The 408,973-nt window shown below is 66.1% G+C and carries 383 protein-coding genes, 8 tRNA genes, 1 other RNA gene, 4 pseudogenes and 2 riboswitches (1 of these 398 only partly in view); of the genes and pseudogenes, 240 read left to right on the top strand and 156 right to left on the bottom strand.

Annotated elements, in window-relative coordinates:
• Positions 1-430, bottom strand: a 430-nt coding sequence (locus QRM95_RS02735) for a pyruvate dehydrogenase E1 component-related protein (protein ID WP_502934919.1), incomplete at its 3' end; no start/stop codon positions are given.
• Positions 431-856: 426 nt separating this feature from the next.
• Here QRM95_RS02735 and QRM95_RS02730 point away from each other — a divergent pair.
• From QRM95_RS02730 to QRM95_RS02700, 7 genes are all read left to right on the top strand, one after another.
• Positions 857-1,276 carry a DUF3052 domain-containing protein gene (locus tag QRM95_RS02730; protein ID WP_026265207.1) on the top strand — a complete coding sequence of 140 codons (420 nt, stop codon included), beginning with the start codon at positions 857-859 and terminating at the stop codon, positions 1,274-1,276.
• Positions 1,273-1,767: a peroxiredoxin gene (locus tag QRM95_RS02725; protein ID WP_285246325.1), complete on the top strand. Its 495-nt coding sequence runs from the start codon at positions 1,273-1,275 to the stop codon at positions 1,765-1,767. Before QRM95_RS02730 ends, QRM95_RS02725 begins: the two co-directional genes overlap by 4 nt.
• A 6-nt stretch (positions 1,768-1,773) precedes the next feature.
• A complete protein-coding gene (locus QRM95_RS02720) occupies positions 1,774-2,694 on the top strand; it encodes an NAD-dependent protein deacetylase (protein ID WP_285246324.1) in 921 nt (306 codons plus the stop codon).
• Positions 2,695-2,795: 101 nt separating this feature from the next.
• A tRNA-Val gene (locus tag QRM95_RS02715) sits at positions 2,796-2,868 on the top strand.
• A 100-nt stretch (positions 2,869-2,968) separates the two neighbouring features.
• Positions 2,969-3,259, top strand: a complete 291-nt coding sequence (locus tag QRM95_RS02710; protein ID WP_285246323.1) for a hypothetical protein — start codon at positions 2,969-2,971, stop codon at positions 3,257-3,259.
• Positions 3,260-3,508: 249 nt separating this feature from the next.
• Positions 3,509-4,306, top strand: coding sequence for an IclR family transcriptional regulator (locus tag QRM95_RS02705; protein WP_285246322.1), 798 nt, complete (start codon positions 3,509-3,511; stop codon positions 4,304-4,306).
• A 156-nt stretch (positions 4,307-4,462) separates the two neighbouring features.
• Entirely contained in the window at positions 4,463-5,809 is a 1,347-nt protein-coding gene (locus tag QRM95_RS02700) for an MFS transporter (protein WP_285246321.1), read from the top strand.
• 214 nt (positions 5,810-6,023) lie between these two features.
• Here the strand turns inward: QRM95_RS02700 and QRM95_RS02695 are convergent, their stop codons facing one another.
• Complete coding sequence (locus tag QRM95_RS02695) at positions 6,024-7,088, bottom strand: D-2-hydroxyacid dehydrogenase (protein ID WP_350223872.1); 1,065 nt, start codon at positions 7,086-7,088, stop codon at positions 6,024-6,026.
• A 59-nt stretch (positions 7,089-7,147) separates the two neighbouring features.
• Here QRM95_RS02695 and QRM95_RS02690 point away from each other — a divergent pair, with 59 nt between their 5' ends.
• Genes QRM95_RS02690 through QRM95_RS02680 form a run of 3 tightly spaced genes read left to right on the top strand, consistent with a single transcriptional unit; the run spans position 7,148 to position 9,929 of the window.
• Positions 7,148-8,074, top strand: a complete 927-nt coding sequence (locus QRM95_RS02690; protein WP_285246319.1) for an NAD(P)-dependent oxidoreductase — start codon at positions 7,148-7,150, stop codon at positions 8,072-8,074.
• Positions 8,071-8,841: an SDR family oxidoreductase gene (locus tag QRM95_RS02685; RefSeq protein WP_285246318.1), complete on the top strand. Its 771-nt coding sequence runs from the start codon at positions 8,071-8,073 to the stop codon at positions 8,839-8,841. Before QRM95_RS02690 ends, QRM95_RS02685 begins: the two co-directional genes overlap by 4 nt.
• The gene (locus tag QRM95_RS02680; RefSeq protein WP_285246317.1) at positions 8,841-9,929 is read left to right on the top strand and encodes an L-idonate 5-dehydrogenase; all 1,089 of its coding nucleotides are present in this window, start codon (positions 8,841-8,843) and stop codon (positions 9,927-9,929) included. Before QRM95_RS02685 ends, QRM95_RS02680 begins: the two co-directional genes overlap by 1 nt.
• Before the next feature lie 3 nt (positions 9,930-9,932).
• Here the strand turns inward: QRM95_RS02680 and QRM95_RS02675 are convergent, their stop codons facing one another.
• Positions 9,933-10,658, bottom strand: a complete 726-nt coding sequence (locus QRM95_RS02675; protein WP_285246316.1) for a FadR/GntR family transcriptional regulator — start codon at positions 10,656-10,658, stop codon at positions 9,933-9,935.
• A 233-nt stretch (positions 10,659-10,891) separates the two neighbouring features.
• Here QRM95_RS02675 and gnd point away from each other — a divergent pair, with 233 nt between their 5' ends.
• Both gnd and QRM95_RS02665 read left to right on the top strand, forming a co-directional pair.
• Positions 10,892-12,328: an NADP-dependent phosphogluconate dehydrogenase gene (gnd, locus tag QRM95_RS02670; protein ID WP_285246315.1), complete on the top strand. Its 1,437-nt coding sequence runs from the start codon at positions 10,892-10,894 to the stop codon at positions 12,326-12,328.
• Positions 12,329-12,453: 125 nt separating this feature from the next.
• Entirely contained in the window at positions 12,454-13,287 is an 834-nt protein-coding gene (locus tag QRM95_RS02665; protein WP_285246314.1) for an oxidoreductase, read from the top strand.
• Between the two features lie 121 nt (positions 13,288-13,408).
• Here QRM95_RS02665 and epsC read toward each other — a convergent pair whose 3' ends face one another.
• From epsC to msrA, 3 genes are all read right to left on the bottom strand, one after another.
• Positions 13,409-13,993 (bottom strand): serine O-acetyltransferase EpsC, encoded by a 585-nt coding sequence (gene epsC / locus QRM95_RS02660; RefSeq protein WP_018761618.1) that lies wholly within the window; start codon positions 13,991-13,993, stop codon positions 13,409-13,411.
• Between the two features lie 41 nt (positions 13,994-14,034).
• Positions 14,035-14,970, bottom strand: a complete 936-nt coding sequence (gene cysK / locus QRM95_RS02655) for a cysteine synthase A (protein WP_026264549.1) — start codon at positions 14,968-14,970, stop codon at positions 14,035-14,037.
• Positions 14,971-15,034: 64 nt separating this feature from the next.
• Positions 15,035-15,559, bottom strand: a complete 525-nt coding sequence (gene msrA / locus QRM95_RS02650) for a peptide-methionine (S)-S-oxide reductase MsrA (protein WP_018761616.1) — start codon at positions 15,557-15,559, stop codon at positions 15,035-15,037.
• Between the two features lie 98 nt (positions 15,560-15,657).
• Here msrA and QRM95_RS02645 point away from each other — a divergent pair, with 98 nt between their 5' ends.
• Together QRM95_RS02645 and QRM95_RS02640 are read left to right on the top strand one after the other, a co-directional pair.
• On the top strand, positions 15,658-16,581 hold the full coding sequence (locus tag QRM95_RS02645; protein ID WP_285246313.1) for a Nif3-like dinuclear metal center hexameric protein: 924 nt from the start codon (positions 15,658-15,660) through the stop codon (positions 16,579-16,581).
• A 98-nt stretch (positions 16,582-16,679) separates the two neighbouring features.
• Complete coding sequence (locus QRM95_RS02640; protein WP_285246312.1) at positions 16,680-17,417, top strand: zinc ribbon domain-containing protein; 738 nt, start codon at positions 16,680-16,682, stop codon at positions 17,415-17,417.
• A gap of 12 nt (positions 17,418-17,429) precedes the next feature.
• Here the strand turns inward: QRM95_RS02640 and QRM95_RS02635 are convergent, their stop codons facing one another.
• Positions 17,430-18,194, bottom strand: a complete 765-nt coding sequence (locus tag QRM95_RS02635) for a YaaA family protein (RefSeq protein WP_285246311.1) — start codon at positions 18,192-18,194, stop codon at positions 17,430-17,432.
• A gap of 56 nt (positions 18,195-18,250) precedes the next feature.
• Here QRM95_RS02635 and rnpB point away from each other — a divergent pair.
• From rnpB to QRM95_RS02610, 5 genes are all read left to right on the top strand, one after another.
• Positions 18,251-18,638, top strand: an RNA gene (gene rnpB, locus QRM95_RS02630) — RNase P RNA component class A.
• A 45-nt stretch (positions 18,639-18,683) separates the two neighbouring features.
• On the top strand, positions 18,684-19,223 hold the full coding sequence (locus QRM95_RS02625) for a TspO/MBR family protein (RefSeq protein ID WP_285246310.1): 540 nt from the start codon (positions 18,684-18,686) through the stop codon (positions 19,221-19,223).
• 251 nt (positions 19,224-19,474) lie between these two features.
• Positions 19,475-20,953, top strand: coding sequence for a glyceraldehyde-3-phosphate dehydrogenase (locus QRM95_RS02620; RefSeq protein WP_081624127.1), 1,479 nt, complete (start codon positions 19,475-19,477; stop codon positions 20,951-20,953).
• Positions 20,954-21,028: 75 nt separating this feature from the next.
• A complete protein-coding gene (locus tag QRM95_RS02615; RefSeq protein ID WP_018761610.1) occupies positions 21,029-21,238 on the top strand; it encodes a hypothetical protein in 210 nt (69 codons plus the stop codon).
• A gap of 116 nt (positions 21,239-21,354) precedes the next feature.
• Positions 21,355-22,152, top strand: coding sequence for an HNH endonuclease family protein (locus tag QRM95_RS02610; RefSeq protein WP_285246309.1), 798 nt, complete (start codon positions 21,355-21,357; stop codon positions 22,150-22,152).
• A gap of 19 nt (positions 22,153-22,171) precedes the next feature.
• Here QRM95_RS02610 and def read toward each other — a convergent pair whose 3' ends face one another.
• From def to orn, 3 genes are all read right to left on the bottom strand, one after another.
• Positions 22,172-22,744 carry a peptide deformylase gene (def, locus tag QRM95_RS02605; RefSeq protein WP_285246308.1) on the bottom strand — a complete coding sequence of 191 codons (573 nt, stop codon included), beginning with the start codon at positions 22,742-22,744 and terminating at the stop codon, positions 22,172-22,174.
• A 135-nt stretch (positions 22,745-22,879) separates the two neighbouring features.
• Positions 22,880-22,952 (bottom strand) — tRNA-His (locus QRM95_RS02600).
• A 129-nt stretch (positions 22,953-23,081) separates the two neighbouring features.
• Positions 23,082-23,711, bottom strand: coding sequence for an oligoribonuclease (orn, locus tag QRM95_RS02595; protein WP_285246307.1), 630 nt, complete (start codon positions 23,709-23,711; stop codon positions 23,082-23,084).
• Between the two features lie 152 nt (positions 23,712-23,863).
• Between orn and mptB the strand changes: the two genes are divergently transcribed.
• Positions 23,864-25,420 (top strand): polyprenol phosphomannose-dependent alpha 1,6 mannosyltransferase MptB, encoded by a 1,557-nt coding sequence (gene mptB, locus QRM95_RS02590; protein WP_285246306.1) that lies wholly within the window; start codon positions 23,864-23,866, stop codon positions 25,418-25,420.
• An 11-nt stretch (positions 25,421-25,431) separates the two neighbouring features.
• On the opposite strand, the gene QRM95_RS02585 is transcribed toward mptB, so the two are convergent.
• A complete protein-coding gene (locus QRM95_RS02585; RefSeq protein ID WP_285246305.1) occupies positions 25,432-26,133 on the bottom strand; it encodes a DNA alkylation repair protein in 702 nt (233 codons plus the stop codon).
• Between the two features lie 79 nt (positions 26,134-26,212).
• Between QRM95_RS02585 and QRM95_RS02580 the strand changes: the two genes are divergently transcribed.
• Positions 26,213-27,124 (top strand): aldose 1-epimerase family protein, encoded by a 912-nt coding sequence (locus QRM95_RS02580; RefSeq protein WP_285246304.1) that lies wholly within the window; start codon positions 26,213-26,215, stop codon positions 27,122-27,124.
• On the opposite strand, the gene QRM95_RS02575 is transcribed toward QRM95_RS02580, so the two are convergent.
• Entirely contained in the window at positions 27,121-27,897 is a 777-nt protein-coding gene (locus tag QRM95_RS02575; RefSeq protein ID WP_285246303.1) for an alpha/beta hydrolase, read from the bottom strand. The genes QRM95_RS02580 and QRM95_RS02575 overlap by 4 nt on opposite strands.
• Positions 27,894-28,976, bottom strand: coding sequence for a LacI family DNA-binding transcriptional regulator (locus QRM95_RS02570; protein WP_285246302.1), 1,083 nt, complete (start codon positions 28,974-28,976; stop codon positions 27,894-27,896). Before QRM95_RS02570 ends, QRM95_RS02575 begins: the two co-directional genes overlap by 4 nt.
• 172 nt (positions 28,977-29,148) lie before the next feature.
• Here QRM95_RS02570 and QRM95_RS02565 point away from each other — a divergent pair, with 172 nt between their 5' ends.
• The 3 genes from QRM95_RS02565 to QRM95_RS02555 are packed head-to-tail and all read left to right on the top strand — an operon-like array spanning position 29,149 to position 32,368.
• On the top strand, positions 29,149-30,318 hold the full coding sequence (locus tag QRM95_RS02565; RefSeq protein ID WP_285246301.1) for a Gfo/Idh/MocA family protein: 1,170 nt from the start codon (positions 29,149-29,151) through the stop codon (positions 30,316-30,318).
• Complete coding sequence (locus QRM95_RS02560; protein WP_285246300.1) at positions 30,318-31,532, top strand: dihydrodipicolinate synthase family protein; 1,215 nt, start codon at positions 30,318-30,320, stop codon at positions 31,530-31,532. The genes QRM95_RS02565 and QRM95_RS02560 overlap by 1 nt, the downstream gene beginning before the upstream one ends.
• On the top strand, positions 31,529-32,368 hold the full coding sequence (locus QRM95_RS02555; RefSeq protein WP_285246299.1) for a sugar phosphate isomerase/epimerase family protein: 840 nt from the start codon (positions 31,529-31,531) through the stop codon (positions 32,366-32,368). Before QRM95_RS02560 ends, QRM95_RS02555 begins: the two co-directional genes overlap by 4 nt.
• A gap of 117 nt (positions 32,369-32,485) precedes the next feature.
• Here the strand turns inward: QRM95_RS02555 and xylB are convergent, their stop codons facing one another.
• Together xylB and xylA are read right to left on the bottom strand one after the other, a co-directional pair.
• Complete coding sequence (gene xylB / locus QRM95_RS02550; RefSeq protein WP_285246298.1) at positions 32,486-33,904, bottom strand: xylulokinase; 1,419 nt, start codon at positions 33,902-33,904, stop codon at positions 32,486-32,488.
• Between the two features lie 3 nt (positions 33,905-33,907).
• Complete coding sequence (gene xylA / locus QRM95_RS02545; RefSeq protein ID WP_285246297.1) at positions 33,908-35,095, bottom strand: xylose isomerase; 1,188 nt, start codon at positions 35,093-35,095, stop codon at positions 33,908-33,910.
• Between the two features lie 142 nt (positions 35,096-35,237).
• On the opposite strand from xylA, the gene QRM95_RS02540 reads away from it, so the two are divergent.
• Entirely contained in the window at positions 35,238-36,464 is a 1,227-nt protein-coding gene (locus QRM95_RS02540; protein ID WP_285246296.1) for an ROK family protein, read from the top strand.
• Between the two features lie 50 nt (positions 36,465-36,514).
• Here the strand turns inward: QRM95_RS02540 and QRM95_RS02535 are convergent.
• A tRNA-Arg gene (locus QRM95_RS02535) sits at positions 36,515-36,587 on the bottom strand.
• Positions 36,588-36,793: 206 nt separating this feature from the next.
• Here QRM95_RS02535 and QRM95_RS02530 point away from each other — a divergent pair.
• The 3 genes from QRM95_RS02530 to ettA all read left to right on the top strand — a co-directional run bounded on the left by QRM95_RS02530 (position 36,794) and on the right by ettA (position 39,765).
• Positions 36,794-37,351 (top strand): single-stranded DNA-binding protein, encoded by a 558-nt coding sequence (locus QRM95_RS02530; protein WP_285246295.1) that lies wholly within the window; start codon positions 36,794-36,796, stop codon positions 37,349-37,351.
• A 113-nt stretch (positions 37,352-37,464) separates the two neighbouring features.
• Entirely contained in the window at positions 37,465-38,022 is a 558-nt protein-coding gene (locus QRM95_RS02525; RefSeq protein WP_285246294.1) for a DUF6993 domain-containing protein, read from the top strand.
• A gap of 60 nt (positions 38,023-38,082) precedes the next feature.
• Positions 38,083-39,765, top strand: a complete 1,683-nt coding sequence (gene ettA / locus QRM95_RS02520) for an energy-dependent translational throttle protein EttA (RefSeq protein WP_018761593.1) — start codon at positions 38,083-38,085, stop codon at positions 39,763-39,765.
• A gap of 85 nt (positions 39,766-39,850) precedes the next feature.
• On the opposite strand, the gene QRM95_RS02515 is transcribed toward ettA, so the two are convergent.
• On the bottom strand, positions 39,851-40,786 hold the full coding sequence (locus tag QRM95_RS02515) for an acyl-CoA thioesterase (RefSeq protein WP_018761592.1): 936 nt from the start codon (positions 40,784-40,786) through the stop codon (positions 39,851-39,853).
• Positions 40,787-40,850: 64 nt separating this feature from the next.
• Here QRM95_RS02515 and QRM95_RS02510 point away from each other — a divergent pair, with 64 nt between their 5' ends.
• A complete protein-coding gene (locus tag QRM95_RS02510) occupies positions 40,851-41,510 on the top strand; it encodes a DUF8185 domain-containing protein (protein ID WP_018761591.1) in 660 nt (219 codons plus the stop codon).
• 24 nt (positions 41,511-41,534) lie between these two features.
• Here QRM95_RS02510 and QRM95_RS02505 read toward each other — a convergent pair whose 3' ends face one another.
• The gene (locus QRM95_RS02505) at positions 41,535-42,014 is read right to left on the bottom strand and encodes a globin (protein ID WP_285246293.1); all 480 of its coding nucleotides are present in this window, start codon (positions 42,012-42,014) and stop codon (positions 41,535-41,537) included.
• A gap of 1 nt (position 42,015) precedes the next feature.
• The gene (locus QRM95_RS02500; protein ID WP_285246292.1) at positions 42,016-42,699 is read right to left on the bottom strand and encodes a mechanosensitive ion channel family protein; all 684 of its coding nucleotides are present in this window, start codon (positions 42,697-42,699) and stop codon (positions 42,016-42,018) included.
• A gap of 66 nt (positions 42,700-42,765) precedes the next feature.
• Here QRM95_RS02500 and QRM95_RS02495 point away from each other — a divergent pair, with 66 nt between their 5' ends.
• Entirely contained in the window at positions 42,766-43,761 is a 996-nt protein-coding gene (locus tag QRM95_RS02495) for an NAD-dependent epimerase/dehydratase family protein (RefSeq protein WP_285246291.1), read from the top strand.
• On the opposite strand, the gene QRM95_RS02490 is transcribed toward QRM95_RS02495, so the two are convergent.
• Together QRM95_RS02490 and pepN (QRM95_RS02485) are read right to left on the bottom strand one after the other, a co-directional pair.
• The gene (locus QRM95_RS02490; protein ID WP_285246290.1) at positions 43,758-44,231 is read right to left on the bottom strand and encodes an OsmC family protein; all 474 of its coding nucleotides are present in this window, start codon (positions 44,229-44,231) and stop codon (positions 43,758-43,760) included. The genes QRM95_RS02495 and QRM95_RS02490 overlap by 4 nt on opposite strands.
• Positions 44,228-46,801, bottom strand: coding sequence for an aminopeptidase N (gene pepN / locus QRM95_RS02485; RefSeq protein WP_285246289.1), 2,574 nt, complete (start codon positions 46,799-46,801; stop codon positions 44,228-44,230). The genes QRM95_RS02490 and pepN (QRM95_RS02485) overlap by 4 nt, the downstream gene beginning before the upstream one ends.
• Before the next feature lie 187 nt (positions 46,802-46,988).
• On the opposite strand from pepN (QRM95_RS02485), the gene QRM95_RS02480 reads away from it, so the two are divergent.
• The 3 genes from QRM95_RS02480 (at position 46,989) to QRM95_RS02470 (ending at position 49,564) form a co-directional block, all read left to right on the top strand.
• Positions 46,989-48,005, top strand: coding sequence for a hypothetical protein (locus QRM95_RS02480; protein WP_285246288.1), 1,017 nt, complete (start codon positions 46,989-46,991; stop codon positions 48,003-48,005).
• A gap of 87 nt (positions 48,006-48,092) precedes the next feature.
• Positions 48,093-48,587 carry a ribose-5-phosphate isomerase gene (locus QRM95_RS02475; RefSeq protein WP_018761584.1) on the top strand — a complete coding sequence of 165 codons (495 nt, stop codon included), beginning with the start codon at positions 48,093-48,095 and terminating at the stop codon, positions 48,585-48,587.
• On the top strand, positions 48,587-49,564 hold the full coding sequence (locus QRM95_RS02470) for an Fpg/Nei family DNA glycosylase (RefSeq protein ID WP_285246287.1): 978 nt from the start codon (positions 48,587-48,589) through the stop codon (positions 49,562-49,564). The genes QRM95_RS02475 and QRM95_RS02470 overlap by 1 nt, the downstream gene beginning before the upstream one ends.
• Before the next feature lie 45 nt (positions 49,565-49,609).
• Here the strand turns inward: QRM95_RS02470 and QRM95_RS02465 are convergent.
• Positions 49,610-49,683: transfer RNA gene (locus QRM95_RS02465), tRNA-Gly, on the bottom strand.
• A 131-nt stretch (positions 49,684-49,814) separates the two neighbouring features.
• Here QRM95_RS02465 and QRM95_RS02460 point away from each other — a divergent pair.
• From QRM95_RS02460 to QRM95_RS02435, 6 genes are all read left to right on the top strand, one after another.
• Positions 49,815-49,889: transfer RNA gene (locus QRM95_RS02460), tRNA-Pro, on the top strand.
• Positions 49,890-49,969: 80 nt separating this feature from the next.
• Positions 49,970-51,367: a trigger factor gene (tig, locus tag QRM95_RS02455; protein WP_285246286.1), complete on the top strand. Its 1,398-nt coding sequence runs from the start codon at positions 49,970-49,972 to the stop codon at positions 51,365-51,367.
• 234 nt (positions 51,368-51,601) lie between these two features.
• Positions 51,602-52,225: an ATP-dependent Clp protease proteolytic subunit gene (locus QRM95_RS02450; RefSeq protein ID WP_018761581.1), complete on the top strand. Its 624-nt coding sequence runs from the start codon at positions 51,602-51,604 to the stop codon at positions 52,223-52,225.
• A 37-nt stretch (positions 52,226-52,262) separates the two neighbouring features.
• Entirely contained in the window at positions 52,263-52,922 is a 660-nt protein-coding gene (locus QRM95_RS02445) for an ATP-dependent Clp protease proteolytic subunit (protein WP_018761580.1), read from the top strand.
• Between the two features lie 177 nt (positions 52,923-53,099).
• Positions 53,100-54,380: an ATP-dependent Clp protease ATP-binding subunit ClpX gene (gene clpX / locus QRM95_RS02440; RefSeq protein ID WP_285246285.1), complete on the top strand. Its 1,281-nt coding sequence runs from the start codon at positions 53,100-53,102 to the stop codon at positions 54,378-54,380.
• 14 nt (positions 54,381-54,394) lie between these two features.
• On the top strand, positions 54,395-55,009 hold the full coding sequence (locus tag QRM95_RS02435; protein WP_285246284.1) for a mycothiol-dependent nitroreductase Rv2466c family protein: 615 nt from the start codon (positions 54,395-54,397) through the stop codon (positions 55,007-55,009).
• Positions 55,010-55,357: 348 nt separating this feature from the next.
• On the opposite strand, the gene valS is transcribed toward QRM95_RS02435, so the two are convergent.
• Positions 55,358-57,979 (bottom strand): valine--tRNA ligase, encoded by a 2,622-nt coding sequence (gene valS / locus QRM95_RS02430; RefSeq protein WP_285246283.1) that lies wholly within the window; start codon positions 57,977-57,979, stop codon positions 55,358-55,360.
• 164 nt (positions 57,980-58,143) lie between these two features.
• Here valS and QRM95_RS02425 point away from each other — a divergent pair, with 164 nt between their 5' ends.
• Positions 58,144-58,902, top strand: coding sequence for an SDR family oxidoreductase (locus QRM95_RS02425; RefSeq protein ID WP_285246282.1), 759 nt, complete (start codon positions 58,144-58,146; stop codon positions 58,900-58,902).
• On the opposite strand, the pseudogene QRM95_RS02420 reads toward QRM95_RS02425, so the two are convergent.
• Together QRM95_RS02420 and QRM95_RS02415 are read right to left on the bottom strand one after the other, a co-directional pair.
• A pseudogene (locus QRM95_RS02420) lies at positions 58,899-59,537 on the bottom strand (endonuclease/exonuclease/phosphatase family protein); the annotation flags it as partial. The gene QRM95_RS02425 and the pseudogene QRM95_RS02420 sit on opposite strands and share 4 nt — an antisense overlap.
• A gap of 21 nt (positions 59,538-59,558) precedes the next feature.
• Positions 59,559-59,903 carry a hypothetical protein gene (locus QRM95_RS02415; RefSeq protein WP_285246280.1) on the bottom strand — a complete coding sequence of 115 codons (345 nt, stop codon included), beginning with the start codon at positions 59,901-59,903 and terminating at the stop codon, positions 59,559-59,561.
• 239 nt (positions 59,904-60,142) lie between these two features.
• On the opposite strand from QRM95_RS02415, the gene QRM95_RS02410 reads away from it, so the two are divergent.
• The 5 genes from QRM95_RS02410 (at position 60,143) to ndk (ending at position 68,130) form a co-directional block, all read left to right on the top strand.
• The gene (locus QRM95_RS02410; RefSeq protein WP_285246279.1) at positions 60,143-62,131 is read left to right on the top strand and encodes a polysaccharide lyase family protein; all 1,989 of its coding nucleotides are present in this window, start codon (positions 60,143-60,145) and stop codon (positions 62,129-62,131) included.
• Between the two features lie 384 nt (positions 62,132-62,515).
• Positions 62,516-65,842 (top strand): isoleucine--tRNA ligase, encoded by a 3,327-nt coding sequence (gene ileS / locus QRM95_RS02405; RefSeq protein WP_285246278.1) that lies wholly within the window; start codon positions 62,516-62,518, stop codon positions 65,840-65,842.
• A gap of 3 nt (positions 65,843-65,845) precedes the next feature.
• Positions 65,846-67,204 carry a bifunctional folylpolyglutamate synthase/dihydrofolate synthase gene (locus tag QRM95_RS02400; RefSeq protein ID WP_285246277.1) on the top strand — a complete coding sequence of 453 codons (1,359 nt, stop codon included), beginning with the start codon at positions 65,846-65,848 and terminating at the stop codon, positions 67,202-67,204.
• 3 nt (positions 67,205-67,207) lie between these two features.
• The gene (locus QRM95_RS02395; RefSeq protein WP_285246276.1) at positions 67,208-67,663 is read left to right on the top strand and encodes a DUF4233 domain-containing protein; all 456 of its coding nucleotides are present in this window, start codon (positions 67,208-67,210) and stop codon (positions 67,661-67,663) included.
• 47 nt (positions 67,664-67,710) lie between these two features.
• Positions 67,711-68,130, top strand: coding sequence for a nucleoside-diphosphate kinase (gene ndk, locus QRM95_RS02390; protein ID WP_285246275.1), 420 nt, complete (start codon positions 67,711-67,713; stop codon positions 68,128-68,130).
• A 63-nt stretch (positions 68,131-68,193) separates the two neighbouring features.
• Here ndk and QRM95_RS02385 read toward each other — a convergent pair whose 3' ends face one another.
• Positions 68,194-68,862 (bottom strand): vitamin K epoxide reductase family protein, encoded by a 669-nt coding sequence (locus QRM95_RS02385; protein WP_285246274.1) that lies wholly within the window; start codon positions 68,860-68,862, stop codon positions 68,194-68,196.
• A gap of 437 nt (positions 68,863-69,299) precedes the next feature.
• On the opposite strand from QRM95_RS02385, the gene QRM95_RS02380 reads away from it, so the two are divergent.
• The 15 genes from QRM95_RS02380 to mctP all read left to right on the top strand — a co-directional run bounded on the left by QRM95_RS02380 (position 69,300) and on the right by mctP (position 84,967).
• Entirely contained in the window at positions 69,300-72,686 is a 3,387-nt protein-coding gene (locus QRM95_RS02380; RefSeq protein ID WP_285246273.1) for an Rne/Rng family ribonuclease, read from the top strand.
• 150 nt (positions 72,687-72,836) lie between these two features.
• A riboswitch (TPP riboswitch) is annotated at positions 72,837-72,934 on the top strand.
• A gap of 9 nt (positions 72,935-72,943) precedes the next feature.
• Positions 72,944-74,464 (top strand): bifunctional hydroxymethylpyrimidine kinase/phosphomethylpyrimidine kinase, encoded by a 1,521-nt coding sequence (gene thiD / locus QRM95_RS02375; protein WP_285246340.1) that lies wholly within the window; start codon positions 72,944-72,946, stop codon positions 74,462-74,464.
• A 264-nt stretch (positions 74,465-74,728) separates the two neighbouring features.
• Complete coding sequence (rplU, locus tag QRM95_RS02370; RefSeq protein ID WP_018761567.1) at positions 74,729-75,037, top strand: 50S ribosomal protein L21; 309 nt, start codon at positions 74,729-74,731, stop codon at positions 75,035-75,037.
• 61 nt (positions 75,038-75,098) lie between these two features.
• Positions 75,099-75,362: a 50S ribosomal protein L27 gene (rpmA, locus tag QRM95_RS02365; protein ID WP_009372867.1), complete on the top strand. Its 264-nt coding sequence runs from the start codon at positions 75,099-75,101 to the stop codon at positions 75,360-75,362.
• 118 nt (positions 75,363-75,480) lie between these two features.
• A complete protein-coding gene (gene obgE / locus QRM95_RS02360) occupies positions 75,481-77,070 on the top strand; it encodes a GTPase ObgE (RefSeq protein ID WP_285246272.1) in 1,590 nt (529 codons plus the stop codon).
• Positions 77,060-78,211 (top strand): glutamate 5-kinase, encoded by a 1,152-nt coding sequence (gene proB, locus QRM95_RS02355; RefSeq protein ID WP_285246271.1) that lies wholly within the window; start codon positions 77,060-77,062, stop codon positions 78,209-78,211. The genes obgE and proB overlap by 11 nt, the downstream gene beginning before the upstream one ends.
• Before the next feature lie 26 nt (positions 78,212-78,237).
• Entirely contained in the window at positions 78,238-79,590 is a 1,353-nt protein-coding gene (locus tag QRM95_RS02350) for a glutamate-5-semialdehyde dehydrogenase (RefSeq protein ID WP_285246270.1), read from the top strand.
• A gap of 80 nt (positions 79,591-79,670) precedes the next feature.
• Positions 79,671-79,910 (top strand): hypothetical protein, encoded by a 240-nt coding sequence (locus QRM95_RS02345; protein WP_285246269.1) that lies wholly within the window; start codon positions 79,671-79,673, stop codon positions 79,908-79,910.
• A gap of 55 nt (positions 79,911-79,965) precedes the next feature.
• On the top strand, positions 79,966-80,580 hold the full coding sequence (gene nadD / locus QRM95_RS02340; RefSeq protein WP_285246268.1) for a nicotinate-nucleotide adenylyltransferase: 615 nt from the start codon (positions 79,966-79,968) through the stop codon (positions 80,578-80,580).
• Between the two features lie 7 nt (positions 80,581-80,587).
• Complete coding sequence (locus QRM95_RS02335) at positions 80,588-81,811, top strand: hypothetical protein (protein ID WP_285246267.1); 1,224 nt, start codon at positions 80,588-80,590, stop codon at positions 81,809-81,811.
• A gap of 40 nt (positions 81,812-81,851) precedes the next feature.
• Positions 81,852-82,253 carry a ribosome silencing factor gene (rsfS, locus tag QRM95_RS02330; RefSeq protein WP_285246266.1) on the top strand — a complete coding sequence of 134 codons (402 nt, stop codon included), beginning with the start codon at positions 81,852-81,854 and terminating at the stop codon, positions 82,251-82,253.
• Positions 82,254-82,370: 117 nt separating this feature from the next.
• Positions 82,371-82,443, top strand: a tRNA-Ala gene (locus QRM95_RS02325).
• Positions 82,444-82,639: 196 nt separating this feature from the next.
• Positions 82,640-82,712, top strand: a tRNA-Ala gene (locus tag QRM95_RS02320).
• Positions 82,713-82,916: 204 nt separating this feature from the next.
• Positions 82,917-83,294: a DUF3311 domain-containing protein gene (locus tag QRM95_RS02315; RefSeq protein ID WP_285246265.1), complete on the top strand. Its 378-nt coding sequence runs from the start codon at positions 82,917-82,919 to the stop codon at positions 83,292-83,294.
• Entirely contained in the window at positions 83,291-84,967 is a 1,677-nt protein-coding gene (gene mctP / locus QRM95_RS02310) for a monocarboxylate uptake permease MctP (RefSeq protein WP_285246264.1), read from the top strand. The genes QRM95_RS02315 and mctP overlap by 4 nt, the downstream gene beginning before the upstream one ends.
• Before the next feature lie 20 nt (positions 84,968-84,987).
• Here mctP and QRM95_RS02305 read toward each other — a convergent pair whose 3' ends face one another.
• Positions 84,988-86,310: a class I SAM-dependent methyltransferase gene (locus tag QRM95_RS02305; protein ID WP_285246263.1), complete on the bottom strand. Its 1,323-nt coding sequence runs from the start codon at positions 86,308-86,310 to the stop codon at positions 84,988-84,990.
• A gap of 46 nt (positions 86,311-86,356) precedes the next feature.
• On the opposite strand from QRM95_RS02305, the gene QRM95_RS02300 reads away from it, so the two are divergent.
• From QRM95_RS02300 to QRM95_RS02275, 6 genes are all read left to right on the top strand, one after another.
• Positions 86,357-87,439, top strand: coding sequence for an FAD-dependent oxidoreductase (locus tag QRM95_RS02300; RefSeq protein WP_285246262.1), 1,083 nt, complete (start codon positions 86,357-86,359; stop codon positions 87,437-87,439).
• Positions 87,440-87,489: 50 nt separating this feature from the next.
• A complete protein-coding gene (locus tag QRM95_RS02295) occupies positions 87,490-88,647 on the top strand; it encodes a class I SAM-dependent methyltransferase (RefSeq protein WP_285246261.1) in 1,158 nt (385 codons plus the stop codon).
• Positions 88,648-88,867: 220 nt separating this feature from the next.
• On the top strand, positions 88,868-90,067 hold the full coding sequence (locus QRM95_RS02290; RefSeq protein WP_285246260.1) for an ROK family transcriptional regulator: 1,200 nt from the start codon (positions 88,868-88,870) through the stop codon (positions 90,065-90,067).
• Between the two features lie 7 nt (positions 90,068-90,074).
• Positions 90,075-91,424 (top strand): extracellular solute-binding protein, encoded by a 1,350-nt coding sequence (locus QRM95_RS02285; RefSeq protein ID WP_285246259.1) that lies wholly within the window; start codon positions 90,075-90,077, stop codon positions 91,422-91,424.
• Positions 91,425-91,426: 2 nt separating this feature from the next.
• Positions 91,427-92,308, top strand: coding sequence for a carbohydrate ABC transporter permease (locus QRM95_RS02280; RefSeq protein ID WP_285246258.1), 882 nt, complete (start codon positions 91,427-91,429; stop codon positions 92,306-92,308).
• Positions 92,305-93,162 carry a carbohydrate ABC transporter permease gene (locus tag QRM95_RS02275; protein WP_461840836.1) on the top strand — a complete coding sequence of 286 codons (858 nt, stop codon included), beginning with the start codon at positions 92,305-92,307 and terminating at the stop codon, positions 93,160-93,162. The genes QRM95_RS02280 and QRM95_RS02275 overlap by 4 nt, the downstream gene beginning before the upstream one ends.
• On the opposite strand, the gene QRM95_RS02270 is transcribed toward QRM95_RS02275, so the two are convergent.
• Complete coding sequence (locus QRM95_RS02270) at positions 93,159-93,386, bottom strand: hypothetical protein (RefSeq protein WP_285246257.1); 228 nt, start codon at positions 93,384-93,386, stop codon at positions 93,159-93,161. The genes QRM95_RS02275 and QRM95_RS02270 overlap by 4 nt on opposite strands.
• A 110-nt stretch (positions 93,387-93,496) precedes the next feature.
• On the opposite strand from QRM95_RS02270, the gene QRM95_RS02265 reads away from it, so the two are divergent.
• The 7 genes and pseudogenes from QRM95_RS02265 to QRM95_RS02235 all read left to right on the top strand — a co-directional run.
• Positions 93,497-94,504, top strand: coding sequence for an AAA family ATPase (locus tag QRM95_RS02265; protein ID WP_285246256.1), 1,008 nt, complete (start codon positions 93,497-93,499; stop codon positions 94,502-94,504).
• A 6-nt stretch (positions 94,505-94,510) separates the two neighbouring features.
• A complete protein-coding gene (locus tag QRM95_RS02260; RefSeq protein ID WP_285246255.1) occupies positions 94,511-95,410 on the top strand; it encodes a DUF58 domain-containing protein in 900 nt (299 codons plus the stop codon).
• Positions 95,400-95,870, top strand: coding sequence for a hypothetical protein (locus QRM95_RS02255; RefSeq protein WP_285246254.1), 471 nt, complete (start codon positions 95,400-95,402; stop codon positions 95,868-95,870). The genes QRM95_RS02260 and QRM95_RS02255 overlap by 11 nt, the downstream gene beginning before the upstream one ends.
• Entirely contained in the window at positions 95,861-97,840 is a 1,980-nt protein-coding gene (locus QRM95_RS02250; RefSeq protein WP_285246253.1) for a vWA domain-containing protein, read from the top strand. The genes QRM95_RS02255 and QRM95_RS02250 overlap by 10 nt, the downstream gene beginning before the upstream one ends.
• The gene (locus tag QRM95_RS02245) at positions 97,837-98,550 is read left to right on the top strand and encodes a hypothetical protein (protein WP_285246252.1); all 714 of its coding nucleotides are present in this window, start codon (positions 97,837-97,839) and stop codon (positions 98,548-98,550) included. The genes QRM95_RS02250 and QRM95_RS02245 overlap by 4 nt, the downstream gene beginning before the upstream one ends.
• A gap of 332 nt (positions 98,551-98,882) precedes the next feature.
• Positions 98,883-99,836, top strand: coding sequence for a methylenetetrahydrofolate reductase (locus QRM95_RS02240; RefSeq protein ID WP_285246251.1), 954 nt, complete (start codon positions 98,883-98,885; stop codon positions 99,834-99,836).
• 71 nt (positions 99,837-99,907) lie between these two features.
• Positions 99,908-100,036, top strand: a pseudogene (locus tag QRM95_RS02235) (hypothetical protein); the annotation flags it as partial.
• A 28-nt stretch (positions 100,037-100,064) separates the two neighbouring features.
• On the opposite strand, the gene QRM95_RS02230 reads toward QRM95_RS02235, so the two are convergent.
• Together QRM95_RS02230 and QRM95_RS02225 are read right to left on the bottom strand one after the other, a co-directional pair.
• Positions 100,065-100,571 (bottom strand): DUF2004 domain-containing protein, encoded by a 507-nt coding sequence (locus tag QRM95_RS02230; protein ID WP_018761541.1) that lies wholly within the window; start codon positions 100,569-100,571, stop codon positions 100,065-100,067.
• 45 nt (positions 100,572-100,616) lie between these two features.
• Positions 100,617-101,534: a LysR family transcriptional regulator gene (locus QRM95_RS02225; RefSeq protein WP_285246250.1), complete on the bottom strand. Its 918-nt coding sequence runs from the start codon at positions 101,532-101,534 to the stop codon at positions 100,617-100,619.
• A gap of 96 nt (positions 101,535-101,630) precedes the next feature.
• On the opposite strand from QRM95_RS02225, the gene QRM95_RS02220 reads away from it, so the two are divergent.
• From QRM95_RS02220 to nrdF, 8 genes are all read left to right on the top strand, one after another.
• The gene (locus tag QRM95_RS02220) at positions 101,631-103,028 is read left to right on the top strand and encodes an NAD(P)/FAD-dependent oxidoreductase (protein WP_285246249.1); all 1,398 of its coding nucleotides are present in this window, start codon (positions 101,631-101,633) and stop codon (positions 103,026-103,028) included.
• Entirely contained in the window at positions 103,025-103,756 is a 732-nt protein-coding gene (locus tag QRM95_RS02215; protein ID WP_285246248.1) for a DUF1365 domain-containing protein, read from the top strand. The genes QRM95_RS02220 and QRM95_RS02215 overlap by 4 nt, the downstream gene beginning before the upstream one ends.
• On the top strand, positions 103,753-105,126 hold the full coding sequence (locus QRM95_RS02210; protein WP_285246247.1) for a class I SAM-dependent methyltransferase: 1,374 nt from the start codon (positions 103,753-103,755) through the stop codon (positions 105,124-105,126). Before QRM95_RS02215 ends, QRM95_RS02210 begins: the two co-directional genes overlap by 4 nt.
• Positions 105,126-106,364 carry an SAM-dependent methyltransferase gene (locus tag QRM95_RS02205; RefSeq protein WP_285246246.1) on the top strand — a complete coding sequence of 413 codons (1,239 nt, stop codon included), beginning with the start codon at positions 105,126-105,128 and terminating at the stop codon, positions 106,362-106,364. Before QRM95_RS02210 ends, QRM95_RS02205 begins: the two co-directional genes overlap by 1 nt.
• 377 nt (positions 106,365-106,741) lie before the next feature.
• Positions 106,742-106,987 carry a glutaredoxin-like protein NrdH gene (gene nrdH, locus QRM95_RS02200; RefSeq protein WP_013601222.1) on the top strand — a complete coding sequence of 82 codons (246 nt, stop codon included), beginning with the start codon at positions 106,742-106,744 and terminating at the stop codon, positions 106,985-106,987.
• Between the two features lie 84 nt (positions 106,988-107,071).
• Positions 107,072-107,542, top strand: a complete 471-nt coding sequence (nrdI, locus tag QRM95_RS02195) for a class Ib ribonucleoside-diphosphate reductase assembly flavoprotein NrdI (RefSeq protein WP_285246338.1) — start codon at positions 107,072-107,074, stop codon at positions 107,540-107,542.
• A 20-nt stretch (positions 107,543-107,562) separates the two neighbouring features.
• Positions 107,563-109,683, top strand: coding sequence for a class 1b ribonucleoside-diphosphate reductase subunit alpha (gene nrdE / locus QRM95_RS02190; RefSeq protein ID WP_285246337.1), 2,121 nt, complete (start codon positions 107,563-107,565; stop codon positions 109,681-109,683).
• Positions 109,684-109,792: 109 nt separating this feature from the next.
• Positions 109,793-110,767, top strand: coding sequence for a class 1b ribonucleoside-diphosphate reductase subunit beta (nrdF, locus tag QRM95_RS02185; RefSeq protein ID WP_018761532.1), 975 nt, complete (start codon positions 109,793-109,795; stop codon positions 110,765-110,767).
• A 968-nt stretch (positions 110,768-111,735) separates the two neighbouring features.
• Here the strand turns inward: nrdF and QRM95_RS02180 are convergent.
• From QRM95_RS02180 to QRM95_RS02165, 4 genes are all read right to left on the bottom strand, one after another.
• Positions 111,736-111,894 carry a hypothetical protein gene (locus tag QRM95_RS02180; protein ID WP_285246245.1) on the bottom strand — a complete coding sequence of 53 codons (159 nt, stop codon included), beginning with the start codon at positions 111,892-111,894 and terminating at the stop codon, positions 111,736-111,738.
• Positions 111,894-112,535: a hypothetical protein gene (locus QRM95_RS02175; RefSeq protein ID WP_285246244.1), complete on the bottom strand. Its 642-nt coding sequence runs from the start codon at positions 112,533-112,535 to the stop codon at positions 111,894-111,896. The genes QRM95_RS02180 and QRM95_RS02175 overlap by 1 nt, the downstream gene beginning before the upstream one ends.
• Before the next feature lie 175 nt (positions 112,536-112,710).
• Positions 112,711-112,875 carry a hypothetical protein gene (locus tag QRM95_RS02170; protein ID WP_285246243.1) on the bottom strand — a complete coding sequence of 55 codons (165 nt, stop codon included), beginning with the start codon at positions 112,873-112,875 and terminating at the stop codon, positions 112,711-112,713.
• Between the two features lie 203 nt (positions 112,876-113,078).
• The gene (locus QRM95_RS02165) at positions 113,079-113,780 is read right to left on the bottom strand and encodes an alpha/beta fold hydrolase (RefSeq protein ID WP_285246242.1); all 702 of its coding nucleotides are present in this window, start codon (positions 113,778-113,780) and stop codon (positions 113,079-113,081) included.
• A 140-nt stretch (positions 113,781-113,920) separates the two neighbouring features.
• On the opposite strand from QRM95_RS02165, the gene QRM95_RS02160 reads away from it, so the two are divergent.
• From QRM95_RS02160 to QRM95_RS02140, 5 genes are all read left to right on the top strand, one after another.
• On the top strand, positions 113,921-114,319 hold the full coding sequence (locus QRM95_RS02160) for a DUF4259 domain-containing protein (protein ID WP_285246241.1): 399 nt from the start codon (positions 113,921-113,923) through the stop codon (positions 114,317-114,319).
• Between the two features lie 108 nt (positions 114,320-114,427).
• On the top strand, positions 114,428-115,354 hold the full coding sequence (locus tag QRM95_RS02155) for an ABC transporter ATP-binding protein (protein WP_502934924.1): 927 nt from the start codon (positions 114,428-114,430) through the stop codon (positions 115,352-115,354).
• Positions 115,302-116,594 carry an ABC transporter permease gene (locus QRM95_RS02150; RefSeq protein WP_350223871.1) on the top strand — a complete coding sequence of 431 codons (1,293 nt, stop codon included), beginning with the start codon at positions 115,302-115,304 and terminating at the stop codon, positions 116,592-116,594. Before QRM95_RS02155 ends, QRM95_RS02150 begins: the two co-directional genes overlap by 53 nt.
• A gap of 28 nt (positions 116,595-116,622) precedes the next feature.
• Positions 116,623-117,045 (top strand): hypothetical protein, encoded by a 423-nt coding sequence (locus QRM95_RS02145; protein WP_285246239.1) that lies wholly within the window; start codon positions 116,623-116,625, stop codon positions 117,043-117,045.
• Between the two features lie 35 nt (positions 117,046-117,080).
• Positions 117,081-117,674, top strand: coding sequence for a hypothetical protein (locus tag QRM95_RS02140; protein WP_285246238.1), 594 nt, complete (start codon positions 117,081-117,083; stop codon positions 117,672-117,674).
• Between the two features lie 22 nt (positions 117,675-117,696).
• Here QRM95_RS02140 and QRM95_RS02135 read toward each other — a convergent pair whose 3' ends face one another.
• The 6 genes from QRM95_RS02135 to QRM95_RS02110 form a co-directional block, all read right to left on the bottom strand.
• Complete coding sequence (locus tag QRM95_RS02135; protein WP_285246335.1) at positions 117,697-118,251, bottom strand: hypothetical protein; 555 nt, start codon at positions 118,249-118,251, stop codon at positions 117,697-117,699.
• Positions 118,252-118,543: 292 nt separating this feature from the next.
• Positions 118,544-119,728 (bottom strand): hypothetical protein, encoded by a 1,185-nt coding sequence (locus QRM95_RS02130; protein ID WP_285246237.1) that lies wholly within the window; start codon positions 119,726-119,728, stop codon positions 118,544-118,546.
• Positions 119,722-121,011 (bottom strand): glucarate dehydratase family protein, encoded by a 1,290-nt coding sequence (locus QRM95_RS02125; protein WP_285246236.1) that lies wholly within the window; start codon positions 121,009-121,011, stop codon positions 119,722-119,724. The genes QRM95_RS02130 and QRM95_RS02125 overlap by 7 nt, the downstream gene beginning before the upstream one ends.
• A 45-nt stretch (positions 121,012-121,056) precedes the next feature.
• On the bottom strand, positions 121,057-121,968 hold the full coding sequence (locus tag QRM95_RS02120; protein ID WP_285246235.1) for a carbohydrate ABC transporter permease: 912 nt from the start codon (positions 121,966-121,968) through the stop codon (positions 121,057-121,059).
• Positions 121,965-122,915, bottom strand: coding sequence for a carbohydrate ABC transporter permease (locus tag QRM95_RS02115; RefSeq protein ID WP_285246234.1), 951 nt, complete (start codon positions 122,913-122,915; stop codon positions 121,965-121,967). Before QRM95_RS02115 ends, QRM95_RS02120 begins: the two co-directional genes overlap by 4 nt.
• Positions 122,912-124,237 (bottom strand): ABC transporter substrate-binding protein, encoded by a 1,326-nt coding sequence (locus QRM95_RS02110; protein WP_285246233.1) that lies wholly within the window; start codon positions 124,235-124,237, stop codon positions 122,912-122,914. Before QRM95_RS02110 ends, QRM95_RS02115 begins: the two co-directional genes overlap by 4 nt.
• Positions 124,238-124,337: 100 nt before the next feature.
• On the opposite strand from QRM95_RS02110, the gene QRM95_RS02105 reads away from it, so the two are divergent.
• Together QRM95_RS02105 and QRM95_RS02100 are read left to right on the top strand one after the other, a co-directional pair.
• A complete protein-coding gene (locus QRM95_RS02105) occupies positions 124,338-125,171 on the top strand; it encodes an NAD-dependent epimerase/dehydratase family protein (protein WP_285246232.1) in 834 nt (277 codons plus the stop codon).
• A 40-nt stretch (positions 125,172-125,211) separates the two neighbouring features.
• A complete protein-coding gene (locus QRM95_RS02100; RefSeq protein ID WP_285246231.1) occupies positions 125,212-126,024 on the top strand; it encodes an IclR family transcriptional regulator in 813 nt (270 codons plus the stop codon).
• Between the two features lie 54 nt (positions 126,025-126,078).
• Here QRM95_RS02100 and QRM95_RS02095 read toward each other — a convergent pair whose 3' ends face one another.
• The 4 genes from QRM95_RS02095 to QRM95_RS02080 are packed head-to-tail and all read right to left on the bottom strand — an operon-like array spanning position 126,079 to position 128,689.
• The gene (locus QRM95_RS02095; RefSeq protein ID WP_502934923.1) at positions 126,079-127,020 is read right to left on the bottom strand and encodes an alpha/beta fold hydrolase; all 942 of its coding nucleotides are present in this window, start codon (positions 127,018-127,020) and stop codon (positions 126,079-126,081) included.
• Between the two features lie 30 nt (positions 127,021-127,050).
• Entirely contained in the window at positions 127,051-127,917 is an 867-nt protein-coding gene (locus QRM95_RS02090) for an HNH endonuclease (protein WP_285246229.1), read from the bottom strand.
• 50 nt (positions 127,918-127,967) lie between these two features.
• The gene (locus QRM95_RS02085; RefSeq protein ID WP_285246228.1) at positions 127,968-128,162 is read right to left on the bottom strand and encodes a hypothetical protein; all 195 of its coding nucleotides are present in this window, start codon (positions 128,160-128,162) and stop codon (positions 127,968-127,970) included.
• Entirely contained in the window at positions 128,159-128,689 is a 531-nt protein-coding gene (locus QRM95_RS02080) for a hypothetical protein (protein ID WP_285246227.1), read from the bottom strand. Before QRM95_RS02080 ends, QRM95_RS02085 begins: the two co-directional genes overlap by 4 nt.
• Positions 128,690-128,830: 141 nt before the next feature.
• On the opposite strand from QRM95_RS02080, the gene QRM95_RS02075 reads away from it, so the two are divergent.
• A complete protein-coding gene (locus tag QRM95_RS02075; protein ID WP_285246226.1) occupies positions 128,831-130,288 on the top strand; it encodes a DUF5129 domain-containing protein in 1,458 nt (485 codons plus the stop codon).
• A gap of 203 nt (positions 130,289-130,491) precedes the next feature.
• Here the strand turns inward: QRM95_RS02075 and QRM95_RS02070 are convergent, their stop codons facing one another.
• Entirely contained in the window at positions 130,492-131,271 is a 780-nt protein-coding gene (locus tag QRM95_RS02070) for a DUF4386 family protein (protein WP_285246225.1), read from the bottom strand.
• A gap of 170 nt (positions 131,272-131,441) precedes the next feature.
• Here QRM95_RS02070 and QRM95_RS02065 point away from each other — a divergent pair, with 170 nt between their 5' ends.
• A complete protein-coding gene (locus QRM95_RS02065) occupies positions 131,442-131,801 on the top strand; it encodes a hypothetical protein (RefSeq protein WP_285246224.1) in 360 nt (119 codons plus the stop codon).
• Positions 131,802-131,821: 20 nt separating this feature from the next.
• Here QRM95_RS02065 and QRM95_RS02060 read toward each other — a convergent pair whose 3' ends face one another.
• Positions 131,822-132,292, bottom strand: coding sequence for a GyrI-like domain-containing protein (locus tag QRM95_RS02060; RefSeq protein WP_285246223.1), 471 nt, complete (start codon positions 132,290-132,292; stop codon positions 131,822-131,824).
• Positions 132,293-132,462: 170 nt separating this feature from the next.
• Here QRM95_RS02060 and QRM95_RS02055 point away from each other — a divergent pair, with 170 nt between their 5' ends.
• The 4 genes and pseudogenes from QRM95_RS02055 to ppsA all read left to right on the top strand — a co-directional run bounded on the left by QRM95_RS02055 (position 132,463) and on the right by ppsA (position 140,022).
• A complete protein-coding gene (locus QRM95_RS02055; RefSeq protein WP_285246222.1) occupies positions 132,463-134,448 on the top strand; it encodes a heavy metal translocating P-type ATPase in 1,986 nt (661 codons plus the stop codon).
• Positions 134,449-134,493: 45 nt separating this feature from the next.
• Positions 134,494-134,955, top strand: a complete 462-nt coding sequence (locus tag QRM95_RS02050) for a universal stress protein (protein WP_285246221.1) — start codon at positions 134,494-134,496, stop codon at positions 134,953-134,955.
• Positions 134,952-137,526, top strand: a pseudogene (locus tag QRM95_RS21130) (cation-translocating P-type ATPase). The gene QRM95_RS02050 and the pseudogene QRM95_RS21130 overlap by 4 nt, the downstream one beginning before the upstream one ends.
• Positions 137,527-137,604: 78 nt before the next feature.
• A complete protein-coding gene (ppsA, locus tag QRM95_RS02040; RefSeq protein WP_285246220.1) occupies positions 137,605-140,022 on the top strand; it encodes a phosphoenolpyruvate synthase in 2,418 nt (805 codons plus the stop codon).
• Between the two features lie 69 nt (positions 140,023-140,091).
• On the opposite strand, the gene QRM95_RS02035 is transcribed toward ppsA, so the two are convergent.
• The 4 genes from QRM95_RS02035 to QRM95_RS02020 all read right to left on the bottom strand — a co-directional run bounded on the left by QRM95_RS02035 (position 140,092) and on the right by QRM95_RS02020 (position 144,469).
• Positions 140,092-140,514: an Hsp20/alpha crystallin family protein gene (locus QRM95_RS02035; protein ID WP_285246219.1), complete on the bottom strand. Its 423-nt coding sequence runs from the start codon at positions 140,512-140,514 to the stop codon at positions 140,092-140,094.
• A 103-nt stretch (positions 140,515-140,617) separates the two neighbouring features.
• The gene (locus tag QRM95_RS02030) at positions 140,618-143,050 is read right to left on the bottom strand and encodes an HAD-IC family P-type ATPase (protein ID WP_285246218.1); all 2,433 of its coding nucleotides are present in this window, start codon (positions 143,048-143,050) and stop codon (positions 140,618-140,620) included.
• A 25-nt stretch (positions 143,051-143,075) separates the two neighbouring features.
• Positions 143,076-143,942, bottom strand: a complete 867-nt coding sequence (locus tag QRM95_RS02025; RefSeq protein WP_285246217.1) for a universal stress protein — start codon at positions 143,940-143,942, stop codon at positions 143,076-143,078.
• Positions 143,943-144,013: 71 nt separating this feature from the next.
• On the bottom strand, positions 144,014-144,469 hold the full coding sequence (locus QRM95_RS02020) for a pyridoxamine 5'-phosphate oxidase family protein (RefSeq protein ID WP_285246216.1): 456 nt from the start codon (positions 144,467-144,469) through the stop codon (positions 144,014-144,016).
• A gap of 254 nt (positions 144,470-144,723) precedes the next feature.
• On the opposite strand from QRM95_RS02020, the gene QRM95_RS02015 reads away from it, so the two are divergent.
• On the top strand, positions 144,724-146,364 hold the full coding sequence (locus QRM95_RS02015; RefSeq protein WP_285246334.1) for a GAF domain-containing sensor histidine kinase: 1,641 nt from the start codon (positions 144,724-144,726) through the stop codon (positions 146,362-146,364).
• A 45-nt stretch (positions 146,365-146,409) separates the two neighbouring features.
• Here QRM95_RS02015 and QRM95_RS02010 read toward each other — a convergent pair whose 3' ends face one another.
• Positions 146,410-147,084 carry a response regulator gene (locus tag QRM95_RS02010; RefSeq protein WP_285246215.1) on the bottom strand — a complete coding sequence of 225 codons (675 nt, stop codon included), beginning with the start codon at positions 147,082-147,084 and terminating at the stop codon, positions 146,410-146,412.
• 245 nt (positions 147,085-147,329) lie between these two features.
• Here QRM95_RS02010 and QRM95_RS02005 point away from each other — a divergent pair, with 245 nt between their 5' ends.
• On the top strand, positions 147,330-147,830 hold the full coding sequence (locus QRM95_RS02005; protein WP_285246214.1) for a universal stress protein: 501 nt from the start codon (positions 147,330-147,332) through the stop codon (positions 147,828-147,830).
• A gap of 109 nt (positions 147,831-147,939) precedes the next feature.
• Here the strand turns inward: QRM95_RS02005 and QRM95_RS02000 are convergent, their stop codons facing one another.
• From QRM95_RS02000 to QRM95_RS01970, 7 genes are all read right to left on the bottom strand, one after another.
• Positions 147,940-148,260: a DUF3040 domain-containing protein gene (locus QRM95_RS02000; protein WP_285246213.1), complete on the bottom strand. Its 321-nt coding sequence runs from the start codon at positions 148,258-148,260 to the stop codon at positions 147,940-147,942.
• Between the two features lie 40 nt (positions 148,261-148,300).
• Positions 148,301-148,558, bottom strand: a complete 258-nt coding sequence (locus tag QRM95_RS01995; protein WP_285246212.1) for an SHOCT domain-containing protein — start codon at positions 148,556-148,558, stop codon at positions 148,301-148,303.
• A gap of 112 nt (positions 148,559-148,670) precedes the next feature.
• Positions 148,671-149,675: a polysaccharide deacetylase family protein gene (locus QRM95_RS01990; protein WP_285246211.1), complete on the bottom strand. Its 1,005-nt coding sequence runs from the start codon at positions 149,673-149,675 to the stop codon at positions 148,671-148,673.
• 47 nt (positions 149,676-149,722) lie between these two features.
• Positions 149,723-150,190, bottom strand: a complete 468-nt coding sequence (locus QRM95_RS01985) for a universal stress protein (RefSeq protein ID WP_285246210.1) — start codon at positions 150,188-150,190, stop codon at positions 149,723-149,725.
• Positions 150,191-150,265: 75 nt separating this feature from the next.
• Entirely contained in the window at positions 150,266-151,864 is a 1,599-nt protein-coding gene (locus tag QRM95_RS01980) for a DUF4389 domain-containing protein (RefSeq protein ID WP_285246209.1), read from the bottom strand.
• A gap of 62 nt (positions 151,865-151,926) precedes the next feature.
• Positions 151,927-152,793 (bottom strand): universal stress protein, encoded by an 867-nt coding sequence (locus tag QRM95_RS01975; RefSeq protein WP_285246208.1) that lies wholly within the window; start codon positions 152,791-152,793, stop codon positions 151,927-151,929.
• Between the two features lie 110 nt (positions 152,794-152,903).
• Complete coding sequence (locus QRM95_RS01970; RefSeq protein ID WP_285246207.1) at positions 152,904-154,052, bottom strand: AI-2E family transporter; 1,149 nt, start codon at positions 154,050-154,052, stop codon at positions 152,904-152,906.
• Between the two features lie 184 nt (positions 154,053-154,236).
• Between QRM95_RS01970 and QRM95_RS01965 the strand changes: the two genes are divergently transcribed.
• Entirely contained in the window at positions 154,237-154,761 is a 525-nt protein-coding gene (locus QRM95_RS01965) for a mycothiol transferase (protein WP_285246206.1), read from the top strand.
• A gap of 50 nt (positions 154,762-154,811) precedes the next feature.
• Positions 154,812-156,278 (top strand): protein adenylyltransferase SelO, encoded by a 1,467-nt coding sequence (locus QRM95_RS01960; RefSeq protein WP_285246205.1) that lies wholly within the window; start codon positions 154,812-154,814, stop codon positions 156,276-156,278.
• 77 nt (positions 156,279-156,355) lie between these two features.
• Here QRM95_RS01960 and QRM95_RS01955 read toward each other — a convergent pair whose 3' ends face one another.
• On the bottom strand, positions 156,356-157,192 hold the full coding sequence (locus QRM95_RS01955) for a C40 family peptidase (RefSeq protein ID WP_285246204.1): 837 nt from the start codon (positions 157,190-157,192) through the stop codon (positions 156,356-156,358).
• A 3-nt stretch (positions 157,193-157,195) separates the two neighbouring features.
• Positions 157,196-157,365: riboswitch (cyclic di-AMP (ydaO/yuaA leader) on the bottom strand.
• 256 nt (positions 157,366-157,621) lie between these two features.
• Here QRM95_RS01955 and QRM95_RS01950 point away from each other — a divergent pair.
• Genes QRM95_RS01950 through QRM95_RS01935 form a run of 4 tightly spaced genes read left to right on the top strand, consistent with a single transcriptional unit; the run spans position 157,622 to position 160,311 of the window.
• Entirely contained in the window at positions 157,622-158,935 is a 1,314-nt protein-coding gene (locus QRM95_RS01950) for a coiled-coil domain-containing protein (RefSeq protein WP_285246203.1), read from the top strand.
• A 21-nt stretch (positions 158,936-158,956) separates the two neighbouring features.
• Positions 158,957-159,316, top strand: a complete 360-nt coding sequence (locus QRM95_RS01945) for a TraR/DksA family transcriptional regulator (protein ID WP_285246202.1) — start codon at positions 158,957-158,959, stop codon at positions 159,314-159,316.
• Positions 159,313-159,840 carry a DNA alkylation repair protein gene (locus QRM95_RS01940; RefSeq protein WP_285246201.1) on the top strand — a complete coding sequence of 176 codons (528 nt, stop codon included), beginning with the start codon at positions 159,313-159,315 and terminating at the stop codon, positions 159,838-159,840. Before QRM95_RS01945 ends, QRM95_RS01940 begins: the two co-directional genes overlap by 4 nt.
• A 24-nt stretch (positions 159,841-159,864) precedes the next feature.
• The gene (locus QRM95_RS01935) at positions 159,865-160,311 is read left to right on the top strand and encodes a DUF1810 domain-containing protein (protein ID WP_285246200.1); all 447 of its coding nucleotides are present in this window, start codon (positions 159,865-159,867) and stop codon (positions 160,309-160,311) included.
• A 34-nt stretch (positions 160,312-160,345) separates the two neighbouring features.
• On the opposite strand, the gene QRM95_RS01930 is transcribed toward QRM95_RS01935, so the two are convergent.
• Entirely contained in the window at positions 160,346-161,239 is an 894-nt protein-coding gene (locus QRM95_RS01930; protein WP_285246199.1) for a glucose 1-dehydrogenase, read from the bottom strand.
• 144 nt (positions 161,240-161,383) lie between these two features.
• The gene (locus tag QRM95_RS01925; RefSeq protein WP_285246198.1) at positions 161,384-161,887 is read right to left on the bottom strand and encodes a metallophosphoesterase family protein; all 504 of its coding nucleotides are present in this window, start codon (positions 161,885-161,887) and stop codon (positions 161,384-161,386) included.
• A 74-nt stretch (positions 161,888-161,961) separates the two neighbouring features.
• Between QRM95_RS01925 and QRM95_RS01920 the strand changes: the two genes are divergently transcribed.
• Positions 161,962-162,153 (top strand): DUF1918 domain-containing protein, encoded by a 192-nt coding sequence (locus tag QRM95_RS01920; protein WP_141946349.1) that lies wholly within the window; start codon positions 161,962-161,964, stop codon positions 162,151-162,153.
• 32 nt (positions 162,154-162,185) lie between these two features.
• Positions 162,186-162,701, top strand: a complete 516-nt coding sequence (locus tag QRM95_RS01915) for an NUDIX domain-containing protein (RefSeq protein ID WP_285246197.1) — start codon at positions 162,186-162,188, stop codon at positions 162,699-162,701.
• 21 nt (positions 162,702-162,722) lie between these two features.
• Here QRM95_RS01915 and QRM95_RS01910 read toward each other — a convergent pair whose 3' ends face one another.
• Positions 162,723-163,400 (bottom strand): endonuclease/exonuclease/phosphatase family protein, encoded by a 678-nt coding sequence (locus QRM95_RS01910; RefSeq protein WP_285246196.1) that lies wholly within the window; start codon positions 163,398-163,400, stop codon positions 162,723-162,725.
• A gap of 158 nt (positions 163,401-163,558) precedes the next feature.
• Between QRM95_RS01910 and QRM95_RS01905 the strand changes: the two genes are divergently transcribed.
• The 4 genes from QRM95_RS01905 (at position 163,559) to QRM95_RS01890 (ending at position 167,558) form a co-directional block, all read left to right on the top strand.
• A complete protein-coding gene (locus QRM95_RS01905; RefSeq protein WP_285246195.1) occupies positions 163,559-164,362 on the top strand; it encodes a thioesterase family protein in 804 nt (267 codons plus the stop codon).
• Positions 164,363-164,470: 108 nt separating this feature from the next.
• Positions 164,471-165,013 carry a PadR family transcriptional regulator gene (locus QRM95_RS01900; RefSeq protein WP_285246194.1) on the top strand — a complete coding sequence of 181 codons (543 nt, stop codon included), beginning with the start codon at positions 164,471-164,473 and terminating at the stop codon, positions 165,011-165,013.
• A gap of 5 nt (positions 165,014-165,018) precedes the next feature.
• Positions 165,019-166,731: an ABC1 kinase family protein gene (locus QRM95_RS01895; RefSeq protein WP_285246193.1), complete on the top strand. Its 1,713-nt coding sequence runs from the start codon at positions 165,019-165,021 to the stop codon at positions 166,729-166,731.
• A gap of 77 nt (positions 166,732-166,808) precedes the next feature.
• Positions 166,809-167,558, top strand: coding sequence for a lipoate--protein ligase family protein (locus tag QRM95_RS01890; RefSeq protein ID WP_285246192.1), 750 nt, complete (start codon positions 166,809-166,811; stop codon positions 167,556-167,558).
• Between the two features lie 43 nt (positions 167,559-167,601).
• Here the strand turns inward: QRM95_RS01890 and QRM95_RS01885 are convergent, their stop codons facing one another.
• Entirely contained in the window at positions 167,602-167,859 is a 258-nt protein-coding gene (locus QRM95_RS01885) for a mycoredoxin (RefSeq protein ID WP_018761469.1), read from the bottom strand.
• 131 nt (positions 167,860-167,990) lie between these two features.
• On the opposite strand from QRM95_RS01885, the gene QRM95_RS01880 reads away from it, so the two are divergent.
• Complete coding sequence (locus tag QRM95_RS01880) at positions 167,991-168,752, top strand: SOS response-associated peptidase (protein WP_285246191.1); 762 nt, start codon at positions 167,991-167,993, stop codon at positions 168,750-168,752.
• A 27-nt stretch (positions 168,753-168,779) separates the two neighbouring features.
• On the opposite strand, the gene QRM95_RS01875 is transcribed toward QRM95_RS01880, so the two are convergent.
• A complete protein-coding gene (locus QRM95_RS01875; protein WP_285246190.1) occupies positions 168,780-169,202 on the bottom strand; it encodes a VOC family protein in 423 nt (140 codons plus the stop codon).
• A gap of 19 nt (positions 169,203-169,221) precedes the next feature.
• Here QRM95_RS01875 and QRM95_RS01870 point away from each other — a divergent pair, with 19 nt between their 5' ends.
• Positions 169,222-169,542: a chorismate mutase gene (locus QRM95_RS01870; protein ID WP_285246189.1), complete on the top strand. Its 321-nt coding sequence runs from the start codon at positions 169,222-169,224 to the stop codon at positions 169,540-169,542.
• 8 nt (positions 169,543-169,550) lie between these two features.
• On the opposite strand, the gene QRM95_RS01865 is transcribed toward QRM95_RS01870, so the two are convergent.
• The gene (locus tag QRM95_RS01865; protein ID WP_285246188.1) at positions 169,551-169,940 is read right to left on the bottom strand and encodes a hypothetical protein; all 390 of its coding nucleotides are present in this window, start codon (positions 169,938-169,940) and stop codon (positions 169,551-169,553) included.
• A 132-nt stretch (positions 169,941-170,072) separates the two neighbouring features.
• On the opposite strand from QRM95_RS01865, the gene QRM95_RS01860 reads away from it, so the two are divergent.
• The 6 genes from QRM95_RS01860 (at position 170,073) to pdxS (ending at position 178,303) form a co-directional block, all read left to right on the top strand.
• Positions 170,073-170,396, top strand: coding sequence for a DUF6504 family protein (locus QRM95_RS01860; RefSeq protein ID WP_285246187.1), 324 nt, complete (start codon positions 170,073-170,075; stop codon positions 170,394-170,396).
• Positions 170,393-173,884 carry a DNA polymerase III subunit alpha gene (locus QRM95_RS01855; RefSeq protein ID WP_285246186.1) on the top strand — a complete coding sequence of 1,164 codons (3,492 nt, stop codon included), beginning with the start codon at positions 170,393-170,395 and terminating at the stop codon, positions 173,882-173,884. The genes QRM95_RS01860 and QRM95_RS01855 overlap by 4 nt, the downstream gene beginning before the upstream one ends.
• 126 nt (positions 173,885-174,010) lie before the next feature.
• A complete protein-coding gene (gene thrS, locus QRM95_RS01850) occupies positions 174,011-176,020 on the top strand; it encodes a threonine--tRNA ligase (RefSeq protein WP_018761463.1) in 2,010 nt (669 codons plus the stop codon).
• Between the two features lie 18 nt (positions 176,021-176,038).
• Positions 176,039-176,626, top strand: coding sequence for an HIT family protein (locus tag QRM95_RS01845; protein ID WP_285246185.1), 588 nt, complete (start codon positions 176,039-176,041; stop codon positions 176,624-176,626).
• Positions 176,616-177,239: a phosphatidylinositol phosphate synthase gene (gene pgsA / locus QRM95_RS01840; protein WP_285246184.1), complete on the top strand. Its 624-nt coding sequence runs from the start codon at positions 176,616-176,618 to the stop codon at positions 177,237-177,239. Before QRM95_RS01845 ends, pgsA begins: the two co-directional genes overlap by 11 nt.
• Before the next feature lie 137 nt (positions 177,240-177,376).
• Positions 177,377-178,303 (top strand): pyridoxal 5'-phosphate synthase lyase subunit PdxS, encoded by a 927-nt coding sequence (gene pdxS, locus QRM95_RS01835; RefSeq protein ID WP_026264497.1) that lies wholly within the window; start codon positions 177,377-177,379, stop codon positions 178,301-178,303.
• Positions 178,304-178,522: 219 nt separating this feature from the next.
• Here pdxS and QRM95_RS01830 read toward each other — a convergent pair whose 3' ends face one another.
• Positions 178,523-180,535: a M3 family metallopeptidase gene (locus tag QRM95_RS01830; protein ID WP_285246183.1), complete on the bottom strand. Its 2,013-nt coding sequence runs from the start codon at positions 180,533-180,535 to the stop codon at positions 178,523-178,525.
• A 163-nt stretch (positions 180,536-180,698) separates the two neighbouring features.
• Here QRM95_RS01830 and QRM95_RS01825 point away from each other — a divergent pair, with 163 nt between their 5' ends.
• Positions 180,699-182,060, top strand: coding sequence for a ferredoxin reductase family protein (locus QRM95_RS01825; protein WP_285246182.1), 1,362 nt, complete (start codon positions 180,699-180,701; stop codon positions 182,058-182,060).
• 28 nt (positions 182,061-182,088) lie between these two features.
• Here the strand turns inward: QRM95_RS01825 and QRM95_RS01820 are convergent, their stop codons facing one another.
• Together QRM95_RS01820 and QRM95_RS01815 are read right to left on the bottom strand one after the other, a co-directional pair.
• Positions 182,089-182,844, bottom strand: a complete 756-nt coding sequence (locus tag QRM95_RS01820) for a type 1 glutamine amidotransferase (protein ID WP_109044529.1) — start codon at positions 182,842-182,844, stop codon at positions 182,089-182,091.
• Entirely contained in the window at positions 182,841-184,133 is a 1,293-nt protein-coding gene (locus tag QRM95_RS01815; protein ID WP_285246181.1) for a Mur ligase family protein, read from the bottom strand. The genes QRM95_RS01820 and QRM95_RS01815 overlap by 4 nt, the downstream gene beginning before the upstream one ends.
• Before the next feature lie 90 nt (positions 184,134-184,223).
• On the opposite strand from QRM95_RS01815, the gene pdxT reads away from it, so the two are divergent.
• The 9 genes from pdxT (at position 184,224) to QRM95_RS01770 (ending at position 194,136) form a co-directional block, all read left to right on the top strand.
• A complete protein-coding gene (pdxT, locus tag QRM95_RS01810; protein WP_109044531.1) occupies positions 184,224-184,934 on the top strand; it encodes a pyridoxal 5'-phosphate synthase glutaminase subunit PdxT in 711 nt (236 codons plus the stop codon).
• A 3-nt stretch (positions 184,935-184,937) separates the two neighbouring features.
• Positions 184,938-185,693 (top strand): YebC/PmpR family DNA-binding transcriptional regulator, encoded by a 756-nt coding sequence (locus QRM95_RS01805; protein WP_018761454.1) that lies wholly within the window; start codon positions 184,938-184,940, stop codon positions 185,691-185,693.
• A 35-nt stretch (positions 185,694-185,728) separates the two neighbouring features.
• A complete protein-coding gene (gene ruvC / locus QRM95_RS01800; RefSeq protein WP_018761453.1) occupies positions 185,729-186,307 on the top strand; it encodes a crossover junction endodeoxyribonuclease RuvC in 579 nt (192 codons plus the stop codon).
• 89 nt (positions 186,308-186,396) lie between these two features.
• Positions 186,397-187,041, top strand: a complete 645-nt coding sequence (gene ruvA / locus QRM95_RS01795; protein WP_285246180.1) for a Holliday junction branch migration protein RuvA — start codon at positions 186,397-186,399, stop codon at positions 187,039-187,041.
• The gene (gene ruvB, locus QRM95_RS01790) at positions 187,034-188,119 is read left to right on the top strand and encodes a Holliday junction branch migration DNA helicase RuvB (protein WP_018761451.1); all 1,086 of its coding nucleotides are present in this window, start codon (positions 187,034-187,036) and stop codon (positions 188,117-188,119) included. Before ruvA ends, ruvB begins: the two co-directional genes overlap by 8 nt.
• 209 nt (positions 188,120-188,328) lie before the next feature.
• Entirely contained in the window at positions 188,329-188,724 is a 396-nt protein-coding gene (gene yajC, locus QRM95_RS01785; RefSeq protein ID WP_018761450.1) for a preprotein translocase subunit YajC, read from the top strand.
• 100 nt (positions 188,725-188,824) lie between these two features.
• Positions 188,825-190,582 (top strand): protein translocase subunit SecD, encoded by a 1,758-nt coding sequence (secD, locus tag QRM95_RS01780; protein ID WP_018761449.1) that lies wholly within the window; start codon positions 188,825-188,827, stop codon positions 190,580-190,582.
• Complete coding sequence (secF, locus tag QRM95_RS01775) at positions 190,582-191,598, top strand: protein translocase subunit SecF (protein WP_109044535.1); 1,017 nt, start codon at positions 190,582-190,584, stop codon at positions 191,596-191,598. Before secD ends, secF begins: the two co-directional genes overlap by 1 nt.
• 147 nt (positions 191,599-191,745) lie before the next feature.
• Positions 191,746-194,136, top strand: coding sequence for a RelA/SpoT family protein (locus tag QRM95_RS01770; RefSeq protein WP_285246179.1), 2,391 nt, complete (start codon positions 191,746-191,748; stop codon positions 194,134-194,136).
• Here the strand turns inward: QRM95_RS01770 and QRM95_RS01765 are convergent.
• The 3 genes from QRM95_RS01765 to QRM95_RS01755 form a co-directional block, all read right to left on the bottom strand.
• The gene (locus QRM95_RS01765) at positions 194,017-194,790 is read right to left on the bottom strand and encodes a type IV toxin-antitoxin system AbiEi family antitoxin (protein ID WP_285246178.1); all 774 of its coding nucleotides are present in this window, start codon (positions 194,788-194,790) and stop codon (positions 194,017-194,019) included. The genes QRM95_RS01770 and QRM95_RS01765 overlap by 120 nt on opposite strands.
• A 93-nt stretch (positions 194,791-194,883) precedes the next feature.
• Positions 194,884-196,401 (bottom strand): DUF349 domain-containing protein, encoded by a 1,518-nt coding sequence (locus tag QRM95_RS01760; protein WP_026264495.1) that lies wholly within the window; start codon positions 196,399-196,401, stop codon positions 194,884-194,886.
• A gap of 67 nt (positions 196,402-196,468) precedes the next feature.
• Positions 196,469-197,287 carry a peptidylprolyl isomerase gene (locus QRM95_RS01755; protein ID WP_285246177.1) on the bottom strand — a complete coding sequence of 273 codons (819 nt, stop codon included), beginning with the start codon at positions 197,285-197,287 and terminating at the stop codon, positions 196,469-196,471.
• A 226-nt stretch (positions 197,288-197,513) separates the two neighbouring features.
• On the opposite strand from QRM95_RS01755, the gene hisS reads away from it, so the two are divergent.
• Complete coding sequence (hisS, locus tag QRM95_RS01750) at positions 197,514-198,884, top strand: histidine--tRNA ligase (protein ID WP_285246176.1); 1,371 nt, start codon at positions 197,514-197,516, stop codon at positions 198,882-198,884.
• Here the strand turns inward: hisS and QRM95_RS01745 are convergent.
• Positions 198,881-200,146, bottom strand: a complete 1,266-nt coding sequence (locus QRM95_RS01745) for an APC family permease (RefSeq protein ID WP_018761443.1) — start codon at positions 200,144-200,146, stop codon at positions 198,881-198,883. The two genes, hisS and QRM95_RS01745, sit on opposite strands and share 4 nt — an antisense overlap.
• Before the next feature lie 97 nt (positions 200,147-200,243).
• Between QRM95_RS01745 and aspS the strand changes: the two genes are divergently transcribed.
• Both aspS and QRM95_RS01735 read left to right on the top strand, forming a co-directional pair.
• On the top strand, positions 200,244-202,025 hold the full coding sequence (aspS, locus tag QRM95_RS01740; RefSeq protein ID WP_285246175.1) for an aspartate--tRNA ligase: 1,782 nt from the start codon (positions 200,244-200,246) through the stop codon (positions 202,023-202,025).
• 83 nt (positions 202,026-202,108) lie between these two features.
• Positions 202,109-202,930, top strand: a complete 822-nt coding sequence (locus QRM95_RS01735) for a GNAT family N-acetyltransferase (protein WP_285246174.1) — start codon at positions 202,109-202,111, stop codon at positions 202,928-202,930.
• A gap of 18 nt (positions 202,931-202,948) precedes the next feature.
• On the opposite strand, the gene QRM95_RS01730 is transcribed toward QRM95_RS01735, so the two are convergent.
• Entirely contained in the window at positions 202,949-203,617 is a 669-nt protein-coding gene (locus QRM95_RS01730) for an acVLRF1 family peptidyl-tRNA hydrolase (protein WP_285246173.1), read from the bottom strand.
• 63 nt (positions 203,618-203,680) lie between these two features.
• On the opposite strand from QRM95_RS01730, the gene QRM95_RS01725 reads away from it, so the two are divergent.
• The 14 genes from QRM95_RS01725 to nusB all read left to right on the top strand — a co-directional run bounded on the left by QRM95_RS01725 (position 203,681) and on the right by nusB (position 217,278).
• A complete protein-coding gene (locus QRM95_RS01725; protein WP_285246172.1) occupies positions 203,681-205,141 on the top strand; it encodes a replication-associated recombination protein A in 1,461 nt (486 codons plus the stop codon).
• 171 nt (positions 205,142-205,312) lie between these two features.
• Positions 205,313-205,939: a 30S ribosomal protein S4 gene (rpsD, locus tag QRM95_RS01720; protein WP_009357431.1), complete on the top strand. Its 627-nt coding sequence runs from the start codon at positions 205,313-205,315 to the stop codon at positions 205,937-205,939.
• Between the two features lie 145 nt (positions 205,940-206,084).
• Entirely contained in the window at positions 206,085-206,459 is a 375-nt protein-coding gene (locus QRM95_RS01715; protein ID WP_018761438.1) for a DUF948 domain-containing protein, read from the top strand.
• Positions 206,460-206,476: 17 nt separating this feature from the next.
• On the top strand, positions 206,477-206,707 hold the full coding sequence (locus QRM95_RS01710) for a DUF6167 family protein (protein WP_243835433.1): 231 nt from the start codon (positions 206,477-206,479) through the stop codon (positions 206,705-206,707).
• Positions 206,708-206,829: 122 nt separating this feature from the next.
• Positions 206,830-209,508, top strand: a complete 2,679-nt coding sequence (gene alaS, locus QRM95_RS01705) for an alanine--tRNA ligase (protein ID WP_285246171.1) — start codon at positions 206,830-206,832, stop codon at positions 209,506-209,508.
• Between the two features lie 7 nt (positions 209,509-209,515).
• Positions 209,516-210,115: a Holliday junction resolvase RuvX gene (gene ruvX / locus QRM95_RS01700; protein WP_285246170.1), complete on the top strand. Its 600-nt coding sequence runs from the start codon at positions 209,516-209,518 to the stop codon at positions 210,113-210,115.
• Positions 210,112-211,875 (top strand): endolytic transglycosylase MltG, encoded by a 1,764-nt coding sequence (mltG, locus tag QRM95_RS01695; RefSeq protein ID WP_285246169.1) that lies wholly within the window; start codon positions 210,112-210,114, stop codon positions 211,873-211,875. Before ruvX ends, mltG begins: the two co-directional genes overlap by 4 nt.
• Positions 211,872-212,732, top strand: a complete 861-nt coding sequence (locus tag QRM95_RS01690; protein ID WP_285246333.1) for a shikimate dehydrogenase — start codon at positions 211,872-211,874, stop codon at positions 212,730-212,732. Before mltG ends, QRM95_RS01690 begins: the two co-directional genes overlap by 4 nt.
• Before the next feature lie 23 nt (positions 212,733-212,755).
• Positions 212,756-213,955, top strand: coding sequence for a chorismate synthase (gene aroC, locus QRM95_RS01685; protein WP_285246332.1), 1,200 nt, complete (start codon positions 212,756-212,758; stop codon positions 213,953-213,955).
• Positions 213,955-214,524 carry a shikimate kinase gene (locus QRM95_RS01680; RefSeq protein WP_285246168.1) on the top strand — a complete coding sequence of 190 codons (570 nt, stop codon included), beginning with the start codon at positions 213,955-213,957 and terminating at the stop codon, positions 214,522-214,524. The genes aroC and QRM95_RS01680 overlap by 1 nt, the downstream gene beginning before the upstream one ends.
• Complete coding sequence (aroB, locus tag QRM95_RS01675) at positions 214,521-215,612, top strand: 3-dehydroquinate synthase (RefSeq protein WP_285246167.1); 1,092 nt, start codon at positions 214,521-214,523, stop codon at positions 215,610-215,612. Before QRM95_RS01680 ends, aroB begins: the two co-directional genes overlap by 4 nt.
• A complete protein-coding gene (locus tag QRM95_RS01670) occupies positions 215,612-216,130 on the top strand; it encodes a tetratricopeptide repeat protein (RefSeq protein WP_285246166.1) in 519 nt (172 codons plus the stop codon). Before aroB ends, QRM95_RS01670 begins: the two co-directional genes overlap by 1 nt.
• A 174-nt stretch (positions 216,131-216,304) precedes the next feature.
• On the top strand, positions 216,305-216,868 hold the full coding sequence (gene efp / locus QRM95_RS01665) for an elongation factor P (RefSeq protein ID WP_018761428.1): 564 nt from the start codon (positions 216,305-216,307) through the stop codon (positions 216,866-216,868).
• Entirely contained in the window at positions 216,868-217,278 is a 411-nt protein-coding gene (nusB, locus tag QRM95_RS01660) for a transcription antitermination factor NusB (protein ID WP_018761427.1), read from the top strand. The genes efp and nusB overlap by 1 nt, the downstream gene beginning before the upstream one ends.
• Positions 217,279-217,354: 76 nt before the next feature.
• Here the strand turns inward: nusB and QRM95_RS01655 are convergent, their stop codons facing one another.
• Positions 217,355-218,629, bottom strand: coding sequence for a PrsW family intramembrane metalloprotease (locus tag QRM95_RS01655; RefSeq protein ID WP_285246165.1), 1,275 nt, complete (start codon positions 218,627-218,629; stop codon positions 217,355-217,357).
• Between the two features lie 177 nt (positions 218,630-218,806).
• Between QRM95_RS01655 and pyrR the strand changes: the two genes are divergently transcribed.
• The 13 genes from pyrR (at position 218,807) to QRM95_RS01590 (ending at position 233,776) form a co-directional block, all read left to right on the top strand.
• Positions 218,807-219,394: a bifunctional pyr operon transcriptional regulator/uracil phosphoribosyltransferase PyrR gene (gene pyrR / locus QRM95_RS01650; RefSeq protein ID WP_285246164.1), complete on the top strand. Its 588-nt coding sequence runs from the start codon at positions 218,807-218,809 to the stop codon at positions 219,392-219,394.
• Positions 219,391-220,416, top strand: a complete 1,026-nt coding sequence (locus QRM95_RS01645; protein ID WP_285246163.1) for an aspartate carbamoyltransferase catalytic subunit — start codon at positions 219,391-219,393, stop codon at positions 220,414-220,416. The genes pyrR and QRM95_RS01645 overlap by 4 nt, the downstream gene beginning before the upstream one ends.
• A complete protein-coding gene (locus QRM95_RS01640; protein ID WP_285246162.1) occupies positions 220,416-221,756 on the top strand; it encodes a dihydroorotase in 1,341 nt (446 codons plus the stop codon). Before QRM95_RS01645 ends, QRM95_RS01640 begins: the two co-directional genes overlap by 1 nt.
• On the top strand, positions 221,756-222,274 hold the full coding sequence (locus QRM95_RS01635) for a PH-like domain-containing protein (RefSeq protein WP_285246161.1): 519 nt from the start codon (positions 221,756-221,758) through the stop codon (positions 222,272-222,274). The genes QRM95_RS01640 and QRM95_RS01635 overlap by 1 nt, the downstream gene beginning before the upstream one ends.
• Positions 222,255-223,508 (top strand): glutamine-hydrolyzing carbamoyl-phosphate synthase small subunit, encoded by a 1,254-nt coding sequence (gene carA / locus QRM95_RS01630; protein WP_502934918.1) that lies wholly within the window; start codon positions 222,255-222,257, stop codon positions 223,506-223,508. Before QRM95_RS01635 ends, carA begins: the two co-directional genes overlap by 20 nt.
• Complete coding sequence (gene carB, locus QRM95_RS01625; RefSeq protein ID WP_285246159.1) at positions 223,508-226,825, top strand: carbamoyl-phosphate synthase large subunit; 3,318 nt, start codon at positions 223,508-223,510, stop codon at positions 226,823-226,825. The genes carA and carB overlap by 1 nt, the downstream gene beginning before the upstream one ends.
• On the top strand, positions 226,818-227,678 hold the full coding sequence (pyrF, locus tag QRM95_RS01620; protein ID WP_285246158.1) for an orotidine-5'-phosphate decarboxylase: 861 nt from the start codon (positions 226,818-226,820) through the stop codon (positions 227,676-227,678). Before carB ends, pyrF begins: the two co-directional genes overlap by 8 nt.
• A gap of 111 nt (positions 227,679-227,789) precedes the next feature.
• Positions 227,790-228,107: an integration host factor, actinobacterial type gene (gene mihF, locus QRM95_RS01615; protein WP_026264488.1), complete on the top strand. Its 318-nt coding sequence runs from the start codon at positions 227,790-227,792 to the stop codon at positions 228,105-228,107.
• A gap of 46 nt (positions 228,108-228,153) precedes the next feature.
• The gene (gene gmk / locus QRM95_RS01610; protein WP_285246157.1) at positions 228,154-228,747 is read left to right on the top strand and encodes a guanylate kinase; all 594 of its coding nucleotides are present in this window, start codon (positions 228,154-228,156) and stop codon (positions 228,745-228,747) included.
• Positions 228,748-228,763: 16 nt separating this feature from the next.
• Positions 228,764-229,024: a DNA-directed RNA polymerase subunit omega gene (gene rpoZ, locus QRM95_RS01605; RefSeq protein ID WP_026264487.1), complete on the top strand. Its 261-nt coding sequence runs from the start codon at positions 228,764-228,766 to the stop codon at positions 229,022-229,024.
• A gap of 38 nt (positions 229,025-229,062) precedes the next feature.
• On the top strand, positions 229,063-230,301 hold the full coding sequence (gene coaBC, locus QRM95_RS01600) for a bifunctional phosphopantothenoylcysteine decarboxylase/phosphopantothenate--cysteine ligase CoaBC (protein ID WP_285246156.1): 1,239 nt from the start codon (positions 229,063-229,065) through the stop codon (positions 230,299-230,301).
• A 76-nt stretch (positions 230,302-230,377) separates the two neighbouring features.
• The gene (metK, locus tag QRM95_RS01595) at positions 230,378-231,613 is read left to right on the top strand and encodes a methionine adenosyltransferase (RefSeq protein ID WP_018761414.1); all 1,236 of its coding nucleotides are present in this window, start codon (positions 230,378-230,380) and stop codon (positions 231,611-231,613) included.
• A 90-nt stretch (positions 231,614-231,703) separates the two neighbouring features.
• Positions 231,704-233,776, top strand: a complete 2,073-nt coding sequence (locus tag QRM95_RS01590) for a primosomal protein N' (RefSeq protein ID WP_285246155.1) — start codon at positions 231,704-231,706, stop codon at positions 233,774-233,776.
• A 57-nt stretch (positions 233,777-233,833) separates the two neighbouring features.
• Here QRM95_RS01590 and QRM95_RS01585 read toward each other — a convergent pair whose 3' ends face one another.
• The 4 genes from QRM95_RS01585 to QRM95_RS01570 are packed head-to-tail and all read right to left on the bottom strand — an operon-like array spanning position 233,834 to position 237,699.
• Entirely contained in the window at positions 233,834-234,910 is a 1,077-nt protein-coding gene (locus tag QRM95_RS01585; protein ID WP_285246154.1) for a glycosyltransferase family 4 protein, read from the bottom strand.
• Positions 234,907-235,836 carry an alpha/beta fold hydrolase gene (locus QRM95_RS01580; RefSeq protein WP_285246153.1) on the bottom strand — a complete coding sequence of 310 codons (930 nt, stop codon included), beginning with the start codon at positions 235,834-235,836 and terminating at the stop codon, positions 234,907-234,909. Before QRM95_RS01580 ends, QRM95_RS01585 begins: the two co-directional genes overlap by 4 nt.
• A gap of 8 nt (positions 235,837-235,844) precedes the next feature.
• Positions 235,845-236,714 (bottom strand): aldo/keto reductase, encoded by an 870-nt coding sequence (locus QRM95_RS01575; RefSeq protein WP_285246152.1) that lies wholly within the window; start codon positions 236,712-236,714, stop codon positions 235,845-235,847.
• 19 nt (positions 236,715-236,733) lie between these two features.
• Complete coding sequence (locus QRM95_RS01570) at positions 236,734-237,699, bottom strand: sugar-binding transcriptional regulator (RefSeq protein WP_285246151.1); 966 nt, start codon at positions 237,697-237,699, stop codon at positions 236,734-236,736.
• Between the two features lie 128 nt (positions 237,700-237,827).
• On the opposite strand from QRM95_RS01570, the gene QRM95_RS01565 reads away from it, so the two are divergent.
• From QRM95_RS01565 to glpK, 3 genes are all read left to right on the top strand, one after another.
• A complete protein-coding gene (locus QRM95_RS01565; RefSeq protein ID WP_285246150.1) occupies positions 237,828-239,654 on the top strand; it encodes a glycerol-3-phosphate dehydrogenase/oxidase in 1,827 nt (608 codons plus the stop codon).
• 89 nt (positions 239,655-239,743) lie between these two features.
• Entirely contained in the window at positions 239,744-240,493 is a 750-nt protein-coding gene (locus QRM95_RS01560) for an MIP/aquaporin family protein (RefSeq protein WP_285246149.1), read from the top strand.
• A 40-nt stretch (positions 240,494-240,533) separates the two neighbouring features.
• Complete coding sequence (glpK, locus tag QRM95_RS01555) at positions 240,534-242,048, top strand: glycerol kinase GlpK (protein ID WP_285246148.1); 1,515 nt, start codon at positions 240,534-240,536, stop codon at positions 242,046-242,048.
• Positions 242,049-242,142: 94 nt separating this feature from the next.
• Here glpK and QRM95_RS01550 read toward each other — a convergent pair whose 3' ends face one another.
• Positions 242,143-243,681: an FAD-dependent oxidoreductase gene (locus tag QRM95_RS01550; RefSeq protein WP_285246147.1), complete on the bottom strand. Its 1,539-nt coding sequence runs from the start codon at positions 243,679-243,681 to the stop codon at positions 242,143-242,145.
• A gap of 287 nt (positions 243,682-243,968) precedes the next feature.
• Here QRM95_RS01550 and leuS point away from each other — a divergent pair, with 287 nt between their 5' ends.
• The 6 genes from leuS (at position 243,969) to holA (ending at position 254,397) form a co-directional block, all read left to right on the top strand.
• Positions 243,969-246,491, top strand: a complete 2,523-nt coding sequence (leuS, locus tag QRM95_RS01545; RefSeq protein ID WP_285246146.1) for a leucine--tRNA ligase — start codon at positions 243,969-243,971, stop codon at positions 246,489-246,491.
• Between the two features lie 86 nt (positions 246,492-246,577).
• On the top strand, positions 246,578-247,564 hold the full coding sequence (locus QRM95_RS01540; RefSeq protein WP_285246145.1) for a DegV family protein: 987 nt from the start codon (positions 246,578-246,580) through the stop codon (positions 247,562-247,564).
• A gap of 48 nt (positions 247,565-247,612) precedes the next feature.
• The gene (locus QRM95_RS01535; RefSeq protein ID WP_285246144.1) at positions 247,613-248,515 is read left to right on the top strand and encodes a ComEA family DNA-binding protein; all 903 of its coding nucleotides are present in this window, start codon (positions 247,613-247,615) and stop codon (positions 248,513-248,515) included.
• Position 248,516: 1 nt separating this feature from the next.
• Positions 248,517-250,514, top strand: coding sequence for a ComEC/Rec2 family competence protein (locus QRM95_RS01530; RefSeq protein WP_285246143.1), 1,998 nt, complete (start codon positions 248,517-248,519; stop codon positions 250,512-250,514).
• 490 nt (positions 250,515-251,004) lie between these two features.
• The gene (locus tag QRM95_RS01525; protein WP_285246142.1) at positions 251,005-253,194 is read left to right on the top strand and encodes a hypothetical protein; all 2,190 of its coding nucleotides are present in this window, start codon (positions 251,005-251,007) and stop codon (positions 253,192-253,194) included.
• A gap of 186 nt (positions 253,195-253,380) precedes the next feature.
• Positions 253,381-254,397, top strand: coding sequence for a DNA polymerase III subunit delta (gene holA / locus QRM95_RS01520; protein ID WP_285246141.1), 1,017 nt, complete (start codon positions 253,381-253,383; stop codon positions 254,395-254,397).
• Between the two features lie 165 nt (positions 254,398-254,562).
• On the opposite strand, the gene rpsT is transcribed toward holA, so the two are convergent.
• Both rpsT and QRM95_RS01510 read right to left on the bottom strand, forming a co-directional pair.
• On the bottom strand, positions 254,563-254,823 hold the full coding sequence (rpsT, locus tag QRM95_RS01515) for a 30S ribosomal protein S20 (RefSeq protein ID WP_018761400.1): 261 nt from the start codon (positions 254,821-254,823) through the stop codon (positions 254,563-254,565).
• Between the two features lie 169 nt (positions 254,824-254,992).
• The gene (locus tag QRM95_RS01510) at positions 254,993-255,484 is read right to left on the bottom strand and encodes a type II toxin-antitoxin system PemK/MazF family toxin (RefSeq protein WP_285246140.1); all 492 of its coding nucleotides are present in this window, start codon (positions 255,482-255,484) and stop codon (positions 254,993-254,995) included.
• 178 nt (positions 255,485-255,662) lie between these two features.
• On the opposite strand from QRM95_RS01510, the gene lepA reads away from it, so the two are divergent.
• Both lepA and hemW read left to right on the top strand, forming a co-directional pair.
• Positions 255,663-257,519, top strand: a complete 1,857-nt coding sequence (gene lepA / locus QRM95_RS01505) for a translation elongation factor 4 (protein WP_109044560.1) — start codon at positions 255,663-255,665, stop codon at positions 257,517-257,519.
• 25 nt (positions 257,520-257,544) lie between these two features.
• Complete coding sequence (hemW, locus tag QRM95_RS01500; RefSeq protein WP_285246139.1) at positions 257,545-258,774, top strand: radical SAM family heme chaperone HemW; 1,230 nt, start codon at positions 257,545-257,547, stop codon at positions 258,772-258,774.
• A 164-nt stretch (positions 258,775-258,938) separates the two neighbouring features.
• Here the strand turns inward: hemW and QRM95_RS01495 are convergent, their stop codons facing one another.
• Complete coding sequence (locus tag QRM95_RS01495; protein ID WP_018761396.1) at positions 258,939-259,349, bottom strand: DUF4870 domain-containing protein; 411 nt, start codon at positions 259,347-259,349, stop codon at positions 258,939-258,941.
• Positions 259,350-259,468: 119 nt separating this feature from the next.
• A complete protein-coding gene (locus QRM95_RS01490; protein ID WP_285246138.1) occupies positions 259,469-260,320 on the bottom strand; it encodes a DUF3097 domain-containing protein in 852 nt (283 codons plus the stop codon).
• A gap of 173 nt (positions 260,321-260,493) precedes the next feature.
• Here QRM95_RS01490 and hrcA point away from each other — a divergent pair, with 173 nt between their 5' ends.
• The 3 genes from hrcA to QRM95_RS01475 all read left to right on the top strand — a co-directional run bounded on the left by hrcA (position 260,494) and on the right by QRM95_RS01475 (position 263,498).
• On the top strand, positions 260,494-261,507 hold the full coding sequence (hrcA, locus tag QRM95_RS01485; protein WP_285246137.1) for a heat-inducible transcriptional repressor HrcA: 1,014 nt from the start codon (positions 260,494-260,496) through the stop codon (positions 261,505-261,507).
• An 84-nt stretch (positions 261,508-261,591) separates the two neighbouring features.
• Complete coding sequence (dnaJ, locus tag QRM95_RS01480; protein ID WP_285246136.1) at positions 261,592-262,719, top strand: molecular chaperone DnaJ; 1,128 nt, start codon at positions 261,592-261,594, stop codon at positions 262,717-262,719.
• Positions 262,720-262,721: 2 nt separating this feature from the next.
• On the top strand, positions 262,722-263,498 hold the full coding sequence (locus QRM95_RS01475) for a 16S rRNA (uracil(1498)-N(3))-methyltransferase (protein WP_285246135.1): 777 nt from the start codon (positions 262,722-262,724) through the stop codon (positions 263,496-263,498).
• Here QRM95_RS01475 and QRM95_RS01470 read toward each other — a convergent pair.
• The gene (locus QRM95_RS01470; protein WP_461841727.1) at positions 263,485-264,369 is read right to left on the bottom strand and encodes a GerMN domain-containing protein; all 885 of its coding nucleotides are present in this window, start codon (positions 264,367-264,369) and stop codon (positions 263,485-263,487) included. The genes QRM95_RS01475 and QRM95_RS01470 overlap by 14 nt on opposite strands.
• 419 nt (positions 264,370-264,788) lie before the next feature.
• On the opposite strand from QRM95_RS01470, the gene QRM95_RS01465 reads away from it, so the two are divergent.
• From QRM95_RS01465 to QRM95_RS01445, 5 genes are all read left to right on the top strand, one after another.
• Positions 264,789-265,877: a PhoH family protein gene (locus QRM95_RS01465; RefSeq protein WP_285246133.1), complete on the top strand. Its 1,089-nt coding sequence runs from the start codon at positions 264,789-264,791 to the stop codon at positions 265,875-265,877.
• Entirely contained in the window at positions 265,874-266,347 is a 474-nt protein-coding gene (gene ybeY, locus QRM95_RS01460) for an rRNA maturation RNase YbeY (protein ID WP_018761389.1), read from the top strand. Before QRM95_RS01465 ends, ybeY begins: the two co-directional genes overlap by 4 nt.
• Positions 266,344-267,675 (top strand): hemolysin family protein, encoded by a 1,332-nt coding sequence (locus QRM95_RS01455; RefSeq protein ID WP_285246132.1) that lies wholly within the window; start codon positions 266,344-266,346, stop codon positions 267,673-267,675. Before ybeY ends, QRM95_RS01455 begins: the two co-directional genes overlap by 4 nt.
• Positions 267,659-268,618, top strand: coding sequence for a GTPase Era (gene era, locus QRM95_RS01450; protein ID WP_018761387.1), 960 nt, complete (start codon positions 267,659-267,661; stop codon positions 268,616-268,618). Before QRM95_RS01455 ends, era begins: the two co-directional genes overlap by 17 nt.
• Before the next feature lie 92 nt (positions 268,619-268,710).
• Positions 268,711-270,297, top strand: coding sequence for an LCP family protein (locus tag QRM95_RS01445; protein WP_285246131.1), 1,587 nt, complete (start codon positions 268,711-268,713; stop codon positions 270,295-270,297).
• A gap of 105 nt (positions 270,298-270,402) precedes the next feature.
• Here the strand turns inward: QRM95_RS01445 and QRM95_RS01440 are convergent, their stop codons facing one another.
• The gene (locus tag QRM95_RS01440) at positions 270,403-272,355 is read right to left on the bottom strand and encodes a M13 family metallopeptidase (RefSeq protein WP_285246130.1); all 1,953 of its coding nucleotides are present in this window, start codon (positions 272,353-272,355) and stop codon (positions 270,403-270,405) included.
• Positions 272,356-272,607: 252 nt separating this feature from the next.
• On the opposite strand from QRM95_RS01440, the gene leuA reads away from it, so the two are divergent.
• From leuA to QRM95_RS01425, 3 genes are all read left to right on the top strand, one after another.
• Positions 272,608-274,347 carry a 2-isopropylmalate synthase gene (gene leuA, locus QRM95_RS01435; RefSeq protein WP_285246129.1) on the top strand — a complete coding sequence of 580 codons (1,740 nt, stop codon included), beginning with the start codon at positions 272,608-272,610 and terminating at the stop codon, positions 274,345-274,347.
• A gap of 85 nt (positions 274,348-274,432) precedes the next feature.
• Entirely contained in the window at positions 274,433-275,185 is a 753-nt protein-coding gene (recO, locus tag QRM95_RS01430; RefSeq protein ID WP_285246128.1) for a DNA repair protein RecO, read from the top strand.
• Positions 275,186-275,187: 2 nt separating this feature from the next.
• Positions 275,188-276,036 carry an isoprenyl transferase gene (locus tag QRM95_RS01425; RefSeq protein WP_285246127.1) on the top strand — a complete coding sequence of 283 codons (849 nt, stop codon included), beginning with the start codon at positions 275,188-275,190 and terminating at the stop codon, positions 276,034-276,036.
• On the opposite strand, the gene QRM95_RS01420 is transcribed toward QRM95_RS01425, so the two are convergent.
• Complete coding sequence (locus QRM95_RS01420; protein WP_285246126.1) at positions 276,027-276,986, bottom strand: alpha/beta hydrolase; 960 nt, start codon at positions 276,984-276,986, stop codon at positions 276,027-276,029. The genes QRM95_RS01425 and QRM95_RS01420 overlap by 10 nt on opposite strands.
• 93 nt (positions 276,987-277,079) lie before the next feature.
• Between QRM95_RS01420 and QRM95_RS01415 the strand changes: the two genes are divergently transcribed.
• Positions 277,080-278,147: a quinone-dependent dihydroorotate dehydrogenase gene (locus QRM95_RS01415; RefSeq protein WP_285246125.1), complete on the top strand. Its 1,068-nt coding sequence runs from the start codon at positions 277,080-277,082 to the stop codon at positions 278,145-278,147.
• A 70-nt stretch (positions 278,148-278,217) separates the two neighbouring features.
• Here the strand turns inward: QRM95_RS01415 and QRM95_RS01410 are convergent, their stop codons facing one another.
• Complete coding sequence (locus tag QRM95_RS01410; protein ID WP_285246124.1) at positions 278,218-278,820, bottom strand: DUF3043 domain-containing protein; 603 nt, start codon at positions 278,818-278,820, stop codon at positions 278,218-278,220.
• A gap of 93 nt (positions 278,821-278,913) precedes the next feature.
• On the opposite strand from QRM95_RS01410, the gene QRM95_RS01405 reads away from it, so the two are divergent.
• The 5 genes from QRM95_RS01405 (at position 278,914) to QRM95_RS01385 (ending at position 284,096) form a co-directional block, all read left to right on the top strand.
• Positions 278,914-280,353, top strand: a complete 1,440-nt coding sequence (locus QRM95_RS01405) for a dipeptidase (RefSeq protein WP_285246123.1) — start codon at positions 278,914-278,916, stop codon at positions 280,351-280,353.
• Between the two features lie 158 nt (positions 280,354-280,511).
• Positions 280,512-280,901: a HesB/IscA family protein gene (locus QRM95_RS01400; RefSeq protein ID WP_133831571.1), complete on the top strand. Its 390-nt coding sequence runs from the start codon at positions 280,512-280,514 to the stop codon at positions 280,899-280,901.
• Positions 280,902-281,087: 186 nt separating this feature from the next.
• Positions 281,088-281,960 (top strand): aa3-type cytochrome oxidase subunit II, encoded by an 873-nt coding sequence (gene ctaC, locus QRM95_RS01395; protein ID WP_026264471.1) that lies wholly within the window; start codon positions 281,088-281,090, stop codon positions 281,958-281,960.
• A gap of 10 nt (positions 281,961-281,970) precedes the next feature.
• On the top strand, positions 281,971-283,698 hold the full coding sequence (ctaD, locus tag QRM95_RS01390; RefSeq protein WP_018761375.1) for an aa3-type cytochrome oxidase subunit I: 1,728 nt from the start codon (positions 281,971-281,973) through the stop codon (positions 283,696-283,698).
• On the top strand, positions 283,695-284,096 hold the full coding sequence (locus tag QRM95_RS01385) for a cytochrome c oxidase subunit 4 (RefSeq protein WP_018761374.1): 402 nt from the start codon (positions 283,695-283,697) through the stop codon (positions 284,094-284,096). The genes ctaD and QRM95_RS01385 overlap by 4 nt, the downstream gene beginning before the upstream one ends.
• Positions 284,097-284,159: 63 nt before the next feature.
• Here QRM95_RS01385 and QRM95_RS01380 read toward each other — a convergent pair whose 3' ends face one another.
• Positions 284,160-284,462 (bottom strand): HPr family phosphocarrier protein, encoded by a 303-nt coding sequence (locus QRM95_RS01380; RefSeq protein WP_285246122.1) that lies wholly within the window; start codon positions 284,460-284,462, stop codon positions 284,160-284,162.
• 160 nt (positions 284,463-284,622) lie between these two features.
• Between QRM95_RS01380 and QRM95_RS01375 the strand changes: the two genes are divergently transcribed.
• Positions 284,623-285,393 (top strand): GntR family transcriptional regulator, encoded by a 771-nt coding sequence (locus QRM95_RS01375; protein ID WP_285246121.1) that lies wholly within the window; start codon positions 284,623-284,625, stop codon positions 285,391-285,393.
• Positions 285,394-285,506: 113 nt separating this feature from the next.
• Here the strand turns inward: QRM95_RS01375 and qcrB are convergent, their stop codons facing one another.
• From qcrB to ctaE, 4 genes are all read right to left on the bottom strand, one after another.
• Positions 285,507-287,177: a cytochrome bc1 complex cytochrome b subunit gene (gene qcrB / locus QRM95_RS01370; protein WP_285246120.1), complete on the bottom strand. Its 1,671-nt coding sequence runs from the start codon at positions 287,175-287,177 to the stop codon at positions 285,507-285,509.
• The gene (gene qcrA / locus QRM95_RS01365; protein WP_285246119.1) at positions 287,155-288,225 is read right to left on the bottom strand and encodes a cytochrome bc1 complex Rieske iron-sulfur subunit; all 1,071 of its coding nucleotides are present in this window, start codon (positions 288,223-288,225) and stop codon (positions 287,155-287,157) included. Before qcrA ends, qcrB begins: the two co-directional genes overlap by 23 nt.
• Positions 288,226-288,324: 99 nt before the next feature.
• Entirely contained in the window at positions 288,325-289,113 is a 789-nt protein-coding gene (qcrC, locus tag QRM95_RS01360) for a cytochrome bc1 complex diheme cytochrome c subunit (RefSeq protein ID WP_285246118.1), read from the bottom strand.
• 86 nt (positions 289,114-289,199) lie between these two features.
• Positions 289,200-289,838, bottom strand: coding sequence for an aa3-type cytochrome oxidase subunit III (gene ctaE, locus QRM95_RS01355; protein ID WP_196803315.1), 639 nt, complete (start codon positions 289,836-289,838; stop codon positions 289,200-289,202).
• Between the two features lie 148 nt (positions 289,839-289,986).
• Between ctaE and trpD the strand changes: the two genes are divergently transcribed.
• Entirely contained in the window at positions 289,987-291,042 is a 1,056-nt protein-coding gene (gene trpD, locus QRM95_RS01350) for an anthranilate phosphoribosyltransferase (RefSeq protein ID WP_285246117.1), read from the top strand.
• Positions 291,043-291,048: 6 nt separating this feature from the next.
• On the opposite strand, the gene QRM95_RS01345 is transcribed toward trpD, so the two are convergent.
• A complete protein-coding gene (locus QRM95_RS01345; RefSeq protein ID WP_018761366.1) occupies positions 291,049-291,330 on the bottom strand; it encodes an Lrp/AsnC family transcriptional regulator in 282 nt (93 codons plus the stop codon).
• 129 nt (positions 291,331-291,459) lie between these two features.
• Complete coding sequence (locus QRM95_RS01340; protein ID WP_285246116.1) at positions 291,460-291,861, bottom strand: DUF3054 domain-containing protein; 402 nt, start codon at positions 291,859-291,861, stop codon at positions 291,460-291,462.
• Between the two features lie 531 nt (positions 291,862-292,392).
• Here QRM95_RS01340 and QRM95_RS01335 point away from each other — a divergent pair.
• Genes QRM95_RS01335 through QRM95_RS01325 form a run of 3 tightly spaced genes read left to right on the top strand, consistent with a single transcriptional unit; the run spans position 292,393 to position 295,452 of the window.
• Positions 292,393-293,592 (top strand): type III polyketide synthase, encoded by a 1,200-nt coding sequence (locus tag QRM95_RS01335; protein WP_285246115.1) that lies wholly within the window; start codon positions 292,393-292,395, stop codon positions 293,590-293,592.
• A gap of 59 nt (positions 293,593-293,651) precedes the next feature.
• A complete protein-coding gene (locus QRM95_RS01330) occupies positions 293,652-294,302 on the top strand; it encodes a class I SAM-dependent methyltransferase (RefSeq protein ID WP_285246114.1) in 651 nt (216 codons plus the stop codon).
• Complete coding sequence (locus tag QRM95_RS01325) at positions 294,295-295,452, top strand: FAD-dependent oxidoreductase (RefSeq protein WP_285246113.1); 1,158 nt, start codon at positions 294,295-294,297, stop codon at positions 295,450-295,452. The genes QRM95_RS01330 and QRM95_RS01325 overlap by 8 nt, the downstream gene beginning before the upstream one ends.
• A gap of 23 nt (positions 295,453-295,475) precedes the next feature.
• Here QRM95_RS01325 and QRM95_RS01320 read toward each other — a convergent pair whose 3' ends face one another.
• The gene (locus QRM95_RS01320) at positions 295,476-295,886 is read right to left on the bottom strand and encodes a nuclear transport factor 2 family protein (RefSeq protein ID WP_285246112.1); all 411 of its coding nucleotides are present in this window, start codon (positions 295,884-295,886) and stop codon (positions 295,476-295,478) included.
• Positions 295,887-295,939: 53 nt separating this feature from the next.
• Between QRM95_RS01320 and QRM95_RS01315 the strand changes: the two genes are divergently transcribed.
• The 5 genes from QRM95_RS01315 (at position 295,940) to QRM95_RS01295 (ending at position 299,721) form a co-directional block, all read left to right on the top strand.
• Entirely contained in the window at positions 295,940-296,620 is a 681-nt protein-coding gene (locus QRM95_RS01315) for a peptide deformylase (RefSeq protein WP_285246111.1), read from the top strand.
• Positions 296,621-296,685: 65 nt separating this feature from the next.
• Positions 296,686-297,567, top strand: a complete 882-nt coding sequence (locus tag QRM95_RS01310) for a putative RNA methyltransferase (RefSeq protein WP_285246110.1) — start codon at positions 296,686-296,688, stop codon at positions 297,565-297,567.
• Positions 297,568-297,695: 128 nt separating this feature from the next.
• Positions 297,696-298,169 (top strand): NfeD family protein, encoded by a 474-nt coding sequence (locus QRM95_RS01305; RefSeq protein ID WP_285246109.1) that lies wholly within the window; start codon positions 297,696-297,698, stop codon positions 298,167-298,169.
• Between the two features lie 22 nt (positions 298,170-298,191).
• Positions 298,192-299,136: an SPFH domain-containing protein gene (locus QRM95_RS01300; RefSeq protein WP_285246108.1), complete on the top strand. Its 945-nt coding sequence runs from the start codon at positions 298,192-298,194 to the stop codon at positions 299,134-299,136.
• 237 nt (positions 299,137-299,373) lie between these two features.
• On the top strand, positions 299,374-299,721 hold the full coding sequence (locus QRM95_RS01295; protein ID WP_018761356.1) for an RNA polymerase-binding protein RbpA: 348 nt from the start codon (positions 299,374-299,376) through the stop codon (positions 299,719-299,721).
• 72 nt (positions 299,722-299,793) lie between these two features.
• On the opposite strand, the gene QRM95_RS01290 is transcribed toward QRM95_RS01295, so the two are convergent.
• The 18 genes from QRM95_RS01290 to QRM95_RS01205 all read right to left on the bottom strand — a co-directional run bounded on the left by QRM95_RS01290 (position 299,794) and on the right by QRM95_RS01205 (position 320,235).
• Entirely contained in the window at positions 299,794-300,537 is a 744-nt protein-coding gene (locus QRM95_RS01290; protein WP_285246107.1) for a polyprenol monophosphomannose synthase, read from the bottom strand.
• Positions 300,538-300,632: 95 nt separating this feature from the next.
• Positions 300,633-302,282, bottom strand: coding sequence for an amidohydrolase (locus QRM95_RS01285; RefSeq protein ID WP_285246106.1), 1,650 nt, complete (start codon positions 302,280-302,282; stop codon positions 300,633-300,635).
• 57 nt (positions 302,283-302,339) lie between these two features.
• Positions 302,340-305,264, bottom strand: coding sequence for a DEAD/DEAH box helicase (locus tag QRM95_RS01280; RefSeq protein ID WP_285246105.1), 2,925 nt, complete (start codon positions 305,262-305,264; stop codon positions 302,340-302,342).
• Between the two features lie 20 nt (positions 305,265-305,284).
• Entirely contained in the window at positions 305,285-306,079 is a 795-nt protein-coding gene (gene tatC, locus QRM95_RS01275) for a twin-arginine translocase subunit TatC (RefSeq protein WP_285246104.1), read from the bottom strand.
• A gap of 48 nt (positions 306,080-306,127) precedes the next feature.
• Entirely contained in the window at positions 306,128-306,400 is a 273-nt protein-coding gene (gene tatA, locus QRM95_RS01270; protein WP_018761351.1) for a Sec-independent protein translocase subunit TatA, read from the bottom strand.
• A 32-nt stretch (positions 306,401-306,432) separates the two neighbouring features.
• Positions 306,433-306,780, bottom strand: a complete 348-nt coding sequence (locus tag QRM95_RS01265; protein WP_285246103.1) for a hypothetical protein — start codon at positions 306,778-306,780, stop codon at positions 306,433-306,435.
• A gap of 9 nt (positions 306,781-306,789) precedes the next feature.
• Positions 306,790-308,775 (bottom strand): helix-turn-helix transcriptional regulator, encoded by a 1,986-nt coding sequence (locus QRM95_RS01260; RefSeq protein ID WP_285246102.1) that lies wholly within the window; start codon positions 308,773-308,775, stop codon positions 306,790-306,792.
• Positions 308,776-308,878: 103 nt separating this feature from the next.
• A complete protein-coding gene (locus QRM95_RS01255; RefSeq protein ID WP_285243018.1) occupies positions 308,879-309,274 on the bottom strand; it encodes an FKBP-type peptidyl-prolyl cis-trans isomerase in 396 nt (131 codons plus the stop codon).
• 66 nt (positions 309,275-309,340) lie between these two features.
• Entirely contained in the window at positions 309,341-310,309 is a 969-nt protein-coding gene (locus tag QRM95_RS01250; RefSeq protein ID WP_285246101.1) for an FKBP-type peptidyl-prolyl cis-trans isomerase, read from the bottom strand.
• Positions 310,310-310,422: 113 nt separating this feature from the next.
• Positions 310,423-311,787 carry a Pup--protein ligase gene (pafA, locus tag QRM95_RS01245; RefSeq protein ID WP_285246100.1) on the bottom strand — a complete coding sequence of 455 codons (1,365 nt, stop codon included), beginning with the start codon at positions 311,785-311,787 and terminating at the stop codon, positions 310,423-310,425.
• Between the two features lie 9 nt (positions 311,788-311,796).
• Positions 311,797-312,507, bottom strand: coding sequence for a proteasome subunit alpha (gene prcA, locus QRM95_RS01240; RefSeq protein WP_285246099.1), 711 nt, complete (start codon positions 312,505-312,507; stop codon positions 311,797-311,799).
• A 1-nt stretch (position 312,508) separates the two neighbouring features.
• A complete protein-coding gene (prcB, locus tag QRM95_RS01235) occupies positions 312,509-313,330 on the bottom strand; it encodes a proteasome subunit beta (RefSeq protein WP_285246098.1) in 822 nt (273 codons plus the stop codon).
• An 80-nt stretch (positions 313,331-313,410) separates the two neighbouring features.
• Entirely contained in the window at positions 313,411-313,614 is a 204-nt protein-coding gene (locus QRM95_RS01230; protein ID WP_018761343.1) for a ubiquitin-like protein Pup, read from the bottom strand.
• An 84-nt stretch (positions 313,615-313,698) separates the two neighbouring features.
• The gene (dop, locus tag QRM95_RS01225; protein ID WP_285246097.1) at positions 313,699-315,372 is read right to left on the bottom strand and encodes a depupylase/deamidase Dop; all 1,674 of its coding nucleotides are present in this window, start codon (positions 315,370-315,372) and stop codon (positions 313,699-313,701) included.
• Complete coding sequence (gene arc / locus QRM95_RS01220; protein ID WP_285246096.1) at positions 315,369-317,120, bottom strand: proteasome ATPase; 1,752 nt, start codon at positions 317,118-317,120, stop codon at positions 315,369-315,371. Before arc ends, dop begins: the two co-directional genes overlap by 4 nt.
• Positions 317,121-317,202: 82 nt before the next feature.
• Entirely contained in the window at positions 317,203-318,267 is a 1,065-nt protein-coding gene (locus QRM95_RS01215) for a tRNA (adenine-N1)-methyltransferase (RefSeq protein WP_285246095.1), read from the bottom strand.
• Positions 318,268-318,368: 101 nt separating this feature from the next.
• A complete protein-coding gene (locus QRM95_RS01210; RefSeq protein WP_285246094.1) occupies positions 318,369-319,559 on the bottom strand; it encodes a site-2 protease family protein in 1,191 nt (396 codons plus the stop codon).
• The gene (locus QRM95_RS01205) at positions 319,552-320,235 is read right to left on the bottom strand and encodes an HAD family hydrolase (protein ID WP_502934922.1); all 684 of its coding nucleotides are present in this window, start codon (positions 320,233-320,235) and stop codon (positions 319,552-319,554) included. The genes QRM95_RS01210 and QRM95_RS01205 overlap by 8 nt, the downstream gene beginning before the upstream one ends.
• A 199-nt stretch (positions 320,236-320,434) precedes the next feature.
• Between QRM95_RS01205 and QRM95_RS01200 the strand changes: the two genes are divergently transcribed.
• Positions 320,435-321,340 (top strand): PAC2 family protein, encoded by a 906-nt coding sequence (locus tag QRM95_RS01200; RefSeq protein ID WP_285246092.1) that lies wholly within the window; start codon positions 320,435-320,437, stop codon positions 321,338-321,340.
• 79 nt (positions 321,341-321,419) lie between these two features.
• Here the strand turns inward: QRM95_RS01200 and mshC are convergent, their stop codons facing one another.
• Both mshC and QRM95_RS01190 read right to left on the bottom strand, forming a co-directional pair.
• Positions 321,420-322,697 (bottom strand): cysteine--1-D-myo-inosityl 2-amino-2-deoxy-alpha-D-glucopyranoside ligase, encoded by a 1,278-nt coding sequence (mshC, locus tag QRM95_RS01195; protein ID WP_285246091.1) that lies wholly within the window; start codon positions 322,695-322,697, stop codon positions 321,420-321,422.
• 15 nt (positions 322,698-322,712) lie between these two features.
• The gene (locus tag QRM95_RS01190) at positions 322,713-323,546 is read right to left on the bottom strand and encodes an undecaprenyl-diphosphate phosphatase (RefSeq protein ID WP_018761335.1); all 834 of its coding nucleotides are present in this window, start codon (positions 323,544-323,546) and stop codon (positions 322,713-322,715) included.
• Between the two features lie 51 nt (positions 323,547-323,597).
• Here QRM95_RS01190 and QRM95_RS01185 point away from each other — a divergent pair, with 51 nt between their 5' ends.
• Positions 323,598-324,527 (top strand): aldo/keto reductase, encoded by a 930-nt coding sequence (locus tag QRM95_RS01185; RefSeq protein ID WP_285246090.1) that lies wholly within the window; start codon positions 323,598-323,600, stop codon positions 324,525-324,527.
• A gap of 48 nt (positions 324,528-324,575) precedes the next feature.
• On the opposite strand, the gene QRM95_RS01180 is transcribed toward QRM95_RS01185, so the two are convergent.
• Entirely contained in the window at positions 324,576-324,839 is a 264-nt protein-coding gene (locus QRM95_RS01180; protein ID WP_018761333.1) for a hypothetical protein, read from the bottom strand.
• A 40-nt stretch (positions 324,840-324,879) separates the two neighbouring features.
• On the opposite strand from QRM95_RS01180, the gene QRM95_RS01175 reads away from it, so the two are divergent.
• A complete protein-coding gene (locus tag QRM95_RS01175) occupies positions 324,880-325,113 on the top strand; it encodes a DUF5703 family protein (RefSeq protein WP_285246089.1) in 234 nt (77 codons plus the stop codon).
• Positions 325,114-325,176: 63 nt separating this feature from the next.
• Here QRM95_RS01175 and QRM95_RS01170 read toward each other — a convergent pair whose 3' ends face one another.
• A complete protein-coding gene (locus QRM95_RS01170; RefSeq protein WP_285246088.1) occupies positions 325,177-326,337 on the bottom strand; it encodes an acyl-CoA dehydrogenase family protein in 1,161 nt (386 codons plus the stop codon).
• A gap of 9 nt (positions 326,338-326,346) precedes the next feature.
• Complete coding sequence (locus tag QRM95_RS01165) at positions 326,347-327,651, bottom strand: M20/M25/M40 family metallo-hydrolase (RefSeq protein ID WP_285246087.1); 1,305 nt, start codon at positions 327,649-327,651, stop codon at positions 326,347-326,349.
• A 169-nt stretch (positions 327,652-327,820) separates the two neighbouring features.
• Here QRM95_RS01165 and QRM95_RS01160 point away from each other — a divergent pair.
• Both QRM95_RS01160 and QRM95_RS01155 read left to right on the top strand, forming a co-directional pair.
• Positions 327,821-327,903: transfer RNA gene (locus QRM95_RS01160), tRNA-Leu, on the top strand.
• A 121-nt stretch (positions 327,904-328,024) separates the two neighbouring features.
• Positions 328,025-328,942, top strand: a complete 918-nt coding sequence (locus tag QRM95_RS01155; protein ID WP_285246086.1) for an NmrA family NAD(P)-binding protein — start codon at positions 328,025-328,027, stop codon at positions 328,940-328,942.
• Positions 328,943-329,073: 131 nt separating this feature from the next.
• Here the strand turns inward: QRM95_RS01155 and QRM95_RS01150 are convergent, their stop codons facing one another.
• A complete protein-coding gene (locus QRM95_RS01150) occupies positions 329,074-329,586 on the bottom strand; it encodes a DUF805 domain-containing protein (RefSeq protein ID WP_285246085.1) in 513 nt (170 codons plus the stop codon).
• Between the two features lie 369 nt (positions 329,587-329,955).
• On the opposite strand from QRM95_RS01150, the gene QRM95_RS01145 reads away from it, so the two are divergent.
• Both QRM95_RS01145 and QRM95_RS01140 read left to right on the top strand, forming a co-directional pair.
• A complete protein-coding gene (locus QRM95_RS01145) occupies positions 329,956-331,407 on the top strand; it encodes a phospholipase D family protein (RefSeq protein ID WP_285246084.1) in 1,452 nt (483 codons plus the stop codon).
• Positions 331,408-331,534: 127 nt separating this feature from the next.
• Complete coding sequence (locus tag QRM95_RS01140) at positions 331,535-332,554, top strand: NADPH:quinone reductase (RefSeq protein ID WP_285246083.1); 1,020 nt, start codon at positions 331,535-331,537, stop codon at positions 332,552-332,554.
• Positions 332,555-332,590: 36 nt separating this feature from the next.
• Here the strand turns inward: QRM95_RS01140 and QRM95_RS01135 are convergent, their stop codons facing one another.
• Positions 332,591-332,782, bottom strand: coding sequence for a three-helix bundle dimerization domain-containing protein (locus QRM95_RS01135; RefSeq protein ID WP_018761325.1), 192 nt, complete (start codon positions 332,780-332,782; stop codon positions 332,591-332,593).
• A gap of 154 nt (positions 332,783-332,936) precedes the next feature.
• Entirely contained in the window at positions 332,937-333,158 is a 222-nt protein-coding gene (locus QRM95_RS01130) for a hypothetical protein (protein ID WP_285246082.1), read from the bottom strand.
• A 162-nt stretch (positions 333,159-333,320) separates the two neighbouring features.
• Between QRM95_RS01130 and QRM95_RS01125 the strand changes: the two genes are divergently transcribed.
• The 5 genes from QRM95_RS01125 to QRM95_RS01105 all read left to right on the top strand — a co-directional run bounded on the left by QRM95_RS01125 (position 333,321) and on the right by QRM95_RS01105 (position 337,932).
• Positions 333,321-333,623, top strand: coding sequence for a DUF4193 domain-containing protein (locus QRM95_RS01125; RefSeq protein ID WP_018761323.1), 303 nt, complete (start codon positions 333,321-333,323; stop codon positions 333,621-333,623).
• 159 nt (positions 333,624-333,782) lie between these two features.
• A complete protein-coding gene (locus tag QRM95_RS01120) occupies positions 333,783-334,523 on the top strand; it encodes a M50 family metallopeptidase (protein ID WP_285246081.1) in 741 nt (246 codons plus the stop codon).
• A gap of 30 nt (positions 334,524-334,553) precedes the next feature.
• The gene (locus QRM95_RS01115) at positions 334,554-335,630 is read left to right on the top strand and encodes a glutathione S-transferase family protein (RefSeq protein ID WP_285246080.1); all 1,077 of its coding nucleotides are present in this window, start codon (positions 334,554-334,556) and stop codon (positions 335,628-335,630) included.
• A 47-nt stretch (positions 335,631-335,677) separates the two neighbouring features.
• A complete protein-coding gene (locus QRM95_RS01110; RefSeq protein ID WP_285246079.1) occupies positions 335,678-336,787 on the top strand; it encodes a serine hydrolase domain-containing protein in 1,110 nt (369 codons plus the stop codon).
• A gap of 92 nt (positions 336,788-336,879) precedes the next feature.
• On the top strand, positions 336,880-337,932 hold the full coding sequence (locus QRM95_RS01105) for an FUSC family protein (protein WP_285246078.1): 1,053 nt from the start codon (positions 336,880-336,882) through the stop codon (positions 337,930-337,932).
• Positions 337,933-337,952: 20 nt separating this feature from the next.
• On the opposite strand, the gene QRM95_RS01100 is transcribed toward QRM95_RS01105, so the two are convergent.
• From QRM95_RS01100 to QRM95_RS01090, 3 genes are read right to left on the bottom strand one after another with little or no spacing between them, the layout of a single operon-like run.
• Complete coding sequence (locus tag QRM95_RS01100) at positions 337,953-338,864, bottom strand: MaoC family dehydratase (protein ID WP_285246077.1); 912 nt, start codon at positions 338,862-338,864, stop codon at positions 337,953-337,955.
• Positions 338,861-340,201: a 3-oxoacyl-ACP reductase gene (locus QRM95_RS01095; protein ID WP_285246076.1), complete on the bottom strand. Its 1,341-nt coding sequence runs from the start codon at positions 340,199-340,201 to the stop codon at positions 338,861-338,863. The genes QRM95_RS01100 and QRM95_RS01095 overlap by 4 nt, the downstream gene beginning before the upstream one ends.
• Positions 340,202-340,210: 9 nt before the next feature.
• Positions 340,211-341,566, bottom strand: coding sequence for an acetyl-CoA C-acetyltransferase (locus tag QRM95_RS01090; protein WP_285246075.1), 1,356 nt, complete (start codon positions 341,564-341,566; stop codon positions 340,211-340,213).
• A gap of 61 nt (positions 341,567-341,627) precedes the next feature.
• Here QRM95_RS01090 and QRM95_RS01085 point away from each other — a divergent pair, with 61 nt between their 5' ends.
• Together QRM95_RS01085 and QRM95_RS01080 are read left to right on the top strand one after the other, a co-directional pair.
• Positions 341,628-342,356 (top strand): TetR/AcrR family transcriptional regulator, encoded by a 729-nt coding sequence (locus tag QRM95_RS01085; protein ID WP_285246074.1) that lies wholly within the window; start codon positions 341,628-341,630, stop codon positions 342,354-342,356.
• Position 342,357: 1 nt separating this feature from the next.
• Positions 342,358-344,472: an acyl-CoA dehydrogenase family protein gene (locus QRM95_RS01080; protein WP_285246073.1), complete on the top strand. Its 2,115-nt coding sequence runs from the start codon at positions 342,358-342,360 to the stop codon at positions 344,470-344,472.
• 93 nt (positions 344,473-344,565) lie between these two features.
• Here QRM95_RS01080 and glgA read toward each other — a convergent pair whose 3' ends face one another.
• Positions 344,566-345,771, bottom strand: coding sequence for a glycogen synthase (gene glgA, locus QRM95_RS01075; RefSeq protein WP_285246072.1), 1,206 nt, complete (start codon positions 345,769-345,771; stop codon positions 344,566-344,568).
• Between the two features lie 101 nt (positions 345,772-345,872).
• On the opposite strand from glgA, the gene glgC reads away from it, so the two are divergent.
• The 3 genes from glgC (at position 345,873) to QRM95_RS01060 (ending at position 349,313) form a co-directional block, all read left to right on the top strand.
• Positions 345,873-347,285, top strand: a complete 1,413-nt coding sequence (glgC, locus tag QRM95_RS01070; RefSeq protein ID WP_133831540.1) for a glucose-1-phosphate adenylyltransferase — start codon at positions 345,873-345,875, stop codon at positions 347,283-347,285.
• A gap of 87 nt (positions 347,286-347,372) precedes the next feature.
• A complete protein-coding gene (locus QRM95_RS01065) occupies positions 347,373-348,824 on the top strand; it encodes an SDR family NAD(P)-dependent oxidoreductase (protein WP_285246071.1) in 1,452 nt (483 codons plus the stop codon).
• A gap of 18 nt (positions 348,825-348,842) precedes the next feature.
• Complete coding sequence (locus QRM95_RS01060) at positions 348,843-349,313, top strand: pyridoxamine 5'-phosphate oxidase family protein (RefSeq protein WP_285246070.1); 471 nt, start codon at positions 348,843-348,845, stop codon at positions 349,311-349,313.
• 46 nt (positions 349,314-349,359) lie between these two features.
• Here QRM95_RS01060 and QRM95_RS01055 read toward each other — a convergent pair whose 3' ends face one another.
• From QRM95_RS01055 to QRM95_RS01045, 3 genes are read right to left on the bottom strand one after another with little or no spacing between them, the layout of a single operon-like run.
• The gene (locus QRM95_RS01055) at positions 349,360-350,211 is read right to left on the bottom strand and encodes a transglutaminase family protein (RefSeq protein ID WP_285246069.1); all 852 of its coding nucleotides are present in this window, start codon (positions 350,209-350,211) and stop codon (positions 349,360-349,362) included.
• The gene (locus QRM95_RS01050) at positions 350,208-351,134 is read right to left on the bottom strand and encodes an alpha-E domain-containing protein (protein ID WP_018761308.1); all 927 of its coding nucleotides are present in this window, start codon (positions 351,132-351,134) and stop codon (positions 350,208-350,210) included. The genes QRM95_RS01055 and QRM95_RS01050 overlap by 4 nt, the downstream gene beginning before the upstream one ends.
• Before the next feature lie 60 nt (positions 351,135-351,194).
• The gene (locus QRM95_RS01045; RefSeq protein WP_285246068.1) at positions 351,195-352,751 is read right to left on the bottom strand and encodes a circularly permuted type 2 ATP-grasp protein; all 1,557 of its coding nucleotides are present in this window, start codon (positions 352,749-352,751) and stop codon (positions 351,195-351,197) included.
• A 113-nt stretch (positions 352,752-352,864) separates the two neighbouring features.
• Between QRM95_RS01045 and QRM95_RS01040 the strand changes: the two genes are divergently transcribed.
• Positions 352,865-353,923 (top strand): YeiH family protein, encoded by a 1,059-nt coding sequence (locus QRM95_RS01040; RefSeq protein WP_502934917.1) that lies wholly within the window; start codon positions 352,865-352,867, stop codon positions 353,921-353,923.
• A gap of 33 nt (positions 353,924-353,956) precedes the next feature.
• The gene (pepN, locus tag QRM95_RS01035) at positions 353,957-356,593 is read left to right on the top strand and encodes an aminopeptidase N (protein ID WP_285246067.1); all 2,637 of its coding nucleotides are present in this window, start codon (positions 353,957-353,959) and stop codon (positions 356,591-356,593) included.
• Positions 356,594-356,604: 11 nt separating this feature from the next.
• On the opposite strand, the gene lplAB is transcribed toward pepN (QRM95_RS01035), so the two are convergent.
• From lplAB to QRM95_RS01020, 4 genes and pseudogenes are all read right to left on the bottom strand, one after another.
• On the bottom strand, positions 356,605-357,699 hold the full coding sequence (gene lplAB, locus QRM95_RS01030; protein WP_285246066.1) for a lipoate-protein ligase LplAB: 1,095 nt from the start codon (positions 357,697-357,699) through the stop codon (positions 356,605-356,607).
• Between the two features lie 97 nt (positions 357,700-357,796).
• Positions 357,797-358,054: a type B 50S ribosomal protein L31 gene (locus tag QRM95_RS01025; protein ID WP_285246065.1), complete on the bottom strand. Its 258-nt coding sequence runs from the start codon at positions 358,052-358,054 to the stop codon at positions 357,797-357,799.
• A 164-nt stretch (positions 358,055-358,218) separates the two neighbouring features.
• Positions 358,219-358,311, bottom strand: a pseudogene (locus tag QRM95_RS21125) (TrmH family RNA methyltransferase); the annotation flags it as partial.
• A complete protein-coding gene (locus tag QRM95_RS01020; protein WP_285246064.1) occupies positions 358,308-359,249 on the bottom strand; it encodes a LysR family transcriptional regulator in 942 nt (313 codons plus the stop codon). The pseudogene QRM95_RS21125 and the gene QRM95_RS01020, both read right to left, overlap by 4 nt.
• A 120-nt stretch (positions 359,250-359,369) precedes the next feature.
• On the opposite strand from QRM95_RS01020, the gene QRM95_RS01015 reads away from it, so the two are divergent.
• From QRM95_RS01015 to QRM95_RS01000, 4 genes are all read left to right on the top strand, one after another.
• Positions 359,370-360,362, top strand: a complete 993-nt coding sequence (locus tag QRM95_RS01015) for a DUF1852 domain-containing protein (protein WP_285246063.1) — start codon at positions 359,370-359,372, stop codon at positions 360,360-360,362.
• Between the two features lie 20 nt (positions 360,363-360,382).
• Entirely contained in the window at positions 360,383-361,429 is a 1,047-nt protein-coding gene (locus tag QRM95_RS01010) for a methionine synthase (RefSeq protein ID WP_285246062.1), read from the top strand.
• Between the two features lie 2 nt (positions 361,430-361,431).
• Positions 361,432-362,004: a flavin reductase family protein gene (locus tag QRM95_RS01005; protein ID WP_285246061.1), complete on the top strand. Its 573-nt coding sequence runs from the start codon at positions 361,432-361,434 to the stop codon at positions 362,002-362,004.
• A 212-nt stretch (positions 362,005-362,216) separates the two neighbouring features.
• Positions 362,217-362,933 (top strand): YoaK family protein, encoded by a 717-nt coding sequence (locus tag QRM95_RS01000; protein ID WP_285246060.1) that lies wholly within the window; start codon positions 362,217-362,219, stop codon positions 362,931-362,933.
• Positions 362,934-363,014: 81 nt separating this feature from the next.
• On the opposite strand, the gene QRM95_RS00995 is transcribed toward QRM95_RS01000, so the two are convergent.
• From QRM95_RS00995 to QRM95_RS00985, 3 genes are read right to left on the bottom strand one after another with little or no spacing between them, the layout of a single operon-like run.
• Positions 363,015-363,908, bottom strand: a complete 894-nt coding sequence (locus QRM95_RS00995; RefSeq protein WP_285246059.1) for a TrmH family RNA methyltransferase — start codon at positions 363,906-363,908, stop codon at positions 363,015-363,017.
• A 7-nt stretch (positions 363,909-363,915) separates the two neighbouring features.
• A complete protein-coding gene (locus tag QRM95_RS00990; protein ID WP_018761301.1) occupies positions 363,916-364,701 on the bottom strand; it encodes a sulfite exporter TauE/SafE family protein in 786 nt (261 codons plus the stop codon).
• A 20-nt stretch (positions 364,702-364,721) separates the two neighbouring features.
• The gene (locus QRM95_RS00985) at positions 364,722-365,507 is read right to left on the bottom strand and encodes an ABC transporter ATP-binding protein (RefSeq protein WP_018761300.1); all 786 of its coding nucleotides are present in this window, start codon (positions 365,505-365,507) and stop codon (positions 364,722-364,724) included.
• A gap of 124 nt (positions 365,508-365,631) precedes the next feature.
• On the opposite strand from QRM95_RS00985, the gene serB reads away from it, so the two are divergent.
• A complete protein-coding gene (gene serB, locus QRM95_RS00980) occupies positions 365,632-366,525 on the top strand; it encodes a phosphoserine phosphatase SerB (protein WP_285246058.1) in 894 nt (297 codons plus the stop codon).
• A 73-nt stretch (positions 366,526-366,598) separates the two neighbouring features.
• On the opposite strand, the gene QRM95_RS00975 is transcribed toward serB, so the two are convergent.
• The gene (locus tag QRM95_RS00975) at positions 366,599-367,351 is read right to left on the bottom strand and encodes an SDR family oxidoreductase (RefSeq protein WP_018761298.1); all 753 of its coding nucleotides are present in this window, start codon (positions 367,349-367,351) and stop codon (positions 366,599-366,601) included.
• Positions 367,352-367,491: 140 nt separating this feature from the next.
• On the bottom strand, positions 367,492-368,217 hold the full coding sequence (locus QRM95_RS00970) for a beta-ketoacyl-ACP reductase (RefSeq protein WP_109044611.1): 726 nt from the start codon (positions 368,215-368,217) through the stop codon (positions 367,492-367,494).
• 152 nt (positions 368,218-368,369) lie between these two features.
• Here QRM95_RS00970 and QRM95_RS00965 point away from each other — a divergent pair, with 152 nt between their 5' ends.
• From QRM95_RS00965 to QRM95_RS00950, 4 genes are read left to right on the top strand one after another with little or no spacing between them, the layout of a single operon-like run.
• Positions 368,370-368,798: a DUF3099 domain-containing protein gene (locus QRM95_RS00965; protein ID WP_285246057.1), complete on the top strand. Its 429-nt coding sequence runs from the start codon at positions 368,370-368,372 to the stop codon at positions 368,796-368,798.
• Positions 368,795-369,055: a hypothetical protein gene (locus QRM95_RS00960; protein ID WP_285246056.1), complete on the top strand. Its 261-nt coding sequence runs from the start codon at positions 368,795-368,797 to the stop codon at positions 369,053-369,055. The genes QRM95_RS00965 and QRM95_RS00960 overlap by 4 nt, the downstream gene beginning before the upstream one ends.
• A complete protein-coding gene (locus QRM95_RS00955; RefSeq protein ID WP_285246055.1) occupies positions 369,056-369,931 on the top strand; it encodes an SURF1 family cytochrome oxidase biogenesis protein in 876 nt (291 codons plus the stop codon).
• A gap of 2 nt (positions 369,932-369,933) precedes the next feature.
• The gene (locus tag QRM95_RS00950; protein WP_285246054.1) at positions 369,934-370,410 is read left to right on the top strand and encodes a YbaK/EbsC family protein; all 477 of its coding nucleotides are present in this window, start codon (positions 369,934-369,936) and stop codon (positions 370,408-370,410) included.
• On the opposite strand, the gene QRM95_RS00945 is transcribed toward QRM95_RS00950, so the two are convergent.
• Entirely contained in the window at positions 370,407-372,005 is a 1,599-nt protein-coding gene (locus QRM95_RS00945; RefSeq protein ID WP_285246053.1) for an ABC-F family ATP-binding cassette domain-containing protein, read from the bottom strand. The two genes, QRM95_RS00950 and QRM95_RS00945, sit on opposite strands and share 4 nt — an antisense overlap.
• Before the next feature lie 209 nt (positions 372,006-372,214).
• On the opposite strand from QRM95_RS00945, the gene QRM95_RS00940 reads away from it, so the two are divergent.
• On the top strand, positions 372,215-373,279 hold the full coding sequence (locus QRM95_RS00940; RefSeq protein WP_285246052.1) for a spore photoproduct lyase family protein: 1,065 nt from the start codon (positions 372,215-372,217) through the stop codon (positions 373,277-373,279).
• Between the two features lie 29 nt (positions 373,280-373,308).
• On the opposite strand, the gene QRM95_RS00935 is transcribed toward QRM95_RS00940, so the two are convergent.
• Positions 373,309-374,313: a DUF808 domain-containing protein gene (locus QRM95_RS00935; RefSeq protein ID WP_285246051.1), complete on the bottom strand. Its 1,005-nt coding sequence runs from the start codon at positions 374,311-374,313 to the stop codon at positions 373,309-373,311.
• Positions 374,314-374,410: 97 nt separating this feature from the next.
• The gene (locus tag QRM95_RS00930) at positions 374,411-374,848 is read right to left on the bottom strand and encodes a VOC family protein (RefSeq protein WP_285246050.1); all 438 of its coding nucleotides are present in this window, start codon (positions 374,846-374,848) and stop codon (positions 374,411-374,413) included.
• A gap of 140 nt (positions 374,849-374,988) precedes the next feature.
• Between QRM95_RS00930 and QRM95_RS00925 the strand changes: the two genes are divergently transcribed.
• The 7 genes from QRM95_RS00925 (at position 374,989) to QRM95_RS00895 (ending at position 380,590) form a co-directional block, all read left to right on the top strand.
• Positions 374,989-375,912, top strand: coding sequence for a phosphotransferase family protein (locus tag QRM95_RS00925; protein WP_285246049.1), 924 nt, complete (start codon positions 374,989-374,991; stop codon positions 375,910-375,912).
• Positions 375,913-375,994: 82 nt separating this feature from the next.
• Positions 375,995-376,462: a nuclear transport factor 2 family protein gene (locus QRM95_RS00920; RefSeq protein WP_285246048.1), complete on the top strand. Its 468-nt coding sequence runs from the start codon at positions 375,995-375,997 to the stop codon at positions 376,460-376,462.
• Entirely contained in the window at positions 376,462-377,028 is a 567-nt protein-coding gene (locus tag QRM95_RS00915) for a TetR/AcrR family transcriptional regulator (RefSeq protein ID WP_285246047.1), read from the top strand. Before QRM95_RS00920 ends, QRM95_RS00915 begins: the two co-directional genes overlap by 1 nt.
• A gap of 129 nt (positions 377,029-377,157) precedes the next feature.
• Positions 377,158-378,414, top strand: coding sequence for a phosphatidylserine decarboxylase family protein (locus QRM95_RS00910; RefSeq protein ID WP_285246046.1), 1,257 nt, complete (start codon positions 377,158-377,160; stop codon positions 378,412-378,414).
• Positions 378,415-378,576: 162 nt separating this feature from the next.
• Positions 378,577-379,221 (top strand): biotin transporter BioY, encoded by a 645-nt coding sequence (locus tag QRM95_RS00905; protein ID WP_285246045.1) that lies wholly within the window; start codon positions 378,577-378,579, stop codon positions 379,219-379,221.
• Positions 379,222-379,232: 11 nt separating this feature from the next.
• On the top strand, positions 379,233-379,970 hold the full coding sequence (locus QRM95_RS00900) for an energy-coupling factor ABC transporter ATP-binding protein (protein ID WP_285246044.1): 738 nt from the start codon (positions 379,233-379,235) through the stop codon (positions 379,968-379,970).
• The gene (locus tag QRM95_RS00895) at positions 379,967-380,590 is read left to right on the top strand and encodes an energy-coupling factor transporter transmembrane component T family protein (RefSeq protein WP_285246043.1); all 624 of its coding nucleotides are present in this window, start codon (positions 379,967-379,969) and stop codon (positions 380,588-380,590) included. Before QRM95_RS00900 ends, QRM95_RS00895 begins: the two co-directional genes overlap by 4 nt.
• Before the next feature lie 21 nt (positions 380,591-380,611).
• Here QRM95_RS00895 and QRM95_RS00890 read toward each other — a convergent pair whose 3' ends face one another.
• Both QRM95_RS00890 and QRM95_RS00885 read right to left on the bottom strand, forming a co-directional pair.
• Positions 380,612-381,796, bottom strand: a complete 1,185-nt coding sequence (locus QRM95_RS00890; protein WP_285246042.1) for a thiolase family protein — start codon at positions 381,794-381,796, stop codon at positions 380,612-380,614.
• A complete protein-coding gene (locus QRM95_RS00885; RefSeq protein WP_285246041.1) occupies positions 381,786-383,192 on the bottom strand; it encodes a class I adenylate-forming enzyme family protein in 1,407 nt (468 codons plus the stop codon). The genes QRM95_RS00890 and QRM95_RS00885 overlap by 11 nt, the downstream gene beginning before the upstream one ends.
• Before the next feature lie 58 nt (positions 383,193-383,250).
• Here QRM95_RS00885 and ypfJ point away from each other — a divergent pair, with 58 nt between their 5' ends.
• The gene (gene ypfJ / locus QRM95_RS00880; protein WP_285246040.1) at positions 383,251-384,132 is read left to right on the top strand and encodes a KPN_02809 family neutral zinc metallopeptidase; all 882 of its coding nucleotides are present in this window, start codon (positions 383,251-383,253) and stop codon (positions 384,130-384,132) included.
• Between the two features lie 162 nt (positions 384,133-384,294).
• Here the strand turns inward: ypfJ and QRM95_RS00875 are convergent, their stop codons facing one another.
• The 6 genes from QRM95_RS00875 to QRM95_RS00850 are packed head-to-tail and all read right to left on the bottom strand — an operon-like array spanning position 384,295 to position 389,352.
• Positions 384,295-384,627, bottom strand: coding sequence for a metal-sulfur cluster assembly factor (locus QRM95_RS00875; RefSeq protein WP_018761278.1), 333 nt, complete (start codon positions 384,625-384,627; stop codon positions 384,295-384,297).
• A gap of 12 nt (positions 384,628-384,639) precedes the next feature.
• A complete protein-coding gene (sufC, locus tag QRM95_RS00870; protein WP_285246039.1) occupies positions 384,640-385,434 on the bottom strand; it encodes a Fe-S cluster assembly ATPase SufC in 795 nt (264 codons plus the stop codon).
• A 43-nt stretch (positions 385,435-385,477) separates the two neighbouring features.
• The gene (locus QRM95_RS00865; protein WP_285246038.1) at positions 385,478-385,834 is read right to left on the bottom strand and encodes a non-heme iron oxygenase ferredoxin subunit; all 357 of its coding nucleotides are present in this window, start codon (positions 385,832-385,834) and stop codon (positions 385,478-385,480) included.
• Between the two features lie 19 nt (positions 385,835-385,853).
• Positions 385,854-387,095 carry a Fe-S cluster assembly protein SufD gene (gene sufD, locus QRM95_RS00860; RefSeq protein ID WP_109044624.1) on the bottom strand — a complete coding sequence of 414 codons (1,242 nt, stop codon included), beginning with the start codon at positions 387,093-387,095 and terminating at the stop codon, positions 385,854-385,856.
• Positions 387,095-388,558, bottom strand: a complete 1,464-nt coding sequence (sufB, locus tag QRM95_RS00855; protein WP_285246037.1) for a Fe-S cluster assembly protein SufB — start codon at positions 388,556-388,558, stop codon at positions 387,095-387,097. The genes sufD and sufB overlap by 1 nt, the downstream gene beginning before the upstream one ends.
• Positions 388,558-389,352, bottom strand: coding sequence for a helix-turn-helix transcriptional regulator (locus QRM95_RS00850; RefSeq protein ID WP_285246330.1), 795 nt, complete (start codon positions 389,350-389,352; stop codon positions 388,558-388,560). The genes sufB and QRM95_RS00850 overlap by 1 nt, the downstream gene beginning before the upstream one ends.
• A 180-nt stretch (positions 389,353-389,532) precedes the next feature.
• Between QRM95_RS00850 and QRM95_RS00845 the strand changes: the two genes are divergently transcribed.
• The 3 genes from QRM95_RS00845 to QRM95_RS00835 are packed head-to-tail and all read left to right on the top strand — an operon-like array spanning position 389,533 to position 392,217.
• Entirely contained in the window at positions 389,533-390,501 is a 969-nt protein-coding gene (locus QRM95_RS00845) for an ABC transporter ATP-binding protein (protein ID WP_285246036.1), read from the top strand.
• Positions 390,498-391,265, top strand: coding sequence for an ABC transporter permease (locus tag QRM95_RS00840; RefSeq protein ID WP_133831525.1), 768 nt, complete (start codon positions 390,498-390,500; stop codon positions 391,263-391,265). The genes QRM95_RS00845 and QRM95_RS00840 overlap by 4 nt, the downstream gene beginning before the upstream one ends.
• A 7-nt stretch (positions 391,266-391,272) precedes the next feature.
• Positions 391,273-392,217, top strand: coding sequence for a COX15/CtaA family protein (locus QRM95_RS00835; RefSeq protein WP_285246035.1), 945 nt, complete (start codon positions 391,273-391,275; stop codon positions 392,215-392,217).
• A gap of 91 nt (positions 392,218-392,308) precedes the next feature.
• Here the strand turns inward: QRM95_RS00835 and QRM95_RS00830 are convergent, their stop codons facing one another.
• Both QRM95_RS00830 and QRM95_RS00825 read right to left on the bottom strand, forming a co-directional pair.
• Complete coding sequence (locus QRM95_RS00830) at positions 392,309-394,576, bottom strand: SulP family inorganic anion transporter (RefSeq protein WP_285246034.1); 2,268 nt, start codon at positions 394,574-394,576, stop codon at positions 392,309-392,311.
• 223 nt (positions 394,577-394,799) lie between these two features.
• Positions 394,800-395,759: a heme o synthase gene (locus QRM95_RS00825; RefSeq protein WP_285246033.1), complete on the bottom strand. Its 960-nt coding sequence runs from the start codon at positions 395,757-395,759 to the stop codon at positions 394,800-394,802.
• 513 nt (positions 395,760-396,272) lie between these two features.
• Between QRM95_RS00825 and tkt the strand changes: the two genes are divergently transcribed.
• From tkt to pgl, 6 genes are read left to right on the top strand one after another with little or no spacing between them, the layout of a single operon-like run.
• Positions 396,273-398,390, top strand: a complete 2,118-nt coding sequence (tkt, locus tag QRM95_RS00820; RefSeq protein ID WP_285246329.1) for a transketolase — start codon at positions 396,273-396,275, stop codon at positions 398,388-398,390.
• 25 nt (positions 398,391-398,415) lie between these two features.
• On the top strand, positions 398,416-399,531 hold the full coding sequence (tal, locus tag QRM95_RS00815; RefSeq protein ID WP_285246032.1) for a transaldolase: 1,116 nt from the start codon (positions 398,416-398,418) through the stop codon (positions 399,529-399,531).
• A gap of 6 nt (positions 399,532-399,537) precedes the next feature.
• Positions 399,538-401,169 carry a phosphoglucose isomerase-related protein gene (locus QRM95_RS00810; protein ID WP_285246031.1) on the top strand — a complete coding sequence of 544 codons (1,632 nt, stop codon included), beginning with the start codon at positions 399,538-399,540 and terminating at the stop codon, positions 401,167-401,169.
• Positions 401,170-401,184: 15 nt separating this feature from the next.
• Positions 401,185-402,744, top strand: coding sequence for a glucose-6-phosphate dehydrogenase (gene zwf / locus QRM95_RS00805; protein WP_285246030.1), 1,560 nt, complete (start codon positions 401,185-401,187; stop codon positions 402,742-402,744).
• The gene (locus QRM95_RS00800) at positions 402,741-403,682 is read left to right on the top strand and encodes a glucose-6-phosphate dehydrogenase assembly protein OpcA (protein ID WP_018761263.1); all 942 of its coding nucleotides are present in this window, start codon (positions 402,741-402,743) and stop codon (positions 403,680-403,682) included. Before zwf ends, QRM95_RS00800 begins: the two co-directional genes overlap by 4 nt.
• Positions 403,672-404,490, top strand: coding sequence for a 6-phosphogluconolactonase (gene pgl, locus QRM95_RS00795; RefSeq protein ID WP_285246029.1), 819 nt, complete (start codon positions 403,672-403,674; stop codon positions 404,488-404,490). The genes QRM95_RS00800 and pgl overlap by 11 nt, the downstream gene beginning before the upstream one ends.
• On the opposite strand, the gene QRM95_RS00790 is transcribed toward pgl, so the two are convergent.
• From QRM95_RS00790 to QRM95_RS00765, 6 genes are all read right to left on the bottom strand, one after another.
• Complete coding sequence (locus QRM95_RS00790) at positions 404,443-404,838, bottom strand: RNA polymerase-binding protein RbpA (RefSeq protein ID WP_285246028.1); 396 nt, start codon at positions 404,836-404,838, stop codon at positions 404,443-404,445. The genes pgl and QRM95_RS00790 overlap by 48 nt on opposite strands.
• Positions 404,839-404,975: 137 nt before the next feature.
• Entirely contained in the window at positions 404,976-405,233 is a 258-nt protein-coding gene (secG, locus tag QRM95_RS00785) for a preprotein translocase subunit SecG (protein WP_018761260.1), read from the bottom strand.
• Between the two features lie 48 nt (positions 405,234-405,281).
• Entirely contained in the window at positions 405,282-406,097 is an 816-nt protein-coding gene (gene tpiA / locus QRM95_RS00780; RefSeq protein WP_285246027.1) for a triose-phosphate isomerase, read from the bottom strand.
• 102 nt (positions 406,098-406,199) lie between these two features.
• Positions 406,200-407,426, bottom strand: a complete 1,227-nt coding sequence (locus QRM95_RS00775) for a phosphoglycerate kinase (protein WP_285246026.1) — start codon at positions 407,424-407,426, stop codon at positions 406,200-406,202.
• Between the two features lie 10 nt (positions 407,427-407,436).
• Complete coding sequence (gene gap, locus QRM95_RS00770) at positions 407,437-408,447, bottom strand: type I glyceraldehyde-3-phosphate dehydrogenase (protein ID WP_018761257.1); 1,011 nt, start codon at positions 408,445-408,447, stop codon at positions 407,437-407,439.
• Positions 408,448-408,706: 259 nt separating this feature from the next.
• A protein-coding gene (locus QRM95_RS00765; RefSeq protein WP_285246025.1) for a superoxide dismutase crosses the window boundary here: on the bottom strand, positions 408,707-408,973 show its final stretch. 360 nt of this gene lie beyond the right edge of the window; the window shows 267 of its 627 coding nt (coding positions 361-627); its start codon lies off the right edge, out of view — the gene reads right to left on this strand; the stop codon is at positions 408,707-408,709.

The raw sequence follows: 408,973 nt of genomic DNA, 5'->3' as shown, positions 1-408,973 counted from the left end.
CGGGGTGGTCCTTGCCGCGGAAGAAGTGGTTGAACCCGACCTCGTACAGGGTCGCTGCCCCGGCGTAGGTGGAGATATGCCCGCCGACGCCGATCTCGGGCCGCTGCGCCCGGTGCACCATGACCGCGGCGTTCCACCGCATGTACGCCCGGTACCGGCGCTCGAATTCCTCGTTGCCCGGGAACTCCGCTTCCTGGTCCACCGGGATGGTGTTCACGTAATCGGTGGTGGTCACCATCGGCACCCCGACACTCTGCGCGCCCGCGCGCTGCAGCAGGCTCCGCATGATGTATTGGGCACGCTCAGTGCCCTGTTCCCTGATCAACGCATCCAGGGACTCAACCCACTCGGCAGTCTCTTCCGGATCACGATCAGGCAGCTGGTTAGTCAACCCGCTGAGGATATGGGAGGTATCTTCTCCTGCAGCCACGTCCAACCTCTCTTTGCGCGCATGAATCGGCGCACTCAGGCCAGGCAGGGTGACTGCCCGGCGTATATACGCCGTGTGCGACGTATCGGTTACAACAGCCCGGTCATGTGTGCCGGGCAGCTTCCTAGCGCTCCTATGCCTGTCCGGAGTCACAGGGGTGTCGTCCCGCGGGCATAGTTGTCACCAGCCACTCTAGCCCTGACGGCAACACGATGCGTAGCCGCGGTCCCGGTGCTGCTGTTGTATTTCGTTCGTCATACTGGTTGTGTGGCCAATACCCTTGCCGGGGCGCCGCCGTAGCTGGATGTGACGCAGAATATGCGCAATCCCGGGGGCGGCAGCTTGAAGCGCAGGCGCAAAGGGTGTTGGCTTGGGAGTAATGGAAATCACTATGCACAACGCATATATGACGTATTGGAGGAACACGTGAGCGAGGCCGACGCCGCCACTTCGGTAAATGTGGCGGAAAAATTGGGTTTCAAAAATGGGGATCTGATTCAGGAGTTCGGTTACGACGACGACGTCGATTTCGACTTGCGTGACGATATTGAAGACCTCACAGGCTCGGAGCTGCTGGATGAGGACGACCACGAGGTGGCGGACGCTGTCATCCTTTGGTGGCGCGACGGCGACGGTGACCTCGTCGACAGCCTGATGGATTCCCTCACCACCCTGAGCGAGAATGGGGTCGTCTGGGTCCTGACCCCCAAGTCGGGCAGGGACGGTTACGTCTCGCCGGCAGACATCCAGGAAGCAGCACCCACGGCCGGCCTGCATGTCACCACCTCTGCAGGTGTCTCAAAGGACTGGAGCGCGGCGCGCCTGGTCAGCAGGAAGAACAAATGACGGCAGCGGTCGAGGCCGCTTCCGCAGTTGTTCCCGCAGTGGGCACAACCGCGCCCGACTTTGAGCTGGCCAACCAGTATGGTGAGCCGGTGCGCCTCTCGTCGTTTCGCGGACAGAATGTGGCCCTGGTGTTCTATCCGTTTGCCTTCTCGGGGATCTGCACCGGAGAGCTCTGCGAGATACGTGACAACCTTGCCACGTTCGAGGATTCGAATGCCGTAGTCCTGGCGGTTTCCGTTGACAGCAAGTTCAGCCTTCGCGCCTACGCGGCGCAGGAAGGGTACGGCTTCGACCTGCTGGCCGATTTCTGGCCGCACGGGGCCGTGGCCGGCTCCTACGGCGTGTTCGACGCCGGCAGCGGCATGGCCAAACGGGCCACCTTCATCATCGATGCAGAGGGAACGGTCCGGTACAGCGTGGTGAATCCACGGGGCCAAGCCCGCGACTTCGGTGAGTACCGGGCGGCGTTGGCGGATTTGAAGCGGGCCTGAGGCGGCATGGCTGAGCAGCGGCGGGGGACGGGCCTGACAGGCTTTGCCAGCATGCCGCCGGTGGCCCCGGCCCCGCCCTCCGGTGAGGACCTTGAGGTGTTGGGCCGGATCCGGGACCTGCTCGCGGGGGTACGTTTCGCCCTGCTGACCGGGGCCGGGCTCAGCACGGATTCCGGGATCCCCGACTACCGCGGCCCGGACTCTCCGCCCCGTTCACCCATGACCTACCAGGAGTTTGTCCGCGACGCCGCCAACCGGCGCCGATACTGGGCCAGGAACCACATTGGCTGGTCCCACATGCGGCATGCGGATCCAAACCAGGGCCACTATTCCGCAGCCGAACTCGAACGGCGCGGCTTCCTCACCGGACTCATTACCCAGAATGTCGACCGGCTGCACCAGGACGCGGGCAGTTCAAACGTCGTCGACCTCCACGGCCGCTATGACCAAGTGATCTGCCTGGACTGCGGCCGGACCTATTCCAGGCGCCTCCTGGCCGGTGTTTTCGAGGAACTCAACCCCGGCTTCCTGGAGCGGGCGGCGGCATCCGGACTCGTGGAAATGGCGCCCGACGCTGACGCCACCGTTGAGGACGAGGCGCTCATCCACAGCTTCGTGGTGGCGCTCTGCCCTGCGTGCGGAGGGACCCTGAAGCCCGACTTTGTCTACTTCGGTGAAAACGTGCCCAAGGACCGGGTGGAGCGGTCCTACGCAATGGTGGACGAAGCAGCCGCCCTGGTCGTGGCCGGTTCTTCGCTGACGGTCATGAGCGGCCTGCGGTTCGTGCGGCACGCCGCCAAACAGTCCAAGCCGGTAGTCATCATCAACCGGGGCGCCACCCGCGGCGATGACAAAGCAACCATCAAACTCGAAGCCGGGGTCAGCCAGGCATTGGGCTATCTCGCAGCTGAACTTCCTCCGCTGTAGTGCGGGACGCCCCCGGGCGTGCCGATTCGCGTTCGCGGTCCAACGTCGGGTACAGTTTATGTTCGTTGGTTGCGGCGTTAACGCCCGAAACCGCGTGATTTGGGTCTTTAGCTCAGCTGGTAGAGCGCCACGTTTACACCGTGGATGTCATCGGTTCGATCCCGGTAGGACCCACTCATATGAAACCCCGTTGTCCCGCCTTCCGGCGGGCGGCGGGGTTTTTGTTTTTCGGCTTTCCAGTCCCATTGTCAGTGCCCCGCCATACCTTTCAGGGATGGAACACGTCATAGTGCACACAGACAGCGATGGAATGCCGACGGCGGTGCTGAGCCGCGGCAGGGAATGGGCGGTGGGTGCCGCGCCCGTGAGGTGGTACGAACGCGTCAATTGGTGGGAGACCAGCCGCCGCATGCCGAAGGGCAACAGCGGCGTGGACGTGGAAGTCCTGCAGTTGCAGGTGCGGCTGGGAAATAATATCCGGTCCGCGTTGACCACCATGTATCTCCAGCGTGACGGCCTGGGCGGCGGCTGGCGGCGCAGGGAGTCGGAAGCGGATGCGGCCTGACCTGCCCCGCTTGGTCCGCCCGCCAGTGGGCATTGGAAAACCCTCCACCGCGACTATTGGGGGATGCCGCGGTGGAGGGCCTGGGATGAATATACCGTGAACTCCCGGAAACAAAAAGTCCCGAGGCGCCCGTGTCATCGCGCGGGCGTCGGGCGGCACGGCAGGTCCGCCAAAGCCAGCCACTATGATGGGTTGTGTTCAGCTGAATGGACAGAGCTGATGAGTGCATGCGCCTACCGAAGGAGAATCATGGCCGATTCCCGCACCCCACGTTCCTCCGACGGGCCCGCAAGCGCCTCGCCTGCGCCGGCCGTTACCCGCGCTGCCGCCGTCCTGGAGGCACTGGCTGCGTCCGCAGGTGGGCGGCTGACCCTCAGTGACCTTGCCCGCGAGCTGGGAATCCCGAAATCCTCCACCTCCAACCTGCTTTTGGCGTTGGAGGACGCCCGCCTCATCAGCCGGCAGGGCTCCGAATTTATGCTTGGCCGCAAGCTGGTTGAGCTTGGCGCGGCCTACCTCAGCCGCATGGACGAGGTCCAGGAGTTCTACCGGTACTGCGAGCAGGCGCCCACCCTTTCCGGCGAGACGGTGCGGATTGCCATGCTGGACGGGACCAATGTCATCTACCTGGCGCGCTACGAGGGACACCCGGCTGTCCGGCTCACCTCCAACATCGGCGACAAAATGCCGGTCTCCCTCTGCGCCGTGGGCAAGGTCCTGATCGCCAGGCTTCACGACCATGACATCGACGCCTTGTTCGCCGATGATGCCGAGTTGCCCGTCCTCACCCCGAAGTCCCTGCGGACCGGTCGCGAGCTCAAGGATCAGCTGCGGTCCATTCGGGAGCAGGGCTATGCCTTCGAGGACGAGGAATCCACCACGGGCGTGGTCTGCCTGGGCGTGGCTGTCCCCACCCGCGGCTCCCACGGACCCAGCCTGGGGTTGTCGGTGACGGCGCTGAAGGCAACCTATACCCCCGAGCAGGGTGCGCAGATGGTCAAGGAACTTCAGGAACTGGCACGGTCCTTGGGCAATCCCATGAGCTAGGAAGGCGTCCCCAAGGGAAAGTAGACGTACCTTTGCCTCAACCGCTTGCCAGTTGTCCAACTTGCTGTACTCTGTTCAACATAGTGATCGGCATCTCGGGTGCCGTTGCTGACCCGCCAGGCCAACGGGGGCCTGGCGCGTGATGAGGGAGTTCTTGTGACAACTCGTACTAATGCACCGCAGGCCGCGGACGGCACCGTCGTCGACGCCGACCAGCTGCGAAGGGCAACTCTTGCAAGTTCCGTGGGGTCCGCACTGGAGTACTACGACTTCTATATCTACGGCCTGGCGTCCGCGTTGATTTTCGGCCCGCTTTTCTTCGCCCCGCTGGGTGAAAGCGGCGCCGTCATTGCCTCCTTTGCCACCTATGGTGTGGGATTTGCGGCCCGGCCCTTCGGCGGCATCGTCTTTGGCCACATTGGTGACAGGTTCGGGCGCAAGATGGTCCTGATCCTCACCATCGGCCTCATGGGAATGTCCAGCTTCGCCATTGGACTCCTGCCCACCTTCGATCAGGCCGGAATGCTCGGCGCGGTCCTCCTGGTGAGCCTCCGCATCATCCAGGGCCTTGGGGCTGGCGCCGAACAGGCGGGCGCCACCACGCTCATCTCCGAGGTTGCGCCGCGCCGCCGTCGTGGTTTCTTTGCCGCGCTGCCCTTCGTTGGCATCCAGTTGGGCACCCTCCTGGGCGCCGGAACATTCGCCTTGATGGCCATGGCCGACAAGTCCGTCCTGCAGGGCTGGCTGTGGCGTGTGCCGTTCCTTGCCAGCATTATCCTGATCGGCATTGCGGTCTTCATCCGCCTTCGCCTGAAGGAGACGCCGGTCTTCCAGGAACTCGAAAAGCACAAGGCTGTGGTGAAGAACCCGGTGTCGCAGATCTGGCGCCATTCCAAGAAGAACGTCCTGGTGGGGATCGGCCTGCGCATGGGTGAAAACGGAAACTCCTCCATTTACTCCGCCCTGCTGGTTTCGTTCATCAGCATGCCTGCCGGTGTCTTTCCGGGCGACAAGTTCATCGGACCCACCGGACTGCTGATCGCGGCCGGCTTTGCCGCCGTCATGGTGGTCGCATTCGGTGCCCTGTCCGACCGCTACGGCCGCGTCCCCGTCTACCGCTACGGTGCCCTGTTCCAGGCGGTCATCGCGCTCCCGGCTTTCTACCTGGTGACCCTCGGCAACGTCACGCTCGTCTGGGTCGTCATGGTGGTGGGCATCGCCCTGGGCGTCCAGGCCATGCTCGGGCCGCAATGTGCCCTTCTGCCCGAGCTGTTCGGTTCCCAGCACCGCTTTACCGGGGTTGCCCTGAGCCGTGAACTGTCGGCCGTCCTCGCCGGCGGCTTCGCCCCGATGATCGGTGTCGCGCTGCTGGCGGCCACCAACCACTCCTGGCTGGTTCCCGCCCTGTACTCCCTCGTCCTGGCTTTGATCTCGTTCATCACCACGTTCTTCACGCCGGAAACCGGCGGCCGGGACCTGGTCCTCGTCGAAGACGCCAGCTGACGCCGGCCTGACGCCCGGTCCGGATCATCCGGGCCGGGCGTTTGGCGTGTGCGGGAGACAAGCCGGCCGGCATCGCGGAGGTCGGGAGGTTCCGCGGGGCGCCGTTGTTGCTGCGGCCTGATGGGCAGCAGTCGGGCGCCACAAAAAGTAAGGCCGCTGCATCCCTTGGGCAGGGGATGCAGCGGCCTTGCCGGTGCCTTGGCCAAGTGAAGGGTCAGTAGAAGTGGACCGTGTCCACGAGGTGGGGGAGTTCGCCGCCGTCGAGGAAGGTTCGCAGGTTGCTGCAGAAACGGTCGGTGATCAGCCTGTTCTCTGCGGCGCTCAAAGCTGACGTATGCGGCGACACCAGAACTTTCGGGTGGCTCCAGAGCGGGCTTTCGAGGGGGAGCGGTTCCACTGCGAAGACATCGAGGCAGGCGTAGGAGACCTGGCCGTTATCCAGGGCCTGGAGCAGCGCTTCCTCATCCACAACGGTGCCGCGTCCGACGTTGACGAAGACGGTGCCGGGTTTCATGGCAGCAAAGACGTCCCGGTTGAACAGCTTCTCCGTATACGGGGTGCCCGGCAGGGTGTTCACCACGGCATCGGCGGTGGCAAGGAGGCGGGGAAGGCCGTCGTTTCCGGTCACCTGGTCGATGCCTTCCAGGGGCTCCGGGGTCCTCTTGGTTCCGCTGACGGCCATGCCGAGGGCGCGGGCAAGCCTGGCCGTCTCAAGGCCGATCTCACCGAGCCCCGCAATGACCAGCCGGGAACCGCTCACCAGCCGCGTTGGGGTGCGAAGTTCCGGCCAATTCCTGGCCCGCTGGTCCAGCGCCAGCTCGGCGGTGCGCTTGAACCCGTTCAGGATGCCCATGGCTGCAAACTCGGCCAGGGGAAGCGCGTGCACGCCTGCGGACGTTGTGACCTTGAACTTTTGCAGGACCTGCTGGTCCAGGCCGGATGCTTTAACCGCCCCGCCTGCGCCGGCTGCCATGGCGTGGACCCACTGCAGGTGTCCGTTGTCGGTGGCAATCCGGGCCAGGCCCGACGGGCTTTCGTTGGGGAATCCGTAGAGGACCTGTGCGCTGTTCAGCATCGACCAATAGCGTTCTTCCTGTTCCGGGGTCCGCCGGAAGTCCGGATCTCCGGCGTGGTCCGCCGGGAAGCGCTCCGGCGGCAGGAGGTCGGGCTCGTACAGGACGGTCACGGAGGGATCAACGGCCCTGATCCGGTCCACCAGCTGGGCTTCGAGCGGCACGGCAATGGCCACGGTAGTTATGGAAGTCATGGTGTTCATCATACTGAATCATGGCTAGGATATTGAACAAATCTTTTAGCACGATGACGTGAGGCTGGGTCATGGAGGACAAACGCGCAGGCTTTGCAGGCCTGGGATTGATGGGCGGACTGATGGCGGCAAACGCCCTCCGCAGCGGATGGCAGGTCACGGGCTGGAACCGGTCTCCAGAGGCAGCGGGCCGGTTGCGGGACCTCGGCGGAACAATTGTCCCCGCGGTGGAAAACCTGGGCGATCTTCCGGTCATCGTTTTCATGCTTCCGGACCTGCCACACATCGAGGAGGCCGCGGCCGGGCTCCTAGCCCGGTGGAAAGAAGAGCCGCCGGCGCCCCACACCGTCCTGCTGGTCATGAGCAGTGTCTCGCCCACCGGCGTGCAGGCTTTCGGGCGCCGCGTCACCGAGCTCACCGGCGGGCGCGCCCAGGTTGTCGACGCCCCGGTCCGCGGCGGCACCAAGGGCGCCGCGGACGGCACCCTCGCTATCATGGCCGGCGGCGAGGAGTCTGCGTTCCGCAGGGCAGAGCCGCTCCTGCACGCCATGGGCACCACCGTCCGCCGCCTTGGTCTGCTTGGCGCAGGGTCGCTCGCGAAGGCGTGCAACCAGCTGGTCGTGGGAACGACGACGGCGGCGCTCGCCGAAGCTGCCGAACTGGCAGAGCGTTCCGGGCTCGATCCGGCGGCGCTTTTCGACGTCCTGTCGGGCGGTTTGGCCGGCAGCAGAGTGCTGGATATCGTCGGACCGCGCCTGGTCAGCAAGGACTACGCCCCCACGGGCCCGGCAAAATTCATGCACAAAGATCTTTCCTTCGTCCTCGACGCAGCGCGCGCAGCGGGAACGGCCACCCCGATCGCCACTGCCGCCGCCGAACTCTATGCCGAACTGAAACGCCGGGGCCTTGGCGACCAGGACCTCGCAGTAGTGCGCCAAACCATCTCCAACCTCAGCCAAAAAGCCGCGGTTGCGGCGGAAGGAACAGTTGCTCCATGAGTTCACTTTTTGATTTGTCGGATCGGGTTGCGTTGGTGACGGGCTCCAGCCGGGGCATTGGTTCCTCGCTCGCCCGGGCGTTGGCCGACGCCGGTGCCACGGTGGTGCTGAATGGCGTTAACCCGGAGCGGCTTAAGGAAGCCGAAGCCGCGCTCGCCGCCGACTTTCCGGCCGGCCGCATCGCCAGCGTCGCGTTTGACGTTACCGACGGTGAGGCGGCAGCCCGCGGTATCGCGTGGATCGAAGAGCATGTGGGTCCGTTGGAGATTCTGGTGAATAATGCCGGGATCCAGCACCGGGTGCCGATGCTGGAGTTGGAGGTGGCGGATTGGGAGCGGGTGATTTCCACGGACCTGACCAGTGCGTTCCTGGTGGGGCGGGAAGCGGCCCGGCACATGATTCCGCGGGGCCGGGGGAAGATCATCAATATTTGTTCGGTGCAGACGGACCTGGCGCGCCCGACGATCGCCCCGTATGTTGCGGCCAAGGGTGGGCTGCGGAACTTGACCCGGGCGATGACGGCCGAGTGGGCCGCGTCCGGTCTGCAGGTGAACGGGATCGCGCCGGGGTATATCCATACGGAGATGACGCAGAACCTGGTGGATGACGAACAGTTCAATGCCTGGATCCTGGGCCGGACCCCGGCCCATCGCTGGGGCACGCCGGAGGATCTGGCCGGGCCGGTGGTCTGGCTGGCTTCGGACGGGTCGGATTTCGTGAACGGGCAGACTATTTTTATCGACGGTGGAATGACGGTGGTGGTCTGATGCCCGCGAACACACCTGTCCAGGCAGGGGCCCAGATGTTGCCCGGCTCCGGGCCGGCCGTGGTGGCGCACGCCGCGGGGGACCTCCGGGTCGATGAGGTTCCGCTGGCCCGGCCGGCGGATGACCAGGCCGTCGTTGAGGTCTTGTATGGCGGGATCTGCGGGTCGGACCTGCATTACTGGCTGCACGGTGCGGCGGGGGAGTCCATCCTGAAGGCGCCCTTGATGCTGGGCCATGAGATTTCCGGTGTGGTGGTCCGCGCCGCGGCCAACGGCCAGGGGCCGCAGCCCGGAACCGCCGTCGCCGTCCACCCCGCCACCCCGGGGCCGGGTGCGGCCCGGTACCCCGTGGACCGGCCCAACCTCTCACCCGGGTGCACGTACCTGGGCAGCGCCGCCCGCTACCCGCACACCGACGGCGCCTTCAGCCGGTACGTGAACCTGCCCGTCCGGATGCTGCGGGCCCTGCCCGAGGGCATCGACCTGCGCACGGCCGCCCTGGTCGAGCCCGCGTCCGTGGCCTGGCACGCGGTCTCCCGGGCCGGGGACGTGGCCGGGAAGACCGCGCTGGTGATCGGCTCCGGCCCCATCGGTGCCCTCGCCGTCGCGGTCCTCAAACGCGCTGGAGCCGCGCACATCACCGCTGTGGACCTCCATCCCAAACCGCTGGAGATCGCCCGGGCCGTCGGCGCGGACCAGGTCATCAACGCCGCAGACACCGAAGCGATCGCCGCCGTGGAGGCCGATGTCGTGATCGAATCCTCCGGCAACCACCACGGCCTGGCCTCCGCCATCCGCGGCGCGGTCCGCGGCGGGACCGTGGTCATGGTGGGGCTGCTGCCCACCGGCATGCAGCCGCTACCCATCTCGCTGGCCATCACCCGCGAACTGGACCTCAAAGGCTCCTTCCGCTTCAACGACGAAATCGACGAGGTCATCGCGGCGCTTGCCGACCGGTCACTGCACATCGACCCCGTCATCACCCACCAATACCCCGTGGAGGACGCCCTGCACGCCTTCGAAATGGCCAAAGACTCCACCAGCTCCGGCAAAGTCCTCCTCAGCTTCGACGGGAAAGGAAGCAGCTGACCGTTACTGCCGGACGGGGATGAACACCCGCGGTTGCTCCGTCCAGGTATCCGCCATCTGTGACATGGTCCGCCGCATGATCCGGTCTGATGCCTCGCGGGCAGCGGGAGCGTCCCCCTTGGCAATTGCCTCTGCCACATCTTCGTGCCATTGCAGGGCGGCCTGGTGGGGATGGTCCGGCATCAGGCCGTGTACCGTCCGGCCCGTCAATGTTTCGGCCACCTGCCCCATGAGGTTGGCGAACATCTCGTTGCCGGAGCCGGAGAGCAGCAGCGAGTGGAAGCGGATATCCAGTTCCAGGAAGCGGGCAACCTCGCCCTGGTTGCCGGCTTCCCGCATGGCGCGGGCAACGTCCACGAGTTCCAGGCGCAGCGGCGCCGGCGCGTTCTCTGCTGCCAGTTCGGCGGCTGCCGGTTCCACGGCGGCACGGAGTTCGGCGAGGGAGCGCAGCTGCGCTCCGCGTGCATCGCTGGCCAGCCGCCACCGGATCACCTGCGGGTCAAAGGGGTTCCAGCGGCTTGAAGGCAACACCCGGATCCCCACCCGCTTGGTGGTCTCCACCAGTCCCAGGGACTGCAGGACGCGCACGGCTTCACGGATCACCGAGCGGGAAACCTTCAGTTCATCCTCCAGCCGCTCGGCGAGCATGACGTGTCCCGCGGGGAGATCCCCTGAGATGATCCGGGTGCCCAGGTTCTCGATGGCACGGTGGTGGAGGCTGCTGGTCATGCTGCTAAGCCTAGTTGCTGGCGGGTGCGGGATTGCCGGCTGACCGGGACGGCCGGGACACGGAAGGGCGGCAGTCCTAGACTGGCAGCGACACAAACGGTTTCATGACGCGGACGTTACTTTCGCGTCACCGCCAGAATATATATGCTTTATTCCGACCCCCTGATATGCCCCGGCGTCCCAACCCGCACCGGAACCCTGGATCCGGGGCAAACAATGAATTGGAGTTATTGATGTCTGCACACATCGGTGTCACCGGCCTCGCAGTGATGGGCGCCAACCTTGCCCGCAACCTCGCCCGCAACGGGTTCACGGTTGCCCTGCACAACCGGTCGGTGGAAAAGACCGACGCACTGCTGGAGAAGCACGGCTCGGAGGGCGATTTCATCCGGACCGAATCCCTGCAGGAACTGGTCGATTCCCTGGAGAAGCCGCGCCGGGTGCTGATCATGGTCAAGGCCGGGAAGCCGGTGGATTCGGTGATCGAGCAGCTGGAGCCGCTGCTGGAACCGGGCGACATCATCATCGACGCCGGCAACTCACACTACGAGGACACCCGCCGCCGGGAAGCCTCGCTGGCCAAGAAGGACCTGCACTTCGTGGGCGTCGGTGTCTCCGGCGGCGAAGAGGGTGCCCTGAACGGTCCGTCCATCATGCCCGGCGGCTCCAAGGAGTCATACAAGGCCCTGGGCCCGCTGCTGGAAAAGATTTCGGCAAAGGTGGACGGTGAGCCCTGCTGCGCGTGGATTGGCACCGACGGCGCCGGCCACTTCGTCAAAATGGTCCACAACGGCATCGAGTACGCCGACATGCAGGTCATTGGTGAGGCCTTCGACCTCCTGCGCTCCGGGGCCGGCATCGAACCGGCCGAGCAGGCAAAGATCTTCTCCGAATGGAACCAGGGCGAACTCTCGTCCTTCCTGATCGAGATCTCCGCCGAGGTCCTGGGCCATGTCGACGCCAAGACCGGCAAGCCGTTCGTCGATGTGGTCGTCGACGCCGCGGGCCAGAAGGGCACCGGACGCTGGACCGTGATCTCGGCCCTGGAGCTCGGTTCCCCCGTGTCCGGCATTGCCGAATCGGTCTTCGCCCGTGCGCTCTCCTCCCAGGCCGCCCAGCGCAAGCTTGGCCAGGAGCTGCTGGCCGGCAACGAGGCAACGGTTGAGATCCCCGAGACGTTCGTTGAGGATGTCCGCCAGGCGCTCTACGCCTCCAAGCTGGTCTCCTATGCGCAGGGCCTGGACATGCTGACCTCCGCAGCCAAGGAATACGGCTGGGACCTCAAGCTGGACGAAATCGCTTCCCTGTGGCGCGCCGGCTGCATCATCCGCGCGGAGCTCCTCAAGGACATCACCAAGGCCTACGCAGCGGACGAGAAGCCCGCAAACTTGCTGTTCGCACCGGCGTTCACCAAGGCCATTGGCGACGCCCTCCCGGCGTGGCGGCGGGTAGTAGCCACCGCCGTGCAGCTTGGCATCCCGGTGCCGGTGTTCTCCTCCTCGCTGGCGTACTACGACGGCCTGCGCCGCAAGCGCGTTGCGGCTGCCCTGATCCAGGGCCAGCGCGACCTCTTCGGCGCCCACACCTACGGCCGTGTGGACACCGAAGGTACGTTCCACACCCTCTGGGGCGAAGACAAGTCCGAAATTTCGGCAGTCGACACGCACTAGCCCACAGCGCTTCCGGCGCGGCGGCCGGCGCTTCCCCGATACTCTGGGGGCGCCGGCCGCTGGCATTTCCGGCGCCCTTCCATCAGTATCCCGCCCTCCCCGGGCGGCGCCCCAAGGAGTCCGCCATGAACCAGCCCGTCGCTTTCGTCACCGGTGCGTCCACTGGAATCGGCTTCGAAGCTGCCCGGAAGCTCGCGGCCCGCGGATTCACCGTGTACGCCGGCGCCCGGCGGGTGGAGAAGATGGAACCGCTCAAGGCCGACGGCGTCCGGACCCTGGCGCTCGATGTGACGGATGAGGCGTCGATGGTCGCCGCCGTCGGGGAAGTCTTGTCGGCCCACGGCCGGATCGACGTGCTGGTCAACAACGCCGGCTACGGATCCTACGGCTCGCTTGAGGACGTCGAACTGGCGGAGGGCCGCCGGCAGTTCGATGTGAACCTTTTTGGACTGGCGCGGATGACGCAGCTCGTACTGCCGGGCATGCGGGCCGCCGGCCGGGGGCGGATCATCAACATCTCCTCGATCGGCGGAAAGATGTACGAGCCCCTGGGCGCCTGGTACCACGCCACCAAGTTCGCCGTGGAGGGCCTTAGCGATTCGCTGCGGGTGGAGCTCAAGCCACACGGCATCGATGTGTCCATCATCGAACCGGGCGGCACCCAGTCCGAGTGGGGCGCCATTTCCGCGGAGGGCCTGCTGGCGAATTCGGGGACCGGACCGTACGCCGCCCAGGCCAAGGTGGTGGCGGCCGCGCTGGCTTCAACCGACGGTTCGGCGTTGTCCTCGCACCCTGCCGTGATTGCGGACGCGATCGTCCATGCCGCCACGTCGCCGCGGCCAAGGACCCGCTACCCGGTGGGCAAGGGCGCCCGGGCCATCCTGCTGCTGCGCCGGCTGCTTCCGGACCGCGCCTTCGACACCGTGTTGTGGAGCATCTACAAGCGTTTCCCCGGCTAGCAGGGCAGAAGCCAGGCTATGGCCCGAACTTCGCGTCCCCCGGCACGGCGGGGCCACCCGATGCTTGGTCCCGCAGGAGGGGTCCCCCTGGACATCTCGCGGAGCCGGGCAACGCCGGACCCTAGATCCGGTACTCGATATCGTATTCGGCCGGATCCACTGCGGGTTTGGTTTCCCGCTGCGCATCGCGGTGCCGCCACTTGGCAGGAACGCCGGTAACGATCGACTCCGGCGGCGCGTCCTTGACCACGACGGCGTTGGCACCAACGGCGCTGTCCCGGCCAATGGTAATGGGCCCCAGGATTTTGGCTCCAGCACCGATCGTCACGCGGTCCCCGATGGTGGGGTGGCGTTTGATCCGTGCCAGCGAACGGCCGCCCAGCGTGACGCCGTGGTAGATCATGACGTCCTCGCCAATTTCCGCGGTCTCACCGATCACCACCCCCATGCCGTGGTCGATGAAGAACCTGCGGCCGATGGTGGCGCCCGGATGGATCTCGATGCCGGTGGCAAACCTGCCCAGCTGCGACAGGAGCCGCGCCGGAAAACGCAGGGCAGGGTTCTGCCACAACCGGTGCGTCAGCCGATGGATCCAGATGGCATGCAGGCCGGAATAGGCGAAAAAGTTCTCAAAAGAACCTCGAGCCGCCGGGTCGTGGGACCGGGCGGCCTCGAGGTCTTCCTTCAGTCTTGCGAAAAAGCCCACAAAGTTCTTTCTACAGGAAACGGGCGGGCAGCTGAGTCTGCTTAGCCCCGGATGTCGTCATACAGCACGGTGGAGATGTAACGCTCACCGAAGTCGCAGACCACGGCCACGATCAGCTTGCCCGCGTTTTCGGGGCGCTTGGCCAGTTCCAGCGCACCCCAGACGATGGCGCCGGAGGAGATGCCGCCGAGGATGCCTTCCTTGATGCCCAGCTCGCGGGCAACGCGGACCGAGTCCTCCAGCGAAGCGTCGATGACCTCATCGTAGACGGTGGTGTCCAGCAGTTCCGGAACAAAGTTCGCGCCGAGGCCCTGGATCTTGTGCGGGCCCGGAGCGCCGCCGTTCAGGATGGGGGAGTCCTTGGGTTCCACGGCCACGATCTGCACGCCGGGCTTGCGCTCCTTCAGCACCTGCCCTACGCCGGTGATCGTTCCGCCGGTGCCGACGCCCGCCACGAAGATGTCAACGGCACCGTCGGTGTCGGCCCATACCTCTTCTGCGGTGGTCTTCCGGTGGATCTCCGGGTTGGCTTCGTTGGCAAACTGCTGTGCCCAGATGGAGTTCTCCGTGTTGGCCACGATCTCCTGGGCCTTTTCCACGGCTCCGCGCATACCCTCGGAGCCCGGGGTCAGCACGATCTCGGCGCCGAAGGCGCGCAGCATGACGCGGCGTTCGGTGGACATGGTTTCCGGCATGGTCAGGATGACTTTGTAGCCGCGCGCGGCACCGACCATGGCGAGGGCGATGCCCGTGTTGCCGGAGGTGCCCTCGACGATGGTGCCGCCGGGCTTCAGTGCACCCGACTTTTCCGCGGCGTCGATGATGGCGACGCCGATACGGTCCTTGACGCTGTTGGCCGGGTTGTAGAACTCCAGCTTGACCGCAACGGTGGCGTCCAGTCCCTCGCTGAGCCGGTTCAACCGAACCAGCGGGGTCCCGCCGACCAGTTGCGTTACATCGTCATAGATCCGTGCCATGTACATACGCCTATCTCTAAGGGGTGAATACTGAGGTCAGCCTAACGAGGCCGCGTAACGCTGGCTAAGCGTTAAGCCATGCAGAGTAATATTTCCTCGCCTTGGCCAGTTTGGGGTTGATGATCACCTGGCAGTACCCCTGTTCGGGATGCTTGGCGTAATAGTCCTGGTGGAATTCCTCCGCCACGTGGAACCGGGGCAGGCGGCTGACTTCGGTGACGATGGGGTGCTTCCACAGCGCCTGGTTGCGTTCGATCGCTTCCTCGAACAGGATCTTCTCCTCCGTGGTCTCGTAGAACATGGAGGAACGGTACTGGGTGCCCACGTCGTACCCCTGGCGGTTCAAGGTGGTGGGGTCGTGCAGGGCAAAGAACATGTCCAGGATGACTTCGGCCGGAATGACCTCCTCGTCGAAGGTCACGGCCACAACCTCCGCGTGTCCCGTGGTTCCGCTGCACACCGAGTAGTAGTCGGGATGGGGATCGTGGCCGCCGGTATAACCGGACACCACCGAGGTGACGCCCCTGGTCTTCTGGTAGACAGCGTCGAGGCACCAGAAGCAGCCCCCGCCAAGAACAAAAGTTTTCATGACCTCTTCAATGGTTGACGGCCCCGGATGATTCCCGCCGGCCCTTCCCGGCACCGCAACATGCGGCGCCGGGAAGGCGATGGGGTAAAACTAAGACTATGGAACCTGTGGACACCGACGTTACCGGCCAGGCAGATCACGACGGCGAAGACTCCTCCGACGCGCTGGGCCACGACAGTGCCGCCGAGGCTCCCACCCTGGCCGAATTGTTGCTTGCCGTTGAGGAACTGTGGCCTGAATCGCTGGCGGAGAACTGGGACGAAGTGGGGCTCGTGGCAGGCCACCCGTCCGCTCCCGTCAGCAAGGTGATGTTCGCGGTGGACCCCACCCTGGAGGTCATCGAAGAAGCCATTGAGTGGGGTGCCGGCCTCCTCATTACCCACCATCCGCTGCTGCTGAAGGGTGTCACGTCGGTGGCGGCAACCACGGCGAAGGGACGGGCTGTCCACCGTCTGATCGAGTCGGGAACGGCACTGCTGACCGTGCACACCAACGGCGACTCCGCCGTCGGCGGCGTTTCCGATGTCCTGGCCGACGCGCTGGGACTGCAGGATGTCGCCCCGCTCACCGCGGCGGCCAACGGGCTGCCGGAGGAAGGCATTGGGCGGGTCGGCGACCTGGCGGACGCCATGAGCCTGGGCGATTTCGCTGCACGGGTGTTCGGCATCCTTCCCTCAGTGGCCGGGGGTGTGCGCGTTTCCGGGGACAAGGACGGCGTGGTGCGGCGGATTGCCGTGTGCGGCGGCGCCGGCGATTCCCTGTTCAACGAGGTCAGGGCCAGCAACGCGGACGTGTACGTCACCGCGGACCTTCGCCACCACCCCGCGTCCGAGGCCCGGGAAGCTGCCCTCAACGGCCGGCCCTACCTGGTGGACGTCTCGCACTTTGCCAGCGAATGGCTCTGGTTGCCGGCCGCCGCCGCAGCCCTGGGCAACGTCCTGGCGGACCAGGGGCACGACCTGGAGATCCGGGTCAGCACCACCAACAGTGACCCTTGGGACTTCATCCTCACTCCGGGCTGAGCCCGGCAGCGAGGCAACGGTTCAGCCCAGGCGATAGAGTCTAGGAAGCGCCCGCAGGGTGCCCGGCCCGGGCCGGAAGGGATCAAGCGGAGGTAACAGTGGCGAAGGCAGCACCGGCGGAACAGTTGAAGTTGCTCGAACTGCAAGGACTGGACGCCAGGCTGACCGGCCTCGCCAACCGCCGGCGGACGCTCGAAAATGATCCCCGGATCAAGGACCTCGAAGCGGCCCTGTCCGTGGCAAACGGAGAACTGGGCGCTGCCAAGGTGGCCATGCATGACGCCGAAGCCGCGCTCAAGCGGGCGGAAGCCGACGTCGAACAGGTCGCCTCGCGCATCGAACGGGACGAAGCCAGGCTTAACAGCGGAACAGGGCTGTCCAAGGACCTGGTGGCCTTGCAGAAGGACATTGAATCACTGAACAAGCGGCGCTCAGACCTCGAAGACGTGGAACTGGAAATCCTGGAGCGGCTGGACACGTTGCGGGAACGGCAGGCCGCCCAGCAGGCGATCGTCGATGACATCCAGGGCTCGTTCGGCACTATCCGGGCCGAGCTGGACGCTGCCCTCGCCGAGGTGGCCGCCGAAGCCGAAGGGCTCGTGGGCCGACGCACAGAATTCGCCGGAAGCCTGGATACCGGCATGCTGGCCGTCTACGAGAAGACCCTCGCCAAGCGGGGCGTAGGCGCCGCGCGGCTCTTCCACGGGACCTCGGAGGCTTCGGGGATGAAGCTCAGCCCAGGCGACCTCGCCGAGATCAAGGCGGCCGCGGCGGATGACATCGTGTTCTGCCCGGATTCCGGCGCCATCCTGGTCCGTTCGGACGAATGGTCCTGAACCGCCGGCGCCTCAGCCCGGCAGGATGATATTCAGGGCATGGGGCCTGCGTGCCGTACCCGGCACCAGCTCTGCGTCCCACTTTTCGCGTGCCACCTTCAACAGGTCCGACGCCGCTGCCGGAGCCTTCCCTCGGCGCGCCAGCAGGTGCCGGGCCAGTTCGCCCCGGGTGTGCTTGGCGAAATGGCTCACCACTTTCCGGACTCCGTCGGCTTCGGTAAACACGTTCACCGTGGCGGTCTGCTCCGGCGGCGCCGCCCATGCGGCCGCGTAGGTGCTCGACCGGCAGTCAACCACCAGGTGGCCCTCCGCGGCGCGGCCCAGCGTGTCATCCAACTGCGCCTTCCAGAACGGAGCCAGCCGCCCGACGTCGGGCAGTGCCGTCCCCATCGAAAGCCGGTAGGCGGGCAGGCTGTCGCCAAAGCGGATCGCCCCCCACAGCGCGGAAACCACCAGCACGGACGCGTCGGCCTTGCGCCGCTGCGCGGGCGTTAGGCTCCGGTATCCCAGGGCGTCGTACAGGACGCCAGAGTAGATGCTGTGTGCCGGGGCGGCAGGCTCGGCATGGAGGCGGGTGTTGCGTTCGACGTCGTCCCGCAGTGAGGCGCCCACGCCCAGCAGCGTGAGGGCGTCCGGATGCCCGCTGACCGCTTCCAGCGCCGCCAGGACCTTGGCGCGGCAGGGATTGAGCTCAGGGAAACTCAGCGAGGGCCAGTCGACGGCGGACCCGCGGCGCGCGGGTGTCTTGCCTTCGGAAGGGGGAAGCAGAATCAGCACCGTCCGATCCTACCGGCGACCAAAGCGGTCGGGGGCGCCGGTAGACTGGACCCGGATGGGACAGCCAGACGGCCGCGCGCCACGCAAGTGGCTCGAGGAACGTCCGGGCTCCGCAGGGCAGGGTGGTGGGTAACGCCCACTCGGGGTAACCCGCAGGCCAGTGCCACAGAAAACAGACCGCCTGCATCTCCGGCCTTGGCCGGAGAGGGCAGGTAAGGGTGAAACGGTGGTGTAAGAGACCACCAGCTTCCCGGGTGACCGGGAAGGCTAGGTAAACCCCACCCGGAGCAAGGCTAGACAGGACACGTTCGAGGGCTGCCCGCCCGAGTGTCCGGGTAAGCCGCTGGAGGGTGCCGGCAACGGTACTCGTAGATGGATGGCCGTCGCTCCCTTGCCGGCAACGGCAGGGGAGAACAGAACCCGGCGTACCGGCTGTCCCATCCGCAAAACCTGGTTTGACCTTGGGCGCTGTGTTGGGGATGCTGGACCGTGCCCGTTATTAGTGATCTCCGGCCGGCCGCCGGAACAGCCGGAACCGTACCCGGCCTGCGTTCCCAAATTGTCGCCTTTGCGGGGTTCCTTGGACTGTCTGCTGCGGCCTGGGTGCTTGCCTCGATCCCCATCATCCTCAATTCCACGGGCTGGTATGCCGGCTCACTCAAGGCGCCGTGGATGCCGCCGTCGCTGATGTTCCGGATCACCTGGATGGTCCTGTACGTCGGAGTGGCCGCCGCGGCGTGGCTGGTTTGGCGCAAAGGCGGATTGACCGGTCCGGCACTGGCGGGCTATGCCGTCCAGCTCGTGCTCAACGCAGCGTGGCCGGCGGCGTTCTTCGCGATGTACCCCATGGCCGGCGCCGCGGCGTTGTGGGCGGCATTCCTCGTCATCTGCACGCTGGCCGCGACCCTGGCGTTCCTGATCGTCCGGTTCGGCCCGGTGGACGCCACCGCAGGGATGCTGGTGTTGCCGTACTTCTCCTGGGTGGTCTTTTCCGCCACCCTCAACCTGTATGCCGCCGTCCACAACTGAGCCCACGGGGTGAGCCGTGTGAGTGATTTCACGCAGCGCAGGCGTGTTCGGGGAGCTGCGCCAAATTAGAATGGATCCCGGACGCAGGAGTTCTACCGCCGAAAGTTGCGTTCGCAGCCGGCGGTTTTTCTTTGCACGCGATCCAGGTGCCTGGGGGCCGACCCCTGCAGGTGCCGGTGCCCCTGGACATCATCAGGTGGCCTACATCTGTGTACGAGGACGTACACGGCTGACCCGAGGAAGGTATTTCTGTGAGCCAGACGTCTGATTCTTGTCTTGATACGTGGATGGGCCGGGAGGCCCTCGCCGAGGCCATGATCCCGGTGATCGGCAGGCTGTACCGCGAAAACAACGTGGTGACCAGCATCCACGGCCGGAGCCTGATCAATAAGTCCACCATGAACATCCTCAAGGCACATCGCTTCGCGCGCCGGATGAGTAAGGACGAACTGCTCCTGGAGGACACGGCGCCGCTGCTTAACACGCTGGCCGGGCTGGACCTGGGTGCCGCCGCGATCGACATCGCCCGCCTGAACCAGAAATTCAAGGAAGAGGGCAACGGGGCCACCCTTGAAGAGTTCCTCCGCGCCGAACTCGCCGAGATCGTTGGCAAGCGTGGCGGCGACGAACGCACCAGCACCGATGTGGTGCTCTACGGCTTCGGCCGCATCGGCCGGCTCCTGGCGCGCCTGCTGATCGAAAAGGCCGGTGGCGGCCACGGCCTGCGCCTGCGCGCCATCGTGGTCCGCCGCGGGTCCGACAACGACCTTTCCAAGCGGGCCAGCCTGCTCCGCCGGGACTCCGTCCACGGTTCCTTCGAGGGCACCATCCGGATCGATGAAGAGGCCAACACCATTACGGCCAACGGCGTCCGTATCCAGGTGATCTACTCGAACGATCCCGCCACCATCGACTACACCGCCTATGGGATCAAGGATGCCCTGGTGGTGGACAACACGGGCCGCTGGCGCGATGCCGAAGGACTGTCCCAGCACCTGCAGAGCAAGGGCGTTGCACGCGTCCTGTTGACGGCTCCGGGCAAGGGCGAACTGAAGAACATTGTCCACGGCATCAACCACCGGGACATCGACGATTCCGACCGGATCGTGTCCGCCGCCTCCTGCACCACCAACGCCATCACCCCGGTCCTGAAGGCCATCAATGACAAGTTCGGCGTGATTCACGGGCACGTGGAAACCGTGCACTCCTTCACCAACGACCAGAACCTGATCGACAACTTCCACAAGGGCGACCGCCGCGGACGCTCCGCCGCCCTGAACATGGTCATTACCGAAACCGGTGCCGCCAAGGCGGTGGCGAAGGCACTGCCCGAGCTCCTGGGCAAGCTGACCGGCAGCTCCATCCGCGTTCCCACCCCGGACGTCTCCCTGGCCATCCTGAACCTCAGCCTGGAGAACGGCACCACCAAGGATGAGGTGAACAACTACCTGCGCGAGATGTCGCTGCACTCGGACCTGCGCAAGCAGATCGACTACATCGACTCGCCCGAGGTGGTCTCCACCGACTTCGTCGGCTCCCGCCGCGCGGGCATCGTTGACGGCCTGGCCACGGTGTCCACGGACAAGAACCTGGTCCTCTACGTCTGGTACGACAACGAATTTGGCTACAGCTGCCAGGTGGTCCGGGTCATGGAGGAAATGGCCGGCGTGAACCCGCCGTCGTTCCCTGCCAAGGAAAGCGCGGCCGCCCTGGCCGCCATCGCCGTCTGACCACAAAGCGACACGTCCGGCCAATTCCCGGCTGGTTCACTGGAATCAGCCGGGAAACCGGACCAGACTGGTGGCATGGACAACGAATCGACGCTTCAGCACGAAACCACCCTCGAACACGCACTCGACGTGGCGAAGGCCAACCACAAGGAAGCCCTCAGGCTCCTGGAGGGTGCCCGCGCCGCCCACCAGGCCGGGGACGCCAGCGAGGAGCGCGTGCGCCAGCTCGAGGAACTCCTGGCCACCGCGGAGGAGGACCTCCGGAGGGTCACGCGCGAGCAGTAGATGCCGCGGGCGGATAAGGGATCACTCGTCCTCCACAGTGTGGATATCGGCCCCCGGCCATGCTCCCCGTCCTAGGCTTTTGGGGTGTTTCCCATTAGCGATCCGGCATCAGGGCCGTGACTGTCAGCTGGTCCGCCTACCGCCGTGCCCGCCGCCGGTCCCGGCAGGCCTGGGGGCTGCTTGCCGCCCTGGCCGTCTCCGTCATGGCCGCGCTGTCCTGGTTCTTCACCGCCGGACAGTTCGCGGCGGCCGGACCTGCGGCCGCCGGACCAACGGAAGCGCCGGTGTTCGATTCCGCCTGGATGAGGCCGGTGGCGGAGCCCCATCCGGTACCGGCAGGGGCCGCCCTTTCTGCCCTGGATGGCCTGGCCGTGAAGGGCAGGGCACCGAATACCGGCTACAGCAGGGAAGCCTTCGGCCAGGCGTGGCTGGATGTGGACCGGAACGGGTGCGATACCCGCAACGACATCCTGCGCCGCGACCTCGCCGGAGTCATCTTCGCCGACGGTTCCACGTGCAAAGTAACGGGCGGCTATTTCCAGGAGCCGTACACCGGACAGGCCATTGAATTCCGCCGCGGCGCCGACACCAGCAGCACGGTGCAGATCGACCATGTGGTGCCCTTGGGCGACGCCTGGCAAAAGGGCGCGCAGGGCCTGACCCCGAAGGAACGCCAGGGCCTTGCCAACGATCCGCTCAACCTGATCGCCGCCGACGGGCAGGCGAACCAGAAAAAGGGTGCCGGTGACGCTGCAACGTGGCTGCCAAAAAACACCGCGATCCGCTGCCACTATGTAGCCCGGCAGATCTCCGTCAAGGCCGCCTACGGCCTGTGGGTGACACCGGCGGAAAAGGACGCCATGAAGAAAGTGCTGGCAACCTGCCCTGCGCAGCAGACGATTACCGCCGGCTGAATGGCGGCCCGGGAACCGCCTAGTGGCCGAACGGGTCGGGATCGACGCCGGGCATCCATGTCAGCCCCGGAACGCCCCACCCGTTCTTCTTGGCCTGCTTCAGGGCCTTCCGGGCATAGCGGTCCATCAACCGGTTGACGTACAGCTTGCCATCCAGGTGGTCGAATTCATGCTGGATGACCCTGGCAAACCAGCCCGTCGCCTCGAACTTCACCCGCTCGCCGAAACCGTCGTAGCCTTCCACCCTGGCCCACTCGGCCCGCTTCAGCGGGTACTGCCCGCCGGGGAAGGACAAGCAGCCTTCTTCCTCCTCGTCCGGGTCCGGGGCGGCGCCGGAAACCTTGGAGAGGGTGAGGACGGGATTCACCAGCACACCGCTGGGTGGAGCGCCGTCGTCATTGGCGTACTTGTAGACGAAGATCCGCTTGCCCACGCCGACTTGCGGAGCTGCGAGTCCCACGCCGTTGGCGGCGTCGTTGGTCTCGAACATGTCGGCAATCAGGGTGCGCAGTTCGTCGTCGAAAACCTCGACTTCCGCTGCCCGGCGGTGCAGGACGGGCTCGCCCCAGATAGTAATCGGCAGAACGGTCATAGCATTAGTCCTTCGGCTTCGGGGCCGGCAGCGCCGGCGTCCCTGCACGTACCTTGGTGGGACACAACAAAGGAGGCCGCACCGGATATCCGGTGCGGCCTCCTTTGTTGACGGCTGCAAGTGCCGCCCCGTGAGGGTGAGCGACGGGGGTTGAACCCGCGACCTCCTGGACCACAACCAGGCGCTCTGCCAACTGAGCTACGCCCACCATGTGTTTCAAGGTCAGGCCGTGTTACCGGCCCCCGTGAAACGCAACTCAAATAGCTTACCTGCTCGGAAGGGGTGCTTTGTCCACTTTCGGCGATTTCCGCGAAATTTCCTCCAAACGTGGCGCAGATTACTCGCCGGCGGGGACGGTGGCATCGCCGCTGGTGATGCGCCGGGCGATCTTCTGGGCGGTGGCGCTGTCCGGGCCCGGGGCCGGCACGAACACCGCTTCGCGGTAGTAGCGGAGTTCATCGATGGAGTCCTTGATGTCGCCCAGCGCGCGGTGGCCGCCCTTTTTCGCCGGTGACTGGAAGTACGCCCGAGCGAACCAGCGGCGGGAGAGTTCCTTGATGGTGCTGACATCGATCACCCGGTAGTGCAGGTGCTCCACGACGGCGGGCATGTCGCGGGAGAGGAACACCCGGTCGGTGCCCACGGAGTTGCCGCCCAACGGAGCTTTCCGCGGATCGGGAACCCACGCGGAGATGTACTCCATGACAGCGGCCTCAGCCTCCGCCATGGTCTTGCCGTGGGGGAGTTCCGCCAGGAGCCCGGACTTGGTGTGCATGTCCCGGACGAAGTCGGACATCTGGGCGACGGCCGCGTCTTCGGGCTTGATCACGACGTCGACACCGTCCCCGAGGATATTCAGTTCCGAATCGGTGACCAGGGCTGCCACCTCGATGAGGGCGTCGTTCTTGATGTCCAGGCCGGTCATTTCGCAGTCGATCCAGACGATTCGTTCGTTAGATATAGGCACCCGACCAGCCTACCGTTACCGCTCCGGACGCCCCGCCGATGCTAGGATTTCGGGTACGCGGCGGGTCGCCCCGCCGCCTTCGAATATGTCCCGGCCGCCCACGCGGTCCGCCGGGCACCAGCGGAAACGCAAGAAGATTGGACATTCCTGAGATGACGGCGCCTGTGCCCGCAGCGGGGGAGATGGCGGCGGCTGGTACTGCCCCGGTGGGCGGTGCCGAGGTGGACAATCCCCGCTCTCCACTGCTTGCCGGCTTCCTCGGGTCGATGTTCATGATGTTCGGTTCAGCCGGCGTGGGTTGGCTCGCGCCTGTCTCCGAACTCCGCCGCATGTCCCTGTTCATTTGGATGCGCACCGAAGCGCCGGGCGTTGCCCTGTCCATCGTGCTGGTCGCGGCAGGGGGCATGCTGCTGGTGCGCGCCTGGCTGCGGCTCGGCCAAAAAGTCCGGGTGTGGGGCGACCAGGCCCGTCGCGCCACGTTGGCGGCGGTGGTGGCGTGGGGGCTGCCCATGATGTTCAGCGTCCCGTTGTTCAGTCGCGATGTCTATGCCTACATCGGCCAGGGACGGCTGATGGTGGAAGGGTTCAACCCGTACGAAAACGGGATCTCCGCCCTGTCCAACTACTTCCAGCTGGGAGCCGACAAACAGTGGACCGAAGCTCCGGTTCCCTATGGCCAGCTGTTCCTCTGGATCGAGCAGTTCGTCGTGTGGGTGACCAACGTCCAGCCGGAAGCCTGCATCATGCTGTTCCGGCTGGTTGCCTTGGCCGGCGTGGTGCTCTGCGTGATCTACGTACCCCGGCTCGCAGAGCTGCACGGCATCAACCCGCACCGGGCCCTGTGGCTCACCGCGGCCAACCCGCTCTTCCTGACCAACTTCATCGCCAGCGTGCACAACGACTCGCTCATGATCGGCCTGGCCCTTGCAGGGCTTTACTACTGCGCGACCCGCCGGGAGGTCCGCGGCGTAGTGCTGGTCACGCTGTCCATCGCCGTCAAGCCCATCACCATCGTCTTCCTTCCGTTCATCGGCCTCCTTTGGGCGGGCAGGAACGCAGGGTGGCTGCGGAAGGTCGCATTCTGGGCGCTCACGGCCGGCCTGAGCCTGGCGTTGCTGGCCCTGATGAGCCTGGTCAACGGCTTCGGCTTCGGCTGGATCAACGGACTCTCCGCCCCCGGCAGCATCTCCATCTGGTACGCCCCGGTGGGCCTGCTCGGCATGGTGGTGGGGTCCCTTGCCAACGCTTTCGGGCTGGACGGCTCAGTCCCGGCGGGCTGGGTGTTCGACGCCGGCAAGCTGCTTGCCGTGGCCATCCTTGCCTGGCAGATCCTCAAGGGCGACCATGACCGCCTGATGCGCCGCCTCACCCTCGGCCTGGCCGCCGTGGTCCTGCTGGCCCCCATCATCCAGTCCTGGTATGTGGTGTGGCTGATTCCGCTCTTCGCCGTGACGGGCATTCGTAACGACTGGCAGGTCAAGGCGCTGTACTTCGTGGTGTCGTTCTTCATGATCTACGCAATTTCGGACCAGCTGGACGTCTTTCCCTACCTGCAGACCCAGGACCTGGGCTTCGCCCTCCTGCTGGCCCGGATTGCGGCGGCCCTGACCGCCTTGCTCTTTGGGCTTTACCTGATCTTTTGGGATCCCGGCACCCGCCGGCTGTTCCGGAAGTCGCACGAGCCCGTCGTCGAACGTCCCGTCATTTAGCGGCGGGGACGTTATGGCCGGCCGGCGCCGATCCTGCGCAGGGCCTCCCTGCGGGACAACGGACTCAGCTCCCGCCCGTGCACGGCGACGAATTCCTGCACCCATTCCGGCACCGTTTTGGCGTATTCACGCAGCGCCCAGCCAATCGCTTTGCGGATAAAGAATTCCCTGTCCGACAGGTTGGGTTCAATGACATCGGCAAGCAGCACCGTATCGGTGGCTTCCTTCGCGCGCAGCTGCGAGGTGATGGAAGCGCGCCGAATCCAGAAGTCCTGGTCATGGCTCCACGTCCTCAGCACAGCGGACATCTCCGCCGGGTGCGCCAGCAGCAGGGCGCAGATCCTGCCGGACACGCCGTCCGCAAAATCCCACCATGCCCCGGTGCGGATGATTTCCTCGTACACCGGCAGCATGTCCAGGTCTTTGGCAACCAGCCGGCTGCCGGTCAGGTCGACGGCCGCATAGCGTTCTTCCCGGAACGCGGCCGTGCGCCACAGTTCCAGCGCCGTGGCACGCAGCCCGGCGCCTGATGCCGGAGGAAACTCTTCCATGGCCTTCACTGCGATCCGCCGGACATCCGGGACCCGGACACCCAGGGACGGGACGGAAGACTTCATGTACGCCTGCGCGCCGGCGGCACGCGCGGGGTCGGACAGCTCCCACAGTGCACTCCGGACGGCGGCGATAAGGTGCTGGTCGGGGGCTTCTTCCATGGGGCAACTCTAGCCAGCCGGGTTCCGGCGGGATGACATATGCTGTTTAGCGCTAACAGAGTTCATTGTGGAGGATGCCATGCCCGGAACCGAAGTCCGCCTTGCCCGCGGACCCTACACCGCCGTCGTGACCACCCGCGGTGGCGCCCTCCGGGAGCTGCGCTGCGGGGACCGGGACCTGGTGGTTGGTTTTGGGCCCGAGGGCGAGGTTCCGGACTACCGGGGCGTGATCTGTGCGCCGTGGCCCAACCGGCTCGCTGACGGAACCTATGATTACGCCGGCCAGTCTTATGCGGCCGCCATCAATGAGCCGGAGCGCGGGGCGGCCCTGCACGGGCTGGCCATCCACCAGGCCTGGGACATCCTGGAGGCCTCGGCGGACCGGGCGGTGCTCGGCTGCCTCGTTCCGGCCGGGCCGGACTACCCGGGCAGCCTGGAACTCACGGTGGCCTATTCCCTCTCCGATAACGGCCTCCGCGGTACGGTCACCGCCGTCAACACCGGTACCCGGGCCGCGCCGTATGGCGTGTGCCCCCACCCGTACCTTGTCGCCGGCACTGCTCCACTGGATGAATGGTCCCTGGAGCTTCCGGCAGATGCCTACCTCGAGGTCACCCCGGACCGGCTGCTCCCGGTGGCCGTGCGGCAGGTGGAGCAGGATGCCTTCGACTTCCGCCTCCCGCGCCGGCTGGGACCGGTCAGGATCGACCACGCCTTTACCGGTATCTCCCGCGATGCAGCCGGGCTGGCGCGCGTCCGCGTACTCGATCCCTCGGGAACGGGCGTGGAGCTGGAATGGGGGCCGGAGTGGCCTTGGGTCCAGGTGCACACGGGGGATAAGCCCGTTGGTCCGGACCGGCTGGGCCTGGCGGTTGAACCCATGACCTGCCCGCCGGACGCTTTTAATTCCGGTACAGACCTGGTCCGCCTCGAGCCGGGCGGGTCGCACTCGGCGGGCTGGACCATCCGGGCGGTGGACCGGCGGAACTAAGTGGGGCGGGCTGCTGCGGCCCGGGTTGTTGGCGCCGCGGACTCCGCCCAGCCGGCACGAACCAGCCAGGACGCACACAGGGCCGTCCACTGTCCGGAGCCGGGGTCCGCGGCTGCCAGTCCGAGCCCGTGCCGCCCCTCAGGGAAGACGTGCAGTTCGGTAGGAACGCCGGCGGCGATCAGCGCCTTGGCGTAGTTCAGGCTGTTGGCCACCGGGACAGCTTCGTCGTCCGCGGTGTGCCAGAGGAAAGCGGGCGGAGTCCGGGCTGTCACGTTCAGGTCCGCGGAGAGGCCGCCAAGGAGGACCGACGGCGGCGCCTCGCCCAGGAGGTTGTCCACCGACCCCTGATGCGTGTCCTGGATCAGGGACACCACCGGGTAGCAAAGGACCGAGAGGTCCGGTACGGCGGCATCGACGTCGAGGTCCCGGTTGCCGGTGGCTGCTGCGGTGGCCAGCGTGGCCGCCAGATGCCCGCCGGCCGAGAATCCCAGGACGCCCACACGCTCGTGGTCCACCGCAAGGCCGTGCGGTCCGCTCCGGATGTAGAGCATGGCCTCCTTGGCGTCCTCAAGGGGCGCCGGGTGGCGGGCCGGGGCCACCCGGTAACGCAGGACGAAAGCATGGATACCCAGCGATGCGAGCCATTCCGCGACCGGCTCCGCCTCGTGGTCCGCTTGGCGCGCGTAACCGCCGCCCGGCAGGACAAGGATGGCCGGGCGGGGGCCCGCGGCTTCAGCGCAGGCCGGAACCGCGGTGATCCCTCGCGGCATCATACGGCGGCGGCCTCGGTGCTGCGCCGCAGCGTGACCTCGCCGGTAACGGCTTCGTCAGGGGCCGCTTCCTGGTCCTGGCCGGCCGGCCGGGGGCGGGTGGCCCTGGTAGCCAGCCGTCCAATATCTTCGAGCGGCAGGCGGACGGTGGACAGGGCCGGCCGGAAGTCCCGCAGCGTTTCAATGTCGTCGAAACCAGCGATTGACGCGTCGCGGGGAATCCTCAGCCCCTCAGACCGGAGGGCTGCTGCGGCGCCGATCGCCATCACGTCGTTGACCGCGAAAATGCAAAGCTTCGGCGCGGCGGGGTTCCCGGCCGCGGCTGCCTTGATTCGTGCGGCCAGTTGCAGGCCGGCCTCGTAGCCGCCCGAACGGTTGAAAGCGCTCCTGAGCACCTCCGCCGGGCGGTGTCCGGCGCGTGCCAGGCCGTCCTGGAAACCCCGGACCCGGTCATCGGAGGTGTACAGGCTTTCGGGCCCGGCAATGATGACGAAGTCGCCATCCCAGCCGGCGGCAAGCTCCGTGGCCAGCCGGCCGGCAAGCTCCTGGTTGGGGATTTCGACGACGTGGTAGCCCTCCAGTGCGGTGGCGCCCACCACGGGATGCCCCACCACTGCCACCCTGCCGCCGTTGCGGCAATACCGGTCCAGCTCGGCGGCCAGCTGGGCGTTGCCCTCCTGGTCCTCGGCGCGGCAGGAGCGGGAACCGGCGATCACGATGGAGTCGGCACGGCGGGCGGCGAAGGCAGCCACTGCTTCCTTTTCTTCCGCGGGGCCGCCGCCTGTTGTGGCAAGGAGCACCATCTTGCGCTGTTCCCGGGCAGCATCCTGCACGCCGCGGGCAATGGCGGCGAAGTACGGGTCGGCGATGTCGTGGACAATCAGGCCGATCAGGCCCGAGCTGGATTTGGCAAGGCCCTGGGCTTGCGCGTTGGGGATGTACCCCAGTGAGTCCGCCGCCTGGCGGACGCGCTCGGCAATGTCCTTGCCGGGGGTCCGGGCCGAGCCGTTCAGCACGCGGGACGCCGTGGCAGGCGAGACGCCGGCCAGGCGGGCAACCTCGGTAAGGGTACTAGCAGCCACAGCATCTCCTGGTGGTCGGGGCGGCCTCAAAAGGCTACGGACATTATGACAGTTCAAACTACTTCCGGAAAGCGCTTGCCAAGCGGAACGGCGCGGTGCATCATGGAAACAGAGGGAATGCGCTTTCCCAATTCGTCTTGAGTACACCTTGCTCACTCACCGTGGAGGACACATGGGCTTCGAAACTAAAACGATCCGTATTGCCATGAACGGCATCACCGGCCGCATGGGCTACCGCCAGCACCTGCTGAGGTCCATCCTGCCCATTCGCGACGCCGGCGGCTTCACGCTGGAAGACGGCACCCGGGTCCAGGTGGAGCCCATCCTGGTGGGGCGCAACGAAGCCAAGATCCGCGAGCTGGCGGAGCAGCACAAGGTGTCCGAGTGGACCACGGACCTCGACGCTGTGATCAATGACCCCACGGTGGACGTCGTTTTCGACGCGTCCATGACCAGCCTGCGGGCCGCGACGCTGAAGAAGGCCATGCTGGCGGGCAAGCACATCTTCACGGAAAAGCCGACGGCAGAAACCCTCGAGGAGGCCATTGAACTGGCCCGCATCGGCAAGGAAGCAGGCGTCACGGCCGGCGTTGTGCACGACAAGCTGTACCTCCCCGGTCTGGTCAAGCTCCGCCGGCTGGTGGATGAAGGCTTCTTCGGCCGGATCCTGTCCATCCGCGGAGAGTTCGGCTACTGGGTCTTCGAAGGCGACATCCAGGCTGCCCAGCGCCCGTCCTGGAACTACCGCAAGGAAGACGGCGGCGGAATGACCACCGACATGTTCTGCCACTGGAACTACGTGCTCGAAGGCATCATCGGCAAGGTCAAGAGCGTCAATGCCAAGACCGCCACCCACATTCCGGCACGCTGGGACGAAGCCGGCAAGGAGTACAAGGCCACGGCCGACGACGCCTCCTACGGCATCTTCGAGCTCGAAACCCCCGGCGGCGAGGACGTCATCGGCCAAATCAACTCCTCCTGGGCTGTCCGGGTATACCGCGACGAACTGGTGGAATTCCAGGTGGACGGCACCCACGGCTCGGCCGTCGCCGGCCTGAACAAGTGCGTCGCCCAGCAGCGTGCCCACACTCCCAAGCCCGTCTGGAACCCGGACCTTCCGGTGACGGAGTCATTCCGCGACCAGTGGCAGGAAGTACCCGCCAATGCCGACCTGGACAACGGCTTCAAGCTGCAGTGGGAGGAATTCCTGCGCGACGTCGTCGCCGGCCGCGAACACCGCTTCGGCCTGCTCTCTGCCGCCCGGGGGGTCCAACTCGCCGAGCTGGGCCTGCAGTCCAACGACGAACGCCGCACCATCGACATCCCGGAGATCACGCTCTAATGACTTCCCTCATCCTTCCCTCCGAAGACGGCGGCACCCGGGAGTACCGGCTGCAGGGCGGCGCTACGTGGGCCCGCCCCACGGCACCCCTGACCGCACGCCGGGCGTACGCGGCAGCCCACGTCATCCCTGAGGTGCTCGCCGACAACACCCCGGGTTCCCCCGCTCGGCTGGATTGGGACGCCACGATGGCGTACCGCCATGAGCTGTGGTCCTACGGACTGGGCGTGGCCGATGCCATGGACACCGCCCAGCGGGGCATGGGCCTGGACTGGTCCGCCACCCAGCAGCTCATCAAGCGGACGGGGGTGGAAGCTGCCTCCGTGGTTTCGGCCGGCAATGCGGCCACCGCCGGCAAGTCCGTCCGCGACCTCGTCTCCTGCGGCGCCGGCACCGACCAGCTGGACATCGACGCCCTGACACCCGGCGAAGCCGGCATCAAAGCCGTCCTTGAGGCCTACCGCGGGCAGATCGCCGTCGTCACCGAGGCCGGACCCAAGGTCATCCTCATGGCCTCCCGCGCCCTGGCAAGGGTGGCACGCGGCCCCGAGGACTACCTGAAGGTGTACTCCACCCTCCTGCAGGAAGTGGACCAGCCGGTCATCCTGCACTGGCTGGGCACCATGTTCGATCCCGCCCTCGCCGGCTACTGGGGGTCGGACGACGTTGCCACGGCCACCGAAACGTTCCTCGGCCTCATCAGGGACAACGCCGCCAAGGTGGACGGTGTCAAGGTCTCGCTGCTGGATGCCGGCCACGAGGTGGCCCTGCGGGCGGCCCTGCCCGAGGGCGTCCGGCTCTACACCGGCGACGACTTCAACTACCCGGAACTCATCGACGGCGATGGCAGCCACCGCTCCGACGCCCTGCTGGGCATCTTCGCTGCAATCTACCCCGCCGCGTCGGTTGCCCTGCAGAACTACGACGCAGGCAACGCCGCCAAGGCCCGCGAAATCCTCGACTCCACCCGGGAACTGGGCAAGCACATCTTCAGCGCCCCCACGTTCTACTACAAGACGGGCATCGCGTTCATGTCCTGGCTCAACGGCAAGCAGCCCGGTTTCCAGATGGTGGGCGGCCTGCATTCGGGCCGCTCGGTCTGCCACCTGGCCAGGACCTTTGAGCTCGCGGACCAGGCCGGACTGCTGAAGGACCCCGCGCTGGCGGCCTTCCGGATGTCCGACTACCTGCGCATCAACGGGGTGGGCGTATGAGCGACTTCGCGCGCCTGTCCATCAACAGCGCCACCACCAAGAAGTGGACGCTCGCCCAGGTGGTGGAGGGGTGCGTCAACGCCGGCATTCCCTCGATCGGCCCGTGGCGGGACCGGGTGGAGGAAGCCGGCCTGGACAAAGCGGCCCGCCTGATCAAGGATGCCGGCCTGCGTGTATCGTCGCTGTGCCGCGGCGGGTTCCTCACCGCGGCGGACGCCGACGGCCAGGCGGCTTCGCTCGCGGACAACCGCGCGGCGATCCTTGAGGCCGTGGCCTTGGAGACCCGGGAACTGTTCCTGGTGGTCGGCGGCCTGGCGCCGGGGGAGAAGGACGTCGTGGCGGCGCGGCAGCGCGTTGCCGACCGGTTGGCGGACCTTGTTCCGTTCGCGGCGAAGCACGGCGTCCGCCTGGTGCTCGAACCGCTGCACCCGATGTATGCGGCCGACCGTGCCCTGATCTCCACGTTGGGGCAGGCGCTGGACCTCGCCGAGCAGTTCGATCCCTCAACGGTGGGAGTCGCCGTCGACACGTTCCATGTCTGGTGGGACCCGGAACTGAAGGCGCAGATCGCGCGCGCGGGCCGGGAACACCGCATCGCCTCCTACCAGGTCTGCGACTTCAACATGCCCATCGCCGCGGACCCGCTGCTGTCCCGCGGGTACATGGGCGACGGCGTGGTGGACTTCGCCACGATCGGCACTTGGGTGCGGGACGCCGGCTACACCGGGGACATCGAGGTGGAGATTTTCAACCAGGAGATTTGGGACACGGACGGCAATGCCGTCCTGGCCACGGTCAAGGAGCGGTACGCGGAGCTCGTCCTCCCGTTCGCCTGACCGGATACAGACCGCGGGCTCCTGCCGACGTTTTCCGCAGGCAGGAGCCTGCGCCCCATATGGAAGGACCCGGACCGCCGCAGGCGGACCGGGTCCTTCGTGGTTTCGCGGACCGCCCTAGGCGTACGCCAAGGCGAACCTGCGGTAGCGGGCCAGCACGCCGGCGTCGTCCGTTCCCCCGGGCAGCTCGACGGCGTCCGCGGACCAGGCGGGGAAATGCCCCGTGAGTGCGGCGGCGGCCTGGCGGGCCGCTCCGTCCGCAACATACTCGCCCGGGCGGGGAACCGTGACACGGGTTCCCAGCAGTCGCGCTGCGACGTCCTGCACGGCGTCGGACTGGGCGCCGCCGCCCACGAGGAGGATCCGCTGAGCGGCCACGCCTTGGTCCTGCAACGCCGCGAGACCGTCGGCCAGGGAACAGACCACGCCTTCGACGGCGGCGCGCGCCAGGTTGGCGGGGGTGTAGTTGGCCCGCGTGATGCCATGCAGGGTGCCGGTGGCGTCCGGGAGGTTGGGCGTCCGTTCCCCGTCGAAGTACGGGACCAGGGTCAGGCCTCCGGCGCCCGGTTCGGCGGAGAGTGCCAGCCTGTTGAACTCCGCCAGGTCGACGCCCAGCAGGGCGGCGGTGGCATCGAAAACGCGCGTGGCGTTCAACGTGCACACCAGCGGAAGGTAGTGCCCGGCTGCATCGGCGAACCCGGCCACCAGTCCCGATGCGTCTGCCGGCGCCGTGTCCGAGATGGCAAATACGGTTCCGGAGGTGCCCAGGGACATGACGACGTCGCCCAGTTCCGCGCCGGCGCCGAGCGCGGCGGCCGCGTTGTCCCCGGCACCGGCTCCCAGCAGGGAGCCTGCGGGGGTGCGGCCCGCCGGTTCCATTGGCCCGAGGACCTTGGGGAGGGTTGGGACGTGTCCCAGCGCGGACGCCAGGACGTCCGGCAGGTACCGGCCCTCCGCCGACGAATAGTACCCGGTGCCCGAGGCATCAGAACGATCTGTTGCCAGTGCGACCAGGCCCGCCGCGCCGCTGCCCGGCCCGTAACCGGCGAGCCGCCAGGTCAGCCAGTCGTGCGGGAGGCATACGGCCGCGACCTTGGCGGCATTGTCCGGCTCGTTCTCCGCAAGCCAGCGCAGCTTGGTCACTGTCAGTGAGGCCACGGGGACGGTGCCGGTGGCGCCGGCCCAATACTTGGCGCCGGCACCGGGGTCTCCGTTGCCGGCGCCGTTGATGAGCTCCACCGCTGCCCCGGCGCTGCGGGTGTCGTTCCACAGCAGTGCCGGACGGACCACCCCACCGGCTGCGTCGAGGCAGACCATGCCGTGCTGCTGGCCGCCGACGGAGATGGCCGCCACGTCATCCAGGCCGCCCGCTTCGGCGATGGCTTTCTGCAGCGCCGTCCACCAGTGGTCCGGATGGACCTCGGTTCCGTCGGGGTGGCCGGCGCGGCCCTGGCGGACCAGTTCTCCGGTGTCCGCGTCGCGGATGACAACTTTGCAGGACTGGGTTGAACTGTCGATCCCTGCGACGAGTGCCATGGCCTAGCGGGCGCCCAGGAGGTGCTCGATGGCGAGCTGGTTGAGGTGGACGAACGCGAAGGAGCGCTCGGCGGCCTTGTCGGCGTCGAAGTCCTCGAAGGAGGCGGTGTCGGCGAGCAGGTCCGCGGTGCTTTCGCCGGCGTTGAGCGTGGGTTCGCCGAGTTCGAAGACGCCGGAGGCCTTGAGCGCTTCCTGGACGTCGGGGTCGGCGCGGAAGGCGAGGGCACGCTCCTTGAGCAGCAGGTACATGGACATGTTGGCCTTCGCAGATTCCCAGACGCCGTCGTAGCCGTCGGTGCGGGAGGGCTTGTAATCGAAGTGGCGGGGGCCGTCGTACTTCGGTCCGCCTCCCGGGAAGCCGTTTTCGAGCAGGTCCACCGTGAAGAAGGCGCTGGTCAGGTCGCCGTGGCCGAAGACGAGGTCCTGGTCGTACTTGATGCCGCGCTGTCCGTTGAGGTCGATGTGGAAAAGCTTGCCGGCCCAGAGCGCCTGGGCGATGCCGTGGGTGAAGTTCAGCCCGGCCATCTGCTCGTGGCCGGTTTCCGGGTTCAGGCCCACGATGTCGCCGTGTTCCAGCTGGGCGATGAAGGCCAGGCCGTGTCCGACAGTTGGCAGGAAGATATCGCCGCGGGGTTCGTTGGGCTTGGGTTCCAGCGCAATCCGCAGGTTGTAGCCCTTGTCCTTGATGTAGCCCGCGGCCGTGTCCACGCCTTCCTTCATCCGGTCCAGCGCGGCGGCCAGGTCCTTGGATCCGTCGTATTCGCTGCCTTCGCGGCCGCCCCACATGACGAAGGTTTCGGCGCCCAGTTCCGCGGCGAGGTCGATGTTGCGCAGGACCTTGGAGAGGGCGAAGCGCCGGATGGAGCGGTCGTTCGAGGTAAAGCCGCCGTCCTTGAACACCGGGTGGCTGAACAAGTTGGTGGTGACCATCGGAACCTTCAAGCCGGTCTCTGCCAGGGCAGCGCGGAAGTTCTTGTGGATCAGCTCCCGTTCGGAGGCGGTGGCGTCAAAAGGGACAAGATCGTTGTCGTGGAACGTGATGCCGTAGGCGCCCAGTTCGCTGAGCCGGTGGACTGCTTCCACGGGATCCAGGGCGGCGCGGGTGGCCACGCCGAACGGGTCGGCGCCGGTCCAGCCGACGGTCCAAAGGCCAAAGGTGAACTTGTCAGCGGGGGTGGGGGAGTGAGTCATGATGCGTCCTTGCAATCGGGTGCTCCGCCGGATGCGAAGCTTTAGTTTATTGCCTGAACTATATGGGCGGACGTAGGGTGGGGTCAAGGGGTCCGGCGGGCAGATGACGGCCGGGCCCATGTGCTGACGGAGGAGCTTTGTGATGGTGATGCCGGCGCCCGGCGTGGCGGGATCCGGGGGGTCGGCCCCTGGAAGCGTGGGTGACGTCCGGCGCAGCAACCTGGCCCTGGTGCTGGGGCGAATCGCCGAGTTCCCGCCGGGGGCCCATCCCAGCCGTGCCCAGCTGGCAGCCGCCACCGGCCTGACCAAGGCATCCGTGTCCAGCCTGGTACTGGATCTCCTCGATGCCGGCATCATCCGCGAGATCGGCTTCAATCCGCAGGGGCGCGGCCGGCCGGGTGTCGGGCTGGAACTGAACCCCGGCCGGGCAGTCATGGGGATGGAGGTCAATGTGGACTACATCTCCGCTGCAGTGGTTGACCTGGCCGGAAAAGTGCTGCTCCGTGAGGTGCAGGAACGCGATAACCGCAACAGCGTGGACGGTCCCGTCATGGCAGCGCTCGCTGTTTTGGCGGCCCGGGTACGGAGTGCGGCCGGGGAACGCGGGGTTGAGGTCCTGGGCGGCGGGCTCGCCGTGCCCGGGCTGGTGGACCCTGCTGCCGCGCGGGTGCTCACGGCACCCAACCTGGGCTGGGCCGGCGTCGACCTTGACCTTGGCGCCCTCCTGCCGGAGGCGCCGTTGGGGGTTGCCCTCTTCAACGAAGCCAACGCTGCTGCCTTGGCCGAGCTGCGGCACCGCCCCGATGGGGCATCGGATTTCCTCTTTGTCTCCGGCGAGGTGGGCGTCGGTGGCGGCCTGGTCATCGGATCTGAACTCTTCACGGGCCCCGGCGGCCACGCCGGCGAAGTGGGGCACATCGTGGTGGACCCCGACGGTGCACGTTGCTCGTGCGGCGGGACGGGCTGCCTGGAAACCGTGGCCGGCCAGGACGCCATCTTCGAGGCGGCCGGGATCGGATCCGTGGAACATTCGCGTTCGGCCGCCATGGCCAAGCTTCTCCAGGCGCTGGATGCACGGCAGCCGGGGGCGCTGGCCGCCGTCGAGCGTGCGGGGCGCTGCCTTGGCATAGCGCTCGCGTCGACAGCCCGGGTGGTCAATATTGCCTCCGTCGTCCTCGGCGGCCACTTTGCCGTCCTGGAACCATGGCTCCGCAGTCCGCTGCTCCAGAGTCTGCAGAAGTACGCTCCAGGCAGGTACGCGTCCGGCCAGGTCTCGGTTTCGGCCGTGGGGGAGTCGGGAGCGCTGCTGGGTGCCGCCGGCAGCGTCATCCGGTCGCTCGTCGAAGCGCCGCACCAGCTGCTGTCCTAGTGAGGGTTAAAGCAAAAACGCCCCGGTCCGAAGACCGGGGCGTATCCGGGTGCCCCAGGAGGGAATCGAACCCCCGACCGGCGGATTAGAAGGCCGCTGCTCTATCCCCTGAGCTACTGAGGCATCGGGTTCCGGCCTGTACGCCGGCGCCTCGAAAAGTTTACCTTGCCGGAGCTGCCGGCGCTGTCATCCGTCACCCACTGTCCCTCCACAAGGGCGCCTGCACCCACGTTGTCCACATACACCAACCGGCCCCTCCTTCCGTCCGCCGTCGGGCGCAATGCTGGTGTTGCCTGCACAGGGCAGCACCATTGAGACAGGACGAAGAGATGAGCGAAACGATCACCATCCGGGGCTTCGTGGCCACCGAGATCACGAGTTCCACCACGCCGGGGGGAGTGGCCACGGCTTCTTTCCGCGTCGGTTCCACCAGCCGCCGTTTCGACCGGGAATCCAAAACCTGGCAGGACGGCCACACCAACTGGTTCACGGTCCAGGGCTACCGCCAGCTCGCGGGAACCCTTGGATGCAGCATCAGGAAAGGACAGCCCGTCATCGTGGTTGGCAAACTGAAGATCCGCACCTGGGAGAAGGACGGGCGCGTCTACCATTCCACCGTCATTGACGCCGACACCGTGGGGCACGACCTGTCCCTGGGCTCGGCCAACTTCATCCGGACATCTTCACGGCCGGCGCTCTCGCTCGTGGAGCAACCACCGTCCCCCGATTCCGGCCCCCACCCGGGCTTGGACCAGCTCCCGGATGAGCCTGAGGACAGGGACGACGAACACCCGGACGATGAGGGCCATCCGTCAGTGGTCATCGAGGACAGCGACGGTGCCATGGCCTCGCTTGACCTCGAAACGGGAGAACTCGCAGAAGTCTAGGAACCACCCATCAGGCTTCAGCGCGTCCCATCCGGTCCCGGACGGGCGGAGCGGCGGCACCCCCCGGCCGTCCACCGCCCGTCCGCTTACGGTGGCCATGGCAGAATGGCACCATGCGGCACACCCTTTCCCACCGGCAGAACAACCGGGCCGGTGCAGCGCTGGCGTGCGCCGTTCTGGCCACACTCTTGACGGGGTGCGTTGCCGGTCCAGCATCGAATGATCCCACCACGCAGCAGCCCGGCGACCCGGCGCCGTCAGCTGCCGCGTCGGGCACGCAGGAACAGTCCGCCAGGCCACAGGCCTCGGCGGCCACTGGTGAAAACAGCGGCGGGGCGCTCGCGGACACCTCCGGAGCTTCGTCGGCGGCCGCCAACGCCGCGGCCACCGAGACGGTGAAGCGGACGGTCACCGACGCCCTGACCAAGTTGGCCGCAGGTGCCCCCAAACCCGCCACGGGGCAGGTAAGCGACGCCCTGACAGGAGCCGGCATTGCGCCGGGCGCGCTCCAGGTCTCGCAAAGCCGCACGCCGACCGGGCTGGAAGCGGACGCCATCGAGGCGGCGGTGCTGCAAGGCAAGGACTGCGTGATCGGACAGGTCCGTGAAGGCGCCGTGACCGTCACCGTCCTGCCCGTCCTGGCCAGCGGGAAGTGCTTCGTCGGGTCCTGATCGATCCGAAAGATCCCCGCAAATGTGAGATCTGCCCGCCGACCCACTAGATTTGAGACCATGGCGGAATTTATCTACACAATGACCAAGGCCCGCAAGGCCGTTGGCGAAAAGCTCATCCTTGATGACGTAAGCATGTCCTTCTTCCCAGGGGCCAAGATTGGTGTTGTGGGCCCCAACGGTGCCGGTAAGTCCACCATTCTCAAAATCATGGCCGGGCTGGACACGCCCTCCAACGGTGAGGCCAGGCTCAGCCCCGGATACAGCGTGGGCATCCTGCTTCAGGAACCGCCGCTGAACGAGGAAAAGACCGTCCTGGGCAACGTCCAGGAGGGCGTTGGCGAAATCTACGGCAAGATCCAGCGCTTCAACGAGATCTCCGAGGAAATGGCCAACCCGGACGCCGACTACGACACCCTCCTCGAAGAGATGGGCAAACTGCAGGAAGCCATTGATGCCGCCGACGCCTGGGACCTCGACTCCCAGCTCGAGCAGGCCATGGACGCCCTCCGCTGCCCGCCGGCCGACGCCGACGTCACGAACCTTTCCGGTGGTGAGCGCCGCCGCGTGGCACTGTGCAAGCTCCTGCTGCAGAAGCCGGACCTGCTGCTCCTCGACGAGCCCACCAACCACCTGGACGCCGAAAGCGTGCTCTGGCTCGAACAGCACCTCTCGAGCTACCCGGGCGCTGTCCTCGCCGTCACCCACGACCGCTACTTCCTCGACCACGTCGCGGAATGGATCGCCGAGGTGGACCGCGGCCACCTCTACCCCTACGAGGGCAACTACTCCACCTACCTGGAGAAGAAGCGCGCCCGCCTTGAGATCCAAGGCAAGAAGGACGCCAAACAGGCCAAGCGCCTCGCGGAGGAACTGGACTGGGTCCGCTCCAACGCCAAGGGCCGCCAGACCAAGTCGAAGGCACGTCTGGCCCGGTACGAGGAGATGGCGGCGGAAGCCGACCGCACCCGCAAGCTTGACTTCGAAGAAATCCAGATCCCACCGGGACCCCGCCTCGGCGGCGTGGTGCTGGAGGCAAAGAACCTTCAGAAGGGCTTCGAGGACCGGACCCTCATCGACGGGCTGTCCTTCAGCCTGCCGCGGAACGGCATCGTGGGCGTCATCGGCCCCAACGGTGTTGGCAAGACCACGCTTTTCAAGACCATCGTTGGCCTGGAACCGCTCGACGGGGGCGACCTGAAGATCGGCGAGTCGGTCAAGATCTCCTACGCGGACCAGAGCCGTGGCGGCATCGACCCCAACAAGACCCTGTGGGAGGTCGTGTCCGACGGGCTGGACTTCATCCAGGTCGGCAACGTGGAGATGCCCTCCCGCGCCTACGTTGCAGCATTCGGCTTCAAGGGCCCGGACCAGCAGAAAAAGGCCGGCGTCCTGTCCGGTGGTGAGCGGAACCGCTTGAACCTTGCCCTGACCCTGAAGCAGGGCGGCAACCTGCTGCTCCTTGACGAGCCCACCAACGACCTCGACGTCGAAACCCTCAGCAGCCTGGAAAACGCCCTGCTTGAGTTCCCCGGCTGCGCCGTCGTCGTTTCCCACGACCGGTGGTTCCTCGACCGGGTGGCCACCCACATCCTTGCGTACGAAGGTGACGAGGAAAACCCCTCGAAGTGGTACTGGTTCGAGGGCAACTTCGAATCCTACGAGGAGAACAAGGTCGAACGCCTCGGACCCGACGCTGCCAAGCCGCACCGTGTGACCCACCGCCGCCTCACCCGCGACTAAACCGCGGGCCGACAAAGCGGCCTACCCACGCAGACATAAGGGCGGCACCCGAGAGGGTGCCGCCCTTATGTCGTCCAGGGATTCCCTATGACCCGGATTCGGGTGGTCCCGCCGTGTCGAGCGGGACCCGCACCATGCCCTCCTGGGCCACGGAGGCGACGTGCTGGCCTGCCCTGTTGAAGATCCTGCCGGTGGCCAGGCCGCGGGCGCCCTGGGCGCTGGGCGACTCCTGGACGTACAGCAGCCAGTCGTCCACCCGGGCGGGACGGTGCCACCACATGGCATGGTCCAGGCTGGCAACGTTCATGCCGGGGGTGATCCAGCTCAGCCCGTGCCTCCTGAGGATTGACTCGAGCAGGGTGTAGTCGCTCGCATAGGCCAGGGCCGCCCGGTGCAGGTTGGGGTCGTCCGGCACGGGACCGAGGGTCTTCATCCAAACGGCGTTGCGCGCCTCGCGCGGACCATTGGCCGAAACGTACAGGGCAGGGTCGACGTGCCGGATGTCGAAGGGCCGCTCATACGCCCAATGCCGCGCCACGGGATGGTCGAACTTCCCCAGCAGGTCCGCAGTGCTGGGAAGCGACTCCGGATCCGGGATCCCGGCGGGCATGGCGGCAGCGTGCTCAATGCCCTCGGCTTCGACCTGGAAGGAAGCAATCATGGACAGGATCGGCACACCGTCCTGGTAGGCATGGACACGCCTGGCCGAAAACGACCTTCCGTCCCGCAACCGCTCCACACCGAACGTGATGGGCTTGTTGGCGTCGCCAGGCCGCAGGAAGTAACCGTGCATGGAATGGACCAGCCGGTCCGGATCAACCGTCCTGGTGGAAGCAACAAGGGACTGCGCCAGCACCTGGCCGCCGAAGACCCTGTGATGCGGCTGCCGCTGGGAGGGGCCAAGGAAGATGTCCTCGTCCGTCCGGGCGCCTTCGAGATCACCAAGGTCCAGCAGTTCGATCAGCGATGAGGTGGGATCGCCGCTGGGGGGCGCCAGCAGTCCGGCTTCGGCTTCAGTCATGGTCCGACTCTAGACGGCGGCCGCGGAACCACTCAACCTGCCCGCAGCCGGTAGTGTTCTTGTTGTGTCTGATCTCCTCACTTCGTCCTTCCGTTTCGCCGATCCCAGGGATCTTGCGGACCTGAAGACGTTCGCCACCCGCGCCAAGGCAATTGACGACGGCGCCATCCGGCTCCAGGCCGCCGGCTCCGTCCTGGCGGCCTACGTGTGCGTCCTGCGGCCCCGGCTGCTTGGTGAATCAACCCCCACCATCCTGGGCCTGCGCACCATGGCGCTGGCGGAGCCGTCAGCGACAGACGTCACGGTGCCCCTGGCGGCCGTCCTGGACCGGCTTGCCCGCGCCGGCGCATCCGACGTCGACCTGCCGGTTCCGCCCACCACCGTCACCGAATCCTGGACCGGGGTAGGCGCCCCGCGTGGCGGATGGGAGCCGCTGGGCGCCATCAGCGACGCCCGCCTGCGGGAGGCCGCCGAGTCAGGCATCGGCGAAGTGGCGGGCATCGTGCCGGACAAACCCGGCGCCCTGATCGTCAACAACGCCCGGGCTGCCGTGTGGGGACGCGAACTGGACCACTCCGGCCTGCCGGCCGGCGCAGCTTTCGCAGCACTTGCACTGGGGTTCCTTGCCGACGGCGAACAGGCACTCTACCGTGCCGGCCGCTGGTTCAGGCTCAGTGGCCCGCGCGGGCACGTCCTGGCGCGCACCGGCAGCGGTCTCCTGTAAACCCGGGCTCCTGGCGGGCGGGCATCACGCGCCGGACGGACTGTTCACCATGGAGAGGGCCGCACGCTCCATGTACTCCCACAGTGTTCCCTCATAGAGCGGCGGCAGGTCCAGGGCGTCCACTGCCGCGCGCATGTGGAACAGCCACCGGTCCTTTGCTTCCGGCGTGACCTTGAAGGGCATGTGCCGCATCCGCAGGCGCGGATGCCCGCGCTCCTCACCGTAGGTTGTGGGTCCGCCCCAGTACTGCTCAAGGAACATCAGGAACCGGCGCTTTGCCGGAGCCAGGTCTTCCTCCGGGTACATCGGCCGAAGCAGCGGATCGGCGGCGACCCCGTCGTAGAAAACATCAATGAGCTTCACGAACGTCTCGTGGCCGCCCACGGCTTCGTAGAAACTGTCGGTGTACGCCGTCTGGCTGAAGGGGTCGTTCTGCATCAGCTGGGGCCGCTGTGGCTGGAGGGGGCCCGGGACCCCGGGGCGTGGTTCGATGGGAAGAGTCATGCTACTCGCCGGCTTTCTGGTCAGTCTTTGGGGTCTCCACGTGGGCAGAGGCCTGGTCGGTGGTACCGTCCTCGGACTCGTGCAGCGGAAGGTAACGGCCCTGCGAGCGGTTCCCCACGCGCAGGATTTCGCCATTGCGCAGGTACCAGATGGCGCCGTCGTCGGAGCGGACCCGCGTGATCCGGAGCCCCATGGACTCCACTACGCCCACCACCTCGCTGGTTTCGATGACATCGCCGATGCCGTACTGGTCCTCGATGGTGATGAAGATCCCGGCCAGGAAGTCGCGGATCAGCTGCTGGGCGCCAAAGCCGATGGCCACACCCAGGATGCCCACGCTGGTCAGCAGCGGAGCGATGTTGATGTCCAGGTTCTGCAGGACATACATGCCGGTGATGACTGCCACCAGGACCCCGACGATGCTGTTCAGCAGCGACCCGATGGTTTCCGCCCGCTGGACGCGCCGTTCGTGGTCCAGGGCCCTGAAGGCAGGCGCCGCCCACTTGAACGTTGGTTTCTTGAAGAAGTTGCTTCCGGACGCCACCCGCTTGGTGATGCGCGAGATGATGAAGGTGGCAACAAGCCAGACACCGACACCGACGCCGAGGCTGATCACAATGCCCGGAACGCTGACGCCGCCGGGCTGGCTGGATACCGGGGGAATGATGGACAACATACTGACCATGGGGGGAAATAGCTCCTTGGGGGTTTGCGCTGTTCTCTTTCAACCCTAGCGCCGTAGCGTGGAGCAATGCGCATCCTCATCCTGGGCGGTACGGCCTTCCTGTCCAGGCACATTGCCGTGCAGGCGTTGGCCGCGGGACACAAGGTCACCTGCCTGGCCCGGGGGACCGCGGGTGCGCCGCCGCGGGGCACGGCATGGGTGCAGGCGGACCGGTCCGCCGGCGCTGCGGCATATGCCCAGGTGGAAGGCGAGTGGGATGCCGTGATCGAGGTGGCGCGGGACCCCGGACCTGCCCGCGACGCACTCAAGGCGCTGGCCGCCCGGACGGGGCACTGGACCTTCGTTTCCAGCTGCTCGGCCTACGCGGACCATTCGGTTCCGGGCGCGGCAGAGGACGCACCCCTCCTGCCTCCGCTCGCTCCGGGGATCCCGTCCGCGCCGGAGAACTATGGAGAGTCCAAAGTGGCCATCGAGGCGGCCACCCTTGAGGCGACTGCCGGGAACGCCCATCTGTGCCGCGCCGGCCTGATCAGCGGCCCCGGCGACCCGTCCGACCGATACGGCTACTGGCCCGCGCGCTTCGCCCGTAACCAGGAGCCGGTTCTGGTCCCGGATATTGCCGCCCATCCCACCCAGGCCATCGACGTCCGGGACCTGGCCGCCTGGATCCTGGCCGCGGCAGGACAGGGCACCACCGGTGCTTTCAACGCCTGCGGGGATGAGGTGCCGTTCGGCGCCCTGATGGATGCCTGCCGGGAAACTGCAGGCCACCAAAGTACCCCGTCCCCTGCCGACGAAGCGTGGCTGGTGGCGCAGGGGATCAACTACTGTTCAGGTCCGGACTCCCTGCCGCTCTGGCTCCCGCCCGGGCATGAGGGTTTCATGGCCCGGAGCAACCAGGCCGCCAAGGCCGCAGGAATGGTGCTGCGGCCCTGGCGGGAAACCCTGGCGGACACCTTGGCCGACGAACGCGCCCGGGGGCTGGACCGGCCCCGCAAGGCCGGCCTGTCGCCCGAGGCGGAGCAGCGGCTGACCGGTATGCTCCACCAAGGCAGTGCCTAGCCTGCCACCGTGATGGGCTGGTGCCTCACCGGGAAGTTCACGCTCCGGGCAATGAAGCACACCTGGTTCGCCTCATGGTGCAGTCCGGCGGCCAGCTCAAGCTGGCCGGCGTCGGCCACGGTGACCCTGGGGTGCAGTGTCACCTGTTCGAACTGGCCGCTGCCGTCGCGGTTGAGCCGCATTACCCCGGAGGCCTCGTCCCGGTAGTCAGTGACCACCACGCCATGCTTCACGGCCACGTGCAGGTAGGACAGCATGTGGCACTGCGCCAGGGCCGCCAGGAGGAGCTGTTCGGGGTTGTACCGTTCCCGGTCCCCATGGAATGTCGGGTCCGCCGAGCCCTTCAATACCGGCAGGCCCGGGATGAGCACGTCATGGTCCCGGGAGTAGCTCCGGTACGACGACGTGCCGCCACCCCGGTTGCCGGTCCACTGGACCGTCAGCGTGTAGGTGTGTTCGCCGATGCTCACCCCGCGCTGCCATCCGGCAGGACGTCGACGGCGCGGGCGCGCAAGGCCCGGGCCACGCCGTCGCGGTTTTCCAGCATCATCCGCCGCAGCGCGGCGCTTTCCGCGGGCAGCGACGCCAGGAAGGCGTCGGTCTGGTCGATGGTTGCCTGCGTGGTCAGCAGCGCCGGGTAGAGGCCGACGACGATCTGCTGGGCGAGTGCGTGGGTCCGGGTCGCCACGATGGCCGGCACCGCCGCGAAATACTTCTCCGCGTAGGGCTCCAGCAGCGACCGGTCCCGGACGCGCATGAAGCCGGCCACGGCCGATCCCTGCAGGGCGTTGGACAGGTCACCCTTGACCACGATCGACTCCCAGGCGGCCGCTTTGGCCTCCGCCGTGGGAAGCGCGGCCTTTGCCAACGCCGCTGCGTTCTGGCCGCTGGACGTGTTGTCCCGCTCCAGTTCGGCGTCGATGCCGTCCTGGCCCATCCGGCCGCCGGCCACCAGGGATGCCACGAGCTCCCACCGGAGGTCCTGGTCAACGGCCAGCCCGTCCAGGACCGCTGAGCCGTCCAGCAGGGCCGCCACCCGGTCGAGCTGGGACGCGCTGCCGGCAAGGAGGGCAAAGGACTTCACGAACTGCAGCTGCGCGTCGGAGCCGCCGGGGACTTCCGATGCCAGCTCCCACAACCTGTCTGCGGCTGCCACCATGGTGGCTTCGCGGTGTTCTTCCGCCACGTAGAAATTCAGGGTGGTGGCCAGCTGGCGGAGCTGGACCAGGATGACGGACGAATCGGTCTCAGCGGCCACATTGGCCAGGATCAGCTCCACGTACTTCCGTGCCGGGGCCTGGCCGTCCCGGGCCGCATCCCATGCCGAGTTCCAGACGAGGGTGCGGGGCAGGCTGGCCTCGAAGTCCTTGAGGTGTGCAGTGGCGGTGGCCAGGGATTTCGGGTCCAGCCGCACCTTGGCGTAGGCGAGGTCATCGTCGTTGACGAGGATCAGGTCCGGCTGCGCCAGGCCGGCCACGCCCGCCACCTCCGTGCGTTCGCCGTCGACATCCAGCTCCTCGCGGTGCACCCGCTCCAGCTTTCCGGCGTCGTTGAGGTTGTAGAACCCTACGGCAAGGCGGTGCGGCCGGAGGGTGGGCCACTCCGGAACGGCGGACTGCACGATCGCCAGGGACTTCAGCGTCCCGTCCTGGTCCACCTCCAGCTCGGGGGTGAGGGTGTTCACGCCCGCCGTCTCGAGCCACTGCCGGCCCCAGCCGTCAAGGTCGCGTCCGCTGGCCTTCTCCAGCTCCACCAGCAGGTCGCGCAGCTCGGTGTTGCGCCAGGAGTGCTTGGCGAAGTACTCCCGGACGCCGGCCATGAACTGTTCGGGACCCACCCAGGCCACCAGCTGCCGGAGCACCGAGGCGCCCTTGGCGTAGGTGATGCCGTCGAAGTTGACCTCAACATCCTGCAGGTCGTTGATCTCGGCGAAGATGGGGTGGGTGGTGGGCAGCTGGTCCTGGCGGTAGGCCCATGACTTCTCCACGGACGCGAACGTGGTCCAGGCGCTGGTGAAGGACGTGGCCTCCACCGCGGCCAGGTGGGACATGTACTCCGCAAAGGACTCGTTGAGCCAGAGGTCGTTCCACCACCGCATGGTCACCAGGTCCCCGAACCACATGTGGGCCAGCTCGTGGAGCACCGTGATGGCGCGCCGCTCGATCTGTGCGCCGGTGACCTTGCTGCGGAAGACGTAGCCCTCCAGGATGGTCACCGCGCCGGCGTTCTCCATGGCGCCGGCATTGAATTCCGGCACGAACAGCTGATCGTACTTCTCGAACGGGTAGGGGCAGCCGAACTGTGCTTCGAAGAACCCGAAGCCCTGCCGGGTCAGTTCGAAGATGTTCTCCGCGTCCAGGTACTGCATGAGCGACTTCCGCGCGAACACGCCCAGCGGGATGACGCGCCCGTCCGAGCTGGCCACCTCGCTGCGGACGGACTGGTATGGTCCGGCGATCAGCGCGGTGACGTAGGACGACAGGCGCGGGGTCGGCGCAAATGCCCATACCGACCTGGCTCCGCCGTCCTCCGCGGGCGGGGCCTGCACCGGCTCCGGGGTGGGTGAATTGGACACCACATCCCAGTGCGAGGGTGCCGTGACCGTAAACGCGAAGGTTGCCTTCAAGTCTGGCTGTTCGAACACGGTGAACATGCGGCGCGAATCCGGAACCTCGAACTGCGTGTACAGGTAGACCTCGTTGTCCACCGGATCCACGAACCGGTGCAGGCCTTCGCCGGTGTTCATGTAGGGCATGTCGGCCACAACGGTCAGCTCGTTGTGCTCCTCCAGCCCGGGCAGTTGGATCCGCACGCCGTCGGACACGGTTGCGGGATCCAGGACGCGGTTGTTCAGCGTCACGCTGTGCACGGTCCGGGTCACGGCATCAATGAAGCTGGACGATCCCGGTACGGCCGTGAACTTCACGGTGGTGGTGCTGCCAAAGACCTCTCCGCCCCGGGTCAGGTCGAGGGTGACATCGTAGGACTCGGCGGTGATCAGTTCGGCGCGCTCACGGGCTTCGGCGCGCGTCAGGTTCATACCTGGCAAAGGAGGGCCTCCAGAGAAGTTTCGGTTTCCGGCCGGTGGTCGGTTCCGGCACTGTGCTGCATTCTTTCATCCTTGCAGTCCTTGGCAAGTTGCCCGGGTCACAGCTTGCCCGGGTCACAGCGCGCCGCAGCCCCGGCCGCGTGATTTCCGACCGGGTTGCGGGGGTAGCGTTGGATGCATGGGAAAGCTGCTGGATTCGGTGGATGCCAAGGCGCTGCGCTTTGCCCTCGGGTTCCCCGTTGCGCTCGCCGCCGCCTTCGCTTTCTGCGCCTGGCTGCTCCGGCCTGACCTTCCGGACCCGCTCGCGGTGCGCTGGACGGCCGACGGCGGTGCCGCCTTCGCCCCGTTCGGCGCCTATGTGGGTGCAGGGGCCGCGGCGATTGTGGTTGCCGGCTGGGTGGTCCTGCTGCAGGCGGTGCCCCTGGGCAGGCCCGTGCTGATGCGCAGGATCATGATGGGTACCGGTTTCTTCCTCAGCCTCTTCATCACCTCGGCCCTGGCGGCAGGCCTCATCGGCCAGGTGGGGCTCGCTGACGCCCGGCAGTCACGCGTGGACATGACCGTTCTGGCACTCGGGAGTGGCGCTGCCGTTTCCCTGGGCGTCACCATGGCCATGGTCTACAAGGCTGACCGGCAGTGGTCCCCGGACGACGACCGCGCCCTGCAGACCGCCATCGCCAGGGAAACGGACCCGGATCTGGCCCTGGACACCATCCGGTTGTGGGTGCACGCCCGGAGCTCGGTTTTCGTCATGATCGGCATCGCCACGCTGTTCCCGGCGGCGCTGCTCGCCGTCGTCGTGCCGTGGCTCGGGATCCTGCTGATCCTCCTGGCCGCTGTCAGCACGGCGTTCCTGTTCGCCCGCGTCAAAGCTGACCGCGGCGGCCTGAAGGTCCTGCTTGCCGGAGTGGTGCCAGTCATGGATGTCCCCGCCGGCGCCATTTCGGCCGCCAGCGCAGCGGAGGTGCGGGCCGCTGACTACGGCGGGTGGGGCTACCGGCACCATCGCGGCACCGCGGCGATGCTTGTCAGCAGCGGGCCCGCCGTCGTCGTGCGCAAGACGGACGGCCAGCGCCTGGCCGTGAGCGGCGGCACCCAGGCCTCTGCGGCACGGCTGGCCGATGTCCTCACCAGGGTTGCGGCCAGGGCACGGCGCGCGGGCGGGCCGCCGGCAGCCGGGCAGCCCGGGCCGTGACCCCGGGGCAGTCCTAGTATCCTTATCCGTGTTGTTCCGGCCCCACCCGGCCGGCCGCCAGCCCACCGAACCGAACGGATCTTGCTCGTGACAACTTCCCCTGCCTTCCCGCGGGTCCACATCGCCACCGACCACGCCGGCATGGAGCTCAGCGCCCACCTGGTGTCCCACCTGACGGGCAAGGGGTACGAGGTGGTGGACCACGGGCCCAAGGTCTACGACGCCCAGGACGACTACCCCTCCTTCTGCATCAACGCCGCTTTGGCCGTGGTCGCCGACCAGCAGGCAGGCGTGCACGCCCTGGGCATCGTGCTGGGCGGTTCCGGAAACGGTGAGCAGATTGCCGCGAACAAGGTCAAAGGCGTACGTGCCGCCCTGGCATGGAACCTTTCCACCGCCACCCTCGCCCGCGAGCACAACGACGCGAACGTCGTTGCGGTGGGCGGCCGCCAGCACTCGGTGGAAGAAGCCACCGAACTGATTGAGGCCTTCCTTGCCGAGCCGTTCAGCAACGATGAGCGCCATGTCCGCCGGATCGGCAAGATCGCAGCCTACGAGGCCACGGGCGAGGTCATCGAGTAGTGCCAGAGGGACATTCGGTCCGCAGGCTCGCCCGGCAGTTCGGAGACGTCTTCCTTGGCGAAACCCTGGCCGTTTCCAGCCCCCAGGGCAGGTTCGCCGGGGGAGCGGCCCTGCTTGACGGGCACGCCCTCGTCGCCGCCGAGGCACACGGCAAGCACCTGTTCCTGCACTTTGACAACGCGTTGGTGCTGCACGTCCACCTCGGCCTGTACGGCGCCTGGAGCTTCGGCGGCGCCTGGAGCTTCGGCGGCGACCGCACCTTCGCCGGCGCCTCCAGTATTGGTGCGCCCCGCCGGGTGGGGGAGCGGGAAGCCTTTTCCAGCGGGGATGACGACGGCGGCGAAGCGTACGAGGGTCCGCCGCCACCGGTGGGGGCCGTCAGGGTCCGGCTGGCCGGGAGCCATGGCTGGGCGGATCTGCGCGGGGCAACCACCTGCGAAACCATCACCGCCGCGGAGGCGGACGCCGTCCTGGCCCGGCTCGGACCGGATCCGCTGCGGAACCTGCGGGGCGACGCGGGCCGGTTCGCGGCGAACCTTCGGGCCCGGAAGACGCCGCTGGCCGCGCTGCTGATGGACCAGAAGATCATTGCCGGGGTAGGCAACGTCTACCGCGCCGAACTGCTGTTCCGGCGCCGGCTGGATCCGTGGCTTCCCGGCGGCGCCGTCGCGGACCTCGATGCCCGGAAGCTGTGGCGTGACGTCGTCGCCGTCATGGCCGACGGCGTCGCCGACGGGCGGATCATCACCACGCCGCCAAAGTACTGGAATCTCAACGGAACCACGGCGGCCAAGGCCGCTGCGGCCGGGAATCCCGTGCCGCCCAAGGGCGCGCACTTCCCCGCCCGCGAGGACGTCCACTTCGTCTACAAGCGGCAGGGCCTGCCCTGCAGGGTGTGCCGGACCACCGTGCTCGTCACCGACCTCGTGGGGCGAAACCTCTACTGGTGCCCCTCCTGTCAGCGGCCGGCCGAGTAGGAAAAACGAAGAAGGCCCCGCCATGGAGGGGCCTTCTTGTGTTTATGGAGGGGACGACGGGAATCGAACCCGCGTAATCAGTTTGGAAGACTGAGGCTTTACCATTAAGCTACGTCCCCGAAGGAAGATCCGCTTTTCGCGGCAACTCCGGGCTGGCTGTTGAAGCCGGATACAACTAAACCTAATCCATGGCCTACGTGTCAAATGTGCATTCGCGACGCGTATCACCGTAGACTTGCCTGTGCACTTACGGGGTGTAGCTCAGCTTGGCTAGAGCGCCTGCTTTGGGAGCAGGAAGTCGCAGGTTCAAATCCTGTCACCCCGACTCTGCGGCCCGGACCAGCAGGCCTGGACATCCAACGCGTTTTGCAGAAACCCATCCCACAACCCAGGAGTACTTAGACCGTGAAGAGCGCTGTCGAGAACCTCACCCCCACGCGGGTCAAGCTCAATGTTGAGGTCCCCTTTGAGGAACTGAAGCCCAGCATCGACTCGGCCTACAAGACCGTTGCCTCGCAGATCCAGGTTCCCGGGTTCCGCAAGGGCAAGGTTCCCGCCAAGCTCATCGACCAGCGCGTCGGCCGCGGCTACGTCCTGGAAACCGCCATCAACGATGGCCTCAACGGCTGGTACCAGGCTGCCGTGCAGGAATCCGGCATCCGCCCCCTGAGCCGTCCCGAGGTGGAGATCACCGAGGTGCCCGATCCCTCCGCAACCGACGGCGGCCTCAAGTTCGCCGCCGAAGTTGACGTCCGCCCCGAAATCGAACTCCCGGACTACGCCGGCATCGAGGTCCAGGTGGCCGCCGCGGAATCCTCCGAGGCCGACGTCGACAAGGCCCTCGACGAGCTGCGCGGCCGTTTTGGCACGCTCAAGTCCGTTGACCGTCCGGCCGCCGACGGCGACTTCCTGACCATCGACATCACCGCCACGATCGACGGCGAAGAGGTTGACTCCGCTGCCGGCCTGTCCTACCAGGTGGGTGCCGGCACCATGCTCGAGGGCATGGACGAGGCCGTCACCGGACTCAGCGCAGATGAGGACGCCATCTTCGACACCACCCTGGTGGGTGGCGACCACGCCGGCGAAGCCGCCCAGGTCAAGGTCGTCGTGAAGGCCGTCAAGGAACGCGAACTGCCGGAAGCGAACGATGACTTCGCCCAGCTCGCCTCCGAATTCGACACCCTTGGCGAGCTCCGCGAGGACCTCGCCAAGCAGGCTGCCGACTCCAAGATCGTCGAGCAGGGCGTCGAAGCCCGCGACAAGGTCCTCGACAAGCTCGTCGAGCTGGTTGAGGTTCCCGTTCCCGACTCGGTGGTCGAAGAGCAGCTTGAAGCCCACTTCCAGGAGGGCAACGGCCACGGAGACGGCGAACACGACACCGAAGAGCACCGCGAAGAGGTCCGCGCCAACACGGCCCGCGCCTTCCAGAACGAAATCATCCTCGACGCCATCGCGGAGAAGGAAGAAGTCAACGTCAGCCAGAGCGAGCTGATCGACTACATCGTCACCACCGCCAGCCAGTACGGCATGGACCCCAACCAGTTCGCCCAGATCATCGATCAGAGCGGCCAGGTCCCCATGATGGTCTCCGAGGTCCGCCGCCGCAAGGCACTGGCCGTCGTCCTTGGCCAGGCCACCGTGACCGACACCGAGGGCAACGCAGTCGACCTGAGCGACTTTGTCCGCCCCGGCGGCGAAGAAGTTCCCGCCGAGGAAGCCCCGGCTGAAGCTGACGCCACCGAAGCTGTGGAAACCGAAACTGCCGAGGCAGAGGAAACCACTGCCGAGGCCAAGGCATAGTCCTTCCCAGCAGCAGCGAACGGCCCCTGGATCCTTCCGATCCGGGGGCCGTTCGCGTTGGGCCGCAAACCGGAGCGGGCGCTGTCCGCCGATCGTGCGCCGTCAGCGAACAGCAGTCAGTGCGCGAACAAATCGTCCGGGAAACCGGTTAGTGTCCAAGTAGTGATTTTCAGTGATGTCACCGTCACCAGTGAGAGGTAAATAAACATGTCACAGCACTCAGAGGCCCCCCGGATGGCGACCGTCGATCCTGCAGCCCAGGACAACTACATTTACAACCGCCTCCTCAAGGAGCGGATCATCTGGCTGGGCTCGGAGGTGCGTGACGATAACGCCAACGCCATCTGCTCGCAGCTGCTGCTGTTGTCCGCGGAGAATCCTGAAAAGGACATCTACCTCTACATCAACTCGCCGGGCGGTTCCGTGACGGCAGGCATGGCCATCTACGACACCATGCAGTTCATTCCCAACGACGTCGTCACCGTGGCCACCGGCCTGGCCGCCTCCATGGGCCAGTTCCTGCTGTCCTCCGGCACCAAGGGCAAGCGCTACGCCACGCCGAACGCACGCGTGCTGATGCACCAGCCCTCCGGCGGCATCGGCGGCACCGCCTCGGACATCAAGATCCAGGCCGAGCTCATCCTGCACATGAAGAAGGTCATGGCGGAACTGACTGCCGAGCAGACGGGCCAGACCGTGGAGACCATCCTCAAGGACAACGACCGCGACAAGTGGTTCACCGCCACCGAAGCCCTTGAATACGGTTTCTTCGACAAGATCGCCGCGCACGCCGGGTCGGTTTCCGGCGGCGGCGGAACGTCCAACGGATCCTCCGGCGAATCAGCCTCGCAGAACTAACCGGCATCAAGAACCCCTTCGATCAGGAGTAAACACAATGAACTACAACTTTGGGTGGTCCGCCGGGAATCTTCCGTCCAGCCGCTACGTCCTCCCGCAGTTCGAGGAACGCACGCCCTACGGCTTCAAGCGCCAGGACCCCTACACGAAGCTCTTCGAGGACCGCATCATCTTCCTCGGCGTGCAGGTGGACGACGCATCTGCGGACGACATCATGGCCCAGCTTCTGGTCCTGGAGTCCACCGATCCGGACCGCGACATCACCTTGTACATCAACTCTCCCGGTGGATCGTTCACGGCCATGACGGCCATCTACGACACCATGCAGTACATCCGGCCCGAGATCCAGACGGTCTGCCTGGGTCAGGCCGCCAGTGCGGCCGCCGTCCTGCTGGCTGCTGGTACCCCCGGCAAGCGGCTGGCACTGCCCAACGCCCGCGTCCTGATCCACCAGCCGGCGCTCTCCGGCGGCCAGGGCGGCCAGGCCTCCGACCTGGAGATCCAGGCGGCAGAGGTCATGCGGATGCGCTCCTGGCTGGAGGACACCTTGGCCCACCACTCCGGACGCACATCGGAGCAGGTCAACAACGACATCGAGCGCGACAAGATCCTCACGGCCGCTGAAGCGCAGGCCTACGGCCTGATCGACCAGGTGCTTGATTCCCGCAAGATCAAACCGCAGGCGATCACGCGCTAGCAGCTCCAACAGCCGGTGCGGCCAAGTTCATTTGGCCGCACCGGCCTTTTCATTCCACCCTTGGCGTCCAATGTGACCTAGAGTGGAAGATGTCACAAACCGGTCCCCGCTGGCCGGAAGAGATTTTTCAGCAACGGCGCAGGGCTGCCTGGCAGCAGGATACTAAGGGGTTCACATATGGCTCGGATTGGCGAGAGCACTGATCTGCTGAAGTGCTCTTTCTGCGGAAAGAGCCAAAAGCAGGTCCGGAAGCTCATTGCCGGGCCCGGTGTCTACATCTGCGATGAATGCATCGAGTTGTGCAACGAAATCATTGAAGAGGAACTCGCTGAAGTCGCAGACCTGGGCAGCTTCGAACTTCCAAAACCGCGGGAGATCTTCGACTTCCTGCAGGAATACGTCATAGGCCAGGAGCCCGCCAAACGTTCCCTCGCCGTCGCGGTCTACAACCATTACAAGCGCATCCAGGCCGGGCACGCACCCAAGTCCGGAAGCCTCGGCGACGCCGGGCACCATGACGATGTAGAGATCGCCAAATCCAACATCCTCCTCATCGGTCCCACCGGTTGCGGCAAGACCTACCTCGCGCAAACCCTGGCCAGGCGCCTGAACGTCCCGTTCGCCGTGGCGGACGCCACCGCCCTGACGGAGGCCGGCTACGTCGGCGAAGACGTTGAAAACATCCTGCTTAAGCTCATCCAGGCCGCGGACTACGACGTCAAGAAGGCCGAGCAGGGCATCATCTACATCGATGAGATCGACAAGATCTCGCGGAAGAGCGAAAACCCTTCCATCACCCGGGACGTTTCCGGCGAGGGTGTCCAGCAGGCACTCCTGAAAATCCTGGAAGGCACGGTGGCGTCGGTGCCGCCGCAGGGCGGCCGGAAGCATCCGCACCAGGAATTCATCCAGATCGACACCACGAACGTCCTGTTCATCGTGGCCGGTGCCTTCGCCGGGCTGGAAGAGATCATCGGCTCCCGCTCCGGGCGCAAGGGCATCGGGTTCGGCGCCCCACTCAATGAGGCCAGCAAGAAGGTCGACTCCTACGGCGAAGTCATGCCCGAGGACCTGCTGAAGTTTGGCCTGATCCCCGAATTCATCGGCAGGCTTCCTGTGATCACCACCGTCTCCAACCTTGACCGCGACGCCCTGATCCAGATCCTGTCCACGCCAAAGAATGCCCTGGTGAAGCAGTACCAGAAGATGTTCCAGATTGATGGCGTGGAACTGGTGTTCGACGACACCGCCCTGGACGCCATCGCGGAGCAGGCCCTTGAGCGAGGCACCGGTGCCCGCGGCCTCCGCGCCATCCTGGAGGAAGTCCTGCTTCCGGTGATGTTCGACCTGCCAAGCCGCGAGGACGTTGCCAGCGTGGTCGTCACCGAAGACGTGGTGCTGCGGGGCGCCGAACCCACCCTAATTCCGCACGCGGCCAAGCGCCGCAAGTCTGCCTGACCGAGAGGATTTTCGTGACTGCACCCGCCAAGAACAAAGCCGACTTCTGGTTCGACCCACTCTGCCCGTTCGCGTGGATTACGTCCCGCTGGATTGGCGAGGTGGAGGCCGTCCGTGACATCGAGACCGAATGGCACGTCATGAGCCTGGCCGTCCTGAACGAGGGCCGCGATCTTGAGCCGGCCTATCGGGAATCCATGGACAACGCCTGGGGTATGGTCCGCGTGATCATCGCGGCTCGGGAAGGGCATGGCCCCCAGGTCATCAAGCCGCTCTACGACGCCATGGGAACCCTGATCCACGAGCGTGGGGAGAAGGACCGGTCGGAGGTCATTGCCAAGGCCCTCGCCGAATGCGGCCTCCCCGAGTCCCTCGCCGACGCGGCCGCCAGTGACGCTTTTGACGCTGAGCTGCGGGCCAGCCACGAGGAAGGTATCTCCCTGGTGGGCCAGGACGTTGGTACGCCGGTGGTGGCCTTCAACGGAACAGCCTTTTTCGGCCCCGTCCTCACCCGCATTCCGCGCGGCGAGGTTGCCGGGCAGCTGTGGGATGCCACCACCGCGATCGCCGGCTACCCCCACTTCTTCGAGCTGAAGCGCAGCCGCACTGAGAGCCCCGAGTTCAACTAGAACGCTGGTCGACTGCACTCCAAGGGCCCCGGGGGAACTACATGACAGTAGTTCCCCCGGGGCCCTTGCACGTGGCCCGTCGCGGGAGAACAATGGTTCTTACCCACTTCGAAAGAAGCGGGACGCAGGAACCAAAGATTCAGTGATATGCAATTTCGACGCAGCCATCGGCAAAGTCGAATGCAAGCTGCCAGTGACGGAGCAGTAAGACCTGGAAACTCAGCGGATCCTGCCAGACCATTGGAAGAACGTCACCAGATGGCCGAAAGTCGAAGCCCCACCAACGGCAAAACGCTGATGGGGCTTCCCCTTTGCCCTGGAACGGGCGCAGCCGGACGGGACCGGGAGTCAGGCCTTGGCGGGCTCGTCGCTCGCGGCGAGGGCAACATTGGTGACCGCAAGATCCCCGTCACCCACCACCAGGGTAATTTCTCGGGCGTTTGATGCCGCCTTCAAATCCGCCAGCCCGGCCCGCAGCTGTGCTTTGAGGGCCTCCGTTGCGGTGATCGTGGCGGATAGCACCTCGGTCCGCTGCTTGACCTTCGCCTCGGATTTGGCCTTGCGGACGCCGCTGAGGGCAATCCCCACCGTGGCCAGCATGGTGGTGTCACCGCCGGGAATCTCCAGCGCCGACGGCCATGCGGCGCGGTGGACCGATCCGCTGCGCCACCAGCTCCAGACTTCTTCCGTGGCGAACGGAAGGAAGGGGGCAAAGAGCCGCAGGAGGGCGTCCAGGGTGGTTGCCAGGGCGGCCAGCACCGATGCCTGCTCTGATTCGCCGGCGGCACCATAGGCGCGGTCCTTGATCAGTTCCACATAATCGTCCGTGAACTGCCAGAAGAACGATTCCGTGAGCTGCAGGGCCCGGGCATAGTCGTAGTTTTCAAACGCCTTGGTGGACTGGGCGACGACGTCGGCAAGTTGAGCCAGCAGGGCGCGGTCCAGGGGGTTGGTCAACACCGAAAGATCGTCCGAGAGGACGGAGTTTTCGGTGGCGCCCAGGTTCAGCACGAACTTGGAGGCGTTCAGCAGCTTGATGGCCAGACGCCGGCCGATCTTCATCTGCGCAATCTCGTAGGCGGTGTCGGCCCCGAGGCGCGCAGAGGCGGCCCAGTAACGGACCGCATCCGAGCCGTACTCATTCAGCACGTCCGTGGGGACAACGACGTTGCCCTTGGACTTGGACATCTTCTTGCGGTCCGGGTCCAGGATCCAGCCGGAGATGGCCGCATGCTTCCAGGGCGCACTCTCCTGGAGGGCGTCGGCGCGGACCGCGGAGGAAAACAGCCAGGTGCGAATGATGTCATGGCCCTGGGGGCGGAGGTCGAACGGGTACACCTTCGCGAAGAGGTCCTCGTCGCGGCTCCAGCCGCCCACGATCTGCGGGGTTAGGGATGACGTGGCCCAGGTGTCCAGGACGTCGGCATCTCCGGTAAAGCCGTTTGCCTGGTCGCGCTGCGTCTCGTCGAAGCCGGGTGCGGCGTCCGCTGCGGGATCCACGGGGAGCATGTCGTCCGAGGGGAGGATGGGGTGGCCGTAATCCGGGTTGCCCTGCCCGTCCAGCGGGTACCAGACCGGAATGGGCACGCCGAAGAACCGCTGCCGGGAGACCAGCCAGTCGCCGTTCAACCCGGCGATCCAGTTCTCGTAGCGGGACCGCATGAACGAGGGGTGGAAGTCGATCTCCTTGCCGCGGCCGATCAGGCGTTCGCGGCGGTCCTCGTCGCGGCCGCCGTTGCGGATGTACCACTGGCGTGAGGTCACAACCTCGAGCGGCTTGTCGCCCTTCTCGAAGAAGTTCACCGGGTGGGTGATCTTCTTCGGATCACCGTCCAGCAGGTCGGCTTCCTTGAGCAGTTCCACCACGGCCTCCTTCGCGGAGAACGCCGTCTTGCCGGCAATGGCCGCGTACGCCTCCTTGCCGGACTCGCTGGTGATCCACTCGGGGGTTTCGCCGATGATGCGGCCGTCACGGCCCATGATGGCGCGTGTGGGCAGTTGCAGTTCGCGCCACCAGGTGACGTCGGTCAGGTCGCCGAAGGTACAGACCATGGCGATGCCTGAACCCTTGTCCGCCTTTGCCAGCGGGTGGGCCTTGACCTCCAGTTCGACGCCGAACAGGGGAGACCGCACGGTCTTGCCGAACAGTGGCTGGTACCGCTCGTCGTCGGGATTCGCCACCAGGGCGGCGCACGCCGCCAGCAGTTCCGGGCGGGTGGTCTCGATGAAGATCTTGTCGCCGGATTCGGTGAAGAAGGGGTAGCGGTAGTAGGCGCCGGGAACCTCGCGGTCCTCCAGTTCGGCCTGGGCCACCGCCGTGCGGAACGTCACGTCCCACAGGGTCGGGGCCTCGGCCATGTAGGCGTCGCCGGCGGCCAGGTTGGCCAGGAAGGCGCGCTGTGACACGGCACGGGACGTGTCATCGATGGTGCGGTACGTCAGGTCCCAGTCGACGGACAAGCCCAGGGTCTGGAACAGGTTCTCGAAGACCTTCTCGTCCTCAACAGCCAGTTCCTCGCAGAGTTCGATGAAGTTCTGCCGGGACACGACGTCGAAATCGCGCTGGTTCTTGGCCGGCTGGGCCGGTGGCCGGTAGTCGGCGTTGTACGGAACGGCGGGGTCGCACCGCACGCCGTAGTAGTTCTGCACGCGTCGCTCGGTGGGCAGGCCGTTATCGTCCCAGCCCATGGGGTAGAAGACGTTCTTGCCCGTCATGCGCATGTAGCGCGCCTGGACGTCCGTCTGGGTGAAGGAGAACATGTGCCCCACATGGAGGGAACCCGACGCGGTGGGCGGGGGAGTGTCGATCGAGTAGACCTGCTCCCGGGTGGTGTCGGGGTTGAACTTGTAGGTTCCTTCGGACAGCCAGCGCTGGGTGAGCGTGGCTTCGAGGCCTTCGAGGGCCGGCTTGTCCGGAACGTTGATGGGGGCGGTGGTGGGCGTGTCTGTACCCTGCGTGTCTTCAGCCATTGGGCAATTCTTTCATGCCCGCTTCAATCCCACCCAACCAACCCCGGGCCCTCCGGACGGCAACGCTCTCCGGCATTGCTTCCGGGCGGACGGACCCGGCATCCCGGACGCTGCTTGGTTACGTTCCGGGACGTCCCGCCGCCCGGCCCCGTTAGGGTGGTGCCATGACTGAGGACTTGCAGAAAAGGGCAGCATTGGTGACCGGAGCGAGCAGCGGAATCGGGGAAGCGGCTGTCCGTGCCCTGCGCGCGGACGGCTGGACGGTCTTCGCCGTCGCGCGCCGGGCCGACCGTCTCGCCACCTTGGCGGGCGAGACAGGCGCCGTGGCGATCCCGGCCGATATCGCGGAGGACGACGACGTGTCCCGGCTTCTTGCCCGGGTCACCGACTCGGGCGGCATCGACACGCTTATCAACATCGCCGGCGGGGCCCGCGGCGCCGACAGGGTCGGAGATGCCAGCACGGCGGACTGGGAATGGATGTTCCGGGTCAACGTCCTGGGGACGATGAAGCTGACCCGCGCCTTCCTGCCAATGCTCCGCGCCACCGGCCGGGGCACTGTGCTCAACCTGACGTCGACGGCGGGACTGGATGCCTATGAGGGCGGCGGCGGCTACAACGCGGCCAAGTTCGGCCAGCACGCCATGACGAATGCCCTCCGCCTGGAGGAAGCGGAGCACAACCTGCGGGTTATCGAGGTGGCGCCGGGACTGGTGCAGACCGAGGAGTTCGCGCTTAATCGGCTGGGCGATGCGCAGGCGGCCGGCAAGGTCTACCAAGGGGTGGAAAAGCCGCTGACGGCCGCGGATGTCGCAGACGTGGTCCGATACGCCGTCTCTGCACCGCACCACGTCAACCTGGACCAAATCGTTGTGCGGCCGGTGGCGCAGGCCGCGACACACAAATTGATCAGGAAGGGCTAGGAGCCCCTGATGTGCAGGGTGGCCACCACCGCCGCATGGTCGGTTCCGGGAACCCGCTGGACTGAATAGTTCGAGCCCCTGATCTCCGGGCTGGTCACAAGATGGTCCAACGTGATGCCGGGCAGCCGGTAGTCGCGCATTGGCCAGGTTGGCGCGAGCCTCGCTCCCAGCGTGGCGGCCACATCCACGAGGCTTCGGGTTCGGCCGTTTCCGGACAGCAGCGACCGGAATTCGTGGTGGTCGTAGGTGGCGTTGAAGTCTCCGGCCAGCAGCAGCGGCCCGGAGCCTGTGTCCACCCTGCCCACGGACGAGAGGTCGCTGCGCCATTGCATGACGGCGTCGCCTACGGGGGCCAAGGTGTGAACGGCCACCACCCGCAGGGCCGTCCTGCTGTCATCGGCCAGTTCGAGGCTGGCCACGGGCATGGTGAATTGGGTGCCGGGCAGCACTCCGGACTCTTTGAGCTTGTAGGTGGAATAGATGGCGGCGCCGCCTGCGCCCTCCCTGGCATGGGCAACCCGGTGGGGGAGCACCTGGTCCAGGCCGGACTCCGTCAGCCTCCGTGCGAGCGCGGGCGTGTACTCCTCCACAGCCAACAGGTCCACGCGCCGGTCGCGGACCATCCCCACGATGCTGGATGCGTCAGCACCGCCGAGTTACGCGTTAATGGTCATGGCCACCAGCGTGACCGGTGCTGCGGCCTCGGCCGCATGCTCTTGGATGTCCAGCGGAAAAAGCCACAAAACCTGGGCCCCCAGCAGGACGGCTGCCACAGCCTGTTGCCAGCGGCGCTGCCCCGCGAAAGCCAAGGCAAGTGCTGCGGAGCCCGGGACTGCGAGCCACGGCGTGAAGGCCACCAGTTGCACCCCAAGCACCGGCCAGTCGGCTGGTACTGCACGGAGGGCTGTTCCCACCGCCACAGGCAGGACCGCCGGGAGAAACAGCCACCTGCACACTGCGACCGCCCGCGCGCCCGGGGAAGCAGCCTTCGATGCTGTCATGGGGCGAGTCTAGGCACCCCACGCGCCGAGGTCAGCCCCACGGCGGAATTCCCCTGCAAGATGATTTGGTAAACCTCTTGACCGGCATGTCACGTTCTCTGTAACGTTTCAAAGAAAGCGCTTTCCCGTTGGGGAGGACGGCGCTTGCCCGGTGCGCGCCCCAAAGATGGGTACTTCTGCATGCGCCGGGAACGCACAACACCGGATTGCGCAGGCAATGACGCCAAAAGGAGACCTCCATGTCCAACACGATCGCACGCCGTACCATCCTCAGCCTCTTGGGTACCGCCGCCGGGGCTGCCGCGGTTACCGGGCTGGCACCCGCCCGGGCCGCAGCTGCGGGTGCTCCCGACGTCACACTCGTTGACAACGGCACCTCCGTGACGCTGGACAACGGCATCGTCCGCTTCACCGTGACCAAGTCCACCGCGAAAATCACCGACCTCCGGCTGGTGGGCAGCAGCCAGGGCAACGGTGCGACCAACCTCTTGTCCGGTTCCCACGGAAGCGGCTACACAACGTTCAACTACTCAGGCGCCTCCGGGGCTGCAGGCCTTTCCGGGGCGGCCTTCCGGGTGGTCAGCCAAAGCGCGGACCGCATTGAGATCTCGATGCTGGCCAACGACCCCGCCCGGCTTACGTTCTACCTGGATATCCGGATGGCCCTCGAGCGCGGCGCCTCCGGCCTCCACTCGTACTGGATCGCCAAGTACCCGGACAACATGCCGGACGGGTTGGCGCTCGGGCAGCTGAGGTACGCTTTTGCCGCCGATGACCCTGCGTTCCGGTGGTTCGTGGTGGACGATGCGCGTGGGGTCCAGCAGCGTCCCACCATTGAGGACACGCGGAACTGGGTCACGTTGCAGGACACCACCTACGCGCTGCCGGACGGATCGATCTACTCCAAGTACCAGAACTCCTCGAACCTCGAAGGCGACAACCACGTCTTCATGATCTCGAACGGGAAGGTGGGGTTGTCCCTGGTCCAGCCCAGCAAGGAAGCGTTCGGCGGCCCCACGCGCCAGGAGTTGACCTGCCACGACTATTACAACGGCATGATCCTCCTGTGGCATCCACTGACCGGGCACTACGGCGAGCCCGATGTCCAGCCGGCCAAGGGGTGGGAAAAGGTCTATGGTCCCTTCTACCTTCACGTTTCCGAAGCCGCCGGCGGCGACGAGCGAAGCAACGTCGCGACGCTGTGGACCGATGCCAAGCAGGCGGCCGAACGCGAACAGGCGGCATGGCCCTACAACTGGGTCACCGACCCGGCCTACGCCGCAGCGGAACGCTCCACCGTCAGCGGCAAGCTCTCGGTCGCATCACTCGGTGCGGTGGACAACGGGTGGGCAGTGCTCTACCAGCCGAAGGGAGACCGCGCCTACCAAGGGGTGACCCTAGCCGGAGACGACTGGCAATACCTGAACCTTGACTACATCTACTCGGCCAGGATCGACAAGGCAGGCAGGTTCAGCCTGGCGGGCGTGCGGCCCGGAACCTACACCCTGGCTGCTTTCACCGACGGGGTGATGGGGGAGTACCGCCGGGCCGGCATCACAGTTGCCGCGGGAACAAGCACCGACACCGGAACCCACGTCTGGGTCCCCTCCAGCCACGGGACAACCCTGTGGCAAATCGGCACCCCCAACAGGTCGGCTGAAGAATTCCACGTCCATGGCGGCAAAGACGGCTTCCGGAAGACACTGACCTGGCTGGAATACCCGTACGAGTTCCCCGCCGGGGTGGACTTCACGGTGGGCGTGGATGATCCGGCGAAGGACTGGAACTACTTCCAGCCCGTCGTCCAAACCCCCGGTACGCCGACGCAGCTCCAATGGCGGGGCACCGCGCCGGACCAGTCGCTGACCACCTGGCGGATCCGGTTCGACGCCCACCGCTACCAGCGTGGACACGGGTACCTCGACATTGCGCTGGCGGGGCAGGTCTTCGCCACCCTGGGGATCGCGCTGAACGGAACGCAGATCGCGTCCATCGACCCCCTGCCCGGCGTCCCGGGCGACAACTCGTCCTACCGGCTGGTGCCGCGGGCCATGTACCGCCAGCTTTCCACGATCACCTTCCCGGCCAACCTGATCCAGGACGGCGAGAACATCCTGACGCTCACACCCACGAGGCCGGCCAAGGCGCCCACCAGCGACAACTGGATGCAGCCGATGGCGGGAATCATGTACGACTCCCTCCGCCTCCAGGTTGACCAAGGCAGCTGACCGGAGGCCGCCACACCCGGCGGCCCCGGCCGGGGGTGCAGGCAACGTGCCTGGACCCCCGGCCTTCGGAATGGCACTGGACGCGGCGGAAATAGTAGACTGGCCTGTGGCTATGACCCGGCAATCACCGGTGAGCTTCCGGAAGAACACGCTGTCGCCCGTCAACGGCGGCCGCGCCAGTAGAACCGGACGGGTAAGCCCGTCACAGCAGTCAACGAGAGGCCGGTGCGGCGCCCGTTCCGCAAGGGACACGCAGTGCCGGTAAGTGAGGTGGTACCGCGGTGAGCGTGCAGTCCCAGGACCGCACGGACGCCGTCCTCGCATCCTGAACGGAACAGCCGGCCCGCGCCGGAGGTTCACCGCGCCCAACCCAGGATGTCGAACATGACCTTTTACCCCAAGGCCTCAGCCTCCAGCACCCCAGCCAGCGGCAATGCCGGCGTTTCCGCCTCCGTGAAGTTCCCGGAGATCGAAGAGCGCATCCTGAAGTACTGGGACCAGGACGGAACGTTCCAGGCCAGCATCGACCAGCGCAGCGCGGACGCCCCCGGCGGCGAGCCGGGCAGCAACGAATTCGTGTTCTACGACGGCCCGCCGTTCGCCAACGGCCTGCCGCACTACGGCCACCTTCTCACCGGTTACGCCAAGGACCTCGTTGGCCGTTACCAGACCCAGCGCGGGCGCCGCGTCGAGCGCCGCTTCGGCTGGGACACGCACGGATTGCCCGCCGAGCTCGAAGCCATGAAGCAGCTGGGCATGACGGACAAGACCCAGATCGAAGCCATGGGCATCGACAAGTTCAACGACGCCTGCCGGGCATCCGTCATGAAGTACGCCGACGAATGGCGCAGCTACGTCACCCGCCAGGCACGCTGGGTGGACTTCGACAACGACTACAAGACCCTGAACGTCGAGTACATGGAGTCGGTGCTCTGGGCCTTCAAGCAACTGCACGACAAGGGCCTGACCTACAACGGCTACCGCGTCCTGCCGTACTGCTGGAAGGACGAGACCCCGCTGTCCAACCACGAGCTGCGCATGGACGACGACGTCTACAAGAACCGCCAGGACCAGACCGTCACCGTCACGTTCCCCATCCTGGCCGGCGAATCCGCGCTGTCCAAGCAGCTCGACGGCGTCCAGGCCCTCGCCTGGACCACCACGCCCTGGACGCTGCCCACCAACGCCGCGCTCGCCGTCGGCCCCGCCATCACCTACGCGGTGATCCCCGCCGGACCCAACGGCGTCAAGGCTGCCTCGGCCGACGCCCCGGTGACGGGCAGCTTCCTGCTGGCGGCCGACCTGCTGGGCAACTACGCCAAGGACCTCGGATACGACAGCTTCGAGGACGCCGAAGCGGCGGTCGTTTCCACCCACACCGGTGCCGAACTGGAAGGCCTGGAGTACCGGCGGCTCTGGGACGACTTCGCCGACAACGAAAAGTACGGCATGGAGAACGCGTGGCGCTTCCTGGTGGCCGACTACGTGACCACCACGGACGGTACGGGCATCGTGCACCAGGCTCCGGCCTACGGCGAAGATGACCAGAAGGTCTGCGAGGAAGCCGGCATCCCGGTGGTGCTCTCCGTTGACGAAGGCGCAAAGTTCCTGCCCCTGTTCAAGCACGGCGAACTCCACGACATTGCCGGACTGCAGGTCTTCGAGGCCAACAAGCCCATCACCCAGGTGCTCCGCGCCCAAGGCCGGCTGGTCCGCCAGGCGAGCTACGAGCACAGCTACCCGCACTGCTGGCGCTGCCGCAACCCGCTGATCTACCGGGCCGTGTCCTCCTGGTACGTCGAGGTCACCAAGTTCAAGGACCGGATGTCCGAACTGAACCAGGAGATCAACTGGATCCCCGGCAACGTCAAGGACGGCCAGTTCGGCAAGTGGCTGGACAACGCCCGTGACTGGTCGATCAGCCGCAACCGCTACTGGGGCAGCCCCATCCCGGTGTGGCAGTCCACGGATCCCGAATACCCGCGCACCGACGTCTACGGTTCGCTCGCCGAACTCGAAGCGGACTTCGGCCGCCTGCCCCTGAACAAGGACGGCCAGGTGGACCTCCACCGCCCGTTCATCGACGAGCTCACCCGGCCCAACCCGGACGACCCCCGCACCCCGGAAGAGGGCCAGTCGGTGATGCGCCGGGTCGAGGACGTCCTGGACGTCTGGTTCGACTCCGGCTCCATGCCATACGGCCAGGTCCACTATCCGTTCGAGAACGAAGCCTGGTTCAACACCCACAACCCGGCAGACTTCATCGTGGAGTACATCGGACAGACCCGCGGCTGGTTCTACATGCTGCACATCCTCTCCACGGCGCTGTTTGACCGCCCGGCGTTCCGGAACGTCATCAGCCACGGCATCGTGCTGGGCTCCGACGGGCAGAAGATGTCCAAGAGCCTGCGCAACTACCCGGACGTCTCCGAGGTCCTGGACCGCGATGGCTCCGACGCCATGCGCTGGTTCCTGATGTCCAGCCCCATCCTCCGCGGCGGCAACCTGATCGTCACCGAGCAGGGCATCCGCGACGGCGTCCGCCAGGTCATCCTGCCGCTCTGGAACGTCTACAGTTTCTTCACGCTGTACACCAACGCAGCGGACGGGGGCCGGGGTTACGACGCCACGCTGCGCTACGAGGGTTACGCCGACACCCTCGACCAGTACCTGCTGGCCAACACCGGCGACCTGGTCCGGAACATGACGGCGCAGCTGGACTCTTACGACATCTCAGGTGCCTGCGACTCGCTGCGCAGCTACCTGGACATGCTCACCAACTGGTACGTCCGCCGCAGCCGGCAACGGTTCTTTGACGAGGACAAGGACGCCTTCGACGCCCTGTACACGGCCCTCGAGACCGTCACCCGCGCCGCCGCGCCCGTGCTGCCGCTGGTGTCCGAAGAGATCTGGCGGGGCCTGACCGGCGGCCGGTCAGTGCACCTGGCCGACTGGCCGGACGCGGGCCTCTTCCCCGCAAACCCCTCCCTCGTCGAAGCCATGGACCGCGTCCAGCAAATCTGCTCCACCGGTTCCTCGCTCCGCAAGGCAGCCAACCTGCGCGTCCGGCTGCCCCTGCAGGAGCTCACCGTGGTGGCACCGGGTGCCGGTGCGCTGGACGGTTTTGCCGCCGTCGTCGCCGATGAACTCAACCTGCGCGCAGTCCGCCTGCTCGACGCCGAGAACGCGTCCCCGGAGGAATTCGGCATCCAGCAGAAGCTGGTAGTCAACGCCCGCGCCGCCGGCCCGCGGCTGGGCAAGAACGTCCAGGCCGCGATCAAGGGCGCCAAGTCCGGCGATTGGTCAGTGGACGACGACGGTGCGGTCACCGCGGGCGGGCTTCGGCTGGAGCCCCAGGAGTACACCCTGGAGACAGTCGTGGCGGATTCCGATGGCGGTGACGGCGGCTCCAAGGCCGTGGCCGTGCTGCCCGGTGGCGGCTTCGTGGTGCTGAACACCGAGGTGACCCCTGAACTCGAGGCCGAAGGCCTGGCCCGCGACATGGTCCGCGCCATCCAGCAGGCCCGCAAGGATGCCGGACTCAACGTCAGCGACCGGATCCGCACCACGGTAACCGCGGCGCAGAACGTCGTGGCCGCCCTGCTGGCGAACGCCGAACTGGTCAAGGGCGAAACCCTGACCGTAGACCTGGCTGCCGAACCGGCAGACGTGGACGAACCCGCCGTCGTGGTGGAAAAAGTGGAGGCCTAGGACATGACCGACGAATTTTCGGTGGAAAGCGTCTACGCGGAACTGCTGGGCCGGGCGCCGGAAAACAAGATGGAGCCGCGCCTGGCTCCGCTGTTCCGAGCCATGGACGTCCTCGGCGAACCCAACAAGGCGTTCCCGATCATCCACGTCACGGGAACCAACGGCAAGACCTCCACGTCGCGGATGATCGAGTCGGTACTCCGCGCCCATGGCCTCAGTACGGGACGGTACACCAGCCCGCACCTGTCCAAGGTCACCGAGCGGATCAGCATCGACGGACACCCCGTGCCTGATGAGACTTTTGTGCGGATCTGGGACGAAATCCGGCCCTACCTGCAGATTGTGGATTCGGAACTGGAAGCCGAGGGCCAGCCGCGGCTGACGTACTTCGAATGCCTCACCATCCTCGGCTTCGCCATCTTCGCTGACCAGCCGGTCAACGTGGCCGTGATCGAGGTGGGCCTGGGCGGCATCACCGATGCCACCAACGTCGGGGACGGCCAGGTGTCGGTGGTTACCCCGATCTCCCTGGACCACACCGACCTGCTCGGCGACACGACGGAGGACATCGCCCACGAAAAGGCAGGCATCATCAAGCCCGGCGGCTACCTCATCAGCGCCGCCCAGCCCATCGACGCGGCCCAGGTCCTGCTGGAGAAGGCCAAGGAAGTAGGCGTACCCTTCCGCTTCGAAGGAGTGGAGTTCGGCGTCGAGTCACGCACCGTGGCCGTGGGCGGCCAAATGGTCACCATCCAAGGCATCGCCGGGCGCTACCCGGACCTGCTGGTGCCCCTGCATGGATCCCACCAGGCCCAAAACGCCGCCGTGGCGGTCGCCGCACTGGAGGCGTTCTTTGGCGGCGAAAAGGAACTCGACTTCGAGGTCCTGCAGGAAGGATTCGCTGCAGTGACCTCGCCCGGCCGCCTGGAAGTGGTGCGCACGGCGCCCACTATCGTCGTGGACGCCGCGCACAACCCGGACGGCATCCGGGCCTCCGCCGCCGCCCTGCAGGAAGCATTCACGTTCACCAAGCTGGTTCCGGTAGTGGGCGTACTCAAGGAGAAGGACGCCGAAGAGATCCTGCGCGAACTCAAGGAATCCCTGGGCGGCCTGGCCGACGAGTACTGCTTCACCCAGTCCAACTCCCCGCGCGCAGTTCCGGCAGCCGACCTCGCCGAGCTCGCCATTGACCTTGGCTTCGGCGAAGACAAAGTACACATCGCCGAGAAGCTGGACGACGCACTGGAATGGGCCGTTGAGCGGGCCGAAGCAAACGACGACCTCTCCGGCGCCGTGCTGGTCACGGGCTCCATCACCCTGGTGGCTGAGGCACGGATCCTGCTCGGGAAGACTGAGGCGTAACCCATGGCCAGACTGACAAAGGCACAGCGCGAGTGGCGCCCCGGGATGCCGAAGAAGCGCCGCTCCACCAAAGTCATGTTTGCCTCCACGGTGCTGCTCCTGGAAGCGTTCGTCATGTTCTTCGCCACCCTCGCGGTGTTCGGCCTGCGACGGGAGGAGTTCCCGCCCGCGCTCATTTTGGGCGTGGGCCTTGCCCTGAGCGCCGTCATGGTGGCGGCCTGCGCGGTCCTCAATAAGCCCTGGGGGGTGGCGCTGGGGTGGATCCTGCAGGTCATCCTGATCCTGACCGGGATCTTTGAGCCGGCCATGTTCCTGGTGGGCGCCCTGTTCGCCATCGCCTGGTGGTACGGGATCCGCACGGGCATCCGGCTTGACCGGGAAGCTGCGCAGCGCGCCCGCGAGCAAGCTGAATGGGAAGCCTCCCACCCGGACCAGGCCGCCGGCCCGGCCCAGCCATAGTCCCCGTAGACTTGACCTGAAACCCCACCCGAACCATTGGAGCAGTTGTGACCACAGAGCGCACCCTCGTCCTGATCAAGCCCGACGGCGTCGCCCGTAACCTGGCCGGCGCCATCCTGGCCCGGATCGAAGCCAAAGGCTACAGCCTTGTTGAGCTGAAGAAGGTTGACGCCACCCGCGAACTGCTGGAGCAGCACTACGAAGAGCACGTGGGCAAGCCCTTTTACGAGCCGCTGGTGGAGTTCATGCTCAGCGGCCCGGTCGTCGCGGCCATCTTCGAAGGCCACCGCGTCATCGAGGGCTTCCGTTCACTGGCCGGGACCACCGATCCCACGACGGCGGCACCGGGCACCATCCGCGGCGACTTCGGCCGCGACTGGGGCCTGAAGGTCCAGCAGAACCTGGTCCACGGCTCGGACTCCACCGAATCCGCCGAGCGCGAGATCAAGATCTGGTTCCAGGGCTGACAGGCCCCGGAACAGCAAGAAGCCCTTGGTTCTTCGGAACCAAGGGCTTCCGTCATCTGCGGCCTAGAAACCGGAGGTACCCGCGAACACCTGGATGAACGCAAAAAAGATGGTGGCGATGACGGCAACATACAGCAGCACCGTGATGATCCAGCCGGAATCACCGAGGATGCGGGTTGCCCGGGCGGGCAGGGGGATGACTCCCGCGCTGATGTTCCTGATGGTGGTCCAGACGAACAACGGGATCATGGCCGACCACACGATCATGCAGAACGGGCAAAGGATGTGGATGGAGTAAAGGGCCTGGGACCACAGCCACACCACGAATGCGAAGCCCAGCGTGACGCCCGCCTGCAGGCCAACCCAGTACCAGCGGGCGAAGGTGGCGCCCGCGAGCAGGGCCATGCCCACGGTAATGATGATGGCGAAGGCCACGATTCCGATGAACATATTGGGGAACCCGAACAGTGAACTCTGCCAGGTCTGCATGACCTGGCCGCATGAGATCCAGGGATTCACGTCGCACACGGTGGTGTGGTTGGGGTCCTTGAGTACCTCGAGCTTCTCCAGGACGAGGGTGCCGGAGGCAAGCCATCCCACGATTCCGGTGATGACCAGAAGCCAGCCGAACGGCCGGTTCCGGGTCATCCGGGGGAGGTTTTCGGCAGCAGCGGTGCGCGGCTCGACGGCTCGATCGCTTTCGTGGGCGCTGACGGGGGAGATGCTGGGCATGGGTGTGGCGTCCTTTTCATCCGGTGCTCCTGTGCCTGATTGTAACGCCGGTGGCTGGGCCCGCCACCCAGAAAGGCAAGGGCGGCGCGGGCCTCCGCGGCGATCCGGTCCGGGTATGAGAGAATGAACGTGGCTGGAAGCCGATCCACATTCGGACTCCGGTCCGGTGGTTTGTTCCCAAGACCGCCAATGATGAGCAGGGCAGGCTTCGGAATTCTCCGGCACTCCCGCGACTCCATTGAGCGGCACCTGGTTGTGGCACGCAGAACAACGGGTTTTCAGAACATCCACCGGCTCCTGTGGGCTGCCGCACCCCAATGCCGGTGCGAACCCGGGAGCATCCATTTGACTTCTGTCAACGCCTGCGGGTTTTGACAATATGTGCCCCAATGGGTGCCGGATGTGGCGGTACGTCAGGGGCAGGAGTGTAGCCACATATGGATAATGATCGAGAACTGGCCGTTAATGACGAAGCAGTGGCAACAGAGGCCGCTGCTGCACCGAAGAGGGCTCCGCGGACCCGTCGCAAGGCGGCGCCCAAGGCTGCCGAAGCCGTAGCGGACGAGGCCAGCGCACCAGACCCTGCGGCCGACACGCCGGTGGAAGAACCCGCCGCGGAGAAAAAGGCACCCGCCCGCCGCACCCGCGCCCGGAAGAAAGCCGACGCCGCCGAACCCCTTCCCGCGTTCGCCGATGACACTGCGCCGACCACCGGAGCAGCCGTTGCCGCAGTTGAAGTATCCGCACCGGCGCCGGCCGATGAGGGCCCGGCTGCCGGCCCGGATACGGCGGCGGACGCCGAAACGAAGCCTGTACGCCGCCGTCGGGTAGCCACCCGCAAGGTCGCTTCCCCGGCTCCGGCCCCGGAAAGTGTAGCGGCGGCAGCTGCTGCCGCCGCTCCGGTGCAGGACGCCGTGGAAGAAACCGCAACGGAGGAAACCCCCGAGGCGTCTGTTGCTGCCCCGGAAGCCGCCGCCCCCGCCGTCGAGGAGGTCCCGCAGGCGCCGGTGCAGGCACAGGAGCCCGCCGCCGCTCCTGCAGCTCCCGAGGCCGGAAGCGACGCCGCGTCCACGGCGGCAGCAAGCCCCTTTGGTTCGCTGTTCCTGGAACCGGGTTCCCCCACGTCAGTCCTCTTCCAGGCGCCGGACCTGAGCACCGTGGTCCGCCCCGCAACGCCCGCGGCGGAAGAGACCGGCGAGGAAGAAACCGACGAGGCAGACGATTCCGCCAGCCGCCGCCGGCGCCGCAGCCGTGGCCGCCGCGGACGCAGCCGCATCGGCGACCGGACAGATGAAGACGTCGAAGGCGGCACCGGTGACGCCGATGCCGACGACGAAGCCGACGAGGACGCCAACGGGCCGGTGGAAGACGGTGTGACCTCCCGCCGTCGCCGTCGCCGCCGCCGCGGTGACCAGGACCTGGAGCTGACCGGTGGGGAAGGCGACGATCCGCCCAACACGGTGACGAGGGTCCGTGCGCCGCGCGCCGTCAGCGAAGCGCCGGTCAACAACCGGGTCACCAGCGTCAAGGGCTCCACCCGCCTTGAAGCCAAGAAGCAGCGCCGGCGCGAATCCCGCGACACTGGCCGCCGCCGCACCGTGATCACCGAAGCCGAGTTCCTGGCCCGCCGCGAATCCGTGGACCGCCAGATGATCGTCCGGCAGCGCGACGACAGAATCCAGATCGGCGTCCTCGAAGACGGCGTCCTGGCCGAACACTTCGTGTCCAAGACCCAGCAGGACTCGCTGATCGGCAACGTCTACCTGGGCAAGGTCCAGAACGTGCTGCCGTCCATGGAAGCTGCGTTCGTTGACATCGGGCGCGGCCGCAACGCCGTGCTGTACGCCGGCGAGGTCAACTGGGAAGCCGTCAACCTCGAAGGCAAGCAGCGCCGGATCGAAAACGCTCTGAAGTCCGGCGACACCGTCCTGGTCCAGGTGACCAAGGACCCCGTGGGCCACAAGGGTGCCCGCCTCACCAGCCAGATCTCCTTGCCCGGGCGCTACCTGGTGTACGTGCCCGGCGGCTCCATGACGGGCATCTCGCGCAAGCTGCCCGACGTCGAACGCAACCGCCTCAAGCGCATCCTCAAGGACCGCCTCCCCGAACACGCCGGCGTCATTGTCCGCACCGCGGCAGAGGGCGCATCCGAGGAAGAGCTCACCCACGACATCAACCGCCTCCGCGCGCAGTGGGAAGGCATCGAGAGCCAGTCCACCTCCACCAAGGTCCTCGCCCCCGAACTGCTGTACGGCGAACCTGACCTGACCATCAAGGTGGTCCGCGACGTCTTCAATGAGGACTTCTCCAAGCTGATCGTCTCCGGCGAGGAAGCGTGGGACACCATCGAGGCCTACGTCACCTACGTCGCCCCGGACCTGGTGGGACGCCTCGAGAAATGGACCAAGGACCAGGACATCTTCTCCGCCTGGCGGATCGATGAGCAGATCCACAAGGCGCTCGAGCGCAAGGTGTTCCTGCCCTCCGGCGGCTCGCTGGTGATCGACCGGACCGAAGCCATGACCGTGGTGGACGTCAACACCGGCAAGTTCACCGGCAGCGGCGGCAACCTTGAGGAAACAGTCACCAAGAACAACCTCGAAGCTGCCGAGGAAGTGGTACGCCAGCTGAGGCTGCGCGATATCGGCGGCATCATCGTGATCGACTTCATCGACATGGTGCTCGAATCCAACCGTGACCTGGTCTTGCGCCGCCTCGTCGAGTGCCTGGGCCGCGACCGGACCAAGCACCAGGTTGCCGAGGTCACCTCCCTGGGCCTGGTCCAGATGACCCGCAAGCGCATGGGCACGGGCCTGCTGGAAGTCTTCGGCGAGCAGTGCGAGGCGTGTGCCGGACGCGGCGTCGTGACCCACGACGATCCCGTGGAGCACCGCCGCGCCAACATCGTGGCCGCCGAACACCACGTCCAGCGCGCCGACAACCGTCCCGAAGTCCGCGGGGAGGCCCACCGCCCCGACGGGCAGCGGACCGATGCCGGGCAGCCCGGTGCACGCCCCGAGCGGAAGCGCCGCCGTGGACGCGGCGGCCAGCAGGCCGAGGCAGTACCGGCGCCCGCAGTGCACGTGCACACTGTGCAGCCGGATCCCAGTGACGCCGAGCGGCACGCCAAGGCTGAAGCCACCCGGCTTGCCCTGGCCAACATCGCTGCGGCGGCCCACGCGGCGCACCTCCACGACGACGAGCTGGCAGCTGCCCGGCACGCGCCGGCAGAGGAGGCTCCGGACCCGCAAGCACCGGTCCAGCCTGCACCGGCAGCTGACGGGGAAAAGCACGACGCCGATACACACGGGCGTCCCGCGGCGGTCCTGACGTTCGGCGGCGAGAAAGTCCCGCTTCCGTTCGTGGAGCACGCGGAGGAGCAGCAGCCCAAGCCCGCCCTGACGCTGGACCGGCTCGCGGAAGCATTCGCGCACCTCGGCCAGCCGGTTTCCGCCGTCGAGGACGCTCCGGAAAATCCTGCAGCGGCTGAGCCGGCAACGGAACAGGCCGCACAGGAGCCCCGGCCGCAGGGCGGCGAAGCCCCTGCACGGGCCGCGGAAGCACCGGCTGAAAAGGACTACTCCGACCACACGCTGGAGCAGACAAGGCAGCGCAGGCCGCGCCGCCACCGGGCCGCCAGCCGAGCCCAGGGCGCCGCGAACGAAACCGCCGTCCAGCACCATGAGAACGTCCAAACCGCCACTACCGGGCACTCGCACGCAGCCAAGGCCCCCGAGCCCGCGAACCAGCAGCCTGCTGATAGCGGCAAGCGTTCCGAGGAACCCATCATCCTCGGGGTGGGCGTCCCGGCTTCGGAGCTCTAAATTCCGGCAAGCCACGGCGTCGACAGGTGAAGTCCCCGTCTCGTGGACCATTCCCCCCGAAAGTACAGGGGGAACAGTCCACGGGGCGGGGACTTCCGGCATCCCGCCGCTGTCACCTTCACTATGCCAACGCGCCAACGGCTAGGCTGGGAAACCGACACGGGGTGCCGCGCAGAAGGCCGGCTGAGATCCACACCCGTTGAACCTGTCCGGCTAGTACCGGCGAAGGGATGTCTGTGTTGTCTTCGACCCTCTCCATGCCCCTGCCAAGTGCCTCCACTGACGCCACCGGCACCCCTGCCGGCCGCGACGTCCCACGGGTCCTCTCCATCGCGGGCTCGGATCCATCCGGTGGAGCAGGAATCCAGGCGGACCTGAAAAGCATTGCAGCGCACGGCGGATATGGCATGGCCGCCATTACGGCACTCACCGCGCAGAATACCCGCGGCGTTGTGGCCGTCCACGTCCCGCCTGCTGCGTTCCTGGCCCAGCAGCTCGATGCCGTCAGCGACGACATCACCATCGACGCCGTCAAAATCGGCATGCTCGGCGACGAAGCGGTGATCCGCACAGTCCAGCAGTGGCTCGAGAAGGTGCGTCCCGCCGTCGTGGTCCTGGACCCCGTGATGGTGGCCACCAGCGGCGACCGGCTGCTGAAGGAATCCGCCGAAGCCGCCCTCCGCGACCTGCTGCCCGTTGCCCACCTCATCACCCCCAACCTGCCCGAACTGGCCATGCTCGTGGGCGAAGAGCCCGCGGGGGATTGGGAAGCCGCGCTGGACCAGGGCAGGCGCCTGGCGGATGCCACCGGCGCCACCGTCCTGGTCAAGGGCGGACACCTGTCAGGCGAAGGCTGCCCGGACGCGCTGGTCAACACCGCCGGTGTGCTGGCCCGGGACGTCGTGGAAGTGCCCGGCGCCCGTGTCAACACCCGCAACAGCCACGGCACGGGTTGTTCGCTGTCCTCTGCCATGGCAACGGTCCAGGCCCGGCTGGGCGACTGGGAAGCGTCGCTGCGGACGGTCAAGCCATGGCTGGCCGGAGCGCTTGAGGAGTCCGGCCGGCTGGAGGTCGGCCAAGGAAACGGGCCCGTGCACCACTTCCACCACGTGCGGCCCCACCTGCCGGAAGGCGGCTTCGCTGCCGGGCTCTGGGCCGAAGCCCGGCAGGACCTGGCGGATATCTACGCCCTGGACTTCATCCACGGCCTGGTTTCCGGCGAACTGGCAGAGAAGGACTTTGCCTACTATCTGGCCCAGGACGCCCAGTACCTGAACGGGTACTCCCGGGTCCTGGCCCGGGCCAGTGCCCTGGCCCCGTCCGAGGCGGAGCAGCTGTTCTGGGCAGGCTCGGCCCGGCAGTGCCTGGAGGTCGAATCGGAACTGCACCGCTCATGGCTCAGCACCCGGCCTGGGCAGACGGGCCTGGGGCCTGTCACCAAGTCCTACGTTGACCACCTCACAGCAGTCTCGGCATCGGGGAGCTATGCGGTCCTTGCCGCCGCCGTCCTGCCCTGTTTCTGGCTCTACGCTGAGGTCGGCAGGACACTGCACGCCCAGTTCCTCGCGGCGGGCGAACCGGAAGGGCACGCCTACGCTGCGTGGCTCCGCACCTATGCCGACGAGGGCTTCGCCGAGGCCACCCGGCAGGCCATCGCCATTGTGGACGCGGCCGGACGGAAAGCCTCCGACCATGAACAGGCCGCCATGGTGACGGCGTTCAAGCAGTCCTGCCGGCTTGAAGTGGAATTCTTCGGCGCGCCGCGCATTCACTCCTGACGTCCAACGGCGGCGCCCCGGCTACAATGGATACGCACGGTTGCGGCGCTGCATGCCAGGCTGTGGTTACTATCACAGCCGGCCCTCCGGAACCAGCCTCATTTGCGGCTGGAGACGGATTTAGCGTATTCTGGATCTTCGGTGCTTACGCCAACACTTGGGTTATGACCCCACGGCGTTGAGGCACAGCGAGAAACCAGGCTTTTATTGAGTCGGTTCCGCACGCAAATTTTGTTATAAACGTCGAGAGAAGTGAGTTCCCAAGTGGTGTACGCGATTGTCCGCGCAGGCGGCCGCCAAGAGAAGGTTTCCGTTGGAGACTTCGTTACCCTGAACCGCGTCGCCGGTGGAGCCGGCAGCACCATTGAGCTGCCCGCACTGCTCCTGGTTGACGGTGACAAGGTCACCTCCGCAGCGAAGGACCTGGCCAAGGTAACTGTTACGGCTGAAATCCTCCAGGACCTGCGTGGTCCTAAGATTGTCATCCAGAAGTTCAAGAACAAGACCGGCTACAAGAAGCGCCAGGGTCACCGCCAGGAACTGACCAAGGTCAAGATCACCGGCATCAAGTAACCACCGGTTACTGTTCAGGCATTTCAACAGATTCCCCAGAATTTAGAGGCAGGCATTTCAGATGGCACATAAAAAGGGCGCGAGCTCCACTCGCAACGGTCGCGATTCCAACGCACAGTACCTCGGCGTCAAGCGCTTCGGCGGCCAGGTTGTTTCCGCAGGCGAGATCATCGTCCGCCAGCGTGGCACCCACTTCCACCCGGGCGCCGGCGTCGGCCGTGGCGGTGACGACACCCTGTTCGCACTGACCCCGGGCGCCGTTGAATTCGGCACCCGCCGCGGACGTCGCGTGGTCAACATCGTTGCTGCTGCAGCCGCAGAGTAACAACAAGTCTTGAAGCGGTGGAGCGGGCCTGAGGGCCCGCTCCACTGTTCTTTTAACCGCATTACAATCGTTGTGGCGTCCCCGGGCGCCGCGTAAACAGCATTCTGAGGAGATCCACGTGGCCAGCTTTGTAGACCGGGTAGTACTGCACGTATCCGGCGGAACCGGCGGCCATGGATGCGTTTCCGTCCACCGGGAGAAGTTCAAGCCCCTTGGCGGGCCCGACGGCGGCAACGGCGGCAACGGCGGCGACGTGATCCTTCGGGTGGACCACCAGACCACCACCCTCCTCGACTACCACCACGCGCCGCACCGGCACGCCAGCAACGGCGGGCCCGGTATGGGCGACTGGCGCGGCGGCAAGAACGGCGAAACCCTGGTGCTTCCCGTTCCGGACGGTACCGTGGTCAAGTCCAAAGACGGCACCGTCCTGGCCGACCTCGTGGGTGAAGGCACCGAATACGTGGCCGCCGCCGGCGGTATTGGCGGACTCGGCAACGCCGCCCTGTCCTCCCAGAAACGCCGCGCTCCCGGGTTTGCCCTGCTGGGAATCGAAGGCGACTCCCGCGATGTGGTCCTGGAACTGAAGTCCATTGCAGACATCGCCCTGGTGGGTTTCCCGTCCGCGGGCAAGTCCAGCCTGATCGCCGCGATGTCCGCCGCCCGGCCCAAGATCGCCGATTATCCCTTCACCACCCTGATCCCGAACCTGGGTGTGGTCCAGGCGGGCGATGTCCGCTTCACGATTGCCGATGTCCCCGGCCTGATTGAAGGCGCCAGCGAAGGCAAAGGCCTCGGGCACAACTTCCTGCGCCACGTTGAGCGCTGCGCCGCCCTGGTGCATGTGCTCGACTGCGGCACGCTCGAATCCGACCGCGATCCGCTCTCGGACCTCGCCATCATCGAAGGCGAACTCGAAAAGTACGCGGTGGATATGAGCTACGCAGGCTCCGACGGCCAGGTGGTCCCCCTTAACCACCGCCCCCGCCTCGTCGCACTGAACAAGGTGGACCTGCCGGACGGCAAGGACATGGCGGAATTCGTGCGCCCGGAACTGGAATCGCGCGGGTACCGCGTCTTTGAGGTTTCCGCCACCAGCCACGAGGGCCTGCGCCAGCTCGGCTTCGCCATGGCCGAAATCGTCCAGGCCGCCCGCGACGCCGTCGCGGCCGAACCTCCCAAGGTCCAGCCCGTCGTGCTCCGGCCGCGCGCCGTCAATGAAACCGGGTTCAAGATCCGCCGCGAGGAAAAGAACCTGGAGCCGCTGTTCCGTGTCCTCGGCGAGAAGCCCGAGCGCTGGGTCAAGCAGACCGACTTCACCAACGAGGAAGCCATCGGCTACCTTGCCGACCGGCTGGCCAAGCTGGGCGTGGAAACCGAGCTGTTCAAGCAGGGCGCCAAGCCGGGGGATACCGTGGTCATTGGCGAGGACGACGGCGTCGTCTTCGACTGGGAGCCCACCATGATGGCTGGCGCGGAACTCCTGGCTTCACCCCGTGGCACAGACGTCCGGTTCGCCGATATCGGCGACCGCCCCACCCGCAGCCAGAAGCGTGAGGAGCAGCAGGAACGCCGCGACGCCAAGGCTGCCGCCCGCGCCGAACTCGAGGCCGAGCGCAAGGCCGGTATTTGGACCGAGTCCGTCAGCGGACGCCGTGCTGCCCGCCCCGTCCAGGACAGTGGAATGGAAGCGGACGATGACCTCTAGGGTCGTGGACACGGCGCCCGTTGCGGGCTCCGTGGACAGAAGCCTGCTGGCGGATGCCCGCCGCATCGTGGTCAAGGTGGGGTCTTCCTCACTGACCAGCATCAAGGGCGGCATTTCCGAGGAGTCCCTCACCGCCCTGGCCGACGCCCTCGCCGCCAAGCGCAACGCGGGTGCCGAAATCATCCTGGTTTCCTCCGGCGCCATCGCCGCGGGGTTGGCCCCGCTGGGGCTGGAAAAACGTCCCCGGGACCTGGCCACCCAGCAGGCGGCGGCCAGCGTGGGCCAGGGCCTCCTGATGGCCCGGTACACCCAGGCGTTTGGTGCCCATGGCGTTACTGTCAGCCAGGTCCTGCTCACGGCCGAGGACCTGATGCGGCGCAGCCAGCACACCAACGCCCTCCGCGCCATGGACCGGCTGCTCAACCTCGGGGTGGTCCCCGTCGTGAATGAAAACGACACCGTGGCCACCCACGAGATCCGCTTCGGCGACAACGACCGGCTCGCCGCCCTGGTGGCACACCTGGTGCGCGCCGACGCGCTCGTGCTGCTGTCCGACGTCGACGCCCTCTACGACGGTCCGCCCGCCCACGGTGCCAAGCGCATCCCGCTGGTTACCGGAGCGCAGGACCTTGAGGGCGTTTCCATTGGGAAAACAGGCAAGGCCGGAGTGGGCACCGGCGGAATGATGACCAAGGTGGAAGCGGCCAGCATGGCGGCAGGCTCCGGAATCCACGCGCTGGTGACATCCACGCCCAACGCTGCCGCCGCCCTGAACGGCGAGGACGTCGGCACCTGGTTTTCCGTGAACGGCTCGCGCAAGCCCGTCCGCCTCCTCTGGCTGGCCCATGTCGCGTCCGTGCAGGGCCGCCTGGTCCTTGACGACGGCGCGGTGCGGGCAGTGCGCCACCACCACACGTCCTTGCTGCCGGCCGGCATCTCGGCCGTGCACGGCGACTTTGAAGCGGGCGACGCCGTTGAACTTGCCGGTGCCGACGGCACCGTAGTTGCCCGGGGACTGGTGAACTACTCATCCCAGGAGCTGCCGCACATGCTCGGGCGCTCCACCAGGGAGTTGGGCGAGGAACTCGGCAGCGGCTATGACCGCGAAGTTGTTCATGTAGATGACCTGGTGCTGGTCTAAGCAGCCGGCTCGCCTAAACTTGGACTATGACTGAAGCCCTGATCCACTCTGCCGTTGATACCGGAACCACTGCTGACCTCGCGCAGCCGGGCCCGGCGGCAGGGGGGCCGGCCGCCGCGGCAGACGTCGAAGCGGCAGTCCACGCCATCGCGGACCGCTCCCGTCACGCCGCCCGCAGCATGGCCACCGCCAACCGGGCATGGAAGGACCGCGGCCTCCGCGCCGTGGGAGCGGCCCTGCAGGAGAACGTGCGGGCAATCCTGGCGGCCAATGCCATGGACGTCCGGCGCGGCCGGGACAACGGCACCTCCAAAGCGCTCCTGGACCGGCTCACCCTCACCGAAAGCCGTGTTGACGGCCTGGTGGCGGCCCTTGAGAACCTGGCCAACCTCCCGGACCCCGTGGGCAACGTGGTCCGCGGCCAGACCCTTCCCAACGGTCTGCGCCTCCGCCAGGTCAACGTGCCCATGGGCGTCGTGGCAGCCATCTACGAGGCACGCCCCAACGTCACCGTGGACATCGCCGGGCTGGCGCTCAAGAGCGGCAACGCCGTCATCCTGCGCGGCGGCAGTGCAGCCGAAGCCACCAACCAGGTCCTGGTACGGGTCCTGCGCGAAGCCCTCGAATCCGTGGGCCTGCCGGCCGACGCCGTCCAGACCGTGGACCAGTTCGGCCGCGCCGGCGCCAACGTTCTGATGAAGGCCCGCGGCAAGGTGGATGTACTGATTCCCCGCGGCGGCCGCGACCTTATCCAGACAGTGGTGACCAATTCCGCAGTGCCGGTCATCGAGACGGGAGAGGGAAACGTCCACATCTTCCTGGACGAATCTGCGGACGAGACCATGGCGGTGGAAATCCTGCTCAACGCCAAGACACAGCGGCCCAGCGTCTGCAACACCGTCGAAACCCTGCTGGTCCACTCCGGCGCGACCGTGCTGCCCGCCGTCGCAACGGCCCTTCGAAACGCGGGGGTCCGATTGCATGTGGACCAGCGGATCGGTGCAGCCTTGCCCGCCGGGATCGACGCGGAGCCGGCCACGGACGAAGACTGGGCCACGGAATACATGGACCTGGACCTTGCGGTGGCCATGGTGGACAGCCTCGACGACGCCGTCCAGCACATCCGCACGTGGTCCACGGGCCATACCGAAGCGATTCTCACCAACAGCCTCGCAAACGCTGAACGGTTCATTGCGGAGGTGGACTCCGCAGCGGTCATCGTCAACGCCTCCACACGCTTTACCGACGGCGGCGAACTGGGTCTGGGCGCCGAGGTGGGGATCTCCACCCAGAAGCTGCACGCCCGCGGCCCGATGGGACTGACCGAGCTGACCACCACGAAGTGGATTGTCCAGGGCGAAGGCCAGGTCCGCGGTTAGCAACGCGGTAACATAGACCAGAACCTTAGAAAGCAGCGGAAGGTTCCGCTGCCTGAAAATCCTTGAACATAGGGGAGAAAATGCTGCTCCAGCAGATCGTCACGTCCATCGCCGCGGCAGGCGACGCAGCCCATGAGGAGCCGGCGCCGCTGCTGGCGGAGCCGTGGGTCTTCGGCGTGTCAATGTTCGCCATCCTGGTGGTCCTCATGTTCATTGCATGGTCCTACAACAACCTGGGCAACCGGCACACGGCCACCGAGGAGCACGCGGATCCGCACCGCCAGCACCCCAACAAGCACGATCGCGGGCAGGGCCACTAACATTTCGCACAACCTGCACCGCAATGGTGCCCGAGGAAGGCTGCGGCTTGGTGTCATGGGCGGGACATTCGATCCCATCCACCATGGGCACCTGGTGGCGGCCAGCGAGGTCGCGGCCGAATTCGACCTCGATGAGGTGGTCTTCGTGCCCACCGGGCAGCCATGGCAAAAGTCCCATAAACAGGTCAGCGAGCCTGAGCACCGTTACCTGATGACCGTGATCGCTACGGCCTCCAATCCGCGCTTCACCGTCAGCAGGGTTGACGTGGACCGGCCGGGTCCCACCTACACCATTGACACCCTGCGCGACCTCCGGGCCCAGCGGCCGGATGCCGACTTGTTCTTCATCACGGGTGCTGACGCCTTGGCGCAGATCCTGTCCTGGAAGGACATTGACGAGCTCTGGTCGCTGGCGCACTTCGTGGGAGTCACCCGCCCGGGACACGTCCTGGACGGGATGGGCCGCGAGGACGTCAGCCTCCTGGAAGTGCCAGCCATGGCCATTTCGTCCACGGATTGCCGTGCCCGCGTGGCAGCGAACCATCCGGTCTGGTATTTGGTCCCGGACGGGGTGGTGCAGTACATCGCCAAGTACGATCTCTATGCCGATCCGCCGGCAGGCGCGGATGAACCACTTTCCGAAGCACGCGAACCAGCCAGTACTGAATGAGTTCTCAATGAGTCAGGAACAGCCTCCCATCCGCAGCCGCCGGGAACTACGGAAGGCCAGGGACGCCCAACAGGGCACCCCGGCCACCACGGAGCAACGCCCGCCTGCCGCGAATCGGCCGGCCGAGGATGCGCCCGAACCTGCCGCGCGCCCACAAGCTGTTCCAGGCCAGTCAGCCCCGCAGCGCTCATCCCAGATCCGTGCCCGCGACCGTGCCGCCCTGCGCACCATCAAGGAGCTCGAAGAGAAGGAAGGGCAGTTGTCCGCCGGCGGTCCGCCCACCCGGCGCCAGTTGCGGTTGCAGCAGCTCAAAGAGCAGGCCCTGACGGCCGCGAATCCGGTGGTTCAACCAGCGACCGGCCCAACCTCCCCTCCGGGCGGCGGAACGCCTGCGCCCGAAACCCGGCCCGGCGGTGGAAAGAACGCTGCGGCAAAGGAGACCGTCAACCCCGCGGCCAAGACGGGAGCCGGCAATCCCGCGCCGGACGGCATGACCGTGGAGCAGGCCCTGGAAGCGCGTGCGCTCATCGCAGCGCAGGCGCGGAACCAGATCGCCAAAATGGAGCACATCGCCTCCCAGGACCCCGAAGCGGTGGATCCGGGGATCCTCGCCGAACAGATCGCGCTGGCCGAGAGGGCGGCGGTCATGAACCGGCGGGCGATGGCCCGGCAGAAACTCGCCGAACAGGCCGGGGGCCAGGCCCAGGCCGCGGGTCCCGCAACCCCACCAATGGCCGGCGGCACCCAGGACACATCCGGCCCGTCCACCGCCAGCAACCTTGCCATGGTCACGCCGCTTGAGTTCGTCCAGGTCCCGGGCGTTGAGCGCCCCGTGATGAAACCGCCGGCAACCTCGCATGTTCCGGTCACCACCCGGCCCGGTACGAAGGTCCAGGGTGCGGGCAAGCGCCGGCCCGCGGCCCGTACCAAAGCAGCGGCTGCCGAGTCCGGCACCGGCCGGTCCCAGGTGATTGCCAGGGCCGAAGCGGCCGCGAAGGCGGCCAGCCGGCCCAAACCGGCTGCGCGGCCGGAGGGCCAGTCCGAAGACCTCTTCGAGGACCTGCCCCGGGTACCCGCACGGTCCGCCTACGGCCTCGATCCGCTGGATGCCGCGACGGCGGGGCTCACCAGGGCACGGCGCAACCGGGTCCTCCAGTTCTGCATCCTCGCGTTCGGGATCCTGGCACTCGTTGCCGGCATCATCCTGATCGTCACCGGCATGTCCCGCTGATTCCGCAGCGGCAAAACACTTAACCCAAACAAGGAGTCCCGTGACTGCAACACAAACGTCCATCGCTATGGCCCGTACGGCCGCCAAGGCTGCCGCTGACAAGATAGCCCACGACATCGTGGCCCTTGACGTGAGCGAACGGCTGGCCCTGGCCGACGTCTTCCTCATCGCCTCTGCACCCAGCGAACGCCAGGTCAACGCGATCGTGGATGGCATCGAGGAAGAACTTGCCAAGCAGGACCTCCGCCCGGTGCGCCGTGAAGGCCGCTCCGGTGGCCGGTGGGTGCTCCTGGATTACTCGGACATCGTCATCCACGTCCAGCACGAGGAAGACCGCGTGTTCTACGCCCTCGAGCGGCTCTGGAAGGACTGCCCGGTGGTGGACCTGCAGCTCGGCGACGACGTCACCGCCCAGGCCGGCGCGGCGGCCGGCGGCGAGTAGGCGAGACGCCAGATCCGTGAATATTCCCGATTTGGAATTTTCGGAATTGCTGTTCTAAGATATTTGAGTTGCTTCGGGGGAGACCCCGAACAAAGCTTCTCGGAGCGGCAACATTCCGGGGCTGTGGCGCAGCTGGTAGCGCACCTGCATGGCATGCAGGGGGTCAGGGGTTCGAGTCCCCTCAGCTCCACCGGTACATCCGCCGGAACCATCACGGTTCCGGCGGATTTTTTGTTTTGGGTTGTTCACGGCCGCCAGTGGTGCAGCTTCGGCGGCGGTCCACAGCCTCCGGCGTGGCGGGAAACGCCCGATTGGCGTCCAGCGCAAAAGTGCATTACTCTGGTCAGGTTGCTCCGGGGAAAACGACCGGAAGGAACGCGTTGTACGGGGCTGTGGCGCAGCTGGTAGCGCACCTGCATGGCATGCAGGGGGTCAGGGGTTCGAGTCCCCTCAGCTCCACCGTGCAAAGTAGGGAAAAGGGAACCATCACCTGGTGATGGTTCCCTTTCTCGTTGCTGCCCGGAAGCGGGCCGGCCCTGGTGCAAAACCCTTCCCGCGCAGGTCAAACGGGGGTACAACTGATCATGGAGGGCACAGCGTCCCGCCGCGGGCCTTCATTCACCAGAGTCCAGCCCCGGGACGTCGCTGACGAGGAGGTCGCAGATGTCCCAGGCGAATGATTCCGGTTACGGTGCGAACGGCGAAGGGGTTCCCCGCGGAACGGCGCTGTCGCGTGATACAGCCATCCGGGGACCGTCCAGGCCGGCTCCGTATATTGGGGCCGGCCTCCTGCTGGCGGCAGCCATACTCCTCCCGCTGATACCACAGCTGTACTCCTTTGACGCACCCCGGCTGGGCGGCATGCCGTTTTTCTACTGGTACCAGCTGGCCTGGGTACCAATTTCTGCCGTGCTGACCGGCACAGCCTATTGGCTGGTCACCAGGGAAGACCGACGACGGCGGGCTAAGGCACGGGCCGGCGGCCCGCCGAGGGCGGGTGGCGCCTCCGCCCGGACCGGCCGGGGAGGGGACCGGCCGTGAACGGGCGCGAAATCAACTGGACTGCCTTGGTCATCGTGGTGCTGTTGTTCGTCGTGGTGGCCGTCATGGGGTTCCTCGCTGCCAAGTGGCGCCGCGGATCCGCGGTGGAGGGCCTGCACAGCCTCGACGAGTGGGGCCTGGGCGGCCGCGGGTTCGGAACCTGGATCACCTGGTTCCTGCTGGGCGGGGACCTTTACACCGCCTACACGTTTGTCGCGGTCCCGGCGGCGATGTGGGCCACGGGGGCGGTCAGCGGTTTCTTCGCCGTCCCGTACACAATCGTCCTCTACCCGATCATCTTCATCATCATGAGCCGGTTGTGGTCGGTCTCCCACCGCCACGGCTACGTCACCTCGGCCGACTTCGTGGGCGGCCGGTACGGGAGTCGCTGGCTTTCGCTGGCGGTGGCAGTCACCGGAATCGTCGCCACCATGCCGTATATCGCGCTGCAGCTGGTCGGGATCAAGGCGGTGCTCACGGTCCTGGGCCTGGGCAGCTCCGGCAACGTGCTGTTGACCGACCTGCCATTGATCCTGGCTTTCGTGGTCCTGGCCGCCTACACGTACACCTCGGGGCTGCGTGCACCGGCCATGATCGCCGTGGTCAAGGACCTGCTGATCTACCTCGCCGTCATCGTGGCCGTGATCTACCTGCCCATCAAGTTCGGCGGCTGGGACACGATCTTCAACTCCGCCCAGGCCAAACTGGGCACCGTCAGCCAGGCCACGGGCAAGCCGGCCGGCGTCTTCATCCCGGGCGCCGCCAACTACTCCGCCTACTGGTCCCTCGCCCTCGGATCAGCCATGGCACTGTTCATGTACCCGCACTCCGTGACCGCCGTGCTGGCGTCGAAGGCGCGGAACACCATCCGCCGCAACGCAGCGATCCTCCCGCTGTACTCGCTGATGCTCGGCTTCCTGGCCCTGCTGGGATTCGTTGCCATCCAAGCCGGGACCAAGCCCATCGACCTTGATGGATCGGTCAACCCGCAGCTGGTGGTCCCTCAGTTGTTCCTTGACCACTTCCCGGCCTGGTTCGCGGGCATTGCACTGGCCGCAATCGCCATCGGTGCCCTGGTGCCGGCAGCGATCATGTCGATCGCCGCCGCGAACATGTTCACCCGCAACATCTACCGCGACTTCATCCGGCCCGACGTGGACGCCAGGACCGAGGCGAAAGTATCCAAGATCGTCTCCCTGGTGGTGAAGGTGGGCGCACTGGTCTTCGTCATCGCCATGGACCAGTCCGCCGCCATCAACATGCAGCTGCTGGGCGGCATCTGGATCCTGCAGACGTTCCCGGCGGTAGTGGCCGGCCTGTACACGCGCTGGTTTGACCGGTGGGCCCTCCTGGCCGGCTGGGCAGTGGGCATCGTGTTCGGAACAGTATCCGCCTACAACGTGGTCAACCCTGTGACCAAGGCGCACTTCGGCGGCTCGGTGGCCGCCTTCCCGGGGACGGACTTCAGCGTGTACATTGCGGTATCCGCCTTCGCGCTCAACCTGGTGGTCGCCGTCGTCCTGACTGTGGTGTTGCGGGCGCTGAAGGTCCGGACGGGAGAGGACCTGACGCGGCCCACGGACTATGACGCCGACGAGACGGACCCGAAAGTGGTGCAGATCGAGCAGACCCAGCATTACACCCAGCCGGGCGGCCCGTCACCGGTCGCTTAACCGCCCATCCGGGCCGGGTGTCACAACCAATCGGCGCGGCGCAGTGGCGGCTCCGCCCCGCCCGGCCGGCGGGCCAGGACCTGGTTGACGCCGGTCAGCCCGTTTTCGAAGCCCAGGGCGCTGGCCGCCATGTACAGCCGCCATACCCTGGCGCGCCCGGCCCCGGCGAGGGCCACCGCTTCGTCCCAGTTCTCTTCCAGCCGCCGGACCCAGGCCCGGAGGGTCAGGGCGTAGTGGCGGCGGAGGGCCTCGACGTCGAGGACTTCGAACCGGGCTGTTTCCAGGGCGGCCACCATCTCGCCCAGGCTGATCATTTCCCCGTCGGGGAACACGTACCGGGGAATGAACGAGTCGGGATCGGGGCTGGTGGGACCGGCGTTCCAGGAAATGGCGTGGTTCAGCAGGCGGCCGCCGGGCCTGAGCAGCCCGAAGAGCGCAGCTGCGTAGGCAGGGGTCTGGGCCCGGCCCACATGCTCGGACATGCCAATGGAACTGATGGCGTCGAACGGTCCGTCGTGCACATCCCGGTAGTCCTGAACCCGGATCTCCACGGTGCCGGTGAGGCCGGCATCCGCAGCCCGCTTGCGGGCCAGGGCGGCCTGTTCCGTCGACAGCGTCACCCCCACCACGGTGACTCCGTACCCGGCGGCCGCGTGGAGGGCGAAGCTGCCCCAGCCGCAGCCCACGTCGAGGACCCGCATCCCGGGCTGGAGGCCCAGTTTGCGGCAGACAAGGTCCACTTTGGCCTCCTGCGCGGCGTCCAGGCCCACGTCCGGCGCCTGCGAATCCGGCGCGCCGCCCGCCGGCCATACGGCGCAGGAATACACCATGGAGGGTCCCAGCACCAGGGCATAGAAGTCGTTGCCGACGTCGTAGTGATGGGAGATGGCGGCAGAATCCCGGCCCCTGGAATGCATCCTGCCCTTCCGTGCAATGCGGGCCTCCTCCGGCGGCGGCACCGGGTTGGGACCTACCGCGCCCAGCCTGACCGCCGTCCGTGCCAACAGCAACAGTTCGCGGGCAGTGGGCGGACGGAAGGGGCCGGGCTCGGCAAACTTGCCTGCCGAGCTCAGTGCCCCGAAGGCGGCGAACACGTCTCCCGGGGCGTCGATCTCACCCGCGACATACGCCCGGCTCAGCCCCAGTTGCCCCGGTGACCAAAGCATCCGCCGGAGGGCCCGGCGTGACCTGAACTCCAGGACCGGGGCGTCCGCTGGCCCGGCCTCGGAGCCATCCCACGCCCTCAGGCGCAGAGGGATCCGATCCGTCCCCAGCACCACCCCCAACGCTGTTGCCAGCCGGTCAGCATGTCCCGTGGCCTTGGCGGCTCCTGCAGTGTCCATGGGCCCACCCTAAGGCTGCGCCGCCCTCCGCGACTATCATTGGGGAGTGATTCCTGAGCCAACCGATGTTGTGGTCATCGGGGCGGGCCAGGCCGGCCTGTCCGCCGCCTACCACCTGCAGCGCCGGGGATTCGATTTCGTGGTGCTCGACGCAGAAGAAGGTCCGGGCGGTGCCTGGCGGCATCGGTGGAAGAGCCTGCGCATGGCAACGGTCAACGGAATCAGCGACCTGCCGGGGATCCCCAAACCGGAAGTCGATCCCGCCGAGCCCAGCTCCGAATTCCTGACCCGCTACTTTGGCGGCTACGAGGCCGCCCTGGGCCTTGCAGTGCACCGGCCCGTCAAAGTGCGTGCTGTCCGGCGGGAAGACGGGGACCCGGCCGGCCGGCTGAGGGTGGAGACGTCCGACGGCGGCTGGAGCGCCAGGGCGCTCATCAATGCCACCGGCACCTGGACCCGCCCGTTCTGGCCCATCTACCCGGGCCGGTCCTCGTTCCGCGGCCGGCAGCTCCACGTGGCCGACTACGTCTCCGCCGCTGAATTCACGGGCAAGCACGTGATTGTGGTGAGCGGCGGCATCTCCGCCGTCGGCCTGCTGGACGAGATTTCCCGCGTCACGTCCACCAGCTGGTTCACCCGCCGGGAACCGGTTTGGCGGGATGCCCCGTTCGATGCCCGGGCCGGGCACGACGCCGTGGCCCTGGTGGAGGACCGTGTCCGCCGGGGCCTCCCGCCGCAAAGCGTCGTATCGGCGACCGGGCTCATCTGGACTCCGGCGCTCCGCGCAGCCCGGGAGCGCGGCGTCCTTGACCGGCAGCCCATGTTCACGGCCATCGAACCGGACGGAGTCCGCCGCGCCGATGGCAGCTTCCTGAAAGCGGACATCATCCTCTGGGCCACCGGCTTCAGGGCCGAACTGGAACACCTCGCCCCGCTCCATCTCCGCGGACCGGGCGGCGGGATCGCAATGGATGGAACCCAGGTGGCAGCCGAGCCGCGCGTCCACCTGGTGGGCTACGGGCCGTCGTCGTCCACCATCGGCGCCAACCGGGCCGGCCGCGCAGCAGTGGCAGCCATCGCGGCACTGCCCCGGATGGCTCCGGCGGCGGAAACGGTAACGTGGGGGTGACCCCGGGGAACCCGGGGACGGCACGGACGACAGAAGGCGGCAGGACACCGGTGGCAGCACATACCCTGGCGGAGATTTTCGATGTCCTGCGCCGGCGGCCCGATGTTGAAGCGCCCAACCTCCACGCCTGGGACGCCACGGACCGGCTGCTCCTGGACACCGCTGTGCAGCTTGGCCGGTCCGGCAGCACCATTGCCGTAATCGGCGACCGTTACGGCGCCTTGACCCTGGGCGCATCCGCCGTCCTCGCCCCGGCCTCCCTGCGCGTGCACCAGGACCTGGTGACGGGGGAGCGGGCGCTGCGGTTGAACGCCGCGCAATGCGACGCACAGTTGCCGGGATTCGCCGGTGAAAGCACGGAATTCGCCCAGCTGCCCCTCGGGCCTGAGCTCCTGGCAGGCGCGGACACAGTCCTGCTGCAACTGCCCAAGACCCTGGCGGAGCTGGAGGAGATTGCGGCTGCCGTCGCCCGCCACGCGGCCCCCGGGGTGCTGCTGCTGGCCGGTGGCCGGGTCAAACACATGTCCCTGGGCATGAACGCGGTCCTGGAACGCTTTTTCGCATCCGTCCAGCCGCAGCTCGCCCGGCAAAAGTCGCGGCTGGTCCTGGCCGCCGGAGCAAAACCGGCCGCACCGCCACGCTTCCCGGTGGTGGAGCACGTCGCTGAGCTGGACCTGGACGTTGCCGCCCACGGCGCTGTCTTCGCCGGCGCCAAACTGGACATCGGCACCCGATTCCTACTGACGTTCCTGCCCGCCATGAAACCGGCACGGCACGCCGTCGACCTCGGCTGCGGCACCGGCATCCTCGCCGCCATGTACGCGCGCCAGTTCCCTGGCGCCGCCGTCACGGCCACCGATCAGTCTGCGGCCGCCGTGCAGTCGGCCCTCGCCACCGCACGGGAAAACGGCCTGGCGGACCGGATCACCGTCCTGCAGGACGACGCGCTCAGTACCTTCCCCGACGGCGCTGCCGATGCCGTCCTGCTGAACCCGCCCTTCCACGTTGGTGCCGGCGTCCATGCCGGCGCCGGGATCAAGATGATCGAGGCGGCAGGACGGGTCCTGGCCCCCGGCGGTGAGTTGTGGACGGTCTTCAACCGGCACCTTGCCTACCTGCCGGCGCTGGAAAGGCACGTCGGGCCCACCGTGGTGGAAGGCATGAATCCCAAATTCACCGTCACGCGAAGCGTCCGCCGCTCCCGCTGATCCGGGCCAGTGGCCGCCACCCGTGGACCGGCACCCACCGCCAAACCGCCGCTGACGTGGACCGTTCCCGCGCCGCGCCGCCGCGCGGCCATGTGGGCGCGCGCCCGCCCGTAACGTACGATTCAAAGCATCACCGTATGCAGGTAGCCGAAGACGTTTAGGGGACACCGTGTCTGAGATCCGCCAATCTTCTCCGAGGCGCGGAACCAACTTGCCCAGGATGGGGGATTTCAACCTCACCGTCATCCTCGACGCGATCCGCAGGACCACCGGCGGGTTGAGCCGCGTGGAACTCGCGCAGATCGTGGGCCTGTCCCCGCAGACCATCTCCAATATTTCCCGGCGCCTGCTGGACCAAAACCTGATCGTGGAAGCCGGCAAAGAGGGCAGCGGACCGGGCAAGCCGCGCACCATCCTGCGGCTCAACCCCGCCGGCATGTACGCCCTGGGTGTCCACCTGGACCCCGCCGTGACCACGTTCGTCGTCTTGGACCTGGTGGGCGCGGTGGTCCGGCATTCACGCATCAAGACTCCGGGCGGGAACGATCCCTCCGCCGTCATCACCACCATCGCCGCGGAACTGGCGCAGCTCGTCACCGATTCCGGCGTGGACCGCAGCCGCATTGCAGGCGTGGGCGTGGCCGCTCCCGGCCCCATCGACCTGGACAACGGCACCGTGGTGGACCCGCCGCTGCTGCCGGGCTGGGACCGGGTGGAACTGCGTGAGGCGCTGGCCAGGGCCACCGGCTACTCGGTACTGGTGGACAAGGACGTCACCAGCGCGGCCGTGGCGGAAACCTGGGCGGGCGGCCCCAGCGGCGCGGGGAGCTTCGTCTTCATGTACATGGGAACCGGCATCGGCTGTGGCATCGTCCTCAACGACGAGGTTATTCGCGGAACCTCCGGCAATGCCGGCGAGATCGGCCACATCGTGGTGGATCCGGACGGTCCTCCCTGCGACTGCGGCCAGCGGGGCTGCGTCAAATCCTCCTGCATTCCGCAGGTGCTGGTGGCGGAGGCGGAGGCGGCCGGCATCCTGGAAGGGCCCCCCGCCAGCAGTGCCGCCGAAATCAAGCAGAGCTTCGCCGACCTCTGCGCACGCGCCTACAGCGGGGACGAACGGGCCTCCGCCATCCTGGACAAGTCAGCCGTCCTGGTGGCACGGGCAGTTTCAGTGGTCACCAACACCCTGGATGTTGAACGGGTTGTCTTCGGCGGCCCGTTCTGGACCTGCCTGTCGCAACGCTACCTGGAGCTGATCCCGTCCCTCCTGGACACCAACAGCGCCGCCCGCCTGATCCACCCCATCGAGGTTGTGGGCACCGGCGTAGGGGAGGACGTGGGCGCCATCGGCGCAGCATCGCTGGTCCTGGAACATACCCTCGCGCCCCGCGCCCAGCGGCTGCTGCTGGAAAGCTGACCGGACCATGCTTCGCCGGGTATCCGCCACGGTGTCCCTCCTGGCCGCCGCAGCACTGGCCCTTGCCGGCTGTACTTCCGCCGATCCTGCAGGCGGCAAGACGATTAAGGTGGCCTACCAAAAGACGGATTCCTTCACCGCACTGGACACCATGTTCCAGGACGCCAAGAAGGAGTTCGAAGCCGCGCACCAGGGCGTCACCGTTGAACTCCAACCCATCCAGGCCAACGACGACGACTACGGCACCAAACTGGCCCTCGCGCTCAGGTCGCCGGCCACCGCCCCCGACGTCTTCTACGAAGACACGTTCAAGGTCCGCTCGGACGTGGATGCCGGGTACCTTTTGAACCTGGACAGCCGGCTGACGGCATGGGAAGACTGGGACAAGTTCGACGCCGGCGCGAAAGAAGCCGGGAAAGCCGACGACGGCGGCACCTACGCGGTGCCGTTGGGCACCGACACGCGGGCCATCTGGTACAACAAGAGGGTTTTCGAAGCCGCGGGCATCGCGCTGCCCTGGCGCCCTGCCACCTGGCAGGACATCCTGGACACCGCCAGGAAGATCAAGGCCTCGAACCCCGCCGTGATCCCGTTCAACATGTATGCCGGCAAAGGCACCGGCGAGGGAACAGTGATGCAGGGGTTCTACGAACTGCTGTACGGCACCGGCGCCGGCCTGTACGACCAGGACGCGAAAAAATGGGTCGTCGGCTCAGCTGGCTTCAAGGATTCCCTCACCTTCCTCCAGGCGCTCTACCAGGAGAACCTCGCGGTGCCGCCCGCTGATGCGCTGGACCCGAACGTCTGGAAGAAGGTGTTTGGAGACTGGTTCCCGAAGGCACAGTTGGGCGCCACAGTGGAAGGCTCCTATACGCCGTCGTTCTGGCAAATAGGTGGAAGCTACGAATGGCCGGCGTACGCGCAGGACATGGGCGTGGCCCCATTCCCCACACAGAAGGGCGGGGCACCGGGCGCCGTGAGCATGTCCGGCGGCTGGACCTTGGCCGTGGGCGCGGAAACCAAGCAGCCTGACCTCGCCTTCACATTCCTGACCACGGCGCTGAACGCAAAGAACTCCCTGAAGTTCACGGTCGCCAGTTCACAAATCGCCGTCCGCACGGACGTCGCAGCCGATCCGGGCTACCAGTCCGCCAACCCCTTCGTCAAAGACGTGTCCAGCCTGGTGTCGGTGACCCGGTACCGCCCCGCCACCTCGGACTACCCCCGGATCTCCGCTGCCGTCCAGGAAGCCACCGAAGCCGTCATCACGGGCAAGAGGACCCCGGAGCAGGCGGCTGCCGACTACGACACGGCCGTGGCAGGCATCGTGGGCGGCGACAAGACCGTCCGGAAGTAGCGGTGGCACGCCACCACCAACGGCGGCAGTTCGCCCGCTACCTGCCGGTCCTGCCGGCCGTCCTGCTGCTTGTGGTCTTCCTGGCGGGCCCGGTGCTGTGGGCCTTCCAGGCCTCGCTGACCAATGCCGGACTGACCGGCAGGCATGCCAGGAACCCGGAATGGGTGGGTCTGGGGAACTACCAGCGGCTGCTGCAGGACCCGGTGTTTCCGCTCTCGCTGGCCCTGACGGTGGTGTTCGTGGGCGGGTCCGCCGTTCTGGGCCAGAACGTCCTGGGACTGGCGCTGGCGGTCCTTCTGCGCCGGGCCCGGCCCGCGGTCTCCGCGGCGGTGGGTACCGCCGTCGTTGCCGCCTGGGTCTTGCCCGAAATCGTGGCCGCTTTCGCCGCCTACGCTTTCTTCAGCCGCGACGGCACGCTTAACCAGTTACTCGGCGGGCTGGGACTGGCGGAAATCGACTGGCTCTACGCCCTGCCCATGCTGGCCGTGATTATGGCGAACGTGTGGCGGGGCACCGCCTTTTCCATGCTGGTGTACCGCGCGGCGCTGGGCGGCGTACCGGCCGAGCTCACCGAAGCGGCACACATGGACGGGGCCGGCGCCTGGCAGCGGCTGGTGTTCATTACCCTGCCGGTGATCCGGGGCAGCATCGCCACCAACCTGATGCTGGTCACGCTGCAGACCCTGGCCGTGTTCACCCTGATCTGGGTCATGACCGCGGGCGGTCCGGCCAACGGCAGCTCCACGTTGCCCGTCATGGCCTACCAGGAGGCCTTCAAATTCGGCGACATCGGCTACGGCACGGCGGTGGCTTCGGTGCTGATCCTGATCGGGGCAGTGTTCGGGGCCGCCTATCTTCGCCTCTTGCGGGAGCAGAAGCCGTGACGGCCGCACGGACTGCCGTCCGGCCACGGGCCCGCCGCCGTCCGCGGGGGAGCGCTGTGGCGGATGCCGTCCTGCTGGTGATCGGCGCGTGCTTCGTGCTGCCGCTGCTGTGGCTGGTCCTCGGTTCGCTGGACCCGGCCGCCGGGCATGGCACCAAAGTTCCGCTGCGGCCGGCCCTGGACAATTTTTCCGCAGTCCTCACCCCGGAGCTGCTGTTCCGGCCGCTGTGGAACAGCCTGGTGCTTTCTGCAGGGACCGGTGCCGTGACCCTCGCGGCGGCGGTCCTGGCGGCCTACCCGCTCTCGCGCTACCGGTCGCGCTTCAACCAGCCGTTCATGTACGGGATCCTGTTCGGCACCTGCCTGCCGGTGACGGCCATCATGGTTCCGGTGTACGGATTGTTCGTTCAGCTTCAGCTGTTGGATTCCTTGCCCGCCACAGTGCTGTTCCTGTCCGCGACCAGCCTGCCCATGGCCATCTGGATGACCAGGAATTTCATGGATGCTGTGCCTTTGGCCGTGGAGGAGGCCGCTTGGGTGGACGGGGCATCCCGGCTGGCTGCCTTGCGTTCAATCGTGCTGCCGCTCATGGGCCCGGGCCTGGGCGTGGTGTTTATCTTCGTGTTCATCCAGGCCTGGGGGAACTTCTTCGTACCGTTCGTGCTCCTGCTCTCTGAAAGCAACCAGCCGGCGGCGGTATCGATCTTCAGCTTTTTCGGCCAGTACGGGGCCGTGGCGTATGGCCAGCTGGCCGCGTTCTCCATCCTCTACTCCCTGCCGGTGCTGGCCCTCTACGGCATCGTGGCGCGCGGCGCCGGCAACTCGTTGGCGCTGTCGGGAGCTGTCAGGGGCTAGTCGATGTCCTCGAGCACGACGCCGAAGGGGAGGGTATCGTCCAGGTGGGCTTGGTGGCCGTGGTGGGTGTCCACCACGCGGACGCCGTGCAGTTTGTCCGCCGCGGACTGCATCAGGACGGGCCTGACCGTGTCCACGAACAACTGGTTCTTGCCGGCGAGGTACTCCTTGTAAGTGTCTGGAAGCTCGATCATGGCAAAAGGATAGACCTGCCCGGCCCGCATGGGGAGGGGTGCCCATTGCCGTTCCGGGCCCCGCGGTCTTGGATAGGATGGCGGGCGGGACACGGCCGGCCCGGCCCGCGACTCCATCACCGTCACCAGGGGGAATACCAGTGCTTTCGACCAGCGTGCCCGCAAGAATCGAACCGGCGGAGCTGGCCAGGGCGCAGCAGGTGGTCGCGAACATTTCCCGCAGTTTCGACGCCAAGGTGGTGGGGCAGTCCCGGCTGCGCGAATCGCTCCTGGTGGGCCTGCTGACCGGCGGCCACATCCTCCTCGAAAGCGTCCCGGGACTGGCGAAGACCACTGCGGCGCAAACGGTGGCCGAGGCTGTCAGTGCGGACTTCCGCCGGATCCAGTGCACCCCGGACCTGCTGCCCAGCGACATTGTGGGAACCCAGATCTACGATGCCGCCAAAGGAACTTTCGTCACCCAGCTGGGGCCGGTGCACGCCAACATCGTGCTGCTGGACGAAATCAACCGCTCCAGCGCCAAGACCCAGAGCGCCATGCTGGAGGCCATGCAGGAACGCCAGACGTCCATCGGCGGACAGGACTACCGGCTGCCCTCACCGTTCCTGGTCCTGGCAACCCAGAACCCGATCGAGCAGGAAGGCACCTACCAGCTCCCTGAAGCCCAAATGGACCGCTTCATGCTCAAGGATGTGCTGGACTACCCTTCGCCGGCGGAGGAAGCGGAGATTATCCGCAGGATCGATGCCGGCATCTTCACCGCGGACCAGAAGCCTGCTGCCGCCGCCTCCCTCGACGCCGTCACCGACATCCAGGCCCTCGCCAAGCGGATCTACATTGATCCTGCGCTGATCAACTACATCGTGGGGCTGGTGTACGTGACCCGGCATGCTTCGCAGTACATCGATGCCCGGCTTGCCGGATTCATCGAATTCGGCGCCAGCCCCCGCGCCAGCATCGCCTTCAGCCAGGCCTCCCGTGCGGTTGCCCTGTTGAACGGCCGCGACCACGTCATCCCCGAGGACGTCAGGTCGCTGGCCCACCGGGTCCTGCGGCACCGGCTGATCCTGAACTTCGATGCCGTGGCCGAGCAAGTGCCTGTCGAATCGGTGATCGACGCCATCGTCGCAGCCGTCCAGACCCCCTGACCCCGCATGCCAAGCCTGCTCCAGCGCGTGAAGTCGAAGATGGCCATCTTCGCGCACCGGAAAGCCCGGGGAATGCTCGACGGCGAATACGGTTCCGTCTTCCGTGGCCGCAGCCTCGACTTCGATGACCTGCGTGCCTACGTTCCCGGGGACGAGGTCCGCGACATCGACTGGAAGGCGTCGGCGCGCCACGGCTCACCCCTGATCCGGCGCTATGTGGCAGTCCGGAGGCAAACGGTCCTCCTCGTTACCGATACCGGGCGCAACATGGCCGCAGAGGCCTGGTCCGGGGAAACAAAAAAGGACATTGCCATCCGCGCGCTGGGAGTCCTGGGCTACCTGGCGCACCGCCACGGTGATGTGGTGGGCCTGGTCTGCGGCGACTCTTCCGCCACCCGGTCCCTGCCCGCAAAGGGCGGTGAGGAGCACCTTGAGCGACTGCTGAGGCACGTCGACACCCACACCAGGCTGGACGGCCCCCCGAGCCGGCTCCAGGACCAGTTGGAGCATGTGGCCCGAAACGTCAAGGGCCGCCACCTGCTGTTTGTCGTCGCGGATGAACTGCCCGCTGACGCCAGCACGGGCCAACTCCTCCGCAGGCTCCGCGCGCAGCACGAGATTCTCTGGCTGACGGTCCGGGACGCGGACCTGGCACCGTCCAGCCCGGAAACGATGGAATCTTCCCCAGGCGATTCCTTCAGCGTGGCCGATTCCGCGCTCCTGGCCTCCCAGCCTGCGGCGTCGGCCGCGGTGGCCGCCGCCTATGCCACCGCGGTCGCCCAGCGTGACGCGGAGCGCAAGGCCATGCTGCGCGCTGCCGGGATCGTCGAGGGGGCCGTGGCCGCCAGCGGCGACGTCATGACCGGCCTGTTTGCCCTGCTCGAAAGGCACCGGCGTGCAGGCTGACCCCGGATTCTACGGACCGCTGCCGTACAACCCCGCATGGACGTGGTGTGGAGCGGCAATCCTGGCCCTGGTGGCCGGCTGGTACGTCTACGTGTGGTTAAGCTCCCGTGCCGCCCCCGCATCCGGTCCCGCACCGGCGCGTCCCGCCCTGACAGACCTCCCGGCGCTCAAGGCCGCCTACCTGCAGCGTATCCAGGACGCCGAACGGGATGCCGCGGCGGGCACCCTCGACGCACGGGCCGCGCACCAGCAGATCAGCATGCTCCTGCGCGGCTTCGTCCGGGACGCCACCGGGGTGGACGCCACCCGAATGACGCAGCAGGACCTGGCGCAGCACCCGCTTCCGGCGGCCGCGGACGCCGTCGAAGCCCTCTACCCGGCCGAATTCGGGCCCGGTCCGCTGCCCTCCGTGGGCGCCTCCGCAGCACGGGCTTCGGCGGCGGTGCGCGCATGGAGCTGATGTTGTGGTGGGTGCTGCTGCCTGCTGCCGCTGCCGTGGCGTGGGTCGTATGGGCCGGGCTGCGGCGCAACGGACGGGAAGACGTTCGACGCCGCCCGGTGGCCCACGCGGACCGGCTCACCGCGCTGCCGGAATACCAGGCTGCCCTCCGGCGGCACCGGAGATGGCTGCTCGTGGCGGGGGCCGCCTGTGCCCTGCTGCTGGCCTCGACGGCGGTGGCCGCTGCCCGCCCCGTGGACGTGGCAACCACCAGGCCGGAGCAGCACAACCGGGACATTATGCTGTGCCTGGACGCGTCCGGCTCCATGAGCGACGCCGACGCCGCCGTGGTGGACGTCTTCGCCGGCCTGGCCAGGAAGTTCAACGGCGAGCGGATCGGCCTGACCATCTTCGACAGCAGCGCCATCCAGGTGTTCCCGCTGACGGACGATTACGCTTACGCCCAGGAGCAGCTCCAGTCCGCCAAGGACGCTTTCGACGGCAAACCCGGCAGCTCCGGATTCCTGGACGGCACCTGGAACGGCCATGGTTCCTCGCTGATCGGCGACGGCCTGGCGTCCTGCCTGAACAGCTTCCAGGGCGCCACCGGCCCGGGTGACGCCAAGGCACAGCGGTCCCGGTCGGTAGTGCTGGCCACGGACAACTTCCTTTCCGGCAAAGCCATCATGACCCTGGAGCAGGCGGCGCAACTGGCCAAGGACAGGTCGGTGCACGTCTACGCCCTGAATCCGGGGGACGTTGACTACGGCGCCGGGGCGGACCAGCCGGGAGCCCGGCTGCGGGCCGCGGCGGAGTCCACAGGCGGCTCGTACTATTCCCTTGACAGCCCTGATGCCGTGGCCGGGATCGTGGCCGGCGTCGAAAAGACTGAGACCGCTGCGATCCAGGGAGCGCCGCGGGCCGTGATGACGGAGGTCCCGGGAGTACTGCTGGCCACAGCAGTGCTGTCCGCACTGCTGCTCTGCGCTGCGCTATGGCAGGTGCAGCCACCGCTGAGGCGCGGCCGGCATGGCACGCCGCCTCGTCGCGGGCAGGGGCGCCGTGCGTGGTTCAGGCGTACCGCCGTCGTCCTGCTTGTCGGGGCAGCCGCCCTGCGTCCCGGCCTGCCCGGCGGAACCGTGCAGGCCGCCTCGACGGATCTCAACGTCTTCTTCGTGGTGGACACCACCACCAGCATGGTCGCCGAGGACTACGGCGGTGGAAGCCCGCGGCTGGAAGGCGTCCGCAAGGACATCAAAGCGATTGCGGAACAACTGCCGGGCGCGCGTTTTTCGGTCATCACCTTCGACACCACCGCACACGTCCGGATGCCGTTGAGCACCGATACCCTTGCCCTTGAGACCCTCACCGACATCCTGGAGCCCCAGGTCACCACTTACGCCAAGGGCAGCAGCATCAGCGCCGCCAGGCAGGTCCTCGCAGAGCGGCTGGCCGCCGCCCGGGACAGCCACCCAGGACGCCCGCGGCTGGTGTACTACCTGGGAGACGGCGAACAGACCAGCGGCAAGGAACCGGAGGCAATGGCGTTCGACGCCGGACTGGTGGCTGGGGGAGCGGTCCTCGGCTATGGCACGGCGGAGGGCGGCCGGATGAAGGAAAACACCGGCCTGGACGCCGGCGACGGCTCCGCCGGCGGCGCTGCGACAGGGCCGCACAGGGGATATGTCCAGGACAACGGTGCAGGGGACGCACGCTCCGTCATCGATGAGGGGCGGCTACGGACCATCTCGGCGCAATTGGGCTTACCGTACGTGCATCGGGACGCGGGTGGCGCCGTGGCGGAGATGATGCGTCAGGCCCGCCCGGGAAAGCCGGAACACTCGGACGGCGACGGTTCAGTCGCGGCCCTGACCGAGGTTTATTGGCTGTTGGCCGCCGGCGCCTTCCTGCTGGCCCTGCCAGAAGCGGCGGCTGTCCTTCGCCGGCTCCGCGGACTCCCACGGCCCGCACGGGCGGAGGCCACACCGTGAGGGCTCCAGCCCGCCGCCGGCGCCTGCTGCTCTGGTCGCTGCTGCCTGTGCTCCTGGCGCTGTGCGTGGCGGCAAAGCTCCTCAGCCTCGGCGTCCTTGCCGGCACAGCTGCCGCACGTTACGCGGCCGGGGACGCCGCCGGCGTGGACGCCGCCGCCGGCGGCCTCGACGTGGCCAACGTGGTGGAGCCGCACAAAGCGCCGTTCGCCGCCGGCGGCGCTGCGGTGCTGCGCGGAGACTACGGGGCCGCCCGTGCCGACTTCGAAACGGCGCTCCGCACCGTCCCGGCCGGTTCCGGGGATGAATGCCTGATCAGGGTCAACCTGGCCCTGGTGATTGAACGCCTTGGTGACGATCGGCTGGAGGCCGGGGACCCGGCGTCGGCCGCTGCCCTGTACCAGGCCGCACTGACCGCGGCGAAGGAGGCACCGGGTTGCTTGTCGCCGGACGCGGCAGCCGGAGCCGGCGGACGGCTGGGGGAAGCCGCCGAACGGCTGGAAGGAAAGCTCAACTCGGCCGCCCAGGCGCGAGGCCAAACAGCGGCACCATCGACGGAGCCTGCGCCCGACCCCTCGGCAGCGGCGCGGCAAAGCCAGCTGGACCAACTACAGGACAGCGCGCGGCAGGCCGAACGGGAACGGAACAGCGGCCGCGAACGGGAGCAGTACCTGGACGACACCAGTGGAACGGCGCCGGACCGGCCCTGGTAGGGCTGGTCCATCGGCGAAGCAAATTCTGCAGCAGCTGTGAAACACACCGTAAAACTGCGTCTTATTCGGTTGTCGACTTGAAGGCACCCTCCGAGCCCTCATAGAGTCATAGACAAGTTACCGCGGTAACGTGTCAGCGATCCTCCGTTCCGGAGGGTGTGGGTGCCCCCATGTGGGCCTGACATTTGCTCACGGACTACTTCATTCCAGGCGTAACAGTCGCGGCTGCGTCCTCCATGGAGTTCCTCCGTGTTCCCCAAACTCAATTCATTGGCGGTTTTCCTGCACATTCACCGGCAGGCAACCCCAATGGCCCAAAGCCAAGGACGCAAATGTCACCACCAAGCCGCATTGAAGCACACCCAAACCTCTCCGACACCGCCCCGGTGGCGCTCTCCTATGAGCTGTTCCCGCCGCGCTCCCCGGCCGCTGCCGAGACGCTCTGGACCACCATCCGTGAACTAGAAACCACGGCACCCGACTACGTCTCCGTGACGTACGGTGCCAGCGGATCCAACCGCGATACCGCCGTCGAACTCATCAACCGGCTCCTGCTCGAGACCACCCTCCGGCCGCTGGCCCACCTGACCTGCGTTGGGAACACGCCGCAGGAGCTGGCCGGAATCATCGGCGAACTGCTGGACATCGGAGTGCGGGGCATCCTCGCGCTGCGCGGCGACCTGCCCAAGGACGGCGTCCGGCCTTCCGACGGTGCGCTGCGGTACGCTCAGGACCTGATCGAGCTGATCAGGCGGGTGGAGCAGCGGCGTTCAACCCTGCTCTGCGCCGGAAAGATCGCCGTCGGCGTGGCCGCATATCCCTCCCGGCACCCGGAATCGCCCAGCGAGGAACACGACGTCGAGGTGCTGCTGGCCAAGCAGCGTTCCGGCGCCGACTTCGCCATCACCCAGGTGTTCTTCGAGACCGAGCAGTACGCGAACCTCCTCACCAGGGCACGCCGCGCCGGAGTCACCATCCCGATCATCCCCGGCGTCATGCCGCTCACCAGCCTGCGCCGGCTCACCCGGCTAGGTGAACTGGCCGGCGTCGAACCGGCACCCGCATTGATGGAACGCCTGGCCGCCGCCGACAGCGACCTCGAACGCCTGCACATCGGCGTCGACGTCACGGTGGACCTGGCCAATGCTGCCCTGGATGCCGGAGCCCCCGGTATCCACCTCTACACCTTCAACGAGCACCAAAGCGCACTGGAGGTGCTGGACAAACTGGCCCTGCCGCGCCACACCCGCCGGGACTCCGCCGCCCGGCCCCAGCTCGCCAGCTGAGCACTTTCCCGGCCGAACCCCCACACCACCCCCGTACGCTCCACACTTCCTGGGAGAACTCCACGCCTGAACTGACCGCGCCCAAAAACACCCCGTTCCCGTCCGCATCGCTGCTCCGCTACCCGCGCATCGGCCGCCGCCGCGAACTCAAGAAGGCCGTTGAAGCCTACTGGGCAGGCAAAATTGACGCCGCCGCCATGGCCGGCGTCGTATTTTAACCGGGCAGCCTCAGGACTCCCAGACGATCTCGTCGTCGACTACGCCGTCCTGGTCAGCGCAGGCCACCAGGACCTCATCGGTGAAGTGCTCGCCGAGGGTGAAGTCCAGGACAAAGTAGCGTTCGGGCTGGCCGGGGTAGATACCCACATGGCCGAGCTTCAGTGCCTTGAGGAAAACCTCATTGGTCAGCTGGCTGCGGTCCTGGACACCGAACACCTTGTGCAGATGTTCTTCCTTGAGGGCGTTGCAGTGGAAGTGCAGGTATTCCTGCGGGCTGGTGCCTTCCTGCTCAAGTTCCTCGGCAATCATCTCGCGGACCTCGTCCACCAGTTCGGGCAGGAAACGCAGCCGGTATTCGACCTTACGGAGCGCGGCTTCATCGAAGTGGTCGTGGGCATTGATGTTCAGGTCGAGTTCCAGCGGGTGGCCGCGCAGCTCATGCCGGGCGGCAAAGAGATGGTCCATACCGTGGTTCAGGTCGATCTCTCCAAAGTGCTGGCTCGCTACCTTGTTCATATTCTCAACATAGACCCGAAGGCCAGACCATTCCAGCGTTCGGGGCTAATTCACTGCGGTGCGCATGCCGGCGAGGGTTTCAGCCAGCAGGTCAACGAACAGCTGAACCCGTGCCGTTTTCCGGTCATTGAGCAGAAGCGCGAACACGTTGCGTGCCAGCCGGATCTCGGGGACGTCCAGCACCACCACGCCCGCGGGTTTGTTCCGAAGCGCGAGCTCCGGGACAAGGGCAGCGCCCAGCCCGGCGGCCGCCATTTCCAGGCTTGCGTGGAAGTCGTCGCTGTGCGCCACCACGCGCGGGTGCAGGTTGCAGCCGGCGAAGAGCCGCTCGATCACCATGGCATCACTGGTGCCGGGGTGGTGCATGATCCATGGCATTTCGGAGAGATGGTCCGCTGCCACCTTCGCGTCGGCGCGGAATCCCCAGCCGGCAGGCAGCACCACGCGGAAATCGTCGTCGCCAATCCATTGCCGGTTGATCGTGTTGGGCCAGGCGAAGCCGGTCTGGCCCACCTGGAACACCACCGCCAGGTCGAGGTCGCCTCCGGTCCGCAGCCCCTGGATGGTTTGGCCCGGTTCAGCCACGGACACCCGCAGGTCGATGCCCAGCTTCTTCCAGGCCGGGTTTTTCAGGATCCGCGGCAGGACATAGGTGGCGAGGCTGGGGAAGATCCCCAGCCGCAGTTCCTGGCTTCCCGTGTCTTGTGCCCTGGACGCGGCCGCCATCAGTGCTTCGATGTCCGTGAGCACTTTCGCGGCATGGCGGGTCATGACGACGGCGGCTTCCGTAGGAACCACGGCCCGCGCCGAGCGCTGGAAGAGCGTGACGCCGGTGTCGCGCTCCAGCGCGGACATCTGCTGCGAAACAGCGGAGGCAGTATAACCAAGTGTCGCGGCCGCCGCGGCGAATGAGCCCAGCCGCGTGACCTCCAATAAGGTCTTCAAGTGCACGGGGTTTACCACCAGCCCACAGTACTGCACCCATCCGCCGCCGCCACGGTACCGAATTGCCCTCTGTACACCCGGTCCGGCGGCAGATGTCCAACAGAGGAGCACGAATTGTCACCTAATCCAGCAGTAGATGCAGGCGGGCGGCGGCGCGTCGCCGTCATCGGCAGCGGCGTGGCCGGACTTACTGCCGCCTACGTGCTGAACCGGCAGGACAACGTCACCCTGTTCGAGGCAGATTCACGGCTGGGCGGCCATGCCCACACCCACGACATGCCGCAGCCGGACGGCAGCGCCATCGGCGTCGATACTGGTTTCATTGTTCACAATGAACGGACCTATCCCACGCTGCTTCGCCTGTTCGCCGAACTGGGCGTGGAAACCCAGGACTCGGAGATGAGCATGTCCATCCGCTGTGACGGCTGCGGACTCGAATATGCCGGCGCCCGGGACGGCGCCCGCGGCATCATCGCCAAACCATCAAGCCTGCTGCGCGGCCGCTACCTGCTGATGCTCCTGGAGGTCACCCGCTTCTACCGGAAGGCGCGCGAACTGCTCAGGACCGCGCCGCCGTCGGCCGTCAGCGGCGGGGTGGATGTTCCCGAACTGACGCTCGGCGCCTTCCTGGAGCGGGAAAAATTCAGCCCCTACTTCATCTCGCACTTCATGACCCCGGTGGTCAGCGCCGTGTGGTCCTGCGACCCCACCACCGCACTGTCCTACCCCGCGCGGTACCTCTTCACGTTCCTGGGCCACCACGGGATGCTGGGCATCAAAGGCTCACCGCAGTGGCGCACCGTCACTGGCGGCTCCGCCCGGTACGTCGAAAAGCTGGCCGCGACCCTTCCCGACGTCCGGCTGGAAACCCCGGTCACCGCCCTCCGGCGGACCCCTGACGGTGTGGAACTGGATACAGCCGGTGGGCTGGAAGCCTTCGACGCCGTCGTCATTGCCACCCACCCGGCACAGGCACTGGGGTTCCTGGCCGACGCCACGCCCGAGGAGAAGGAAGCGCTCGGCGGCATGCCGTACTCGGTCAACCACACTGTCTTCCACCGGGACCCCGCAGTATTGCCCGCGGCGGAGAACGCCAGGGCTTCATGGAACTACCGGCTCCCCGGCTGCGACGCCCGCCCGGACAAAGTCCTGGTCAGCTACGACCTGACCCGGCTGCAGCGGCTTGAACCCGCCGACGGCCGGCCGTACCTGGTCAGTCTTGGCGAGTCCGAGCTGATTGCCGACGTCGCCGTCCTGGACAGGATGGTCTACGAGCACCCGCAGTACACGCCCGAATCCCTGCAGGCCCAGCAGGCCATCAAGGCGCTCAGCAACGACAGGATCGCCTACGCCGGGGCATACCTTGGCTGGGGCTTCCACGAAGACGGCGCCCTCTCCGGGGTCCGCGCCGCGGAGAAGCTCGGCCGCACCTGGCCGGTGGCCCGGGCCGCTGACGGCGGAGACTCCTCCGGCGAGGGGGAGCGGGAACTGCTTGCGGCGGAACCGGCGTGACCATGGGTGCCGCCATCTACCGGACCGCCATCTCGCATGTGCGGCAGACCCCGCTGAAGAACGCCTTCACCTACCGCAGCTACAGCTGGTTCGTGGACGTGGATGACCTTCCCCGCCTGCCACCCCTGCTCCGGCCGCTGGCAGAATTCCGTGCGGGAGACCACTTGGGCGATCCCGGGGCCAGCTTCAGGGCCAACGTGGAGCGTTACCTGCGGACCCAGGGAATCGAGCCCGACGGCGGCCCCATCCACATGCTGACCAGTGCCAGGGTTTTTGGCTATGTCTTCAACCCGCTGACGCTTTTCTGGTGCTACGGCACCAACGGAGAGCTCCGGTGCGTGGTGGCCGAGGTCCACAACACCTATGGCGAACGGCACTGCTACCTGCTCCGGACGGACCCCTCGGGGCGCGCGTCAGTGCCGAAGGCTTTCTACGTTTCACCCTTTAACGACGTTGACGGCGAATACCGGATGAAGTTGCCCGCCCCCGGCGAGCGGCTTGCGGTGTCAATCGTCCTGGAACGCGATGGGCACCGACCCTTCGTGGCAACCATGGACGGCAGGCGTAAACCGGCCACCATCCGGAACATCCTCGCGGCAGCCGTTGCAGTGCCTGCCGCGCCGATGCTGGTATCCGCACTTATCCGGCTTCAGGGCGTTAAGCTCTGGGCAAGACGCCTGCCCGTCGTCGCCAGACCACATCACCCCCCACAGGAGGCAGTTCAATGACAATGACGGACGATAACGGCACCGCGTCGGCTGAGCGGCCGGCGGACCATAACGGTTCCGCCGCACCGTACACCGTGCCGCGGCCACCCGCGTCCATCGATGCGGGCATCTGGCCGGGAATTGCCGCCGTGCCTTCCGGTTTCAAGGCGACCGGTGCAGCGCGGATTGCGGACGGGATCTTCAAGGCAGCCGTGCGGCGCCTACCGCTCGAGGTGCGCTACCCCGATGGCCAAGTGCTGGGCTCGGCCCCGGCCGGCTCGGGTGCACGCGTCATGACCATCCACCGGCCGGAGCACTTTGCCCTGCGGCTGGGCGACGGGGGCTTGATCGGCCTGGGCGAGTCCTACATGGCCGGCGACTGGGATGCAGACAACCTGACAGCAGTGCTGGAGGTCTTCGCGGAGCGGGCCGGCACCCTGATACCGGTTCCGCTGCAGAAACTGCGGTCCATCTTCCTGCCGCGCCAGCCGCGGACCGAACGCAACTCCCTGAAGAACACCCGCTCCAATATCTCCCGCCACTACGACCTCTCCAACGAACTGTTCGCCACGTTCCTTGACGAGACCATGTCCTACTCCAGCGCGCTCTTCCCGGCGTCCGGAGGTGCCGTGAAGGACATGCCGTGGGAGGGCTTCGCCGCCGCCCAACAGGCGAAGATCGACCGGCTGCTGGACAAGGCCGACGTCGGACCCGGATCCAGGGTGCTTGAGATCGGCACCGGGTGGGGCGAACTGGCGCTGCGTGCAGCCGCGCGCGGCGCCACCGTCTACTCGGTTACGCTGTCCAGTGAGCAGCAGGCGCTGGCCCGGAAACGGGTGGCGGAGGCAGGCTACGCGGACCAGGTAACCATTGAGCTGAAGGACTACCGTGCCGTGGAGGGCGAATACGACGCCGTCGTGTCGGTCGAGATGATCGAGGCCGTTGGTTACGAATACTGGGCCACGTACTTCCAAACCATCGAGCGGGTCCTTGCCCCCGGCGGCAAGGTGGCCATCCAGGCCATCACCATCGCGCATGACCGGCTTCTTGCCACCCGGACCGGATACACCTGGGTGCACAAATACATCTTCCCGGGCGGCGTGATCCCGTCGGTGCGCGCCATCGAGGAAGTCACGGAGAAGCGGACCGGACTGCAGGTCCGTGAACGCCTTGCCTTCGGCGAACACTACGCAGAGACGCTGCGGCTTTGGGAGGAGCGCTTCATGGCGCGGAAGGAAGAGGTGGCTGAACTGGGCTTTGACGCCGTCTTCCAGCGGATGTGGCTCTTCTACCTTTGCTATTCAAGGGCCGGGTTTGCCTCGGGCTACCTGAACGTCCAGCAAATTGTGCTGGACCGGAGGAAGAACGCTGCCGTCAACGGAGGCCGCTGATGGCCACTGCACTTGCCGAAACGATCGCGGAGGTACTGCGGCCCGTGGTGGGCGGGGAGCTGCCCGTCCGCCTGAAGGCCTGGGATGGATCGGAAGCGGGGCCGGCGGAAGCTCCGGTAGTCCGGCTCAACAGCCCGGATGCCATCCGGCGGTTGCTGTGGAGCCCAGGTGAACTTGGCGCCGCACAGGCCTACGTCACGGGCGAACTGGACATTGACGGTGACCTCAATTCCGCGCTGCAGCAGCTGTGGGAAGTGGTCCGGCAACGCCGGTTGTCCGGCATCCGCCTTACGCCCGGAGTCATCGCCGGGATCGGCAGGATCGCCCGCTCGGCCGGGGCCCTGGGGACACCGCCGGCGCCACCGGCAACGCAGGCCAAGGTCCGGGGACGGCTGCACAGCCTGATCCGTGACCGGGCCGCGATCAGCCACCACTATGATCTCAGCAACGATTTCTACGGCCTGATCCTGGACCCGCAGATGGCCTACTCCAGCGGTTACTGGACGGAAGCTCCCGGCCCCGGCTACGGCGTCGAGGATGCCCAGCGCGACAAGTTGGACCTGGTGTGCCGCAAGATCGGGCTGGAACCGGGCATGCGCCTGCTGGACGTTGGCTGCGGGTGGGGTTCCCTCAGCCTGCATGCCGCGCGGCAGTACGGAGCCAAGGTGGTGGGTGTCACCCTCTCCGTGGAGCAGAAAGCATTCATCGACGCGCGGATCAAAGAGTACGGCCTGGCGGACCAGGTGGAGATCCGGGTACAGGACTACCGCGAGATCCCGGACGGGCCATTCGACGCCGTCGCCTCCCTGGAAATGGGCGAGCATGTGGGGCAGAGGAACTATCCCGTCTACGCCCAGGCCTTGTTCGACAACCTGGCGCCGGGCGGGAAAGTGCTGGTCCAGCAGATGTCCCGGCGCGGCCGCCACCCCGGCGGCGGTCCGTTCATCGAATCATTCATCGCGCCGGACATGCACATGCGCCCGGTGGGGGAGACATTGAACTTCCTCGAGGGCGCAGGGTTCGAGGTGGAGGGGGTCGAAGGCATGCGCAGGCACTACGTCCGCACCCTTGAAGCCTGGTACGCGACGTTTGAGCAAAACCTGGACCGGGCCGAGGAAATGATGGGCCCGGAAGTGGTCCGCGTCTGGCGGCTGTACCTGGTGGGGGCACTCCGCAGTTTTGCCGAAGGCCGGATGGGCGTTGAGCAGATCCTCTGCAGCAGGCCCGTTCCGCTGTAGCGGCTCCCGCCGCGGGCACCTGCACCAGGCGGCGGGTGCGATTGGTCACCCCAAGGGGTTCCGAAGGTCACTTCGGGACCCCTTTTCCGTGCCCGGAAGCCCTGTGGACAACGCCGCGACACGCCGTCGTTTTCGCGACACGCTGGCCGTTAATTGTGGCTAAGTAGTCCACAGGGTGTGGACGGGACTCGCAAAAATCCCGGGATCCCGGCCATTTTATTGGCCCCTGCCTGTGGATTAACGGTGCATTAAATGACATACTTGTAATACATCATCTTGGGGTCCAAAAGAGGCGCCTGCACTACATGTAGTATCTACATACGGCTTGGACGGGGACACCGCACCAGCAAGAGATTTCAACTAAGGGGACAGCGACAATGACCGTAACGGTTTACACGAAGCCTGCGTGTGTTCAGTGCAACGCCACCTACCGTGCGCTCGACAAAAAGGGCATCACCTACCAGAGCGTCGACATCTCCCAGGACGCCGAGGCGCTGGAGCGCTTGAAGGCACTGGGCTACATGCAGGCTCCCGTTGTGGTCACCGACCAGGATCACTGGTCAGGCTTCCGCCCGGACAAGATCGAGGAACTGGCGCTGTCCGCCGTTTCCTCCGTGGCCTAAGGTTTCCGCTTTTCCCGACAGCAACAAGCTGAGGTGACGTCCATGGTGGCACCCACAGCACAGCGTGACCATGCGGCTCAGCGCATGGAGGCGTCCGCATTGGCCGGTGCACAGGCTGATGCGGAGCCGGTCAGCACCGGCAGCCAGCTCATCTACTTTTCCTCTGCATCCGAGAACACCAGCCGCTTCGTCAGGAAGCTAGGCCGTGAGGTGGCCCGGATCCCGCTCTACGCGAAGGACTCACCCCTCCTCGCCACCCGGCCGTTCGTGCTGGTGGTGCCTACTTACGGTGGCACCGGGGGAGAGGGGTCCGTTCCCAAGCAGGTCATCCGGTTCCTCAACAACCCGCAGAACAGGCAACTGCTCCGCGGCGTGATTGGCGCCGGCAACACGAACTTCGGGGACAACTACTGCATGGCCGGTGACATCATCGCCGCCAAGTGCAAAGTACCCCACCTTTATCGATTCGAACTTATGGGAACGCCGGAAGACGTCACCCGGGTCAACCAAGGATTGGACACGTTTTGGACACGACTGTCGCAGACACAGAAGTAACCAGGGCCGGGAAGCCCGAGATGCCGGCTGCCTACAAGGGCCTGGGCTACCACGAGCTGAACGCCATGCTGAACCTCTACGGTCCCAGCGGCGAAATCCAGTTTGAGGCGGACCGCGAGGCCGCCCACCAGTACTTCCTGCAGCACGTGAACAACAACACCGTGTTCTTCCACGACCTCGAGGAGAAGCTCGACTACCTGGTGAAGAACCAGTACTACGAGCGCGAAACGCTGGACCAGTACACGATGAACTTCATCCGTGAACTGTTCAACCGTGCCTACAAGAAGAAGTTCCGCTTCGAAACCTTCCTCGGTGCCTTTAAGTTCTACACCTCGTACACGCTGAAGACCTTTGACGGCAAGCGTTTCCTGGAACGCTACGAGGACCGCGTGTGCATGGTTGCCCTGCACCTGGCCCGCGGCAACGAGCAGCTCGCCCTGCAGATGGTGGACGAGATCATCGAGGGCCGCTTCCAGCCGGCCACCCCCACTTTCCTGAACGCCGGAAAGAAGCAGCGCGGCGAGCTGGTCTCCTGCTTCCTGCTCCGCATCGAAGACAACATGGAGTCGATCGGCCGCAGCATCAACTCCGCGCTGCAGCTGTCCAAGCGCGGCGGCGGCGTGGCCTTCGCCCTGACCAACATCCGCGAGGTGGGCGCGCCCATCAAGCAGATCGAGAACCAGTCCTCCGGCGTCATCCCCGTGATGAAGCTCCTCGAAGACAGCTTCTCCTACGCCAACCAGCTCGGTGCCCGCCAGGGCGCCGGTGCCGTGTACCTGCACGCCCACCACCCGGACATCTACCGCTTCCTGGACACCAAGCGCGAGAACGCGGACGAGAAGATCCGCATCAAGACCCTGTCCCTGGGTGTCGTGATCCCGGACATTACGTTCGAGCTGGCCAAGAAGGACGAGGACATGTACCTGTTCTCGCCGTACGACGTCGAACGCGTCTACGGCATGCCGTTCTCCGACGTCTCGGTCACCGAAAAGTACTACGAGATGGTGGACGATTCCCGGATCAAGAAGACCAAGATCAAGGCGCGCGAGTTCTTCCAGACCCTCGCCGAGATCCAGTTCGAGTCCGGCTACCCGTACATCATGTTCGAAGACACCGTGAACCGGGCCAACCCGATCGACGGCAAGATCATCATGTCCAACCTGTGCTCGGAGATCCTCCAGGTCTCCCAGCCCACCACGTACAACGATGACCTGTCCTACGCCGACACCGGCAAGGACATCTCCTGCAACCTGGGCTCGCTGAACATCGCCAAGACCATGGACTCGCCGGACTTCGGCCTCACCATCGAGACCGCCATCCGCTCGCTGTCCGCCGTCTCCGACATGTCCAACATCACCTCGGTGCCGTCCATCGCCAAGGGCAACGACCAGAGCCACGCCATCGGCCTGGGCCAGATGAACCTGCACGGCTACTTGGCGCGGGAACGGGTCCACTACGGCTCCGAAGAGGGCCTGGACTTCACCAACATCTACTTCTACTCGGTGGTGTACCACGCGGTGCGCGCCTCCAACCTGCTGGCCATCGAAACCGGCCAGACGTTCGGCGGCTTCGAGAAGTCCAAGTACGCCTCGGGGGAGTTCTTCGATAAGTACACGGAGCAGGAATGGGTTCCGCAGACCGAGAAGGTCCGCGAGCTCTTCAAGAACGTGCACATCCCCACGCAGGCTGACTGGCGCGAGCTGAAGGCTTCCGTCATGGAGCACGGCATCTACAACCAGAACCTGCAGGCCGTGCCGCCCACCGGCTCGATCTCCTACATCAACAACTCCACCTCCTCGATCCACCCGGTGGCGTCCAAGATCGAGATCCGCAAGGAAGGCAAGCTGGGCCGCGTGTACTACCCGGCGCCGTACCTGACCAACGACAACCTGGAGTACTACCAGGATGCGTACGAGATCGGCTACGAGAAGGTCATCGACACCTACGCCGCGGCTACGCAGCACGTGGACCAGGGCTTGTCGCTGACGCTGTTCTTCAAGGACACCGCCACCACGCGCGACATCAACAAGGCCCAGATCTACGCCTGGAAGAAGGGCATCAAGACCATCTACTACATCCGTCTCCGCCAGCTCGCGCTGGAAGGGACCGAGGTGGAGGGCTGCGTCAGCTGCATGCTGTAGCCCCGGCGGTCGAGCCAGTCGAGACCAAAGGTTGAGTACGACGGCGGGTGCCCGCCCGCCGTCGTACGCTTTAACTTAGAGAAAACCCACCCAACGCATAGGGGATGACATGACCGAAAAGGTCAAGCTGCTGAGCCACGTCGAGGCCATCAACTGGAACCGCATCCAGGACGACAAGGACGTGGACGTCTGGAACCGCCTGGTGAACAACTTCTGGCTGCCGGAGAAGGTGCCGCTGTCCAACGACGTCCAGTCTTGGAACACGCTGACGCCGGCCGAGCAGCAGCTCACCATGCGCGTGTTCACCGGCCTGACCCTGCTGGACACCATCCAGGGCACCGTTGGTGCGGTCTCCCTGATCCCGGACGCGCTGACCCCGCACGAGGAGGCCGTGTACACGAACATCGCCTTTATGGAGTCGGTGCACGCAAAGAGCTACTCCTCCATCTTCTCCACGCTGGCCTCCACCAAGGAGATCGACGAGGCATTCCGCTGGTCCACCGAGAACGAGAACCTTCAGAAGAAGGCCCAGATCGTCATGGACTACTACCAGGGCGACGACCCCCTGAAGCGCAAGGTGGCTTCCACCCTGCTGGAGAGCTTCCTGTTCTACTCGGGCTTCTACCTCCCCATGTACTGGTCCTCACGCGCCAAGCTGACCAACACGGCCGACCTGATCCGCCTGATCATCCGCGACGAAGCCGTGCACGGTTACTACATCGGCTACAAGTTCCAAAAGGGCCTGGAGAAGGTTTCCGAGGAGAAGCGCCAGGAGATCAAGGACTACACCTTCGAGCTGCTCTTCGAGCTGTACGAGAACGAGGTCCAGTACACGCACGACCTGTACGACGGCGTGGGCCTGGCCGAGGACGTCAAGAAGTTCCTGCACTACAACGCCAACAAGGCCCTGATGAACCTGGGCTACGAGGCGATGTTCCCGGCCTCCGTCACCGACGTGAACCCGGCCATCCTGTCGGCCCTGTCCCCGAATGCGGACGAGAACCACGACTTCTTTTCCGGGTCAGGTTCAAGCTACGTGATCGGTAAGGCCGTCAATACCGAGGACGAGGACTGGGACTTCTAGGTCTCTGTTTTTCCAAAAGGCTGACCAGCTTCCTGGACAACCAGAATGACCCCGCACGCTGAGGCGTGCGGGATCATTTCGTTTTAAGGATCCTCAGGCGGTAAGCCCCTTGCTTCCAAGGATGAGGCGCGTCGCAGGATTGCCCGAATCACCTATTGGTCGCTGCCATTCATGCTCGTCTTCGCGGTGTGGAACCTAATCCCGAACATTCCCGATTCTTGGCGATTTGCAATGCTGCCGGTCGAGGCCGTGTTCGTCGTCGTTTACGGCACCGCCGTGATCCGGTTCTCCCTATGGCAGCGCGACGAGTATTGGCGGGAGCGGGGGAGGGATCCCAAGCACCCGGAACGATTCCCGAAAAGATGATTATCAGGGCAAGTTGAGAACCTCTCTTGGTCGGGGGCTGGCCCCTATGCTCATGGCAGGATGACGACTCGCTGTGCGAACTTGGGGGATCTGATGAAACCGAAACCTGGGATGCCGTGGCCGTTGATGTTATCTGGCGGGCTGCTCTTTCTCTCCGTCGCGGCCATGGTCCTGCTTGGCCAGATGGGGCGGCCCTACGTTGTGTATGCGGGGGGTGTGGCGGCGGGCGCCGCTGTGCTGTTGGGCACTTGCCTTTTTGCTGACGTCCGCGGATCGGCGCAATGGCTGGGGAAGGTTGCTCAGAACCACGCCTCGCTGTATGCAAAGGGTTCGGCTCGGGACGACGGTGTCTACCGGATAGTTGGCGCAGGGATTGCTTGGCTGGGGGTTGCCATCGGTGTGGTCCTCCTGCCGAGCAGGTCCGCGGGCTGGAGATGGCCGGCATATTCTTCTGCTGCGTTCTGGGATTGGGCGGCCTGGCGCTGGTGTTGCTCTACTAGCCTGTGATCGACCCAACGAGGACATTGTCGTGGATCTTGCGCAAGCCTGCCAACTCAAGGGCGCGCGTATCGAAGCCGGCTGTCACGGTCCCCGCGAGGCGCTTACGTGCCGCTTCCGCCGTCGGCCGTTTGACGGGCTTTCTGTCGCCGTTCATCGGCTTGGAGGATGCCGTCACGGACGGCGGCGCGGATGACGCCGTAGAGGACGTAGAAGAACACCGCTGCGAAGACGACGGTCAGGACCAAGCTGTCGAGTGCCATTACTCCCCGTCTCCTTCCGGCCAGTACTGCCGGGCGCCGGCCACGGCCTCGCGGAGTTGGGTTCCGTCGAGGTCGATGGAGGTTTCGGGCATGCCCATGTCGGTCCATTGGGTGACCAGGCGCATGGTGCCGGCCGGCGGCAAGGGCCACAGCCAGAGGGTTCCGCTGGCCGCCATCTCGTCGTCCCCGCCGCTGCCACCTTGGCCCTGGAAGAGTATGACCGGCGGCTCCGGCTGGGGAGCGTCGGGTGCAGGGTGGGGTCTGTTCAGCATCGCCCCGGTGGAGGCTTTGGAACCGTCGGCAAACTCCACTCCGCAGAGAAGGGCCGCGAGCGGCATGTTGGCCTTGGCCCACCGGGCGTGCGGCTGGCTGAAGAACGCCGCGTTCAGCTCAGCCCATTCCTCATCGTTCTCTGCATGCCGACGCAACTTCCACGACAGATCAATAAGGCAGCCCGTGGAATAGACCTTGACGGCTTCAACGGCCATGACGAACGTCGGCGACAGATGAAGGAAACGGCCAACCGCTACCACTGCGGGCAGCTCATGCCGCGGGGCGCCCGCCCATACGGGCGGCACGTAACGGATGGTACGGCCCCGGCGAGGCAGTTCGGGTGCGGGCAGGTCCTGGAAGAAGGTCAAAGCGGTTCCTTGGGGTGCTGGCGTTGACCGACCAGCGGAACGGCAGGTTGTGAGCCCGCCGCGGATCCCCCAATCCGTCCTTACCCCGCCCAGTCTACCGGCCGGTCCTGCAGGATCCACCGCGAGGACCTCGCGTCTTGACGGTCGGCGGCAGCGCTTGGGTACGAAGGGGCCACTACGTCCGTGCCGTAGCCACATCAGATTTTCGCGACTCCACGTCCTGGGCGCGTAACGCCTTCGCGCTTCGTACCTTCGCGAAGGCAACCAGCAAGGTCACAACCGTGCCTGTCCACGCCAGCCCGGCCAGGATCACCAGGCCGACCGCCATTAAGGGGTGCATGGTGACAGAGTAGAACTCCAAGGTCGGCGTCGCGGGACGCAACTCCGGACCATGAGAACACGAAAAGGGTGCGCCCCGTTCGCTGAGCGCACCCTTTCGATACTCCACAACCCGGATCCCCATCCGTTGAGTCCTATCATAAGCATGCTGATAGTTAGGTGGTCAAGGCATGGCGTCCTTTTAGCGTGCGCCGTTCCGAAGGCTCATGGCAGCTGCTCGAGAATGACGGCCGCCACAATATCCGGGCGATTGAACAGCATGAAATGGTCAGTGTCGATGTCCCGGACATCGTCCACGGCCTGACGTACCCATGCCCGCGCCTCCGCCCCGGTCAGATTGTCCCTGACGCCGAGGAGGACCGTCGTAGGGATCTCTGCCCAGGCAGCGGCCGGCACTGGATCGCTGCGGGTCCGGGGTGTGGCGAACCTGCGCCGGTGCGCCTTCAAGAACAGGCGCACCTCCTCCGGAAGCCGGAGGCCGGCCTCATCTTCCTTGAGCCACCAGTCGCCGTCCAGGGCGAACCGGCCGTGTGCGTCCCGGAGCAGGTGCTCCATCGTGTCCAGCCAGCCGACATCCCGCACTTCAGGATGGACCTGCAGCGGGGGCGAGGAAACATACACCAGGCGGCGCACATTTGGCATCCCGTGCGCGGCAATTCCCACGACGTCCGTGCCGTAGGACCATCCCACGACAACAGTGGGTTCCGGGCTTTCGGCAATGGCCTCACGGACCTCCTCAGCGTCATCCAGCAGCCCTGCTTCCGCCGAGCGGTGGGAGGGGAGGTCGGGAGTTGCCACCTGCAAGCCCGCCTGCCTGTGGAGTGCACGCTGGACCCATGTCCAGTCCTCCGGAACCCCCCACATGCCGTGTACAAGAACAACGCCTCGCGGCAGATAGCCGGCCATGGGGGGAACATACTTCCGCTGGGACCAGCGGTCAAGACGTGCACCGTGGCGTAAATCATCGCTGTGTGCCGTTAGTCTCTCTCCGTGGGATCGTCTGCCATATTGGTGCCAGCACACAAAAGAACCGAGAGGGGCGATGGATGGGCGCATGGGGGTACCTGCCGTTCGAAAACGACAACGCGCTGGACTGGTTGGAAGACCTCGAATCCGGCGGAGCGGACGTCGTCCGGTCGGCACTGGCCAAGGCCGGCGACCGGTATGTGGAGGCGCCCGAGGGCGCTGTAGCGATCGCCGCGGCGGAAGTGGCATCAGCCAGCCAAGGCAATCCGCTGGGGGAGCTGCCCGAGAACGTCGCTGAATGGGTCGCGGCCCATGGGGCAGAGATCACGGCCGATGATGTAGAGATGGCCCTGGAGGCAGTTCAGCGCGTGGCGGGGGAGCAGTCCGAACTCGCCGAATTGTGGGACGACGCCGACGAGCCGGAATGGCGCGAATCTCTCGACGATTTGGTGGAACGGCTCCGCGCAGCCCTGAGCTAGCAGCGGCTGGGGCCGGCTGGCCGTCGTGAAGAGAGGTCGTGAAGAGAAAGCGTGGGGGAGGAGCCCCGGTACGCCGGGATCGCCAACCGATACGCTGGGATTATGACAATGGGGGAAACGGCGCAGGAGCCGCTGGTACACATTCAAGACTTCCGGATGGACTTCGGGGACACCACGGTCATCCGGGACCTGTCCTTTGATGTCCACGCCGGAGAGACCTTCGGGTTCCTTGGCAGCAACGGTTCCGGGAAGACCACCACGCTGCGGGCGCTCCTGGGTATTTACCGGCCCACGGCAGGGACGTTGCACATCGGCGGGAAGGTCTTCGAGCCCAAGGACGGAGCCAGCCTCGGCTACCTGCCGGAGGAGCGCGGCCTGTATAAGAAGGAACACGTCCTGGACGTGATGGTCTACTTCGGCCGCCTCAAAGGATTGTCAAAGTCCACGGCCCGGTCCTGGTCCGAGGACTACCTGGAACGGGTCGGGCTGGCGGGCAAGGCCAAGACGCGGCTCGACAAACTCTCCAGCGGCCAGCAGCAGAAGGTCCAGCTCGGGGTAACCATCATGAACAACCCGGGGCTGCTGATCCTTGACGAGCCCACCAAGGGTTTCGATCCGGTCAACAGGCGGCTGTTGATGGACATCATCGAAGAGCACAAGCGGGCCGGGGCGACCGTCATCATGGTCACCCACCAGATGGAGGAAGTCGAACGGCTGTGCGACCGCGTCATCCTGCTCAAGGACGGCGTCTCCCGCGCCTACGGGACTGTGGAAGAGGTACAGGAAGAATTCGGCGGCACCGTCTACCGGGTCACCCACGACGGTTCGCTGCCTGCGTCGGCGCTGTTCGACGTCGTATCGGAGGAGAATGGCCGGGCTGAACTCTCGCCGCGGCCCGGGGCAACGGAGGAATCCGTCCTCCGCGCGCTCGTGGACGCCGGCGCCGGGGTCCGGTCCTTTACCCCGGCAAGGATTTCCCTGGATGAAATCTTCATCCAGGTTTACGGCGAACAGCATGAACTGGCGGAAGGCTGAGATGGCAATGGGACAGCACAACCTCGGCACCGTCATCTCCTTCGAGTTCTTCCGGACCATCAAGAAGCGCGGCTTCGTGATCGCAACCCTGGCGCTTCCAATCATCCTCGTGCTCATCTTCGCCCTCGTGTACGCGTCCAACGCCAGCACCAAGGACACCGCGGCCGCCCAGAAGAGCGCAAGGTTCGCGTTCACCTACACCGACGCGTCCGGGATCATCGTGCCCGCTGCTGCCAAACTCGCCGGCGGGACGGTAGCCGGCGACCCGGCGGCTGCCATCGCAGCTGTGAAAGACGGCACCTCGGAGGCCTACTTCGCCTACCCGGCCGACCCTGCGAAGGAATCCGTGAAGGTTTACGGGACTGACAAGGGCATGTTCGAGAACGACAAATACCAGGCAGTGGCCAAAGAGCTTCTGGCGGTCTCAGCCCAGAACCAAGTGGGCTCACCCGAGCTGACCGCTGCCCTGACCGGCGACGTCAAGTTTGATTCGCAAACGTTCAAGGACGGCGGTGTCGCGCCAGGCGTCGGCGGAATCATCCCGCCTTTGTTGTTCCTGGTCATCTTCTACATTTCGATGATCCTTCTGTCTAACCAGATGCTGAACTCCACCCTGGAGGAGAAAGAAAACCGGGTCACCGAGATGATCCTGACCACCCTGAACCCAACCACACTGATTACCGGCAAGATCATCTCGCTGTTCGCCGTTGGGTTGGTCCAGATCCTGGTATTCCTGGCGCCGGTGGGACTGGCTTACCTGTTCTTCCGGGACCGGCTGGCCTTGCCGGAGGTTGACCTGTCCTCCTTGGTCTTCGAACCTGGCCCCATGATCACCGGGGCACTGCTCACCCTGGGCGGATTCACGGTCTTCACCGGCGTCCTCGTAGCCATCGGGGCGATCATGCCAACCGCCAAGGAAGCCGGAACCGTTTTCGGCCCCCTTGTGGCGATGATGTTCATCCCCTTCTACACATTCAGCCTGATCATCTCCAACCCGGGCGCACTGATCGTCCAGATCTTCACCTACTTCCCGCTGACCGCCCCGGTTACCGCCTTGCTGCGCAACGGGTTCGGAACCCTCAACCCTGTTGAAGCGACCATCGTCGTCGTCGAACTCTTCGTCGTCGGGACCCTTATCCTTCGGCTGGCCGTCCACCTGTTCAGGTACGGATCCATTGAATACGGCCGCAAACTCTCCATCGCCGGAACCTTCCGCCGCAACGAACTGGCCGCCAAATGACCGAAATGCAGGCCGGGGTAAAGGTGCCATGACACCCGGTGACGCCGGAGACGTCCTGATCAGGAGCGGCGTGATCCTGACAGGCCGGGCGCTCTTCAAGGGCTGGGCCATCACCACGACATTGTGGCTCGTCGGCCTGTATATCGTGCTGGCCGCCACCTCGCAGGGGTTCCTGCTCGACCTTGCCCTGATGGTCCTGATGTACGGGTATGGCATCGCGTTGGCCACGGGAGTCCCGCTGGCATGGATCCTCGGCCGCCTGCTCCGGCCCATCCGCAACCAGTGGATCCATGTTGCCGCATTCTTTATCGTGCCGACACTGGGCTTCTGGGCGCTGGGATCCGTGCTCGGCTTCGGTTGGTCCATCGAAGCCCTTGGCCTGTGGGCAACCGTTGGTCTAGCCGCTGCCCTGGGCCGACTGGCCGTCTGGAGGGACGTGGCCGTCAGGTGAACGTGGCCCGGACCGCCGCCCGGAAAAGCGGGACAATGAGGAGCCGCTCGATCTGGGGCGTCGTCCTGCTCACCGGCGCCGCCCTGGCGGCAACGAGTTTCTGCATACTTGACGAGGCATATTGGGCCGCCCGGCGTGAGCACCAACTGTTGTTCGTTGGCACCCCTTTGGACTCCCTGGCCGCTGGGCTTCTCGTCGTCGCGGTTCCCGTCGGCACGGCAGGCCTGCTGCTTCTTCTGCCGATACTGATCGGCCGTATTCGCAGGAGACCGGTGCGACGGCTCGCCGGATGGGCGACCGCAGTGGGGACCGCAGCGGCTGCGCCCTGTCTTGGGGTGGTTTTCGCCTTCGCCGTCCTTGGGGCCACGGGGATACGGGATACGGTCAGACTGGAAGCCGCGGACGGACGGTCGGTGCTCGTTACCCAGGACGGGTTCGACGGAGACGTGGTGGACATCTACACGGAGTACGGCAGCTTCCGCTACAAGTGGGCCCGCAGCGCCCCCGAGCTGGCCGGGTGGCCGCGGGTAACGGACCAGGCGTGCCGGCTCGACGCGGGGGAGCCGGGGCTGCGGCTGGTGTGCGGGGACAAGACGATGGATATCGACGTTCAAGAACCGGCAAGGTGAAAACGAAGGCCTGGCGCTGCCTCTAAGACACGCCGGTCACCCGAACTCCGGCCACCGACCCCGTCCAGGGCGTGTCTGCTGGCGTTGGCAGGGACAGGTGCGCGGAAACATAGCCCTGTTGCAGTGTGACCACCTGTGAGGTGGATCCGGGGCAGTCCACCGTCAGTTCGACCGGCCAGAGGGTGACCGTCGGATTTTCCTGGCGGATGTAGATCTTGGCATTGGCGGCGCCGACGCAGCCGGCCGTGACGGTATATTCTCCGGCCGTGGCGACTTGTTCAGTGGTGCCAAAGCCCCTGGCGGGTCCGTCCAGGGGCCCTTCTTGAAATAGGAGGACCTCCCCCGGGACAGCCTTGAGGAGTCCGTCCAAATCCTGGTAGTTCCTCAGCTCGCGCTCGAGGACCTGGGGGTCGGTGGGGCTTGCGACGGATTCCGCCGTCGCGGCCGTGGCCGTGCCGTCAGCTTCGGTGACGGGGCTGTGCGCCGGATCCGGGTAGTCATAGGAACACCCGGCCATTCCGGCCGCCGGCACCAGAAGGCAGAGGGTCAAAGCCAGCCGGCGCCGGAAGCCTTTCATTCGCACGCTTCCATCGTGGGCGCGGACACCGGTGAACGCAACCAACACCGGCGGACGAGGCGGGGCTGGACCGGCGGCGTTTGGGGGGCGGCACCCATGGTCTCGTGGATGCTCTGGCCGCCGGTCCTGTCCCTGGTGCCAAGGTCCTGCCTTGCCGGCAGGACCTTGGCTTTAACGGTAGGGGTGGAACCCCAATGGCCGCCCACGTTCCCCACAAATTTGGCTCAAGATTCGGACCGGGGCGGTGGAGAACAGGGCGGCAGCGCGCCGGGGCCCGCCCTGGACCAGGCCGTCAGCGGAGGCTTTCGAGTACCTGCGAAATCGCCGAAAGCCGCCTGGTCGAGGCAAGTCCCAGATGATAGACGTGCAGCTCGTCGGCGCCAGCGGCATGAAGTGCGTCCCACTCGCCGGCCAACCCGCCGCCGTCGGGCGCCTTTGGCGGCAACGCCAGGACGTAGGCACCTGTGCGCACACCGTCGGCTGACATGGCTTTGACCGTCAGCGCCCCGTTGTCCGGGCTGCCCCAGCAAGGCACGACGGCGGTCAGGTCACCACGCTGCCTCCGCAGCCGGCTCCTGCGCAGGGCCTCCGCCGGCAGGAACGGTCCTGTGTTCCAGGGATCCGGCGAGGCGTGCAGGGAGATGCGGAGACTGGAGCCGGAGGCGTCAACGGCTGCCAGGCACTGATCAAGAAGCGCTGCTGCGGCGTCCCACCTGATCTCCAGCAGTGGGAGGAAGTCCTGCGCATCGGCCGCTGTGGCTGGGGTCAGCCCGGGATCCTCTGATTCCACAATGGCTGCCCGCACCCGGTCCTGCTCCACGGCAGCAGGCAGGCCGCGCGCCTCATAGGACGCCTTGCATGCCTCGCAGAAACACAGCGACAACAGAGCCTGCACCCATGGTGAGTACTCCGCCCCCTCTGTCTTTTCGTGCCGGTTCTGGTGGCTGAATCCCAGCGGACCCACCGCCTCCAGGATGAGGCCGTCGGGCTGCCCGTGCGCCAGGACCTGGGCCACGATGCCGGCTGCGTATCCGCGGACCTCCGGGTGTGAGGGGCACAACGCGTAGCTGTAGACGTCGCCGAAGGCGTTGCGCACGCACATGCCGGGGTTGTTGCCCCCGGCTGCGCTTGAGTGGGTCAGGACCGTCCATGCGTCCACCGGGATGTTGGCGGCCCGGAGTACCGAAGCGGCCTCACCGAACGCGTTCTCCGTCCCCGTCCATTCGCGCGCACTGCCGGGGACCAGGGGGTTGCCTGCGAACGCATCGGCGGCGGGAACATAGAGTGCCGCGGATTGGGCGTCCACCACGCGGCGGCCGGGGTGCCTTGGCGTACCGGCCCGCACCGAATGGTAGGCGGCGGCAAGTGCCACCCGATCCACGCCACTGGCCTTGATCCAGTGAACGGCGTCGGGATCACCCAGCACGTCCCAGGGATAGAGGTAGCCGGTGGCCCGCGGCCCCCGCGTCCCTACCACCGGGGGAGGTCCGCCGTGAACCCAGGTACGAAGCGCTGCATGTAGCCGGTGTCATCCCGGGCCGTCATCCGGGCGTCCAGGTACTGCTGGTGCAGTTCGGCCAGTTTGTCCCGGTCCAGTTCCACGCCCAATCCCGTGCCTGTTGGAACCCGGACGCTGCCGTCCTCGAAGCGCAGGGCGCCGGGCTTGACTACATCGTTGTGCCCGTTCCAGGGATAGTGGGTGTCACAGGCGTAGGTCAGGGCCGGGGTGGCCGCGGCCACGTGCACCATGGCGGCGAGGCTGATGCCCAGGTGGGAGTTGGAGTGCATGGACAATCCTATTCCGAACGTCTCGCAAATGGCTCCGAGCTCCCGGGTGTGGCGCAGGCCGCCCCAGTAGTGGTGGTCGCCGAGGATGACCTGGACCGAGTCCAGCTCGACGCTCCGCTTGATGTGCTCGAAAGCAACGACGCACATGTTGGTGGCCAGGGGCATGGTGGCCACGGCGGCCACCTGGCCCATTCCCTCCAGGCCCGGCGTCGGATCCTCCAGGTACTCCAGCAAACCCTCGGTTTCCCGGGCAACCCACCGGGACGTTTCCACGGTCCACGCGGTGTTGGGGTCGAGCCGCAGCGGCATGTCCGGGAATGCTTCGCGCAGGGCTCGGATGGCCTCGATTTCCTCCGCCGGCGGAAAGACTCCGCCCTTGAGCTTGATGGACTTGAACCCGTATTCGGAAATCATCTTTTGTGCCTGCCTGACGATGCCCGCAGGGTCCAGCGCCTCGCCCCACTCGTCGCCAATGGCAGGCTTGCCGTCCATGGCCGGATGTTCCTTCCACTTGTAGAAGAGGTAGGCGCTGAAGGGAACTTGATTGCGGACCGTGCCGCCCAGCAGTTCGCTGACAGTCCGGCCAGTGGCGTGTCCCTGGATGTCCAGCGCGGCAACCTCGAAAGCGGAAAAGACGGCCGCGCGTTCGAACGCGGACAGGGCGGGGTCGAGGGCCTGGTTGATCAGCTGTTCCATCCGGGTGGTCTCGAAGATATTCACGCCTTTGATGGCGTTGGCTCCTACCGCAAGGTTGTCCAACCGGCTGCGGCCGCCGGCGCATTCGCCCAGCCCCAGCAGGCCTTTGGCTGTCCGGACCTCAATGACCACCCGGTGGACCAGGGGTTCGTGCAGTCCGACGGCGTTCAGCAGCGGCGGGTCTGAGAACGCAATGGGGGTGATGGTGATGTCCGTGATGGTGAGGTCCGCCGCTGTGGGTGTGGACGCTGCGTGGAGGGTGGTGCTGGTTTTCATAAGGTTTCTTTCGTGGAATGGGCGGCGGGGAGCGAAGGGTATGCCCTACCCCTTGGTGGCGCCGGAAGTGATGCCGCGGATCATGGAGCGTTGCAGGAAGAGGTACACCAGGAGGCTGGGAATCATGGCCATCAGGGCGCCGGCCAGCAGCACACCGGGTCCCACCGTGGTGTCATTGCGGAGTACCGAGAGGGCGACGGTCAGGGTGTAGTCGCTGGGATCATTGGCGGCGATGAGGGGCAGCAGGTACTGGTCCCAGACCATCATGAAGCCGAAGATTCCGATGACGCCGAGGGCGGGTTTGCAGAGCGGCAGGATGATGGTGAACAGCATCCGGAATTCGCCCACTCCGTCCAGCCGGGCGGCTTCCTCGATCTCGCCCGGGATCTCCTTCATGAATTCGCTCATGATGAAGATGGAGAAACCCCAGATGCCTACCGGGAGGATGACCGCCAGGACGGAACCGCGCAGGCTGATCCCCAGCAGCGGCAAATCGCCAAGGACGAGGGACAGCGGGATGCCGATGATCTCTTCCGGGAGCATCATGGTCATCAGGACCAGGAGCAGCACCAGGGCCTGTCCCCGGAACTTCTTCCGGCTCAGGCTGTAGGCGGCGAACACCGAAACCGTCATCTGCAGCAGGAGTCCGCCACCGGCCACCACCAGGGAGTTCAGCAGGTAACCCCACAGCCCCTGCTGCGTGGCGGCCTCAAAATTCCGCAGCGTGAAGTTCTTGGGCAGCAGCGATATGTCCGTGGGGCTGGAATTCCGGTCAAAGGCACCGGAAATGATCGCGACGAAGGGCAGCGCAAAGATGCAGAAGACCAGCACGCAGAGCAGGACGCGGAGGACCATGTTCGGTCCCAGCCGGGGAGACCAGCCCAGGGCGGTATCGAAGCGTGCGCCGGCAGAAGGCTTGGCTGTGCGCGCCTTGGGGCGAGAAACGGTATGGGTCATCGTGCGGCCTTCCTTTTGCCAACAAGCTGGGTCCCTACGGTGAGCAGCAGGGTAACCACCAGCAGGAGGACGGCGGCCGCCGACGCGACCCCGATGTCATTGCGCTGGAATCCGAGCGAGTACATGCGCGTCATCCAGACTTCGGTGGACCCGGCGGGACCGCCGCCGGTGAGTACGTAGACCTCAGTGAAACTGCGAAGGCTCCGGATGGCGGCAAGGGTCAGGACAATCACCAGCGACGGGCGCAGTGCGGGCAAGGTGATGTACCGCAGACGCTGCCAGATGCTGGCTCCGTCCACCCCCGCCGATTCGTAGAGGGAGCGGTCCACGCCGGTGAGTCCGGCGAGGATGATCACCATGTTGTAGGGTGCGCCGCTCCAGATGCCGACGACGGCGATGGACCACAGTGCCGTGTCCGTACCGTTGAGGAACTGCAGCGGACCGAGTCCCAGCCAGCCCAGGATGTTGTTCAGCGGTCCGTCGGCGGTGGGGAAGTACAGGATCCGCCAGATCTCGCCTACGACGGCCAGGGCCGTAACAACGGGGAGGAAGATGGTGGTGCGCAGGATCCACAGCGACCGGGCCTGGCCTTCAAGGAGAAGAGCCAGGGCGAACCCGACCACCAGCGCGCCCAGCGTCTGGGTCACGCCGAGTACCACGGTGTGGCCCAGGGCTTCCATGAACCGGGCGTCCGTCAGGACGCTGATGTAGTTGTCCATGCCGACAAACACGTCCCCCAGGAACGGCTGGACCTTGAAGAAGCTCAGCCGGATGCCCTCGACCATGGGGATGAACTTGAAATAGAGGCCCAGCACGGCCGCCGGCACCAGGAAGAGCCAGATGGCCAGGAGTTGCTTGCCGTTGCTGCGCTTCCTGCGCACCGGCACCTGGCCCGTATCCGGAGCTCCGGTCAGCGACCTTGCCGGTTTGGTTGGGGCTGTGGTCATGACTTCGCGTTCTGGCTTGTCAGTTCGTTGTTGATGGCGGTGTCAAGGTCCTTGAGGCCGGACGACACGTTGTCCGCAGCGCAGTCGGAGGCGATCTTGTTCAGTGCTTCCGCGGCGGCCTGCTTGATCGGGACGAAGTTGATGGCGGACGGGAAGGCCTTCGAAGAGTTCTTCAACGCATCCTGGACCACGGCCCAGCGCGGATCGTTGTAGACGGCGGCGGCGTCGACGCCCGAATTCACCGGAACACGGACGATCGGCTGCTTGCCGGCCGTCATGCCCGCCTTCTGTCCCTCTGCGGAGACGAGGTAGTCGATCACCTGCTTGGTCTGGTCCTTCTTGCCGTTGGTGGCAGTGACGTAGATGTTCTCGCCTTCTGCCAGGACGGTGTTGTCCTTGCTGCCCTTGGGGGTCTCGATGACCTCGTACTTGTCCTTGCCGAGAGAGGCATCGAATGAGGAGAAGTTGTAGGGGCCGGTCAGGATGATGCCTGTTTTGCCGGTCTGGAAGAAGGGGGTCGCGGCGCTGGTGGCCGCGGTGAGGGCGCCCGGCTGGGTGTTGCCGGGGGTGCAGAACTGCTGTTTGATCCAGGTGACGCCCGCCTGGGCGTCGGATGCGGAGGCCGAGTACTTCCCGTTGCCGTTGTCCTTGAGGTAGGCCCCGCCGTCCTGCCAGAGGTAGGAGGAGGCCCACCAGCCGAAGTAGCCGCGCTCCGTGGAGCCGGGAACAGTCATGCCATAGGTGTCGGCCTGGCCGTTGCCGTCCGGGTCCTGCGTGGCGAAAGCGGTCGCGAGCTTGGCCAGGTCCTCCTGCGTCTTGGGAATGGGAAGGCCCAGTTTTTCACGCCAGTCTTTTCGGATCATAGTCACCATTGTCTGGCGGGAGAACGGAACGCCGTACGTGGAGCCGTCCAGGCCTTGCGTCTCCTTCCACAGGGAGTCGGGGATCGTGTCGTTCCCGGCGACGGAGGACTTGTCAATTTTCTGCAGGTAGCCCTGCGATGTGTAATTGCCCAGGGCAGCTGAGTCGTTGATGACGATGTCGGGCAGTTTTTTGGATGCCGCCCTGGTCTGGAGTTGCTGGTCCAGGTCCGGGACACCCTGGAAGTTGACCTGCACACCCGTCTTGGCGGTGAACTCCTTGAACAGTGCGGCGTAAGTGGTGGCGGCATCGGTTCCCGCTCGCGCCCACACCTCGATGGGTTGACCATCATCCTTTGCCGCCGGTGCCGAAGATCCGCTGCCGCAGCCGGTCAGCAAGGCGGCCGAAGCGATGGACAGCGCCAGCGCCGCCCGGGAGCGGGACTTGAATTTCGAATCCACTCTGATTCTCCTTTTTACATATATAAATGACTGTTACTATGTGAAACGTACTTCACGAGAGTATGATTGTGATCACAGGCTGTCAACCACTGGAGGAATCTTGGCCGCACCATCGAAGCCCATCACTGTTGCCGTCACGGGAGGGGCAGGAATGATGGCCACGCTGCTGCGGCCTTACCTGGCAGACGCCGGCTACGCCGTCCGGCTGCTGGACCTGGCAGAGGCCCCCGGACCCCGTTCAAACGAGTCGGTACATGTGGGATCGGTAACGGACCCCGAATTCATGAACGCCGCCCTCGCCGGCGTCACCGGGGTCGTGCATTGGGGCGGCCTGCACCGCGAGAAAACGTGGGAGGAAATTGTGTCCACCAACATCACCGGCACCCAGGTGACGCTTGAAGCGGCCCGTCGCAACGGCGTCGACCGCGTCCTCCTGGCCAGCTCCACGCACGCCGTGGGATTCCATCCCACGCACGCGGCGGCTGCGGACGCTGTCCTGGCGCCGCGCCCGGACACCTACTACGGCGTCAGCAAAGCCGCCGTGGAGGCGCTGGGCAGCCTGTACGCCGACAAGTTCGGCATGAAGGTGGTCAGCGCGCGGATCGGCACCGGCGGTGAGCGCCCGGAAAACCTGCGGACCCTTGGTTCCTGGCTCTCCCCGGCGGATTCCTTCCGCCTGGTAGAGGCTGCACTCAGCGCTGCGGGCGCGCCCGGCCACCATGTGGTGTGGGCGGTATCCGCCAACAGCCGGGGGTGGGCCAGCCTGGAAGCCGGCCGTGCCATCGGCTTTGAGCCGCAGGACAACGCGGAGGACTTCGCCGGCGACGTTGACACCACGACTCCCGATGAATGGGCTGCACTCCTTGGCGGCGCCTGGGCGGGCAGTGACCATAAGGTGGGAATAGACAACTACCCGCACCTGGCCGCCAAATGAGCCGCGGCGAGCCGGGACTGTGGCGACAGGGGGAGTACTGATGGCATCACTCGAGGTACAGGAGAGTCCGCGCGGGGAGGCGCCGGGCGGCGACGTGAAACTGGTGAAGTCCGCCGAGCGGACCATCGCGATCCTCGAACTGGTCGCTGCGGCCCCACAGCCGCTGACCACCGCCGAGATCTTCAAACTGACGGGCTATCCGCGCTCCAGCTTGCACTGGCTGCTGCTGACATTGCTTGAGCTCAACTGGATCGAGCAGACGCCGGAGGGCGCCTACCGGATCGGCACGCATGCACTCCTGTGCGGCACCGCCTACCTTGACCGTGATCCTGTGATGGAACACGTCTCCGGCATCCTGGAAAAAGTCCGCAACGCGACTACCTTCACCACCCACTACGCCCGCCTGGACCGTTCCGACGTCATTTACCTGGCCACCCGGCAGGCTGTGGACCGCCGCCGGCTTTCCTCCCGGGTGGGCCGCAAGCTGCCGGCCCAGGTGACCGCCTTGGGGAAGGCCATCCTGTCCGAATACACCGACGAGGAAGTTATGCAACGGCTTGGCCCGGGACCTTACGCCCCGCTGACCCCCAACACGGTGCCCGACTTTGGGGCGCTGCAGGCAGAGCTGGCCAAATTCCGGAAAACCGGGCACGCCGTGGAGTGGGAACAGAACACGGTTGGGCTGTGCTGTGTCAGTGTGGTGGTCCCGTACCGCATCCCCGGCACGGACGCCATGAGCTGCTCCATGCCGATCGAGCTTGCCACTGATGACGTCATCGAAAAGACCGTGGAGACCCTGCACTCAGCGGCCGGCGAACTGGCCCGCACTTTGCGCGCCGCAGGCATCCGCTAGGCCTTCCCTCAGGGCCTGGCTGCCACTCCACCGGCCCCTGGCGGCAGCAGGGCGCTACGCCTCCCCGGCCCCGGCGTACAGGGCCAGCAAATCCCGGCTGAACTCGTGGGGTGATGTTTCGCAGGGGCTGTGGCCACCCCGGTATACCCCGATCCGTGCCCTGATGGCCTGGGCAAACTGCCGGTGCAGGGTCAGCGGCCACAGGTCGTGGTCGCCGACCGCTACGAACTTGGGCACGGATGCCCGGGCCAACTCCTGCCGGACGTCCGGAACATGCTGCATGAGGGTGTAGATGTCCCGGATCGAGGCCCGACGGGTGAAACGGAACCGGTAGTTCACAAACCGCTGCCTGCCCCGCGGGACCCTCGCCACCCGGCCACTGCGGATGCCCCAGATCAGCAGGGCGGCCCCTGCCCGGCCGTTCACCCACGTGCTGAACCGGCCGATCCTGCCCACTCCCTTGAAGCCCTGTCCAGGCTCAGGCGGGCAGGCCAGCAGTGTCAGGGACCGGAAGAGCCCGGGCCGCTCCACAAAGGCGAGTTGGGCGATGATGGCCGCGAACGAGTACCCAACCACATGGACCGGCGTTGCCATCGTTTCCAGGACGGCCACAAAGTCATCCACGAACAGCCGGTAGTCGTAATGGTTGCGTGGCGGAGCCAGGTTCTCCGGGCCGGCCCCGGCTGACTGGTACTGGCCTGCAAGGTCGTAGGCCAGAACAAAGTAGCCTGCCGCGGCGAGGTCAGGCATCATCAGGGAAAAATCCTCTTTCGAGCCTGTGGCGCCGGGGACCAGCACGACGCAGGGGTCATCCGGATCGCCCAACGCGACGGCGGCAAGCTGGCCGCTTGGCACGTCGATGGTGAAGCCCACCGAGCCTGGCGGCGGGACCGCCCAGTCGACGTCGCCGAGCCCCGCATCCAGCAGTGCGGCCGCGTCCATCCGGGCACGACCCAAGACCCCGGGGTCTTCCCCGTCCCCGCTCCGGCCAGGCATTGCCATGGTCCCAACATAGTCCGGTAAACCCTACGCCGGGCCGCCTTCGAGGATCCGGCGCGCATCGGCCTGCGCTTGGAGTTGGGCCATGCTGACCACGTGACCCGCCACATGGCCGCCGGCGGTGGCCATGGTGCGCAGTTCGGCAACCGTGCGGGGCGGGTTCTCGCCGTGCGCGACCGTATGGCAGTTCCGGCACAACGGGACGAGATCGGCCACGGGGTCAAGCTGATAGCCGTTCCCCAGCATCTCTGCCGGAACCAGGTGGTGCACGGCAACCATGGCGGCACCGGCCACACCGTACGTGGCTTCAAAGGAAAAGCCGCAGGCCGCGCAGGACGTGCCGTGGAACGCCAAACACAACCTGCGCGCATCCGGGTCCCGCTCGTAACGGTTCACTTGGACGTGGCGGGCGGCAGACGGGTGAAAGGTTCCGCCGGGGAGTTCGCCGGGCTCCGTCGTCGCAGGACCCTCGCCACGCCACAGCCTGCGAAGGGCTGGCTCTGATCCCGGCGGTACTGCCACCAAGGACTGGACGGACGCACCGGCAGGGAAACCGCCCGGAAATGCGGACTCAATGATTTCGGGCCCGGTCTGTTCACCCACGGGCAGCAGCGAGTCAAAGGCCACCGTGATAAACCAGTCGGTTTCAGCGGCATCCCCGCTTGCCGGGACCTGGTACGGCTCGGACACCACCAGCCCGTGGCCGATCAGGCCATTGCCCTGCGTGCTGCCGCGCAGCAGCAACCAGGCTTCCGTTCCCGGGACTGCTTCCGGCCGGGAATCAAGTTTCCACCGGTCCACGAACCTGCCGAACTCCACGACCTGTTCGACGGCGGCACGGTAGTCCCGGCGGTGCAGTGCGTCGGCGTCCATGGCCAGTATTACAGCAGCCACCGTTCACCTCGTCTTGGCGCGCGAAGCCGGCCCCCACCGTGCAGCGGGATTTAGATCGGTTCCTTGGCCAGCGCCTTGGTCTTGGCGGGTGTTTCGCGCCCCAGCCGTTCATCGAGCGTGACCCGCAGCCGGGCCGCAGCGACCTGGACCCGGTGCTCGGCGGGGGTTGCCTTCTTCGTGGCCGAGGGGGCAGCGGTTTTCCGTACCTGGTGGACATAACGGTGCTCAGGTGACGTCGCGCTCATGGTCCAACCTCCTCCGCAGTTTCTTCATCCTTCGTTTCATTCTCGCCCAAGATGGCGTGGCCGTCCACGCCGGCCGCCTTCTCCCATGAGTCCGTGTCCGTCTCAGCGTCCTCCCCGTTTTCTTCCCCGGAGACACTCTTCCAGGCAATATCGAACAGCTCGAGCTCCTCGGTGCGCGCGAGCTCGCTCCGTGCCAGCACCTCAAGGGTGGCCAGCCCCAGTGCCTTTGTTCCTTCGTCCGGGTCCAAGGCCCTGTCCAGGGCCCACTGGGTCCGCCGCCACCACTCGGACCGGCTGTCCGCCGCCGTCTTTTGCTGCAAGGCATTGGCGTCCGCTTCGCGCTTTTGCTCCAGCGATGTCTTGTCCGCGGCGGTGCGCTGCTTCAGCGTCCGCCAGTTGATGTAGAAGGCCAGCAGTGCCGCGATGAGAACGGCCAGCGGCCCGAGCCCGGCGAGGATGACCCACCAGTCAGCAGGTCCTGAATGGACGACGACGTCCAGGACGCCGGGGGAAGGTGCAGGGGTCACCAGGCCAGCTTATGCGGCGGCCCGGCCGGCGGCCGGGAGGAAACTGCCTCGGCCCGCCGGGACGCGGCCCGGCGGGACCTTTGGCCCTTTGTCCGGCGTGGTCCTGGTTCCATCCTGATTCCACGCAGTGAGGAGAGGCATATGGGTACTCTGTCCAACCGGATTGGTGTGATCGTGCTTGCGCTGGGTGTCCTCCTCGTGGCGGTGCCGGCTGCGGGCGCCGCGAGTGCGCCCGTGGCCGTCGTTGTGGAGGACACCGCAGGGGTGCTGGACCGGAACACACTGGTCCCCGCCGTCGAAAGTATCCAGTTCTACGAACCCACCCGAGTCGCAATCTTCACCTACAACGGAACCGCGGCGGACAACCTCAACGAAACGGTCCTCGCGTTTGCCCGGTCCCGGCACCCGGAATGGATCAGTGCCGATGGGCAGAAATGGGCGGAGGGGTTGTTCATTTTCGCGCTTGATCCTGTGGGCCGCCATGTGGGCACCTACATGGGTGAGGACAGGAAAGTCTCCTTGGATCAGCGCGGCGACATCCAGGACGCATCGAAGGAACTCTTCCGCGACGCCCAGTGGACCGACGGCACCGTGGCCGGCATCCGCCGGGCAGCCGAGCTCATCAACCAGCCCTGGTACCGCTCTGCTGGGTTCCTGATCACGGTGTGGGTAACCGGCGGGCTGGCGGCGCTGGGCGCAGCCTCATGGCTTACCGTCCGCGGCGTGACACGGGCCAGGTGCCGCAGGCAGATCGAACGGGGGGACCGCAGCTACGCCAACGTCAGCATGGACCTGGAGGTCACGGAGCTGAACGCGGGCACCATCCCCGAATCGTCGCGCTATGGCAGCCAGGTCCTGGAGAAGCACCGCACTTTCCTGAGCCGGTACGCAGCCACCACGGAGTTGTCCAACCAGGTGCACGCGCTCCCGCGGCGAGCGCTGAGCCGGCGGAAGAGCCTCAACCTTGCCCGCGAATTCGCCGATAACGCAGCGCAGCTGGATGCCTTGGATGACGTCATCGCGGACAGCAATGCCCTGCTGAACCGGGCGGCCACCTGGCCCACCGCGTGGGACCGGCAGCTTGCACCGTTCCGCACGGACCTGGCCGGGCTGGAGCAACTCCTGGCAAAGCGTCACGGGCAGGGTGAGTCCGCCAGCGCTGCTGCCCTGCGGTCCTTCCGGGACGAAAGCCTGCGGGAGATCGAGCGCTGGACGGCGGACCTGGCGGACGGGGCAATCACGCCGGAGGAGGCGCTGGACCGGCTCTACGACGCCCGGTCCCGGCTATCGGAGCTGTTGGAGCAGCACGCCGAAACGGTCATTCAGAAGTTCGCCAGGAACGCGGACGAGGCACGTTTGATGCGGGAGAAAATGGACGCCGCCCAGGAAGGGCCCACCCGCCGCGGGCAGCGCAGGTACGAACCGAGCATCCTTGGCACGTGCTATCCCACGTACCAGTTTTTCTCCGTTGCCACCTTCAACTCCGGATTCACCAGCGGCATCGGCAGTGTCAACTCGGCCAGGGGTGGTGGCGGCACCACCGGGTACGGCAGCACCGGTGGGAGCTTTTCCGGGTCGGGCAGTTCGTCAAGCTTCTAGTTCCGGGGCGGTGTCCGGGAGGTCCTACGCGACGCCGAGCGAACCAAGCCGGCCGATCCCGCGCCGGATGGTGTACCGGGGTCAGGGATTCCTGCCTCGGCCGAGGCTGGGTTGGCCGTTGTCCGGTCCATCCGGCGCGGATGCACAACCCCAGCGTTGGTGTTCCGGCCCCGACCACCATTCCAGAGGTCCCGGCCCGGCGTTTAGGGCCCAAAGTCCCGGTTGGCCGGTTCCTGCCGCCGGGCAGCACGGACCGGCAGCCGGATCAGTGCGATCCCGGCGCCGATGAACCAGGCCCACAGCAAGACTCCATAACCCCAGTAAAAGCCCGGCACGGCGTGGCGGAGAATCTCGCTGGCCACGCCCAGGGCGCCCGTGGCAATACCGAGCCACGGCAGGTACCGCGGGAACACGGCCGTTCCCTTGAGCATGGCAAGTCCCATCAGGAAAATTCCGAAGGCGGACAGGACACCGGCGACGGCGGGCGTGTTGTTCTCGGCGATGATCGCCTCGGCGGCAATCGAATAGGCCCTGCGTTCGTCGTCCGATCCGGCGGCCACGAACCGGTCACTGAGGTAGACCAGGTTCAGGGAACCCCTGCTGGTGACAGGCACTGCCAGAAGCAGCGCCCACGGCAGGGCGCCGAATATCAGGGCCACGAGTGCCAGGCTCCTGTCGAAGACCGACAGGGCCACGAAGAGGGCAGCAAAGACAAGCACCGGCAGGATATTTGGCAGGATCCACAGAATTTGCTCGGCCACGTAGTTGGCCTTGTTGGCTGCGATGAACTCAAGGGTGGCGGCTCCGCCGTGGACCGGCGGAGGTGCCAGGAAATCGAGCACCAGGGCCACTATGAGCAGGACCACAAACAAGATCGACGACGCGCCTGCAAGGAGGTAGAAGCGGTGCCAACTATGGCCGCGGGCCTCCACTGCGCCGCGGGTTTCAGGACTATGCCACGCGCGTGGCTGCCGGACTGTCATGGCGGGTGCTTCTCCATGCCTGGACTCTGCCATTCGGGCATCGGCGAAGACAGTGCCATTTGGCCTGGCTGCCGGGCGGTTGCGTTGGTTCTCGCCCAACCAGGTACCAAGTGCCCTGTTCTGTGGCGCCGGTCCTTGCAAGACTGCAGGCGTGAGTGGACGGAAAACCGATGACGGGCGCGAATGAGGACGACGTGGACGAGAACCCCGCCAATACCGAACAGCTCCGGGTGCAGCTGGAGGACGCTGCATCCCGCAAGTGGTGGGCCCGTATCCTCTACACACTCGGCTCCCAGTACGGGAGCACGCAGTTCCGGTTCGTAGGCAAAGCCGACGACGGCCGCTGGCTCTACGTCAGCGAGACGTTTCCCGCGCCGCCGCTGAACCGGACTCCTCCCGAGGAACAGTGGGCCCCGGGCCTGCAGGCCAGCCTCCGCCAACTGCACCGGGACATATCCCGGGACGGGTGGCAATTATCTGCCCGCGGCAAACAGCCTTGGGACCTGACCTTCAGCCGTGCCAAAAGTTGATCGACGGCCTCTGCCATGCTTTAGGCAACAGGCCAAACCACCCTGGTCTGCCACGTTGCCGGATCAGGCTGCTTCTCCGGATCGCTCAAGTAGTACTCCCACATCATCCCGCCCGGTGTGGCGCCGTCTTCCGCCATGCGCTTCCGGATGGCCTCGTAGGTGGTGCCCAACGTGTCATACGGGCCGCTGTGGATGGCCTCAAAGGCATCGGCGCCGGGAAGCGTCCCGCTGGACACCTCGCCTGTACCGTGAAAATGTCCGGCGATGGGAAAGCCCGCTTCGACGTCGACCGATTCGCCGGGCACACCGTGGTACAGCGCGAACGGCGGACCTGCCGGGCTGGCGCCCTGCATCTGGACAGCCGCCGTCACGGCACCGAAGGCCCGGCCAAGAAAGCCTGTCAGCGCGTCCATCGGGACGCGTTCGCGGACCACTGCCACAGCCTGCTCGGTGACGTGGATCCTGCGCGGTTCATACCCATTTCCGTTCATGCCACCAGCATTGCCGCGGGGCCGGTGGCGTGACAGGGCCAAAGGTCACGCCGCCACAGGGAGCGACGAGCCAGGTGCCGGGTCCAAATGCCCTAGCCCGCGCAGTGGCGGCCCGGTACTTTCAGCTCTATGCGTGATCACCACCGGCTCACCGCTTTGAAGCGTCCTGAATGAGGAAGCAGGCCGCCCCGCCCACGGCATCGGACGGGCGCCTCGATGGGCGTGACGCCGAAATTCCGGCAAAGTCACCCGTGGAGAAGGCATGGCGTTTCACGAGGCGGTACCCCGTCGTCGCGCTGACATGCCTGGTGCTGGTGGCCACGCTGATGCTGCTTCAATCCGGCCTGGAACTGCAGGTCCGCATCCTCGCTTCCGCCTACGCCGCCGTGATCGTGGTGTTGCGTTCCGGCGGGATGGTCCGCGCCCTGCGGGAGGGGCGTTGGGGGATCGACCTCCTGGCATTGATGGCCATCGCCAGCACCGTGGCGGCGGGCGAATACGTGGCTGCTTTGGTAGTCATCCTCATGCTGACCGGCGGGGAGGCGCTCGAGAACTTCGCACAGGGACGTGCCGCCCGGGAACTGCGGTCCCTGCTGGACCGGGCACCCCGCTTCGCACACCGCGAGGGGGCCGGTGCCGTACTCGAAGACACCCCCATCGGCAGCGTCGTGCCGGGGGACGTGCTGGTGGTACGCCCCTCCGAGCTGGTGCCGGTGGACGGCACGCTGTTGTCTGAAACGGCCAGCCTCGACGAATCGTCGCTGACCGGCGAGAGCCTTCCCGTGGAGCACGCAAGGGGGAAGGTGCTGCTCAGCGGTTCGGTCAATGGTGTGGCAGCCATCCGCATGCGGGCATCGGCCACCGCGGCCGACTCCCAGTACAGCCGCATCATCGCCCTGGTCGAGGAGGCATCAAACAGCCGGGCCCCTGTGGTGCGGCTCGCTGACAGGTACGCCGTCCCCTTCACCCTCCTGGCCCTTGCCATGGCCGCCACGGCCTGGATCCTGTCGGGTGAAGCGCTGCGCTTTGCACAGGTCCTGGTGGTGGCCACGCCCTGCCCGCTCCTGATCGCGGCGCCCGTGGCCTTCCTGGCCGGCACCAGCCAGGCCGCGCACAAGGGCATCATCATCAAGAACACCCGGACGCTCGAGCAACTCGCGAAGGCTCAGACAGCGGTTTTCGACAAGACCGGGACACTCACCTCCGGGCGTCCCGTCCTTGACGAGGTCCGGGTGGCGCCAGGCAAGGGCGAGTCCCTGGGCAGCCAAAGGATCCTGCAGCTGGCTGCCTCGGCCGAACAATACTCCTCGCACGTCCTGGCAGGCTCGGTGATCGAGGCGGCACAGTTGGCCAACTCGGAGCTCCTGCCCGTACAGCACGCGGCCGAAACCGCCACCCACGGGGTGGAAGCTGTCTGCGGCGGCCGGCGCGTGGTGGTGGGCAAAGCAGCTCTGGTCAGCAATGTCTCCACCGGGTTCCGTGAAACACCGGTCCACAGCGGCCAGCTGGCCATCCACGTGGCCGTGGACGGCGAGTACGCCGGTGCGCTGGTCATGCAGGATCCGTTGCGACGCAACGCCGTGGATACCCTGGCACAGTTGAACTCCCTGGGAGTGCGCAACACCATGTTGCTGACCGGGGACGCCCAGGCTACCGCGGCGCACATTGCCGAGGAAGCGGGAATCGGCCGCGTGCAGGCCGAATGCCTGCCGGAGGACAAAGTCAACACCGTCGCTGCCATCCGGGAACGCCCGGTCATCATGGTGGGCGACGGCGTCAACGACGCGCCCGTCCTGGCGGCAGCCGAGGTAGGAATAGCCATGGGCGCAAAAGGCGCAACGGCGGCCAGCGAATCGGCGGACGTGGTGATCATGCTCGATGACCTGTCCAAGGTGGCCCAGGCCGTCGCCATCGGCAAACGGACGGTGGCCGTGGCCCTGGTGAGCATCTGGACCGGCATAGGGCTCAGCCTGGTCCTGATGGCCATCGCCATGACCGGGTACATTCCCGCCGTCGCCGGTGCCCTCCTGCAGGAGTTGGTGGACCTGGCCACCATCCTGAACGGCCTGCGCGCCCTCCACGGCGCCGACCCGACGCGGATGGCAGGCCCCAGGCACCGTTCGCCTGCCGCCGGTGTTGTCCGCCCGTCAGCATGACTTTCGGCCCTTCCCACGACATGCACCAGCGGTGAACGTGGTGGTATGAACGCAGAAACAGCGGCCAAGCCCGTCATCGTGGGCGTGGACGGTTCCGAATATTCCTCCGCCGCCCTGCGGTATGCCGGCAAGCTGGCCGCCCGCCTGGGGACCCGCCTTGAGGTCATCACATGCGTAGGGATGCCCGTCTACCTGGTCACCTCGCGCCTCGAGGGGGCAGACCGGCAGTTCACCGCAAGGCTTGAGGACGCCGCCGAACGCCTCGTGGAGGACGCCCTGGGCCGGGCCTTCCCTGGCGAGCGGCCGGAGAACGTCGACGTGAGCGTCAAATTCGGGCCACCGGCGAAGGTGCTGGTGGACGAGAGCCGGCGGGCGCAGATGCTGGTGGTGGGCAGGCATGGAGAGGGCGGCCTCCTCAAACAGTCCATGGGGTCCGTCACCAAGGCGTGCGCGGCGCACTCCGCCTGCCCGGTGCTCCTGGTGGGCCCGGAGGCGGACGCTGTGTGAGGACCGCGGAGGGGCTGACGTCTGAAAGGGCCGCGCAACTCCTGAAACAGGCCGGCCCCAACCAGCTGCCCACTGAAAAACCCGTCCCCCAATGGCGGAAACTCTGGGCCGAGATGACGCACTTCTTCGCTCTCATGCTCTGGTGCGCCGCCGGCCTGGCCTTCATCGCGGACATGCCCCAGTTGGCGGTGGCGATCGTCGTCGTCGTGATCGTCAACGGAGTGTTCGCCCACATCCAGCAGGAACGCGCCCAGCACGCCGCAGCAAAGCTGCGTGCCCTCCTGCCGGCCGATGTGATGGTCCGCCGTGACGGGAAAGTGCAGAGGGTCCACGCCAGCGCATTGGTGGTGGACGATGTGGTCCTGCTCGCTGCCGGAGACCGGCTCCCCGCCGACATGGTCCTTATGCTGGCCTCGGCGTGCGCGGTGGATGAATCGATGCTGACCGGCGAAAGCGAATCGGTCCCCAAAGCGGCGGGAGACCAGGTCTGGGGCGGCACCTTCCTGGTCAACGGCTACGGGGAAGCGACAGTAACGGCGACCGGCGCCAACACCAGGCTGGCCGGAATCGCCGACCTCACCAGCAAAGCGGTGTCGCCCCCCACGCCGCTGTCCCTGGAACTGCGCCGGATCGTCCGGGTCACCGCGGCGATGGCGCTGGGAATCGCGGCCGTCTTCTTCCTGGCATCACTGCTGGTGGGTTTCCAATGGCGCGATTCGTTCCTCTTCGCCATTGGCGTTGCCGTGGCGCTGGTACCGGAGGGCCTCCTGCCCACCGTGACCCTCTCCCTTGCCATGGGCGCACAGCGGATGGCCGCACGCAACGGACTGGTGCGCAACCTCGAAGCAGTCGAAACCCTCGGGTCCACGACATTCATCTGCACCGACAAAACCGGCACCCTGACCCAGAACCGGATGAACGCCGTCGAGGTCTTCACCGCGGACGGCTCCGTCCAGGTGACCGGCGACGGCTACGGCCCCGATGCGGACGTGCAGGGACGCGGAGTGGACAGGGCGGCCGCCGCCGCGCTCGCAGCACGGGCCGCATCGCAGGGCCGGGCGGTGCTGCACGGCGGGCAGTGGCGCGCCCAAGGCGATCCGATGGAAGCAGCCCTGGACGTCCTGGCCCGCAGGCTGACGGGAACCGGACCCGGGGCGCCCCCCGCGCGCCGGTTGCCGTTCGACCCGGTGCGGCGCCGGGAATCGGCCATTGTGGGAGCGGACCTGTTCTGCAAGGGCGCCCCCGAAACTGTGCTCCCGGTCTGCGGCTCCGTGCCGCCTTACGTCAAGGAACACGTGGAAGTGATGGCATCACGTGGCTTGCGCGTCATCGCCGTGGCGCGGCGGAAACTAGGGGGGAGCGCCGGCAACATGGCAGACCGGCACGCCGGCCGACCTTGAAACGGGACTGGAACTCCTCGGCCTGATTGGCCTCCAGGATCCGCCCCGCCCCGATGTGGGCGACGTGATCGGGACTGCGCGCCGCGCCGGCCTGAAGATCGCCATGATTACCGGTGACCACCCGGGGACCGCGGCAGCGATTGCCCGCCAAATCGGCCTGATCGGATCGCCCGAATGTGTCCTTGAAGGTTCGGACCTTCCCGCGGACGACCAGGTTCTGGGGGCCCTCCTGGACCGGGACGGGGTAGTAGTCAGCAGGGTGTCGCCCGAGCAGAAGCTCCGCGTCGCCAAGGCCCTGCAGGCCCGCGGGCATGTGGTTGCCATGACCGGCGACGGCGTCAACGACGGCCCTGCCCTCCGCGAAGCCGATATCGGCGTCGCCATGGGGCTCAGCGGGACCGACGTGGCGCGGGAGGCGTCGGACCTGGTGCTCCTTGACGACCACTTCGGCACCATCGTCGCAGCCGTCGAGCAGGGCCGTGCCACTTACGCCAATATCCACCGCTTCCTCACCTACCACCTGACTGACAACGTGGCGGAACTGACCCCCTTCGTCACTTGGGCACTTTCCGGCGGCCAGTTTCCGCTCGCTTTGGGGGTGCTCCAGATCCTTGCCCTGGACATTGGCACCGACCTGCTGCCCGCCTTGGCGCTCGGGGCGGAGGCGCCGGGCAAACGGGTCCTGTCCCGTCCGCCCGAACGCCGGCACCTCATGGATAAGCGGCTGATCATCAGGGTTTTCTGCATCCTCGGTCCGGTGGAGGCCATGACCGAAATGGCGGTGTTCGCTGCTGTCCTCGCCGCCGGCGGCTGGACCCGGGGGCAACCACCGGCTCCCGGCCTCCTGGCGGCCGCATCCGGTGCCGCTTTCATGGCGGTGGTCCTGGGGCAGCTCGCCAACGCCTTTGCGTGCCGGAGCGCCACCGTGCCGCCGTGGAAGCTGGGTTGGGGAACCAACAGGCTGCTGGTGTGGGCTGTGCTGGCTGAACTGGCCATCTTGGCAGCCTGCCTCTACCTGCCCTATCTTGCGGCTGTGCTGGGCCAGGCCCCGCCCACCCCCTTGGGCATTGCCCTGGCGCTCCTCGCCGCCCCAGCCGTCCTGGCAGGCGACTGGATCCACAAAGCCGTCCGGAACCGCCGGCGGACGGCCCAGGGGTCCTTCGTGGCGTAAGTACCTCTCCCGCCGATGGGGCCGGCGCCGGGACCTAAGACTCTGCCTGCCCTGCCCGGCGGAGGCCAGAATCGAGCCATGAGCGCCCCCGCAGAAGCCGTCCTGGCCAACGTCAATGTCACCTGGATCGAAGACACCGGGCTCGCGGACATACCTTCGGTAGGCGGGAAGAACGCATCCCTGGGTGAGTTGAGCCGGTCCCTTCAATCGTCGGGAGTGCGGGTTCCCGAAGCGTTCGCCACGACCGCCGCCGCCTACCGGACCTTCCTGGCGGCCAACGGCCTGGAACCCAGGATCCGGCAGCACATGGATGACCAGCGCGCAGGCCGGGCAACGCTGCGCCAGGCTGGTGCAGCCATCCGGGAACTGTTCCTGCAAGCGAGTTTTCCCGACGCCATCGCCGCAGACATCCAGGAACACTACCGTGACCTGTGCCGCCGGACGGGGCAGGCCCAGGTGCCGGTGGCCGTCCGCAGCAGCGCCACGGCAGAGGACCTGCCGGATGCCAGCTTCGCCGGCCAGCAGGAGACCTTCCTGAACGTGGCGGGCGAGCGCGGCGTCCTCGATGCCTGCAGGCGCTGCTACGCATCATTGTTCACCGACCGTGCCATCAGCTACCGGGAGATGAAGGGCTATGACCACCTGGACGTCGCCCTGTCCGTGGGTGTCCAGAGGATGGTCCGGTCCGACGTCGGCGCCTCCGGGGTGATGTTCTCGATCGATACCGAATCGGGCTTTCCCGACGTTGTGGTGATCAGCGCCGCCTGGGGGCTGGGGGAGACCGTGGTCCAGGGCACCATCAACCCGGACAAATACCAGGTGTTCAAGCCGCTGCTGGCCGACCCGCGGTTCAGCCCGGTCATCGAACGGGCCGTTGGCGCCAAGGAGCGCAAAATGGTGTACAGCCAGGGCGGCGACGCACGGACCCGGACCGTTGACACCAGTGAACGCGAGCGGCGCTCGCTGGTGCTTCGCGACCCGGAAATTGTCCTCCTTGCCCGGTGGGCTGCCGCCGTCGAACAGCATTACGGGCGGCCGATGGACATGGAGTGGGCAAAGGACGGCCTGACCGGTGACCTTTTCATGGTGCAGGCGCGGCCCGAAACGGTCCAGGCGCGCAGAAGCACCTCCACCTTCCGGACCTACCACCTCCTGCACCCCGGCCCGGTCCTGGCAACCGGGGCGGCGATCGGCGATGCCATCGCCAAGGGTGCGGCGTGCGTGATCCGCGATGCGAAGGACATCGAGTCTTTCGTTGACGGTTCCGTGCTGGTCACCCGGATGACCGACCCCGACTGGGTGCCGGTCATGAAGCGCGCCGCCGGCATCATCACCGACCACGGCGGGACCACAAGCCACGCCGCGATCGTCAGCCGTGAGCTTGGCGTGCCGGCCGTCGTCGGGACGCGCAACGCAACGGAGATAGTGTCCGACGGCGCCCCGGTCACCTTGTCCTGCGCGGAAGGGGAAGAAGGGCGCGTCTATGAAGGACTGCTCGAGTACTCGGTGGAGGATGTGGACATGGCGGGCCTTCCCGCCACCCGAACGGACGTGATGGTCAACATCGCCAGCCCGGCCGCGGCGTTCAAATGGTGGCGGCTGCCCGCAGCCGGGGTGGGACTGGCCCGGATGGAGTTCATCATCAACAGCCTGATCCGCGTCCACCCCATGGCCTTGGTCCATCCGGAAAAGGTGGCCGATCCCCAGGAAGCAGACCTCATCAGGCAGCTCACCAGCGGCTACGACGACCCGCAGGAGTACTTCGTGGACGTGCTGGCGACGGGAATCGCCAAGATCGCCGCTCCCTTCCATCCGAAACCGGTGATCGTCCGGCTCAGCGACTTCAAGAGCAACGAGTACAGCCACCTGGTGGGCGGCAGGTTCTTCGAACGTCCGGAGGAGAACCCCATGATTGGCTTCCGCGGCGCCTCCCGCTACTACAGCAACCACTACCGGGAAGGGTTCGCCCTGGAGTGCCGGGCCCTCAAACGGGTCAGGGAGCAGGCAGGATTTCGCAATGTCATCGTCATGGTCCCCTTCTGCCGCACCGTAGCGGAAGCCGACCAGGTCATCGAGGCGATGGCGGAGCACGGCCTGGTCCGTGGCGCTGACGGCCTGCAGCTCTACATGATGTGCGAGATCCCCTCCAATGTGGTCCTGGCCGAGGATTTCGCGAAGCGCTTTGACGGCTTCTCCATCGGGTCCAACGACCTCACCCAGCTGGTCCTGGGAGTGGACCGCGACTCTGAGGAGCTGGCCGGCCTGTTCGATGAACGCGACCCCGCCGTGACGGCACTCATTGCCGAGGCCATCCGCAAGGCCCACGCGGCCGGCATCAAGATCGGAATCTGCGGGCAGGGGCCCAGCAACCACCCGGACCTTGCCGAATTCCTGGTCGGCCAGGGCATCGACTCCGTCTCGCTGAACCCGGACACCTATGTCAAAACAGTTCCGGTCATCGCCGCAGCGGAAGCTGCGGCCGGCAAGGCGTCCTAAGCCCGCTGGACATGGAAAGTGCCTGGTCCCCGCGGGGGCCAGGCACCGGCGTCGTCCTCCTGGCGCTTCTCAGCCCCTGGTGATGGGGATCTTCGACGCGCTGGCTTCAACCGCCTGGTCAGGCATCGGCGCACGGACCTCAAGGACGCCGTCCTTGTAGGCTGCCGTGACGTCCGCCTGTTGGACGCCTCCGGGGAGCGGAATACGCCGGACGAAGGACCCGTACCGGAACTCGGAGCGGTAACTGCCCTTGTCCTTGTGTTCCTTCTTTTCCTCCCGCTGCGCCTTGATGGACAGCACGCCGTCGGCAACGGTGACGTCCACATCCTTTTCGGGGTCGATGCCGGGCAGCTCAGCCCGCACCACGAGCGCATTGCCGTCCACCATCTCCTCCACCCGGATGGCGGAACTTCCCATGTCACCTTCAAAAAGCCGTTCGATGGCGTCCAGGGGTGAGCGCCGGGAATCGAACCATTTCATCAGGTCAGTCATTGCTGCCTCCTGCTCAAGTGGAAGCCGGACCAGCGGATGGCCCGGCATTTCCACCATGCCCTGTTGGCAGGACAGCAGCCAGAGTCCAAGGTCCCAGCCCGGGTCACACCGCACGGGCGCGCCTGTGCCGCATAAACCGGCCCACCCCCTCGATGGCTGCGCAGCCTGCCAGGCCAACCCCGACCGCGAGCGCCAACAGGCCCGGGGGAGGCCAGTCGACCCGGAAAAAATGCCGGGTCAGGGGCACACTGAACAGGAGGGCCAGGCCACCGTACATACCGGCCAGGATCAGGATCTTGGTTCCGTTGAGCGGCCGCGACGCCATCACCAGGATCCACGCGGCCAACAGTCCCAGGGTAACGGTGGCTGCGGACTGCGTGTTCTCCCGGGTGTGGCCGCCGAACCCTGTGGCGAGTGAGTTGACGGCCAACACGCACACGGCGGCGCAGAACCCCGCCGGCACGGCAAAGGACAGGGAACGGCGGAGGAACCCGGGGGCGTAGCGCTCGCCGCCCGGCTGCAGTGCGAGGAAGAAGGCCGGCAGGCCGATGGTCAAGCCGTCGAGCGCGGACAACTGCCGTGGCAGGAACGGAAAGGCCAGCAGCAGGATGCCGCACACAACGGAGATGACCGTGGCGTAGACGGTCTTGCTGAGGAATACCAAGGAAACCCGCTCGATATTGCTGATGGCCCGGCGCCCCTCGTCCACCACTGCCGGCAGCCTTTCGAAGCGGCCGTCAAGGAGAACCAGCCGGGCCACCGCCTTGGTGGCCGTTGAGGCCGAGTCCATGGCGATGCCCAGGTCCGCCTCTTTCAGAGCCAGGACGTCGTTCACGCCGTCTCCGGTCATGGCCACCGTGTGCCCGCGCCGTTTCAGCGCTCTCACCAGGTCGCGTTTCTGGGACGGCGTGACGCTGCCAAAGAGGCTGTGCGCCTCCACGATGTCCTCCAGTTGCGCCGGATCCCCGGGAAGATGGCGTGCGTCGTACGCGGTCCCGTTGCCGAAGCCAACTCCCCGTGCCAGGGCCGCCACCGTCCGGGGGTCGTCACCGGAGATGATCTTCACGGTGACGCCTTGCCGTCGGAAGTAGTCCAGTGTCGCGGCCGCGTCGGCACGGATTCTTTCGCGGAAAGTTATCAGCAGCACCGGTTCCAGCGTCGATGGGAGTCCGGTAACTGCGGCGTCCGGCGGCAGGGTGTCCGGATGGTAGGCCAGGGCCAGCGTCCGAAGGCCAGTGGTGGCCAGGGCGGCGGCCTCCCTGCGTGCCGCCGCGCAACCAGGGGAGTCTCCGAGGACGGCATCCGGCGCGCCGAGGATCCAGGTGCCGGCGGCGCCGGACTCCGGCCCCACAGTGACAGAACTCCATTTCCGGGCGGAGGAGAAAGGGACGGCGGACAGTTCCGTCAGCGGCGGGGCTGCGGGAAACGCCGCACCAATGGCCGCAGCGGTGCTGCCGCCTTCCGACTGGGCCCCAAACCACTCCAGCACCGGCCGCCAGCGGGCCGCCGGGGAGTCCCCCTGAGCGTGGACGGCGTCGAACACCATGGAGCCCGAGGACAGTGTGCCCGTCTTGTCGAGGCACAGGACATCAACCCTCGCCAGCACTTCCACGGCCGCCAGTTCCTGGATCAGGACCTTTTGTCGGGCCAGCCGGAGGCCGCCAACGGCGAAGGCCACGCTGGTCATCAGCAGCAGCCCGAGGGGGATCATCGCCATGATCCCGGCCACGGCCCCCACCACGGCCGGAATCCACCGTCCTGAGCCGAAGGCACCCGTCCACCCGCCCCGGTCCTGCATCTGCGCGTTTACCAGCAGCAACGCAGTGGGCAGCAGCAACCATGTGATGACGACGAAGACCTTCCCCAAGCCCCTGCGGATCTCCGACGTGACCAGCGAGAACCGGCGTGCCTCCGCCGCGAGACGGTAGGCGAACGTGTCCGGCCCCACCCTGATTACGGTGGCCCGGCCACTGCCCGCCAGGATCAGCGACCCGGAGAGCAGCACAGCGCCGTCAACCTTGGGAACCGCCTCGGATTCGCCGGTCAACAAGGATTCGTCCACCTCCACTGAGGCTCCGCCCAGCAGTTTCAGGTCAGCCGTGACTTGGTCGCCGCCGGCGAGCACCACAATGTCGTCAGGCACCAGCCCCGCCGAGGGGATCCGTTCCCGTGCGCCGTTTCGTATCACCGTGTTCGTGGCCGCCTGCGTGATGGCCAACTCGTCGAGCGAACGTTTGGCCCGGTACTCCTGGACAATCCCGATCAAGGAGTTACTGATGGCCGACAACCCAAAAAGGGCGTCACGCCATTGGCCCAGGACGAACAGCAGGATGAAACAGCCACCCACAACGGCGTTGAAGAGAGTGAACACGTTGGCCCGGACGATCTCCAGGACTGTTCGGCTGGTGGCCGTGGGCACGCTGTTGATCCGGCCGGCAGCGGTCCGCTCCCGGACTTCACCGGTGGTCAGCCCTTCACGGGCACGGCGGGCCTCCACGTCGGGGGCGGAGGCCCCGGCTTTCCCGGCGGCCGGCATGGCATGCTCCACCAAGCGGGCGCGCTCAATCTGCGTGCTGCGGTAGGTGCATCCGCGTGATGATGGTGGGGCATGGCGGCTGTGCCAGCACCGCGTGTGCCGTGGAGCCCAGCAGCAGCCGCTCGAACCCGCCCTTGCCCCGGCTTCCCAGCACCAGCAGGCGCGCCCCGGAGGCGGCCCGCACCAGGGCTGCCGCGGGCTCGACGACGGTTTCCATCACCGTGTGCACGGTGAGGTCAGGGTAGTCCTGCCGCAGGCCGGCCTCCGTTTCGGCCAGGACAATCTGCTCCTCTTCGAGCACATGGGTGGCAAAACTGCTGGAGGGCAGCCCCGCCGCGATCCACCGGTTAGGGCCGGTGAACGCGTAGAGGACCGTCAGCTCCTCGCCCAGCGCATCGGCCTCGGCAGCGGCGTAGGCCACCGCCTGCGTTGACTCCTCGGATCCGTCCACCCCCACGACCACGCCGCGGCCGGCGTCCTGCCCCTCGCCGATGACCGCAACCGGACATTCCGCCGTGGCAGCAGCCTGGAGGGCACGGTCTGTCAGTGCGCCACGTGAGTGGCCGCTGCTGCCAAGGACCAGCATGGCGACCTCTTTCGAGTACGCGCCCAGTGCCGAGCCCACCCCTCCTTCGAGGAGCTGCAGCGAAAGGCTCAGCCCCGGGTAGGCGGCGCTGACCTTCTCACCCGCCTCCTCGAGCAGGCCCAGGCCTGATTCACGCAACACCTCAACATAGGGAAGCACTTCGGAGGCCATCCACCGGTCATCCACCACGTTGACGACGGCGAGCGGGGCCTTGAGCCTGTCGGCCCGGGCGGCGGCCCACATCAGGGCGGCGTTGGACGCGGGTGTGTTGGCAATGCCGACGGCGATTGGCTTGGCGGGTGCCATTGGGCCATCCTCTGGAGTGTTGTGGGGTGGATCGGGCGTGGTCGAAAGCGTGTTCCTGGCCGCAGCGAACTTCAGTCCGCTGCCGGCTCCCTGGGCGGCCACCAGTGCGTAGGTGCCGCAATCACGAACCTCCGGCCGCTGATGTCGTGCGGCGTCACCCGGACCAGGGTGTTCTTCTGGCCCGGTTGCCACGGTGAGAGTCCGGCATCCATGGCTTCCTGGGTCTCTTCCGCATCGGAAACCACGGTGGCGTGCCCCTTGAGGATGACGCTCCACGCGATGGTTCCGTATTGGTTCATGCCGTCCGCCTCAACAGCCACCGCCTTGCCGTCGAAGGAGGACAGTTTTGTTGCCCCACCCGTCCGCATCAGCAGGGTTCCGTTGGTGGTGACAAAGTTCATGGGAAAGTTCTCGACCGAGTCGCCGTCCGTGAACGCGATCCTGCAAACGGATGTGGAATGAAGGAGTTTCCAACAATCGTGGACACCGAGTTCCTTGATTTCCGAATCTGCCCCTGCTGTGTTCATGGCCGTAGCCTAGGTCCGCGATCATTCGGCCGGTAGGGGAAAAGGTCCCGCCGGTGCCGGGGGCTGGCGACGGTGAGCCGGACACGCGCCTCAACGGGAGGGAATGCCGCCGTTGACGCGGCCCCCTAGACTACTCCTAGAGGATGTCTTCGAGCACTTGATTCGCGCTACGGGCCTGCTGCCATGCGGGCTTTTGCCGCCGGAGGTGGGACGTGAGCACTGAGCAGCCGTGGCGTTCCCCCGTGCCGGACCAGATGGAAGACCTGCTCAGGGATTTCACAGCCAGGGGCGACGAACTGGTGGATACCCGCGAGCGGATCAACGGCCTCTTGGCGGCCGTCATTGCCGTCGCGGAGGACCTGAGCCTTGAAGCCGTCCTGGACCGGCTGGTGCGGTCTGCCTGCGCCTTGGTGGGTGCCGGGTACGGGGCGCTTGGCGTCATTGGCGAAGACCGCCGGCTCAGCCACTTCATTACGGTGGGAATTGACGACGCGGGCATCCGTTCCATCGGCGACCTGCCCACCGGGCACGGTGTCCTCGGGCTGCTGATCCGCGAACCCAAGCCGTTGCGCCTTCACGACCTCGGCCAGCACCCCATAGCGTCGGGTTTTCCACCCAACCATCCGCCGATGAGGACCTTCCTGGGTGTGCCGGTCCGCGTCCGGGACGAGGTATTTGGAAACCTGTACCTGACCGAAAAACAGGGCGGGGTTGATTTCACGCAGGAAGACGAAGACCTCGCAGTGGCCCTGGCGGCCGCCGCCGGGGTGGCGATCCAGAACGCCCGCCTCTTTGAAGACAGCAGCCGCCGGCAGAAATGGCTGGAAGCCGGCATGGAACTGAGCAGCCGGCTGATCATGGAGCCCCATGCAGGGGATGCGGAAAGCCTGGATATCGTGGCCGGGACCGCCCTCACGGTGTCCGGAGCCTCCGTGGCCGTCATCGGACTCCCGGCCGGCGACGGCGTGCTCCGGTGCCGGTCGTGCCTCGGCGTGGAGGGCGTCAAAGCAGGGCAGGAACTGATGGTCTCCAGTGCCGTCACCGGAGTCGTCTCAAGCGGCGAATCTTTCGTGGCTGCGGAGCCGCGGCAGGTCTTTGAGCACGCGATTGCCGAAAAACTGGGGCCCGTCCTGGTCTGCCAACTGGGGCACGGCAACAGCGACAACGGGGTGCTAGTGCTGGCCCGCACCCACGGAGCTGCCGCCTTTACCCAGGCGGACGCCGACTCCAGTTCCATCTTTGGGAGCAGGATCGGCTTGGCCCTGGACCTGGCACGCGTGAGCGCCCTGCGGGAGCAGGACCTGCTCCTGACGGATCGGGAACGGATTGCCCGCGATCTCCACGACCTTGTCATCCAGCGGTTGTTTGCTGCCGGCCTCAGCATCCAAAGCCTGCGACGCTTCACCATGGACCCCGTGGCCCATGAGCGAATCGCTGCGGTTACCAGGGAACTTGATGACACCATCCGCAAGCTGCGGGATACCATCTACTCGCTTCGGACGGCGGATGTGGAACGGGAGCCCCTCACCGGCCGGATCCTCCGGGTTGTCCGGGAAAGCTCGCGCAGCTACGGACTGATTCCCAAGGTGTCCCTCGACGGTCCAGTGGATTCGGTCAGGGAAGATGTGGCTGCCCAACTACTGCCCGTACTCTCCGAAGCGCTCAGTAACGCGCTACGGCATTCCGGTGCCGAGGAGATCCAGGTCAGCCTCACTGTCGCCGGCGATGACGTCCAGCTCTGTATCAACGACAACGGCCACGGTTTCAGCGAACCCGCCAAGGAAAGCGGTCTTGCCAACATGCGCTACCGCGCCGGGCTTCTTGGCGGCCGCTGCGACATCACCAGCATCCCCGGCCAAGGCACGTCCGTGGAATGGGTTGCCCGACTGTCCTGAGGGCGCGGTGGCCGGCAGCACTGCACCCCGGGTGCGCGTGGCCGCTCAGGCGCTTTCCGTGGTGTTCCGGGTGACGTAGACGGCGGCCTGCGTCCGCCGTTCAAAACCGAGCTTGGCCAGGATGGACGAGACGTAGTTCTTGACCGTCTTTTCCGCCAGGAACAGTTCATCGCCAATCTGCCTGTTGGTCAGGCCTTGGCCGATCAGGGCGAGCACTTTCTTCTCCTGGGTGCTCAGGCCGTCCAGGCGGGGATCCGTGGGTGCAGTGGAAAGGCCCGCGATGATCCGTTGCTCAACGCCCGGTTCAAACAAGGACTCGCCCGCCGCGGCCCTCCGGATTCCGGCCAGGAGGTCATCGCTCCTGATCTGCTTCAAGATGTACCCGGACGCGCCGGCCAGGACGGCGCCGCGCAGGGCCTGCTCGTCGTCGTAACTTGTGAGGATCAGGCAACGCAGGCGTGGGTCAAGGGACCTGACATCACGGCATACCTCGATTCCGGTGCCGTCCGGAAGGCGCCCGTCAAGGACGGCGATATCGGGGTGCAGGGCGGGGATGCGGCGCGTGGCCTCGGCCGCCGAGCCGCTTTCGCCAACCACCACGAAACCCTCGCCCTCAAGCAGGTCCTTCAGACCCTGCCGGACAAGTTCATGATCATCGAGGATGAACACGCGGACCGGCCCGGCGGACCCGCTGGCTTCACCGCCGGCAGTTTCATGCATGTGCACCCCACGCTCCCAAACGCTTGCAGGACCAAACCACACCTGTGCTGGCAGCTCCCCGGAGCGGCCACACCCCATTCTTACCCGCAACCGGCCCCGCCGGAAGGGACCAAAGTCCGGCGCGCCGGACCTGCCACCACCGGGTGCACCGTCCGGACGCTGTGGTGCATGCCGCCATGACTTTTGGCCCTAGTCCGGCGGCCGCCTCCGGTCCACGCTTGGTCCGAAGGGCAACGGGAGGGAATGTGGCAACAGCAGGGAACCAAGGGCCGTCCGCGGCACCTGAACGGCGCCCCAGGATCATCGTCGCCGTTGATGGTTCCGACGCGTCCATCGCGGCCTTGCGCGTGGCGGGGGCAGTGGCTGAGCCCATGGGCGCCCCGGTCGAGGCATGGGCGTGCTGGGATGTCCCGGCCGGTTACGGGATTTACCTGGCCGTCGGCATCGAGGGGTTCAAGTACGCCGCCGAGCAAGTGCTGGGCCAGGCGGTCCGGGATGCATTCGGACAGGCTCCGCCCTTTGTGCACTCCCGGGTGGTCCGCGGGAAGCCCGGCCCCGTTCTCCTGGACGCGAGCCGCACCGCGTCCCTCCTGATCGTGGGACGGCGGGGCCACGGCAGCTTTGTCCTTGGCTCGGTCAGCTCAACGCTTGTCAGCCACGCCCACTGCCCGGTCCTGGTGGTCCACGCCGCGGAAACCGGTGCCGCGGAAGAAGTTCCGCGGACCGACGCAACCGCACTGCCCTGAAGCGACCTGAAGCGCCGGCCCAATTTAACGTCGACCCGCTTGGCGCCATGCCTGGCCCACGCCGCCCGGGCCCCTCGGCGCGCGCCGCCGGGGCGCCGCCGTCGTCCCGCTATTCGCTGGTGGTGCCTTCCATCCGGGTGGCGTGCGGGGCAGCCTTCCGCGGCGACCAGTGCAGATCTTTGACGGCCCAGTACCCGGCACCGTTCATCACCGTGAAGCCGGCAATACCAATGACGGGGGCGTGCGCGACCAGGCCAAGCAGCAGGATGCAGACCCCGGCCGCGAGAAGCAGCAACGCGCGCCGGAAGCTGGTCCGGCGGGACAGGGCGAAGGCGTCGTGGTTGAGCAGGACGGCGAGCCTGGGGTCGTCGTGCTCCAGGCCGTGCCCGATCAGTTCGAGTTCCCTTTTCTCAAATTCGGAAAGAGGCATCATGGGCTCCCCGTGTCCGTATCCTGCCGGAGGCCTTGGCTCAGGTGCCAGGTTGGCCGCGCAGGACGGCCAGCCTGTTCTGGTACTCCGCAACGTCGATCTCCCCGCGGGCGAAACGCTCCGCCAGCAGGTCTTCAGCCATCCGCGGAGACGGAGGTTGTGGATTGTGCGGGGAGGGGGCCCGCAGGGAGCGGGCCAGCAGGACTATGCCGGTGATGATCGCTCCCCAGACCACCACCACGCTGATGCTCATGAGGGCATAGCCCCACAGGCCCATGCCGTCGTTCCAGCCGTACACTTCCCCCGACCTCCGATTTACGAAAGGCCGCCGCCAACCGGCTGCCTTCCCTTCCAGTATTCGATGGCGGGCTGGGCGCAGGCAGAGCCATTAGTCCCGTTCCGGCCGGAGGCTAGCGCGCCAGCAGGGCATCAAGGGTGACAAAACCGTATCCTGCGGCCCTGATGCGGTCGATGACCTGGGCAAGGGCGTCGGCGTCGAGCGTGGTGCCGTCGTCGGGGTTTGAACCGATGTGCATCAGGACGATCTCCCCGGGCTGCAGCCCGGCCTGGACACGGTCGGCCACCGACTGGACGCTGGCGCCGCCACTGGTTCCCTTCCACCCCAAGGTATCCACCGTCCATCGAACAGCCACGTATCCCAGGGCGTTGACGGCCTCGATGGTCCGGGCGTCACGTTCGCCGTAGGGGAACCGGAACAGGGGCCTGGGATCGGCGCCGGCCGCCAGGATGGCCTGCTCGGCACCTCGCACCTGGTTGACGATGGCGTCCCCTGCCAGTCCGGTGAACCCGGGATGCGTCATGGAATGGTTTGCCACCCGGTGCCCGGCCGCGGCAATCTGTGCCACTCCCTGCGGGTTGCTGGCAGCCCAGTTTCCGGTCAGGAAGAAGGTGCCGGCAACACCCTTGGCGGCGAGGGTGGACAGGATTTTTGGCAGCCCAGCGGCGTTGGCTCCGGCATCGAAGGTCAGTGCGATGGTGCGGCCTGCCCCGGGAATCACGGTGAGGTCCTGGCCGCGGAGGGGTTCGGGAAACGGTGCCGGCGGCGGGGGATTAGCCGGTTCGGCAGGTGCGGCCGGTTCGGCAGGTGCTTCAGGTATCTTGGAGGGCTCCGGCTCGGCCGCCGGCACCGTAACCGGGGGTTCCACCGGGGTTTCGCCCGCTTCAGGGGTGTCCGTTCCAGTAGGCGGTGCGCTGCCTGGGGCAGCATCCGGGCTGGCAGACGCTGACCGGGTGGGCTGGACGGTGGGCTGTGCTGCCAAAGACCCCGAAGGGGACGGTGCCGGCGGGCCGGCCGCCGGTGCCGGACGAAACAGGATAAAGGCGACGGCGAGGACCACCAAGGCGCCGACGATCGCCAGGGCGAGCGTCCGTCGTCGTACGTTATTCGCCGGCACTTGCCCTCACCCGCCCGGCACGCTGGTGGTTGTTGGCGCCGTCGCCGTCAGGAGGCTTTGGAATCGACGGCGCGGGCCTCAGGGGTGTGAACCACCAGGACCGGGCAGTGGGCATGGGCGACGACGGCGGAGCTCACCGAGCCCAGGAGCAGGCCGCCGAACCCGCCGTGCCCGCGGCGGCCCACCACGATCATGTCAGCCTCGCGGCTGGCGTCGATCAGCGCCTCCCGCGGATGGCTGCGGACCAGGGTGGCGGTGACGTTCGACGGCGTGTCGTTGCCGAAAGCCTGCGTCACGGCCTCGTCGAGGACTGCTTTGGCGCCCTCCTCGAAGCCTTCCACACCCATCATCACGTAGCCGGTGTACACCTGGGGGTAGTCCCAGCAGGCTATTGCCTGGACTTTGGCGCCCAACGGGACGGCCATCCGCTGGGCCTGGCGGAGGGCCTCAACTGACGCCTCCGATCCGTCGACGCCCACCACGATGCTGGTTATCGGTGCCCCGGCAACGCTCATGTCTGCTCCTTCATCGGACCCGGCTGGTCACGCCCATCATCGTCCGTCACTGCGGCCGGGAGGTAGGGGCGAAGGTCACTGCGCAGGCCCCACGGTTTGGGGCCCGCCCGCGGGCGGCGGCCCGGCCGCGGCGGGTGGAAGGCCTGCCGGGGGAGCGGCAGGGGCCGGCCCGGGCTCACCGGCGCCTTGGTCCAGCCGGAAGGGCGGGTACTCGTCACGCATCAGTGAGGTGTAGACCAGGACCCGGTAGATCCAGCGGTCCACGCCGAGGATGAAATCGAACAATGGACGCTGGTAGCGGCCGGTGAACAACAGGATGACGGCCGCAACCAGCACCAGCAGGCCCAGGAGGGACAGGCCCGATCCGCGTTCGTAGGTGCTGCCGATGACGTTGTCCCCTGCCTCCCACCTCCACACGCTGCCAGTGGTGCCCGCGAAGGCGGCCACGAGGAGGAGATGCGGGATGGCCAGGAGCCACCATTTCACCAGGACCAGGCCGCGGGAGAGCCGCTCAGGGTAGTCCACGTCGAAGTCGGCAGGATAGTTGGTGCGCCTCAGCGTGAACGGCGGGTAGAGATCGGTGCCGACGGCGGCGTAGGCGTAGAAGGCCACCCGCCAGTTCCAGCGCATCACGTCGACGTTGAAGTCGAACAGTGCCCGCGGGTAGCGGCCGGTGAACAGGATGGCGAATCCTGCCACGATCGTGGTGATGACGAAGGCGAACCAGAGGAAGAAGAGCAGGATGAAATGTGGGATGGCCAGGAACCACTTGACCAGCCACAACCAGCGGGAGAGGCCTGGATCCAGTTCGCCGACCAGCCTCGCCGGGTAGCCCGCGGGGGGAAGCGGCACCGGAGCGAAGGCCTGTGGTTCATGGAATGCCCCGTATTGCGCCGGTGTGCCGGGTTGTGCCGGTCCGGCGGCCTGGCCGGGCCCGGCCATGGCTATCGCCGGGCCTGCGGTTGCCGGTGCTCCCGCCGGCGTCCCGCCCCTTGGGGGTCCTGCATGCCGACCCAGCCCTGCCGCGCCGGCAATGATCAGTGGTATCCCGACCAGCAGGGCGATAATCCCGGCCACCAGCAAGGCCGTGGCCGCCGGACGAAAGAGGTCTGAGTGGAAGCCCGCCTGCAGTTGGACGTCCACGCCGGACGAGGCGTCAGCGTTCATCACCACGATTTCCCAGGCCCCCGGTGCCAGGTTCCAGGTGAGTTCCTGCTGGCCGGAGCCGGATACCGAGGCGCTCCAGATGCCTTGGTCCGCCGGCGGCGCGGCAGGACTGTTCCCGGGAACATCACGGTAATCGGCGCGGAACGCCCGCTGGGAGACGTTGAGCAGTTCGGAGTGGTGCACGCCTGCGAGGTATTTTTCGACGTCGGCCTGCGGTGCGATGCCGACGAAGACCGCCTTGCCCGGCGTCTCGGATTCCGCCCGCAGCCGCAGGGTGCCAATGTCAAAGGGAAGCCGGCCGGGCACCTCCTGCCCCATGGTGTCGCCGCGCGGGGAGGTCAGGGCGAAGGAGTTCACCGAGAACCGTGACGTACCGGACGTGAGGAATCCGTCTCCCTGGATCGACCCTACGGCGGAAGCCACGGCACCTCCCGCCAGTGCCGCAAGGCCCGGAAGCGCGAACAGGATCCCAAGGATCAGCATGATGATTGCGGCGGGTTTTTTCATGGCGCCGGACCTTCCGGGTGGGGTCATGCAGAGGTGGGGACGAACAGCTGCGGGCTCTGCGGCTAGTCGGTGACCTTCATGGCCTGGGTCCGGGTAATGATGGTGGGGCACGGAAGGTGCTTCAGCACGCCGTGGGCGGTGGAACCCAGGAGCAGGCGCTTGAAGGCGCCCCGTCCGCGGCTGCCCACCACCAGGAGGCGGGCCCCTGCGGCGGCGTCGACCAGGGCGTCCACCGGGCCCTTATCGGATACAAGGCGCTGGTAGACCGTCAGGTCCGGGTAGTCTTCCTTGAGCCCGGCGACGGTTTCGGAGAGGACAATGCGTTCCTCGTCGACGATCAGGTCAGCGAGGGCGCCGGGTGTCAGGCCGGCGTCGACCACCGGGTCCGGGACGTTGACGGCGTAGACGACCGTGAGTTCGTCACCATTGCGGTCTGCTTCGGCGGCGGCAAACGCGACGGCTTGGGTTGATTCCGCTGATCCATCCACGCCCACGACGACGCCCGTCCTGCCTTCCAGGTCCTGGGTTCCGATGACGGCGACCGGGACTTTCGAGGCGGTGGCAACCTGGAGTGCCCGGTCGGCCAGGGTGCCGCCGAGGTGCCCGCTGCCGGAGCCGATGACCATCATGGAAGTCTTCTTGGAATATTTTGCCAAGGACCCGCCCACGCTTCCGGTGAGCATTTCCGTCGCGGGGGTGACGGGGACGGACCCTTCAAGGCGTCCGGCCGCGGTCTTGAGGAGTTCCTCGCCTGCCTGCTGAAGCGTCCCGAACCAGGGGTACGGCTCGGCGATCCACCGGTCATCGACCACGTGGAGGATCACCAGGGGCAGGTTGGCGCGGTGGGCACGGCGGGCTGCCCACAAGACTGCGGCCTGGCTTTGTGCTGAATCGTTGGTGCCCACGGCGATGGGTTTCTGGGATGACATGGCCGCACTTCCTGCTTGTCGTGAAAGGGTCTTCCTGCCCTTCCAGACTGACCCCGGCCCCGCCGGCACTCTAGGGCCGAAAGTCACCGAAGCAGGTGTGCAGAAACCGGCTAGCCCGAAGGTGCCGGCGGTGCCGGTGGTTCCCCGGCCGTTGCTTCGCGTCCGGACAGCGTCCTGTAGATGGTCCATCCGACGGCGGCCAGCGGGACAGCGAGCAGCGCCCCGACTACCCCGGCCAAGGTGGCCCCGGCCGTCAGCGCCAAAATGATGACCAGCCCGTGGATCCGCAGGACCCGGCCCATGAAGACAGGCTGGAGGATGTGGTGTTCGAACTGGTTCGCGGCCACGAGAATGATCAGCACGATGAGCGCGGGCACGGGCCCGTTTTCCACCAGGGCTACCAGTACGGCGAGGCTGCCGGCGGTGGTTGCCCCGATGATCGGAATAAACCCGCCCAGGAAGACCACGGCGGCCAGCGGGACGGCCAGGGGGACCCGAAGGATGAGCAGCCCCACGAGCACCAGGATCGCATCGATCGCGGCAATGATGAGGGTGCCCCGGACGTAGCCGCCGAGCACCAGGAGGCTTCGTTCCGCGGCCAGCTGTGCTTTTTCTTGTTGGTTGCCGGGGAGGAACCCGATCAGGAACGTCCGGATCTTCTCGCCGTCCTTGAGGAAGAAGAAGAGGATGACGGCCGTCAGGACCGTGCCGGCGGCTATCTCCCCGGCTGTCCTGAGCCCGGTCAGCGCATCGGCCCCGAGTGTTCCGCCGGCGAGGAACTTCTGGAATTCGTTGCGGGCCGCGTCGATTTGCGCACCGGTCAGCGCGACAGGTCCCGTGGTGATGAATTGCTGCAGCTGGCCAATCCCTGCCTCCGCCCGTGCTGCCAGAACCGAGGCCTGCTGCCGGACCAGTGCAACGATGCCGCCCACCACTCCGGCCGCCACGGCGATGATTACCAGGAAGGATGACAGCACGGCCAGCGCCCGGGGAAACCCGTGGGCGGCGAGCCACCGTACGGCGGGAGCCATTGCCGAAGCCAGGATCAAGGCGACCAGCACGGGAATGGTCACCAGCGGAACCCGGGTGGCGGCCACCACGGCCGCCCAAGCGAGCGCCAGCAGCGAGAGTGTCTGGAGCGCCCGGATGCTGGCCCGGCCCAAACCGTCCGCCCAGAGCGCTGACATCCTTGCAGCGAGGGACTGGGTCCGGGACTGTTCCGGCCCGTGTCCGTCCGGGGATACTTTGCTGCGTTCCATCGCTTCTCCTTGCCTGCCGTGACCGCCCGGCCCACGAAATGATGCACCTTGGTTACCTTGTACCCCACGTCCCGGAAAGCCGAAACAAGGGCAAGTGTTGACCGGGCCGGCTGTTCCCAGGTGCTGCGTCTACTCAGTAAGCTTATTGTTCCCCGGTGCGCTCAACCAGAAAGGCACCCGCTCCATGGATTCCAGAGAACTGCTGCTCGAGTCCTTCGGCCGCCTCCCGGGCCTGGTCCGGCAGGTGCTCGACGGGCTCGACGAGGAACAACTCCAGCACCGCCCCTCCGGCCGCGGCAACTCCATTGCCTGGCTGGTGTGGCACCTGGGCAGGGTGGAGGATGCGCAGGTCGCCTCCGCCTCGGAGTTGGAACAGGTCTGGACGTCCGAAGGCTTCGTGTCGCGTTTTGGCCTCCCCTTGGCGGAAGGCGACACGGGCTACGGCCACTCCAGCAGCCAGGTGGATACTGTCCGGGCATCCGGTGAACTCCTGCTTGAGTACTGTGAAGCGGTCCACCGGCAAACCACGAAGGTCCTCGAAGGCCTGGAAGGCCCGGACCTGGACCGCGTGGTGGACAGGCGCTGGGATCCGCCGGTGACCCTTGGCGTGCGGCTTGTCAGCATCCTGGGGGACTGCCTCCAGCATGCCGGCCAGGCCGCCTATGCCAAGGGGCTGCATGATGCGGGAGCCGGCGCCGGCAGTGCGTGAACCTGTGGTGAAGGAGGGGCCAGGCGGCACTATGGCGCTAGGGTTAATCCATGACGGCAGCAGCTGAATCCACGGTCACCTTCGACGGCCGTTTCGCCCGTGAACTGGCGGAACTTGCTGTTCCCTGGCAGGCCGAGGAAGCGCCGGACCCCGAACTCCTGGTCCTGAATGAAAAGCTTGCCGCAGGCCTGGGCCTTGACCCGCAGTACCTCCGCAGTCCCGAAGGGGTGCGCCTCCTCGTGGGCAACCACCTTCCCGCAGGCGCCACTCCGGTGGCACAGGCTTACGCTGGACACCAGTTCGGCGGCTACTCGCCATTGCTCGGCGACGGGCGCGCGCTCCTGCTGGGGGAAGTCACGGACCGCGCCGGCCACCTGCTGGACATCCACCTCAAAGGCTCGGGGCGCACCCCCTTCGCCCGCGCCGGGGACGGCCGGGCCGTCGTCGGGCCTATGCTGCGTGAGTACGTAGTCAGTGAGGCCATGCACGCCGTGGGTATTCCCACCACCCGCTCTCTCGCCGTCGTGGCTACGGGGCGGCAGGTCCGGCGCGAGGGCATGCTGCCCGGCGCCGTCCTGGCGCGGGTGGCCCACAGCCACCTGAGGGTTGGGAGCTTCCAGTACGCCCGGGCCACGGAAAACATGGACCTGCTCAAACGGCTGGCGGACCACGCCATCAGCAGGCTTTATCCGGACGCTGCCGTGGCCCCCAACCCCTACCTGGCACTGTTCGCGTCCGTCGTTGCCGCCCAGGCCGGACTTGTGGCCCGGTGGATGCTGGCTGGATTCGTACACGGGGTCATGAATACGGACAACATGACCATCTCAGGGGAAACCATCGACTACGGCCCGTGTGCGTTCCTGGATGCCTTCAATCCCACCGCCGTCTTCAGTTCCATCGACGTCAGCGGCCGCTACGCCTACGCCAACCAGCCCATCCTTGCCGAATGGAACCTCGCCCGCCTTGCCGAGTCGATGCTCCCGCTCATTGACGGAGACGAGGACAAGGCCGTTGCCGCAGCGGTGGAGGTGCTCGGTGGATTCCGTGGACGGTACAGCACGGCGTGGACCGGCGGCATGAAAACCAAACTGGGCCTTGCCGCTGGAAACGTCAGCGACGACGCCGCGTCCAGTGTTATTGACGAGGTGGTGGCCATCCTCAAGGACGGCCCGGTGGACTACACCCTGTTCTTCCGTAACCTCGGCAGGGCGGCCCGCGGCGATCTGCGCCCGGCGCGCAAGATGGTGATGGATTTGGCCGGCTTCGACGCCTGGTCGGAGCGGTGGTTGGCGCTGCAACCCGACGCAGGGCTGATGGACAGCGTCAACCCGGCCTACATTCCACGGAACCACCTGGTGGAGGAAGCCCTCGCCGCCGGCACGGAAGGAGACGTGGCCCCGCTGCACCGCCTGCTTCAGGCCGTCACCGATCCTTTCACCGAGCGCCCCGGGCTGGAACGCTACGTGGAAGGTCCCCCGGCGGGCTTCGGGACCTACACGACCTTTTGCGGGACCTGATCTAACAACAACAGGAGGGTGGCAACCGGAGGCCCGGCCGCCACCCTCCTGTTGGGAGCAGGCTTTGCTGGCGAAGACTAGGCCACGCGGACCACTGAGTAGCCGCTGAGCCAGCTGATGGAGTGAACCTGCGTGGTGTAGCCGTTGACGCCGCCGCTCACAACCTGGCCGTTGCCGGCGTAAACGCCCACGTGGCCCGACGTGATGATGAGGTCGCCGGGTGCCGGGCTCCCGACCACGCTGCCGTACTGGAAGAACTGCGTGGGAGCCAGGTCGCCAACACTCTTGCCGACGGAGCGAAGGGCCTTTTCAACCATGGCGGTGCAGTCCTGGCTCACGCCGATCTGGCTGTAGGCCGAGGCCAGGATGGCAGCGCCGGTCCCGGTCCCGGTGGTGGAGGCCACCGGCGTCGCGGATGCGTAGGACATGTTCATGCCGGTGTTCGCCGGTGCGGTGGCGGCTGCCGCCTGGACGGGGGCCGCCGCCGGCGCCGGGGCAGGTGCTGCCACGTAGCCCGCGCCGGGGATCTGGATCTGGTCACCGGGGTAGATGATGGACCACAATCCGAGGCCGTTGGCAGCCAGGACGTCATTGAGGCTGACTCCGTACGCGGCCGAAATTGCGCCGAGGGTATCCCCGGAAACGACGGTGTGGACGGTTGCTGCCGCGGCTGCCGGAGCAGCTGCAGGAGACGCGGCGGCCTGGACGCTGGCCTGTTCAGTGGTGTCCGCGCCCGTCACGCCCGCGTGGGCCGGGGCGCCGACGCCGAAGGCAATGCCGGACGCGGCGGCAACGGCGAGGGCCGGACGGCCCAACGAACGGGCCTGTGATTTGGCCGTCACGGCAAGTCCCTCGAGCGCAATGGAGTGGGCCGGGGTCGCGCGGTGGCGGGCAGTGCTGAGATTCTTTGACACGATTGATCGCCTCTCCCATGCCTGCGGGGTGAGCTGTCGGGTTCGGGTTGGAGATACCCGGCCGAACACATCTCCGCGGTGGGCGGAGGAGCTGTCCGACTTAACCCCAAGACCTCAAAGGTCGTGGAAACTTGGTTCCCCCGTCCCTGCCAGCATGAAAGCGGTTGAATCCCGGTATCAGCGGCAGGGCTCGGCAAACTGATGGGAGTGTCCCGTTTGGGGAGGGACACCCGAAGACCATAACCCGCCAACCCCACAATTGTCACGTTTCGGTAACATACGAGCTTCCTCTCTCGTATTCAACCAGCGATTGGATGTGTCCTGTCCACCCATGCTGGACTCCGGCCGGTCCGCCGCCGGCGCGAAAGGGTAACAAACCGGGCACGGGCGCCTTTCCGCCCCGGCGTGCCGCCGGTATGCTTCGGGACTATGCCCCTGTTCGTGACCATGCCCAAGTCCCCGCTGTTGGGGGGACTGCTCGCCATCGCAGTGGCAGCGGCCACGGTGCTGCCTGCCTCTGCGGACGAGCCTGCACCTCCCGGTGGATATCCGTCCTGGGCTGACGTGCAGCAGGCACAGTCTTCCGAGGCAGCGAAAGCGGCAGAGATCACCACCATCAATGGGCTGCTGAACGGACTCCAGACCCAGGCTGAAGCCGCCGGTGACACTGCGGTCCGGGCAGCGGCCGACTACGCCGCAGCCGACGCCGAGCTGCAGGCGGCATCGGTGAGGCTGGATTCATTGTCCGCCCAGGCCGTCCGCGCCAATGACGAACTGGCCCGGCACCGCAAGGAAATCGGAGCACTTGCCGTCCAGTCGTACAAGACGGGCGGAACCAATACCGGGTTCTTCGTGGCCCTGGATGCCCTCCAAAACAACAGCGTCCAGGGGCTCAACCTCGTCCAGTTGGTGGGCGACAAGACTGCGGCCCTGGTGGAGAAAGCTGCCGCCGCCGGAAAGGTTGCCGCGTCACTGGCAGACCAGGAAAAAGTGGCCCGCACTGAGCGGGAACGCCTGTCCGGGGAAGCAAAGGCCAAACTGGACGCGGCCCGCTCCGCCCAGGACGCGCTCGCCCGGCAGGTCAGTGACGAAAAGCAGCACAGCACGGAGCTGACGGCCCAGCTGGCCTCGCTGAAGGGGACGACGGCGGCACTCGAGGGAGAGTACCGGCAGGGCCAGGCGGCGCTGGCTGCCTATGAAGCGGCCCAGGAGGCCAAGCGCGCCGCCGCGGCGGAGCAGGCCCGCCGGCAGGCCGAAGCCGCGGCGCAGGCCGCCGCAGCCGCAGCCCGGCAGCCCAACCCCGCGCCCGCAGCTCCGGCCGGCAACGCGGCGATACCGGCCCCGCCGGAGGACCCGGTTCCCGGCAATCCGCCGCCGCCTGCCGTGACCAGCCCGCCGCCCGTCGTCGTTCCCTCCATCCCCGGCGGTGCCGTCAATGATCCGGCCGGCGCCAAGACCTATGCTTCCGGACGCCTGGGCGCCTTCGGCTGGGGCCCCGACCAGTTCCAGTGCCTGTCCCAGCTGTGGACCAAGGAATCCGGCTGGCTGACCACTGCCACGAATGCCTCTTCCGGGGCCTATGGCATAGCCCAGGCCCTGCCGCCGGGAAAGTACGCCAGCGCCGGAAGCGACTGGCTGACCAGCTACCGGACGCAGATCGAATGGGGGCTTGGCTACATCCGCGACCGCTACGGGTCCCCGTGCGGCGCCTGGAGCCATTCTGTCGCCCTGAACTGGTACTGACTGACGCGCTAGGCTTTCGGCATGCCAGATTTCGAACGGTTCAGGGTGCTGCTCGAAGAGGAACGGGCCCGGCGGCTGGCACTGTTGCCGGCGCTGCGGGCCGATATCGACGCGGCCAACTCGGCCCGGCAGGACTCCAACGTCGATGACGAACACGATCCCGAGGGCGCCACGATCGCCTTCGAACTGTCGCAGGCGTCGGCATTGTTGAAGCAGAGTTCAGCCGGCTTGGACCAGGTGGAGGCAGCCCTCGCCCGGCTGGCCAACGGCACCTATGGAACCTGCGCGGTCTGCGGCGAGCCCATCGCGGACGGCAGGCTCGAGGCGCGGCCCTGGACCCCCTTCTGTATCCTTCATGCCTCTGCGGGACGGGCGCGGTGACCGGGGTGTCCGACGTCGCCGCTGCTGCTGAATTCATCGACCGGACCCTCCAGAACGAGGGAGCCTGGTACCGGGCCGACGAAGTGGGCTGCCGGCTGGGCGGAGCCCTGGCCTCCTACGGGTCTTCGATCGGCGCAGTCCGCGGCACCGTCCGGGACGCCCTTCGGAAGTTCAAGGACATGGGCCACGACACCACGGTCATGCTGGCCTCCGTCCTGTGGGGCCAGCCGAAACCCGGCTCGCGGCCGGTCTTCGAACGCCGCCTGGCCGCCATCGTCCTGCTGCAAACAAAGGTGCAGTTGCTGCGGCATTCGGACCTGACCCGGTTGGAGGGCTTTCTTCGCTCGGCCCAGGCGGTGGACCTGGCCGCGCCCTTGGTCTCCGACGTCCTGGTGCCCTTGCTGGCCGGCTTGGACCACCGCGACCGACAGCGGGCGGCGGCTGTCCTGGCGCGATGGCGCGATGACCCGGAACCCCAGCTCCAAACGGCAGCAGGCCTCCTGGAAAAAGAGTTGGCGCAGTGACCCGCAACCCGCAGAGGAGACCCCATGAGTGAAGCGTTTGACCTGGAGCGATTCGTCGCCGCCCAAGACGGCGGGGACACCTACGGAAGCGCGCTCGGCGAACTGCAGCTCGGCAATAAGACCGGCCATTGGATGTGGTTCATTTTCCCCCAGGTTGCCGGGCTGGGGCGGAGCGCCACATCACGCACCTACGCCATCTCGTCCCTGGCGGAGGCCCGGGCCTACCTGGACCACCCCGTCCTGGGCCCGCGCCTTCTGGAGTGCGCCCTGGCTCTCACCACGCATGCCGGCCGTTCGGCGTCGGACATCCTTGGCGGAATCGATGCGCAGAAGCTCCGTTCGTCCATGACGCTGTTTCTCCGGGCCGCGCCCGGAGAAACAGTGTTCAAGACGGTCCTGGCCCAATTTTTCGATGGCGAGCCGGATCCTGCCACGGACGAACTCCTGTCCGGCCGGGACTCCGCCGAATAACAGGGGAGCCCGGCCGTGTTGGGCTGCCGGGAGGCTAGGGCGTGGGGCTGCCGCCGTTGACGTTCAGTGTCTCGCCCACCACATAGCTGGACTCGGGTGAGGCCAGGAAGACGTAGGCGGGGGCCAGTTCAGCGGGCTGGCCGGCGCGGCCCAGGGGAGTGGACTGGCCGAACTCCGGCAATGCCTCCTTGGGCTGGCCGCTGCTGACCTGCAGCGGAGTCCAGATGGGTCCGGGCGCCACGGCGTTCACACGGATTCCCTTGGGCGCAAGCTGCTGCGCCAGGCCCTTGGTGAAGTTGTTGATGCTGGCCTTGGTGGTGGCGTAGTCCACCAGGGTCGGGGACGGATTGTACGCCTGGATGGAGGTGGTGTTGATGATGGTGGAGCCGGCCGGCATGTGCGGCACGGCGGCCTTCGTGACCCAGAACATGGCGTAGACGTTGGTCTTGAGCGTGTGGTCGAACTGCTCGTCGGTGATGTCCTGGAGGTCCTCCTGGGCAACCTGCTTTCCGGCGTTGTTGACCAGGAGGTCAACCCCGCCCAGGACCGCCACCGCAGTGTCCACCAGTTCGCGGCACGCCGCGGAGTCCTTGAGGTCGCCCGGCACCTTGACCGCCTTTCGGCCTGCGGCCTCAATGATCCCGGCGATGCGGGCGGCGTCTTCCTCTTCCTGCGGCAGGTAGGAAAGGACGACGTCGGCGCCTTCCCTGGCAAAGGCGATGGCCGTCGCGGCGCCGATTCCGGAGTCCGCGCCGGTCACGATGGCCCGGCGGCCTTCCAGCCGGCCGGTGCCGCGGTAGGTTTCCTCACCCAGGTCGGCTTTGGGCTCCAGCTCTGCGTCAAGGCCCGGTTCGGGCTGGTGCTGCTTGGGCGGGGAGATCTGTTCGTAGGCGGTCACGGGATTGCGGAAGGTGTACTGGTCGGTCATGGTGGTCCTCCTGTTCGGGCGGGACGCGGGCGCTTTGGGAGCCCGGGACATGAAGCAGCCGGTCATTGCGGAAAGGGCAACCAACAAAAACTAAGCTTGCTTACTGTTCCAGCCTAGGCAAATCCTGCCGGCGTGCCAAGCGGCTTACCGCGGAACCTCCACAAGCCTGGCCCCGGCAAGGACGCCGTCGTCGACTACCGCTTCCATGTAGGTGCAGGCCGGTTGGCGCCGCCGGTCCGTGGGAGAACCGGGGTTCAGCAGCCGAAGCCCGCGCGGTGACACCGTGTCCCACGGGATGTGGCTGTGGCCGAACACCAGGACGTCGGCGTCCGGGTACAGCGCTTCGCACCGGAGCTCGCGTCCTGTCGCCGGTCCGGTCTCATGGACCATGGCAAAGCGGACTCCATCCAAGGTGGCGGTTGCCGTTTCCGGCAGGCGCCGGCGCAGTTCGGGGCCGTCGTTGTTGCCGTGGACGGCCAGCAGCCGCTTGCTCCGGCGTTCGAATTCGTCCAGCAGGGCTGCCTCCACCCAGTCGCCGGCGTGGAAAACCACGTCGGCATTGTCGACGGCGGCCCATACCTGTTCCGGCAGGTCTTTGGCGCGTTTTGGCACATGGGTGTCAGCGAGCAGGACGAGGTTCAGTGGCATACCGGAAATCCTGCCATGCGGCCCTGTTCCGGTGCGCCTGCGGGTCGTACCCTTGGGCCGTGGAGGTGATTGCCATGGAGGCAGCCCAAGGCGACCGGATCGTCGTGCGTGGCAGGAATGTGGGATCCGCGGACCGGCACGGGGTGATCCTGGAGGTCCGCGGCCCGGGCGGCGGCCCGCCGTACCTGGTCCGGTTCGACGACGGCCACGAAACAGTCATGTACCCTGGCGGGGATTTCGCCGTCGACCACGGGCAGGGCACCTGACGTCCCGCTGCTTCACCTGTCAAACTGGGGCAATGGACCATTACCCGCCCTCCAGTCTGTCCTCCACTCCGCCGCCGCGGACCGGCCCCCGCGATCCGGGCGACGCCTGGGTAGAGGGTGACCGCGGCCGGTTCTGGGGCAGGTTCGGAGCGGCCGGGGTCCTGGCCTGGGATCCCGCCAGGGGAGTCCTGCTGCAGCACCGCGCGGTATGGAGCCACAACGGCGGAACCTGGGGCCTGCCCGGCGGGGCACTGCACCAGGGCGAAGAGCCGGTAGACGGCGCCCTCCGGGAGGCCTACGAAGAAGCGTCAGTTCCGCCCGGCAAGGTCGACGTTCTCTTCACCTCCGTGCTGGACCATGGCTACTGGTCCTACACCACCGTGGTGGTCCGTGTGCGGGAATCCTTTGAGCCGGTCATCAGCGATCCGGAGAGCATTGCCCTGCTGTGGGTTCCGGTGGCTGAAGTCCACGGCATGGAACTCCACCCCGGTTTCGCGGCGGCCTGGCCGGACCTGCTGGCACAACTGGACGCCGCAGAATCCTGGTAAACGGCGGCGCTGCCGCCGGGCCTAGTAGCCCTCGCCGTACTCGGCTGTCACCAGGATGGGCAGGTGGTCCGAATTGCCGCGCGGAAGGGTTTCCACGCTGGCGATATCCAGGCCCAGGGAGGTGGCGAAGTCGAAATGGCCTTTGAAAACCTTGTACCGGGTGTAGGTGCGCCGGTTGCTCAAGGACAGGGCATATCCGGAGTTCTTCATGTGCATGTCCAGGTTCTTGGTGAAGAACGGATAATTGAAGTCGCCCACCATCAGCGTCATCAGGCCCCTGCCCATGCTCAGCAGTTCCGCGTGGGCCGCGTGGATCTGCTTTCGCCGCAATGAGTTCGACGCCGTCAGGGGCGCTGCGTGGAAAGAGCCGATCACCAGTTCGTGTTCGGTCTCGTTGTCCATGACCCGCGTGCCGATCAGCCGCTCATGGGCCGGTGCCAGGACCCTGTCGTGCATGGATTTCTTCAATGCGAAGGACTGCGTGTCCAAGGCCGTGAACCTGCCGGTCCGGTAGTAGATGGCCAGGCCCAGCCTGTTGCCCTTGGTGGCATCAGCCAGGTGGAGGGGGCCCAGGGTCTCCGGGAGGTCGCTGGAATCCACCTCCTGCAGGCACAGCGCATCGACGTCGTGATTCCGTGCCAGGGCAAGAAGTTCGCCGCTTGCGGCATGCTTGCGGAGGTTGTAGCTGATGACGCGCATGAAACACCTCTTTTGAGGGTTGCTGACAGGACCAGTTCCTGAGTGTAGTCCGCTTGGCTGTCGGACCCGCCAACATTTCGTTGCCTTCCGCGTTGCGGCGCACTGACTGGCGATAGGGTTAGTGGCAATTCACTGAATTTTGCTTAAAGGGGCCAGCTTTGACTGCAGACCTGCCTGAACTCGCCGAGGGCAACTTCTATTACCAGGAACTGGGCGGGGGCCGGTTCCGTTCAACCATCCATGCCCAGGGTGCCTGGAATGCCCACGAGCAGCACATGGCGCCGGCCTCGGGCCTGATGGCTGACCTTCTGGAACGGCACCAGCCGCGCGACGACATGCGGATGGCCCGGATCAGCTACGAGATCCTGGGACTGATCCCTGGTGGTGACTTCCGGATCGACACCACCACCCTCCGGCCCGGCAGGACCATTGAACTGGTGCAGGCCGAACTGGTGGCCGGCGGCCGGACCGCCATCCGTGCCACGGCCTGGCGCATGCTGACCAGCGATACCAGCCCCATAGCGGAGGTCGAAGACCCGGCCATTCCGGGCCCGGACGAATGCAAGCCGTATGACGGCTCGGCCGTCTGGCCGGGAGGCTACATCCGTTCCTTGGAAATGCGGGTGGCGGAGGGGCACCGCCCCGGCTCCGGGAAAGTGTGGCTCCGCACCGCGCACCCGCTGACCGACCGGGCCGACAGCGGCGACCTGGCACGGCTGATGGGAATGGTTGACACGGCCAACGGAATCGCCGCAAGGGTCCCGCCGGGCAAGGACAGCTATGCCTTCCCCAACCTGGACCTGCAGATCCACATGTACCGCAGGCCGCAAGGGGAGTGGCTCGGGCTGGACAACGCCGTTTCCTTCGGCTCTGACGGGATCGGGCTCACGTCCACGGTGCTGCACGACCGGCAGGGCCCTTTCGGCCGGGCGGAGCAAATCCTCACCCTGCGCAGGACCTGACCTCGCCTGAGCGCTCCCTGCCCCGGCAAACCGGCCGTGCGGCTATGGTGCCGGAATGTATCGCTGAGTATCGTTGTGTATCGTTCGGGATCGACGAAGGAGTGCATCATGCGTGGTTCAAACGCTGCCGGCGGGTTCGGCGGGAACAACCTGGACGGAATGTGGCAGGCGGTTGAAGAGTTCCGCTCCCGGTTCGAGAAACGGGCTGGAACCCGGGCCGGAAAAGGGGAGGTCAGGGCGGCGATTCTTGCGTTGCTCGCTGAGCAGCCCATGCACGGTTACCAGGTCATCCACGAAATTGAGGAGCGCAGTGGCGGCAGCTGGAAGCCGAGCGCAGGGTCCGTCTACCCCACCTTGCAGCTGTTGGCAGACGAAGGATCCATCAGGGCCGAGGAATCCAACGGCAGGAAAATCTACTCGCTGACCGATGCCGGCCGTGAAGAGGCGGCGGACCTGCACGGGTCCGCGCCCTGGGATCCCGCGGCCGCCACCCCCGGAAACGGCGGCGCCTCCCTTCCGAAGGCCGGGATTGAGCTGGCCCAGGCCGCGGCGCAGGTGGGCCGGACCGGTTCACCGCACCAGGTACAGCAGGCAGTCGCGGTGCTCGACGAGGCCCGCCGGCGGCTGTACGCCATCCTCGCGCAGGACTGACCCGGGTGGCGCTGACCGTCCGGGACCGGGCCGACCCGACGTCGCCCCTGCGGGAACACCGCGGCCGGTACCGGCGGATCCTCCGGTTCGCCGCCTGGCATCTTGCCACCACGTGGTGGTTCGAACTGCTGCTGCCCCGGGTGGGGCTGGGCAGCATCTCCGCGCGGACACGGTCCCGCCGGATGCAGAACTTTGCACGCCGGTTCCACGACCTGGCCATCGACCTCGGCGGCCTGATGATCAAGGTGGGGCAGTTCCTGTCCTCCCGGCTCGACGTCCTCCCGCCCGAAATCACCAAAGAACTCGAAGGGCTTCAGGACGAGGTGCCGCCAGTGGCCTTCCCCCGGATCGCCGCCCTGGCTGAGCGGGAACTGGGTGCCCCCGTGGCGCGGGTCTTCGCCAGCGTGGACGAATCCGCGATTGCGGCCGCCTCCCTTGGCCAGGCCCACCGCGCCCGCCTGAATCTCCCGGACGCCGACGACACGGGCCTGGACGCCGTCGTCATGAAAGTGCAGCGCCCGGGCATTGGCGCGATCGTAGACGTCGACCTCGCCGCCCTTCGGAAGGTGGCCGGCTGGCTCAGCCATGTCCGCCTCGTCTCCCGACGCGCGGACATGCCGGCGCTGGTGGAGGAATTTGCCCAGATCAGCCTGCAGGAGATTGACTACCTGCACGAGGCGGTCAACGCCGAACGCTTCGCCGCAGACTTTGCCGGCGACGCCAGGGTGGCAGTGCCGGAAGTCGTCTGGGAACGGACCACCCGCCGCGTACTCACGCTCGAGGACGTCACGGCCATCAAAATCACCGATGCGGGAGCGCTCCGGACCGCCGGCATCGATCCCGCCGCGGTGGCCCCCGTTTTCGCATCCATCATGTTCGACCAGCTCTTCACCAACGGCTTCTTCCATGCGGACCCGCATCCGGGCAACATCTTCGTCACACCCGTCCCTGCAGGCACGGGGGGACCTGGCTGGAAGCTGACGTTCATCGACTTCGGCATGATGGGGGAGGTCACGGCCTCCACGCGCAGCGGCCTGCGGAAGCTCCTGATCGCCGCGGCAGCGCGCGACGGCAAGGGACTAGTGGCGGCGATCAACGACGTCGGCGTGCTGATGCCGTCGGCGGACAGCGCAGGACTGGAACGGGCAATGACCCAGCTTTTCGCCCGCTTCGGTGGCATGGGCTTTGCCGAACTCCGCGAGGTGGACCCCCGCGAGTTCCGCGACTTCGCGGTGGAATTTGGTGACGTGGTCCGCTCGCTGCCATTCCAGCTGCCGGAGAACTTCCTCTTGATCATCCGCGCCATGTCCCTGACGTCAGGGGTATGCAGCGCCCTGGATGAGCGCTTCAACCTCTGGGACTCCGTGGAACCCTACGCCGCGCAGCTGCTGCGGAACGAACGCGGCAACGTGGTCCAGGACGTGGCCCGGCAGGCCCTCGATGCCGCCGCTACCGCCTTCCGCCTGCCCGGCAGGCTGGACGCCCTGGCCGGCCGGCTCGAGGAAGGATCGCTTGAGGTCGCAGTCCCGCGGCTGGAGCGGCAGGCTGCCCGGCTGGAAAGGGCGGCGCGGCGCTCCGGTTCGGCCCTGGTGTTCGGTGCGCTGCTGGTGGCCGGCGCCATCGTCCGCTCTGACGACCTGGTTTTCGGCGACGTCCTGATGGCCGTTTCTGCGGTTCCCTTGATGCACGCACTGTGGGCAGGGCGCCGGGGCCGTTAAAGCCCGTGCCGTCGTCGGGCGTAACCTAGGGGAGGCCTGTCCGCCGGCGGCCATCGACGCCAGGGAGTTCAGCAACAATGCACCACACCGGTACCGACGCCCGCCCGCTGACTGTGGTGCGGCAGGACGTGTCCTTCGGCGCGGGACGAGACCTCGAATTCGGGCTGGAGCTGCTGGCCAGGGCCAGGTCAGGCAACCTTGGTCCCACCCTGCGCCTGTACCGGCCCGCTCCCACCGTCGCCTTCGGGCAACGGGACACCCGGTTGCCCGGATTTGATGCGGCCGCACGGGCCTGCCTGGCCAACGGATTTGAGCCCTTGGTCCGCAGGGCCGGGGGACGGGCCGCCGCCTACCACCAAGGGACCCTGGTGGTGGACCACATCGAACCGGACGCAGACGCAGTAGCCGGGTCCAAAGCCCGGTTCGGCTACTTTGGTGAACTCTTCGCCCAGGCCCTGCGAAGCGTCGGGGTCCAGGCCGCGGTAGGGGAAATTCCCGGCGAATACTGCCCCGGCGAGTTCAGTGTGCACGGAACCGATGCGGCCGACAGCTCCCGCCGCGTGAAGCTGGTCGGCACCGCCCAACGGGTGGTTTCCGGGGGCTGGCTGTTCAGCTCGGTGATTGTGGTGGAGGATTCAGGCCCCATCCGGAAGGTGCTCACGGACAGCTATGCCGCCCTCGGCCTGGACTGGGACCCGTCCACGGCCGGCGCCGCCGACGACCTGGTACCCGGGCTGGATGTGGCGGCCGTGGAGCATGCCCTCCTGGAAACGTATGCGGGCCACGCCACCCTGGAAACTGCTTCCTTCAGCAGCCTGGGGGCGTGACCCGCATCAGTTCTTCGGCGCGAAGCCGGCTGTCTCCTGCCGCTTAGGCAGCGAGCCTGCTCTGGACCTCAGCAGCCGACGGGTTGGTGGCAGCGGAGCCGTCCGGGAACAGGACGGTGGGAACGGTGCGGTTGCCGCCATTCAGCTTCTCCACGAGTTCGGCGGTGCCGTCCACCTCTTCGATGTTGATTTCCGTGTAGCCGATGCCTTTTGCGTCCAGCTGCTTCTTCAGCCGGTTGCAGTAGCCGCACCAAGTAGTGGAAAACATGGTGATGGTGCCGGATTCGGGAGTGAAGTCCACGCGGATCTCCTAAACGTCGCTTGAAAGGTTTCCTTACGGTCAACGGTAGCGTGGCCGCCGGTATTCCCGGACTTTCCGGGGCGGCGGGGCGGCTGCATGACAGTATGTGGCGGCGGTGGCATGCTGGTCCCATGTGTGGACGCTACGTAATGGCACGCGCCGTGGGGGACCTGCTGGCCGAGTTCGACGCCGAGTTGGAGGATGAGGTCAGCATCCCGCCGTCGTGGAACGTAGCGCCAACGGACGCCGTCCCCATCGTCCTGGAGCGGCTGGTGGAGGATGCTGCAGGGGCCCGGCAGGTACGGCAGTTGCATGTGGCCCGCTGGGGCCTGGTCCCTTCCTGGGCCAAGGATCCCGGGATCGGGTCGCGCATGATCAACGCCCGCAGCGAATCGGTGCTGGAAAAGCCTGCGTTCAGGAAGGCCGTGAAGTCACGCCGCTGCGCCGTCCCCGCCGACGGGTACTACGAATGGAAGCAAGGGCCCGGGAAGTCCAAGCAGCCCTATTATGTGCACCCCGGTGAGGACCACGGGCTGGTATTCGCCGGCTTGTACGAGTGGTGGAAGGACCCGTCCATTCCGGAAGGGGAACCAGGGCGCTGGCTGCTGTCCACATCCATCCTCACGGCGGACACCCCACCGCCCGGGACTGAATCCACCATCTTCGGGAAGCTGACGGAACTGCACGACCGCGTGCCCCTGCCCATGGACAAAGCCACCACGCAGGCTTGGCTGGACCCGCAGGCTGACGACGCAGCCGCCCTTGTGGACTTGGTGCGGGCCGGGGTCAAGGAAGCTGCCGCCGACTGGCACGTGGAGTCCGTGGGCAAAGACGTGGGGAACGTCCGCAACAACGGACCGGACCTGATCCGCCCTGTGGAGGCACTGTTCTAGCAGCCCCTGCCAGGGGCGCGGACGCCGTCACACGGTGACCGTGCCGGCGTCGTCCACGGTCCAGCTGGGGTTGTACGCGACTTCCCAGCGGAACCCGTCAGGATCCGCGAAGTACCCCGTGTAGCCGCCCCAGGGTTGCGTGACGGGTTCGGCGATGATGACTGCCCCCGCCGCTGCAGCCTCTTCCATGACCCGGTCCACGTCCCCGGCGCTCCCCACGTTATGGCTGAGGGTGATGCAGGGAACCCCGTCCGGCGGGCTGACGCCTGCCTCCGCCTGCATCTGCCGGACGTCCCACAGCGAGAGCACCAGCCCGTGGTTCACCTGGACGAACAGCACCTCCCCGGCAACCTCACGGTGGACCGGCCAGCCAAGGCCGTCGATGTAGAAGGCCCGCGACCGGTCAACGCTGCGGACGCCGAGGGAGATAAAGTCGACTCTTGGCTCCATGCTTCGATACTGTCAGAAGATGGCGACAATTCAAGGAAACGAACGGGATGCCCAGGCCGACAAGGAACAGCTCGCAGCTGTCCGGGTCGCAGTCGATGAGGTGGATGACCAGATCGTCACCCTCATCGCCCGCCGCGAGCGGCTGATCCGGATCGCCGGCACCCTCAAAGGCGACGACGCCGAGGTGCGGGCTCCCGGCCGGGTGGAGCGGATCATCGAGCACGTCCGGGCCGCGGCGGAGAAAAAAGACATTGACCCGGACATCGTCGAGTCAACCTACCGGGCCATGATCTCCGCGTTCATTGAACTCGAACTGAAGATCCATAAGGAAAACAGCTAAGGAAACCCCTACAGGGTTTCCTCCACCGGAACCCCATGCTGGAACTCCCGTCCGTCCGCCTCGCTGAAGGCTGACAGGACGTGACCTTTCCCGAGCCCGTTCAAGGCCGTGGCGGGAAAGCTCCCGGTGATGGTGCTGTCCGAGTGGGATACGCCGGACAGGTCGTAGTCTTCCTCGATTCCCTGGTCCCGGTTGAACGCGTAGCAGGCAATGGCCTCCCCGTTCATGAATTCAATGCACAGCCGCCGCTGCGTTGAATAGTCCGGCGTGGCTCCCATCAAGCCCACCACGTAGGCGCCGGACCCCGGAATGGCGCCATCAATATTGAACGTGGCCACCAGAGTGGAGTCCTGGGTCTTGATGCTTGCCTGCTTCAGGAGTGCGTCATCGGTACTCATGCCATCATCCTGCTCCCTGCCGCACGGTCCGTCCACCCCCGCCTATGTTTTGCCGGCTCCCCGGCGTAGACTTTATTTATTCGAACACATATTCGAATCAAGCATTTGGGGAGTATCGTCCGGGAGGCGCGCATGGGCATGTTCAGCGAGTCCATTGACGTGGCATGTTCCACCTCCGGGCAGCCTGAATCGTTAACGTGGGCAGGCCGGGACTACCTCATCTGCGCCGAACCTGTCCGGTGGTATGAACGCCGGCAGTGGTGGGCTGAAGACGCCAGGGCTCCCCTGGGAAGCGGCCCAGGCGTGGTGGACCACGAAATCTGGCGCATCCAGGTGCTTCCCGCTGACGCGAACAATGCTTCAGAACCCCTGACCCTCGACCTCACCCGGCATGTTGGCAGCGGCCGGTGGCGGCTGCTGCGGATCCATGACGCCCTTCGCCCCAGAACAGCATGAGCTTCACCCACCTTCACGTTTCCACAGCATTCAGCGCCCATTACGGCGTCTCCTGGCCGGAGGAACTTGTCCAGGCCGCCGCAAGCGACGGCGCCACTGCCCTGGCCTGCACCGACCGGGACGGCCTGTACGGCACCATCAAGCACCTCAAAGCCTGCATGGCTGCGCGCATCGACCCCATCGTGGGGGTGGACCTTGCGGTCTTCGACGACGAAGGGGACCACCGCACGCAGGTAGCCGGGCGGGTGGTGGTGCTCGCCCGCGGGCACAACAATGGCGCGGGGTACCGTGCATTGTGTCGGCTGGTTTCCGATGCCCACGCCAGGACCTCCGGGAAGGCCGGGGGAACAGTGCCGGTGGCTGTCACCCGTGCCGAATTGGCCTCCCGGACCCTCGACCCTGCAACGCTCAAGCCGGTGCTGACCGTCCTGATTGGACCGGATTCCGACGTCGGCAGGGCCATGGGGGGACGGCGTTACCTTCGCCCCCGAACCCTTTTCAAACAATGGCTGGATGCCATGCCCGCGGGAACCGTCGTTGCAGAAATCGTCTCCCAGCTCAGCGCGCCCGGCTTTCCCCTCAGCACGGCCCATGCTGTCCGCATGCTCCGGCTCGCCGAAGAACACCACGTCCCCGCCATCCTCAGCAACGCGGTGCGGTATTGCGCTGCGGACGGGGCGCCTACCGCGGATGTCCTGGACTCTGCCCGGACGCTGAAGTCCCTGCCGGAGCTGGCAGGGGAACCGCTGCTCCAGCCCACCGGCCAGGGGTGGCTGAAAACCGCGGGACAGATGCTCGGCCTGGCCAAGGAAATCATTTCCGCGGCAGGGTATGGGGCCGCCGACCTCAATCAGCTGATGGCCCAAACCGAGGCGCTCGCCGACCTCTGCCGGATGGACCCCGCCTCGGACATGGGATGGAAGCAACCCGTAGTGCCGGAGGCATCAGTCATTGGCATCACCCGGGATCCTCATATGGAACTCATCCAGCGGTGCCATGCCGGAATCGGCAGGCGGTTCCCGGGGATCGGCGGACACGACGAAAAAACAATGCTGGCACGGCTTGAGCATGAGCTGGGGATCATCCGGAACCTGGGATTCTCGTCCTACTTCCTGACTGTCGCAGAGGTATCCCGGATGATCCAGGACATGGGAGTCAGGGCGGCAGCCCGTGGGTCCGGGGCGTCCAGCCTGGTCAATTACCTGATCGAGGTAAGCCACGTAAATCCGCTGCAGCACGATCTCATCTTTGAACGGTTCCTCTCCAACGACCGTGCCACCTTGCCGGACATCGACATCGACGTAGAAAGCGCTGAACGCCACAACGTCTACCGCCAAATCTTCGAACGCTTCGGATCAGAGCGCGTCACCCTGATGAGCATGCAAAACGGCTACCGGGCCCGCGGGGCAGTGCGCGACGCCGGGATGGCGCTGGGGATGGACGACAACGAGGTGGGGGAGATCGCCAAGCAGTTGTGGCGGTTCTCTGCCAGGAAATTCCGGGAAGCGCTGCAGGAAAAACCCGAGCTTAAGGAGTTCGCAGGCCGAGTGGAGCACAAAGACGCCGACGGAAACCAGCAACTGGACCTGCTGGTGGACCTGACCGAGCGGCTGGACCGGCTGCCCCGCCACATCTCGATGCACCCCTGCGGGGTCATCCTGGGAGATGCCACGCTCCGTGACCGCACCCCGGTCCAGCCCAGCGGCTTGGGCCTGCCCATGAGCCAGTTCGATAAACACGACATGGATCCCATGGGAATGCTCAAGCTCGATGTCCTCGGCGTCAGGATGCAGAGCGCCATGGCCTTCGCGGTCCGGGAAGTGATCCGCCTGCACCCGTCCAAGGCCGAGGTGGTGGCTGCGGGCCGCCACCCGGCAGGTCCGGATGGCAGCGGACCTGACTACATCGCCGCTGACGGCAGGATCGACCTCAACTCCGTCCCCCTCGATGACGAACCAACCTATGAGCTGATCCGCAGCACCCACACCCTCGGGTGTTTCCAGATTGAATCCCCAGGCCAGAGGGAACTGATTGGAAAGCTGGCACCCCGGGAGTTCAATGACCTCATTATCGACATTTCCTTGTTCAGGCCGGGACCCATGAAATCGGACATGGTTCGTCCCTTCCTCGAACACCGCCATGGGTTCGCCCCGGAGGTGTATCCGCACCCGGACCTCAAGCCCGTTCTCCAGGAAACCCATGGAGTGACGGTCTTCCATGAGCAGATCCTCAAGACCTTCAATGTCATGACCGGTTGTGGGCTGGCCCGCGCGGACGAATTCAGGCGCGCCTTGGGCAACGAAGCGCTGGAGACTGCGGTGGAGGAATTCTTCCGCCGCGAAGCCCGTGCCCGCAATTACGCTCCTGAAGTGGTGGACAAGGTCTGGGGAACCCTCAAGGCCTTCGGCAGCTTTGGTTTCTGCAAGGCCCACGGTGCCGCCTTTGCCGTGCCCACCTACCAGTCGGCCTGGCTCAAGGCCCACCATCCGGAAGCGTTCCTTGCCGGGCTCTGGGAGCATGACCCGGGAATGTATCCCAAGCGGCTGCTGGTTGCCGAAGCCCGGCGTCTTGGCATCCCCATCCTGCCGCTGGACATCAACCGCAGCCAGGCGGAGTACCGGGTGGAACGGGTGGAGGAAGGCAAGGACCAAGGAAAATTGGGCATCCGATTGAGCCTGAACGGTATTTACGGGCTCTCAGCGACAGAATTGAAGCGGATTGTCGCCGGACAGCCCTACGACTCTTTGGCGGACCTCAGGGCACGCTCGCGGCTCAGCAAGCCCAGCATCAGGCGCCTCGCCCAGCTGGGTGCCTTCGATTCACTGCACCGGGAAGCGGGAGGTCACGCAAACCGGGCCGATCTTGTGCAGCACCTCCAACAACTCCAAGCAGGCAAAGGGGCGCGGAAGGGCGTTGAAGTCCTGGAAGGGCAACTTTCCCTACCACTGGGGGATGTTGAACTGAGGAACATCAAACCCGGACTGCCGGCACCCACCCTGGTGGAGAATGTCAGGGCCGAACTCGATCTCATGGCCGTCGATGTCAGCAGCCACCTGATGGACAGCCACCGGCCCTTGCTGGACAGGCTCGGTGTCACCACAGCAGACTCACTCCTCAGCCTGCGCAACGGCACCGAGGTCCTGGTAGCCGGTGTGCGGGTGGCAACCCAAACCCCTCCCATGCGCGGCGGCAGGCGGGTTGTGTTCATCAGCATCGACGACGGCACAGGCTGCGTGGACTCAGTTTTCTTCCATGAAGCCCAGGAAAGTGCAGGACCCCTCCTTTTTGGCACCCGTCTGCTGTTAATCCGGGGCACCACCCGAAGGACCGGCCCCCGGGGCATCAGCCTGAGCGCGAGCATGGCCTGGGACCTGTCCAGGACAGCGACTTTGCCGTTCCCGGAATCAACACCGCATCCGGACTCGGATGGTCCGCATCCCCTTGACGGCATCAGCAGGGCACTGGCCATTACCGGTTTCAGCGGCTGAACCCCGCCCCGGGCAACACCTGCCGCGTTGGTCGGCCCCAGCCGGAACCGATAGCATTGACGATGGCTGGCTGTGGTCCCCGTACGCCACAAGCTATGAAGCCTGAACTTTGAATAGGAGACACCCGTGTCAGATGCCCAGCAGATCACCCTTCTCGTCGATGGCGAAGAGACCAAGGTGACTACCGGGACAACCGGTGCGGAACTCTTCTTTGAGCGCCGTGACGTTGTTGTAGCCCGCGTCAACGGCGAACTGAAGGACCTGGACCAGGAACTTCCCGAGGGCGCCGAGGTGGAGGGCGTCACTATCGACTCGCCCGACGGCCTGAACGTCCTTCGCCACTCCACTGCGCACGTGATGGCGCAGGCAGTGCAGCAGTTGCGTCCCGACGCCAAGCTTGGCATCGGCCCCTACATCACCGACGGTTTCTACTTCGATTTCGACGTTGCCGAGCCTTTCACCCCTGAGGACCTCAAGACCCTCGAAAAGATGATGCTCAAGATCGTCAACCAGAACCAGAAATTCGTCCGCCGCGTGGTCAGTGAGGACGAGGCCCGCGAAGCCATGAAGGACGAGCCCTACAAGCTCGAACTGCTCGGCAAGAAGGACGGCGCCGCCGAGGCCGGCGAGGGCGTGAACGTCGAGGTCGGCGCCGGTGACATCACCATCTACGACAACGTGGAGCGCAAGGAAGGCACCACTGTCTGGTGCGACCTCTGCCGTGGCCCGCACCTGCCCAACACCAAGCTCATCTCCAACGCCTTCGCGCTGACCCGGTCCTCGTCCGCCTACTGGCTGGGCAACCAGAAAAACCAGCAGCTCCAGCGCATCTATGGAACCGCCTGGCCCACCAAGGACGCGCTGAAGGCCTACCAGGAGCGCATTGCCGAGGCCGAACGCCGCGACCACCGCAAGCTTGGCTCCGAACTTGACCTGTTCTCCTTCCCGGACGAGCTTGGCTCCGGCCTGCCGGTGTTCCACCCCAAGGGCGGCATCATCCGCAAGGAGATGGAGGATTACTCCCGCCAGCGCCATGTCGAGGCCGGCTACGAGTTCGTCTATACCCCGCACATCACCAAGGGCCACCTGTACGAGGTCTCCGGGCACCTAGACTGGTACAAGGACGGCATGTTCCCGGCCATGCACGTGGACGCCGAACTCAATGAGGACGGCACCGTGCGCAAGCCCGGCCAGGATTACTACCTGAAGCCGATGAACTGCCCCATGCACAACCTCATCTTCCGCGCCCGCGGCCGGTCCTATCGCGAACTGCCCCTTCGACTGTTCGAATTCGGTTCGGTGTACCGGTACGAGAAGTCCGGCGTGGTGCACGGCCTGACCCGCGTCCGCGGCATGACACAGGACGACGCCCACATCTATTGCACCCGCGAGCAGATGAAGGACGAGCTCACCAAGACCCTGACCTTCGTCCTGGACCTGCTCAAGGACTACGGACTGAACGACTTCTACCTGGAGCTGTCCACCAAGGACCCGGAGAAGTACGTGGGCGACGACGCCACCTGGGAGGAAGCCACCAGGACCCTCGCCGAGGTGGCGCAGGAGTCCGGTCTCGAACTGGTGCCGGACCCGGGCGGAGCCGCGTTCTACGGTCCCAAGATCTCCGTGCAGGCCAAGGACGCGCTGGGCCGGACCTGGCAGATGTCCACCATCCAGTTGGACTTCAACCTGCCCGAAAGGTTCGAACTCGAATTCCAGGCTGCGGACGGAACCCGCCAGCGCCCCGTGATGATCCACCGTGCCCTGTTTGGATCCGTGGAGCGGTTCATGGGTGTCCTGACCGAGCACTACGCCGGCGCGTTCCCCGCCTGGCTGGCCCCGGTCCAGGTGGTGGGCATTCCCGTGGCGGAGGCCTTCAACGAGTACATGTTCGACGTCGTCGACGAGCTCAAGGCGGCGGGAATCCGCGCCGAGGTGGACACCTCCTCGGACCGGTTCCCCAAGAAGATCCGCACGGCCAGCAAGGACAAGATTCCGTTCGTGCTCATCGCCGGCGGCGACGACGCGGAAGCAGGAGCCGTGTCCTTCCGCTTCCGCGACGGCAGCCAGGACAACGGCGTGCCCGTGGCCGAAGCGGTCAAGCGGATCACCGAAGCCGTCCGTAACCGGACCAGCTAGCCGAACGGAAACAGCAGAGTGCAGGAGAACACAGGCGCAGGGTATCCAGGTGATGCCGGCGTTACCGACGACTTCGACCTCGCCGGTGTCCCGGACGCCTTCCAGCGCCTGTGGACTCCGCACCGCATGGCCTACATCAAGGGCGGCCAGCACCAGTTCAAGAACGAAGACGACTGCCCCTTCTGCACCGGGCCCGGCCGCACCGACGAAGAAGCGCTGATCGTCTACCGGGGCAGGACCTGCTACGTGGTGCTGAACCTGTTTCCCTACAACCCCGGCCACCTGCTGGTGTGCCCCTACCGGCACATCCCTGACTACACGGACCTGACCCTTGAGGAAACGGCCGAATTCGCCGAGCTCACCCAGACGGCCATGCGGGTCCTGCGCAAGGTATCCAATCCAGGCGGCTTCAACCTCGGCATGAACCAGGGCGTTGTCGGCGGAGCAGGCATTTCCGCGCACCTGCACCAGCACATCGTTCCGCGCTGGGGCGGCGACGGCAATTTCTTCCCGATCATTGCCCAGACCAAGGCCATCACCCAGACCCTGGACGAGGTCCGGCAACAAGTGGCTCAGGCCTGGCCCGGGGAGTCGGATGCTGAATAGGCACGCCCGCGGATTCTTCACCGCACTGTTCACCCCGCTGGCCCGGTGGCTGCTTCGGATGGGCGTGTCCCCGGACGCAGTGACCATCGCAGGAACCCTCGGCGTGGCGGTGGGGGCCTTGGTGTTCTACCCGCTGGGCCAGCTCTTCTGGGGAACGCTCTTTATCACGGCCTTCATCTTCTCCGACGTCCTGGACGGCATCATGGCCCGGATGCAGGACGTGAAGAGCCGCTGGGGCAATTTCCTTGACTCCACCCTGGACCGGGTTGCCGATGGCGCGCTGTTTGCCGGGGTTGCCGTCTGGTTCTACACCGGCGGCAGCAATGTCATCATCGCCACGGCAGCTTTGGTCTGCCTTGTCCTGGGCATGGTTGTCTCGTACGCCCGGGCCAAGGCCGAGTCGTTGGGGTTCACCGCCAATGTGGGGATCGCGGAGCGGGCCGAACGCTTGGTGTCCGTCCTGGTGGTGACCGGCCTCACGGGGCTGGGCCTCCCCGCGGTGGTGCTCCTGGCAACACTGGTCCTCCTCGCGGCGGCCAGCCTTGTGACGGTAGTCCAGCGGATCACTTCCGTGCGCCGGCAGGCGTTGGCAGAGCCGACGCCCGCAGATTAGACATGATTAAGTCTGCCGTGCGGCGGGGGACTAGTATATAAGTGCCCGGTCAAGCGACCCGGCAATCCGTGCGTGCACCTCCGGCAGCTGCCGCCGCATGCCCGGCGAAGATCATCTGTCTACCCATAGGGGTTTTTGTGTCTACACCTGATGTAAGCAACGAGGCCGGTTCCTCCGCGAACAGCGTCACGGGCAGCAGCCGCGTGAAGCGCGGCATGGCCGAGATGCTCAAGGGCGGCGTCATCATGGACGTCGTCAACGTCGAGCAGGCCCGCATCGCCGAAGACGCCGGTGCCGTGGCAGTCATGGCGCTGGAGCGTGTTCCGGCCGATATCCGTGCCCAGGGCGGCGTGTCCCGCATGTCCGATCCGGACATGATCGACCAGATCATCGACGCCGTGTCCATCCCGGTCATGGCCAAGGCCCGCATCGGCCACTTCGTCGAGGCCCAGGTCCTGCAGTCCCTCGGCGTCGATTACATCGACGAGTCCGAGGTCCTGACCCCGGCCGACTACGTCAACCACATCGACAAGTGGAACTTCAAGGTTCCCTTCGTCTGCGGTGCCACCAACCTCGGTGAGGCCCTGCGCCGCATCAACGAGGGTGCGGCCATGATCCGCTCCAAGGGCGAGGCCGGCACCGGCGACGTCTCCAACGCCACCGGCCACATGCGCAAGATCCGCTCCGAGATCGCCAAACTGGCTGCCCTGCCCGAGGACGAACTGTACGTCGCGGCCAAGGAACTGCAGGCCCCGTACGAACTGGTCAAGGAAGTCGCCGCCGCCGGCAAGCTCCCCGTCGTCCTGTTCACAGCCGGCGGCATCGCCACCCCGGCCGACGCCGCCATGATGATGCAGCTGGGCGCCGACGGCGTGTTCGTCGGCTCCGGCATCTTCAAGTCCGGCAACCCCGCCCAGCGCGCGGCCGCCGTCGTGAAGGCCACCACCTTCTTCGACGACCCCGACGTCATCGCCAAAGCCTCCCGCGGCCTGGGCGAAGCCATGGTGGGCATCAACGTCGACGAAATCCCCCAGCCGCACCGCCTGGCCGAACGCGGCTGGTAACTCCCTGCCTGGGGCGAGGGACGGCGCCATCCTCGGCGCGCTATTCCCCGCGCCTCGTTTGGCGGCTTCGTCGCTGGTCGGGGCGCGGGGCCCCTTTTACGCGTGCTGCCGGATCACCCCCGCCTGTCGCTGGTGGTCGCCTCACCTAAGTAATGACGACGCCGGTTCCTCACCTTCTTTCGGTGGGGGACCGGCGTCGTACTTCTTTAAGGTCAGGGGTTACTCCAGGCCGCGGCGCTTGAGCAGCGGGTCGAGCCGGGCGTTCCGGCCGCGGAAGGCCCGGAAGGACTCCATCGGGTCGCGGCTGTTGCCGCGGGAGAGCAGTTCGGTGCGGAAGAAGTCCCCGTTCGCCCGGGACAGGCCGCCGTTCTCCTTGAACCACTCGACGGTCTCGGCGTCGAGCACCTCGCTCCAGATGTAGGAGTAGTAGCCCGCTGCGTACCAGCCGCCGGCGAAGATGTGCTGGAAGTACCCGGTGCGGTAGCGGGGCGGGATCAGGCTGTGCGCGACGCCGGCGGCGGCGAGGGCCTTCGCCTCGAATTCCAGGACGTCGTCGGGGACCTCGGACTCCTCCAGGACGTGCCAGGCCAGGTCCAGCAGGGCGGCGCCCAGGTATTCGGTGGTGCCGAAGCCCTCGCCCCAGAGCGCGGCGGCGTCGAGCTTGTCCACCGCTTCCTGCGGCAGCGGCTCACCGGTGGCGTGGTGCCGGGCGTAGTTGGCCAGCACCTCCGGCCACATGATCCACATCTCGTTGACCTGCGAGGGATACTCGACGAAGTCCCGCGGCACCGACGTTCCGGAGAACCGGGGGTAGGTGACTGAGGAGAACAGGCCGTGCAGGGCGTGGCCGAACTCGTGGAAGGTGGTACGCAGCTCGTCCAGGGTCAGGAGCGTCGGTTCGCCGGCCGCCGGCTTGGAGATGTTTAGGTTGTTGATCACCACGGGACGGGTCCCCAGCAGGTCCGACTGCTCCACCAGGGAATTCATCCAGGCCCCGCCCCGCTTCGACTCGCGGGTGTAGTAGTCGCCCAGAAAGAGGCCCAGGCCCGTGCCGTCGGCGTCCTTGACCTCCCAGACCCTGACATCGGGGTGGTAGCCGGCGAGGTCGGTGCGTTCGTGGAACGTGATGCCGTACAGCGCGGTGGCGGCGAAGAACACACCGTCCGTCAGCACCCTGTCCAGCTCGAAGTAGGGCCGCAGTGCCTGCTCGTCCACGGAGTACCGCTCGCGCTTCACCTGGGCCGAGTAGTAGGCCCAGTCCCAGGCCTCCAGTGGGTGCCCGGCGACCTCGGCCAAGGCGTCCGCCTCGGCGTCGGCGTTCCGGACCGCCGCCGGTGCCAGCCGGTTCATCATGGCCTGGACGGCTTCGAAATCGGGGGCGGTCTGCTGGTCCACGCTGAGTTCGGCGAAGTTGGCGAAGCCGAGCAGGGCGGCCTTTTCGGCGCGGAGCCGGACCATGTCCTTGACGAGGTCCAGCACATCGAGGCTGCCCCCGGCGCTGCCGCGGCCGATCGAGGCTTCGAGCAGCCGGCGGCGCACCTTCCGGTTCTCCAGTGCGGCCAGGGCCGGCTGGTTGCTGGGTTGGATCAGGGTCAGCAGGAACTTCCCCTCGTGGCCGGCAGCCCGGGCCGCCTCCGCGGCGCTGGCGACGTCGTCCGCGGGCAGCCCCGCGAGCTCGGCGGCATCGTCCAGGAGCAGCGACGCGGACTTCATGCCCTCCTTGACGCGCTGCCCGAATTCGGTGCCCAGCCGGGCCAGCTCGGCGTTGATGGCCCGCAGGTGTTCCTGGCCGGCGTCGTCCAGCTGGATGCCGGACTGGCGGAACTCCTTGAGGTATTCCTCCACCAGCCGGCCTGATTCGGCGTCGAGGCGGTCGGTGTCGATCGCGGAAAACCTGTCGAACAAGGCCCGATTGAGATATATCTCGTCCTGGTGGGCTGACAGGAGCGGCGACAGTTCCGTTTCCAGTTCCCTGATCCGCGGCGAGGCGTCGGCGGAAACCAGCGTGAAGAAGGCAGCTGCCGCCCGGTTCAGCAGTTGCCCCGAGCGCTCCATGGCAAGTGCAGTATTTTCGAAGGTCGGGGCCTCTTCAGAGTCTGTGATGGCGTTGATCTCGCGCACGTGTTCCGCCAACCCTGCCCTGACGGCCTCCCCGTAGTGCTCAGCGGTGAGGAGTGCAAAGGGCGGCAGGCCATACGGCAAGGGACTCGGGGTCAGCAGCGGGTTCGTCATGGGGTAAACCTTTCACAGCAGGCCACGCTTCTCAATTATCCGAAAAGGCGGCTGCGGCGCGTGGCCCTCCCTAGAATTGCGAGTGCGTGCCACGAACGGCCCGCACTTTGCGTGTCCTTTGCCTGGATCCGCAGCAGGTTGCCACCACGAAGGGATCCGGCCAATGACCAAGCCTGCCAAGAGGCCACGGGCCGCCATCCTGGGAATGCCCCTCCGCTGGATGGGTCCCGGGGCGGTGCTGGTGTTGGCAGTGGCGTACGCCTTGTTCTGGTACGCGGTGCGTCCGGCGGGGGAACCTGTCCTTGGCTACGTGGGTCAGCTTTTCGGCGGGGAGTCGGTCCTGCTGTACTCGATCGCCCTGGTCCTGGTCAGCACGCTCCCGCACGTCGAACCGATTTTTGGCGGAATTGACCACGCGGCCATCTGGCACCGGAGGGCGGCAATCACGGCAACTGTCCTGTTGCTGCCGCACATTGAATTTGCGGCCAGCCCCGAGGCCACCAGCTTGGGCAAGATGCTGGCCGTGGTGGCCATCTGCGGCCTTATGGCGCTGGTGGTGTGGGCCATCCTCCCGCGGTGGCGGACCATGCTTCCGGCGGCCGCCCGCCGCGTCGTCATCGCCTCGCTGCAAACCCGGGCCTTCCAACTGGCAGGCCGCGTGCTCGGTGGCTATGAACGCTGGCGCGGCTTCCACCGGCTGACCGGACTGTTCGTGGCTGCCGGATTCCTGCACGGCCTGCTGGATGCCAGCGCCTTCGAGGCGGCCCCCGCGTTGCGGTGGAGCTACGTGGCCATCGGGGCGACGGGTCTGGCGTTCTATGCCTATCGGGAGCTGCTTTCCCGCCACTTCCTGCCGCACCACGATTACCAGGTATCGGGCGTCCGGACGGTCGCTGCGGACCTGGTGGAGGTGGCCCTCCGTCCCCTGGGCCGCCCCCTGGGTTTCAAACCCGGGCAGTTTGCCATGATCTACCTGGAAACGGCAGAAGGCTGGCAGCGGCATCCATTTTCCATTTCCGGGCCCGCGGGCGAGGGCGGCATCAGCATCACGGTGAAGGCTCTGGGGGACCACACCACCAGGCTTCCGGACGTCATCCAGCCGGGGATGCCGGCGGTGGTCGGCGGCCCCTACGGACGTTTCGACCGGCACCGCGGCACCGTTGACCAGGTCTGGATCGCCGGCGGCGTGGGCATCACGCCGTTCCTCAGCTGGCTCCGGTCACTCGACGGGGAACTGAATGAAAACGTCCATTTCTTCGTCACGTCGGCGGGACCCTCCCCGTTCGCCGACGAGATCGCCGCCGTCGCCAGGAACCATCCGCGGCTTTTGGTCCACATGGTGGACACCGCGGCGGACGGCCGCCTGACCCCTGAGTCGGTCCTGGAAGCCGTGGGCACCGAACCACGCAGGCTGTCGGTGTTCATGGGCGGCCCGGACACCATGCTGCGCCAGTTCCGGATGGCCTTCCGGGCAGCCGGAGTCCGCCGGGCCAACATCCACCGCGAGTATTTCCAATGGCGCTAGGCGGCGGCGCCCGCGTGGGGCAGTGACTTTAGCGGGGCCTGCGGGCCGCGTGCTCCCGCGCCAGGACAGCGTAGGCATCGTCCGGTGTTCCGGGGGAGAAGCTGCCGAACTTTCGTTCTGCCGCGGTCCGGATCAGAAAGTCGGCAATGGCCGGGTTCTTCGGCAGCAGGGAACCGTGCAGGTAGCTTGCCACAATATTGCGGTACCGGGCACCTTCGTGGCCGTCAGTGCTGTTGTTTCCTGTGCCCTTGGGAACCGTGCCCAGGGGCCTGACCCCGCTGCCCAGGGTGGTTTGCCCGCTGTGGTTTTCGTAGCCAAGGACTTCGCCGAACTCGCTGGTTGACACCTTGACATTACCGATCAGGCGCTCGTCCGTGCCGTGGGTTTCGACGTCAAGGATGCCGATGCCCGGAATCACTGCACCGGTGCGGGTCTTGAAGAAGCGGCCGAAAAGCTGGTAGAGGCCGCAAATGACCAGCATGGGCGCCCCTTCTTCGGCCAGTTCCCGCAATTCGCCGGCCCGGGCCTGCAGATCGTCCTGGATCACCAGCTGCCCGCTGTCCTGGCCGCCACCACCGACGATGATGTCCACATTGTCGGGAAAAGGATCGCCCACGTTGTATTCAAGGACATCGGGCGTGTAGCCGTGCCAGGCGATCCTGCGTTGCAGGACCAGGGCGTTGCCCCAGTCGCCGTAAATGTTCATGTCCCGCGGGTAGAGCTGCACCACGCGGAGCGTGCCCTTGGACGGAGCGGCAGCGGTCGAGGCTTCGGCTGGGTTCACGAGACAACCTCCACGGTGGTGATTTTGGCCAGCTCACGGCGGATGGCCAGCATGGCGGTGTATGTGCAGAAGATCCGCTTGGGCTTCCCGCGTCCTTCCCTGATGAAAGCCGCCAGCGCGGGGGCGATCTCGGGCTGGACAGCGCCGATACGGACGTCGTCGTACTGCAGCCGGAGGGCCATGTCATAGGCCCTGGAACCGGTCAGCTGGTCAACACCTTCGGCCCGGAGCGAATCGAATTCCACATCCCACAGCCAGGACATGTCCCGGCCGTCGGCGTAGTTGTCATTGATCGCGATCATGGTGGCATACCCGCCGGCCGGGAAGGACTTGAGCCCCAGCCGGAATCCGCTCGGGTTCTTCACCAGGACAAGGTCGAGTGGCAGTCCATCGACGGTCAGGCTTTCGCCGCGTCCAAACGCGGGCGCCACCCGGGAGAGCGCCTCCAACAACGTGGCGTGGTTGGCGGTGGCGGCGCCGCCGCCGCAAATGCTGCGGGCCAGCGTCAATGCCGCCGCGGCGTTGAAGATGTTGTATACGCCCCGCAGCTTCATCGCCGTGGTGACCGTTCCGCCGTCGTACGCAAACTCGGCGCTGTCCGCGCCCACCTTCAGCAGTACGACGTCGGCCGGCGGCTTTGCGGGCAGGGCCGCCGGAGCAGGGCTGCCGGGGGCTGCGCGCATGTCGTCGTCGTTGGGAAAGGTTCCCAGCAACGATTCGTCCAGGCCGAAGTACTTGACCTCCTGGCCGGTGAGGGTGTCCGCGATGCGTGCCACCCGCGGGTCCTCACGGTTCAGGACAACGGTTCCGGTGGTCTTGGCGGCGATGTGCTGGAGCAGCTGGGCGGTCTTGTCGATCTCGCCAAAGCGGTCCAGCTGGTCGCGCAGCACATTCAGCAGCAGGCAGTAGCGGGGCGGGACGCTGTTCACGAAGTGCACCGCGTGGGCTTCGTCGAGTTCCAGCACCGCGACGTCGGCGTCCAGCCGGCCACGCCAGTCCACTTCGCCCAGGAGCGCCGCCGCCACGCCGCGGGTGAAGTTGCTGCCGGTGCGGTTGGTGAAAACCTTCAGACCCTGGCTTTCGAGCAGTTCAACCACCATTTTCGTGGTGGTGGTCTTGCCGTTGGTGCCGCTGACGACGGCCACGCCGTGGGGGAGGGTGCTGAGCGTCCGCCGCATGAACCCGGGATCGATTTTCTCGACCACCAGGCCCGGCAGGGCCGAGCCGCCGCCCCGAAGCCGGGATACCCGGCGGACCAGCTTGCCGAGCGGAACACTGAAGAAGACCATGTTTTGAATATATCCCAGCAACGGCATGCAACCGCAGCCGGAAAGGTGCTGCCGGACCGCGGGCCGCGGGCCTGGCCGTATGCTGGAGGGATGACAAATCCCCCTTCAGCGGCTCCTGCGCGCGCGGGAGCAGGCCTGCGGATCGGTGTCCTGGCCCTGCAAGGCGATTTCCGCGAGCACCTCCATGCGGCCGAGGCCACCGGCGCCCGCGGCGTGCCGGTGCGGCGCCCCCGGGAGCTGGACGGCCTGGACGGCCTCATCATCCCCGGCGGAGAATCGACCACCATCGACAAGCTCGCCCGGGCCTTCGAGCTCGCCGATCCGCTCCGGAAGTACATCGCCGAAGGGCTCCCCGTCTACGGCTCGTGCGCCGGGATGATCCTGCTCGCCTCGGATATCGCGGATCCCGCAACCGATCTCTCCGGCGCCCCGCAGCAGACATTCGGAGGACTGGACATCACCGTCCGCCGCAACGCGTTCGGGCGCCAGCGGGAGTCCTTCGAAACCGACCTGGACTTCAAGGGGCTGGACTTCAGCGCCACCGAATCCGGGGTGGCCCCTGTGCACGCCGTCTTCATCCGCGGCCCGTGGGTGGAGCGGGTGGGCCCGGGAGTGGAAGTCCTCGCCCAGGTTGAGCCGGCGGACCCGGAGCACGCCTCCCACGCCGTCCCGCTGCCCGGGGCGGCTAGAATTGTGGCAGTGCGTTCCGGCCAGCTGCTGGCCACCTCCTTCCACCCGGAAGTGACTGGCGAAAAACGCGTACACGAACTTTTTATCCGCATGATCAGAGGAGAAGCGTAAAGCATGTCAGGCCACTCCAAATGGGCGACGACCAAGCACAAAAAGGCGATCATTGACAGCCGCCGCGCAAAGTCGTTCGCCAAGCTGATCAAGAACATCGAAGTAGCCGCCCGGATGGGCGGCCCGGACCTCGCGGGCAACCCGGGCCTGGAACTGGCGGTAACCAAGGCCAAGAAGACCTCGGTCCCCAACGACAACATCGATCGCGCCATCAAGCGCGGCGCCGGCCTCACCGGCGAAGTGGTGGACTACACCGAGATCATGTACGAGGCCCGTGGCCCCCAGGGCTCGGCGCTGCTGATCGAGTGCCTCACGGACAACAAGAACCGCGCGGCCTCCGAGGTCCGCCTGGCCATCTCCCGCAACGGCGGCACCATTGCCGATCCCGGGTCGGTCAGCTACCTCTTCACGCGCAAGGGCGTGGTTAACCTGCCCAAGAACGGCCTGAGCGAGGACGACGTCCTGATGGCCGTGCTGGACGCAGGCGCCGAGGAAGTGAAGGACAACGGCGAGACCTTCGAGATCCACTCGGAACCGGGTGACCTGCAGGCCATCCGCGAGGCGCTGACGGAAGCCGGCATCGAATACGACACCGACGAGGTGGAGTTCGTCCCGTCGATGCAGGTGGAACTCGACGTCGACGGCGCCCGGAAGTTCCTGAAGCTGGCAGACGCCCTCGAAGACCTCGACGACGTCCAGAACGTCTACAGCAACGCCGACCTCAGCGACGAAGTCCAGGCTGCCCTGGAATCAGAGTGACGTCCCGCCTTGCCAACTAAGACCCGGCACCGGCGTTGACGCTCCGCGTCCTGGGCGTCGACCCCGGCCTGACCCGTTGCGGGATCGGCGTGGTGGACGTCGAGCGGAACCGCAGGGCCACCATGGTGGCCGTCGGTGTGGTGGGCACCTCGCCCGAGGAATCGCTGGACCGGCGGCTGCTGGTGATCGCCACCGCCATCGACGAGTGGCTGGACCGGTACGAACCCGAGGTCCTCGCCGTCGAACGCGTCTTTTCGCAGCTGAACGTCAGCACCGTCATGGGCGTGGCGCAGGCGTCCGGCGTCGTCATCGCGGCGGCCGCCCGCCGCGGCATCCCGGTGGCCCTCCATACGCCGTCGGAAGTGAAGGCGGCGGTCACCGGGAGCGGTTCGTCCAACAAGGACGCCGTGACCAAGCTGGTCACCAAGATCCTCCGCCTCGAGGCGCCGCCGCGGCCGGCTGATGCCGCCGACGCGCTGGCTCTGGCCATCACCCACGCGTGGCGGGCCGGGAGCGGTGCGGCCGTGGCGACCACCGGGCCGGGCAGTTCGTCCTTGACGCCGGCCCAGCGGGCGTGGGCCGAAGCTGAGGCCAAGGCGCGCCGCGCACGCTGAATGTCCCTGCCGCTTGCTAGGGTATTCGTAGATATGTTCGGATAGCCGGGTGCTCACTGCGAGGCCGGCGATACAACGGGAGCCCGGCCTTGATCAGTTTCCTCCGCGGAACCGTAGCGCACGTCGGCCTGTCCACGGCCGTCATCGACCTCAATGGCGCAGGCATGAGCGTGAACGCGACGCCGCAGACCCTCAGCCGGCTGCAGGTGGGTGAACAGGGGCAGCTCTTCACGTCACTGATCGTACGGGAGGATTCGCTGACGCTTTTCGGCTTCGCCTCCGACGACGAACGCGAGGTTTTCGACGTCCTGCTCAGTGTCAGCGGGGTCGGACCCAGGCTTGCCCTTGCCGTGCTGGCGGTCCATGAGCCGGAGGCTATCCGCGTCGCCGCGCACACGGGGGACAGCAAGACGTTCACCAAGGTTCCGGGGATCGGTCCCAAGGTGGCGGGCCGGATCGTGCTGGAGCTGGCCGGCAAGCTTGTTCCGCACGGGACCGCTCCCTCGGCCGGTGCCGCAACCCCCGCCGAGGCCGCCTGGAAGCCGCAGGTAATCGCGGCGATGACCAGCCTTGGCTGGTCTGAAAAAGACGCGTCGGGCAGCATCGAGAAGGCCTTGGCCGACGAACCCGAGGTCTCCTTCCGCGGCAATGTTCCGGAGATCCTGCGCACCACGCTCCGCTGGTTGGGCCAGGACGGTGCCCGGGCAGGCAACCGCGTAGGCAGCCGTGGCTGAACCGTCCCTGGTTGCGGCGGGGGAGGAGCCGGAAGAGCGGGCCATCGAGGCGGCGCTGCGGCCTAAGAACCTCGATGATTTTGTTGGGCAGCACCGGGTCCGCAAGCAGCTGTCCCTGGTGTTGCAGGCCTCCCGGATGCGCGGGCGGACGGCGGACCACGTGCTGTTTTCGGGGCCTCCCGGCCTCGGCAAGACCACGCTGGCCATGATCGTTGCCGCGGAGATGAATGCGCCCTTGCGGCTCAGCAGCGGCCCCGCCATCCAGCATGCCGGCGACCTTGCTGCGATCCTGTCCTCCCTGTCGGAGGGCGAGGTGCTGTTCCTGGACGAAATCCACCGCATGTCCCGGCCCGCAGAAGAGATGCTCTACATGGCCATGGAAGACTTCCGCGTGGACATCGTGGTGGGCAAGGGCGCCGGCGCCACCGCCATTCCGTTGGAACTCCCGCCGTTCACCCTGGTGGGTGCCACCACCAGGGCCGGGCTGCTCCCGGGACCGCTCCGGGACCGGTTCGGCTTTACCGGCCACCTCGAGTTCTACTCCGTTCCCGAACTTGAGCTGGTCCTGCGGCGCTCCGCCGGCTTGCTGGACCTGAAAGTGAACTCCGCGGGCTTCGCCGAAATCGCAGGCCGTTCCCGCGGCACCCCCCGCATTGCCAACCGGCTCCTGCGCCGGGTCCGGGACTGGGCGCTGGTGCACGGCATCGAGCAGATCGACTCACGGGCAGCTTCAGCCGCCCTGGACATGTACGAAGTGGACAAGAAGGGCCTTGACCGGCTGGACCGGGCCGTCCTTGAGGCCCTGATCACCAAGTTCGGCGGCGGCCCCGTAGGCCTGTCCACGCTCGCCATCGCCGTCGGTGAAGAAACCGAAACCGTGGAGACGGTGGCGGAACCCTTCCTGGTCCGCGAGGGCCTGCTGGGGCGGACCCCCCGCGGCCGGATCGCCATGGCGCCCGCCTGGACGCACCTGGGCTACGCCATCCCGTCGGGAGTCTTCGCGCAGGAACAGCTGGACCTTTTCGATTCCGGGGAAGAAGCCGCCGGCGCCGGCGAATGGGCCCCGGAAGGCCAATAGCAGGCTGCCTTCAGCTTTTCCCTTTAGACTGGTATGACGCCCGGCACGTTCGGCGCTTTGTTTCGCCGGTGGCCCTGACGCCTCCGTCGCTTGGGGAAGGAACCGTCAGGCTTTGCCTGCATCTACTTCCCGCCCCGGCTGAAGCGAGGCCGACGTCGCTGGAAAACCGGCAACACCCACGCAAAAGAACGGAATTCCCCTTGGATCCAATGTCAATTCTCCTGTTCGTCATGCTCGGCGTCTTCATCTTCATGATGTTCCGCCGCAACAAGAAGACGCAGCAGCAGCAGGCAGAGCTCCAGTCGAAGTTTGCCCCGGGCGTGGAGGTCATGACCAGCTTCGGCCTTTTCGGCCGGATCGTGGACATCGACGAAGCAGAGAACAAGGTCACCCTTGAACTGTCCCCCGGAAACCTTGCCACCGTGCACCGCCAAGCGGTGACCAAGGTGGTCGAGCCTGCAGCTGAGCCGGCCGCCGCCTCGCCTGCCGTCCCCGACGATGCTTCCTCGCTCACCACCCCGGAGACGGGCAGCCCAGTGACGGGCACCGAGACTCCCGAGGAAACCCTGAAGCGCCTCAACGACGAGGGCAAGAAGGACAGCTAGGCCCGCTGGCTCCTTTCCTCCCTCTACCGCTGCGGATTGCCGCCGGCGCAGGCTGCAGCCCGCGCCGGCGGTTCTTCCGCGAATAAGAGAAAGATCGACAATGGCACGAACTGGCCGCAAGAAACCAGGGCTGCGCGTCCTGGTCTGGCTTGGCGTACTCCTGGCAGCACTGACCGCCGTCCTGGCGGGCGGCACCATCGCCGGACAAGCCAGCTGGGCACCCAAACTGGCCCTGGACCTCGAAGGCGGCACCCAGATGATCCTGGCGCCGAAGGTTGAGGGTGGTTCGGACATTAACGAACAGCAACTCAACCAGGCCGTGGCGATCATCCGCCAGCGCGTGGACGGCTCCGGCGTCTCCGAAGCGGAAATCAGCACCCAGTCCGGCCGCAACGTGGTGGTCAGCCTTCCCGGCACGCCGTCGGCTGAAACCCGGAACCTGATCCAGGCATCCGCCGACATGAACTTCCGCCCCGTGATCCTCAACGGTGACGGAGCAGCAGTGCCGCCGGAATCACAGACCCCGGACGACCAGCTGCCCAAGCCGACCGCTGCGCCGGCCAACAGCAGCGACACCAACTGGATCACGCCGGAAATCTACAAGCAGTTCGAAGCGCTGGACTGCAACAGCCCCGCAGCCGAGAAATCACAGCGGTCAGATCCCACCAAGCCATTGGTAACCTGCGAACCCGCCACCGCCAAAACCCCTGCCATCAAGTACATTTTGGGGCCGGTGGAGGTCAAGGGAACGAACATCGTCACCTCGTCCTTCCAGCTGCAGCAGGGCGCGCAGGGCGCGGTCACCAATGACTGGGCCGTGAACATCCAGTTCGACGCCGAAGGCACGGCCAAGTTCAAGGACGTCACCGAGCGCCTGAACCAGTTCTACGTCGCCGCTGGGGGCGAGTCTGGCACCGATCCCAAGTCCCAGTTCGCCATTGTGCTTGACGATCAGGTCATCTCCGCTCCCCGCTCGCTGGCCGTCATCACTGACGGACGCCCGCAGATCACGGGCGGCTTCACCGAGCAAACCGCCAAGGCGTTGTCCGACCAGCTGCGCTTTGGGGCTCTGCCCATCAGCTTCGACATCCAAAGCGAGCAGCAGATTTCGGCCACCCTCGGTGGTGAACAGCTGCGTATGGGCCTTTTGGCCGGCTTGATCGGCCTCCTCCTTGTGGTGGTCTACTCGCTGTTCCAGTACCGGGCGCTCGGATTTGTCACCATCGCATCCCTGGTGGTGGCCGGAGCCCTGACCTACCTGGCCATCGCGATCCTCGGCTGGACCGAGAACTACCGGCTGTCCTTGGCGGGCGTCGCGGGCATTATCGTCGCCATCGGCCAGACGGCGGACTCGTTCATTGTTTACTTTGAACGCATCCGTGACGAACTGCGTGAGGGCCGCGGCCTGGTGTCCGCCGTCGAAAACGGCTGGAAGCGCGCCAAGCGCACCGTCCTGGCCTCCAAGGCGGTCAACCTCCTCGCTGCGCTGGTCCTGTATTTCGTCGCTGTGGGCAACGTGCGGGGGTTCGCTTTCACCCTTGGCCTGACAGCCATCGCCGACCTCATCGTGGTGTTCATGTTCACGCACCCCACGCTGCAGCTCCTGGCGCGCACCAAGTTCTTCGGTGAGGGCCATAAGTTCTCCGGCCTGGATCCGGAGCGGCTCGGAGCGGTGCCCCTGTACCGCGGTGCCGGTCGCATCCGGACCCCGGAGGACCGGCCCATGGCGGTGCGCGGCAAGAATGCCGGTGCCGCAGCCGAGGCCGAACGACGCATGACCATCGCCGAACGGCGCCTGGCAGAGAAGCAGGAACAGCTCGCCGGCTCGTCGAAAACCTCCGCGAAGGAGAACAAGTAATGTCAGGCTTCGCCAGTTTTGGTAACGAGCTCTACACCGGAAAGCGCTCCTACGACTTTGTGGGCGCCAAGAAGATCTGGTTCCTCATCGCTGCCGTGGCAGTGGCCCTGTCCATCCTCATCCCGGTGGCCAAGGGCGGCTTCAACCTCGGCATCGAATTCCGGGGCGGCTCTGAATTCACGGTCTCCAATGTTAAGACGACCGACGCCACCGTGGGTGAGCGCGCCGTCACCGATGTGGTGGCCGGCAGTGTCCCCCGCGTGGCGAACGTCGCGGGCAACACCATGCGGATCCAGACCGACAAGCTGACCGATGACGAAACCCTTAAGATCAAGCAAGGCCTGACCACGGCCTACGGAGTCACCGACAACGAAGTGACATCCACGTTCGTCGGTCCCACCTGGGGTGCTGACGTGACCAAGCAGGCGTTGATCGGCCTGGCGGTCTTCGTGCTCCTCGCGGCGTTGCTGATGGCCCTCTACTTCCGCACCTGGAAGATGTCGCTGTCGGCTCTTGCCGGCATGGCGGTGACGATGTTCATCACCGCCGGGGTCTACGCCCTCAGCGACTTTGAGGTCACGCCGTCGGCCATCATCGGCTTCCTCACGGTTCTCAGCTACTCGCTGTATGACACCGTGGTGGTCTTCGACAAGATCCGGGAAAACACCTCCGGCATTGATGCCTCCACCCGCCGGACCTTCGGCGAGGAGGTCAATCTTGCCGTCAACCAAACCCTGGTCCGTTCCATCAACACCATGATGGTGGCCATCCTCCCCGTCGGAGCCATCCTCTTCATCGGGGCCGGGCTCCTGGGTGCGGGAACCCTGCGCGACCTGTCGCTGGCCTTGTTCGTCGGCATCCTCATCGGCACCGCCGCGACCATCTTCGTGGCCGCTCCGATGTACGCGTGGCTCCGCCAGGGCGAACCGGACCTCGTCAAGCAGGCGCGGCGCGTGGAACAACGGCGGGCGGGTGCGGCGGAACGGCCAGTTCCGGCCTCGCCGGCCCAGGCCTGATCCGCCGCCAACGGCACCCGTTACTCCCGAAAGACCGGGCAACGCATCCTCTGCGTTGCCCGGTCTTCGCATATGCGGGGCCGGTTATAAAAGTCACTGCCTTGGGGAATAGACTGGGGTAATTAAATGGTGGTGAGGGGTGCTTCATTGGAAGAACGATCGGCGTCGGCGCCTACGGCAGAGGATGATAAGAATCCTGCCGGTGTACAGGCCGGTATGGCATCTTCGGCGCGCCCCGGATCGTTGGTTCCCGTGGACAATTCAGGCTCGCGCGCGACGTTTCCCGGCCGCCGTGAGCGCACCAGGTCCCGGCTTGCCCGCCTGACCGGACGGGGGACGGCCACATACTCGCCCATCCTCGAACCACTGCTGCGGACGGTCCGGGCCAACAATCCCAAAGAGGACTTCGACCTCATCCAGCGCGCGTTCGACGTCGCCGAGCGAAGCCACCGCGGGCAAAAACGCAAGAGTGGCGACCCCTACATCACCCACCCAGTGGCCGTCGCCACCATCCTGGCAGAACTAGGGCTCAGCGGCACCACCTTGGCAGCGGCCCTGCTGCATGACACCGTGGAGGACACCCCCTATACCCTGGCGGACCTGAAGCGGGACTTCGGGCCCGAAGTGGCCATGCTGGTGGACGGCGTGACCAAACTGGACAAGGTCAGTTTCGGCGAAGCCGCCCAGTCCGAGACGGTCCGCAAGATGGTCGTCGCCATGGCCAAGGACATCCGGGTGCTGATGATCAAGCTGGCGGACCGGCTGCACAATGCGCGCACCTGGCGGTTCGTGTCCGCTGAGTCGTCAGCCCGCAAGGCGCGGGAGACCCTGGAGATTTTCGCTCCGCTCGCGCACCGCCTGGGCATGAACACCATCAAATGGGAGCTGGAGGACCTGTCCTTCGCGGCGCTCTATCCCAAGGTGTACGAAGAGATTGTCCGGATGGTGGGGGACCGGACCCCCGAGCGGGAAAAGAGCCTGGGCGTCATCCGCGACCAGATCACCGAGGACCTGCGTGCCGCCCGCATCAAGGCCACCATCACCGGCCGGCCCAAGCACTATTACTCGATCTACCAAAAGATGATTGTCCGCGACAAGGACTTTGACGACATCAATGACCTCATGGGTGTCCGTGTCCTGGTGGACTCCGTCCGGGACTGTTATGCAGCCCTGGGCACCATGCATTCGCGCTGGAACCCGCTGCCTGGCAGGTTCAAGGATTACATCGCGATGCCCAAATTCAACATGTACCAGTCCCTGCACACCACCGTGATCGGCCCCGGCGGCAAGCCGGTGGAAATCCAGATCCGTACGCACGAAATGCACCGCCGGGCCGAATACGGCGTGGCCGCACACTGGAAATACAAAGACCAGCCGAACCGCACCGCCGTCGGCCCCGGGAGCCCGCGCGACGGCGACATGGGCTGGCTGCGCTCCCTGGTGGACTGGCAGCAGGAGACATCCGATCCGGGAGAGTTCCTGGACTCGCTCCGCTTTGAAATCAACGCCCGCGAAGTGTTCGTCTTCACCCCCAAGGGCGAGGTCATGGCGTTGCCGGCGGGATCGACACCCGTTGACTTCGCCTACGCAGTGCACACCGAGGTGGGGCACCGCACCATCGGCGCCCGGGTCAACGGGAAGCTGGTTCCGCTCAACAGCGAACTGAACCACGGCGACTGGGTGGAGATCTTCACCTCGAAAGCCGAGGGCGCCGGCCCCAGCCAGGACTGGCAGCACTTCGTTAAAAGCGCGCGGGCCCGCAACAAGATCCGGCAGTGGTTCAGCAAGGAACGCCGCGAAGAGGCGATCGACCGCGGCAAGGAACTGCTGACCCGCGCCATGCGGAAGCAGAACCTTCCGCTGCAGCGGCTGATGACACACGAGGCCCTGGCCGCCGTGGCCGAGGAGTTCAAGTACACCGACATCTCCGGCCTCTACGCTGGCGTGGGTGACGGCCACACGTCGGCCCAGTCCGTCATGGAGAAGCTCATCGAGAGCCTGGGCGGCAACGAAAGCGCCGATGATGACGTCGAAGAGGTCAGCATCCCCACCCAGGTCAGCAAGGCCCGCTTCTCCGATTCCGGCGTGGTGGTCCGCGGCGTGGGCGACGTTTGGGTGAAGCTGGCCCGGTGCTGTACCCCGGTGCCGCCGGATCCCATCCTTGGCTTCGTGACCAGGGGTTCGGGCGTTTCCGTGCACCGCACCGACTGCACCAACATCTCCGACCTCAAGGACCAGCCCGACCGGATCGTGGACGTTGACTGGGCGCCCACCCAGTCAAGCGTGTTCCTGGTGGAAATCCAGGTAGAGGCGCTCGACCGCAAATCGCTGCTCTCCGATGTCACCCGCGTTTTGTCGGAGAACCACGTCAACATCCTGGCGGCCAGTGTCCACACGTCCACCGACCGGGTGGCCATCTCAAAGTTCGCTTTTGAAATGGGCGACCCCAAGTACCTCAGCCACGTGTTGAGCGCGGTCCGACGGATCGACGGCGTGTTCGACGTCTACCGCACCACCGGGAACAAGCGCCGGAGCTAGCAGCGCCAGTTTTTCCAGCGCTGCCCGCTTGTGGGGAACCCGGGGTGTGGCTTCGATGGCACGGACAAGCAGCCGGAGTCCCACGTCCTGCTGCGGCCTGGCCAGTAAGGCCGTGAGGGCAGGCAGGGCTCGTTCCGCTTCCACGTGCAGGGCAATATCCAGCGCCGTCCGCAGCGGGGTGGAGACCATCAGGCCGCCCAGGCTGATGACATCGAGCGGACCAAGCTTCACTTCGTGAAGGGTGCAGCCGCGCGTGTTCCGCAGGCTCGATACCCTCCGTTTCGTATCCACCAGCAGTGCAAGCCGGTCAGGTTCCGCGGCGCAACCGAAGATCCAGGCTGCGGTCATCCGGCCGGCCACCACACGTTGCCGTACCGCCGCGGGGACCACGGCGGCGGCCGCCCGCGCCCGGAGCTTCGGCGAGGCGGGCATCCCGGGCAGGGTGTAGCCGTGTTGGTGGAGCCGGGCCAGCAGACCGTCGGCGGCGAGGGACTGCAGTTCGGGCGCAGCAAAGGGAGCCCCTGGGGCGTAGAGCTCCGGAAAACGGGGCGCTGAGGCGGCGTCTGTGCCCTGGAGTTGGCTGCCTGCACCGGGAGTGCCCGCAACGGAAGTGCTGGGTTGCCCGGGAGCCGGAGGAACTGGTGCTGTGGCCATGTCCCCATCCTGCCCGGATGGCCGTTAACGAGCACAGGCCCGGTCCGGGTTATGTGGATAACCGGACCGGGCCCGCGTCAGTCAGGGGAAGCGTCAGGACAGCTCGCTGGCCGAGCGCTGGATCTGGTCCAGCCATGCCTGGCGGGCTTCGAGGGCTTCCTGGGCGGCCTTGATCTTGCGCTGGTCGCCGCTCTTCTCTGCCTTTGCGAGGTCCTCCTGGAGCCCTGCAATGGCGGACTCCAGCTGTGACAGGGCGCTGTTGGTGCGGGCCTTGCGCTCCGGGTTGGACCGCTGCCACTGCTCTTCCTCGGCGTGGCGGACGGCGTCCTCCACCTTCCGCAGGCCTGCTTCAATCCGGCCCATGTCTGCCCGGGGCACCTTGCCTGCTTCTTCCCAACGGTCACGGACGGACTGCAGTGCCTTCTTTGCGGCCGCGAGGTCATTCACCGGGAGGATCGCGTTGGCCTCAGCCAGCAGCTCCTCCTTGACGGCGAGGTTGGCCGTGTACTCCTGGTCAATCTCGTCGTTGGCAGCCTGGCGGGAGGTGAAGAACACGTCCTGGGCGGCGCGGAACCGGGCCCACAGTGCGTCGTCGTCCTTCCGGCTGGCGCGCGGCGATGCCTTCCACTGGTCCATCAGCCGGCGGTACTCGCCGGCGGCGAACCCCCAGTCCGTCGAGGTGGACAGCGCCTCAGCCTCGGCGATCAGCTTCTCCTTGGCGGCCTTGGCCGCCGAGTTGTTGCTGTCCAGCTGCGAGAAATATGCCCTGCGGTGGCGGTCGAAGACGGTACGTGCAGCCCTGAACCGCTTCCACAGTGCATCCTCGTTGCTGCGGCCCAGCCGGACACCGCTCTTCTGCGCGGCCTTCCAGTTCTCGAACAACTCGTTCATCCGGGCACTGGAAGTCTTCCACTGCGTCTGCGCGGGATCCTGGCCGGAGATCTCCTCCGCTTCAGCCACGATGGCTTCCCTGGCCGCGAGTTCGGCGGCGCGGACGGCGTCGTGCTCGGCCTTTTCGGCTTTCTCGAGTTCCGTGATCTGGCCGGCCAGCTTTTCCAGCCTGGCCTCGGCGGCGCGGAGGTCGCCCACCATGTTCCGCTCGGCGAGCTGCTCGTGCAGGTGGGTCACGGTCTTCTGCATGTCAGTGCTGGGAGCCTTGGAGCTGACCCGCTGTTCCAGGAGCACGATCTGTGCCACGACGTCGTCGTACTTCCGGGCGAAGTAGATCAGGGCTTCCTCGCCGCTGACGCCGGGGTACTGTCCAACCGGGTGCTCACCGCCGTCGATCGTCAGGTAAACGTGGCCGTCCCCTTCCACCCGGCCCCACTTGGAGGCCTCGGCGACGGACGTGCTGGGAGCGGCAGGAACGGGTGCGGCGGCAGGAGCGGCTGCAGCAGGCTTCGGGCGCGACGCAAACGCGGCAGGAGAAGGCGCGGAAGGCCGCGGGCCCGCAGCAGGTGCTGCGGAGGGCGTTTCCTCGGGAGCGGCCTCTTCCGGGGCTGCGGATGCCGGTGGGTTGGTTGCTTCGGTGCCGGCGCCTTCGCTGGTGTCCGAGGCCGCCGCCACGGTCAGGTCTGTTGCTGTTTCGTCGGATTTCTGACTGTCTGTCACCGCTAAAAGTCTTTCGCTTGGAGGGAAATACTCACGTACTGCACCGTGTCCGCTTGGGCCCGGCGTCCTACTTCAGAGAAAACGAGTCTATCGTGACTGGTTGGATCGGTGCGCCGTCCGTGTCACTGGCCCCGGGCTTAATACCTGCGGCGGCAATCTTGGTCACTGCGTCCAGCCCGGAGGTCACTTTGCCCACCACCGTGTAGCCGCCGGCAGAGTCAGGATTAATGACAGTGTCCTTGTAGACAATGAAGAACTGCGTGCCGTTTCCGTAGGCGTTGTTGCCGCTCCGCGCCACGGCGATGGTCCCTGCGGGATATTTGTTGTCGGCAGGGGCATTTTCCAAGGGGCCCCAAGTGTAGTTCGGGTCACCCTGGCCGTCACCGTTGGCGGAGCCGCATTGCAGGACACCGAACTGGTCCGCTGTGGTCAAGCGGTGGCAGGTCTTGCCGTTGAAAAAGCCTTGGTCGCTGAGTGACTTGAACACTGCGGCCGCTTGGGGCGCCTTGGTGCCGTCCACTTCCACGCCAAGGGGGCTGCCGTTCAGCGACAGCTCACCGGAGAACGTCTTGCCGGCGGCGGTCTCGGCTGCGGGAATGTTCGCCCCGTTGGATACTTGCGGAGACGGGGTGGCGGAGGCGCTTTCGGACGCCGACGGGTCGGTCAGCCCGGCCTGCGCGGCAGCGTATTCGTCCTCGGTGGGATTTCCGGCGAAGGCGGTGAGTTGAAGCACGACGGCGAGCGCGACGGCGGCGGCTCCCGCGCCGGCGGCCACGAGGTTGTCGCGTTTGCGCCGCTTCTCCTGGCTGCGCCGCAGCTCGCGCTTGGCCTCCATTTGCTGGATGCGCCGTTTTGTTTCGCGGGCACTGCGTGAACTGGCCGCCAAGGGTCCTCCTCGTCGTCGGGCTGCTAATGCCCGGCGGATGGCCGCCGGGCGCAGGTGGGGCCGCCATCAGCGCCGGTCCGCTGCATTAGAGATGCACACGGATGGCGCATAAACTGGCTGCCGCACATAGTTTATGCATGGCTGGCTGTGCTGCCGCCGAACGTCGCCTTGGAGCGGCGCGCGGGCAGCCCCCGGCGCACCTTTCACCGTAAGGAGAACTTTCCCCATGGCACGCACCGCCTCCCTGTCCGGATTCCCCGAGTGGCTTCCCGAGGAGCGGCTGGTGGAGCTGCACGTGCTCGATACCCTGCGCCGGGTCTTTGAACTGCACGGGTTTGCCTCGATCGAAACCCGCGCCGTGGAAACGGTGGGCCAGTTGTTGCGCAAGGGAGAGATCGACAAGGAAGTGTACGGACTCAGCAGGCTGCAGGAGGACGAGGGCGACAACCCCGTCAAGGGCGGCAAGGCCGATCCACACGCCCTTGCCCTGCATTTTGACCTGACGGTCCCGTTTGCCCGGTACGTCGTGGAAAACGCCGGGTACCTGGCGTTCCCGTTCCGCCGGTACCAGATCCAGAAGGTGTGGCGCGGCGAGCGGCCCCAGGAAGGCCGGGCCCGGGAGTTCACCCAAGCGGACATCGATGTTGTGGGCGACGGTGAGTTGCCGTTCCGCTACGACGTGGAGATTGCCCTGGTGATCGCTGAGGCGCTCAGCGCGCTTCCCATCCCGGACTTCCGGCTCCGGATCAACAACCGCAAGCTGGCTGAAGGCTTCTACCGGGGGATCGAGCTCGATGACACCGCGGGCGTGCTGCGCAGCATCGACAAGCTAGAAAAAATCGGTCCCGCCAAGGTGGCGGAGCTGCTGAAGACAGAGCTCGGTGCCACCGACGAGCAGGCAGCCAAGGCGCTGCAGCTGGCGGCCATCCGCACGGAAGACACCTCGTTCGTGGCGAAGGTCCGCGCCCTGGGCGTCAGCGACGAGCTCCTGGACGAGGGCCTGGATGAACTGGAGCAGGTGATCGATGCCGCCGTGCAGCGCGCCCCCGGCAAGGTGTTGGCGGACCTGAGCATCGCCCGCGGCCTGGACTACTACACGGGCACTGTCGTGGAGACCGTCCTGGTAGGCCATGAACAGCTGGGATCGATCTGCTCCGGCGGCCGCTACGATGCACTGGCGTCCAAGGGTAACCGCAAGTTCCCCGGGGTTGGCCTGTCCATCGGCGTCACCCGCCTTGTGTCCCGTATCCTCAGCCAGGACCTGGCCAGGGCCTCCCGTTCCGTGCCCACCGCCGTGCTGGTGGCCCTGAGCCACGACGACAGCTGGGGCGCAGCGCAGGATGTTGCTGCTTTGCTTCGCAGCAGGGGCATCCCCACGGAGGTCGCGGCGAAAGCGGAGAAATTCGGCAAGCAGATCAAGTTCGCCGACCGGCGCGGAATCCCGTTCGTATGGTTCACGGACGACGACGGCACGCACCAGGTCAAGGACATCCGGACCGGTGAACAGGTGGTGGCAGCCCCGGAGACCTGGGCCCCGCCGCTGGAGGACCTCACCGTCCAGGTGAGCACCACGGCCACCGCACCGGCGTCGGCCTAGCGGCCGCGCGGCCGGCCGTGCTGGCGCTGCCTGAAGCGCAGCACCAGCCAACGGCCGGCCATACCCGCGGCCAGGACCGCTGCCATGGTCAGCAGGGGAGCCGGCGGCAGCGTGAAGGCCAGCACCACGCACCCCAGGAAGCCCGCCGCGTTCAGCCAGCGCGGCGCATAGGCCGGATGCGAACCGAGGGTGTAGGCGGAGGCGTTGGCAACGGCGTAATACACCAGCACCCCGAAGCTTGAGAAGCCCACCACGGTCATTACGTCCGTGGTCAGCAGGAGCAGGATCACGACGGCGGCCACGGCCAGTTCCGCGAGGAACGGAACGGTGTGCGCCCCGCCCACCCTGGCCAGGGTGCGGGGAAGGTCACCTTCCCGCGCCATGGCCAGCGTCGTGCGTCCGACGCCGGTGATCAGCGCGAGCAGGGCGCCCAGGCATGCGGCGGCGGCGCCCACCTGCACCAGTGGTGCACCCGCCGCCAGCTGCGATGCCAATACCGCGTCCAGGAGGGGAGTCCTGGCAGCAGCGAGCCGGTCTCCCAGGTGGGCCTGCAAAAGTAGGGCCAGCAGCAGGTAGATGGTGAAGGCGGAGGCCAGCGCGGCCAGAATGGCCCGCGGAATGGTGCGGGAGGGATCTTTGACTTCTTCGCCCAGTGTGGCGATCCGCGCGTACCCGGCGAAGGCGAAAAACATCAGCCCGGCTGCCGGCAGGACCCCCGCCGGGCCACCGGAACCCGGACCGGCCGCGTCCGCCGCGGGATGCGGGCCAAGGACTGCGGCAACTCCGACGAACACCAGGGACGCCACGACCACGCACAACAAGATCCGCGTGAGCTGGGCAGTGCGGGTAATCCCCAAGAGGTTGATGCCGGTCAGGGCAACCACGGCAGCGACGGCCACCGGCACGGCATAGCCCGGTGCGACGTAACTGCCGAAAGTCAAGGCCATGGCCGCGCAGGACGCGGTCTTCCCCGTGACGAATCCCCATCCGGCGACAAAGCCGGGCCACTCACCCAGTTGTTTCCGGCCGTAGACATAGGTGCCGCCGCTGGTGGGGTACCGCGCGGCAAGCGCCGCGGAGGCAACAGCGTTGCAGTATGCCACGACACCGGCGAGGACCACGGACCAGGCCAGCAGGTTGCCGGCCAGGGCTGCGGCGGGGGCGAACACCACGAACACGCCGGCGCCCAGCATGGAGCCAAGGCCCATGGCGGTGGCATCGAAGGCGCCGAGCCGGCGTTGGAGCTGCTGGGGTTGGGCCATGAGGCGGCAGTACCTTTCCAGCGGGTAAACTCGGACGGGATCGTTCCCGGAACGATCATATTGAACTTCCCACTGTTTTCCCGCAGAAAGGCGTGCTGTGCTGCGCACACATGACCTCGGATCCCTCCGTTCCGAGCACATTGGACAAACCGTAACCCTGGCCGGCTGGGTGGGCCGCCGTCGTGACCACGGTGGTGTGGCCTTCGTGGACCTGCGCGATGCTTCCGGCGTCTCGCAGGTGGTGGTGCGTGAAGAAGAGGTCTTCCATGGCCTGCGCAACGAGTACGTCCTGCAGGTCAAGGGCACTGTTTCCCGCCGCCCCGAGGGCAACGAGAACCCGGCGCTGGCCACGGGCGAGATCGAGGTCATCGCCGAGGACGTCACCATCCTCAACACCTCGGACCCGCTGCCCTTCCAGATTGACGAGCACGTCGAGGTGGGCGAGGAAGCGCGCCTCAAGCACCGCTACCTCGACCTCCGCCGTCCGGGCCCCAGCCGGAACCTGCGCCTGCGCTCCGAGGCCAACCGCGTGGCCCGTGAATTGCTCCACGACGAGGGCTTCGTGGAGATCGAGACCCCGACGCTGACCCGCTCCACGCCGGAAGGTGCCCGCGACTTCCTGGTTCCGGCCCGCCTGGCACCGGGTTCCTGGTACGCCCTCCCACAGTCCCCGCAGCTGTTCAAGCAGCTGCTGCAGGTGGGCGGCTTTGAGAAGTACTACCAGATCGCCCGCTGCTACCGGGACGAGGACTTCCGCGCGGACCGCCAGCCGGAATTCACGCAACTGGACATCGAGGCCAGCTTCGTGGACCAGGACGACATCATCCGGCTGGGCGAGAACATCGTCAAGGCCGTATGGCAGCTCATCGGTGCCGACATCCCCACCCCCATCGAGCGCATCACCTATGCGGACGCCATGGCGCGCTTCGGTTCCGATAAGCCTGACCTTCGCTTCGGGCAGGAACTGACCGAGCTCACCGAATTCTTCAAGGACACCAACTTCGGCGTCTTCAAGGCCCCCTACGTCGGCGCAGTCGTGATGCCCGGGGGCGCTTCGCAGGCACGCCGCGCCCTGGATGCCTGGCAGGAATGGGCCAAGCAGCGCGGCGCCAAAGGCCTGGCCTACGTCCTCTACAAGGAAGACGGCGAACTCGCGGGCCCCGTGGCCAAGAACCTCACCGACACCGAACGCGCCGGCCTGGCCGACGCCGTCGGCGCCAAGCCCGGCGACTGCATCTTCTTCGCCGCCGGTGAGAAGACGCCATCGCGTGCCCTGCTGGGCGCCGCGCGCGTGGAAATCGGCCACCGTACCGGCCTGATCGACCCCACCGCGTGGGCTTTCTGCTGGGTCGTGGACGCACCGATGTTCGAGCCGGCCGCCGTAGCCATCGCCTCCGGTGACGTCGCCGTCGGTGCCGGCAAGTGGACCGCCGTCCACCACGCCTTCACCTCACCGAAGCCCGAGTTCCTGGACACCTTTGACAAGGACCCGGAATCGGCGCTGTCCTACGCTTACGACATCGTGTGCAACGGCAACGAAATCGGCGGTGGCTCCATCCGTATCCACCAGCGTGAGGTCCAGGAACGGGTCTTTGAGCTCATGGGCCTGGACAAGGAAGACGCGCAGACCAAATTCGGCTTCCTGCTGGAGGGCTTCAAGTACGGCGCACCCCCGCACGGCGGCATCGCCTTCGGCTGGGACCGCGTTGTTTCGCTGCTCGCCGGCGTGGAGTCCATCCGCGACGTCATCGCCTTCCCGAAGTCCGGCGGCGGCCACGACCCCCTGACCGAGGCTCCGGCGCCCATTACGCCGCAGCAGCGCAAAGAGGCCGGCGTGGACTTCAAGCCGGAGGCTAAGAAGCCGGAAGAAAAGAAGTAGACGAAGGACGGCAGCCGCAGGGCGCCGTCCGTCACCGAAGGTTCCCCGGGGAAACCGGGGGACCTTCGGCCTTTAAGGAAGGAATGCCGGTGGCGAGCCCGGACGATGTGAAACCCAGTGCCCTGGAACTCGAATCTGCCATGGATGCAGCGTGGCCGGCCCGGGAACGGCAGGAGGCCGGAAACTGGGTGCTCCGGGCGGCGGATGGCGTCACGCAGCGGGCCAACTCCATATGGCCGCGTGTCCTGGAGGACGGCCACTCCGACGGCGACCTGGCCGCCTTGCTCGCCGAAGCAAGGGCCTGGTACCGCCTCCGCCGGCTGCCCGTGATCTTCCAACTGTTCGACCACCCCGCCACGGCAGCGCTCCAGGACCTGCTCGACGCCGAGGGGTTCACCCGCCAGTCCGAGACCATGGTCATGACACGCAGCGCGGCCGCGGGCGGTACCCCTGAAGGCGGCCATAACGGCGCGGCCGTTGAACTGGCACCGATGCCGTCCGAGGACTGGCTGCGGGTCTGGTGGGAGGTGGACGGCCGCGGCGGCAAGGATGCCTTGGGCACCGCACGGGCAATACTCGACGGTTGCCCGTCGCTGTACGCCCTGGCGCGGGACAGCGACGGCCGCGCCGCCGCCGTCGGACGCCTTGCCATGCCTGCCGGCAGCACCCTCGGTGGGGTGTACGGCATGGCCACACGGACTGACGCGCGTCGCAAGGGGTTTGCGGCAGCCATTCTCGACGCGCTGCTGCACGCCGGCGTCGACCGCGGTGTGACGGATTTCTGGCTGCTGGTGACGGCGCAAAACCATGGTGCCCGGGAGCTCTATTCACGGGCGGGCTTCAGTGAAGCCGGACGCTATGTGTACCGCCAGGAGCGGCCCCGCCGGTCGCTGACGGGCTGCTGACCAGCCGGCGGCCCATGGTTAGCCGGACGGGTCGGTTACCGTGACCCGCACGGAGCAGGCGTCCGCCGCCGCCTTCTTCAGCACCGCCGCCCGCGGCTCAGTGACGTCGAGATATGCGAGCCGGGGCAGCGGGACATAGGGCCGCAACGGCGGTTGTTGCAGGACCAGGTCCGCCAGGGCCCGGTCACCGCCCGGCACCACGTACTCGAACGGCTCACCACCGAATACCCCAGCCGCTTGTTCGGCCACGGAGGCCACCAAGGCGTCCGCCTGGTTGGAACGGCGCCGGGCAAACCGCTGCTGGGACTGGCCGCCAGCCGCGGTGCGCGACTGAACGTACCTGGTGCCTGCCTTGGCCGCCAGCAGGATGCCTTCGCTTGCCACCCCGACGCCGTAGCCGCCCCGCCGCACCAGGAGCAGTCCCAGGCGGCGCGGCTGGGACGCCAGGGCGGCCAGCCGTTCCACCGGGTCGTTGCCGCGTCCGGGACGGCCGTCAGCCGGCCACGGCGCCTGCAGGAGCGCTTCAGTGCCGTCAGCGGCCAAAAGCCGGAGGCCGTCGTCGTCATACCGCAACCGGAAGCCGCCATGGGAGGAGCCAAAGCGTTCCACCCAGCCGGCCAGCCGGGCGCCGGCCACGAATGCCGTCCGGACGGATGGCGGGCCGCCGGCGGAAGCGGTGGCGGGCATAGGCGTTCCTTCGCTGTTGCGGGGCGGGGAAATGCAGGAGTGGACTGGAAGTAGCCTATCTATGTGGATGATCTCTTCGGGCACAGCCCAGAAAACGACGACGACGATGCCGTCGCCGAGGCAGGCGCCGGTACCGGAGGACAAGGCGCGCGAGGACAGGGTGCACGCGGACAGGGATCGCCGCGGAGCCCGCTGGCGGTGCGCATGCGGCCGCGCAGCGTGGATGAGGTGGTGGGCCAGCAACACCTGCTCGGCCAGGGCTCACCGCTCCGGCAGTTGGCGGCAGGGGCCGACGCCGCGGGCCCTGCGGGTCCCAGCTCGCTGATCCTGTGGGGACCCCCGGGCACCGGCAAGACCACCCTTGCGCATGTCATTGCCCGCGGGCCCGGACGAAAATTCGTTGAGCTGTCCGCCATCACGGCAGGGGTCAAGGACGTCCGGCGCGTCATGGACGACGCCCTGACCGCCCGCGACCTCTACAAGACCACCACCGTGCTCTTCCTGGACGAGATCCACCGGTTCAACAAGGCCCAGCAGGACGCGCTGCTGCCCGGGGTCGAAAACCGCTGGGTGGTCCTGGTGGCGGCCACTACCGAGAACCCTTCCTTTTCCGTGGTCTCCCCGCTGCTGTCGCGGTCCCTGCTCCTGACGCTCAAGCCACTCACGGACGCGGATATAGAGGGCCTGCTGGTGCGGGCCGTGGAAGACCCCCGCGGTCTCGGCGGCAAGGTCAGGCTTGGCGACGAGGCCCTCGACCACCTGGTCCGGCTCTCCGGGGGTGACGCCCGCCGGGCGTTGACGGCGCTGGAGGCCGCGGCGGGGGTTGCCTTCGGTGACGCGGACGACGTCGAACGTTCCGTCCCGGAGGGCAGCGGCACCACAGAGCCGGTCACGGTGGAGTTGCGCCACACCGAGCGTGCCCTGGACGCTGCCGCGGTGCGGTACGACCGGGCCGGCGACCAGCACTATGACGTGGCCAGCGCCTTCATCAAGTCCATCCGGGGCTCCGACGTGGACGCCGCACTGCATTACCTCGCGCGGATGCTGGAAGCGGGGGAGGACCCCCGCTTCGTCGCCCGGCGGATCGTCATTTCCGCGGCAGAGGACGTGGGCATGGCGGATCCCACCGCGCTCCAGACGGCAGTGGCCGCAGCACAGGCAGTGCAGCTGATCGGAATGCCGGAGGGGCGGATCATCCTGGCCGAGGCAGTGGTCCACCTGGCCACCGCACCGAAGTCCAACGCCGCCTATATGGGCATCAACCAGGCGATCGCCGATGTGCGGGCCGGCTTCGGGGTGGGAATCCCCGCCCACCTGCGCGATGCACACTATCCGGGCTCCAAGCAATTGGGTCACGGTGTGGGCTACAAGTACGCCCACGATGCTCCGCACGGGGTGGCCAGCCAGCAGTATCCGCCGGACGACCTGGTGGGGCGGGACTACTACCAGCCAACGAACAATGGAGCCGAACGGGACATCGCGGTACGGCTGGAACGGCTGCGGAAGATTGTGAGGGGCAAGTAGCTGCCGTGGTAGGCTATATGTTTGTCTGGCAAGGCCCGGCGCACAATCTCCCCAATTTTACCGTTGAGAAGGTTATGCCCTGTGCCCAGTAGCAAAAGGCAGCGGTTGGCCGATGCTCTCCATCGTGGAGGCCAGTAACACTGACACACCGCAGATATTGGAAGGACACAAGTGGCTAACAACACTCGTGCTCGCCGTCAGGCCCGCCTCTCGCGGTCCCTCGGCATCGCTCTGACCCCCAAGGCCGCCAAGTACATGGAGCGCCGCCCGTACGGCCCCGGTGAGCATGGCCGCGCCCGCAAGAAGCAGGACTCCGACTACGCCGTACGTCTGCGCGAAAAGCAGCGCCTGCGCGCCCAGTACGGCATCCGCGAAGCACAGATGACCCGTGCCTTCGAGGAAGCCCGCCGCACCAAGGGCCTGACCGGTGAAAACCTCATCGAACTGCTCGAAATGCGCCTCGACGCCCTGGTCCTGCGTGCCGGCTTCGCCCGCACCATCGCCCAGGCCCGCCAGCTGGTTGTGCACCGCCACATCATGGTTGACGGCGTCCGCGTTGACCGTCCGTCGTTCCGCGTCGGCGAGGGCCAGCTGGTCCACGTCCACAGCCGCAGCGAGACCATGGTTCCGCTGCAGGTTGCCGCCGCCGGTGCCCACCGCGACGTCCTGCCTGCCGTTCCGGCCTACCTGGACGTCAAGCTGGAAGCCCTGCAGGCCCGCCTGGTCCGCCGCCCCAAGCGTTCGGAAATCCCGGTGACCTGCGAAGAGCAGCTCGTCGTCGAATTCTACGCACGCTAAATCCCAGCAGCGTATCCAAAGAAGCCCGTGGCAAGCGCCACGGGCTTCTTTGTATGTAAGGTACTTGGGGGACATCTGCGCATCGGGCCTTCCGGGCCCGGCCAGGATGGAACCCGACCACGGAATTTCGAGGAGATGAACGTCTATGTCTGGTGGCGATATTGCCGGCCTGATCGCTGCCGGGGTGTTCGCGCTCCTGGTGCTGCTGCTCGCGGTACCCATCCTGAAGCTGGGAAGTGTCTTCGACGAGGTGCGCACCGCCATCAAATCCATCAGTGACGGCGCCACGCCCCTGATGGACGAGGTCACCGCCACCGTGTCGACCACCAACCAGCAGTTGAAGAAGGTCGACGGCATCTCGTCCAACGTCTCGGATGCGTCCGCCAACATTTCCGCCCTGTCCTCGCTGGTCGCCGCCACGGTGGGTTCGCCGCTGATCAAGGTGGCCGCGTTCAGCTACGGCGTGCGCAGCGCCTTCGCGAACCGCAGGAAGCCCGCAGCCGGCCGCCGCAGCCGCTAGATTCGAAAAGAACGAACATGAAAAGAATTGTTTGGATGGGAATTGGCGTGGCCATCGGCGTCATCGCGTTCCGTAAGGTCACCGAGGCGCAGGCCAACCTCGGACCCGAAGGCCTCAACCGTGCTGTTGGGCGCCTGGCAGACGGCGTGTACGACTTCGCCGATGCCGTCCGGGCCGGGATGCGCGAGCGTGAGACCGACCTCCGCGCCGCACTGGGCGTCGACTCCGCGGAACTGGTGCGCCGCTGAGCCCCAGGGTACGCAACGGCAGCCAACGAAAACCGGCGGGGACCGATCCCGGATCCCGCCACCTGAACTAACTTTCCGCGCCCGGCAGGAGCCGCGGACCACGAAGGGTAAGAAAACAGCTCATGAAGTCGCAGGAGATCACTAAGCGCTGGGTGGACTTTTTTGTCAGCAAGGGCCACACGGCGGTTCCCTCCGCATCGCTGGTCTCCAGCGACCCCTCGCTGCTGTTCACGGTGGCCGGCATGGTCCCGTTCATCCCTTACCTCACCGCCCGCGAGGAACCGCCCTACTCCCGTGCCACCAGCGTGCAGAAGTGCATCCGCACCGGTGACATCGAAGAAGTGGGCAAGACTGCCCGGCACGGCACCTTCTTCCAGATGTGCGGCAACTTCTCGTTCGGCGACTACTTCAAGGAAGACGCCATCAAGTTCGCCTGGGAGCTGCTCACCACGAGCGTTGACGACGGCGGCTACGGCCTTCCGCCCGAGCGGCTGTGGGTGACCGTCTACGAAGAGGACGACGAAGCCGAGGAACTGTGGCTCAAGAACACCGGCGTCCCCGCTGAACGCATCCAGCGGATGGGCAAGTCGGACAACTACTGGTCCACCGGCCAGCCCGGTCCGGCCGGGCCTTGCTCGGAGATCTACTACGACCGCGGACCCGCATACGGCATCGAAGGCGGCCCGCTGGCTGACGAGACCCGCTACATCGAGATCTGGAACCTCGTGTTCATGCAGTACCAGATCGAGAACGTGCGCTCCAAGGTGGACTTCGACATCGTGGGCGAATTGCCCAAGAAGAACATCGACACGGGCCTGGGCATGGAACGCCTCGCCATGATCCTGCAGGGTGTCGAGAACATGTACGAGACCGACCAGGTCCGGCCGGTCATCGACAAGGCCGCGGAACTCTCCGGCAAGGAATACACCTCCGCTGAGACTCCCGAGGACCCCCACCACACGGACGACGTCCGGATGCGCGTTGTGGCGGACCATATCCGCTCGGCCCTCATGCTGATCTCCGACGGAGTCACCCCGTCCAACGAAGGCCGCGGCTATGTCCTGCGACGCCTGATCCGGCGTGCCGTGCGCTCCATGCGCCTGCTGGGCGTCGAACAGGCCTGCCTGCCGGAGCTGCTGCCGGCGTCGCGGGATGCCATGAAGGGCGTCTACCCCGTCGTTGACACCGACTTCGCCCGGATCAGCCGCATCGCCTACGCCGAGGAGAAAGCGTTCCTCCGCACCATTGCGTCCGGGACTGCGCGGCTTGAGGACGCGGTTAAAGAATCCAAGGCAGCCAACAAGCCGCTGTCCGGCGAGGACGCCTTTACCCTCCATGACACCTACGGCTTCCCCATCGACCTCACGCTCGAAATGGCCGAAGAGGCGGGCTTGAAGGTTGACGAGGCTGCCTTCCGCAGCCTGATGCAGGAACAGCGCCAGCGCGCCCAGGCAGACGCCAAGGGCAAGAAGGGCGGCCACGCCGACGTCACGGTCTTCCAGGAGCTCCTGGGCCAGGGCGAGACGGTCTTCACCGGCTACACAGAACTCGAGGGCGAGTCGCGTGTCCGCGGCCTCCTCAGCGCCGGCCGCAAGGTCCAGCAGGCTGCCACCGGCGACGAAATCGAACTCGTGCTCGCCGAAACCCCGTTCTACGCCGAGGCCGGCGGCCAGGCTGCCGATACCGGCCTCATCACCGGTGACGGGTTCGTCGTCGAGGTCCTGGACGTCCAACGCCCCATCAAGGGCCTGAGCGTGCACAAAGCGGTTGTCCGCGAAGGCGAGATCGGCGCAGACTCGCTGGTGCGCGCCGCCGTCGACCGTGAACGCCGGCACGCCGCCGAGCAGGCCCACACGGGCACGCACATCGTGCACGCCGCCCTGCACCAGATCCTCGGGCCGGAGGCCACCCAGCGCGGCTCCTTCAACAAGGCCGGTTACCTGCGCTTCGACTTTGCGTGGGGCGAAGGCCTGAGCACGGCGACGCGTTCGGAAATCGAAGAAGTGTCCAATCTTGCCATCCGCAACAACTACGCGGTGGAAACGAAGATCATGGGCCTGGCCGAGGCCAAGGCCATGGGTGCCATGGCCCTCTTCGGCGAGAACTATGGCAGCGAAGTACGCGTGGTGGAAATCGACGGCGCGTGGTCGCGCGAGCTTTGCGGCGGCACCCACGTTGCCAACACCTCGCTGATCGGCAGCCTGTCCCTCCTGGGCGAACAGTCCGTCGGTTCGGGCAACCGGCGCGTGGAAGCCTTCGTGGGCATGGAAGCCTTCCGTCACCTTGCCGCCGAGCGCGCCCTGGTGACCGAACTGACCGACCTGCTGAAAGTCCCGTCCGGCCAGCTCGCCGACAGGATTTCCGCCACGCTGGCCAAGCTGAAAGCCACCGAGAAGGAACTGGACCGGCTCCGCAAGGAACAGCTGGCTGCCTCTGCCGCGCGGCTGGTGGACACCGCCAAGGACGCCGGGGGAGTGAAGGTGCTGGCCCACGACGCCGGCACCGTCAGTGGGGCCGACGACCTTCGGGGCCTGGCCCTGGACCTGCGCAACCGGCTCGGCTCGGCGGCATCCGCGGTTGCCGTCGCCGGTGTCGCCAACGACCGTCCGCTGATCCTGGTGGCCACCAACGAGGCAGCCCGGGAAGCCGGCGTCAAAGCCGGTGCGCTGGTCCGTATCGCCGCCGGCGTGCTCGGCGGTGGCGGTGGCGGCAAGGACGATGTGGCCCAGGGTGGAGGGACCGACGCCGGAAAGGTTGGCTCCGCGCTTGCCGCCGTCGTCGACGCCATTTCGGCGCGCTAATCCTGCCATGACCAATCCTGCAGCTGCCGGCGGCTACCCCCAGGGCGTCAAACTGGGGGTGGACGTGGGCACCGTCCGGGTCGGCGTGGCACTGTGTGACCGCGACGGGATCCTGGCCACGCCCTACAAGACCCTTGACCGGAACGCCAAGAAGAACTCGGACGTTCGGGTCATCGCCGAACTGGCGGAAGAACATGGAGCCGTCCAGGTTTTCGTGGGCCTGCCCCGCACCATGAAGGGCGAAGAACACGCGTCCGCCAGGATGGCCACGGACTACGCCCTGCTGCTAGTTGAAGAGCTTTCCGGACGCGGTTTGGCGGTCCCGGTGAACCTCGTGGACGAGCGGCTGAGCAGCGTTACGGCGCACCGGAACCTGCACGAAGCTGGCATGAGCAGCAGGAACCACCGTAAAGTGGTTGATCAGGTCGCGGCGGCGGGTATCCTTCAGCACGCCATCGACATGCAGAAAGCCAGGGGAGCGGATGTCGGCTCACGCGTGACAGCGCCATCCCCGACCGTGGACCTGGGGGCCGGTGGGGTGGACGAACCAGTCCGCGCCATCTCCGCAGACACGGCCCGATCTTCAGATAATGGAAGGCAACAGTGAGCCCTGCCAACATTGACGACACTTCCGGCCCGCAGGACGCCGGGGCCGCGAGGCCGTTGACCCGCAAGGAACTGCGCGCACGCGAAAAGAGCCTCAATACCGGCGGCCACGACGCCGTCCCCGAGCAGGCCTATGAGACGGGCGAGGTCCCGCCGCCTCCCGTCACGCCGCCGGCAGCCGCTCCCGCGGCCGCAGAACCAACCTTTGCTCCGCTTCCCGACGCCGAGGACGTGCCGGCTGCCCCCGAAGCGCCGCCATCCATCCAGGACGGACCGCCGGCCGGTGACTCCCACCCTGCCGGCCTTTGGAGTAACGAGGCTTCCGCCGGCACCCACCACGACACCGTGGCGCCGCCGCATGACCACGTGCAGGTTGGCGACGACGTACACCAGCAGGAGGACCTGGCGAACGTCCCGGACGCAGAGCACCCTGCGGACGTGTACGCCTACGCGGACGTTGCGCACAATCAGGATGTACAGCACCACGACGACGTGGTCCACCACCCGGACCACGCCCCCTTCACCGACGGCCACCATGACCACGACGGGCACCACTACGGGGAAATCCCGGACCACCATGCATACGACGCCGGATACCACGACGATGCCCACCCGGACGACGCCCACCCGGACGATGCCCACCCGGACGCCGCCCACGAGCTGCTTCCCGTGTCCTCGGCCGCCCAGGTAGTGTCCCGGCCCTCGAAGAAGGTCCGGCGCCGGCGCAGGTTGCTGGCCCTGTTCCTGACGCTCGCTGTGTTCGTGACGGCGGTGGCTGTGGGCGCCCAGTTCCTCAAGCCCCTCCTCGGCAGCGGCAAGCCATCGGATTTCCCCGGACCGGGGACCGGCGAGGTCCACGTGACCGTGGCAAGCGGCGAAGGCACCCGGTCGGTGGCTGTCGACCTAGAGAACCAGCGGGTCGTGGCCAATGCCGACACCTTCATGCAGGCGTTCCATGCATCCGGGGCAACGCTGTCGCCGGGCGACTACGTCTTCAAGACCGAAATGAAGAACGCCGACGCCGTTGATGTCCTGGCCGGCAAAGACAAGTCCAAGGTCATCTACTTCGCCCTCAGCGCCGGCCTGCGGATCGGGGAGTCGCTGCAGGCAATTTCCGAGGGTTCTGGAATTTCCATACAGCAGTTGCAGGCGCTGAGCAACCAGCCCGCCCAGTTTGGCCTGCCGGCGAACGCGAAGAACCTGGAAGGTTACCTCGCCCCGGGTGAATACCGCTTCCCGCTCGGAACCCCGGCCAAGGACATCCTGCAGTCCCTCGTGAAAGCCACCACCGATGAGCTGGTGTCGCAGGGAATCACCGACCCCGCCAAGCAGTACCAGGCCGTCATTGTGGCCAGCATTGTCCAGGCCGAGGGCGGCCAGGCCGATTACGGCGACGTGGCCGGAGCGATTTACAACCGGCTCAAGCCGAACGACCAGACCGGCGGTTTCCTCCAGGTGGATTCGGCGGTGACCTACGGCCTGGGCACCAAGAGCCTGAACTTCACGGATGACCAGCGCAAGGACAAGTCCAACCCGTACAACACGTACGCCAACCCCGGACTCCCGCCAGGTCCCATTGGTTCACCGGGCAAAACTGCCATCGACGCGGCCGCACGGCCCAAATCCAATGACTACCTGTACTGGGTCACCGTCAACCTCGACACCAACGAAACGAAGTTCGCGAAGACGCTGGCCGAACACAACGCCAACGTTGAGCAGTACAACGCATGGTGCAAGGCCAACGCGGGCCGCTGCACATGAACCTTCGGGCTGCCGTCCTTGGCCACCCGATCAGCCACTCAAAGTCTCCCGCGCTGCACCTTTCGGCGTATGAGCGGCTGGGCGCGGCGATCAGCTACACGGCCATCGACGTCACCGAGCAGTTGCTGCCGTCCTTCATGCGCCAGATCCGGAACCAGCCCGGCTGGCGCGGGCTCTCCGTGACCATGCCGCTGAAGACCGCCATGCTTGATGAAGTGGACGAAGTCCGTGGAGTGGCGCAGACCCTGGGGGTCGTCAACACAGTCACTTTCGAGGAATCCGGCGGCGCGGTGAAGACGGTCGGGTCCAACACCGACGTCCCGGGGATCGTGAACGCCTTGCGCCACGCCGGGACGGCCGCGGCGCCGTCGGCCGTAATACTCGGCGGCGGCGGCACGGCGGCGTCGGCTGTTGCGGCCCTGAAGGAACTCGGCACCTCTACGGTTCAGGTGTACGTCCGTGATTCCTCGCGGGCTGCCGACGTCCGCGCCGCGGCCGGCAGCCTGGGGGTAGCGCTGGAGGTCCGACCGCTCGCTGACGCCGCGCGCCCGACCTCGGAAGCCGACGTCGTCATCTCCACCCTGCCGCCACGCGCGGCCGACGGCCTCGCCGCCGAAATCGCGGCCTTGAAGACAACGACGCCGGGTGTCCTCCTGGATGTGGCCTACGATCCGTGGCCCAGCCTGGTGGCCTCGGTGTGGCAGTCCGGTGGCGGCCGCGTGGTGCCAGGCCTGGAGATGCTGCTGTACCAGGCGGTGGAGCAGGTGCGGCTTTTCACCCGGCGTGGGGAAGACGTTAACGCAGCTGTCATAGATGTGATGTGTGACGCAGTCGGCCTTGCCCGACGGGCGTTCTGACCGCCCTACGTGGCAGGATGGAAATTATGCGTTGGTTGACTGCCGGTGAATCCCATGGCCCGGCTTTGATGGGAATTATTGAGGGCGTCCCTGCTGGTGTGGAAATCACCAGCGGGGACATCGCAGACTCCCTGGCCCGCCGCCGGCTCGGCTACGGCCGCGGCGCACGGATGAAATTCGAGCAGGACGTGGTCACCATCCTCGGCGGTGTCCGGCACGGCCGCACCCAGGGCGGTCCCGTCGCCATCCAGGTGGGCAACACCGAATGGCCCAAATGGGAGCAGATTATGTCTGCCGACCCCGTGGATGCTGAACTCCTCGCCGACCAGGCCCGCAACGCACCGCTGACGCGGCCCCGCCCGGGCCACGCCGACTTCACCGGGATGCAGAAATACGGGTTCGATGAGGCACGTCCGGTCCTGGAACGCGCCAGCGCCCGCGAAACAGCGACCCGGGTTGCCCTCGGCACCGTGGCAGCCCGCTTCCTCCGGCACCTCGGAATCGAACTGGTCAGCCACACCGTCTCGATCGCCAGCGTCACCGTGCCCGAAGGCCGGCCCCTGCCGCTGCCCGGCGATGTCATCGCCCTGGACACGGATCCGCTGCGCTGCTTCGACCGCGAAACCTCCGACGCCATGGTTGCCGAGGTGGACGCCGCACACAAAGAAGGCGAAACACTGGGCGGCGTGGTCGAAGTCCTCGCCTACGGGCTTCCGCCGGGACTGGGCAGCTACGTGCACTGGGACCGCCGGCTCGATGCCCGCCTGGCCGCGGCGCTCATGGGAATCCAGGCCATCAAAGGCGTGGAAGTGGGCGACGGCTTCCTGACCGCTGCACGCCGCGGTTCAGCCGCCCACGACGAAATTGTCCGTGACGGCAAGGGCAGGATCAGCCGAGCCAGCAACCGAGCCGGCGGTATCGAAGGCGGCATGAGCATTGGCGACGTCCTCCGGGTCCGTGCCGCCATGAAACCGATCGCCACCGTGCCGCGCGCCCTGCGCACCATCGACGTCAGCACCGGTGAACCGGCCAAGGCCCACCACCAGCGCTCCGACGTCTGTGCCGTCCCGGCCGCAGGCGTCGTGGCCGAGGCCATGGTGGCACTGGTCCTGGCCGAAGCGGTCATGGAGAAGTTCGGTGGTGACTCCGTGCCGGAAACCGCCCGCAACATCAAGGGTTACCTGGACAACATCCCGGCTTCCCTGGACTCGATCGGCCAGTAGTGCTCCATCACAGCAGTACCGGCCCCGCAGGCGGCCGGCCGATCGTGCTCATTGGCCCCATGGCCGTCGGCAAATCGGCCATCGGCCAGCAACTGGCGCAACAATTGGGCGCCCGTTTCATTGACACCGACGCAGTCATCGTTGCCGGGCACGGCTCCATCGCCGATATCTTCGCAGGCCGCGGAGAGCACGCGTTCCGCGAAATCGAAGCTCGGACCGTCGCCGGCGCCGTTGAGGAAGCGGCAGGGACCACCACGGTGATTTCGCTGGGGGGAGGGGCCGTGCTCGACTCAGGGACGCAGCAGCTCATGGGCCGCTGCACCGTGGTCTACCTCGAATGCGACGCTGATACCGTGGCGGACAGGATCGCCCGGAACTCGGGCCGGCCACTCCTCGCCGGCGACGCCATGGGCCGCTGGACAGCAATGTTCGCCACCCGCAGGCCGGTCTACGAGAGGCTGGCCGACATCACCCTGGACGTCCGCCACGGCTCCATACCCGAGCTCGGCGCACGGCTGGAAGCAGCACTGCGGCACCACGCAGCTGCCAAACAGGAAGTTGAGAAGTGAACACTCAATCAACAGTCATCAACGTCACCGGCGAGGGTGCCGGAAACAACTACGGCGTCGTCGTCGGGCGCGGCCTGCTTGGTGAACTTCCCGCCCTGCTGGGTGAACGCGTCCGCCGCGTCCTGGTGATCCACCCCCGCGCGCTGCGCCTCACCGGCGACACCGTCCGCGACGAGCTGGCCGAGGCCGGCTTCACCTCGCTTACGGCGGAAATCCCGGACGCCGAGGAAGGCAAGCACATCCAGGTCGCGGCATTCTGCTGGCAGGTCCTGGGACAGAACGACTTCACCCGTTCGGACGCCATCGTGGCCGTGGGCGGGGGAGCAGTCACCGACCTCGCCGGCTTCGTCGCCGCGACCTGGCTGCGCGGCGTCAAGGTCATCCACATGCCCACCAGCCTGCTGGGCATGGTTGACGCGTCCGTGGGCGGCAAAACCGGCATCAACACCGCGGAAGGCAAGAACCTCGTGGGAGCGTTCCACCCGCCTGCGGCCGTCCTGGCCGACCTGGACACGCTGGACACGCTGCCGAAGAACGAGATCATTTCCGGCCTCGCCGAGGTCATCAAGTGCGGCTTCATCGCCGACCCCGCCATCCTCGATCTCGTGGAGAAAGACCCGGCCGCGGTGGTGGATCCCCGCTCCGAGGCACTGCGCGAGCTGATTGAACGCGCCATCGCCGTCAAGGCGAAGGTGGTTTCCGAAGACCTCAAAGAATCCGGGCTCCGGGAAATCCTGAACTACGGACACACCCTGGGCCACGCCATCGAGCTGGTGGAACGCTACTCATGGCGGCACGGCGCCGCGGTGTCCGTGGGCATGATGTTCGCGGCCGAACTTGCCCGCAGCGTGGGCAGGCTCAGCGACGCCGACGCCGACCGGCACCGGAGCATCCTGGACGGCCTCGGGCTGCCGGTCACCTACCGCAGGGACCGCTGGCAGGGGCTGCTGGATGGGATGCGCCGCGACAAGAAGTCCCGCGGCGACCTGCTGCGCTTCGTGGTGCTGGACGGAATCGCCAAGCCGGGCATCCTTGATGTGCCGGACACCTCGCTGCTGTTCGCCGCGTACCAGGAAATTGCATCCTGATGCAGGGCGACATGAACGGCACCGCCGACTGGCCCCAGGCCGGATTTCCCGGTATCCGCATCAACCCGGAAACCTTGATGCCCCAGATCGTCAATGAGGACGCCGTCCGGGAAGCACTGTCAGCCTCCACTGACCCCGCGGACCACATATTCGTCCTGTTGGTCGAGGGTCACGCCTCCGACGCGGCTGAACTCCTGGCCGAAGCACGTTTCAAGGACCCGGAATCGTTCCGGCTCCGCGTCTTCGAAGCCGAGGTACTGAGCGTCACCCACCGGATGGACCGCGCCATTGAACTGTTCCGGCAGCTCCTGGCAGAGGTACACGGCACGCCCCGTGAAGCGCTGGCACTGCAGTTCCTGGGCAAGGCCCAGTACGCAGCGGGCCAGACCTCCGCCGCCGTGGAGTCGTTCTCCAAGGCGCTGGACCTGCGGGTGGCGCAGTCCGCGGATGCTGCCCAAATCTATTCCTCCACCGTGGCGCTCCAGCGTGCGCGGGACATCCTGGAATTGGCCTGCTGAGGCGGCAGGCGGCGGCAGCGGACAAGCTGCCCGGTATTTACCGGGTAGAATGGTTGTGGAATTTTTGCATCCACGCGATTTTTGACAAACACGTGCAGGCGGGCCGCTTTGGTTTGCCCGCCCGGCATACAGCACCTGGCCCACACGGCCGGATAAAGAAACCAGAGGAAACCAGTGGCAACCACTAACGACATTAAGAACGGAACGGTCCTGAAGCTTGAGGGCCAGTTGTGGAACATCATCGAGTTCCAGCACGTCAAGCCCGGCAAGGGCGGCGCGTTCGTCCGCACCAAGATGCGCAACGTGATGTCCGGCAAGGTTGTCGACAAGACCTTCAACGCCGGCCTCAAGATTGAGACGGCCACCGTGGACCGCCGCGACTACCAGTACCTGTACCAGGATGGCGCAGACTTCGTGTTCATGGACACCTCCGACTACGACCAGATCACCGTTTCCGGTGCCACGGTGGGGGACGCCACCAACTTCATGCTTGAGAACCAGATGGTGAACATCGCCATCCACGACGGCAACCCTCTCTACATCGAACTGCCGCCGAGCGTCGTCCTCGAAATCACCTACACCGAGCCGGGCCTGCAGGGCGACCGCTCGTCCGCCGGCACCAAGCCTGCCACCCTGGAAACGGGTTACGAGATCCAGGTGCCGCTGTTCATCGAGAACAACACCAAGGTCAAGGTGGACACCCGCGACGGCAGCTACCTGGGCCGGGTCACCGAGTAGTGAGCGCCCGCGGTAAAGCCCGCAACAGGGCACTGGATGTTCTTTTCGAGGCGGAGCAACGCTCTGTTTCGGCGTTCGACGTGCTTCGCGCACGCCGGGAAAAGACCGACCAGGTGGTCAACCCCTACACCCTGGAAATCGTTGAGGGCGTAGTGTCCCAGCAGGCTGCCATCGATGAGTTCCTGGAGACCTACTCGCAGGGCTGGAGCCTGGAACGGATGCCGTCAGTGGACCGCATCATCCTTCGCATTGGTACCTGGGAGCTCCTGTACAACGACGACGTCCCCGACGGAGTGGCGGTCAGCGAAGCCGTTGCACTGGCCAAGACGCTCTCCACGGATGAGTCTCCGCAGTTCATCAACGGCCTGCTTGGCCGGTTGCAGCAGCTGAAGCCCTCGCTGCTCGCCTAGCAAAGAGACCAGGTTTGCGGCGTCAGCTCGACGCAGAAGGGACCCGCCGGACATCCGGCGGGTCCCTTCTGCGTCCTCAACGGGCGATGGCTGCGCGGAGCTCCAGGATCCTCTGGAGCTGTTGCCGCTCCTCGGCCTGGTGAAGGGGCACGTCCCGCCCGCTCAGGATCCGCTGGCGGATATTCGCGAGCTGTGTGGCCGCCTTCAGGAACTGCTTCATCTGCGGTTTCCTGCCCGAGGCGGCGGCCCACGACAACGCCGTGCGCCTTCCGGTGGGGGTCGCCAGGAGCTGGACCTCGTCCGGCGTGAACCAGCCCGCGGCCGAATACTCCAGCAGCCTTTGCCGGGTCAGGCGTTTCTCGGCAATCCGAAGGAAGATGATGCCTGCCACCGCCAGCAGGAAGATCGGAACCTGGACCATGATGTAGTCCAGCAGGAAGCCCCTGCCCATGCTGTTCCACCTGTTGTGCAGGAACATGGCCGGCAGCAGCCCCACAAGGAACGCTCCGACCGATGCTCCGGTATGCCACTTCCGCGCGGCGAACCCCATCACCAGGCCTGTGGTTCCGGTGAAGATCGCGTGCGCGAATGGCGACATCACGCCGCGGAGGACGAAGATCTGGGCGAGGTCGCTTGCAGGGGAAGCCGATTCGGCCACGGCCCTGCCGAAATAGAGGATGTTCTCGGTGAAGGCGAACCCGCCGGCGATGGTAAAGGCAAAGACGACACCGTCCACGGGCCCGTCGAATTGCCGTCGCGCTGCCAGCAGGATGATCAGCAGGCCCAAGGACTTGGCGAACTCCTCGACCACGGGCGCCTGGACTGTGGCCATATACGTTTGCAGGTCCACTTGGTCCGTAAACTGGAACGCGATGACGAAAAACGGCTGGATGAGCAGGGTCACGGCAACGGATACCGCGGCGCCCCACACGAAGGCGAATAACAGCAGCCGCTTGGGCTCCGGTTCCCACCTGTCGATAATGTGGACCGCCGCCAGGACCACGGACAAGGGAACCAGGGACGCGAGGAACCCGATCAGGAATCCGCCGGCGCCGGTATTGGACAGCAGGAACGGGACCACCAGGAACAGGCTCAGGAACGCCAGCACACTGCCTGCGATGGAGAGTCCCGCCAGCCCGGTCCGTGCCCGGGATACCCGCAGCGCAAGCCCCGGGACATACGGGCCGACGGTGGCCAGGGGCTGGCCGCCGTGCCCCGGTGCCGGGCGGTAATGTCCTGGATGGACCTGGCCCATCCAGCTGGGGTTGGCCTGCCGGGGGACCGGCCCGGGCGCTTCGCGGTAGGGGTCCTCGGGAAGCCCGGGTGGTGGTTGCTGCGGATACGTCGGCATACCGGAAAGCCTAGGCGGGGGCTGCCGGAGCGCCAAGGAACTGCCAATCCGCGCCATCCGGTGTGACCAGCAACGCGTTTTCCGGGGGCAGGGGACGGGAGGCGATGTGGTAATTTTGAATCGCAAATGTTCCTTTTTTAATTCCGTCCTGTGAGGCGGGGAAAGGGGAGACGAGCGTTGACTTCTGTCACCAGCGCACCGGTTCCAGCCAGGGTTGTCCTAAGCCAGGCGGATATTGACCGGGCACTCACTCGTATCGCCCATGAGATCCTCGAAGCAAACAAGGGATCCAGGGACTTGGTCCTGCTGGGCATTCCCCGCCGCGGATACCCGCTGGCTGTCAGGCTGGCCGAAAAAATCGCCGCTGCCGACGCCACCGTGGACGCTGCCGCGATCGTGGGTCAGCTTGACGTCACCATGTTCCGTGACGATCTTTCCCACCAGGGGACCCGGCCGCCGTACCCCACCAAACTGCCCCGTACGGGGATCGACAACAAGGTAGTGGTGCTGATCGACGACGTCCTGTACTCGGGACGCACCATCCGCGCCGCCCTGGACGCCCTCGTTGACCTCGGCCGGCCCCGCATCGTCCGGCTTGCCGTCCTGATCGACCGGGGCCACCGCGAACTTCCCATCCGTGCTGACCATGTGGGCAAGAACCTGCCCACGTCCTCCGCCGAAAAGGTCCGGGTCCGGCTCGAGGAGACCGACACGCCCCACGGCGGATCACCGGTCAACGAAGTCGTGATTGAGGGCGGCGCATGAAACACCTCCTGTCCACCCAGGACCTCAGCCTTGAGAATGCCATCCGCATCCTGGACACTGCCGAGGAAATGTCTGCCGTCGGCGAGCGGGAGGTCAAGAAACTCCCGGCGCTGCGCGGACGCACGGTAGTCAACCTTTTCTTCGAGGACTCCACCCGGACCCGCATCTCCTTTGAAGCCGCAGCCAAACGGCTGTCGGCCGATGTGATCAACTTCGCCGCAAAGGGGTCCTCGGTATCCAAGGGCGAATCCCTCAAGGACACCGCCCAGACGCTGTCCGCCATGGGGGCAGACGCCGTCGTCATCCGCCACTGGGCGTCCGGCGCGCCGCACCGGCTCGCCGCAACGGACTGGATCGACGCCGGTGTCATCAACGCCGGTGACGGCACCCATGAACACCCCACCCAGGCCCTCCTGGACGCTTTCACCATGCGCCGGCACTGGGCGCGGCTGGCCGGAACGGCGTCGGAGGGAACCGACCTTAAGGGCCTGCGCGTCGCGATCGTCGGGGATGTCTTGCACTCACGCGTGGCACGGTCCAACGTCTGGCTGCTCCGTACCCTGGGTGCGGAGGTCACCTTGGTGGCACCGCCCACCCTGCTGCCGGTCGGCGTCGAACAATGGCCCTGCAGCGTCAGCTACGACCTCGACCAAACCCTGGCAAACGGCGTGGACGCCGTCATGATGCTCCGCGTCCAAGGCGAACGCATGAACGCGTCGTTCTTCCCCAGCACCAGGGAATACTCCCGCCGCTGGGGCTTCGACGACAACCGGCTCCGCGCCCTGGACGACCTCGGCATGACGGACACCATCATCATGCACCCCGGTCCCATGAACCGCGGCCTGGAAATCAGCGCCGCCGCCGCCGACTCATCCCGGTCCACCGTCCTGGCACAGGTCCGCAACGGCGTGTCCGTCCGGATGGCCGCACTGTACCTGCTGCTCTCCGGGGATTCCCGCGAACCAGCCGCAACCCGGGCCCCGGCCTACACCACCGCCGCGCCCATCAAGGAGAGCATCTGATGACGACCACCACCGGAACCTACCTCATCAAGGGCGCCTCGATCCTGGGCGGCGAAGCCTCGGACGTGCTGATCCGTGACGGCATCATTGCCGAGATCGGCCACGGCCTGGATGCCGACGGAGCCGCGGTGATCGACGCCGCCGGCTTCGTGGCGTTGCCCGGCATGGTGGATGTCCATACCCACCTGCGCGAACCCGGCCGCGAGGACGCCGAGACCGTCGAAACCGGAACCCGCGCAGCGGCCCTGGGTGGCTACACGGCCGTCCATGCCATGGCCAACAGCACCCCCGTCGCCGACACCGCCGGCGTCGTCGAGCAGGTCTACACCCTGGGCCGCGCTGCAGGCTGGGTGGACGTACGCCCGGTCGGGGCCGTCACGGTCGGACTGGCGGGGGAGCAGCTGGCAGAACTCGGCGCCATGGCCGATTCCCGCGCCCGGGTCCGGATGTTCTCCGACGACGGCATCTGCGTCCACGATCCCGTCCTGATGCGCCGGGCGCTGGAATACGTCAAGGCGTTCGACGGCGTCGTGGCCCAGCACGCGCAGGAACCCCGCCTTACCGCAGGGGCACAGATGAACGAGGGCGACGTCTCGGCGGTCCTCGGCCTGACCGGCTGGCCTGCGGTCGCCGAGGAAAGCATCATCGCCCGCGACGTCCTGCTGGCCCAGCACGTCGGCTCGCGGCTGCACGTCTGCCACGTCTCCACGGCAGGCTCCGTGGAAATCATCCGCTGGGCCAAGGAACGGGGCATCGACGTCACCGCCGAGGTGACCCCGCACCACCTGCTGCTGACCGATGACCTCGTGCGCAGCTACGACCCCGTCTTCAAGGTCAACCCGCCGCTGCGCACCGATGCCGACGTCCAGGCATTGCGTGCCGGGCTCGCAGACGGCACGATCGACGTTGTGGGTACCGACCATGCACCGCATCCCAGCGAACACAAGGAATGCGAATGGGCGCAGGCCGCCATGGGAATGACCGGGCTTGAAACGGCCCTCTCAGTCGTGCAGCACGCCATGATCGAAACCGGGCTGATGACGTGGGCGGACTTCGCCCGCGTCACCTCCACGGCCGCGGCGAAGATCGGGCGCCTCACCGACCAGGGACGGCCCATCGAAGCGGGCGAACCCGCCAACCTCATCCTGGTGGACCCGGCAGCCCGCTGGACCGTCGATCCGTCCACGATGGCCACCATGGGCCGCAACTCGCCGTTCAAGGGCCGGGAACTGCCGGGCAAGGTGGTGGCCACCTTCTACAAGGGACACCCCACGGTGCTCGAGGGTGCACTGAACACGCCCCACCCCGACGCCGCAGCCACCACGGCAGGCGTCGCCTGATGGACAAAATCCTCCCCGGACTTGCCATGCTGGCGGTCGTCGCCGTCGTCTTTGTCCTCCTGGGCATCGGCTGGCGGAATCGGCTCAGGCGCCAGGCCGACGTCGAACAGCTGCCCGAGGTGCCTGCGGCACCTGGTGAACCCGCCGCCGTCGCCGAAGGGCAGTACGTTGCCACCACCACCGCCGGTGACTGGCTTGATCGGATCGCCGTCCATGGCCTGGGGATCCGCACCAACGCAACCCTCGCGGTCTACCCGCACGGCGTCCTCTACGAACGGGCCGGAGCGCCGGCGCTCTACATCCCAGCTGCTTCCCTGACCGGTGTCCGGCAGGACAGCGGCATGGCCGGGAAGTTCGTCGAGAAAGACGGCCTGCTCGTGCTGGCCTGGACGCACGGCGCGCACGAACTCGACACCGGCTTCCGGACCCGCCGCGCCGCCGACAAAGACGTGCTCTACCAGGCCCTGCAGGAATTGATTTCGTCAGCCCCAGCGGCTGGTGCCACCAGTGGAAAGTAAGACAGTGAAAGCGAATACATTGACAGCAACCACCTCCGCTCCTGTGTCAGCCCCCGCTGCGCTGGTTCTCGAAGACGGCCGCATTTTCCGAGGCACCAGCTACGGCGCCACCGGCACCGCCCTGGGCGAAGCCGTCTTCGCCACCGGCATGACTGGCTACCAGGAAACCATTACGGACCCGTCCTACGCCCGCCAGCTCGTGGTGCAGACCGCACCCCACATCGGCAACACCGGTGTGAACAGCGAAGACGCCGAGTCACGCCGGATCTGGGTGGCCGGCTACATTGTCCGGGATGCCGCCCGCCGGCCCTCCAACTGGCGCTCCGAGCGCTCCCTTGACGAGGAACTGGTGGCCCAGGGCATCGTCGGCATCCAGGGCGTGGACACCCGCGCCATCACCCGGCACCTGCGCGAACACAAGACCATGCGCGCCGGCATCTTCTCCGGCGAGGCGGCAGAGGCCACGGACAAGGAACTGCTCGACGCCGTCCTGGCCAGCGAGCCCATGGAAGGTTCCCGCCTGGCCGAGGAAGTCAGCGTCGACGAAGCCTACGTTGTGGAGCCCAAGGACCACGGCTGGGAGGGGGAACCCCGCTTCACCATCGCGGCGATTGACCTCGGCATCAAGGCCATGACCCCGGTCCGGTTCGCCGAGCGGGGCGTCCGCGTCCACGTGCTGCCGGCTACCGCCACCCTGGAGGATGTCAAGGCCGTCAACCCGGACGGCTTCTTCATGTCCAACGGCCCTGGCGACCCAGCGACCGCAGACGCCCAGGTCAAGCTGCTCCGCTCAGTCCTGGACGAAAAGCTGCCGTACTTCGGCATCTGCTTCGGCAACCAGATCCTCGGCCGGGCCTTGGGCTTTGGCACCTACAAGCTCCGCTACGGACACCGCGGCATCAACCAGCCCGTGATGGACCGCCGCACCGGGAAGGTCGAGATCACCTCCCAGAACCATGGCTTCGCCGTGGACGCCCCGCTCGACGGCGCCACCCGGGCGCCGGAATCACGGTACGGCCGGGTGGAAGTCAGCCACATCAGCTTGAACGACGACGTCGTGGAAGGCCTTGCCTGCCTGGATATCCCGGCGTTCTCCGTGCAGTACCACCCCGAAGCTGCCGCCGGCCCGCACGACGCCGCGTACCTGTTCGACCGCTTCATCGACCTGATGGCGGACACCAGGAACGCTGACACCAAGACTGCCAACGACAACAAGACCGAGGACAAGAAGTAATGCCAAAACGTACAGACCTCAAAAGCGTCCTCGTCATTGGTTCCGGCCCGATCGTCATCGGCCAGGCCGCGGAATTCGACTACTCCGGCACGCAGGCCCTGCGTGTCCTCAAGGAGGAGGGCCTGCGCGTCATCCTCGTGAACTCCAATCCGGCCACCATCATGACCGACCCCGAGTTCGCCGACGCCACCTACGTTGAACCCATCACCCCCGAGGTGGTGGAGAAGATCATCGCCAAGGAACGGCCCGACGCCGTGCTGCCCACCTTGGGCGGCCAGACCGCGCTGAACACCGCGATCGCCCTGGACAAGAACGGTGTGCTCGAGAAGTACAACGTGGAATTGATCGGCGCGAACATCGCCGCGATCGAGCTCGGCGAGGACCGCGAAAAGTTCAAGGGTGTGGTGGAGCGTTGCGGCGCCGAGTCCGCCCGCAGCCACATCATCCACACCATGGACGAGGCCCTCACGGCCGCCGTCGACCTCGGGTACCCCATGGTGGTCCGCCCGTCCTTCACCATGGGCGGCCTGGGCTCCGGACTGGCCTACAACGAGGACGACCTGCGCCGGATTGTCGGCCAGGGCCTGCAGTACAGCCCCACCAGCGAGGTGCTGCTCGAGGAGAGCATCCTGGGCTGGAAGGAATACGAGCTCGAAATGATGCGGGACAAGAACGACAACGTGGTTGTCGTCTGCTCCATCGAGAACTTCGACCCCGTGGGCGTGCACACCGGCGACTCCATCACCGTGGCTCCGGCGCTGACCCTCACCGACCGCGAGTACCAGAAGCTGCGCGACGTCGCCATCGCCGTCATCCGCGAGGTGGGCGTCGATACCGGCGGCTGCAACATCCAGTTCGCCATCGACCCCGCCACCGGCCGTGTAGTGGTCATCGAAATGAACCCCCGCGTCTCCCGCTCGTCAGCACTGGCGTCCAAGGCCACCGGGTTTGCGATTGCCAAGATCGCCACCAAGCTCTCGCTCGGCTACACCCTGGATGAGATCCCCAACGACATCACCCAGAAGACCCCGGCGTCCTTCGAGCCCACCCTGGACTACGTGGTGGTCAAGGTCCCGCGCTTCGCCTTCGAGAAGTTCCCGGCGGCGGACAACACCCTCACCACCACCATGAAGTCGGTGGGCGAGGCCATGGCCATGGGGCGCAACTTCACCGAAGCACTGCAGAAGGCCCTGCGCTCCCTGGAACAGAAGGGCTCGCAGCTGGACTTCAGCAGCGTCCCGGAATGGGAAGTGGCCGAACTTATCGAAAAGGCCAAGCGCCCCACCACCGAGCGCCTGCACCAGGTCCAGCGCGCCCTCCTGGGCGGCGCCACCGTGGAGCAGCTGTTCGAGGCCACCAAGATCGATCCCTGGTTCCTTGACCAGCTCCAGCTGCTCAACGAGATCTCCCACGAAATCCGCCAGGCCGGTGCACTGACAGCGGACATGCTCAAGCGTGCCAAACGCCACGGGTTCTCGGACGAGCAGATCGGCGCCCTCACGCACAACCCTGAGGCAGTGGTCCGGGGCGTCCGCCAGGCCCTCGGCATCCGCCCCGTCTACAAGACCGTGGACACCTGCGCCGCCGAGTTCGCCGCGTACACGCCGTACCACTACTCGGCCTATGACGAGGAGGACGAGGTCGCGCTGCACGCCAAGCCGTCCATCCTGATCCTCGGCTCAGGCCCCAACCGCATCGGCCAGGGCATCGAGTTCGACTACTCCTGCGTCCACGCGTCCATGGCGCTCCGCAAGGCCGGCTATGAGACCGTCATGGTCAACTGCAACCCGGAAACCGTCTCCACCGACTACGACGTCTCCACCCGGCTGTACTTCGAGCCCCTGACGCTCGAGGACGTCCTCGAAGTCATCGCTGCCGAAGAGCGCACGGGCGGCGTCATGGGCGTGTTCGTCCAGCTCGGCGGCCAGACCCCGCTGAAGCTGGCGCAGCAGCTCGCCGACGCCGGCGTGCCCATCCTGGGCACCTCACCGGAGGCCATCGACCTCGCCGAGCACCGTGGCGCCTTCTCCCGCGTGCTGGACAAGGCCGGCCTGGTGGCGCCGAAGAACGGTACGGCCGTCTCCTTCGAGGACGCCAAGAAGATTGCCGACGAGATTGGCTACCCCGTCCTGGTCCGCCCGTCCTACGTGCTGGGCGGCCGCGGCATGGAAATCGTCTACGACGAGCCGAACCTCTCCCGCTACATCGCCAACGCCACCGAGATCACCCCGGACCACCCGGTTCTGATCGACCGGTTCCTGGAGGACGCTGTCGAGATCGACGTCGATGCCCTCTTCGACGGCACCGACATGTACCTGGGCGGCATCATGGAACACATCGAGGAAGCCGGCATCCACTCCGGTGATTCCGCCTGCGTCCTGCCGCCCATCACCCTGGGCAGCAACGTCATTGAACGGGTCCGCGTGGCCACCCGCGCCATCGCCGAGGGCGTGGGCGTCCGCGGCCTGATCAACATCCAGTTCGCGCTGGCCTCGGACGTCCTGTACGTGCTGGAAGCCAACCCGCGCGCCTCCCGGACCGTGCCGTTCGTGTCCAAGGCCACCGGCGTCCAGATGGCCAAGGCCGCCGCGCTGATCGGTACCGGCGTGACCATCAACCAGCTGCGCAGCGCCTACAAGATGCTGCCCGAAACCGGCGACGGATCCACCCTCCCGCTGGACGCGCCCGTCGCCGTCAAGGAAGCCGTGCTGCCGTTCAGCCGGTTCCGGACGCTCGAGGGCAAGGTGGTGGACTCCCTGCTCGGTCCCGAGATGCGCTCCACCGGTGAAGTCATGGGTATCGACAAGCACTTCGACACCGCGTTCGCCAAGAGCCAGGCGGGCGCCAACAACGCGCTGCCCACCGAAGGCAAGGTCTTCGTGTCCGTGGCCAACCGGGACAAGCGCTCGGTGATCATGGGCGTCAAGCGGCTCTCGGACCTCGGTTTCGAGATCGTCTCCACCGGCGGCACCGCCGACGTCCTGCGCCGCAACGGCATCCAGGCCACCCCGGTCCGCAAGGTGGCCGAGGGCAGCAGCGCCGAAGGGGAAGGCACCATCGCCGACCTCATCGTCGCGGGAGAAATCGACATGGTCTTCAACACCCCGTCCGGCGGCGAAGCACGCAGCGACGGCTACGAACTGCGCGCCGCGGCCACGTCCATCGGCATTCCGTGCATCACCACGGTGGCCGAGTTCAACGCCGCCGTCCAGGCCATCGAAGCCATGCGCACCTACGAGTGGTCCGTCACCAGCTTGCAGGAGCATGCGGCAGCACTTGCCGAGTCGCAGCTGAAGGCGGCCCTGCAGCATGCCTGAGCAGGTACCGGGCGCCGGCCGGGAGTCCTTTGGCTCCCGGCTGGGCGCCGCCATGGCATCCCGCGGTCCGCTCTGCGTGGGCATCGACCCGCACCCGGCGCTGCTGGAAAGCTGGGGCCTGGACGACGACGCCGAGGGGCTGAGGCGGTTTTCGCTGACGGTCCTTGAGGCCGTGGCTCCGCTCGCTGCCGCGGTGAAGCCCCAGGTGGCGCTGTACGAACGGCACGGATCCGCCGGCATTGCCGTGCTGGAAGAGGTCCTGGCCGGGGCCCGCGAGCAGTCGGTGCTCAGCATCGCCGATGCCAAGCGTGGGGACATCGGTTCCACCATGGCCGCCTACGCCGACGCCTGGCTCCGTGACGGCTCCCCGCTCGCGGCGGACTCGGTCACCCTCAGCCCCTACCTCGGGTTCGAGTCCTTGCGGCCGGCACTGGACCTTGCCGCGGACACAGGCCGGGGCGTGTTCGTCCTTGCCCTGACGTCCAACCCGGAAGGCGCCTCCGTCCAGCACGTTGGCGGCAGCGATTCGGTAGCCCGCCGGATCACCACCGCCGCAGCCGCGGAGAACGCCCGCTACGCAGGAAACCTTGGGTCCGTGGGCCTGGTGGTGGGCGCCACCGTTGGCACGGCCCTGACGGACCTCGACCTGGACCTCGCAGCAGTCCGCGGCCCCATCCTGGCGCCAGGCCTCGGCGCCCAGGGAGCTACCCCTGCCGATCTCCGGGCCACGTTCGGCGCCGCGTACCCGCTGGTCCTGGGAACCTCCAGCCGGGACATCCTCTCCGCAGGACCCCGGCCGGGTGGATTGCGGGAAGCTGCGCAGCGCACCTTGGACGGGCTGCGGGGACAATAGGCCGCCAATTCCCCGGATGCATTGCTTCAGGCTGCACCAAAGGGTATTTTCAGGACAGGTCCAAGGGCGGCCGCCCTTGGATGAAATCCGCCGACTCCGGGGGTGTCCGTGATGGTCCTGCGACCTTTATCTGCGACTGAACGGGCCGAGGCCCTGGGCAAGGCGGCGGCGGCAAGGGCCACCCGGGCGGCGGCCAAGGAAAGCCTTCGAAACGGGGACAGGTCCGCGGCGGACATCATTGGCTCAGCCCTTGAGGACGATGCCCTGGCCCGGATGAAGGTGTCCGAACTCCTCGAAGCCCTTCCCGGCATCGGGAAGGTCCGGGCCGCGGCCATCATGCAGCAGTTGGGCATTGCGGCGTCCCGGCGGGTCCGCGGGCTGGGCGTCCACCAGCGGCGGGCGCTGGTAGATTTTATAGACGAGCATTAGCGCAGGCCGGCCGCCTGCGCTTCCCCACCTCCAGCAAAAGGAATACGTGAGCAAGAAACCCGGACTGACAGTCCTCGCAGGTCCGACGGCTGTTGGCAAAGGCACCGTGTCCACCTACATCCGGGACAACTACCCCGAAGTCTGGCTTTCCGTCTCGGCCACCACCCGCGCCCCCCGGCCCGGGGAAGAGGATGGCGTCCACTACTTCTTCAAGTCCAAGGAAGAGTTCGAGCAGCTCATTGCCGACGGTGAACTGCTTGAATGGGCTGTGGTCCACGGCCAGAACACCTACGGCACGTTGAAGAGCACCGTGAACCGGGCGATCGCCGAGGGCCGCTCAGTCCTGCTGGAGATCGATCTGCAGGGCGCCCGCCAGGTCAAGACAGCAGTTCCGGACGCGCAGTTCGTCTTCCTGGCGCCGCCGACGTGGGACGAGATGGTCCGGCGGCTGGTGGGCCGGGGGACCGAAACCCCCGAGGAACAGCAGCGCCGGCTGGAAACCGCTAAACTGGAACTTGCTGCTGAACCGGAGTTCGACCACACCGTCATCAATGATGACGTCCGCCGGGCAGCGGACGAGCTTGTTTCACTCATGGGGCTGACCCCGCATCCACATCTGCCGGAACCGTCAGCCCGCTAGGAATTTGGAGAAATTCGTGTCTACGAACCTTGAAGGCATCATCAACCCGCCGATCGACGATCTGCTGAAGGTAGCGGATTCCAAGTACGGCCTGGTGATCTTCGGTGCCAAGCGTGCTCGTCAGATCAACGCCTACTACGCCCAGCTGCACGAGGGCCTGTTCGAATACGTCGGCCCTCTGGTCGATACCAAGCTGAACGAGAAGTCGCTCTCGATCGCCCTGCGGGAGATCAACGAAGGCAAGCTGGTCTCCACGCCGATCGAAGCCGCAGAGTAGTCCTGCAGCCGAACTGACTTGCTGTTGACGGAGGTCACGTGCGCATAGTCCTCGGAGTCGGGGGAGGGATTGCCGCCTACAAGGTGGCGTCGCTCCTCCGGCTTTTTACTGAAGCCGGCCATGACGTCACGGTGATCCCCACCGAGGCGTCCACCCGGTTCGTCGGTACCGCCACCTGGGAGGCGCTGTCCGGCAACCCGGTCAGCAACAGCGTTTTCGATGACGTGCACCTGGTCAACCATGTACGGCTGGGCCACGAGGCCGACCTCGTGGTCGTCGCACCCGCCACGGCCGACCTCCTGGCCAAGGCAGCCACCGGCCAGGCCGGCGACCTCCTGACCAACACGCTGCTCATGGCGCACGGCCCGGTGCTCTTCGCCCCGGCCATGCACACGGAGATGTGGCAACACGCCGCCACCCGCGCCAATGTGGAGACCCTCCGCGGCCGTGGCGCTGCAGTCCTTGAACCCGCCTCCGGCAGGCTGACAGGGGCAGACTCGGGACCGGGCAGGCTCCCGGAACCCCAGGCCATTTTCGACGCCGCCATGGCGCTGGTGCAGAGCCGCTCCGATTACCAGCTTCCGCTGGCAGGACGCACCGTCACCATCAGCGCCGGCGGAACCCGGGAACCCCTGGACCCGGTCAGGTTCCTCGGCAACCGGTCCTCCGGCAAACAGGGCGTCGCGCTGGCCGTTGCCGCGCGGAATGCGGGGGCCACCGTGCGCTTGCTGGCGGCCCACATGGAGGTCCCGGCGCCGGCAGGGGTTGACGTGCAACGTGTGGAGACGGCCATGGAGCTCCGTGAGGCCGCACTCGCTGCAGCAGCTGATTCCGACGTCATCATCATGTCCGCTGCCGTGGCCGATTTCCGGCCCGCGGAGGTCTCGGACACAAAAATCAAGAAGCGTGACGACACCGCCGACCCCGTCATCACCCTGGTCCGCAACCCGGACATCCTGCAGGAACTGGTGGAGCAACGCAACGCATCCCGTGCCGGAAGCGGGCAGCTCGTCGTCGGTTTCGCTGCCGAAACAGGAGACAGCCAGGGCGACGTCCTGGCGTACGCCCAAGCCAAACTGCAGCGCAAGGGCTGCGACCTGCTGGTGGTCAACCATGTGGGCATGGACAAGGTGTTCGGACAGGACTCCAACGAGGTGGTCATCCTCTCCCGGGCCGGCTCCGAACCACAGGAGGCGTCCGGGACCAAAACCGAGGTTTCGGAGGCCATCATCAGGCGCATCAGCTTTGAACTGAACCACGTTTCACCCCGCGCCTGAAGTGTTTCAGGCCACGTTTGCTTAGCACGGGGACATCTCCCGCCTGGCAACCAACACCAACCAGTAAGGTAGTTGAGTGACTTTACCGCTGCACCTTCCCCAGGCCCACGGGGCCACGCCCGCCGCGCTCCGGCTCTTCACGTCCGAGTCGGTCACAGAGGGCCATCCGGACAAGATCTGCGACCAGATCAGCGACGCCATCCTGGACGCGCTGCTGGCAGCGGACCCCGAGTCGCGCGTGGCAGTGGAGACCATGGCCACCACAGGCCTGGTGCACGTGGCGGGCGAAGTCACCACCGACGCCTACGTCGAGATCCCGCAGATCGTCCGTGAGACCATCCTGGGAATCGGCTACGATTCCTCGGCCAACGGCTTCGACGGCGCCCGGTGCGGCGTCTCCGTCTCCATCGGACAGCAGTCCAACGACATTGCCGGCGGTGTGTTCAATTCACTCGAGGCGCGTGAGGGCCGCCAGGAGGACGATTACGACCTCCAGGGCGCAGGGGACCAGGGCCTGATGTTCGGTTACGCCAGCGACGAGACCCCTTCCTACATGCCGACGCCGATCTGGCTCGCCCACCGGCTTTCCGAACGGCTCACCGAGGTTCGCAAGACGGGCCAGCTGGCCTACCTCCGCCCGGACGGCAAGACCCAGGTGACCGTCGGCTACGACAAAGACGTACCCGTCTCCGTGGAGACAGTGGTGATCTCCAGCCAGCACGCCGACGGTGCAAGCCTGGAGCAGCTCCGCGCGGACCTCGCCGCCATCGTGATCGAGCCCGTTCTTGCCGGCGCCAACCTGGACCTCTCGCGCACCGCGAACATCCTCAACCCGGCCGGTGAATTCGTTATCGGCGGGCCGGTTGGGGACGCCGGGCTCACCGGCCGGAAAATCATCGTCGACACCTACGGCGGCATGGCCCGCCACGGCGGTGGCGCCTTCTCCGGCAAGGACCCGTCCAAGGTGGACCGCTCCGCTGCGTACGCCATGCGCTGGGTGGCCAAGAACGTGGTGGCCGCAGGACTGGCCAAGCGTGCCGAGATCCAGATCGCGTACGCGATCGGCCAGGCCCGGCCCGTGGGAACCTACGTGGAGACGTTTGGTACCGAGACCGTTGACCCGGCCAGGATCAGCGCGGCCATCGCCGAGATCTTCGACCTGCGCCCGCGCGCCATCATCGACGCCCTCGACCTGAAGCGGCCCATCTACGCCAAGACCGCCGCGCACGGGCACTTCGGCCGCGACGATCCCGACTTCACGTGGGAACGCCTGGACCGGGTGGATGACCTGAAGGCATTCTTCAACGCCTGACAGTCCTCATGAGGCGTCCGGAAGGCCAATGTCAGTGCCCGGTGCTTGGCTGTCCATGTCCAACCCGGCAGCTGAACGGAGGTAACCGCCATGGTTGCTGACAGTTCCGTCCAGCCATCCTTGCTGCAGGGATTTCCGGTGCGGACTCCGTCCGCCGGAGCCATGGCAGCACAGCTGCCGGTGGCCCGGGTCCTCGTGGAGTCCTCCCTCCCGCATCTGGACCGGCCCTTCGACTACGCCGTCCCGGCTTCCCTTGACCTGGAGGCGCGGCCCGGGGTACGGGTCAAGGTCAAATTCAACGGCCAGGACCTCAACGGCTTCCTGTTGGAAAGGGTGGCCGAGTCCGACGCCGGACACGCCCTGGTGCCCCTGGCCAAGGTCGTTTCACCGGTTCCGGTCCTCATGCCCGCCGTCCTCGACCTCGCTACCGCCGTCGCCGCACGGTACGCCGGTACCGTCAGCGACGTCCTCCGCCTCGCCGTTCCACCCCGCGTTGCAAGGCTGGAAAAGGATTACCCGGGCGCCTACGCGGCGGAGGAAGCGGGAACCGCTCCCGGCGCTGCCGGCCCCTCAGCCTGGACGGACTACCGCACCGGCGCTGCTTTCCTGCGGCACCTGGCCGCCGGTGGAGCACCGCGCGCGGTGGTCAACCCGCTGCAGGGCTACGGACCCGCCGGCTGGCCACACCTCCTCGCCGAAGCCGCTGCCGCCGCCTACACCTCGGGCCGCGGCGCCCTGCTGGTGGTGCCGGACTACCGCGACCTTGACCGCCTCGAGGCAGCACTCAAGGACGTGTTGCCGGACGATGCCGTGGCGCGGCTCACCGCAGACGACGGCCCCACACCCCGGTACCGGAACTACCTTCGCCTGCTGGCCGGCACCGCCAAGGTGGCCATTGGCACCCGGTCTGCCGCCTTCGCCCCGGTCCCGGACCTCGGGCTGGTTGCCTGCTGGGACGACGGCGACGACCTCCACATCGAACAACGCGCACCGTACCCGCACGCCCGGGAAGTGCTGCTCCTGCGGGCGGAGCAGGAAGGCGCCGCATGCCTCCTGGCCGGGCACTCGCGCAGCACGGAGGTCCAGCGGCTGGTGGAGTCCGGGTGGGCCGTCCCCGTCAGCACCGCGCGTGACACCCTCAGGGCGACCGTTCCGCGCGTCGTCAGCACCGCCGACACCTTCGAGCAGGCCCGGGACCCGCTTGCCACTGTGGCCCGGCTTCCGCACGCGGCCTGGCAGGCCGCCAAGGAAGGCCTGGAGCGCGGACCTGTCCTGGTGCAGGTGGCCAGGGCCGGCTACGCGCCGTCACTGGTCTGCGAAACGTGCCGCGAGCCGGCACGCTGCGGAACCTGCCAAGGGCCCCTGGCGCTGGCAGGCACGTCGGCGCTTCCCCAGTGCCGCTGGTGTTCCACGCCGGCACCGGACTGGACCTGCTCCCACTGTGGCGGCCGACGGCTCCGGAAGGGAGCCACCGGGGTCCTGCGTACTGCGGAGGAACTGGGCAGGGCTTTTCCGGGCAAAACCGTCGTCACCTCCTCCGGTGACCAGGTAAAGGCCACGGTGGGCGAGGCGAAGGCCCTGGTGGTGGCCACGGTGGGGGCGGAGCCAGTCGCGGCCGGCGGCTATGCAGCGGCCCTGCTCCTGGACGGCGACTCCCTGCTGCGGCGGGAAACCCTCCGCGCCGGCGAGGACACGGTCAGGCGGTGGCTCAACGCCGCGGCACTGGTCCGTCCTGCCCCGGACGGCGGACTCGTGGTGGTGACGGCCACTGACACCGCTGCCACAGGCGCCCTGCTCCGTTGGGATCCTGCCAGCTATGCCCAGCGGGAGCTGGCCCTGAGGATGGAACTCCAGTTGCCCCCGGCGGTCCGGATTGCATCCGTCACCGGGCCGCGCCCCGCCGTCGAGCATTTCACGGCCGCCGTGGAGGCCGGGCTCGGCAGCGCCGGAATAACGGTGCGCTCTGCAGGCCCGGCGCCGTTGGTGCTGACCGCACCGCCGTCCGGGAGGCGCTCGGCCGAGGACGTCCGCACCCTGCTGTTCTTTCCGTATGGCCAGGCCGCCGCCGTCGTCCGTGTCCTGCGGGCCACCCGGGCGGCCGCGGCCGCCAAGAGGACCGTGGAGCCGGTACAGCTGCGCCTGGACGGCGTGGACGTCCTCTAGGACTTTCGCGGCACGGTGCCTGTTGCCTGGCCTGTGCACCCCGGCCTACATACCCGGTCAGCGCGGCCTGTTGGCCACCACTTCGTGTGCCGCATCCACCAGTTGCCTCGCCGATTCGTCCCAGCTGAATTCGGCGGCCCGTGCCACGGAACGCCGGGACATGTCCTGCCAATGCCCGTCATCCTGCAGCTGCGCCACCGCGTGTGCGAATTGTTCGGGGGAGCCCGGGTCCACGTAAAGGGCTGCGTCCGCGCCCACCTCGCGGAAGATCGGGATGTCGCTGGCGATCACCGGCGTGCCGACTGCCATGGCTTCCACCAAGGGGAGCCCGTAGCCTTCGGCCCTGGACAGGCTTACCAGTGCGGTGGCCCGCCGCAGCAGCCCGTCATATTCGGCGTCGGTGACGCCGTTGTGGAACACCACTTCGGCGCCCTGCGGCACCAGGCCTTCGAGTTCCGCCCGCCGTTGTGGACTGATCCGGCTCAGCAGGTGCAGGGTGTAGCCGGGCAGCCCGGACATGCCGGCCACCATGGTTTCCACGTTCTTATAGGGCATGAACGAGCCCATGTAGATGAGCGTCTTGTCCGCGCCATCACCCGGGGTGCGGTGGACCTGGGCCGGCTGGGGTGCGTTGGCGATGATGCGTACCGGCCGGCGGGTGAGGCGGTACTTGGCGATGAGCGCCTCGGTGGTCCGGCTGATGGTGGCCACCGTGTCGGCCCGGTTCAGCAGCAGCCGCTGGGGCCAGAACGCCTTGTGGTAGAGGCGCCAGAGCAGCCTGACCGGGGCCGGCAGGAATCCCGGGGGAGCGGGGTGCTCGTAGTAGATGAGGTCGTGCAGCGTCAGGATCAGGCCGTACTTCCTGCCCCAGGTGCCCATGGTCTGCATGGGGCACACCACCACATCGGCGCCGAGGCCATTGACCTTGCGGGCCACGAACAGCTCCAGCGGTGAGAGCGGGCTGTTGATCAGCGTGTACGGAACGTCCGGCAGGAGGGCTAGCTGGCGGACGTCGGAGACCAGCATTGAGACGTCGGCGATTTTCGCCGTGGCGGCGATCAGGCTGGCCCCGTAGCGGCTGATGCCGTCGTGGTGGTCGGTGCGGGTAAAGCGGGCATCGATGACTATCTTCACGCGGGATGATCCTTCAGGAAGCTGCGGATGTAGCGGGCGGCGGGCTCCGGCGTTTCGTAGTGGATGAGGTGTCCGACGCCGGGAATCACCTTTAGCTCCCCGTCCGGCAGCAGTGCCAGGAGGCGCTGCTGGCTGGGAAGCGTGGCGATTTCGTCCCTTTCGCCGGCCACGAGCAGCACGGGGAGGTCCAGCCGGCCGGCCACTTGGGCGACATGGTTGCTGACCGACGCCGTGAAGGACTCCAGCAGGCTGTCGCGGTCTGCGAAGGAACTGAAGTACGCGTGGTGCTGGCCGTGGATGAATGCCCGCAGTTCCTTGTCGCGTGTCTTGGCCATGGTCTCGCTCATGACGCGCACAATCAGCCGGTTGCGAAGCAGGGCCAGCCCCGGTTTGCGGGGGAGCCTTGCCGCCAGCCGGTAGTACAGGACTGCCAGCCGCGTCATCACGCCTTTGGGCCCCTCCAGCGCCGGGGCAGCGATGGGGTTGATGAGGATCAGGGGACGGACTGCGCCGGGATGGCCGGCCACAAAGTGCGCTGCCACGATCGAACCGAAAGAGTGGCCCAGCAGCACGGTGTCCGGTCCGAGCCCCCGGGCCGCCATGAAGTCGCTGATGAACTGTCCGTAGCGCTCCACCGAATGCTCGTCCTGTATGAAGGCGTCCGAACTGCCGAATCCCGGCAGGTCCGGCATGATGATGCGCATGTCCGGCAGCTGGTCCGCGACACGCAGGAGCCCATGATGGTCGCCCCGGAAACCGTGGATCACCAGGATTGTGCGGGTTTCCGGTGTTTCCTCCAGCGGCTCATAGGTCCAGAACGCCACGCTGCCGCCGTCGAGGGTTACGGTGCCGCCCGAAGTTCGGGCTGCCAGTGCGGCACTCAGGTATGCGGGCGCAGGGGAGGTCCCCGGGTTCACGGTATCCATGCCGGCGCCTAGTTGACGTTGTCCGGATGCGAACCGGTGCGCTGCCCGCGGTCCAACGCAGTGATCGCGGCCAGGTCCCGTTCGGAAAGATCGAACCCGAAGACGTCCAGGTTCTCCCGGATGCGGGCCTCCGAACTTGCCTTGGGGATGGCAACGTTGCCCAGCTGCATGTGCCAGCGCAGGATCACCTGCGCCGGGGTCCTGCCGTGCTCGGCGGCGCAGGCTTCGATGACCGGGTCCGAGAGCACCTGGCCGCGGCCCAGCGGGCTCCATGCTTCGGTCCGGATACCCAGGTCCGCGTGCTTGCTGCGCAGCTCCTCCTGCTGCAGCCAGGGGTGCAGTTCGATCTGGTTCACGGCAGGAACAACTTCGGCGCTTTGCAGGAGCCGGTCGAGGTGGGCGGGCTGGAAGTTGCTGACGCCGATGGCACGGACGCGGCCTTCACGGTAGAGGGTCTCCAGCGCGCGGTACGTTTCCGGGAACAGCCCGCGCCGCGGGCAAGGCCAATGGATCAGGTACATGTCCACGTAGTCCAGCCCCAGGTTGACCATGGAGTCGTCGAAGGCTCTCAGCGTGGAGTCGTAGCCGTGATGGTCGTTCCAGACCTTGGTGGTGATGAAGACGTCTTCCCGGGCCAGTGAGTGGGACAGCTCCCCGGAACCGCCGCTTCCGGTTCCGTCGCCAAGCTGCAAACTGATGCCGCGCGCGACGCCGGTCTCGTTTCCGTACATGGCTGCGGTGTCGAAGTGGCGGTACCCTGCCGCGAGCGCCGTGGCCACCAGGCCTTCTGCGTCCGCCGCCGGCACTTTGTACAGCCCAAAGCCAAGCTGGTCGATCAGCACGCCGTTGTTCAGGCTGAGCCGGGGTGAGGTTCTCATGGAAACGACTCTACCCACTTCAGCTTGTCAGGCCCTCGTAATCGACCAGGCGGCGGGCGGTGGCTTCGTCCAGGATCAGGTCCGTCGCCAGCCTGGCGGCCAAGGCCCCGCGGAGGCCGTTGATCTTGGAGACGCCCGAGACCACGCAGATCCTCCGGCGCACCTGGCGCAACTGGGCAAGTGCCGGCCCGGTGGACCGTTCGTTCAGGACGATCCCGTCGGAGGAGCCGTCGGCCCGGAAGAACACGGTGGCAACGTCGCCCACCACGTCCGAGTTAGCCAGGGCGTTCAGGTCCTCCTCGTCGAGGTATCCGCCCGCGTACACGTGGCTGGGGTAGTCGGCATGCACCGAACCGACACCGAAGATGGCGATGCTCATCTTCGCCTGGAGTTCCAGGACGCGCTGCACGCTGCGTTCATTCCACATGGCTGTCTTGGTGGCGGCGTGGTCGAAGAACGCCGGGACGGGAAACTGCTCCACCCGTGCGCCGTAGGCGCTGCCAAACCTTCGCATGATGTCGCTGGCGTAGGTAATGCCCGTGGTGTGCATGTTTCCCGCGCCGTTGAGCTGGACGATAACGCTGTCGTGGGTGATCTTCCGGGTGAGGTGCCGACTGACGGCGCTGAGGGTGGATCCCCAGGCAACGCCGATGATCGCGTTCGAATCCACCAGGGGACCGATGGTGCGTGCGGCCTGCATGGCCACGCGGTCCAGGGTCTCGGCCTCGTTGAGCGTCCCCAGGACCGGCACAACGTGCACGTCAAGGTTGTACCGGCGGCGGATCATGCCTTCCAGCTCCGGGCCGGTATCGAGCGGATTGCGGATCTGGATCTGCACCAGTCCCGATTCCCTGGCGGCGGACAGGAGACGCGAAACGGTGGACCGGGAGGTGCGCAGTTCGCGTGCGATCGCATCCATGGTGAGGTCCTGCAGATAGTACATTTGTGCAGCTCGGAGGGCATCTGCGTCTCTGGAGAGTGTCATCTCATTTCCCCTCTGCACGTTTGTGCATAGTGCTTGACTCCATTTTCCATATCTCCAAAGAATAGAGCAGAACGGCGGTGCGCCACGGTGGCAGCCGCATCACTTTCAAAGCCCCAAGGGAGTATGTTTTGGGACCCAAGGAACCAACTGTCCAACCGTCTGCCGGCGCCCCCCGGGCCGAAGCCGAACGCTCATCGGTACACAGCCTCCGGCGCAGGCCACACGCCAAAGTGCTCGTGGTGGGCGGCGGCATCAATGGGGTAGGCACGTTCCGAGACTTGGCTTTGCAGGGCGTCGACGTCGCACTCGTGGAGCGCGGAGATTACTGCCAGGGGGCCAGCGGCGCATCATCGCACATGATCCACGGCGGCATTCGCTACCTCGAAAACGGCGAGTTCCGCCTGGTGCGTGAATCCGTGGTGGAACGCAACCGGCTGCTCAAGATCGCGCCGCACTACGTCAAGCCGCTGCAGACCACCATTCCCATCTTCAGCACGTTCTCCGGTATCCTCTCGGCGCCTTTACGCTTCCTGACCCACAAGCAGCAGGGCAAGCCGAAGGAGCGCGGTGCGTTCCTTATCAAGGCCGGGCTGAGCCTTTACGACTCGTTCTCCCGAGACGGCGGGACCGTGCCGCGGCACCAGTTCCGGACGCACAAGGCCGCCCTCAAGGAACTGCCTGCCCTCCGCCCGGACGTCAAATACACTGCCACGTACTTCGATGCCTCCGTGCACAACCCGGAGCGACTCACCCTCGACGTCCTGCAGGACGGTGAGAAGGCCGGCCGCCCCGCGGGGACGGAGCAGGCCCACAACGCACAGGGCAACACGGCGCGTGCCAGCAACTACCTGTCCCTGCAGTCCATGTCTCCGGCCCCCAACCCCGGAACCGGGCGGGGCAGCACCGTCCGGCTCCGTGACGAACTCACCGGCGAGGAATTCGATTTCACGGCAGACGTCATCGTGAACACCACCGGCGCGTGGGTGGACCTTACCAACGGCGCCATGGGTGCCGCGTCATCCTTCATGGGCGGCACCAAGGGCTCGCACATCGTGCTTGACCACCCGGGCCTCCTTGCCGCGTGCCGCGGCCGCGAAATCTTCTTTGAGCACACCGACGGCCGGATCGTCCTGATCTACCCGATGGGTGACCGGGTCCTGGTGGGCACCACCGACGTCGACGCCGACATGTCCGAGGACGCCATCTGCACCGACGAGGAGATCGCGTACTTCTTCGACCTGATCGGGCACGTATTCCCCTCGGTCGACGTGACACCTGAGCACATCGTGTACACGTTCTCCGGCGTCCGCCCACTGCCAAGCCATGACGCCACCCAGCCCGGCTTCGTCTCCCGCGACTACCGCATCGAACGCCGCACCTCCGGACACGACGCGGACTCCGCCGTCGTCCTGAGCCTGGTGGGCGGCAAGTGGACAACGTTCCGCGCCCTCGCGGAGCACCTCGCCAACGACGTCCTCGCCGAACTCGGCATGCAGCGCAAGGTTTCCACCGCGCAGCTGCCCATCGGCGGCGGCGCCGGGTTCCCCGCTGACGAGAACAGCGTCCAGCAGTGGATCAAGGCACACATGTCCGCCGGCCGGGACGCGGACCGCACGGCGGGCCTGCTGACCCGCTACGGAACCCGGGCCGAAGAAGTGATCGGGTACCTCGACGCCGCCCCTGACCAGGCGCTGCGTTCCACCCGTGAGCTCAGCGTCCGGGAACTGGAATTCATGGCGGCACACGAACAGGTGGGCCATCTGGTGGATGTCCTGATCCGGCGCACCTCCCTGGCTTTCCGGGGACTCGTCACCGGTGAGCTGCTCAACGAGGTCGCCGAGGTGCTCTCCGGACCGCTCAAATGGGACGCTGCAACGCGCACCGCAGAAATCAAGCACGCCCAGGACGTGCTGCAGCGTTTCCACCGGGTGGAAACGCACAGCCTGGTCTCCTGAGGCCGGGCGGGGCCGGGGGCGTGAGTCACCCCGGCCCGACGGCCCTCCACCCGCGGAGGGCCGACAACTAAAAACAGAAGGAGTCAAAGATGTCTCTAGGAATAGTCTTCCTCTCCGAAGTCTTTGGTACCGGCATGCTGACCCTCTTGGGTTGTGGTGTCGTTGCCAACGTGGCTTTGCGGGGGACAAAAGGCAACAACGGCGGGTTCCTCATGGTCACATGGGGGTGGGGAATCGCCGTCTTCGCGGGTGTCTTCGTTGCCGCCAAGTCAGGCGCGCACCTGAACCCCGCCGTCACACTCGGCCTGCTGCTCAACGGCAAGGCCGAGTACGCCCCGGGAGTCACCGTGGATATCGCGTCCACCCTGACCTACTTCGCCGGCGAAATGGTGGGCGCGTTCCTCGGCGCCGTGGTCTGCTGGCTGGCATACAAGCAGCACTTCGACGACGAACCCGAGCCCGCCGGCAAGCTCGGCGTTTTCTCCACCGGACCGGCCATCCGGTCCACGCCCTGGAACGTCATCACCGAAGTCATCGGCACCTTCGTGCTGGTGCTGGTCATCCTCACCCTCGGCGGGACCCCCTCCGGGCTCGGTCCGCTCGCCGTTGCCCTGCTGGTCGTAGGCATCGGCGTGTCCCTCGGCGGCCCCACCGGCTACGCCATCAACCCCGCCCGCGACCTCGGACCCCGCATCGCCCACGCAGTTCTTCCCATCAAGGGCAAGGGCTCCAGCGACTGGGCCTACTCGTGGGTGCCCGTCGTCGGACCGTTGATCGGCGGCGCACTCGGTGGCCTCGTGGCCCGCGTTGTCCCCATCATCGTCACCGCAGCATCCTGAACCCACACGACAAATCAACAAACCGGACAAGGACGTCATCATGAACCAGTACGTAATCGCCATCGACCAGGGCACCACCAGCACCCGCGCCATCATCTTCGACCACAGCGGCGCCATTGTCTCCTCCGGCCAGATGGAGCACGAACAGATCTTCCCGCAAGCCGGCTGGGTGGAGCACGACGCCACGGAAATCTGGAACAACACCCGTGAGGTCATCGGCTCCGCGCTGTCCAAGGCGAACCTGACGCGGCACGATATCGCCGCCGTCGGCATCACCAACCAGCGCGAAACCGCCGTGGTGTGGGACAAGACCACCGGCAAGCCGGTCTACAACGCCATCGTGTGGCAGGACACCCGGACCCAGGACATCGTCGATGAACTGTCCAAGGACGGCGGCGGGGACCGCTTCAAGCAAAAAGTCGGGCTGCCGCTGGCAACCTACTTCTCCGGGACCAAGATCAAATGGATCCTGGACAACGTCGACGGCGCCCGCGAAAAGGCAGAGGCCGGCGACCTGGTGTTCGGCAACACCGATGCCTGGGTCCTCTGGAACCTGACCGGCGGCGTTGACGGCGGCGTCCACGTCACCGATGTCACCAACGCATCGCGCACGCTGTTCATGGACCTGGAGACCCTCCAGTGGGATGACGAGATCCTGGGCATCTTCGGTGTGCCGCGCAGCATGATGCCGGAAATCAAGTCCTCCTCTGAGGTCTACGGCGAGGTCCACGGATCCCAACTGCTCCGCGAGACACCCGTGGCAGGTATCCTGGGCGACCAGCAGGCGGCCACCTTCGGACAGGCAGCCTTCGACACCGGCGAAGCCAAGAACACCTACGGCACCGGCTGCTTCCTGATCTTCAACACCGGCGAGGAGATCGTCCACTCGAAGAACGGGCTCCTGACCACCGTTGGCTATAAGCTTGGCGACGCCAAGCCGCACTACGCCCTTGAAGGATCCATCGCCGTCACGGGCTCCCTGATCCAGTGGCTGCGGGACAACCTGGGCATGATCAGCAGCGCACCGGAGGTGGAGACCCTGGCAGCGGCCGTCAAGGACAACGGCGGCGTGTACATCGTCCCCGCGTTTTCCGGCCTCTTCGCTCCCTACTGGCGCTCGGACGCCCGTGGTGCGATCGTCGGCCTGACCCGCTTCGTCAACAAGAACCACATCGCCCGGGCGGCCCTGGAAGCCACCGCGTTCCAGACCCGCGAGGTGCTGGACGCCGTCAACGCGGACTCCGGAGTTCCGCTGAGCGAGCTGAAGGTCGACGGCGGCATGGTCGCCAACGATGCCCTCATGCAGTTCCAGGCGGACATCCTGGGCGTTCCGGTGATCCGGCCCAAGGTCGTGGAAACCACGGCGCTGGGCGCCGCCTACGCGGCCGGCCTTGCCGTCGGCTTCTGGAAGGACCTGGGCGAGCTGTCCGCGAACTGGTCAGAGGACAAGCGGTGGGAGCCGCAGATGGACAAGGCGGAGCAGGAGCGCCAGCTGCGCCTCTGGAAGAAGGCCGTGACCAAGTCCATGGACTGGGTCGACGAGGACGTGCGGTAGCGTCCTTCGGTATTTTTGGGCCGCCCTGCCGATATCCGGCGGGGCGGCCCTTCCATGTCCGGCCCCAGCCAGGGGTGGGCGAGGGGAGGCGCTTTCAGGGCGTGGGGCGCGGCGGCAAGTCCTCGGTGGCCGGTCCCTGGATGACCGCGCCGTCCACGGTGAACCGGGAACCGTGGCAAGGGCAATCCCAGGTGCTGTCTTCCCGGTTGAAGCCGACGGTGCAGCCCAGATGGGTGCAGGTTGCGGACACCGCGTGGAGCTCACCGGCCTGGCCGCGGTAGTAGGCCGTGCTGGTCCCGGCTGCGTCAATCACCTTGACGGCCCCGGGGCCAAGGTCCGCCACCTGCCGTGCAACGTCGTCCGGGCCGGTCTCCTGCCCGTCCGGGCGTGCACCGGCCTTTGGTTGGCCGTCCACCGCCGCCCTGGTCCCGGGGTGCAACGGTGCACGGTTGCTGCCAAACAGCGGAGCCCATTCGTTGGGGGTGCCATTGAGCAGGTCCGTGAGCATCAGCGCGGCGGCGGTACCGTTGGTCAGCCCCCACTTGCGCAGGCCTGTGATGACGAAGGCATGCCGGCTGTCCGGAGCCAGCGGGCCGACGTAGGGCAACCCGTCCCGGGGTACGGCGTCCTGGGTGGACCAGCGGTAGGCAACGGGCCCGGCTCCGAAGCGGCTTTGGGCATAGCCGGTGAGGCTCGCGTACCGCTGCGCCGGATCCACGTGTTCGGCGGCAGGGTGGCCCTCGCCGCCGGCCAGCAGGTACGTCACGCCGTTCAGCCGGACAGTGAGCAACGACCGCATGGGTTCATCGGCGCTGATGAACGTAGCGTCCAGGGGAGGACCGTCCATCACCGCGGCAACGATGTAGGAGCGGTGCGGCGGGCACAGTGCCTCCAACCTGCCATGGTCTCCGAAAGGGACGTTCGTGGCCACAATCGCGTCAGCGGCCAGCACGGTGCCGTCGTTGGCGGTGACTTTCACCTGTGGGCCGTCTTGCAGGCCGACGGCCCGGGTTCCCTCGAAAACGAAGCTGCCCCCTCCGTCCACTCGTGCGGCCAGCCCCTGAAGATACTCCACCGCGTGGATTTGGGCCTGGCCGTCAAAACGGACAGCGCCCGCCACGGGAAAAGGCAGGGGTACCTCGGCCGTGAATGAGGCGGGAAGTCCAAGCCTGGCGGCCAGTTCGGCTTCGGCGCGCACCTGTGGGAGGGTGTCCATACTCCCGGCGAAGGTGAAGTTGGCAACCCTCCGGAAGCCGCAGGAGATGTCCTCCGCCGCCACCAGATGGGCGATGTGTTCCACGGCAGCCTGGTTTGCCGTGCCGTAGACCCCTGCGGCGACTGCGCCGTGGCTGTGTTCCAATGCCGTATACGCCAAGCGGTGAAGGGACGTCACCTTGCCGGTGGTATGCCCAGTGACCCCTGTGCCGATCCGGGCGGCTTCAAGAACGGCTACCGAGCGGCCCGAGCCTTTGAGGGCCAGTGCTGCCGTCAGTCCGGCGACCCCGCCCCCGATTACTGCCACGTCCACCTCCACTGTGCCGCGCAGGTCAGGGAAACGGGTTGTTCCGGCGCTTGCCAGCCAGAGCGAGAGCGGCGCCCCTTGGGCGGAGCCGGTGGTGGTTGCATCAGCCACCGCGTACCACCTCCCTACGTTTTGGGATGATCATGCGCGCTTGGCCCGGGCAATGCAACGAGTCCTGTCTCCGGGGCTGCGGCAGGCGGCGAACGGGTGCGCTAAAGTAGATCCATGCGTGCGATCCTTCTGCTTAGTTAGCCGCCGGTTGTCCCAGACGTGACAGCTGAGCGGCAGCCCCTCCAATGGTGAGGGGCTTTTGTGTGTCCGGGGCATGCGGGCCGTCAGCAGGAGGATCAGGCCGTTATGGCAGCACCGATGCCGTAACAGAACAGAAAAGGGCAGCAGTGGGCGTTCAGCCGGAGACAGAGACCGGAACAACAACAGTATCGGCAGAGCCTGAAGAGGGCACCTACAGTTTCACCGCCATGGAGGCCAAATGGCCCCAGGTGTGGGAGGACCTCAAGGTCTTCACCCCGGTGGACGACGGGTCCAGGGAACGCCGTTACGTGCTTGACATGTTCCCGTACCCCTCGGGCGACCTGCACATGGGACACGCCGAAGCGTTTGCCATGGGCGACGTCGTGGCCCGCTACCTCCGCCAAAAAGGCTATGACGTCCTGCACCCGATCGGGTGGGACTCCTTCGGCCTGCCCGCGGAAAACGCCGCCATCAAGCGCAACGCCCACCCCAGTGAGTGGACGTACGCCAACATCGACACCCAGGCAGCCTCGTTCAAGCGGTACGCGATCTCCGCCGACTGGTCGCGCCGCCTGCACACGTCCGACCCCGAGTATTACCGCTGGACGCAGTGGCTGTTCAAGCGCTTCTACGAGCGCGGCCTGGCCTACCGTAAAAACTCGCCGGTGAACTGGTGCCCGAAGGACCAGACCGTGCTGGCCAACGAACAGGTGGTCAACGGTGCCTGTGAGCGCTGCGGCACCACGGTCACCAAGAAGTCGCTGAACCAGTGGTACTTCAAGATCACCGATTACGCCGACCGGCTGCTGGACGACATGGACGAGCTCCGCGGGCACTGGCCCGAGCGCGTGCTGGCCATGCAGAAGAACTGGATCGGCCGGTCCGAGGGCGCCCACGTCACCTTCGTGGTAGAGGCCGACGGCGGCAAGCCCGCCAAGGACGTCACCGTCTTCACCACCCGCCCGGACACCCTGTACGGGGCAACCTTCTTCGTGGTGGCCGCTGACGCGCCGCTCGCCGTCGAACTCGTCACGGACGAACACGCCGCCGCCCTGGACGACTACCGGGAGAAGGTCAAGGCCCTCTCGGAAATCGAACGGCAGTCAACGGAACGGGAAAAAACCGGTGTCTTCACCGGACGGTACGCCGTCAACCCGCTGAACGGGGAGAAACTCCCGGTGTGGGCCGCCGACTACGTGCTGGCCGACTACGGCACCGGCGCGATCATGGCCGTGCCCGCACACGACCAGCGCGACCTGGACTTCGCCAAGACCTTTGACCTGCCTGTCCGGGCGGTGCTGGACACCGGCGAGGAGGATCCGGCCGTGTCCGGCACGGCGACTGCCGGCGAGGGCACCCTGATCAATTCCGGGGCCTTGGACGGGCTGCCCAAGGCCGAGGCCATCCCGGCCGCGATCAAGATCCTCGAAGAGCAGGGCACCGGCGAGAAGTTCGTCAATTTCCGGCTCCGCGACTGGCTGCTGAGCCGCCAGCGGTTCTGGGGCACCCCGATTCCCATCATCCACTGCCCGTCCTGCGGGGAAGTGCCCGTTCCGGACGAGCAGCTGCCGGTGACGCTGCCGTCCGACCTCCGTGGCGAGGACTTGTCCCCGAAGGGCACGTCCCCGCTGGCGGCTGCCGAAGCGTGGGTCAATGTCGAGTGCCCTTCCTGCCACGGGCCGGCCAAGCGTGACACGGACACCATGGACACCTTCGTGGACTCGTCCTGGTACTTCCTGCGCTTCGTCTCGCCCCAGTTCACCGAGGGCCCGTTCGACCCGCAGAAGATCAACGACTGGATGCCTGTTGGCCAGTACGTCGGTGGCGTGGAGCACGCCATCCTGCACCTGCTGTACGCCCGGTTCTTCACCAAGGTCATCCACGACCTCGGCATGATCGACGCCGACGAACCGTTCAGTGCCCTCCTCAACCAGGGGCAGGTGCTCAACGGCGGCAAGGCCATGAGCAAATCCTTGGGCAACGGCGTGGACCTCGGTGAACAGCTGGACAAGTACGGTGTGGACGCCGTGCGCCTGACCATGGTGTTCGCCTCCCCGCCCGAGGACGATGTGGACTGGGCAGACGTGTCGCCGTCGGGTTCGGCCAAGTTCCTGGCCCGCGCCTGGCGCCTTGCACAGGATGTTGCCAGCGACCCCGGAGTGGACGCCGCAGCAGGTGACCGCGCCCTGCGTTCGGTAACGCACCGCACCATCGCCGACGCCGCCGAACTGCTCGATGCCAACAAGTTCAACGTGGTGGTGGCCAAGCTGATGGAACTGGTCAACGCCACCCGCAAGACCATCGATTCCGGGGCCGGCGCCGCGGACCCGGCCGTCCGCGAGGCCGTCGAGGCGGTGGCCGTGATCCTCAGCCTGTTCGCTCCGTACACGGCCGAAGACATGTGGAACCTGCTGGGCCACCCGGCATCGGTGGCCAATGCGGGCTGGCCGGAATACGATCCTGCCCTCCTGGTCCAGGACACGGTCACCGCCGTTGTCCAGGTGCAGGGGAAGGTGCGCGACCGGCTGGAGGTATCCCCGGACGTCTCCGAGGACCAGTTGCGTGAGCTGGCCCTCGCCTCCGGAAATGTCCAGCGTGCCCTCGACGGCCGCGGCATCCGGACTGTCATTGTCCGTGCGCCTAAGCTGGTCAACATCGTTCCGGCCTGACCGCTGCACCCGCAGTATCCACCGGCCGTCGGATCTTTTCCGGCGGCCGGTGCCGCCTGAGCCGGACACCGTATCCAGGAGGCCCCTTGCCTGACAGTAACGCCGCCGCCTGGCCATGGGTACGGTCGCGGCTCTCGGCGCTCAGGCCCTCTGCCCGTCCCGTGACCGCGCGTCCGGGCCCCGGCGCCCCGGTCCGCACCGCCGTCGTCACAGACTCCGCAGCCGCCCTGCCGGCCGGCTACCTGGCCGCGCTCCCGCACGACGGAATCCTCACCGTGGTGCCGATGCCCGTCATGGTGGGCGCGGAGATCTATGGCGAAGGCGAAGACGACATCCTGGAAACCATCGCCGTGGCTCTCGCCTCGGGAACCGCCGTCAAAACGTCCCGGCCATCACCCGGGCAGTTCGAGCAGGCATACCGTGCAGCCCAACAGCGCGGATTCGAGGCCGTGGTGTCAGTCCACATCTCCGGTGAACTCTCCGGTACGGCGGACGCGGCAAGGCTCGCTGCGGCACGGGTTGGAATCCCGGTCGAGGTGGTGGACACGGAAACTGTAGGCATGGCCCAAGGCATGGCCGTCCAGGCTGCAGTCACAGCAGCGGCAACCGGTGCAGGCTGCGAGGACGTCGCCGCGGCCGCCCACGCACAGGCAACCCGGACCAGGGTCTACTTCTACGTTCCCAGCCTGGAACAGCTGCGCCGCGGAGGCCGTATCGGCGCCGCAGCCTCGCTCGTGGGCACCATGCTCGCCATCAAACCCATCCTGGCGGTCGACGGCGGCCGGATCGTTCCGCTGGAACGGGTACGGTCCGCCGCGCGCGCCGTGGCCCGGCTGGAGGAAATCGTTGCGGCCGAAGCGGTGCCCCGCCCCGGAGAAAGCGTTCGCCTGGCCGTCCACCACTTTGGCAACCAAGCGGAAGCGGACGCCTTGGCTGCCAGGCTCGCTGCGGCATTGCCGGACTGTCCGCCGGCCCAGACCAGTTCCCTTCCGGCGGTCCTCGCCGCCCATGCCGGGCTCGGCGTGCTGGCCGTCATTGTTGGCAGGGACACCGCCGGCAACCTTTCCACATAGCGGCTCCGCCGGGTGCCGCCCGGCGGCGCTGCTTCCTAGGGTGGAGCCATGTCACGCCGGAATGCTGGAGCAGCAGGTCAGCAGGCGCGGCATGCGAGGGACCGGCTCCAGTCCACGCTGGGCGGGGGAACCCCAGGCCTCCTGCTGGATGGTCCGGGCCTGGAAGGCTTTGAGTACCAAGGACCGGGACAATCCGACGAGTCCGGTACAGGGGCGGCTGGGGATGGCAGGAAAGACGCGGCCCCGCGGCTCCGGTGGCGGGTGGGACTACGCGTCGCCGCGCTGCTGACCGCGCTGGCGTTGGCTGCGGGAGCCTGGTTCTGGTGGCAGGCGGGAGCGGGCGCCCCCGAAATCCTGCCACTGGCCGGAATGGACAATTCCGGCGGCAGCCACGCGTCCCCCAAGGACCCGGTTGCCGGTACGCCAGAGGACCGCCCGGCCCCGCTGGCGGATTCAGGCCAGGCCCAGGGGGAGTCCTCATCCGGCGGGACCCTTGTGGTGGTGCACGTGACCGGGGCCGTAGGCAGCCCCGGGGTCATCCGTCTGCAGCAGGGCTGCCGCGTTGACGACGCCATCGCTGCCGCAGGCGGTCCGGCAGCCGATGCCGACGTGGACCGGCTCAATCTCGCCCTCGTCCTGGTAGATGGACAGAAGATCCAGGTCCCGAGGGTGGGGGACCCGCTTCCGTCCGCTCAGGGGACGGGAAGCGCTGACGGCCCGGAAAACGCAGGGCCGGCTGCCGGGTCGGGCCACCCGGGCGGGAAGATCAACCTCAACACCGCCAGCGTTGCGGAACTGGACACCCTGCCCAAGGTCGGCCCTGTCCTCGCCCAGCGGATCGTGGACTGGCGCAAGGATCACGGCCCCTTCAAGAGCGTTGAGGAACTGGACGCCGTGGACGGTGTGGGGCCCAAGATGCTGGAGTCCCTGCTGCCCTTGGTGACGGTCTGACATGGGAGCACAGGACGGCGGCACCCTGCCCGCGGCCCACGGGAAACAAGGCGCGGTCGCCCCGGGCGGAAACCCGCCACGAAGCCGCTGGAGCCGGTTCGTGGAATCTGCCGTCAGGGGAGAGGCGGAACAACAGCCAGGGCGGGTTGCCGGCCAGGCCCCGGTGCGGACCGGGGACCCTTCGCCCAGCGTTGTTCCCGGCGTGCACCCGCGGGCTGCCCGGCAGCGCTTTTGGAGGTGGTGTACGGAGTACGTCCGCACGCGTGCCGCGGCGGCAGCCGGTGCGCCGGCGGTCACCGGAACCGGCACTGTGGTTTCCCGGCGCCGCACTGATCTCCGGCTGGTCCTCCCCGCGTGCCTGGTCTGGGGCGGCGCGATAGCTGGGATCTGGTTGCCGCCGGTGCTGCTGGCTCTGCTGTGCGCCGGACTTGCTGCCGCGGCGGCCGTGGTCATCAGCCGGGCCGCCGGCCTTGGCCGTGGCGGGCGTGCCGCCGGCAACGCCCCTTCCACTGCACGTTCCGAACCACGGAGACGGAGTTTCAGTGCGGCGGCAGGCGCCTCCCTGATGCTGGCTGCCGCAGCCGCGGCACACTCCGCGGCTGGTTCAACGCAGCGCTTCGACGGACCCGTTGCGGAGGCCGCCGCCGCTGGCGATTCCGTTGTTGCCGTCGCAGAGGTCACCGGCAGTCCCCGCCCGGTGAGCGGACACGGGGGAGCGGGGGAACGGTGGTCGGTTCCCATCACCACCCTTGAGGTGTCAACAAACGGAGTCCGCCTGCGCACGCGGGTCCCGCTGGTGGTCATGGGCGGCCGGGAGTGGGGTTCGGTGGTGCCGGGACAGACACTGCGCGCCGCAGGAAAACTCCGTCCCGCCGATCCCGGACGGACTGAAGCCGGAAGCCTCGCGGCAGCCACGGCTCCCCGCCCGGCCACAGAGGGGCCAGCCCTGCAGGGCGGGGCCAAGGAATTGAGGACACGATTTGTCTCGGCCGCCTCATTCCTGGAGCCGGACGCCCGGGGCCTCCTGCCGGGAATGGTCACCGGCGATACAAGCGCGTTGGACCAAGGACTCGGCAACGCCATGAAGACGGTGGGCATGACCCACCTGACAGCGGTCAGCGGGGCTAACTGCAGCCTGGTGCTCGGGGCCTTGCTGCTGGTGTGCCGTCTGTTCCGCCTGCCCAGGGTTCCTGCGGCTGCCGTGGCCTTGGGCGGGCTGGCACTGTTCGTGGTGCTGGTGGGGCCGGATCCCAGTGTCCTGCGCGCGGCTCTGATGGGGGCGATCGGCGTCGCCACCCTGGCCGGCGGACGATCGGGACGGGGTCTGAGCTTCCTCTGCCTGGCCGTCATAGGACTGCTGCTGGCCGACCCCGCCCTCGGAACCAGTTTCGGGTTCCTCCTATCGGTCCTCGCCACACTGGGCATCATTCTCCTGGGCCGGCCCATCATGGCCTGGATGCCGGCAGTGGTGCCCCGGTGGGTTGCCGCGTCCATCGCCGTGCCGCTGTCCGCCCAGCTGCTCTGCGGACCCGTCATCGTCCTCCTGCAGCCTCAGTTCGCCACCTATGCCTTGCTGGCCAACGTCGCAGCTTCACCCCTGGTGGCGCCGGTAACCCTGCTGGGGACCGCGGCCGTGCCCCTGGTGGCCGTGCTGCCCTGGGCAGCCACGGTCCTGATTGCCGTGGCGGGGGCCTTCAGTTCAGCGGTTGCCGCCACGGCAAGGTTCGCGGCGCAGCTGCCCGGCTCCGCCTTGCCATGGCCGGAAGGGGTACCCGGCCTGCTCTCAATGCTGCTGCTGTCCCTCCTCACCTTCGCCTTCGTCTGGGCGGCTGCCCGGCGGCGGCACCTCCTCCGTTGGATCCAGGAGGCGCACAGGCTGGCCGAAGCGTTGATCCAACTGCTCGAAAGCCGGATTCATCGCCTCCGCCACGTGCAGAGCTTGAAGCGCTGGCGCGGCGGCCCTGGCTGCGGCGGCAAATGCAACGAAAGCAATTCATAAGTTGAGCTTCGCAAAAAGTTCTACAAGTATTCAGGCGATGTCCTGAAAGTGTGGGTGCCAAAGAAATCCACAGGACACAGAGGTCAGCCGCGCAACAATATTCAGGCTGTGGCACGATTGAGAAGCACAAGAACAATTGGGGGAATTTGTGACTGAACAGCAGTATCCGCAGGCCGGGTCATCCGGGCAGACCACTGAGGCACCTGGCTGGCCGCCTGCCGGCAATGCAGGAAACGCCGGCCATTCCGGGTCGGGCGCGGCCCCGGGCTCCAGTCTCCTGAAGACTTTCGACTATAAAACTTTGATTCCCGGGGCCCTGGTCGGCGCCATTTCGTATGTGGTGATTCTCATCACCGCCTTTCTTTTCCTAATTCTGGCACTGATCGGTATTAGCGCCAGCAACGGTGGCAATACCGAATTGCCGTCGAATTCCATGCTTCCCAGCGAAATCCCGATGCCGTCACCGTGGTCCCTGATAGGACAGTTGGCCGTGCAGCTGGTCGTCATGAGCCAGCTTGGCGCGCTCGGTTCGAGCATCGACGCAACCATTCCGTTCATGGGGAACGTGCACGGATCCGCTTCCGTCTTCGCGGTTCCCTTGCTGCTGACGGCTGTCTCGATCGCAGTGCTGTACTACGGCGGCCGGTACGCCGCCAAGCGGGCCGCAGCCCAAACAACCGCCGGAACTTGGATCGAGGCAGTAACAACGGGCCTGGTGTTCACTCTGCTGGTCAATATCCTCGGGGCGATCTTCGCCATTTCCATACCGGTGCCGAGCGTGAAGATCAGCCCGATCGGCGCTGTGACCCTCGGGTCCTTCGTATTTGCGCTCGTGATCGGAACGCTCGCCACTTTCGCAGGGCGGGCATCAGTGCGCCCGCGCGCCATTACAGGCGCCGGTATCCGTGCGGCGGTCCGCCGGGCATTTGAGACTGTCGCGGTACATTACGTCGTTTTTCTGGCCATCGCCATCCCGGTGGTTGTGATTGTCCTGGGCATCAAGTCCGGGTGGCAGTCCACCCTCTCATCGCCGCTGTGGGCACCCACGGCAGGCTTCTTCATGTTCGGCTTGGGCCATCTGGGTGCTCTGACCCGCAACTGGAACTTGGGCTCCTCAGTGGCCTCATCGGCGAATTCCTCCGCTTCCGACATCAGCTTCGGCTTCGGGCACGCCTTGGACCAGTACGGCATCCCTGGCTGGGCCGGATGGTTGCTGCTTCTCCTGGCGCTGATCTCAATCGTGGCGACCTCGGTCTTCTGGTACCTGCGCCGGGGGCCCGTGGTGACCAACAAGGTCACTGACTGGGCAGCGCTCCCTGCTGCATTCCTCGTTGTCGGGGCGCTGGTCACGTGGCTGAGCAGCGTGACCGGCACCTTTGACGCCGGGTCCCTGGCGTCCGGTGACGGCAGCATGACGCTGGCATGGTTTACCCCGTTCTTCCTGATGCTCTGGGGCGGCGCTACAGAAGCATCAGCGTGCTATCTCGCGCCCCAGCTGAGCCGGTACGTTCCCCTGGCCCTGGCCTACAAGATTGCTCCATCCGAATCGGCAGCAGCTGCACCGTCTGGAACGGCCCCTGCACCGGGTGCCGGGGCCCCAGTTGGCCATGCAGCCCCCGGAGCCCATCCTGCGCTGGCGCCCCGGGAGCCGATGTCCGCCCGCACGAAGCGCAAGCTTGGACTCATGCTGGGCTCCGCCGGTTTGGTGGTCGCACTGGTGGTCGGGGGAGTCATCGCACTCAACGTCATCAAGGGCAACAACGGTCCTGATAAGGCCGTGGGCAGCTACCTACTGGCACTTCAGAACGGCGAGGCTTCCAAGGCGATGTCACTGGCCGATCCCGGCGTGGCCAACGACCAACGGGTCCTGCTGTCCGATCAGGTCTACGCCAAGGCTGCCAAGCGCATCGACGGCTTCGACATTGTGTCCACGAAGGTCGCCGATGACACGGCTACGGTGGTGGCTGAGGTACACCAGGACGGCCGTAAGAAGCAGGAGACGTACAGCCTTCGCAAGTCGAATCCTGAACTCCTGGACGATCACTGGAAGATGGAGTCCACACCTCTTCAGAGCGTCCGCATCACGTCGGACACGCCGCTGAAGAAGATCCTAATCAACGGTCAAGAGCTCGACGTCGACCTAGCCGGCAGCTCTATGGGCTCATCCGGCCTCAGCTACCCTGCTTTGCCCGGCGAATACACCGTTGAACTGCCCTCCTCGGAAAAATTTCTGGCCGCTCAGAAGTCCACGGCGCTGGTCACCATCGGGGCCGCCCAGGCACCCGCGACCGCCAGCCTCAAAGTGGACGCCTCTGACGTCCTGAAGTCCGAAGCCATGGCACAGATCGACGCCTATCTTGCCGAGTGTGTGAAGTCCACCGAGGCCCAGCCGGCCAATTGCCCGCTCGACAACTACAGTTCCTCGCGCTACTCCCGGAACTTCCACTGGACACTCACGTCGAAACCCACGTTCACCATAAGCAAGGACCCATATGGGTCTACCCCGTGGCGCATTCGTACACAGACTCCCGGGAAAGCGACAGTCAGCTACGAGAGGGATAACTCATACGGTTTCGGAACAGCCGAGTGGAAGCCTGCAACAGACACAACCTCGGTTTCCATGAGTGCCAACGTCTCTATTGAGGACGGCAAGGTAAAGCTGACCTACAGCAGGTATTAAAGGGAAGAACGCGACCTGCCGAGCCGTTCGCAGCGGTGTAGGCCAGTCACACCAGCGGCCCTGTCCGGGGTTCCGGGGAGGGCCGCTGGTCGTCTCCGCCCGCCGCCTCAGTACCGGCAGCTTGGAGCGCGGGCGCGGACATGGCAGGCTGGGATACTGCACTAAAACCTCCGGAAGGGACCTTCGATGGCCGCTGCGCAAAAGCGTGAAACCCGCTCTCCGGCGTCGAACGCTGCCTCCTGGCGGGACGTGACACCGGCGCAGATCGTCTTGGTGACCGGGCCGGAGGAATACCTTGGCATCCGGGCCATGGACAGGGTCCGGTCGCAAGTCCGGACGGCGGCACCGGACGTCGAACTCAGCCGCATCAACGCCGCCGGTTATGAGCCGGGGGCCCTGACCATGCAGGTCAGCCCCTCGCTGTTCGGCGAGAGCAAACTCATTGAAGTCGAATCTGTGGAGGCCATGAATGAGGCCTTCCTCGCCGATGCGCTGGACTATGTCCAGCATCCCGAGCCGGATGCCGTCGTCGTGCTTCGACATGCCGGCGGCGCCCGCGGGAAAAAGCTGCTCGACGCCGTCAAGAAGGGCGGCTGGCCCGTCGTTGACTGCCAGCCCTTGAAGAAGGATGCTGACAAAATCTCTTTCGTCACCGCGGAATTCAAGACGGCGGGTCGCCGGATCAACCAGGACGCCGTCCAGGCCCTGGTGAACGCCGTGGGTGCAGACCTGTCCGAACTTGCTGCCGCCTGCAGCCAGCTGATCGCTGACGCCACCACTACCGTCACGTCCGAGACTGTGGACCGCTACTATGGAGGGCGCATCGAAGCCACCGCCTTCAAAGTGGCGGACGCCGCCATGGCGGGAAACGCGCCGCTGGCGCTGTCCACCCTGCGCCATGCCCTCGCCACGGGCGCGGATCCGGTACCCCTGGTTGCCGCCCTCGCCGCAAAACTGCGGACGGTGGCGCGGGTGGCCGGCGCGTCAGGATCGTCCGCGCAGATTGCGGCGGAACTGGGAATGCAGCCTTGGCTGGTTGAACAGGCCCAGCGGGACGTCCGCCGCTGGACCCCTGAGGGCCTGGTGCGCTCCATCCAGGCCACGGCAGAGGCTGATGCCCAAGTGAAGGGCCTGTCACGGGACCCTGTCTACGCCGTGGAACATGCCGTGACGGTGATCGCCATGTCGGTCCAGGGCAGGTAACGCCGGCATACGCGACTGCCGGCGTAGCGCCCGGGCATCCTGCTGCCGGTGTGCAGGGTTGGCTGGGTACCACTGTGCCCGCTGTCTGGCGGACCGCCGCTTAAACGCATGTGGCCGGCACCTTGCGGTACCGGCCACACCATCAGTTCGCGGGAACTGGAAACCTTAGAGTGCGTTGACCTTCTTGGAGATCGCCGACTTGCGGTTCGCTGCGTTGTTCTTGTGCAGAACACCCTTGCTGACAGCCTTGTCCAGCTTACGGCTGGCAGAAACGAGCGCAGTAGTAGCAGCTTCCTTGTCAGCGGACTCAACGGCGGTGTTGACGGCGCGGATGGCCGTCTTCAGCTCAGACTTGACTGCGTTGTTGCGCAGGCGTGCCTTCTCGTTGGTCAGGATGCGCTTCTTCTGGGACTTGATATTCGCCACGTGTGAACTCTCTTTGTAATGCGGAAATGGTCTAGAGGGCTTTCCGGCTGGCCTTGACTGAGCGGCGTGGGGATACCTATGGCGGCCAACCATCAGTGACCGTCGACCTGCACGGACACACAGCTATAAAGAGTAGCAGGTCAGGGCCGGGGCTGGCCATTTCCGGCGCCTATGTCCAACCGTGCCGCCGGCGCAGCCCGGAGGCGACTTTCTCGAAACGCGCCTTGTCCAGGACGGCGCCCTCCCGCCGAACGCTGTCCGGCCTGATCTGCAGGACCCGGTCCAGCCGGACCTCGCTGGCCCTGCCCTGCTTGTCCCAGGCGCCGGAGCCAAGGTCCACATAGAGGTCGGAAGCCGTACCCGGCGCCACCCTGTCCCTGCTGGTCATCATCAGGCCCAGGAGATATGGCCCGTGCCGTCCCACCAGCAGCACGGGCCGGTCCTTACCCCTGCTGTGGTCCTCCTCATACGGGACCCAGGTCCACACCACCTCACCGGGGTCCGGATCGCCGTCGGCACTGGGTGCGTACCGCACGGCGGCCCGCCCGGTGAAGTCACCCGGATAAACGGACGTGGGCGCACCCCCGGCGGGGCGTCCCAACCGCAGCATGCGCAGGCCGCGGCGGACGGCGTTAGCCACGGAGCGGAGGTCGATAGCCATGCTGAAACCCTATCGCCATGCGCGGCCGGCAGAGTGCCCCCGCCGTGGCGCGGCAGGATGCGGTGCCGCGGCCCGGGACGTGGGACACTGGGAGTTCAAGATGTGCGGCCACACCGCCCGGCACCTTCGGGGTTGCCTGCCGGTTGGCTGCGAACAATGCCAACAGTAAGGACCCTGCGTGTCTCCCATGGCCCGCACCGCACCGGTGCCCGCCGCGACAGATCCGGCCATTATTCGGAACTTTTGCATCATCGCGCACATTGACCACGGCAAGTCCACGCTGGCTGACCGGATGCTGCAGTCCACCGGGGTTGTCCAGGCGCGCGACATGAAGGCCCAATACCTGGACCGCATGGACATCGAGCGTGAGCGCGGCATCACCATCAAGTCCCAGGCCGTGCGGATGCCATGGGAAGTGGACGGCGTCAGCTACGCGCTGAACATGATCGACACGCCCGGCCACGTCGACTTCACCTACGAAGTATCCAGGTCGCTGGCCGCCTGTGAGGGTGCGATCCTCCTGGTGGACGCAGCGCAGGGTATCGAGGCGCAGACACTGGCAAACCTGTACCTTGCCATGGAGAACAACCTCACCATCATCCCGGTGCTGAACAAGATCGACCTTCCGGCAGCGCAGCCGGAGAAATACGCAGCCGAACTGGCCAACCTCATCGGCGGCGATCCGGAGGACGTCCTGCGCGTGTCCGGTAAGACCGGCGTCGGTGTCGAGGCACTCCTGGACAAGATTGTCCGCGACCTCCCCGCCCCGACGGGCGACCCGGATGCACCCGCCCGTGCCATGATCTTCGACTCCGTCTATGACACCTATCGTGGCGTGGTCACCTACGTCCGCGTCGTGGACGGCATGCTGCACCCCCGTGAGCGCATCCAGATGATGTCCACCAGGGCATCGCACGAGCTGCTGGAAATCGGTGTCAGCTCGCCGGAACCCACGCCGTCAAAGGGCTTGGGCGTCGGTGAAGTGGGTTACCTCATCACCGGCGTTAAGGACGTGCGCCAGTCCAAGGTGGGCGACACTGTCACCAACCTGGCGAAGCCGGCGGCCACGTCACTGCCCGGCTACGCAGACGCCAAGCCCATGGTGTTCTCCGGCCTGTATCCGCTGGACGGCGCCGACTATCCGGTCCTCCGCGACGCCCTCGAAAAACTCATGCTCAACGACGCCGCCCTGGTGTACGAGCCGGAAACCTCCGCAGCCCTTGGCTTCGGTTTCCGTGTCGGTTTCCTGGGCCTGCTCCACCTTGAGATCACCCGTGAACGCCTGGAACGCGAATACAACCTGGCACTCATCTCCACCGCACCGAACGTTGAGTACGAGGTCACCCTGGAGGACAAGAAGGTGGTCCAGGTGACCAACCCCAGCGAGTACCCCACAGGCAAGGTCGCGGAGGTGCGCGAACCCATGGTGTCCGCCACCATCCTGGCGCCCAACGAATTCGTCGGCGCCATCATGGAACTCTGCCAGGCCCGCCGCGGCGTCCTGGGCGGGATGGACTACCTGTCCGAGGACCGGGTGGAGATCAGGTACCGCCTCCCGCTGGCCGAGATCGTGTTCGACTTCTTTGACATCCTGAAGTCCAAGACCCGCGGCTACGGGTCCTTGGACTGGAAGGCCGACGGCGACCAGGCAGCCGACCTGGTCAAGGTCGACATCATGCTGCAGGGCGAACAGGTGGACGCGTTCAGTGCCATCACGCACAAGGACAAGGCCTACGCCTACGGCGTGATGATGACCGGCAAGCTGCGCGAACTCATCCCGCGGCAGCAGTTCGAGGTGCCCATCCAGGCGGCCATCGGCTCCAGGATCATCGCCCGTGAAAGCATCCGCGCCATCCGCAAGGACGTCCTGGCCAAGTGCTACGGCGGCGACATCTCCCGTAAGCGGAAGCTGCTGGAGAAACAAAAAGAAGGCAAGAAGCGCATGAAGATGGTCGGCACGGTGGAAGTTCCGCAGGAAGCGTTCATCGCGGCCCTCACCACGGACGATTCAAAGGACAAGGCCAAGAAGAAGTGACCACCGCGCACCGGGGGACCCGCTGATGCCCAGCGTTCTTCCCCTTGGCGACCCGGCGCCGTCGGACGGTCTGCTGCCTGCGCAGGCAGCAGAGGGTGCGGCGGGCCGGGCCTTCGGCTTGTACGTCCACATCCCTTTCTGTGCCGTGCGCTGCGGGTACTGCGACTTCAACACGTATACGGCAACGGAACTCGGCGGCGGCGCTTCCCAGGATGCCTACGCGGGGACGGCCGTCTCGGAAGTGGGGCTGGCCGCGGAGGTACTGAAGCGTTCCGGCGTCCCGGCACGCAAGCTCAGCACCGTTTTCTTCGGCGGCGGCACCCCTACACTCCTGCCGGCCGGCGATCTCGCCATGATCCTTCGTGCCGCCATCGACCAGTGGGGAATCGAGGAGGGTGCGGAAGTCACCACCGAGGCCAACCCCGACTCGGTCACGCCCGAATCCCTCGCTATCCTCAAGGAAGCCGGCTTCACCCGGGTGTCGTTCGGCATGCAATCCGCCGTCCCGCACGTATTGAAGGTCCTGGACCGCACCCACACCCCGAGCCGGGTTCCGCAGGTGGTCCGGTGGGCCCGGGAGGCGGGCCTTGCCGTCAGCCTGGACCTGATTTACGGCACGCCCGGTGAGTCCCTGGCCGACTGGCGGTATTCCCTTGAAACAGCCTTGTCGTACGAGCCCGACCACATCAGCGCCTATGCGCTGATCGTCGAGGAGGGCACCAAGCTCGCCGCACAGATGCGGCGCGGCGAGGTCCCGGGAATCGACGACGACGACCACGCCGACAAGTACGAGCTCGCCGACGAGCTGATCACCGAAGCCGGGCTGGGCTGGTACGAGGTCAGTAACTGGGCCCGGACCCCGGAGCAGGCCTGCCGGCACAACCTGGCCTACTGGCGGGGCGACGACTGGTGGGGGATAGGGCCCGGCGCCCACTCACACGTGGGCGGCGTGCGGTGGTGGAACGTCAAGCACCCTGTGGCCTACGCCAACCGGCTCTCGCAGGGCCTGTCGCCGGCTGCGGGCCGCGAAACCCTCGATTCGGACACCAGGAGACTGGAGCGGGTGATGCTGGAGGCGCGGCTGCAGTCAGGCCTCGACGTCTCGACGCTCAGCACTTTGGGCCGCCATGAGGTGGCGGGCTTGATCGCGGACGAACTGGTGGAACCGGCCGCGGCGTTCCACGGACGGCTGGTCCTCACCCTGAAGGGCCGGCTCCTGGCGGACGCCGTGGTCCGCAGGATCCTGCCCGACTAACCGCAGCACGGCCCCGGCTTGAGCTTGCGAGGGCTGGAATACGCTGGGTGGGCCCACAGCGGCGAGGGCCCCGGCTTGAGCTTGCGAAGGCTGGATTACGCTGGGTGGGCCGACAGCGGCGAGGGCCCCGGCTTGAGCTTGCGAGGGCTGGGAGCCGCTGGGGACTATTTGATCCAGCGCAGGTTGTACGGGTAGCGGTGCGGCTGGCCCCGGTTGACGTGGATCCCTGCGGCCACCGAGAAGCAGGTCAGCGCAACCCAGATCAGCGTGGCGATGACGGCGAAGATGTTGCCTACGTAGGGAATGAACACCAGGATGTTGGCCAGGACCGCGGCGATGGTGGGCGGCAGGCTGAAGTTCAGCGCTTCCTTCGACTCCTGTGCTGTGAACGGTCCGCGGTCCCGGAAGATCAGGTAGATCAGCAGGGACGGAATGCACCCCAGGATCCCGCCGAAGTGGGCCAGTGTGGCCCACTGGCGGTCTTCGCTGGCCGTGAGCGGCAGCGCGTTGGCGGGGACGCCATGGTACTCGGAACGGCCTTGGCCATCCCTGTGATCACGTGCGTTTTCTGCCACAGTCTGTTTTCCTTCGGGGGTGCAAGTGGTGCTGACGACTATTAGGGACTCGGTGCAACGCTGCCAAAATCAAGGCATCGCAGTATCCAGAATACTGGGTCGCGGGGCGGAAGCGGCTTTCAGGGCACGGTGAGGAAATCGATCACTTCCTCAACCCGTCCCAGCAGCGATGGTTCCAGGTCGGCGTACGTGCGGACGGCGCCGAGGAGTTTTTGCCATCCCAGGCCAATATCTTCCTTGGTGGAGTGCGGCCAGCCAAAGGCCTTCAGGATGCCGGTCTTCCAGTCCTGCCCGCGGGGAATTGCCGGCCATTGCTGGATGCCCAGCACGGCGGGGCGGATGGCCTGCCATACGTCCACGTAGGGGTGGCCGACGATCAGGACATTTCCGGCGGCGCCAGGGGAGGCCATCACGGCGTCGGCGATGCGCGATTCCTTGGAATCGGGCACCAGGTGGTCCACGAGGACCCCAAGCCGGCGCCCAGGTCCCGGCCTGAAGTCCGCCACGGCGGCCGTGAGGTCGTCGATTCCGTGCAGGGGCTCGACGACGATGCCTTCCACCCGCAGGTCGTCTCCCCACACCTTCTCCACCAGTTCGGCGTCGTGCTTGCCTTCCACCCAGATCCGGCTGGCTTTTGCCACCTGGGCGCGCTGTCCGGAAACCCGAACCGACCCGGAAGCGGTCCGTCCCGCAGCGGGACCGGCGGCCGCGCGGGCGGGCGCCGGCGGCATCAGGCGGATCGGCTGTCCCTCCAGGAGGAACCCGAACCCCAGCCGGAAGGACCGCGACTTTCCGCGCCGGTCCTCGAGGGCCACCACGTGCATTCCGCCCGATTTCTCCACCCGGGTGACAGCTCCAACCCAGCCCGACTGGACTTCCTCCAGCACCATGCCGCGCTCCACGGGAACTTCCGGCAGTTCGGTCCGGCTAGGGGCGGAAATCCCGCGGGGGCCCCAGTTCTGGTAGTCCATGGATTCGATCCGCCTCGCGCTAGGTCCTCACCCCCGGAGTTTCGCCCGGAGCGGTACCAATGCTAACAACGGGCCGAGGCATAATAGACTGTTAGCACTGAGGCATGTCGAGTGCTAACCCCTGGGCGGCACCGGACGGGGCACGCGCCCCGGACCGTGGATGGAGGTGGAGAGTGAGCGAGCCACGCAAACTGGAAGTGCTGCGGGCGATCGTGGAGGATTACGTCCACTCCCGCGAGCCCGTCGGCTCAAAGGCGCTGGTGGAGCGTCATCATCTCGGTGTTTCCAGCGCCACGATCCGCAATGACATGGCGGCGCTGGAGGACGAGGGCCTGATCACCGCGCCGCACACCAGCGCAGGACGGATACCCACGGACAAGGGCTACCGCCTGTTTGTGGACCAAATCTCGGCGGTCAAGCCCTTGTCGGCGGCAGAGCGGAGGGCCATCCAATCACTCCTCGAAGGCGCGGACGACCTCGACGACGTCCTGGACCGCACGGTCCGTCTTCTGTCCCAGCTGACCAACCAGGTGGCAGTGGTCCAGTACCCGCACTTGAGCAGGGCCCTGGTCCGCCACATTGAATTCGTGCTGCTGGCGCCGCGCAAAGTACTGGTGGTGCTGATTGCCAACAGCGGCAAAGTTGAGCAGCGTGTGATCGACGTCGGCCAGGACCTCGGCGACGAGGCGCTTGCGGAGTTGCGGACCCGGTTCCTCGGGGCCTTGGGCGGCACGTCGCTGAGCCGCCTCGCCCAGGCCTTGCCCGCCGTCGTCGCCGCCGCACCGCACCCTCAGCGCCAGGCCGCGCACGCACTGGCACTTGGGCTGGAGGTCCTGGCCCAGAGCAGCCGGGAAGACCGGATGGTCATGGCCGGAACGGCCAACCTGGCCCGGTCCAACGTAGACTTTCCACTCAGCATCGGCCCGGTGCTCGAAGCACTCGAGGAGCAGGTGGTGATGCTGCGGCTGCTGAGCGAAATGGCGCAGGACCACCGCGGCGTGGCCGTCAGTATCGGACGCGAGAACCCTTACGACGGCCTCGCAGAGGCGTCCGTGGTGGCCACAGGCTATGGCCCTGACAGCGCCGCGAAGGTAGGGATCCTCGGCCCCACACGGATGGACTATCCCACCACCATGGCCGCCGTCAGGGCCGTGGCCCGCTACCTTTCCAGGATTTTGGGGCCCTGATCCTTCGTTACCGGACCACGTCCGGCATCAGGACCGGACACCGGACCCAACTGCACGCAGTACAACAAGGAAGAGATACGAACTTTGAGCAGCCACTATGACGTCCTTGGAGTCTCCCCCGAAGCTACGGGCGAAGAGATCAAAAAGGCCTACCGCAAACTGGCCCGTACCCTTCACCCCGACGTAAACCCCGGGGACGACGCGTCGGAACGCTTCAAGGCAGTCACTCACGCCTACGAGGTCCTCTCCGACCCCCAGAAGCGCCGCATCTATGACACCACCGGCAACGAGAACGGAACAGACAACGGCTTCGGCGGCGCGGGGTACGCGGGCCAGGGATTCGCATTCCAGGACATCTTCGACACCTTCTTCGGTGCCGGCGGCACGTCCGGACCGGCTTCCCGGGTGCGCAGGGGCCAGGACGCGCTCATCAGCGTCCGGATCGACCTCCGCGACGCCGTCTTTGGCGTCAACAAGAAGCTCGAAGTGGACACCGCCGTCGTCTGCCCCACCTGCGACGGATCGTGCTGCCGCCCCGGCACGCACCCCGAGCGCTGCGATATCTGCGGCGGCAGCGGCCAGGTCCAGCGGGCAGTGCGCTCCATCCTTGGCCAGGTCATGACGGCGGCCCCCTGCGGCACCTGCGAAGGCTTCGGCACGGTCATCAAGGATCCCTGCAACGAATGCAGCGGCCAGGGCCGCATCCGCAGCCGCCGCTCACTGACCATCAAGGTCCCTGCCGGCGTTGCCACCGGAACCCGCATCCAGCTCTCCGGGCAGGGCGAAGCCGGCCCCGCCGGTGGCCCCGCCGGCGACCTCTACGTGGAGATCCGGGTCAACAACGACGCCACCTATGTCCGCGAAGGCGATGACCTTCACGCCACCTTGCACATCCCCATGACAGCGGCTGCCCTCGGCACGGACGTCAGCCTGGAAACCTTCGACGGCAGCCAGGAGATCGACGTCAAGCCCGGCACGCAGTCCGGCGAGGTCATTACCCTTCGCGGGCTGGGCGTCACCCACCTGAGGGGCTACGGGCGCGGAGACCTGAAGGTCCACCTCCAGGTGGACACTCCCGCCAAACTCGACGCCGCGCAAGAGGACCTGCTGCGCCAGCTCGCCAAGCTCCGCGGGGAACAGATTACTGAGGGTAAGCTCGCCGCCAGCGGCGGCATGTTCGCCAAGCTCCGGGACCGGCTCGGTAACCTGTAGCGGTGAGCAACCCCGTATTCTTCGCCAGCCCCGGCTCCCTGGACGGCCTGGCGCCCGGCCAGGTCTTTGTCCTGGAGGGACCCGAAGCCCGGCATGCAGTCACCGTAAAGCGCTTGTCGCCCGGGGAGGCCGTGGACATAGTGGACGGCGCCGGCGTCCGCATGACCGGCAAGGTGGCGTCGGCATCGTCCACCGCACTGGAAGTGGAGTGCGGGACCGTGGTGGCCGAACACAGGCCCGAGGTCCGGCTGGTGCTGGCGCAAGCACTGGCCAAGGGCGACAGGGACGAACTGGCCATTGAGACGGCAACGGAACTGGGCATCGACGCCGTCATACCCTGGCAGTCGGAACGGTCCATCGTCCGCTGGAAGGGGGACCGGGCCGCCAAGGCCCACGCCAAGTGGCAGTCGGCCGTTGCCGCGGCCGCCAAGCAGGCCCGCCGCGCCTGGATTCCGGAGGTCCGGGACGCCGTCGAAACGTCCGGGCTCTGCAACGCTGTGGCGGCCGCGGACCTGGCCGTCATCCTGCACGAAGACGCCGTCAGGCCCCTGCGAACCGTCCTTGAAGGATGGCGGGGGAGCGCGGGCACCGGGCCCCGCGAGATTCTGCTGATTGTTGGCCCCGAAGGCGGCATCAGTCCCCGCGAGGTGACCAAGCTCTGTGACAACGGCGCGGTGACGGCCCTGCTGGGGCACCATGTCCTGCGGTCCTCCACTGCCGGCCCGGCCGCCGTCGTGCTGGCCAGCGACATCCTGGGACGCTGGGCTACCGCACCTTAAAGGACCGGGTGTCCTCGTTCCGGTCCGGCTCTCCACCGGACCCGGCCTGCGCCACGTGGAGTTCATAATCACCGGCCGGCAGGTTAAGGGCCAGTGTGAAGGCCCCTGCCTGGCCCTGTTCCGCGGCCGCCGTCGTTTCGCCGGTCAGGAAAGGCGTCTTGCCGCCGCCGTTGTCCGCCACCTGCAGGATTTGCCAGTGGAGCTTGGCTCCCGGCGACGTGCTGCGCCCGGTGATCTTCACGCTGCCTGCCGGGACTTCGGTATTCTCCTGCGGGTCGATGATCCAGACCGGCGCCACCAGGCCGGCGGCACGGGTCATCAGGGCGCCCAACTGGACCTTGCCGAAAGCGACGTAGTCCGTGTGCCCGTCCACGAGGATCCGGACCCGGACCTGCTGGCTGGTGTCAATCAGCCCCGAACTGGCGGCCGCCGCGGTGGCCGTATAAATCAGTTGCTGGATGGCGCGGGCAGCCATGTCGGCGTCGAGGTTGCTGTTGAACGCGTCAGCCGAAACGTCCACGGTGATGACGTCTTTGCCTGAAATCGAGGTGGCCAGTTTGTCCGGATTTTGCCATGGCGTGAAGAAATCAGGATCGAGCGGCTTCTCCGACATCATGGCCCGCAACGCGCGCGTCACCGGGTTGTCCTGCTCCGGGACGTCGCGGAATTCGCGGTAGAGGAAGATGTTGCCGCCGCTGCGGCCGATCCAGTACACGGGCGCCTTGTTGGAGGATTGGGTGGTCTCCAGCGGAGCGCTGGTGGACGGTGCATCCGGCATGGTCCCGCCGGACGCCGGGACCGAGGCGAGCGTGCCGGTCGGCGATGGGCCGCCCTCTGCGGTGCAGCCTGCCAGTATGGGAACAAGCACCAGGACGCCTGCCAGGACAGCCGGGCGAAAGGGGCCCTTCGTTCGGCCTGCCCTTTTGGGCACAGAGGTATCCGGCACTGTCCTGCCCTTGTCCTTTCGTGGCGTGGCGGGCCGATCCCCTGGCGGCCTGGAAGTCCCAGCAGTTGCTGGATTTCCAGCATTACACAGCGGTAAGGCCCAGCAGCGGTTCTGTGGCCGTCGCGCCCCAACTGCAACGGGAACGATATGAGGCCGATATGAAGTTGATATCAAACGGCTGCACCGCAGGACGTTCAGCAGCCGGCCGGTACGCGTAGCCGCCAGCTGCTGGCGTAAGATGAAGGGATCGCTGGGCAAGGAGCACCGTGCAACGGGCGCCCCTTCCAGCGCGGAAAATTGGATTGAAGAACTTCGAGGGGACCACAGGCCTGCGGGCCAGCACCATGACTGAATCAGCAAATGGTAAGCGCCGGCTCAACACAGGCGACGGCAGCCCGGGGGAGTTTCCCCACTCACTGCCGGGCACGAGGACCGAAGTTGTCCTGTTTGAGAACTCGGACCAGATGGTTCAATCACTTGGCAGCCACGATGAGGCGTTGCGGTTCATCGAAGTCCAATTCCCGGATGTCAACTTCCACGTGCGCGGCAACGAGCTCTCCATCAGCGGACCGGCCAGCGACGTCCCCCGTATCATGCGGCTCCTCCAGGAGGTCCGTGGCCTCGTGGCCCGCGGCACGGTGATCACCCCGGCCGTGCTGCAGCAGTTGGTGGCGCTCCTGCGCACCCAGTCACTGCAGAACCCCGTGGACGTCCTGACCCATGACATCCTCTCCAGCCGCGGCAGGACCATCCGGCCCAAAACGCTGAACCAGAAGAACTACGTCGACGCGATCGACGCCAACACGGTGATCTTCGGGATCGGCCCCGCGGGCACCGGCAAGACCTACCTGGCCATGGCCAAAGCCGTCCAGGCCCTGCAGCAAAAAGAGGTCAGCCGCATCATCCTCACCCGCCCCGCCGTGGAGGCAGGGGAGCGCCTTGGGTTCCTGCCCGGAACGCTGAGCGACAAGATCGATCCATACCTCCGGCCGCTTTACGATGCGTTGCACGACATGATGGACCCCGAGTCCATCCCGCGGTTGATGGCCGCCGGGACCATCGAGGTGGCACCCCTGGCCTACATGCGCGGCCGGACACTCAACGACGCCTTCATCATCCTTGACGAGGCACAGAACACCACGCCGGAACAGATGAAGATGTTCCTGACCCGTCTCGGGTTCGGCTCCAAGATGGTGGTCACCGGAGACGTCACCCAGGTGGACCTGCCGTTTGGTACGCGCTCGGGTCTGCGGATCGTGGAGGAAATCCTGCAGGGCATCGAGGACGTGAACTTCTCCGTCCTTGACGCCGCGGACGTCGTCCGTCACCGGTTGGTGGGGGACATCGTCAACGCCTACAGCATCTGGGACGAAGCCCAGCGGAACCGCGTCAAGCACTCAGTCAACCGGGAAAAGCGGGGGGAACACGCGTGAGCATCGAGGTGAACAACGAGTCCGGCGTCCACGTCGAAGAAGCTGAACTCGTTGCATTGTCGCGGTACATCTTTGAACAGCTCTACATCCATCCGCAGGCCGAGCTGTCCATCCTCCTGGTGGACGAACCGGCCATGGAAAAGCTGCACATTGAATTGATGGACGAACCCGGCGCCACGGATGTGCTCTCGGTCCCCATGGACGAACTCACACCCGGAACCCCGGGGCGGCCCACCCCCCAAGGCATGCTGGGCGATATCGCGATCTGCCCGCAGGTGGCGAAGGTCCAGGCCAAGAACGCCGGCCACTCGCTCCAGGACGAAATGCTGCTCCTGACCACCCACGGAATCCTCCACCTGCTGGGCTACGACCATGCGGAACCGGAGGAGAAGGCGGAGATGTTCGGCCTGCAGCGCGAACTCCTGACCGGATTCACCGGCAAAGAAGCACCCGCCGAGACGACCCAGTGACGCAACTGCTCCTCGTCGCGGTGGCACTGGTATTCCTTGCCGTCGCGGCCCTGCTGACAGCGGCCGAAGCCGCCTTCAGTTTCCTTCCCAGGCACGACGCGGAAGCGGCACTGCACAAAAGCCGCGGCACGGCCATGCGGCGTATCCTCGCGGAGCCGGTAGCGCATACGCGGGCGCTCCGGTTCTGGCGTGTCTGGTTCGAGATGGCTTCGGCCGTGGCAGTGGCCGTCCTGGTGGCCAGCCTCCTGGACAACGTCTGGCTGGCAGGCCTCGTGGCCACCGGCATCATGGCCGTTCTCGGGTTCGTGATCGTAGGTGTCTCACCCCGACAGCTCGGGAGGCTGCACTCCACCACCGTGGTGCGGTTCACTGCCCCGATGGTCCGTTTCCTCACCAGTGTGCTGGGCCCCATTCCCGGCTGGCTCGTGGCCTTGGGCAGTTCCGCGGCCCCAGGAGCCCCGGGCGGGGATGACGCATTCTTCAGTGAGCAGGAATTCCGTGAGTTGTTGGACCGGGCCAGTGAATCGGACATGATCGAGGACACCGAGGCGGAGATGATCCAGTCGGTCTTCGACTTCGGCGACACCCTGGTCCGGGCCGTGATGGTGCCGCGGACCGACATCGTCAGCATCGACGCCGGTTCCAGCCTTCACCAGGCGATGTCACTGTTCCTCCGGTCCGGATATTCACGGATCCCGGTGATCAGCGAAAACACCGACCACATCCTGGGAATCATCTACCTCAAAGACGTCGCAGCGGTCATCCACCAGCTGGAAGCCGGTGAGGAGCCACCTGTAGTGGAGGCGTTGGCCAGGGAAGTGCGCTACGTGCCCGAGTCCAAACCCGTCAGTGACCTCCTGCGCGAGTTGCAGAAGGAATCCACCCACGTGGCAATCGTGATTGACGAGTACGGCGGTACCGCAGGCCTTGTCACGCTGGAGGACCTGATCGAGGAAATCGTGGGCGAGATCGTGGATGAATACGACACCGAGAGTGCCGAGGCGGTGGCGCTGGGTGACGGCTCCTACCGGGTCAGCGCCAGGATGGGCATCGACGATCTCGGCGAACTTTTCGACCTGGAGCTCGACGACGACGAGGTGGACACCGTTGGCGGCTTGCTGGCCAAGGCGCTTGGCCGGGTCCCGATCGTGGGCAGCAGCGTGGAAGTACAGGGAGTGTCCCTTCGCGCTGAGCGGCTGGAAGGCCGGCGCAACAGGGTCAGCCACATCATTGCGGCGCCCGTACCAAGAGTAGAGACTGACTTTGAAGGCCTCCTGGAAGAGGCCGAATCAACCCAGCAGGGAGTTCCACGTGAGCAAGAAAAATAAGGACGCGGCGCCGGACGACTTCGGCGGCTTCCGCGCAGGGTTTTCGATCCTCGTCGGCAGGCCGAACGCCGGCAAGTCCACCCTGACCAACGCGCTGGTGGGCAAGAAGGTGGCCATCACCTCGGCCAAACCGCAGACCACGCGGCACACCATCAGGGGCATCGTCCACCGTGAGGACGCCCAGCTGATCCTTGTGGACACTCCTGGGCTGCACCGGCCACGCACCCTGCTGGGCAAGCGCCTCAACGACCTCGTCGCCGACACCCTGTCCGAAGTTGATGCCATCGGATTCTGCCTGCCGGCCAACGAGAAGATCGGCCCCGGTGACAAGTTCATCGCCACACAGCTTGCCGCCGTCGGCCGCAAACCGGTCATCGCCATCGTCACCAAAGCTGACCTGGTGGACAAGCAGGCTCTGACCGAGCAGCTCCTCGCCGTGGCGGCCCTGGGTCGCGAGGTGATGGGGGAGGACGGCTGGAAGGACATCGTGCCCGTCTCAGCCGCGGACGGTTTCCAGGTGGAGACCGTGGCCGACGTTCTGATCAGCCACATGCCGCCGTCGCCTCCGCTGTACCCGGACGGCGAGCTCACGGACGAGCCCGAGGCCGTGATGGTGGCCGAACTCATCCGCGAGGCGGCGCTGGAAGGCGTCCGGGATGAGCTTCCCCACTCCCTGGCTGTCGTCGTCGAAGAGATTGTTCCCCGGGAAGACCGTCCCGATGACAACCCGCTGCTGGACGTCCGGGTCAACCTCTACGTGGAACGGCCCTCGCAGAAGGCCATCATTATCGGCAAGGGCGGCAGCCGATTGCGTGAAGTGGGCACCAATGCCCGGAAGGGCATCGAAGCGCTCCTCGGAACCCGCATCTACCTCGACCTCCACGTCAAGGTAGCCAAGGACTGGCAGCGCGACCCGAAGCAGCTGGTCAAACTGGGTTTCTGACCAACCGACAGGGCGCCAAGGCGTCCCGCCACATCTCCAGACCTGGACCACTAAAATGGGCCGGATTTTGTATTAAGAGGAAGGTTCACCCCGTGGGTCGAGGCCGCGACGAACGCGACAACGAGGCTGACCTCTCAGCCGGACCGGGACCGGTATCCCGGCACGCGGACGGCGGTGCCGCAGGGGCGGCGCGCCACCTGGGGCCGCTGCGCACCATGCCCCTGTGGCTGAAGATCCTCACGGGCGTGGTGGCCGCAGTTCTGGTCGGCGGGATCGCCTTTGCCGGCTTCTGGTTCTTCCGGCTGCAGGGCAACATTTCGAAGGCGCCGTTGAACGCCGGGGGTGGCAGCACTGAATCGCCTGCCAACGATGCCACGGGCCGGATGCAGATCCTGATTCTCGGCTCGGACACCCGGGACGGGAAGAACTCCCAGTACGGGTCCGCTGACGATTCCACCGGCTACGGCAAGTCGGACGTGATGATGCTGATGGACATCTCCGAGGACAACAAGCGCGTCAACGTCATCAGCTTCCCGCGCGACCTCCTGGTGGACATCCCGCAGTGCACCGACCAGAAAACCAACAAGGTCTATCCTGCCCGCAGCGGCGTGATGATCAATGAGGCCATGGGTGAGGCCGGCATCGGGTGTGCCGTGGATACCGTCAACAAACTCACCGGCATGCAGGTGGACCACTTCATGATGGCCGACTTCAACGCGGTCAAGGAGCTCTCCAATGCCGTCGGTGGCGTGGAGGTATGCATCAGCGACGCCGTCTTCGACCCCGACTCGGGGCTTCGCCTGCCCGCCGGGACGTCGTCCGTCCAGGGCGAGATGGCCCTTTCCTACCTCCGGACCCGCCACGCGTTCGCCGACGGCGGCGACCTGGGCCGGATCAAGGCCCAGCAGGGGTTCCTGTCCTCGCTGACCCGCAAGATCAAGGACGAGGGGACGTTGTCCGACCCCGCCAAGATGCTCAAGATCGCCGACGTCGTCACCCAGAACCTGACAGTGGACAATGGTCTTGCCTCCGTTCCGGCCCTCCTCACCATCGGCAACCGGCTGAAGAACATCGACATCGGCAAGGTTGCATTCGTGGCCGTGCCCACCACGCCGGCACCCACCGACCCCAACCGCCTGGTGATCGCCGAACCTGCGGGAGCCCAGCTTTTCTCGGCGCTCCGGAAGAACGTCGACCTGACCGACCCGACAGCACCAACCACCACCGCACCGGCGCCTGGCGAGTCTGCCACGCCATCGCCCTCGCCGACGGAGACACTGGCGCCGGTACCCCCGTACAACAAGGCGATCCAGCCCGTCACCGTTGCCAATGGCAGTGGCGTGCCCGGCAGGGCGCAGGAACTTGTGCAGGCACTGGTGAACGGCGGCTTCGCAGCAACGTCGCAGTTCCAGGCACAGCCGGTGGCAAAGACGGCCGTTTACTACGGCCCCAACTTCGCCGATGTGGCCACCGACGTCGCCGCCCTGCTGGGAATCCCCGCCGGACAGGTGATTCCGCTGCCGGCCATCCAGGGCGTACAGGTGTACGTGGGCAGTGACTTCACCACGGGCACTGCCTTCGGTTCCGGGGCGCCCGCACTGCCGTCTGACATCGTCAACCAGACCGCAGGCGACAAGGTCTGCCAGCAGGCTAACCCTGCGCTGATCGTGCGGCAGTAACAGGCATCGCGTTGCCCGGAGCAGGCCAAGGTGCCGGTCAACACAAAGCAGGCCCCGCCGGTACCGGCGGGGCCTGCTCTGTTAGCCCGGAATTTCGCGTTGCCGCTACCAGATGCTGACGCGTTCAGCGGCGGGCATCCACATGCCATCAGCCTCCGTCACGTCGAAGGCCTCGTGGAATGCGTCAAGGTTCCTGGCGATCGCGTTGGTGCGGAATTCGTTGGGGGAATGCGGGTCCGTGGCCAGGCGACGGACGGCTTCCTCCTGGCGGATGACCTGGCGCCAGCCCGCGGCCCAGGAGGCGAAGAAGCGCTGTTGCCCGGTGAAGCCGTCCAGGACGTCGGGTTCCTTTCCGTCCAGGCTGATCAGGTAAGCCTTGTAGGCGATGGTGAGCCCTGCCAGGTCGCCGATGTTCTCGCCCAACGTGAGCCTGCCGTTGACGTGGTGGCCGGGTGCCGCCGTGGGGGACAGGGCGTCATACTGTGCCACGAGCCGGGCCGTCAGGGCCTCGAATGCCTGGCGGTCCTCGTCCGTCCACCAGTTGCGGAGCGCCCCGCCGCCGTCGAACTGGGAGCCCTGGTCATCGAAACCGTGGCCAATCTCGTGCCCGATCACCGCACCAATGCCGCCGTAGTTGACGGCGTCGTCGGCGTCGGCCGTGAAGAACGGCGGCTGCAGGATGGCTGCCGGGAAGACAATCTCGTTCATCATCGGGTGGTAGTAGGCGTTGACCGTTTGCGGCGTCATCAGCCACTTGTTGCGGTCCACGGGTTTGCCCACCTCATCCAGGTGCCGGTCCACATCGGCGTTGTGGGCGCGCTCCACGTTGCCCAGCAGGTCATCGGGCTTGATCTCCACGGCTGAGTAGTCGATCCACTCATCCGGGAAGCCGATCTTGGCACGGAAGGCCGAAAGCTTGCGGAGGGCCTCCGCCTTGGTGTCCTCACCCATCCAGGCGACATCGTTGATGCTCCGGCGGTAGGCCTCGGTCAGGTTCGCCACCAGCGTCTGCATCCGGGCCTTGTGGGTTTCGGGGAAATGCCGTGCCACATAGATCTGGCCCACGGCCTCGCCGAGACCGGATTCGACCACCGCGACCCCCCGCTTCCAACGGTCCTTGTTCCGCGGGGTGCCGCTGAGCGTGGTGCCGTAGAAGGCGAAGTTGGCGTCCACGAACGGCGAGGACAAGTACGGTGCGGCGGCGCTGACGACGCGCATCGCCAGCCATTCCTGCCACGTGGACAGCGGCACTTCGTCCAGGAGCGCCGTGGCCCCCGAAAAGAAGTCAGGTGTGCTCACCACGATTTCGGCCCGCTTGGCCGGCTCAATCCCGGCTGCCTCAAACCAGGTACCCAGGAGCGGGAAGAGCGCAGCTGCTTCATCTGCCGTTTTCAGGTTGTAGGTCTTTTGCGGATCCCGAAGGGTGACGTTGTCCCAGTGGTGGGCGGCGAGTTTCGTTTCCAGCTGGACCACACGGTCTGCCGCACCGTTCGGATCAGCCACGCCGGCCAGTTCGAACATTTTCTCCACGTGTCCGGTGTATGCCGACACAATGGGGGCGAACTTCCCTTCGCGGTAGTAGGACTCGTCGGGCAGGCCCAGGCCGCCCTGGCCCGTGTAGAGCAGGACCCGGTCCGGGTTTCCCGCGTCCGGTGCCGGGTAGATGTAGAAGAGGCCGCCGACATCGGCGCGGAAGAGCCGGCCGGCCAGCGCCATGAGCTCTTCGACCGACGCGGTGGAGAAGACGTCGGCCAGACGGGCCCGGATGGGTTCCATGCCCTTGCCCTCAACTGTTGCCTCGTCCATGAAGCTGTTGTAGAGGTCGCCGATCTTCCGCTCGATCCCCGTGGCATCCGCGCCCTTGGCTGCCGCTTCCTCGATGATGTCCCGGACTGCGATCTCGGACCCGTCGCGGAGGGCAGTGAACGTACCTTCCAGGGGCCGGTCGTCGGGAATCTCGGTGGCTTTCAACCAGGCGCCGTTCACATGTTGGTACAGGTCATCCTGCGGCCGGACTGTGTGATCAATGGTGGACAGATCGATCCCCGAAATGGGCACTGAAACTCCTTTTTGCTGCGACGCCGCTGCCGGGCGAACACGGAGGCGTCTGCATGCTGGACTTTACGGACGGTAGTGCCCTTTCATCTTACGCACCCGTGTTACCCTCAAAGTGTGCGTGCAGAGCTCCTTCTCCTTAGCTGCCGCGGCGAGGCCACAGACGCTATCTAGCGCACGGCCCACCCTCGCTGCGGAGTTTGTGTTGCCCGGCCACCCTTTCACCGAAGATCGATAGAAAAGGCCACGAACCCCATGCGTAACGCACAAAAGCCCTCCGGAATGCCTGCCCATCGGTACACCCCGTTCCAGGACCAGATTACGGTCGAACTGCCGGACCGCACCTGGCCGGACAAGGTCATCACCAAGGCCCCACGCTGGTGCGCGGTAGACCTCCGCGACGGCAACCAGGCGCTGATCGATCCCATGAGCCCGGCGCGCAAGATGAAGATGTTCGACCTGCTGGTCCGCATGGGCTACAAAGAAATTGAGGTCGGTTTCCCGTCCGCGTCGCAGACGGACTTCGACTTTGTCCGCCAGCTCATCGAGGGAAACCACATCCCCGACGATGTCACCATCCAGGTCCTGACCCAGGCCCGCGAGCACCTGATCGAGCGGACCTACGAGTCCCTGGTGGGCGCCAAGCAGGCCATCGTGCACCTGTACAACTCCACGTCGGTCCTGCAGCGACGTGTGGTGTTCAACCAGGACGAGGACGGAATCCTGGACATCGCCCTGCAAGGTGCGCGGCTCTGCAAGAAGTACGAGGAAACGCTCGCTGACACGCACGTGACTTACGAGTACTCGCCGGAGTCTTTCACCGGCACGGAACTCGAGTACGCCGTCCGCGTCTGCAACGCCGTCGCCGATGTTTTCGAGGCGTCCGCTGACCGCCAGGTCATCATCAACCTCCCCGCCACGGTGGAAATGGCAACGCCCAACGTCTACGCCGACTCCATCGAGTGGATGAGCCGCCACCTGCACCCGCGCGAGGGAATCATCCTGTCCCTGCACCCGCACAACGACCGCGGCACCGGTGTCGCCGCCGCGGAGCTGGGATACATGGCCGGCGCCGACCGCATCGAAGGCTGCCTCTTCGGCAACGGCGAGCGCACCGGCAACGTGGACCTTGTAACGCTGGGCTTGAACCTGTTCGTCCAGGGGATCGATCCCATGATCGATTTCTCCAATATTGACGACGTCCGCCGGACCGTGGAGTACTGCAACCAGCTGCCCGTCCCTGAGCGTTCGCCCTATGGCGGGGACCTGGTATTCACCGCATTCTCCGGCTCCCACCAGGACGCCATCAAGAAGGGTTTCGAAGCCCTGGAGCGGGATGCCGCTGCGGCTGGCAAGGCTGTGGACGACTTCACCTGGCAGGTGCCGTACCTGCCGGTGGATCCCAAGGACCTGGGACGCAGCTACGAAGCCGTGATCCGGGTCAATTCCCAGTCCGGCAAGGGCGGCGTTGCCTACCTGCTCAAGAACGAGCACAGCCTGGACCTGCCGCGCCGTGCCCAGATTGAGTTCTCCGGCGTTATCCAGCGCCGTACCGACACCGTCGGCGGGGAGGTCAGCGGCGCCCAGCTATGGCAGATCTTCCAGGACGAGTACCTGCCTTCCGGCCAGGCCGAGGGGCAGTGGGGCCGCTACTCGCTGGGTGCCGTCAAGACGGAAACAGATGACGACGGCGGCATGACGCTCCACGCCTCGCTCACCATTGATGGCGCGCAGGTCCGGCGCACCGGCACCGGCAACGGTCCGATCGCCGCCCTGCTGAGCATCCTGCACGACGACGGCGTGGACGTCCGGGTGCTGGACTACAGCGAACATGCCTTGTCCGAAGGCGGCAACGCCATGGCTGCCGCGTACGTCGAGTGCGCAGTGGGGGAACGGGTCCTGTGGGGTGTCGGCATCGATGCCAACACCAGCATGTCATCGCTGAAGGCCGTCATTTCGGCCGTCAACCGCGCCATCCGCGACGCCCAGGCCTGACACCTCTGAAGTTGTGCCGCCGGTTCCGCCGGCGGCACAACCGCGTCCTGGCGACGTACGGCCGGGCAGGATGGGAAGATAGAGCGTGGTCCAACAGTCTTTTGCCTCCCGGGCGTACCGGGACGACGCCGTGGTGCTCCGCACCCACAAGCTGGGCGAGGCAGACCGGATTATCACGCTCCTCACGAAACACCACGGCCAGGTCCGGGCAGTCGCCAAAGGCGTACGCCGCACCAGCAGCCGGTTCGGTGCCCGGCTTGAACCGTTCATGGTCGCTGACCTGCAACTGGTTTCCGGGCGAACCCTTGATATTGTCACCCAGGCGGTGGCAAAGGGTGCCTACGGCGGCAGCATCGCAGCGGACTACGGACGGTACACGGTGGCCGCCGCCATGACCGAGACTGCGGAGAAGCTGACGGACGTCGACGGCGAAGCCGGGACGGCGCAGTACAACCTGCTCGTGGGTGCCCTGGCTGCGTTGAGTCGGGATGAACATGCTGCCGGCCTGATCCTGGACTCCTACCTCCTGCGTGCGTTGTCCACTGGCGGATGGGCGCCGAGCTTCACTGATTGTTCCCGCTGCGGCGCGCCGGGGCCGCACTCGGCATTTTCGGCACCCCTTGGCGGCATGGTGTGTGCCCAGTGCCGGCCCCCCGGGTCCCCGGCCCCGGCGCCCGAGACCGTCAGCCTGCTCGCTGCCCTGCTGACCGGGGACTGGACGACGGCGGACGCATCGTTGGCCCAGCACCGCAAGGAAGCGGCGGGCCTGGTGGCGGCGTACCTGCAATGGCATTTGGAACGAGTCCTGAAATCCCTCAAACACGTGGAGCGTACCTGACAGTGGCCATGGGTAAGAAGAACAATGCAGCCCGCAGGCGGACCCATCCGGTAGCGGCACCCTACCCGCATCCTTCAGGCGAGGTGGCGCCCACCATCCCGGCGGAATTCATTCCCCGGCACGTGGCCATCGTGATGGACGGCAACGGCCGCTGGGCCAACCAGCGGGGCCTTCCTCGGATCGAAGGGCACAAGGCGGGGGAGCCGGCCCTTCTTGACGTCATGGCCGGTGCCATCGAACTCGGTATCGAGTACGTCAGCGTCTACGCCTTCTCTACGGAAAACTGGCGCAGGTCTCCGGAAGAAGTCCGCTTCCTGATGGGATTTAACAAGGATGTGCTGCGCAGGCAGCGGAACCAGTTGGACGAGTGGGGCGTGCGGATCCGCTGGGCAGGCCGGCGGCCCCGGCTGTGGGGGTCCGTGATCCGCGAATTGGAGGAAGCCGAGGAGTTCACGGCAGCCAACAGCACCTGTAATTTGACCATGTGTGTTAATTACGGCGGCCGGGCCGAGATCACAGACGCAGTGTCGGCGATTGCCGCGGATGTGGCCGCGGGAAGGCTCAAGCCGGGTTCCATCACGGAACGGACCATCCAGAAGTACCTTGATGAACCGGACCTGCCGGACGTGGATCTCTTCCTGCGCAGTTCGGGCGAGCAAAGGCTGTCCAATTTCCTGCTCTGGCAGTCCGCCTACGCCGAGTTCGTCTTCATGGACACGCTCTGGCCGGACGTGGACCGGCGCACCCTGTGGGCTGCCGTCGAAGAATATGCGCGCCGGGACCGCCGCTACGGCGGGGCTGTCGATGCCGCCGCGAAGGCTGGTTCGGAAACGGAGCAGCCTCAGCCGTAAGCCCGCAGCCAGCGTGCCAGCCGCGCGTAGGCATCGGTTCGAATCGACTCAGGGGACAGGAAGACGTCGTGCAGGGCGCCGTCAATTCGTTCCACGGTCACTGTGGTGCCCAGGGTCAGGGCACGCGCGCCGATGATCGCCACGTCCAGGACCGCATCGGTCCGCCGCATGTCCTCCGACCAGAAGAGCCCGTTGGCGCTTCCCGCGGACAGCAGCACCAGGATGGGCACCTGGATCCCGAGTCCCTGTGCCACCCGGGCGTGGCCGGCGAGCACGGCCCTCAACCAGCCCGCACGCACCGGGAATGCCATGCGCGGGCGGTACCGCTCGTCAAGCGGCCACTCGCCGTCGGCCGCACTGCTGATGGTGCGCCAGTAGTGGCCCCGCGGTGGAAGCCGGAGCACCGCCTGGGGCCGGAAGCGGGCCACCGGCCCAACCATGCCTGACGCGGCGCGGCGCACCAGTGCGCTCCGGTGCATCTCCAGCCAAGGGCTGTTGAGGATCAGTTGCGACACGGCCCCGGGGTGGCGGCTCGTCCACAGCGCCGCCACCAGACCGCCGGTGGAGTGTCCCATCAGTGCCACAGGCCCTGGCCCGCCGGCAAGGGCGATGAGCCGGAACGCCTGCTGTATTTCCGCGTCATAGGCGGCCAGGTCGCCAACGTAGCCGCCCGGGAAATCCGGCCGCAGGCTGCGCCCGTGGTTGTGCATGTCCAGCGCATAGAAGTCGTACCCGGCCCGCGCCCAAAAATAGGCCAGGTCTGCGTTGAAGAAATAGTCGCTCCACCCGTGAAGGAACAGCACTGACCGGCGGGGGCCATCCGGAGCGCCCACACCCTTGGCCGGCCGGAGCCGGACCAAGGTTGCCGTCCGCTCCACGTTGTCGGCACCGGTGGCCACGAAGGAACAGGACTCGAAGTCCCCACCCAGGATGTCCTGCTGCCAGTGCATGCCATCATGCTAATCCTGCGTTGCGGGTACGGCCGCCTGCCCGGGCGCTTCTCCGTTTTGGTGTGGGACGCCACCAGACGGGAAACTGGAGGCATGCGCGTTTATCCCACTTTCTTCAAGCTGGCCTTTTCATGGATGGACGCCGAGCGCGCCCACAAAATCGGATTCAAGGGGATCCGGCTCGCGCATGCCACCGGCGCGGGACGGGTACTGCAGAAGCTGTCGGCTCCCGCGCCGTCGCTGCGGACCACCGCTTTTGGCGTCACTTTCCCCTCCCCATTCGGCCTTGCTGCGGGGTTCGATAAAGAAGGGCTTGGCATCGAAGCCCTCAGCGAGCTTGGTTTCGGCCACGTGGAGGTGGGAACCATCACCGGCCAGGCGCAGCCCGGCAATGAGAAGCCCCGGCTTTTCCGGCTGGTCCAGGACAGGGCCGTGATCAACCGGATGGGATTCAACAACGACGGCGCCGCAGCTGTCGCGCCCCGGCTCAAGGCCGCGCGCGCAGCACTTCAGCGCCGGTACCCGGACGTTCGTCCCGTCATCGGTGTGAATATCGGCAAGACGAAGGTGGTGGAGCTGGCCGACGCCGTGGACGACTACCTGGTCAGCGCCCGCAGCCTGGCCCCCGCCGCCGACTATCTGGTGGTGAACGTCAGTTCCCCCAATACTCCGGGGTTGCGGCTGCTCCAGGACGTGGAAACGCTCCGCCCGCTCCTGGTTGCCGTGGGGCAGGAAGCCGACCGCGCCGCCGGGCGGCACGTCCCGCTGCTGGTGAAGATCGCCCCGGACCTGAGCGATGAAGACATCGACGACGTTGCCCGGCTGGCACTGGACCTGAAGTTGGACGGCATCATCGCCACCAATACGACGATCGCCAGGACGGGGCTCTCCTCGGCCGCCGGCGACGTGGAAAAGTGCGGAGCCGGCGGACTGTCCGGGGCCCCCCTGAAGCAGCGCTCACTGGAGGTGTTGAAGCGGCTCAAAGACGCCACTGATGATGCGCTGGCCTTGGTGTCGGTCGGTGGCGTGGAGTCCGCCCAGGACGTTCAGGACAGGCTTGACGCAGGAGCCACCCTGGTGCAGGGATACACCGCGTTCCTGTACGAAGGACCGTTCTGGGCCGCAAGGATCAACAGGCAGCTGGCGAAGCGCCGCCGCTGACCCTTTCCGTTAACGCAGGAACCCCGGTGGTCGGCCCCCCGGGGTTCCTGCGTTTACCTGGTCCCGCGCGTCAGGACGGGTACTGTCCGCGGCCGACCTGCGGTTTGGGGAGGCGCAGTTTGCGGAACTGCAGGGAGCGCATGGAGCCGTACCAGACGGTTCCGCGTTCCACGTCACCGAACTTCTGGGCCAGGCTCTTCCGGAGCTTGCGGGAGAGGATGAAAACGTCAACGAAGACTGCCAGGAACATTACCCAGAACGCGCCGAGCACGTAGACCATCATGTCGCTGGAGGCCGGAACCACCAAGGACACCAGGACAAAGAGCAGCGCGCCGAACATCAGGTATTCGCCGAGATTGAAGCGCGCGTCCACATAGTCGCGGGCAAAGCGCTTTTGCGGGCCCTTGTCACGCAGCGGGAGGAATTTCTCGTCTCCGGTGTCCAGCGCGCGGCGCATCTTCAAGCGCTGGTCCTGGACCGCCTGGCGTTCGGCGGCCTTGGACGCCTTGCGGTCCTCCGGCACCAGCGGACGCTTGCGGGCAGCTTCCTGGGCCTTCCGGGTGGGGGTCGGGGCACCCTTGCCCACCACGCTGTTCTGCCGGGCCGCCGCTTCCGCTGCCTGCTGGTCTACTGTTTCCTGCGCCGAGGGCGCTTCTTTTCTACGTCCGAACACCTGACCAGAATACCTTGCGGGAACCCACCCGCCGCCTGTCCGCCCGGCTGCCGGCGGCCTGCGGCCGAATGTGACGGGGGTAATGTTTTGGCCATGACTTCATCACCTGCGGCGACCCCGCACAGCACTTCAGAAACATCAGGACAGGGCGCTGCCGGCTGGACGGACGATCTCCGTTCGGCGGTAGACCGGTCTTTTGACCAGACCCTCGCCCGGCTCAAGGATCTGGTGGCCATTCCAGGCATTGCCTGGCCCAGTTTTGACCGTACCCCGCTTGAACGCAGCGCGGACGCTGTCGCCGCCCTCGTCCGTGAAGCAGGATTGCCCGAGGTCCAGGTCCTGACCGTCAACAAGGAGGACGGCGCCCCCGGCGGCCCCGCCGTCGTCGCTCGGCGCCCTGCGGCGGAAGGGAAGCCGACCATCCTGCTCTACGCCCACCACGACGTCCAGCCTGTTGGTGACGAAGCCCTGTGGGAGACCGCACCGTTCACCGCCGTCGAAAAGGACGGCCGGCTGTACGGGCGCGGCGCCGCCGACGACAAAGCCGGCATCATGGCGCACATTGCCGCGTATGCCGCCGTCTCCGAGGTCTTTTCCGACTCCCTCGGACTCGGCGTGACCTTCTTCATCGAAGGCGAGGAGGAAGCCGGTTCGCCAACGTTCCGTTCCTTCTTGGAGGCCAACCGCGAACTGCTGCGCGCTGACGTCATCGTGGTTGCGGATTCCAGCAACTGGAAAGTCGGGATACCTGCCCTGACCACCAGCCTCCGCGGACTGGTTGACGGCGTCATCGAAGTCCAGGTCCTCGAACATGCCGTGCATTCGGGCATGTTCGGCGGCCCTGTCCTCGACGCACCGACCCTGCTGTCCCGCCTGATCGCCACCCTCCACGACGACGACGGGAACGTCGCGATCGAGGGGCTGGTCGCCACCGACTCGGCGTCCGTCGAGATGCCCGAGGCCGACTACCGCGCAGATGCGTCGGTCCTGGACGGAGTGCGCCTGGCCGGCACCGGAAGCATCGCCTCACGGCTGTGGACCAAACCTGCGTTGTCGATCATCGGGTTCGACGCGCCCGCCGTCGATGTTGCCTCGAACACCCTGATTCCGCGGGCGCGGGCCAAGTTCAGCCTCCGGCTGGCGCCGGGCCAGGTGCCGTCGGACGCCATGGAAGCGGTAAGCCGCCACGTGGAAGCGAACGCCCCCTTCGGCGCGAAGGTGGTCTTCACGCCGGGGGAGGCCGGGAATCCGTTCCGCACCGACACCTCTTCGGCCGCCGCGTCGCTGGCCATGTGGGCCTTGGGCGAGGCCTGGGGAGTTCCCGCCGTCGAAACCGGAATAGGCGGTTCCATTCCGTTCATCGCCGACCTGACGGAGGTCTACCCCGACGTGCAGATCCTGGTCACGGGTGTGGAGGACCCTGATTCCCGCGCCCACAGCGCCAATGAATCCCTGCATATCGAGGACTTCCGCAACGCCGTCCTGGCTGAGGCCTTGATGCTGGCCCGGCTCAACAGCGAAGGCCTGGCCTAGGCGGCGCTCCCAGGGAACAACCGGCAGGTTTTGACGGTTACGTCAGGAGTTAGAGCTACAGGACTGCCGCGCGTAGCATGTAGCTATAGCCCATACCGTATCCGTAGGGGCAGGCGCCGTTAGGCGGCGCCGCCAGACCGTCCTAAGAAGGTAGGCCAATGAGCACCGCAACCAACGAAAACAGCACCGCGACCACCGCTGCGGCCAGTGAAGAACTGCCCGTTCACGAGGTTGACCTGACCGACGTCGCTGCAGGCAAGGTACGCAGCCTCCTCGAGCAGGAAGGCCGCACGGACCTGCGGCTCCGCGTGGCTGTGCAGCCCGGCGGCTGCTCGGGGCTGATCTACCAGCTCTACTTCGACGAGCGGCTCCTCGACGGCGACGCCGTCCGCGACTTCGACGGCGTCGAGGTCGTCGTGGACAAGATGAGCGTTCCGTACCTCAGCGGAGCCAGCATCGACTTCGAGGACACCATCTCGAAGCAGGGCTTCACCATCGACAACCCGAACGCCGGAGGCTCCTGTGCCTGCGGTGATTCGTTCCACTAACCCGGTTATTTCGCCCGATGTCCGCGCCGAGCTTCCCGCCGTCCAAAACGGCACGGAGGCTCGGCGCTGACATGTGGGCGAAACGCCCGGCAGAGCGGTAAGCTCTACACCGAGTAGTAAAACTTTTAGTGTGCCCGGAGCGCCCATGGCAGCCCGGACAACAGCAACAAGTAGGAAGGGCCGTCTGTGAGTTCGCAGAACCGAACCGGCAGCCGACGCAAAACGATCACAACGATCTCAAGCTTGGCTATTGCCGGCGCGTTGGTTTTGACCGGATGTTCGCCAGAGGTAGAGAAAGGGTGGATGCCCACTGAACGTGGCACCACCAGCAACACCGACCGCATCATGGACCTCTGGGTCAACTCATGGATTGCTGCGCTCGTGGTGGGCACCATTACCTGGGGCCTGATCATCTGGTGCCTGGTGGCGTACCGCCGCCGCAAGGGAACCGTGGGCTTCCCGCGGCAGACCAGCTTCAACCTTCCCCTCGAGGTCTTCTACCTCACCATCCCGATCTTCATGGTCCTGGTGTTCTTCTACTTCACCGACCGTGACCAGCAGGCGATCGATGACCGTTCGCAGCCTGCCGACGTCGTCGTTGACGTCCGCGGCAAGCAGTGGGCGTGGGACTTCAACTACAAGTCCGGCGACGTCATCCAGGAAGACCTCCACGAGGCCGGTGTCCAGGCGCACCTGACCGGCAACAACATCGACATGGAACAGCTCCCCACGCTGTACCTGCCGGTCAACAAGTCCGTTGACCTCGAACTCAATTCCCGCGATGTCATCCACTCCTTCTGGGTTCCCGCCTTCCTGCAGAAGCGCGACATGATCCCCGGCAAGACCAACTACATCCGGTTCACGCCCACTAAAGAGGGCACCTACGACGGCAAGTGTGCCGAACTCTGCGGCGAGTACCACTCCGAAATGCTGTTCCGCGTCAAGGTGGTGTCGGAAACCGAATTCCAGGCACACATGGACCAGCTCAAGGCTGAAGGCAACACCGGCCTGCTTGGTGCTGAGTACGACCGCAACCCGAACCTGAACGAAACCAAGTAAGGGGAGCGACGTGGCTACGTACACCCAATCCGCACCCGCGGGAGCCCTGTCGGCACCCGTGGTACCCAAATCCAAGGGACGCATCGTCGTCAACTGGATCACCTCCACAGACCACAAAACCATCGGGTACATGTACCTGATCGCATCGTTTGTGTTCTTCTGCCTCGGCGGCGTGATGGCCCTGCTGATCCGCGCCGAGCTCTTCGAACCCGGCATGCAGATCCTGCAGACCAAGGAACAGTACAACCAGCTGTTCACCATGCACGGCACCGTCATGCTCCTAATGTTCGCCACCCCGCTCTTTGCCGGGTTCGCCAACGTGATCATGCCGCTGCAGATCGGTGCCCCCGACGTCGCGTTCCCGCGCTTGAACGCCCTCGCGTTCTGGTTCTTCCTCTTCGGCTCCACCATCGCGGTGTCGGGCTTCATCACCCCCCAGGGTGCTGCCTCCTTCGGCTGGTTCGCCTACGCGCCGCTCTCGGACACCACGTTTACCCCTGGCATCGGCGGTGACCTGTGGGTCTTCGGCCTGGCGCTGTCCGGCTTCGGCACCATCCTCGGCGCGGTCAACTTCATCACCACCATCATCTGCATGCGTGCCCCGGGCATGACCATGTGGCGGATGCCCATCTTCACCTGGAACACCCTGATCACGGCGATCCTGGTCCTCATGGCCTTCCCGCCGCTGGCCGCAGCCCTCTTCGCCCTCGGCGCGGACCGGAAGTTCGGTGCGCACATCTTCGATCCCGCGAACGGCGGTGCGGTCCTCTGGCAGCACCTGTTCTGGTTCTTCGGACACCCCGAGGTGTACATCATTGCGCTGCCGTTCTTCGGTATCGTCTCTGAGATCTTCCCCGTCTTCAGCCGCAAGCCGATCTTTGGATACAAGGGCCTGGTTTACGCCACCATCGCCATTGCTGCGCTGTCGGTGACCGTCTGGGCCCACCACATGTACGTCACCGGCGCAGTCCTGCTCCCGTTCTTCTCGTTCATGACCATGCTCATCGCGGTGCCCACCGGCGTGAAGTTCTTCAACTGGATCGGTACCATGTGGCGCGGGTCGCTGACCTTTGAGACGCCCATGCTGTGGAGCATCGGCTTCCTCATCACGTTCCTCTTCGGTGGCCTGACCGGCATCATCCTGGCTTCCCCGCCGCTGGACTTCCACGTATCGGACTCCTACTTCGTGGTTGCGCACTTCCACTACGTGGTGTTCGGCACGGTCGTGTTCGCCATGTTCGCCGGGTTCTACTTCTGGTGGCCCAAGTGGACCGGCAAGATGCTCAACGAACGCCTGGGCAAGATCCACTTCTGGTTGCTGTTCCTGGGCTTCCACGGCACCTTCCTGATCCAGCACTGGCTCGGCGTCATGGGCATGCCCCGTCGTTATGCCGACTACCTGCCGGAGGACAACTTCACCTGGATGAACCAGTTCTCCACGGTGGCGTCCTTCGTGCTCGGCGCTTCCCTGATTCCCTTCTTCTGGAACGTCTACATCACGTGGCGGAATGCCGAAAAGGTCCAGGTGGACGACCCTTGGGGCTTCGGAGCGTCGCTGGAATGGGCCACGTCCTGCCCGCCGCCGCGCCACAACTTCACGTCCCTGCCCCGGATCCGTTCAGAGCGTCCTGCACTGGACCTGCACCACCCGGAACTCCGGCAGGTACACACCGTCGATTCGCCTGCCCCCGCAGCCGCAGTGCTCGGCAACGCTGACCAGAAGGACACCGCACAGTGAAAATTGAATCCTGGATCTTTGGCTCTGGAGTCTTCTTCTTCGTCCCCGTCGCCCTGGTCTACGGCTTCCTGACCAACTGGAGCGAATGGGTCGGCATCCTGGGCATTCTCCTCGTCGGCGGCCTGGCAGGCATGATCGGCGCCTACCTCGGATTCACCGGCAAGCGGGTCGGGCTGCGGCCTGAGGACCGCAGCGATGCCGAGATCCACGAGGGAGCCGGCGAACAGGGACACTTCAGCCCCTGGAGCTGGTGGCCCCTGGTCCTCGGGATCGCCTGCGCCACCGGTTTCCTCGGCATGGCAGTCGGTTTCTGGATCGTCTTCATCGCCGGCGGCATCGCAGTCGTGGCACTCGTGGGCTGGGTCTACGAATACAGCCGTGGTGACCACGCGCACTAGGCAGCTGCAGCAATAACGACGTCGGGCCCCACCGAAAGGTGGGGCCCGACGTTTTTGCGTTCCCTAGACGCCCTGGATGGCCCCCTGGGACTCCAGGAGCCTGCCGAGGCCCGTGAGTGCTTCCTGCGCCCGCCCGTAGTCCTGAGCGCCGTCCAAGGCGTCGTCGCTGACCACCAGTTCCACTTCGCAACCCTGCCGGAAGTCTTCTGTCATCACCTGGAGCAGGGAACGTGCGTCTACAAGCCCGCCACCGGCCTTCCGAATGGTCAGGGGAAATCCCGTGTCAGTAACGGCGCGGACGAACACGGCGGCAGAGCGTGCGTGCAGGCCCTCAGGTGCTGTCACGACGGCCTTCAATGTTGGCAAAGGGGACTCCTTCGTCACGACGGCCCCATCCGTCGGCGGTCAATTTTCCAGACTAAATATAGCGGGCGGGCATCCCGCGGCACTAAAAAGGACAGCGGTCACCCACTGGTCTAGACCGTCCTAAAATGAGGGAGGACAACCATCGGCAGGAAGAGGGATCATGGCAGCTGGCGCCACCGCCATCACCGGCGAGATAGACCGCACCAGCGGCACCGCGATCTATGTGCAGCTCCGCGAGATCCTGAGGGCCTATATTGCCGAATCCTGTCTTCCGGGTTCAGCGCTTCCGTCTGAGCGTGACCTTGCCGAACGATTTGGACTCGCCCGGATGACCGTCCGGCAAGCCATCGATGCCTTGGTGGGGGAGGAGGTCATTGAACGTGTTGTCGGGCTGGGAACCTTCGTCCGGCGGCCGAAACTCGACCTGCAGGTCAAGCTGACGTCCTATAGCGAAGAGATGCAGCGCCGCGGCATGGTTCCGGCGGCAAAGGTCCTCAGTTTCGAGCAGATAGGAGCCAGCGCCTTCCTGGCCCGCGAACTCCAGCTCGAGGAGGGAACACCGGTGGTCCGCTTCCGCAGGCTCCTGCTGGCGGACGGGGAGCCGATGAGTGTGGACGAGAACTTCATCCCTGCCCACCGCGTCCCGGGCCTGCTTGACCACGAACCTCCCACGTCGTTGTACAACGTCCTCAGCGAACAGTTTGGCCTGGTGATGGAGTGGGGCGAGGACATGATCGAAGCCACGGCGGCATCCCCCTCCACGGCGCGGTTGCTGAACGTCGAAGTGGGGGCTCCTCTGCTGAAAATCCAGAGGCACGCGTTCGTGGCCCGCGCCATGGTCGACTATTCCGTCTCGTACTACCGCGCGGACCGGTACAAGCTGTGGGTTCCGCTGCAACGGCCTGGTGCCCGCAGGACGCGCACCCACTGAAACAGTACTGGGACTGCCGCCAGCTCCCGGCACCGTTCAGGGTACTAAGCCCGGAACGCAAACGAAGGGCCCGATCCGGTATGGATCGGGCCCTTCGTCAGAACTATAGATTCCTAGTGCGTCAGGCTCTTCGTGCCCTCTGCAGCTTCCACAGCCTCGTGGCCGTGGCCGTGTGCTGCTTCCAGCTCTGCGGGAGTTGCCGGAGCAACGCGGTCCTCGAAGAACCAGCGGGAGAGCAGTGCCCGCCGCTTTTCCTTGCGGGTGACCACGCCGTGCTCGTTGGGAACAGCCGCCTGGACCTGGGGTGATTCGAAGCCAACCAGCTTGTAGCGCTTGTATTCATCAAGGGGCGCGTGCACCTCGATGAACTCACCGTGCGGAAGCCGAACGATCCGGCCGGTCTCGCGGCCGTGAAGGGCAATTTCACGGTCCTTGCGCTGCAGGGCAAGCGCAACGCGCTTGGTCACAACGAACGCGATGATCGGGCCGACGAAGAACAGTGCACGCAACCAGTAGGTGACGTCGTTCAGGGAGACACCGAAGTGGGTTGCGATGAGGTCGGAACCTGCGGCCGCCCACATAACGCAGTACCAAACGAAACCGGCCATGCCGATGGCGGTGCGGGTCGGAGCGTTCCTCGGACGGTCCAGGACGTGGTGCTCACGGTCGTCCTTGGTGACCCAGCGCTCGATCCACGGGTAGGTGAACATCACGGTGAAGAGGATGCCGGCCGGTACCAGTGCAGGCAGGAGGACGTTGAACGTGAACACGTGGCCAAAGAAGATCTGCTCGACGTGCCAGTTGCCAAGGGTTCCGGGCATGAGCCGGAGGGCGCCGTCAACGAACCCGATGTACCAGTCAGGCTGGGTGCCTGCGGATACTGGGGAAGGATCGTAAGGTCCGTAGTTCCAGATGGGGTTGATGGTGAAGAACGCAGCCATCAGGGCGATCACGCCGAAGACGATGAAGAAGAATCCACCGGCCTTCGCGGCGTACACCGGTCCCAGGGGGTAGCCGACGACATTGTTGTCGTTGCGGCCGGGGCCGGGGTACTGGGTGTGCTTGTGGACCACAACCATGAAGAGGTGCATGACGATCATCAGCAGGATGAGTGCCGGCACCAGCAGGATGTGCAGCATGTATAGGCGGCTGATGATGGCCGTGCCCGGGAATTCCCCACCGAAGAGGAAGAACGAGATGTACGTGCCGATGACCGGAATCGACTTGATCACGCCGTCGATGATGCGCAGGCCGTTGCCGGAGAGCAGGTCGTCGGGAAGCGAGTAGCCGGTGAAGCCGGCGGCCATGGCCAGGATCAGCAGGACGCAGCCCACAACCCAGTTCATCTCACGCGGGCGGCGGAACGCGCCGGTGAAGAAGACGCGGAGCATGTGCACGGCCACGGATGCCACGAACAGCAGTGCTGCCCAGTGGTGGACCTGGCGCATGAAAAGGCCACCGCGGACGTCGAACGAGATGTTCAGTGACGAACTGTACGCCACCGACATTTCCACGCCCTTGAGGGGGACGTAGGAACCGTCGTAGTGGGTCTCCGCCATAGACGGGTCGAAGAAGAACGTCAGGAAGGTTCCGGACAGCAGCAGGATGACGAACGAGTACAGCGCCACTTCGCCGAACATGAATGACCAGTGATCGGGGAAGACCTTGCGGCCGAACTCGCGGAGGATCCCGGAACCGCCGACACGCGAGTCGACGAAGTCGGTGATCCGGCCTGTCTTGGTTTTGGCGACGAAAGCCGGCTCAGCTGTTGATGCTGCGCTCATGCGAATCACGCTCCCAGTAACTTGGTCCTACGGGTTCATGGAAGTCGCTGGTAGCGACGAGGTAGCCCTCGTCATCAACTGCGATCGGCAGCTGGGGGAGAGGACGGCTGGCGGGGCCGAAGATCACCTTGCACTCTTGCGTGAGGTCGAAGGTGGACTGGTGGCACGGGCACAGCAGGTGGTGCGTCTGCTGCTCGTAGAGAGCAACGGGGCAGCCAACGTGGGTGCAGATCTTTGAGTAGGCAACGATGCCGTTGTAGCCCCACTCTTCGCGGCCCTTGGAGGGGTTCAGGGACGCCGGGTCGAGGCGCATCAGGAGGACAACCGACTTGGCCTTCTCGTTGAGCTTGCCTTCGCTGAGTTCATTGAGTCCCTCAGGGATGACGTGGAACGCCGAGCCGATCGTGACATCCGAAGCCTTGATGGGGGTTCCGTCAGGGTCGCGGGTCAGGCGCTTGCGCTTGCCGTCCTGGGGAGCCCACATGGTATGTGCGAGCTTGTCGTCAGGGCGGGGGCCGAGGTCGCCGAAAATGGCGATTGCAGGAAGCGGAGCCAGGGCCACCGCACCCAAGAGGGTGTTGCGGATCAGCGGGCGGCGCTTGATGCCGGTCTCTTCAACGATGTCGTCGACGATGCGGACCGCGGCCTGGCGGTCTTCTTCGTAACGGATCGCGTGACGCTCTTCGGAGACTTCGTGGTCGGGCATCAGGGCCTTGGCCCAGTGCACGATGCCGGTTCCGATACCCAGCATGGCAAAGGCAGTGCCGATGCCCAACAGGGCGTTCTGGAGCCGGATGGTGGCAATGCTGGAGTCATCACCCAGATCGATGGCGAAGTACGCCACCAAGAAGATCAGGGTGCCAACAACAGAAATGCCAAACAGTAAGGCGACCTGCCGTTCTGCCCGCTTTGCGGCTCTCGGGTCCGTGTCAGCCAGGCGCAAACGATGCGGGGGAATCCCAGGATCCTGGAATTTCTCCACCTCATTCTGACCAGCCGTAGCTACGGTGCCCGAGTGGTTCGGACTGCCGTCACTATGGTTGCCCATAATTCGCCTCATCCTTCTCTCGTCCCGGCAGTTGCCGGGTTAGTTTCTAATTTCAAGCTGCTGACAGGGCAGCAGAAGTTTTGTGTGTCCTGCGGGACGTCAGGAAGTCCTGGAGGTCAGCCAGATGGTGAAGGCGATGATGACGCCGAGACCGGCAACCCACACGAACAGGCCTTCGGCTACCGGGCCGAGGGATCCGAGGTCGGCTCCGCCCGGGGATCCGGTGGACTCGATCTGCTTCAGGAAGGTGATGATGTCCTTCTTGCCTTCGGGGGTGATGTTGGCGTCGTTGAACACCGGCATGTTCTGCGGGCCCGTGACCATGGCTTCGTAGATATGCTTGCCGGTTACGTCGGCGAGAGCAGGTGCGAACTTGCCGCGGGTCAGCGCACCGCCGGCGGCGGCGGCGTTGTGGCACATGGCGCAGTTGGTGCGGAACAGCTCTCCACCGGCAGCAGCGTCGCCGCCACCGTTTGTCAGGTCGTCTGCAGGAATTGCCGGGCCGGCTCCCAGGGAAGCTACGTAGGCTGCAAGCTGTGAGGTCTGCTGCTCGTTGAACTGGACAGGCTTCTTCATCGCCTGGGGTCCGTTCATCTGCATCGGCATGCGTCCGGTGCCAACCTGGAAGTCAACAGCTGCGGCGCCTACGCCCACCAGCGAGGGACCATCTTTGGAACCGCTGGCACCCATGCCGTGGCAGGTGGCGCAGTTCGCCGCGAAGAGCTTTCCGCCCTCTTCGACGTCGCTGGCGCTTGCCGTGGTGGTGCTCGCCTTGGCCTCGTTCATGCTGGTGGCCACGGCGTAGAGCCCACCAGTGATGAGAAGCCCCATCAGGAGCAGCGCTATTGCTGCAAGTGGGTGACGCCGCTTTTGTGAGAGTGCCTTCACGTGGTGGTTCCTTTATTCGATCCTGCGCCGGCTCCGGGAGCCGCTACCTGAAATTCTGCCTCTTGTAGAAAAAGAATCAAAGCTGGCTACTTGAGTACGTAGATGACCAGGAAGAGGCCGATCCACACGACGTCAACGAAGTGCCAGTAGTAAGAGGTGACGATTGCGGACGTTGCTTCGAAATGTCCGAACTTCTTCGCGGCGAAGGACCGGCCCATGATGAGCAGGAAGGCAATCAGGCCGCCGATGACGTGCAGGCCGTGGAAGCCGGTGGTCATGTAGAAGGCTGAGCCGTAGGCGTTGGAGGAGAGCGAGACGTGCTCGGAAACCAGCATTGCGTACTCGGTGGTCTGGCCGGCAACGAAGAACGCGCCCATCAGGAACGTCAGGGTGAACCATTCGTTCATTCCCCAGCGGGCGAACTGCAGGGCTCCGCCGGCGCGGCGGGGTTGCAGCCGCTCGGCGGCGAACACGCCCATCTGGCAAGTGAAGGAACTGGCCACGAGGACGATCGTGTTTACGAGCGCAAAGGGGAAGTTGAGCTTGGCTGTCTCTTCCGCCCACATCTGACCGCTCGTTGAGCGCAGCGTGAAGTACATGGCAAAGAGACCGGCGAAGAACATCAACTCGCTGGACAGCCACACTACGGTTCCGACAGAAACCATATTGGGGCGGTTCAGCGTGGGGTGCGCCGGGGTACTGGGGGCATGGGTCGCAGATGTCACATAGACATTATGTCTGCAAAAGTCCGTGCTGCCCAACGCAAACCGCCTTTTCCAAGGACTTTTTCTACAAAGACGCGAATTCGCCCCGAAAAGTTCCGGCCGACGTTCATATTGGTCAGCGCGCACCATCGCTCGATAGCATCAGCAGGTGACTTCACAGGCATCTGCAGCGTCCGGCAACACCTGGCCCCGGCTCATCTCGGCGCTGATCAAGGGCGCCGATCTTACGGCCGACAACACGTCGTGGGCCATGGACACGATCATGTCCGGCGAAGCGACGCCAACCCAGATCGCCGGTTTCCTCGTGGCACTGAGCGCCAAGGGGGAGACGGTGGACGAGCTTTCCGGCCTGGTGGAAGCCATGCTGGCCCACGCCAATCCGGTGGCAATTTCCGGGGAGAAGCTCGATATAGTCGGCACCGGTGGTGACCAACTTAACACTGTCAACATCTCGACGATGGCCGCCCTGGTAGCGGCGGGTGCCGGCGCCAAGGTGGTTAAGCACGGCAACCGGGCAGCGTCGTCGTCGTCCGGATCGGCCGACGTGCTCGAGGCGCTGGGCGTCCGCCTTGACCTGCCTATCGACCGGGTGGCACGCAACGCGGAGGAAGCCGGCATCACGTTCTGCTTTGCCCAGGTCTTCCACCCATCGTTCCGGCACACCGCCGTTCCCCGGCGAGAGCTGGCGATTCCCACCGCCTTCAACTTCCTGGGGCCGCTGACAAACCCCGCGAACGTCCAGGCGTCGGCCGTCGGCGTTGCCAACGCACGGATGGCGCCCCTCGTGGCCGGCGTCCTGGCGCGGCGGGGGAGCAGGGGATTGGTGTTCCGGGGAAACGACGGCCTCGATGAACTGACGACGACCGGTCCGTCGACCGTGTGGGAAATCCGCGACGGTGCCGTCAGCGAACTTCGTTTCTCCCCGGAAGACCTGGGCATCAGCCTGGCCACCGTGGAGCAGTTGCGCGGGGGAGACGCCATCGCAAATGCCGGTGTCGTCCGGGATGTGCTCTCCGGCAAACAAGGTCCGGCCCGGGACGCGGTCCTGGTCAATGCGGCCGCCGGGCTCGTTGCCTTCGATCTCGACGCAAGTGGTCCGTTCCTGGCCCGCATGCAGGCGGCTTTCGTACGGGCGGCGGACTCAATTGATTCCGGCGCAGCCGCTGCGGTGCTGGACCGCTGGGTTTCGCTGTCCCGCGCCTAGGCCCGCTTACTGTTCGAAGCCAAGCGAGAACGCGGCGTCCAGGTCGTGCTGTGAGTAGGCGCGGAAGGCGATGTGCGTGGTGGTGTGGACCACTGCCGGCACCTTGGAGAGCTTGTCAGCGATGACATCTGCCAGGTCCTCGTGCCGGGGCACCCTCGCGACGGCGATCAGGTCCCATTCCCCGGTGACGGAGTACACCTCACTGATGCCTTCAATGGCCGATATTTCCTCCGCCGTCTCCGGAATGCGTGCGGCGTCAGTCTTGATCAGAACAAATGCGGTGACCACGTTTGAACCCCTTTAATCAGTTCCGCCGCGGCGGAACCCGGCAGCTGTTTTCCTGCTGCCAGCCTATTACACAGGCGGGCATCTTCTTGATGCGTTGGAAGCCCCGGATTTCCCGCCTTGGGCTGGCCTTTACCTCCGGCGCAGCCGTGCCACGCCGGAAAGCAACAGCCGGTAGCCGACCAGGAAGACGGCCAGGGCCAACGTGGCCACGATAATGAAGGGCAGGACCACGGTCTGTGCGGTCAGCGCCCGCAGGACCATGCCACCAATCAGGCTGCCAAGCCACACAGGAACCCCTGCCCGGACTGCTGACAGTGGACTCCGCCAGGCCCGTGCGGCCATCCAGCCGGCCGCTGCGCCGGCGAGGAACGGCCACGCCGTGAGCCAGACACCCAGGACCGGTTCTTCCCGGTGGTGCGCATCACGTCCAATGGCCGCAAACGCCAGGATGAGGATGAGGTCAGCCGCAGCGGCCAGGATGACGGTTCGCGCCACAACTGATGGTGCAGGCTTCGTCTTGAGGGAATCCATGGCTTTCAGTCTAGCCGTCCGGGGGAGTACCCGGCCCGTGGCCTGGTTGGCGAAACCAGGGGGCCGGGCTGCCAGGGAGGCTCAGGAAGGGAGTTCCAGCTCGTTCGGAGCAGGCATGAAGGCATGCAGTAATGTCAGCAGGGATCGACGTCACTCCCTGCATCCGGAGAGATAGTGAACAAACCGTTGTGGATCTGCATCCTCGTTGGTGCCGCCATGGGATTCAGCCTGGGCCTGGCCCTGTTTCAGAGCCCTTTCTGGGGTTGCGCTGCCGGGCTCGCCCTCGGAGGCGTGGTCGGGGCCTCCATACGCCGGCGCCACTGAGCGGCCGCCCAAGTCCCGAGCCGGGAGAGGGCTGTCCGGCCCTCCAGTCCAGGCTCACCAAAGCGTTACTTGACATAATGTAGATTATCGGCGCTTTGGGAATATGCGCGAGCGGAGCAGTACGCCCAAAGCCCAATCCTGCGAATCGGCTGGTCAATCGGCATGGGACCCATTGTCTTTGGTGCGGTGCGCGTCAAGAATGAACCAATGACGGCCTATGTGTGTTCCCTGGAAACTGCAGTCCCGGCGACCAAGCTGATCCAGTCCGAAGCCCGCGATGTCTTCGCTGCGCAGCCGGGATTGTCGCGTTTGGGCTCACGGCTCGTGAACACCTGCTTTGACGGTGCTGCCATCGAGACACGGTTTACCGCCGTACAGGAAATGACGAATGCTTTCCGCACGGACAACCCGCAGTTCTACGACCAGGAAACCGGACTCCTGTTAAACCCCAGCACCAAGGTCCGCAACGATATCTTTGCCAGGGAAGCCACGAAGCTCTTTATTGAGGCAGCCCGCGCTGCCCTGGAGGCCGTACCGGACCTTGATTTACTTGACATAACTCATCTCATCACCGTTTCATGCACGGGATTCTTCAACCCGGGCCCGGACTACAAGGTGGTCCGGGAGCTTGGCCTGAACCCGGCCGTCCAGCGCTACCATTTGGGCTTCATGGGCTGCTACGCGGCATTTCCCGCGTTGCGCGCCGCAAAGTTGTTTTGCGAAGCCGATCCCAAGGCCGTCGTCCTGGTTGTCTGCGCGGAACTGTGTTCCCTGCATGTGCGCACGTCCAACGATCCGGATGCCATCATGGGCTCAGCGCTGTTCGCCGACGGAGCCGCGGCCGCCGTCGTCACGGCCCGGTTCGGAGCCGGCGACACCGCACTGCTCGCCCTGGACCACTTCGAAACGGTCCTCACCCCTGTCGGCGAAGACTCGATGGCTTGGAACATCGGCGACAACGGGTTCGAAATGGTGCTCGGCAACTACGTGCCCCACATCATCGACGAACACATCGTGGGTGCCCTGGAGCCCCTCCTGGCAACGGAGCCTGAACTCGCGGCACTCCCCTACGCCTCAATCCCCCACTGGGCCATCCATCCGGGCGGCCGCAGCATCCTGGACAAGGTCGAGTCGCGGCTGGACCTCACGGAGGAGCAGCTGGTGCCCGCCCGCGAAATCCTTCGCAACTATGGCAACATGAGCAGCGCCACCGTGCTTTTCGTCCTCAAGCACATCCTGGAACAACCCCTCAGGGACGGAACCGGCGGGGGTGAACGCATCTGTTCCATGGCCTTTGGCCCGGGACTCACCGTGGAAACAGGCTTGTTTACCAAGCTCCGTCAGGCCGTCGCAAGACACGAAAAGACGTCGGATGCGGCCATCTCCGAGGCAGCGGCGGTCGGCTGAACGGGCCCCGAGCGATGGAGTTCCTGCTGGGTCGCCGCGCTGCCGCTGCGGTGGAGCAGATGGACCGCGCAGACTGTGATGCCCGGCTCCTGGACAACACCTACCGCCAGTTCGGCCTCATTAACAGGGTCTTGTCCGGTTGGCGGGGACTCTACGCCAGGGAGCTTCGGCCCATCGTTCCACCGCAGCCACGCCCGCTGACCATCCTCGATGTCGGATGCGGCGGCGGCGACCTCGCTGTCATGCTCTCCCGCTGGGCTGCCCGGGACGGGAAAAACATGCACATCATGGGAATCGACCCGGATCCCCGCGCAGCCCGCTTTGCCCGGCAGCGTGCTGCTGCCTCCGGTGTGGACTTCCGGGAGGCCCACAGCAGCGACCTCGTCCGCGAGGGGGCCCGGTTCGACGTCGTCATTTCCAACCATGTCCTGCACCACCTGTCTCCCGAAGAGCTCCGGCACCTGCTGGCAGATTCGGAAATCCTCGCGGAAAGGACATCGCTGCATAACGACCTCATCCGCAGCCCGGCAGCCTTCGCCCTCTTCAGCGTTGCCGCGCTGCCGTTCCGGCACTCCTTCATCCGCGAGGACGGCCTGACCTCCATCCGGCGCAGCTATAAACCCGCTGAATTGTCCGCCGCCGCTCCCCCGGGCTGGTTCGTGGAACGGTCGTCGGCATTCCATCAAGTCCTGACGTGGCGACATGGCTGAGCTGGCTGCCGATGTTGTCATCGCCGGCGGCGGCCCTGTTGGGCTGTTCCTTGCCGGGCTCCTGCTCCAGGAGGGCGTCACCGTCAAGGTGCTGGAACAGCGTACGTCACGGAACCAGCACACCCGGGCCATCGGTATCCACCCGCCGGCGCTGCAGGCACTTAGTCGGATCGGCGTGGTACCAACCCTGGTTCGGGAGGGTGTCCGGATCCGTGAAGGCGTCGCCCTGAGCAGGGGAAGAACAGTCGGCACCATGGCTTTCGGCACCGTGTCAGCCACCTTTCCCTTCGTCCTTGCGCTGCCCCAGTTCAGGACGGAGCAAATCCTGACGGACCGCGTCCAGGCTTTGGACCCGGACGCCCTGGTCCGGGGTGCGAACGTTACGGGGTTCATCGACGACGGCGCCAGGGTCACCGTCGCGTTCGAGTCCTCTGATCATCAGTCGCAGGGGCCGGCCCGGGCCACGGCCGCGCTGCTGGTGGCCGCGGACGGTGCCCGATCCCGGCTTCGGGCCGCCCTGGGCGTGGCTGCCGCCCGCAGGACGTATCCGGACCATTACCTCATGGGAGATTTCGACGACGACAGCGGCCTGGGCGAGAAAGCTGCCCTTTTCCTCGAGCAGCCGGGCATCGTGGAATCGTTCCCGCTCCCCGGCGGAATCCGCCGGTGGGTGGTGCGGCTCAACTGCCCGGCCGGCGCCGCAACGGCCGCCGACCTGGCCGGCCTGGTAGGCCGGCGGACCGGAATCGAACCCGACCCGGCCACCACTTCCATGCTGAGCGCGTTCAGCGTCAGTTCGGCCATCGCTGGCCGTACTGTGGCTGGACGGGCAATCCTGCTGGGCGACGCGGCACACGAGATCAGCCCCATTGGCGGCCAAGGCATGAACCTGGGCTGGCTTGATGCCGAAGCACTCGCCCCGCTGGTTTCTGCGGCCCTTCGCTGCGGGCCGGAGCACAGCCAGTTCCGGGAGTTCGAAAGGACCCGGCGGAGGGCAGCGGTCCGTGCGCGCCGCCAGGCCGAAATCAATATGGCGCTCGGCCGGCCCCTGCCGGCTCCGCTGCTTCGACTCCGAACGGCTGCACTCGGTACTGCCGCCTCCATTCCGGCAGTCAACCGGTGGGCAGCCAGGCGGTTCACCATGCAATGACCCAGTGCTGGGCTTGGGCGGCCCTAGCGGAAGTAGCAGTCGTAGCTGTCCTGGCTCACAATAAGGCCGTCCTTGACCTCGAAGACGGAGGAGGTCCTGGCCCGGATGGTTTCGCCGCGATCCCAATACCGCAGATCCATCAGCAGTGTGGCCGACCAATCGGCTTCCACAGCCACGCGGCCGCCCTCGCAGGTAGTCCGGCGGACCACGAACTCCTGGTCCTCCACCACCTGGCGGCTCTGGTCAGCACCGGAAAGCACGCCCTCCAACGTCCGGGTGGCTCCCTCCGGTGCCAGCAGGTGCGGCGCCTCCGTGAGGACAAATCCCTCGGAGAGGAACGGGCGGATTTCAGCGGCGCCACCGCCCGCTTCGAGGACACGGATAAAATCCAGGACACGCCCCAGCGGCGAGCCCTGCGCCAACTCATCAACCATGCAATCGACCCTAGCCGAGGTTTCCGCAGGCCGTCCGCCATTAGGCTTTCCCCATGACTCAGAGCATTCCCCCGGCCACTGCCGGACCCGACGACATCCGCGAGGCCGTGGAACGGATCCTGTCTGCCGGTTCCCTGCCGCCGATCGTCCAGGCCGGCCACCCGGCGCTGCGCCAGCAGGCCGCCGAGTTCCACGGCCAACTTTCGGCGGAGCAGCTGGGCCGCCTCATCGAGGTCATGCGCCAGGTCATGCACGAAGCCCCCGGTGTGGGCCTGGCCGCGCCCCAGCTTGGCATCCCGTTGCAACTCGCGGTCCTGGAAGACCTGTACGACGTCGACCCCGACTCCGCAGCGCTGCGGCACCGGAGCCCGCTGGAATTCCTGGCGATCCTCAACCCCCGCTACACCCCCCAGGGGTCCGGGCAGGCAGCGTTCTACGAGGGATGCCTTTCCCTCAACGGGCTGCAGGCCGTGGTGTCGCGGCCGGACACCGTGCTGCTGGACTACCTGACGCCCGGCGGCGCGGCGGCGCAGCGCGTGTTTTCCGGCTGGCAGGCCCGCATCGTCCAGCACGAGACGGACCACCTCAACGGCATCCTCTATGTCGACCGTGCCCAGCTCCGTTCCCTCAGCAGCAACGCGGAGTATGCGGCCCACTGGGCGGAACCCGGCATCGGCAGCGCCAGCACCGGGTTGGGGTTCGACGCCGGCCCCGCGGGAATATCCCTCGGCTGACCGCGGGTGCACCCCTGCCAAGTAACGAGGCAGCAGGACGGGCAGGCCACCATAAACTGGTGTCCATGCCATCCGCGGATTTCCCCCTCCTGTGCCCCGTCTGCTCGGATCCGTTGGTTCTCTTCGGACCGGGCGCCGGGACGCAACCCCGGCTGGCTTGCGCTGCCGGGCACCACTTTGATGCGGCCCGGCAAGGCTACTTCAACCTGTTGGTTGGCAAAGGAACATCGTTTGAGGCGGACAGCGCCGCCATGGTGCAGTCCCGCGTCAACTTCCTGGGGAACGGCCATTACCTGCCGATGGCACGCGCCGTAGCCTCCGCCGTCGTCCCTCATCTCTCGGCCACCGGCGGGGCCGTGCTGGATTCCGGAACCGGAACCGGCCATTACCTCCGCGAGATCCTCGACGCCGCGGACGCTGGCGGGCGGCACGTGGCGGCCATCGGCCTGGATATATCCAAGTTTGCGCTGCGCCGCGCCGCGCGGCTCAACCCGGAAGCCATCAACATGGTCTGCGACATCTGGCAGCCCCTCCCGGTGGCCACCGCCTCGGTGGACGCTGTCACGGTGGTGTTTGCCCCGCGGAATCCGGCCGAATTCGCCCGGGTACTGCGCCCTGCCGGGGCGCTGGTGGTGGTGACCCCCCGGCCCGGCCACCTCGCAGAACTCGCCGCGGTCACCGGGATGCTCGGCATCGAAGAGGGGAAGGATGACCGCCTGGCGGAGGGCATGGCCGGCCATTTCGACCTGGACAGCACCTCCGACGTCGACATAGCCCTCACGTTGACCCGCGGGGCCGCGGCGGACCTGGCCTTCATGGGACCGGCGGGGCACCACCTGGACCCCGGGCACATCGCAGAACGGCTGGAAGGCCGCCCCGAACCCGTGACGGCGGGGGCACGGTTCAGGCTGATGGAGTTCCGGCCCAGGAAACGCGGCGCCGCGTAACGACTTGGCCACTATCCCCGGGCCGGCGCCTGCGTCCGGCGCGCTTGCCCGGTCCCCGGACTAGGATGAAAAGACAGTTGCAGGCGGGTCCGCAGACGCGGCTCCCCCGTGACGAAGGGGGAAACAGGATGTTCGATTGGCTTGGGGAAAACTGGTGGGCGCTGTGGCTCACGGCGTTCCTGGCGTTTGCCGTGATCGAGATGATCACCCTTGACCTGTTCTTCATCATGCTTGGTGGCGGCGCTCTTGCCGCCCTGGCAGCTGACTTCGCCGGCGCCGAACCCTGGCTCCAGGTGGTGGTCTTTTGCATCGTATCCCTGCTCATGGTCGCGTTCGTGCGGCCGGTGGCGCTCTCGCATCTGAAGAAGGGCCCGTCCGAGCAGCGGACCAACGTTGACCGCCTCATCGGTGAACCCGCAATCGTCATGGAGGCCGTGACCTCGGACGGCGGTTTGGTGAAAATCGGCGGTGATATTTGGAGCGCACGCTCCGCCGCGGGAGTACTTCCCGCGGGCCAAAAAGTGGTCGTCTCGGCCATTGATGGCGCAACAGCAGTGGTTTCGGTACCGCCCGCGGCGGCCACCGGCCCTGAAACAGCCTGACATTTGGGGGATAAGGAGTTTTATGGAAAACGCAGGCGGAACCGCACTGGCCGTTGTGTTGGTGGTCCTGATCGTGTTCGTCATCATCGTTTTGGTCCGGTCGGTCCGGATCATCCCGCAGGCACGTGCCGGCGTCGTCGAACGCCTGGGCAAATACCAGCGGACGCTCAACCCGGGGCTGACCATCCTGATTCCTTTTGTGGACCGGCTCCTGCCGTTGCTGGACCTGCGTGAACAGGTGGTTTCCTTTCCACCGCAGCCGGTGATCACGGAAGACAACCTGGTGGTGTCCATCGACACGGTGGTCTACTTCCAGGTCACCGATCCCCGCGCCGCCACCTATGAAATCGCCAACTACATCCAGGCGGTGGAGCAGCTCACCACCACAACCCTGCGCAATGTGGTGGGCGGGCTCAACCTCGAAGAGGCCCTGACCTCGCGCGACCAGATCAACGGTCAGCTTCGCGGCGTTCTTGATGAGGCGACGGGCCGCTGGGGCATCCGTGTGTCCAGGGTGGAGCTGAAGGCAATCGATCCGCCCCACTCCATCCAGGACTCGATGGAGAAGCAGATGCGTGCCGAACGCGACCGGCGCGCCGCCATCCTTACCGCTGAGGGGACCAAGCAGTCCGCCATCCTTACCGCTGAAGGCCAGCGGCAGGCCGCCATCCTCAAGGCCGAGGGCGAGGCCAAGGCCGCCATCCTCCGGGCAGACGGTGAGTCGCAGGCCATCCAGAAGGTCTTTGATGCCATCCACAAGGGAAACCCGGACCAGAAGCTCCTCGCCTACCAGTACCTCCAGACGCTGCCGAAACTGGCCGAAGGATCAGCAAACAAGCTGTGGATCATCCCCAGTGAAGTCGGTGAGGCGCTGAAGGGAATCGGCAACGCCCTGGGAGGCAACGGGCCTGAACAGGCGGCAAACGGACTGTTCGACGACGTTCCGGCCCAGCGGACCGAGCCCTAACCACACACCAGAACAGGGAGGGCCCCGCACCGCGGGGCCCTCCCTGTTTTGGTCCCGGCGGCCTGAGCCCCGTATAATCGGGTATTTGTCCGGCAGGATAACACCAGCTGGAACAACACAGCTTCGCAATGCGTTGAATCCAATGATGCAGCACACTGCACACAAGAGTCCGGCGGCGCATCGTCACCACCGGCAGTCGCGGAGTTTTCATCCGCGAACCGACCAGAGGGAGAAATCATGAGCGATCGCAGCCTGCGGGGCATGCGCCTTGGTGCGCAGAGCATGGAGACCGAGTCCGGAGTTGAGCCGGCTCCGCGCCAGCGGGTCGAGTACCGTTGCGAGGATGGCGAGCAGGTCTTCGTCACGTTCTCCTCCGAGGCGGAAATTCCTCCGGTGTGGGTCTCCAAGACCGGCAAGGAAGCGCTCCTGGTAGACGGCGAGAAGCCGGATACGAGCAACGACAAGGCAGTCCGCACCCACTGGGACATGCTGCTGGAACGCCGTTCCCTTCCTGAGCTGGAACAGATCCTCGAGGACCGCCTGACCATTCTGCGTGAACGCCGTGGAGAGCGCCGCTCCGCTTAGGCCACGCAACAAAGGGGGCGTCCCCGCACTTCCAGTGCGGGGACGCCCCCTTTCTTTAACCGTTGCTAAGGGCTACGAGTTCGTGTTTTTCGCCTTGCCGGCGAGCGTGTTCCAGCGAGCCGCGAGTCCCCATTTGGTGACGTTGATCATGGCTTCCACCACGATGTTGCCGCTCATCTTCGAGGCGCCCAGTTCGCGTTCGACGAAGGTGATGGGGCGTTCTTCGATCCGGAGGCCGAGCTTGGCGACGCGCCAGGCGAGGTCCACCTGGAAGCCGTAGCCAACCGAGTCCACCTGGTCCAGGTTGAGCTTTTCCAGAGTGCTTCGGCGGAAGGCGCGGTAGCCGCCGGTGACGTCCTTGATGCGGAGGCCGAGCATCAGCCGGGCGTAGGTGCTGCCCACGCGGGAAATTGCCTGCCGGTAAAGCGGCCAGTTGACCACGCTGCCGCCGGGGACCCAGCGGGAACCCATGGCCAGGTCGGCACCCTGCTCGACGGCTTCAAGGAGTTGCGGGAGCTGTTCGGGCTGGTGCGAGCCGTCGGCGTCCATTTCAACGAGGACGTCGTAGCCGGCTTCCAGTCCCCACTTGAAACCGGCGATGTAGGCAGCCCCAAGGCCTTCCTTGCCTTTGCGGTGCAGGACGTGGACCTGGGAGTCCTCCGCGGCGAAGCCGTCGGCCAAGGTGCCGGTACCGTCGGGGCTGTTGTCATCGACCACCAGTACGTCCGACGCCGGAACAGCCGTCCGCAGGCGCTGGAGCGTCTTGGGCAGCGATTCCAGTTCGTTGTAGGTGGGAATGATCGTAAGGACGCGCACGAAGGGCCTTTCCTGGTGGAAGTGGTCGGAGCACCTGGTGCCGGTCTGGCCGGCGGTGGGCGCAACTACCCATTATAGGGCGGAAGGAACCTGGCTCAGGAACGCAAGGCCGGGCTGGCAAACAGTTCGGCTCCGTCTTTAACGGTTTGGAGGCACACGGGGTCCGTTCCCGTATCCAGCGCCGGCAGCAGCGGTGTCCTGGCACGTGGATCAGTGCTCCATGATTGGACGCGCCCGTCAGCCACCTGGACCATGAGTTCTTCCACCTCCCACACGGCGAAGCTTGCCGGGGCTCCGGGGACGAGTTGCCCGGCCATCGGGTTGGTGTGCCGGGCTGCCCTCCAGCCGGCCCGGGTGTGGCCCAGGAACGCGGCGCGTGCGGAAATTCTTTCGCCTTCATTGTGGTGCTCCACGCACGCGCGGACACTGGACCAAGGACGCAGCGGAGTCACCGGACTGTCGCTGCCAAAGCAGACTGGTACCCCTGCCGCGTAGAACGAGGCGAACGGATTCATGGACCGGCTCCGCTCCCCCAGCCGTCGCTCATAAAGCCCGCCGGGTCCGCCCCAGGCTGCGTCGAACGCCGGTTGGGCGCTCACAGTCACCGAATAGGCAGCCAGTTTTTCGACTGCGGCGGCATCCACCATTTCAACATGCTCGAAGCGGTGGCCGGCGGCACGCACCCGTTGGGCGCCTACCGCCTCGGCAGCACGGTCGAGCGCCTCCAGGGCAACGTCCAGCCCGGCGTCACCAATCACATGGAAACCGCCTTGGATACCGGCCAGTGAACAGGCGGCGAGATGGGCTGCGGCCTGCTCGACGTCCAGGTGCACCGCGCCGCGCTCGTGGCCCGCGTCGCTGTACCCGGCGCGCAGGGCGGCAGTCCGGGAGCCAAGAGAGCCGTCAATATTCAGGTCCCCGGCGAGCCCGCGGATGTCACCGCCGAACTGTGCAACGAGGGCGCGGGCCTGCTCCTCGGAAGATACCGCCTCGCCCCAGTACGGCAGGATTTCCGGAACGGGCCGGGCCGATGCATCCTGTGCGTTCCATGCGGCGGCGCTTCTGAGATCGTCCAGGCCGCCGATGTGGGGCGCCCCCATCTCGGCGAGGGCGACGTACCCGTTGGCGGCAGCTTCGGCCAGGGCGCGGGACTGGTGCTGCTTCAGGGCCCCGGGCGGCAGCTTCCGTGTGGCCAGCCGCGCTGCGGCGTGGGCTGCCCGGATGACCCTGGCCCCGCCGTCGAACCCGTCCTGGCCCTGAAGGTCCGCTGACTGCGCAAGCGACGGCGAGACGAGCGCCGAGTGCACGTCAACCCTGGACAGATAGACCGGCCTGCCCCCGGCGGCCCGCTCCAGTTCGTCTGCCGTGGGCAGCGTGGGGTCCGTCCATGTGGTCTCATCCCAGCCGTGCCCCAGCACCGGGCCTTCGCCCTTGGTGCCGGCGACGGCGTCCAGGAGCGCCCGGGCGGACATAGCTGAGCCGAGCTGCAGGGAGTCCAGTGCGATGCCGGTTTCCGTCAGGTGCATGTGCGAGTCCACGAAGCCCGGTGCCACCAGGGCGCCGCGGAGGTCGATGACCTCCATCGAGCTGTCGGCGATGGAGGCAGCCGCCTGTTCAGACCCAACCCAGGCGACGGTGTCGCCATCCACCAGCATGGCTGTCGCGAACGGGTCCGCAGCGGTGTAGACGGATCCGTTGCGGTACAGGACCGGGGCGGGACGGGACGAGGCATCGGGATGGGGCATGGTGGGCAGGACTCCTGGGGTGGGAACAGGCCGGCGCCGGCCGGCGGGGCAGAAAGATCAGAGAACAGACGAGTAGGCGACCACGCCGCGGCGGATCAGGTTGATGGCTTCAACGCACAGCCGGGACAGGCGTGGATCCAGGCCGGGAATTTTGGCCAGCTGGTCAAGCAGGTCCACTACCTGCTTGACCCAACGGACAAAGTCGCCGGCCGCGAGGTCTGTCCCGCTCAGGACATCCTGCAGATGCCGCCCCCGGGCCCATTTGTAGAGCGGCCAGACGAGTCCGAGTTCGGGTTCGCCGGTCAGCGGAAGCTTGTTCTCCTCCTCCACGTCCTCCAGGGCGGACCACTCCCTGACCACAATGTCCACGGCGGTCTCCAGGGACACGCTGGGCATCCGTGGCCGCAGTCCCCGGTCCTCCCGCTTGGCCTGGTACACCAGCACGCTGGCCAGTGCTGCCACCTCCGTGGCGTCGAGGTCGTCAAAGGCGCCCAACCGCAGGGACTGGGAGATGAGCAGGTCCTTCTCGCCGTAGATCCGGCGGAGCCGCTGCCCATCGGGGCTGATGACCAGCCGGCCGTCTCCCGTGTCTTCCAGGTAGCCGTAGGCGGACAACACGTCGCAGACCCGGTCGAAGGTTTTGGCGATGGTGTTGGTGCGCCCCTGGATCTGCCGGACCAGCCCGTCCGTTTCCCGCCGCAGCTTCCACCAGCGCTCGGACCACCGCGCGTGGTCTTCGCGTTCGCTGCACCCGTGGCATGGGTGCGCCCGGAGGGCGCGCCGGAGATCGGCAATGCGCTTTTCCTGGTTGGGCAGCGCCGCGCCCCGGCCGAAGTCGTGGTTGCGGTTCTGGCCGGGAGCGGGTGGGCGGTTCTCCCGCAGCGCATTCCGCGCCGAGGAGGCGAGGTCCCGGCGTGACTTGGGCACTTTGGCGTTGAAGGACTTGGGGATCCGGATCCGGGTTACGGGCGCGATGGGACCTTCGAGGTCGTCCGTGCCGATCCGGCGGAGCTGGTTGTCCAGCGTGAGGACGGCGGGCCGCGGTTCGCGGCTGCCGTGGTCGGAACTGAGGACGACGGCGGGTCCTGGCGCGCGTCCACCCGGAACGTTGACCACGTCACCGGGCAGCAACCGGGCAAGCGAGTCGTCATTGAGCGACTTCTGCACCCGGGACTTGGTCCGGGACGTGGCGTTCTCGGCATCCGACAATGCCCTCCGCAGCCGGGCGTACTCGGTGAAGTCGCCCAGGTGGCAGGTCATGGATTTGGCGTAGCCGGCGAGGGATTCTTCCCTGCTTCGGACCTGCCTGGCCAGACCCACCACGGAACGGTCGGCCTGGAACTGGGCAAACGACGATTCGAGGATTTCGCGGGCCCGGGACCGGCCAAACTGTGCAAGCAGGTTGATGCTCATGTTGTAGGTGGGCCGGAAACTCGAGTTCAGCGGGTAGGTGCGCCGGGAGGCGAGGCCGGCGACCGCCGTCGGATCCGCCCCGGGCTGCCACAGCACCACGGCGTGGCCTTCGACGTCGATACCGCGCCGGCCGGCGCGGCCGGTGAGCTGGGTGTATTCACCCGCGGTGATGTCCACATGGGCCTCACCGTTGAACTTGTCCAGCTTCTCCAGCACGACCGAACGCGCGGGCATGTTCACGCCCAGGGCCAGGGTCTCCGTGGCGAAGACGGCCTTGACCAGTCCGTCGGCGAAGAGTTTTTCCACCACCTCCTTGAAAGTGGGCAGCATTCCGGCGTGATGGGCAGCGAAACCCCTCAGCAGCCCGTCGCGCCAGGTCCAAAAGCCCAGGACATCGAGATCGTCCGGGGGAATGTCCTGCCCGGCTTCGTCCACACGCTGCGCGATGATCCGTTGTTCGGTTTCCGTGGTGAGCCACAGGCCGGATGCGACGCACTGGGCGACTGCCCCCTCACACCCGGCACGGGAGAAGATGAAGGTGATGGCCGGCAGGAGGTCCATCCGGTCGAGGCTGGCGATCACCTGGGGACGGCTGGCCCTGCGAACCCCTGCGGGTTCGCCGCCACGGACCGGACGGTCATCTCCGCGCCGGCCTCTCTGGCCGCGTTTACCCGGCCCCTGCCGGCTCCGGAAGCTCTGCTGGATTTCGCGGCGCGCCACATCAAGCAGTTCAGGGTTGACGTCAAAGCCGCGGCCCTTGGCGTCTTCGCGGGGTTTGGCCAGCGGGGGCACCTCATCGATCCCGTCCCCACCCGGCGGGGCGATCTCGTCGAAAGTGGTTTCGCCGGCGAAGAGGTCCATGATCCGGCGGCCCACCATGACGTGCTGCCACAACGGGACCGGCCGGTGCTCCGAGACAATAATGTCTGTGTCGCCGCGGACGGTATCCAGCCACGCCCCAAATTCTTCGGCATTGGAGACCGTGGCGCTCAACGAAGCCACCCGGACTTCGCTGGGCAGGTGGATGATGACTTCTTCCCAGACCGCCCCGCGGAACCGGTCGGCCAGGTAGTGCACCTCGTCCATGACCACGTAGCCGAGGTCGCCAAGCGTGGCCGAGTCGGCATACAGCATGTTCCGCAGGACCTCGGTGGTCATCACCACCACCTGCGCGTCGCCGTTAATGCTGGTGTCGCCGGTGAGGAGCCCCACGTTGTCCGCGCCGTACTTGGCGGCGAGTTCGCTGAATTTCTGGTTGCTGAGCGCCTTGATGGGCGTGGTGTAGAACGCCTTCAGGCCCCGTTGCAGGGCCAGGTAGATGGCAAACTCGCCAACGATGGTTTTGCCGGCGCCGGTGGGGGCCGCCACCAGGACTCCCTTGCCTTCCTGCAGTGACCGGCAGGCCTGCCGCTGGAAGTCGTCAAGCTCGAACTCAAGGGTCCCGGAAAACTGTCCCAGGTACGTGGCGGCCTCAGCCCTGCGTTCGGCGCTGGCGCGGTACCTTTCCGCGGGAGACAGTTCTTCTGAATCGGTGGGCCCGGTGGAGAACGGCCCGGTGTTGGAAGACATATCCCAAGCCTAGCGGCAGGCTAGAGCTTCTTGAGTTCACTGCTCGGGGTGGCTACGTCTGCGGTGGCTTCCGTTTCGGCAACCTGTTTGGCTTGGCGGCGCTCCCGCCGCTTGTCATTCATGATGCAGATCCCGATGGCGGCAAAAAACAATGCCAGCAGGGGCCCGGCGAGCATGAACATCGAGATGGCATCCGCGCCCGGGGCGGCAATGGCTGCCAGCACGAAAACGAGGAACACCGTAATGCGCCACGCTTTGAGGATGGTGCGGCCGGCCACAAGTCCGGCCATGTTGACGCCGACCAGGACCACCGGAACCAGGAAGGCGAGGCCCAGCATCAGCACCATGCGCGTGACGAATTCGATGTACGTGCGTGCATCGATAACACTTGAGGAGCCTGCGGGGGTGAATTGCGTCAGCGCATGCACCACCTGGGGAACCACCAGCCACCCCACCCAGATGCCTGCAAGGAACAGCGGGATGGCGGCGGCCATGTAGCCAAGGGTGTAGCGGCGTTCCTTGGACGTCAGGCCGGGAGTGATGAACGCCCACAGCTGGTAGATCCAGATGGGACTGGAAATCACTGCCCCGATGAGGAGCGACATCTGGAGCTTGAAGTCAAAGGGTGAGGCGATGGTCCCGAAGTTGATGGCGGCCAGGCCGCCGGTTTCATCGGAGATCCTGTTGACCGGTTCGGCCAGGGCCTTCAACAGCGGATCGTAAAGTATCCAGCCCCCAATGCCGCCGATGACAACGCCGATGGCCGACTTGATCAGCCGGTTCTTCAGCTCCTTGAGGTGCTCCCAGAGGGACATCCGTCCCTCTGGATTGGCTTTACGGGCCCGCGACAGTGCCACGGGAGGTCAGGCGCGGGTCGACGGCGGAACGTCAGTGCCGTCTGTCGGCTCACCGGGCTTCGCCTTGGGGTGGTTCACGATGGTGCCTTCCACCGGCCCGGAGGGCTCGGCGGGCTCGGCTTTGCCGTCGTTCTTCATTTCCTTGACCTCGGATTTGATGATCCGCATTGACTGGCCCAGGCTGCGGGCCATGGCCGGAAGCTTGGGGGCGGCGAAAAGAAGCAAAGCTACGACGATGATAATGACGATTGGCCAGGGGCCATCAAAGAGTCTTCCCACGGGAAATCCTTTCCTCTAAATACATCCTACTTCTATGTGAAGTCGAGATCTCCGAGCGCCTGCGGCTGGCCCCGGTCCTTTTTGCGCTGCACTCGACGGCGGCGGCGTTCTTCCTGCCTGGCCGATTTGGATGCCTCGTAATCATGTCTCATGACAGCGGGCGAGGCAAAAACGGCCGAACCAGGCGCGACACCTGATGGAGCGGAGTGTTCCTCCGGCAACCCGGCCGGACCCAGGCTTCCCAGCCTTGCGGCAGCCTCGCTGAGGTCCCTTACCGTGGCCATGAACTGGCGGTAGAGGCGGATGCCCAACAGGACATAAAACAGCAGGGACACCGCAACAAGCGCTATCCAAATCAGGATCCAGGACCACCAAGGCATGCTGGAAGTCTATCCGCCGTAGGTTGCCAGCGACGCCGCGAGCCATTCCCTCGCCGCACCGGCAACTTCCGCCGGCGCCAGGATCCTGGCCGTGCCCCCGTGCTGGGCCACGAACATGGGCAGCCAGGCGGTGTTGCCAAACCTGATCTCGGCCACCAGACCGCCGTCGGGCAATTCCGCGGTGCGCTCCGCGTAGTAGTCGTCCGCCAGGCCCCTCCCCTGCCGGGTGAGCTGGATGACCACTGTGGTGTCGTCGTCGTTGGGGGTGAAGAGTTTGGCGGGCACTCCGCCGCCGGGCGTGGCGTGGCCGCCGGCAGGTGCGCCGTTGGGGTGTATCTCCTGCACCCGGTCCAGGCGGAAGTTCCGGAGCCCTGACACACTGTGGCACCAGGCTTCGAAGTACCAGGTGTTGTCCAGTGAATAGAGCCGTAGGGGGTCGACATCCCGGACCGTGACCGCGTCCCGCTGGGGCGAGAGGTACGTCAGCCGGAGTTGGGAGCGGGTTTCAATAGCTTGCCGGACGGTGGCATGGGTTTGGGCGTCTGCAGGTGCCACCTGCGGGCCCGCGATCGAGGCCGCCCGGAGGCCCTCCTCACCGGCTGCGGCGAGCAGCTTGAGGGTGACCGATTCCAATGCCCCTCCGCCTGGCAGGTCGGGCAGGCCGTTGAGCGTTTCGAGGCCGGTCAGCAGTGCGCAGGCTTCCTCCACGGTGAATCGGACGGGCCGCTTCAGGTCCAGATCCTGGGAAATGAAGACGTGGCCGTCTTCCCACTGGATATCAAGAAGGTCATCCGGGTAACCCTCGGGCAGCCCGGAGCAGATGAGGATCTGGAGATCAGCCTCCAACTCCTCGCGGGTGACCCCGAAATGCCTTGCGACATCCTGGATGTGCAGGCCTTGGTTGTGGACCAGAAAGGGGACCAGTTGAAGCATGCGCTTGAGCTGGTCCTCGGAGGTCCCCTTGCGGGCGCCCCGGCGGTGGACGTCGACGAACGTGTACGCGGGCACAGGTGCGGCGCTGAAGGCGGCGGCGGCCCTAAGGCGGCGGCGCACGGCAGCGGCGAGGTCTTCCGGGGCCACCGCCAGCGCGTCCGGCCCGTAGGAGGCGAGTTCCTCGGCAAGCACTTCCGGATCCCTGCACTCCAGCGCAAGCCGGTCAAAACCCGCAGCGGGCTCGCCGGATGGCCCCTGCGTTGCGGCTGCTCCGGCACGGCTGCGCAGGGCGAGGAGGCGCCCCTTCCTGACGTCCACGACGGCGGTGCGCAGCGGCAGTTCAGGCAGCCGGTCCAAGGCGGCGCGGATGCTGAAGTCCGCTGGCGGGGCGTACTGGTCTTTGCTCATTACCGTGACGGCGCTGGTGAACCTGGACAGGCGGAAATGCCGTGGGGCGTTGCGGGTGCGGTCCAGCCCCATCAGGTACCACTGGCCAAAGCGGCTGCCAAGGCCCCAGGGTTCCACCACCCGTTCTTCCTCCTTGCCGGTGCTGCCGGCCAAGTAAGTGAAGCTGACGGGATGCCGGGCATGCATGGCGGCCACGATGTCATCGAAGGCTTGCCCGGCGGGCTTGATCCGGGGTTGGACTCCGGCGGGCAGTTCAACGTCCGCCAGCCTCCCTGAGGCCTGGATTTTGCGCAGTGCGCTCTGTGCCGCCGTACCCAGGGCGGCCCGCTCCCAGAGCTGCGAGGCGAGCAGCAGGACGGTCCATTCCTCCGGTCCCAGCTGGACGTCCGGGAGCCTGTTGGATTCCTTGCCGATCCGGTAGCGCGTGGTGGCGGGATCGTCTTCGCTCCAGCCTGTGTCCGTGAGGGTCTCGACGTCGAAGCCCATTGCCCGCAGGTCGTTCTTGTCGCGCTCGAACATCCGTCCAAATGCCACGTCGTTGCCGGAAGCATCGTGGTAGACCTTGTCCCGGAGTTCACTGCGCCGCAGCCCATAGCGGGTGTTCAGGAGCGCGATCAGCAGGTTGAGGAGTCGTTCAGTGCGGGATACGGACACCTTGGCTACGTTACTAAACTCCTCCGCCTAAAACCGAAAGCGCGGCAGCACCGGGAAACATCCCGGTGCTGCCGCGCCACTGGTTGGTGCGGTGTGCTGAAAGTCAGCGGACCCCGACGAGGTCCACCACGAAGATCAGTGCCTCGTTGGGCTTGATCGCTCCACCGGCTCCACGGGAACCGTATGCCAGTTCTGAGGGGATTTCGAGGCGGCGGCGGCCGCCGACCTTCATGCCCAGCAGGCCCTGGTCCCAGCCCTGGATGACCTGGCCGACGCCGACCCGGAAGTCCAGCGGAGCGCCGCGGCCCCAAGAGGCGTCGAACTCTTCACCCGTGGACCAGGCGACGCCAACGTAGTGGGTGGAGACGGTGTCGCCAGCCTGGGCTTCCCGGCCGTCGCCCTCTATGAGGTCGGTGATGACCAGTTCCGTGGGGACGTCGCCTTCCGGAAAATCGATCTCGGGTTTCTGGCGGTCGAATTCCCGCTGTCCAAAAGACATGCTTGCTCCTCTGCGTGAGTGTTCTGGTGGGTGCCGCGACAGGATGCGGCCTCCTTGTAAGTGTTGCTACTTGACCCCGAGGATGTCCACTACGAAGACAAGGTCACCCTTTGCCTGGCCCTGGCCGGCATCGCCGTAGGCCAGGTCCTTGGGGATGACGAGCAGGACACGGGAGCCCACCGTCTTGCCGGCCAGGCCTTGGGTCCAGCCCTTGATGACACCCGTCAACGGGAAGGTTGCCGGCTGGCCGCGGTCGAAGCTGGAATCAAACTTTGTGCCGTCTGCGAGGTTGACGCCAACGTAGTTCACGGTCAGGGTGTCCGATTCCTTGACGGTGGCGCCGGTGCCCTTGATCAGGTCCTGGGACACGAGTGCAGTGGGCGCGGGAGCACCCGCAACGTTGATTTCCGGCTTGCCGTCTTTTTCCGTCACGGTGGGCAGGCCGGGAGGCGGCGTCACGGTCTCGCCCTGGGGCTTGTCCAGGACGGGAGTGGAGTCGGCAGCGGAAATGACCTTGATGATCAGCAGCTGGGTGGGATCAGCTGCGGCGCTCGGGCTGGGGCTGGCGCCGTCGGACGGGCTGGGGCTTGCCGACGGTGCACTTTGCTGGCCGGGGACGGCCAAGGCCAGGCTGGATCCGACCTTCGCGCCAACGAACGCGTTGTAGATGACCGGGCTGCTGGTCTTGAGGTCGTCGGTCAGCTCGAGGCTCTCGGGCTCGCTGGGGAACGTGTCCTCCAGCTGGGATCCGTCCGTGCCGTTCAGGGCCAGGATTGAAATTTTGGCGACCTGGTTTGCCTTGACGGCGTCGCCGCTGCCTTGGGAAACGACCTTGATGGTCGGTTCGGTGACGGACAGGGGCTTGTCGAAGTCCACACCAGGGGCCTTCTTGTCTCCGTTGTCCGTGAGTTTGAGGGAGTCGAACTTTGCAGTCTCCCCGGCAGACTGGCTGGTGGGCTCAGGCTGTGAAGCTGTGCCTCCACAGGCGGTCAGCAGCAGCAGGCCGGGAAGGAGGATTGCTAGTAGTCGGCGCACGTAGGAAACTTTCGTCGGGGCAAGATGGATACGGCAGTCCGCTTGGCAGCGGACAATGCCGTGGAAGGTCCCGTTAAAAGGACCTTATCCAGAATAGACCCTGAAGCTGGACGTCAGCCCATAGAGTCCAGCAGGGCATCCACGCGCTCATCCACGCTGCGGAACGGATCCTTGCAGAGAATGGTCTGGTGGGCACGGTCGTTGAGCTTCAGGTGCACCCAGTCCACCGTATAGTCGCGTCCCAACTCCTGGGCCCGGCGGACAAAGTCGCCCCGCAGCTTGGCGCGCGTGGTTTGCGGCGGCGTGTCCACGGCTCCCTTGATGACGGTATCGTCCACGATGCGGCGCACGGCACCGCGGGACTGCAGCAGATAGTAGATGCCCCGGCTGCGGGAGATGTCGTGGTACGTCAGATCGAGCTGGGCGATGCGGGGCGCCTCCAGGCCCAGGCCATGGCGTTCGCGGTAGTTGTCCATCAACTTCTTCTTGATGGCCCAGTCGATTTCCGTATCGATGCTCCTGGTATCGCCGGTTTCGATCGCGTGGAGGGTCCGTTCCCACAGGTCCAGGATGACTGGAACGTGCGGGTTGTGCGCGCCATGTTCCTGGACGAAGGCGGTGACCTTGGTGAGGTACTCCTGCTGGATCTCAAGGGCGGTGAGCTGGCGGCCGTTGGCGAGCCGCACGAGTGCCCGCCCGCTGAGGTCATGGGATATTTCGCGGATGCTCCGGATGGGGTTTTCCATCCGCATGTCGCGCATGATCACGCCTGCTTCGATCATCCGCAGGACCAGGTCCACGGTGCCCACCTTCATGAGCGCTGTGGCCTCTGACATGTTCGAGTCCCCGACGATAACGTGGAGCCGACGGTAGAACTCGGCATCTGCGTGCGGCTCGTCCCGGGTATTGATGATGGGACGCGACCGGGTGGTGGCCGAGGAGACGCCCTCCCAGATGTGGTCGGCTCGTTGGGAGAACGCGTACGTGGCCCCGTGCGGCGTCTTCAGGATCTTTCCGGCCCCTGCGATGAGCTGGCGGGTCACCAGGAAGGGAATCAGGATCTCGGCGAGGCGGGAAAACTCCCCGCGTCGCGGGATGAGGTAGTTCTCGTGGCTGCCGTAGGAGTTCCCGGCGGAGTCCGTGTTGTTCTTGAACAGGTAGACGGTGCCGTTGAAACCCTCTGCTGCAAGCCTGGCCTGGGCTTCGTCCACGAGGTCGTCCAGGATCAACTCACCCGCACGGTCGTGGGCGATCAGTTGGGCAAGGTCATCGCACTCGGCAGTGGCGTACTCGGGGTGGGACCCGACATCGAGGTAGAGCCTGGACCCGTTGGTAAGGAACACATTGGATGAGCGTCCCCAGCTGACCACCTTGCGGAAGAGGTACCGCGCCACCTCTTCCGGAGCAAGAGGCCTCGAATCGGGGCTTGAATACGAGATCCCGAATTCGGTTTCGATGCCGAAGATTCTCTTGTCCATGTGGTCCTCCTAGGCCAGCAGTGCCGTAATGTCCGCGTCGTTCAGCCTGCGGAAGGCGCGCCGTGACCCGCGGGAGCTTTCGGAAAGCCTGTCCAGGACTGCCACTTCGAGGGCGCTTGCGGGTAGCGGCGTGGCAGGTTGGTCCGTGTCCGCGGCAGGTGTTAGCCCTTTCAACGCGAGGCGGACGGCGTCGGCAAATCCCAGGGAGGCCTGCCAGCCGGCGTCGATGGCGGACGAGACTTTCTCGGCCTGTCCACCCATGACGACAAAGCTGTGTTCGTCTGCGATCGAGCCGTCGAAGGTCAATCGGTACAGGTGGTCGTCGGCCTGGGTGGGTCCCACCTCGGCGACGGCAAGCTCCACCTCGAAGGGCTTTTGCTCCGCCGTGAAGACTGCTCCGAGGCTTTGCGCGTAGACGCTGGCCAGGCCGCGGGCGGTGACATCCTCGCGGTCATAGGAGTAGCCGCGCACGTCGGCGTAGCGGACACCGGCCTGGCGGAGGCTTTCGAATTCGTTGTATTTTCCTACGGCTGCGAAAGCGATCTTGTCGTAAATTTCGCCGATCTTGTGCAAGGACGGGGAAGGGTTCTCGGCGACCAGGGCGATGCCGTCCGCGCAGCTGATCACCACCACCGAGCGGCCGCGGGCAATGCCCTTCCGCGCGAAGTCCGCGCGGTCCTTCATCAACTGTTCAGGCGAGACATAGAACTGCTGCGTCATCTCAGGCCTCCCGTCCGGCAATGGTGCGGGATTCGATGACATTCCGCGAAGCGGTCGAGAGTTCGGCGTCGGGAACCCGCCGGGCACCTGTCCTGTCCACGGTATAGACCACGGGCCACAGCTGCCGGACGGTATCCGGACCGCCTGTGGCGGAGTCATCGTCCGCGGCGTCGTAGAGGGATTCCACGGCGACGGACAGCGCCTCGGCGGCGGTGAGGTTGGGCCGCCACAGCTTCTTCAGGGCGCCGCGGGCGAAGACCGAACCCGAGCCGACCGTATGGTGTTCGTGTTCCTCGTACCTGCCCCCGGTGACGTCATAGGAGAACAACCGGCCCACATTGGCGCTGGTGTCGAAACCGGCGAACAGCGGCACCACTGCCAGGCCCTGCAATGCCATGGGCAGGTTGCCCCTGATCATGGCGCCCAGCCGGTTTGCTTTTCCTTCCAGGCTGAGCTGGGTGCCCTCGATCTTTTCGTAGTGCTCGAGTTCAACCTGGAAGAGCCGGGTCAGGTCGATCGCAATGCCTGCGGTTCCCGCGATGCCAAGGACCGAAAAGCGGTCGGCGGGGAAAACCTTTTCAATGTGCCGGCTGGCAATGATATTTCCCATGGTGGCCCGCCGGTCGCCCGCCATCAGGACACCGTCGTTGTAGCTCATCGCCACGATCGTGGTGGCGTGGGGAACCTGCACGGGGGCAGCCGCTGACGCACTGCCTGAGAAGGACCGGCTAAAGGGCAATAGCTCAGGCCGGTCCCGCTGCAGATGCTCGGTAAAGGACGAGGTGGCGTTGGCAGCTACCTGGTTGGCGGTTGATTCCTGCACTCATCACTCCTTGAACGTGGTACCTCAACGTCGGTACAGATTCCGGCCGGCCGCGGCTTCCGCCACCCATTGGGTCCGGGTTACTGGCCGCCCTTTTGGACGAAGGCCCGGACGAATTCTTCGGCGTTCGACTCCAGCACGCCATCGATTTCATCCAGGAGGTCGTCCACGCCTTCGGTCGACGCCGATGCCTGCGCCTCGGGCGGTGCCGGGGGTGCCTCGGGAATGTCGTCTTCGACCTGGCTGTCACGTGACTGCGGCTGCTGTTGCTCCTGGCCTGCCATCGGTTTCCCTCCTCGTTCTTCCGGCGGATCCGGCGGATCCTCCGATATCCCCATCCTGCCACGGGACGGGCATTCCGGCGCGGTTTACGCCGCAGGCGGAGCGCTGTTGTGTCCCAGCAGTTCTCCCAGGAACGGTCCGGCTTCCCGGTAGCGCTCAAACAACGCTCCGGTCAACTCTTTGGTTCCCCGCAGGGGTTCCCGGGTGGGCACGCGTTGGAGCCGTCCGTAGCCCGGTACGTCGAAGATCACCGAATCCCAGCTTGCGCCCACGACGTCGTTGCCGAAGCTGCTGATGCACTTGCCGCGGAAGAATGCCCGCGTGTCCTCTGGCGGCTCCGCCACTGCCGCGGCGATGCCGGCGTCGTCCATTACACGCTGCATCCGGCCCCTGGCGAGCATGCGGTAGTAGAGGCCTTTTTCCGGCCTGATGTCGGACCACTGCAGATCCACCAAGCCGAGCCGGGCATCACTCCATTCCAATCCGTCGCGCTGGCGGTAGCCGTCCAGCAGGGAGAGTTTCGCCAGCCACTCCACGGACCCCGCGGCCGCCGTCCGGTCGTTGTCCAGCTGCGTCAGGACGGTGGCCCACCGTTCCAGGACGTCGTGGGTGTGGCCGTCGCCGTCCAGGGCGTCACCCACACCGGTGTCCTGGGCAAGTTTTGCTGCGGCCTCGTGATACATCCACTGAAGGTCCAGCGCCGTCACCCGACGGCCGTCCATCAGGCGCAGCTTTGCCGTCAGCGACGTATCGTGGCTGATCGTCTTCAGTGCGGCGACAGGCTCGTAGACCTCGATTTTTGGTGCCAGCCCGGCTTCGATCAGGCTAAGGACCATGGCGGTGGTACCGAACTTGAGGTAGTTGGACACCTGGCTGAGGTTGGCATCCCCAATGATCACGTGCAGGCGGCGATACTTGTCCGCAGTAGCGTGGGGCTCGTCCCGGGTGTTGATGATGGGCCTGCGGATGGTGGTTTCCAGCCCGACTTCCGCCTCAAAGAAGTCGGCCCGCTGGCTGACCTGGAAACCGGGGGTGGAACTGTCCTGGCCGAGTCCCAGGCGACCGGCTCCGCACACCACCTGCCGGCTGACGAAGAAGGGCGTCAGTCCGCGGACGATATCGCCGAATGGAACGGATCGGGGCATGAGGTAGTTTTCATGCGATCCATAGGAAACGGACTTGTTGTCGGTGTTGTTCTTGTAGAGATTGACCGGAGGCAGGGAGGGGTCGGCTGCCAGGCGCCGGACCGCGGCCAGGGCGACCAGGTCGCCCGCTGCGTCCCAGGCAACAGCGTCGCGCGGGTTGGTCACCTCGGGGCTTGAGTACTCCGGGTGGGCATGGTCAACGTACAGCCGTGCCCCGTTGCCAAGGACCATGTTCATTAACAGGGACCCGGACTCGTCCTGGCCGTCGAGCTCGAGTTCCTCACGGCCGTACGCCAACGCTACGGACTCGGCGTCAAGCACGGGTGGCTGGTCGGTCAGCTGGCTGGGATGTGCCGATCCGCGGTCCACCGTCCAGCCCCGGGCATCATGCAGGGGTTCTTCATCCGTATAGTCCCACCGGGTTTCCGCTCCCCCGGCGGCTCGCTGCCGGGTGACCTGGGCGTAGGCCTGGACAACGCGGGCACTCATCATGGTGGCGTTGGCCGAGGGTGCGGAGGGAGCATGGATGCCGTATTCGGTTTCCGCTCCCATCACCCGCATGGCCCCGCCGGCAGGGAGGGCGTCCCCGACGGCGGGTCCTGATGCACCCGTCATAGATACTGTCCCGTGGTGGGCATGGTTTCGATCGACTTCCCGGGCTCCTGCCCGGCCTTGCCCTGGACGATGGTACGGATGTAGGTGATCCGTTCGCCCTTTTTCCCGGAGATGCGCGCCCAATCGTCAGGGTTGGTGGTGTTGGGCATGTCCTCATGTTCGCGGAATTCATCCACCACGGCGCGCAGGAGGTGCTCGATCCGCAGTCCCTTCTGGTGCGAGGTCAGCAAATCCTTGATGGCGTACTTTTTGGCCCGGTCAACCACGTTCTGGACCACGGCGCCCGAGTTGAAGTCCTTGAAGTAGAGCATCTCGGTATCGCCGTTGGCGTAGGTGACCTCCAGGAACTCGTTGGACTTGTCCGTGGAGTACATGGCTTCGACGGTGCGCTGGACCATGGCGTCAACCGTCGCCTGGACGTCACCGTTGTGTTCGGCCAGGTCCGATTCGTGGAACGGCAGGTCGGGGGTGATGTATTTGTTGAAGATGTCCGCGGCGGCTTCCGCGTCCGGGCGCTGGATCTTGACCTTAACGTCCAGGCGGCCCGGTCGAAGGATCGCGGGGTCGATCATGTCTTCACGGTTGGACGCGCCGATCACGATCACGTTGTCGAGGCGTTCCACGCCGTCGATCTCGCTCAGGAGCTGGGGCACGATGGTGGTCTCGACGTCGGACGAAATCCCGGTGCCGCGCGTACGGAACAGCGAGTCCATCTCGTCGAAGAAGACCACCACGGGGCTGCCGTCGGAGGCCTTTTCCCGGGCGCGGGAAAAGATCAGCCGGATGTGCCGTTCCGTTTCGCCCACATATTTGTCGAGGAGTTCGGGCCCCTTGATGTTGAGGAAGTAGCTCTTGAGATCCACGTTCCCGGACCGCTCTGCCGCCCGGGCCGCGAGGGAATTGGCCACGGCCTTGGCAATCAGCGTTTTGCCGCAGCCGGGCGGACCGTAGAGGAGGATGCCCTTGGGGGCCTTCAGCCCGTGCTCCCGATAGAGGTCCGGATGCAGGAACGGGAGTTCGACGGCGTCGCGGATCTGTTCGATCTGGGGCCCGAGGCCACCGATGTCCTCGTAGGTGATGTCCGGGACTTCCTCAAGGACCAGGTTCTCCACTTCGGAACGTGGTACTTTCTCCAGCGCATATCCGGTGCGTGAATCGATGGAAAGGGCATCGCCGACCCGGAGTTTTTCGGCCAGGAGGGCACCGGACAGGCGGACGACGCGTTCTTCGTCCGCACGGCCGACCACCAGGGCGCGGTCGCGTCCCAGCATCTCCTTGAGCGTGGCAAGCTCGCCGGCCCGCTCATAGCCGAGCCCGGCGACGATCAGGAGTGCTTCGTTGAGCAGCACTTCCTGCCCGACCGCCAGCTGGCTGATGTTGACCAGCGGGCTGATGCCCACCCGCATCTTCCGGCCGGCATTGAAGATGTCCACTGATTCCTCGGTGGCGGCCTGACCGCTGCTGCCCGGGGCGGGTTGCCGTTTGGGATTGATCTGCAGGATGGTGCCGAAGCTGTACGGCGGCTGTCCTTCCTGGTCCAAGGCGTTCTTAAGCCGCAGGATTTCCGCTTTCGCGGTCTCAAGCATGGTGACCAGCTTGGTGTTGTTTTGGGTTGCCGCTGCGAGCTGGCGGTCGATGTGCCTGAGCTTGTCCCGAAGTATGTTGACCTGGCGGTCAGCAACCGAGAGGTCGTTGGCGGCAGACTGCTCTGCCGGTGTACGTCCGGAGTCCTGGTTTGGAGTCTCCATGATGTATCAGCCCCTTCCTGCGCTTCTCTTAAGACATTAGTCCCAAGAGGGCGGGTAGGGATGGAGACTCCCGAAATATGGACTAGTTCGTAACCTCGGGGGTGTCCACGACATTTGTGCCGGCAATGGCGTCCCGGGCGGCCCGGCGGAGTTTCTTGTCCGACACCGCCCGCTCCCCTACGGCACCGGGGGTCCAGGCATTGACGTCTTCTTCGTTGAATTCGGTCTTCGAAGGGCGGCGCTTCACGGAGATGCCGGTGACGCCGTCGGCGAGCCGGCGGGTGACCAGGAGGAAACCGGTGTGGGCCACCATGCGGTGGTCGGGGCGAACGGCCAAGCCTTCAAGGTGCCAGCCGCGGACCATTGACTCCCAGGCATCGGGTTCCGTGAAGCGACCGTCGGCGCGGATGGCCTCGGCCGTCCGGGAGAGCTGCGTGACGGTGGCTACGTAGTTGATCCACACGCCGCCTGGAGCGAGGACCGTGGCCACGGCGTCGAGGCATTCCCACGGTGCCAGCATGTCCAGGACCACCCTGTCGACGGAGCCGGGGGCCTCGGCCTTGACCACTTCCTCCTGGAAGTCGCCGAGGGAAATCTGCCAGGCAGGGTGCGGGCCGCCGAAGATGGTCTCCACGTTGCCGCGGGCGATGTCGGCGAATTCCTCGCGGCGTTCGAAGGAGTGGAGGTAGCCGTTGTCGCCGACCGCACGCAGCAGGGAGATGGACAAGGCACCCGAGCCGACGCCGGCTTCCACCACGCGTGCGCCGGGGAAGATGTCCGCCATGGTGACGATCTGGCCCGCGTCCTTGGGGTAGACGACGGCGGCGCCACGCGGCATGGAGAGAACGAAGTCGGAAAGCAGCGGGCGCAGTGTCTGGTACTGCTGGCCCACATTGTTCACCACGACGGAACCATCCACCTGGCCGATGATCTCGTCGTGGTTCAGGAAGCCGCGGTGCGTGTGAAAGGCGCCGCCACGCTCCAGGGTGATGGTGTTCATCCGGCCACGTTCGTCAGTCAGCTGGACGCGTTCGCCCTCGCGGAAAGGCCCGCGGCGACGGGCGGCTCCCACCGGCTGCGAGCCGCTGGCGGCAACACCGGATTGTGCTGCGCCCTTGGCGTCGTTGACGACAGTTTCGCTGCTCATGATTTTTCCTCGCTCCTGTAAACCTGGTTGTGCCGCGCTCCCTTGGCCCCTCGGGGCGCCAGTTGGCGTTGGCGGCGGCAATGCATGACCGGCAGGTAACTCTACCGGTTCTGGCCCTGAGGGTAGCTATCGTTTCTCAGACTCTTGCCTGTGATGGTTGCGAGGACGGCTTCCTGCGTCAACAGCCCGGTGACCTGTCCGTTGTGGTCCACCACGGCGTAGTGGCGGCCCGCAACCTGGGACAGGAACTGGACCAGCTCCTGCCCCTTGGACCACTCAGGAACGTACGCGCCGCCCGCAAGCGGGAAGGAGACGGCATCAATCGGCGTCGAATCCGCCGCGGCGGCGGGGACTGACTTGAGTGCATCCGGGTCCACCACGCCTTGCGGCCGTCCGTCCGGTCCGCAGACCACCACTGCCCTTGCCCCGCCTTCGGAGAGGCGGACGGCGTCTCCGGCAGTTGCGGTGGCGGGCAGGCCGGCAGCGGGCATGGACAAAGCCGCGGCACTGACCAGTGGGAGCCTGCCGCGCAGTGTCCCTTGTTGGATGGATGCCGAGGCGCCCATCCACAGGAAGCCACCCACAAGGATGGTGATCATCAGGAAACTGAAGTCGGGGCGGTCACCGGCGAGGAAGGGGCGTATCAGGAACCAATAGGCGATGGCGAGGACGATGATCCGTCCGCCCCAGCCGGCGGCCACGGTGCCCTTCGCCTGGCTGCCGGTGGCTTTCCAGACGATGGACTCGACCATGCGGCCTCCGTCCAGCGGAAGGCCCGGAAGGACGTTGAAGACACCGATGAGGAAGTTGGCCCACATGAAGATGTTTGTCAGGATCTCGGCGACACTCCCGGTTGAAGGGTGGGGCAACAGCAGCCATGCACCCCCGGCGAGGATGAAGTTGGCTGCCGGTCCGGCAAGGGCCACCACTACCGAGCGTCCCGGGGACGCTGTGAAGCTCTCGAACTGGGTGTGGCCGCCCCAGAGGTTCAGGACGATTTTCTGGGTGGGCCAGCCGTAGATTTTCGCGGTGAGGGCGTGGGCCAGTTCATGCACGAGCACAGAGATCAGCAACAGGACGGCGTAGGCGAAAGCGACGACGTAGGCACTGGCGCCCAGCACGGGGTTGTTCCGTGCCAGGACCGGTCCGTACACGATTACGGTAAAGGCCGCGATGACGAACCATGAGTAGGCAAGGACCACGGGGACGCCGGCGATCCGTCCCAGCGGGATCCCCTCGCGGCGTGCGGGGGCATCCTGGCCGGTGCCGGGCTTCGCGCTGTGGTCAGCCACGGGGATCACCCGGGGCGGGTGCCGCGTGGCCACGGGAACCCGCACCCACCAGCAGGGCTTCCAGCTCTCCCAGTGACCGGCCGGCCAGGGAGTCCCAGAGTTCGTAGCTGTCATGGTCGGGCAGGGGAACGATGTGCGGCACTGCCACCGTTGCGACCCCGGAGGCAACCGCTGCAGCCACGCCCGGCACGGAATCTTCCAGCGCGACGCAATGGTGGATGCCGAGCTCGGGGTCGGCTTCCTGCAACAACTCCACTGCCGTCAGGTAGGCCTCCGGATGCGGCTTGCCCCGGGTGACGGTGTCACCGGTGACCAGCACTTCGAAGTAGGGCCTGGGAAGGTTGGCCACCACCTCCCGGGCAAGTGGGCCTTCGGACATGGTGACCAGGGCGCACCGCACCCCGGCTTGGTGGAGTTCTTCCAACAGCTCACGGGCACCGGGCCGCCACGGCACCTGCTGCTGGACGCTGCTGATGACCTGCGCCGTCAGGGCGTCGATGATGTCGCGGATTTCCAGCTCCACACCCGCCTGCTGCAACAGTCCGGCAGAAAAAGTCAATGACTGTCCAACCAGCTGCATGGCCTGCTGGTGGCTCCAGGTACCTCCGTGCGCCTCAACCAGTGCCCGCTCAGCGGCGATCCAGTACGGCTCGGTATCCACGATGGTCCCGTCCATATCCCACAGGACGGCCTTGAGCGGTGAACTGGCGGCAGGTATTGACATATAGCCAGTCTACGGGGCGTGGCTGGGCGGAGGCTGTGGGCTACGCCCTTGGCGAATATGACGCGGCAGGGGTGCCACAAGGAAGGGTTTACGGGGATTTGCGGCGCTTCAATCCATGCACGACCAAGCACCTTGGACGTAGGGTGAAGAAATGAATAGCTTCGAGGGAGCCACGGCGGAAGAGGGTGCCGGACCCGAGCGGGAACGGTTCCTCCAGCCGGTGGCAGACGGACAGCGCGTAACGGTGATGCTTGCCGCCTTTGAAGGGTGGAACGACGCCGGAGAAGCGGCCAGCGATTCGTTGCGCTATCTGAACAAATTGTGGGGCGGCAAGAAAGTGGCATCCATCGATGCTGACGAGTACTACGACTTTCAGTTCACGCGCCCCACCGTCCGCCGGAACGCGGCAGGCGAACGGAAGATCAAGTGGCCCTCCACCCGGATCTACAAGGCCAGCGCGCCAAATTCCAATGTGGATGTCATCTTTGTGCAGGGCACCGAGCCATCCTATAAATGGCGCGCCTACACCGCTGAGCTGCTGGTTCATGCGGAAGCGCTGCACGTGGATTACGTGGTCCTCGTCGGAGCGCTCCTGGCGGATGTCCCGCACAGCCGCCCGATTCCGGTGAGCACGTCCTCCGACGACGCCCCGCTCCGGGAGCGGATGGACTTGGAAGCTTCCCAGTACGAAGGGCCAGTGGGCATTGTCGGCGTGCTGTCCGAGGTGTCCCTGCTGGCCGGCATTCCCACCGTGTCCTTGTGGGCTGCCGTACCGCACTATGTGGCCCAGGCACCGTCACCCAAGGCCCAGCTCGCCCTCCTGCACCGGATCGAGGAACTCATCCAGGTTCCCCTGGATACCCATGAGCTGGCCGAGGAGGCAGAGGCGTGGGAGCGCGGGGTTGATGAGTTGGCCACGGAGGACCCGGAGATCGCCGCCTACGTCCGCCAGTTGGAGGAAGCCAAGGATACCGCCGATCTGCCCGAAGCGAGCGGCGAGTCCATTGCCCGGGAATTCGAGCGGTATTTGAAGCGGCGGGGCCAGGACAGGGGCTGAAACCAACCGGACGCGAAGAGGGCCTGGCCCGGAGGAATCCGGGCCAGGCCCTCTTTTATGCCGCCCGAAGCGGAGTTCTTTACAGCTGGATGCCCAGGAGTGCGTCCACCGCGTCCTTGACCAGTGCGGCGTCGGCGGCGCTGGCAGCAGCCCCGGCATCATTGGCATTCCGTGCCCACCGGGATACAGCGGCAACCGCTGCGGGCGCATTAAGGTCTGCTGCCAGGGCTTCACGCATCCCGGCCAGGAGCGCGGTCCCCGAACCTGCGGGGGCATGCTGCAGGGCAGTCCGCCAAGCCGCAAGGTCTGCCTTGGCCGCGGCGAACCCTTCATCCGTCCACGACCAGTCGGAACGGTAATGGTGGGACAGGATCGCCAGCCGGATGGCCGCCGGGTCTTCCCCGGCAGCACGGAGCTTCGAAACCAACACCAGGTTGCCTTTGGACTTGCTCATCTTCTCGCCGTCCAACCCCACCATGCCGGCGTGGGCGTAGTGCTTCGCCAGCGGGACTCCAGCCAGCGAGTAGGCGTGGCCGGCGCCCATTTCGTGGTGCGGGAAGATCAGGTCGGAGCCGCCGCCCTGCACGGTGAAGGGCGAGGGCAGGTACTTCTGCGCGATGACGGTGCATTCAATGTGCCAGCCGGGCCGGCCTGCGCCCAGGCTTCCCCCGGGCCAGCTTGGTTCACCGTCCCGTGCCACCCGCCACAGCAACGGATCCAGGGCCTGCCGCTTTCCGGCGCGTCCCGGGTCGCCGCCGCGTTCGGCGAAAAGCTCCAGCATGGCGCTTTCGCCCAGGTGGGAAATGGCTCCAAGTGCCCACGCGTCAGGGGCGGTTGACTGTTTGCCGGCTGCCTCGACGTCGTAATAGACGTCTCCGTCGGGTTCGCCGTTACTGCCGTCCACTGTGTAGGCCAGGCCCATGCTTACCAGCCGCTCCACTTCCGGCACGATGAGCGCGATGGACTCAACAGCGCCCACGTAGTGGTCCGGCGCCAGGACGTTGAGGGCTTCCATGTCGGTCTGGAAGAGCTCCACCTGTTCGGCGGCCAAATCGCGCCAGTCCACCCCGGTGGCCGTGGCGCGCTCAAGCAGGGGGTCGTCCACGTCGGTGACGTTCTGGACATAGGACACCTCGCTGCCGGCGTCGCGCCACGAACGGTTCAGCAGGTCGAAGGCGACATAGCTGGCGGCGTGACCCATGTGGGTTGCGTCGTAGGGGGTGATGCCACAGACGTACATGGACGGCCTGGCATCCGGTTCGAGGGCCACTTCGCGGCCTGCCGCAGTGTCGAACAGCCGGATGGCGGGCATGTTTCCGGGCAGGGCAGGAACGGGGCGGGAAGTCCAGGATTTCACAGGTAAAGCCTAGTCCTAGGCGCTGATGACGTTGAAACCGAGCAGGAGGTAGAGGGCGAGGCCCAGGAAGATCCGGTACCAGACGAACAACCTGTAGCTGCGCGTGGAGACGAACTTCAGGAACCAGCCGATGATGACGTACCCCACCACCAGGGCGATCACAGTGGCCAGGGCGGTCTCAGGCAGCCCGAACGGTCCCGTAATGCCTTCCTTGGTGACTACTTTGTAGAGCTGGTACAGGCCACTGCCGAACACGGCAGGGATGGCGAGCAGGAAGGAATACCGGGCGGCGGCCTCACGGGTATAGCCCATCAGGAGCCCGGCGGTAATGGTGCCGCCCGAGCGTGATACACCCGGGATCAGGGCCATGGCCTGGGCGAGGCCGTAAAAGATGCCGTGCTTGTAGGTCAGGTGGGCCAGGTCCCGCTTCTGCGCGCCGATGGCGTCCGCTACCGCGAGGATGAGGCCAAAGACAATCAGCATGGTGGCAACGATCCACATGCTGCGGAGGACCGATTCGATCTGGTCCTGGAAGAGCAGCCCCAGCACGATGATCGGCAGGCTGCCCAGAATCACCAGCCAGCCCATGCGGGCATCGGGATCCTGCCGCGGTACTTTGCCGGCCAATGAGCCCGCCCAGGCTTTGACGATGCGGACAATGTCACGCCAGAAGTAGATCAGCACGGCCGTTTCCGTGCCCAGCTGGGTGATGGCCGTAAAAGCTGCACCCGGATCCTGCGCGTTGGGAAGGAACTCGCCCACAATCCGCAGGTGTGCGCTCGATGAAATCGGTAAAAATTCGGTCAGTCCCTGCACTAGGCCCAGCAGGGCCGCTTCAAACCAGTTCACGCTAAGACCCTACGGCATGGCAGCGGTGGTTCTGCCCGTAAGCTTGCTGCTATGCAGCAGCGTTACGTCGGCAACAGTGGATTGCGAGTTTCAGCCCTCTCCCTGGGCACCCGTTCCTGGGGCCGGGAGACCGACGAGCAGGACGCCTCCGAGTTGCTGCGGACGTTCCTTAGTGCGGGCGGCCGGCATGTGGACACGTCCGCTTCCTACGCTGGCGGGGGCTCCGAAGGGATCCTGGGCTCGCTGCTGGGCGACGTCGTTTCCCGCACGGAGATTTCCATCTCCACCAAAGCGGGAATGACGACGCCGGATGGCCGGCGGGCCGTGGATACCTCACGCAACGCAATGCTCACCGGACTGGACGCCAGCCTGGCCAGGCTGGGCACGGATTACGTGGACCTCTGGTTCGCCGAAGAGTGGGACGGAAACGTTCCCCTCGAGGAGACGCTGGCAGCACTGGAGTTCGCTGTCCGGTCCGGGCGGGCCCGGTACGCCGGCATCTCCAATTTCAAGGGCTGGCAGGCGGCCAAAGCTGCGGCCATCAGCAGCGTTCCACTCGTGGCCGCCCAGGCCGAATACTCGTTCCTTAACAGGTCGGCGGAACCGGAACTCCTGCCGGCCCTCGAGGACGCAGGGCTGGGCCTGATGGCCTGGGGTCCCCTGGGCAGGGGTGTCCTCACGGGCAAATACCGGGGCAGCATTCCGGCCGGTTCGCGCGGCGCGTCCGCGGGCGAGGCCGATTACGTTGAGCCCTACCTGGAGGAGAAGCCGTCCCGCATCGTGGACGCCGTGTGCATGGCAGCCAACGGATTGGGACGTTCACCGCAGGATGTCGCATTGTCCTGGCTGCTGTCCCAGCATGGCGTCGCCACCGTTGTTGTCGGGGCCCGGACGAACGTGCAGTTGAAAGAGATCCTCGACGCCCAACTATCCCCGCTGCCGCCCCAGATTGCCAGGGCGCTGGAAGACGTATCCGCCTAGCGCCCCACCACCGGGTTCCAGCGGGCTCTGCAGTTTTTCCCCGCTGCGCTATTCCTCGACAATCTCCAGGTCTTCGTCGTCGTCCACATCGGCTTCATCATCGTCGTCTTCATCATCGAACACCTGCAACGGAGTAACTTCGTTGTAGGCCTCATAGAGTGCGTCTTCATAAACTTCGAACGCATCTGCAACTGCAAAGAAGGCTGCCTCCACGGAGGGGTCACCGTCTCCGCGCCGGTTCGATGCTGCTATAAGGTGTTCTTCCAAAGCGGTGGTCAGGGACGAAAGCGCGACACGCGGATCGATGCTCATGACTTCACGTTAGCCGGAAAAGGACGAAAATGGAGAGCAAATGAAGGAGCAATTTCTCACCAGCTCAGTCCAGCGGGAGCGGGACTATTTACGGCAGTACGAATACCTCGTACTGACCCTCAGCCCTGATGATTCCCTGCCGGAGGCACGGCGCCGCCTGGTGGAACACTCCGAGTACGGCAAGTGGGAATTGGAACGCAGCAAGCTCTACATGGGCGGCGGCCGGCGTTTTTGGCTGCGCCGCCGGGTCATGCAGGTCCAGCGCACCGTGTAGGGCGGGCTTTGGGAAGCCAGCGGCCTTGGGGGAACGAACAGTAGCAGGCGCTCTGCGCGCGGATTAATCCTCCAGGGGACCGAGCCAGGCGTTGGCGACGGTGTTGTGCGCTGACTCATCGTCGGACGGGTGGAACATGCCGGCCAGCACGTCCCTGTACAGCCGCTCCAGTTCGGAGCCCCTGAAGTAGCTGGATCCGCCGCTGACCCGGATGGCCAGGTCCACTACCCGACGGGCGGTTTCGGTCGCACTCACCTTGAGCCCCACCAGCTTGGGGAACCACTGGGACCCGTGATCAGCCAGCGCGTCGACGTCCGCCGCCACGGCGTCCAGCTGGGGGTAGAGCGCATCCATGGCCATGGCCGCTTCGGCGACTTTCCAGCGGATATCGGGGTCCTGGGCGTAGCTGCGGCCGCCGTTCTTGAACGATGTGCGCCGCTTTGCCGTCTCCACGCCCACCGCCAGGGCACGCTCCCCCAGCCCCGTATAGACGGCGGCGAGGAGCGTCTCAAAGCAGGCGAAGATGGCGAAGATGAGGGGGTCGGAGTTCGGCCCCACCGGCAGCTTCCGAAATATCCGGTCCGCCGGGACAGCTGCACCCTCCAGCACCGTGGTGGCAGACTGGCTGGCCCGCATGCCCAGCGTGTCCCAATCGTCAAGGATCCGGTAGCCCGGCGAATCGCGGCGGATGAATCCATGGACAAGCTCTCCCGCTCCATCCCTGGCCGCAGGGTCCTTGCCGAAGATCCCGAGGCGGGTCCAGGCAGGCGACAAGCTCGTGAAGATTTTCGTTCCCGTGAACGTGTACCCGCCGTCCGGGTCCGGCGCCGCGGTGGTCCGTGAGTCGAAGAGGACGGAGTCGTTGCCCGCTTCGGAGTTGCCGAACGCAAACACCTCGCCCTGTGCGGCTTCTTCCAGGACGAAGGACAAGGAGTCGTCGCCCCGGGCTGCCAGGACATGTGCGACGCCGGTCCAGACCAGGTGCATATTGACCGCCAGCGCGGTGGCGGGGGCAGCCGTTGCCAGCCTGCGCTGGCACTGCGCCGCCGCCCGGAGCCCAAGGCCCGGACCGCCGTCGGACGCCGGCACGAAGAGCTTCAGGTACCCCGCCGCCGCCAACTCCTGCAAGTCCTCGTGGAAGAAGGCGTTGTCCCGGTCGTAGCCGGCGGCGCGTCCCCGGATGCGCTCCAGGAGAGCGTCCGGCAGCAACTGGTCCGGAGTCACGGCCGGTTCCTAGTAGTTGGTCAGCAGGGTGTTCAACACCCGTGCACCGAATTTGAGGGAATCGGCCGGGACCCGCTCGTCCACCCCGTGGAACATTCCGGTGAAGTCGAGCTCGTCCGGAAGCATGAGCGGGGCGAACCCGTATCCGGTGATGCCCAGCCGGCTGAGCGACTTGTTGTCCGTGCCACCGGAGAGGGTGTAGGGCAGCACTTTGGCGCCCGGGTCCTCGCTGTGGAGGGCATCGATCATGGAGTCCACCAGGTTCCCGGCGAAGGGAACCTCCAGAGAGACGTCGCTGTGGACGTAGCTGACATCAACGCCGGTGCCGGCGAGCTCGCGGACGATCTCCAGGACCTGCTGTTCCTGGCCGGGCAGTGTGCGGCAGTCAACAAGGGCTTCGGCCGACTCCGGGATGACGTTGTGCTTGTACCCGCCTTTAAGGAGGGTGGGGTTGGTGGTGTTCTGCAGGGTGGCACCGACGAAGCGTGCCACGGTGCCAAGCTGGTCCAGCAGGAGGTCCGGATTGTCGGCGTCGAACTCCACCCCGGTGAGTTCGGTCACTCCGTCAAGGAACTGGCGGGTCGTGGGGGTGAGTTCGATGGGCCATGTGTACTCGCCGATGCGCGTGACGGCGGCGGCCAGTCGGGTGATCGCGTTGTCCGTGTTGATCTGCGAGCCGTGGCCGGCCCTGCCATGTGCCACCAGCCGAAGCCAGGAGATCCCCTTCTCGGCGGTTTGCAGCAGGTAGGTGCGCTGGCCGCCGATGGTGGCGGAGAAGCCACCCACCTCCGAGATTGCCTCGGTGGCGCCCTCGAAGAGTTCGGGGCGTTTGTCCACGGCGTACCGGGCGCCGTAGACGCCGCCGGCTTCCTCATCGGCGAAGAACGCGAAGATGATGTCGCGCTTGGGCTTCCTGCCGTCCCGGGCGAAGCTGCGCATGACGGACAGGATCATGGCATCCATGTCCTTCATGTCGACGGCGCCGCGTCCCCAGATGAGCCCGTCCTTCAGTTCTGCGCCGAACGGGTCCACTGACCACTGGTCACGCAGGGCGGGAACGACGTCCAAGTGGCCGTGGACCACCAGGGCGCTTGCCGAAGGGTCCTCCCCCGCCATCCGGCTCACAACACTGGCGCGGCCGGGGGCGGATTCGAAGATCTCCGCGTCCAACCCCACTTCTTCGATCAGCCCTGCTGTGTACTCAGCAGCCGCCCGCTCGCCCGGCCCCGATCCGTCACCGTAGTTGGACGTGTCGATCCGGATGAGTTCCTGGCAAATCCGGACAACTTCATCCTCGGGCAGGACGTCAGGCATTGGTATCTCCTTGGTAGGGAATGACTGGGTGGCACGAGCTGAACCGCTGTCCTCAGCCTACCCATTCGGCCCGATTCGTTCTTCCCGAAAAGTCATGTTAGAGTTTTTCTCGCTGCTTCGGAGAGGCGCGAAACGCTGAAAGGCGGGACGGCTTCCCGAAATACCACCTGCGCGGGTGGCGGAATGGCAGACGCGCTAGCTTGAGGTGCTAGTCCTCGAAAGGGGGTGGGGGTTCAAGTCCCCCTCCGCGCACATTGGGAAACCCCGGAAAATCAATGATTTTCCGGGGTTTTTCTGTATCCAGGCAACCCTGGGCGGTCCCCGGGTTGCTTCCCCGTCGTCGCACCACCAATCCCACCGGGAAGAGCACGCCATGACTACCAATACCGTCCTCGTCGCCGGAGCCACCGGCGACCTCGGCCAACGCATTGTTCGTGAGCTGCTGCGCCACGACACGCTCGTCCGGGTCCTTACCCGTCCCGGGAGCGGCAGGGCGCAGGAAGTCTTCGGCCGGGCGGATCGCGTGGAGGTCCGCGAGGCCGCCTACACGGACCACGCCGGACTCGTCTCCGCCCTGTCCGGCGTCGACACGGTCATCTCGGCTGTCAGCGGGGCGCGTCCGGTCATCATCGACGCGCAAAGGTCGCTCCTGACGGCCGCCATCGAGGCAGGTGTGGCGCGGTTCATACCTTCGGACTACTCCGCGGACTACCGTCGCGTCACTCCCGGCAGCAACCGGAACTTCGAGCTCCGCCGTGATTTCGCCGCAGAACTCGACGCTGCTCCCCTCCGCGTGACGTCCGTGCTGAACGGCGCGTTTGCGGACATGCTCACCGGGCAGGCGCCCATGATCCTGTTCTCGCGCCGCCGGGTCCTCTACTGGTCCTCAGCCGACCAGATCCTCGATTTCACCACCAAAGATGATGTGGCACGCGTTGTCGCGCTTGTCGCCCTCGACAAAAACGCGCCCCGGGTTGTCGAAGTGGCCGGTGACCGTGTCACTGCCCGTTCCGTTGCCCGGACCATGACTGAACTCACGGGAGAGCCCTTTGCGCTGCAGTGGGCCGGTACCACCGGGACCCTGTCGGCGATGGGCAGGATCGGCCGCCGCTTCTCGAAGGACAAGGAGGGAACCTTTCCGGCGTGGCAGGGCATGCAGTATTTCTTCAGCATGTTCAGCGGCCAGGCCGAACTCCGCCATGTCGACAACCATCGCTACGGGCCGCACCGGTGGACCTCGGTCCGTGATGTCCTCCAAGGACACCTGGCGCGGACACCGGCCGATCGCTGAGCCCTGACGATATGGCGGGCACCTCGGCCGCCACGCGGGAATGCGAAGGGCCCAAGACATGAAAGAGGGGAAGACCATGACGGTCTTCCCCTCTTCCTTACCCGCGCATTTCGGGCCGGCCGGAAGCTGAGTTATTGAGTGGGCTGGTCGAACCGCTGCCCGGCCGGGTCCGGTCCCATGAGGGTGAAGACCAGCAGGATGATCGCTCCCGCGAACGGGATGAGTCCCAGCAGGATCAGCCAGCCGCTCTTGTTGCTGTCATGCAGGCGGCGCACCGTCAGGGCCAGCGACGGGACGATGGTGGCCAGGCCCCAGATCATGCCCAGGATCAGGCCGACGACTGCTCCAGGACCCAGCTGCGGGGTGCTGTTGTAAGTCGACGTGGACGCCACCATGCCGGAACTGACGATGATATTCAGGACGATGCCGACGATGATGGCGACGAGCGTCCACCACCAGTATTCGCTTCTGCTGGCCCGGCCGGAGAAGGCTGCGTACTTCTTGAAGAACCGCTTGGCGGCCGCCGTGAACGGGGCGCCATAGTAAGGGGCCCAGAGCGGGGGTTCCCCGCCGGGCCAGGACTGCTGGGACGGGTATTGCTGCGGCGGATAGGGCTGCTGCGACGGGTATTGCGGATAGCTCAAGGTTCCCCCCAGGTGTCAGAAGTGACTGGAACGTGCTCATCGTACTGTCCACGCGGTCGAAAAAACCTGCACAGGGGTAACATTTTTCCCAACTTTCCCCGGAACAACAGGGAAAGGGCGACTCCCGGAGATACCGCGGCGAGCTGGGACCATAGGCTATTTTGGGAACGAAGCGGCCTGCCCCGGGGCCTCGACAAGGAGCGCCGATTGGACAACATCGCCCGCAAGTGGTTTTTGAGCACGTCCGAGCGCGGAAATCCGGCCAGTACCGTTCAAGAGGGGAGCGACGCATCACCATCGTGGTCAGAGGGAAACCTGGTGCGGCCCTTGATCCATGGGGCATCCTACTTTTCCCGGTTGCACGGGGAATTGTCTGCGCTCAGGGCCGGTGACCGGGTGTGGTTCACGGACTGGCGGGGGGATGCCGATGAGCGTCTTTCCGCTGACGGCCCAACGATTGGCACGGTGCTGGCGGAGCTGTCCCGGGCAGGGGTGGAAGTCCGTGGACTCGTTTGGCGGTCCCATGGAGAGCGGGTATCGGCCCCCATCAGCGGACGCTCCAACGAACTGCTCAGCCGGCAAATCAACGATGCCGGCGGCGAAGCGCTCTTGGACCAGCGGGTGCGCCTCTTCGGTTCCCATCACCAGAAGCTGGTGGTCATCCGCCGTCGCGACGACCCATCGAAGGACGTCGCTTTCGTCGGCGGGCTCGACCTCTCGCACAGCCGCCGGGATGACGCCCGCCATGGCGGTGACCCGCAGGCGGTAAAGATGGACCCCAAGTACGGTCAGCGGCCCCCCTGGCACGACGCCGCGCTGGAGCTGCGTGGGCCCGTGGTGGCTGATGTCCTGGCGGTCTTCGCTGAACGCTGGAACGATCCCCACCCGTTGGACCGGCACACGCCATACCGCATGTTGCTGCAGCGCCTGGCCCGGATGCCCCGTCACCCCAGGCCGCTGCCCGCCGCTGCCCCTCCCCCGCCGCCGGCGGGCCCCCACGCGGTGCAGCTGTTGAGGACGTACGGCCGGAAGCATCCGCCCTTCCCGTTCGCTCCCGACGGCGAGCGCAGTATTGCCCGCGCCTACGCGAAAGCGTTCTCGCAGGCCCGTTCCCTCATCTACATCGAGGACCAGTATTTGTGGTCAACGGATGTCGCCGCCGGAATCGCGACGGCGTTGGAGCGCAATCCCTCGCTGCAGGTGATCATCGTCGTTCCCCGATACCCGGATTCTGATGGCCGGTTGGGCGGCCCGCCCAGGCGGCTGGGCCAACTGCGCGCCGTCTCCATGCTCCGGCGGGTCGCGCCGGACCGGGTGGGCGTTTTCGACCTGGAGAACAGCGACGGCACGCCAATCTATGTCCACGCGAAAATCTGCATTATCGACGACACCTGGTTTACCTGCGGATCAGACAATTTCAACCGCCGGTCCTGGACCACTGACAGCGAGCTCACGTGCGCCGTCATCGATACGTCCCACCCCGGAAGCGACAGCCGCGCCCAAGCCAACGAACCTGCCGGACCCGGGCCTTTGGCCAGGGAGCTGCGGATCGAGCTCTGGGCCGAGCACCTGGGGCTGGACCTCGACGACCCGCGGCTCCTTGAGCCGACGGCCGGTCTGGACCTGTGGAACAGCACTGCCGATGCCCTTGCGCACTGGCACCGGGACGGTCGCCGCACGCCTCGGCCGTCCGGGCAGGTGCGGCGCCACACCATAGAGCCCCTGCCGCGCCTCCACCGGCTCTGGGCCGATCCCCTGTACCGGCTTGTCGTGGACCCGGACGGGCGCCCTCGGTCCCTCCGCGGCAAAGACCGGTTCTAGCTGCCGGGAGCGGCCGGGTTCCGCGCCACGCAACGACGGCCACGCGGCACGAACCCCCTGCAGTGGCACTATGCGGGCGCGGTAAGTTGGACCGGTAGCCACACCAGACCGCGGATAGGGAGAAGACATGAAAGCCATCGTGTACGAAGAGACGGGCCCGTCGTCGGTCCTGACGCTCCGCGACAAGCCCTTGGTGGACCCCGGCCAGGACGAGGTCCGGGTCCGGTTGCTGGTGTCCGGCGTGAACCCTACTGACTGGAAGTCACGCTCCGGCGGCGGGACCAGGAAACTGGACGCGCCCAAGGTGCCCAACCAGGACGGAGCCGGAGTGATCGATGCCGTAGGTGCCGGGGTAGCCGGGGTTGGCGTCGGAGACCGTGTCTGGCTCTGGGATGTCGCGTGGGACAGCAACGAAGGCACCGCACAGGAATACGTCACCGTGCCGGCCGGAAAGGTCGTCCCTCTTCCGGACGGCGAGTCCTTCGACGCCGGCGCCTCGCTCGGCATCCCGGCTTTGACGGCCCACCGGGCCCTCACCTCCAGCGAAGCCGGACCGTCCCGGCTCTCCCCCGGCGCCCTGGCCGGACGGACCGTCCTCGTCACAGGCGGTGCGGGGGCCGTGGGTCACGCAGCCATCCAGCTGGCACGCTGGGCCGGGGCAACCGTCATCACCACCGTCAGCGGCGACCACAAAGCGGAACTGGCCCGGCGTGCGGGAGCGGGCACGATCATCAACTACCGGACCGACAACGTGGTGCGTGCTGTCCGCAACGCGGCCCCGGACGGTGTGGACACCATTGTGGACGTTAACGCACCCGCGAACATCGAGGCCGGCCTGGAGGTACTCAAGCCGGGCGGGACGATCACCGTCTACGCCGCAAACCCCGGGGAGTCACTGACCGTGCCGATCCGCGAGGGCATGACCAAGAACGTACGGCTGCAATTCATCCTCACCTACACAGTGACGGACGAGCATAAGCAGGATGCGGTTGCTGCGGTCTCCGAAGCCCTGGAGGCCGGTGCGCTTCGGGTCGGCGAAGACTATGGGCTGCCGCTGACCCGCTTTCCCCTCGAAGAGACCGCCGCTGCCCAGGACGCCGTTGAACGGGGCATCATTGGAAAGGTGCTGATCGACGTCGCGACCTAAACTGCGGGGAACGGCGGCAGCGACGCCACCAGGCACCTATTGCGAAAGCCGGTCCCTCGCCGCATGCTCAACGAGCACCGGTATGAAAGCGCGCACCCTTCCGGTGTCAAGCATGCTGTGTTCCTGCTGCACCACGTCTTCGATTTGCTCCCTGGACAGCGTTGGGAACCTCGCTGCCAACCGGTCCACCACTTCGCCGAGGGCCCGCAATTCTTCGCTTACTCCCATCGGCAAAGTGTCAGCGGACCGGCGGACCTCGTCAAGACTTGACTATTCAGGCAGCATTTGGGCAATTTGTGGTGGGCCAGGCCCGAAACGGTCGTACGACGGCGGGCGCCGGGCAGCCGGGCCGGTCACCGTGTGCCGCCGAGCCCCGTTGCCCTCAGTGCGGATGCAACCTGCGGGGACGGGAATGGCGGTGGACACGCGAACCCGCCACAGCCGGGCGGTACTCGATCCGACGCTTCTCTGTCCTGATATCACGCCGTTCCTGCCGCCGCGCCTTGCGTTCCGGACGGTCAATAGCGGACAGGATGGTCAGCGTCACCGCCATCCAGAGGATGGCGGTGCCCAACACCAAGACGATCTCCAGCTCAGTGCTCATAGTCCCAATTTTAGGACCCGGTGGCTCAGGCGGACCCTGCGCAGATCCACATCGAAGCCGCCTTAATCCACACCGGTAGTGGCGCTTCCTATTGGGGAATATGGGCCGGATGCTGTACGTTTCATACCCGACAGCCAATCAAAGAAAAGAGAAGCACCTAAAGTGGCAACCGATTACGATGAACTGCGTTCCGACGTCAAGGAATCGCAGGACAACTCACTTGAGCAGCTCCAGTCAGCAAATGCTCCCGACGCCCGCAGTGTTGTGCAGGAGTTGGACGAAGCTGACGGGCTGGACGGCGCCGGCGTCCCTGGCGGCGAATTCGTCGCTGAGGAACTCGTAGTCCAGGTCATCCCGCAGGCAGAGGACGAATTCACCTGCTACTCCTGTTTCCTGGTCCGGCACCGGTCCCAGATTGCGCGTCAGAAAGACGGCCACAGCTACTGCACTGAGTGCGAAGGCTAGGAAGAAACAGCTTCAGGCGAAACACCTGGAACCTCGTGAAAACCATCCGGAAGGCACGCCGCACATGGCGTGCCTTCCGGTTTTAAGCGTTCCCCCAGACAAGGTGGGTAACGTGCCGTCAAAGACTTACGACGACGACCCGGCAGCCAGGAGGCAGCTTTGGACAGCCCAGCTGGCGTATGGAACACCTTCGTGGCGGCCTTCTCCCAGGCGCCTGTGCCCAACATCACCTGGGTAGAGATGCTGCTGTCCGTGGCAGCAGCCACGGCGCTGTCCATCCCCCGCCGCTCTTGGCGCTACTTCGGACTCCTTGCCACGGCAACTCACGAACTGGGCCACGCAGTTGCCGCCGTAACCTCGGGCCAGCGACTGTCCGGGATTCGACTCCGGCTGGACCACTCCGGAACAACGACGACCTACAGCCGGAGCCGTGTTGCCGCTGCCTGGTCGTGTTTCTGGGGCTATCCGGTCCCGGCGATCGCTGGTGCCGCTTTCGTGTGGTGCGGAGTCACCGGGTGGGGCGCCGCAGCCATGGCGGCAAGCGTGGTGGTCCTGGCCGTGTCCATGCTTTTCCTCCGCAACCTTGCCGGTTTCCTCATCACCATTACTGCCATGGCCGGCGCCGCCGCCCTCACGTTCCTGGCAACGGCCTCGGTTGCCGGACATGCCGCCGTCATCTTCGGCCTTGCCCTGCTCGTGGCCGCTGTCCGGGACCTGGCCAAACTCACCCACGTCCACCTCCGCCGTCGCGACCGCCTGGGAAGTTCCGACGCCTATCTGCTGTACCGCGCCACCTCCGTGCCGTCCGCCGTCTGGATCACGATCTTCGGCGCCCTCGTGGCTGGCTCATGGCTTGCGGCGTGGTTGCCCGTCTCCCGGATCCTGCTCGGCGGCACCTAGATTGGTGAGCCGGACGCATACGCTGGTCCTATGAGCCAGGAAACCGACAGCACTCCCACAGGGACGGACCACAGCACCCGAGGCGCTTATGTGACAGGCGGCGCGGAGTTCACCCGTGACACCAACTACATCGAAGACCGCATTACCAGGGATGCCGCTTCCGGCAGCAACGGTGAACCAGGCTGGCCGGTAGAAGCGGGCCGGTACCGGCTCATTGCCGCCAGGGCATGCCCGTGGGCCAACCGGACCGTCATAGTCCGCAGGCTGCTGGGCCTGGAAGACGCCATCTCACTGGGCCAGCCCGGGCCTACCCATGATGCCCGGTCCTGGACTTTCGACCTCGATCCCGGCGGTGTCGATCCCGTCTTGGGAATCGAGCGCATCCAAGAGGCCTATTTCAAGCGTTTCCCGGGCTATCCCCGGGGCATCACCGTCCCCGCCATCGTGGATATTCCTACCGGGAAGGTCGTGACCAACAACTTCCCGCAGATTACCCTCGACTTTTCCACCGAATGGACGGCTTTCCACCGGCCCGGCGCACCGAAACTGTACCCGGAGCACCTCCGCGTCGAGATCGACCGGGTCAACAAGCGCGTCTTCACCGAAGTCAACAACGGCGTCTACCGCTGCGGTTTCGCCGGTTCGCAGGAGGCCTACGACGCCGCGTATGACCGGCTCTGGACGGCCCTGGACTGGCTCGAAGAGCGACTCTCACGGCAGCGGTACCTGGTCGGCGATACCATCACCGAGGCGGACGTCAGGCTCTTCACCACGCTGGCCCGCTTCGACGCCGTCTATCACGGCCACTTCAAGTGCAACCGGCAAAAGCTCAGCGAGATGCCCGCGCTCTGGGGCTACGCCCGGGACCTGTTCCAAACGCCGGGATTCGGTGACACCACCGACTTCGTCCAGATCAAGCAGCATTACTACATCGTCCACGAGGACATCAACCCCACCGGGATCGTACCGAAGGGGCCGGACCTGTCCGGCTGGCTGACCCCGCATGGCCGCGAAGCGCTTGGCGGCCGGCCCTTCGGAGACGGCACGCCGCCGGGTCCGGTACGGCCGGGCGAAGAAGTGGCTGCCGGACACGGAGCCATGGGCTAGTCTGGAAAGCCCCGGGCAGGAAATCGCTTTCCCTTATGCTGGGAGGCATGCAGACTTCCCTTGGCTTCGTCGCCCCCGGCTACGAGAACGTGCTGGCCTTGTTCGAGACCCTGCTCGCTGAGGACCCCCGGTACAGTGCACAGGTGGCGGCCTACCAGGGATCCCGGCAGGTGGTCCGGCTGACCGGAGGCCCTGACATGGCGCCGGACACCCTGACGGGGGCGTACTCCTGTTCAAAGGGCGTCGGTGCGATGGTCATCGCATTGCTGGTCCAGGACGGCCTCCTCGATCTGGACCGTCCGGTAGCCCACTACTGGCCGGAGTTCGCCGCCCACGGCAAGGACAGGCTGCTGGTCCGCGAAGCCCTGTCCCATCAGGCCGGACTATTGGGTATCGACGGCGGGTTCGGGCTCGCCGAATTCACCACGCCCGAGGCTGCGGCGCGGCTCGCCGCGTCATCGCCCCTCTGGGAGCCGGGGCGGCAGTTCGGATACCACGCCCTCACCATTGGAATTCTGATGGAGGAACTGTGCCGCCGCACCGCCGGCGAGCCATTGCAGGCTGTCTACGAAGCCAGGATCCGCGCGCCCCACGGCGTGGACTTCTTCCTCGGCCTGCCGGAAGAACTGGAACCGCGGTACCGGGACGTCCTCTATCAGGACACCCCCGATCAGGGATGGGTGGACCCGCTCAGCCTCGAGGGCATCAACGGCAACGCACCCGTCAGCACCATCATGGAGCTGCCGAACATCCGCGCAGTCCGCGCAGCAGGCATGTCCGCGGCCGGAGGAGTGGGATCCGCCGAGGGGCTGGCCCGCCTTTACGCCGCCGCAACCACCGGCGTCGATGGCGACCGTCCCTTCCTCGCGGCCACAACCATCGAAGCAATGTCACGGGAACAGGTGTGGGGCCTTGACCGGTCCTCCGGGCTCGACAACGCGTTCGCCGTCGTCTTCATGAAACCGCACCCGTCCAGGAACTTCGGCAGCCACCGCGCATTCGGCCATGAGGGAGCGAACGCCGCCCTTGGCTTTGCGGATCCCTCCTACGCCCTTGGCTTCGGCTATATCCCCCGCCGCCAGGAGGAAGGGCGGACCCCGGGCAGGGCCCACCGGCTGGCTTCCGAAGTGCGGCGTTCCGCGGCCGGCTTGTCCTGACGGGATGCCGGCCCTACTGTGGCCGGATGGGCAATACTCAAGCACGACCGGATGCACGGTGGGCTCGGGGGACCCAACTTCTCAAACAATCGGTGGAAGGAATTTCCGCCGCCTTTGCAGCACAACGGCTGCAGCTGGCGGCGAAAGCTGCGCTCGCAGCGGGCCTGGCCTTCACCATCGCTCCGCTGATGCCGGGGGCGGCTTCGCACTACACCTACTACGCGCCGCTGGGCGCCCTCGTTGCCATGTACCGCAACGTCGCGGGCTCGGTGCGGAACGGACTCCAGGCCATCGCAGGTTTGGCGGTGGGGATCGGTTTGGCGTTCATCCTGGTCAGCATTTCCGATCCCTCACCGCTGACGGTGGCTCTCTTCATGGGCGTCGGAGTGCTGTTGGGAGGGCTGCCCGGCATCGGCTCCGGCAGTGACTGGATTCCAACGGCTGCGCTCCTGGTGCTGCTGGTCGGCGGCAGGAACGCCGAGGATTTTTCCTACGGCTACCTCCTGCAAATGGCCGCCGGAGTGGCAGTGGGCATCGCCGTGAACTTCCTGATCTTCCCACCCCTGCACCTGAACGCGGCCGCCACCAGCCTGGCGGAACTCAGGCGCGCCCTTGGCAGGCAACTGACCGACATGGGGGCGGCCCTGACGGAGAAGTGGCCGCCCGAACACGAGGAATGGTCCCGCAGGTCGGAAGAGCTGTCCGACGCGGCAAGGTCGGTGCGCCACCTGGTCAAGGAAGCTGATGCCAGCCGGCGCGCCAACCCGCGGCGAAAGCTGCACCCAAGGGACATCGACCAGGACTACCGCGAGTTGCAGAACCTGGAGCAGGTGACATTCCATATCCAGGACATGACCGATGTTCTATCCGACGTGATCTGGAACAGCGACCTGCCGTACGAGATTCCCCCCGAAGACAACGAACCGCTGGCCCACGCCATCACGGCGACCGGGGAGCTGCTGTCCACCGACGACGAGGGTGAATACAACGGTCGCCACGACCGGTACGCCGCCGCCAAGGCGGCGGTGGAAGCCTGCATGGCCGCCACCACCGCCAGGCAGGCCGAGGAGGGCACCGTACCGGCCTCCGAATCGGTCCTCCTGAGCTTGCACCGCATCCTGCGCGCCGCTCAGCCGAAGGACTGAGCCGGCCGGCGTCTCAGCGCCTAAAGCGCTGAGACAGTGCCGTGGAAGTGGCGCCGCCCCGAGCGTGGGTTCCATGCCACATAGCGCGAATGTTTCCACGCACCGGACGAGGCCTGGTCCGTACTGATCTCCAAAGCCACGCGGCAAGGCAGGAAAACCGGAGCTTCAAACTCCACGTCCCAGCTGAAGGAATCGCCCCGGGCGGGACCGACGTCGGCGAGCGCCCTCGAGGCGAGGTACATCCCGTGGGCGATCGACCGCCGCATCCCCAACGCCTTGGCAGAGAGCACGCTCAGGTGGATTGGATTGAAGTCACCGGACACGGCGGCGTACGCCCGACCGGTATCCACCCCCAAGTGCCACAGGGCCGTCGGCGCCGGAGCAGTGAATTCCGGTTTCGGCGCGGGGGCGGTCGGTTTGTCGATGCCGGGAAGGAACAACCCCTTGGCCAGGTAGGTGGAAACTCCGCGCCAGTGAATGTCCGCTGAGCCAGCGCGTCGCACCTCAGCCACGACGTCCACCTGCGTCCCTGCCCGGTGGCCTCGAAGGTTTTCCACCCTGGCGGTCATGTCAAGCACGTCCGTGAAGACCAGCGGCGTTCTCTGCTCAACGCTGTTGCGCAGGTGGATCATCCCCAGCAGCGGCAGCGGGAAGTCGTCCCGGTTCATGACGCTCATGGCGAGGGGGAAGGCCAGGGCATGGATGAAGCCGGCAGGCAGGACGTCGCTGGCGGTCTCTCCGATCAGGTGCTGATAGGCGGTGAGGTTTCCAACGTCCACGGTGACGCCCCTGACTTCGTGGCTCTCGGCCGGAAGATCAGCGGAGTCATGCGTTCCCAGGAGCCTGCGACGTGCTGCCTGGGCGGCGGCGTTGACGTACAGCTTGGACAGCGAGGGCATCTCCGCCAGGATCACTGGTTGCTGGAGTGTCATGCCCCCACCAGGTTCTGACCGCACACCCTCAGCACCTCCCCGTTGATTCCACCCGCGGCGTCGCTGGCCAGGAAGGCGATGGTTTCCGCCACGTCCGTGGGACGGCCTCCCTGCTGGAGCGAGTTGAGCCTGCGCGCCACTTCACGGACCGCAAAAGGGATCCGCGCGGTCATCTCGGTTTCAATGAACCCGGGCGCGACGGCGTTGATGGTGCCGCCGTTGGCGGCGAGCAGCGGCGCGGTGGCCCGCACCATTCCCATCACGCCGGCTTTTGAGGCGGCGTAGTTGGTTTGGCCCCTGTTGCCGGCCACGCCACTGGTGGAGGCGACTGACACGATCCGCGGTGACGGGCGGAAGTGGTCCGCGGCGAGGAGGGCTTCGTTGATCCGAAGCTGGGCGGCGATGTTGATGTTGATGACCGAGTTCCACCGGGCGTGGTCCATGTTGGCCAGCAGTTTGTCCCGGGTGATCCCGGCATTATGCACCACGATGTCAAGGCGGCCATGACGTTGCGCCGCATGCTCAAGGATCCGCGCTCCGGCGTCGGCGCCGCTGATGTCCAGCTGCAGCGCCGTACCCCTCACCTCGTTGGCCACGGCCGCCAGCTGGTCCCCTGCGGCCGGAATGTCGACCAGGACCAGCGTGGCACCGTCGCGGTGCAGCGTCCGGGCAATCTCGGCGCCGATACCCCTGGCAGCGCCAGTCACCACAGCGACCTTGCCCTCCAGCGGCCTGTCCGTGTTGGCGGGAAGCGCACCGTCCAGCGAAGAGACCTTCAGGAACTGCCCGTCCACGAATGCCGATCGGCTCGAAAGGAAGAACCTGATGGCGCCCAGGGCGCTGGGACTCACGGTGGTGGTGCCGTCCGAGAGGAGGACACCGTTGGCCGTGGCGCCGGCCCGCAGCTCTTTGGCCAGGGAACGCAGGAAACCATCGACTCCCTGGCGGGCAGCCGCTGCCGCTGGGGAAGGAGCGTCGGCTGCGGGCCGGGACACCGTAATGACGCGGCCGCTGGTCCGCAGGTCCCGCAACGAACCTGCTGCGGAGAGTACGGGCTGTTCCAGGTCCGCCGGATGCTCCAGCTCGTCGAGGACCAGGATGATGGCGCCCAGCTTTTCGGCTGGAACTGCATGCCTGCGGACATCGAGGTCCCACGACAACAGTTCTGTGGCGAGGCTGTCCGCCCCAGGACTGCTTCCGACGACGACCACCGGGCCAACGACCAATGGCTGTCCCGGCTGGTAGCGGCGGAGCACTGCGGGCTGCGGGAGTCCGAGCTTCCTGGCCATGTTGCGGCCCGGGCCGCTGTTGACCAACTGGGTGTACGTATCCGTCATGACTTCCCCTTACACCGATTCCAGGATCGCGACGACGCCCTGGCCGCCGGCCGCGCATACAGACACCAGGCCGCGGACGGGCCGGCCCTCCGCGCGCGCCTTGGCGTGCAGCATCTTGGCCAGCGAACCCACGATCCGTCCGCCCGTGGCGGCAAAGGGATGACCAGCCGCCAGTGAAGATCCGTTGACGTTGAGGCGCGAACGGTCGACGCTGCCGAACGCGCCGTCGAGCCCGAGCCGTGCCCGGCAGAATTCCTCGTCCTCCCATGCGGCCAGCGTGCTGAGGACCGTGGCGGCGAAGGCCTCATGGATTTCGAAGAAGTCGAAGTCCGCCAGTGTCAGGTTCTGCCTGGCGAGGAGCCGCGGCACAGCGAAGACCGGGGCCATCAGCAGGCCGTCCTTGCCGTGCACAAAGTCCACCGCTGCCGCTTCGGCGTCCACCACGGCGGCGAGTTTGGGCAGGTCGCGGGCATCGGCCCAGTCGTCGGAGGCAAGAAGGACGGTCGAGGCGCCGTCGGTCAACGGGGTGGAGTTGCCTGCTGTCATGGTGGCGCCGGCGCCCAGGTTCCTGCCGAACACCGGCTTCAGCGATGCCAGTTTTTCCATGGAGGTATCAGCGCGGAGGTTGGCGTCCCTCGTTAGTCCTCGGTAGGGAGTGAGCAGGTCATCGAAGAAGCCTGAATCATAGGCGGCTGCGAGGTTCCGGTGGCTGTTCAGGGCCAGTTCGTCCTGCGCTTCGCGGGAAATCTGCCATTGCGCAGTGGTCAGTGCCTGGTGCTCCCCCATGGACAGGCCGGTTCGCGGTTCCGCGGTACCGGGTGCCAGTGGCGCCAGGTCCTTCGGCCGGAGGCGGCTCAGGATCTGGAGCCGCTGCGGAAGCGACTTGGCGCGGTTGAGGTCGAGGATGATGTCGCGGAGCCCCTCGCTGACCACCACGGGAGCGTCAGAGGCTGAATCCACGCCGCCGGCGATGGCGGAATCGATCTGTCCCAGCTTGATCTTGTTGGCCAGCCCCACCACGGTCTCGAGCCCGGTGGCGCATGCCTGCTGGAGGTCGTACACGGGGGTTTCGGCGGACAGTGCAGACCCCAGGACGGCTTCCCGGGTGAGGTTGAAGTCCCTGGAGTGCTTCAGGACGGCTCCTGCGGCAACTTGCCCGATCCGTTCGTCCTGGAGGCCGAAGCGTGCGATCAGGCCATCAAGGGCCGCGGTCAGCATGTCCTGGTTGGAGGACTTTGCGTAGGCGCCGCCGGCGCGCGCGAAGGGAATCCTGTTGCCGCCCACAATCACCGCCCTGCGCGGCGCGGAAACTGCTGGTCGAACTGATTCGTCAGGTGCTGGCGTGGACTGTCCGTCGATGGACATGGGTGGCTCCTCTGCTCACATGCGGTTACCGATACCCAGCGTACCTGATACGCTGGGTATCGTGAACTTCCACACTTCCAGCCTTCCGCTCACCGTTGAGCTCCCGCCTGCCGCCAGTTCAGACGGCCGCTCGGCACGCTGGCAGAGCCACCGCGAGGAACGCCGCCGGGAGCTGATCAAGCAGGCCCGCAGGGCGGTCCACGCCCTCGGGAGCGATGCGTCCATGGAGGAGATCGCCACGGCAGCCGGGACCTCCAAGTCCGTGTTCTACCGCTACTTCGGGGACAAAGCCGGCCTGCAACAGGCGGTGGGGGAAGTGGTCCTTAGCCAGATGCAGAACCGCATCAAGGAAGCCGCGCAGAGTGCCGTGACGCCGCGGGAAGGCCTGCTCGCGATGGTCTCGGCCTACCTGCAGATGGCGGACACCAGCCCCAGCGTCTATGCATTCGTCACCAGCTACGCCCCCACCGAGCCCACGGGACCCACGTCTCCCGCGACGGCGGCCGGCGCCCTGGGCCACTTCTTCGATGCCATCGCGGACATGATCGCTGCGCCCATGCGCTCCCATCTGGGTGATGTAGGGGAAACCGTCATCGGGTTTTGGCCCCGGGCCGCGATCGGCCTGGTACGGAACGCCGGCGAGCAATGGCTCAGCACACCTGACTCCCCTACCAAGCCCAGCCAGGAAACCATGGCCCGCCACATCACGGCATGGCTGTGTGTTGGCATAGCACCCGAACTCACCCCCGCCCCACCGACCACCAAGTTATCCGCCAAAGAAGGACTGTGACATGACTGACGTAGTGGACCGCACCGCCCGAAAAGGGCTCCGCTCCCCGGCAACCCCGGCAGCCAACCCCGTAGCCGACACCCCTGCACCCGCCGTCGACGTCGCGGCCCTGGGCCGGCAGCTCCTGGGGAAGTGGGCCGATGTCCGGCTCCAGGCCCGGGACCTGGCTGCACGGCCGGAACTGCACAAGGTTGAGGGCCTGACACATACGGACCACCGTGAGCGGGTTTTCGGCCAGCTGCAATACCTCGTGGACAACAACGCCGTCCACCGCGCTTTCCCGGCGGAACTGGGCGGCTCCGACGACCACGGCGGAAACATCGCCGGGTTCGAGGAACTGGTGGTGGCGGACCCTTCCCTGCAGATCAAGGCCGGGGTCCAATGGGGGCTGTTCGGATCGGCCGTCATGCACCTGGGCACGGCTGAACACCACGCCAAGTGGCTGCCGGGCATCATGAGCCTGGCCATCCCCGGCTGCTTCGCCATGACGGAGACGGGCCACGGTTCGGATGTTGCCAGCATCGCCACCACGGCCACCTATGACCCGGATACCGAAGAGTTCATTATCCACACCCCGTTCCGTGCAGCGTGGAAGGACTACATCGGCAACGCTGCCACGGATGGATTGGGAGCAGTGGTGTTCGCCCAGCTTGTCACCAAGGGCGTCAACCACGGCGTCCACGCACTCTATGTAGACCTCCGGGACCCGGACACCAAGGAGTTCCTGCCCGGCATCGGCGGCGAGGATGATGGCATCAAGGGCGGCCTGAACGGGATCGACAACGGCCGCCTGCACTTCACCAACGTCCGCGTCCCGCGCACCAACCTCCTGAACCGGTACGGCAACGTGGACGCCGACGGGACCTATACCTCCCCCATTGCCAGTCCCGGCCGCCGCTTCTTCACGATGCTGGGAACGCTGGTCCAAGGCCGCGTGTCCCTGGACGGCGCTGCCGTTGCCGCGTCCAAGCTGGCGTTGAAGGCGGCCATCCAGTACGCCACCGAACGCCGCCAGTTCAACGCTTCATCCCACACGGACGAGGAAGTCCTGCTGGACTACCAGCGGCACCAGCGGAGGCTCTTCACCCGCCTGGCCACCACCTATGCAGCCGGCTTTGCCCACGAACAGCTGCTGCAGAAGTTCGACGACGTCTTCTCCGGCGCGCATGACACCGACGCGGACCGCCAGGACCTCGAAACCCTGGCCGCGGCACTTAAGCCGCTGAGCACCTGGCACGCGCTGGACACCCTGCAGGAGTGCCGGGAGGCTTGCGGCGGTGCCGGGTTCCTGATCGAGAACCGGTTCGCCTCGCTCCGGGCCGACCTCGACGTCTATGCCACGTTCGAGGGCGACAACACCGTGCTGCTGCAGCTTGTGGCCAAGCGCCTGCTCGCCGACTACGCCAAGGAGTTCCGGAACGTGGACTTCGGCGTGCTGGCCCGCTACGTGGTGAACCAGGCGGCCGGCGCCGCGGTCCACCGCACAGGCCTGCGCCAGGTGGCGCAGTTCGTGGCGGACACCGGGTCGGTCCAGAAGGCTGCGATCGCCCTCCGCGACGAGGAAGGCCAGCGCGCGCTCCTGACCGACAGGGTGCAGACCATGGTGGCCGAGGCCGGTGCTGCGCTCAAGGGCAGCAAGCGGCTCCCGCAGGACAAGGGCGCCGCACTGTTCAACCGGCACCAAAACGAACTCATCGACGCCGCCCAGGCACATGCCGAGCTGCTGCAGTGGGAGGCCTTCACCGAGGCGCTCCAGCAGGTGACCGACCCGGGCACCCGGACGGTACTGACCTGGCTGCGGGACCTCTTCGGCCTGTCACTGATCGAGAAGAACCTGTCCTGGTACCTCATGAACGGCCGCCTCTCCATGCAGCGGGCCCGAACCGTGGGCGGCTACATCAACCGGCTGCTGGAGAAAATCCGTCCCCACGCCGTGGACCTGGTGGACGCCTTCGGCTACGGGGAAGATCACGTCCGCGCCGCCATCGCCACGGGTGCCGAAAAGTTGCGCCAGGACGAGGCCCGTGCGCACTTCCGCAGCGAGCGTGCCAGCGGCCAGGCTCCGGTGGACGAGAAGGTGCTGATCGCGAAGACCGCGGCCGGGCGCAAGGGCTGAGACCCACACGCCGCCCCGCGGGTGACCTAATGACGACGGCGCCACTCCCTTCCACGGGGAGCGGCGCCGTCGTCGTTTCTGCTGCAGGGACGCTCAGCTGGTGGCAGGCAGCACCGAACGGTAGACCTCAAGGGTGGTTTCGGTGATGGATTCCCAGGAGAAGTGCTTTTCGGCACGTTCCCGGCCGGCCTGTCCCATGGCGCGGGCACGCTCGGGATCTGACACCACCTCGGTGAGGGCTGCCGCGAACTCCTTGACGAACTTCTCCGGATCCAGCGGCGTTCCGGTACCGTCGGTCACCTGCTCCAGGTCCACCAGGAGCCCGGTCCTGCCATGCTCCACCACCTCGGGGATGCCGCCGGTGGCGCTGGCCACCACGGCTGCCCCACAGGCCATCGCCTCAAGGTTGACGATCCCGAGGGGTTCGTAGATGGAGGGGCACGCGAACGCTGTGGCGTGGCTGAGCACCTGGATCAGCTCATGGCGCGGCAGCATCCGCTCGATGAGGACAACGCCCGTGCGCTGCTTCTGCAGGTCCTCGATCAGTGCGGCGGTTTCCGCTGCCAGCTCGGGGGTGTCCGCCGCGCCCAGGCACAGGACCAGCTGAACGTCGGCGGGAAGCTTCGCGGCGGCCCGCAGGAGGTAGGGGACGCCCTTTTGCCGCGTGTTTCTTCCCACAAAAACGACGCTTGGTTTGGCTGGATCGATGCCCAGGGCGCGGACGGCGTCGTCATTCTCGTCACGCTGCCACAGCGCAACATCGATGCCGTTGTGGACCACCCGGACCTTCTCCGGGTCCACGTTGGGGTAGCTGCGCAGGATGTCCTGCCGCATGCCCTCCGAAACGGCGATGATGGCGGCCGCAGCTTCGTAAGCCGTCTTCTCCACCCAGGACGAAAGGGCGTAGCCACCGCCGAGTTGCTCAGCCTTCCAAGGACGCAGCGGCTCGAGGCTGTGGGCACTGAGAACGTGCGGAATTCCGTGAAGCAGCGACGCCAGATGCCCCGCCATGTTGGCGTACCAGGTGTGCGAATGGACAACGTCGGCGCCTTGGACATCCGGCACGATGCGGAGGTCCACGCCCAGGGTCTGGACCGCGGCATTGGCCCCGCCGAGGTCCTCCGGTACCTGGTAGGACGTCACCGCCGCCCCGTGGTAGTCAGCGTCCCGCGGCGCCCCGAAAGCACGAACCTGCAGGTCAACATGCTTACTAAGCACCCTGCTCAATTCGGCGACGTGCACCCCGGCGCCACCGTAGATCTCCGGCGGAAACTCTTTAGTCACAATGTCTATACGCACAAGACCCAAGGTAGTCCTTCACGCATAACTGTTCTAGTGTGAAGGAGTCCGGGTGCACCGGACTGTCTTGGGAGTTACGAAGGCGTACAGGAGCGACCACCATGCCGTTAAATAAGAAAGTCCTGGCCATTGTCCTCGCAGGCGGCGAGGGAAACAGGCTGATGCCACTGACGGCAGACCGGGCCAAACCCGCCGTGCCCTTTGCCGGCAGCTACCGCCTTATCGATTTCGCGTTATCCAACCTTGTGAATTCCCGCTACCTGCAGATCGTCGTCCTGACCCAGTACAAGTCGCACAGCCTTGACCGCCACATCTCCGAGACCTGGCGCATGTCCACCCAGTTGGGCAACTACATCGCTTCCGTTCCCGCCCAGCAGCGCGTGGGCAAGAGCTGGTTCCTTGGCAGCGCCAACGCCATCTACCAATCCCTGAACCTCATCCATGACGCCAACCCCGACATCGTCGTCGTGGTCGGCGCGGACCACGTCTACCGCATGGACTTCGCCCAGATGGTGGCCCAGCACGTCCACAGCGGCGCCAAGGCCACGGTCGCGGCCGTCCGGCAGCCGCTGCACATGGCCGATCAGTTCGGCGTCATCGAAGTGGACCAGAACGACTCCCAGAAGATCGCCGCATTCGTCGAAAAGCCGGCCAGCACGCCCGGGCTGGCCGCGGACCCCTCCCAGTTCCTGGCCTCCATGGGCAACTACGTATTCGACGCCGACGCCCTGGTGGCAGCCCTGCATGTGGATGCCGAACGGCTGGACACCAAACACGACATGGGCGGCGACATCATCCCCTACTTCGTCAACCGCGGCGAAGCCGGTGTCTACGACTTCACGCTCAACGACATTCCCGGCTCCACCGACCGTGACCGCACCTACTGGCGCGACGTGGGCACCATCGACTCCTTCTACGATGCCCACATGGACCTCATCTCCCCGATGCCGGTGTTCAACCTCTACAACTCCGAGTGGCCCATCTACACCCGGCAAAGCATCTCGCCGCCCGCGAAGTTCGTCCGGGGCGACAACAACACGGTGGGAACGGCCCTGGACTCGATCGTGGCCAGCGGCGTGGTCATCTCCGGCGGCATCGTTGAAGGCTCCGTCCTTTCCAACGACGTCTACGTGGCCACGAGCGCCAGGATCACGGACTCGGTCCTGATGGACAAGGTTCAGGTTGGAGCGGGCGCCGTGATCAACCGGGCCATCCTGGACAAGAACGTCAAGGTGCCTGCAGGGGCTGCCATCGGCCTGGACCCGGACTTGGACCGGGCGCGTGGTTTCAAGGTCACCGAATCCGGCATCACCGTCCTGGCCAAAGGCCAGCAGGTACCGGAACCCGGCGACGACGAACGGCAGCTGGCCGCCCAACACCTGGGGCTCATGCCAAACGCCGTCAAGGCTGCGGCTGACCAGTACCCCGAGGTCCGCGAGACCGTGGGCAAGGTGGCCGGGACGCACGCGGCCGCCGCGGCGCAGGCCTCACCGGACGGCGCCAGGGTGTCCTGACCTAGTACTGACGGCAAGAGCATGCGGCGCGGGCCGGAGCACCTGGACGGTCCTCCGGCCCGCGCCGTACGCTGTAAAATTTGGCTAATGAGCTCCCCCGATCTGACCCCTGAGGAAATCCAGGCCTGCCTCAAGGTCCTGAATACGATCCACGCGTACGACGAGGAGCACCCCGACTACGTTTCGGTGCGCCGCGCCACCGGCAAGATGTTCAAGGCCGTCAAGCGCCACCGCAGGGTCACCAAGCGCGATTCCATTGCCGAAGCCGACCGGGCAGTCATCGCCCAGACCGCCACCGCTGCCCCGGACCGGATCGACGACGAAACCCGCGGCAACAAACTGGCCCCGTCCGCCACCGGAAACATCGCCGGCCACCTCATCCGGTCACGCCCGTGCTACATCTGCAAGCAGCATTACACCCAGGTGGATGCCTTTTACCATCAGCTCTGCCCCGAATGCGCGGCCTTCAGCCACAGCAAGCGCGACGCACGCACCGACCTCACCGGCCGGCGTGCGCTGCTCACCGGCGGCCGCGCCAAGATCGGGATGTACATCGCCCTCCGCCTGCTCCGGGACGGCGCCCATACCACCATCACCACCCGCTTCCCCAAGGACGCCGCACGCCGGTTCGCCGCCATGGAGGACAGTGCCGACTGGCTGCACCGGCTCCGGATCGTCGGCATCGACCTCCGGGATCCGGCCCAGGTGATGGCATTGACCGATTCGCTGGACGAGGCCGGGCCGCTGGACATCATCATCAACAACGCGGCACAGACCGTCCGCCGGTCAGGGAACGCCTACAAGCCGCTGGTGGATGCCGAGGACGAGCCATTGCCCCCGGCCCTGGAACACGCCAACGGTGGTCCCGAGCTGCTGACCTTCGGCCACGCCCATGACAAGCACCCCCTGGCCCTGGCCGGCAGCGTCACCGAACACCCGGTCCTGGCCGGCGATGCGATCACGTCGTTGGCCCTGTCCACCGGCTCGGCGTCACTGGAACGGATTGCGTCCGGGACGGCCATCGACGCCGGCGGGCTGGTCCCGGACCTGGCCACCATCAACAGCTGGACCCAGGTGGTGGACGAAGTGGATCCTCTGGAAATGCTCGAAGTCCAGCTCTGCAACGTCACGGCCCCGTTCCTGCTGGTCAGCCGCCTTCGCGGGGCCATGAAACGGTCCACAGCGCGACGAAAGTACATCGTGAACGTCTCCGCCATGGAAGGCCAGTTCTCGCGGGCGTACAAGGGGCCGGGACACCCGCACACCAACATGGCCAAGGCAGCGCTGAACATGATGACGCGCACCAGCGCCCAGGAGATGCTGGACACCGACGGGATCCTGATGACCGCCGTGGACACCGGGTGGATCACCGACGAACGTCCCCACTTCACCAAGGTCCGGCTTATGGAGGAAGGCTTCCACGCTCCCCTGGACCTGGTGGACGGCGCCGCCCGCGTCTATGACCCGATCGTCATGGGCGAAAACGGTGTGGACCAGTACGGTGTCTTCCTCAAGGATTACAAGCCCAGCCCCTGGTGATGGGCGTATGCTCACGGCATGAGCAACGAGTCATCTACCCAAGTGGAGAACCTGGAACACCACGATTGCTGGGCATTGCTGCGGACCGTCTCCGTGGGCAGGCTCGCCGTGCTGGCGGACGGGCGGCCGGACATTTTCCCGGTCAACTACACAGTGGACGGCGGCACGCTGGTGTTCCGCACCGGCCAGGGCACCAAGCTCTCCGCAGCTACGGGTGAGGACGCTGCCGTCGCCGTGGAGGCAGACGGCGTGGACCCGGCCACGGGCCTGGCGTGGAGCGTGGTGATCAAGGGGACCGCCGCGCTGGTCACAAGCACCGAAGAGGTGCTCGACACCTCCCGCCTCTACCTTTTCCCTTGGCAGGCGGGACGGAAGGATGCGTTCGTGCGCGTCACCCCGGACTCCATGACCGGGCGCCGCTTCAAGGTCACCGATCCGATGACCTGGTGGACGCAGATCAGCAGTTCGGCCAGGTCAGCTCCGGAATAGGACGACGCCGGCCCTCCCCCGGCCGCGAGGGCCGGGAGCGCCGTGGTCAGGCAAGCTGGGTGATCTCGACGCTCACGTTGAGGGCGGACCCGCCACCGCCGGACAGGATGCCCTTCAGTGGCGGCACGTCGCGGTAGTCGCGGCCCCGCGCCACCGTGACGTGGAAGTCCCCGGCAGGCTTGTGGTTGGTGGGGTCCCAGCTGCGCCAGTCCCCGTCCCACCATTCCAGCCACGCGTGCGACTGCCCGGCGACGGTCTCGCCGATCCCGGCACTGGACCGAGGGTGCAGGTAACCGGAGACATACCGGGCCGGAATGCCGCAGCTCCGCAGCGCACCAATGGCAAGGTGGGCCAGGTCCTGGCAGACACCCTGGCGCTGGCCCCAGGCCTCTTCCGCGTTGGTGGTGACGGCGGTGGAGCCGGACATGTACGTCATTTCGCCCCGCATCCAGGCAAAGACCGCCATGGCCGCCTCGTGCGGGTTCTTGCCGGCCACCACGCCGGGAACGATGCCCAGGACTTCCTCACCGGGGCCGCTCAGCCGGGACTGCGGGAGCCAGTCGCTGAACGTGTTCAGGGTCTCCGGCGACGCAAGCACGTCCCAGCCCACGATGTCCGCGTCGGTGGGGATCTTTTCCGCCCGGTGCACCTCGACGGTGATGTTGGAGACCACCTCGAGGTGCTCATGGGGCATCTGCATGTCAAAGGCCGTCACCCGGGTGCCCCAGTAGTCACGATAGGTGCTGACGGCTGCCTGCGACGGGGACACCTTGACCACGGATTCCAGCACTACCTGCTGGGAGTCCGTCAGCGGCGTCATCCGGGCTTCGTTGTAGGACAGCGTCACCCGCTTGTTGTACTTGTAGGCCGTCCTGTGGACGATGCTCAACCGGGTCATGACACTTCTCCCACCCAGGCAAGTTCGTCCGCCTGATTGAAGTACTTACGGGAAATGGCATCCGAGGCCTGGGACACGGCCTTCTGCACCCGCTCCATGTGCTCGGGCAGTTCGGACATGAGGTCATCCGTCCGGTGGAACTCGAGGAAGGTCCGGGCCTGGCCAACGATGCGACGGGCGTCGTTGATGAAGCCAACCCGCTGCGCGGACGGATCCAGCTTGGCAAGGCACTCGTCGGCGTCGCGCAGCGCGTAGACAATCGACCGCGGGAACAACCGGTCCAGGAGTAGGAACTCGGCCGCGTGCTGGTCGCCGAACGCTGCCCGCCGGGTCCGCAGGAACGATTCGTAGGCCCCGGCGCAGCGGAGCATGTTAACCCAGGACATGCCCGCAGAGAGGACGTCTCGGGTGGACAGCATCCGGGCCGTCATGTCGGCGCGTTCCAGGGAGCGGCCCAGGACCAGGAAGAGCCAGCTTTCGTCGTGGCTGACCGTGGTGTCGGCCAGGCCGCTGACCATGGCCGTCCGCTCGAGGGTCCAGTTGCAGAAGCGGTAGGTGCCGACCACATCCTTGCGGTGCTGGCTGAGCCCGTAGTATGTCGTGTTCAGGCTCTCCCACAAACCGGACGAGACTGTTTCCCGGGCACGGCGGGCGTTCTCCCGGGCTGCCCCGAGGGACCCGGCGATGGACGTGGCGCTTGTCTTGTCGTAGGCCAGGGCGTGCAGCAGTTCGGGCAGGCCAAAGTCTTCGCTTTGCGGCCGGGCTCCCATCACCGCCAGGAGTTCCTGGGCAACGCTGCGTCGTTCCTCCATGGGGAGGTGGTTCAGGCGTTCCAGGTGCACGTCGAGGATGCGGGCGGTGCCGTCCGCCCGCTCCACATAGCGGCCGATCCAAAACAAGGACTCGGCAATTCGGCTAAGCATTCGCGGCTACCTCCTGCGCGTCCGGAACGTTGAAAGAAAAATGCGCGACGGCGGCGCGGCTCACTGCTGCTGCTCCGACTGGCGGTCCCGCCAGTTGCTTTCCACGGGCCACACGGAGACCCGTTCGCGGACCGTGACCGACTGGCGGGGAACAGTTTCCACCGGCATCTGTGGCGAATCTGCCAGGACCCAGGTGTCCTTGGATCCGCCACCCTGGCTTGAATTGACGATCAGGGACCCTTCCTTCAGCGCCACCCGGGTGAGCCCGCCGGGGAGCACCCAGACATTCTCGCCGTCGTTCACGGCAAAGGGCCTCAGGTCCACGTGCCGGGGGCCGAATTTGTCCCCGCCGAGGGTGGGAACAGTGGATAGCTGCAGCACGGGCTGGGCGATCCAGCCGCGCGGATCCGCGATGATCCGCTGGCGGAGGGCGTCCAGTTCATCGTTGGAAGCGTCCGGGCCGATGACCAGGCCCTTGCCGCCGGACCCGTCCACCGGTTTGACCACCAGTTCGGCAAGGTTGTCCAGGGTGTACTCCCTGGCCTCCTTCTCCTCGAGGCGGAAGGTGTCCACGTTCGCGATGATGGGTTCCTCGCTGAGGTAGTAGCGGATCAGGTCAGGGACGTAACTGTAAACCAGTTTGTCGTCCGCCACGCCATTGCCCACGGCATTGGCAATGGTGACCCCGCCGGCGCGGGCGGCGTTGACCAGGCCGGGGCAGCCGAGCATGGAATCGGAGCGGAACTGCAGCGGGTCCAGGAAGTCGTCGTCGATCCGCTTGTAGATGACATCCACGCGCTGTTCGCCCGCGGTGGTGCGCATGTACACGCGGTTGCCGCGGCAGATGAGGTCCCGGCCTTCCACGAGTTCCACGCCCATGAGCCCGGCCAGGAGCGTGTGTTCGAAGTAGGCGCTGTTGAACACGCCGGGGGTAAGGACGACGACGGTGGGATCGTCGACGCCCGCCGGTGCAGTCTTGCGCAGGGCCGAGAGGAGCCGGCGGGGATACTCCTCGACGGGCCTGATGAGCTGCTGGCCGAAGGCTTCGGGCAGGCCCTTGGCCATCGCACGCCGGTTCTCCAACACATAGCTCACGCCGGAGGGAACACGGACGTTGTCCTCCAGGACACGGAACGTGCCGGCGGCGTCGCGGACGACGTCGATGCCGGAAATGTGGACCCGGACCCCGCCGGCCGGTTCAAAGCCGTGGACCTGGCGGTGGAAGTGTGCACTGGTGGTCACGAGCTGGCGCGGGATGACGCCGTCGGAGACCACCGTCATCTTGTCGTAGACGTCGTTCAGGAACGCCTCGAGGGCGCGCACGCGCTGGGCGACGCCTCGTTCCAGGACGCTCCACTCGGCGGCGGGGATGACACGGGGAACGATGTCCAGCGGAAAGGGCCGTTCCTCGCCCGCGTAGTCGAACGTGACACCGCGGTCCAGGAAGGTGCGGGCCATCGAGTCAGCGCGTGCACTCACGTCCGCCAGCGAAAGCTTCCGGAGGGCGTCCGCCACCTGCCCGTACGAGTCCCTGGCCTGCTGGCCGGGGGCGAACATCTCGTCGTAGGCCCCGATGCGGCCCGCGGCCTCGGAGTAATCCTGGAATAGGTCTGACATGTCCAATAGCCAACCATCTTTTTGTTTCGAATTCATTACTGCCATCCATTCTGGCGTGTTGGCACAGATGGCCCGGTTCGTACTTTACGGGCCTCTTCGGGCACAGTAGGTGAGTGCCAGACAGCAGAAGCCTCCCAGCGCCGGGCCACGGCGGTTCCCGGCGCCCGCTGGTGCGGCTCATCGCAGGCCTCCTGACCGCGGCAGCCGCCGTTGCCGCCGCGTTTCTCGTGCACGGACTGGTTCCGGCCCTGCCGGCCATGACCGTTGCCGTTGTCCTGGGCGTCCTCGCCGCCAACCTGCCGGGATCGGGAGCGTGGACGGCGGGCCGTGCCAGGCCCGGGCTGGACTTCGCCGGCAAGCACCTGATGCGCGGCGGGATCGTGCTCCTGGGCCTGAAGGTGAGCGTCATGGATGTCCTGGGCCTGGGCTGGCCGGCGCTGGTCCTGATCGTGGGTGTCGTGGCTGCCAGCTTCGGCGGGACCTACGCGATCTCCCGACTGTTCCGCCTGCCGCCGGTGACAGCGCTGCTGGTGGCCACCGGGTTCTCCATCTGCGGCGCCTCGGCAATCGGCGCCATGGCCGCCGTCCGCCGCATCCGGCATGCGGATACGGTCCTGCCGGTTGCCTTGGTGACCCTTTGCGGGACCCTGGCCATCGGTGTCCTTCCGCTGCTGTCCCATCCGCTGGGGCTTTCCGCGGCCGTCTTCGGCGCCTGGACGGGTGCCTCGGTGCACGACGTCGGCCAGGTAGTGGCCACGGCGCAAACCGCCGGCACCGCGGCACTGGCGATCGCCGTCGTCGTCAAGCTCACCCGTGTCCTGCTGCTGGCCCCGGTTGCCGCGCTGGCCGGTGCGCACCACCGCCGCGGTGCCCGGCCCCCGGCCGAGCCGGACGGTTCCACCGCGAAAAGGCCGCCGCTGGTGCCGTTGTTTGTCCTGGGGTTCGTTGCCATGGTGGCGCTGCGGTCAACGGGCTGGCTGGCTCCCGGCTGGCTCGAGGCCGGGGCCACCCTGCAGGACATCCTCCTGGGCGCGGCCTTGTTCGGGCTCGGCTCTGCGGTGCGGATCCGCACCCTGCTGCATACAGGCGGGCCGGCGTTGCTCGCGGCCCTCGCCTCCTGGCTCCTGATTGCCGTGCTGGGCCTGGCGGCCGCCTTCGTGATCGCGGGCTGAGTCAATCAAACGGCACCATGATTAGATAGCCGGGTGTCACATGAGAATCTGCAGCGCCGCGAAGCCGCTGACCGTTCAGTCCTGATCAGCACCACCAGTTACGACATCTCGCTCGATGTGCGGCAAGCAGCGGACCCGGCCGTCGCCGGGTACACGAGCCGCAGCGTCATCAACTTCACGGCCTCCGAGCCGGGCGCCAGCACGTTCCTGGATTTCATTGGCAGCGAAGTGCACAGCGTTTTCCTCAACGGCAAGGGCCTGCCGGTGGCAGACGTGGTGGATGGCGCCCGGATCCGGCTGGACAACCTGCGGGCCGAGAACCAGGTGACAGTTACCGGCACGGCGTTGTACAGCCGCTCGGGCGAAGGCATGCACCGTTTCGTGGATCCGGCCGACGGCCAGTGCTACCTGTACACCCAGTACGAGCCGGCCGACGCCCGCCGGGTCTTCGCCAACTTCGAGCAGCCGGACCTCAAGGCCGCCTACACGTTCCATGTGACGGCGCCGGCCCACTGGCAGGTGGCATCCAACGGCGCCGAGGTGGACCGCACCCCGCTGACCAGCGATCCCGCTACCGCCCGGTGGGACTTTGCCACCACGCTGCCCATGTCCACGTACATCACCACGGTCCTGGCCGGCCCCTACTTCAAGGCAGAGGACCGCTGGGAGGCAACGCTCGACGACGGCACCCGGCTGGACGTGCCGCTTGCCCTCTACTGCCGCGCGTCCATGGCGGAATCCTTTGACCCGGAAGCGCTCTTCGGGCTCACCAAGGCAGGCCTGGACTTCTTCAACCGCCTTTTCGATTTCCCGTACCCGTGGGGGAAGTACGACCAGGCGTTCGTGCCCGAGTACAACCTCGGCGCCATGGAAAATCCCGGCCTGGTCACCTTCACGGAAAGCTATGTCTTCACGTCCCGCGCCACAGATGCGCAGTACCAGGCCCGGGCCAACACCCTGATGCACGAGATGGCGCACATGTGGTTCGGCGACCTGGTGACCATGCAATGGTGGGACGATCTCTGGCTCAAGGAGTCGTTCGCCGACTACATGGGCACCCTCGGGGTGGACCAGGCCACTGGCTGGGACACCGCCTGGGTCAACTTCGCCAACAAGCGCAAGGCCTGGGCCTATCTGCAGGACCAGCTCCCCACCACGCACCCGATCGTGGCGGACATCCCCGACCTCGAAGCCGCCAAGCAGAACTTCGACGGCATCACCTACGCCAAGGGCGCCTCGGTGCTGAAGCAGCTGGTGGCCTATGTCGGCTTTGACGCCTTCATCGCCGGATCGCGGGAGTATTTCCGCAACCACGCCTTTGGAAACACCACGCTGGCCGATCTCCTCGAGTCCCTGCAGGCCACTTCCGGCCGGGACTTGACCGCCTGGGCCCGCCAGTGGCTGCAGACCTCCGGGATCTCCACCTTGTCCCTTCAGGTGGGCACCGGCGGTTCCGACGACGGACTGCCGGCAGGGGTGGCCATCGTCCAGGAAGCAGTAGACCCGGTCACCGGACGCGAAGAGCTGCGGCCGCACCGCCTGCGCGTCGGCTCCTACGATTTCGACAGCGAGGGCGCCCTGGTCCGGACCGGGAGCATCGAAACCGACGTGGCGGGTGCCAGGACGGAACTCCCCCAGCTTGCCGGACAGCCACGGCCTGCCCTCATCCTGGTCAACGATGACGACCTGACGTACGCCAAGGTACGGCTGGACCCGGACTCCCTGGCGACTGTCCGCGCCTCCCTGGACCGGATCGGCGATCCCATGGCCCGAGCCCTCTGCTGGACGGCCTTGTGGAATTCCGCCCGCGACGGGCAAAGCCCTGCCACGCTCTACGTGGACGCCGTAGCCGCGTTCGCTCCCGCCGAGACGGGAATCGGCGTCCTGTTGAACATTCTCGACAACGCGGCCACCGCCGTCGAACACTACGTCCCGCCGGCAGCCAGGGACTCGGTCCGCGCGTCCTTCCTCGCCAACGCGGCAGCCGAACTGGACCGGGCCACGCCGGGTTCGGACCAGCAACTGGCCTGGGCACGGACCTTGGCGGGATTCAGCAGGCACGATCCTGCCATGCTCCCGCGGCTCCGCGGCCTGCTGGACGGCTCAGCTCCCGTGCCCGGCCTGGCGGTCGACGCTGAACTGCGCTGGCAGCTGTGGCACGCGCTGGCCGGCAACGGACAGGCCACCGCTGCCGAGCTCGATGCCGAACTTGCCCGGGACACCACAGCTTCCGGCCGTGCCGGCCATTCAACGGCGATGGCGGCCCGTCCCGAAGCCGGCGTCAAGGCTGCGGCCTGGGACGCCGCAGTGAAGGAAAACGAGCTTTCCAACCAGCTGCTGTCAGCCACCATTAACGGTTTCAGCACGGCACCGACGCAGTTGCTGGACCCGTACATCGGCCCGTACTTCGATTGCCTGCGGACCGTTTGGGCTGAGCGGAGCATCGAAATCGCCAGCCGGATCGTGCGCGGGCTCTACCCGTCATCCCAGGACCTGGCGCAGGGCACGGCTCCTGAACAGCAGGCAGTGGTCCGGCGGACGGATGAATGGCTGGCGGCCAACGAGGATGCACCGCGGGCCCTGCGCCGGATCATCATCGAACAGCGGAGCCACCTGGTGCGGGCTCTCACGGCGCAGGCCGCCGGCTTTCCGTCATCGGTCGGCGGATAACCGCTGTCAGGCTACGGAACCCGGTAGAGCCACTCCTCGGTGCCGAATTTCGCAGCCACGCGTTCCTCGGCGGCTGCCAGTTCGTGCCCGGCCAGCTGTGACGGGGCGGCCCCGTAGCGCTCGCTGAACACCTCGATCATGGCTTCGATGATCGCCATCCGGGCAAGGCCCGTTTGCCGTCGGAGCGGATCGACGCGTTTCTTTGCGCTGCGGGTGCCCTTGTCAGAGAGTTTCTCCTTGCCGATCCGCAGCACCTCCACCATCTTGTCGGCGTCGATGTCATAGCTCATGGTCACGTGGTGCAGCATTCCCCCGTTGGCCAGGCGTTTCTGCGCGGCGCCGCCGATCTTTCCCTGATCCGTGGCGATGTCGTTGAGGGGGACGTAGAACGCGTTGATACCGAGCTTCTCCAGTGCCGCCATGACCCAGGAATCCAGGAACGGGTAGGAGTCGGCGAAGCTTAGCCCGTCCACCAGCGTCTGCGGCAGGTAGAGCGAGTACGTGATGCAGTTGCCGGCCTCCATGAACATCGCGCCGCCGCCGCTGATCCGCCGGACCACGTTGATGCCGTGCTTGGCCACGCCGTCGGGGTCCACCTCGTTCTGGACGGACTGGAAGCTGCCGATCACCACGGAGGGTTCCTGCCAGTCCCAGAACCGCAGGGTGGGGGTCCGCTCCCCGGCGCCGACGGCCTCGGTGAGAACCTCGTCCAAGGCAACGTTGATTTCCGTGGGGAGCACCGTGGGCGCAATGACGTTCCAGTGGTGGTCCGTCCAGGAGGTCGCCTTGGCAAGCGCGCGGCGGACCGTGACGGCCACGGCGTCGGCGGAAAAGCCGAACAGGACGGCCCCGGCCGGAAGGGCAGCCGTGACGGCAGCAGCGAGGTCCGCGGCCGTCGTCGTCTCCGGCAGTCCGGTCAGTGCCCGGTTGATGTCCTCCAGGGCTTCGTCGGGTTCGAGGAAAAAGTCGCCGCTGACGGAGACCTCCGCCAGGGCGCCGTCCAAGACGGAAAGGTCGACCACAACGAGCTTGCCGCCCGGGACCTTATATTCGCCGTGCAGTCGCCGGATGCCGGCAGGATCAGTGGCAGGAAAGGGCTGGCTCATGCTTCCCATCCTGCCCCAGAAAACGGGTGCACGGTTAACGCAGAACGCCCGCACCGTTTCCGGTGCGGGCGTCCAGCGACAAGCTTGGGCGAAGGAATTACTTCTTGCCGCCGAAGCCCTTGAAGCGAGCGTTGAAGCGCTCGACGCGGCCTGCGGAGTCCATGATGCGCTGCTTGCCCGTGTAGAACGGGTGGGACTCGGAAGAGATTTCGACGTCGATGACCGGGTAGGTGTTGCCGTCTTCCCACTCGATGGTCTTGGAGGAAGACACGGTGGAGCGGGTCAGGAACTTGTTGCCGGAGGCCAGGTCGTTGAAGACAACAGCTTCGTACTTCGGGTGGGTATCAGACTTCATAATTGGACCTTTGTTCGCGCAACTGGATTTTGCCAGTTGCCAGGTATGAATGGGATGGCTGGGATCTGTCGGATCAGCCGAAGCTGAAAAAGCAGGACAACCAGCTATCCATCATAGACCAAGCGGAGGGGGCTGACGAACCGGCGCCCCACCGAGGACGCAGGTCATCCCCGTGCGCGCAACTCCCAGAACGCCACGGCGGACGCCGCGGCCACATTGAGGGAAGGGTAACGAATCGCCCGCTCAACTGCAGTCAGCCGAGTAGCGCCACGCCGAATTCAGCGACGACGGCCCGCAGTTCCCCGAGGTAGCGCTGCGCTTGGTCGGTGAGCGGAATCGCGGCGTGGCCAATCCAGCCGATTTCGATGCGTTCGTCAACGTCGAGCGGGATGGCGACGATCTCCGGGTCGAGCTGCCCACTGATGATTCCCGTCGAAATCGTGTAGCCGTGGAGCCCGATCATGAGGTTGAAGATCGTCGCACGGTCAGAGACCCGGATCTCCTGCTTACTGGACAAGGTGGAGAGAATCTCCTCGGCGAAGTAAAAGGAGTTGTTCGCACCTTGATCGAAGGTCAGCCGCGGCAAGCTGGCAAGGTCTTCCAGAGTCGCTCGCTCTTTTGAGGCGAGCGGGTTGTTCCGTGAAATGAAGATGTGCGGATCGGCGAGGAACAGCGGAGAGAACGCAAGCCCGGACTCGCGGAGCAGCTTGTCGATGATCTTCCGGTTGAAATCGTTCCGGTAGAGGATTCCTATCTCGCTGCGGAGCGTCCGGACGTCCTCGATGATGTCCCAAGTGCGGGACTCACGCAGCGAGAACTCGTATTCGGCCACCTCAGTGGCCTTGACCATCCGGACGAAGGCGTCCACCGCGAACGAGTAGTGCTGCGTTGACACCCCAAGCAGGCGTCGCCGCGGTGGCCTACCAAGGTAGCGCTGCTCGAGGAGAGCGAACTGCTCGACGACCTGCCTCGCGTAGCCGAGGAACTCTACTCCGTCGGCGGTGAGGGTGACCCCGCGGGCGGAGCGAACCAGGAGCGCACGGCCCACCCTGGCCTCAAGGTCCTTCATCGCGGCGGACATCGTCGGCTGCGCTACGTAGAGAAGATCGGCAGCCGCGGAGATCGACCCCTCAGCTGCAACTTCTATGAAGTAGCGCAGCTGCTGCAGGGTCAATCCGCTCGTTATTTGGGGCATAGGCAAATTCTATATGAATGCATAACGGCCACTAGTTACTTGATACCCCTCGGAAGGTTGCAGCATGGATGCATCCCCTTCGGTAAGGCCGTCTCCGGCCCATCAACGGATTGGCAGCACATGGCAGACGACTTCACCTTCAGCATTACCACGACCCGCTTCGACGAGGACTACTCCCCGTCGGAAGGCTCCCGGATCACGACGAATTTCGCCAACCTGGCACGGGGCGAGCACCGCCAGGAGAACCTCCGCAACGCCTTGACCATGATTCGGCGCCGTTTCAACGATCTCGCAGACTGGGACAACCCGGACCGGGACCGCTACGCGCTCGAGCTTGAGATCGTTTCCGTGCAGATACAGCTCACCGCGGACGGCACGCATCAGCAGTTCCCGCTGTTCGAGGTTCTCGATATCCAGATCGTCGACCTGCTGAACGGGGTCCGCCACCAAGGGATCGTGGGGAACAACTTCTCCTCCTACGTCCGAGACTTCGACTTCAGCGTCGTACTGCCAGCGGCAGCCGGGGACTCAGGCAAGCCCACGGTGCCCGAGGACTTCGGCGATCTTCACGGCAAGCTGTTCCAGCACTTCCTCGATTCCCCGGTAGGCCGGGAACGCTTCCCGCAGCCGCCAGTGGTCTGCATCAGCGTCTCCACAAGCAAGACGTACCGGCGAACCGAGAACCGTCACCCGGTCCTGGGCGTCGAGTACCAGCAGGACGAATCCTCGCTGACGGACGCGTACTTCGCAAAGATGGGACTGCGGGTGCGCTACTTCATGCCACGCGGCAGCGTTGCGCCGCTCGCCTTCTATTTCCGCGGCGACCTGCTCAATGACTACTCCAACCTGCAGCTCATCGGCACCATCAGCACCATGGAGACGTTCCAGAAGATCTACCGCCCCGAAGTTTACAACGCGAACTCCGCCGCCGCCGCCGTCTACCAGCCGAGCCTGGGCGAGCAGGACTACTCGCGGACCCAGATCGCTTACGACCGCGTCGAGCGCGGTCAGCTCGCGATCACGCAGGCGAAGTACACGGAGGAGCACTTCATCATGCCCCACAAGGATCTGCTGGACCAGTGGACCGCCAGCTACCCCACCCTCGTCAACTGACCCACGGAGAACCGTCAATCATGAACACACTTTTGCCCACCACCGTCGTCGGCAGCCTGCCGAAACCATCGTGGCTCGCGCAGCCGGAGACTCTTTGGTCCCCGTGGAAGCTGGAGGGCGATGCGCTGCTCGAGGGCAAACAGGACGCGCTGCGCATCGCCATCCACGAGCAGAGCCTGCGCGGCATCGACATCGTCAGCGACGGCGAGCAAACCCGCCAGCATTTCGTCACGACCTTCATCGAGAATCTCAGCGGGGTCGATTTTGAACAACGCAAGACCGTGCGCATCCGCGACCGCTACGACGCGAACGTACCGACCGTCGTCGGACCGGTGCGCCGCGAACGGCCGGTATTCGTCGACGACGCAAAGTTCCTCCGCGCAACCACTGACCGGCCGATCAAATGGACTCTTCCCGGTCCAATGACGATGGTGGATACGCTCTACGATGACCACTACAAGAGCCGCGAGAAGCTGGCCTGGGAGTTCGCCACGATCCTGAACCAGGAGGCGAAAGAACTCGAGGCGGCCGGCGTTGACATCATCCAGTTCGACGAGCCCGCGTTCAATGTCTTCCTCGATGAGGTCAAGGATTGGGGCGTGGCTGCCCTTGAGAGAGCCGCAGAAGGACTGCGCGCTGAGACCGCCGTGCATATCTGCTACGGCTACGGGATCAAGGCGAACAATGACTGGAAGGCGACGCTCGGCTCACAGTGGCGGCAGTACGAGGAAACGTTCCCGCTGCTGCAGAACTCCAGCATCGACATCATCTCGCTGGAATCCCAGAACTCTCACGTGCCCATGGACCTCACCGAGCTCCTCCGCGGCAAGAAAGTCATGCTCGGGGCAATCGACGTCGCAAGCGAGGCCATCGAGACCCCGGAGGAGGTCGCCAACACCCTCCGCATGGCCCTCCAGTTCGTCGATGCGGACAAGCTCATCCCCAGCTCCAACTGTGGCATGGCACCGTTCCCCCGGGACGTCGCACTGGCCAAGCTGAGTGCCCTCAGCGCAGGGACGAACATCATTCGCGAGGAACTCGCCCGCTCCGCCCCCAAGGTGTCATAAGGATGTTCCATGCTTACCCCACGGACACATGGCTCGAGGCTCCGAAGCAAAGCTTCCCGTCCTCCCTCTCGGCCGACGAATTCAAAGCACTGTTCCGTGGCCATCCGGGAGGTGTCGCCGTCATCACGGCCGATGCCGGCGAAGGACCGGTGGCACTGACGGTATCTTCGGTCGTGTCAGTGAGTGCGGAACCTCCGTTGATGATCTTCTCGGTCTCGGCACTGTCCTCTGCGTCCGAAGTACTTTCCCGCGCCGAAACCGTCGTCGTGCACCTGCTGGACGCGCTCGACGTCGACTTGGCGAAGTTTGGAGCGACCCCCGGCGCCGACCGCTTTGACCAGACGCACCGCTGGTCGCCCCTTGCAACCGGCGAAGCGGTGTATGAGGATGTCCGCGCCTGGGTGCGCTGCGCCGTCATCGATCGCATGGAGGTGGGGACATCCACCATCATCGCCGTTCACGCCCTGGAGTCCCGCGTGCTGCGTGACGTCCAAGCGGGCGAACCCGGCGACGCCCTGGTCTACTACAACCGTTCATGGCACCGTCTGGGCGAGCATTCCAAGCTTGAAGCCTGATTGACGATGACACCCTTGCCCAGTTGGGCGAGACAACGTTCACGATCCTAAATGGCAAGGGCCGGGACGACCTTGTCGGGCATTCCAAGAATGCACGTCGACGCTACGATGGCGCCCTAGCCACCGGCGCAAATCCCATCTAAAACCACCAACAAGCATGTCCGAGGGGCGGTCATAGAGACCTCCCCTCACGATGAAAGATCCCTTAAACCATGACATCAGCTGTAGCCGGCTCAGGTACCAAAACCGCCTCTACCCCACAAGAAAATGCGTCGTCTCCGGAAAAGTTCCGACTGATGCTCATGATGGCCCTAACGCTCGTTACAGGTGTGGTTGACGCGGTCGGCTACCTTGGACTTGATCACGTCTTCACCGGAAATATGACCGGCAACGTGGTGATTCTTGCGATGGCTTTAGCCGGCGCGGCGAACCTGCCAACTTTGGGCCCACTGGTAGCACTTGGCGCCTTTCTCCTTGGCGCGGCGGTTGCCGGATCTACGCTCCAGTCAAGCCCGAAAGGCTGGAACCGCCGGGTGACGCTCCTTCTCACAGCGGGTTGTATCGCGTTGACGGGAACCGCCGCCATCTCTCTCATCGTGGAAGACGTCGGCCGGCAGTCCATTGGTGTCATTGTGGCCGCCGTTATCGCCATGCACATGGGCTCCCAGGCCCTGATTGCGCGGCATTTGGGCGTACGAGACATGACCACAGTGGTCATTACTTCCACCATGACTTCCCTCGCCGGAGAGTCACTTGTGGGCAAGCAACGGCCCCGGTTACTCAACCGACGGCTGGGGGCTGTCCTCGCCATGTTCGCTGGGGCCGCCAGCGGAGTACTCCTGCTGCAGATCCATTTCAGCGTCCCGATCGGCCTCGGCATCATCATCACCGCCGCTGTGACGTTCCTGGGGAGTCGCCGCTGGCATTGATGCGGTACATCTCCCGGCGAATCAATGCCGGCTCTTCATGCTCCTGACGCCGCGGTGGGGCGGGGGCGTCACGCTCAGTCCCTACTTGGTCGCGTAGAAGGCGACCGCCGACGAGGCGGCCACGTTGAGGGAGTCGACACCGTTCATCATCGGAATCGTGACGCGCGCGTCGAGCACCTGATCAGTCTCAGGCCTCAGCCCCTCTCCCTCCGTGCCGAAGACCAGGGCCAGGCTCGGGTGGTCCTGGGCGACAAGCTCATCGAGTGTGATGGCACCTTCGCCGAGCGACATGCCGGCGACGAAGTAGCCTGCTTCCTTGAGTACCTCAAGGTCACCGGGCCACGACTCGATTCTGGTCCATGGCACTTGGAATACAGTCCCCATCGACACCCGGATGGAGCGTCGGTAGAGCGGGTCGGCGCACTGTGGAGAGACCAGGACAGCGTCGACGCCAATGGCTGCGGCGCTGCGGAAAATCGCCCCAACGTTTGTATGGTCGGTAAGGTTCTCCAGGACCGCGATCCTTGATCGTCCCGGCATACGAGCTCGATCAGGCTCTTGGATTTTGCGACCACTGACGTTGGTGTGGTCCACGACGTCCTCCAGCACGGCCACGCGGCGTGCACCGGCGAGGAGCTCCGGAAGGGGCACCGGGGCCGGGCGCTGCATCGCCGCCATCGCACCGCGGTGGAGGTGGAAACCGGTGATTTCCTCCAGCAGGGCGGCCGAGCCGATGTAGGCGGGAACGTCAGGGTAGGCCTGGAAGACGTCGTCGAGGTCCGCCATCCACTTCTCTGCCAGGAAGAATGAGCGCGGCGCATGGCCTGCCGCCAGGGCGCGGCGGAGGACCCGCGACGATTCGGCGATATACATCCCCTCGGCAGGCTCGCGGAGCTTGCGCAGGTGGACATCGGTCAGCGTGGTGTAGTCGCTTACGCGCGGGTCATCGGCGGATTCGAGGTAGTGAAAGGTCACCGGGTGATTATTTCAGCAGGTTGGCGATCATGACGCCCAGGGCCACGATGCCCAGGCTGAAGATGACCGCCCGGAGGACGCGCGGCGAGAGCTTCCGGCCCACCTTCGATCCCATCAGGCCGCCGATGGTGGAACTGACGGCGATCAGCAGCACCACCAGCCAGTTGATCCGGTCGAAGGCGAAGACGAGGTAGGAGATGGCGGCCACCATGTTCACGCCGAGGACCAGGATGTTCTTCATGGCGTTGGCGTTCTGGATGGTCCCGGTGAGGAACACGCCGAGGATTCCCACCAGCAGGATTCCTTGTGCAGCGACGAAGTAGCCGCCATACACGCCGGCCAGGTACACAAGCACCACCAGGAGGATCCCGTGGCGTTTGTCCCGTACGGCGTGCTCCGGATTGGCCTCGCGGTTGCGGACCCAGTCCTGGAGCCTGGGCTGGAACACCACCATCAGCAGCGCCAGTACCAGGAGCACGGGTGCGACGTAATGGAAGACCTGTTCGGGCAGGTGCAGCAGCAGCCAGGCCCCGGTGATCCCGCCGAGGACCGACGCCGGCAGGAGCCGGAGCACCTGGCGGCCCCGTCCCGCGAGCTCCCGGCGGTAGCCGAACGCACCGGCCGCGGTACCGGCCACGAGTCCCATGGCGTTGCTCATGGAAGCCACGACCGGGGCCACCCCCAGGGCGATGAGGACCGGGAAAGTGACCAGGGTCCCGGAGCCAACTACTGCATTGATGGTCCCGGCCCACAGGCCGGCGATGAACACAATGATGCTGCTGAAAAATTCCACAACGGTTCGGCAGGCGTGGCTTAACGGCGCGCGGTGGCGGTGTAACGGCCCGCGTTTTCGGACACGTCCAAGGGAAGGCCGAAAGTGGTGCTCAGGTGTTCTTCGGTGAGGACCTCGGTGATGGGGCCGGCGGCCACCACGCCTCCGTCCCGGAGCAGCATGGCGTGCGTGAAGCCAGGAGGCACTTCTTCGAGGTGGTGCGTTACCAGGACCATGGCCGGAGCGGCTTCGTCGCGGGCGAGCTCACCAAGCTTGTGCACCAGTTCTTCACGTCCCCCAAGGTCCAGGCCGGCGCCCGGCTCATCCAGCAGCAGCAGCTCGGGATCGGTCATCAGGGCGCGGGCGATCTGGACACGCTTCCGCTCCCCCTCGGACAAGGTGGCGAAGGTCCGGTTGAGCAGCGGTCCCATGCCCCAGTCGTTCAAGAGCCGGAAGGCGCGCCGTTCGTCGTCGCGCTCGTACCCTTCCCGCCAGCGTCCGGTGACGCCGTACGCCGCGGTGACCACCACGTTAAGGACGTTCTCATGCTCGGGGATCTGGGTGGCCAGGGCTGCCGATGACAGGCCAATGCGTGGCCGGAGCTCGAAGACGTCCACCCGGCCAAGGACTTCGTCAAGGATGCCTGCGGTGCCGCTGCTGGGGTGGAGCCGGGCTGCCGCAATCTGGAGGAGGGTGGTTTTGCCGGCGCCGTTCGGGCCAAGGATGACCCACCGCTCGCCTTCGTTGACCTGCCAGTCGACCTTGTCCAGCAGGGTCTTTTTACCTCGGACAACGCTGACGGAGTCCAGTTCCAGAACATCACTCATAGGAATAGACACTAGGACAAAAAAGATGATGACTGATAACCGGTGTGAAGGTCCCAGGGAACCCCCGAAGGCGGGTGCGCAACGAATGCAGGGGACCTTGTTGCCGCTCGATAAGATTGCAGGCATGACTTCGAACGTGACTGCGGTCAGCTATGGCCAAAATTTGACCCCCAACGGGCTGGAGCAGCTGCGTTCCGTCCTTGCTGCACAGGGCGCCGAGGTGCTGTCCGAGACCGGCCTGGGCGATGACCGCTACCAGGTGTCCCTGGCCGAACTGGCCTTTCCAGACGACACGGTGGCCGGGCTCGCGTCCCTGCGGCGGGCCGTGGCGGAGGCCGCGATCGGGGGGCTTGACACCGCCCTGGTGCCAGCGGCCCTGCGTGCCGCCGAACGGAAGCTGCTGATCATGGACGTCGATTCCACCCTGATCCAGCAGGAGGTCATCGAACTCCTGGCCGCGTACGCCGGCAAGCGGGAGGAAGTTGCCGCCGTGACCGAGGCCGCCATGCGCGGCGAACTGGATTTCGCGCAGTCCCTCCACGCCCGGGTGGCTGTCCTCGCGGGGCTGCCGGCCGACGTCGTCAATTCCGTCCGCCACGAAGTGAAACTCAGCGAAGGCGCCGCCGAACTCGTTGCCGCGTTCAAGGCCGCAGGCCACGTGGTGGCTGTGGTCTCCGGTGGCTTCAACCAGATCCTCGCGCCGATCGCCGCGGACCTTGGCCTGGACTACTGGCAGGCCAACGAACTGGAAATCGAGGACGGTGCGCTGACCGGCAAGGTGCTCGGCGCGGTGGTGGACCGGGCGGCGAAGGAGAAGTACCTGCGCGAGTGGGCCGCGGCGGAGGGCATCGCCCTTGAACACACTGTTGCCGTAGGTGACGGCGCCAACGACCTGGACATGCTCGGCGCCGCCGGCATCGGCGTGGCGTTCAACGCCAAGCCGGCCGTGAGGGCGGTCGCGGATGCCGCAGTGAACATGCCGTACCTGGACGCCGTCCGCTACGTCGCTGGGGTCTGAGTCCCTGTTAACCAACTGATGGGCCCTGCTTGGCAGAGCCCATCAGGGTTTTAAGGGGTGGAAAAGCGGGCGGTTACTGGACGCCCTTGCCGAAGTAGTCTGCGCCGCCGGCGTACTCGGTGTGGCCGGACTCGACGTCGGCCGTGGCCATGCCGGCCACAACCTGGGCGAATTCCTCCACGGAGTACAGCTTCCCGGCTTCGGCGCGGCGTGCCTCGATGGCACCTGGCGTGGAGCGGTCCAGGAGCGTGGCGGTGACGGTGCCTTCGATCATGTCCCCGGAGACCACCACCAGGGAGATGCCCTTCTCCGCGAGGTTGGGGATCAGTTCCCGGAGGGCGTCCTCACCGGCGCGCTTGCTGCGGGCAACGGGTTCGTAGGCTTCCATGGTGGGAACGGTGTTGATGAAGTGGGCCTGGTGGCTGGTGACAAACACCACGCGGGAGCCTTCCCGCATGAGGGGCACGGCGGCGTTGAGCATGTTGACCTGCGCGTCGCGGTTCAGTTTGAGCGCATAGTCCTCCCCCATCCCCGTTTCCATGCCCCCGGAAGCGTTCAGGACCAGGATGTCCAGGGACCCGAAGTTTTCCATGGCCGCGCTGGCCAGCGCCTGCACGCCTTCCTGCGTGGTGAGGTCGGCACCGATGGCTACCGCCCGGCCGCCGTCAGCCTCGATTCCCTGCACCACTTTGTTGGCGCGGGGCGCCTTCTGGCGGTAGTTGACGACGACGGCGGCCCCTTCCGAGGCGAGGATCTTGGCTACGTCGGCGCCGATGCCCCGCGATGATCCGGTGACGATGGCCGTCTTGTTGTCCAGCAGTCCCATACGAGCTTCCTTTGTTCGAAACATCCAAATCGTTGTGGCCTGCAGTCCATCATGCCAGCGGCTGTTCCCAATGCCTTTGTCCAACCTCGACAAATAAGCGCCGCCGGCCTAGTTCGCTGCAGGGCCGTGGGCGGGACCGGTCAGTGCCCCATGCCCAGGCCGCCGTCCACCGGGATGACGGCACCGGAGATGTAGGCGGCTTCGTCGCTGGCGATCCAGCGGACCACGTTGGCAACCTCTGACGCTTCGGCGAAACGGCCGGCCGGGATGCTGGCCAGGTAGTCCTTCTGGGTTGCTTCGGGGAGTTCGGCGGTCATGTCGGTATTGATGAACCCGGGGGCGACCACGTTGGCGGTGATGCCGCGTGAACCAAGTTCGCGGGTGAGGGACCGGGCGATGCCCACCAGTCCGGCTTTGGACGCGGAGTAGTTGATCTGGCCGGGAGCGCCGTAGAGGCCGGACACCGAGGAGATCAGGACGACACGGCCCTTGCGGAGCCGGATCATCCCTTTGGACGCGCGCTTGATGACGCGGAACGCGCCGGTGAGGTTGGTGTCGATGACGGAGGTGAAGTCGTCCTCGCTCATGCGCAGCAGCAAGGTGTCCTTGGTGATGCCGGCGTTGGCCACCAGGACTTCGACGGGGCCGTGGGCGGCTTCCACTTCCTTGAAGGCTGCGTCCACGGAAGCCTCGTCGGTCACGTCGGCCTTGACGCCGAGGATTCCCTCCGGCAGCTGCGATTCACTGCGGTAGGTGACGGCCACTTTGTCGCCGTTGGCCAGGAATGCCTGTGCGATGGCCAGGCCGATACCGCGGTTTCCGCCGGTGATCAGGACGCTGCGGGCTGCGGAAACTGCTTCAGTCATAGAGGGCTCCGGTTTTCTGCGGCAGGCTGGGCCGCGGTTGCAGTGAGTGGTTTGGGCTGCCTCCGATCTTAGCGGCAGGCCCGGTACGGGTTTGGGCAGCACTGCCGATGGTGCGAGAATTGAGGGAAGCCTTTGGAGCGTGATTATTCACCGTGACCCTTGAAAACCATGCGGGACATTCCGCGCCCGGAGAACCGGGCCGGTTCTCCGGCGATACCGAGGTACACAGCATTACGGAAGCTGCTGGAGCGCACTCGGAGGATATGCGCCAGCGGATGATCAAGTACGCCCTGGCAATGGGCATCCGCATGGTTTGCCTGGTCATGATTTTCGTGGTGGACGGCTGGTTCAAGATCATTGCGGTGACCGGCGCGGTGTTCCTGCCCTGGGTGGCGGTGGTCATAGCCAACGGCAATGACAAGGCCGAAGGGCACAGCGACCTGCTGATCGATTCCGCGCCCTTGGCGGAGCTCGAGAGCCCGGCTCCCCCGGCCGAGGACGAAGAAGCAGGGAGCGCGGTGCTCCAGGGTGAACTGGTAACAGACGACGAGGAACTGGGAGAGGAGCGGCAGGCGCCATGAGCCTTTTCGATTTCGCAGCAGGATCGGACATGGCATCGGAGGCGGCGGCGCTCTGCTCGCGGAAGGCCTGCAGGTCCGAAGCGTCCTGGCAGCTCCTCTGGAACAACCCCAAGATCCATGCTCCCGAGCGGCGGAAGACCTGGCTGGCCTGCGCCGAGCACCGCGAATGGCTTGAGGACTATCTGCAAACGCGGGGACTCTGGAAGGAAACCCTTCCCCTGCAGGCAGACCTTGGCCCCCTGGAGCAGGACATCTGAATGTACCGCTTCCTCTTCTCCAGCAAGTGGCTGGGCTACCTCCTGCTGGCCGCCATCTTTGCCACTGCGTGCGTCTTCCTGGGCCGCTGGCAAATGGACCGCCGCGCTGAAACCCTGGCCGAAATCAACCGGGTCGTCAACAACTATTCGGCAACGCCCATCCCGTTCTCCCAGGCGAAGGACCAGTTCGCGCAGCTGGACCCGGCCAAGGAATGGACCCAGGTTGAGCTCAAGGGAACCTACGATGCTGCCGGCCAGCGCGTGGTGAGGAACCGGCCCCTCAACGGCCAACCGGGCTACGAGGTTGTTGTCCCGTTCCGGCTGGACAGCGGCGAAACCGTCGTGATCGACCGGGGTTGGCTGCCCATCGGAAACAAGAATCCCGGAAGCCCGGATTCGGTGCCGGCGCCCCCGGCCGGTGAGGTGACCGCCGTCGTGCGCTTGAAGCACGGCGAACCCGAGCTGCAGCGGGGAGCCCCCACGGGACAGCTGGCGTCCATCGACCTGCAAACCTATGCGGCCCAGCTGGGCTATCCGGTGTTCACGGGGGCGTACGGCCAGCTGGCCTCGGAAACCCCGGCCGTTGCCGATATGCCTGTGGCCTTCCCCAAACCGTCAACTGACGAGGGGACGCATCTGTCCTACTCCCTGCAGTGGTTCGCGTTCGGCGTGCTCATGTTCGTCGGCTTCGGCTATGCGGCGCGGCAACAGGCGCGCAACGCCGCGATAGACGCCGAGGATGAGGAGGCGCCCGCCGAAGGGGCCGTCCACTCCGCCGTCCCGGCCGCCCGCCGTCGGCCGGCACCAGCGCGCAAGCGCTCCAAGGCGACGGCCGAGGAAGAAGAAGACGCCCTCCTGGACGCGCAGGGGTTCTGAGAATGAGCGGGTATGACGCCGGCCCGGTCGCCTTGGTGCGCTCGGCGCTGGTTGGAGCGGGGCTACCGGATACGGTGCGGACTTTTGCTGCCGGCGTCCCCACCGCCCTGGCGGCGGCGGAAGCACTGGGGTGCGACGTTGCGGCCATTACCAACAGCCTGGTCTTTGAGCTGGACGGCCGGCCCCTGCTGATCCTCGCCAGCGGGGCGGCGCGGGTGGACACGAAGCTGGTGTCCGGGCAGCTGGGTCACGGCAGGATCCGCCGCGCCTCCCCCGACTTCGTCCTGGAGCACACGGGCCAGCAGGTGGGCGGCGTGGCACCGGTGGGCCACCCCGCGCCCATCAAGACCCTCCTGGATTCAAGCCTCCAGGCGCACGAAGTCCTCTGGGCCGGAGCAGGCGACCATAACTCCATGTTCAGCATCACTTACCAGCAGCTGCTCCGCATGACCGCGGCCCGGGAGCTGTCCGTCCGCTAGGCCAGGGTGATCAGGTCCAGGTAGTCCTCGTTCCAGAGGTCCTCCACGCCGTCCGGGAGCATGACGACGCGTTCGGGGTTGAGGGCCTCCACCGCGCCCTCGTCGTGGCTGACCAGGACGACGGCGCCGGTGTAGTTCCGCAGGGCGCCCAGGATTTCGGCGCGGCTGGCGGGGTCCAGGTTGTTGGTGGGCTCATCGAGGAGCAGGACGTTGGCGCTGGAAGCCACGATGGTGGCCAGGGCCAGGCGGGTCTTCTCACCGCCGGAGAGAACGCCGGCGGGCTTGTCGACGTCGTCTCCCGAGAACAGGAACGAGCCCAGGATGCCGCGGACCTCCGCGTCCTTCATGTCCGGCGCGGAGGAACGCATGTTCTCAAGCACGGTGCGGTCGTGGTCCAGGGTTTCGTGTTCCTGGGCGTAGTAGCCCACCTTGAGCCCGTGGCCCGGGATGACCTCGCCGGTGTCCGGCGCGTCCACGCCGGCGAGCATGCGCAGCAGGGTGGTCTTGCCGGCGCCGTTAAGCCCCAGGATGACCACCTTGGAGCCGCGGTCGATCGCCAGATCCACGTCGGTGAAGATTTCCAGCGAACCGTAGGATTTGCTGAGCCCGTCCGCGGTGAGGGGGGTCTTGCCGCAGGGCGACGGATCGGGGAAACGCAACGCTGCCACGCGGTCCTGCTCGCGAACCGCTTCCAAGCCGCTGAGCAGCCGTTCGGCACGCTTTGCCATGTTCTGCGCGGCGACGGCCTTGGTGGCCTTGGCCCGCATCTTGTTGGCCTGGTCCATGAGGACCTGGGCCTTCTTTTCGGCGTTGGCGCGTTCACGCTTGCGGGCGCGCTCATCCGTTTCGCGCTGCTGCAGGTAGCGCTTCCAGTCCATGTTGTAGAAGTCGATCTGGGCGCGGTTGGCGTCCAGCAGGAACACCTTGTTGACGGTGGCTTCCAGCAGGTCCGTGTCGTGGCTGATGACGATCAGGCCGCCTTGGTGGTTCTTCAGGAAGTCACGCAGCCAGGCGATGGAGTCGGCGTCGAGGTGGTTGGTGGGCTCGTCCAGGAGCATCGTCTCGGCGTCGGAGTACAGGATGCGGGCCAGCTCCACGCGGCGCCGCTGTCCGCCGGAGAGCGTCTTCAGCGGCTGGTTCAGCAAGCGGTCAGGGAGGGCCAGGTTGGAACAGATCGACGCCGCTTCAGCCTCGGCCGCGTAGCCGCCCGCGGCCAGGAACTCCGATTCCAGCCGGTCGTAGCGGTTCATGGCCTTCCGCTGGATATCGGCGTCCTCGCTGGCCATCTCATCGTGCGCCTTGCGGAGTTTGCCGACGACGATATCGAGGCCACGCGCAGAGAGGATCCGGTCCCGGGCCAGCTGTTCCATGTCAGGGGTCCGCGGATCCTGGGGAAGGTAGCCGATTTCGCCGCTCCGGGTGACCTTGCCGGCAGCCGGAAGACCCTCCCCCGCAAGGACGCGGGTCAACGTGGTCTTGCCGGCCCCGTTCCGGCCCACCAGGCCGATCTTGTCCCCTTTGTCGATGCGGAAGCTCACCTGGTCCATGAGGAGCCGGGCGCCGGCACGCAGTTCAAGATCCTGGACAGTAATCACAGCAGGTAAGGCCTTTCACAAACAGGGATAAGCCGCGGCCCGGAGCGTCTGTGGTTGGGCGGGGCGGTAAACGGCCGGAGAACGGCACAGTCCAGTCTACCGTCCAGCGGGCCGCCGCAATTTCAACGTCAGGGCTCCTGGACTTTCGGCGGGGGCACCGGCTGTGGCGTGCGGATGCCGGCTTCCCGCTCCAATGGACAATGGGGTGCATGGAATTTGACCGTCTCCTCCAGGTCCGGCGCATCTACGCGCAGCCTGAAGCTTTGGAGCTGCCCCGTGGCCAGGAGATCGTGGCACGCTGGCCGGATGCCGACGTCGTGCTGGTGGAGAACCACTGGAACATTCCGGACGTGCACGGTGACGAAACGAACGTCCCGCGCTGGTCGCGGATCAAGACGGAGGCGCTGGTCCTCGGCGTGAAGAAGTCGCTGGCCGTCAAGCCCAACGGGCGTTCGGCGGACTTCATCGCTCCGTCTACCGCCAACGGGTGCGCCATGGCGTGCGCCTACTGCTACGTTCCCCGCCACAAGGGCTACAGCAACCCGGTCACCGTGTTCGCGAACATCGGGCAGATCGCCGGAGCCATCGAACGGCACGCCACCCGCCAGGGGATAAAACTGGAGCCCAACCAGTGCGACCAGGAGCTCTGGGTTTACGACATCGGTGAAAACAGCGACTGCTCGGTGGATGCCCTGATCAGCGACAACGTGGAAGAACTGGTCGGGTTGTTCCGCGAACTGCCCAACGCCAAGCTGTCCTTCGCCACGAAATTCGTCAACCCCGCGATGCTCGCATGGGACCATGGCGGCCATACCAGGATCCGCTTTTCATTGATGCCCGCGGACCTGGCGAAGTCCATCGACGTCCGCACATCGCCGGTGGCCGAAAGGATGGCCGCCATCAACGACTTTGTTGCAGCCGGTTACGAAGTACACGTGAATTTTTCCCCGGTCATCATCACGGATACCTGGCTTGCCGACTGGGAACAACTGCTGCGCCAACTCAACGCAACCCTGACCCCCGAAGCCAAAGCCCAGCTGGCGGCGGAGGTCATCTTCCTCACCCACAATGAGCAGCTGCACAACGTCAACCTGGGCTGGCACCCGCAGGCAGAGGAAGTGCTGTGGCGTCCCGGCCTGCAGGAAGCCAAAGTCTCATTGAACGGCTTCAGCAACGTCAGGTACCGCGCGCGGGCAAAGACAGGTTACGTGCGGCAACTCTCGACGCTCATCGCCGACATAGCGCCCTACTGCCGGATCCGCTACGCGTTCTAGCGGAGGCCGTCGTTTGCCGCGCGGAGGCGTCAGCCCTGGTGATTCTCCGGCAGCCGGCTGCCGGCCGTGTCATGACCGTCCTTGGCTTCTTTCGCCTTGCCAAACGGCAGCACTTTCATCAGCGGGCCCACGACGGCCAGGACCACCAGGCCCCAGGCAAGTCCCAGCACCGCCGAGCACAAAGTGTTCACGAGCCACGCGAGGAGGCCACCGACGGCGGGAACGGATGCCACCGGGTGCTCCAGGGCGTGGACAAGGTCGTAGGGGGCGTGCCAGCCGAGATCGTGGGCCCCCTGCAGCATGATGTGTCCGCCGACCCACAGCATGGCAATCGTGCCGACGAAGGTGATGGCCGCCAGGACCCCCGGCATTCCCCTGACGAGCAGTTCACCGATGCGCTTGGAACGTGCCGAGTCCTTGGCCATCAGGTGCAGCCCGATATCGTCCATTTTGACGATGAGGGCCACCGCACCGTAAACCAGCACTGTGATGGCAAACGCCACCAGCACCAGAATGAACGCCCGGACCCAAATGGATTCCGTTGCCACCTCATTCATGGAGATGACCATGATTTCGCAGGACAGGATGAAGTCGGTGGTGATGGCGCCCTTGACCACTTTTGCCTCGGCATCGTGCCCGCGCTCCACGGCCGGAGCTTCCCCGGCGTCGTGATGGCCGCCGCGGAACTTGTGCCAGACCTTCTCCGCTCCCTCATAGCAGAGGTAGGTACCGCCAAGCATGAGGATGAACGGGATGATCCCGGGAACGAACGCGCTGACGAGCAGGAGGGCCGGGAGGATGATCAGGAGCTTGTTGCGAATGGAGCCCCAGAAAATCTTCTTGATCATTGGCAGTTCGCGGGCGGGATCCGCACCGGAGACGTACTGCGGGGTGACGGCGGCGTCGTCGATGACCACTCCCGCGGCCTTGGCCCCTGCCTTTGCAGCGCCGGCCGCGACATCGTCCACAGAGGCCGCCGCGATCCGGGCCAGCGCTGCCACGTCATCGAGCAGGGCGACGAGGCCGCCGCTCACAGCCGGCCTCCGCGCAGCGGGTTATCGGAGCAGTGGGGATTTGGGGCAGGGTGCGTGATGGGCATGTTCGGAGTATATTGCAGGCCGCCCCGCGTCCTCAGCCCTTCTGGAGTGCCTCGGCGAACATCACAATGATGCCGCTGGGGCCACGCACGTAGGAGAGTTTGTAGACGTCGCCATACGTTGCGACGCCGCGCAGCGGGTGGCAGCCGTGCCTGGCCGCAATGGCCAGGGCATCATCAATGCTGTCGACGGAGAAGGCCACACGATGCATGCCGATCTCGTTGGGCAGGGTGGGCTCGGTGGGAATTGCATCGGGGTGGATGTATTCGAACAGTTCGAGGCGGCCGTTGCCGTCCGGCGTTTGGAGGAGGGCTATTTTGGCGTGGTTGCCGTCCAGGCCCACAGCCGTGTCTGCCCAGTCGCCGCTGACCGTGTCCCGGCCCAGGACGGTGAGGCCGAGGTCGGTGAAGAACGCGATTGTTGCTTCCAGATCGCCGACGGCGATGCCGACGTTTTCAAGTTTGATGGGCATACGGCACAGGGTACCAAGCAGGCGGCTCCGGCTAAGGTCTGATTTTGCCGGTGGCCTGCTGCGGGTTCCACCGGTGTCCGGCCGGCTGTTGTTCGCGGGCCGCCGGACCGGGAGGAACTGCCAGTTCCTAGAATGAGTGGGTGAACCTTTCGCATCTCGGCGCTCCGATCGGGCCGATGATCCGCGTCCACGGCGGCTATGCCAACCGGATGTACCGACTCGACACCGACCGGGGATCGTTCGCGGTGAAGGAGTTGAACCTCGCTGACCGACGGCAGCCCTATCGGGTCGAGGATGTGTTCAGGTTTGAGCTGGCAGCCTTCGCTGCCGGCATTCCCATGCCGGAGCCGATCTCGGCCGGCCACTCCACGCTCGTCCACCGGTGGGTCGACGGCGAGAAGGTGCCCGAAGCGCCGGTGTCGGCGGCGTTCGCGTTTGAGGTCGGCGGGATCCTGGCGCGCATCCACGCACTCGACGTCGCCTTTTCACGGGTGCCGGTCGAGGACCCGGCATCGCGGGACTGGTCCGAGCTCGCAGCACGGGCGTCGGCCACCGGACAACCGTGGGCCGACGAGCTCGCTTCTCGCGCCGGGACGTTCCTCGCGATCGCCCGTTTCGTCGACACCTGCGAACGGCCGGGCCCCGTCGTACTCACCCACCGGGACATCCAACCATGGAACCTCCTCGCCCGGGAGGGCCGGCCGGTGGTGCTCGATTGGGAGCTCTCGGGGATGCTCGATCTGTCCGGTGAGCTTGGCTCGACCGCGCTGGGCCTCGCTAAGGGACCCGGCTTCGACGACATCAAGCCCGCCATTTTCCGCTCGGTTCTCGACGGCTATGTTGCCGGCGGCGGCGCGCTGCCGGCGCCAGGTCCGAGCTGGTTTGTTTACCTGATCGGCGGTTGGCTGGGGCACACGAGATGGAACATCCTCCGGTGCCTCGCCGGCGTCGAGGCTGGCACCGGTCCTGACCTCGCGCTGTCGCACGAGGCGGTGCGCGACGGGCTGCGAGGCCTCCCTGACCTGTTCGGCCGGCTTCCGGAGCTCGAGGCGCTGCTGTTGTGAGTTGACGGCGATTGCCCACATTCTGTACCGTTTAGTACACATTGTACTAAACGGTACAACTAAAGTCTTGAAGGAGCCCATCATGTCTCATCCCCCCTTTCCTCCCTACACAGAAGAGTCCGCCGTGCAGAAGGTCCGTGCCGCCGAGGATGGCTGGAACAGCCGGGACCCCGAGCGCATTTCCCTCGCGTACAGCAAGGACAGCTGGTGGCGCAATCGCTCGACGTTCGTTCAGGGTCGCGCCGCCATCATCGAGTTCCTCTCCGACAAATGGGAGCGCGAGCTCGACTACCGGCTCATCAAAGAGCTGTGGGCCTACACCGACGACGTCATCGCAGTCCGCTTCGCGTACGAGTACCATGACTCCACGGGCCAGTGGTTCCGCGCTTACGGCAACGAGAACTGGCACTTCGACAAGGAAGGACTTATGACGCACCGTCACGCGAGCATTAACGACCTCGCCATTGACGAGTCAGAGCGTAAGTTCTTCTGGGACACCGCAGGCCCCCGGCCGGCAGATCACCCTGGCCTTAGCGAACTCGGACTCTAATGCCACGCACCCTTCTTGAACGCCCGGACGCCGTTCGCGCCCTCGCCGGTGTTTTCCGCCGGCGGGGGTTTGAGGGCAGCTCCCTGTCTGTCATCCAGCAGGAGGCCGGGATCGGTCGCGGCAGCTTGTACCATTTCTTCCCTGATGGCAAGACGGACATGGCCAGGGCGGTTCTTGACCAGGTGAAGGACTGGTTCGAGGATGAGGTTTTCGCGCCCCTTCGTTCCGCGGCTGACGCCGCTGAAGCGGTCTCCGCGATGACGAAGGCGGTCGCTAACTACTTCATCTCCCGCGAGAATGTCTGCCTGTTCGCCGCCATGACGCTCGGTGAGGAGAAGGCGACGTTCGCCGGCGAGGTCAAGACATACTTTGCGGACTGGGTGGACGCATTGGCCGCGCTCCTTCAGAGCGGCGGGCTCACTCCCGGGGACGCCCGTGAGAACGCGCTCGATGCCGTTGCCGTGATCCAGGGCGGACTCATCCTCACCCGCGCCTACGGCAACGAAACTACGTTCCTTGGGGTCATGGAACGCGTCGAGGGTCGCTTACTCGCCCAGCTCAGCTGACCCCTGGACTCGCAGCCCGACCTCGATTCTCGGGGAGCCATGGCGTCCGGTAAGCGATCAGCTTACGGGCACCTGCTCGAAGGGACGGGGCTCGCAATTTTCACAACCTACGGGAGTAGGCTCTGCGATATGACCCCTGAAACTGCATCTGAAGGTATTCGGCGTCCTGGGGGCTGGCTGCCCGGACAGGACGAACTCGAGGACTGGATTGCCGGCCACCGGGAACGAGTAGAAGCGCGCGGGGAAGACGTGCCCCTCCACCCGGTGATCGTCGAATTCCAGGAACTGATCGCCAGCGATCCGGTGGTCCGCCTCTATATGACCGAAATGATTGAACAGGTTCCGAAATCCAAGCCGTACCGCAAACGGCACCTCACAAGCGTCGACCAGATGCTGAGGCTCATCAACGAGGTCCTGACAATGGCCCCGGAGTTCAGCGAGGGCGGCATGGTCACCACCCCACTGACGGCAATCCTGGATTGGACCATGGGAACCGAGGCCGGCTTTGCCGCGCACCGCGACCCCAGGATCGTCGCCATGTTCCGGAAGGTCCTTGATGCTTGGTGTGTGTTCCTCACCAGTCCGGACTCGCTGTACGTGCTGAACGACTCACCCTCCGGGTGGATGTCAGAGAAGGCCCAGCGCGCCGTTGGCATACAGGACTACGAACATGATCCCCTCGCAGACCACTGGGGCTTCACGTCGTGGAACGACTTCTTTTCCCGCCGCCTCACCTCAACGTCGAGACCCGTTGCGGCCCCGGACGACAGCAAGGTCATCGTCAGCGCCTGCGAATCCACCCCGTACAAGATCAGCTCCGACGTTCAACGCCAAGGGCGGTTCTGGGTGAAGAACCAGCCTTACTCCCTCGATGACCTGCTTGCCCGGGACGAAGCGGTAGATCAGTTCGTCGGCGGAACGGTCTACCAGGCGTTCCTTAGCGCCCTGAACTACCACCGTTGGCATGCGCCGGTTGCCGGGACGATCGTACGGGCTTATTTGAAGGACGGCACCTACTTCTCTGAAGCGGAGTCGGAAGGCGCAGATGCTGTCGACTCTAGATTCTCGCAGTCCTACCTTGCCCACGTGGCGGCACGGGCCATCATCCTGATCGAGGCCGACGACCCAGCCATCGGCCTGATGGCCTTCGTCCCCGTGGGCATGATCGAAGTGTCCTCCTGCATCATCGGCAAGGACATCGTGCCGGGGCACCACGTGGATAAAGGCGATGAACTGGGGTACTTCCAGTTCGGCGGCTCAACCGAGTGCCTCATCTTCCGGCCCGGCGTCATTGACCAGTTCGCGCTGGAGGCCATACCCCAACCGCAGGATCCCAACGCACCCCTCGTCCGGGTACGGTCGAAAATAGCCACCGCAAAACCCTGAATGCCCAGGTGGACCGGAAGAGGCTTCTAGAGAGGACAATTGTGCCCAGCCCAACGCAGCCCGCACCCGGCTTAGTAGACCCCCTACAAAATGGGCACCGTTCCACCCCGGTAACGTCGGCGGTACATTAGATTCCGCTTGTACAACCCCGACAGGACCGCCATGAGCAACACCCGCACCACCACACCGAACAGCCAACCGACCGGGCGCCGCCGCTGGAACGGCACCGACCTGGGGCTGATCGCCGTCTTCGCCGCCCTCGTCGCCGGTGCAGCACTCGTGCCGGGGTTGGCCCTGAACGGTTTTGGCGTCCCCATTACCTTCCAGACCCTGGCCGTGATGCTCACCGGCCTGGTGCTCGGACCGGCCCGCGGACTTGCCGCCGTCGGGCTCTACACCCTCCTGGGGCTCGCCGGCCTGCCCATCTTCAGCCAGGGCCGCAGCGGCCTGGGCATCCTTGCCGGTCCCTCAGCCGGCTACATCATCGCTTTCCCCATCGCCGCGGGCGTGGTGGGCTGGCTGGCCGCCATCATCATCAAACGCACCCGCAAGGCCCGTGCCCTCTGGTTCTTCCTCGCCGCCACGGCCACCAGCGTTGTGGTGGTCCACACCCTGGGCATCCTGGGCATCGCCCTGAACTCCAAGGCAACCCTGGAACAGGCCTTCCTGGGCGACCTTGTCTTCTACCCCGGGGACATCATCAAGAACATCCTTGCAGCAGCCATCGCCGTCGCGCTGCACCGCGCCTTCCCCGACGTCCTGGTCCGCCGGGTGCGGCGGCAGGCCCCCACCCCTGCAAAGGCGTAGGACTGCGCGCCATGTCCACCGTGACTTTCGACCAGGTAACCGTTTCGGTCGAACAAGAGGACTCCCCGCAGCCCAAGGTCCTCCTTGGTGACGTTAACCTCCGGCTGGACGAACCACGCGTGGGCGTCATTGGCGCCAACGGCTCCGGCAAGTCCACGCTGCTGCGGCTGGTCAACGGGCTGGTCCAGCCCACCACGGGCACGGTGGCGGTCGACGGCGACGACACAGCACGTGCCGTGCGCAAAGTCAGGCGGAACGTCGGTTTTGTCTTCACCGACCCGCTCTCCCAACTGGTCATGCCCACCGGGCGGGAAGACGTGGAGCTGTCGCTGCGCCGCTCGGTGAAGAACGGAGCCGAGCGGCGCAGCCGGGCCGAGGCTGCCCTGGCGCGGCTCGGCCTCCTGCCGCTGGCAGACCAAAGCATCTACGAACTCTCCGGCGGCGAACGGCAACTGATGGCCCTCGCCGCCGTCCTCGCCGTCGACCCCAAGGTCCTGGTCCTGGACGAACCGTCAACACTGCTGGACCTGCGCAACCGCGAGCTGCTCCGGAGGACCCTTGCGGGCCTGGACCAGCAGATCATCATGTCCACCCACGACCTGGACCTGGCCCTGGAAATGGACCGGGTGCTGGTCATCGAACAGGGGCGTGTGGCCTTCGATGGCGCCCCGGCCGACGCTGTGGCGGCCTACCGCTCCTGGTGCCTGGACGGGCTGGACAGGATCAACACCGCGACGGACACGCCATGAGCGGCCACGGATTCCTCCTGGCCGATTATGTGCCGGGGACCTCGTACCTCCACCGGTCACCGCTGGCGCTGAAGTTCTTGCTCGTGGTTGGCTGCGGCCTGGCATCCTTCGTCATCGTGGACTGGGCCGCCTCTGCTGCGGTCCTGGCAGTTCTGTGTGGACTCTTCCTGTTGGCAGGCGCCGGGGGGAAGAGGCTATGGGGTGCTGTCCGGCCACTGGTCCCCGTGCTCCTGGTAGTGGGGCTCTTCCAAGGGTGGCAGCTGGGTGCACCCACCGGCGCACGGATTGTCCTGAACATCCTGGTGTGCGTCGTTGCTGCGTCCCTGCTCACCGCCACCACTCCCGTGCAGCAGCTGCTCGACGGCGTCGTCCGGCTGGCACGGCCCTTCGAAAGGTTCGGCGCCGACCCTGAGCGTTTCGCCCTGACCATCGGCATCATGCTCCGCAGCATCCCGTACATCGCCGGAACATTCGCTGACGTGCGGGACTCCGCGCGGGCCAGGGGCCTGGAACGCAATCCGCGGGCCCTGGTCCTGCCGGTGTTCATCACCTCCGTGGCCTACGCACGGCAAACGGGGGAAGCGCTCGCCGCCCGCGGCCTAGGCGAGGCCGAGGACTGACGGGGCACGCTAAAACCCGGCTCAGCAGCCCAGGCGCCGGTACTCCAGGAGCGCGGCCGTTCCCATGCCGCCCGCCATGCTGATCATCGCCATCGCCAGGGTGCCGTCGACGTCCGTCTTCCGTGCCTGCGCGAACAGCCGGGTCACCAGGACCGCCCCCGAGGCCCCGTAGGCGTGCCCCAGGGCCAAAGCACCGCCATCCAGGTTCACCCCCGCCGGGTCGATCCCCAGCTCATCGAGGCATGCGAGCGTTTGCGAGGCGAACGCTTCGTTGAATTCCACGAGGTCCAGGTCCCCGGCCGCGACACCGGCCCCGGCCAGCACATGCCGGGCCGCGCTCGCGGCACCGATCCCCAGAACCCCCGGAGCAACCCCGGCGGTGTGGGTACCGCGCACCAGCAGCGCGTCACGGGCGCCCAGTTCGCGTGCACGCTGCAGCGAGGTCATCACGACGGCGGACGCTGCGTCCGCGTCGAAGCAGGAGTTCCCGGCGGTGACGGTGCCCCCGGCGACGAAGGCGGCAGGGAACCGCGCCATGATTGCCGGGGTGAGGCCCGCCCGCGGTCCGTCATCGGTGGCGACGGCGCCTCCCGGGGTGGACAGTGCCACGATTTCGCCCTCATAGGTCCCGTCGCGCCCTGCTGCAAGGGCTTTCCGGTGGCTGGCCAGCGCAAACGCATCCTGCCGGTCGCGGCCGACACCGTATTCCTGCGCCACCGTCTCGGCGGCCACGCCCATCTCCGGATCGCCGAAGCTGTGCGGCACAAACTGGGCGCGATGGTAGAACTCCGGACCGCCGTCGTCGTTCCGGTGCGCACGCAACGGCGCCGTGCTGGTGCTTTCCACTCCGCCGGCAAGGTACACCTGGTTGCCGCCGCCGGCCACCAGCCGAGCGGCGAGGACAATGGCGTCCAGGCCCGAACCGCACTGCCGGTCCACGGTGAGCCCAGGAACGGTGACCGGCAGCCCGGCTTCCAGCAGGGCAAGTCGGGCCACGTTTCCGCCGCCCCCCACGGCGTTGCCGATCACCACGTCGTCAACGGAGGAGGGCTCCAGGGCGGCCTGGACGACCAGTTCCCGCAAGACCGGTGCCAGGAGTTCATGGGAGCGCAGGGCCCGCAAAGGCCCGTTGATCCGACAGACCGGTGTCCGGAGGGCGGCGATGATGACCGGTTGCCGTTCCGCCGGGAGATCCTCAGCCACCAAGGCTGCGCACCCGCGGGTCCCTGGCGTTGATCCATTCCAGCAGCAGGCTGCGGCTGACCTTGCCCCGGTCCGTGGTGGGGAGTTCGGGCAGGAGGTAGTACTGCAGCGGCCGTTTGTCCCTGGCCAGGATCTCCTCCAGCCCGGTCCGCAGCTGGGTGGCGGTGATTCCGCCCTGGGACGGGACCACCCCGGCCACCACGCGCTGGCCGCGCAGGTCGTCCGGCATGCCGGCAGCCACCGCTGCGGCCACCCCTGGAACAGCGGCCAACGCCAGTTCAACCTCGTGCGGGTAGACGTTCCGCCCGGCGGTGAGGATCATGTCCGCACGCCGGCCCAGGATGTGCAGCTCCCCGTCCGCCAGATAGCCCTGGTCCCCCACCGTGAACCAGCTCCCGAACGAGCGCAGGGCCTCGCCGTCGTCTCCCCACAAGTAGCCGTTGCTGACCATGCCGCTGCGCACGCAGATATTGCCGTAACTGCCTTCCGCTACAACGGTGCCGGCATCATCCCTGATGCTGACCTCGACGCCTGGAAAAGGCCGGCCAATGCCGGTCCCGCCCGGAGTTCCGGCCTGCCCGGCTGCCAGTCCGAGTCCGGAGACGAAACTGAGCTCGGACGCGCCGTAGTACTCGTAAATCGTGGCGTTGGGCGCCCAGCGCCGGGCGGCTTCAAGGGTCCTGGCATCGAGTTTGGAACCGGCACAGATGATGGTCCGGATCCCCGATGCGTCAACGCATCCGGTCATGCCGCGTTCACTGAGCATCCGCAGCATGGTGGGCACCAGCACCAGCCGGGTAACCCGGTCGTGCGTAATGGCCGCGTGGACGTCGCCGACGTCGAACGACTCCAACGTTTGGAACTCGGAACCGGTATACAGGCACTCGGCCAGGGCATACAGGTTCAGGCTGGCCGCCAACGGGCCGGGAGCCAGGGTCACGTCATCCTGGCGCAAGCCAAAGAACTCGATGGACGCGTCAAAGGACTGCTGCCAGGACTGCCTGGACCGGGTAAAAGCCTTGGGGACTGAAGTGGTTCCCGAGGTCAGGCCAATGAGGAATCCGGTGGCCGGCGGCCCGTCGGCCAAGGCGTCGTCCGGGTCCACCTGGGCAGGAACCGCGCACGCCTCAACCCGGCGGACAATGTCCTCCTGCAGGGCGGCGGGCCATGAAGGATCAAGGACCGCGCATTGCCGGCTGCCGGCCACAGCTGCCGCGAACCTCACCGCGAACTGCACGGAATTGGCCTCGCAGAGGGTGGTTACCGACTTTGTCTCCGCCACCAGCGATTCGGCAGCATCCCGCAACTCAGCCCAGTCCAGCCGGCGCCCGGCGACCACGACGGCGGTGTGGTGCGGCCGCTGCTCCGCCCAGTGCTGGATCTTGTTCAGGAAAGGCACGGACCAACTTTACCGGCAGGCACGGATTGAGCCTCCGGGCCGCGGGTATTGTGACGTTATGAGTTTCAACGACAACGCGCAGCTGGATCCGTCCCAGGTCCAGGACCGGCGGGGCATGGGCACCGGGGTCAAGGTTGGGGGCGGGATTGGCGGCGGCTTAGTGCTGCTCATTGCGCTGCTGCTGGGCATCAACCCCAACCTCCTTGGCGGGTTGACCGACGGCGGGACCGCCGGACAATCCCAGGGCACCGCGCCTGCCTGTAAGACCGGCGCGGACGCGGACGCCCGCCTCGACTGCCGGATCACCGGTACGGTCAACAGCCTCAACGCCTTTTGGCCCGGCTACCTGAAGAAGTACAACGTGCAGTATCCCCGGCCTGAAGCGGTGATCTTTAAGGGCGGCACCAACACCGCTTGCGGCGCCGCGACCTCGGAGGTGGGTCCGTTCTACTGCCCCACCGACACCACCGCGTACTTCGATCCCGGATTCTTCCAGGAGCTCGTGGACCGGTTTGGCTCCTCCGGCGGTCCGCTGGCGCAGGAATACGTGGTGGCCCACGAGTTTGGCCACCACATCCAGAACCTGCTGGGTGATCTGGGGCGTGCCCAGCAGGATCCGCAGGGACCCGAATCCGGTTCCGTGCGGACTGAGCTGCAGGCTGACTGCTACGCAGGATTGTGGGCCAAGTACGCCTCCAGCACACCGGACCCGGCCACCGGCCAGCCTTACCTGGAACCGCTCACCCAGCAGGATGTCAACGATGCCCTCTCGGCGGCCGCGTCCGTGGGTGATGACCGGATCCAGAAGGCCGCCACGGGGCGGGTCTCCCCCGAGGGCTGGACGCACGGGTCCAGTGAGGAACGCCAGCGCTGGTTTGCCCGCGGCTACCAGTCCGGGGACATCAAGCAGTGCGACACGTTCAGCGCCGCCACCCTTTAACTGGGCCCACGCTGCCGAGGGGCCCCAATCGAGCGTACGAGCTTGGGGAGGTAGCGTAGGAGGGTTCCCTCGCCGAGCGAAGCGAGGTTAGGGGCCCGGGGGGGGGACGACGACGGCGGGCCGCCTTCCCAAGGGAAAGTGGCCCGCCGTCGTGGTACCTATTTAGATGTTGAAACCGAGGGCCCGCATCTGGTCCTTGCCGTCGTCGGTGATCCGCTCGGGACCCCAGGGCGGCATCCATACCCAGTTCAGGCGCCAGTCGTCCACAACGCCGTCCAGGGCCTGTCCCACCTGCTCCTCGAGTACATCGGTGAGCGGGCAGGCAGCAGTGGTCAGCGTCATGTCGATCAGCAGGGCGCCGTCGTCGTCGGAGTACTTGAGGCCGTACAGCAGACCCAGGTCCACCACGTTGACGCCAAGCTCAGGGTCGATGACGTCCTTGAGCGCCTCTTCGACGTCCTCCAGGGCCGTTCGGCCCGGCTTGATTTCGGTCATGACAAGTCCTTACTAGGCCTGTGCTGCGGCAGCAGCCGCGATGGTGGCTGCACCGGCGCCCGTGGCGTAACGGTCGTAGCCCTCTTCCTCGAGGCGGTCGGCCAGTTCGGGGCCGCCTTCCTCGACGACCTGGCCGTCCACGAACACGTGGACGAAGTCAGGCTTGATGTAGCGCAGGATGCGCGTGTAGTGGGTGATCAGCAGGGTGCCCATGTTGCCTTCGGCGTGGGCGCGGTTGACGCCCTCCGAGACGATCTTGAGGGCGTCAACGTCCAGGCCGGAGTCTGTCTCGTCGAGGATGGCGAACTTGGGCTTGAAGAGCTCCAGCTGCAGGATCTCCACGCGCTTCTTCTCGCCGCCGGAGAAGCCTTCGTTGACGTTGCGCTGGGCAAAGTCGGCGTCGATCCGCAGCTTCTCCATCGCGGCCTTGACGTCCTTGGTCCAGGTGCGCAGGGCCGGCGCCTGGCCGTCAATGGCGGTCTTGGCGGTGCGGAGGAAGTTGGTCATGGTGACACCGGGAACCTCCACCGGGTACTGCATGGCCAGGAAGACGCCGGCGCGGGCGCGCTCGTCGACGCTCATGGCCAGGACGTCTTCGCCGTCCAGGGTGATGGTGCCGCTGGTCACGGTGTAGCGGGGGTGGCCGGCGATGGTGGATGCCAGGGTGGACTTGCCGGAGCCGTTGGGGCCCATGATGGCGTGCGTTTCGCCGGTCCTGATGGTCAGGCTGACGCCCTTCAGGATCTCCTTGGTGCCCTGCTCCGTGTCAATGCTGACGTGCAGGTCCTTGATCTCAAGAGTTGACATGCTCTTCTTTCTTCTTCGTTCGTAAGTCCGGTGCTGCGGGCGCTCAGTAGTTGTTTACTGCCGCGCCGTTCAAAACGTTGGTGACGTCCACGTAGACGTCGTCGCCATCGAGTTCGACGGCGAAGACGGGCACGGGATCGTAGGCAGGGAGCTGGAGGGGCTGGCCGCTGCGCAGGTCGAACTGGGAGCCGTGCCCCCAGCACTCGATGGCGCAGCCTTCCACGTCGCCCTCGGACAGTGAGATGTCCGCGTGCGAGCAGGTGTCGCCGATGGCGTGGATGTCGCCCATCGAGTCCCTGACGACAGCCACAGGATAGCCGTCCACCAGGACGCGCAGCGCCTGCTTGACCTTGATGTCATTGGCGCTGCACACCAGCTCGCCCTTGGGAGTCCCGTTCATGCGTTCGTGCCCGTCCGTCCTAGTAGTCGATTGCGGTGAGTTCGCGTTCCACAGCCTCGGTCAGGCGCTCTTCGAGGGCCGGAACCTTGATCTGCTGGATGATCTCGTTCAGGAAGCCACGCACCACCAGCCGGCGGGCAACATCCTCGGGGATGCCGCGCGCCATCAGGTAGAACAGGTGCTCGTCGTCGAAGCGGCCGGTGGCACTTGCGTGGCCGGCGCCTTCGATCAGGCCGGTTTCAATCTCGAGGTTCGGAACGGAGTCCGCGCGGCAGCCCTCGGTCAGGACCAGGTTCTGGTTCTTCTCGTAGGAGTCGGTGCCTTCGGCCTGCTTCTGGATGAGGACGTCGCCAACCCAGACCGTGTGCGCACCCTTGCCCTGCAGCGCGCCCTTGTACAGGACGTTGGACTTGCAGTTGGCCACGTTGTGGTCCACGAAGGAGCGGTGCTCGAGATGCTGGCCCGCGTCGGCGAAGTAGAGGCCCAGGAGCTCGGCCTCGGCGCCTTCACCGGCGAAGCGGACGTTGGAGTTCATCCGCACGATCTTCCCGCCGAGGGAGACGGCAATGTGCTTGTAGACCGCATCCTTGGCTACCTCGGCGTCGTGCTGGGCCAGGTGCTTGGCGTCGTCACCCCACAGCTGCAGTGAAACGACAGTGAGGTGGGCGCCTTCGCGGACCAGGATCTCCACGTTGCCGTTGTGGTCGGCCGAACCGTCGTGTTCGATGATCACCACCGCACGGCTGTTCACCCCGGCTTCGATCACATGGTGGGAGTTGGTGCGCAGTCCCGCCCCGTTGCCGGTCAGGACGAGCCGGACGGGGGCGTCCAGTTCGGTGTTGGCCGGGATCGAGATGAACTGGGCCTCTTCCGAGTTGGCGGAGCCGACGACGGCGGCCCGGTCGGCCGGGACCAAGGTGGCACCGCGGGGGGCCTCACCGGCGCGCAGGGTACCCTGGCGGACAGCCTCGGGCGCTTCGACGGAGACGCCCAGGGCGCCGGCTTCCGCGGCCGTGTCGGAAAGCAGGTTCGCCAGTTCGCGCACCGGAGTGAAGCGCCACTCCTCTTCGCGGCCGTTCGGCAACGCGAAATCGGCCACCTTGTGGCTGGTGAGGCGTTCGGCGCGGGAGGCCATGACCTGTACGCCATGGCTGTGGTGGCGGTCCACTTTGGAGGCAACGAGGTGTTCGCCCTCCTCGGTGAAGCCGGCGATCGACGGTGCGCCGATGCGCGCCTTTTCAGTAGTAGCTTCGGCAGTCATTAACCGACGGATCCTTCCATCTGGAGTTCGATGAGGCGGTTCAGCTCAAGGGCATATTCCATGGGCAGTTCACGGGCGATCGGCTCAATGAAGCCGCGCACGATCATGGCCATGGCCTCGTCCTCGCGCATCCCGCGGGACATGAGGTAGAACAGCTGCTCCTCGCTGACGCGGGAGACAGTTGCCTCGTGTCCCAGCTGGACATCGTCCTCGCGGATGTCGATGTACGGGTAGGTGTCAGACCGGGAGATGGTGTCCACCAGGAGCGCGTCGCAGCGCACGGTGTTGGCCGAGTGCTTGGCACCTTCCCGGACCTGGACCAGGCCGCGGTAGGCGGCGCGGCCGCCACCACGGGCAACGGATTTGGAGATGATGGAGCTCTTGGTGTTCGGCGCGATGTGGACCATCTTCGAACCGGTGTCCTGGTGCTGTCCTTCGCCTGCAAACGCGATGGACAGGGTTTCGCCCTTGGCGTGCTCGCCCACCAGGTAGACGGCCGGGTACTTCATGGTGACCTTGGAGCCGATGTTGCCATCGATCCATTCCATGGTGGCGCCGGCTTCGCAGATGGCGCGCTTGGTCACCAGGTTGTAGACGTTGTTGGACCAGTTCTGGATGGTGGTGTAGCGGACGCGGGCGCCCTTCTTGACGATAATCTCCACGACGGCGGAGTGCAGCGAGTCCGAGGTGTAGATCGGGGCGGTGCAGCCTTCGATGTAGTGGACGTAGGAGTCTTCGTCGGCGATGATCAGCGTTCGCTCGAACTGGCCCATGTTTTCCGTGTTGATGCGGAAGTAGGCCTGCAGCGGGATCTCGACGTGGACGCCCTTGGGCACGTACACGAAGGAGCCGCCGGACCAGACCGAGGTGTTCAGCGAGGCGAACTTGTTGTCGCCCACCGGGATAACCGTGCCGAAGTACTCCTGGAAGATCTCCGGGTGCTCTTTCAGGGCAGTATCGGTGTCCAGGAAGATGACGCCCTGCCGTTCGAGGTCCTCGCGCAGCTGGTGGTAGACAACCTCGGACTCGTACTGGGCGGCGACACCGGAAACAAGGCGCTGCTTTTCGGCCTCGGGGATGCCCAGCTTGTCGTAGGTGTTCTTGATGTCCTCGGGCAGGTCATCCCAGCTGGCAGCCTGCTTCTCGGTGGACCGTACGAAGTACTTGATGTTGTCGAAGTCGATGCCGGACAGGTCCGCGCCCCAGGTGGGCATGGGCTTGCGGTCGAAGTACTTCAGGCCCTTGAGGCGCAAGTCAAGCATCCATTCCGGCTCGCTCTTCTTCGCCGAAATGTCCCGGACAACCTCTTCGCTGAGCCCGCGGCGCGCATTGGCGCCGACATCGTTCTTGTCAGCCCAGCCGTACTCGTAGTTGCCGATGCCGTGGAGCTCGGGATTCTTTTCCAGAATCTCCGAGATCACAGTGTTTTCGGCTACTGCTTTCTCTGATAGTTGGTCCGTCATCACGGCCTTTCTTGCTGATGGTTGATTACTTCGTCCAGGCCGGCGGGGGCTGCGGCCGGCACGGTGGCCGGTTTGGCAGGCAGCCTGCCTGTAGGAATGTGGGTGGTGCAGACGTGGCCGCCGCGGGCCAGGGTGGAGAGGCGGCGGACGTCCACTCCCACCAGTCTTGAGAACACTTCGGTTTCGACGTCGCAGAAGACGGGGAAGCGTGCGGCGAGCTGCTGGATGGGGCAGTGCCCCTGGCAGAGCTGCACGCTGGACAGCGCGGCGGGCAGCGGCGCCTTCGCTTCGATGGCTGCGGCGGAAGCGACGAAGTTGTCCCGGCTCAGTGCGGCCGAAAGTGCCGTGGCGCGGTCCCGGATGTCCGGACCTGCTTCCTCGATTTCGGGTGCGTAGCGCCGCTCCATGTCCGCGAAGCGTTCTTCCGCGAAGGCGCGCACCGCGTCCGGGCCGGCGACCTTCTGCAGCTGCTGGAGCGCCAGGGCGGCAATGTCCAGGTAGTCATTGCCCAGGCTCGATTGGCCCTGTGAACTCAGGACGTAGCGTCGGGCGGGACGGCCTGCACCCGCGCCGGGCTTTGCCACCCTTTTGACTTCGATGACGCCTGCACGGGAGAGGTGGTCCAGGTGCCGGCGGACAGCCGCCGGGGTGAATCCCAGCATGTCTCCGAGTTCGGCCGCGCTGACGGGTCCGTGCTCCAGGACGGCAGCGAGCACCCGGTCACGGGTACGCTCGTCTGCATCAGCCACGGGAGCCGGCCCAGCCAAGGGCACAGTAGCAGCAGCATTGGTCATGGAATACACAACACAATCATGTCGTAATTTAGTCCACGACTCCAGTAAGGGCAGGCTGACCTTGGCTCCTGCCGGAATGTGACCGCGCGCTTCCCGTGGCACCCGGGAGTGCCGCCCGGCGCCGGAGGCGGGAGCCGCAGCAAGGACGGCACTGAATACTACATCCCGTAGAATACTGTCGTGCGATCCCCCAAGTCCCCTGTCCTGTCCATTAACGGGCTCATCAAGGACGTAGGCCCCCTGTCCAACCTGGACGGAAAGATGCTCCGGGTGGTGAGCGGCGTTTCACTCATCGCCGAGCGGGGGGAAGTGACCGCGTTGCTGGGCGCCAACGGTGCCGGCAAGACAACCACCCTCGAATGCGCCCAAGGCCTGCAGAAACGCAGCGGCGGCAGCATCTCGCTGCTCGGCCAGGACCCGGCGGCGGCCGGCGCCGGCCTCCGCGCCCGCGTTGGCGTCATGCTCCAGGATGGCGGGCTCCCGCCGTCGGCAAGGCCCCTGCCGCTGCTGAGGCACATCGCCGGCCTCTACGCCAACCCCTGGCCCCTGGAAGACCTGGTGGGCAGGCTGGGCATCGATACCTTCAGCCGGACCGGCGTCCGCAGGCTGTCCGGCGGCCAAAAGCAGCGCCTTGCCCTGGCCGCCGCCCTGATTGGGCGGCCCGAAGTGCTGTTCCTGGACGAGCCAAGCGCCGGCCTGGACCCACAGTCCCGCCAGCTGGTGTTCGACCTGATTGCCGAACTCCGCGATGGCGGCATGGGCATCATCCTCACGACCCACCTGATGGACGATGCCCAGCGCCTTGCCGATTACGTCTACATCATTGACGGCGGCCGCAACGTGGCAGAGGGAACGGTCCAGGAACTGCTGCAGCGCAGCCCGGTGGCGGACCCGGGCGCCGAACACGTCCGGACCCTGGTCTTCGAGGCACCGGCCGGCCTGGACGTGGCCGCCGTGCTGCCCGCCGGCGTCGACGTCTCCGAAGCGCGCGCCGGGAGCTACACGGTGACCGGCACCCTGACACCGCGCCATCTGGCCGCCCTGGCGCAGTGGTGGGAAGCGAAAGGCATCATGCCGGCCTCGATGAGCCTTCAGGCGCGTAGCCTTGAAGACGTCTTTTTGGATATTTCGGGAAAGGACATCCGATGAGCGCCGCAGCACTGCAGGAGCACCAGCAGCCCGCTCCCCTGCTTCGCCGTGTGCTGCTGCAGGGCAAATACGAGGCACTGACGATGCTCCGGAACGGTGAGCAGCTGATCCTTGCAGTGGTGCTTCCGCTCCTTGCCCTTGTTGGCCTGACGGTGACCCCTTTCCTGGACGGCATGGGCTCCAGCCGCGTGAACGTGGCGGTCCCCGGCATCCTGGCCCTCTGCGCGATGTCCACCGCCTTCACCGGCCAGGGCATCGCCACCGGGTTCGACCGCCGGTACGGAGTCCTGCGGTTCCTGTCCACCACGCCGCTGGGCCGCGGCGGCCTGATCGCCGGCAAGGTCCTTTCCGTCCTGGCCGTCCTCTGCCTGCAGGTGGTTGTGGTGGGCTTGGTGGCGCTCGCCCTGGGCTGGCAGCCGACGGCGGCCGGCTGGCTTCCCGGCCTGGGACTGCTGGCGCTTGGCGCCGCAGCCTTCACGTCACTGGGGCTGCTGGTGGCCGGAACGGTGCGGCCGGAAGCGACCCTGGCCATCACCAACCTGCTGTGGATCCTCTTGGGCGCGATGGGCGGCATCGTCATCCCCGCCGAACGGCTGCCTGCCGCAGCCCAGGCTGTCATCCACTTCCTGCCCTCCGGCGCGCTCGGCGAATCCATGCGTGCCGCTTTCCTGGGCGGGGCCGTCAATGGCGGCGCCGCCCTCATCCTGCTGCTCTGGACCGTCATCGCCGGGGCCGCAGCCATCCGTTGGTTCAAGTGGAATTGAGAAAATCGTGACCACGGCTTCCCGCCTCCCCCAGCTCGCCAGCCGCCTGGCGTCCCGGCTGCCCCGCACCGTGGACGTCCGCGTCCGCCGCCTCGCTGTCGCGTCGCTGATTGGCCAGACACTCCTGGTGGTCACCGGCGGTGCCGTCCGGCTGACGGCGTCCGGACTTGGCTGCCCCACGTGGCCGCGCTGCACTTCCGATTCGCTGGTGAACACCCCGGAAATGGGCATTCACGGTTTCATTGAATTCGGGAACAGGCTACTGACGTTTGTCCTGGCCGCGGTTGCCGTGCTGTTGCTGGTTTACCTGTGGAACCTGCGGAAGGAACGCAAGGACCTCTTCCTGCTGGCCTTGGGCCTGCTGGCAAGCATCCCGGCGCAGGCCGTGATCGGCGGCATCACCGTGCTGACCAACCTCAACCCGTGGGTGGTGGGCCTGCACTTCCTGGTGTCCATGGCCCTGGTGGTCTTCTCCACCTTGCTGGTGAACCGCGCTTTCGGCCGGACCGGCCGTTTCCTGGCAGCCCGGCCGGCCGTGCTGCCCGCGGTCCTGCGCCCGGTGACGGCCGCCGTCGCCCTCTTCTCTGCCGTGGCCGTCATGCTCGGCGTGGTGGTGACCGGAGCCGGACCGCACGCGGGTGACGCGGATGCGCCCCGCAACAACCTCGACTGGGACCTTGTGTCGCACATCCATGCCGTACCCGCCTACCTGGTGACTGCCGGCACGGTGGTGGCCCTCGTCCTGGTGGTGCGCCGGCGGATCTCCGGCCCCTTCCGGACCGCAGTCCTGGCCCTTCTTGGAGTGACGGTCTTGCAGGCTGTCATCGGGTTCACGCAGTACTACAACGGCATTCCCGCGTTGCTGGTGGCGGCCCACATGCTCGGTGCCGCGCTGCTGATGGCTGCATCGACGAACGCCTGGGATATCGCCCGCTCAAGCACGGCCAAGTAGGTTCAGGCACCGCCATAAAGAAGGCGCCCCGGTCCCTTTGTGGACCGGGGCGCCTTTCCTTTATTGGCGGGCCTTGGCGCAGGTACCCGGACTAGCCGGACGCCAGGGCGCCGTCCTGCAACCTGGCCCCGAGCGCCGGGTCGAGGTCCGCTATGCCGTTCGGCGTCACTTCGAGGACCCGCGCGGTGGCAATGTCATAGAACAGGCCGGTTGCCTGGACCTGCCCGCCGGCCAGGGCCGGCCCCGCGTGCGGATGGTTGTGGAGCTTGCCCAGCTGCACGGCCACATTGACCATCGCCAACTGGTCCACCGTGCTGTAGCCCGCGGCGGCGGCCTGCTTCCCCACCGGGTGGCCAGCAAGCAGTTCGGCATGGCTTTGCCGGGAGTGCCCCAGCCAGCGCCCGAACGCAGGGCCCAGGGAGGCATGGTCCGCGCCGTCCGCCTCGGCGATCAACGCCTTCATGGCGCCACAGTTTGAATGCCCGCAGATCACCAGCGACTTCACGCCCAGGCCGTTGACGGCGAAGGACAGGGCGGAATCGATCGAGGCGTCCTGGCCATGGTTGCACACCACGTTGCCGATGTTCCGCAGGGTGAGCAGATCGCCAGGACCACTGCTGGTAATCAGGTTGGGGTTGACGCGGGAGTCGACGCAGGCCACGAACAGGCTGTCCGGATTCTGCGCCTCGGCCAGGTCATGTACCAGGGGACGCACCTGGTCCGCGAACCGGCGGTGATACTTGTTGATGCCCTGCAGCAGGGATTCCTTCCGCGGCGGCAGAGGCAATTCGCTGGCTTCCCCGCGCCGGGGTGAACAGTTTGCCGCTTCCCGGAACAGGGTGTTGCCGTGCTCTTCGAGATTCACGGTGCCGCCTGTGGCCTGGTGCTGGGCCTGCCAGGCCAGCAGGGCTTCGCGGAACGAATGGTCCACGTAGTCCGCATTCAGCTCGACGACGACGTCCGCGGCGGCGGGGATTGACTGCAGCGTCCCGGTCAGCCCCGGCAGGGCGAAGAAGCTGCAGGATCCGGCAACGGTCACCCGCCAGGGCGACGACGGAGCGGCGGGCGGGTGGGCCTGGATCGGGGCGCGAAGGACACGCCACAGCACGCACGTGGCGGCAAGGGCGAGCCCGATCATGACGCCCTCCAGCAGGTTCAGGAAGACGACGCAGCCAAGGGTCACGGCGTAGATCAAGAGGTCACCGGTCCGCAGGCTGGTTTGGATATCGGCCACCTTGATCAGGCGCGCACCGATGACCACCAGCAGGCCGGCGAGGACCGCCAGCGGGATCAGCTGGATCAGTCCGGCGAAGAGCGCCGAGAAGGCAAGGACCCAGACGCCATGCAACACTGCGGACGTCCGTGTGGCCGCGCCGGCCTCCACGTTGGTGGCGCTGCGGACGATCACACCCGTGACGGGCAGGCCGCCCAGTGATCCGGACACGATGTTTGCGGCGCCTTGGCCGACGAGTTCCTTGTTGAGGTTGGTGCGCGGGCCGGTGTGCATTTTGTCCACTGCAACCGCGGAAAGGAGGGATTCGATGCTCGCGATCAGGGCCATGGTCAGGACTGCGAAGGCGAAGGCCCGCCAGTTTCCGTCGGGAAGCTGCGGCAGCGCGATCGCATCGAAGATCGACCCGTCGAGGGAGATCCGTTCCACCCCCGGGGCAAAGGCGACCGCCAGCGCGGTGCCGGCGGCAACTGCCGCCAGCGGGCCTGGCACCCGGCGGACAATGGGGGGAAGGAACCGCCAGCACAGCAGGATCACGATGACCGCCAGGCCCAGCAGGGCGGCATGCAGTTCCAGGTTGGTGATGGCGGCAGGCAGTCCTGCGAGGTTCTCAAGCGCGGAGCCCGCGGGCTGCGACCCCAGAAGGACGTGCAGCTGCTGCAGGATGATGGTGACGCCGATGCCGGCGAGCATGGCTTTGACCACCACGGGGGAAACGGCCAGGGCTGCCCGGCCGACGCGGCTGATGCCCAGCAGCAGCTGCACGACGCCGGCGGCCACCGTGATGGCGCACGTCACCTGCCAGCCGAATTCCTGGACCAGGCCGGCCACGACCACGGTCAGCCCGGCGGCGGGGCCACTCACCTGGAGCGGTGAGCCGCCAAGACTGCCGGCCACGATGCCGCCGATCGCGGCGGCGATCAATCCCGCCATGATCGGGGCGCCGGATGCCGCCGCGATGCCAAGCGACAGCGGGAGCGCGACGAGGAACACGACCAGGGACGCGGGGACGTCGGCGCCGAGATGGGAGGCAAACCCGGGGATTCCGGGTTTTTTCCGAAGCGGGTTACTGTTTCCGCCCGGTGGGCTGTGGCTGGGCGCGGGGACGGCTGTGGGACGGGCTTCCATGGGCTGTTTCCTTTGCTTGCGGGAAGGGTCCGGTCCACCGTAAGCAGCTGGTCATGTTCAATGACAGTTAACGTGACAGATATGACAAATATGTCATACAGTTCGCCAAGGGAACGAATCGCCGATTTGCTTCCACGCCTGCCGCCCCAACAAAGCTCAACAACAAAGACGGCGGCCCCCACCTTGGGGTGGGGGCCGCCGGAAGCTTCGTACGGCGGTTCAGCTAGCCGCCTGCCACCGCCCGGCCGATGAAGGGATCGACGGCAAGGGCGATGAAGAGCAGGGTCAGGTAGCTGATGGAGCCATGGAACACCTTCATTGCGCGCTTGTCGGAGATGTCCTCCCGCTGCGCGCGGGCATACAGGGCATGGGACTCATAAAGGAACCAGGCGCCCGCCACGACCGCCGTGGCCGTGTAGACCCAACCGGCGCCGCCTGCGGGAATCATCAGCAGCGAGCAGGCGACCATGGCCCAGGCATAGAGGACAACCTGGACGGAAACCACCTTGGCGCCGGCGATGGCGCCAAGCATTGGGACATTGGCGTTGCGGTAGTCCTCGCCGTAGCGCATTGACAGCGGCCAGTAGTGCGGCGGTGTCCACAGGAAAATCACCATGAAGAGAATGACCGCCGGCCACTCCACCGAATTGGTCACCGCAGCCCAGGCAATCAGGACCGGGAAGCACCCTGCGGCGCCGCCCCACACAATGTTCTGTGCGGTACGGCGCTTCAGGATCATGGTGTAGACCACCACGTAGAAGAAGATGGCGCCCAGGCCGAGCCAGGCCGACAGCGGGTTCGCACCAAACCAGAGGATCACGATCGCCGCCGCACCCAGCAGCCATGAGAAGACCAGCGCTTCGCGGGGCGTGACTTCGCCCGTCACCAGCGGCCGGTTTTCGGTGCGGTGCATCAGCTTGTCGATATCCCGGTCGATGTAGCAGTTGAATGCCCCGGCACTTCCGGCGGCGAAGGCGCCCCCCACCAGGGTGGCAAGGATCAGGCCGATGGACGGGAAGCCCCGCTCGGCATAGATCATGGTGGGCAGGGTGCTCACCAGGAGCAGTTCGATCACGCGGGGCTTGGTGAGGGCGAGATACGCCTTTGCCTTGCGGGCAAACCCGGAGCCTGAGGCCCGGGATGCGTTTAGCGGCGTATCTGTTGTGCTCACGGTGGCAGTCACCCGTTCTGTGTGGCAGTTGAGGCTGGCTGTGCAGCTCCGGTCGTGCGGCCCCGCCCCGGGCATGGCACGACGAAAGGAAATTGCCATCTGCCTGCAGCTGCCGGGAAACTCCGGCGGCGTTGGTGCCCACCGGTGTCGGCCTCCAAATATCATACCGTGCCGACACCCCCGCCCGGGGCCCGCCGTATGCGCAGTTGATCGCTCGCAGGCCCATTCGAGCAGATTAACTCAGCCTTCCGCCGGAGCCTTTTACAAAAGGGAAAATTGCGTCCAAAACGTGAGATTCGGGCCGCCCGGACTATGGATAAGAGCTAAGCTGTCACCAGATCAGCACGCAGCAAGAAAGCGGTGGAAAACGCATTCCCATTCGCTGTTCGTGACTGAAAGCAAAGATCAACGTTTCGATGGTGAACGGCTGGTACACACCAAAGCGGCGCCACAGAGCGCGTCCATAGCCGGATCCGGTGTACCACTGCCACCAGCACAGAGAGGGGCCCGGTTTTCGTGCCACATTTGGAAGAGCAAGAACTGTCATGGACCAGCCTGGACCAGCGCGCCGTGGATACTATCCGCGTGCTGGCAGCGGATGCCGTAGAGAAGGTGGGCAACGGCCACCCGGGTACGGCAATGAGCCTGGCCCCGGCCGCGTACCTTCTTTTCCAGAAGCTGATGCGCCACGATCCGCGTGATCCGCACTGGCTGGGCCGCGACCGCTTTATCCTGTCCCCCGGCCACACGTCCCTCACGCTCTACATCCAGCTGTTCCTTTCCGGCTATGGCCTGGAACTGAAGGACCTGGAGGCGCTGCGCACCTGGGGTTCACTCACCCCGGGGCACCCTGAGTACAAGCACACCGCCGGCGTGGAAATCACCACCGGCCCGCTGGGCCAGGGCCTGGCGTCCTCCGTGGGCTTTGCCTACTCCCAGCGCCGCCAGCGCGGCCTCTTTGACGCCGACGCTCCCGCGGGTGAATCGCCGTTCGACCACACCATCTGGGTTATCGCCTCCGACGGCGACCTCCAGGAAGGCGTCACCTCCGAGGCGTCCTCGCTGGCCGGCCACCAGGAGCTCGGCAACCTCGTAGTGATCTACGACGAGAACCACATTTCCATTGAGGACGACACGGACATCGCCTTCACCGAGGATGTCCTGAAGCGCTATGAGGCCTACGGCTGGCACACCCAGCGCGTGGACTGGACCCGCACGGGCGAATACAAGGAAGACGTCCAGGAGCTCTACTCGGCCCTGCTCGCCGCGAAGGCCGAGACCTCCAAGCCGTCCATCATCTCGCTGCGCACCATCATCGGCTACCCGGCACCCAAGAAGCAGAACACCGGCAAGATCCACGGCTCGGCCCTGGGCGCCGAGGAAGTCGCCGCACTCAAGGAAGTTCTGGGCTTCGACCCCGCCAAGTCCTTCGACGTGGACCAGGAAGTGCTCGAACACGCCCGCTCCGTGGTTGAACGCGGCGCTGCCGAACACAAGGAATGGGAAGAGTCGTTCAACGCCTGGCAGGCAGCCAACCCGGAAGGGGCAGCACTGCTGCAGCGCATCGAAGCCCGCGAACTTCCCGAGGGCATCGACGACGCCCTGCCGGTGTTCCCCGCAGGCAAGGACGTTTCCACCCGTGCGGCTTCCGGTAAGGTCCTCAATGCGCTGGGTCCGGTCCTGCCCGAACTCTGGGGCGGCTCCGCCGACCTCGCCGAGTCCAACAACACCACCATCGAGGGCTCGCCGTCCTTCGTGCCGGCCTCCAAGCAGACCGACGCGTGGTCCGGCAACCCGTATGGCCGGGTGCTGCACTTCGGCATCCGCGAGCACGCTGCCGCGTCGATCGTCAACGGCATCAGCCTGGCAGGAAACACCCGGGCGTTCTCGGGCACCTTCCTGATCTTCAGCGACTACCAGCGGCCCGCCATCCGCCTCGGCGCCCTGATGGGTGTGCCGTCCCTGTACGTCTGGACGCACGACTCCATCGGCCTGGGCGAGGACGGCCCCACCCACCAGCCGGTGGAACAGCTGGCCTCACTGCGCGCCATCGTGGGACTGGACGTGGTCCGCCCCGGCGACGCCAACGAGGTGGCTGCCGCCTGGAAGACCATGCTGGAAAACCACGCCAACCCCGCAGGCATCGTCCTGACCCGCCAGAACATCCCCACGTGGGAACGCGGTACGGGCGACGCCGAGGGCGACACCTTCGGTTCCACAGCCGGGGTTGCGAAGGGCGGCTACGTCCTGGCCGAGGCTTCGAAGGACGGCGCCACAGTACCTGCCGATGTGATCCTGATTGCCACCGGTTCCGAGGTCCAGCTGGCCGTCCAGGCCCGCGACGCGCTGCAGGCCGACGGCATCGCCGCCCGCGTTGTCTCGATGCCGTGCGTCGAGTGGTTCAAGAAGCAGGATGCCGCCTACCGCGAATCCGTCCTGCCGGCCGCCGTCAAGGCACGCGTCTCAGTGGAAGCCGGCCTGGCCTTGGGCTGGCGGGAATTCGTCGGCGACGCCGGCCATTCCATCAGCCTCGAGCACTACGGCGCTTCCGCCGACTACAAGCGCCTTTTCCAGGAGTTCGGCATCACGGCAGAAGCAGTCGCCGCCGCCGCCAAGGACTCCCTCTCCAGCCTCCAGGGCTAAACCTCATCTTTTAGGAGATACAGAAATGACTACTCCCACCCAGCAGCTCTCCGACGCCGGAGTCTCCATCTGGCTCGACGACCTTTCCCGCAAGCGCCTGGAAACCGGCACCCTGCGCAAGCTCATCGAGGAAAAGAACGTGGTTGGCGTGACCACCAACCCGTCCATCTTCCACGCAGCCATTACCTCCGGCACTGACTACGACGCCACCATCGCAGCCCAGGCCGCGGCCGGCGCCAGCGTCGAGGAAACGATCTTCGAGATCACCACCACCGACGTCGCCGACGCCTGCGACCTCTTCGCCCCGGTGGCGGCAGCCACCAAGGGCGTCGACGGCCGTGTGTCCATCGAGGTCGACCCCCGCCTGGCCTGGGACACCGCAGGCACCATCGCCGAGGCCAAGCACCTCTACCAGCGGGTCAACAAGGACAACGTCCACATCAAGATCCCGGCAACCCTGGAGGGCCTCGAGGCCATCACCGCCACCCTGGCCGAGGGCATCAGCGTCAACGTAACGCTGATCTTCTCGCTGGAGCGCTACCGCGCGGTCATCAACGCCTTCCAGTCCGGCCTGGAGCAGGCCAAGGAGAACGGCCACGACCTCGCGAAGATCCACTCCGTGGCCTCGTTCTTCGTCTCCCGGGTGGACACCGAGATCGACAAGCGCCTGGACAACATCGGCACCGATGAAGCCAAGGCGCTGAAGGGGAAGGCCGGCGTTGCCAACGCCCGCCTGGCCTACCAGGTCTACGAGGAACTCTTCTCCACTGAGCGGTGGGCACTGCTCGCCGGGGCCGGGGCACTCCCCCAGCGTCCCTTGTGGGCCTCCACCGGCGTAAAGGACCCGGCCTACCCCGACACCCTCTACGTGACCGAACTCGTCGCTCCCGGCGTCGTCAACACCATGCCGGAGAAGACCCTGGACGCTACTTTCGACCACGGCGTGGTCACCGGTGACACCGTCACCGGCACGTACGCCGAGGCGAACGCCACCCTCGACGCCCTGGAAAAGCTCGGCATCTCCTACAACGATGTCGTCGCCCTGCTCGAAACCGAAGGCCTGGACAAGTTCGTGGCCAGCTGGAAGGAACTGCTGGCCGACGTCGAAGGTGCCCTCGCCTCTGCACGGAAGGCCTCCTAACACACAATGAGCACACTCAGCTTCGACGCCACCGGCGCTGCACAGCAAGCCCTGGACCAGCACCTTCCCGCCCTGGTCGAGGACCGGATCGCCACCCGGATCTTCGCGAAGGACCACACCCTGTGGGGTCCTGATGCCGAGTCCGAGTCGGCCATCCGCCTCGGCTGGGTGGAGGCGGCCACCGTTTCACAACCCTTGGTCAAGGACATCCTGGAACTCCGCGACGCCCTGCGCGCCGAGGGCGTCACCCGGATCGTGCTTTGCGGCATGGGCGGATCCTCGCTGGCCCCCGAGGTCATCGCAGGCACGGCCGGCGTCGAGCTGACGGTGCTGGACAGTACGGACCCCGACCAGGTCCGTACTGCCCTCGAGGACCGGCTGGCCGAGACCGCAATCGTGGTCTCGTCCAAGTCCGGTTCCACCCTGGAAACCGACTCGCAGCGCCGCATCTTCGAGCAGGCCTTCACCGAGGCCGGCCTGGACGCCAAGAGCCGGATCATCATCGTGACCGATCCCGGTTCGCCACTGGACAAGTCGTCCCGCGAAACCGGGTACCGCGCGGTGTTCAACGCCGATCCCAACGTCGGCGGACGCTACTCGGCGCTGACGGCGTTCGGCCTGGTGCCCTCAGGTCTGGCCGGAGTGGATATCCAGGCCTTCCTGGATGAGGCTGAGGAAGCCGCCGAGGTCCTCAATGACGACGCCCCCGAAAACATCGGCCTTGCCCTGGGCGCCGCCCTCGGCGGGACCAGCCCGCTGCGGAACAAGATCGTGATCGCCGAGGACGGCTCCGGCATCGTTGGCTTCGCCGACTGGGCCGAGCAGCTCATCGCTGAATCGACGGGCAAGCTGGGGACGGGCATCCTGCCGGTCGTCGCGGGACCCAACGCGCCCGAGGTAACCTCCGGCGCGCCCGACGTCCTGGTGGTGCGGCTGGTAGCCGCGGATGCCGACGTCGAACTCGGAGACAACCAGGTGGCCATCGCCGGAGGCCTCGCCACCCAGATGATGGTGTGGGAGTTCGCCACCGCCGTTGCGGGCCGGCTGCTGGGCATCAACCCCTTCGACCAGCCTGACGTGGAAGCCGCCAAGGTGGCTGCCCGGGGGCTGCTGGATGCCCAGCCGGAGCCGACCCCTGCCGCTTTCGTGGACGGTGCCATCGAGGTCCGGGGCGGCGACTGGCTCGGCGCCGCCACCACCGCCGCCGAAGCCGTCGAAGCACTCCTTGGGACGCTCGCTGCCGACAGCTACCTGAGCGTCCAGGCGTACTTCGACCGCCTGGCCTTTGCCGGCCTCGAAGGAATCCGTGACGAGCTCGCTGCGGCTTCCGGCCGGCCGGTGACCTTCGGCTGGGGCCCGCGCTTCCTGCACTCCACCGGGCAGTTCCACAAGGGCGGCCCCGCGATCGGCGTGTTCCTGCAGGTCACCGCTGCTGCGGCCGAGGACCTCGCGATCCCGGACCGGCCGTTCAGCTTCGGCGAGCTCATTGCCGCCCAGGCTGCAGGCGACGCCCAGGTCCTGGGCCAGCACGGCCGGCCCGTGCTGCGCCTCCACCTCACCGACCGTGCCGCCGGTGTGGCGCAGCTGCAGGACCTTGTCGCTGCGCTGTCCACCCGCGCATCCGCAACCGAGAGCTAAGGCGCAGAAGCAACCATGCCAGAAACTGAATACGGCAGGAAGGGCGCGGGCCGCGGGCGTAATCCGTTGCGCGACCCGCGTGACCGCCGTTTGAACCGGATTGCCGGTCCTTCGTCGCTTGTCCTCTTCGGGGTGACAGGCGACCTTGCCCGGAAGAAGCTCATGCCGGCGGTGTATGACCTCGCCAACCGCGGGTTGTTGCCGCCCAGCTTTGCGCTGGTGGGATTCGCCCGCCGTGAGTGGGACAAGGAGGACTTCGCCGCCGAGGTGAAGGCCTCCGTGCAGGAGCACGCGCGCACACCGTTCGATGAGGCGGTCTGGAACCAGCTGTCCGAGGGCATCCGGTTTGTCCAGGGCGAGTTCGACGACGACGCCGCGTTCGAGCGCCTCGGCGAGACGATCAAGGAGCTCGACGACGTCCGCGGCACCCGCGGGAACCACGCGTTCTATCTGTCGATCCCGCCCAAGGCGTTCGAGCAGGTGTGCCGGCAGCTCTCCAAGCACGGCCTGGCGCAGGCTGACGGGGACAAGTGGCGGCGGGTGGTGATCGAGAAACCGTTCGGCCATGACCTGGAATCGGCGCGCCAGCTTAACGACATTGTCGAGTCCGTCTTCCCGCCGGACGCCGTATTCCGGATCGATCACTACTTGGGCAAGGAGACGGTCCAGAACATCCTGGCACTGCGTTTCGCGAACCAGCTGTTCGAACCGCTGTGGAACGCCAATTACGTGGACCATGTCCAGATCACCATGGCCGAGGACATCGGCACCGGTGGCCGCGCCGGGTATTACGACGGCGTGGGTGCGGCCCGCGACGTCATCCAGAACCACCTGCTCCAGTTGCTGGCACTGACGGCAATGGAAGAACCGATCTCCTTCAACGCCGATGACCTGCGGGCGGAAAAGGAAAAGGTCCTCGCCGCGGTCAAACTCCCGGAAGATCTCTCCACGCACTCCGCGCGCGGCCAGTTCACTGGTGGCTGGCAGGGCGGCGAGCAGGTCCAGGGCTACCTGGAGGAGGAAGGCATCCCCGCGGACTCCACCACGGAGACCTACGCGGCGATCCGGGTGGACATCCACACCCGCCGCTGGTCCGGGGTTCCGTTCTACCTGCGTGCGGGCAAGCGCCTGGGCCGCCGCGTCACCGAAATCGCCGTGGTCTTCAAACGCGCGCCGAACCTGCTCTTCCGCGACCATGGCGAGGACGACTTCGGCCAGAACGCCGTGGTGATCCGGGTCCAGCCGGACGAGGGCGTGACCATTCGGTTCGGCTCCAAGGTCCCCGGCACCCAGATGGAAGTCCGCGATGTGACCATGGACTTCGGCTACGGGCACTCGTTCACCGAATCGAGCCCCGAAGCGTACGAGCGGCTGATCCTGGACGTCCTGCTCGGTGAGCCGCCGCTGTTCCCGCGGCATCAGGAAGTGGAACTGTCCTGGAAGATCCTTGACCCGTTCGAGGAGTACTGGGCCACCCTGGCCGAACAGCCCGAACCCTACGCCCCCGGCTCCTGGGGCCCGGCCAGCGCCGATGAGCTGCTGGCCCGCGACGGACGAACCTGGAGAAGGCCATGATCGTAAACCTGCCCGACACCACCACCTCGAAGGTATCCAAGAAACTCATGTCCCTGCGCGAGCAGGGCGGGGTGATCGCCCTGGGCCGGGTCCTGACCCTCGTGGTGGTGACAAAGTCCGGGCTTGAGGAAGAGGCCATCGAGGCCGCGAATGACGCCAGCCGGGAACACCCCTGCCGGATCATCGTCCTGGCCGACGCCGGAAAGGACGCCGAGGACCGGCTCGACGCGCAGATCCGCGTGGGCGGGGATGCCGGCGCGTCCGAGGTCATCGTGCTCCGTGGCTACGGCCAGCTCGCGCACGAGTCCGAATCCCTGGTGGCCGCCCTGCTGCTCCCGGATGCCCCGATCGTGGCCTGGTGGCCGCATGGGGCACCGGAAAACGCGTGCGAGACCTCCATCGGCGCGATCGCGCACCGCAGGATCACCGACTCTGCCAACGAACCGGATCCGCAGGCCGCACTGGAACGGATCCATCACACCTACAAAGCCGGTGACACCGACCTCGCCTGGACCCGGCTGACCAACTGGCGGATCCAGCTGGCCGCGGCCCTGGACGAAGTCGATTCCTCTCCGGTCACCGCGGTCGCGGTCGAAGGCGCCTCGGACTCACCCTCCACCATCCTGCTCGCGGCGTGGCTCACCCTGACACTGGACGCGCCCGTGACCATCGTCGCGGACCCGGCCGGGACAGGCATCCGCCGCGTCCGCCTCAGCCGGCCCGGCGGTGACGTGCAGCTCTTCCGCCCAGGACTCTCGGTCGCCGAACTCACCCAGCCCGGCCAGCCTGCCCAACGGATCACCCTCCCCCGACGCAGCCTCCGCGACTGCCTCGCCGAGGAGCTCCGCCGGCTGGACCCGGACGAAGTATTCGGCGAAGTGATTACTATTGGACTGCCACGTACCAATCTAAGGAGCGTCCGACCCAGTGAGCGTTGACCCCAGAGTAAGCATCCATCCTGATTCGTCCGTCCTCATGGCCGCCATCGCGGCCCGCCTGATCACCAAGCTCGTTGATGTCCAGGACAAGTACGGCGAAGCCACAGTGGTGCTCACCGGGGGGACCGTGGGGATCGGTACGCTGAAGGCAGTGGCCGATTCCCCGGCGGCGCCCGCCGTCGACTGGTCCAAGGTCAACTTCTGGTGGGGTGACGAACGCTTCGTGGGTAGCGCGGACCCGGACCGGAACACCAAGCAGGCGTTCGATGCCTTGCTCTCGCACATTCCGGTGGACCCGGAGCGGGTCCACTCCCCGGGTTCCGCGGACGAGTTCGGCACCGCCGAGGAGGCGGCCGAAGACTATGCGCGGCAGCTCCGGGACGCGGCAGCGGCCGAACATGCAGCGGACATGTCCGATGACCGCCCGGAGGAGCCGTCAACGCTGCCACGCCTCGACGTAGTGCTCCTGGGCGTCGGCCCTGACGCCCACATCGCATCCCTGTTTCCTGAGCAAGCCGGCATCAGGGAAAAGAACCTCACGGTGGTGGGCGTCCGCAACTCGCCCAAGCCGCCGCCGCTGCGCATTTCACTGACCCTGCCAGCCATTAATACGGCGTCAGAAGTCTGGATGGTGGTGGCCGGAGAGGACAAGGCCGGGGCGGTAGGGCTTGCCCTTGCCGGCGCCAACCCGGTCCAGGTACCTGCCGCCGGGCCGCGCGGCACGTCCCGTACCCTGTGGCTGATCGACGAGAACGCCGCCTCACGTGTCCCGCAGCAACTCGTCCGAAAGGACGCCGCGGGCGCGTAGCTTTTCCAGCGCTCCGGCCAGGACGTCTTCCGCGTCCCGGTCGGAGCGCCGCTCTTTAACGTATTCCAGGTGGCTCTTGTATCCGTCGTCGAACGGATCAGCCAAGGCGGCCGCCTGCCCGTCACGGGAGGCGGGAGCGCCACAGCGGCGGCAGTCCCAGGTCACGGGAATCTGGTCCTCGGGGAGCTTGAGGAAGACCGGCTGGGTCTCGTGTCCCTTCGCACACCAATAGGACACCCTGATGCGCGGGAGGGGCTGGGCGGAAGAATCGGTGGACTGCAGGCTCGATCCGGACCCTGCCGTCACCCCGGCGCGGGTCCCCCGAAAGCCCGATGCTGGATGGACCATGACATCTCCTGCCTCGAAGCGGATGGCCGGTTGAGGCAGCTTAAACGCGACTGTGGCTGCCGGATGAACCGACAGCCACAGTTTAGATGCCCGAACCGGGCAGCGGGAGGGCCTCAGGACCCTAGTCAGCGGGACCGCTAGGAGTCGCCACCGCCGCTGAACCGCATGATCAGGCCGAGGGCAATAATCACCACGCCCCATGTAACGCCCAGGACGATGGTGAAACGGTTGAGGTTTCGTTCGGCTACTCCGGAGGAGCTAAGGCCCGAGCTCATGCCGCCGCCGAACATGTCGGAAAGCCCGCCGCCGCGACCCTTGTGCAGGAGGATCAGCAGCGTCAGCAGGAGGCTGGTGATGCCCAGGAGGATCTGCAGGATGACATGAAGAACGTCCACGACGGCCTTTCGGAAGTTGGGATGGCGGGAGTTTGTACTGGTTCCGGACTAGTCCGTGACCAGGTGGCTCTCGAACCTGACAATATTAGCAAACTCGGCGGGATCGAGGCTGGCACCGCCCACCAGGACACCGTCCACGTCGCGCTCCTGCAGGATGGCGGCGGCGTTGTTGGCTTTGACCGAACCGCCGTAGAGCAGGCGGGTCTTGGCGGCAACGTCCGCACCGAAGATGCTGTCGAGCTCCGCGCGGATGGCGGCGCACATCTCCTGCGCATCCTCCGGGCCTGCAACCTCGCCGGTGCCAATCGCCCAGACGGGCTCGTAGGCGACCACCAGTTCGGCGGCCTGGTCGTTGGTGAGTCCTGCAACTCCGGCGCGGAGCTGCTGGAGCGTGTGCTCCACGTGGGTTCCCGCCTGGCGGATTTCCAGGCCCTCCCCGACGCACAGGACAGGAGTGACCCCGTGCTTGAAGGCCGCCTTGACCTTGGCGTTCAGGATGTCGTCGGACTCGTTGTGGATGGTGCGGCGTTCGCTGTGGCCCACCAGGACGTAGGTGCAGCCAAGCTTGGCGAGGAACTGGCCGGAAATGTCGCCGGTGTAGGCTCCGGAGTCGAACTGGGAAAGGTCCTGGCCGCCGTAGGCGACCTGCAGGTCATCTCCCTGGACCAGCGTCTGGACGCCGCGGAGGTCCGTGAACGGCGGGAAGACGGCAACCTCGACACGGCTGTAGTCGTGCTTGGCGTCGGACAGGGTCCAGGCCAGCTTCTGCAGGAGAGTGATGCCCTGCACATGGTCCATGTTCATTTTCCAGTTGCCCGCGATGAAGGGCTTGCGGTCGAAGGCGCCGTTCGTTGACGTAGTCACGTGATCTCCATAAAAGTCTTGATATGTGTGCGGCCGGCAGGTTGCCGCGGGCAACCTGCCGGCCAAAGGACTGTCCAGTCCGATACTGCTGGGGCAGTTCTGCTACCGGTCCAGGACGCTGAGACCGGGAAGCTCCTTGCCTTCGAGGTATTCCAGGCTTGCACCGCCGCCGGTGGAAATGTGGCCGAACTGGTCGTCTGCGAATCCCAGGGTACGCACCGCAGCCGCGGAGTCGCCGCCGCCCACGACGGTGAATCCCGCGGTTTCCGTCAGCGCCTGCGCGATGGCGCGGGTACCGGCGGAGAACGCTTCGAATTCGAAGACGCCCATGGGGCCGTTCCAGAAGACCGTGCGCGCTCCCTTGATGCGCTCCGCGAACGCGGCTGCGGTATCCGGGCCGATATCCAGGCCGATGCCGTTGGCACCGAAGCTGCTGCTTTCGATCGACTCCGCCGGCACCGTTTCGTGCGCGGCGTCGGCAGCAAACTTCTCTGCCACCACGACGTCCGTGGGCACGACAAACTCGGTGCCCGCATCCGCGGCCCGCTTGAGGTAGTCCTGGACCACGGGGATCTGGTCTTCCTCAAGGAGGCTGGAGCCCACTTTGTGGCCGGCCGCTGCCAGGAAGGTGAACAGCATGCCGCCGCCCACCAGGATGGTGTCTGCTTTGCCGAGCAGGTTGTCGATGACTGCAAGCTTGTCGGAGACCTTGGATCCGCCGAGCACCACTACGTAGGGACGCTGGGTGTCGGTGGTCAGCTTCCGAAGGACTTCCACCTCCGTATGGACCAGGTCGCCCTGGTATGACGGCAACCGGGTGGCGACGTCGTAGACACTGGCGTGCTTGCGGTGCACGGCTCCGAAAGCATCGTCCACGTAGGCGCCGTTGTCTCCGGTCAGTGCCACGAGTTCGTCGGCGAAGGCGCCGCGTTCGGCGTCGTCCTTGCTGGTCTCCCGGGAATCGAAGCGTACGTTCTCAAGGACCAGCACTTCGCCGTCCTGGAGGGCAGCCGCAGCGTCCTTGGCGGCGTCACCAACGGTGTCAGCTGCCAGGGTGACGTTGAAGTCCGCCAGCTCGGCCAGGCGGTCAACGGCCGGCCGAAGGGAATACTTGTCCTCCGGGGCGCCCTTGGGGCGTCCGAGGTGGGCTGTTACCAGCACGCGGGCACCGGCGTCCGTGAGCTTTGACAGCACTGGCAGTGAGGCCTTGATGCGGCCGTCGTCAGTGACTGTAGAGCCGTCGAGCGGCACATTCAGGTCACTTCGAACCAGAATGTACCGCCCGCGGACACCTTCAGCGATCAGTTCGTTGAGGGTGTGAGATGTCATGTGTCTAACCCTAGCCCAGCTTGGATGCCACGAGCTCCGTGAGGTCGACGAGGCGGTTGGAGTAGCCCCATTCGTTGTCATACCAGGAAACAACCTTGACCTGGTTGCCAATGACCTTGGTCAGGCCGGCGTCGAAAATCGAGGACGCGGGGTCGCCAACGATGTCGGAGGAGACGATGGGCTCGTCCGTGTAGGTCAGGAAACCCTGCAGTTCCTCGGACTCCGAGGCGCGCTTGAGGGCGGCGTTGACTTCCTCCACGGTGGTCTCGCGGGAGACGGTGACGGTGAGGTCGGTGGCGGAGCCGGTGGGCACGGGGACGCGGATGGCGTAACCGTCCAGCTTGCCCTTGAGCTCGGGGAGGACCAGGCCGATTGCCTTGGCGGCGCCGGTGGAGGTGGGGACCATGTTGATGGCCGCAGCACGTGCACGGCGCAGGTCCTTGTGCGGGCCGTCCTGCAGGTTCTGGTCCGCGGTGTAGGCGTGCACGGTGGTCATGAGTCCACGCTCAATGCCGAATTCGTCATTTACCACCTTGGCCAGCGGGCCGAGGCAGTTGGTGGTGCAGGAGGCGTTGGAGATGATGTTGTGCGTGGCGTTGTCGTAGAGCTTGTCGTTGACGCCCATCACGATGGTGATGTCCTCGTCCGAGGCGGGAGCGGAGATCAGGACCTTCTTGGCGCCTGCATCGATGTGCTTCTGGGCGTCTGCCGCCTTGGTGAAGAAGCCGGTGGACTCGATCACGATGTCCACGCCCAGTTCGCCCCAGGGGAGCTTGGCGGGATCGCGTTCGGCCAGGACCTTGACGACGTTGCCGTTGACGACGATGTTGCCGTCCTTGACCTCGATGGTCTCCTTGAGGCGCCCGCCGACAGAGTCGTACTTGAACAGGTGGGCCAGGGCTTCGGGGCTGGTGAGGTCGTTGACGGCAACGATCTCCAGGTCCGCGCCTTGTGCAAGTGCTGCGCGGAAGTAGTTGCGGCCAATGCGGCCGAAGCCGTTGATACCAATACGGGTCGTCACTTTTACAGTCTCCTTGGTGCTTTGAGAAGCACTACTAGTTGAGCGGGCGTTCAAGCCAACTAACAGATCCCGCACGCCATTGGGCAGAGATGATTAACACGGAGGGCGACCAGCCTCATTGCTGAAGGCTAACCGCCTTCCGTGACCCATCTTACGTTTAACTGGGTCCGCCCCCGCAAGTGCGGGGGCGGACCATCCACATCCCGGCCGGTTTAAGTCAGAATGTGAAGTTTGTTACATCGATGTATAACGCAGCTCACTACGGGAGGGTGATGAGTCCCGAGGCGTTGGCGCGTGCAGCTTCGAAGCGCTGGGCGACGTCGGCCCAGTTGACGATGTTCCAGAATGCCTTGACGTAGTCGGCCTTGACGTTGACGTAGTCCAGGTAGAAGGCGTGCTCCCACATGTCCAGCATCAGCAGCGGCGTGGTGCCCAAGGCAACGTTCCCCTGCTGGTCGTACAGCTGCTCGATGACCAGGTTTCCACCGATGGGTTCGTAGGCCAGGAAGCCCCAGCCCGAGCCCTG

The sequence above is a fragment of the Pseudarthrobacter sp. efr-133-R2A-89 genome (assembly GCF_030209315.1).
GTDB lineage: Bacteria > Actinomycetota > Actinomycetes > Actinomycetales > Micrococcaceae > Arthrobacter.
This window is presented reverse-complemented; position numbering and strand designations above follow the sequence as displayed.

Bases quoted from the DNA above. Each gene is read 5' to 3' on its own strand.
- QRM95_RS01320 (WP_285246112.1), bottom strand. From the start codon at position 295,886: ATGGTTGATGAGTTGGCGCAGGGCTCGCCGCTGGGGCGTGTCCTGGAT.
- QRM95_RS01880 (WP_285246191.1), top strand. From the start codon at position 167,991: ATGTGTGGACGCTACGTAATGGCACGCGCCGTGGGGGACCTGCTGGCC.
- QRM95_RS02445 (WP_018761580.1), top strand. From the start codon at position 52,263: ATGAACTACAACTTTGGGTGGTCCGCCGGGAATCTTCCGTCCAGCCGC.
- glgC (WP_133831540.1), top strand. From the start codon at position 345,873: ATGCCGTTAAATAAGAAAGTCCTGGCCATTGTCCTCGCAGGCGGCGAG.
- hemW (WP_285246139.1), top strand. From the start codon at position 257,545: ATGCCCAGCGTTCTTCCCCTTGGCGACCCGGCGCCGTCGGACGGTCTG.
- QRM95_RS02035 (WP_285246219.1), bottom strand. From the start codon at position 140,514: ATGACTGACCTGATGAAATGGTTCGATTCCCGGCGCTCACCCCTGGAC.
- nrdE (WP_285246337.1), top strand. From the start codon at position 107,563: ATGCCGGCTGCCTACAAGGGCCTGGGCTACCACGAGCTGAACGCCATG.
- QRM95_RS01325 (WP_285246113.1), top strand. From the start codon at position 294,295: ATGGCTGAGCTGGCTGCCGATGTTGTCATCGCCGGCGGCGGCCCTGTT.
- QRM95_RS01305 (WP_285246109.1), top strand. From the start codon at position 297,696: ATGTTCGATTGGCTTGGGGAAAACTGGTGGGCGCTGTGGCTCACGGCG.
- secF (WP_109044535.1), top strand. From the start codon at position 190,582: ATGTCAGGCTTCGCCAGTTTTGGTAACGAGCTCTACACCGGAAAGCGC.
- QRM95_RS01000 (WP_285246060.1), top strand. From the start codon at position 362,217: ATGACATCAGCTGTAGCCGGCTCAGGTACCAAAACCGCCTCTACCCCA.
- prcA (WP_285246099.1), bottom strand. From the start codon at position 312,507: ATGACGCAGCAGTTCTATGTCTCGCCTGAACAGTTGATGAAGGACCGC.
- QRM95_RS01415 (WP_285246125.1), top strand. From the start codon at position 277,080: ATGCGCGTTTATCCCACTTTCTTCAAGCTGGCCTTTTCATGGATGGAC.
- QRM95_RS02150 (WP_350223871.1), top strand. From the start codon at position 115,302: ATGAAATCTTCATCCAGGTTTACGGCGAACAGCATGAACTGGCGGAAG.
- QRM95_RS01285 (WP_285246106.1), bottom strand. From the start codon at position 302,282: ATGCCCCATCCCGATGCCTCGTCCCGTCCCGCCCCGGTCCTGTACCGC.
- QRM95_RS02690 (WP_285246319.1), top strand. From the start codon at position 7,148: ATGGAGGACAAACGCGCAGGCTTTGCAGGCCTGGGATTGATGGGCGGA.
- QRM95_RS01405 (WP_285246123.1), top strand. From the start codon at position 278,914: ATGACTTCATCACCTGCGGCGACCCCGCACAGCACTTCAGAAACATCA.
- holA (WP_285246141.1), top strand. From the start codon at position 253,381: ATGGCCGCTGCGCAAAAGCGTGAAACCCGCTCTCCGGCGTCGAACGCT.
- QRM95_RS02100 (WP_285246231.1), top strand. From the start codon at position 125,212: ATGGCATCACTCGAGGTACAGGAGAGTCCGCGCGGGGAGGCGCCGGGC.
- ruvX (WP_285246170.1), top strand. From the start codon at position 209,516: ATGACCAATCCTGCAGCTGCCGGCGGCTACCCCCAGGGCGTCAAACTG.
- QRM95_RS00975 (WP_018761298.1), bottom strand. From the start codon at position 367,351: ATGGGACTGCTGGACAACAAGACGGCCATCGTCACCGGATCATCGCGG.
- QRM95_RS01765 (WP_285246178.1), bottom strand. From the start codon at position 194,790: ATGGCCACAGCACCAGTTCCTCCGGCTCCCGGGCAACCCAGCACTTCC.
- hisS (WP_285246176.1), top strand. From the start codon at position 197,514: ATGGCACGCACCGCCTCCCTGTCCGGATTCCCCGAGTGGCTTCCCGAG.
- QRM95_RS01655 (WP_285246165.1), bottom strand. From the start codon at position 218,629: ATGCCGACGTATCCGCAGCAACCACCACCCGGGCTTCCCGAGGACCCC.
- QRM95_RS00970 (WP_109044611.1), bottom strand. From the start codon at position 368,217: ATGACTGAAGCAGTTTCCGCAGCCCGCAGCGTCCTGATCACCGGCGGA.
- QRM95_RS00830 (WP_285246034.1), bottom strand. From the start codon at position 394,576: ATGGAAGCCCGTCCCACAGCCGTCCCCGCGCCCAGCCACAGCCCACCG.
- QRM95_RS02450 (WP_018761581.1), top strand. From the start codon at position 51,602: ATGGCGACCGTCGATCCTGCAGCCCAGGACAACTACATTTACAACCGC.
- QRM95_RS01915 (WP_285246197.1), top strand. From the start codon at position 162,186: ATGGACCATTACCCGCCCTCCAGTCTGTCCTCCACTCCGCCGCCGCGG.
- QRM95_RS01530 (WP_285246143.1), top strand. From the start codon at position 248,517: ATGGGAGCACAGGACGGCGGCACCCTGCCCGCGGCCCACGGGAAACAA.
- leuA (WP_285246129.1), top strand. From the start codon at position 272,608: ATGCGTAACGCACAAAAGCCCTCCGGAATGCCTGCCCATCGGTACACC.
- QRM95_RS01735 (WP_285246174.1), top strand. From the start codon at position 202,109: ATGCCGGTGGCGAGCCCGGACGATGTGAAACCCAGTGCCCTGGAACTC.
- QRM95_RS02145 (WP_285246239.1), top strand. From the start codon at position 116,623: ATGACACCCGGTGACGCCGGAGACGTCCTGATCAGGAGCGGCGTGATC.
- QRM95_RS01065 (WP_285246071.1), top strand. From the start codon at position 347,373: ATGAGCTCCCCCGATCTGACCCCTGAGGAAATCCAGGCCTGCCTCAAG.
- proB (WP_285246271.1), top strand. From the start codon at position 77,060: ATGACCTCTAGGGTCGTGGACACGGCGCCCGTTGCGGGCTCCGTGGAC.
- QRM95_RS01175 (WP_285246089.1), top strand. From the start codon at position 324,880: ATGAAGGAGCAATTTCTCACCAGCTCAGTCCAGCGGGAGCGGGACTAT.
- QRM95_RS00900 (WP_285246044.1), top strand. From the start codon at position 379,233: ATGTCCACCGTGACTTTCGACCAGGTAACCGTTTCGGTCGAACAAGAG.
- QRM95_RS00800 (WP_018761263.1), top strand. From the start codon at position 402,741: ATGATCGTAAACCTGCCCGACACCACCACCTCGAAGGTATCCAAGAAA.
- mihF (WP_026264488.1), top strand. From the start codon at position 227,790: ATGGTCCTGCGACCTTTATCTGCGACTGAACGGGCCGAGGCCCTGGGC.
- QRM95_RS01400 (WP_133831571.1), top strand. From the start codon at position 280,512: ATGAGCACCGCAACCAACGAAAACAGCACCGCGACCACCGCTGCGGCC.
- def (WP_285246308.1), bottom strand. From the start codon at position 22,744: ATGACCGTTCTGCCGATTACTATCTGGGGCGAGCCCGTCCTGCACCGC.
- QRM95_RS02560 (WP_285246300.1), top strand. From the start codon at position 30,318: ATGACTTCCCTCATCCTTCCCTCCGAAGACGGCGGCACCCGGGAGTAC.
- QRM95_RS02495 (WP_285246291.1), top strand. From the start codon at position 42,766: ATGCGCATCCTCATCCTGGGCGGTACGGCCTTCCTGTCCAGGCACATT.
- tatC (WP_285246104.1), bottom strand. From the start codon at position 306,079: ATGTCCCTCTGGGAGCACCTCAAGGAGCTGAAGAACCGGCTGATCAAG.
- QRM95_RS02380 (WP_285246273.1), top strand. From the start codon at position 69,300: ATGGATAATGATCGAGAACTGGCCGTTAATGACGAAGCAGTGGCAACA.
- QRM95_RS01815 (WP_285246181.1), bottom strand. From the start codon at position 184,133: ATGGTCTTCTTCAGTGTTCCGCTCGGCAAGCTGGTCCGCCGGGTATCC.
- QRM95_RS02140 (WP_285246238.1), top strand. From the start codon at position 117,081: ATGAGGAGCCGCTCGATCTGGGGCGTCGTCCTGCTCACCGGCGCCGCC.
- QRM95_RS02685 (WP_285246318.1), top strand. From the start codon at position 8,071: ATGAGTTCACTTTTTGATTTGTCGGATCGGGTTGCGTTGGTGACGGGC.
- QRM95_RS01575 (WP_285246152.1), bottom strand. From the start codon at position 236,714: ATGAGAACCTCACCCCGGCTCAGCCTGAACAACGGCGTGCTGATCGAC.
- QRM95_RS02115 (WP_285246234.1), bottom strand. From the start codon at position 122,915: ATGACCACAGCCCCAACCAAACCGGCAAGGTCGCTGACCGGAGCTCCG.
- QRM95_RS01870 (WP_285246189.1), top strand. From the start codon at position 169,222: ATGGCGACAATTCAAGGAAACGAACGGGATGCCCAGGCCGACAAGGAA.
- QRM95_RS01095 (WP_285246076.1), bottom strand. From the start codon at position 340,201: ATGACGGATACGTACACCCAGTTGGTCAACAGCGGCCCGGGCCGCAAC.
- QRM95_RS01465 (WP_285246133.1), top strand. From the start codon at position 264,789: ATGACTGAATCAGCAAATGGTAAGCGCCGGCTCAACACAGGCGACGGC.
- QRM95_RS02030 (WP_285246218.1), bottom strand. From the start codon at position 143,050: ATGCCGGCCGCCGGGAAAGCCGGGGCCTCCGCCCCCGACGTGGAGGCC.
- QRM95_RS00960 (WP_285246056.1), top strand. From the start codon at position 368,795: ATGAGCCTTTTCGATTTCGCAGCAGGATCGGACATGGCATCGGAGGCG.
- QRM95_RS02070 (WP_285246225.1), bottom strand. From the start codon at position 131,271: ATGACAGTCCGGCAGCCACGCGCGTGGCATAGTCCTGAAACCCGCGGC.
- QRM95_RS02095 (WP_502934923.1), bottom strand. From the start codon at position 127,020: ATGCCTGGCCGGAGCGGGGACGGGGAAGACCCCGGGGTCTTGGGTCGT.
- QRM95_RS00985 (WP_018761300.1), bottom strand. From the start codon at position 365,507: ATGAGTGATGTTCTGGAACTGGACTCCGTCAGCGTTGTCCGAGGTAAA.
- carB (WP_285246159.1), top strand. From the start codon at position 223,508: ATGCCAAAACGTACAGACCTCAAAAGCGTCCTCGTCATTGGTTCCGGC.
- QRM95_RS01570 (WP_285246151.1), bottom strand. From the start codon at position 237,699: ATGACACTCTCCAGAGACGCAGATGCCCTCCGAGCTGCACAAATGTAC.
- QRM95_RS02555 (WP_285246299.1), top strand. From the start codon at position 31,529: ATGAGCGACTTCGCGCGCCTGTCCATCAACAGCGCCACCACCAAGAAG.
- QRM95_RS02025 (WP_285246217.1), bottom strand. From the start codon at position 143,942: ATGGCACCCGCCAAGCCAATCGCCGTCGGCATTGCCAACACACCCGCG.
- QRM95_RS00775 (WP_285246026.1), bottom strand. From the start codon at position 407,426: ATGACATCTCACACCCTCAACGAACTGATCGCTGAAGGTGTCCGCGGG.
- ileS (WP_285246278.1), top strand. From the start codon at position 62,516: ATGACCTTTTACCCCAAGGCCTCAGCCTCCAGCACCCCAGCCAGCGGC.
- QRM95_RS02515 (WP_018761592.1), bottom strand. From the start codon at position 40,786: ATGACTGAAGCCGAAGCCGGACTGCTGGCGCCCCCCAGCGGCGATCCC.
- sufC (WP_285246039.1), bottom strand. From the start codon at position 385,434: ATGTCAACTCTTGAGATCAAGGACCTGCACGTCAGCATTGACACGGAG.
- QRM95_RS01945 (WP_285246202.1), top strand. From the start codon at position 158,957: ATGCCAGATTTCGAACGGTTCAGGGTGCTGCTCGAAGAGGAACGGGCC.
- QRM95_RS01690 (WP_285246333.1), top strand. From the start codon at position 211,872: ATGAACCTTCGGGCTGCCGTCCTTGGCCACCCGATCAGCCACTCAAAG.
- QRM95_RS02085 (WP_285246228.1), bottom strand. From the start codon at position 128,162: ATGAGCGCGACGTCACCTGAGCACCGTTATGTCCACCAGGTACGGAAA.
- QRM95_RS02180 (WP_285246245.1), bottom strand. From the start codon at position 111,894: ATGGCACTCGACAGCTTGGTCCTGACCGTCGTCTTCGCAGCGGTGTTC.
- QRM95_RS01140 (WP_285246083.1), top strand. From the start codon at position 331,535: ATGAAAGCCATCGTGTACGAAGAGACGGGCCCGTCGTCGGTCCTGACG.
- QRM95_RS01890 (WP_285246192.1), top strand. From the start codon at position 166,809: ATGCACCACACCGGTACCGACGCCCGCCCGCTGACTGTGGTGCGGCAG.
- QRM95_RS01855 (WP_285246186.1), top strand. From the start codon at position 170,393: ATGAGCTTCACCCACCTTCACGTTTCCACAGCATTCAGCGCCCATTAC.
- sufB (WP_285246037.1), bottom strand. From the start codon at position 388,558: ATGACGGACCAACTATCAGAGAAAGCAGTAGCCGAAAACACTGTGATC.
- QRM95_RS01640 (WP_285246162.1), top strand. From the start codon at position 220,416: ATGACGACCACCACCGGAACCTACCTCATCAAGGGCGCCTCGATCCTG.
- rpmA (WP_009372867.1), top strand. From the start codon at position 75,099: ATGGCACATAAAAAGGGCGCGAGCTCCACTCGCAACGGTCGCGATTCC.
- QRM95_RS02675 (WP_285246316.1), bottom strand. From the start codon at position 10,658: ATGACCAGCAGCCTCCACCACCGTGCCATCGAGAACCTGGGCACCCGG.
- pyrF (WP_285246158.1), top strand. From the start codon at position 226,818: ATGCCTGAGCAGGTACCGGGCGCCGGCCGGGAGTCCTTTGGCTCCCGG.
- QRM95_RS02410 (WP_285246279.1), top strand. From the start codon at position 60,143: ATGTCCAACACGATCGCACGCCGTACCATCCTCAGCCTCTTGGGTACC.
- QRM95_RS02645 (WP_285246313.1), top strand. From the start codon at position 15,658: ATGGAACCTGTGGACACCGACGTTACCGGCCAGGCAGATCACGACGGC.
- QRM95_RS01645 (WP_285246163.1), top strand. From the start codon at position 219,391: ATGAAACACCTCCTGTCCACCCAGGACCTCAGCCTTGAGAATGCCATC.
- QRM95_RS01010 (WP_285246062.1), top strand. From the start codon at position 360,383: ATGAACACACTTTTGCCCACCACCGTCGTCGGCAGCCTGCCGAAACCA.
- QRM95_RS00840 (WP_133831525.1), top strand. From the start codon at position 390,498: ATGAGCGCCGCAGCACTGCAGGAGCACCAGCAGCCCGCTCCCCTGCTT.
- QRM95_RS01165 (WP_285246087.1), bottom strand. From the start codon at position 327,651: ATGCCTGACGTCCTGCCCGAGGATGAAGTTGTCCGGATTTGCCAGGAA.
- QRM95_RS01255 (WP_285243018.1), bottom strand. From the start codon at position 309,274: ATGTCTTTTGGACAGCGGGAATTCGACCGCCAGAAACCCGAGATCGAT.
- QRM95_RS02165 (WP_285246242.1), bottom strand. From the start codon at position 113,780: ATGGCCGGCTATCTGCCGCGAGGCGTTGTTCTTGTACACGGCATGTGG.
- QRM95_RS01910 (WP_285246196.1), bottom strand. From the start codon at position 163,400: ATGCGCGTCATCAGCTACAACCTCCGCAAGCATGCCGCAAGCGGCGAA.
- QRM95_RS02335 (WP_285246267.1), top strand. From the start codon at position 80,588: ATGAGTCAGGAACAGCCTCCCATCCGCAGCCGCCGGGAACTACGGAAG.
- yajC (WP_018761450.1), top strand. From the start codon at position 188,329: ATGTCAATTCTCCTGTTCGTCATGCTCGGCGTCTTCATCTTCATGATG.
- pgsA (WP_285246184.1), top strand. From the start codon at position 176,616: ATGCTGAATAGGCACGCCCGCGGATTCTTCACCGCACTGTTCACCCCG.
- secD (WP_018761449.1), top strand. From the start codon at position 188,825: ATGGCACGAACTGGCCGCAAGAAACCAGGGCTGCGCGTCCTGGTCTGG.
- valS (WP_285246283.1), bottom strand. From the start codon at position 57,979: ATGGCTGAAGACACGCAGGGTACAGACACGCCCACCACCGCCCCCATC.
- QRM95_RS00875 (WP_018761278.1), bottom strand. From the start codon at position 384,627: ATGACCGAAATCAAGCCGGGCCGAACGGCCCTGGAGGACGTCGAAGAG.
- QRM95_RS02270 (WP_285246257.1), bottom strand. From the start codon at position 93,386: ATGCGGGCCGGGCAGGTCTATCCTTTTGCCATGATCGAGCTTCCAGAC.
- QRM95_RS01265 (WP_285246103.1), bottom strand. From the start codon at position 306,780: ATGCCTTGGTGGTCCTGGATCCTGATTTGGATAGCGCTTGTTGCGGTG.
- QRM95_RS02060 (WP_285246223.1), bottom strand. From the start codon at position 132,292: ATGAACGGAAATGGGTATGAACCGCGCAGGATCCACGTCACCGAGCAG.
- QRM95_RS02260 (WP_285246255.1), top strand. From the start codon at position 94,511: ATGCCAAGCCTGCTCCAGCGCGTGAAGTCGAAGATGGCCATCTTCGCG.
- QRM95_RS01135 (WP_018761325.1), bottom strand. From the start codon at position 332,782: ATGGGAGTAAGCGAAGAATTGCGGGCCCTCGGCGAAGTGGTGGACCGG.
- QRM95_RS00920 (WP_285246048.1), top strand. From the start codon at position 375,995: ATGTCTCATCCCCCCTTTCCTCCCTACACAGAAGAGTCCGCCGTGCAG.
- qcrB (WP_285246120.1), bottom strand. From the start codon at position 287,177: ATGAGCGCAGCATCAACAGCTGAGCCGGCTTTCGTCGCCAAAACCAAG.
- QRM95_RS02240 (WP_285246251.1), top strand. From the start codon at position 98,883: ATGTCACCACCAAGCCGCATTGAAGCACACCCAAACCTCTCCGACACC.
- QRM95_RS01980 (WP_285246209.1), bottom strand. From the start codon at position 151,864: ATGAAAAAACCCGCCGCAATCATCATGCTGATCCTTGGGATCCTGTTC.
- QRM95_RS02015 (WP_285246334.1), top strand. From the start codon at position 144,724: ATGGAAGACCTGCTCAGGGATTTCACAGCCAGGGGCGACGAACTGGTG.
- QRM95_RS01985 (WP_285246210.1), bottom strand. From the start codon at position 150,190: ATGAGCGTTGCCGGGGCACCGATAACCAGCATCGTGGTGGGCGTCGAC.
- QRM95_RS02230 (WP_018761541.1), bottom strand. From the start codon at position 100,571: ATGAACAAGGTAGCGAGCCAGCACTTTGGAGAGATCGACCTGAACCAC.
- QRM95_RS01490 (WP_285246138.1), bottom strand. From the start codon at position 260,320: ATGGACTACCAGAACTGGGGCCCCCGCGGGATTTCCGCCCCTAGCCGG.
- QRM95_RS01975 (WP_285246208.1), bottom strand. From the start codon at position 152,793: ATGTCATCCCAGAAACCCATCGCCGTGGGCACCAACGATTCAGCACAA.
- QRM95_RS02615 (WP_018761610.1), top strand. From the start codon at position 21,029: ATGGACAACGAATCGACGCTTCAGCACGAAACCACCCTCGAACACGCA.
- QRM95_RS01335 (WP_285246115.1), top strand. From the start codon at position 292,393: ATGACGGCCTATGTGTGTTCCCTGGAAACTGCAGTCCCGGCGACCAAG.
- QRM95_RS01635 (WP_285246161.1), top strand. From the start codon at position 221,756: ATGGACAAAATCCTCCCCGGACTTGCCATGCTGGCGGTCGTCGCCGTC.
- arc (WP_285246096.1), bottom strand. From the start codon at position 317,120: ATGGAGACTCCAAACCAGGACTCCGGACGTACACCGGCAGAGCAGTCT.
- xylA (WP_285246297.1), bottom strand. From the start codon at position 35,095: ATGACTCACTCCCCCACCCCCGCTGACAAGTTCACCTTTGGCCTTTGG.
- QRM95_RS01015 (WP_285246063.1), top strand. From the start codon at position 359,370: ATGGCAGACGACTTCACCTTCAGCATTACCACGACCCGCTTCGACGAG.
- QRM95_RS01155 (WP_285246086.1), top strand. From the start codon at position 328,025: ATGACTACCAATACCGTCCTCGTCGCCGGAGCCACCGGCGACCTCGGC.
- QRM95_RS02505 (WP_285246293.1), bottom strand. From the start codon at position 42,014: ATGACTCTTCCCATCGAACCACGCCCCGGGGTCCCGGGCCCCCTCCAG.
- QRM95_RS01080 (WP_285246073.1), top strand. From the start codon at position 342,358: ATGACTGACGTAGTGGACCGCACCGCCCGAAAAGGGCTCCGCTCCCCG.
- QRM95_RS02710 (WP_285246323.1), top strand. From the start codon at position 2,969: ATGGAACACGTCATAGTGCACACAGACAGCGATGGAATGCCGACGGCG.
- QRM95_RS01055 (WP_285246069.1), bottom strand. From the start codon at position 350,211: ATGACCCGGTTGAGCATCGTCCACAGGACGGCCTACAAGTACAACAAG.
- QRM95_RS01950 (WP_285246203.1), top strand. From the start codon at position 157,622: ATGCCCCTGTTCGTGACCATGCCCAAGTCCCCGCTGTTGGGGGGACTG.
- QRM95_RS01060 (WP_285246070.1), top strand. From the start codon at position 348,843: ATGAGCAACGAGTCATCTACCCAAGTGGAGAACCTGGAACACCACGAT.
- QRM95_RS01935 (WP_285246200.1), top strand. From the start codon at position 159,865: ATGAGTGAAGCGTTTGACCTGGAGCGATTCGTCGCCGCCCAAGACGGC.
- QRM95_RS02050 (WP_285246221.1), top strand. From the start codon at position 134,494: ATGAACGCAGAAACAGCGGCCAAGCCCGTCATCGTGGGCGTGGACGGT.
- ppsA (WP_285246220.1), top strand. From the start codon at position 137,605: ATGAGCGCCCCCGCAGAAGCCGTCCTGGCCAACGTCAATGTCACCTGG.
- QRM95_RS00950 (WP_285246054.1), top strand. From the start codon at position 369,934: ATGAGCGGGTATGACGCCGGCCCGGTCGCCTTGGTGCGCTCGGCGCTG.
- sufD (WP_109044624.1), bottom strand. From the start codon at position 387,095: ATGACTGCCGAAGCTACTACTGAAAAGGCGCGCATCGGCGCACCGTCG.
- QRM95_RS01710 (WP_243835433.1), top strand. From the start codon at position 206,477: ATGAAAAGAATTGTTTGGATGGGAATTGGCGTGGCCATCGGCGTCATC.
- QRM95_RS02480 (WP_285246288.1), top strand. From the start codon at position 46,989: ATGGGAAAGCTGCTGGATTCGGTGGATGCCAAGGCGCTGCGCTTTGCC.
- QRM95_RS01510 (WP_285246140.1), bottom strand. From the start codon at position 255,484: ATGGCTATCGACCTCCGCTCCGTGGCTAACGCCGTCCGCCGCGGCCTG.
- zwf (WP_285246030.1), top strand. From the start codon at position 401,185: ATGCCAGAAACTGAATACGGCAGGAAGGGCGCGGGCCGCGGGCGTAAT.
- QRM95_RS01300 (WP_285246108.1), top strand. From the start codon at position 298,192: ATGGAAAACGCAGGCGGAACCGCACTGGCCGTTGTGTTGGTGGTCCTG.
- nrdF (WP_018761532.1), top strand. From the start codon at position 109,793: ATGACCGAAAAGGTCAAGCTGCTGAGCCACGTCGAGGCCATCAACTGG.
- QRM95_RS01295 (WP_018761356.1), top strand. From the start codon at position 299,374: ATGAGCGATCGCAGCCTGCGGGGCATGCGCCTTGGTGCGCAGAGCATG.
- QRM95_RS01805 (WP_018761454.1), top strand. From the start codon at position 184,938: ATGTCAGGCCACTCCAAATGGGCGACGACCAAGCACAAAAAGGCGATC.
- QRM95_RS01925 (WP_285246198.1), bottom strand. From the start codon at position 161,887: ATGCCACTGAACCTCGTCCTGCTCGCTGACACCCATGTGCCAAAACGC.
- QRM95_RS01875 (WP_285246190.1), bottom strand. From the start codon at position 169,202: ATGGAGCCAAGAGTCGACTTTATCTCCCTCGGCGTCCGCAGCGTTGAC.
- QRM95_RS02680 (WP_285246317.1), top strand. From the start codon at position 8,841: ATGCCCGCGAACACACCTGTCCAGGCAGGGGCCCAGATGTTGCCCGGC.
- QRM95_RS00955 (WP_285246055.1), top strand. From the start codon at position 369,056: ATGTACCGCTTCCTCTTCTCCAGCAAGTGGCTGGGCTACCTCCTGCTG.
- QRM95_RS00865 (WP_285246038.1), bottom strand. From the start codon at position 385,834: ATGAACGGGACTCCCAAGGGCGAGCTGGTGTGCAGCGCCAATGACATC.
- QRM95_RS02170 (WP_285246243.1), bottom strand. From the start codon at position 112,875: ATGCACCCCTTAATGGCGGTCGGCCTGGTGATCCTGGCCGGGCTGGCG.
- QRM95_RS01130 (WP_285246082.1), bottom strand. From the start codon at position 333,158: ATGAGCACTGAGCTGGAGATCGTCTTGGTGTTGGGCACCGCCATCCTC.
- QRM95_RS02530 (WP_285246295.1), top strand. From the start codon at position 36,794: ATGAGCGAAACGATCACCATCCGGGGCTTCGTGGCCACCGAGATCACG.
- QRM95_RS01340 (WP_285246116.1), bottom strand. From the start codon at position 291,861: ATGGATTCCCTCAAGACGAAGCCTGCACCATCAGTTGTGGCGCGAACC.
- QRM95_RS00940 (WP_285246052.1), top strand. From the start codon at position 372,215: ATGGAATTTGACCGTCTCCTCCAGGTCCGGCGCATCTACGCGCAGCCT.
- QRM95_RS02075 (WP_285246226.1), top strand. From the start codon at position 128,831: ATGGGTACTCTGTCCAACCGGATTGGTGTGATCGTGCTTGCGCTGGGT.
- glpK (WP_285246148.1), top strand. From the start codon at position 240,534: ATGAACCAGTACGTAATCGCCATCGACCAGGGCACCACCAGCACCCGC.
- QRM95_RS02665 (WP_285246314.1), top strand. From the start codon at position 12,454: ATGAACCAGCCCGTCGCTTTCGTCACCGGTGCGTCCACTGGAATCGGC.
- QRM95_RS01715 (WP_018761438.1), top strand. From the start codon at position 206,085: ATGTCTGGTGGCGATATTGCCGGCCTGATCGCTGCCGGGGTGTTCGCG.
- QRM95_RS02720 (WP_285246324.1), top strand. From the start codon at position 1,774: ATGGCTGAGCAGCGGCGGGGGACGGGCCTGACAGGCTTTGCCAGCATG.
- QRM95_RS02210 (WP_285246247.1), top strand. From the start codon at position 103,753: ATGACAATGACGGACGATAACGGCACCGCGTCGGCTGAGCGGCCGGCG.
- QRM95_RS00905 (WP_285246045.1), top strand. From the start codon at position 378,577: ATGAGCAACACCCGCACCACCACACCGAACAGCCAACCGACCGGGCGC.
- QRM95_RS01730 (WP_285246173.1), bottom strand. From the start codon at position 203,617: ATGCCCGCCACCGCTTCCGCCGGCGGCCCGCCATCCGTCCGGACGGCA.
- QRM95_RS02500 (WP_285246292.1), bottom strand. From the start codon at position 42,699: ATGGTCAGTATGTTGTCCATCATTCCCCCGGTATCCAGCCAGCCCGGC.
- alaS (WP_285246171.1), top strand. From the start codon at position 206,830: ATGAAGTCGCAGGAGATCACTAAGCGCTGGGTGGACTTTTTTGTCAGC.
- QRM95_RS01005 (WP_285246061.1), top strand. From the start codon at position 361,432: ATGTTCCATGCTTACCCCACGGACACATGGCTCGAGGCTCCGAAGCAA.
- QRM95_RS01900 (WP_285246194.1), top strand. From the start codon at position 164,471: ATGCGTGGTTCAAACGCTGCCGGCGGGTTCGGCGGGAACAACCTGGAC.
- QRM95_RS01200 (WP_285246092.1), top strand. From the start codon at position 320,435: ATGAATAGCTTCGAGGGAGCCACGGCGGAAGAGGGTGCCGGACCCGAG.
- QRM95_RS02290 (WP_285246260.1), top strand. From the start codon at position 88,868: ATGGGGGATTTCAACCTCACCGTCATCCTCGACGCGATCCGCAGGACC.
- thiD (WP_285246340.1), top strand. From the start codon at position 72,944: ATGCCCCTGCCAAGTGCCTCCACTGACGCCACCGGCACCCCTGCCGGC.
- QRM95_RS00790 (WP_285246028.1), bottom strand. From the start codon at position 404,838: ATGGTCCATCCAGCATCGGGCTTTCGGGGGACCCGCGCCGGGGTGACG.
- QRM95_RS01970 (WP_285246207.1), bottom strand. From the start codon at position 154,052: ATGGAACGCAGCAAAGTATCCCCGGACGGACACGGGCCGGAACAGTCC.
- QRM95_RS01375 (WP_285246121.1), top strand. From the start codon at position 284,623: ATGGCAGCTGGCGCCACCGCCATCACCGGCGAGATAGACCGCACCAGC.
- QRM95_RS02315 (WP_285246265.1), top strand. From the start codon at position 82,917: ATGTCCCAGGCGAATGATTCCGGTTACGGTGCGAACGGCGAAGGGGTT.
- gnd (WP_285246315.1), top strand. From the start codon at position 10,892: ATGTCTGCACACATCGGTGTCACCGGCCTCGCAGTGATGGGCGCCAAC.
- clpX (WP_285246285.1), top strand. From the start codon at position 53,100: ATGGCTCGGATTGGCGAGAGCACTGATCTGCTGAAGTGCTCTTTCTGC.
- QRM95_RS01045 (WP_285246068.1), bottom strand. From the start codon at position 352,751: ATGTCAGACCTATTCCAGGATTACTCCGAGGCCGCGGGCCGCATCGGG.
- QRM95_RS02135 (WP_285246335.1), bottom strand. From the start codon at position 118,251: ATGAAAGGCTTCCGGCGCCGGCTGGCTTTGACCCTCTGCCTTCTGGTG.
- QRM95_RS01315 (WP_285246111.1), top strand. From the start codon at position 295,940: ATGACTCAGAGCATTCCCCCGGCCACTGCCGGACCCGACGACATCCGC.
- QRM95_RS02000 (WP_285246213.1), bottom strand. From the start codon at position 148,260: ATGCCTCTTTCCGAATTTGAGAAAAGGGAACTCGAACTGATCGGGCAC.
- QRM95_RS01670 (WP_285246166.1), top strand. From the start codon at position 215,612: ATGCAGGGCGACATGAACGGCACCGCCGACTGGCCCCAGGCCGGATTT.
- msrA (WP_018761616.1), bottom strand. From the start codon at position 15,559: ATGAAAACTTTTGTTCTTGGCGGGGGCTGCTTCTGGTGCCTCGACGCT.
- QRM95_RS02395 (WP_285246276.1), top strand. From the start codon at position 67,208: ATGGCCAGACTGACAAAGGCACAGCGCGAGTGGCGCCCCGGGATGCCG.
- QRM95_RS01090 (WP_285246075.1), bottom strand. From the start codon at position 341,566: ATGTCCATCGACGGACAGTCCACGCCAGCACCTGACGAATCAGTTCGA.
- xylB (WP_285246298.1), bottom strand. From the start codon at position 33,904: ATGGCACTCGTCGCAGGGATCGACAGTTCAACCCAGTCCTGCAAAGTT.
- QRM95_RS02385 (WP_285246274.1), bottom strand. From the start codon at position 68,862: ATGCCCAGCATCTCCCCCGTCAGCGCCCACGAAAGCGATCGAGCCGTC.
- nadD (WP_285246268.1), top strand. From the start codon at position 79,966: ATGGGCGGGACATTCGATCCCATCCACCATGGGCACCTGGTGGCGGCC.
- lplAB (WP_285246066.1), bottom strand. From the start codon at position 357,699: ATGAGCCAGCCCTTTCCTGCCACTGATCCTGCCGGCATCCGGCGACTG.
- QRM95_RS01965 (WP_285246206.1), top strand. From the start codon at position 154,237: ATGGATTCCAGAGAACTGCTGCTCGAGTCCTTCGGCCGCCTCCCGGGC.
- QRM95_RS01745 (WP_018761443.1), bottom strand. From the start codon at position 200,146: ATGGCCCAACCCCAGCAGCTCCAACGCCGGCTCGGCGCCTTCGATGCC.
- QRM95_RS02305 (WP_285246263.1), bottom strand. From the start codon at position 86,310: ATGGACACTGCAGGAGCCGCCAAGGCCACGGGACATGCTGACCGGCTG.
- QRM95_RS01590 (WP_285246155.1), top strand. From the start codon at position 231,704: ATGGTTGCTGACAGTTCCGTCCAGCCATCCTTGCTGCAGGGATTTCCG.
- QRM95_RS01115 (WP_285246080.1), top strand. From the start codon at position 334,554: ATGAGCCAGGAAACCGACAGCACTCCCACAGGGACGGACCACAGCACC.
- QRM95_RS02425 (WP_285246282.1), top strand. From the start codon at position 58,144: ATGACTGAGGACTTGCAGAAAAGGGCAGCATTGGTGACCGGAGCGAGC.
- QRM95_RS01050 (WP_018761308.1), bottom strand. From the start codon at position 351,134: ATGCTTAGCCGAATTGCCGAGTCCTTGTTTTGGATCGGCCGCTATGTG.
- QRM95_RS01920 (WP_141946349.1), top strand. From the start codon at position 161,962: ATGGAGGCAGCCCAAGGCGACCGGATCGTCGTGCGTGGCAGGAATGTG.
- QRM95_RS02125 (WP_285246236.1), bottom strand. From the start codon at position 121,011: ATGAAAACCAGCACCACCCTCCACGCAGCGTCCACACCCACAGCGGCG.
- QRM95_RS01280 (WP_285246105.1), bottom strand. From the start codon at position 305,264: ATGTCTTCCAACACCGGGCCGTTCTCCACCGGGCCCACCGATTCAGAA.
- QRM95_RS02580 (WP_285246304.1), top strand. From the start codon at position 26,213: ATGCCCGGAACCGAAGTCCGCCTTGCCCGCGGACCCTACACCGCCGTC.
- QRM95_RS00895 (WP_285246043.1), top strand. From the start codon at position 379,967: ATGAGCGGCCACGGATTCCTCCTGGCCGATTATGTGCCGGGGACCTCG.
- QRM95_RS02400 (WP_285246277.1), top strand. From the start codon at position 65,846: ATGACCGACGAATTTTCGGTGGAAAGCGTCTACGCGGAACTGCTGGGC.
- QRM95_RS02705 (WP_285246322.1), top strand. From the start codon at position 3,509: ATGGCCGATTCCCGCACCCCACGTTCCTCCGACGGGCCCGCAAGCGCC.
- QRM95_RS02725 (WP_285246325.1), top strand. From the start codon at position 1,273: ATGACGGCAGCGGTCGAGGCCGCTTCCGCAGTTGTTCCCGCAGTGGGC.
- QRM95_RS01230 (WP_018761343.1), bottom strand. From the start codon at position 313,614: ATGGCAGGCCAGGAGCAACAGCAGCCGCAGTCACGTGACAGCCAGGTC.
- mptB (WP_285246306.1), top strand. From the start codon at position 23,864: ATGACGGCGCCTGTGCCCGCAGCGGGGGAGATGGCGGCGGCTGGTACT.
- QRM95_RS01110 (WP_285246079.1), top strand. From the start codon at position 335,678: ATGCAGACTTCCCTTGGCTTCGTCGCCCCCGGCTACGAGAACGTGCTG.
- dop (WP_285246097.1), bottom strand. From the start codon at position 315,372: ATGACGGGTGCATCAGGACCCGCCGTCGGGGACGCCCTCCCTGCCGGC.
- pafA (WP_285246100.1), bottom strand. From the start codon at position 311,787: ATGGACAAGAGAATCTTCGGCATCGAAACCGAATTCGGGATCTCGTAT.
- nrdI (WP_285246338.1), top strand. From the start codon at position 107,072: ATGGAGGCGTCCGCATTGGCCGGTGCACAGGCTGATGCGGAGCCGGTC.
- QRM95_RS02250 (WP_285246253.1), top strand. From the start codon at position 95,861: ATGGAGCTGATGTTGTGGTGGGTGCTGCTGCCTGCTGCCGCTGCCGTG.
- QRM95_RS01100 (WP_285246077.1), bottom strand. From the start codon at position 338,864: ATGACACTCCAGCAACCAGTGATCCTGGCGGAGATGCCCTCGCTGTCC.
- QRM95_RS01580 (WP_285246153.1), bottom strand. From the start codon at position 235,836: ATGGATACCGTGAACCCGGGGACCTCCCCTGCGCCCGCATACCTGAGT.
- QRM95_RS01930 (WP_285246199.1), bottom strand. From the start codon at position 161,239: ATGACCGACCAGTACACCTTCCGCAATCCCGTGACCGCCTACGAACAG.
- QRM95_RS01830 (WP_285246183.1), bottom strand. From the start codon at position 180,535: ATGACGAACCCGCTGCTGACCCCGAGTCCCTTGCCGTATGGCCTGCCG.
- QRM95_RS01960 (WP_285246205.1), top strand. From the start codon at position 154,812: ATGACGGCAGCAGCTGAATCCACGGTCACCTTCGACGGCCGTTTCGCC.
- QRM95_RS01310 (WP_285246110.1), top strand. From the start codon at position 296,686: ATGCCATCCGCGGATTTCCCCCTCCTGTGCCCCGTCTGCTCGGATCCG.
- QRM95_RS00910 (WP_285246046.1), top strand. From the start codon at position 377,158: ATGACCCCTGAAACTGCATCTGAAGGTATTCGGCGTCCTGGGGGCTGG.
- nrdH (WP_013601222.1), top strand. From the start codon at position 106,742: ATGACCGTAACGGTTTACACGAAGCCTGCGTGTGTTCAGTGCAACGCC.
- QRM95_RS01180 (WP_018761333.1), bottom strand. From the start codon at position 324,839: ATGAGCATCGATCCGCGTGTCGCGCTTTCGTCCCTGACCACCGCTTTG.
- pepN (WP_285246289.1), bottom strand. From the start codon at position 46,801: ATGAACCTGACGCGCGCCGAAGCCCGTGAGCGCGCCGAACTGATCACC.
- QRM95_RS01420 (WP_285246126.1), bottom strand. From the start codon at position 276,986: ATGCACTGGCAGCAGGACATCCTGGGTGGGGACTTCGAGTCCTGTTCC.
- QRM95_RS01535 (WP_285246144.1), top strand. From the start codon at position 247,613: ATGTCACGCCGGAATGCTGGAGCAGCAGGTCAGCAGGCGCGGCATGCG.
- QRM95_RS01560 (WP_285246149.1), top strand. From the start codon at position 239,744: ATGTCTCTAGGAATAGTCTTCCTCTCCGAAGTCTTTGGTACCGGCATG.
- QRM95_RS01330 (WP_285246114.1), top strand. From the start codon at position 293,652: ATGGACCGCGCAGACTGTGATGCCCGGCTCCTGGACAACACCTACCGC.
- qcrA (WP_285246119.1), bottom strand. From the start codon at position 288,225: ATGGGCAACCATAGTGACGGCAGTCCGAACCACTCGGGCACCGTAGCT.
- QRM95_RS01205 (WP_502934922.1), bottom strand. From the start codon at position 320,235: ATGGACGGGACCATCGTGGATACCGAGCCGTACTGGATCGCCGCTGAG.
- QRM95_RS02540 (WP_285246296.1), top strand. From the start codon at position 35,238: ATGGTGATGCCGGCGCCCGGCGTGGCGGGATCCGGGGGGTCGGCCCCT.
- QRM95_RS01860 (WP_285246187.1), top strand. From the start codon at position 170,073: ATGGGCATGTTCAGCGAGTCCATTGACGTGGCATGTTCCACCTCCGGG.
- QRM95_RS02575 (WP_285246303.1), bottom strand. From the start codon at position 27,897: ATGATGCCGCGAGGGATCACCGCGGTTCCGGCCTGCGCTGAAGCCGCG.
- QRM95_RS02010 (WP_285246215.1), bottom strand. From the start codon at position 147,084: ATGCATGAAACTGCCGGCGGTGAAGCCAGCGGGTCCGCCGGGCCGGTC.
- QRM95_RS02155 (WP_502934924.1), top strand. From the start codon at position 114,428: ATGGGGGAAACGGCGCAGGAGCCGCTGGTACACATTCAAGACTTCCGG.
- QRM95_RS01185 (WP_285246090.1), top strand. From the start codon at position 323,598: ATGCAGCAGCGTTACGTCGGCAACAGTGGATTGCGAGTTTCAGCCCTC.
- serB (WP_285246058.1), top strand. From the start codon at position 365,632: ATGACTTCGAACGTGACTGCGGTCAGCTATGGCCAAAATTTGACCCCC.
- QRM95_RS02415 (WP_285246280.1), bottom strand. From the start codon at position 59,903: ATGACAGCATCGAAGGCTGCTTCCCCGGGCGCGCGGGCGGTCGCAGTG.
- ettA (WP_018761593.1), top strand. From the start codon at position 38,083: ATGGCGGAATTTATCTACACAATGACCAAGGCCCGCAAGGCCGTTGGC.
- QRM95_RS02585 (WP_285246305.1), bottom strand. From the start codon at position 26,133: ATGGAAGAAGCCCCCGACCAGCACCTTATCGCCGCCGTCCGGAGTGCA.
- QRM95_RS01825 (WP_285246182.1), top strand. From the start codon at position 180,699: ATGACCAAGCCTGCCAAGAGGCCACGGGCCGCCATCCTGGGAATGCCC.
- QRM95_RS00930 (WP_285246050.1), bottom strand. From the start codon at position 374,848: ATGCCCATCAAACTTGAAAACGTCGGCATCGCCGTCGGCGATCTGGAA.
- QRM95_RS02525 (WP_285246294.1), top strand. From the start codon at position 37,465: ATGCGGCACACCCTTTCCCACCGGCAGAACAACCGGGCCGGTGCAGCG.
- QRM95_RS02055 (WP_285246222.1), top strand. From the start codon at position 132,463: ATGAGGAAGCAGGCCGCCCCGCCCACGGCATCGGACGGGCGCCTCGAT.
- QRM95_RS02020 (WP_285246216.1), bottom strand. From the start codon at position 144,469: ATGAACACAGCAGGGGCAGATTCGGAAATCAAGGAACTCGGTGTCCAC.
- pdxT (WP_109044531.1), top strand. From the start codon at position 184,224: ATGACAAATCCCCCTTCAGCGGCTCCTGCGCGCGCGGGAGCAGGCCTG.
- QRM95_RS02285 (WP_285246259.1), top strand. From the start codon at position 90,075: ATGCTTCGCCGGGTATCCGCCACGGTGTCCCTCCTGGCCGCCGCAGCA.
- QRM95_RS02695 (WP_350223872.1), bottom strand. From the start codon at position 7,088: ATGATGAACACCATGACTTCCATAACTACCGTGGCCATTGCCGTGCCG.
- tal (WP_285246032.1), top strand. From the start codon at position 398,416: ATGACTACTCCCACCCAGCAGCTCTCCGACGCCGGAGTCTCCATCTGG.
- QRM95_RS00850 (WP_285246330.1), bottom strand. From the start codon at position 389,352: ATGACCAATGCTGCTGCTACTGTGCCCTTGGCTGGGCCGGCTCCCGTG.
- QRM95_RS01215 (WP_285246095.1), bottom strand. From the start codon at position 318,267: ATGAGCAGCGAAACTGTCGTCAACGACGCCAAGGGCGCAGCACAATCC.
- QRM95_RS01865 (WP_285246188.1), bottom strand. From the start codon at position 169,940: ATGAGTACCGATGACGCACTCCTGAAGCAGGCAAGCATCAAGACCCAG.
- QRM95_RS00915 (WP_285246047.1), top strand. From the start codon at position 376,462: ATGCCACGCACCCTTCTTGAACGCCCGGACGCCGTTCGCGCCCTCGCC.
- QRM95_RS02345 (WP_285246269.1), top strand. From the start codon at position 79,671: ATGCTGCTCCAGCAGATCGTCACGTCCATCGCCGCGGCAGGCGACGCA.
- QRM95_RS02350 (WP_285246270.1), top strand. From the start codon at position 78,238: ATGACTGAAGCCCTGATCCACTCTGCCGTTGATACCGGAACCACTGCT.
- QRM95_RS01025 (WP_285246065.1), bottom strand. From the start codon at position 358,054: ATGAAGTCTGATACCCACCCGAAGTACGAAGCTGTTGTCTTCAACGAC.
- QRM95_RS02205 (WP_285246246.1), top strand. From the start codon at position 105,126: ATGGCCACTGCACTTGCCGAAACGATCGCGGAGGTACTGCGGCCCGTG.
- QRM95_RS00810 (WP_285246031.1), top strand. From the start codon at position 399,538: ATGAGCACACTCAGCTTCGACGCCACCGGCGCTGCACAGCAAGCCCTG.
- cysK (WP_026264549.1), bottom strand. From the start codon at position 14,970: ATGGCACGGATCTATGACGATGTAACGCAACTGGTCGGCGGGACCCCG.
- QRM95_RS02160 (WP_285246241.1), top strand. From the start codon at position 113,921: ATGGGCGCATGGGGGTACCTGCCGTTCGAAAACGACAACGCGCTGGAC.
- QRM95_RS02120 (WP_285246235.1), bottom strand. From the start codon at position 121,968: ATGACCCATACCGTTTCTCGCCCCAAGGCGCGCACAGCCAAGCCTTCT.
- ypfJ (WP_285246040.1), top strand. From the start codon at position 383,251: ATGAGTTTCAACGACAACGCGCAGCTGGATCCGTCCCAGGTCCAGGAC.
- QRM95_RS01020 (WP_285246064.1), bottom strand. From the start codon at position 359,249: ATGCCCCAAATAACGAGCGGATTGACCCTGCAGCAGCTGCGCTACTTC.
- QRM95_RS02065 (WP_285246224.1), top strand. From the start codon at position 131,442: ATGACGGGCGCGAATGAGGACGACGTGGACGAGAACCCCGCCAATACC.
- QRM95_RS02565 (WP_285246301.1), top strand. From the start codon at position 29,149: ATGGGCTTCGAAACTAAAACGATCCGTATTGCCATGAACGGCATCACC.